The sequence below is a fragment of the Paracoccus albicereus genome (assembly GCF_024359525.1).
Lineage (GTDB): Bacteria > Pseudomonadota > Alphaproteobacteria > Rhodobacterales > Rhodobacteraceae > Paracoccus > Paracoccus albicereus.
This window is the reverse complement of sequence record NZ_JAKZEU010000002.1, coordinates 113,438-566,392: the sequence shown is the minus strand read 5'-3', so window position 1 is coordinate 566,392 and position 452,955 is coordinate 113,438. Positions and strand designations below refer to the sequence as shown.

Genomic DNA, 452,955 nt, shown 5'->3' with positions numbered 1-452,955 from the left:
GCGACCGCCACGGCTTTGTGCCCGACGTGATCATCGGCCATACCGGTTGGGGTGAGACGTTGTTTCTAAAGGAAATCTGGCCCGACGCGCGGCTGCTGATCTACGCCGAACTGATGTACCGGACCCGCGGTCACGATGTCGGTTTCGACCCGGAAGTCAGTCGCGGCACCGACGATTCGCGGATGTTGACCGTGGCGCGTCAGTCGCATCTGATCCAGGGCATCGTCCAGGCGGACGCTGCGCTGTCGCCCACGCGCTACCAGGCCGACAGCTTCCCTCCCGAACTGCGCGGCAAGATTACCGTGATCCACGACGGCATCGACACCGAACGCGTCGTGCCAGACCCGCAGGCGACGCTGGCGTTGCCGAATGGTCGCATCCTGCGTGCGGGCGATGAGGTGCTGACCTATGTCAGCCGCTCGCTCGAACCCTATCGCGGCTTCCATGTCTTAATGCGCGCGCTGCCCGACGTGCTGGCCTCACGGCCCGATGCGCAGGTGGTGCTGATCGGCGCCGACGGCACCAGCTACGGCTCCAGCCCCCCCGATGCAGAGAACTGGACCGCCAAGATGCGCGCCGAACTGGGCCAGCGCATCGATTGGTCCCGCGTGCATCTGCTGGGTCGCGTGCCTTACGCGACCTACCTGTCCACGCTGCAAGTGGCCCGTGTCCACTGCTACCTGACCTATCCCTTTGTTCTGTCATGGTCTTTGACCGAAGCCATGTCTGCGGGTGCGCTGATCGTCGCCTCCGACACCGAGCCGGTCCGCGAATTCATTCGCGATGGCGAGAACGGGCGACTGGTCCCGTTCTTCGACCAGCACAGGCTGGTCGCGACGCTTGTCCGCGGTCTCGCGGGCGACCCCGACGCGGATCGTCTTCGCGCCGCCGCGCGCGCGACGATCACCGCTGGCTACGACCTGCATCATCATTCCCTACCGCGCCTGATCGATTGGGTGGAAAGCTTTGCACCAAGGGTGTAATCGGGCGACCGGACCAAGGGGGCGCGGATGACCCGGATCAGGCTGACCAACACCAGGACGCGGCGGAAAGAGGATTTTACGCCGATCGATCCGACCGACGTGCGGCTCTATTTGTGCGGTCCGACCGTCTATGATCGCGCGCATCTGGGCAATGCCCGGCCGGTTCTGGTCTTCGACGTTCTCGTTCGGCTGTTGCGGCACGTTTATGGCGATGATGCGGTCACTTACGTGCGGAACTTCACTGACGTTGACGACAAGATCAACGCCGAGGCACAGCGCCGCAAGGAAGCGGGAAGTCCCCTGCCGCTCGAGGCCTTGATCGCCGAGCGGACCGAGGAAACGATCGCGTGGTATCACGCCGACATGGATGCGCTCGGTGCGCTGCGACCCGATCACGAACCGCGCGCGACCGGCTATATTCCGCAGATGATCGCCATGATCGAGACCCTGATCGCGGGCGGTCATGCCTATGCCGCCAAGGGTCATGTCCTCTTCGACGTGCGCAGCTATCCCGATTACGGCAAGCTCTCGGGCCGCTCGGTCGACGACATGATCGCGGGCGCTCGGGTGGAGGTTGCGCCGTTCAAGCGCGACCCGATGGATTTCGTGCTGTGGAAACCGTCGAGCGATGATCTTCCGGGCTGGGACAGCCCGTGGGGCCGGGGACGTCCCGGCTGGCACATCGAATGCTCGGCAATGTCGGCCGAGCTGCTGGGCGACAGCTTCGACATCCACGGTGGCGGCATCGACCTGCAATTTCCGCACCATGAGAATGAGATCGCCCAAAGCTGCTGCGCCCATCCGCAGGCCAGTTTCGCCAATGTCTGGCTGCACAACGAGATGCTGCAGGTCGAGGGCAAGAAGATGTCCAAATCGCTGGGCAACTTCTTCACCGTCCGCAACCTGTTGGATCAGGGCGTGCCGGGCGAGGTAATCCGCTTCGTGTTCCTGATGACGCATTACCGCAAGCCGATGGACTGGACCGAAGCCAAGCGGCAGGAGGCCGAGGCGACGCTGCGCAAATGGCGTGATGTGACTCGCGGTGCAGAAGCGGGGCAGCCTTCGTCGGCCTTGATCGAGGCCTTGGCGGACGATCTGAACACCGCGGGCGCATTGGCCGCGTTGCACGATCTGGCGGGGCGCGGCGATGCGGAACGTCTCCTTGCCTCTGCGCAGATGATGGGTCTGCTGACTGATCAACTGGGTGCATGGTCGACAGACGACGAAGAACTCGGTGCAATCATAATGCGGATTGCATTGGAAAGACGCGCTGCGCGCAAAGCAGGTGACTACAAAAAGGCCGATGAGATCAGAGCGTTGCTTGAGGCTGCAGGTGTCAAGTTGATGGACACAGCTTCTGATAATATCGCGTGGCAGCGGTCTTCCAACTTTGACCCTGAAGCGATCAAGGCCATCGAGTGAGCGTCCGCCTTACCCTCTACGACACCACGCTCCGCGACGGGCAGCAGACCCAGGGCGTCGATTTCTCGGCCGCCGAGAAGGCCGAGATCGCGCGGATGCTCGACGATTTGGGCGTGGACTACATCGAGGGCGGCTGGCCAGGCGCGAACCCGACGGACAGCGATTTCTTCGCCGACGCCCCTCAGACTCGCGCCACGCTGACCGCCTTCGGGATGACCAAGCGGGCAGGGCGCTCGGCCGCGAATGACGAGGTTCTGGCGGGTGTTCTCAACGCCGGCACGCCCGCGATCTGCCTCGTCGGCAAGACGCATGTCTTTCACGTCACCGAGGCGCTTGGCATCACGCTGGACGAAAACCTCGCCAACATCCGCGAGTCTGTCGCCCATATCGTCGCGCAGGGCCGTGAGGCGTTGTTCGACGCCGAACATCTCTTCGACGGCTGGAAGGCCGACCGCGATTATGCGCTGTCCTGCCTGAAAGCCGCCCATGATGCGGGCGCGCGGTGGATCGTGCTCTGCGACACCAACGGCGGTACCATGCCGGCCGAGATCGGACTCATCGTGTCCGAGGTGATCGCGTCCGGCATCCCCGGCGACCGGCTGGGCATCCATTGCCACGACGATACCGGCAACGCGATCGCCGGATCGCTGGCCGCAATCGACGCCGGCGCGCGTCAGATCCAAGGCACGCTGAATGGTCTGGGCGAACGCTGCGGCAACGCCGATCTGGTCAGCCTGATCCCGACGCTGCTGCTGAAGGAGCCTTATACCAGCTGTTTCGAAACCGGCGTCGCGCAGGGCGATCTGGCGGGCCTGACCCGGCTGTCGCTGCGCCTCGACGAAATCCTGAACCGTCTGCCGCGCCGCAATGCGCCTTACGTCGGTGCGTCGGCCTTCACCCACAAGGCGGGGCTGCATGCCAGCGCGATCCTGAAGAACCCGGCGACCTACGAACATGTCGATCCCGCACTGGTCGGCAATGCTCGCGTCATTCCGATGTCGAACCAGGCCGGGCAGTCGAATTTACGCGCGCGGCTGGCGGGCGCGGGAATCGAGGTCGCGGCGGGTGATCCGGCGCTGGCGCGCATCCTTGATCGGGTCAAGCTGCGCGAGGATCAGGGCTATGCCTACGACGGCGCGCAGGCGAGTTTTGAAATCCTCGCCCGACGCGAGCTCGGCCTGCTGCCGCGGTTCTTCGACGTGGATCGCTACCGCGTCACCGTAGAACGGCGCGAGAATGCGAAGGGTGGGCGGGTCTCGGTCTCCGAGGCCGTCGTGGTGGTCCGGGTGGGGTCGCAGCGTACGCTGTCAGTCAGCGAAAGCCTCGGCCCGGATGGCGGCGACCTCGGCCCCGTCAACGCGCTGTGGCGGGCTCTGGCCAAGGATCTTGGTCCGTATCAAGAGGCGATCGACGACATGCATCTGGTCGATTTCCGCGTGCGGATCACCCAGGGCGGGATCGAGGCCACGACCCGTGTCACCATCGACAGCGCGGATCGCCAGGGCCGGATCTGGTCGACGGTCGGCGTGTCGCCCAACATCGTCGATGCCAGCTTCGACGCGCTGATCGACGCGATCGTGTGGAAACTGGTCCGCGACGGCGCGACCCCCGCATGAGTCTGGAGACCTGCGCAGAGAGCCTGCGGACGCAGGACCCACACCGTTTCGGCTGCATGATGGCAGCGGCGCCCGCTGACCGGTCGAAGCTGGTCACACTTTATGCGCTGAACCTCGAACTCGCCCGCGCGCCGCTGCAATCGGCTGATCCGCTTCTGGCCGAGATGCGTCTGCAATGGTGGATCGACCGCCTGCGCGCGATGGGACAGGGCGATCAGCCTCCCTCGCACGATCTGTTGAGCCCGCTCCACGATGCCTGGGGCGACAAGGCCGAAGCGATGGTGCCGCTGGCCGAGGGACGCAAGCGTGATTGCGATCGCCAGCCTTTCGATGATCCTGCGCAGGTCGAGGATTATGTGAACGCGACCGCAGGCAGCCTGATGCATCTCGCTGCGTCGGCCCTGGGCGCGGATGCCGACGCCTACGCTGCTGTGTCCCGGCAAGCGCTTGGGATGGGGCTCGCTTCATGGCTGGGCGCACTGCCGCAATTGCAGGCATGGAACATGGGTCTCGTTCCGCAGATCGCACCAGCGGCCGCGCGTGAACTCGCCCGTTCGGCGTTGTTATCGCTGGATGCCGCCGCCGATGCGCGGCGCCTCGTCCCGCGCCGCGCAGCCCCTGCGCTTGCTGCCCCCGCAGCTACGCGCGCCTTCCTGACCTCTGTTGCGGATGGCCTTCAAGACCCGTTGGAGCCAGCTCCCACGATCTCTCCGTTCCGGCGCCGTGCGGCGCTGGCGCGGCTGGCCCTGACCGGGCGCTGGTGGGTCTGAGGCGCGAGCCTCGATCGGATTTTCGCTTTCATCGAGCGCGGCAGTGTGGAAAAAATCGACGGAACAAGGGCAATGAGGGACCGCATGGCCGCCAGCCGCCGATCAGAGGCCGTTCAGGGCGCGACGCTGATCGCGCCGCCCCTGCTGTATTCGCTGCTGATCCTCGCCGCGCCGCTGCTGACGCTGCTCTTCTATTCCTTCTTCCTGCTCAAGACCGGCTATTCCGATCTGGAACAGGGCTTCACGCTGGAAAACTATCGTCAGCTTGCGGTCGACCCTATCTTCCGCGCGATTATGGTCCGCTCGCTCTGGGTGTCGGGCCTGGTCACGCTGGCGACAGTACTGCTGGCCTTCCCCGTCGCCTATTACCTCAGTTTCGTGGTCCGGCCCGACCGCAAGGCGTTGTGGCTGTTCCTGATCACCATCCCGTTCTGGACCAGCTACCTGATCAGGGTCTTCCTGTGGAAGGTTATCATGGAGCAGAACGGCGTCATCAACTCGACGCTGACGGGGCTCGGCATCATCGATGAGCCGGTGACGATGCTGCGCACCGTGGGTGCCATCGTGATGACGCTGGCCCACGCCTATGCGCCCTTCGCGATCCTGCCGATCTTCGTGGCGCTGGAAAAGATCGACCGCTCGCTGCTGGAAGCCGGGCGTGACCTGGGGGAATCGCGGCTGATGACCTTCTGGAGGGTCACGCTGCCGCTCGCGATGCCGGGCGTCATCGCGGCGGTGCTGATCGTCTTCATTCCGACGGTCGGCGATTATGTGACGCCCGAACTGATCGGCGGTGGCCGCATCCCGATGGTGGCGAACTTCATCCAGGTGCAGATGCTGGGGCTGAACAACCGGCCCTTGGGATCGGCCATGTCGGTGAGCGCGATGCTTGCGGTGGCGGTGATCGCGGGCATCTTCCTCTTGGTCAACCTGCGCTACCTGAAGGTGCGGCAATGAAGGGCCGGATGAACGGGGGCGGCCTGCGCGCCTATGCGGTGCTGTACCTGCTGTTCCTCTACGCACCGATCATCCTGCTGCCGCTGTTCGCCTTCAACGCCGGCACGATCATCGCCTTTCCGCTGAAGGGCTTCACGACGCAATGGTTCCAGGAAATGTGGGGCAACCCGACCCTGCGCCGGGCGCTGACCAATTCACTGACGATCGCGGTCTCGTCCTCGATCCTCGCGACCTGCCTCGGCATCTTCGCGGCCCGCGCCAGCACCCGCTTCGCCTTTCCCGGCAAGGGGCCGATCATGGGCTTCATCATGCTGCCGATGGTCCTGCCCGAGATCATCGTGGCGATGTCCTTGCTGGTCGTGCTGCTGGGTGCGGGGATCGAGCTGTCGATCCTGACCGTGATCCTGGGCCACGTGCTGATGTGTACGCCCTATGCCATCGCGGTGCTGACGACGGCCTTTTCAAGCCTCGACAAGTCGCTGGAAGAAGCGGCCTTCGATCTGGGCGAGACGCGGTGGGGCGCGTTCAGGCTGGTGATCCTGCCGCTGGTCATGCCGGGCATCATCAGCGCGCTGCTGATTTCCTTCACGATCAGTCTGGACGAATTCATCATCGCCTTCTTCCTGGCTGGAAACGAGCCGACCCTGCCCACCTACATCTTCAGCCAACTTCGCTTTCCGAAGGCGATCCCGGTCATCATGGCGCTTGGGACCGTGCTGGTTGCGTTGTCGATCGTTCTGCTCGCCTTGGGTGAATATTTCCGCCGCCGGGGCAATGCCCGCATCGGCGCAACCGGCACCGGAGGATTGGTGTGACCGAAGACCGCAAGCCGATGATCGAATGCACCGGCCTGAATAAGCATTACGGCGATTATCACGCGCTGCGTGACATCGACCTGACCATCCGCGAGGGCGAGTTCTTCTCGCTCCTCGGTCCGTCGGGTTGCGGCAAGACGACGCTGCTGCGGGTGATCGCGGGGTTCGAGGATATCTCGTCCGGCGCCGTCCTGATCGACGGCAAGCGGATGGAGGATGTGCCGGCGAACAAGCGCCCGACCAACATGGTCTTCCAGTCCTACGCGATCTTCCCGCACCTGACGGTCGCGCAGAACGTCGCCTTCGGACTGCGCCGCGATTCGCGCAGCAAGTCCGAAAAGGACGCGCTGGTGGAAGAGGCGCTGCAGATGGTCGGCCTCAAGGGCTACGGCAAGCGCGCAGCCCATGCGCTTTCGGGTGGCCAGCGACAGCGGGTGGCATTGGCGCGCGCGCTGATCCTGAAGCCCAAGGTTCTGCTGCTGGACGAACCGCTGTCGGCGCTCGACCGCAAGATGCGCGAGCAGATGCAGGTCGAACTGATCAAGCTGCAGCGTCAGGTCGGCATCACCTTCGTGCTGGTGACGCACGATCAGGAAGAGGCGTTGGTCATGTCCGACCGCATCGCCGTGATGTTCGAGGGCCGGATCGCCCAGCTGGACGGGCCCGAGGCCCTCTATGCCAGACCCGCCGACCGGCGCGTCGCGGATTTCATCGGCGTTATGAACTTCCTCCCGGCCGACGTCACGGGTGAGGACGCCGAGGGCAACGTCACCGTCGATGTCTCGGGCCTGGGCGAGGTCGTGCTGCCGCCGAAGCAGATCAGCCGGCTGACATCGGGTGACGAGCGGCCGATGGTCGGCTTCCGGCCCGAAACGATGACCCTGCTCAGCGCCAGCGCGACCCGCAGCCAGGAACGTGAGACCGGGGCTACGATCGACGAAGTCGTCTATTACGGTGATATGACCTATTACGATTTGCGGCTGGACGGCTCGGCGCGCGGCGACGGCAACGCGCGACCGGTCCGCATCTCGATGCGCAACGTCTTCGGTCGCGAGGTTCAGGACGTCGGCACGCGCACCCGCGTGGCCTGGTCGCCCGGATCACTGGTGCTGTTTCGCTAGACTGGATCCAGCGCAGCCTGCACCTTCTTCGGCAGGGTCGCGCGGATCAGCCCGTAGCTGGCGCGAATGCGATGCTGCAATTCGTCAGCGGGCGTATCCAGCGGCAACTCGACCCAACTGCGATGGAAATAGGACGCCCTGCGCGCGGGCCCGGCCGCGATCAGCATCTCGGCCTGATCGATCCCTTCTGTCTTGACCGCGACGGCCGCGTTCACCGAACCGGTCACTGCAAAGATCTTGCCGCCGACCTTCCAGCAATCGTGCCCGCCGCCCCAGGGGTCGGACCATTCCGCGCCAGGCAGGGCGGAACAGGTATCGTGAACGATCTTCCGGGTCATGATGGTTTCCCACGATCTGTCAGACGAATGGTGATACCATCCCGGCCGCGAACGGTCAGACGAGCTTGTGGCACCGGCACCTTCTCTCCCGGTTCCATTCGAAAAGCGGCGGTGATGCGCGCGGTGGCCAGCACCCCCTCCATCATCGCGAATCCGGCACCGGGGCAAGCGCGCGCACCGGTCGAGAAGGGAATATAGGCGTCGCGCGTGGCGGGGACGCTGGAACTGTCCAGAAAGCGGTTCGGATCGAAGGTGTCGGGATCGTGCCAGAGCCGTTCATGGCGATGCAGGTGCCAGGGAGAGATCACGAGCTGCGCGCCTATCGGCACCTGACGGTCGCGGAACGTCTCGACCTGCGTCGCCTCGCGGACCATCATCGGCACCGGCGGATAAAGCCGCATCGCCTCGCGGAAACAGGCGCGCGTGATCTTCAGCCGTGACAGCGCCGCGAAATCGTGTGGTAGCTCACGGCCCTCCTCGGCCACCCGTTCCTGCCATTCGGGATGGGCGGCCAGCAGCCACAGCGTCCAGGACAGAGCGGCGGCGCCGGTTTCGTGCCCGGCGAGAAAGAAGATCGCCACCTGATCGACGACCTCTTCTTGGGTAAAGCGGCGCCCGGTCAGCGGATCGGGCGTGGTCATGATCTTCGTCGCCAGATCGTCGGGCGCCGTGCCGTCGCTGATTGCGCGGGCGCGGACCGCGACCAGGGCGGTGATCAGCCCGCGGATCTGCTCGGCACTGGCCCGGGTCCGGCGCGAATGAGGGCGCGGCAGCCAGCGTGGCCAAGGCAGCAGCGCGGCGGGATTGACGATTGGCTGGGAGTCCTGATGGTCGCGGAAGGCGCGATAGACGCGGTCGGCCAGACCATTGCCGATCGGGATCGAGAACAGCGTCCGGAACATGATATCCGCTGCCAAGTGGTTCACCTGCGGCTCGATGTCGCCTTCACCTTCGGGAAGGCGTGCAATCGCGGCGTCGGTCGCATCCCACATCGCGTCGAACACCTCGCGCAGGCGCCCGCCTTCGAAGGCGGGATCGATGATGCGTCGCTGCTTTTCCCATTGCGGGCCGTTAGTGACGAAGACCGACTGACCGAGCAGCGGCGCGAGCCCTTCGCGCAGGCGGTCAGATTTGGGAAAATCGCGCGGCCGGTCGCGCAGGATGGTGCGGATCAGGTCGGGGTGGTTGCAGAAGAAGCTGTGGATCAGCGGTGCGCGGTACTCGGCCATCCACGCGCGATATAGTCGCGCGGGCAGCGCGGATAGCAGGTCACGCCTGAACGCGCGGGCAAATCGCAGCACGCCCGCGCGGCCTTCGGAGCTTTCGGGCTTCGGCGGGATCATGCGGCCCGGCCCGCTGGAAGTGTGATGCGGCCGGGCGAGTGAGCGCGGCCGGCAAAGCGCTGCGCCAGCGTCTGCGGGCCTGCAGTGATGGCGAAATAATCGTAATCGCCGGGCCGGTCGAAAGCGCAGAGATACTGGAAATGAAGCTTGAACCACCGGTTGCGCAGCGCGGCCTGACGTTCAGACGACAGGGTCTGGGTGAAGGCCGCGGAAATCACCAGCGGCCAGCGCTGATCGACAGGTGCAACGCCGGACACCGCGACCGGATCGCACAACGCGAAACAGCAGGCGTCGCCCGGCGCGGTGACATCCAGCCAGAACAGATCCTCGCGCCGCGACAATGCGGCGAGATCCGCGCGCAACCTGTCCGCGCGGGGCAGGAACGAGGCCATCGGCACGACATGGCCCAATGTCATCAGCGACAGCGCTGGCGCATCGGTGTCGTGGTCTGCGGGCAGCGCCGACAGCGCCGAGACCGCCAGATAGGCCCCCGAGGAATGGCCGATCACCAGAACCTCGTCCCAGTCACCCTGCAGGGCGTCGGCGATCCGGTCACGGAATCGCTCGACCCGTTGAGCCAGTGCCCGTGGATAGGCGCCATTTTCAGCAGCGGTGAAGGCGTAATCATGCATCAGGTAATGGGCGAAGAAGCGGTTGTCATGACGCTGCCACAGGACCAGGACTGCCCAGACGACCCCGGCACCGGCGGGCAGGCCCGCCCACCAACCAGCGACCCGCGAGACAAGCCAACCGCACAGCAGACCCGCAGCGATCGCTGCCAGCAGCTGCAGCGTCAGCACGATGATGGGATAAAGAGCGGCCAGAACCGGCCCACGACGCAGGCGCATCAGTCGAAACAGGGCGCCCGATCCGATATACGCCCATGCCGTTTGAACAAGTTGGCCATAGGTGGCGATGATGCCGCGTCCCATGGAGCGTTGCACGATGTCGTCCCAGACCAGCACCTCGACTTCCCCGCGGGCAGCTTGACCGTTGATGACGGTTTCGGCGGCCCATCCGAAACCTGGTCCTGCCTGCTCGCGCTTTGCCATCGCAATCCGGTAGGCGCTGATCGCGGCCTGCGCGACACCTTCGCGCCGATAAAGCTCGCGGTAACGGCGCGGCGGAAAGGGGTCGTAGCCGGGGATGTACAACACCTGCCGGCGAAAAGGGAGGGACATGCGAGGCCTTGCAACCATGCATTGCAGGATAGGCAGGGTTCTCAGCCCCGGAAAGTCCCGAATGTCACCGTTCGCGACGCACGCAGCAGCGTGTTCAACGTGGCTTCCAGCGGGCGACATTCGCCTCGATCGCGGCGATGCGCTGGTCCGTCCGCGGATGCAACATCAGCCAGGCGGGCGCGCCCCCCGCGCGAGAGGTCAGCTGGTCGAGCTTGCGAAACAGGCTTTTCTGTGGCTCTGCACCCAACCCCGCCTTGACCATCAATGCGGTCGCGAACGCATCGGCCTCGAACTCGTCCTGTCGTGACAGGCGCGCGGACAGGGCGGCCGCCGCGATATTCGCGATCCAAGGGCCGACAAAAGGGATCATGCGACCCAGCACACCGGCCAAGACCGCACGGATCACGTTCTGGCCCGCGAAATCAACCATTCGGCGACGCGCGTGGCCGTGCGCGACATGGCCCAGCTCATGGGCCACGACTGACGCCAGTTCCTCGGCCGTTACCTCGCACGCATCGAGCTTGCGGATGAAACCACGGGTCAGGAAGATGCGCCCGTCGGGCGCGGCCAATCCGTTCACCGGCTCGATCTCGTAGATATGCGCCTCGACCGGCGGCAGATCCATTGCGCGGCCCAGCCTTTCCAGCATCGGCTTCAGGCGTGGATGGTTCAGCGGCGTCGACCGTTCGTTCAATTCCCGCTTGAGCCGCCAAGCCGAAAAGAACCACATCGCGGCGGCATAGGCGAGGATCAGCAGGATCGGCGTCAGCTTCAGCATGGCACAAAGCTGGGGTCTCCGGCTGTCACCGTCAATCGTGCAACAGGCTTCATGGCGCGGGCCGGCCGCGTCGGTGCCACAAGACCCGTAACCCCCAAAGAATCAGACCCAAGATGGCGGCTACGGCCAGCGCCTTGATCGCCGCACCTTCGGCGTCGCGGAACTGACGCCCGAACAGGTGCCCGGCGCCGAGATGAATGACCGCCCACAGCACCTCTCCCGAAATGCTGGCGAGCGCGAAACGGGGCAGCGGAAGGCCCGCCATGCCGGCGACGTAGTTGGTCGCGGGGCCCAGGGGTGTGATCAGCCAGCGGGACAGGAAGACGGCCATCATGCCGCGACGTGTGATGAAAGCACGTGCCCGACCCAACAGTGCTGCGCGGCGCGTACCGGGCCGGTCGATGAACGGCTCGACGCGCTTCGCAATCGAAAACGCCAACAGATCGCCCAGCGTCGCGCCGATCACCGCCGCGACGACCAGCGCGGGGAGGTGAAGGTGTCCCGTGCCGGACAGCGCCCCGGCGCTGAGCAGCAGCACCGATGTCGGGATGGGCAGCGACAGGCAGGACATGAAGGCCGCGAGCGCGATCAGCCATGGTCCCCATGTGGGCAGCAGAGACAGCAGGTCGTGCGTCACCCCAGCACCCGCATCGCGCGTGTCAGCCCGTCCAGCGTCAGCGGCATCATCCGTTCAGGGAAGATGTCGCGGATCATGCCGATCGATCGGGTGTATCCCCAGTGAGCCTCGGGTACCGGGTTCAGCCAGACGTGATCCGGCCAGGTTTCACAGGCGCGGGAAAGCCACAATGCGCCCGGCTCTTCGTTCCAATGCTCGTTCGCGCCGCCCGGTGCCGCGATCTCGTAAGGTGACATGCTGGCATCGCCCACGAAGATGCATTTGTAGTCTCGCCCGTAGCGGTGAAGCAGATCCCAGGTGGGGACGGTCTCCGTCCAGCGGCGGCGATTGTCACGCCACACGCCTTCGTAAAGGCAGTTGTGAAAGTAGAAATGCTCCATGTGCTTGAACTCGGCACGCGCGGCGCTGAACAGCTCGTCCATCAGGCGGGAACGGTCGTCCATGCTGCCGCCCACGTCGAGAAAAATCAGGACCTTGACCGCGTTGCGCCGCTCAGGCCGGGTCTGGACATCGATATAGCCGTGATCAGCCGTCGCCCGGATGGTTGCGGGTAGGTCCAGTTCCTCTGCAGCGCCGTGGCGCGCCCAATGGCGCAGCCGCTTCAGCGCGACCTTGATGTTACGGGTACCCAGCTCGACAGCATCGTCGAAATCACGGAACTCGCGCTTGTCCCAGACTTTGACCGCACGGCGATGGCGGCTTTCGTTCTGTCCGATCCGCACGCCTTCGGGATTGTAGCCATAAGCGCCGAAAGGCGATGTCCCCGCTGTCCCGATCCACTTGTTGCCGCCCTGGTGGCGCCCCTGCTGTTCGGCCAGCCGTTCGCGCAGCTTGTCCATCAGCGCTTCGAAACTGCCGCTGCCCTCGATTTCGGCCTTCTCGGCGTCGGTCAGCGTCTTCTCGGCGAGCTTCCTCAGCCAATCCTCTGGCAGTTCGACAGTCTCGAACAGGGTTTCGATCGATACCGCTTCAAGCCCTGCGAAGGCGGCCGAAAACGCGCGATCGAAACGGTCCAGATGGCGCTCGTCCTTGACCAGTGCGGTGCGGGCGAAATGATAGAAGCCCTCTGTCGTCTCGTCCGTCACACCCGCCGCGACCCCGCCAAGGAGATCGAGATATTCGCGCAGGCTGACAGGCACCCCCTCGCGACGAAGTGCGTCGAGAAAGGGCGCGAACATCAGGCCATCCGGTCGATCATCAAGGTGACGAACAGCCCGATCACCGCAAAGATCATCGCGTGGACGGCCGCGTATTGCAGACGGTCCAGCCTGTCGCCCTGCAGGCGGGCGGCTTTGCGCCAGCCGACGAACGCGCCGATCAGCAGCGTGGCGATCAGGATCATGGGCGGCTCTCTCTCGTACAGGGCGAAGTCCTGCCCGAAATAGCGATGCAAATCCCCCCGTGCAACCGCAAGGCCGACCGATTAGCCTTGCTGCAAGCGGATGCAGGAGAGTGCCATGACTGACCTTGCCCCCCATCGAGATGCTATCCGGATCGCGCATCTGTCCGATGATCGACAGGCCATCGCCGCGCTTGTCGCCGATCACGCGCCCGACGCCGCCGCACGCGCCCGCATCGATGCGGCGACCGCTGCGCTGGTTCGTGACATTCGCGCGGGCGACGATCCGGGTCTGATGGAGGTCTTTCTGGCGGAATACGGGCTATCGACCGATGAAGGCGTGGCGCTGATGTGCCTGGCCGAGGCGTTGCTGAGGGTGCCCGACGCCGAGACGATGGACGACCTGATCGAGGACAAGATCGCCCCGTCCGAATGGGGACAGCACATGGGCAAGTCCTCATCCTCTCTGGTCAACGCATCGACCTGGGCGTTGATGCTGACAGGCCGGGTGCTGCGCGGTAATGAGAGCCCCGGAATCGCCGGGCATCTGCGCAATGCCGTGAAACGGCTGGGTGAGCCGGTGATCCGCACAGCCGTTCATCGGGCCATGCGCGAGATGGGACAGCAGTTCGTTCTGGGAGAGACCGCGCAGGCCGCAATCAAGCGCGGTCGCGACCGCGTTGCGCAAGGGTTCACCTACAGCTTCGACATGCTGGGCGAGGCGGCGCGGACCGAAGCCGACGCACGCGCCTACCTTAAGGCCTACGAGGACGCGATCCGGGCCTTGGCCCGGCAGACCAACAAGCCCGACATTCGCGACAATCCCGGTATCTCGATCAAACTGTCCGCCCTTCATCCCCGATACGAGGAACCGCAACGCGACCGGGTCATGGCCGAACTGGTCCCGGTGGTTCTGGGATTGGCGCGGATGGCGAAGCAGGCGGGTATGGGCCTCAACATCGACGCTGAAGAGGCCGATCGGCTGGAACTATCCTTGGATGTCATCGAGGCCGTGTTGTCCGATCCCTCACTGGAAGGATGGGATGGGTTCGGCGTGGTCGTTCAGGCCTATGGAAAGCGGGCGGCGGCGGTGATCGACTGGCTCGACGCACTGGCCCAAGGTCTCGACCGCAGGGTGATGGTGCGTCTGGTCAAAGGTGCCTACTGGGATACCGAGATCAAGCGCGCGCAGGTCGAGGGGTTGCCGGGGTTCCCGGTCTGGACCCACAAGCCGGCAACCGACGTTGCCTGGATCTGCTGTGCCAAGAAGCTTCTGGCCAGCCCGCGTATCTATCCGCAATTCGCGACGCACAACGCGCATTCCACCGCCGCCGTGCTGGAACTGGCCGGCGACGATCGGGATTGGGAGTTTCAGCGACTGCACGGCATGGGCGAGGCGCTGCACGACATCCTGCACAAGCGGCACAACACCCGCTGTCGTATCTACGCACCGGTCGGCGCGCATGAGGATCTGCTGGCCTATCTGGTGCGTCGCCTGCTGGAGAACGGCGCCAACAGCAGCTTCGTGAACCGCATCGTCGACGAGGATGTTTCACCTGAAGAGGTAGCCCCCGATCCCTTCGCGCAATGGGAGGCGGTCGCCGAGACCAAACCGCGCGGAGTTCGGCAACCCGGCGCGCTCTTCGAACCCGAGCGGGTGAATTCCCGTGGCTTCGACCTCCGCGACCCGGCGGTGCTGGAAGAATTGGAGACCGCGCGGAAGCCTTGGCTGAGGCACCAGTGGAACGGTGGGCCGCTCATCGCAGATGCCGTCGTTGGCGGAGTGGGCGAAGATGTTCTCAACCCCGCACGACCTGATGACCTGGTCGGTCGTGTGATCCAGAGTGCTCCCGACGATGTCGAGACGGCGTTGGCGTCAGCGGTGCCTTGGGACGCGCCGCCCGATGAGCGCGCCGCCACCTTGCGCCGGGCGGCCGACCTTTACGAAGAACACCACGCCGAGTTGTTTGCGCTGATCGCGCGCGAGGCTGGGAAGTCGCTGCCCGATTGTGTCGCCGAGCTGCGCGAAGCGGTGGATTTCCTGCGCTACTACGCCGGCTTCTCGACGGCAGATGCACCGCGCGGAATCTTCACCTGCATCTCGCCGTGGAATTTCCCGCTCGCCATCTTCACCGGCCAGATTGCGGCGGCGCTTGCCGCAGGCAATGCGGTCCTGGCGAAACCCGCCGAGACGACCAGCCTGACCGCCTGGCGCGCGGCACAGTTGCTGCACGAGGCAGGCGTTCCGCGCAGCGCGCTGCAACTGCTTCCGGGCGAGGGCAGGGTGGTCGGCACAGCACTGACCAGCGACGCACGCATCAATGGCGTCTGCTTTACCGGCAGCCTGGCGACCGCGCAGGCGATCAACCGCGCGATGGCTGAAAACCTTTCGCCCGACGCGCCGTTGATCGCCGAGACAGGCGGTCTGAACGCCATGATCGTGGATTCGACCGCGCTGCCCGAACAAGCGGTGCGCGACGTTCTGGCCAGCGCGTTTCAATCGGCAGGGCAGCGCTGTTCCGCGCTGCGCATCCTCTACGTTCAGGACGATATCGCGGACAAGCTGCTGAACATGCTGCACGGTGCGATGGACGAATTGCGGCTCGGCGATCCGTGGTTCATCGACACAGACGTCGGTCCCGTCATCAGCGAACAGGCGCACAAGGGCATCGCCGATCACGTCGCGGCGGCCCGCAGCGACGGGCGCATCCTGCATCGACTGAAGGCTCCCTCGCGGGGGCACTTCATCGCGCCGGTGACGATCCGGGTCAGCGGAATCGACGATATCGAGAAAGAGATCTTCGGGCCGGTGCTGCACATCGCCACCTTCAAGGCGGACCAGATAGACCGGCTCATCACCGCGATCAACGCATCCGGCTATGGGCTGACCTTCGGGCTGCACACGCGGATCGACGATAGGGTGGATCATGTCGATCGTCGGCTGCGTGTCGGCAATCTTTACGTCAATCGAAACCAGATCGGCGCCATCGTCGGCAGCCAGCCATTTGGCGGCGAAGGATTGTCCGGCACCGGCCCCAAGGCAGGCGGCCCGCATTATGTTCCGCGGTTCTATGCAGTGGATAGCGTGCGGAGCCGTGACGGTGCATCTGCCGGAGACGCGAACGCGGACGATGTTCAGACGGCACTGGACGCAACCCTGACCGACAGCGACACTCCGCGCGAAACGATGCTGCTGCCCGGACCGACCGGGGAATCGAACCGGCTGACGATGCACGCGCGCGGCAATGTCTTGTGCCTTGGACCCGACACCGCAGCGCAGGCCGCCCTTGCGCGACAGGCAGGCTGCGAAGCGGCTGAGGTTCAGGGTCATCTGGCTGCCAACGCGCTGAAAGCCCTTTCAGGTTTTGCACTCGTCGCATTCGACGGGCCCGAGGATCAGGCCCGATCTTACAGGCGGGCGCTGGCGGCGCGACAGGGGGCTATTCTACCGCTGGTCACCAGTGCTGAAATATTCGCTCATGCGGTGCTCGAACGACATCTGTGTATCGATACCACGGCATCGGGCGGCAATGCGTCGCTGCTCGCCGCCGCAGAATAGCTGCGGAAACAAAAAAGGCCGCGCCAACCTGGCGCGGCCTTTTCCACCTAAGCGTCGCGAAAGATCAGTTCGCCGGCGCAGTCTCTTCGGTTGCGGCATCGGCATCGTTCGCCGCGTCACTTTCAGGCGTATCGGCTTCTGTCGCCGTGTCGGCCGCCGCATCGCTGGTCGTCCCAGCGTCGTCTGGCTCGGGCACGGCCAGTTCTTCCAGCGCTGCCAGTCCCGCGGTGAAGCCGGTAAGCGACAACTGCAGCTGGACCGGGTTTTCCGGGTCACCACCGAAGGGCAGCAGCGCCACGTTGGCGACATTGCCGCGCTTGAGCGCGTTCAGCTCGGCGTCCGGGAAGCCGACGCGCGCGACGCAACCGACAGGCGCACAAAAGTTGAACGGATAGGCCTGTCCGCGACCCTGATCGACCTGGAACTGCAGGCCGAACAGCAGATCGGTCTCTAGCGGAACGACGACCGTTGCGCCGACAGCGACCTCGCCGCCTTCCAGCGGGATCATCGTGACTTCGGCCACAGAATTGCCGCTGTCATCCTGCATCAACTGGTAAAGCTCGCATGGATCGACGCCTTCGCCAGCCCTGATGCAGCGGATCAGCCAGTCCTCATGCGTGGACTTGACATAGTAAGAGCCGACTTGCGGCTCTGCATTGGGGTCAGCCGTGGTCGCTGCTTCATCGGCCGGTGCGCCATCGCCGGTAGCGGGAGTGTCCGTAGCAGAGGCTTCTGGTGCAGCATCCGTGGCAGTAGCATCGCTCGTCGCCGGTGCAGCTTCCGTCGCCTCGCCTGCGGCCTGCGCCGAATCGGACGCAGCATCGGCTGCATTCGGCTCTTCCCCTTCGGCTTCTTCGGTTTCGGTAACCGCCGTGCCCGCGTCGGTCGGCTGCTCGGTTGCCGCGTCGGTGTCGCTGGGCGTATCGGCTGCAGGGGGAAGGGTGCCAGTCTCGGGCGCGGCTTCGGTCGCGGCATCATTGGCGGACGCTGTGCTGTCCTGCGCGAAGGCTGGCGCCGTGATCGCCATCATCGCCGCCACGAGGGCGAGGGAAGGTTTCAGAGCCATGGTCGTTTCTTTCCTTTTCTTCAAAACCTTGCCCGAGGGCCTAGCACAGCGCGCAAGGCTTGTCAGGCACAACCGCCGCCCATTCGACCGGCGGCGATCTGCGCCGAACGCACGCCGCGTGCCCGCTGTTCCACGACACACGGATCCGTGCGAAGGCGATATCAAACGGTTCATGAAAGAAAAGGGTCGCGGCTGTTTCCGCGACCCCCTGTCAGCGCATGCTTGACGCCGCGCGTCCTCTCCCTGCCGGACTGGCCGGTCATCATTGAGGGCACGCTAGTCGCGGCCTTGTGATCCGTCAACAGCCGTGGGGTCGCGCATCGATCACATTTTGAACCCGGTCACGCCGACGACCCGGACATGAAAAAAGCCGCGCCCGAGGGCGCGGCAGTCCAACAGGGAGGAAGGTCCCGGGCCTGCAACCACTCAGCCCCGGACAAAACTGATACTGGCATGGAAAGGTTAACTTAGTATTGTCGGAGCGTGCGGAAAAACGCGCGCAACGCGCGACCGGGAGGGACGATGGCGCAGGTTCTGGATCACGAGGCGGGGACGGTCTTTGTGGGCGGAGGTGGCGAGAATTACGCAAGCCCCGAACAGTTGCTGCTGGAATACGCCAACCGCCACGGCCTGATTGCTGGAGCCACCGGAACCGGTAAGACCGTGACGTTGCAGACCTTGGCGGAGAGCTTTTCGCTGGCGGGGGTGCCGGTGTTTCTGGCCGACGTGAAGGGCGATCTGGCGGGTCTCGCAAAGCCCGGCAGCGCCGAGTCGAAACTGCATCAGCCGTTCCAGACACGCGCCGAGCAGATAGGACTGACGCTCGACTACCAGACCTTTCCGGTGACGTTCTGGGATGTATGGGCGGAAAAGGGCCATTCGGTCCGGACGACTCCGGCGGAAATGGGGCCGCTGCTGCTGTCGCGCCTGATGGACCTGACCGATGCGCAGGAGGGGGTGATGAACATCGCCTTTCGCGTCGCGGACGAACAGGGACTGTTGCTCGCCGATCTGAAGGACCTTCAGGCGATGCTGGTCTGGGTCGGTCAGAACGCGACGGACCTGTCTTTGCGCTACGGCAATGTCAGTACGGCAAGCGTCGGTGCGATCCAGCGCGCGTTGCTTGTTCTGGAAAATCAGGGCGGCGATGCGCTTTTCGGCGAGCCGGCCCTGGAATTGTCCGACATCATGCGGGTCGATGCGACGGGAAAGGGCGTCGTCAATATTCTCGCCGCTGACAGGTTGATGAATGCACCGCGGCTCTACGCGACCTTCCTGCTGTGGCTGCTCAGCGAACTCTTCGAGCAGCTGCCCGAAATCGGCGATCCCGACAAGCCGCGGATCGCCTTCTTCTTCGATGAGGCGCATCTGCTGTTCGACGGCGCACCGGCGGCGCTGGTGTCGAAGGTGGAACAGGTCGCGCGCCTGATCCGATCAAAAGGTGTCAGCGTCTGGTTCATCAGCCAGAACCCGACCGACGTGCCCGAAGATGTGCTGGGGCAGCTGGGCAACCGCGTCCAGCACGCGCTGCGCGCCTTCACCGCGAAGGATCAGAAGGCTCTGCGGCTGGCGGCGGAAAACTACCGTCCGAATCCGGCCTTCGACACGGCCGAGGCGATCCAGTCGGTCGGCACCGGCGAGGCCGTGACATCCTTTCTGGAAGCCAAGGGCGTGCCGGGGATGGTCGAGCGGACATTGATCAGACCGCCCTTCAGTCAGCTTGGTCCGATTACCGACGCCGAAAGGGCCGCGTTGATCGCGAATTCTCCGATGGGCATCAAGTACGACACGCGCATCGATCGCGAATCCGCGCAGGAGATCCTTGCTGCACGCGCCAAATCCGCCGCGGAAGCCAGCGCCTCAGCCGGTGCGGCCGGTAATGACGAGGATCTATGGCAGATGGACCGCAGCTACAAACGTGCGCGTCGCTACGATCCCAAGATCGAGATCACGCCCGAGAAGACGCGCCGATCATCGTCACGCAGCGACACCGCGACCGAAGCGTTCACGAAAAGTCTTGCCCGTCAGCTGGGAACGCGGACGGGCAAGGCTTTGATCAGAGGCGTGCTGGGATCGCTGTTCCGAGGTCGCTGAGCGGCAACGGAACCGGGATCGGCGCGGCGGCGAAAGCTGCCCGCATTTCAGCGAGGATGGCGATCATCAGATTGACGTGGCGGGTCAGGTCATATTCGGCCAGGCCATCGATCCGCGCGGCATTCAGCCGCTCTTCCTCCGCCCGCAGACGGGGCAACGACACCCCCGGCGCGGGGCAGTCGTCAGAGCGGAGAAGACGCTTGAGGTCGCGCTCGCGCTTCCAGGCCGACTGACCGAGCTTTGCGGCGCGGATCAGCATGCTCGGACGCCGAAGCGGGGTCTGGGCGGGGCGCGGGCGGAACGCGATCACATTCGGCATCATGGTCATGGTGGCGTCCTTCGTCTGGATTGGTTTACGAACCATGACTCAACCAGAGCGGGTGTTGCCGCAGGGGTATCTGCACCGCGCGGTAAGGGAAGGAATCTTTAGGGTTTCTTAGGAATTGTTGCGTCTATGTTCAGATTTGACCCCGTTCATCCGTTCACCGAAATGCAACCCATGGATGTTCCTGCCAGAACCAATCCAGAGGACAAAGGACCAGATATGACGCTTCTGACCGGTGACTTCGCCTTCGATGCTGCTGTCGAAAGCCACGTGGCCGCCCCCCGGGATACACCTGCCGCGCCTGGTACCGATCTGCCAGCCGATGCAGCCCTCTACCTGCGCCATGTCGAGAAGGGCGAGACGATCAGGTCGCTGGCCCGAGAGCTTGGCTGCCATGCCTCTACCATCCTTCGTCGCATTCGAAAGTTCGAGTCGCGTCGCGACGATCCGCTTGTCGATCGGGCGCTGGACCGCAAGGGGGGCGCAAACCAGCTCGACGGACTGCAGATCCAACGAGCCCTGCGCCGTCTCGCAGAGCCGGGCTCGCTGCTGGTCGTTGCCGACGGCATGGATAACGGCATCGTCACCCGCGACGGTATCCGCACCGCGATCATTGAACGGCGTCTGGCCGAGGTGATGGCGCTGCGCGGATGGGTCGCGCAGGTCGGCCATGGCAAGCTTCTTTCGTATGCGATCGTGCCGGCGGGACGCGACGCTTTGCGCGACATGATGAGCGGCCCCGGACGGGGCGTGCCCCGAACGGACGATTTCGCGGCGGCCAAAGCGGTATCGACCAACTCTGTTCCAGACGATCAGGGTCCTGTGGAGGCAACGCGCCATCGCGTGATGGAAGAACGCACCATCCGCGACCCGGAAGACAACAGTCGCCGGCGCGTCCGAGTCAACATCGCCGAAAGCCCGCTGTTGATCTTGGCTCGCCGGCGCGAACCCAATGGCGAGGCATTTCTCACCCCCGGCATGGTCGCGGCGGGCGAACGGCTGCGGGAAGACTTCGAACTGGCGCAAATGGGACCCCGGGTCACGCAGAACTGGGATGGGTTCATGACCGCGGACGTTGACGTATCGCACCGACCCGGCGGCTTTCGGGGCGGATCGGAATCGGCGCGGGACCGGGTCGGTGCGGCGCTGCGCGAACTCGGGCCCGGCATGGGCGACATTGTTCTGCGAGTCTGCTGCTTTCTCGAAGGGATCGAGATGACCGAGCGACGCCTAGGCTGGTCCGCACGATCCGGAAAGATCGTGCTGCGGCTGGCGCTGATGCGTCTGGAACGACACTACGCCGACACCTATGGTCGCGGATCGCGGCTGATCGGCTGATCTCCCCTTGCAGCCGGGAGGCCCCTTTATCCCGGCTGCTGCACCGCGTCAGATCATGCAGTCATAGGACCACTGCAACAGCGCCTGCCGCTGTTTGGGTCGGCAGGACAGATCGTTGGCGTCGCAATTCTTCTTTACCTGCCCTTGATGGCGGGCAAAGCTCTTCCAACGCTGAACCTGCTTGTCGTCGACGCCCTCGATCCGCCGTCCAAGATAATAGCGGCAGTACCACTGGAACCATCCACGCGGATCGGGCTCGATGATCCAGCCTTTCTCTATCCAGCGCGACAACGGCTGACGGCTCTTGATGCCGAAGTAGTTCAGGTCGGGGTCAGGTTTGTCCGACAGTTTGGCATTCTCGAACCAGCTTTTTGGGAATTCATCCTGACAGTCGTTGAGATACTTTCCTTCAAAGACACCAAGCTCCAGCATCTCCTTAGGTGTGAAGTGTGGCTTGAAGCCATCGTGCGACAGACGTCCCGTCCCTGCTTCGAGCTTGTAGGAATAATCCTTCTGCATCGAATCGTTGACCTTGATCGTGTCGCCCTTGCTCGCCATGTCGTCTCCGCAAACCTGCCATGTCCTGGCTTTTAACAGGGCTTCCACGCCGCCGGTTCCGTGGGTCGGACGTTGATCCGGCCTGCGCGCAGGTCTATCTAGATCAGGACCCAAGCCGAAAGTCCGATTATGGATCAGCAAACGCCACCCCGCCTGCGCCATCCGGAAAAGGCGCATCGCGTCGATCAGGTGCAGCCAAAGAAGCCAGACTGGATCCGGGTCAAAGCCCCGACCTCTGAAGGGTATCGCCAAACCCGAGACATCCTGCGCAAAAATCGTCTTTCCACCGTGTGCGAAGAGGCCGGCTGCCCGAATGTCGGCGAATGCTGGAGCCAGGGCCACGCCACGATGATGATCATGGGTCAGGTCTGCACGCGCGGCTGTTCGTTCTGCAACGTTATCACGGGCCGTCCGGATGCGCTCGACGTGTTCGAGCCGGGCAGGGTGGCCCACGCGGTCCAGAAACTGGGCCTGAACCATGTCGTCATCACCTCGGTCGATCGTGACGATCTGGACGATGGCGGCGCCGATCATTTCGCGCAGACCATCCGCGCAATCCGCCATCGCAGCCCGGACAGCACGATCGAGGTGCTGACCCCCGACTTTCTGAAGTCGAAACCCGGCGCACTCGAGACCGTGGTCGAAGCGCGGCCTGATGTGTTCAACCACAACCTTGAAACCGTGCCCGGCCTCTACCCGACGGTGCGGCCCGGTGCGCGCTATTTCCATTCGCTGCGGCTGCTGCAGAAGGTCAAGGAACTCGACCCCGGGATGTTCACCAAATCCGGAATCATGGTGGGCCTGGGTGAGGATCGGCAGGGTGTGCTGCAGGTCATGGATGACATGCGTGCGGCCGACATCGATTTCATGACCATCGGTCAATATCTTCAGCCGACGCCCAAGCATCACCGCGTCGATCGCTTCGTTACGCCGGAAGAATTCGCCGGCTACGAAAAGTCGGCTTACGGCAAGGGTTTCCTGATGGTCTCGGCGACGCCCTTGACGCGGTCGTCCTATCACGCGGGCGCGGATTTCGCCCGCCTTCGCGATGCGCGGCTGCAGAAACTTGGACGCGCCTGACATCTTGCCGCGCGCGCCTGGAACGGTTATGCGCGCATCAGGGGCCCGAGTGGCGGAATGGTAGACGCAGGGGATTCAAAATCCCCCGCCGCAAGGCTTGTCGGTTCGAGTCCGACCTCGGGTACCAGCCTCTTCTTCTTATTAAACATGCCGCGGCTCAGCGCGACGCGCCGGCGCCGTCAGCGATAGCCCGCCGCCTGCAATTCGAACAGGTCGCGGTAGCGGCCGGGCTGGGCAAGAAGTTCGTCATGTGTCCCCTGCGCCTCGACCCGGCCGTCGGCCAGCACGAGGATCCGGTCGGCCATCCGCACGCTGCTGAAGCGATGCGAGATCAGCACGGCCGTGCGACCGGCAGAGAGCGTCTTGAATTGTCGAAACACCTCGAACTCGGATCGCGCGTCCAACGCCGCCGTCGGCTCGTCCAGGATCAAGACCTGCGCGTCGCGCATGTAGGCGCGGGCGATGGCGAGCTTCTGCCACTCGCCCCCTGACAGATCGACGCCATGCGCGAAGCGCTTGCCGACCATCTGGTCGTAGCGTTCCGGCAGACGCCCGATCACCTGATCGGCGCCGGACTGGCGCGCCGCCGACTCGATCCGGTCACGGTCGGACGCGGCACCGATCCGTCCGACGGCGATATTGTCGCCTGCCGACATGGCGTAGCGTACGAAATCCTGAAAAATCACGCCCATCGCCGCGCGCAGGTCGTCCAGATCGTAATCGCGCAGATCGCGCCCATCCAGAAGAATGCGTCCCTCGTCAGGGTCGTAGAGCCGCGCCAGCAGCTTCACCAGCGTCGTTTTCCCAGCGCCGTTTTCACCCACCAGCGCCAGCGTCTCACCCGCCGCCAATGTGAAGCTGAGGTTGCGAACCGCCCAGCGTTCGGCGTTCTGATAGCGGAAGCCCACATTCTCGAAGACGAAGCCTTGGCGGATGGGGACGGGGACCGGCAGTGGATCCGCGGGCGACGCGATCTCGGGGCGCTCGCTGAAGAATTCGAACAGATCGTCCAGCCGCAATGCCTGTGCCGCCATGCTGGAAAAGCTGGTCAGCACGCCTTCCAGCAAACCGCGAAGCCGCAGAAAGCTGCCAGACAGGAACGTCAGATCGCCAATCGACAGGGCGCCGGTCAGCGTGGCCCCGATGATCCAGAGATAAGTTCCGTAGTAGGACAGCGTGGCCAGCGCCGTCAGGAGCGCCATCCAAAGCAGCTGGCGCCCCAGGATCATGCGGTTCTCGGCATAAAAGTCCTGCGACAACGCGACGAAGCGGTCGCGCAGGAACGTGTTCAAGCCGAAGACCTTCACCTCCTTGGCGGACTCCGCGCTGGCGCCGACCTGCCGCAGATAATCCCGCTCGCGCCGCTCGGGCGTGCGGCGGTAGTTCATTTCGTAAAGCAGCGCGTTGAAGTGCGTTTCACCCAGGAAAGCCGGGATGAGCGCGATCAGCAACAACAGGACCAGCCACGGATTGAACAGGATCAACCCGCCGGCGAAGCTGACGACCGTCACCAGATCCTGCATCAGCCCCATGACCTGCGTCAGCAACGGCACATTGCCGATCGTCAACCGCCGCGCCCGGTCGAGCTTGTCCTGAAACTCGGCATCCTCGAAATCCTCGAGGTCGAGTTCGGCGGCATGGTCCATCACCCGCACCGATAGCGAGATCACCAGCCGTTCCTGCATCAGCGCATTCAGGTAACTGACAAGCCGGCCCAACAGGTCGGATGCCAGCGCCAGACCCAGCTCGGCGGCCAGATACCAGCCCAGCGGCCCGGTCAGCCCCGCCTGCCACCAATCAGCCAGCGTCTCGGGTCGGGTCTCTAGCGCGGTAAGCCGGACCACCTCGTCGATGATCAGCTTGCCGATCCACAGCATCGTCACCGGCAGAACCGCGCGGATGATCCGCAGCGCGATCGTCGCCAGCATCAAACCCGGGCTCGCGCGCCAGATCATCGCTAAGAACGCTGGCAGGTTCTTCAGCGCCGCCCATCTTTGGCCGTAACGCGGCTGCTGGGCGGGCGGCATCTCAGGCGGGCTCAGTGCGGGCGGCGGCGATTTCGGCCTCGGTCAGGGGACCGGGGAAGTGGCAGGCCGTTCGGCGATCGGTGCCTTCCAGCGGCGGCACCGCCTCAGCGCACAAAGCCTGCGCGCGTGGACAGCGCGTACGAAAGACGCAACCCGACGGCGGGTTCATCGGCGAGGGCAGGTCGCCCGTCAGGGGAACGACAGCCTTGTCAGCCTCACGCGCAGGGTCGGGGATCGGCACAGCGGAAAGCAGCGCTTGCGTGTAGGGATGCTGGGACGCATTGAACAGCGCGTCCTTCGGCGCGATCTCCATCACCTTGCCCAGATACATCACCAAGACGCGGTCGCTGATATGCTTCACCACCGACAGGTCGTGCGCGATGAAGATCAGCGCGAGGCCGAGGTCTTTCTGAAGACGGATCAGTAGATTGATGACCTGCGCCTGGATCGAGACGTCGAGCGCGGAGACCGGCTCGTCGCAGATGATCAGCTTCGGCGCTACGATCAGTGCGCGCGCGATCCCGATGCGCTGGCACTGGCCGCCTGAAAATTCGTGCGGATAGCGGTTGATCTGATTCGGTAGCAGGCCGACCCGTTCCATCATTTCCTTCACCCGCGCCTTGACCTCGGACCGGCTCAGGCCCGGGCGATGGGTGGTCAGCGGTTCCGCGATGATCTGTCCCACGTTCATGCGGGGGTTGAGGCTGGCCAGCGGGTCCTGGAACACCATCTGGATGTCGGCGCGGTACTTCATCATCTGGCGCGGCGACAGGTCGACCAGATCCGCACCGTCCACCCATTCCGCCCGGCCCGTCGCCGGGACCAGCCCGATCAGCGCGCGCGCCAGCGTCGATTTGCCAGAGCCTGATTCACCAACGATGCCCAGCGTCTCACCGGGTTTCAGCGTGAAATCGACCCCGCCGACGGCGTGAAGGTCCTGCGGTGGCGTCCAGGGCATCGCGCCCGCGCGCCGGACAGGAAAGCTCACCCGCAGGTCGCGCACGTCCAGTAGCGGCCGGCTCATTGCTTCACCTCATGCGTTGCCGCCGCCGCCCCGACACCGGCGACTGCCGCGTCGGGCAGGGCGTCGTCGGGTTCGTCCTCCAGCGGTCCCGCCGTCGCTGCCTCGTCAGCCGTGATAGAAACTCTGTGACGGTGCGCGCGGATGTCGTCCAGCGCCGCGAAGCAGGCTCGCTTGCGATCCGGCGCGAAGCCTTCCAGCGGCGGACGCTCGGTTTCGCATTCCGCCAGCCGATAGGGGCAGCGCGGCGCATAGGCGCAGCTCGCGGGCGGATGCGTCATATTGGGGGGCGCGCCGGGAATGGCGCGCAGTTCGGCTTCGGTCTCGTCGATACGCGGGATCGCAGCCAGCAATCCCTGCGTGTAGGGATGGGCGGGGTCCGCGAACAGCGGTGCAACCGGCGCCTGTTCCCGGATGCGACCGCCATACATCACGGCGACACGCTCGCAGGAGCCGGCAACGACCCCCAGATCGTGGGTGATCAGGATCATGGCCATGCCGAATTCCGTCTGTAGATCGGCCAGAAGCTGCATGATCTGAGCCTGAACCGTCACGTCCAACGCGGTCGTCGGCTCATCCGCGATTAACAGTTGCGGGCGGCACAGCAGTGCCATCGCGATCATCACCCGCTGGCGCATCCCACCCGAAAATTCGTGCGGGTAAAGGCGCACGCGACCCTTCGCATCCGGGATCTTCACGGCGTCCAGCATCCGCACCGATTCCGTCACCGCGTCGCGCTTGGACATGCCCTTGTGCAGGACCAGCACCTCGGCCATCTGGTCGGCCACCCGCATGTAGGGGTTCAGCGAGGTCATCGGGTCCTGAAAGACCATCGCGATCTTCTCGGCCCGGACCTTGTTCAGGACACGGGGCTTGGCGTTCAGGATTTCGGTGCCGTCGAAGCGCGCCGAGCCCTCGGCGCGGCCGTTTGCAGCCAGCAGCCCCATCACGGCAAAGGCCAGCTGGGATTTGCCAGAGCCGCTTTCGCCGACGATGCCCAGCGTCTCGCCGGGTTCCAGCGTCAGGTCGACGCCGTTGACCGCGTGGACAACGCCATCATTGGTGTCGAAGCGGACGTGCAGATCGTTGATGTTCAGAAGCACCATGTCAGCGATCCTTCGGGTCTAGCGCGTCACGCAGGCCGTCACCCACGAAGAAGAAGCCGAAGAGCGTGATGCAGAAGAAAAACAGCGGGAAGGCGAGCTGCCACAGCGTGCCGTAGTTCATGGTCGCCGCGCCCTCGGAAATCAGCGCACCCCACGAGGTTAGCGGTTCCTGAACGCCGAGGCCGAGGAAGCTGATGAAGCTCTCGGTCAGGATCATCAGCGGCACCAGCAGCGTGGCATAGACCGCGACGACGCCCAGCAGGTTCGGCACGATATGGCGCATGATGATGCGCCAAGACGAGACGCCAGTCGCCTGCGCCGCCTCGATGAATTCGCGGTTCTTAAGGGTCAGGGTCTGGCCGCGCACGATCCGGCTCATATCCAGCCACGAAATCAGGCCGATACCCAGAAACAGCATCCCGATCGACCGGCCGAACACGACCAGCAGCAGGATCAGCACGAACATGTAGGGGATCGACATCAGGATATCGACCAGCCGCATCATGATCTGGTCGGTGCGCCCGCCGACATAGCCTGCCGTCGCGCCGTAAAGCGTGCCGACGATTACCGCGATCGCCGCACCGACGATGCCGACCATCAGGCTGATCCGCGTGCCCTGGACCGTGCGCGCGTAAAGATCGCGGCCCAGATCGTCGGTGCCGAAATAATGCCCGGTGGCGATCGAGGGCGCGCCAAGCTCGCGCACCTGACCCATGACGTTGTAGTCGAGTTCCTCGTTCGACCAGGCCGCGGCATAGTCGCCGAAAGCCGCGAACAGCGTGACCAGCACCAGGATCACCAAACCCGCCATCGCGGCCTTGTTTCGGACGAACCGCTTCCTCGCGTCGGCCCACGGGCTGCGGCCCTTCACCTCGGCCTGCGCCATCGTGTCGGCCAGCGATCGCATCTTGTCCTGTTCGATGACCATGTCAGTACCGGATCTTCGGGTCGATCCACGCGTAGAGGATGTCGACGATAAGGTTGAAAAGGACCGTCAGCGCACCGACGAGGATCGTGATCCCCATCATCACCGCATAGTCGCGGTTCAGAGCGGAATCGACAAACGAGCGTCCGATCCCCCCGGTCGAGAAATAGATGTCGATCACGACCGAGCCTGTGATCATCGATACGAAGACCGGTCCCAGATAGCTGATGACGGGCAGCAGCGCAGGCTTCAGCGCGTGGCGCAGGATCACGCGGCGTTCCGGCATACCCTTGGCGCGCGCGGTGCGGATGTGATTGCTGCCCAGCACCTCGAGCATCGAGGATCGCGTGATCCGCGCGATCGACGCCATGTAGCTGGTGCCAAGCGCGATGACTGGCATGATCCAGTAGCTGGGGTCATTGAAGCTCCACCCGCCCCCGGGCAGCCAGCCCAGCCACAGCGTCAGGACCAGGACAAGGATCGGTGCCATGACGAAGTTCGGCAGCACCTGCGCCCCGATGCTGGTCCCGACGGCCAGGTAATCCAGCCAGGAATTGTGCCGGATCGCCGCCGCGACGCCGAGGGTGATGCCGACCAGTGCCGCCAGCACGAAGGACAGCAGGCCGTAGGTCAGCGTCACCGGAAAGCCGTCGGCGATCAACCCGTTCACGGTGCGGTCGGGATAGACGAAGCTGGGACCGAAATCGAACTGCAGCACGACTCCCTTGAGGTAGTTCCAAAGCTGGACGATCAGCGGCTGGTCGAGGCCGTATTTCGCTTCCAGGTTGGCCAGCACCTGCGGCGGCAGCGACCGCTCGCCGGTAAACGGCCCGCCGGGTGCGGCGTGCATCAGCAGGAACGAGAAGACGATCAGCAAAAGCAGCGTCGGCACGGCCACGGCCAGACGTCTCAGGATGTATCCGAACATCGATCAGACCTTGCTCAGGGGGCTGGGTCGGGTGTGCCGGAAGGGGCCCGACCCCTTCCGGCGATGGGTCACGGCCTACTCGGCGACGCGATACAGGTCCTTGGCGTACCAGTTGTACATGACGTTGTCATAGGGGATCCCGCGCAGGTCTGCATTCACCATCATGGCGTTCGAGTAGTGGTAGACGGGCACGAACGGCATATCCGCGTTCAGCACCTGCTCGGCTTCCTTGTAAAGCTCGGTGGTGTTCTCGGCGGTCTTCGCCTCGGCCAGCAGGGCGTCGTAGTCCGCATTCGACCACTTGCCGTTGTTGTAGCCGTCGGTGCGGAAGTAATCGAGGAAGGTCGAGGCCTCGTTATAATCGCCGCACCACGCGTAGCGGGCGACCTCGAAATCCTGGTTCTGCAGCCGGTCGGTATGGACCTTCCATTCGTAGTTCGCGAGCGTCGCGTTCACGCCGATCGCCTTCCAGAATTGCTGCACCGCGACGGCAAGCTTCTTGTGGTCTTCCGACGTGTTGTACTGGATCGTCAGGCTCAGCGGGTTGTCGGGACCGTATCCCGCTTCTTCCAGAAGCGCCTTGGCCTTCTCGATCCGCTCGGGCTGAGTCCAACCGGCCATCTCGATCTCGGGTGCCTCGAAGCCCTCGATGGCCCAGTGGGTCCAGAAATAGGCAGGCTTCTGGCCGCCCTGCAGGATCTTGTCGGTGATGATGTCGCGGTCGACGGCATAGGCCAACGCCTGCCGCACCTTCAGGTCCTTCAACGCTTCGGGGCCCTTGTCGGACATGTTGAAGAGGTAGGCGTAGGAGCAGGCCTGCGGGATCGCCACCGCCTGATCGGGATACTGTTCCTGCAGGTTCGGGAACTGACCGGCGGGGACGCGGTCGAACCAGTCGAGTTCCCCAGCCTGATAGCGCGTCAGCGCCACGTTCTGGTCGTTGATGGTGATGAAGTTCAGCGGCGTCATCACCGTTTCGGCGTTGTTCCAGTAATTCTCGTTCTTAGACAGCGTGACCTTCACGCCCAGATCGTGGCTGTCCAGCACATAGGCACCGTTGCTGACGAAGTTGCCGGGCTGGGTCCAGTTGTCGCCGAACTCCTCGACCGTCGCGCGGTGGACCGGGAAGGTCGTGCCATGGCTCAGCGTTTTGATGAAGTAGGGGGTCGGCGTCGACAGCGTCACTTCCAGCGTGTGCTCATCCACCGCCCGGACGCCCAGCTCTTCGGGCGGCACCTCGCCTGCGACGACCTGCGTCGCGTTGACGATGTTCATCAGCTCCATGAACCAGGCGTATTCGGACGCCGTCTCGGGGTTCACCGCGCGCTGCCAACTATAGACGAAGTCCTCGGCAGTGACCGGATCCCCGTTCGACCATTTCGCCGTGTCGCGCAGCTTGAACGTGTAGGTCAGCCCGTCGTCGCTCATTTCGTAGCTTTCGGCGATGCCCGGCACCATCGCGCCTGCCTCGTCCTCGTTCATCAAGCCCTCGAACAGCTGGCGCAGCACATGGGCACCGTCGACATCGGTGTTCTTGTGCGGGTCGAGCGTCTTGACCGCATCGAGAATCCAGAAATCGAGCGTCTGGTTCTCGGCCAGCGTCTCACCCTCTGCGGGTGTCGCGGCGTGGACGGGCAGGGCCAGCGAGGCGGCCAGGGCGGTCGTCAGAAGAAACCGTTTCATGGAAAAGATCCTCCGTGTTGGTGTTGTGCGGATCGGTCGGCTTTTCGCCGGAATGCGCAACGATGGTTCATATTGCGGGCAGGGTAAAGGCGCGCAATCGGCTGCCGACGCGTAACCAAGGCGCGTATCGCGTGGTCACCGGACAGCGATCCGGACACCCGTTGCCACGCCCGTTGGAGATTATGCTGAAGATTATCCTGTCGTCGGCCGGACCTTGCCGATCCCGCACTGACGTGGCGTCACGGGGCCGCGCGGCGACGTGATCTGGAAGAAACTTGACCCGCATCCCGCCATCGCGCAAAACCGCGCAAAAATCCGCGCCGACCGGCGACGGAATGCGCAGGCAAACGGCCCGCGCCGTCATGGGGGGAACACGATGGGAGGCCTTTTGGCCCTTTCGCGGGGTATCGACCGCGTCAATTCGTTCATCGGGCGATGGATATCTTGGCTGATCCTGGTCGCCATTCTCGTGAGCGCGATCAACGCCGTCATCCGCAAGGTGTTCAGCGTGTCGTCGAATGCCTGGCTGGAACTGCAATGGTACCTTTACGGAACCGCTTTCCTGCTGGCTGCGGCCTATACGCTGCTGGAAAACGAACATATCCGGATCGACATCGTCTACAGCATGTGGTCGCGCCGGGTTCAGCACTGGATCGACCTGATCGGGACGCTGCTGTTCCTGTTGCCGATCACCGCGCTGATCCTGTGGCTGACCTACCCCTGGGTGATGCGCTCGATCCGCCTGAAAGAGATGTCGATGAATGCGGGCGGCCTGATCTTGTGGCCAGCCAAGCTGATGCTGCTCATCGGGTTTGGCCTGCTGTTTCTTCAGGGCCTGTCCGAGGCGATCAAGAAGATCGCGGTGATGCGAGGGATCATTCCCGACAATGTCGATCATCGCGACAGCCATGAACGCATGGCCGAGGAGGCGGCGGGCGTGACGCTGGACCACCAGCCGGGCCGCAATGATGGGGACGCGCCGCGATGATCGAACTGATCGCCCACAATCTTGCACCCATCATGTTCTTCTCGATGGTGCTGTTTCTGCTGTTCGGCTACCCGATCGCCTTCGCGCTCGCCGCCAACGGACTTCTGTTCTACCTGATCGGGGTCGAGCTGACGCCGATTTCGAACGGGCAGATCAATCTCCACTTCAACCTGCTTTCGGCTTTGCCCGAACGGTTATGGGGGATCATGAAGAACGACATTTTCTTAGCGATCCCGTTCTTCACCTTCATGGGCATCGTCCTGGAAAAATCCGGCATGGCCGAAGACCTTCTGGAAACCATCGGCCAGCTGTTCGGTCCGGTCCGTGGCGGTCTTGCCTACGCCGTGATCGTCGTGGGTGCGCTGCTGGCGGCCACGACCGGGGTGGTCGCGGCGTCGGTCATGGCGATGGGCCTGATTTCGCTGCCGATCATGCTGCGCTATGAATACGACCGCCCGATCGCCACCGGTGTGATCGCGGCCTCGGGCACGCTGGCGCAGATCGTGCCGCCGAGCCTCGTTCTGATCGTGCTGGCGGATCAACTCGGTCGTTCCGTCGGCGACATGTACAAGGGCGCGCTTTACCCGGCGCTGATGCTGACCGGCAGCTACATGCTGTATGTCTTCATCACCACGATGATCCGTCCCAACGCGATGCCCGCGCTGCCGAAAGAGGCTCGGACGCTGGGCCGTGGCGTGACATCGCTTCTGGTCGCTTTGGCTATCGCGGTGGCGGTGTTCTTCGCGGCGCGGATGTTCATGCAGGCCGACGGCGTGCGCAATGCCGGCATCTGGGGGGCGGTCATCGCGGGAGCGGTGCTGTTCGCGATGGCTCTGGCCGATAGGGCGATGCGGTTGAACATGCTGTCGCATTTGGCGCGGCAGGTGATCTTCGTGCTGATCCCGCCGCTGAGCCTGATCTTCCTCGTGCTTGGCACGATCTTTCTGGGCATCGCCACCCCGACAGAGGGTGGGGCGATGGGGGCGGTCGGTGCGCTGATCCTTGCCGCGATGAAGCGACGCCTGAACTACGACGTCGTGCGGGGCGCGCTGGTCGGCACCACCCGACTGTCATCCTTCGTCATGTTCATCCTGATCGGCGCGACGGTCTTTTCGCTGACTTTCTACGCGATCAACGGACAGGTCTGGGTCAAGGACCTGCTGCTGGCCGTTCCGGGCGGCGAACTGGGCTTTCTGCTGACCGTCGCCTTGCTGATCTTCATCCTTGGCTTCTTCCTCGACTTCTTCGAAATCGCCTTCGTCATCGTGCCGCTTCTGGTCCCGGCGGTGAACGCGCTCGGGATCGACATGATCTGGTTCGGCGTCATTCTGGGGATGGTGCTGCAGACCAGCTTCCTGACGCCACCTGTCGGCTTCGCGCTGTTCTACCTGCGCTCGATTGCGGCCCGCAAACGCTACACCGATCATGTCTCGGGCAAGGTGATCGAACCGATCAGCACGCTTGAAATCTATCGCGGCGCCGTGAAGTTCGTAGGCCTTCAGGTCGTCATGATCGGTGTTGTCATCGCTTTCCCGGGCCTTGTCACGCATTACAAGACGCCGGTCTCTGCGCCGACGGCGCCGCTGCAGATTCCGGGTGGACCCGGTGGCGGCACTGGCGGGCTGGGCGGCGGCCTCGGTGGTGGGCTTGGTGGGCTCGGCTTGCCCTTCGGCGCGCCTGCCGCCCCAAGCGGTGCCACGACACCGGCGGCCGATGGACAGGGTGCGGCCACTCCCAGCGGGACATCGGGCGGGTTCGGCAGCCTAGGCGGTCTGGGCGCACCTGATTTCGGTGGCGGCGCGACCCCCTCGGCACCGCAGCCCCAAGCGGAACAGCCTGCATCTGATGCAACGCCGCAACCTGCAGCGCCGGCGACGGGCGGTGGTCTCGGCAACGGATTGGGTGGTCTGCCACCGGGGCTGGGCGGCAACTGACAATCACCGACGACAAGATGGCAAAAGGCCGCTGCGAAACATCGCAGCGGCCTTTTTCGTATCATGCGTAACCAAGCCAATCGGGCGGGGATAACCCCGCCCGACCGCCAACCTCAGTTGCTGGCGGGCGCCGGCGCCGCCGCGCCGTCGGCCGGTGCTTCGGTCGCGGCACCCTCGGCTGCAGGGGCGGCGCCACCCTCGGCACCACCGACCGCAAGATTGCCCTGCCGTTGCTGGATCATCATGAACGTGTCGAACGTGTATTCGGCGGTCTGCGCATACAGGTACCAGTCGTTGCGGAACTGAAGCATCGCTTCGTACTGGGTTTTGAAGTGCTCGTTCTCGTTGGACAGCTCGCCATAGACTTCGTTCGCCGCCTGGAAGGCCGCGGTCAGGATCTCTTCGCTGAACGGACGCAGCTGCGCGCCGTTGTTGGCCAGTTCCATCAGCGCGGTCGGGTTCTTCATGTCGTATTTCGCGAGCATGTTGGAATCGACTGCCTGGCAGCAGGTGCGGACCAGCGACTGATAGGTCTCGGGCAGCTCGTTCCACTGCGCCTTGTTGATGAAGAAGCCGACCGTCGGGCCACCCTCCCAGAAGCCGGGATAGTAGTAGTAGGGCGCGACCTTCTGGAAGCCCAGCTTGCTGTCATCGTAGGGACCGACCCATTCCGCGGCGTCGATCGTGCCCTTTTCCAGCGAGGCGTAGATATCGCCGCCGGCGATCTGCTGCGGCACCACGCCCAGCTTTTCCATCACGCGGCCGGCAAGGCCCGAGATGCGCATCTTCAGGCCCTGAAGATCGGCGACCGTGTTGATTTCCTTGCGATACCAGCCGCCCATCTGCACGCCGGTGTTCCCGCCGGGGAACGAGACCAGATTGTACTGGTCCAGGAACTCGTTGTAGCGATCGATGCCGCCGCCCTGATACTGATACGCCGCCTTCGCGCGGGCCGAGAAGGTGAAGGGCAGATCTGCGCCGCAAGCGAAAGCCGGGTCCTTGCCCCAGTTGTAGTAGCCGACCGAATGGGCCACTTCGACGGTTCCGTCGGTGGCCGCGTCGATCGCGCCCAGGCCGGGGACAAGCTCACCGGCCGCGAAGACCTGAATGGTGAACTTGCCGTCGGTCGCTTCGCTCAGCCGCTCGGACATTTCCACAGCACCGCCATAGATCGTGTCCAGCGACGGCGGGAAGGACGAAGCCAGACGCCAGTTGATCGTCGGCTGTTCCTGCGCGATCGCGGGTGCGGCCAGCACGGTTCCTGCGGCCGCGGCGGCACCGCCGACCGAGGCGCGCGTCAGAAAGCCGCGGCGGTCCAAGGATGTGGAATTCTTCATGCGTATCTCCCTCCGAAGGGGCGTCGGGCCCCTCATGACCCTTTGGTTTCCGCCCTGCATGGCGCCGCAGTTTATCTGCGCGCCCCCCTGCGTCTAGGGGTCTATTCGGGCAGGCACGGAAAAATGCGCGGTCGCCGGCAGCGGCCGAAAAAGCCGGGGCCTTGCGCCCCGGCCAGTTGGTCGCCGGGGGGAACCGGCTGGGAGAGATCGCGTCCGGCGACGCCCCGGGGAAGGGGCGCGATCGCCAAGCGATCAGGGGTCGGCAAAATGTATCGAAACAATCTTGGCCTCCACCCGGATATGACGATACAATCGGGCAGAATGGACTGGAAGAGCAGAATTGTGACCGATACAAACTGGCAGCCAACCTTTGCCGATGACGCCTTTCAGGACGGCGTCGGTCCCAAGTTCCGGGCCTTGGCGCACATGATCCGGCAGGCGATCCGGGCGGGCGAGCTTGCACCCGGTGACAGGTTGCCGCCGATGCGCGATCTGGCGTGGCGTCTGCAGGTGACGCCCGGTACGGTCGCCCGCGCCTATCAGGTCGTCGCGGCCGAGGGCATCGTCGAAAGCCATGTCGGGCGCGGCAGCTTCGTGGCGGCGCAGGGGGCGCGGCAGGCGCCGCTGCAGCCGCTGATCGATGATCGGAACGAACGCGGGCGTGACCGCCCGCTGCGCGCGGACGAGGTCGCGATCGACCTGCGCAGCCCCAAATTGCCCGATCTGGGTCAGGCCGGCGCGATCCGTCAGGCGTTCCGGCGCATGGCCGACCAGTCGGGCGAGGAATTGCTGGACTACACCCCCGTCAGCGGCGATCGCGATTGCACAGCCGCCCTGACCGACTGGATCGGGCCGCGTGCAGCGGGTGAGTTCGGACCCCCCGACATCGTTCTGACCCATGGCTGCCAAAGCGCGATCCTGCTGATCCTGTCGATGTGTCTGGCGGGCGAGCGTCCGCGAATTCTGTGCGAGGCGTTGTGCTATCCCGGGCTGCGTCACGCTGCACGGCTGCTTCGGGCCGAGGTGGCACCGGTCGCGCAGGACGGGCAGGGGATGCTGCCCGACGAACTGGACCGTGCCGCCCGACAGACCGGCGCGCGTGTCGTCTTCCTGACGCCATCGGCACAGAACCCGACCACCGGGCGCATGAATGCAGAGCGCCGCGCCGCCATCATCGATGTCGCCCGTCGTCACGATCTGCAGGTGATCGAGGATGAAAGCTATACCACCCGCCCTGGCGCCCTTCGCGGCGCGGACGGGCCGCCGCCGCTGCGCGAACTGGCGCCGGAACGGGTCTGGCAGCTGGTCGGTCTTGCCAAGCTTCTGTCAGCGGGGCTTCGCTTCGGGGCGATCATCTGTCCCACGGGCATGGGCGGGCAGGCGCGCCTCGCCGCCCAGCACAGCCATTTCGGTGTGGCCCGGCCGCTGACCGTCGCGGTGACAGAGCTTCTTCGCGATCCGGCAACCGAAGACCTCTGCCGGGCGATCCTTGCCGACTTCGAGGCCAGGCGAAACATCGCGACCGAGGTGATGGCGGGAACAGGCCTTGTTTCGCTGGCGGAACTGCCGTTCCTGTGGTTGCCGCTGCCTGCGCGGTGGCGGCCGTCCGTCTACGCGCAGGCGGCGGCGGATCGCGGCATCCTCGTCCGGCCTGCCGATGAATTCGCGGCCTCGGCCGGCAGCATCACGTTGGCCGGTTCATTCGCCAATGCGGTGCGTATCGGTCTGGCAGGACACATGCCGCACGCCACGCTTAGGCGCGCTCTGACCGAATTGCGGCGGCTGCACGATGCGCCGCCGCAGGATGACATGGTGGCGTAAGCGGCAGGCCCGACGCCATGGCGTCAGGCTGGCCTACTGCTAGGGCGTCAGCGCAGGATCGAGCGGCCCGCGTAAACGGCATTGGCGCCCAGCATCTCCTCGATCCGAATCAGCTGGTTGTATTTCGCCAGCCGGTCCGAACGCGCCAGACTGCCAGTCTTGATCTGGCCGCAATTGGTCGCGACGGCGAGGTCGGCGATGGTCGAATCCTCGGTCTCGCCCGAACGATGCGACATGACAGAGGTGTATCCGGCACGATCGGCCATCCGCACCGCATCTAGCGTTTCGGACAGGGTGCCGATCTGGTTCACCTTGACCAGCAGCGAGTTGCCGCAGCCGCGCGCGATCCCGTCCGCCAGCCGCTCGGGGTTGGTCACGAACAGGTCGTCGCCGACCAGCTGAACCTTGCCGCCCAGCTTTTCTGTCAGCATTGCCCACCCGTCCCAGTCATCCTCGGCGCAGCCGTCCTCGATCGACAGGATCGGGTAGTCGGCCACCAAGGCGGCAAGATAATCGACGTTCTCTTCCGACGACAGGACCTTGCCTTCGCCGGTCATCTCGTACTTGCCGCCCTTGAAATATTCGGTCGAGGCGCAATCCAGTGCCAGCATGATGTCGTCGCCCGGCTTGTAGCCCGCCTTCTCGACCGCCTTGAGGATGAAATCCAGCGCGTCGCGGGTGCTGGATAGGTTGGGTGCAAAGCCGCCCTCGTCGCCGACGCCGGTGGCCAGACCCGCTGCCGACAATTCCTTCTTCAGCGTGTGAAAGACCTCGGATCCCATGCGGACTGCCTCGCGAATATTGTCCGCGCTGACCGGCATGATCATGAATTCCTGAATATCGATCGGGTTGTCGGCATGTTCGCCGCCATTGATGATGTTCATCATCGGCACGGGCAGGACATGCGCGCCGACACCGCCGACATAACGGTAAAGCGGCATCGTCACGCTGTCGGCCGCCGCCTTGGCCACCGCAAGGCTGACGCCCAGGATCGCGTTGGCGCCCAGCCGGCCCTTGTTCGGCGTGCCGTCCAGATCGCGCATCAGCTGGTCGATGGCCCGCTGTTCGGTCGCGTCCTCGCCCATCAGGTTCTCGGCCAGTTCTCCGTTGACCGCATCGACCGCGTTCTGGACGCCCTTGCCCAGGTATCGCCCCTTGTCGCCGTCGCGCAGCTCGACCGCCTCGTGTGCGCCGGTCGATGCGCCCGAGGGCACCGCGGCCCGACCCTGGCTTCCGTCCTCGAGCGTGACGTCGACCTCGACCGTGGGATTGCCCCGGCTGTCGAGGATCTCGCGTGCGAAGATGTCGATGATGGTGCTCATGGCTCGGCTCTCCCCTTGGGTTTCGCGGGGATGATTACCGCTAACATCGCCGTGAAGAAAGCCGCAATCTGGCCACGGGCGGCAGGGCGCGTCAGGGCAGGGCGATATCGGCCCAGATCGGAAGGTGGTCCGAAGCCAGGCGCGCCACCTCTCCGTCGTGGACGCCGCTGTCGCGGATCGTGATCGTGCGGTCCAGCGCCATCCGGTCCAGCCGCAGGCGGGGCATGGGCGCGGGCCAGGTTCGGCCGGGTGCGATGACGCGAAAGCCGGTCAGCGCCTCGAGCCCCCGCTCGTCGTGCCACTCGTTGAAATCACCCATCAGGACGACCGGCTCGGCACCGAAGCGGCTGACCCGTCCGACGATCCGTTCCAGCTGCGCCCGCCGCGACGACCGGGCCAGACCCAGATGCATCGCCACGATCGTCAGGCCCGGCAGACGCAACGCGATCGCCCCACGCGGCTCGATCCCCGGCAGCGGCAGACGACGAACGCTCGAGGCGGCGGCAAGATCGGGACGAAGCAGGATGGTCTGACCGTGCCAGCCCAGCGAGTTCTCACCGGTGCCCAGAAACGCGGCGGGCACCAGGCCGGTCTGGGTCTCTATCAGGTCGCGGGGCAAGGCCTCGGGACGGGCGCCGTGGCGGAAATCGACTTCCTGCAGCGCGATCACGTCGGGCGCCAGGTCGCGGATCACCGCCAGATTGCGCTCGGGCGCATGAGGCCCGGTGATGCCACGGCATTTGTGAAGGTTATAGCTGGCAATCAGCATACGGCCAGGGTCACGTGCCGCAGAAGGTTCGCGGAACAACCTCGTCCGGTTTGGGCGCGCGCGCAAGATCGTCCCAATGTTCACAGTCCTCGCGCGGATGGGTGACGGCCTCGAAAAGCCGCTGGAACGGCGCGAGGTCGCCTGACACTGCTGCTTCGATGGCCTGCTCGATCCGGTGGTTGCGCGGGATCCGACGCGGGTTGGCCCGCGCCATCATCGCGGCGTCGGGTTCCGGCGCCCGCTCACGCCAGTCCGCGTGCCAGGCATCGAAAGCCTCGCGGTCAGTGAACTCGTCCCGCGCTGACCCATCAGCCAGCCCGGTGAAGACGCGGGTGAAATCGGCGCGTTCGGTCGCCATCAGCGTCAACAGCCGTTCGATCAGCCCCTGATCGGCCTCGGTCGCTTCGATCCCCAGCTTGGACCCGAAACGGCGACGCCATTCTGCCTGATAGAGGTCGGGGAAAGTATGTACCGCCTTTGTCGCCGCCTCGATCGCTGCCTCACGCTCTCCCATCAGGGGGATAAGGCAGGTCGCGAGCTGGGCCAGGTTCCAGACGGCAATCTGCGGCTGTTCGGCCCAGGCATAGCGTCCATGCTGGTCGATCGAGGAGAACACAGTCTGCGGGTGATAGCCGTCCATGAAGGCACAGGGGCCGTAATCGATCGTTTCACCCGAGACAGCCATGTTGTCGGTGTTCATCACGCCGTGGATGAAACCCAGCGCCATCCACTGCGCGATGGTCGCGGCCTGCCGCGCGATTACGCCCTGAAGAAGACCCAGCGGGCCGTCGGCGTCCGGGTAATGCCGGGCGATGACATGATCGGTCAGCGCCTGCAGCGCCTCGACATTGCCGCGCACCGCAAAATACTGGAACGTGCCGACGCGGATGTGGCTCGATGCGACGCGGGTCAGGACCGCGCCGGGATAGGCCTGCTCACGTTGCACACGCTCGCCCGTCTCGACCGCCGCCAGGGCGCGCGTGGTGGGGACATCCATCGCGGCCATGAATTCGCTGACGACATATTCGCGCAGGACCGGGCCCAGCCAAGCGCGCCCGTCGCCGCGACGAGAGAACGGCGTCTGCCCTGAACCCTTCAGCTGCAGATCGAACCGATGCCCGTCCGGTGCAACCACCTCGCCCAGTAGCACGGCACGGCCGTCGCCCAGCTGCGGCACGAAGCCGCCGAACTGGTGACCGGCATAGGCCTGTGCGATCGGCTCGGCGCCCTCTGGCAGCGCATTGCCGGCCAGCATCGCGACGCCGTCCGAACCGGCCAGCCAATCCACGTCCAAACCCAGTCGCTCTGCCAGTGGCGCATTCAGCGCCAGCAGGCGCGGCGCGCTGACTGGCGTGGGCTGAACCCGTGCAAAAAAGCCGTCGGGCAGTCGGGCATAGGAATTGTCGAAATGGATCATCGCGCGGCCTCCTTGCCCTTTATCTAGCGGCCCCGGGCAGGATTATAAGGGCTTCAGTGCCTGACACTCGTCGAGAACAGGTTGACCACGACGACACCGACGACGATCAGGGTCAGGCCGATGATGGCCGCCGCGTCCAGCCGCTGCCCGAAAACCAGAAGTCCGATCATCGAGACGAAGACGATGCCAAGTCCGCTCCAGATCGCGTAGGCGACGCCCAGAGGCATCACCCGCAGAACCTGCGACAGAAAGAAGAACGACCCCGCATAGCAGACCGCCATCATCAGCGTCGGCAGAAGCCGCGTGAACTGCTCGCTGCGCTGAAGGAAGCTGGTCCCTACAACCTCCAGCGCGATCGCCACGATGAGGGTGAAGTAAGTAAGGATGGGCATGTCGTTTCCTTTCGCTTCCATACCGATCTAGATATTCGGGTCGGCACCGTCACGCTCACGAATCCGTGATGATAGGGCTTGGCTTGATCGTTCGGGTGCAAGCGCGTATCGCGACCGCAAAGGAGAATGGCGATGAAATTCCTCGACCTCGCGCGAGTCCATATCAGGTCGGGTTCCGGCGGTGCGGGCTGCGCCTCGTTCCGGCGCGAGAAGTTCATCGAATATGGCGGTCCCGACGGCGGCGACGGCGGCTGCGGGGGCGATGTCTGGGCCGAGGCGGTGGAAGGTCTGAACACGCTGATCGACTTTCGCTATCAGCAGCACTTCTTCGCCAAGAACGGCCAGCACGGCATGGGCAGCCAGATGACCGGCAAGTCCGGCGACGACATCGTGCTGCGCGTCCCGGTCGGCACCGAGATTCTTGAAGAGGATGAAGAGACGGTCGTGGCCGACCTGACCGAAGCCGGCCAGCGGGTCCTGCTGGCAGAGGGCGGCAACGGGGGCTGGGGCAACCTGCGCTTCAAGTCCTCGACCAACCGCGCGCCGCGCAATGCCAATCCCGGCCATCCGGGGGTGGAGCGGACGCTGTGGCTGCGCCTGAAACTGATCGCGGATGCGGGTCTGGTCGGGCTACCCAATGCCGGCAAATCCACCTTTCTGGCCGCCACGTCGAATGCGCGGCCCAAGATCGCCGATTATCCCTTCACCACACTGCATCCGAACCTCGGCGTCGTCGGCATCGACGGGCGCGAATTCGTCATGGCCGACATTCCTGGCTTGATCGAGGGCGCGAGCGAGGGCAGGGGGAGCGGCGACCGTTTCCTGGGTCATGTCGAACGCTCGCGCGTTCTGCTCCATCTGATCGACGGCACGTCAGAGGATGTAGCGAGCGACGCGCGCACCGTCCTGACCGAGCTTGCGGCCTATTCGCCGGTGCTGATGGACAAGCCGCGGGTGACCGCGCTGAACAAGATCGATGCGCTGGACGACGAAACTCTGGCCGAGCGCAAGGACGCGCTGGAAGCCGCGATCGGTGGCCCGGTCCTGACCATGTCCGGCTTTTCGGGCAGCGGCGTGCAGGATGTGCTGCGCGCGCTCTGGTCGCGGATCGCCGAAGGCCGCGCGGTCGACGCCCCCGCCGATACGCCCGAGCCATGGCGGCCCTAGCGCCCGCGCTCGCCGAGGCGCGGCGACTTGTGGTCAAGATCGGCTCGGCGCTGCTGGTCGGCGCAGAGGGTCTGAACGGCGCTTGGCTGCGCGCGCTTTGCGATGACGTGGCGTTGTGGCGTCAGCGCGGGTCCGATGTGGTGTTGGTGTCGTCGGGCTCGATCGCGCTTGGCCGTCGCGTGCTGGGCCTGCCCGCAGGCACGCTGTCGCTGGAACAGGCGCAGGCCGCAGCCGCCGTCGGCCAGATCCGCCTCGCCCGCGCCTACGAGGAGGCCCTGGCCCCCCACGGCGTCACCACCGCGCAGGTTCTGCTGACGCTGGAGGACAGCGCCGACCGCCGCCGATACCTGAACAGCCGCGCGACGATGCAGACGCTGCTGTCGCTGGGCGTCGTGCCCATCGTGAATGAGAACGACACCGTCGCGACCGACGAGATCCGCTACGGCGACAACGACCGGCTGGCCGCCCAGATTGCCGTGACCTGCGGCGCCGATCAGCTGCTGCTGCTGTCCGACGTGGATGGACTTTACACCGCCAATCCCAAGACCGACCCCGAGGCGCTGCACCTGCCGGTGATCGAGCGGATCACGCCCGAGATCGAGGCGATGGGATCGGGCCCCGTCTCCGGCCTGTCTAAGGGTGGCATGACCACCAAGCTGATGGCCGCCCGCACCGCCGTCGCAGGCGGCTGCGCGATGGCCATCGCCGAAGGCTCGGTCCTGAACCCGCTCTCGGCGGTAGCGGGCGGCGCGCGGACCAGCTGGTTTCTGCCAGAGGCCGATCCCCAGCTTGCCCGCAAACGCTGGATCGCCGCGATGAAGCCGCAGGGCACGCTGGCGATCGACGCCGGCGCCGTCGCCGCGCTGCGGTCCGGCAAGTCGCTGCTTCCAGCCGGCGTCGTCTCCGTGATGGGCACCTTCGGCCGTGGCGATCCCGTCGCGATCACCGGCCCGGCGGGTGAGACGCTGGCGCAGGGATTGGTGCGCTATTCCGCTGCCGAAGCCCGACAGGTCGCCGGTCACCGCACCAGCGAGATCAAGGCGATCCTCGGCCATCCGGGCCGCGCCGTCATCGTGCATCGGGATGACATGGCGGTCTAGGGTCTTACGAGAACGCTTTCGTCCCTTTGTCATCGCAAAAGGCGATCGGCATCAGAACCGGCTCACGCCGTCTTCCTGACACCCCGCACAAGCCGATGCCGCCCATGCGCCCGCGTCAGCCTTGGGGCGTCCGGTTCCGGCTCGGGCAGCGCCAGCGCGGCCTCGCGCAGGACCGCGATGCTGTCCTCGGAATTGCGGGGCAGGGTGGCCGGGTCCATCGGTTCGCCCACGGTGACGCGATAGGTGTGGCCATCCTTGTTCAGCACTTCGTGGAACAGGGTCACGTCGCGCAGGGATGGGTGGATCGCATCCAGCAGGTAGAACAGGGCCGAGTTGCGCGCGCGAATATGCAGCGGGATGACCGGCGCGTCGAACTTGCGTGCGATCATCACGGCGCTGGCCATCCACGGACGTTCGTGCAGGCTCAGACCGCGACGCTTGGCCAGCCGCCCCGACGGGAAGATCAGCCCGATCCGTCCCGATTCCAGCGCAGTGCGGGTGTAATCCATCGTTGCCCGCGTCTTGGCGTGGCTGCGCTTTTCCAGCCGCCATTCGACCGGGGCGATCAGATCCTGCATCTGCGGCAGCACGCGCACCATGTCATGGTTGGCATAAATGAAAAGGTCGTCGCGCACCTGACTGATCAGCGCGTGCATGATGATCCCGTCCGCAATCCCGGTCGGATGGTTCGACACGATCAGCGCGGGGCCGGTCGCGGGGATGTTCTCCAGCCCCTGCACGCGGACATCGCGGACGATCATCGCCTCCATCCGGCGCAGAATCTCGGCCGTCGGCAGATCGCGGAACTCGGCCGCAAGCCTGATCGTCTGCGGATAATGCAGCAGCCACATCATCACGCTGCGGAACAGCGCGTGCTGCGGCTTGCCCGAGAAAAACCAGGGCGCCCGCTCCGCGATCAGCGGGTCGAGCCGGGCGTGCATCTCGGTCTTGGCGTCCATGTGTCGAATTATCCCGGTTGATGTGCGGGCGGCAAGACGTCAGTTCGCCACCGACAACATCCGCCCGACCATCTCGGCCATATTTCGCGACAAACCCGTGACAGCGGCGATCTGTTCCAGCGCGGCGCGCGCTTTTTGTTGCCGATCCGCGTCATAGCGGTTCCAGGTCTCGAAGGCGGTGGACATCCGCGCGGCGATCTGCGGATTCTTGCCATCCATCCGGATCAGCCAGTCGGCCACGAAATCGTAGCCCGATCCGTCGGCCGCATGGAAGCCCGCGTGGTTGGCGGAAAGCCCGCCGATCAGCGCCCGGAAGCGGTTGGGGTTCGTCCAGTCGAAGGCCGCATCCTCGGACAGGGTCCGCGCAATGCGGACCGCGTCAGCGGGCGGTGCGGCCATCGGCTGCACCGTGAACCACTTGTCCATGACCAGCCGGTTGTCGCCGAAATCGGCGCGAAGCCGGGCAAGCGCCTCATCCGCCTGACCAAGTGAGACGAGGACAGCCAGCGCACCCATGCGTTCCGTCATGTTGCCGGCCTCGCGTTCCAGTGCCTGGGCGCGCAGCCCGCCGTCGACGCGGGTCAGCAGGCCCAGCGCGGCAAGCCGCAGCGAACGTCGTCCCGCACCGTCGGCGTCTGGCGAATAGTCGCCCGGGGTCTCCATCGCGTCGAAGATACCTGCCAGCAGCGCCTCATGCGTGACCGCAAGGCGCAGCGACAGCCGCTCGCGCGCGGCGTGGATCGCATCGGGGTCGGGGATCTGGCCGGCGGCGGCCAGACGCGTCGCGATCTCTTCCTCACCCGGAAGTCGCAGGCACAGCGCCCGGAACGCGGCATCGGTGTCGTCTTCGGCGATCAGTCGGCCGATCGCGTCGATGAAGGCGTCGGCGTTTTCATCCTCTTCGCCCATCGCAGCCGCGCTCAGGGCGCGCAACGCCAAGCCACGTCCGGCCTCCCAGCGGGCGAACGGATCGGTGTCATGGGCCAGCAGGAAGGCGCGGGTTTCGGTGTCCAGATCGCGCTCCAGGATGATCGGTGCGGAAAAGCCCCGCAACGCCGAGACGACAGGCCGCGCGCCAAGCCCGTCGAAGGTGAAGCTCTGCTCCGCTTCGGTCATTTCCAGCACTTCGGTCGGACGAACCTCGTCCCCGTTCGGACCGATCAGGCCGACGGCGATCGGGATGACACGCGGCGGTTTGACCAGTTGACCCGGCGTCGGATCGGTCTTCTGCGTGAAGCTCAGCGTCAGCGCGCCATCCGTCCAAGTCTCGGTCATCGTGACCTGCGGGGTCCCCGCATCGGTATACCAACGCGAGAATTGCGACAGATCGCGGCCGGTCGCATCCTCGAAGACCTTCAGCCAGTCCTCGATCGTCGCCGCATCGCCGTCGTGACGGTCGAAATACAGATCCAGTGCATCGCGATAGCCGTCATCCCCGACGAGGCGCTTCAGCATCCCGATCACCTCCGCGCCCTTTTCATAGACGGTCGCGGTGTAGAAATTGTTGATCTCCTGATAGCGGTCGGGGCGCGGAGGATGCGCCAGCGGTCCGGCATCCTCGCGGAACTGACGCGTGCGCAACGCCTGAACATCCTCGATCCGCTTGACCGGGGCAGAGCGCAGGTCCGAGGTGAACTGCTGGTCGCGGAACACCGTCAGCCCTTCCTTCAGGCACAGCTGGAACCAGTCGCGGCAGGTGATCCGATTGCCGGTCCAGTTGTGGAAGTATTCATGCGCGATCACCCCCTCGATCCGCTCGTAATCGGCGTCGGTCGCGGTCTCGGGGCTGGCGAGGACCAGTTTCGAGTTGAAGATGTTCAACCCCTTGTTCTCCATCGCGCCCATGTTGAAGTCGTCGACCGCGACGATGTTGAACACGTCCAGATCGTATTCGCGGCCATAAACCCGCTCGTCCCATTCCATCGACTTGACCAGGCTTGTCAGCGCGAAGCCCGCCCGATCCTCGTCGCCGGGCCGGACCCAGACGTTCAGATCGACGGCACGGCCCGACATCGTGGTGAACGTGCCGGACACCGCGCGCAGGTCGCCTGCGACCAACGCGAACAGGTAGGCGGGCTTGGGCCAGGGGTCGGACCAGACGGCACGTCCCGCCACGGTTTCGGCCGGGTTGCCGTTCGACAGCAGGACCGGCTTGTCGGACAGAATCTCGACTTCGAAGACCGACATCACGTCGGGTCGGTCGGGATAGAAGGTGATGTGGCGGAACCCCTGCGCCTCGCATTGCGTGCAGAAGATGCCGCCCGACAGATACAGCCCCTCGAACGCGGTGTTGTCGGCCGGATCGATCTCGACCTCCGCCGACAGCGTGAAGGCGCCGTCGGGCAGCGCCGCGCCCGCGATCACCAGTGCCTCGCCCTCTCGGGTGTAATCCCCTGTCGCGATCTCGCGGCCATCGATGGCAAGCCGCTTCAGTCGCAACCCCTCGCCACCATCCAGCGCCAGATCGGCACCCTGCTCGCGCGGGGTGAACGACAGGTCCGAACGCACAACCGTCCCGCGTGGCGCAAGCGTGAAGGACAGCCGAACGCGGTCCAAGGCGAAGGGGTAGGGGCGATAATCGTTCAGAAAAACAGTTGGGTCTTCTTGCATATGCGACATCTTGCCGATCCGGCCGAAAAATGGTTGTGGTACGGGAACTTGTATTTCACGAAAGTGTTAATGCGGCACACGCCGGGTCGCAAGCCGGCCGGATAAAAGTGACGGACAATCTGAAGGAGACCCAGATGAGCTATGATCCCAACGATCCAAAACGCACCGATCCCGTCGACCGCGACCCAGCCGTCGACCGTGATCCGGCCGTCCGCAACGAAACCTATGTGGCCCCGGTCGAGCGTCGCGCATCGCCGCTCCCGCTGATCATCGGTGTCCTCGTCGCCCTGGCGCTCGCCTATTTCGTCCTCCAGCGTTTCATGACCGGCGACGACGTGACGGTCGAGGATGGCGACACGACCGTGACGACCGAAGCGCCTGCTGACGAAGCGGCGGCCGACGCCACCACCGACACGACGACCGATCCGGTTGCCGATACGACGACCGAAGATGCGGCGGACGAAGCTGCCGCCGACGCGGAGGCCGCAGCCGACAACGCCGAAGCCGCCGCTGACGAAGCCGCGACCGATGCGGGCGAAGCCGTCGACGCTGCTGGCGATGCGGCTGCCGACGCCGCCGATTCCGCAGCTGACGCTGCGGCCGACGCAGCCGACGCAGCTGGCGAAGCCGCTTCGGACGCTGCCGCCGCGACCGAAGAAGCCATTGACGAGGCGACCACCCCCGAGCCGGCCACGACGGAACCCGCAACGACGGAGCCCGCCACGACCGAACCGGCGACCACTGAACCGGCAACCGACGCGCCCGCCGCGGACGAGCCGGCAACGACCGAGCCTGCGCCCGCAAACTGATCAGCGGCGCACCGAAGACCATCTGATACGATCACGCCGCGCGGGCCCGACTCGCGCGGCGTCTTGCTGAGAAGAATGACCGGCAACAGGGACAGGACCAGACGATGCAACGTTCGCGCATCAACCGCATCCGCGCCGAGGCGGCGGAGTTCATCGACCGCGCGGGCTTCCGCCTGCCGCCCTTCGCCCACTGGACGCCTGACGAATTCCGCGACAGGGCGACGCCCGCGATCGTCGATGCGCGACTCGGCTGGGACATCACCGATTACGGTCAGGGCGATTACGACAGGCTGGGCCTGTTTCTCTTCACCTTGCGCAACGGGTCGCTGGCGGAACTCGCCGGCGGCGGCGGCAGGGTCTACGCCGAAAAGCTGCTGATCTCTCAGGACCGGCAGATCTGCCCGATGCACACCCACGGGCTCAAGACCGAAGACATCATCAACCGCTGGGGCGCGACGCTGGCGATCCGGCTGGTCGGCTCTGATGAGGCGGGCCGGATGGATCGCTCGCGCGGGGTCACGGTCGATTGCGACGGCACCTCGCGCTGGATCGAGGCGGGCGGCATCCTGCGCCTCGAGCCCGGCGAATCGGTCACGCTGCGTCCGGGCGACTGGCACGAATTTTGGGCCGAGGGCGGACCCTGCCTCATCGGCGAGGTCTCGACGGTGAACGACGATCTGACCGACAACATCTTCGCCGCCCCCATCGGTCGCTTCGCCCGCATCGACGAGGACGAGGCACCCGAAAGATTGCTTGTCAGCGACTACGACGAATGGCTGGCGGCGGCGGATAACGAATAGTCTTGGCCGTCACGGCCTTGTGAAAGATTGTTGCGCGATGCTAAGGAAGCGCGACGCGACGTAACAGGGGGGCCAGGATGAAGATTGGCGCATTGAAGGAAACAGCCGAGGGCGAGGCACGCGTTGCCATAACGCCATCCTCGGCAGCGCATCTGCAAAAGCTCGGCTACGACGTCGTCGTCGAGACGGGCGCAGGCGCGAAATCGGGCTTTTCCGATGAAGATTATCGCGCCGCAGGCGTCGAAATCGCCGACGATTCCGGCACTCTGGTCGACGAAGCCGACATCGTCGCGCGCGTCCGCCAGCCCTCGGGTGACGAGATTCGCCGGATGCGCCAGGGCCAGACGCTGATCTCGTTCTTCTATCCCGGCCAAAGCGCAGAGCTGCTGGAGGTGGCCAAGGATCAGGGCATCAACGCAATCGCGATGGACATGGTGCCCCGGATCAGCCGCGCGCAGAAGATGGACGCGCTGTCGTCGATGGCCAACATCGCCGGCTACCGTTCGGTGATCGAGGCGGCGAACAATTTCGGTCGTTTCTTCACCGGTCAGGTGACGGCGGCGGGCAAGGTGCCGCCGGCCAAGGTTCTCGTCGTCGGCGCGGGCGTCGCCGGTCTGGCCGCGATCGGAACCGCGACCAGCCTTGGTGCACAGGTCTACGCCTTTGACGTTCGCCCCGAAGTGGCCGAGCAGATCGAATCGATGGGCGCCGAGTTCGTCTTCCTCGATTTCGAGGATACCACGACCGACGGTGCCGAGACGGGCGGCTACGCGGCCCCGTCCAGCCCCGAATTCCGTGAGAAGCAGCTGGAGAAATTCCGCGAGCTGGCGCCCCAGATGGACGTGGTCATCACCACCGCGCTGATCCCGGGTCGTGACGCGCCGGTCCTGTGGACCAAGGACATGGTCGAGGCGATGAAGCCCGGCAGCGTCATCGTGGACCTTGCCGCCGAAAAGGGCGGCAACTGCGAACTGACCCAGGCCGACCAGCGCATCGTCAGCGACAACGGCGTCATCATCATCGGCTATACCGATTTCGCCAGCCGGATGGGGGCGCAGGCGTCAGAGCTTTACGGCAACAACATCCGGCACTTCATGGCCGACCTGACGCCCGAGAAGGACGGCCAGGTCAACCACAACATGGATGACGACGTCATCCGCGGCGCGACCGTCACCCACGGTGGCGAGATCACCTATCCGCCGCCCAAGCCCAAGGTCGCGGCCATCGCCGCCAAGCCGCGCGAGAAGAAGAAGGAACCGACCCCGGAAGAGCGTCGCGCCGCAGAGGTCGCAGCGTTCAAGAAGGAAACCCAAAGCCAGATCATGATGCTGGCCGTGGGTGGCGTCCTGCTGCTTCTGATCGGCATGATCGCGCCGCCCAGCTTCATGGCGCATTTCATCGTCTTCGTGCTGGCCTGCTTCGTCGGCTTCAAGGTGATCTGGAACGTCGCCCACTCGCTGCATACACCGCTGATGGCGATCACCAACGCGATCTCCTCGATCATCATCCTGGGCGCGCTGATGCAGATCGGCTCGGGCTCGTGGCTGGTGGTCCTGCTCGGGGCGCTTGCGGTCCTGATGGCCGGCGTCAACATCTTCGGTGGCTTCCTCGTCACCCGGCGCATGCTCGCCATGTTCCAGAAATCGTAAGGGGGCGGGACACATGGAATACGGCTTCACTACTGCGGCCTATGTCGTCGCAGCCATCCTCTTCATCCTGTCGCTCGGCGGCCTGTCGGGCCAGGAAAGCGCCAAGCGCGCGATCTGGTACGGCATCGTCGGCATGGCCCTTGCGGTCCTGGCCACCCTTTTCGGCCCCGGCTCGGGCAACTGGCTGGTCTCGGTCATCATGATCGCGATCGGCGGGGCGATCGGTTACGTCGTCGCCAAGCGCGTGCAGATGACCGAAATGCCGCAGCTCGTCGCCGCGATGCACAGCCTCGTCGGTCTGGCGGCGGTGTTCGTCGGCTTCAACGCCCAGCTTGAACTGGGCCGCGTGATGCGCGCGATGGCCGAGGGCACGGCACACACCTTCCGCGGCTTCGCCGAGGTTCTGACCCACAAGACCGCAGCCGAAATCAACATGCTGCAGATCGAGGTCTTTCTTGGCGTGTTCATCGGTGCGGTGACCTTCACCGGCTCCATCGTCGCTTTTGGCAAACTCGCCGGACGCGTTGACGGAAAGCCGAGGAAGCTGCCGGGCGGGCAGATGCTGAACGCGGGTGCTGCCGCGCTGTCGCTGATCCTCGGCATCCTCTACGTCGCGGATCTGGGTCCGGCGATGTTCTGGCTGCTGCTGATCGCGGTCGCCGCGGGCTTCATCGGCTGGCACCTGATCATGGGGATCGGCGGGGCGGACATGCCGGTCGTCGTGTCGATGCTGAACTCCTATTCGGGCTGGGCTGCAGCCGCGATCGGCTTCACCCTGTCGAACGATCTGCTGATCGTGACCGGCGCGCTGGTCGGCTCGTCGGGTGCGATCCTCAGCTACATCATGTGCAAGGCGATGAACCGAAACTTCGTCAGCGTGATCCTCGGCGGCTTCGGCGGCGAGCAGGGTCCCGCTGCAGAAATCGAGGGCGAACAGGTCGCCATCGACGAAGGCGGCGTGGCCAACGCGCTGAACGAAGCCGACAGCGTCATCATCGTGCCGGGCTATGGCATGGCGGTGGCCCAGGCCCAGGGCGCGGTTAGCGAGCTGGTGCGCAAGCTGCGCGCCGCGGGCAAGGAAGTACGCTTCGCCATCCACCCCGTCGCGGGCCGTCTACCCGGCCACATGAACGTTCTGCTGGCCGAGGCGAAGGTGCCCTACGACATCGTGCTGGAGATGGACGAGATCAACGAGGACTTCCCCTCGACCGACGTGGTCATCGTCATCGGTTCGAACGACATCGTGAACCCCGCCGCGCAGGACGATCCGAACAGCCCCATCGCCGGGATGCCGGTGCTGGAGGTCTGGAAGGCCAAGAACGTCTTCGTCAGCAAGCGCGGGCAGGGGACCGGCTATTCCGGGATCGAGAACCCGCTGTTCTTCAAGGAGAACACGCGCATGTTCTACGGCGATGCCAAGGATTCGCTGAACAAGCTGCTGCCGCTGATCGACTGATCGGGGTAGGGCGCAGGGCAGGGGGCGGGTCGTCAGACCCGCCCTTTCGCATTCCAGACTTGCGCGATCCATATATATCCATTATTCACGAATCATGGATATATCGGATGCCTCCACGACCTTCGCCGCCTTGGGCCAGCCGACCCGGCTCGCCGTCCTGCGCCTTCTGGTTCAGGCAGGCCCCGAGGGGATGCCCGCTGGCCGGATCGCCGACACGCTCGATGTCCGGCAGAACACGCTGTCTGCCAATCTCAACATCCTGTCGCAGGCCGGGCTGATCCGCGGCACGCGCACCGGACGCCAGATCGTCTATTCCGCCGACATGGATGGGTTGCGCACGCTGCTGGCCTTCCTGCTGCAGGATTGCTGCGGGGGCCGGGCGGATCTGTGCCAGCCGATCCTCGACGATATCGCCTGCGCCTGTTGAAAGGAGTGCCATGCAAGACCCTGCCTACAACGTGCTGTTCCTGTGCACCGGCAATTCCGCCCGCTCGCTTCTGGCAGAGGCGATCCTGAACGATCTCGGCCAGGGGCGGTTTCACGCCTATTCCGCCGGCTCCATGCCCAAGGACGCGCCGCATCCGCTGACGCTGGATCTGCTGTCGCGCCGCGGCCACGATCTGTCCGCCATCTGGTCGAAAAGCTGGGACGAATTCGCGCGGCACGATGCCCCGCAGATGGATTTCGTCTTCACCGTCTGCGACAACGCCGCGAACGAGGTCTGCCCGGTCTGGCCCGGTCACCCCGTCACTGCGCATTGGGGCCTGCCTGATCCCGCCGCCGTCACCGGGTCCGACAGCGAACGCGCGCTGGCGTTCCAGCAGACCTACGGCGCACTGGCAAACCGTCTTGCGGCCTTCGTCGCCCTGCCCATCGCCTCGCTCGACCGGATGGCGCTTCGCGATCGCCTGCAATCGATCGGCAACCGCGCCGACGCGCGCTCGGACGCATGAGCGTCAGCGCCGCTTCAACCCCGCCCGCGCTCGGCATGTTCGAACGCTGGCTCTCGCTCTGGATCGCGGGGGCCATCGTTCTGGGCATCTTAATGGGGCTGATCGCGCCGGGGCTGACCCGCGCCATCGCCGGGGCAGAGATCGCGGGCATCAACCTGATCGTCGCCGCGCTGATCTGGGCGATGGTCTATCCGATGATGGTGGGCGTCGATTTCGCTGCCGTGCGCGACACCGCTCGCCAGCCACGTGGCCTGCTGATCACGCTCGCGGTCAATTGGGCGATCAAGCCCTTTACCATGGCGGCTCTTGCCGTCCTGTTCTTCGACCATGTCTTCGCACCCTGGATTGATCCTGTCGACGCGCAGCAATACATCGCCGGCCTGATCCTGCTGGGCGCCGCCCCCTGCACCGCGATGGTCTTCGTGTGGAGCCAGCTGGTGCGCGGCGACGCCGCCTATACGCTGGTCCAGGTCTCGGTCAACGACCTGATCATGGTCGCGGCCTTCGCGCCGATCGTGGCGGTCCTGCTGGGCGTCACAGACATCGTTGTACCGTGGGAGGTTCTGGTCCTCTCCACCATCCTCTTCATCGTTCTCCCGCTGATCGCCGGATGGCTGACCCGCCGCCACCTGCAGACCACCCAGCGGATCGACGCCTTCTCGGCCAGGGTCAAACCCTTCTCGATGATTGGGCTGATCGCCACGGTGGCCATTCTCTTCGCGCTGCAGGGCCGGGTGATCCTCGACCGCCCACTGATCATCGCGATGATCGCCGTACCGATCCTGATCCAGTCCTACGCCATCTTCGCGCTGGCCTATGGCGTGGCATGGGCCGCCCGCGTCCCGCACCGCATCGCCGCCCCCTGCGCGATGATCGGCACGTCGAACTTCTTCGAACTGGCCGTCGCCGTCGCCATCTCGCTCTTCGGGCTCAATTCCGGCGCGGCGCTCGCGACGATCGTCGGTGTGCTGGTCGAGGTTCCGGTGATGCTGTCGCTCGTCGCCTTCGCCAATCGCACGCGCGGCGCCTTCGCCGACCGCTAAGGCACCGGGCGCACTGCCTGCTTTTTCGCCACAGGCGCGAAAAATCCCAACCTTCCCAAAAACCTCTGCTTGAGCGGTGCAGGATCCGGGCGGACACTCGCGCCACAATCGGCCTGTTCGTAAAGGAGAGCATGATGGCCCATATTGCACAGGCGCAAGCCGAGGATCTCGGCGGCACGACAGGCGATCCGTCGCTCTGGAACGAGGATCTGGCCCCGATCCCGGTCGAGCGCCGCCGCTGGGGATCGTTCGAGATATTCAACGTCTGGAACAACGACATCCAGAGCCTGTTCGGCTACACGCTCGCCGCATCGCTGTTTCTGGGCTACGGGCTAAACGGCTGGCTGACCTTCACCGCGATCGTGCTGGCCGGCCTGATCGTCATGGCGCTGGTGAACCTTTCGGGCCGCCCCTCCGTGCGCTACGGCATCCCCTATGCGGTCATGGCGCGGGCGGGGATGGGGGTGCGCGGCGCGCGTTTCCCGGCGCTGATCCGCGGTGTCGTCGCGATCTTCTGGTTCGGCGTCCAGACCTACTTCGCCTCGACCGCCGTCGCACTGGCGATCCGTGGCATCTTCGGGCTGGAGGCCGCGGCGGGCGGCTTCCTCGGCCTCGGCAGCGTGGACTGGATCGCCTATATCCTCGTCACACTGTTCCAGGTCGGCATGTTCCTCAAGGGCATCGACTGGGTCGGCCGGTTCCTGAACTGGGCCGGACCCTTCGTCTATGTGGTCATGATCCTCTTGGCCCTGGCGATCTGGTGGCGGGCCGGAAACGGGCTCTGGGGTGCGATGGGCACGATCTTCCAGGGCGAAGGCGACAGCGGCTATTCCACGATCGGCGGCTTCGTCGCGGTCGTGGGCACGATGGTCGCCTATTTCGCGGCGGTGGTGATCAACTTCGGCGACTTCTCACGCTTCGTCAAATCCGAAGGGCAGATGCGCAGCGGCAACTTCTGGGGCCTGCCGGTCTCGATGGCGTTTTTCTCGTTCATCGCGCTCTTCATCACGGCGGGAACCGTGGTGCTGTATGGTGAGCGTCTGACCGATCCCACGCAGATCATCGAGCGGGTGGACAACCTGCTGCTGACGCTGATCGCGGCTGTGACCTTCTTCGCGGCGACAGTCGGCATCAACCTCGTCGCGAACTTCATCCCGGCGGCCTACGACATCTCGAATCTGTCGCCCTCGAAGATCTCGGCCAAAACCGGCGGCATCATCACCGCCGCGATCGCCTTCGTGATCGGCGCGCTGTGGCTCAGCCTGATCTCTCAGATCGGCATCGCCAAGTTCGTCGACACGCTGGGGGCGATCCTCGCGCCGCTCTACGGCATCCTGGTCGCCGACTATTATCTGGTTCAGCGCGGCCATCTCGACGTGAAGTCGCTGTTCTCGGACCGCCCCGAGGGTCGCTACTTCTATGAGGACGGCTGGAACCGCAACGCGATCATCGCGGTGGCGGTCGCGGCCGTCTTCTCGATCGCGACGGTCTGGATTCCGGCCCTGGGAGGGCTTTCGGGCTTTGGCTGGCTGATCGGCGCGGCCATCGGCGGCGGACTCCACGTCTTCCTCGCACGTCGCGGCTGAGGACGGGCGCGGCGGGGCCGACGCTTCGCCGCGCAATACCCTCGGGTCAGGTCGGCGAGGCGCCAGGCCCTTTTCTTCTTTACACAAATATCCCCGCCGGAGGCATTTCGGCGCAGCCGAAACCCTTAACGCTTCCTGAACCGCACGCGCGCAGCCTGTGTACAGGTTGTGTACAGCCTGTGTACGCGCGGTGTACGGATGTCACAGCGCCAGACCCAGCAAACGCTGGCTGGAACGCGGCCAAAGGTGTTGCGCTGTTGCGCCCCACCGTACGCTGCCGTTGCCGTTCAGATTGATTAACGAAGCGCGCCTACGGATTGATCTGGATCGGGGTTCCGTCACGGACCATCGCGTAGATGTCTTCCATCTCCTTGTCGCTGACCGTGATGCAGCCTGCGGTCCAATCCCAATTGGACCCGACCTTGCGGTTACCCTCCGGCCCGCGCCCATGAATGAAGATGTCGCTCCCCGCGCTGCGCCCGACCAAAGCGGCTTCGGCCACCTCCTGCGGCGTGGGATACGAGATCCCGATCGACAGGTGATACTCGCTGTTCGGGTTGCGGCGGTCGATGAAGTAATTGCCCTCGGGCGTGCGTCCGTCACCCTCGAAGAACTTGTCGCCGACCGGCGCCCAGCCAAGTCCGAAACGGTATGATTTCAACACGGTAGGGCCGCTTAGCAGGAACATCTGGCGGGCGCCCTTGTTGACCACGATTTGCGTCACGGGCGGCCCGTCATAGCTTTTGAACTTGCTCGGCGCGCAGCCTGCGATCGCGCCAAGGATCAGCGCGCCCGCACCGGAGGTCAGAAGCTGGCGTCGGTTCATCGTCTGCGTTCCCGTCGTTTAATCGTGTCTTTTCAATCCCGCGTCGCAAGTCTGAACGCTGGCGCAGCGCTGTGCAATCGCGCGCCGATCACGAAAAGCGGCGTGAAATCTGTGGCGCGGTTTCGTCGCTCGTGGCACATCCAAGACCATGATCGAATCCGAGATCGACCATCCCCTGCGCTACGCCCTCGTGAACGAACTTCACGCGCGACCGTCGCCGCAATTGCCGGTGCCCTGCACGGTCGCCTTCGTCGCGTTCAAGGAACCGCGCGACGCCGCCAACCGCGATCGCGCCGCCGACCACGCGCATCTCGCCGAACTCGTCCAGCGTCACGGCGGCAAGCGCCCCGATCCGGCCGACAGCCACTACGCGGGCCAGCTTGGCCGCTATGACCTTCGCTGGGAAAGTCACACCGAATTCATGGCTTACGCGGCCACGAACCCCGGCAAGGCGGCGCGCCCCTTCGACCCGCAGGCCGCCGCGATCTTCGCGGAGGAATGGCAGGGCAGGGCGCCGGGCAAGCGCATCGCCTCGGTCCTCGTCCACGTGGCGGAACTGCCGGACAACCCGGATGACGTCATGGACCCTCTGGACGACTGGTTCGCTGCCGACAGCCTCGCCGCCGTCTGGGTCGTCCAGGAAGCGGCGCTGGTCGCGGGCGATTTCCGCATCGATGCGAATGGCTGGATGCGGTTCGCCGTCTTCGTTCGAAAGGGGGCATCGCCCGCCCGCGTCGGACGGATCGTCCAGCGCCTGCTGGAGCTGGAGGTCTATCGGGCGATGTCCATGTTGGGCTTCCAGCGGGTCCGCAGTCTCAGCCAGCGGCTGAACCGACTGGAGCCGCGGCTGACCGCCGTCATCGACACGATGAGCGATCCCGAGAGCCAACCCGAGGCGGTGCTGGACGAGCTTCTGTCGATCTCGACCGAACTCGAGGCCGAGGCGATGGGCCATTCCTTTCGCTTCGGTGCCAGTCAGGCCTATCGTGCCTTGGTCCATGACCGGATCGAAGCCTTGCGCGAAACGCGATTTGCGGGGCGTCAGATGCTCAGCGAGTTCATGCGCCGCCGCTATGAACCCGCGATGCGGACCGTCACCTCGGCCGAAGCGCGGATCCGCACGATGCTGGAACGCGCGGGCAGGGCGGGCGAACTGCTGCGCACCCGTGTCGATGTCGAACGGTCGGCCCAGAACCAGGCCTTGCTGACCAGCATGGACCGTCGCGCCGACCTGCAATTGCGGCTGCAGCACACGGTCGAAGGACTCTCGGTTGTTGCGATCAGCTATTACGCGGTCGGTCTTCTGTCCTACGCGCTATACCCGCTGAGCCATACGGTTGGTATCGACAAGGCGATGCTGACCGCGTTGGTGACCCCGCTCGCCGTTCTTGGCGTCTGGTGGGCGTTGCGCCGTATCCGCAGACGATTGCATTGACCCATCCTTGACTTGCGCGCATCGAGCCCGTCCCGCCATAATGGCGTGAAACCAGAAGGATGTGACATGACCCGTATTCTGCCGCTTATCGCAGCCGTCCTTGCGCTTGGCGCCTGCGTTCCTTTCGTGCCGATCATCTGATGTCTAAAACGCTTCAGATGTACGGGCTTTCGCATTGTTCGACATGCCAGAAAGCCATCGAAGCCTTGGAAGGCCATGGCTGGAACGTGGATTTCCGCGACGTTCAGAAAGACCCGCTGAGCGAGGCTGAACGGGCCCGGCTTGTCACGGAATGGGGCGACAAGATCATAAACCGCGCAAGCCTGACTTGGCGCGGGATGAGCGAGGAAGAACGGGCCGAAGATCCGGTTGCGATGATGGGCGCAAAACCCAGCGTGATGAAACGCCCGGCGATTGCGGCGGACGACCAGCGTCTTCTGGGATGGACGGCCAACGTCAAGCGCGCGCTCGACGTTCCGGCGTAGGATAGTCCTAGCGCTTGCTGGCGAGCGAAGCGATCAGCGGTCGGATCGGTTCGAGATCGTATCCCGCCTGCGTTGCGGTTTCGAGGATCTCGGCCTCGGGGCGCTTGCCTGCCTGGGTCAGGGCCCACAGCACCGTGCAGCGATGTCCCGACCGACAATAGGCGATGTGCGGACCCCGACCTGCCATCGCCTCGGAAAAGTCCGCGATCAGTCGTGGCGTGATCTGGCCGGGCGTGAAGGGCAGATAATGATACCGCATCCCATGGGCCTTGGCGGCTTGTCCCATCGCCTCATGATCGATGTCCGGACCGATCTCGTCATCCGGTCGGTTGTTGATCAGCACCCGGAAGCCGGCTTTGGACAGTTCAGGGATGTCCGATAGCGACAGTTGCGGCGAAACCGCAAGGGCAGGGGTCAGTTGACGCAAATCCATGGCAAGTCTTTCCGTGACGGCCTTTTGGCGCGGAAGCCCGAGCAATCCGGCATGAGGCGCAGGCTGTCAAGCCGCCCGTCGAACCGCTAGACCGCTTTCCATTTGATTGAACATCCCATCGACGGCGTCTGTTCGCGCGGTCCTTGGCCGGTTCTGGCGATCTGCATCATCGCTTCGTATAGCTCGCGTCGGGCGTCAGGGTCAGCCGGCTTGCGGCCGGACGCGTCGAGCCTGCCGCGATATTGAAGTTCGCCGTCCGCGTTGTAGCCAAAGAAATCTGGCGTGCACTCAGCACCATAGGCACGCGCAACCTCCTGCGTTTCGTCATAGAGATAAGGAAAGCTGAATCCGTGTCTCTGCGCTTCAGCACGCATCTGATCCGGACCGTCCTGCGGATAGTCGTCAACATCGTTCGACGAGATCGCGACGACGCCGATGCCTGCCTGTTGCAAGTCCTTGGCGTCCCGGACCATCCGGTCCATGACGGCCTGAACGTAAGGACAGTGGTTGCAGATGAACATGACGAGCGTGCCATGGCGGCCGCGCAGGTCCGCAAGCGTGTAGTCGCGTCCGTCCGTACCTGGTAAGGTAAAGTCGCGGATCGGCGCGCCGAAATCGCAAACCGAAGGTGTCACAGCCATCCATCATTCTCCGTGCTCGAATGGCCACCACGCTAACCGGAATAGGACGAGGGTCCAACGCTGTCGCGCAGATACAGCAGATATGTTCCATAATACGGATTACCGGCGAACTGGATGTGGGTTAGCTGCTTACCCTTGCGACCCTTCAGGCCATCCCCTACATCTTTCCCACACGACGCCAAGGAGAGATGATGGCCATCGAAGCCCATGAGATCGAGACATTGATCCGCGCCGCGTTCCCGCAAGCACGGGTCACCATCACCGATCTTGCCGGCGACGGGAACCATTACGCTGCCGAGGTCGTCGATGAAAGTTTCCGTGGCCTGAACCGCGTGCAACAGCAGCGCGCCGTCTATGCCGCATTGAAGGAAAAGATGGCCGGATCGCGCGGCGACCTCCATGCGCTTGCGCTGACGACCAAGGCCCCCGACTGACCCAGAGGATCACTCAGATGAGCGAAACAACCACAGATTCCGCACAGGCCCAGATCAGGGAGACGATCGACGCCGCCGACGTCGTCCTGTTCATGAAGGGCACCAAGGAAATGCCGCAATGCGGGTTTTCCAGCCGCGTGGCGGGCGTGCTGAACTACATGGGCGTCGACTTTCGCGATGTAAATGTTCTGGCTGATGAATCGATCCGTCAGGGCGTCAAGGATTTCTCGGACTGGCCGACGATCCCGCAGCTTTACGTCAAAGGTGAATTCGTCGGTGGCTGCGACATCATCACCGAGATGACGCTTTCAGGCGAACTTGATCAGCTGTTTGACCAGAAGGGCGTCGGCTACGACAAGGACGCCGCCAACAAGATTCGCGAAGCGAATGCCTGATTGATCGGCGCAGGGCGGCCTTCCGCCCTGCCCCAAGCTTGGTACGTCAGGGTTTTTCCCTTTTGACGCCCTCGCCCTTCCCTCCTAACCTGACGACACCAAGAAACGTCAGATCCTGGGGAGGACCTTCATGACAATCCGCATCAGATTTGCCGGCATCGCCGCCGGCTTTGCCTTGGCGTCGGCGCCGGTCGTCGGACACGCGCAGGAATTCATCAACATTCTGACCGGCGGGACCTCCGGGGTCTATTATCCGGTCGGCGGGGCGCTGTCGAAGATCTACACCGACGGGATCGAAGGTGCGAAGGTCCAGGTCCAATCGACCAAGGCCAGCGTGGAAAACCTGAACCTGCTGTCGCAAGGAAAGGGCGAGATTGGCATCGCGCTTGGCGACTCCGTCAAGCTTGCGGCCGAAGGTGACGCCGAAGCGGGCTTTCCTCAGCCGCTGGAGAACCTGCGCGGCATCTCGGCCATGTATCCCAACTATATTCAGATCGTCGCCAGCGAGGAATCGGGGATCAAGACGCTTGAGGATCTCAAGGGCAAGGCCTTGTCCGTCGGCGCGCCGAAATCGGGCACCGAGCTGAACGCGCGCGCCATCCTTGCCGCCGCCGGGATGAGCTACGACGATCTGGGACAGGTCGAGTACCTGCCCTTCGCGGAATCGGTCGAACTGATGAAAAATCGTCAGCTTGATGCGACGCTGCAATCGGCGGGCCTTGGCGTCGCATCGCTGAAAGACCTTTCAACCGCCATTCCGATCAGCGTTGTGTCGGTTCCGGCAGAGGTCGCGGAAACACTGGGTGATCCCTACGTCGCGGGCACCATCCCGGCTGGCACTTATGACGGTCAGGATGAGGACGTCGCAACGGTCGCCGTGATCAACTTCCTCGTCTCCAGCACCGAAGTCAGCGACGATCTGGCCTACCAGATGACCAAGCTGATGTACGAAAACCTCGACGAACTGGCTGCGGCTCATGCGGCCACGTCCGAGATCGATGTCGCAAACGCGTTGCAGGGCATGCCGATCCCCGTTCATCCCGGCGCGCAGAAATACTACGACGAAGTCGGCGTGAGCGCAGAATGAACCCAGCGGCGGGGCCGGCAGATCGCTGGCCCCATCGCCCGTCCGGGCCACGACCATGACCGATCATCACCACCCTGCCCCCGCCGGCCAGCCGATGCCGGCGAACCATTCCGCACCTGCGGGTGACGAAGACCTCGGACTGCACGATCCGCTGACGGAGAGCTTCCCCCCCGGTTTCGAGGGGCGCGCCCTCTTCTGGATCGCGGTCGCCTTTTCGCTCTACCAGATCGCCATCGCGGCCCATATCGTCACGCTGTCGAGCCAGATCCAGCGCGCGCTGCACCTGGGCTTCCTGATGCTTCTCTGTTTCCCGCTTTTGGCCGCCCTGCGTCATCGGACGGGTGCATGGAAAGCGGCCGCCTGGGCGATGGCCGCACTGGGCGTCGTCGTCGCGTTCTATCAATGGAACCAGTACGTGCCGCTGATGCTGCGCTCGGGCTCGCTGAATCAGATCGACGTTGTGATCGGGGTCATCGCGCTTGTCACCACCTTCGCCGCGGCCTGGGTCGTCATGGGCCCTGCCCTGCCCGCCGTGGCCGGGCTTTTTCTGCTTTATGCGCTGTTCGGCCAATATGCGCCCGGGCCCATGGTCACGCGCGGTTACGATTTCGCGCAGGTGATCGAGCAGATGTCCTTCGGAACCGAAGGAATCTACGGCACACCGCTTTATGTCAGCGCGACCTATATCTTCCTCTTCATCCTGTTCGGCGCCTTTCTGGAAAAGGCGGGCATGATCAAGCTGTTCACCGACGTGTCGCTTGGCCTTGTCGGCCACCGGATGGGCGGCGCGGCAAAGGTCAGCGTCGTGTCATCGGGGTTGATGGGGACGATCTCGGGGTCCGGCGTCGCCAATGTCGTGACGACCGGACAATTCACAATCCCGCTGATGAAAAGCTTCGGCTATCGCGCGGCCTTCGCTGGCGGTGTCGAGTCCACAGCGTCGATGGGGGGGCAGATCATGCCGCCGGTGATGGGGGCCGTAGCCTTCATCATGGCCGAGACCCTGGGCGTCGAGTATATCGAGGTCGTCCGCGCCGCGATCATTCCCGCGATCCTCTATTTCGCTTCGACTTTCTGGATGGTGCATCTGGAGGCCGGACGCATGAACCTGCGCGGCATGGCGGTCGAGGATCTGCCCTCGCCGCTTCGCGCACTTCGCGAAGGCTGGTATCTGATCCTGCCCCTCGCGGTGCTGGTCTACCTGCTTTTCTCGGGGTACACGCCGCTTTTCGCCGGCACGATCGGTTTGGCGCTGACGATGTTCCTGATCCTCGGCGCGTCGACCGCGATCGGCCTGCCAGAAGGCATATTGCGGGTCATCTTCTGGATCGGCCTCGCACTCGTCGCCGCGAGCATGCTGGAATACGGGCACAACGCCCTGTGGTGGGGCGTCATCGCGTTGATGATCTGGAACACGATCCGCGTCGGTGGCCGCGCCACGGCCTGGCAAGTGATTGAAAGCTTGGCCGAAGGCGCCAAGACAGCCCTGCCCGTCGGGGTCGCCTGTGCCTTGGTCGGCGTCATCATCGGTACGATGACCTTGACCGGCGCGGCGAACACGTTCGGCCTGTATATCGTGAGCGTTGGCGAAAACAGCCTGTTGCTGTCGCTGGTGTTGACGATGATCACCTGCATCGTGTTGGGGATGGGTATTCCGACAATCCCCAACTACATCATCACCTCGACCATCGCGGCACCTGCCCTTCTGGATCTCGGCGTGCCGCTGATCGTCAGCCACATGTTCGTCTTCTACTTCGGCATCCTCGCGGACCTGACGCCGCCTGTTGCCCTTGCCTGCTTCGCGGCGGCGCCTATCGCGAAAGAGAACGGTCTGAAGATCAGCTTCGAGGCGGTGAAGGTCGCCGCTGCCGGCTTCGTCATTCCCTACATGGCGGTCTATACGCCGGCGTTGATGCTGCAGGATGGGGGGCCGCTGGCGGCCTCCATCGGCTATCCTGCCGCAGTCGCCTATATCATCCTCAAATGCGTTGCCGCGATCGCGTTGTGGGGAATTGCGGTAATCGGGTGGCTGGATCGACCGCTGCCGATCTGGATGCGAATCCTGGCGGCTGCTGGGGCGATGACCTTGATCGCGGCACTTCCCGTCACCGACGAGATCGGTTTCGCGATCGTGTTGATCTTCGCCGGGTTGATCTTGATGCGGCGCAAACAAGCCGCGTCGTAAGCATTCCAACGAAAAAGGCCCCGCATTTCGCGGGGCCTTTCTACAGGTGTTATGATCGGTCAGATAAAGTCTTCTCTAAGCTCTGCATCGTAAAGATCGGCGATCTCGTCGTCTGACAATTCATCACCGTGACGCCAATCCTGCAGTTTGGACGCCACCGTCACGCCGACAGCAAACGCTCCAAGCAATTTTGCCATGCTACCGGCATTGGTGTCCGCGGCTCGCTGAGCCTTGTCGGCGTAATCGCGTACTGTGTCCTGTGCAGCCTCAACGTTCTCGCGAGTAAAGCCCGCGCTGCGCGTTGCGTTCGTTGCCGCGCTGTATGCATCGCGCGCCATCCCATAAACGGTCCGTTCTGCATCCCCCACGACACGACCGGCGCGATAACTCGCAGTATCCAGCAGCGAATTCACCCTATCCTCGGCGTGACCGATGAATTTCGTCGCCTCATCCCGCGCGCGACCAATGGCCGCATCTGCTGCAAGATTCACCCGAGCCTCGACTTCATGGCGCAGGTCATCGGTCGTTGGCATCGGATGTTTGCGCCGACCACCGATCATCATGGCGATCAGTCCGATAATCACGAAGGCTCCGCCGATGCTAAGTGACGCGAGGGTAGAGCCCCAGCCTCTTTCCACCGCGAGATAGCTCCAGAGTGAGGCCAGCAGGAAACCGGCGCCCACGACGATGACTGCGCCGCCGGCCACCTTGAAGGCAGTCCGGCGGACAGTTTCGCTCAGCGACAGCTTGACGTTGCGAACGAAGTCAAACATCCAAACCGCCTTAGCGACGCGCCAGGATCAACCCGACGAGGAAGCCAACGCCTGCGGCGATCCCCAGAGCTTGTCCAGGCTTCCGGCGAACCATGTCAGAAACCTCGTCATAGCGTTCTTCGGCGTAATGAGCGACTTCGGTAGCGCGACGCTGCCCCTCATCGTACAGACGATTGGCTTCCGAACGCGCACGGTCTGCATATTCGCGACCGGTTTCACGCGCGCGGTCCGCGTATTCACGTCCTGTTTCCTTGGCGGCGTCGACCAGATCCGAGCCACGCTCTTTCAGACGATTGACCGAGTCGTTGTTGGTGAGGTCGTTGACGGTCTCCTTGGCCGCGTCGCCCATGCGGCGCGCACCATCGCGCAGATCGTCTGCGGCTTCGTTGGCTGCTGCCTGTGCGTCACGCTTGGCTTGTTCGGTGCTGTAGTTCGAGGTTGCCATTGCAGGGACTCCTTTCACTGCGTTGTAAGGCTTCGCGTATCAACCTCCGTCCGGGCCCATTGTTCCCAATGCGAACAAGAATTAAGCTGGAAAAGTGATTGACCGTCCGACGAACGAACCGCGCCTTTTCGACGCACTGAAATCGCTTCGGCGCGAGCTGCACCGATTTCCCGAACTTTCAGGCCAGGAAGTCGAGACGGCCCGGCGCGTCGTGGGCTGGTTGGGAACCTGTCATCCTGACAGTGTCATCACCGGGTTTGGCGGGCACGGCGTGGCCGCGATCTTCGATGGCGAAGACCCGGGACCCACGGTGATGCTGCGCGCTGAACTCGACGCTTTGCCGATCATCGAAACTGGACAACCTGATCATCGCAGTCTGATCGACGGAAAGGCTCATCTGTGCGGCCATGACGGTCATACGGCGATCCTGTGCGGCTTGGCTGCGATGCTGGGCGAAGAACGTCCAGCAAAAGGACGCGTCGTCCTGCTGTTTCAGCCAGCCGAGGAAGATGGTTCCGGCGCGGCCGCCGTGATAGACGATCCCCGTTACCTGGAAATAGCGCCCGACTTCGCGTTTTCGATCCACAACATGCCGGGTGTCCCGCTGGGTCACGCCCGCATCGCGCCGGGCGCGATGAACTGCGCCTCGCGCGGATTGCGGATCGGGTTGCAAGGGCGAACCGCCCATGCCTCGATGCCGGAAACCGGCCTTTCACCTGCCCCCGCCCTTGCAGCGCTCATCCCTGCCCTCACGGCCCTCTCACGGGGTGCGGACGTGGCGGATGCTGAGTTTCGTTTGGCAACGATCACGCATGCTCACCTAGGTGCGCCTGCCTTCGGTATTGCACCCGGCGATGCCGAATTGTGGGTGACCCTGCGCAGCCGCGATGATTCCGGCATGGATGGGCTGTTGATTGATGCACAGGCGGCGATCGCGCGACACGCCCGGGAGCTGACTGTATCGCTGTCGCAGCACGACATCTTTTTGGCCTGCAGCAATGATGACGAAGCGACGCAAATCTTCCGCAAGGCCTTTGAAGCCGAGGGCATAGTGCATGACTCAAGTGACTTGCCAATGCGCGCGTCCGAAGATTTCGGCCGCTTCGGGCTCGCGGGGACCCGTTCAGCCATGGCGCTCCTTGGATCGGGCGAGATCCCTGCCCTGCACAATCCCGACTACGACTTTCCGGATGCGCTGATCCCCGTCGGAATGCGGCTATTCAGACGCCTCGTGAGCGACATTCTGGGTTAGATGGAAGTGGTACCGCCTCCCCGGCTCGAACGGGGGACCTCTAGATCCACAATCTAGCGCTCTAACCAACTGAGCTAAGGCGGCACGGATGCGCTATCTAGACCGCAGTCGCCGATGATGCAAGCCTGACTTGCCGGGTCATCGCGCGCGGGCTAGGACAAGGAAAAAAGGTTCACGCCCATGAGCATCAACAAACAAAGCGACATCGCCGCCAATCTGCAGATCGGACCGACCGATCAGGGAATGGTCCGCATCTATATCGAGGCGGATGGCGTCGAGCTTCCGCTGGACTTCGACCCCGAAGAAGCAACCGAAATCGCCGAAGAACTGCTGGCCGCAGCGGATGCAGTCGCAAGCCAGTCCGGCGGTGGAAAAAAGGACGGCGGCAAGCCCGGAAAATCCCGTCGCTAGAACGCTCCGTCCGTCAGCGTCGCCGGATCCGCGACGCCATGAAGCCTCAATGCGGCGACCCGTGCGAAATTGCGGGTCAGTCGGTTGCGTCGGGCCCCTGCCATGCGTGTTTCGCCAGCCATGCGCTGGATTTCCGCACCATAGGCGTCGGCCAAGATCAGGCCGGCATCGTCCGGCAGCAAGTCGGTCGGGAAATCACAATCCACCGCCCAGAAATACCGATCGCACCATTCCAAGTAGCCCTGCCATTTGCGATCGCCGGCAAAGTCTGCCCGACAGCTCTTGCATTCGACGATCCAGATTTCTCCCTTGGGCCCGATGCTCATCAAGTCAACCCGAAGTCCACGCGTCGGCACGAACTCGGTCATGACAGCGTGGTTCATGCTGCGCAAAAGTCGAGCGGCGCCCCGCGCAAGGCGCTGGCCCGCCATCGTGGGAAGAATGTCGGCGACTGGTTCATTCATGCGTGCAGCCTGAACGAAACGGAAACACTCTTCAAGTCAGCGAGGCGCTTGATTTGCGCGAGGGTGACGCTTACCTCTGGTCGCGGCGGGTTTCTGCTCTTCTCGCGAAGCGGCCTTTTTTCCACTGGCCTATAACTTTTCCGAGGGGGCTGGCTCTGTCGGGGCCCTGGCTTCGTTAACCGGCACCCACCTGGTAATCCAGGCTTTCGGGAAATCTGATGCCGCCGCGGTTGCTGCGGTTCCCGCCACTCAGGCCGTCCTTCGGGGCGGCCTTTTGCTTGCGTCGCGCTGCTTAAAGAAATGGAAAAGGGGCGGTCCGAAGACCGCCCCCAGAGAGACTTCGATACGAGGGAACGTGATCAGAAGCCGTAGACGACCGAGACGCCCAGCGAGTTGTCGGTGGTCGAACCACTTCCATCGGGCTTGTCGTAGTCGGTGTCGTAGCTGATCTTCGTTGCCAGCGCTTCGGTGACCTTGAAGCCCAGACCCAGCGAGTTCGAGATGGTGTCGTTGGAATCCGAGGTCAGGTAGTCGGTGTCGTTCGTGAGGAACAGCACGTCATTGAAGCGGTGGTAGAAGCGCGACGAAACGATGTAGCCGACTTCGGTGTCCGAGTCTTCGCCAACGTTACGGGTGTAGCGAACGCCAACGCCCGCCTGCATCCGCCATGCGGTGTCGGGGGTGTTGATGATGCGGTAGCCAGGACCGAAGCCCAGGAACGCGTCGCGGTCTTTCTCGCCGGCAGCGGCAACACCGTCGGTCTCGATCCGGCCGAGGCCGAAACCGTACAGACGATCGTTGAAGTAGTACTGCGCGTCATAGATCGCTGCGACGTCTTCTTCGGTCGTGTCGCCGTCGGTTTCGCTATAGTCGATGACCAGGCCAACCGTCTGCGAGAAGACGCCCTGGTTGTACGACAGGCGGCCAGCGATCGACAGGTCCTGCTCGTCCACGTTGGCGTCGTTGTTGCTCGTGTCGCCCGAATAGGTCAGCGACATGTTACCGAACAGGCCCTGACGGCGATCGGCGGGGCCGAAGCGGTCGGGGTCGTTCTGACGGTCGAAGTCGTCCTGAACGTCATCCTCGATGTCCGTGATGCGGTCGTCGATCGCGCTGACGCCGGTCGCGTTAGCGCCGGTGGCGATTTCGGTCTGCGCGAAGGCGGGAACCGAAAGGGCGGCAAGGATCGCGGCCGTGCTGGTGAGGAGGGTAATGTTTTTCATAGTGATCCTCTTGATCTCGTTAACCCGTGAGGGGCCGGAATGCCTGAAGACATCCCGAGCATGTCTGCGAGAATGAAACTAGCGTCGGCGGGCGTCGGGTTTAAGAAGGTGTCACGATCTTATCCGAACATGCGTCGGCAAGGTCCTGTGGCATTGACGCATCACCGGCGGAAAGCGGCGCGTCGAAAATTGTGATCGCGTGCGATGGAACCAATCTCAGGTTGCGCAAAGACAAGGCTTAACAACTTCTTAACAGGCATGAACACTACGCTACGGCATTTCAATAATGAAATGTTTGCTCGAACAACACTGAAGTGCCTGCAAATGAGGCAGTCGTTAACGCCCGCTGGAAAGCCGCCTGTGTGACGTAATTAACACGCCCCTTTGGCTTTGTATCGCCAGAAGATCAGGAAAACTCATCCGGGCGCAACTCTCGCGCCACATGGTCAAGTACCGCGTTGACGAAACGCGGCTCGCGACCATCAGGGAAGAAGGCCTCGGCAAGTCGCACATATTCGGTGATGACGACACGCGCCGGGGTGCCCTTCGCAACCAGCTCGGCGCCGCTTGCGCGGAACAGCGCACGAAGAACCGGGTCGATCCGATCGATGGGCCATTTCGCGACCAACGCACGGTCCGTCGCCTGATCGACACGAGATTGCCACGTTACTGCATCATCGACGAGCCGCTGAAACAGCGCATCGTCTGCTTCGGGCGAGACCACGCCCTCGTATTCGGTGGCGATGCGGTAATCGCGGAATTCGCGCTGCACACGATCGGCGGACTGGCCTGAGGCCTCCATCTGGAACAACGCCTGGACGGCGTAGAGACGCGCGGCAGAGCTGCGGGCGCGGCGTTCAGCCTGCCGGCTTTCAGGACCCGAACTCATGCCCGACCCAACCCGTCCAGCGCACCGGCCAGCCGAATGGGATCGCGTTGTTCACTTGCGCCGCCCTCCTGGCTGCGCGCGCTGCCGCCCCATTTCCGGGCCAAGGCAATCAGGTGCAATGCGGCCATCGCCGCACCACCACCCTTGTTCTGCTGCTGTGGATCGGCGCGAACCTCGGCCTGCTCGACATTCTCGACCGTCAGGATGCCGTTACCGATGGCAACACCCTGCAGACCCAGCAACGTCAACCCGCGCGATGAATCGTTGCAGACCGTTTCGTAATGCGTCGTTTCGCCCCGGATCACACAGCCCAGTGCCACGAAACCATCATAGTTCGACAACCGGGCTGCCATACCGATCGCCGTCGGGATCTCCAGCGCTCCGGGAACTTCGACCAGATCGACCGTCGCGCCGGCTTTGTCCGCTGCAGCGCGGGCGCCGGCAACAAGATCGCTGGCGATGGCGCGGTAATAAGGCGCCACTACGATCAACAGGCGTACAGGTGCATCGAAATGCGGCAACGGAAGTTCGGTATGTTCTGTGAGGTCGGCCATGGCGATCAGTCGATGGGGATGGGACGGGTCGAGTGGATGGAAAGCCCGTAAGCGTCCAGTCCGACGACGCGGACAGGCGCCGAATTGGTCAGCAGGATCAAGTCCGAAAGCCCAAGCGCCGACAGGATCTGCGCGCCCAGACCATATTGCCGAAGTTTCTGCGGACTGACCTCGTCGCTGGCGGGCAGGTTGCGGTCAAGGTCGCGGATCAGGACGACGACGCCCCTACCCTCACGCTCGATCTCGGTCATTGCGGCCGACAGATCGCCGGCCCCTTCGCGACCGATGCCCAAAACGTCGTGCATCGGATCGAGGGCGTGCATCCGCACCAGCACCGGTCCGGGGGCCGCCAGATCGCCCTTCGACAGAACGATGTGTTCGGCGCCCTGCGTTTCATCCGCGAAGATGCGCATCATCCATTCGCCACCGAAACGGCTCGTGACGGCGCGCTGCGCGCGTTCTGCGATCAGGTTATCGTGGCGGCGACGATAGGCGATCAGGTCGCTGATCGTGCCGATCTTCAACCCGTGCTTCTGCGCAAAAGTCACCAGATCGGGCAGACGGGCCATGGTGCCGTCTTCGTTCATGATCTCGCAGATCACGCCCGACGGGTTCAGCCCGGCCAGCCGGGCGATGTCGACGGCGGCCTCTGTATGGCCGGCGCGAACAAGAACACCGCCGTCGCGGGCACGCAGCGGAAAGACGTGGCCCGGCGTCGCGATATCGGCGGCACCCTTCAGCGGATCGATCGCGACGGCGACGGTGCGGGCTCTGTCGTGGGCGCTGATGCCGGTCGTGACACCTTCGCGCGCCTCGATCGACATGGTGAAAGCCGTCTCGTGTCGGCTGGAATTCTTGGGACTCATCAGCGGCAGGCCAAGCGCGTCGATGCGCGAGCCGGGGAGCGACAGGCAGATCAGACCCCTGCCATGCGTGGCCATGAAGTTGATGGCGTCTGGCGTCGCCATCTGCGCCGGAATGACCAGATCGCCTTCGTTCTCCCGGTCCTCGTGATCGACCAGGATGAACATGCGTCCGTTGCGCGCGGCCTCGATGATCTCTTCCGTGCCCGAGATCACGTCGGACCAGTCGCGCTCAACCGGGCCCGGCTTCTCAAAATCCATGGCGCTGTCCTTCGAAATAGTGCTGCCCGGTGAGAAAGCCCGCCAGACCGCCTGCAGCCATCAATTCGCGCTCGTGGTCGGTCTCGCCGATCATCAGCACGGCGTCGCCCGGCAATTTCTGATCACGCAGCCATGCCTTCATCCCGTCGCGCATCTCGGTCCACTTCGCGCCGAAGGCGGGAAGCCGTCTGGCTGAGACGGCGCCGATCGTCCGACCGAGCGACACGGTGTCGAGGCCCGGCGCACAGCCCAGATGCCGCGAGGCATCCAGCATCTGAATTTGGGCTTCCCGAGTGCTGGGCAGCGGCTGCCCGTTACGGAAGACCCCGAGACCATTCGATGAAAACAGGAACGCGACCAGATCGCGCCCGGTCGTCGAACGGATGCCGGCATAGGTCTTGTAGTCCAGACCAAGGGCGCGGGCCCTCGCGACCCTTGTCCGCACGATCTCGACCGGCAGACGCGGGCCCAGCAACTCGCGGCGCGCATGGGTCCAGCAATGCGAACGCCACGCAGCGCCTTCGGTGACCGGTCCCCGGTTATGTCCGATCCCCGCCATCATCAGCCTGCCTCTGCCAGACGGGCAACATACCGGGCGAGCGTATCGATCTCGAGGTTGACCGCATCGCCTGTCGTCCGCTCGCCCCAGTTCGTCACCTCCCGCGTGTGCGGGATCAGGTTGACGCCGAAACGGCTGCCCTCGACCTCATTGACGGTCAGCGATGTGCCGTTCAGCGCCACAGAGCCCTTGGCGGCGATGAAACGGGCTAGCGCATCGGGCGCAACAAAACGGACTCGCAGACTGTCGCCCTCGGGCTCCATCACCTCGATCCGCGCGACGCCATCGACATGACCGGACACGATGTGGCCGCCCAGTTCGTCGCCCACACGCAGCGCACGTTCCAGATTGACGCGCGTCCCGGCGCGCCAGCCTTCGCCGATATTCGTCTTGGCCAGCGTCTCGGCCGAGATGTCCACGTCGAACCAGTCGGCGCCCTTGTCGACCACAGTCAGACACACCCCGTCGCAGGCGATCGATGCACCAAGATCCACACCCGCCATGTCGTAGCCACAGCCGATCCGCGCCCGCATGTCGCCGCGCGTCTCGGTCGTCACAACTCTTCCGATATCGGTGATGATGCCGGTGAACATGCTTCGCAGCCTTGGATTTTTGTGTCTGGCGTGACCTAGGCCATCGCCCGGGTCCGTGCAAGTATTGACGGTGCGGCTTTCAGGTTGCAGCATCAACGCCACAGAAGACAAAACTTTAGCGATCAAAACGCGCTATTTCTGGAATGGCGTCCGTCACCAGTTAAGTCTGCAAAGGCAATGACTTGGAGTCGGAGCAGCCATGTCACTTGAGCAGCGAATCGTCCTGCCTCATTCTTATTCGCCGAAGCCCGGCGAAAAGTGCTTTCTTTTCCTTCAGGGCCCGCATGGTCCGTTCTTCGACCAGCTTGCTCGCCTTCTACGGGCTGCAGGATCAAGCGTGTGGCGCGCGGGCTTCAATGCAGGCGACGAATTCTTCTGGTCGGACCGGAACCGCTTCATTCCTCATGCGGGCCCCGTCGAGGACTGGCCCGATCACCTGAAGCGGATCATCGACGAGAAGGGCGTGACCGACATCGTCCTTTATGGCGACGTTCGTCCGGTTCACGCAGCGGCGCGAAAAGCCGCCGCTGTCAGAGGTCTCAGGCTGCATGTTTTTGAGGAAGGTTATCTTCGCCCCTACTGGATTTCGTATGAGCGTGGCGGCTCGAACGGACATTCCGCGCTGACCCGGATGTCGATCGACGAGATGCGTCGAACCCTTCGTCATGCAGAAGAAGGGCTCGAACGTCCCCCGACCCACTGGGGCGACACTCGCCAGCACAAGTTTTACGGCGCATTCTACCATTTTCTGATCCTTGCGGCGAACCGGCGCTATCCGCGGTTTCGCAGTCATCGCGCGATCACCGTCAGGCGCGAATTCAGGCTCAACCTGCGCCGCCTGCTTGTCACTCCGCTTCAGTCGGTCCAGCGGCGGCTGGCTGAGCGCCGCCTGCAGCGCGGTGGGTGGCCCTTTGTCCTGGTGCTGATGCAGCTGGAACATGATGCGAGCTTCCAGGCGCATTCCGACTTCAAGCGGATCGAGGATTTCACCGATCTTTGCCTGAAGGAATTTGCGCAGAATGCACCTTGCTATCACCACATTGTCTTCAAGGCGCATCCGCTCGAGGATGGACGCTCGGATATCCGCGCGGCGATCTTTCGCACTGCCGAAAGGCTGGGCATCGCGGATCGCGTCCACTGGGTGCTGGGCGGTCGTCTGTCGCAGACGATGGGACAATGCCGTTCGGTGGTGACGGTGAACTCGACTGCCGCGCAGCAAGCCTTGTGGCGCGGCTTGCCGGTCAAGGCTTTGGGTCGGGCGGTCTATTCGAAGCCGGAACTGGTCTCGGACCAGAGCCTTGGCGATTTCATGCGCCACCCGAAGTTGCCCGACCGGGCCGCCTATCGAGATTTTCGCGACTTCCTGCTGCAAAGCAGCCAGGTGCCAGGCGGATATTACGCTCAGCGGTCGCGCGGACACGCGCTTCGCGTCGTCTGCGACATGGTGCTGGCTGATGAGGACCCGTACGAAAGCCTCGCGGCGGGACGTGCGGCGTTGCGACAACAGCTTGCCGATCAAGTCAAGTAAAGCGCATTATTTGTGGCACTGAGGCGCCTCGCACGCTAGACTTTGCGAAACCCCGCACCAAAAACGGGGAATCTCGGACGGACGAGGAGCTTACGAGGTGACTTTTTCCCCCTGCCGCGCGACTGCGCGAACGGTACTGCTGGTTGCGATGACGCTGCTCGCGGCCTGCAGCCTGCCACGATCAGGCCCCAACAAGAACGAAATCTATTCCGGCGCCGTCGAACGCGGCGGCAACGCCCACGTCATCTATGTCAATGATCACGTGAACCGGACCGCGAACTTCGCGCCGTCCTATGGCTTTTCGTCCACCTTCCAGGGGGCCGGTCAGGTCGGTGCCGACACGATCCGCGCAGGCGACACGCTGGGGATCGGCATCTGGGAAAACGTCGATGACGGGCTGCTCGCCGGCCTTGGCCAAAGCGCAACGCAATTGCAGCAGATTCAGGTCGACAGCGACGGCTTCATCTTCGTGCCCTATGCGGGTCGGATCCAGGCCGCGGGCGCAACGCCGGAATCGCTGCGTCAGGCCATCACGACGCGGCTTAGCAGCCAGACGCCCGATCCGCAGGTGACGGTGGTTCGCGCTGCGGGCGATGGCGCCACGGTGTCGGTCGTGGGTCGGGTCGGGGCACAGGGTGTCTATCCGATCGAGCGGCCGACGCGAACGCTGTCGTCGATGCTGGCCCGCGCGGGCGGTGTGGTGATCGAACCGGAAATCGCCGTCGTGACCGTGAAGCGCGGAAACGAGTCCGGCAAGGTCTGGCTCACCGATCTCTATACCGGGTCGCAGAACGACATCGCGTTGCGCCCCGGCGACATCATCCTGGTCGAGGAAGATCAGCGCAGCTTCACCGCGCTCGGCGCTCTCGGCGGACAAACGAAGGTGCCGCTCGGCAACGAGATGATCTCTGCCATCGAGGCAATCGCGATGGTCGGCGGCCTGTCCACGAACCTCGCCGATCCGACGGGCGTCTTCATCCTGCGCGACGAGCCTGACTCCGTCGCCAGCGCGGTTCTGGGTCAGCCGGTCTACGGCACGCAGCGCATGGCCTATGTGCTGGATCTGACGCGACCGAACGGTCTGTTCCTGGCGCGCGACTTCCTGATCCGCGACGAAGACACCGTCTACGTGACCGAAGCGCCCTACGTTCAGTGGCAGAAGACGATTTCCGCCATCACCGGCAGCGCGAATTCGGCGGCTTCTATCGCCAATACCGCGGGCCTGAACTGATCCAGACGGACGGGACTAACGAAGCCGCCGGGGAAACCCGGCGGCTATTCGTTTACAACGGTGGTTTCTGGCTTCAGCCGCGTCTGCAGCGCATGCTTTCGCTCGCGGGCTGGCGCGTTACCACCGGCCTGCCCGGTCCCGGCGATCATGTCGGAATCTGGGGAGCCTCGCCAACCGCGTGGCGCGGGCGCGCCATCGCTCGGCAACGCGGTGCATCCATCGTGACGGTCGAGGATGCCTTCCTTCGCTCCGTGCTGCCGGGACGCGCACGCCATCCGGTCGCTCGGCGCGGACCGATCGGCCTACTCATCGATCCGATTGGACTTCATTTCGACCCGGCAACACCGTCGTTGATCGAAAAACTGGTCCCCCAGGCAGAGGTGTTATCGACCCAAGCGGCCGCGCTTCTCACACGATTGCGCGCGGCGGACCTGTCAAAATACAACGCTCACGATCCGGCACTTGAACCGCCGCGTCCGGGTTACGCGCTGGTGATCGATCAGACACGCGGCGATGCCTCGCTGCGCGGCGCTGGTGTGTCAGAGTTTCGGGCCATGCTTGCCATCGCCCGCGACGAAAACCCTGGCGCTCGAATTGTGGTTCGCTCGCATCCTGAAACGGCGCAAAACCTGCGCGCTGGTCATCTGTCCGAAACGGATCTTCGGACCGATGACGTCCTGCTGACTGGGCCGGTGTCCCCGTGGCGGATGGTCGAGAACGCGGACGCGGTGTACACGTTCAGCTCCCAACTGGGATACGAGGCGCTGCTGGCCGGTCATCGCCCCCGCGTGTTCGGCCAGCCCTTCTACGCGGGGTGGGGTCTGACCGACGACCGAAGCCCCCTTCCCCGCCTCCGTGGTCAGGCTTCGGCGACGAGCCTTTTCGCAGCCAGCCATATGCTTGCTCCGGTCTGGTATGATCCCTGCGCCGATCGTCTGACTGATCTGTCCGGGGCGATCGACCAGATCGAGGCAGAGGCGCGTGCGTGGCGTGACGATCACCGTGGTCACTTGGCCTACGGCGTCCGATTGTGGAAGCGCTCTTCGATCGCGCGCTTCTTCGGCGACGGCAGCGGCGTTCGCTTCACCGACCGTGCCACACCCGGGGTGACGCTTGCCTGGGCCAATCGTGCTGAGCAAACGCCGCAGGCGCGCCGGCTCGAGGATGGTTTTCTGCGCTCTCGCGGGTTGGGGGCAGAATTGACGCCGCCATTGTCGCTCGTCGCGGACGAACTCGGCATCTACTACGATCCGACCCGCGAGAGCCGGTTGGAGCGCCTGATCGCCGATGGCCCTCCGGATGGTGGCGAGGCGCGCGCCGAGGCGCTGATCGACACGATCCGTGCGTCGCGCCTGACGAAATACAATCTAATCCGCCGTGCTGCGGCGGTCCCTACCGGTCGTGGCCCCCTGATCCTCGTGCCGGGACAGGTCGAGGATGACGCCTCGATCCGTCTCGGCGCCGGAGCCGAGCGTACCAATCTCGCGCTTCTGGAACGCGTGCGCCAAGACAATCCTGGCGCGCGGATCATCTACAAGCCGCACCCGGACGTGGAGGCCGGGCTGCGCCCCGGCACTGTCGCGCACAGCGATCTGGCCACTCTCGCAGACGCGGTCGCGCGCGAGGCCGATCCGCTGGCGCTGCTCGACGCGGTGGACGAGGTCTGGACCATCACCTCGACCTTTGGGTTCGAAGCTCTGATCCGCGGCGTTCCGGTCACGACACTTGGTGCGCCCTTTTACGCCGGCTGGGGTCTGACACGTGATCTGGGACCGGTGCCGGACCGACGCAAAGCACGACCCAGCCTTGCTGCGCTCACCCACGCCGTGCTGATCGCCTACCCGCGCTACCACGATCCCGTGGCAGGCCTGCCCTGCCCGCCCGAAGCCGCGATCCGCCGTCTTGCCGATCCAGCGATGACGCGCGCCGGCCCGGGCTTGAAGATTCTGGCCAAGGCTCAGGGGCTCATGGCCGGACAGGCCTGGCTGTGGCGGCGCTGATCAGTTGCGGATGCGTCGCCAGCGATGGAAGAGATCGCCACCGATGCGGCGCGTCTCGACCAGGTCGAACCGCGGGGCGTCCGCCAGTGCGGACAGCCCAAGCGAACCCACGGCGGCACGCCCGTCGCCGCCCAGCATTATCCCGGCGCTGTAGCCGACCAGTTCATCCACAAGATCCGCTTTCAGGAATGCGGCAGCGGTCTGTCCGCCACCTTCCAGCAGGACACGAGTCAGACCCCGCTGCCCAAGGTCAGCCATCACCGCTGACGGCTCGCCAGCGACCTGCCAAAGAGGCCCCACCCCTGCCCCTTCTGGCGGCAGGTGGGGAAGTTCCCGCGAAGACAGCACGACACGCACAGGCTGCCGCACGTCACCGAAGCCGCGTACGTTCAGCGACGGATGATCATCGCGCGCTGTACCGCCGCCGACCATCACCGCGTCATGGATCAGCCGAAGCGCATGGACGTGCCGCCGTGCCTCGGCCCCGGTGATCCATTGGCTTTCACCGGTGGAGGTTGCGATGCGCCCGTCGAAACTGGTGGCAAGCTTCAGCGTCAGCCAGGGTCGCCCCCGCTGGATGCGCGACAGGAACCCCGACTGAAGCCCGCGCGCTTCAGCCTCGCATATTCCGGCCGTCACAGCGATGCCGGCATCACGCAGCAGCGCAAGCCCACGGCCTGCCACGCGCGGATCAGGATCCTCGGTCGCGCTGACGACGCGCGCGACCCCTGCCGCAATCAAAGCCTCGGCGCAGGGCGGCGTGCGCCCGTGATGGGCACAGGGTTCAAGCGTCACATAGGCCGTCGCGTCACGGGCCAGCGCGCCGGCCTGATCCAGTGCCACCCGTTCGGCATGGGGACGACCACCCGGCTGCGTCCAGCCGCGACCGACGACACGTCCGTCGCGGATCACGACGCATCCGACCGCCGGGTTGGGCCAGGTGTTGCCAAGACCACGCCGCGCCAGCACCAGCGCGTGCTTCATGTGGCGCGCGTCGATGCGGACGTCGGGCGCCCCGCTCACTCCTCGTCCAGCGCCGGACGCAGTTCAGAGACGAACTTGTCGAAATCGTCGGCGTCCTGAAAATTCTTGTAGACGCTGGCGAACCGGACATAGGCGACGTTGTCGATCCGTGACAGCGCTTCCATCACGATCTCACCGATCATCTTGGAATTGATATCGGTTTCGCCCGTGCTTTCCAGCCGCCGCACGATCCCCGAAATCATCTGCTCGATCCGCTCTGGTTCCACCGGGCGTTTCTGCATCGCGATCCGGATCGAGCGGGCCATCTTGTCGCGGTCGAAATCCTCGCGCTTGCCGTTCGACTTCACGACGACCAGATCGCGCAGCTGAACGCGTTCGTAGGTGGTGAAGCGCCCGCTGCAGGCAGGGCAAAAGCGGCGGCGTCGGATCGCGACATTGTCTTCAGCCGGGCGGGAATCCTTCACCTGCGTGTCGGTGTTTCCGCAAAACGGACAGCGCATCTTGTTCCCCTCATCGCCCCTTCGCGCAGCACCATAGGGCGATGCCGAGAGGTTGGGTAGCTCTAACGGATGGCTACCACATGCGGTGGCATAGGGCTGTGGCTGAAAATCAACGGCTTTTGCGGGTCGACCGGTCGCCTAGAAATACTGCAGAGACCTGGCGTCGATGGGGCGCATCGCGATGCTCGACCAGATAGATCCCCTGCCAGCGGCCCAACTGCATGACGCCGTCCGCAATCGGGATCTGGATGCTTGTCGGCAGGACCGACGCTTTCAGGTGCGCGGGCATGTCGTCCGGACCCTCGCTGACATGGCGCAGCCACGACATCGATGGGTCATCCGCAGGCGGTGCGACCCGGTCCAGCCAGTCCAGCAGGTCAGCTTGCACGTCCGGATCGGCGTTCTCCTGGATCAGCAGGCTTGCCGACGTGTGCCGGATCATCAAAGTCAAAACGCCATCCGCCGCGTCGCTCCGCTTCAGCCAAGTCGCGACTTCACCGGTGATCTCGTGACACGCTGGACCCGTTGTCTCGACAATGAAGGTCGTTCTCACTCTGCCGCGTCCCGCCCGCGAGCGTCCTCCGGCGTGGGCAAGGCCTCGCCGCCGCCATCGTGATCCACGCCGATCTGCTTTTGCGCCCGCGCGCCCAGTTCGCGCAGCATCTCGACCTGCCGGATCACATTGCCCGACCCTCGCGTCAGCCGGTTCATCGCCTCGCCATGCGCACGGCCAGCCTGATCGAGTGCCTTGCCAACGCTTTCCATGCTGTCGACGAAGCCCGCGACCTTGTCGTAAAGCGCGCCGGCCCGGTTCGCGATGGCCATGGCGTTGCTTTCGCGCCGTTCGACTGCCCAGATATGCTCGACCGTGCGCAATGTCAGCATCAACGTGGTCGGCGTCGCCAGCCCCACCCGGCGGTCCAGCGCGAATGAGGCAAGGTCCGGATCGACCCGAAGCGCCTCCGAGAATGCACCCTCGATCGGGATGAACATCAGCACGTAATCGACCGAGGCGTCGTCCATCGCGTGATAGCCCTTGTCCGACAGCGCCATGACATGCGCCTTCACCGCCGCGACATGACGTTTCAGCGCCGCCGCGCGGTCGCCATCCTCGACGGCATTGACCGATTGCTCGTACGCATTCAGCGAGACCTTGCTGTCGATGACCAGAACCTTGGCGCGCGGCATGCGCACCACCACGTCCGGGCGCCATTGCTTGCCGTCCTCATCCCTGAAGCTGCTTTGCAGATCATAATGGGTCCCTTCGGCCAGCCCCGATTCCTCGAGGATGCGCGACAGGATCATTTCGCCCCAGGCCCCCTGCCGCTGTTTTTCACCTTTCAGCGCGCGGGTCAGCTCGACGGCCTCGCGGCTGATCTGCTCGGACCGCCGATGCAGACCCTCGATCTGTTCACGCAGTCGCGCACCTTCTTCGTCCAGAACCTTGTTCCGGCCCTGCAATTCCGTCTGGAAGCGATGGACCTGCTCGCGGAAGGGATGCAGCAGCGCGTTCAATTGCTCGCCTTGGACCCGATGCATGTCGGCGCCCTGCACGCGCAGCGTTTCCTGAGCCATCAACCGGAATTGGCCGGTCATCTCTTCGCGCAATTCGCGCAGGGTGGCGATTTCCTTGGCGGCCGCCTCGCGGTCCTTTTCCGCAGCCAGCCGCATCCGTCCCAGATCGCCCTCCAGCCGCCCGGCCTGCTGGCGCGCCTGATGAAGCGCATCGGTCAGCCCGTCGCGTTCTTCGGTCATCTCGACCAGGCGCGCCTCGCGTGCCTCAAGCCGCGCGTCCAACTGTCCTGCGCGGAGGGCATGATCGCGTGCCGCTTGCGCTTCTCGCTGCAAGTCTGGTTCCAGCGCCGCAATCCGCGCAGCGTGCCGTTCAAGTTCCTCGCTCTGACGCTCGTATTGATGACGCAGGGCCGTGTGTTCAGCCTCTGCCGTGGACAAAAGACTCGCATTGCGCCAGCGCAGCACAAGCAACAATACGACAATCGCCAAGACCAAAAGCAGGCCACGCTGAAGCAGCGTGACGTCACTCAGCCACAGCCCCATCTGCCCTTGCCAATCGTCCGACATTGTCGCCCCGTTCTACTACGTTCTCTGTTTGTGCCGATGTTTGAGGCCCCGCGCAACCCGCAGTGGTGTCCGGCGTTGGGCTGACGACACGCATAAGAAAGGAAGACCACATGCCTGCCACGATCGCCGTCCTCATCGGATCTTTGCGCAAAGGGTCACTAAACCGGAAGTTCGCCCAGGCCCTGGAGGGTATTGCAGCCGATCGCATGCGCTTTGACTATGTCGATCTATCCGATCTGCCACACTACGATCAGGATTTGTGGGACAATCCTCCTGCGTCGGTCACCGGCCTGAAACAGAAGGTCGAGGCGAGCGACGCTGTCCTGATCGTCACGCCGGAGTATAACCGCTTCTTCCCGGGCATCATCAAGGATGCGCTTGATTGGGGATCGAGACCCAAGGGCGAAGGTTGCTGGGCCGGAAAACCGTGCGCGATCACCGGCGTCACTCCGGGCGCGACAGGCACGGCGGTTGCGCAAGGACATACGCGGCTTGCCGCGCTGTCCGTGGATCTGGTCGTCCAGCACAGCCCCGAGCTGTACGTCCAGTGGAACGATGAGCGTTTCGGCGATGATGGCAGTGTGAAGAACGATCAGACGCGCAAATTCATGGGCGATTTCATCACCAAGTTTGCAGCCTGGATCGAAAAGCACGGGAACTGATGCCCGAAAAACAACGTCATGTGGTTGGCCAACGGCATTTTAACTAAATTTTGTGAATTTGTCGGTGGCTTTCTTGATCGTTCGGTCAGGGGCTGCTAGCAGCAAATCTGGATCCCTTCCCTTCGGGGACTTAGTTGAATTGGAGCGAGTATGAAAAAGGTTCTGTCGATCGGCGCAGCATTGGCTGCGCTCGTCACCGCGGGTGCGGCATCGGCCGCGACCGTCACCGTCGGCCCCGGCGGCTTCAACGATGGTTACGCAACCGCAGTCACCTATAACAACGACGCCGGCGCTGCTCAGCGTGGCACGGCCGATGGCCGCAGCAACGGTCTGAACGCACTTGGCGCCAACGACGGCAAGTTCTTCGAGATTGGCTACAACGACGAAGTCGTCTTCACGTTCGGCACCAGCTTCGTTTCGCCCGGCGCGACGACCGAAGTGACCTTCAACAACCGCCCCAGCTATGTCGAGCAGGCGCTGGTCTATGTCGGTATGCTCGGCAACCCGGCTTCCTGGGTTCTGGTCAATGAAGCTCCGATCAGCAACGCCAACGCGACATCGACCTTCACCTTCGCGGGTGGCCCCTTCGATGCGCTGAAATTCGTGCACACCGGTCCGAACACCGGCGGCAAGACCGGCGGCTTCGACATCGACAGCGTGCGCGTCACCCCGGCGCCGGTTCCGCTGCCCGCGGCTGGTATCATGCTGGTCGGCGCTCTGGGCGGTCTGTCGTTCCTGCGTCGCAAGCAGCGCGCCGCCTGATCGCATCGATCACCTTATTTGAAAGGCCGCCGTAGCATCCACGGCGGCCTTTTTTGTTGCTTATCGTCGATGTTCAGGCGGCGAACGATTTCAGGAACGCGCCGACGCTGCTTGCATAACCACGACGGTCGTAGGTCGATACGTCGGCATCCGTGAGCCATTGTGTCAGCGAGCCGTCGCTGCGGTCGGTCGAGCGCATGGTCCAGCTGCCGAAGATGCGCCGCGTCAGCGGGCCGTAGCTCAGATCCTCGATATCCTGGTGTCGCGGATCGCGCCTGATCTTGTTGACGATCTGGTCAAGCTGGTAGCGCGGTCCTTCCAGCCATTGGAAGAACAGCCCGTCTTCATGATGCAGACAGCCCGTCAGGCCGAAAACCTCATTGCGGTGCCCCGACCGGCGCACGATCGCGTCGATCTCTGCCCGACCAAGGTCATCCGCCGCCGTGCTGCGGTAGACGTAGTGATAGAGTTCCTGGTCAGAGGGTGTCAGACTGTCCAATGGGGCGGGTCGGTTCGCAATATCGCTCATGGTGCATGACCGGACGGGCGGGCAGCCCGAACCGGCTCAGTTCATCGCCATCAGAAACGCACCGATCGAGCCGGCATAGGCCCCACGATCGATGGTTGAGACTTCGTGGTTGGCAAACCATTCCAGCAGCGACGCTTCATCGCGATTGGTCGACCGCATGGTCCAGTCGCCGAACTGCCGTCCCCGAGAGGGACCATAGGCCAGATCGGTCATGTCCTCGTGCCGGGGGTCGCGTCGGATCATCGCGATGACCTCGTCCAGTTTCGATTTAGGTCCTTCAAGCCATTGGAAGAACAGGCCATCTTCGTAATGAAGACAGCCGGTCAACGCCATCTCGGCGTTGCGCTGACGCGCTTCGTCGACGATGGCGTCGATCTGGTCCTGCCCCAGCTCCGCGCTCGCGTTGCTGCGGTAGAGGAAGTGATAGATCGTGTCGTCCAGTCCGGCGTCACTGATCAAGGAAGGACCTCAACTTTCTGCTTCTTGACGGGTGCTTCAGTTTCCGCAGCGCCTTCGCCTCGATCTGACGAATCCGTTCGCGGGTTACGCTGAATTGCTGCCCGACCTCCTCCAGGGTGTGATCGGTGTTCATCCCGATCCCGAACCGCATTCGTAGGACACGTTCCTCCCGTGGAGTCAAACTTGCAAGTACTCGCGTCGTGGTTTCCTTCAAGTTTTCCTGAATGGCGCTGTCCAGCGGCAGAACGGCGTTCTTGTCCTCGATGAAATCGCCAAGCTGACTGTCCTCCTCGTCCCCGATCGGGGTCTCGAGGCTGATCGGCTCCTTCGCGATCTTCATCACCTTGCGGACCTTCTCCAGCGGCATCTGGAGTTTCTCGGCCAGCTCTTCCGGTGTCGGTTCGCGGCCGATCTCGTGCAGCATCTGGCGACCGGTCCGGACCAGCTTGTTGATCGTCTCGATCATGTGGACCGGAATTCGGATCGTCCGCGCCTGGTCCGCGATGGACCGCGTGATGGCCTGCCGGATCCACCATGTCGCGTAGGTCGAGAACTTGTAGCCGCGACGATACTCGAACTTGTCCACGGCCTTCATCAGGCCGATGTTGCCTTCTTGAATTAGATCAAGGAACTGCAGACCACGGTTGGTGTATTTCTTGGCGATCGAGATGACCAGACGCAGGTTCGCCTCAACCATCTCCTTCTTGGCCTGCCGCGCTTCCTTCTCGCCGCGCTGGACCTGGTTCACGATCCGGCGGAATTCGTCGATATCGACGCCGACATGCTGGCCGACCATGGCCATGTCGGCACGCAGCGCCTCGACCTGATCGCGCGACCGGTCGAACAGCGCCTGCCAGCCCCGCCCGGCATTGTCCGACATCCGGTCCACCCAGGTCGGGTCAAGCTCCGCCCCACGGTAGGCGTCGATGAACTCGCGGCGATTGATGCGGGCAGCATCGGCCAGCTTCACCATTCCCGAGTCGATCGTCACGATGCGGCGGTTGATGCCGTAAAGCTGGTCGACCAGCGCCTCGATGCGGTTGTTGTGCAGATGCAGCTCGTTCACCAGCGCCACGATCTCGCTGCGCAGCTTCTGGTAGGCCAGCTCGTCCTTCGCGTTGAACGTGCCGTCTTCGTTCAGTGTGGCCGACATGCGTTGATCCTGCATGTGGGCAAGCTGTTCATAGTCGCGGGCGATGACCTCCAGCGTCTCCAGCACCTGCGGTTTCAGCGTCGCTTCCATCGCTGCCAGCGACAGGTTCGCACCGTCGTCTTCATCCTCGTCGTCGTCGCGCTGGATCGGATTGCCGTCGGCATCGACCTCGGTCTCGCTGTCCGAGGATTTCTGCTCGGTCGCCGTCTCGGTCAGATCCTCCTCGTCGCCGTCTTCCTCAAGCGAATTGCCGAAGGTCGTTTCCAGATCGATCACGTCGCGCAGCAGAATGTCTTCGTCGAGAAGCTCCTGCCGCCACATCGTGATCGCCTTGAAGGTCAGCGGGCTTTCGCAAAGCCCGGCGATCATCGTGTTCCGCCCCGCCTCGATCCGCTTGGCAATGGCAATCTCGCCCTCGCGGCTCAGCAGTTCGACGCTGCCCATCTCGCGCAGGTACATGCGAACCGGGTCATCGGTCCGGTCCAGCTTCTCGGTCTCGGACTGCGCGACGGCGACCTCACGGCCGGTCGTCTGCGTGGTCGTCACCGCGCCCGCTTCCTGTTCCTCGGCCTCGTCCTCGATGACGTTGATGCCCATTTCCGACAGCATCGACATGACGTCCTCGATCTGCTCGCTCGACACCTGGTCGGGCGGCAACACCGTGTTCAGCTGGTCATAGGTGATGTAGCCCCGCTCGCGGGCTTCGGCGATCATCTTCTTGACCGCCGCCTGACTCATGTCGAGCGAGTGGGCGTTGTCGTCCTTGTCGGCGGATTTGCGATCGTCGTCGTCGTCCTTGGCTGCCATGACGGCTCCTTGTTGGCGCATCGGCTTCGTGCGGCTGATTCGCGCGAGGCGTCGCGAATCGACGGAACAATGGCCAGATATAGGGCCATGGCGCGGCGAATCAAAGAGCACGGTCCGTGATTCGAGGGTGATGATTCGTAGTCGCCTGAGCGACGCCTCAGCCTGCCTCTGCGAAGAAATCGGCTGATGCCTGGCTCAGCAGTTCGTCGGCAAGGTCTCGGCCCATCGCTGCGCCATCGGAGACAGGGCCGCGCCGTTCCCCGGCTATCGCCTCGCTGCCGTCGGGCCGGATGATCTGACCGCGCAGCCAAAGCATGTCCCCGCTAAGTTCGGCAAGTCCGGCGATGGGTGTCTCGCAAGACCCGTCCAGCCGCGACAGGTAGGCCCGTTCCGCAGCCAGCTGCAGCCCGGTCTGTGTGTCGTGGATCGCGGCCAGCATGCCTGCCACCCGCTCGTCATCCTTGCGCCGCTCGACCCCGATTGCGCCCTGGGCGACTGCGGGCAGCATGACGTCGACCGAAACGGGGTTCATCGCGATCTCGTCCATGCCCAGACGGTTCAGGCCCGCCATCGCGAGGAACGTCGCCTGTGCCACGCCGTCGCGCAGCTTCAGCAGGCGCGTCTGCACATTGCCGCGAAATTCGACCAGATGAATGTCGGGCCGCCTGTGCGCCACCTGGGCGCGACGCCGCAGGCTGGACGATCCGACGACGGCACCCTGGGGCAGTTCATCGATGGCGCCGCAGGTCAGGCTGACGAAGGCGTCGCGCACATCTTCGCGCGGCAGGTAGCAGTCGATCACCAGATCGTCGGGCTGCAGGACCGGCATGTCCTTCATCGAATGGACCGCAATATCGATCACCTGATCCAGCAGCGCATCCTCGATCTCGCGGGTGAACAGACCCTTGCCACCGATCTCGCGCAGCGCGCGATCCTGAACGCGGTCCCCGGTGGTCTTGATCGGCACGATACGAAAGGCGTCTTCGGGCAGTCCATGCGCCGCCATCAGGCGGTCACGGGTTTCATGGGCCTGCGCCAGCGCGAGGACCGAGCCGCGGGTGCCGATCCGCAGCGGCTGTTCGGGATTGGGGATCGTATTCATGCGCCTGCCTTAACTTCGCGACCGCTGCTTGACAACGCCCGCCCGGTCGCGTCGAACGACGCCCGAGGAGTTCATGCCATGACCAAGACCATCCTGCGCGCGCTGAAAGGCGAGACGCTGCCCACACCCCCGATCTGGATGATGCGGCAGGCCGGCCGATACCTTCCGGAGTACAAGGCGACGCGGGCGCAGGCGGGCGATTTCCTGTCGCTCTGCTACAATCCCGATCTCGCGGCCGAAGTGACGTTGCAGCCGATCCGCCGCTTCGGGTTCGACGCCGCCATCCTTTTTGCGGACATCCTGCTGGTGCCGCAGGCGCTTGGCGCGGATCTGTGGTTCGTGACCGGCGAAGGACCTCGGCTTTCCACCATCACCGATGCTGCGGGCGTCGCGGCGCTGAAACCGGCCAGCGACGTTCACGAGACGCTGTCCCCGATTTACGAGACGATACGTATCCTGTCGCGCGAACTGCCGGCCGAAACGACGCTGATCGGGTTTGCCGGGGCGCCGTGGACCGTCGCCACCTACATGATCGCTGGGCGCGGTACGCCGGATCAGGGCCCGGCCCATGCCTTCATGGAAGCCGACCGCACCGCATTTACGGCTCTGATCGACTGCATCACCGAAGCGACGGTGGAATACCTCTCGGCCCAGATCGATGCGGGAGCCGAGGTCGTCAAGCTGTTCGACAGCTGGGCAGGCAGCCTGAAGGGCCGCGACTTCGACGATTTCGCCCTTGCCCCCGCCGCCCGCATCATCGCCGCGCTGAAGGACCGTCACCCGGACATCCCGGTCATCGCCTTCCCGCGCCAGGCGGGCGAGCGCTATGTCGGCTTCGCCAAAGCCACCGGCGCCGATTGCGTGGCGCTGGACAACGGCGTGTCCGCCGAATGGGCCGCGACCCATGTGCAACTCGACGGCTGCGTGCAGGGCAATCTCGATCCGCGTCACATGGTGGCGGGCGGACCCGATCTGGTCGCGGACGTGCGCCGCATCCGCAAGGCATTCTCGGGCGGGCCGCACATCTTCAATCTGGGCCACGGCATCACGCCGGACGCCGATCCCGACAACGTCGCGCTGATGATCGAGACGCTGCGGAACGGCTGACCCGTGCTCTGGATCGTCACCACGCTGATTGCCGCGACCGCGCAGACCGGGCGGAACGCGGCGCAGGCGGGGTTGACCGCGCGCATCGGCACGGCCGGCGCGACCGCCGTTCGCTTCATCTTCGGCCTGCCCTTCGCCCTTGCCGTGCTTGTCGCAGCCTCATGGCTGGCACCCATCCCGATACCCGGCGCCACGTCGCTCGGTTGGGCTGCGATGGGCGGATTGTCCCAGATCTTCGCGACCGGATTCCTGCTGATGGCCATGGCCGGACGCGGGTTCGGCATCGCGACCGCCCTGTCGAAGACCGAACCGGTGACGCTCGCCCTGATCGGCACGCTCGCGCTGTCCGAACCACTGGGCTGGGCGCGGCTCGGCGCGATCGTCACCGCGGTGGCGGGCGTCCTGCTCGTCTCCGGCACGGACTGGAGCCGGGCGGGCCTGCGCAGCGTCGCCCACGGCCTTGCTGCAGGCGCCTTGTTCGGGCTGTCCGCGATCGGGTTTCGCGGCGCGATCCTCGCCCTGCCCGACGGCAGCCAGTTCATCCGTGCGCTGACGATCCTGGCGATGGGCCTCGCCATCCAGACCTGCGTCGCATTGGCCTGGCTCGCCTGGAGAGACCGCCCTGCCCTGTCGGGCATCGCCCGCGACTGGCGGCAATCGCTCGCGGCCGGGGCGCTCGGGGCCTTCGCGTCGCTATTCTGGTTCTGGGGTTTTGCGCTGACTTCGGCAGCCAACGTCCGGACGCTCGCGCTGATCGAGGTGCCCTTCGCACAACTGGTCTCTGGCCGGATATTCCGACAGCGCGCCGCGCCGCGACAGCTCGTCGGCATGGCGCTGATCACGCTGGGCGTCGGCTGGCTGCTCGCCGTCGCGATCTAGTGGAAGACCACCGGCAGCATGCTCAGGACCAGCAGCGCCGCCATCGTCCAGTTGAAGATCCGCAGCCGACGCTCATCCGCCAGATAGCCGCGCAGACCCTGCCCCATCGCCGCCCAAAGAAAGATCACCGGCAGCCCGACCACGATGAAGGTCAGCGCCACGACCGCCGATCCGCCGACGCCCGCGGCATAAGCCGACAGCGCGCCAAGCGCCATCGCCCAGGCCTTTGGGTTCACCCATTGAAACGCCGCTGCCTGCAGGAAGGTCATCGGCTTCGCCCCCGCCGCCTTCGCCTCGGGCCTGCCTGACCGTGCGATCTTTGCCGCCAACCAGATCATGTAGCCGAGGCTCAGCCATTTCAGCAGTTCTTCGAGCAGCGGCCAACGCGCAAACAGCGTGGTGACGCCCAAGCCAACCGCGACCACCATCGCGCCAAGCCCCAGCGAGATGCCCAACAGGTGCGGCACCGTCCTCGTGACGCCGAAATTCACACCCGACGCCAGAAGCATCATGTTGTTCGGCCCCGGCGTAGCGGTCGAAACGAAGGCAAAGCCGACAAGGGCGAAAAGCAGGTTCTGATCCATGCACAATGAATAACTCGCCCCGCTCGCAATTTTCTTGCATTTTGCGCGCCCTACCTTCTATCTCCGCAATCCATGAGCGTTGCGGATCAGATCAGCGAACAGATATTGCGCGTGCTGTCCAGCGACGGCCGGATATCGAACGTCGATCTGGCGGCGCGGGTCGGGCTGTCACCCTCAGCCTGCCTTCGCCGCGTCCAGGATCTGGAAAGACGCGGCGTGATTGCCGGCTATCGCGCGGTGATCAGCCCCGGTGCGCGCGGGATCGGCTTCGTCGCCTATGTCACGATCGGCCTGTCACGTCACACCAATGAGGCGCAGCGCGCGTTCGAGCGTGCCTGCGAGGCTGCGCCGCAGGTGACGGAATGTCACAACATCACCGGAACGATCGAATATCTGCTGCGCGTCGAATGTCGCGATCTGGCGGCCTACAAGCAGTTGCACACAGACGTCCTGGGCGCGTTTCCCCACATCGCGACGATCACCACCCACGTGGTCATGGGCAGTTCCAAGGACCGTCGCGCCTGATCAGCCCCGTCGCGCCGCGTCGATCGTGGCGACGTCGATCTTGCCCATCGTCATCATCGCTTCGAAGGCGCGCCTCGCCTCGTCACCGCCCGCGGCCAGGGCCTCGGTCAGCGTGCGTGGCGTGATCTGCCAGTTCAGGCCCCACTTGTCCTTGCACCAGCCGCATTCGCTTTCTCGCCCGCCGTTCCCGACGATGGCGTCCCACAGTCGGTCTGTCTCGGCCTGGTCATCGGTCGCGATCTGGAACGAAAAGGCTTCGCTTTGCGGAAAGTTCGGGCCGGCATTCAACCCCATGCAGGGGATGCCGCAAACCGTGAACCTGACGACAAGAACGTCGCCCTGCTTTCCGCCGGGAAAGTCCGAAGGCGCTCGGTCGACGCCGGTCACGCTGCTGTCAGGAAATGTGTCGGCGTAAAAATTCGCAGCCTCTTCCGCGTCCTTGTCGAACCAGAGGCAGATCGTGTTCTTGGGAATGCTCATCACGTCTCTCCCTTCGCCGAACGCGTCACGCGGCGGCGCGATGGTCATGTTAGCGCGACGAACCCCGCTCCGTCACGGCCATTTCGCCAGCGGCGGAAGGCTCATCAGCACGGCGTCGGCATTATGCCCTGTCTCGAGCCCGAACTTCGTCCCGCGATCGTAGACGAGATTGTATTCCGCATAGAGACCGCGATGGACAAGCTGCGCTTCGCGATCCGCCTCGTCCCAGGTCTGGGACATCCGCGCTTCTGCCAAGGGCAGGAAGGCCGGCAAAAAGGCCTCTCCAACCGAGCGGGTAAAGGCGAAATCGGCCTCCCAATCGCCGCTGTTCAGATCGTCATAGAAGATACCGCCGACGCCGCGCGCCCGGCCCCGATGCGGAATGAAGAAATACTCGTCAGCCCAAGCCTTGAAACGGTCGTAGTAGTCGGTGCCGTGGGGCGCGCAGGCGGCAGCCAGCGTGTCGTGGAAATGCGCGGTATCCTCGGCGTATTCGATGCAGGGGTTCAGATCGGTGCCGCCGCCGAACCACCATGCCCCCGGCGTCCAGAACATGCGCGTGTTCATGTGGACCGCAGGCGCGTGCGGGTTCTGCATATGCGCGACAAGGCTGATGCCGCTGGCCCAGAAGCGCGGGTCGTCTTCCATTCCCGGGACGCCGCGGGCTGCCATCGCGGCCTGCGCGCGGGGGGCGAGCGTGCCGTGAACCTCGGACCAGTTCACGCCGACCTTCTCAAAGACGCGGCCACCGCGCATCACCGACATCAACCCGCCGCCGCCGTTTTCCGCGCGCTCTGTGGGCGTGACGGTGAAACGCCCGGCCTCGGCTGCGCCCGCCGCGCGATCCTCCAGCTCCTCGAACGCCGCCACGATCCGGTCACGCAAAAGGTGAAACCAGTCTGCCGCCTGCCTGCGCTGATCGTCCATGACCGTTCCTTCAATCTTGATTTGCCTGCACCGCGGCCCCGCGGCTAGCATCGCGGAAACTGGTAAAGGTCCGCTTCATGCCCCGCAACATCGCTTTCGCCGCAGCGCTGATACCGCTTGCCCTCGCCGCGTGCGGCACCCCGCAGGAACGCTGCATCGCCCGCAACACCGACGAATACCGCACCGTCAGCAGCCTTCTGGCCGAAGTCGAAGGCAACATCGCCCGCGGTTACGCATGGGAGGAACGGCAGGTGGTGCGCGACCGGCTGACCCAATGCCGCGACTATTATCGCGACGACGAGGGCAAGGTGCGCGTGGGCTATTCCCCCTGCTGGCGCGATTACGTTGATACGGAGCGTTACCGCGTCCCGATCGATCCGGCGGCCGAGGCGCGCAAGCGCGACAATCTTGCCGCGCGCAAAGCGGCACTGTCGGATCGCGCCCAGGCTGTCGTCAGCGCCTGCCGCGAAGCCTATCCCGAAGAAGCGTGAGCGGTCAGAGAAGCGAGGCGGTGACGCTGTCGGCGATGCTGCGCCCGCCATCCACCGTCAGGATCTGCCCGGTGACGAACCCCGCACCGGGCGACACCAGATAGGTCACCGTATCCGCAAGCTCGTCAGCGGCGGCGATGCGTCCCAGCGGGGTACCCGCGATGATGCTGTCGCGGATCGAGGGCTCTTCGCGCAGCGCGCCCTTCATCTCGTGGGACATGACGCTGCTGAAGCGTACACCGTTGACCCGGATCTTGTGGGGCGCCAAGGCCAGCGCCAGACCGCGCGTCGCATGATCCAGCGCCGCGCAGGCGATCGAATAGCCCAGCAGGTCAGGCACCGGACGCGTCCCGGCCAACGTCGAGAGGTTCACGATCGCGCCCGCCTCGTCATTGCCCTGGTTCTCATCGGCCTGCCGGATCATGCGGCGGGCCACCAGTTGCGACATCCGCAGCGCCGACATCATGTTCTGGCGCAGCATCTCCTCCAGGGTGTCGACATCCGTGTCCAGCGGATCGGACCGCTTCACGACGCGGTGCGCGTTCACCAGGATGTCCACGCGATCGAACGCGTCGATCGTGGCCGAAAGCAGGTTGGCCATCGCAAGCTTGCGGCTCATGTCGGCGGCGAAACTGCGGATCTGGTCATTGCCCTCGGCCGCCTCCGACACCTGGGCCTCAAGCAGAGCCTCGTCGCTGTCGGCGAACATGACGTTCGCGCCGCGATCGACGAAGTCCTTCGCAATCGCCAGACCGATGCCCCGTCCGGCCCCCGTGACGATGGCGGTCTTGCCCCGGATCGACAGGCTCATGCGCGGACCTTTCTGCCGGACCGGCTGCGCGCATCGCGCCGCGCCCCGGTCGCCTCGATGATCTTGAAGCGCGCATCGCCGCCGGTTTCGGTCACGCGCGCGAAATGCTCGGACAACGTCGCTTCGTAGGGAAGGTGACGGTTCGCAACCATCCACAGCGTGCCCGCCTGCGTCAGCAGTCGCGCGGCGGTCGCGATGAAGGCCCGACCCAGCGATGGATCGGCCGCGCGCCCCTCGTGAAAGGGCGGGTTCATCACCACGCCGTTCACCGGATCGGGCAGCGCCACGTCGCGCGCATCCGCCCAGTGGAACCGCGCCCGCGGATCGGTGACGTTCGCCCGCGCGGCCTCCACCGCGGCGTGATCGGCCTCGATCAGATGAAGCACCTCGACCCCGGGTTTCGCAAGCACCCGCGCGGACAGCCAACCCCAGCCGGCACCCAGATCGACGACCCATGTGGGCATCTTCGACGGCAGCGCGGCGGCCAGGGCGGCCGAGGCCGGATCGACACCGTCGGCCGAGAACGCGCCCGGCGGTGCCCGAAATCCGGGGGCGGGATAGCTGTCCTGCCCGGTCCAATCGGCGGGAAGCCAAGGGCCCGTGCGGACCCGGAAGATCTTGCCATGCGCCTTGCTGTGAAGATCGTGAATTTCGGTCAGCGCGCGCAGATCGCGCAGGATCGATTCAACCCCATCGGTGCGCTGCCCGTCGATCCAAAGATCGGCGCCCTCAGGCAGATGCGATGCCGCATCCGCGATCCGCGCACGCGCCAGCGCCTTGGCGCGGGGAAGAACGACCAGCGCCGCATCCGCGGGGCCGGCTGCCTCCGTCGCCATGTGGAACCCGCGTGCGCCAAGCGCCCGATGGTCGGCAAATTGAGGCTGCACAATCGTCGTTCGCGCAGGCGCGAGCATCGACAGATCGTCGCCCGCCTTGGCGCCGATCACCAGAAGCCGGCCCTCGGGCGCACCCTCGGCGAATGCCAGATCGAGACGACCTGTGCCCAAACGGCTACTCTTTTTCCATGGTGCATTGCAGCGGATGCTGCTGGCGACGCGCCAGTTCCATCACCTGCGCCACCTTGGTTTCGGCGACCTCGTGCGAAAACACGCCCACGACGGCCAGTCCGCGCTTGTGTACGGTCAGCATGATCTCGATCGCCTGGGCGTGGGTCATGCCGAACAGCCGCTCCAGCACGTGAACGACGAATTCCATCGGCGTGAAATCGTCGTTCAGCATCAGGACCTTATACATCGGCGGCCGCTGCGTCTTCTCACGCGGCTTGACCGCAAGATCGGACTCGCGGTCGGTGTCGTTGTCGGTCATCCAGTGGGTCATGAAAAGCTTCGCGCGGGTTTGTCGGCGCGCCCTTCGTCCGGCGCGCATGTCAGGGCCTGTCGCGACCGAATATAGTTGCTTTTGCCGATCTTGAAACCCCCGACCCGGACGCAGAGGGTTGCGTCCGTGGCCCGTCTCAAAAGGCCGGAATTGACAAATCCGTGGTTTCGTCGTGACGATCCCCGTGCTATTGTCGAATAATTAAGAAGGGCGTGCGACAAAAGACGCGCCCCCGAGGCAGAAGAGATCGAGGCAGTGACCAAATTTCCTGATGCCGCCCGGCTGTGGGCGATGATATTGATGCTGGCTGTCGGGACCGCCATGGCTCCCGCGCAAGGTGTCGCGGCACCCTTCGCCGCCTACGTGATGGACGCGCGAACCGGCAAGCCGGTCTACGCCCAGAACGCGACGACGCGGCTGCATCCGGCCTCGCTCACCAAGATGATGACGCTCTACCTCGCCTTCGCAGCGGTCGAACGTGGACAGGTCCGGCTGGACAGCCGCTTCACGGTCAGCAGCAATGCGGCCGCTGAACCGCCATCGAAACTCGGGCTGCGCGCAGGTCAGCAGATCGAATTGCGCTACCTCCTGCGGGCCGCCGCGATCAAATCCGCGAACGACGCCGCAACCGCCATCGGCGAAGGCATCGCCGGCTCGGAAGAGGCTTTTGCGGCGCAAATGACGGCGACCGCCAAAGCGCTCGGCATGCGCAACACGAATTTCCGCAATGCCAACGGCCTGACGCAGGACGGGCACTATTCCACGGCCGAGGACATGTCGATCCTGGGCCGCCGCCTGTTCTATGATTTCCCTCAATATTACAACCTGTTCTCGCGCCGCAGCGCCGATGCCGGCGTGACCACCGTGTCCTCGACGAACAAGCGCTTCCTCGACGCCTATCCCGGCGCTGACGGGATCAAGACCGGCTATACCCGCGCGGCGGGCTTCAACCTGACCGCATCGGCCCATCGCGGCAACAAGCGCATCGTGGCGACCGTCTTCGGCGGCACCTCGACCGCGCAGCGCAACCAGGTGATGGCGCAATTGCTGGATGCGGGCTTTGGCCGCGTCCCGGCTCGCGTCCGCGAAGTTCGCCCCGAGCCGCCGCAGCTTCTGGCCCAGAAGGTCGTGCGCCGCGCCCAGGTCGAACCCAAGCCGATCGCGACCGCCCCGCGGGCCGAGCGGATGGTCCTGACTCGGTCCGAGCCTCCGCGCCGCGCCAGCGCCGCCGCATCCACCGTCCGGCCCGACCAGCTTGCCGCTGCGGTGGCCCAGGCCATCGCGACGCCCGCCGCTGCGGCGACGCCTGATCCGGCGGCATCCGTTCCCGCCGATGCGCGGATGTCGCTTGCATCCAGCGCCCGTCCCGCACGGCGCGCCGGAACCGCCCAGGCGGTCGAGCCGTCCGCCGTCGACGCGGCCGTCGAGATGGCGGCCAGCGCACCGGCCGCAGCTCCCTCTGGCAGCATCGCCGGTGGTGTCCTGCAATCCTCCGCCCGCCCCGTCCCCTCGCCGCGCAGCGGCTCGGCCAGCACGGCGTCGCTTGACGAGACGGACGAAACGGCCTCGGCACCCATCGCCCAGCCGGCCACCACGGCCGAGGTTGCACCTGCCGCCGTCGCGTCCGCCGCGCCGGTTGCCGCGGCTGCGTCGCGGGTCATGGCGCTCGCCTCGTCGACTGCGCCGGCGCCGCGCTCGGATACCGTCATCCTCGCCGCCATGGGCGAAGGCGACCGAGGTGAGCCTGAACCGACCGAACTCGTCTCGCGCGCAAAATCGGGCGGGACCGGCTGGGGCATCACCCTCGGCCCGATCAAGTCCAAGACCGAGGCCGACAAGCTGCTGATGCAGACCGTGCTGCAAGGGGGCGATGCCGTCGCCCGCGCCCATCGCAGCGTCGCCGACACTGCGCGCGGTTGGGAGCCGCGGATGGCGGGGATGAGCCGCTCGACCGCGCAGGCGCTGTGCGACCAGATGGCAGCCCGCGCCAATTCCTGCTCGGTCATTCAGCAATAGGTCGCGCTCTTTCGTCCTTGATGATCCGATCGATCAAGGGCGGGTGATCGCACGGGCGGCCGCCCTTTCCGTCAGGTTCAAGCCGTGCTTTATGGGCGCCGCAAGGTTTCGGAGTCCTCATGCTGGTCATTCACGGTGTCACCCGCTCGCGCGCGTCGCGACTGATCTGGCTCTGCCACGAAATCGGGCTCGACTACCGTCAGGAGCCGGTGATCCAGGCCTATCGGCTTGCCGATCCGATGGCGCGCGACGCCCCGCTGAACACGCGCACGCCCGCCTTTCTGGCGCTGTCGCCCGCAGGCGCGATCCCGGTGATCGAGGATGACGGGCTGGTCCTGTCGGAATCGATGGCCTGCACGCTGTATCTTGCCCGCAAGCATGGTCTTCCGCTCGGTCCCGCCGACGCGGCCGAAGATGCGCTGATGATGCAATGGTCGTTCTTCGCCGCGACCGCGATCGAGCCCGATGCGCTGACCGTCCTGTTTCTCGGTGACAGCCGCGGGTCCGAGGACCGCGCCTTGGTCGCCAACGCCGCCGAACGCCTGATGCGACCTCTTCAGGTGCTGGAGGATCACCTGTCGCGCGGTGGGCAGATGGTCGGCAACCGCTTCACCGTCGCAGACATCAACGTGGCCGAGGTAATCCGCTATGCGCAGGGCCACGACGCGCTGATGGCCCGGTTCCCCTCGCTCATCGCATGGCTGCAGGACTGCCAGAAGCGTCCCGCCTTCCAGACGATGTGGGCGATGCGTCAGGCGGAACCCGCCTGAACCGAACTGATGCGATCGTGCGCAACCCCTAGCGCGCCCTGGTCGCGGCACCACCAATGCTTGCGCGGCGACCCTCGGCCGTGAGATAGTCGCACTAAGCAACAAGACGAGCAGCGCCATGGCCGATGATCTTTTCCCTACGCCCGATTCCGGCGGCGACAGCTATTCCGCCGCCTCGATCGAGGTGCTCGAGGGGCTGGAACCGGTGCGCAAGCGGCCCGGCATGTATATCGGCGGCACCGATGAACGCGCGCTGCATCATCTCGTCGCCGAGATCCTCGACAACGCGATGGACGAGGCGGTCGCAGGCCACGCCACCCGCATCGAGGTCGAGCTGCACGCCGATCACGCCGTCACCATCCGCGACAACGGCCGCGGCATCCCGATCGACCCGCATCCGAAATTCCCGGGCAAATCCGCGCTCGAGGTGATCCTCTGCACGCTCCATGCCGGGGGAAAGTTCTCGGGCGACGCCTACCAGACCTCGGGCGGTCTGCACGGCGTCGGCGCCTCGGTCGTCAACGCGCTCAGCGACACGCTGATCGTCCAGGTCGCTCGCAACCGCGAGCTGTTCGAACAGCGCTTCTCCCGCGGCATCCCGCAGGGTCCGGTCGCACAGATCGGCGCCGCCCCGAATCGTCGCGGAACGACCGTCACCTTCCATGCCGACGAAGAGATCTTTGGCCATCACCGCTTCAAGCCTGCACGGCTTCTGAAGATGGTGAAGTCCAAGGCCTACCTGTTCTCGGGCGTCGAGATCCGCTGGAAATCCGAGATCGATGATGGCGAGACCCCCCGCGAAGCCACGTTCCACTTCCCCGGCGGCCTCGCCGATTACCTGTCCGAAACGCTCTCCGGCGCGACCACCTATGCCGACCGGCCCTTCGCCGGCAGCGTCGACTTCCAGCCGCGCTTCGGCGTGCCTGGCAAGGTCGATTGGGCGATCAACTGGACCCCCGCCCGCGACGGCTTCATCCAGTCCTACTGCAACACCGTCCCGACCCCCGAGGGCGGCACACACGAGGCCGGATTCTGGTCCGCGATCCTCAAGGGCATCCGCGCCTATGGCGAGCGCATCAGCAACCGCAAGGCGGCCCAGATCACCCGTGACGACCTTCTGACCGGTGGCTGCGCTCTGGTCAGCTGCTTCATCCGCGAACCCGAATTCGTCGGCCAGACCAAAGACCGGCTGGCGACGACCGAAGCCGCGCGGCTGGTCGAAAATGCCGTGCGCGACCATTTCGACACCTGGCTGGCGGCAGACACGAAATCCGCGGGCGCGATTCTCGACTTTCTCGTCCTGCGCGCCGAAGAACGCCTGCGCCGCCGCGCCGAAAAGGAAACCGCCCGCAAGACCGCGACCCGCAAGCTGCGCCTTCCCGGCAAGCTGGTCGATTGCAGCGCCACAGCGCGTGACGGGACCGAGATCTTCATCGTCGAGGGTGACAGCGCGGGCGGTTCCGCCAAGGCCGCGCGCGACCGCAAGACACAAGCCCTGCTGCCGCTGCGCGGCAAGATCCTGAACGTGCTGGGCGCAGCGTCCTCGAAAATGGGTCAGAACGCCGAATTATCCGATCTGTGTCAGGCACTTGGCGTCGGAATGGGAGGCAAGTTCAACATCGACGATCTGCGCTATGACAAGATCATCATCATGACCGATGCCGATGTCGACGGTGCCCATATCGCCAGCCTGCTGATGACGTTCTTCTTCACCCAGATGCGTCCGCTGGTTGATCGTGGCCATCTGTATCTGGCCTGCCCGCCGCTCTACCGGCTGACCCAAGGCGCGCATCGCGTCTATGTCGCCGACGACGCCGAAAAGGAACGTCTGATGGCCAAGGGCTTGGGCGGCAAGGGAAAGATCGACATGCAGCGCTTCAAGGGTCTGGGCGAGATGGACGCCAAGGACCTGAAGGACACGACGATGAATCCGGCGACGCGCAAGCTGATCCGGGTCAGCATCGACGAGGATGAGGCAGGCGAAACCGGCGATCTGGTCGAGCGTCTGATGGGCAAGAAGCCAGAGCTGCGCTTCGAATATATCCAGGAAAACGCGAGGTTCGTGGAGGATCTTGATGTATGACGCGAAATCGCCGCGCGTCATGCGCCTGACCGAGGACCACGTTCGCCGCGTCACCCGTCCGACAGATGCGCCGCGCCACAACCCGGACTGGCGGCTGCTGGATGAGGCCGATCTCGACCGCCTCGCCGCCACGCTGATCGACGGTCGCGCGCGGCCGATCCCCATCTTCGCCTACGGCTCGCTGATCTGGAATCCCGACTTCGCCGTCGGCCGCCGCCGTCGCGCGACCGCGATCGGATGGCACCGCAGTTTCTCGATCCCGCTCGACTACTTCCGCGGCTCGCATGACCAGCCCGGATTGATGTTGGCGCTCGCCTCGGGCGGTACCTGCGAGGGCGTGGTTCTGGACATCGCTGCCGGGACCGAGGCTGACTCGATGCGCGCGATCCTGGCCCGCGAACTGGTCGCGCATGAACTATCGGCCAACGCGCGCTGGATCACGATCGAGACCGCCGAAGGCCGCAGCGAAGCCCTGACCTTCTACGCGGATCCGGTCGATATCGACGTGGCCGACCTGCCGATAGAGGATCAGGCCCTCCGCCTCGCCACCGCGAACGGCGCCGCCGGTTCTGGGGCGGAATACCTGCTGAGGACTGCACGGGGACTGGAAGAGGCAGGGATCCACGACCCGTATATCTGGGACCTGCAGGAGCGGGTGGCGGCGGTGATAGAGGCAGACAGCCGCTTCAGCTAGCTGCTCGGCCAAGTCATGTCATGAAAGCGGATCGCGCGGAACGGCGGGAAGCCCGAGCAAGCGCGTTGTCGTTCGCCACGCCTTACTCAGGCCGAAGGAAGATTCTACACGCTTTCACGAGCCTCAAAACCGCATCCCCACACTGAAGCTCGCCCCCTCGGTCCCGATCCCGAAATCCGCCGCGCCGAAGCTGAATCCGATCAGCCCGCCTGCCCAGACCTGCTGCGCCGTGTGCTGACCGGCATGGATGCGGCTTACGCCGGTCAGGCCGGCGGCGCCGTAGGCTGCGGCTCCCGCCGCGACGTCGTCGGGAAAGCACTTGCCCGCCAGATCGGCTGCGCCGAAGGCCGCGGCTGCGGTATGGCCGGACGGAAACCCGCGCCCGACTTCGGTTGCGCGGACCGGTCGGGTGCCGATGGGTGTGCCGTCGAACCAGCTTTTCAGGCCGCGGACGACGACGACTTGGATCAGGCCGCGAACCGCGTAATCCTCCAGCCGTCCCTGGTCGGCGGCACAGACAGCCCCGGCCAGCGGCAGGGCGTATTTCATCGCGGTGCCGAAATTCTCGAACGGGTCCGCGGCCGCCGAGCCCGCCAGCGTCGCCGCCATCACCATTCCCGTGAACGCTGTCTTCACCCCTGCCCCCTGTCCCATGCACCGCGCCGACCAGGCAACGGCCGTTAATCAACCCCTAACCGCACGCGCGCAGCCTGTGTACAGGTTGTGTACAGCCTGTGTACGCGCGGTGTACGGATGTCACAGCGCCAAACCCTGCAAATGCTGGTCGAAAAGACTGTCAGGCTGTTGCGCCGTTGCGCGCCTACCGCACGCTCGGTACGCGGTCGAAAGGTTAATGTTCCTCACCCAAACGGATGAGGCGGTCCATCCGCCCGGCCAGCTCATGGTTATGGGTGGCGATCAGCGCCGCCAGTCCGGTCTCTCGAACCAGACCCATCAGCACCTCGAACACCCGATCCGAGGTGTCGGGATCAAGGTTTCCCGTCGGCTCGTCCGCCAGCAACAGCGAGGGTTGGTTGGCCAGGGCCCGACAGAAGGCGACCCGCTGCTGTTCGCCCCCGGATAGCTCCGCCGGGCGGTGGTTCGCGCGCGCCGACAGGCCGACCCTATCCAGCAGATCGGCAGCCCGGTCCGCGGCCTGCCGGCGCGGGACCGCATTGGCCAATTGCGGCAGGATGATGTTCTCGGCCGCAGAAAACTCCGGCAGCAAGTGATGGAACTGATAGACAAATCCGACATCGGCCCGGCGCGCATCGGTGCGCGCGCGGTCGCTCGCCTGCGTCATGTCGCGCCCGTTCAGCCAGACCTGTCCGGCATCGGCGGTGTCCAGAAGCCCCGCGATATGCAGCAGCGTCGACTTGCCCGCACCCGACGGCGCGACCAGCGCCACGACCTCGCCCCGCACGACGTTCAGATCGATCCCCGACAGGACCTCGACCGGCGAGGGACCGTCCTTGGCATAGGTCTTGCCGACACCGGAAAGCCGCAGCACCTCACTCATAGCGCAGCGCCTCGACCGGGCTCATCCGTGCCGCGCGCCGTGCGGGGAACAGCGTGACGAGGAAGGACAGGACCAGCGACAGCGCGACGGCGCGCCCCACGTCCCAGGCCCGAAGTTCCGCCGGCAGCTTGTAGATGCCGCGCACTTCGGCCTGCCACGCCCCACCCGCCGTGGCTGCGTTCAGCAGCGACATGATGTTCTCGACATTCAGCGCCAGCGCCACACCCAGCACTACGCCGGCCAGCGTGCCCAGGATCCCCGTGAAGGCCCCGCAGAGGAAAAACACCCGCAGAACAGCACCTTCGGTCAGACCCATCGTGCGCAAGATGCCGATGTCACGGCCCTTGTTCTTGACCAGCATCACCAGACCCGAGGTGATGTTCATCGCCGCGATCAGCACCAGCACCGACAGGATCACGAACATCACGTCATCCTCGATATCCAGCGCAGACAGGAACGAGGACGAGGCGTCCTTCCAGTTCCACACCAAAGCGCCCTGCCCCGCGGCCTGCAGCAACGCCGGGGTCAGCGTCTCGACCCGTTCCGGCTCGGCCACATAGACTTCGATCTCGTCCGCTGCCCCCTCGCGGTTGAAGTAGGACTGCGCCTCGGTGAACGGCATGTAGATGCGCGTGCGGTCGATGTCGTAACGCCCGGCGCTGAAGATATAGGTCACCTCGAATGAACTGACCCGCGGCGTCGTGCCCATCGCGGTCCTCGCCCCGTTGGGCGAGATCAGGCGAACCGTGTCGCCGATGCCCACCGCCAGTTCGCGCGCGATCCCTTCGCCGATCGCGATGCCTTCGGGGAAGTCCGCGATGTTGCCGGCCGATGTTTCGGGATCGGTGATGCGCGGGATCGCTTCCAGCGCCTCGGGTGTCACGCCATAGACCTCGGCCACGTTGGACCGGTCGCCAGAGGTCACCATCACCTGCCCCCGGACCAGCGCGTTCGCGCGGGTGACCCCGGGAATGTCAGCGATGCGGGCAGCCAGGGCGTCGTAATCCTCGATCCGGCCGGACTGGGTATAGGTCTCGCCGGTCAGATCGTTGGTGAAGCTGGTCGGCGCCATGTAGACGCTGCTATGCGCGTTCGCGCCAAGGATCGTGTCGACGAATTCGGTGCGGAAACCCGCGCGCACGGCGAGCGTGGCGATCAGCGCCATCACGCCAAGCGCGATGCCGATCAGGCTGATCCAGGTCATCACGCTGACCCCGCCTTCGGACCGGCGCGCACGCAGATAGCGCCAGGCGATCAGGAATTCGTAGCGGGAAAAGGGTGCAGGAGAAGGCATGTCGGGACAGGTCCAGAAATCGCGCAGACCCTGACCGCGCCCCCCCGAAAGATCAAGCCGACAATGGCGTGAGCCCTTTCTTCTTCACCCGAATATCCATATCCCGACGCTCATGGCCAAGCCCGTCACCGCCTTCACCTGCACCGCCTGCGGCGCCGTCCACAAGAAATGGGCCGGACGCTGCGATGCCTGCGGGGCGTGGAACACGATCGTCGAGGAAGCACCGCTGAGCCAGGGCCCAGGCCGTGCGCTCGGCGCCGCGAAGGGGCGACCCGTCGCGTTGAGCGGGCTGACCAGTTCAGAGCCACCGCCAAGCCGTAGCCAGTCCGGGCTGAGCGAGCTTGATCGGGTGCTGGGCGGGGGCCTGGTGCCCGGCTCGGCCATCCTGGTCGGCGGTGATCCCGGGATCGGCAAATCGACCCTTCTGCTGCAGGGCGCCGCAGCCTTTGCACGCAGCGGGCTCGACGCGATCTATCTGTCAGGCGAAGAGGCGAGCGCGCAGATCCGCATGCGGGCCGAGCGGCTCGGCCTGTCGGACGCCAAGGTCCGGCTGGGGGCCGAGACGAGCCTGCGTGACATTCTGACCACGCTCGACGCCGAACGCCCCGACGTTGCGGTGATCGATTCGATCCAGACCCTGTGGTCTGATCAGGTCGAGGCCGCGCCGGGTTCGGTGACCCAAGTCCGTGCGGCCGCGCATGAGTTGGTGACCTTCGCCAAGCGCCGAGGCGTCGCGGTGATCCTGGTCGGCCACGTCACCAAGGAGGGCCAGATCGCCGGCCCGCGCGTGGTCGAGCACATGGTCGATACGGTGCTGTATTTCGAGGGAGAGCGGGGCCACCAGTTCCGCATCCTGCGCGCGGTCAAGAACCGCTTCGGCCCGGCCGACGAGATCGGCGTCTTTGAAATGACCGGCGCAGGTCTGGCCGAGGTACCGAACCCTTCCGCCCTATTTCTCAGCGAACGCGGTCAGCCGGTTCCCGGCAGCGCGGTCTTCGCCGGGATCGAGGGCACCCGTCCGATGCTGACCGAGATCCAGGCGCTGGTCGCACCATCGACGCTGGCAAGTCCGCGCCGGACCGTCGTCGGGCTCGATTCGGGGCGCGTCTCGACGATCCTCGCGGTGCTCGAAAGCCGATGCGCGATCCCCTTCGCTGGGCTCGACGTCTTCATGAACGTCGCAGGCGGAATGCGCCTGTCGGAACCTGCCGCCGACCTCGCCATCGCAGCGGCTCTGCTCTCCGCGCGCGAGGATACGGCGCTGCCTGCGGAAAGCGTCCTCTTCGGCGAAATCTCTCTCTCCGGGGCGCTACGACCCGTCGCTCAAGCGGAAAACAGGTTGAAAGAGGCGCAAAAACTTGGTTTTTCACAGGCGATTTTACCCGACGGCCAAAAGCTCGAGGGCAAGGGCGGCTTGCGGCTGGTGCCGGTGACCGACCTGACAGGCTTCGTGGGTGATCTGTTCGGCGCCGGCTGATCTTGCCCCAATGACATAAAACTCGGCGCGGACGGGGATCTATGGACGGTTTCACCATCATCGACGCGGTCGTCGCGGCGGTCATCATCCTGTCAGCGATCTTGGCGTGGAGCCGCGGCTTCGTGCGCGAATCGCTGGCGATCCTCGGCTGGATCGGCGCGGCCATCCTCGCCTTCCTGTTCGCGCCAACCGTTCGTCCGATGATCGCGCAAGTGCCGGTCCTCGACCGCTTTCTGGGCGACAGTTGCGAATTGGCCACCATCGCGGCCTTCGCGGTCGTCTTCGCGCTGGCGCTGGTCGTCTTCTCGATCATCACCCCGCTGTTCTCCTCGGTCGTGCAGCGTTCGGCGCTTGGCGGGATCGACCAGGGTATCGGCTTCCTGTTCGGGGTCGCCCGGGGCATCCTGCTCGTTGCGATCGCCTTCATCGTCTATGACCGCGTGATGACCAGCCAGGATGTCGCGATGGTCGAGAACTCGCGCTCGGCGCAGGTCTTCGCCAGGATGCGCGGCCAGATGGATGAACAGATTCCGGACGATGCGCCGGGCTGGATCGTCGGCCGCTATGAGCAGTTGGTGCGCAGCTGCGGCCTCACCGGGGCCGAGATCGATGCCGGCCAGGCAACGCCTCCTGCAGGGACCACGGACGCGGCGCCTGCCCCCGCGACCGAGGCTCCGGCGAACTGATATGACGGCAAGGTGACGGAAAATCTCTGCACCGCAGCAGAGGGGTGGTGACTTTTGCGCCCCGACGTCCTAGATACGGGTCCAGCTTGCCGCCACAATCGCAGACATCCGTGATGACCGAAACTCAGCCGTTTCTGGCCCACCCGTTCGATTCCGACCGCCTGCATGAAGAGTGCGGCGTGTTCGGTGTCACCGGCGTCGCCGACGCGTCCAGCTTCGTGGCGCTTGGCCTCCACGCCTTGCAGCATCGCGGACAGGAGGCTGGCGGCATCGTCGCCCACGACGCGGAACACGGTTTCAACAGCGCGCACCGCTTCGGCTATGTTCGCGACAATTTCACCAAGGCCGACGTGATGGGGACCCTGCCCGGCGCGTTGGCGATCGGGCATGTGCGCTATTCCACGGCCGGCACCAAGGCCAGCACCGCGATCCGTGACGTGCAGCCTTTCTTCGGTGAGTTCCACATGGGCGGTTGCGCGATCGCCCATAACGGAAACATCACGAACGCCGCTGCACTTCGCCGCGAGCTGATCGAGCGCGGCTCGATCTTCCAGTCCTCGTCCGACAGCGAATGCATCATCCATCTGATGGCGCGCTCGATCCAGCGCAACATCCCGGAACGGATGAAGGATGCGCTTCGCCGGGTCGAAGGCGCCTTCAGCGTCATCGCGATGACCCGGACCAAGCTGATCGGTGTGCGCGACCCGCTGGGCGTGCGTCCGTTGGTTCTGGGCAAGCTGGGCGAAGGTGCCTATGCGCTCGCCTCCGAGACCTGCGCGCTGGACATCATCGGCGCCGAGTTCGTGCGAGAGATCGAGCCGGGCGAGATGGTGGTGATCACCAAGGGCGAGGTCGAAAGCTCCCGTCCCTTCCAGCAGACCAAATCGCGGTTCTGCATCTTCGAGCATGTGTATTTTTCGCGCCCCGATTCCATCATCGGCGGGCGTTCGGTCTATGAGACCCGGCGCCAGATCGGCGTCGAACTCGCCCGCGAAGCGCCGGTCGAGGCGGATCTGGTGTGTCCGGTGCCAGACAGCGGGACGCCGGCGGCCATCGGCTATGCGCAGGAATCGGGCATCCCCTACGGCATGGGGATCATCCGCAACCAGTATATGGGCCGGACTTTCATCGAGCCGACCGAGCAGATCCGCAACATGGGCGTGCGTCTGAAGCTGAACGTCAACCGTGCGCTGATTGCCGGAAAGCGCGTGGTGCTGGTCGACGATTCCGTGGTCCGGGGCACGACCAGCCGCAAGATCAAGGACATGATCATCGATGCCGGCGCGGCGGAGGTTCATTTCCGCATCGCATCGCCGCCGACCGCATGGCCCTGTTTCTACGGCGTCGACACGCCGGAGCGCGAAAAGCTTCTGGCAGCGCAGATGACCCCGGAACAGATGCGCGACTGGATCGGAGTCGATTCACTGTCATTCGTCACGCTGGATGGTCTTTATCGCGCGGTGGGTGAAGCCAAGGGCCGCAACGGCGATTGTCCGCAATATTGCGATGCTTGCTTTTCCGGCGACTACCCGGTCGCGCCGTTCGATCAGCTTGAGCGCGGCTTCAAGCTGAAGGACGGCAGCGAAACCGCCCCGCCTCAGGCTGCGGAATAATCACCGCCCCGGCTTGCGCCAGATCTGGCCGGCGACCCATTCGTTCAGTTGCAGCGACAGCGCCTCGCGATCCTCGCCAAGGTCGCGTGTATCCGACAGACGCGGATGATTGGCCGCCTCGCGCGCGCGGGCCAGTTGGGACATCCGCCAGGTCAGCCCTTCGTCAGTCTCTCCACTGATCTCGGCTTCGGCGCGCGGCAGTTCCAGCCGTGCGGCGCGCGCCGATTCCAGGCGGTCCAGCACGTTCAGAAGGATCGCACCCGCCTGCTCGCCTTCGGCCGGGATCAGGCCAAGATGCGGATCGGCGCGCAGCGCCTCGATCGCGCCACGGCCTGCAGCACTGTCGGTGCCCGCCAGGAGGTCATGCACCAGCGCGGCCCGTCCTGCATCTTGCGGCGCAAGCCTCTCCAGCCGCGTTTCAACCTCGGCCACCAGGGCCGGATGCGTTGCGCACAGCAATAGCGCCGCGCCTTCCAGCAACGTGTCGCCGGCGTCGCGTCCGACGAAGACCGAGGCGCGCGCCGGTGCCGTCGCACTCGCCTCGGGCGCCCGCCGTCCGCCCTTGCGGGGCTGAGCCTGCCAGCTTTCGCGGTTGGAGGCTCGACCCGCCTGACCGAAAAGCTCTCGCCGTTTATCGCGGATGGCCTCGGCATAATGCGCGCGTGTGCTCTCATCCGGGATGCGTCCGATCGCCGCCCGCAGGGCGCTGTCCAGCGCGGCCTTGCGTTCGGGGCTGTCGAAGACCTTTCCCTCGGTCTCGCGCTGCCACAGCAAGTCGACCAGCGGACGAGCGCCCGCGATCACCTCGGCCATGGCCGCCTGACCGCGGTCGCGGACCAGGTCATCGGGGTCCAGCCCCGGCGGCAGAACGGCAAAGCGCAGCGCCTGACCCGGCCCGGTCATCGGCAGCGCCAGATCGATCAGGCGCATCGCCGCACGCTGGCCCGCCGCATCCCCATCAAGCATCACGACCGGCTCGGGCGCGATCCGCCACATGAGCCGCAATTGCTCTTCGGTGATCGCGGTTCCAAGCGGGGCGACGGCCCCGCCGAAACCGGCCCGGTCCAGCGCGATGACGTCCATGTAGCCTTCGGCCACCAGAAGTGACGCGCCCTTGGCGACCGCCGCGCGTGCCGGCCCGACGTTGTAAAGGTTGCGCCCCTTGTCGAAGAGAGGCGTCTCAGGGCTGTTGAGATATTTGGCGCGGGCATTCGGATCCATTGCCCGCCCGCCGAAACCGATCACCCGCTCGCGCGAATCGCGGATCGGAAACATGATCCGTCCCCGGAAGCGGTCGAAGGGTTGCCCGCCGTCGTCCGGCGCAATGGTCATGCCGGATTCGGCGATCAGCGCATCCGCCAGCCCCTTGTCGCGCAACGCGGCGCGCAGGCCCTGCCTGCCGTCAGGAGCAAAGCCGATCTCGAACCGGTCCAGCGCCGCCTGATCGAGGCCGCGACGCGTCAGATAGTCCCGCGCCGCGGCCGCACCCGCGGATTGCAGCTGCAAACGGAACCAGCGGTTCGCCGCGTCGGTCACTTCGGCGAGTTGCGCGTTGCGGTCTTGGGCGGCGCGCGCCCGTGGGTCGGGTTCCGGGACCGACATTCCCGCTTCGGCCGCGACGGCCTTGACCGCGCCCATGAAATCCATCCCGTCGAGTTCCCGCAGGAACCCGATCACGTCCCCCTTCGCCTGGCAGCCGAAGCAGTAATAGAACCCCTTCTGATCATCGCAATGAAAGCTCGCGGTCTTTTCCTGATGGAAGGGGCACGGCGCCCACCAGTCGCCCTTGGCCTGATTTGACTTGTGGCGATCCCAGACCACGCGTCGGCCGATGACACGGCTGATCGGCACGCGTGCGCGCAATTCGTCGAGGAAACCGGGTGGCAGACTCATGGCGCGAGTATCGGACCGGGTTGCGGCCTGAGCAAGGGTCGCGCTCAGTCCCGCCGACGCGGATCGAAGGCGATACGCGCTGTCGCACCGCCATCGACCGCGTCCCCGGTCTCTAGCTCGCAGCCCAGTTCTTCGCAGGCCAGCTCGATGATCCGCATTCCAAGCCCGCCGCGGCGCGTCGGGCCGTCGCCCCAGCCGATCCCGTCGTCGCAATAATCCACCTGAACCCGTCCGTCATCGAGACGGGTCATGTCGATGGTGATGCGACCATCTCGCTCGTCAGGAAAGGCGTGTTTCAGCGAATTGGCCACCAATTCGTTCACCAGCATTCCCACAGCGACAGCCTGATCGGTCGCGACCTCGACCGCGACCCCGCTGCTTTTGGCCTGGACGTTGCCGGGCATCAGCGGCGTCAGCCGATCGCAGACCCGGATGACGTAACCGGCGAGATCGACGTTAGACCCCGCATCCGCCTGATGCAGGATTTCGTGAAGCGTGGACACGGCATCCAGACGGTTCGCCATAAGGTCGAGTGCGGCGATCACTTCCGGCGTATCGCTGTCACGACGCTCGATCCGGGTCAGCGAGGATAGCGATTGCAGCGAATTCTTGACCCTGTGATCGACCTCTCGCCGCAGGATTTCGGCGTTGCGCAGCGCGCGCCGCAGTTCAAGCTGCGTCATCACCTGCCGCGCCAGAACCTGCATCGCGTCCTTCTGCATCTCGGTCAGCTGACGCGGCCGCCTGTCCAGCACGCACAACGTTCCCAGCGGCATACCGTCCGCCGCCACAAGCTGCGCACCCGCGTAAAAGCGGAAGGCATCTTCGCCGATGCAAAGCGGATTATCCCGCGTTCGCGGATCTTCCTGCGTATCGGGCACTTCAAGAAAGCCCTGCTGCAGGATCGCGTGTGAACAGATCGATTGATCCAGCGTCGTCTGATCGACGCAGAGGCCGACCTTGGCCTTGAACCATTGGCGGTCCTCGGCCACGAGGCTGACAAGGCCGACGGGCGTCTCGCAGATTACCGCAGCCAGCCGCGCGATATCGTCGTAGGCGCCTTCGGGTTCGGTATCGAGGATCGCGAACGACCCCAGCGTTTCAAGCCGCCGGTGCTGATCCTGATGCCGGTCTGCCTGCATGAGACGCCCTCCAAGTGGAAGGACTGATTATCATTTCATGGCTCGTCCGCAAGGTCATGTGACGCCGACGGAGCCTTGGACGAGGCCCCAATAAACATCTGATAATCGGTCACGATCCAGCCGACCGCCGGCGCGGTACCAGTTTGTCACCCCGGTCAGCATCGCGATCAGCGCCATCGTCGTCAGGCGGCTGTCCGCGATCGTCATCGTGCCCGCGGCGACGCCGTCCTTCAGGATGCGTTCCAGCGAGTCTTCGTAGCGACGCCTCAGCAACCCGATGGCGTGAAAATTGTCCGGTTCCAGGTTGCGCAATTCCATGTAGGACAGAAAGACGCCGTCGCTGTGATCCAGACTGTAGGCGATGTGAAAGCGGACGAACCGCTCAAGTCGGCGCACCGGGGTTGCCTGCGGATCGTCGCGCCAGTCGTCCAGCAGCGTTTCCATATGCGAGCGCATAAGATCCATCAGCAGCGCCTGCTTGTCAGGGATGTGCCCGTAAAGCGTGCCGACCTGCACGCCGACGGCGTCGGCAAGCTTTCGCATGGAAACCGCCGCATAGCCGTGACGCGCGATCAAGCGCCGGGCATGTTCGCGGATCAGGGGGCCGGTAATGTCGGCGCGGGAACCTCGGGTGCGGGCCATGCCCCATCTAGGACGCCAGCAGCCCCGTTGTGAACCCTGAGGCGCGCGGATAATGTCGGCTGATGATGCGCACAGCCTTGCCTCTGACCCTTTTGCTTGCAGCCTGCGCTGCCGACGATCAGGCCTATCCTCGGCTGTTGCCGACCGACGAGATCCTGGCAGAGCCGGTCTTGCCCGACCATGCCGCGGGCGCGAGTTCCGCACCGGAGCCGGTCGAGGACGATCTTGAACGGCGCGGCTCGGGCCTTCGCGATCGCGCCAACGCCCTTCGGCGGCCCGTGATCGAACCCGAATTCCGCGATCAGATCGACACCGCGGACAACAGCTGAACAACGACGGAGCCACCCATGCCGGTCATCACGTCCATCGACGACCTCAAGCGACTGCATCGCGCCCGCACGCCCCGGATGTTCTACGACTACGCTGAATCGGGTAGCTATACGGAACAGACCTTCCGCGAGAACACGACCGATTTCGCAGCGATCCGTCTGCGCCAGAAGGTCGCGGTGGACATGTCGAACCGCACCACGGCGACCGAGATCATCGGGATGCCCGCCGCGATGCCGGTGGCGCTTGCGCCGGTCGGGTTGACCGGCATGCAGCACGCGGATGGCGAGATCAAGGCGGCACGCGCGGCCGAGGAATTCGGTGTACCCTTCTGCCTATCCACGATGTCGATCTGTTCGATCGAGGACGTGGCCGAACACACCACCAAGCCCTTCATGTTCCAGCTTTACGTGATGAAGGATCAGGATTTTCTGGCCGCGATCATCGAACGCGCGCGCGTCGCCAAGTGCAGCGCACTGGTCCTGACCCTGGATCTGCAGATCCTCGGTCAACGGCACAAGGACCTCAAGAACGGTCTCAGCGCGCCGCCCAAGATGACGCTGCCGACGATGATGAACCTCGCCACAAAATGGCGGTGGGGGCTGGAGATGCTGCAGACCAACCGCCGCTTCTTCGGCAACATCGTGGGACACGCCAAGGATGTCGGTGATACGGCGAGCCTGATGGAATGGACCGACCAGCAGTTCGACGAGCGTCTGGACTGGGACAAGGTTGCGGCGATCCGTGACATGTGGGGCGGCAAGCTGATCCTGAAAGGCATCCTCGATGCCGACGATGCCCGCCGCGCCGCCGATTTCGGCGCCGACGCCATCGTGGTCAGCAACCATGGCGGGCGGCAACTGGACGGCGCGCTCAGCTCGATCCGGATGCTGCCCGAGATCGTCGAGGCTGTCGGCGACCGCACAGAGGTTCATCTGGACGGCGGAATTCGCTCGGGTCAGGACGTTCTGAAGGCGCTTGCGCTAGGCGCACATTCGACCTGGATCGGACGCGCATTCATCCACGGGCTGGGTGCGATGGGTCAGGCCGGCGTGACCAAGGCGCTGGAGATCATCCGCAAGGAACTCGACATCTCGATGGCCCTTTGCGGCGAGCGTGATGTGCGCAATATCGGCCGCCACAACGTTCTAGTTCCGAACGGATTTCTGAACAATTACAGCTAGGCGCGCTGCGCCGTTGCGGGACGGCCGCGCAGGCGACGCGCCAACAGCCACAGACAGGGCAGCATCAGCACCACCGCGCAGGCCAGCAGGCCGAAGGCTGCCCGCAGGCCCGCCGCCTCGCTGATCAGACCCATCAACGGCGGGCCGATGAAGAAGCCGGTGAAGCCCATCATCCACGCTCGCGCGATCGCGCTGGCCCGCTGTCCAGCAGGGACCGTGCGCGCGATCAGGCTGTTGGCGGTCGGCACGACCACCGCGACGCCAAGTCCGGCCGCTGCGGCACCGAAGATGGCGATGCCGATCACGGGCGCCAGTGCCAGCGCCACCGTCCCGATCGCCGCCATACACACCGAAAACGCGATCAGGCGGACCTCGCCCAGCGTTTGCGTCAGCCCCTGCCCGGCCAGGCGGGCGAGCCCCATTGCAAGTCCGAACATGGCGGGTCCGAATGAGCCAAGCCCGCCCGCGACCTCCAGCGTGCGCTCGATATGGATCGCGCCCCAGCTTTCGACCCCGTTCTCGACCACGAAGCTCAGCCATAGGATCGCGGCGCCGGGCAGCACGATCAGCCACGGTGCGCCTATACCCGATGGCTCGGCCTCTCGCTCGGCCGTGTCGCGAAGGGGTCGCGCGCCGCGCATCACGATCACCAACCCCAGAATCACCAGCACGATGAGACCAGCGGCCAAAGCGTGCGGCACGCCCACTGCGCGGAAGATCCCCATGATCGCGGCCGACGCTGCCAGCGCCAGCGAATAGATGGCATGATTGAGGTTCATCAGCGAGCGACCCTCGCGCGCCTCGATATCCGAGATGCGGATGTTCGACAGGATGTCACACAGCGACATCGACGCGCCGATCACCAGCAGCGCAGCAGCCAGCCCCGTACGTCCGTGAACCAGTGCGGGGCTGGAGGCGACGATTGCGAAGATGAGCCCGCTCAGCGGCAGGATGGTGGGACCGATCCGGCGACGCAGCCAGGGCGCTGCCATCATCGCCGACATGCCACCCACCGCAGACAGCATCATCAGCACGCCGAATTCCGCGTCGGACACGCCCGCGCGTGTCTTGATCTCTGGCAACCAGGCGGCAAAACTGCCCCAGAAGATACCGATCGCTGCCAGCCCCGCGACCGGCCGGCGGCTGATATACAGGTCGCGCGCGATTCCCATTTTCACCCTTTGCATTCCAGCGCGCGCAGGCTATAGGCGCGGCTTCGGCCATGCACCCTTGGAGGATGGCCGTCAATCGTGAACGAACAGGAATAGTATCATGGCCAAAGAGATCCCGAATCTGATGGCCGAGGCACGCGCGGGGACAGGCAAGGGGGCCGCCCGCCAAGCTCGCCGCGAAGGCAAGGTGCCCGGCATCGTATATGGCGACGGCAAGGACCCCATGCCGATCGCATTCGAATTCAACGACCTGCTGACCAAGCTGCGCGCCGGTCGCTTCATGTCCACGTTGTGGAACCTGAAGGTCGACGGCGAGACCGACGTCCGCGTCATTTGCCGCGGCGTGCAGAAGGACATCGTCAAGGACCTGCCGTCGCATATCGACTTCATGCGTCTGCGTCGGACTTCGAAGGTCAACCTCTTCATCCCGGTCGAGTTCGTCGGGCATGAAAACTGCCCCGGCCTGCGTAAGGGCGGCACGCTGGTGACCGTTCGTCCCGAGATCGAGCTGATCGTGACTGCCGGCGACATTCCCGAAAGCATCACGGTCGATCTGTCGGGCCTGGAAGTCGGGGACGGCATCCACGTCCATGACGTGACCTTGCCCGAGGGTTCGAAGCCGACCATCGATCGGAACTTCGCAATTGCGAATATCGCGGCACCGTCGGCGCTGAAATCCGAAGAGGACGAGGCGGGCGACAGCGACGCGACCGAAGATGCGGCAGCACCGGCCGAGGGCGACGAAGCCGACGAAAACACCGAGGAGTAATCCTTACCCACCGGCAAGATACCGGTCGGAACTGACAGGGCGGCGCATCATGCGCCGCCCTTTTCCGTTTTCGAGACCGGCAGCACGACGACGTCACGCACAAACGCCATCACCGCCCTACCCTTCAGGCGCTCGGCGATCTCGAAACCCTGTCTGACCAGCCGTTTCACGATCCGGTCGATGACATCCTGGCCGTAAAGGTTGGGATGCAACTTGACGATGACCAACCGAACGCAGTCCGGGACCTTCTCGGCCAGGATCTGTTCTTCTGCGCCCTCCACATCCATCAGGACGACGCTCGCCCCGGCCCGACGGACAAGGCCGGGGACCGGCACGCTGACCTCGCGCGCCTTCAGCGTTTCGTTGCGTCTGATCGAAGCGCTCCAGAACCCCGGATGGACGTGAAAGGTGATACTGTCATCCTTGCAGGCGCGCCCCATCACAGCGGCCGAGATCAGCTTGATCGCGTGCATCCCGTTCCGGCGGAAATTGCGCTTGATGGTCTGGCGCATCTCGGGGTTCGCCTCGACGCGACGACCTTTTCCGCCCCAACGATGCGGGCGGCAATCATCGCGACGACCCCGGCCCCGGCCCCCAGGTCCAGCACACGATCGTCGGCGCGGACAAATTTCCGGACCAGAGCACGCTCGGGCCCTTCGTAAAGCCCGCCGTCCAACCGCTCCCGCAGATATCCGGTCAGTCCCCAAACCGGGATGTCGATGACCAGATCGTCGATCAGGAACTGCTCGGCCTTCGGCTTGGGCATGGGCTTCCCTTGCGCCAGATGCGCCTCGTTGATAGCAAGCGCCCTTGTCATTCGCCAGCGGAGAGCCGCATGGAACCCGTCCATATCATCGGCGCAGGTCTTGCCGGATCGGAAGCCGCCTGGCAGGCGGCCAACGCGGGCGTGCCCGTCGTGCTTCACGAAATGCGGCCCAAGGTCGCGACCTTCGCCCACAAGACCGGCGATTGTGCCGAGATGGTCTGCTCGAACAGCTTCCGCTCTGACGACGATCGCATGAACGCCGTCGGTCAACTGCATTGGGAGATGCGGGCGGCCGACGGGCTGATCATGGCCATGGCCGACCGTCACCGCCTGCCTGCCGGCGGCGCGTTGGCCGTGGATCGCGAGGCCTTTTCGCAAGCCGTGACGGCAGCCCTGCAGGCGCATCCGCTGATCGAGATCACGGGCGAAGAGATTGCCGATCTGCCCGAAAGCGGCAACTGGATCGTGGCGACCGGTCCGCTCACCTCCGACCGGTTGGCACAGTCCATCCGCGCGGTCACCGGCACCGATGCGCTGGCCTTCTTCGACGCCATCGCGCCGATCGTCCACGCTGATACGATCGACATGTCCATCGCATGGGAACAGAGCCGCTACGACAAGGGCGAGACCGAGGCTGAACAGCGCGCCTACATCAATTGTCCGATGAGCCGTGATGAGTATGAGGCGTTCATCGACGCGCTGCTGGCCGCCGACAAGACCGAGTTCCGCGAAGGTGAAACCGCAGGCTATTTCGACGGATGCCTGCCGATCGAGGTCATGGCCGAGCGTGGGCGCGAGACTTTGCGACATGGCCCGATGAAGCCGGTTGGTCTGACCAACGCCCACAAGCCAGACGAAAAAGCTTACGCCGTGGTTCAACTTCGCCGTGATAACGCTTTTGGAACGCTATACAACATCGTCGGCTTTCAGACCAAGATGAAGTACGGTGCGCAAACCGAAGTGTTCCGGATGATCCCCGGCCTGCAAGATGCGAGCTTCGCCCGATTGGGCGGGATCCACCGCAATTCGTTCCTGAATTCGCCCACGCTGCTGGATGACCGAATGCGACTGCGCAAGCGCCCCGCCTTGCGCTTCGCGGGTCAGGTGACCGGCGTCGAAGGTTACGTGGAAAGCGCCGCGATGGGGTTGCTCGCCGGACGGATGGCCGCGGCGCAGGCGAAGGGTGCGGACCTCGCGCCTCCGTCCGGGACGACCGCGATGGGCGCGCTGATCCACCACATCACCGGCGGCGCCGAGGCGAAGACCTTCCAGCCGATGAACGTGAATTTCGGGCTGTTCCCGCCGCTAGACGATGCGCGTGGTGGGCGGCGGGGACGCAAGGACCGTTACCCCGCCTATACCGATCGCGCCAAGGATGACTTCCGGCAATGGCTGTCTCAACAGGGCTGAGGGGGCGGGCGTGACGCGGACGCGCTTTGCACCCTCGCCCACGGGTTTTCTGCATCTGGGCCATGCCTACGCCGCGTTGACCGCGCATCATTTTGCTTCGACGGGCGAATTCCTGCTGCGGATCGAGGATATCGACCGCGAACGCTGTCGCAGCGAATTCGAGACTGCAATTTTCGAGGATCTTGCATGGCTTGGCCTGGACTGGCCGCGTCCGGTGATGCGCCAGTCCGACCGCATGGCGGCCTATCACGCCGCGCTGGATCGCCTGGCACCACTGACCTATCCCTGCCGCTGCAGGCGCGGGGACATCCGCGCCGCGCTGAGCGCGCCGCAGGAAGACGCCCTGCCCGCCGGCCCTGATGGGCTGATCTACCCCGGAACCTGCCGCGGCCGGCCGATGTCCGACGCGCAGCCCGACGACGTGATCCGACTGGACGTCGCGCGAGCCTTCGACGCGCTCGGCCTTGACCGGCTGTCGTTTCGGGACGAGGCGATCCTGCCCGTCGAGGATCATGGCATGACGCGCGAGGAGTTTCTGGGGGGGATCGGTGATGTGATCCTGGCGCGGCGTGGAATGGGTACGTCCTACCATCTTGCCGTCGTGGTGGACGACGCGGCGCAGGAAATCGATCTCGTGACGCGGGGCAAGGACCTGTTCGACTCGACCTGGATCCACGTTCTGCTGCAGCGCCTGCTGGGTCTGCCGACGCCGCGCTATCATCATCATCGGTTGATCCGCGATGATGCCGGTCACAGACTTGCAAAGCGCGACGATGCCCGCGCGATCCGGCACTTGCGGGAAGACGGCGCGACGCCAGCCGACATCAAGGCGATGGTCGGCCTTTGAATTCAGGCGATCGGCGCCATGATCTCGACCGTCTCGCCGTCGCGCACCGCGGTATAGAAGCAACTGCGCCGGCCGGTGTGGCAGGCTGGACCGGTTTGCCGAACGATCAACAGCAGGCAGTCGCTGTCGCAATCGACGCGCATCTCGACCAGTTCCTGGACGTGTCCGCTCGTCTCGCCCTTGATCCAGAAGCTCTGACGTGAGCGCGACCAATAGGTCACGCGTCCAGTCTCAAGCGTGCGGCTGACCGCTTCGGCGTTCATCCACGCCATCATCAGGACGTCGCCGGTTTCATCCTGCGCGATGGCCGGGATCAGGCCGTTGCCGTCATAGTTTAGTCCTGCGGGATCGAACATCGGGTTTCCTTTCGGCCTTGGCGTTCCTATCTACGGCAGGACCGAGGGGGAATGCCATGTCCGACGCCGATCTGATGCAGCTCTACTCCCGCAGAATTCTCGGGCTGACCGCCTCGATCCCCCATCAGGGACGATTAAAGGCACCCGATGGCACGGCCTCGAAGCGTTCGCCCCAATGCGGCTCGACCGTGCAGGTCGATGTCACGATGGCGGGCGAACGGGTCGACGATTTCGCGCAGGAGGTGCGGGCCTGCGCCCTGGGTCAGGCGTCGGCCGCCGTGCTGGGTGGCACGGTGCTGGGCCGAACCCGCGATGAGATAGCGGCAGGTCGCGACGCGCTCAGCGCGATGCTGACCGATGCAGCGTCGCCCCCCGCTGCACCCTTCGCAGAGCTGGAGGCTCTGCTGCCCGCGCGCGATTATCCTAACCGTCATGCTTCGATCCTGCTGGCCTGGGACGCGACCCTTGCCGCGATCGACGCGGCGCGTGAGGGATGAAAAAAGGCCGACCCGTCAGGGCCGGCCAGATGCGCGTGCAGGGGACCAACGGCGACAGGCGTGACGCCGAGTTGCAACGCGGGGCAGTGTCCGAAATCTACAGAATGGCAGGAAGCCACAGGACGACGGTCATGGTCAGCCCGATGGCCGACACTCCGATCAGGTCCGACAGGAATTCGGTCGTGGTCATGGAAGCCTCCTGCTGGGGAACGTTTGTTTCCACTTTGTTCTTCCATAAGGCCTGCAAGCTGTAAAGAACTTTTTAGGAACATCTTAACGATTCTCAACAGCGTCAGCCCGCTCCGATCAGTCTGACGGCCTTGTCCTGTTCCATCAGCCACAGCAGCATCCGGACCGCGCGCCCCCGTTCACTGTCCAGTGCGGGATCGCGTTCCAGCAGCGCCCGCGCATCCTGGCGCGCCATCGCCATCAATCCCGCCTGCCGCTCCAGATCGCCGATCCGAAAGCGAGGAAGGCCGGACTGCGCGGTACCGATGACGTCTCCTGCGCCCCGCATCTGCAGGTCGGCTTCCGCGATGCGGAAGCCATCTTCGGTCTCTCGCAGGGTCTGCAGGCGGCGCGCGCCGCCCTCGCTCAGCGGGGGATGATACATCAGCACGCAGGTCGAGGCTCCTGATCCACGGCCGACCCGCCCGCGAAGCTGATGCAGCTGAGCCAGACCGAAACTTTCCGCGCGTTCGATCACCATGATCGTCGCCTCGGGAACATCCACGCCGACCTCGATCACAGTCGTCGCGACCAGAACGCGGGCATGACCCGCGGCGAAATCCGCCATCGCCGCATCACGCTCGGGTCCCGGCATCTGGCCGTGAACAAGGCGGACCGTGTCACCAAAGCGCGCGCGTAGATATTGAAAGCGGGCCTCGGCAGCGGTCAGATCGACCTGCTCGCTTTCGCCGACCAAGGGGCACACCCAATAGGCCCGCGCGCCTTGCGCAAGGGCAGCCTCCAGCCGCGCCGTCACCTCGTCCAGACGTTCGTCCGAAATCATCACCGTCGTGATCGGCTGGCGCCCGGGGGGCTTTTCATCCAGGATCGATACGTCAAGATCACCGTATTGCGTCAATGCCAGCGAGCGTGGGATCGGCGTGGCCGTCATGACCAGCATGTCCGGCGCCTGTCCCTTGGCCGACAGTTCCAGCCGTTGGGCGACTCCGAAACGGTGCTGTTCGTCGATGATCGCAAGACGCAGGTCCGCGAACTCGACCCCCTTCTGGAACACCGCATGTGTTCCGACGAGGATGGCGATCGTCCCTTGCGCAAGATCGGCCAGTACCTGTTCGCGTCCCTCGCCCCTGTCGCGCCCGGTCAGTGCGGCCAACCGGACACCGGCAGCCCGGGCCGGCGGTTCCAACGCGCGGGCATGCTGACGCGCGAGGATTTCGGTCGGGGCCATCAGCACCGCCTGCCCGCCCGCCTCCACGGCAATCAGGGCGGACAGCAGCGCGACCAGCGTCTTGCCCGAACCGACATCGCCCTGCAGAAGCCGCGACATTCGATGGGTTGAGGCCATGTCGGCGGCGATCTCATCGATCGCACGGCTCTGCGCCCCGGTCATCGGCCAAGGCAGCGCGGCCAAAGCCTTATCTCGCAGCCGGCCATCTCCAGCCGTCGCGCGACCACTGGCGCGCCGGCGATCCCTTCGGATCAGCGACAGCGTCATCTGATGGGCAAGGAATTCGTCATAGGCCAAGCGCGCGCGGGCCGGTGATGTCGCCATCAAATCCGCGGGTGACTGCGGATCATGCGCCGTGCGCAGAGCCGTCGTCCAGTCGGGCCATCCCTGCGCGGAAAGCACCTGCGGGTCGATCCATTCGGACGCGTCGGGCAGACGGGTCAGCGCAGCCCCAGCTGCTTTTGCGACCACGCGTTGTGTCAGCCCCGCAGACAGTGGGTAGATCGGCTCGAATGCCCTCGGCGGGGGATCGTCGAGGCGCAGAATATGATCGGGGTGAACCATTTGCGCCAAACCGTCGAACAACTCGATCCGGCCGCTGATGACGCGCCGCTGGCCGTGCGGCAACTGAGCCTCGATCCAGTCGCGCCGGGGATGAAAGAAGACCAGCGTCAGATCCGCTGCCCCGTCGCTGCATATGACACGCCAGGGTCTGCCGCGCGCAGTCGGCGCGTCGTGACGCGTGATCGTCACCGTGACGGTGACGATCTCTGGCGGGCGCGCATCGACAAGGCGTGACAGACTGCGCCGCGTGATGCCGCTTGAAGGCAGGGTCAGGATCAGGTCGCGCGGGCGGACGATGCCCATCTGTGCAAAGGCCTCGCGCGCTTTCGGGCCAACGCCCGGCAACGTGTCGATCTCCGCAAAAAGCGGGAACAGTGCCGGGGGTCTGCCTCGTGGCGGGGCGCCTACCGTCCCGCGATCCGCAGCCATTCGTCCTCGTCGATGACCGTGACGCCCAGCTCTTCGGCCTTTTTGGCCTTCGACCCCGCGCCCGGTCCGGCGATCACCAGGTCGGTCTTGGCACTGACCGATCCCGCGACCTTGGCGCCCATCGCCTCGGCCCGAGCCTTGGCTTCTGCTCGTGTCATCCGCTCCAGCGTGCCGGTGAAGACCAGTGTCTTGCCGCTGATCTCGCTGTCCTGATCTGCGGGCTGTTCGGCCGGCTCTACGGTCAACTGATCCAGCAGACGGTCGATCACCTCGCGCTCTCGTGTCTGGCTGAAGGCGGTCACGAGGGCCTGGACCAACACCGGACCGATCCCGTCGATGGCGAGGAGTTCGGACCAATGCGGGCTGGCGTCACCAGCCGCACGACGCGTCTTGTCGTCGGTGGCCTCAAAGGCGGGCTCGGCCGCCGCGCCGTCGACAGCCGCGACGAAATCCGGCCATGTCCCGAAATGTCGCGCCAGCGTCGTGGCCGCGACCTCGCCCACATGGCGGATGCCCAGCGAAAAGATCAACCGGGCCAGCGGGATCGTCCGCCTTTCGTCGATCGAGCGGAACAGGTTGCCCGCCGACTTCTCGCCAAAGCCGTCGCGGTCCTGCAGACGTTCAGACAGCTTCGCGTCGCGGTCGGCCAGCGTGAAGATGTCGGCCGGTTCACGGATCGGCAGGACCGGATCGGCAAAGAACATCTCGATCTGTCTGGCGCCCAAACCCTCGATGTCGAACGCGGCGCGGCTCACGAAATGCTTCAGCTTCTCGACCGCCTGCGCAGGGCAGATCAGCCCGCCAGAGCAGCGGCGCACGGAATCGCCCGGCTCGCGGATCGCATCCGATCCGCATTCCGGGCAGACATGAGGAAAGGCGTAGGGCGCGCTGTCCTTGGGGCGGCGCGACAAATCGACGTCCGCGATCTTCGGGATCACGTCGCCGGCGCGGTAAAGCTTGACCCAATCGCCTTCGCGGATGTCACGGCCCTCGCGGATCGGATTGCCGGCACTGTCCCGCCCGGCGATGTAATCTTCGTTATGCAGCGTCGCGTTCGACACGACGACGCCACCCACCGTCACGGGCTTCAGGCGAGCCACTGGCGACAGCGCGCCGGTGCGGCCGACCTGGATCTCGATCCGTTCCAGCCGGGTCCATGCCGTCTCGGCCGGAAACTTGTGGGCGAGTGCCCAACGCGGCGTCGTCGACCGCATCCCGAGCCGCGCCTGCCAGTCCAGCCGGTCGACCTTGTAGACGACGCCGTCGATGTCATAGTCGAGGGTCGCACGCTGTTGCTCGATATCCGCCCACGCCGACAGCAGTTCATTGGTCCCGTGACAGAGCCGGGTCAGTGGATTCGTCGAAAAACCCAATTCGGCAAGGCGTTCGATCGCGCCAGACTGGGTCTCGGCCAGCGGCTCGGACAATGCTCCCCACGCATAGGCGAAGAAGCGCAAGGGACGGGCGGCGGTGATCATCGGGTTCAGTTGTCGCAGCGATCCGGCGGCAGCGTTTCGCGGATTGGCGAAGGTGCGCCCACCCTCTGCCGCGTTCAGCGCCGTGAAGTCGGCATGGGTCATGTAGACCTCGCCCCGGACCTCGATCAGATCGGGTGCACCCTTCGGCAGGGTCTTCGGAATGTCGTCGATGGTCAGCGCGTTCTGGGTGACGTTCTCGCCGGTCGTCCCGTCGCCGCGCGTCGCCGCGTGGACCAGTTCACCACCCTCATAGCGCAGGGCGAGCGAAAGCCCGTCGATCTTCGGTTCGGCGGTGAAGGCCAACGCCTCATCGTCTTTCAGCCCCAGAAAGCTTCGAATCCGCTGGGTGAAATCGGCGACGTCGTCAGAATCGAAGGCGTTGGCAAGCGACAGCATCCGCTGGCTGTGACGAACCTTGCCGAACCCTTCGGCCGGCGCCGAACCCACCTTGCCCGTCGGACTGTCTGTTGACGCAAGTTCCGGAAAGACCGCTTCGAGCGCGCGCAGACGCGCCTTCATCGCATCATAGGTCGCGTCGTCGATCGTTGGCGCATCGCGGCCGTGATAGTCTTGGTCCGCAGCGGCCAAGCTTTTCGACAGGGCAGCAATTTCGGTGCCCGCGGCCTCGGGTGTCAGAGCCTCTGGCTTCGTATCCGAATCGACGGCGTCAGGAATCGCATCGGATTCGTCCCGAGAGTCGATCACGCCTTCGTCGGCCTCGCTTGCCGCTGGTGATGTCGGCTTTTTTGCCATTCAAGCTCGCCTCGCCGCACCCTTGTGGCTGGCGGGAGGGATCGGCCGTCGCCTCTGAGACGCAACCCCGCACCGCAAAATGCCCTTGCATCCGATCTTGTGCCCTCGGAGCCAGGGTGAGACCGGATGCAAGGGTGATAGCGGGCGCGGAAGCCGGATGTCCACTGGTCTTCGGGCTGCGGCGCTCGCCTCGGTCGTCGGAAGTGCGAGGTTTCGGAGACGGACGCGGTGATTACCGTCGCCGCGCCTTCCAGGCGATCAGCCGCCCACCACCATGCGTTCGTCAGCGACGGGCGCGGGATCGCGAAGCACGTAGCCGCGGCCCCAGACCGTCTCGATGTAGCTGTCGCCGCCGAGGGCCTCGGACAATTTCTTGCGCAGCTTGCAGATGAAAACGTCTATGATCTTCAGCTCCGGCTCATCCATCCCGCCATAGAGATGATTCAGGAACATTTCCTTGGTGAGCGTCGTGCCCTTGCGCAGGCTCAGCAGCTCGAGGATCTGATATTCCTTGCCGGTCAGATTCACCGTCTTTCCATTCGCCTCGACCGAGCGTGCGTCGAGGTTGACCATCAATTCGCCAGTGCGAATGACGGCCTGGCTGTGACCTTTCGAGCGGCGGATGATGGCCTGGATCCGCGCCACCAGCTCCTCCCGCACGAAGGGCTTGGTCATGTAGTCGTCCGCCCCGAAGCCGAAGCCACGTAATTTGCTTTCGGTATCGTCCGAGCCGGTCAGGATCAGAATCGGCGTATCGATGCGTGATAGGCGGATATGGCGCAGCACCTCCATCCCGTTCATGTCCGGCAAGTCCAGGTCCAGAAGGATCAGGTCGTAATCGTAGAGCTTTGCGAGATCGATCCCCTCCTCACCCATGTCGGTCAGAAAGACATTGTAGTTCGCGGCGGTCAGCATCAGCTCGATCGCGCGAGCGGTGCTGGGTTCGTCCTCGACAAGAAGGATCCGCATCGTGATTCCCTTTTACAGACCTGGTCCCTGACGCAACCTTCAGGCGAAATGGTTAACATCACGTTACTTCTAGCTGAGAATCATGCCTTTACAATTCATCGCTCACGATATTTCTGCAGCTTCGTGACTTTCAGAGCGGCCTTTCCGTGCTGGTCGACCGCAGCGACCCAGCCATCGAATTCTTCCTCGGACAGGTCATAGCGGGCGATCGCATCCTCACGGACGATCAGACCGTGGCGGACCGCGTTCACCACGACCGCCTTGCGGTTTGCCACCCACCGCGTGTCGCTGGGCGGCAGGTCGGCGACCGTCAGGATCGAGCCGTCCGGCAGCGTCGCGGTCCTGGGTCCGCTGGTCTTCTTCACAAACATCTGCCAAGTCCTTTTCTGGTTCCTGGCAAGGTGCCGCAAAGCGATTAAGCGCGGGTTAGGTCCCGGCTTGAGAATGCGGCGAAATTGCCTATATTTCGACGCAATTCGTTGCAATTCTTGGCCATGCAGGCCGTTTCGGACAGTCCCTTGAACATGCCGCTCGACCAGACCAGCGCCCGCGCGCCCGACATCGCATTGAACAGCCTCGGCTTTGCCAAGGCGCCTGCCGACACGCGGGTGGTTGTCGCCATGTCGGGCGGCGTCGATAGCTCGGTCGTTGCCGCGATGCTGAAGGACGAAGGCTATGACGTGATCGGCGTCACCCTGCAGCTTTACGATCATGGTGCTGCGCTGGCCAAGAAAGGTGCCTGCTGCGCCGGCCAGGATATCCACGATGCCCGTCGCGTCGCCGAGCGGATGGGCTTTCCGCATTACGTCCTAGATTACGAAAACAAATTCCGCGAATCCGTGATCGACGAATTCGCCGACGCCTATCTGGCCGGCGCGACGCCGGTTCCCTGCATCCGGTGCAACGAGCGGGTGAAATTCCGCGACTTGCTGCAGACCGCGCGCGAACTCGACGCCGATTGCATGGCGACCGGGCACTATATCCGCCGCGTCGACGGCTCTTCCCGTGCCGAACTGCACATGGCGGCCGACAGCGCACGCGACCAAAGCTATTTCCTGTTCTCGACCACGCAGGAACAACTGGATTTCCTGCGCTTTCCGCTGGGCCATCTGGAAAGCAAGGGCGACACGCGGGCTCTGGCCGCGCGATACGGGCTTTCCGTCGCGGACAAGCCTGACAGCCAGGACATCTGCTTCGTTCCGAACGGCGATTACGCCTCCGTGATCGAAAAGCTGCGACCCGGCTCGGCGGATGCCGGCGATATCGTGGACATGGACGGACAGGTCCTGGGTCGTCATCGCGGCGTGATCCATTACACGATCGGCCAGCGCCGCGGGCTTGGCATAGGCGGATTGTCCGATCCGCTTTATGTCGTGCGGCTTGATCCCGACGCCCGCCAGGTCGTCGTCGGACCGAAATCGGCGCTTGCCACGCGGATCGTTCCCGTGACCGAGGTCAACTGGTTGGGTGACGCGGCTTTCGAGGGCGAGATCCACGCGCAGGTCCGCATCCGCTCGACCCGTCCGCCGCGGCCGGCGATCATCCGTCCGACCGGAGACGGCCGCGCCGAGGTCGAACTGCTGTCGCCCGAGGAAGGCGTCAGCCCGGGTCAGGCCTGCGTCTTCTACGCCGCTGACGACACGCGCGTGCTGGGCGGTGGCTGGATCACGCTGCGGCGGCGGAAAGCTGCCTGATCCGCTCGACCATCGCGCGCAGACCATTCGAGCGTTGCGCGGACAGGTGTTCGTCCAGCCCGAGCCGTTTCATCTCGGCCTGCGCATCGATAGCGGGCACCTCTGCGACCGGAACGCCGGAATATAGCGCATGCAGGATCGCGATCAGTCCGCGCACGATCATCGCATCGCTGTCGCCGTGAAAATCAAATCGCCCATCCTCGATCACCGGCATGATCCAGACCTGGCTCGCACAGCCCTCGACCCGCGTCGCCGGCACCTGAAGCGCCGCGTCCATCGGGGGCATCGCCTTGCCCAATTCGATCACGTGGCGGTAGCGATCTTCCCAATCGTCGAGAAAATCGAACGTCTCGGCGATGTCTTCGAATGCTGCGGTGGCCATGGCTTATCCTCTTCGGGACCGGGTTAACCTGCGCGGCGATCAAGGTCAAAGAGGCTTTCGCGGGCCGGCCGTATCGCCTATCAAAGCCGCATGAACGGGATGATGAAATGACGACAATCCGCACGATTGCTTCGCTTCTGGCCGTGGTCGCTGTCGCCGGCTGCGGCATTGGCTCACGTGACAGTGGCTGGAACCCGCTCGGCTGGCTCGGCGGCGGCGGTCGGACGCAGACGTTGGAGCCCGAAGGCGGATACGAGGCGGCGTCGACGGACCCCCGGCAAGGCATCGCGCAGATCACCGGTGCACGATGGGAGCTGCTGAACGAAGGACGGCTTTTGATCGTGACCGGCATCACGCCGACGAAGGGCTATTGGGACGCCGAGCTTGTGCCGGAAAACCCCGACCCGACTGATCGTCTGCGCCCCGGACCCGACGGTGTCCTGCGTCTGCGCTTCGTCGCGGCACCACCCCCGCCCGACAGCGTTGCCGCCCGCCTGCCGGCCCGCCCCGAGGTGGACACGATCACCACCGCGCTTACGCTACCGAACCAGACACTTGCCCGGATGACCGAGGTCGTCGTGACCGGAGCCACCAACGCGGTCTCGATCCGCCGCTGACGGCTTGCAAGGCCGCGTCAGTCCGTCTATGCGCATCCTCTCGGAGGCGTGGCAGAGTGGTTGAATGCACCGGTCTTGAAAACCGACGTGGGGGCAACCCCACCGTGGGTTCGAATCCCACCGCCTCCGCCATCCCCGCTATCCATCTCGGGCCGAGGTCCAACGCCGGACCGACTCCGTGCCCGGGTCCGTGTATAGGTTCGCGACCCTAGCGAACGGTCTAACTCTCGCTCGCGTCGTCCCTGATCGGCCCATGCCCTACCGACGTCGCATCGCTCCTCAGTTACTCCTCGCGGAACGCCCGTTCGAACTGGTCGATAAGGGGACGCGCGAAATAGGCGGCGGCGGACTGTTCCTGCGTTGTCAGATAGACCTCCGCCTGCATCCCGGGGAGCAGGACGAGGTCGCCGAGCCGATCCGCCTCACCGGGAAGAAGCTCCACATGGCCGATGTAGTGCGGCTGCCCGTCGGCCCGACCCGTCACCGTGGCAGGTGAGACATAGGTGATGCGGCCAAGAACCTCGGGCGTCGTCCGGTGGTTGAAGGACGAGAATCTGACGCGTGCCTCTTGTCCAACGAAAACCTGATCGATTGAGGCGGTGGGCAGCTGGATCTCGGTGCGAAGCTGCGCGCCGGCAGGAACGATTGTCGCGAGAACCTCGGCCGGCGTGATGACCCCGCCTTCGGTGAAGACGGAGATCTCGTGAATCTGGCCGGCGATCGGTGCGCGGATGTCAGTCCGACCCAGGCGATCCTCGACGGCGGCGATGCGATCGATGAGTTCCTGGATGCGGGATTCGACGACGACCAGTTCCCGTTGCGCCTCGGTCCGGGCGACTTCGTCGATGGACAGGATGCGCATGCGGATCTCGCCAATGCGCGAGGCAGACCGCGCGATATTCGCGTCCAGTTCGCCTAGCCGTCCGCGAAGCTGGACCCGCTCACGCTCAATCTCCTCGATGCGCGGCGCTTCCACGAGGCCTTTCCCGAGAAGGTCGATCAGTCGGGCGTGGCTGCCCTCCACTAGGTCGAGTTCATCCGTCAGCGCCGTGCGCTGGACTTCAAGCGCGACGATCTCCTTCTCGACCTGTTCGATGCCAAGGACAAGCTGCTGGCGCTGGTTCTCGCGGTTGGCGATGTTGCCTGCGTGCAGGCGCGCCTCTGCCTCGATCAGGTCACGATGGCTGGTCTCGTCAAGGCTCAGACGCGCGGGAAAGTCGATCTCGACACCCCCGTCGCGATCCGCGATGAGCCGCGCGCGCAGCGCCTTGGCGTCGGCCAGTTGCGCGGACAGGATCGACAATTCGGACCGGGATTGAGCGTCGTCCAGCCGGAACAGCACCTGTCCCGCCGACACCTCTTCGCCTTCCTCTACCGCGATTTCGGCAATGATGCCCCCATCACGATGCTGAACCTCCTTGAGGTTCTGGTCGACCTTCACGGTACCGACCGCAATGACGGCCCCGGTAAGCATGGCGGTGAAGGCCCAGCCACCGATACCGCCCAGAAGGCCCACCGCCAGCACCAGCCCAGCGAGGATGCGGCCGCCGAACCGGTCGAAATCATGCCCGCGCGCCGTGGCGGTCTCGGCTGTCGATGCAAAAGCCATATCAGATCCCCTTGGTCATCAGGCGTATTCGGTAACGAGGCGGAGTTCGCCATCGAGACGGATTTCAAGGTCGGTGATGCGATCGTGGTCGAAGTCCACCTCGATCAAGGTGAAGCGATAATCATCCGTCCAGTCGTGCGAGAACCGCAAACGCGGCTCGTCTGCGCTTGCATCCTCGGTGACGTCTTCAAAGAAGTCCTCGATCCGATCCTCAAGCGATTTCTGGGCCTTGCGGATTTGCTTTTCGTGTCCGCCCCCGGTGATCGAGATCATGTCGTCGAAGCCGAAGTCGGCGATCCGGTATTGCGACGGGGGTATCTCGACGAAGTCGCCCTGGTCGAAGCAGTATTCGTCCGCTCCGCCGTTCCCGGTTACGGTCGCCTCTCCTGCACCGCCCTGAAACGTATCGGCTCCGGTGCTGCCGACGTAATGCTCGAACCCGGCGAAGGTGTCGGAGCCGACGCTTTCGCCGACGGCGACGGCGTTCGCGATGTCGATGACGACCGGCGCCGTTGCGGCCGAGTAGTCGAGCGTGTCGTAGCCCCCATCGCCGGCATAGACGTCGGCAGCGGCATCGTCATCGGCGACAACGTGGTCGTGACCTGCGCCGCCACGCACCGTATCGGCGCCCTCGCCCCCTGACAGGAGATCGTCGCCATTGCCTCCGTCGAGGTGGTCGGTTCCCTTTCCCCCACGCAGAATGTCGTCGCCGCGCTGACCCAGAAGGGTGTCGGCACCCTCGCCGCCGTCGATAACATCCGCCCCTTCTCCGCCATCCAGATGGTCATCACCGGCATCGCCGGACAGAACGTCGTCGCCTTCTTCGCCGTAAAGACGGTCGTTCCCGCCCCCTCCGGACATCCAGTCGTCGCCGGCGCCGCCTGCGATCACGTCATCACCGTCGCCACCCCAGATGGTGTCGGCACCCGCGCCGCCTGCGATCAGATCGTCGCCCGCGTCACCACGGATGATATCGCGCCCGCCGCTCGCGACGATATTGTCGTCGCCACCACCGGCCCTGATCACGTCGCGCCCGTCGGTCGCCACAATCAGATCGTCATCCTCGCTGCCGTCGAACTCGTTTTCGACAACGTTGAGATAGGCAATCTGCTGAACCTCATGGACGCCATCGCTGATCGTGTAGGTTACGGTGACCTCGCCAAGTTCATCGGGGTCAGCGAGGTAGCGCCACCCGAAGTCCTTGCTCAGCCAGATCCCCTTTCCGCTGCCAAGGTCCGTGACCGTCAGCATGTCGCCGTCCGGATCGACGGTGTTGGCGAGCAGGTGCGACAGGGCGATGGCAAGGGTCGCCCCGCTGCCAACGTCTCCGAGATAGATCGGTCCGGTGTTCCGAGGCGCGCGGTTCCGGTCTGCCTCGTCAGGCTCGTCGGTTTCCCTTTCACCATCGTCGTCCGTCACAGGGTCGACCGGTTCAGGTCGGTCAGGCTTAGGCTCGCCCGTATTCGGCTCACTTGGCGTCGGCTCGAATGGCTCGGGGTCGGTTGGCGAAGGGTCGGTTGGGGGCGTGTCCTCCGTCTCCGAACCGACCGAAGGCATCCGCGACGAGGAAGGTGCGCGCGACGACGACCCCTGCCCTGCGGGTTCCTCGAAGAAGAATGGCGGCAATGGCGTATTCGCGGCGAATTGCGGCAAGCCGATGCTCATCTTGACGACATCCGGCGGTACGATGACGCCGAGATCGACAAAGCCGAAAGAGGCCATGGACAGGGCTGCGCCGTTCTTGGGCGTGGGTTCGCCCGGGTCCGGTGTCGCTTCTGCGTCCGGCGCAATGGATCGGCGATGCGAAGGTACAACGACAGAGCGACCGACGGCGGCCGACACGTCCTCGTCAGACGATGCTGGCACGCCGGCTTCCGCGGCCTGTACGGTCTCTGCAGACGGCCACAGGAACGACTTCAGGTAAAGGGCCAGCGCACTCATCCCGATGACGAAACCCGACAGAACCTTCGCGCCACCGCGCCCTTCGTCTTTAAGGCCCAGAGGATCGGCGGGATCGGAGGCGTCGTCCCTTGGCCGAAATCCCTTGATCTTGATCATTGGAAGCCCCCTGCATCGGCACGCGCGCCCACTCCGGCCCGTCGCAGGTGGGCCGCCGGATTTTCCCGTGCGATCTGAATTTCGGCTTGGCGCGGCAACTTTTCCGGCTGCTCGGCCGCGCGGGACGAAGCCACCTTCGCGTTCAGGACTTCTTCTTTCGGACCGAAGGCCATCAGCTTGCCACGCTGGATCACGCCGATTAGGTCGCAGGCCTGGAGTGCCGCGGGCCGGTGGGCAATGACGATAGCGACGCCGTTCCGCTTCTTCACGCTCTCGATGGCAGCAGTCAGGGCTGCCTCGCCCTCTGGGTCGAGATTGGCGTTCGGCTCGTCGAGAACCACGAGAAACGGATTGCCGTAGAGCGCCCGCGCCAATCCCAGTCGTTGGCGCTGCCCGCCTGAAATGGCGGTGCCCATAGGACCGAGATGGGTGCGGTACCCGTCGGGAAGCCGGACGATCATCTCGTGCACAGCGGCCGCCCGTGCGGCCTCTACGATCGCGGCGGATTCAGGGGATGGATCCAGCCGGGCGATATTCTCCTCGACCGTCGCATCCAGCAGCGCCACATCCTGTGGCAGATAGCCGATATGCGAACCGCGCTCGTCGTCGCTCCACTGGACAAGCTCTGCATCGTCCAGCCGGACCGACCCCCGCAGCACCGGCCAGATGCCCGTCAGCGCCCGCGCAAGCGTCGATTTGCCCCCACCGCTCGGCCCGATGATCCCGACCGCCTGCCCGGCCGCGACCTCGAAGGTCACGTCGCTCAGAAGGACACGCCCGCTGACGGGGGCGGCCACTGTGATACCCTCGACCTTCAGCGTCCGTTGCGGTGTCGGAAGCTTCATAGGGACCGGCTTTCGATCCAGCACCTCGACCGTATCGCGCACACGCTGCCACGCGCTGCGGGCAGAGACGATGTGTTTCCAGTTGCCAATGGCAAGGTCGATCGGTGCCATGGCTCGTGATGCGGCGATCGTGGCAGCGATAATTGCCCCTGCCGATAGCTCGCCCAGAATGGTCAGATAGGCCGCCAGCCCAAGGATGGCCGACTGCAGCAGCATCCGCAGCACCCGCGAGATCGCCCCGAAGGTGCCCGAGATGTCGCTGGTCCGGGTCTGAAGATCGAGGTTCTTTTCGTTGGCCGCAGCAAAGCGATCGACGGCGCGTGACGCGAAGCCCATCGCCTTCAGCACCTCGGCGTTGCGCGCATTGGAATCGGCGATGGCGTTGCGCTCGACGGAGGCGGCGATCGATGCCTTGTTCCAGTGCCGCGTCCGCAACTCGGCGATCACAGCCAGAACCGTCAGGACGAAGGCCCCGGCAATGGTCAGCGCGCCAAGAGTTGGGTGAAGAATGTAGACGAACGCCAGAAAGAGCGGCATCCACGGGAAATCGAAGATCGCGACGGGAGCTTGCGAGCCGAAAAAGTTTCGCAGCGTGTCGACGTCGCGCCCGCGTTCGAGCGCTTCGGACGTCGAATAGCCAAGCCGCGGCATGTCCACCACGACTTCGTGCGCGAGCGGCGCGAGCCGTCCGTCGACCCGGGCACCGATGCGCACGAGCACCTGGGCGCGGATGATGTCGAACATGCCCTGGAAGATATAGAGCCCGATCGCCAGAACCGAAATCGCGGCCAGCGTCGGAAGGCTTCCGCTTACCAGCGCGCGATCGTAGATCTGAAGCATGTAGAAGGATCCCGTCAGCGCCAGAACGCTGATGATGCCCGAGATCACGAACAGGAAGATCACCAGGCCTCGCGCCCGACCAAGCGCTGCGAGCGCTGTCTTCCGCGACTTCTTTCTCTTTACCGACATACTCGTTTCCGTTGGCTGCGAGGTCTTGAGCTACCTCTGGCTGAACCCTTGACAGATGGAGGTCAGGCCCGGCGGGGATCGCCGGGCCTGACCGTTTCATGGTTCAGAGGTGGAAGCTGTCGTCGTTCAGGTTGCGGTGCCCCACGATCGACAGGCTGAAGTCCGGCGCATCGTCGCCCGAGGTGTTGCCCTCGACGATGGTGTATTCGCCGTCTTCCCGCGTCTCGTGCCGGACCAGAAGCTGACCGGTTCCGGTGAAGGCATCCGAGACGAGAGTGAAGCTGCCCTGTCCGGACGCCGCGCCATTCGCGTCGATCTGCGAAAGGTCGATGCGGTCGCCCGGCTCGAAGCTGCCGATCGTGTCGCCGTCCGCATCCTCGGCGCTGAGGAAACGATAGACGTCGCCCCCGGCGCCGCCGTCCATCATGTTCACCGCACGTCCCGCCGTGACGACGTCGTCACCTGCCCCGCCGATGAAGTTCTCGACGCTCCAGAGGACATCGTTGCCGGTCTGGGCGCTTTGCACATGGCCGCGGCCAAGGCTGCCGCTACCCAGATCGGCGGTAATGTCCGAAAGGATGCGCGACATGTCGATCGTGTCGCTTTTCGTTCCGCCAGACACGTCGTCACCGTAATAGACGTCATCGCCATCGCCCGCAGTGGCTGCGAAGTGGTCGTTCCCGGCACCGCCGACGACGAAGTCGTTGCCGGCCCCGGCCTCGACATAGTCATCGCCGTCCTCGGCGAAGATGCGGTCGTCGCCGCCGTCCCCGAAGACCAGATCGTTGCCGCCACCGGCGAAGACGGTGTCCGCACCATCGCCCGAGAAGATCATGTCGCGGGCGTCCATCCCCATGATCTTGTCGGATCCCGCCTCGCCGAACAGCGCGCCACCGGCCGTGGTGCCAAGAATGGCGCCGGGGATTGCGGGCGGGGCCGCGGCCTCTTCGTGATCCTCCTCGTCCTCGACCTCCGGCTCCTCGTGATCGGTCCCGGGCTGGTCGTCATCATCTTCCGGGTCGTCCGTTCCGAGCTGCTGGTCGGGAGCCGATACGATCACGCTCGACGCATCGTCGCTCAGCCGGACGCGTCCGTCGCCAAGATCCTCGACGGTGGCTGCACCAACCCCGGCAAGAGAGATCACGTCCTGCTCGCGCCGCGGGCCGACGACCGTGTCGTTGCCCCCGTTCGAGCGGAAGACGATCCGGTGCGCCGATTGGAGCTGCGTGATATCCACGCTGTCGTCAGCGTCCGAGCCATCGATCGTGATCGTGCTATAGGCCAGGCTCGTCGGGTCGAAATTACCGACGATCTGGACCGTGTCGCCACCGCTCACGCCGCCGTTCGGGACGCCATTGCCGTCATTGGCTGAGACGGCCAGCGTATTGATCTGAATCTCCTCGATGTTGTCCAACTCGGCAACCACCGTGGTGATACCGCCGACGGTGCGGGTGATGACGATCTCGGTCGATGCCTGGAACGACGTGCCAAGGCTTGCCGCGAGACCCGCGTTCTGGCCGCCGGACATGGCGTAGACCGTGAACGTCTCGGCCTCGGTGGTGCCGTTCAGGCGGTAGGTGTCGGTTCCGCCACCGCCTTCCACGAAGTCGCGACCATCTGCAGAGCCCTGGACGATGGTGTCCGTGCCTGCGCCACCGATGACGAGATCGTCGCCCGCGCCGCCGTTCAGCACGTCATTTCCAGCACCGCCGTCCAATTGATCCTGACCATCGCCCCCGTTCAGAACGTCGTTTCCGCCGAGGCCATTGAGAATGTCATCGCCGGCACCACCATTGAGCGTATCATTGCCCCCGAAGATCAACGGGCTGACACCGTTGAGGATGTCGTCCCCGTCGCCACCGTTCAGCGTGTTGTTGGTGAAAAGCGTCCCGGTCAGCGTCACACCACTACGCTCCGCGACCGCCAGCGTGGGGGCGGAGTAGACGGTCTCGGTCGCACCGAGGCCATCGATGAAGCTCACCTCGACCCGCAGCTGCCGGCCGATCTCGCTGATGTCGCCGAAAAGCTGCTGGATGAAGTTCGGATCATTCGGCGTGAAAGCCTCGCCGGTCGCACCCGGGATGTCGGTCCACGTCGCGCCGTTGAGATACTGCCACTGGATGCTGAACGCACCCAACCCGTTCGGATCCTGGATCGCGCTCAGATCCAGCGTCAGGATCTGCCCCTCGATCGGTGATACCTGACCGTTCGTGGGCGTAGTATCGACGATAATGGGCTGGCCGGATGCGGGAGTCTGCTGGAAGCTGGCGGCCGAAACGTCGCCATCCGCGAAGCGCAGCGTCTCGATGTTGTAGAGGCGGTCCACACCGTCCGAGATGCGGGCATTGCCCGTCAGCGGATCGACCACGCCTGCCTGCGGGTTGATGTGTTCGACCGTCAGACTGCCGTCGTCGTTGGTCGTGATGTCGTAGTTTGCCGCGTCATCCCAGAACAGGGCGACATCCTCTCCGCTATCGTCCCAAAGGATCTGGCGGATGATCTCGAGCTGGCCGGGGTTCAGCGATCGGTCGAGCATCAGCGTATCCAGCGTCCGCCCGCCGAAAAGGGCCGCGGCCGCATCGGTCGGCATTCCGGTCGCCGTGTCGAAATTCTCGACGGCGTAGACCTTGCCGCTCATCCCTTCGGACCAGGCGTAGATCTGGCCTTCGGCGTTCCGGATGCCGATCCGGACATTCAGCCAGCCGTCGCCGTCGATCACGTCGTCGCCGCCGCGCCCCTCGATCAGGTCGCTGCCGCCGCCACCAAGCAGGATGTTGCCGCCGGTGAAGATCGACTTCACATCGCCAGAGCTGTCGGCCCAATACGCGCCCTGGCGCATCATCTCGGACTTGATCAGCTGATCGAGACCCGCAATCCGCGCGATCCCCGCCTCGTCAAGTTCGTTGTTGATGAAGTTACCCTCGGGGGTCGGGTCGCCCGCCACCGCCTCGCCGTCGTCGAACCGATCGTCGCCGCGCAGGATGTCGTTGCCGCGCCACCCGGACAGGCCCTCGACCTCGCTGAAGCGGTCGCGCAGGACCTCGAGCGGAAGCGTCGGAAAGACGGGCGTGCTCATGTCGGCGTCGGCGGGCGTCTGCTGACCCTGATAGGTCACCCAGTCATGGCCCCACATCCCGATGAACTTCTGGATACCCTCGCCGCCGACCATGATGTCGTCTCCCGAGTCGGCGTCGTAATCGGTATCGCCGGAATTGCCGTTCAGAACATCGTGGCCGATCACCGTCGAATTGAAGAAGATGTCGCCATTGTCGCCTGCGATGTATTCGAAGCCCTCGCCGCCTTCGACCCAGTCGTCGCCATCGTTACCGAACATCGCGTCAGCACCGGTGCCGCCCAGAAGGAAGTCGTTGTCGGTGCCGGCTCGGATTTCCGACCCGTCAGGGCCGGTCATCAGGAAGTCCTGTCCAGAGCCGCCGAAGATCAGGGCAAGGCCCGATCCGCCGTGGATGACGTCGTTGCCCGCGTCGCCATGCAGCATGTCCGTTTCGCCGATATCGGTTCCGGCATTGGTGATGATGTCGTCACCGTCACCGCCCATGACCTTGTCGACGCCGTAGCCGGCCTCGAGCCGGTCGTCGCCGCCGAAGCCCCAGACGGCGTCGTCGCCGCCGCCCGCCACGATGTGATCGGCGGTTTCGGTCCCGGCGATGACGACATGATCCGCGCCGTTGTAGCGGATGAAGTTGCCGTCACGCTCCACCAGCGAGGAAATCGCCTCCAGGTACGGATTGTCATGCACCGGATCAACATGACCAAAGGCGGCCTGCTTCGCGGCATCGACATACATCACGTGGTCGGGGCTGGAGAACACGTCGCCCGGCATCGCGAAGCCGCTCTCGCCGAGATCGGTGTTCCGCATCGCCATCTTGGCAAGAGAATTGTTCTCAAGTTCGGTCAGCAGGTTGAGACCTTGCACCCGCGACAGATAGTAGAACCGGTCGGCGTGCTGAAGGTTCTCCATCTGCATCTCGAAGATGAATGCGAAGGTCGACCCCAGCATTCCGCCGAAGGGCATCTTCTTCTCGGCCAGACCGCCGACCCACAGGTCGACCTCGTCCAGCCCGCCCTTGTCGGCGTAGTCGCCGCGCGCATTCAGGAAGTCGAGCCGGTCGGCGACCGCCGGAACCGGGCGCAGCACATCGATCTCCACTCCGTCCACCAGGATCTGGTTGGTCGAACCCCCGGTCTGCTGGATCTCGATCCGAAGCGTCTCGCCTGCATGCTCGGCGGCAAGCGGACCGGTGCTCAGGACCACCTCGGCCCATTGCCCGTCTGCGGGCGCTGAAAGCTGAACGCTCGCAAGGACCACACCGCCGGCCGTGACAAGACGCGCTTCGCCGCCGGGCCAGGCTTGGTCGGTCCGATCACCGATATCGAATATCAGGCGATATTCTTCGCTCGCGGCAAGGACGATGCCGGTGTCCTGCGACAGCATGGCGTTCTGCTGAAGCCATACGACGTTGTCGCCCGTCTGTCCGTCGGGGTTCGAGATAGCCGCGGTGGGCGCGTAGAGCCCGCCCGTGCCCCCGGTGATCTCCCAGCCGGTCGGTGCCTCGATCTTGTAGTTGCCAAGAGCGTTGGTGATGACGCCGGGTTCGCCGCTGGCAAGCGAGTCACCCTCGAAGGACGCATTGACCAGCGTCGCGGGCGTCTCGCTCGTGCCCCCCGTTCCGCCAAAGACGATCGCCATCGCGACGTCGCGCTTGGCCTCGATCGTGTCTGCTGCCTCAAGCAGCGGATGCGTCCCGTACGCCGCGATGAAGTTCACGATGGATTCGGGGTTCTGAAGGTTCGCGGCAAAGTCCGACCAGCTTGCGTACGGGGTCAGCTGCGTGTCGCCACCCGCCATGTCGCTGAATTCGGCGCGTGCCTGATTGAGGCTCGGCGTTCCGGTATCGCGCCCCCGAGCGATGTTGATCGCCGCCAGGTCAAGCGGGATGCCCACAAGCTGGTTGCGCAGCACGTTCGTGACGAATTCGTCGATCTCGTTGCCGACCTGCCCGGTCATGCCGCGGATGATCGCACCCGCCGCGTCGTGGTGGTCGACCGTGTCCGATCCGAAGGCCAGCGGATTGAGGAAGGCGTCGAAGAGCGACATGCTGCTGTCGGTGCCGTCGGCTCCGATCCTATCGACCGTCTCGTTCAGCATCGAATGGCCGAAGCGATAGATGACATGGGCGAACTCGGCGAAGATCGCGGGATTGATCTCGACGTTGGGCTGCACCATGAACACGTCAATGTCGGGCTGCACCTTGCGGGCGAACTCCTCGAACACGAGGTGCTGGTACTGCATCTCGGTCGAGAAGCGAGCCGCCTGGAACAACCGCTCACCCTGCCAGTTGCCGCTTGCATCCTGCCATTCGGCGATGAACGCAGGATCGTTCGTCGCAAGAATGGTCGCCTTCATCGCATCGACAAGGCGGTTGTGCTCGGCGTGGAAGACGTGATGGACCGCGCTCAGACCGATGTTCTCGTTCCCGCGGCCGTCGCCGGTGATGTAATGGGCGTCGAGCAGTTCGTTGTCGTAGGTCCCGACGGGCTGCGGGGTGGCGGGGGTCCCGGCCTCGGTATCCGCGTCCGGCGCTTTAGGCGTGTCAGAAATGCGGTCACCGTTGGTGTCGTAGAGATCGGGCACGGCGTGATGCGCGATGTCGTCTAGAAAGGCATTCGACGTACGGATCGCGTTGGTGAGCGATGCAGGCGCGTTAGGCGTTCCCGAAATCACCTGGTCGTCGGCCGTGTTCGGGATGCCGTCCGCGCCAAGGCCGACGATCACCTGCGCAAAGCCGTTCGCGTCCGGGATGAACTTGCCGTAGACGTCGGTCCGCAGAAGCGGGACGGCGAAGACATCGGCGTCGGTCAGCTCGATCCCGAGCATTTCTCGCGCCTGCTCCTTCACGTCGCCCCAGGTTGCCAGGCCGCGGTCACCTTCAAGCAGCTTGCCGGTGGCGACCGGGCGGCCGTCCTGCATGACGTATTCGCGCAGGAAGACATGGTGCGATGGATGCGAGGTGTAGGTCTGGTTCTGGTCGACCCAAGGGGTCGTCACGTTGGCCGCGCCGTCACCGGTGGTGACACGGGTCATCGGCATGAAGTTCGTGTGCGGCGAGTTCGGATTGTAGAGCGGATCGTCGGGCTGAAGCGGCATGTAGACCGTTCCGTTGCCACCCTTCTTCACGAGATCGAGCCCGTGATCGAAGAATTGCCCGAAAAGCGTGAACCATGAATTGTACGAGGCCGAAAGCCCCTCGTCCGGCGCGCGGTTCTCGATGAGGATGCTCGGTCCGTCCATCTGGATGCCGTTGGCGTCGAGCAGTGCAGCCAACGCATCGGCTGCAGCAACGTCATCCGGCGCGGCTTTCGCCGCGTCATGGGCCGCCCGGATCGCCTCGACCGCGGGCAGCAGATCCTCGGGCGGTGTTCCCGCAAGGCGCAGGGCGACAGCGATGGCCGCCGGGTTGTCAAGCGTCTGGTCGACCACGAGGTTCGAGATCAAGCGCGGGTCAGCGTCGACCACCGTGCCGCCGCTTGCGTAATCGTTGTTGCTGAACGTCGTTTCGCCCGGCGTTCCCGTGCCGAAGGTGATCGCGTCGTCGCCTTCGTTCTTCCAGACCGGAGTGGTCAGGCGCGCAAACGGTTCACCCGCGGCGCCCCATTGCTCTCGGCCCTCGACAAGGTTGTTCATGCTGCCATCGACCGTTCGCAGGCCGTAGGGAAACAGCGGGCTATCGACCAGATCGGTCAACGGCGTGCCGGCGGAATGCGCCTCGGCGATCTTGATTTGTTCAAGGATGAATTCGAGATCGTGACGGATCAGCGTGACCATGACTTGTTCTCCCCACGGCGGACGAGTGGTCAGACCGGACAAACGTCCGGCTTCGCCCGAGCTGGCAAAAAAATGTTGATATATCGGGGGTATAGCCCCCATGCCGATCATCGTCTCACCTGCGGGCCGTCGCGGCCACGGTCCATGGTCCGGCAAGTTGCGGGGATCAAGGTCGCGACCCTCCCCGAGACCTTGGTCGGATGATTCCGAGAACAAGGACTGATACCAATCGGTCAGGGGAGGGAGAAATTGTGGCGTCAACACCTTGTAACGCAAGCTGGCGCGCGACCACCGCGGTCGGGATATCTCGGGTCTTGCCGGGTCGCGCGTCGCTCAACCTCGGGACGAGGAGCCCTTCGGGACGCGCCGATGCCATCAGGACCTGATTCTCCCGATCCGGCGGGCGGTGCCGCCGCACCCGATCCCTCGATTCCGAAGATGGAGGCGCGCTGGCTGGCGGCTGGCCTTTCCGCGCTGGCCATCGCGATCATGATCGGTCTCGGCTTTTTCACGATCCAGAAGTATCGCTCGCTTCAGATCGACGCCTACAGCACCGTTGGAAGCGCCTATATTGACGGCCTTCTGGCACCCTATGCCCTAGCTCGACTAAGTCGCCCGGACGGACCCTATGAAGAGATGCGGATCATCGACAGCGCGCTTCTGGATCCAGCACAGGCAGAGACGCTGGGTCTGCTGCGGATCTGGATGCCTGACGGAACCCTTCTCTATTCCAGCGACGGCCATCATGCGGTCGAAGATCATGACGGGGCCGACACGCGCCGCGCCTTTGCAGGTGAGACGGTCACCCGCCTGGACCTTGATCCCGCGCCGCTCGAAACGGGGCAAGGCTTTCCGCATCTGGAGATCTACGCGCCGATCCACGATCCGCTGACGCGTGAGACGATCGCGGTGGGCGAAATCTACCAGAACGCGACGCAGATCATCAAAGACAGGGCATTCGTCGAAAGGATGATCTGGACGGCGATGGGTCTGGCGACGCTGGGCGTCCTTTCGCTTCTCGCGCTAAGCTTCTGGCAGAGTGACCGGGTGCGCCGCCAGTTGGCGATCGAGCGCCAACTGGTGGTTCAGAACCGCAGGCTTCACGAGGCTGCCGACCAGGCGCGCCTCGACGCAGTCGAAGCCAACGAACAGGTGCTCAATCTCGTGGGCGCCGAACTGCATGACGGACCGGTCCAGCTTCTGAGCCTGATGTCGCTTATGGAGGGACGAAGCTCCGACGCATTGCCTGAAGGTCCTGATCGGGCGACGCTGACCGGACAGGCACTTGGCGAATTGCGAAAGATCTCGAGTGGCCTGATCCTGCCCGAGCTCGATGAACTCGAACCTCCCGATGTCGTCGAACTCGCCGTCACGCGCCATCGCGGCCTGGTCGCACAGGACGTCGATGTGCGGATGGATCAACTGACGACCAGCCTCGATCTTCCGCACAAGGTCTGCCTCTACAGGATCGTTCAGGAAGGCCTGACCAACGCGTTCCGCCATGCCTCCGAACGCCGGCCCGTGCTGTCCGTGCGTGAATGCGACAATCTCATTGCCATCGAGATCCGCAGCGGACTTGCCGAGCGACCCGCATCGCGCGCCTTCGGGGGCTCGCCCGGCGGATTGGGCCTTCAGGGAATGCGTCGCCGCATCGACGCTCTTGGCGGGAAGGTCACATTCGACACAAGCGGGGAAGATGCGGTGCTGCGCGCGACGATGCCGCTGGGTGCGGGCGTTTCCGCCCACTGACAGGTCAGTTCAATCGAGCCGCTCCGGAAATCACACCCGCGTTCGCCAGTTCCTTGACGGCAAGCACGACCTCGACCCGGTTGCGGACCTGCAGCTTCTGTATCAGGACGGTCATGTAGTGCTTCACGGTCTTGTCGCTGATCGACAGAGCGTCGGCGATCTCCTTGTTGGTGCAGCCGCGCAGAAGAAATCTCAGAACCTCTTCCTCGCGCCGGCTGAAACTGACATCGGCCGCCGATTTCGGGCGCGACGCCTTCCTGAGACGATCCATGAGCTTTGCCGCCAGGCTGGGCGTCACATAGGTCTCGCCCGCCTGGACCTGACGGATCGCCTCTGTCAGCTCCTCGATGCTGCTGCCTTTCAGGACGTAGCCCTGAACCCCTGCATCGAGGGTGGCCATCGCGGTGTCGATACAAGTCGAGGCCGTGAACGCCAGTAGCTTGGTCCGGTTACCCTGACCCGCGACGGCGGCGATCGCTTCGAGAACGCGTCCGGGCATATTGAGGTCGAGAACAAGCACGTCGGGTTTGGAGTTAGCGGCGATGTCGACGACATCCACCGCGGACTTGCCGACCGCCACCACTTTGAACTCGCCGCTTCCCGCAAACAGCTGGCAAACTCCCGATAGAAGCACCGGATGATCGTCTACAAACGCAACCGTCGTCGTCCCCATCGTCCCACCCGGTAATGACATTCAAAAAAACAAATTCACGCCGGAACATCGACTTGCAAAATATCGGCCCCGCACCGGCAAATCAATGCCGATGTTTTTTATAATTTGTTGACAGTAGGATTATGTTGTCGAGCGACTATAAGTATAGCGATGATCCGGTGGCGATTCGTCGTGAATTGCGAAGAGTTGTCTTGGAACGTCTTCCCTGGCTGCGACTTAGTTGGACTGTCGCTCGAGGCAACAAATATCAGTCCTCAAGGTCGCACCCCTCGTTTCGAAAAGTTGCGCCCAAACCGATTCGGCACCAAGGATCGCTTATCCGCACCGTGCCGCCAACCACACGGACGGTTGCGGCGGAATGCGGCCACTCGCGTCATCATTGAAAACAACGCCATATCTCGCATTTGAACACGCCGTTCTCGTGACGTGAAATCGACCGTCATTCCGTCGTTGACAAGTGACGGCCTTGTGGCGTTCATCTGTCTTGCGGCCGGACATGGTTGCCTCTCATTCACCCCAAAATTCAGAAGCCTAGGCCGATCGGAGGAGATCGGCTTCGCGATGGGCCCTGCGCCGTCGCGGACCCTGTGGAGGATATTAACCGTGTCGAATCCATCTTCGGCGCTTTCAAGCCGCTCGTCTGAACCTCAAGTCAACCGATGGCTACAGCTTGCCGCCGGTGTGGCCTGCATGGTCGCCGCATCCAACGTCCAGTATTCCTGGACCCTGTTCGTTCCTGCCATTCAGGAAAGTCATGACTGGTCGCGTGCCGCGATCCAGACAGCCTTTACCATCTTCGTGCTCATGCAGACCTGGAGCACCCCGCTGGTCGGTCACTTCATCGACAAGCACGGCCCCGCGCGGATCGTCTCGCTGGGCGGGATTCTCATTGCCTGCGCGTGGATGATCAACTCGCAGGCACAGTCGCTGACGATGTTCTATGTCGGCGGCGCCGTTGGCGGCGCTGGTGTCGCCTGCGTCTATGCAAGCTGCGTCAACAACGCATTGAAATGGTTTCCTGATCGCCGCGGTCTTGCGGTCGGTCTGACCGCGGGCGGCTATGGTGCGGGAACGATCCTGACGATCATGCCGATCGCGGGGATGATTGAACGGTCGGGCTACCAGTCCACCTTCTTCACCTTCGCGCTGATCCAGGGCGTGGCGATCTTCGCACTGTCATGGTTCCTGAAGGCGCCGCGTGGCGACGAGGTTAACTACTCGACGACCGTCCTGCAGAGCCGCAGGGATTACACGCTCGGCGAGGCGCTGCAGACGCCGGTCTTCTGGGTCATGCTGGCGATGTTCACCGCGACGGTGACCGGTGGCCTGATGGCCGTGGCGCAGCTTGGGCCGATGGCCGAGGATCTGGGCGTCGCGGACAAGATCGTCTTCTTCGGTATGGCTGCGCTGCCCTTGGCGCTGATGCTGGACCGTGTGATGAACGGTCTGTCGCGTCCGCTTTTCGGTTGGATTTCGGACAAGATCGGTCGCGAGCCGACGATGTTCGTCGCCTTTACCCTTGAAGGCGTCGGCATCTTTGCGCTGGCCCATCTGGGGCATCATCCGCTGGCTTTCGTCCTGCTGTCCGGCGTCGTCTTCATCGCCTGGGGCGAGGTCTACTCGCTGTTCTCGGCGACCGCTGGCGACGTGTTCGGCACCAAGCATATCGGCAAGATCTACGGAGTGCTCTACACCGCCAAAGGGATCGCCGCACTGCTGGTCCCGGTCGGGAACATCGTCATGGAGGCGACGGGAGGCTGGCACACCGTCCTCTACACGATGGCCTGCCTCGATGCCTTCGCAGCCATCATGGCCCTGGCCGTCCTGCGTCCGATGATCCGCCGTCACCACGCCCGCAACGAACGCGAGCGACCGGCAGCCTACCCGATGCCAAGCAACGTCCCCGCCGAATAGGCGGAGCGTCCACCGCCACGTTTTGGGGCCAGAGATTTCTCTGGCCCCGATCTATTTTAGGAAGCCCGGTCGCTTATTTATCAGCGAACCGGTAACCCACGCCCGCTTCGGTAAAGATATACCGGGGATCACCGGCATCATCGCCGATCTTCGTGCGCAACTGTCTTATGAAGACCCGCAGATATTGGCTGTCTTCGCGATGCGCAGGGCCCCAGACATGCTCCAGCGCCGCACCCTGCGTGACAAGTCGTCCCGCATTCGAGGCCAGAAGCCAGAGAAGATCGAATTCCTTCCGGGTCAGATGGACCGGGGCACCATCCTTCGCAACGCTGCGATGGGCAGCATCGATGGTCAGATCCGCGATCTGCAGTCTGGCGCCATCCGGTTCGGACGCCGCCCGGTCGCGCAGAAGACCCCGCAAGCGGGCAAGCAATTCGCCAATGCCGAAGGGCTTTGTCACGTAGTCCTGTGCACCCGCGTCCAACAGCGCGACCTTTTCAGCCTCGTCGGCGCGGACCGACAGGACCAGGACCGGCACCTGGCTCCATTCACGAAGACGGCGCAGAACCTCTCGACCGTCCAGATCAGGCAGGCCGAGATCCAGGATGACCGCCTCTGGCGTTGTCAGCGCCGCAGCATCGATCCCTGCACGGCCTGTCGAAGCTTCGGTGACGTGATGCCCCTCGGCCTCGAGCGCGACGCGCAGGAAGCGTCGAATCGGCGCCTCGTCGTCGATGATCAGGACGCGCGCTGGCGATGTCGTCATCCGGTCCCCTTCTGGTCTGCCAGCGGCAGGGCTAGCGTGATCCGGGTTCCGGTGCCATCCGCCTGTGCAGGGGCGGCGGCGATGCGTCCTCCATGTGCCTCGACTATACCGCGGGCGATGGCAAGGCCAAGACCGGTCCCGGCGCGTTGGCCGTCCGCCTCGGCCAGCCGATAGAACATGTCGAAGACACGGCTTCGCGCCTCTGCCGGGATACCGGGTCCCGCATCGCTGACGGACAGCTCCATCGCGCTTCCCTTGACCCCGCCCGAAACGATGATCTCGCTGCCCTCGGGGGCGTATTTCGCGGCGTTGTCCAGCAGGTTCATCAACACCTGTTCGATCAGAAGCGGGTCGGCCAGAACCGGTGGCAGGCTGGAAGGTAAGCCGATGGTGACCCGGTGGTCCCGCAAGGCGCCCCGCAAGCGATGACGGGCGCTGCCCGCAATCTCGCGAAGATCGACGACCATCCGCATGGGTCGCAACGCCCCGTGGCCAAGCCGGGTCATGTCCAGAAGGTTCTGGATATAGCGATCGAGCCGCTCTCCCTCTTCCAGGATCGTCTCGGCCATCGCGCCGCGCGCGCCATCCGGAAGGCTCAGCGCCGGGTCGGCCAGCGTGGAGGCAGCCCCGATGATGGACACGAGCGGTGTGCGAAGATCGTGGCTGACAGAGGAAAGAAGCGCAGCGCGCAGCCGCTCGGCTTCGGACGCGACAAGCGCCTTTTCCAGGTCACCCTGAAGGCTGATGCGTTCCAGGGCGATCCCAAGCTGATCGGTCATTGCGTCCAGAAGACGTCTGTCGGCCGGTGCGATCGCGTGGCCGTCAGGAAACGAGATCCCCAGAACCGCCAGTCGCCGTTCGCCGCGCCCGACCGGCAGGAACAGCCATTGGCTTGCCGGGAGCGTCCCGGAACCACGCCCGGCCTCTTCGCCCCGGCGCCAGGCATATTCGGCGGCCGAGGCATCGCGCAGTGCCAGATCCTCTCGCGGCGGTTCGGCCACATCGATTTTCGGATTGCCTGCTGCGTCGGGACGCATCAGCACCGTCTCGCAGCCGAGAGCCGCGCTAACATGCGTGGCGGCGGAACGCAGAACCTCTGCCGAAGACGCAGCACCGGCGATCTGTCGCGCGAAATCGTAAAGCAGATTCGTCCGCTGAGCGATCTCGCGTTGTGAAAGCGCGCGGTCCCGCAGGCGCGCTGCGAGGTTTCCGGTCAGCATCGACGCTATCAGAAACAGGACAAGCGTCAGGATCTGGTCCTGACGAATGACAAAGAACGTGTTGCGCGGATCGGTGAAGAAGAAGTTGTAGATCAGGAAGCTGACGCAGGAGGCGTAGAGCGATGGCCACAGACCCTGTCTGACCGCGACTGCGATGACCCCCGTCATGAAGATCAGCGACAGCGAGGGAACGGGAAAGACCCGATCCGCCACCAGTGCAGCCAAGGCGGTCGCGAGGACGATGACCGTAGCCTTTCCGTAGGCGCGCGGGTCGCGGTCCAAGGGCCATCGTCGGGCGGGCGGGGGCGCCTGCTCGCGCGCGGTCTCTGATACGACAGTCACCTCGAAGTCGCGGCCCGTATCGGTCACCGCGCGGGCGACGTCTTCCTGCCCGATGCGGCGCCAGAACGGTCGGGGACGTGACCGGCCCAGCAGGATGCGGCTGACGTTGCGTCGCGCCGCATAATCGAGGATCTCGGCCGCCACGGGCCCTGCCGCTTGCAGCGTCGCCACCTCGGCCCCGAGCCGTTCGGCGAGGCGCAGCGCCTGCGCCAGCGCGTCGCGGTCAGGCTCGGGCATGGGCGGCGCATCGACCGACATGACCGTGACTGCGACCCATTCGACCCGCGCCCGGTCCGCCATGCGCTTTGCGGTTCGGACCAGCGTCCGTGCCACGGGGCTTTCGGTCAGCGCGACGAGGATGCGCTCCTGCGCAGGCCAAGGACCGCCGATGGCGTTGGCGCGCATATGTTCCTGCAACTGCGCATCGACGCGGTCGGCCGCGGCGCGCATCGCCATCTCGCGCAGGGCTGTCAGGTTTCCTTTGGAAAAGAAATTCTGCACCGCGCGCGCGATCTGGTCCTGCACATAGACCTTGCCGGCGCGCAGCCGCTCGATCAGCTCTTCGGTCGGAAGATCGATCAGCTCCACCTCATCCGCGCGCTCCAGCACCGCGTCCGGCACCGTCTCGCGCACGCGCACGCCCGAGATGCGGGCGACGCGGTCGTTCAGCGTTTCCAGATGCTGGACGTTCAGCGTGGTCAGAACGTCGATGCCCGCTGCCAGCACTTCCTCGACGTCCTGCCACCGCTTTTCGTGGCGGCTGCCGGGGATGTTGGAATGGGCGAGTTCGTCGATCAACGCCAGTTCGGGCCGGCGTTCAAGCAGTGCGTCCAAATCCATCTCGTGCAGGATGCGGTCGCGATAGAACTGGGCGCGCTTGGGCAAAAGCTCCAGCCCCTGCAGCAGGGTCTCGGTCTCGGCCCGGCCATGCGTTTCCACCACGGCCGCGACCACGTCCACCCCTTCGGCCGCACGGCGTCTGGCGGCTTCCAGCATGGCGAAGGTCTTGCCGACACCAGGCGCCGCGCCCAGAAAGACTTTCAGGCGACCGCGCCCTTCGCGTCCAGCCTCTGCAAGCAGGGCTTCGGGTTCAGGGCGCAGGTCGGTCGCGGTCATGGTTGAGCCTCAGCTTGAGGGGGCAGTGGGTGCCAGCGGGAAAGCCGCGTCAAGGGCGAGGTTGGTCAGCAGCACGTTGACCCGAGGCTCACCGAAGATGCCAAGCCAGCGCGGCTCGACATGTTGGGCGATCAGGCGCTGGATCTCCGGCTCTGCCACGCCGCGAGCCTGGGCAATGCGCCCGACCTGAGCAGCGGCGTTTTGCGGCGAAATGTGCGGATCGAGCCCGCTGCCCGACGTGGTGACGGCATCGACCGGCACACGGCTTGCCCCGTTCTCGGTGCGGAACGCTTCAGCGCGCTCCGCCTGATCAGCCAGCAACGAGGCGCTCGTCGGCGCGAGATTCGAGGCACCGGCAGCGGCCGCATCGTAGTCGACAGCCGATGGACGCGGATGCAGGTAGCCGGGAGCGTCAAAAGCCTGACCGACGATCGCCGATCCGACGACATGCTCATCGCGGGACAGCAGACTAGAATTCGCCTGTTCCGGCATCAGCGCCTGTCCCAGGCCGGTCATGGCCAGCGGATAGGCAAGCCCTGTCAAGGCGATCATCAGGCCGAGTGTCGTGATTGCGGGACGAATGTGTTCGTTCATGATCGCCTCCTTCAGGCGAGACCAAGGGCAGTCACGGCCAGATCGATGACCTTGATGCCGATGAAGGGGACGATCAGCCCCCCGAGACCGTATAGGGTCAGGTTGCGACGCAGCAGGGCCGCAGCGCTGGCGGGCGCGTATTTCACGCCCCGCAGCGCCAGCGGGATCAGTGCCAGGATCACCACTGCGTTGAAGATCACCGCAGACAGAATAGCGCTTTGGGCGCTTTCAGCCCCATCACGTTCAGCACGGCAAGACCGGGATAGGCTGCGATGAACAGAGCGGGCAGGATGGCGAAGTATTTCGCCACGTCGTTGGCGATGCTGAACGTGGTCAGCGCGCCCCGGCTGATCAGCAGCTGCTTTCCGACCAGCACGACCTCGATCAGCTTGGTCGGGTCGCTGTCCAGGTCGATCAGGTTCGCGGCCTCCTTGGCGGCGGAGGTGCCCGAGTTCATCGCCACGCCCACGTCGGCCTGCGCCAGCGCCGGCGCGTCGTTCGAGCCGTCGCCGCACATGGCAACCAGCTGGCCCTTGGCCTGCTCGGCGCGGATCAGCTCCAGCTTGTTCTCGGGCGTGGCCTCGGCCAGGAAGTCGTCCACGCCGGCCTCGGCCGCGATCGCGGCGGCGGTCAGAGGGTTGTCGCCCGTGATCATCACCGTGCGGATGCCCATCGCGCGAAGTTCAGCAAAGCGTTCGCGGACCCCAGGCTTGATGATGTCCTTCAGGTGCACCGCCCCAAGGATGCGGCTGCCCTCCGACACCAGCAGCGGCGTCCCGCCCGACCGGGCGATCTGATCCACGCTGGTCGCGAGAGTGGTGTCCATGGCCCCACCGGTATGGCGCAGGATCGCGTCGACCGAGCCCTTGCGCAGTTGCGTTCCGTCCGAGAGATCGACCCCGGAAAGGCGGGTCTGTGCCGAAAAGGGGATCGCTCCGCCAACCGTCGGCAGATCCTCGGCAGAGCCGGGCTGCCTCCGGGCGATCTCGACGATGGATTTTCCCTCTGGCGTATCGTCGGCGCGGCTGGCCGCCAGAGCGGCGCGCGCCAATGCAGCAGCGGTGACACCCTGCGCTGGGATCAGCGCGTCCGCCATGCGGTTGCCGAAGGTGATCGTGCCGGTCTTGTCCAAGAGCAGCACGTCCACGTCACCCGCCGCCTCGACCGCGCGGCCGGATTTGGCGACCACGTTGGCGCGGGCCAGACGGTCCATGCCGGCGATGCCGATAGCCGAGAGCAGACCCCCAATCGTCGTCGGGATCAGTGTCACGAACAGCGCGGCCAAGAATACGACGGGAATCGACGTGCCGGAATAGCGGGCGAAGGGTTCCAGCGTGACGACGACGAAAAGGAAGATCAGCGTCAGCCCGGCCAGCAGGATGTTCAGTGCGATCTCGTTCGGGGTGCGGCCATGTTCCGCCCCCTCGACCAGCGCGATCATGCGGTCGAGGAAGCTGCGCCCGGGTTCGGCGGTGACGCGCAGCACCAGCCAGTCCGACACGATCCGCGTGCCGCCCGTGACCGAGCTGAAATCGCCGCCGGATTCGCGGATCACCGGGGTGCTCTCCCCGGTGATGGCGCTTTCGTCGACCGAGGCGACGCCCTGTATGACCTCCGCATCGGCGGGAATGATGTCGCCGGCCGAGACGAGCACGATCTGTCCCTGCTTCAGATTGGCGGACGCGACCGGTGCAGCCTCTTCATGCGGGCTGTCGGGGGTCGGCAGGACGCGGACCATCGTCTCGGACTTGGTGGCCCGAAGGCTGTCGGCGCGGGCGCGGCCGCGCCCCTCGGCGAGGCTCTCGGCGAAATTCGCGATCAGGACCGCCGCCCAAAGCCAGAAGGCAATCTGGACGGCGACGCCTGCACCGGACACGCCAAGTGCCAGATCGCGCAGCCCCAACAACGTCACCATCATTGCGACGCCGGCAGTTGCGAAGATCACCGGGTTCCGGATCAAAGTATGCGGCGCAAGCTTGGCCAGCGCCTGTCGGGCCGCTGCCGGGGCAAGGGCCGTCATCGACGGCAACGGGAGGGTGGATTTACTCATGGTTAAGCCTCAGAAGCTTTGCCCGCCCAGCATCGATACATGCTCGGCGATGGGGCCCAGGACGAGGGCCGGGAAGAAGGTCAGCGCGCCCAAGATGAGGACCGTGACGATAAGAAGGATCACGAAAAGCGGCCCATGCGTCGGGAAGGTGCCCGCGGTCGCAGGCGCCGCGCGCTTCGTCGCCAGAGAGCCGGCAACCGCCAGCATAGGGACGATGATCGCATATCGGCCCAGCAGCATGGCGATCCCTTGAAGCGTCGTGTGGAACGGCGCCGCCGCCCCGAAGCCGCCGAAGGCCGAGCCGTTGTTGCCCGTGGCCGAACTGTAGGCATAGAGGATTTCGGACAGGCCATGCGGCCCGGCATCCTGCACCGCGGCCAGACCCGCCGGAACGACCGCCGAGAGCGCGCCGAAGATCAGGATGCCAAGCGGCATCGACAGGAACGCCAGCACCGCAAGCGTCACCTCGCGCCCTTCGATCTTCTTGCCCAGATATTCCGGCGTGCGACCGACCATCAAGCCGGCCAGGAACACCGCGAGCACGATGTAGAGCAGCATCCCGTAAAAGCCTGCGCCGACGCCGCCAAAGATCACCTCGCCGATCTGCATGTTCAGCAACATCACAAGGCCCGACAGCGGCATGAAGCTGTCATGCATCGCGTTGACCGATCCGTTCGACGCCGCGGTCGTCGCCTGCGCCCAGAGTGCAGACAGGGTCGCGCCGAAGCGGACTTCCTTGCCCTCCATGTTCGCGCCAGAGATCCCGGTCGCTTCGGTCAGCATCGGATTGCCGGCCTGCTCGAATCCATGGATCAGAAGAAGCCCGGCGACGAACAGCGCGCCCATCGCGGCGAACACCGCCCAGCCCTGACGGCGATCGCCCACCATGCGCCCGAAGAGAAAGCAGAAGGAGACCGGGATCAGCAGGATCAAGACCGACTGCACCATGTTCGACAGGATCGTCGGGTTTTCGAGGGGATGGGCCGAGTTGACCCCGAAGAAGCCGCCGCCATTGGTGCCCAGCTGCTTGATCGCGATCTGGCTGGCCGCGGGACCCTGTGCGATGACCTGGGACGCGCCTTCCAGCGTTGTTGCCCGGATGTAGGCCCCCAGCGATTGCGGAACACCCTGCCAGATCAGCACGATTGCCGCGAGGATCGAGATGGGAAGCAGGACGTAGAGGGTCGCGCGAACCAGATCGGTCCAGAAATTTCCGACCCGCCCGTCACCTCCGGCGACGAAGCCGCGAATCACGGCCACGGCGACTGCCATCCCCGTCGCGGCCGAGACGAAGTTCTGCACCGTCAGCCCGACCATCTGCGCCAGGTAGCTTAACTGCACCTCGCCCGAATAGGCCTGCCAGTTGGTGTTTGTGACGAAACTGATCGCGGTATTGAAGGCAAGATCAGGCGACATTGGCCCGATCGCTTCCGGGTTCCAGGTCAGCGCACCTTGAAGGCGAAGGACCGCGTACAGAAAGACGAAGCCTGCCAGATTGAACATCAGGACGGCCATCGCGTAGGCCGCCCAGCCCTGCGGCCGTGTTGCAGCGGGGCCGGCAGCGGCAAGGCAGCCGCGTTCAACCGGGCCAAGGATCGGGCTCAGCCAGACGCGTTCACCGCTGAAGACTCGGTGCATGTAGCCGGCCAGCAGCATGGCCAAGCCAACGGTTGCAGCGCAGTAGAGGATAAGAACAAGATAGCTTGTCGGCATCGTAACCCCCTCAGAACCGGTCGGGGCGCATCAGCGCCAGGAGCAGATAGCCAAGAAGCCCCGCCGCCACGGCGAGGCCGAGGATCAGATCGAACACCGGATCCTCCGTCACAAGCGCATCAGCGCGCGGGTTGCGGCCATGAAGGCCAGAAAACCGCCTACGCCGAGCGTAAGATAAATGATGTCGGACATGCGTCACCTTCGATTTGTGTCGCATGACGATCACAGAGGGACGCGTAAGGAAGCTATGCGCGATGCGGTCAGGACGCGTAAGGAACGCGTAAGGATTGGCCAGGACGGCGGCGACGCTGCGAAGCGACACCCGCTCGCGCGTTTTCGCTTCCTACAGTTCCAGCTTGCCCGCGCGCCGGATGACCGCCTCTGCGACGCTCAGCGCCGCGAGCCACGACGTCTTCGGATTTTCGGGCAGCGGATTGTTCTCGATGGTGATGGCGAAGCGACCGAAGGCGCCTTGCACCTCCAGCTGATGGCTGTTCGTGCGGGTCGTCGGATCCGCAATCAGCCTGACCCGCGTCCTGTCGAAGCCGATGCCTGCCAGAGCCACGGCTGCGGTCACGTTGGCGTTCTTCGGGTAATCACGCGCAGCCTCGGCTGCCGATCCTTCGTAGAAGGTCGCAGGCTCGCGCAACGTATCAAGCGCGACGACCTCTTCAGCAGGCGTTCCCGTCCAGGCACCCGGCGGCTTGCGACCTGTATAGGTGACGGCATCAAGACCCGCCAACGCGGCGGCGCGCAGCGCGTCGAGGCCGCCGATCGCGCCAGCAACGGCAACCAGGCGCGCGCCGCCTTCTTCCGCCGCTCGCTGCAACTCTTCGCGGATCGCAGCATCGGCAAGGGCCCCGATGGACACGATGGTGACGTCGATCCCTGCCCGCAAAAGCCGGGGCACATGATCGGCGACGCTTCGATGCCCGGCACATTCCACGACCAGATCCGGCGCGGCGGCGATGAGGCCGCTGATATCGTCGTGACGCACGATCCCGCCCGGGACCGGACGGGTTGACGTCGAGCGGATCAGACAATCAGCGATATGGATGGCGTCTCGCTTGGAGAGCTGCTGAACCAGACTTTGGGCCATCGCACCAAACCCGATGATCCCGATCCGCATCTTCTGGGTCATGACGCCTTCCTTTCTCAGTTCTTCGTGGATGCACCCTTCGGCCGATGGGTCGAATGTCAAGCCGATGGGTCAGCGCAAGGCTCTAGTCTCGCCCTCGCGTTACGTCGACGCAGTCCCGGCAAGGCCCGGAATGGCGATGGCGCGCTCGATCTCCGACAGGAACGCGGCCTGAACGCGTTTCATCGGTTCACCCGCGCGCAAGACCACGCAGACTGGGGCCGTAAGGGGCGGGTCAAGCGGACGGTGCGACAGACGATATCGTTCACCCGACACGGCCGTCAGCGAATCGGCGATGGCGATGCCCATGCCCGCTTCCGCCATCAGACAGGCGAGAGACGAGTAGCGGACCTCGGCCGCCGCCCTGTCACGCATTTCAGTCGTGATGAGATTTGCGGCAAGCTGATCAATCGGACTGCCCGGTTCGTAGACGATCATCTTTTCGCCGCGCAGCGCCCGACCACCGATCCTGTCATGCTGTTCAAGCCTGTGACCGGGTCGAAAACAGCATAGCAGCGGCACCTGACCGATCACCCTGATCTCAAGCCCGTCGCGCGGCATCGGGTTCAGCCCGAAGCCGATGTCGGCCATACGCGCCTCGACCGATTCAAGGACGCCGCTCATCCGCCGCATGTCGATGTTGAGATGCACGGAAGGACGCTGTGCAAGGAACCGCGAGACCATTCCGGGGATCAGGCCATTCGCCACGGGCGGTGTCGCGACGATCCGCAAGCTGCCGAGTTCGCTGCGTTTTCTGGCCTCGATCCGGTGATTGAAGGCGCCGTATAGTTTGAAGATCGCCTCGGTGTCGCGAAAGATCTCCTCGGCGTCCGGTGTCGGAACCAGACGGTTTCCAAGCCTCTCGAACAGGACGAGGCCAGCACGCTCTTCCATCTGTTTCAGCGCGTTGCTGACCGCGGGTTGCGAGATCTTCAATGCCTCTGCGGCACCCACCGTGGTGCGCTGTCGCATGACCTCGCGAAACGTCTCTAGCTGGCGCAGTGTGAACATCTAAATCCACAAGAGTATAATGCGTTATTATACTAAGGGCGGAATTTTTGATAAACGTCAATATTGCGCCGTGATCGGGTGGTCGTCAGCATCCACTTCATCGACCCGGCGACCGCGCGAAGAAGGCGGCCCGGCAACCCGACAGGAGAGATGACATGAACACCACCCGCAGGACGGCCACCGCCCTCGCGCTGATCCTGACAGCCGGCATCGCGCAGGCTCAGGATACCAGCTACACCGTCGCGCTGGACGGAACTTTCGCGCCCCATGCCATGCCGAACATGAGCGGCGGCATCGAAGGCTTCAATGTCGATCTGACGGCCGAAATCGGCAAGCGCCTTGGCGCAGACATCGAGATCGTCGCCACGCAGTTCTCGGGCGTTCTGCCCGGAATGCAGGCCGGAACTTACGATTTCGTCGTCGCGCCGGTCACGCTGAACGAGGAGCGCGATCAGGCCTATCTGTTCACCGAGGGCTATCTGGACACCGATTTCCAGTTCCTCGTCCCTGCGGATGGCGAGGACATTACCGACCTGTCGCAGCTGTCAGGCAAGACCGTTTCGGTCAACAAGGGCTCGGCCTACGACAGTTGGGCGCGTGAGATGGCGCCAGAGATCGGCTGGACCGTGGAAAGCTACGGCACCGCGACCGACGCGGTTCAGGCCGTGCTGTCCGGTCGGGCCGATGCGACCGTTGCGGGCAACACCGTAATGGCATGGACCGCCAAGCAGAACCCGGCAGTCAAGCTCAGCTATCTCCACAAGACCGGACTGGTCTGGGCGATGCCCTTCCGTAAGGATAGCGACGACCTGCGCCGCAAGGTCGAAGCCGCGATCGAATGCATGAAGACCGACGGCACCATGGTCGCCCTCTCCGAAAAATGGTTCGGCGTGACGCCCGAGGAAGGCGCAGCCGCAGTCACCCCCCGGCCCGGCTGGGGCGAACCCGGCACGACAAGCTATGTCGAGGACGATCACGAACCGTCCTGTGGCTGATCCGGTGATGTCGGAGATGAACGCAACCGATCGTGTGGGCGGAACCAAGCCGCCCACGCTGCAGCTTTCCGGACTGCACAAGTCCTTCGGCACCGTCGAAGTCCTGCGCGAGATCGACCTGACTGTCGAGCGGGGGCAGATGGTGTTCGTGCTGGGACGATCGGGGTCCGGCAAGTCCACCATGCTTCGTTGCTGCAACCGTCTGGAGGAGCCGAGCGCGGGGTCTATCTTTCTGGAAGGCCAGGACATCTGCGCGCGCGGCGTCGATCTCGACAAAATCCGGCGCCGGATCGGTATGGTGTTTCAGTCCTTCAACCTCTACCCGCATCTGGATGCGCGGCGGAATGTCACGCTGGCACTGCGCAAGGTGCTGAAACTTGGCCGCGACGAAGCGGACGAACGCGCGACGTCGGCGCTGGATCGCGTCGGTCTGGCCAACCGCGCCGACCACTATCCCGGCCAACTGTCCGGCGGTCAGCAGCAGCGCGTCGCCATCGCGCGTGCCATCGCCTTGCAGCCCGTGGTGATGCTGTTTGACGAACCGACCAGTGCCCTCGACCCCGAATTGGTCGGTGAGGTGATCGCCGTCATGCGCGAGCTGAAGGACCTGCACATGACGATGCTGGTCGTCAGCCACGAGATGGCCTTCGCGCGTGAAGCCGCTGATCGTGTGGTGTTCATGGCGGACGGCCGCATCGTCGAGGATGCGCCGCCCGAACAATTCTTCACCCAACCCAGCGAGGAAAGCACGCGCGCCTTCCTCGCCCGCTATTCGGCCTGATCCGATGTCGGCTTGGGACCGCTTCGCGGAGACATTCCTGAACGGCGAGGTGCTGGCCCGCTATCTGCCCTCGATCTTGGGCGGGGTCTGGGTGACGGTCGAGCTGTCGCTGCTGATCGTCGTCGCGGGCATCCTTCTGGGAACCGCTCTGGCCTGCCTGCGCGCTTATAGGATCGCGCCGCTCTCGTTGCTGATCGTGGTCTTCGCAGACGTCTTCCGATCGCTGCCGCCGCTGGTCCTGATCCTGATGGGCTATTTCGGTCTGCCGAATGTGGGCTTCACGCTGTCGGCCTTCGCGGTTCTGTTCGTCATCCTTACGCTCACGCTTGCCGCCTTCACCGAGGAAATCGTCTGGGCGGGCATCACCGCGACCCCTAAAGGCCAGTGGGAGGCCGCGCGCTCGACCGGAATGGGCTTTTCGCAGACGCTGGTCTGGGTGGTGCTTCCGCAGGCGGTTCGCATGGTGATCCCACCGCTGACCAACCGCGCCATCGCGATCACCAAGATGACTGCGCTCGGTTCAGTGATCGGGGTGCCGGACATCCTGAACCAGGCGACGACGGCGCAGAGTTTCTCGGGCAATGCCTCGCCGCTGCTGCTGGCCTCGGCGCTTTACGTTCTGCTGTTCCTGCCGCTCGTCATCGCCTCGCGCCGCCTTGAAGCGCGCTTCGCGTGGAGAACCTGAATGGACCAGCTGATCCTTCAGTTCTTCAATGTCGAGGTGATGGCAAAGGCTTGGCCGCTGCTTCTGCGCGGGCTCGGGATGACGGCGCTGCTCTGTTTGGCGGTGATCCCGCTGGGCCTGCTGGGCGGGCTGCTGGCTGCGCTCGCGTCGACCTCGCAATCGCGCTGGCTGCGATGGCCGACTGTCGCGCTGATCGATCTGTTCCGTGCGCTGCCGCCGCTGGTTCTGCTGATCTTCGTCTATTCCGGCCTGCCCTTCACCGGCTTGCAACTGCCACCCTTTCTGGCCGTGGTCATCGCTTTCCTGCTGAACAACTCGGCCTATTACGGCGAGATCATTCGCGCGGGCCTGATCTCGGTCCCCGCAGGTCAGTCCGAAGCCGCGCGCTCGACGGGGCTGACGCAGTCGCAGACGCTGATCCATGTCGTGCTGCCGCAGGCGCTGCGCAACGTGCTGCCTGACCTGATCTCCAACAGTGTCGAGGTGGTCAAGATGACCTCGCTCGCCTCGGTCGTCTCATTGGCAGAGCTGCTCTACTCGGCCGACATGGCCCGCTCCGTCACCTACAACGCCTCGCCCATCACGCTGGCGGCGCTGATCTACCTGATCCTGCTGTGGCCCGTCGTCCGTCTGATGAGCCGATTCCAGCGCAAGATCGCCATTTAAGGAAACACCATGCGACAGATCGTCATCGGCGCCGCCCAGATGGGTCCCAACCAGAAATCCGACAGTCGAGAGGTCATCGTCGCGCGGATGGTCGCGCTGCTGGAACAGGCGGCAGCGAAAGGCTGCACGCTCGTCGTGTTTCCTGAACTGGCACTGACGACCTTCTTCCCGCGCTGGTACATGGATGATCAGGCCGAGGTCGACACCTGGTTCGAGGACGAGATGCCGAACGAAGCCACCCGGCCGCTGTTCGACCGGGCACGCGAACTGGGTATCGCCATCAGCATCGGCTACGCGGAAAAGACGCCGGACGGGCATCATTTCAACACCCAGATCCTGACCGACAGGCAGGCCAAGATCATCGGCAAATATCGCAAAACCCACCTGCCCGGCCATTCCGATTACGACCACGACCGTGCCTTCCAGCATCTGGAGAAGCGCTACTTCGAGCCGGGCGATACCGGCTTTCCGGTCTGGCGCACGCAGGACGCCATCGTCGGCATGTTGATCTGCAACGACCGACGCTGGCCCGAAGCCTACCGCGTCATGGGTTTGCAGGGGGTGGAGTTGGTCGTGCTGGGCTACAACACGCCGTCCGTGAACAGTCAGATGGGCAGCGAGGGTCTGGAGCAGCGGCTCTATCATTCCGAATTGTCGATGACCGCAGCCGCCTATCAGAATGCGACCTGGGTGGTCGGCGTGGCCAAGGCCGGGGACGAGGACGGGCATCCGCTGATGGGAGGCTCGATCATCGTCGATCCGAACGGCTATGTCGTCGCGCGGGCGGAAACCGAGGGCGACGAGTTGCTGGTCCATGCCTGCGACATGGACCTGTGCAATTTCGGCAAGGAGACGATCTTCGATTTCGAGCGGCATCGCCGGATCGAACATTATGGTCTGATCACCAGCCAGACAGGCGTGGTGCGCCCGGCATGAGCTCGATCGACCTTGCCGCGCTGGATCCGCGAAGCCGCTACAAGCTGCTCTGCGCCGTCGTCATTCCTCGCCCGATCGCCTGGGTGACGACCGAAAGCAAGTCCGGCATCGTCAACGCGGCACCCTACTCTTTCTTCAACGTCTTCGGGCAGGACCCGGCGCTGATCGTGCTGGGCCTGGAGAACCGCGAGGGCGGAGAGCCGAAGGATACGACCCGCAACATCCGTGACACCGGGGAGTTCGTGGTCAACATCCTGACGCCCGATCTTGCCGCACCGATGGTCGAGACAGCCGCACCCTATCCGGCCGACATCGGAGAGCCCGACACGCTCGGGCTGTCGCTTGCGGCTTCGGCGCGTGTCGCGCCCCCGCGCCTCGCGGCGGCCCCTGTCGCGCTGGAATGCCGCAAGATGGTCAGCCTGTCATTTTCCGCCGAACGTGAGCTGCTGGTCGGCGAAGCGCTGCACCTTCACGCCCGCGACGGACTGATCGACGAGGACACGCTGCGCGTCGAATGGGGCGACGATCTGCCCTTGGCGCGCCTGTTCGCCGACCGTTACGCACGGCTTGTCGAGACCGACCGTCACACGATACCAGACCCCCGAACGAAAGCAGGCTCCGATGCAGTTTGATCTTGTCATCACGGGCGGCACCATCGCCACCGCATCCGACACCTTCGCAGCCGATATCGGCATCACCGGCGGCAAGATCGCGGCGCTCGGCACCGGCCTTCAGGGCGCCGACACAATCGACGCGGCCGGCAAGCTGGTCCTGCCCGGCGGGATCGAGGCGCATTGCCACATCGCGCAGGAAAGCGCGACCGGCGGCATGACCGCTGACGATTACCGCAGCGGTTCGATCTCGGCGGCCTTCGGGGGCAATTCCAGCTTCGTGCCTTTCGCCGCACAACATCGCGGAATGGGCGTGACCGAGACACTGGATCTTTACGACAGCCGGGCCGAAGGCGCGTCGGTCATCGATTATGGCTATCACCTGATCATCGCCGACCCGACCGAAAACGCTTTGCGTGACGAACTGCCCGCGGCCTTCGCGCGTGGCGTCACCTCGTTCAAGGTCTTCATGACCTACGATCTGATGAAGATCGATGACGGTCAGTTTCTCGACATCCTCTCGACGGCACGCGATCACGGCGCGCTGACGATGGTGCATGCCGAAAACTCCGGCATCATCCGTTGGATTACCGACCGGCTGATGGCGGGCGGACATACCGCGCCCCGCTATCATGCGATCAGCCATCCGGCCGCAGCCGAGGCCGAGGCGATCAACCGCGCGATCACCCTGGCCCGCTTCGTCGATGCACCGTTGATGATCGTCCACGTCTCGACGCCAGAAGGCGCCGATCTGGTCGCACGCGCCAGGCTGGAAGGCGCCAAGATCTTTGGTGAGACATGCGCCCAATATCTGATGTTGACCCGCGACGATCTGGACCGGCCTGGGATGGAGGGGGCGAAGTTCATGTGTTCGCCGCCGCTCCGCGACAGGGCCACGCAGGATGCGCTGTGGCGGCATCTGCAGGTCGGGACCTTCTCGGTCTTCTCCTCGGACCACGCGCCCTACCGGTTCGACGACAGCGGCAAATTGGCCAAGGGGCCGGACGCGCCCTTCAAGGTCATCGCGAACGGAATGCCGGGGATCGCGCTGCGTTTGCCGATGCTGTTTTCGGAAGGGGTAGCCAAGGGCCGGCTGACGATCAACCAGTTCGTCGCGCTGACGGCGACCAACCAGGCCAAGCTGTTCGGGATGCACCCGACCAAAGGCACGATCGCCATCGGATCCGACGGCGACATCGCGATCTGGGACCCGACAAAGACTCGCACCGTGACGCTGGCCGACCAGCACGACAACATGGACTACACGCCGTTCGAGGGGATGGAACTGACCGGCTGGCCGGTGACCGTCCTGTCGCGCGGCGAACGGATCGTCGATGCGGGCGAGCTGGTCGCAAAACCCGGACGCGGTCGCTTCATCAAGCGGGCACCGGCCGACTTCACCGGATATCCGGGCAGCCATACGCCGGAACTCGATCCCACGCTGAACTTCGGCGCCGACATCGCACGAGGGCGCCGGACATGAGCGGTCCGATCGTCGTCATCAACCCGAACTCGAACCAGGCCGTGACCGACGGTCTGGATCAGGCTTTGGCAGGCTTTCGGCTGACAGGTGGGCCTGCGATTGAATGCGTGACGCTGACCGAAGGCCCGTTCGGGATCGAAAGCCAGCGCGACGTGGACGGGGTCGCCCTGCCCCTGGGCCGGATGGTCGAAGCCCGCACCGATGCGAGCGTCTTCATCATCGCCTGCTATTCGGACCCAGGTATCGATCTCTGCCGTTCGCTATCCCGCATTCCTGTCTTGGGCATCCAGGAATCGGGCGTGCTGACCGCAATGACCCGCGCCGACCGGTTCGGTGTCATCGCCATCGCCGATGCCAGCATCCCGCGCCACATTCGCTATCTTCGCCGCATGGGGGTCGAGGGGCGGCTGGCCGGCGAACGCGCCCTGAACATCAGCGTGGATGACAGCGCCCGGAACGACGGCACCTTTGCCCGGCTGGTCGAGGTCGGCACGCGGCTGCGTGACGACGATGGCGCCGGCGTTCTGATCTTAGGCTGCGCTGGGATGGCCCGCCACCGGGCCCCGCTGGAACGCGAACTTTCGATCCCCGTCATCGATCCGACACAGGCCGCGACCGCGATGGCCCTCGGCCTGTCGCTGAGCCAGCAAACCGACTGAACCTCAAGGAATTTCACATGCCACAGATCACCCGCGATACGCACGGCGTTTTCATCATTGCCGCGACGCCCTTCACGCAAGACGGCGCCATCGACACCGAAAGCCTGCGGCGCCTGATCGACTTCTACCTGTCCCACGGCGTCGACGGGATGACCATCCTCGGGATCATGGGTGAGGCGAACAAGATGACGCCGGAAGAGCGTCGCGGCATCATCGATCTGGTCATGCAAAGGGTCGGCGACCTGCCGGTCGTCGTCGGCGTCTCTGACGCCGGTCTTGCCAACCTTTCCGATCTCGGTCGCTACGCGATGGATCGCGGAGCCGTGGGGCTGATGGTCGCCCCTGCCCCCGGGCCTGCGCGCGAGGACCGGATCGAGGGCTACATCCACGCTGTCGCCGGTGCCCTGCCCGACGTGCCGCTGTGCTACCAGGATTTTCCGCTGGTCACCGGTCTGCCAGTCTCGCCCGCGCTGATCCGGCGTCTGTCGGACGATCTGCCGCAGATGGTCATGCTGAAGCACGAGGACTGGCCGGGTCTGAACAAGATCACCGCCTTGCGAAGGATGGAGCAGGACAACCAGCGAGAGCGCCTGTCGATCCTGTGCGGGAACGGCGGCCTGTTCCTGCCGCTAGAGCTTGCCCGCGGGGCAGATGGCGCGATGACCGGCTTTGCCTATCCCGAAGCGCTGGTCCGGACGGTTGCCCTGCACCGCGACGGCCGCGTCGAGGAAGCAGAGGATCTGTTCGACGCCTACCTTCCCATCGTCCGGCTTGAACATCAGCCGGGCGCGGGTCTGGCGGTGCGCAAACACATCCTGATGCGTCGCGGCGCTATCGAGAGCCCCGCCACCCGAGCGCCCGGTCCCAGCCTTACCGCAGCCGACGTGGCAGAAATCAACCGGCTGATGGACAGGCTGGAGCGGCGGTTGGGACAGTGACCGCCGTGTCTGGAAGGTAGCCTTCGCGGACACGGCGACCTCTTTCTCGGCAGCACCGCACCGCCCGCTCTTTGCCTGACGCAACGGCAATCGTTGCTTGCGTGCTGCGCGCGGGTAAAACGAGGCGCGGACGAGGTTTCACAATCTTGCCCTGCACCATCGAATGTGCTTGAAGGCGCCACGGTTGCGTGACTGCCGCGCCTCCCGCACGCGTGGGGATACGCCATGATCAAACGTCTCATCATCGCCGTCGTCCTGCTTGTCCTCGTGGTCGGCGGATTGGTCGGTTTCAATCTGTTCCGCGACAAGATGATCGCGGACGTCTTCGCCAACATGCCCGTGCAGCCTTCGGCTGTATCGACGGTGACGGTTGAACCGACGGAATGGCAGCCGGGCATCGAGGCGATCGGCACGGTAAACGCGGCTCAGGGCGTCGATCTGGCCGTCGAAAGCGCCGGGATCGTGCGCGAGATCAATTTCCGCTCGAACCAGCGCGTGGAACAGGGCGACGTTCTGCTGCAACTTGACGACACCGCGCAGCAGGCCGATGTCGCCGCGGCTCGCACGCAGTTCGAGCTTGAGCGTTCGAACCTCGACCGCACGACAGCCTTGCGCGACCGTGGCGTGACGGCGTCGAGCAGCCTCGAAAACTCGGAAGCCGCGGCCCGCGCCGCCGAAGCACAGCTTGCGCGCGCCGAAGCGGTTCTGGATCAGCGCCAGCTTGTCGCGCCGTTTTCCGGGACCGTCGGGATCGCGCGGATTGATCTGGGACAGTACGTGTCACCCGGAACGCCGATCGCGACCCTGCAGGATCTCGACAACATGCGGGTCGATTTCTCGCTGCCCGAACAGCGCCTGAATGAGCTGGAAATCGGGCAGACGATCACGGTCCGGGCCGAAGGCCTGAACGAGGGCCTGACAGGCGAGATCACAGGCATCGATCCCCGCGTCGATGCGGCGAGCCGTATGGTGTCCCTGCAGGGTGAGATCGGCAACGCCGACGGTCGCCTGACTCCGGGCCAGTTCGTCCGGATCGAGGTTCAGTTGCCGGTCGAAGAAAACGTCATCGCCGTCCCGCAAACGGCTCTGATCACCAGTCTTTACGGCGATCACGTCTATGTCGCCCGTCCATCCGAGGATGATCCCGAACAGATGGTCGCGGCGCAGATCTTTGTCGAGGCGGGCCGTCGGCACGAAGGGGCTGTCGAGATCCGCAAGGGGCTGGAGGCCGGCGCCCGTGTCATCACCGCCGGTCAGAACCGCCTGACGAATGGCGGCCCGGTCGTCATCGACGACAGCGTGCAGCCCGGTGACGAGCCCGCCGCAGGGGACACACCGGCGACGGAGGCGACAACAACCGAGGCAGCTGAACCCGAGGGACAAGCAGTCCCCGAAGCAGCCGCAGAAGAAACGACGGCACAAGGTGGCGAAGAGACGGCCGGTGCAGCCGAAGCCGGAACGCCGGACACCACTTCGGCATCGAGCCAGCCATGAGTCCGTCAGACATCTTCATCAAGCGCCCGGTACTGTCGACCGTCGTCGGGCTGATGCTGATCCTCTTGGGCCTTCTTGGCGCAGTCAGCCTTCAGACCCGCGAATACCCAGAAGTCGATGAAACCGTCGTCACCGTCACCACGGTCTATCCCGGCGCTTCGCCGGAATTGATCCAGGGCTTCGTGACCTCGCCCATCGCGCGCGCCGTCGCAACCGCGGAGGGCGTGGACTACGTGACCACGCAGTCTCGCCCCTCGGCGTCGGTCGTCACGGTCAACATGCGCCTTGGTGCAGACCCGGACAACGCTCTGACCGAAGTGATGTCGAAGGTGCAGGAGGTCCGCTCGCAGCTTCCGACCGAAGCCGAAGACCCCTCCGTGGTCAAGGGCACAGGGATGACCTTCGCCACGATGTATTTGGCGCTGCAGAACCCGAACATGACCTCGGAACAGGTCACCGAGTATATTGAGCGGGTCATCCGACCGCGCATGTCGACGATCGACGGTGTGGCCGAGGCCGAAATCCTGGGCGGTGCGACCTACGCGATGCGGGTCTGGATCGATCCGGTCAGGCTGGCCGGTCGTGGTCTCACCGCGGCCGAGGCGATGGCCGCGATCACGCAGTCGAATTTCCTCTCGGCGCCCGGCAAGACGCGCAACCAGTACGTCGCCTATCCGATCACGCTGGAATCGACGCTTCAGACGCCTGAAGCCTTCGGCGCCCTGCCCATCAGCGGCGAAGGCGACGAGGTCGTGCGCCTGCGCGACGTGGCCGAGATCGAGCTCGCATCCGAATCCGAAGACACGATCGTCGAATTCAACGGCCAGCCGGGCACCTTTATCGGAATCTTCCCCAGCCCGAACGCCAACCCGCTGGACACCGCTGCCAACGTCAACGCCGAACTGCCCATCATTCAAGCCAGCCTTCCCGATGGGATGGACCTGACATTGATGTACGATGCGACAGAGCAGATCTCATCCTCCATCCGCGAGGTTCTGACCACGATCGTCGAGGCGACGGTGATCGTCACCGTGGTGATCCTGCTTTTCATGGGGTCATTCCGCTCGGTGCTGATGCCGCTGGTCGCCATCCCGCTGTCGCTCGTCGGGACGATGTTCCTGCTGTTCCTGATGGGCTATTCGATCAACCTGCTGACGCTGCTCGCGATGGTTCTGTCCATCGGCCTGGTCGTCGACGACGCGATCATCGTGGTCGAGAATATCCAGCGGCACATCGAGGATGGCGTGCGACCGATGCAGGCTGCCTTCGTGTCGATGAAGGAGCTGTTCGTTTCGATCGTCGCGATGTCGCTGACGCTGATCGCCGTCTTCATGCCGCTGTTCTTCACCGGCGGTCTGACCGGGCAGCTGTTCCGCGAATTCGCGGTCACACTGGCGGGTGCGGTCGGGATCTCCGGCCTCGTCGCTTTGACCATCTCGCCGATGATGGCGGGACGGGTCCTGACATCGGGCGGACATTCCCGGTTCCAGAAGTTCATCGATCGGAACTTCACGCGGTTCGAAAACTGGTATGCCCGTAGGGTCTCGACCTCGCTCGACTATCGTCCGGTGACGATCCTGATGATCGTGGTGCTGGTCGCCGCGACCGGTTTTCTGTTCACCAAGACCACCAGCGAACTTGCACCCGAGGAAGACGTCGGGGCGCTATTCTCGTTCATCAATGCGCCGTCCTACGCGACGACCGACTACACCAGAACCTATACCGACGCGATCCGCGCGGCGACGGACGATATCCCCGAAGTTCGGGCGAGCTTCTCGATCGTGGGCTTCGGCGGCGCGACGAACTCTGCCATCGCGCTGTGGGCGCTGAAGGACTGGGGCGAGCGCGAACGCAGCCAGGCCGAGATCCAGCAGGATATTCAGGGCCGTCTCGCCAGCATCACCGGCGTCGAAGCGTTCGTCTTCGCGCCGCCCACCCTGCCCGGCACCGGCGGCGGTCTGCCGATCACCGTTGCGATCCAGTCGACGGGCGATTCCGCACGCGTCTATGAGGTCGCCGAGGAGATCCGCCAGCAAGCACAGGCCTCGGGCCGGTTCATCGTGGTGCAGAACTCGCTCAGCTACGACACGCGGCAGGTCAGCGTCCGCATCGACCGTGACCGCGCAGCGGCACTGAACCTGCCGGCACAGCAGATCGGTCAGACGCTTGCGCTGCTGGTCGGCGGGAACTCGATTGCCCAGTTCGACCGCGACTCGAACAGCTACGATGTCATCATGCAGGTGCCGGACGAGTATCGAAACGACCCCGAACGGCTGGGCGACTTCTTCATCCGCTCGACCGATGGTGAGATGCTGCCGCTGTCCGCCGTCATCGAGATCGAGACCGAAGCGTCGCCAACGATCATCGAGCAGTTCAACCAGCTGAACTCGGCCACGATCTCGGCGTTGCCGATCCCTGGAACCTCCACCGGCGACGGTCTGGCAGAGATCGAGCGTATTGCGCAAAGTGTCCTGCCCGACGGGTTCTTCATCGATTATTCCGGGCAGTCTCGGCTTGAGAAGAGCGAGGGCGCCGGCATCATGGTGGCCTTCGGGCTGGCCATCGTCGTGATCTACCTCGTGCTCGCCGCGCAGTTCGAAAGCTTCCGCGATCCGATCATCATCCTGATGACCGTGCCGCTTTCGATCTTCGGCGTGATCGTTCCCCTCAATCTCGGGGTCGCGACGCTGAACATCTACACGCAGGTCGGGATGATCACGCTGATCGGCCTCATCTCGAAGCACGGGATCCTGCTGACTGAATTCGCAAACCAGCAGCGACGCGAACGCGGCATGTCCCGCAACGAGGCGATCGTCGAATCCGCGCGCCTGCGTCTGCGCCCGATCCTGATGACGACGATCGCAACCGCGATCGGCGTGGTGCCGCTGATGATCGCCGAAGGCGCGGGCGCCGCCGCCCGCTTTTCGATGGGCCTCGTAATCTTCTCGGGCATCACGGTCGGGACGCTTTTCACGCTGTTCGTGGTGCCGACGATCTACACCCTCGTCTCCCCGAAAGAGACGCCGGCCAAGGCCGAAGAACCCGATCAGGAACTGGCCCGACAGATCGCGCAGCAGCACGGGACCGCCTGAGGCGGTTCCCACGCCCGCCCATTGGGGTTGATCCCGCCGTGACCGCGTGAGACACCGCGTTCGACCAAGAATTTTCCTTCGACAGGACGACACCCGTGACCGATCACATCATTCGCGACATCGGCCTTGCCGATTACGGCCGCAAGGAACTCGACATCGCCGAAACCGAGATGCCGGGTCTGATGGCCCTGCGTGCCGAATATGGCGAGGCACAGCCGCTGAAAGGTGCGCGCATCGCTGGCAGCCTGCACATGACGGTTCAGACTGCTGTGCTGATCGAGACGCTGATCGCGCTTGGGGCCGAGGTCCGCTGGGCGTCGTGCAACATTTATTCGACGCAGGATCACGCCGCTGCCGCCATCGCTGCTTCCGGCGTGCCGGTCTTCGCGATCAAGGGTGAAACGCTGCCGGAATACTGGTCCTATACCGACCAGATCTTCCGCTTCGCGGACGAGGGCGATCAGGGTGGCGTCGCCAACATGATCCTCGACGATGGCGGTGACGCGACGCTTTATATCCTGCTTGGCGCACGCGTCGAGGCCGGCGAGACCGACTTGATCGGCAATCCCGAAAGCGAGGAAGAAGAGGCGCTTTTCGCCCAGATCCGCGCGCGCCTGGATGAGACGCCCGGTTGGTTCACTCGTCAGCGCGATGCGATCCGCGGCGTCAGCGAGGAAACCACCACCGGAGTTCATCGCCTCTACGACCTTCACAAGAAGGGCCTGCTGCCCTTCCCCGCGATCAACGTGAACGACAGCGTCACCAAGTCGAAATTCGACAACAAGTACGGCTGCAAGGAAAGCCTCGTCGACGGCATCCGTCGCGCTACCGACACGATGATGGCCGGCAAGGTGGCCGTCGTCTGCGGTTACGGCGATGTCGGCAAGGGCAGCGCAGCCAGCCTGCGCGGCGCGGGCGCCCGCGTAAAGGTGACAGAGGTCGACCCAATTTGCGCACTTCAGGCCGCGATGGACGGCTACGAAGTCGTGCGTCTGGAAGATGTCGCCGACAGCGCCGACATTTTCATCACCACGACCGGCAATCGCGACGTGATCCGCCTGGACCACATGCGCGAGATGAAGGACATGGCGATCGTCGGCAACATCGGCCATTTCGACAATGAAATTCAGGTCGCCGCACTCAAGAACCACAAATGGACGAACATCAAGGACCAGGTGGATATGATCGAGATGCCTTCGGGCAACCGCATCATCCTGCTGTCCCAGGGTCGTCTGCTGAACCTCGGCAACGCCACCGGCCACCCCTCGTTCGTGATGTCGGCATCCTTCACCAATCAGGTTCTGGCGCAGATCGAGCTGTGGACCAAGGGCGGTGACTACGCCCCGGGCGTCTACATCCTGCCCAAGGCGCTGGATGAAAAGGTGGCCCGCCTGCATCTGGAAAAGGTCGGTGCCCGGCTGACCGAGCTTTCCGACGAGCAGGCCGCCTATATCGGCGTCACGCCGCAGGGTCCCTTCAAATCCGACCATTACCGGTACTGATCTCATGACCGAATATTCGCTGTTCACCTCGGAATCCGTGTCCGAGGGCCATCCTGACAAGATTGCCGACCAGATCTCGGACGCGATCCTCGACGCGATCCTCAAGGACGACGCGCGGGCGCGCGTTGCCTGCGAGACGATGGTCAAGACCGGCGTGGCGATCATCTCGGGCGAGATCACCACCACCGCCTGGGTCGATCTCGAGCGGATCGTACGCGATGTCATCAACGACATCGGCTATACCAGCAGCGAGGTCGGCTTCGACGGCGCGACCTGCTCGGTCATCAACATCATCGGCAAGCAATCGCCCGAGATCAATCAGGGCGTCGATCGCGAAGCGCTTGAAGATCAGGGCGCTGGCGATCAGGGCCTGATGTTCGGCTATGCCAGCGACGAGACCGACGTCCTGATGCCCGCACCGATCACCTATGCCCATCGCCTGGTCGAGCAGCAATCGAAAGTCCGCCGCGACGGCACCCTGTCGTGGCTGCGGCCTGATGCGAAATCACAGGTGACGCTGCGCTATGGCGAGGATGGCAAACCGGTCGCCGTGGACGCGGTGGTCCTGTCCACTCAGCACAGCCCGGACATTTCGCTGAACGATCTGGAAGAAGCCGTTCGCGAAGAGATCATCAAGCCGGTCCTGCCCGACAACTGGATGAGCGGCGACACCAAGGTCTACATCAACCCGACGGGCAAGTTCGTCATCGGCGGTCCGGTCGGCGATTGCGGCCTGACCGGTCGCAAGATCATCGTCGACAGCTATGGCGGCATGGCGCGACACGGCGGCGGCGCGTTTTCCGGCAAGGACCCGTCCAAGGTCGACCGCTCGGCCGCCTATGCGGGTCGCTGGGTTGCCAAGAACATCGTCGCGGCCGGATTGGCACAGCGCTGCGAGATCCAGATCAGTTATGCGATCGGCGTCGCGCAACCGACATCCATCAGCCTCAACACCTTCGGCACGGAAACCGTCCCGGTCGAAAAGATCGTGGCCGCCGTGCGCGAGGTCTTTGACCTGCGCCCCTTCGCGATCATTCGCGACCTGGACCTGCTTCACCCGATCTATCGCCCGACCGCGAGCTATGGCCATTTCGGGCGCGAGCCCTATGCGCTGGCCGGCGCAACGGCGTTCAGCTGGGAGCAGACCGACAAGGCCGAGGCGCTGAAGGGCGCAATCACCTGACAATGGACGGGCAGCGGCGAAAGCCCTGCCCGCACCCCCCGCTAGGCACTTGACCTGCCTAGCAGTTCGGTCATCTCCTTGACGGATGAAGGATCGTAGCGATCAACCTGGCCTGCCGCTGCCAACACCCCGCAAACAGGGGCCTTTCGCTGCCCTTCGATCGTCTTTTCTGGCCGGTCTGGTCGTCATCGCGCCCATCGGCATCACCGTCTGGCTGATCTGGACGCTGACCGGTTGGATCGACAGCTGGGTGCTGCCGATGGTGCCCTACCGTTTCCGCCCCGAACATTATATCGGCATCAATCTTCGCGGCGTCGGCGTCGTCTTCTTCCTGCTGTTCACGGTGGTGATCGGCTGGCTCGCGAAGGGATATGTGGGCCGATCCCTGCTGCGCCTCGGCGAACAGATCGTCGACCGCATGCCGATCGTCCGCAGCATCTATGGCGGGCTGAAGCAGATCGCCGAGACGGTCCTGTCGGAAAAGGAAGCTCGGTTCGATCGCGCCTGCCTGATCGAGTATCCGCGGCGTGGGCTCTGGGCCGTGGGCTTTGTCGCGGGCCCTGCCAAGGGCGAAGTCGGCCGGCAGGTGCCAGGCGACATGATGGCTGTGTTTCTTCCGACAACGCCCAACCCAACCTCGGGCTTTCTGCTCTTCATTCCTGAAAGTGACGTTCATTTCCTGAACATGACAGTCGAGGACGCGGCCAAGCTGATCATCAGTGCCGGACTCGTCTATCCGGGCCGCCCCGACCTGTCGCTTCAGGAAAACATCGACGGCAAATCGACAGTGTCGTGATCGTTTAAAGCATCGGCGTGATCGGTCAGGAATTGCTCTGCCGCCGCCTGCCCTGCCGCCTTCATCCGCGAAAGCAGCCCCGGATCAGGCATCAGCTTGGTGCGCGCGGTAAGCGAATTCATCAGCGTGTCGTCAAGGATCATGTGGACCAGCACGTTCTTCATCGGACGCCCTTGCAGCCGGTCTTCGGCGTAGAGGCGCTTGACGAAGTTGATGGCCCTCAACTCACGCAGGAGCGATGAGTTGAAGCTGATCTCGTTCATCCGGTCCTGGATGTCGGCGGGCGTCTTCGGGACCTCGCTGCGCATCATCGGATTGATGTTCACGATGACGATGTCGCGCGGCAGGTCCTGATCGAACAAAGGAAACAGCGCAGGATTGCCCGAATAGCCGCCGTCCCAGTAGGCTTCACGTTTGCCCGTCGCAGGATCGTCGGTTTCGACCGCGCGAAACAGTGTAGGCAGGCAGGCGGAGGCGAGAAGCGCCTCGCAGGTGATCTCGTCGTTGGCGAAGATGCGGACCCGTCCCGTCCTGACATTGGTTGCCGTCACGAAGAAACGCGGCCCGCGGCTGGCCGCAAACCGTGGATGCGGAAGGGCGCGGAGGATCGGGTCCAGCGGATTGCTGTAAAGCGGACCGTAATCGTAGGGGCTGAAGATACGGGTCAGCCCATCCATCCAGGCAAAGGGCGAGAACAGTTCGGTCAGTCGGTCCAGTCCGCGTGGCACGGGCATCAGCGAATGCATCCAGCGAACCATGCGGTTGTCGCTGACGCGTCCGACTTCGGCCCAGATATGGTCCAGGTTGTCTCGTGCCGCCAGACGACCCGGGATACCGCCGATCGCCAGACCCGCCTTCAACGCTGCTCCATTCAGCGCCCCGGCAGAGGTGCCGCTGATCCCGTCGATCCGCAGCCAGCGCTCGTCCAGCAAACGGTCCAGCACGCCCCAGGCAAAGGCGCCGTGCGCGCCACCGCCCTGCAGCGCCAGATTGATGCGTTTCTCTTCCAGATCGTGCCCCTAAGGCTGTTTGCACCTGCAGCATAGCAAAGCGGACGGACGTGAAACAGATGGGAGTATTGGCAAGGCCATCGGAAGCGGTAAGGATGCCGCCCGAGCAGAGGAGATTAGCCCCATGACCAACCCGACCGAGACCGATCAGGACGCCGAAACCCGTCTGCGCAACGCGCTTGGGGGTGTCACCACGGCCACCCTGACGACGGTCTTGCTGAAGAAGGGTTTGCGCAATGTCTGGCTGCGCGGCGCACGTCCGCTGCGGCCCGGCCAGCCCCGCATTGTCGGTCGTGCCTTCACCCTTCGCTTCGTTCCCGCGCGCGAGGATCTGGCGACCCCCGCCAGCTGGGCCTCGCCGATCTCGACCAGAGCCGCGATCGAGGCGATGCCCGAGGGCTGCGTCGCCGTGGTGGACGCGATGGGCGTCAGCGACGCTGGCATCTTCGGCGACATCCTTTGCGCTCGGATGCACAAGCGCGGCGTCGCCGCGCTGGTGACCGATGGTGTCGTGCGGGACGTGGCCGGGGTTCTTGGCACCGACCTACCCGTCTGGTGCAGCGGCGTCGCTGCCCCGCCTTCGGTCGCGGGGCTGACGTTCGTGGCGTGGGAACAGCCCATCGGCTGCGGTGGCGTTGCTGTATTCCCGGGCGACATGATCGTCATCGACGACGACGGCGCCGTCCTGATTCCCGCTGCGATGGTCGAGGAGGTGACTGCAGAATCCGTCGAGCAGGAACGGATGGAAGGCTGGATCATGGGCGAAGTCGAGGCCGGTCATGCGCTCCCTGGCCTCTATCCGATGAATGACGAGACCCGCGCGCGGTATGATGCCTTCCGCAACGGAAAAGCGTGACGGTATCGGACTTGCACAGGCGCTTGTATTAGCAAGCTCTTACAACAGCCTGTGTCGGTTAATAGTTTTCGGCTTCCGATTGCATTTGCCTTGGATTTCCGCCGGCGCACGCGCTTCATTCAGAGGGGGGCCGGTCGGAGTACGTCAACTGATTTTGTTTTATTTGCCTTATAAGTCATTTCGGCTAACATGGAATGCGTAGATTGGTCCTCGATGTTCAGCGTCTGACCTTTTGAGGCGGTTCCGCGATGTCGCCGCGGTGTTGAAGATTGCTGCTTGGTCGCTTGCATTCCTTCACTCCAGCGAGAGGCTCGACGATGCCCTATTATACCGCTCTGCCCACCGGATTTATTACTCTGGACGTCGACGGCGATCCGGTTGTCGATACGAATACGAATTATTTGCTCAACACATTCGGTAATAGCGACGAGTTCGACGACTATGACGTTCCTGGCGATCAGGGCACGGGCGTCACAGTCAATCAGGGTGATCCGCTAACATTGGTCGACTCTGACGGCACCGATGGCGGCACTGACCCAAGTCAAGCCAACGTGCCGGGGACCTATCTCGGCGATGTCGTACTCGCGAACCTCAATCCCATCGTACTTGCCGGAATTACCGTGACCCTGGACCCGGTTCAGGGCGATCTGATTCAAGGTGACAATGGCGTATTCTACATGGTGACAGATGAGCCGCTGGTCCAAAACGGTATCGCTTCGCCGCAGCTGGGCCTTACGGTAAGAATTCCCGGGGTTCCGCCGCTGACACCGCCGCAGACCTTGAACCTTGATTTGGGCGCGCTCTCCGGGAACCCTTTGACCGCAGGGATCGCCGCAGGCGTACAGACGGCGCTCAACACCGCCATCATCACACTGGACGCTGACGGCACCGGCACGATCACCGTCGATGACGCACTGCCCTGCTTCACGGCTGGAACGATGATCGCGACGGCCGATGGTCCCCGTGCGGTTGACGAGTTGAAGGCCGGCGATATGGTCGTGACCAAGGACCGCGGCCTGCAGCCGATCCGCTGGATCGGCTCGCGCAAGCTGACCACACGGATGCTGGCGGCGAATCCCGGCATCCGGCCGATCCGGATCGCTGCGGGCGCCCTAGGTCACGGCAAGCCCGAGCGAGAACTTCTCGTTTCGCCCCAGCATCGCATCCTCGTCAATTCGAAGATCGCGATCAATATGTTCGGCACGTCGGAGGTGCTGGTCGCGGCAAAGCAGTTGCTCAGCCTGGACGGTGTCGATTACGCCACCGACCTGCAAGAGGTCGAGTATGTTCATTTCATGTTCGACACGCACGAAGTCGTTGTCTCGAACGGCGCGGAATCGGAGAGCCTCTATGCCGGGCCCCAAGCGCTGAAATCGCTCGACACCAATGCGCTGCGCGAACTTGTGGCGATCTTTCCCGAACTGGGTCAGCACACTCTGCAGCGCCGGCCTGCCGGTGCTCGGCGTCTTCTGACCGGCCGCGAAGGGCGCAAGCTGGCACAGCGGCACGCGACCAAGAAGCGTGAGCTCTTGGAGCTGCAACCCTGATCGCAGTCGCAGGATAACACACTCCCGCAGCGTCGGCTGCGGGAGTTTCTTTTGCGGCAAGGCAATGAAGGTCGGCCTCAGCCCCCTTCGATCAGCGCCAGCGGAACCTCGTATTCGACAGTTCCGTCGATGATCACGATCCAAGTGTCTCCTTGCAGCGCTGCCTCGGCTTCGCGGTTGGTCGCGTTGACATAGGGCTCGCCCGTCGCCGCATCCTTCATGAAGTTCATCGTGAACTGTTCGCCGTCGGGCCCTTCGACCGTGATCGACGCCTGCCCGTCCTCCATCCTCGCCGCACCGGCGGGACATTGCCCCCTGGGCTGCCCCGGTGCACCACAGGGGACCAAAGCCGACGCGTCGTAATCGTCGGTGGTGAACGGCGCGGTCGGGTTTTGGGAATCGGAGTCGGCCGCGCCGCGCTGCCAGTAGACGTAAATCGATCGATCAGGCAGCCGAAAGATCAGGCCTTGGTCGCCCAGCCCGCTTTGGCGAAAGACGCGCCGCCCCGAGGGATCGAGAAAATTCCCTGGATAGCCGGGCTCGGGTGCCAGGTCGAAGCTCGTTCCGTCATCCAGCGCAATGGTCACGCGGCCCTGAGCCTGCGAAAAGGTGCAATCGCCCGATCGCGATGCCTTGTCCTCACCGGGCGGGTAGATGTCGCAACGGGCCGTGGCACTATCCGCAGCGGCCGACAAGGGCGCAAACGCCAGAACGAAAAGCAGAAGGGACAGACGCATGACCGAAACTCCCTATGGCTGGAAGATCAGTCTAGCATGATCCCGTGCAGCCAGTCGATCAGTCGCCCGCCTGCGCGTCGGCCCGGCTTTTCCCGGCCACGTCCAGCGCCAGCGTCGCGGCCATGAAGGCGTCGAGATCGCCATCCAGCACGCCCTGCGTATCGCTGGTCTCATGGCTGGTGCGCAGGTCCTTCACCATTTGATAGGGCTGCAGTACGTAGGACCGGATCTGATTGCCCCAGCCGGCATCACCCTTGGCATCATGCTGGGCGCTGATCTCGGCGTTCCGCCGGTCCAGCTCCATCTGATACAGCCGCGATTTCAGCGCCGCCATCGCGTTGGCGCGGTTCTGGTGCTGCGACTTTTCCGAAGACGTCACGACGATCCCGGTCGGCAGGTGTGTGATCCGCACGGCCGAGTCGGTGGTGTTGACGTGCTGCCCGCCCGCGCCCGATGAGCGGTAGGTGTCGATTCGGATCTCGTTGTCCGGTACGGTGATCTCGATGTTGTCGTCGACGACCGGATAGACCCAGACCGATGAGAACGAGGTATGGCGCCGCGCCGCGCTGTCATAGGGGCTGATCCGGACCAGCCGATGGACGCCGCTTTCCGACTTCAGCCAGCCATAGGCGTTGTGTCCGCTGATCTTGTAGGCGGCACTGCGGATTCCAGCCTCTTCACCCGCGCTTTCGGCGACGAGTTCGACGTCGAAGCCCTTCTTTTCGGCCCAGCGGACATACATCCGTGCCAGCATCGATGCCCAGTCACAGCTTTCCGTGCCGCCCGCGCCCGCGTTGATTTCCAGAAATGTGTCGTTGCCGTCGGCCTCGCCGTTCAGCAGCGCCTCAAGCTCTTTCTGCGCTGCATCGGCGGCCAGCGCCTTCAGGTTCGCCTCTGCCTCGGCGACCAGCTCGGCGTCGCCTTCCTCGCCTGCAAGCTCGACCATCTCGGCGTTGGCATCCAGATCGGCCTCGATGCGGCGATAGGTATCGACCGCGTCTGCCAATGCCTGACGATCGCGCATCAGCTTTTGCGCCCGGGTCGGATCGGACCACAGATCGCCGTCCTCGATCATCGCGTTAAGCTCTTCCAGGCGGTGCGGTGCGGTCTGCCAGTCCATCCGCTGACCCAGCAAGGTCAGGGACTTGCGGATCGCCTCGATCGTGGCCTGCGTTTCTGCGCGCATCGACGGATTTCCTTGAATGGCGTGGAAACGGCTAGATAACGTGCAAGCCACCCTGTCACAAGGCCGCGCGTTGCGAGGCTAGACGTCGCCTGATAGCCGTCGCCGAACCGCCCTCTTCGGAGTTCCCATGCCGTCCGACTTTCTCGATACGCTGATCGATCCGCTGGATTCCATGTCACTTGCGACCGCCGCCGGTCGGATGGTCGCGGCGATGCTGATGGGGGCGCTTATCGGGTGGGAGCGTGAGGTGAAGCACCGCGACGCCGGGTTGCGAACGCACATGCTGATCTCGCTCGCAGCATCGCTTTTCACGCTGGTGGCCATGGAGTTGACGAGCTTCCACGCCGATCCGGACGCACCGCTGCGCTTCGACCCGTTGCGCCTGATCGAAGCCGTCACCGCAGGTGTCGCTTTCCTTGCCGCAGGGTCGATCATCATCAACGGCACGAATGTCCGCGGCGTCACCACGGGCGCGTCGATGTGGTTGTGCGGGGCAATCGGCCTTTGCTGCGGGACCGGCGACATCGTTCTGGCGACGATGGCGACGATCCTTGCGCTGATCATCCTCTGGGTCATCAGGTTGTCGATCAAACCGATCGCCAGATCCATGAATGAGGACAGCGACAAGCCGTGAGAGCGCGGTTACCGCTTAGTAAAGCCCGCCAGATGACAGGGTCCCGAAGTCTGCCTGTTTCGGGATCACCTTCTGCTGGCCTGTCGATGTCGTGACCGAAACAGACGCGTTGGACGAACCGTCCGCCTGCCAGGGCAGAGTAACATTCGTATCGCCAAAGCCAGCAACGACATAGGGCGACAGCCAGTCGGGGTCGGTTCCGTCGCGGAAATATTCTGCGATCACGTTGGCGCCGCTGGCATCATCGCTCAGTCGCTGGCCGGTGAAACGGTCGATCTTGACCCAGTGCCCACCCGGCGGGACAGCGAAGTCGGTGCCCCCGTATTTCTCGACCGCCTTCTTCATGAAGGCGTTGAACACGGGCACGCACAGCGTGCCGCCGAAAGCGTTCCGGCCAAGCGTGCGCGGCTGATCATAGCCCAGATAGCAGCCCGCGACGATGTTGCTGGAGTAACCGATGAACCAGACGTCCTTGGCGTCGTTCGTGGTCCCGGTCTTGCCCGCGATCGGCACCGGCAAGTTCACGCCTGAGCCCGAGCCGCGCTTGACCACGCCTTCCATCATCGAGGTCAGCTGATAGGCGGTGACGGCATCCATCACCCGCTCGCGGTTGCTGTCGATCACCGGGCCTTCGCCGGCGGGTAGCGCCTGCTGGCCGCAGGTCTCGCAGACCCGCTTGTCGTGGCGATAGATCGTGCGCCCGCGACGGTCTTGCACGCGGTCGACCAGCGTCGGCTCGACCCGCTCGCCGCCATTGGCGAACATTGCGTACGCCGCGACCATCTTGAACAACGTGGTTTCCTGCGCGCCGAGCGCGTTGGCCAGGAACGGCTGCAACTGGTCGTAGACGCCGAACTTCTCGGCATATTGCGCCACCAGATCCATGCCGATGTCCTGCGCGATACGGATCGTCATCAGGTTGCGCGACATCTCGATCCCGGTCCGCAGGGGCGTCGGACCATAGGTCTGCCCACTCGAATTCTTCGGCTCCCACAGGCCCGCGGGGGTGTTGATGCGGATCGGTTCGTCCACCACGATCGTCGCGGGCGTGTAGTTGTTGTCGAGCGCGGCCGCATAGACGAACGGCTTGAAGCTCGACCCCGGCTGGCGCAGGGCCTGTGTCGCGCGGTTGAAGACCGAGGACTGGTAGGAAAATCCGCCCTGCATCGCCATGACGCGGCCGGTGTTCACGTCCATCGCCATGAAGCCGCCCTGGATCTGCGGCACCTGCCGCAGCGTCCAGCGGATGAAGCTGCCGTCGCTGTCGCTGGTCATCGCGCGGACCAGGACGACATCGCCCGGCTGGACCAGATCGCCAGCGACCTGAGCGCGCGGGCCGAGGCTGCCGTCGCTGTTGCGCTTCCTTGCCCATTGCACATCCTGGGCGGGAACCCAGTGGCCGTCGCTGTCTTCCTCGATCCCCTCGATGCCGATGCGCGCGCTGCCCTCGCCCAGCGAGAGCACGACCGCCGGATACCAGCCCGGAACGTCGCGCGGCACCTCGGCCTGATACAGCGCCTCGCGCCATTCCATCTGGTCGTCCAGAACCTCGGCGGGCACGGTGACGCCGGTACCGCGCCAGACGCCGATGCCGCGATCGTAATCCTCCAGTGCCTCGCGCAACGCCTCGGCTGCGATGGTCTGCAGCTCTGGCTCGACCGTTGCGCGAATGGTCAGGCCACCGCCGAAGAATTCCTCTTCGCCGAATTCCCGGGACAGTTGGCGGCGGATTTCGTCGGTGAAGTAATCGCGCGGCGGCAGATGGTCCGAAAACGCGGGGAAATCCCCATTCTGAACAGACCGCAACGGCAGCTTCGCCTCGGCCTCGTACGTCGCCTTTTCGATAAAGCCGTTTTGCCACATCTCGCGCAGCACGTAGTTGCGCCGTTCCGTCACGCGCTCTTTCGCGCGAACGGGGTGATAGCGGCTCGGTGCCTGCGGCATCGCAGCCAGCATGGCCGCTTCGTGCGGTGCAAGGTCCGACAGCGGCTTGTTGAAATAGGTCTGAGCGGCGGCCGCCACCCCGAAGCTGTTCTGCCCCAGAAAGATCTCGTTGAGATACAACTCCAGAATCTCGTCCTTGCCCAGTGTCTGTTCCAGCCGCGTGGCGAGGATCAGTTCCTTTACCTTGCGCTCGACGTTCCGGTCGCTCGACAGCAGGAAGTTCTTCATCACCTGCTGGGTGATGGTGGACGCGCCGCGCACTTGCTCGCCGCCCGAGCGTACCGCCTGCACGATGGCCGCTGCGATGCCGCGCGGATCGTATCCCGGATGGTGGTAGAAGTTCTGGTCTTCGGCGCTGATGAACGCTTCTTTCACCAGATCGGGAATTTCCTCAATCGGTACGAAGATCCGGCGTTCCTCGGCAAATTCGTCGATCAGGCGACCTTCACCCGAATAGATGCGGCTGATCGTCTTGGGTGAATACTGCGCCAGCGTCTCATGGCTGGGCAGATCATAGGAATACATCCAGAAGATGGCGCCGATGGTCAGCGCGACAACAACGGCCGCGTTCGTCAGGGCCGAGAAGATGGTCCCGAAGAAGGATAGGATCGCGCGCAGCACCGGATGCCCCTCGTCTTTTGCCCGCCGTCTATACCGGCCAAGGCCCGACGCGTCAAAGCAACCTTGGGTGAGTTGCGGGAATTCGGCGCCTCAGCGCCGCAGAAGGGCGCGACGTGCAGAATCGTCGTTGGCCCAAGCGGCGATGGCGTCGGCGATCGTTCGGGTCATCCGCGCGCGCCAGCCCGGATCGGTCAGCCGCGCCCGGTCGCCGCTGTCGGTCAGAAACCCCAGCTCCAGCAGGACCGACGGGAAATCGGGCGCCTTCAGGACCGAAAAACGGGCGCCTTGGACCGGGCGGCGGTGCATCACGATCCCTTCCAGCGCCATGCGGGAGGTCAGAAACTTGGCAAAGTTCTTGGACCGCGGTTGGGTGTCGGTCCGCGCAACCCCCATCAGGGCCGTCGCCAGCGCATCATCGCGTCCGCCAAGGTCGATCCCGCTCAGAAGATCGTCGCGGTCATGGCGCAGCGCCAGTTGCCGCGCTGCGGAGTCGTCGTCCGTCCCGCTCCAGATATAGACGGCGGCGCCGGCCGCCTGCCCGACCGGCAGCGCGTCGGCATGCAACGAGACGAACAGGTCCGCGCCTGCTTGCCGCGCCGCCGTCATTCGCGCCTCCAACCCGACGAAACTGTCGTCCTCGCGGGTCAGGCTGACATCGATGCCACGCGCGCGCAGGGCCGAGGCGAGGCCCTGCGCAAACTCCAGCACCAGATCGGCCTCGGTCTGACCGTCCGAAATCGCACCAGGGTCGATTCCACCATGGCCTGGATCAAGCACGACCCGAAGGCGGCGATCATCGGGCGGCGGCTCGGGCGTGTCGGCTGGCGCAGGCAGATCGCGCAGCGCGTCGCCAGCCGCACCGATGCGGGGTGCGAAGGCTTCGGGCGCGACGGGCTCAAGCGCGATCTCGATCAGCGGACGGGCAGCGGCCGCGCGCAGGCTGGCACGATCGACGCGGTAGGGACCGGGCAGTTCGGCCACGATGCGCGTCCAGCCGTTGCGCATCCGCCCCCAGCGAAAGCCCGGAAGATGGTCGGCGCCGAACAGCGTGCTTGCCGGATGCCCGCCAAGATCGAGCCCGTCGAGGTCCACGACAAGCCGGGGCGGTCCGTCCAGAAGAAAGACCCGGTAAGGGATCGGACGGCTGACCGACAGACGCAATGTGAAGGGGCGGGCAACATCGCGACCGACCAGTCGCGCGACAGGGTTGGGCGAAGCGCCCATCACGATGGCAGAACCGCCCATGTCGATCTGCGCGGCTGGTGCATCCGCCCGAGCCGCAGCCGACAGCAGCAGGATCAGCCCAAGCAGCGCCGCGATCAGTCCCGGTCTCATCGCCCGGCCATGAAGTCCTGTAGACGCCGCAATCCCTCGGCGATGTCTTCGGTTGCGCGGGCGTAGGAAAAACGCAGCGTACGGCCGCCGCGCGCGGCGTCGAAATCGAGGCCCGGCGTTACCGCGACGCCGGCCTTGTCGAGGATCTCGGCGGCGAAGGCCGCGCTGTCGTCGGTGAGGTCCGAGACGTCGGCATAGACGTAGAAGGCCCCGTCCGGCGGCGCGATCCTGGTGAAGCCTGCTTTGGGCAATCCTTCCAGCATCAAGGCGCGGTTTTTCGCATAGACCGCCAGGTTGGCCTGAGCCTCATCCTCGCAGTCCAGCGCGGCAAGCGCGGCGACCTGGCTCGCATGGGGTGGGCAGATGAAGAAGTTCTGCGCCAGCCGCTCGACCGTGCGCAGATGGCTTTCAGGAACGACCATCCATCCGATCCGCCACCCGGTCATGGAAAAGTACTTGCTGAAGGAATTGATGACGAAGACGTCGTCACTGACTTCCAGCGCGGAATGGGCCCGCTCACCATAGCTGAGGCCGTGATAGATCTCGTCCGAAATCACCGACACGCCCTTGTCAGCCGCTCGATCCAGCAGGGCGCGGAGTGCGTCGAGCGACAGCATCGTGCCGGACGGATTGCCGGGTGAGGCGAGCATCATTCCGTGGACGTCGTCGGGAATCGCGTCGGGACGCGGCTGGTAGCGATCTTCCGGGCGCGTCTCGATCGTCACGGGTTCCAACGACATCGCGCGCATGATCTGACGGTAGCTCGGATAGCCCGGCGCCCCGATCGCGACCTTGTCGCCCGCATCGAACAGCGCCGAAAAGGCCAGAATGAATGCGCCGGACGAACCGGTCGTCACCACGACCCGTGCCGGGTCTAGATCGACGCCGTACCAGCGCCGGTAAAGCCCCGCGATCCCTTGCCGCAGCCGCGGCATGCCAAGTGCGACAGTGTAGCCAAGCGGCTGTTCCAATGCGCGGGCCAGCGCACGGCGCGCGCCCTCTGGCGCCGGGGTGCCGGGCTGACCGACCTCCATGTGGATGATATGACGACCGCCGGCCTCGGCTTTCGCCGCAGCCTCCATCACGTCCATGACGATGAACGGGTCGACCTGCCCGCGCCTCGATTGCCGCATCTGCTGCCCTTCGTTTTTTTTCCTGTCTAGCAAGGGCGCAGGGCAGGCTCCACCGTTTTGCGCCAATCACGCAGCCGTGTCCTTGCCATCGCGACCCGCGCCGCTAAGCTGCGCGGCGACCACGAAAGGATGCCTGATGAAAGCCCTGATCGCCGCCCTTCTGCTCAGCGCCGCTCCGGCGATGGCCTTTGATATCGACGCGATGTCCGATGACGAGAAGGCTGCCTTTGGCGAGGCGGTGCGGGAATACCTGATGGCCAATCCCGAGGTGCTGATCGAGTCGATCGGCGTTCTGGAATCGCGCAACGCCGAGAACGCGGCCGAGAACGACAAGCTTCTGGTCAGCCAGTTCCAGGACGAGATCTTCTCTGACGATCACAGTTGGGTCGGTGGCAATCCGGACGGCGACCTGACCGTGGTCGAGTTCATCGACTATCGCTGCGGGGTCTGCCGACGCTTCAACCAGGAGGTCCACGATCTGGTCGAGGCTGACGGCAACATCCGTCTGGTGATGAAGGAATTTCCGATCCTGGGACAGGACAGCGACAGTTCGGCGCGGTTTGCAGTGGCGGTCAAGCAGGAAGCGGGCGACGAGGCCTACATGAAGGCCCACGACGCGCTGATCACACTGCGCGAACCCGCGACACTGGAAAATCTGAAGGCCATCGCGGTTGATATCGGTGTCGATGCAGAGGCAGTGGTCGCGGCGATGAACACCGAAGCGGTCAGTGAGGTGCTTCGCAAGAACCATCAGTTGGCCGAGAAAATGGCAATTCAGGGCACGCCGACCTTCGTCGTCGGCGACGAATTGCTGCGCGGCGTTCCGCAGGCGGGTCTGACCGCGACCGTGAACGAAATCCGCGCGCGGCAGGAGGGCTGACGCCCTATTCTGCCGCCTCGATCGCTTCGGCTTCCAGTTTCGCGGCGCGTTCCTCGACCAGTCCGACGATGTGATCGATCATCTGGTCGTTGGTCATCTTGTGGGACTGCCGGCCGGCCAGATAGACCATGCCCGCACCTGCGCCGCCACCGGTGAAGCCGATATCGGTCATCAGCGCCTCGCCGGGGCCATTCACGACGCAGCCGATGATCGACAGCGACATCGGCGTCTTGATGTGTTCCAGCCGTTCTTCCAGAACCTCGACCGTCTTGATGACGTCGAAACCCTGCCGGGCGCAGGATGGGCAGGAGATGATCTGCACTCCGCGCGTGCGCAGGCCCAGTGACTTCAGGATCTCGAACCCGACCTTGACCTCTTGCACCGGGTCGGCCGACAAGGACACGCGGATCGTGTCGCCGATGCCCGACCAGAGCAGGTTGCCCAGACCGATCGCCGATTTCACCGTGCCGCCGACGAAGCCGCCGGCTTCGGTGATGCCCAGATGGATCGGCGCGTCCGTCGCATCGGCCAGTTGCTGATAGGCGGCCGCGGCAAGGAACACGTCGCTCGCCTTCACGCTAATTTTGAATTCGTGGAAGTCGTTGTCTTCCAGGATCTTGATGTGGTCGAGGCCGCTTTCGACCATCGCATCGGGGCACGGCTCGCCATACTTTTCCAGCAGGTGACGCTCCAGCGAGCCGGCATTCACGCCGATCCGGATGGAACAGCCATGGTCCTTCGCGGCCTTGATGACTTCGCGGACGCGCGCAGCGTCGCCGATATTGCCGGGATTGATGCGCAGGCAGGCGGCGCCCGCTTCGGCCGCCTCGATCGCGCGCTTGTAGTGGAAATGAATGTCGGCGACGATCGGGACCGGGCTTTCGCGGCAGATCTCGCGCAGTGCGCGCGTCGTGTCCTGATCCGGCGCACTGATGCGCACGATGTCGGCGCCGGCATCAGCCGCTGCGATCACCTGTGCCAGCGTCGCCTTGACGTCGTGGCCGTCGGTGTTGGTCATCGTCTGGACCGAGATCGGGGCGTCGCCCCCGACCGGCACATTGCCGACCATGATCTGGCGCGATTTGCGCCGTTCGATATTGCGCCAGGGACGGATGGGATTGTGGGTCATCGGGACCTCCGGGGTTCACGCCAGCAGATACGCCATCGGCCGACGCGGGACAACCGCACGCGCGATGGCGTGATCGTCACCAGAGGCGCAGACCGACCAGCACGTGGCGAAGCGTCTCGCGCGGAACCATGACCAGCATCGGCCCCTCCATCGTCAGCCGGACCGGGCCGGTCACACGATTGGATGTGCCCCCCGGGCCCGACGGCGCGAAGGAGATCCCCGCGATCGGCCATTCCAACCCCTCGCTGGTGCCTTGTGCCTGCCCCATCGGAAACAGCGAAAAGCGCGTCCCGTCCGGCAGATCCAGCGCCAGCGTGGGGGGACAAACGAAGACCACATCCTCGGCCGCCAGCATGATCGTCGTCGGGGCTGGCATCCGCACCATCACGTTCAGCGCGGCCAGCGTATGGTCCAGCCGGCGTCCATCAAAGCCCACCGCCAGCACGAAGCGTGCCCTAATCCGCGAGAGGCATTTCTGGAAATCGGTGCTGTCCTGTTCGGCGACGTGATGGAGCGCATCGCCCGGCAAGGCCCCGCGCGTATCATTGCCGAGCGAGTCGAAATCGCCGATGACCGCTTCGGGACGATACCCCATCGCCAAGGCCTGATCGGCGCCGCTGTCGGCCGCGACAAGATGCGGCGCGATCGCCAGCGCTTCCGCCAGATCTTCGCGGGTCACCGATCCACCGCCGATCAGCGTGACTCCGCCCTGCGTCCGCAGGACCGGCTCGCTCACCCCTCGTCCTTGCCGACGCCGGTAAAAACCCGCTTGAAGGGCAGGATCCAGATCACGCCAAGAACGACGATCACCAACAGTTCCGCCCACCAGGACAATCGGCCGAAGCGGTCGCCAAGCCAGGCCAGAAGCATCCAGGCGATGACGACGTATCCCGGCAGGCCCAGAACCAGGATGATCAGCGACAGGCGCTTGCGGGTCTTGAGGTCCATCGCCTAGTCCTCGAACGGATCGGTGACCAGGATCGTATCGTCGCGCTCCGGACTGGTCGAGAGCATCGCGACCGGGCATTGGATCAACTCTTCGATCCGGCGGACATATTTGATCGCCTCGGCGGGCAGATCGGCCCAGCTTCGTGCGCCGGCGGTCGATTCCTGCCAGCCCGGCATTTCTTCATAGACAGGGCGGACCTTGGCCTGCACGGCTGCGGCGGTCGGCAGATAATCGTAGGTCTCGCCGTCGATTTCATAGCCTGTGCAGATACGCAGGGTCTCGAACCCGTCCAGCACGTCGAGCTTGGTCAGCGCAATGCCGTTCACGCCGGAAATCGCGCAGGTTTGCCGCACCAGCACCGCGTCGAACCAGCCGCAGCGGCGCTTGCGCCCGGTGACGGTGCCGAATTCGCGGCCGCGTTCGCCCAGCCTCTGGCCGTCGTCATCATGCAGCTCGGTCGGGAACGGCCCTTCGCCCACACGTGTGGTGTAGGCCTTCACGATCCCCAGGACGAAGTCGATCGCACCCGGTCCCATACCGGTGCCGGTCGCTGCTTGCCCCGCGATCACATTCGATGAGGTGACATAGGGGTAGGTGCCGAAATCGGCGTCAAGCAGGCTGCCCTGCGCGCCCTCGAACAGGATGCGCTTTCCCGCGCGCCGCGCCTCGTTCATGGCCTTCCAGACGGGGGCCGCGTATTGCAGGATCTCCGGCGCGATGGCGCGCAGGCTTTCCAGCAAGGCATCGCGATTGATCGGGTCGAGGCCCAGTCCCGCGCGAAGCGCGTTGTGATGGACAAGTGCGCGATCGACGCGAAGCTCGAGCGTGTCGTTGTCGCCCAGATCGGCGACGCGGATCACCCGACGCCCGACCTTGTCCTCGTAGCAGGGACCGATGCCGCGACCGGTGGTGCCGATCCGCGCGACGGAATTCTGCGCCTCGCGCGCGCGGTCCAGTTCACCGTGGAAAGGCAGGATCAGCGGCGTGTTTTCCGCCACCATCAGCGTTTCGGGCGTGATCTCGACACCCTGTTCGCGGATCGCCGCGATCTCCTTGACCAGATGCCAGGGGTCCAGCACGACACCGTTGCCGATGACGGACAGCTTGCCGCCGCGCACCACGCCCGAAGGCAGCGCATTCAGCTTGAAGACCTCGCCACCGATGACCAGCGTATGGCCCGCATTGTGGCCGCCCTGAAACCGCGCAATCACGTCGGCGCGCTCGCTCAGCCAGTCGACGATCTTGCCCTTGCCCTCGTCGCCCCATTGCGCGCCGACCACCACGACATTGGCCATCCTGACTTCCTTCTTCTGGTGCGTGACATGCCGGCCGTCCGTCTAGCCGAAGCGGTGGCGGGGATAAAGGGTCAGCGCGGTAGGACCGCGACAGCGCCCGGAAATGCGGGGGCCGGACCCAGCACCTGCCCGGCAAGCCTGGTCTCACCATCCGCAAAGTCGATACGAAGCCGGATCGCGCCGTCGGGCACAGGCGGATCGCCCTCATCGGCTTCAGCCGCGCTTGCCAGCCCGTTCAGCACGCCGCCAGCCAGCCCCACCGCCATCGGCGGTATCAAGCCGGCATCCGCGGCGGTTCCCAGAAAACCCTCGGCATCGGAGGTGTCTATCAGCAGCGTGCCATCGGTCAGACCGGTCGGTCCGGACCGCAGGTCGCCGCGCAGGATCGCCTGAAGTTCCCCGAAGCGCAGCGTGAGCCCCTGGCTTTGCACGGCCACGGGCGCGACAGGTTGCCGGGTCGCCTCATCACCAAGCCAGAACCCGCGTGCGGGTGCATCTGTCAAATAGAGACGCGCCTTACCCTCGGCCGAGACGGCCTGCGTCAGGATCGGCGGCACCGCAAGACCGAGCATCGTCAGTGCTGCGGGCTGCGCGTTAGCAATCTCCATGGTTATGTCGTAGGCGGCCATGGCGCCGCGCGGCGCCCCGGCGCCTCGCGAGCTCAGCTCGGCGCGGATCGAAGCAGGACCAAGCGCCGGCTGACCATCGAGCGACAGGCTGGTGAGGGAGATCGAAGCGTCGTGCAGCGCGAAGCCGCTTAGCGGTGCGTAGTGGACGTAACCCTTGGCATCGGGCAGTTCCACCTCGACCACACGCTCCGGAAGCGTGATCTCGGCCTCGGTCGAAGGCCGTGCCCATATCTTCTGCGGACGCCATGGCGCCGCCCAAAGGTCGATCGACCCGAGCGTCAGCTCCCCACCCTGCCCTTCGATCAGCGGCTTTTCGACTCTGACGCCGAAGCGCGACGGCTCGCGCAGCGGCGTGACTTCCGCAGCAGCCACTGATGGATCATCCTCGACCCCGCGCGCGATCTGGCGCGCCAGCCAGGTTTCGCCACCGAGCCAGGCAGCGACCACGAGGATCGCAAGAATAATCAGCACAGACAGAAGTCTTCGCAAGAAAGTCAGCCCCGCAGCCCTTGGAACGGCGGACATGCTGGCGTAATTTGGAGGCGTGCGAAAGGGCGAAGGCATGCAGACGGTTTCCTGGGTATTCGGATACGGCTCCCTGATGTGGGATCCCGGCTTCGACCCTGCCGAGACGGTCGTGGCGCGTCTGGACGGTTACTCGCGCAGCTTCTGCATGCGGTCGATCCAGTATCGCGGCACGCCCGAGACCCCGGGCCTGGTCCTCGCGCTGGATGCCGAACCGGACGCCCATTGCACCGGTCTGGCGCTGCGGATCCCGGATGGCCAGCACGATGAGGTTCGCGCCTATCTTCTGGACCGTGAAATGACGCACAACGCTTATGTCGAAACGATCGTGGATGTCGCTCTGTCGGACGGACGCAGCGTTTCGGCGCTGACCTACGTGATGCGGCGCGACCACGATCAATACGCAGGCCGTCTGTGCGCGAAGGAACAGGCCGACATCATCTCTCGCGCGCATGGATTGCGCGGCGCCAACGCGGAATATCTGTTCAACACGGCACGACATCTGGCGCAGATCGGCGTGGCCGACCGCGTGATGGACGGCTTGTCGGACGATGTGCGGCGCCTTCTGGGCGACGCCGGCGCCGCGACCGGGACCCGGCAGGGCTGATCCCGACGAAGGCTGCGCTTGGCAAGGATGCGCCGCCCTCCTACACTTCGCCGTGAATGGTTCGCAGGAGCGGAGGGACCCATCGCTTGAGCACGCCGACCGATCCCCCGAACGACGAGATGGGCGCCGCGCGGCCCCACGGCCCGGCCGATCCGGCAACACGGACCAAGCGGCCGCCCCGCATCGTCGCCGCGCGCGCTGCCAGCGCCGCGATCGCCGAGCAGCCGCGCTTCACGCAGCCGGTGCGGCAGGTCGTGATGATGCTGGTTGTGCTGGCCCTGGTCGTCGCGGGCGGCTGGCTGGCCTACGGACGCATCCTGCCGATCTTTCTGGCCAACCGCTGGCTGAACGGACTGATCCTCGCCGTCTTCGTGCTGGGCGTTCTGGCCTGCTTCTGGCAGGTCTGGCAGCTAATCAATTCGGTCAGCTGGATCGAGCGTTTCGCCGCGCGCAGGCGTGCCGCCGCCGAAAAGGGCGTCGCGGCACGAAGCGAAGCGGATGGCGACACCGCCCCGCGCCTTCTGGCACCACTTGCCGCGATGCTGGGCGCACGCGGTCCCGTCGGCGGCGTCATTTCGACCGGGTCGGCCCGATCCATCCTGGAATCCGTCGCCACCCGGATCGAGGAATTGCGCGACATCACGCGCTATCTGGCCAATCTGCTGATCTTCCTTGGCCTTCTGGGGACCTTCTACGGTCTTGCGACCACCATCCCTGCCGTGGTCGAGACGATCCGCGCCCTTGCGCCGACCGAAGGCGAAAGCGGGATCGAGGTCTTCAGCCGGATGATGACCGGGTTGGAGACGCAATTGGGCGGCATGTCCACCGCGTTCTCATCCTCGCTTCTGGGACTTGCCGGTTCGCTCGTCGTGGGCCTGCTGGAACTGTTCGCGACCCACGGCCAGAACCGCTTCTATCGCGAACTGGAAGAATGGATGTCGGGCTTCACCCGCGTCAGCCTTGCCGCGTCGGATGGCGACGGTATGGATCAGGCGGCGATGGGTGGCTTCATCGAGCATCTGGCGACGCAGATGGAGCGGTTGCAGTTGTTTCACGCCGAGCGGGACGCCTTGCGCGACGAGGCGGCGGCGATGGCGGACGAACGTGTCGTGGTCATGGCAGAGGCGATCGAGGCGCTGGCGCGTCAGGTCGAATCGGAACGCGAGGCGACGGTGGCGCGCGCGGTCGGTCTGACCCAGGCGATCAACCGCATGGCTGACGGGCAGGAACGCGTCGTTATGGGGCAGGACCGGATGCTGCGCCTGGCCGAGGACCAATCGGCTGCGGCGCCTAACCGTGCCACGGACCTTGCCGGGATCGAGAGCGCGCTGAACCGCATCGCCACAGATCTGAACGATGGGCGTGCGGAGATGTTGGCCGATCTGCGCGCGGATATCTTGGTTCTGACTCGCGCCGTGCGGGCGCATCGTTTCGGCGATCCGTTCCGCGATGACCTGCTGGACAACCCCGAGGGTCATCCCAAGAACGGCGGCCGCTGAGATGGCACTGAACCGAGGCAGCAACCGGTTCGCGACCAACATCTGGCCGGGTTTCGTCGACGCGATGACGACACTTCTGCTGGTTCTGACTTTCGTTCTGACAATCTTTACCATCATGCAATCGGTGCTTCGCGACCAGATCACCGATCAGGACACGACGATCGCGACTCAGACCGAACAGATCGCCGCGCAGGCCACCGCGATCGAGACGCAAGAGGCACGGCTGTCCCGGCTTGGCGATCAGGTGGCAAGCCTGAGCGCGGCGCTGACCGCTTCGGAAGATCGCGAGACGAGGCTGGAGGCCGACCTGACGTCCGAACGCGCGCGGGCGGATGAACTGGACCAGAACCTCGCCACCGCCGAACAGGAAGCACGGGACCGTGCCGCGCGGATCGCGCGGATGAACCAGGATCTGGAAGCCAGCCAGTCCCAGCTTGCCGCGCGCAATCAGGAACTGAGCGAAGCGCGTTCCCGGCTGACGGATTTCGAGGCCGAGGTGGCGGCGCTGCTGGCGGCGCGAGAGGATGACAGGTCGGCCGCGGCAACGACGCTTGCCGACACACAGGCCCGGCTCGACGCGGCAGAGGATCGCGCCTCGGCCGCGGAGCTCGCCGTCGCCTCGGCGCGCGCCGAGATCGATGCGCAGGCGGAAGCCGCGCGTCTCGCGGCGGCCCGGCGCGAGGCGCTGCAGGCCCTGATCGCCGACCTGCGTGCCCAAGGCTCGGGCGCCGCCGCCGATCAGCGAGCCCTGGCCGCGCAGGCTGCCGAGGCACAGGAGGCGCTGGCCGCGACCGAAGGACGATTGACCGACGCGCAAGCCGCACTTTCTGAAGCGGAAGCGGCGCGATTGACCGAGGCCGAGGCAGCAAGGGCGCTGCGCGAACGGCTTGAAAAAGCCGACAGCGAACTGACCGCGATGACGCTGGCGCTGGAGGAAAGCCGCAGGAAAGCCGAGGAGACGCTGACCTTGCTGGCTGCGGCCGAAAGCGCGCGGGACGATCTTCGCGCCGAAGCCGAAACCGCCACGACCGAGCGCGCCACCGAAGCGCAACGGGATGCTGCCCTGCTCGCGACCGCGCGCGAAGAATTGGCCCAGCAGGAGGAGATGTCGGCGGCCAGCCAGCGCCGGGTCGCGCTGCTGAACGAACAGGTCGCCTCGCTGACGGCGCAGCTGGGATCGTTGCAGGCGGTGCTTGAGACGGCGGGCGACGAACAGCAGGAGGCCGAACTGAAGGTCGCCGAACTGGGCCAACAGCTGAACGCCGCGCTGCTGCGCACGGCCGAGGAACGCCAGCGCAGGCTTGCCCTCGAAGAGGAAGCCCGTGGCGCCGCCGAGGCAGAGGCCCGCGATCTGGCGCGCTACCGTTCCGAATTCTTCGGTCGCCTGTCGCAGATCCTTCAGGGTCGCCAAGGCGTTCAGGTCGTCGGCGACCGTTTTGTCTTCGACAGCGAAGTGTTGTTCCAGCCGGGCGAGGCCAGCCTGTCCGATGCCGGACGCAGCCAGATCGCCAGCGTCGCGGACATGCTGTCCGGTATTGCTTCGGACATCCCGGATGATATCGACTGGATCATCCGTGTCGACGGTCACACCGACGACGTGCCGTTGTCCGGGACCGGCCGCTATCGCGACAACTGGGAGCTTAGCCAGGCCCGTGCGCTGGCAGTGGTCCGCTACATGATCGATGATCTGGACTTCCCTCGCGCGCGGGTCGCGGCCACGGGCTTTGCCGACACGCGCCCGGTCGATCCCGCCGACACGCCCGAGGCGCGGGCAAAGAACCGCCGGATCGAACTGAAGCTGACCGAACGCTAGATTTGGCCGCCGCTTACCGTTGTCTTGGCCCCATCCCGAAACTAGATATCGGTCATGGCGCCTGCACCCCTCAACATGATGAAGCTTTGCGTCGGCTGCGATTCGCCGGACGAGCTTGCGGCCGTTCAGGCGCAGCGCTTCGGTGCCGACCCGGCCCGGCACATCACCCGGATGTGGCCTAAACGCGAAGGCGAGTTGCTGGATGGCGGCTCGATCTATTGGGTCTTCAAGGGTGTGATGATGGCGCGGCAGCGCATCCTGCGCCTGGACGAGCGTATGGGCGACGACGGTATTCGCCGCTGCGCACTGATCCTTGACCGCGACCTGATCCGCACCACCGCCGTACCGCGCCGCCCGTTTCAGGGCTGGCGTTATCTCAAGGGAGACGAGGCGCCGCTGGACCTGCCAAAGGGTCGCGAACGCGAAGAGCCTCTGCCCGCCAAGGTCGCGGCGCAACTGGCCGAAATGGGGCTGATCTAGTCCGGTTCAATCGCGCGGCAGAAGCCGCCGAGCCATGAAGCGGGCCATCATCACCGACAGCAAGATCCGGACAACGTGATGTGCGCTGACATAGACGACCCCCATGTTCAGCGACAGCGCGATCAGCGACATCTCTGCCAGCCCGCCTGGCGCGAAGGCCAAAAAGACGGCCTGTGGAGGCAATTCGACCGTCGCCGACAGGGCCGCTGCGACAGCGGCCGCCAGCACCAGCACCAGGCCGGTATTCATCACGGATAACCGGAAGCCCGCCCATAGATCCTGTCGCGACATGCCCGCGAAGCGGACGCCAAGCGCCGTTCCGATCACGACCTGCGTGGCCGCGATCAGCCAACTTGGTGGCGCACCCTCAACCACGCCGGTCAGATGAAGCGCGCCGGACAACAGGATCGGCCCGGTGATCCATGGTGCGGGAAAGGACAGCCTCAGCGCGGCCAGCGTTCCGACGAGTCCGGCCAGAAGCAGGATCAACAACTGACCCGGCCCGTGCGCGCCGCCCCCGCCCATTACCGCCCCACCGGCCGAGCCGACGGCATGTCCGGTCAGCAGCGTGAAACCCAAAGGCACGAAGACGATCACCAGGATCAGGCGCAGGAATTGTAGGACGGTCAGGATACGGATGTCGGCGCCGCGCTCCGCCCCCATTTCGACCGCCTCGATCAGACCGCCCGGCAATGTCCCGAAAAAGGCCGTCACGCGGTCCAGAGAGCCGACCTTTTCGGTGAGTCGAAAGCAGAGGAAATGAACGGCGGGCACAAACAGGACCAGCGCCAGCAGCGACGTCCACCATTCCGGGATCTCACGCAGGATCGCAGGGGTGAAGTTCGCGCCGATGGCGACGCCGATCACCGGCACGAAGAAGGTCCGCAGCATCGGCCAGACCTGAACAGGATGACCCATCGGCCGCCATCCCGACAGCGCCAGGGCGGCGACGGTCAACAGCGACCCCATCAGCCAGCCCAGCGGAAGGTTCAGCCGATGAGCCACGGCGCCACCCAATCCGGCAAGCGTCAGGGTCAGCGCGATGGTCGGATTGTGAAAGCCCTGCGGCAATCGGATTCGGGGAAACAGCATGACGGTTCTTATGCACCCGCCCGGCCTGCGCGCAACCAGCCTTGACGCCTGACAGGCCAATCGGATAGGCCATTTCCGACGCGGGTGTAGCTCAATGGTAGAGCAGCAGCTTCCCAAGCTGAATACGAGGGTTCGATTCCCTTCACCCGCTCCAGCTTATCCCTGCAATATCAGTAAATTGCGCAAATTCGCTGTGTATCAGCCGCGCATCAAAGATTGATCGATCTCTCGGTGCTCTTCGATCGCAGCCAGAACCGATTTCGCGGCGCGCAATCCAGGTGGCTCGCCGTTTCGGCCAAGCCGGTCCATGGTCACCTTCATTGCAGCGACCTGTGCAGCGCGTCCGGCGCCGTCCTGCAACAGTTCAAGTAAAGGTGGCGCCATCAGGTCGGGCCGGCAACGACGCGCAATGAATTCGGGCACGGCGCGGGTCTCGCTGACCAAATTGACCAACGTCACCGTCGGCGTCTTCACCATCGCGCCGATGATGATCCGGCTGAGCGGCGCCATGTCGTAGCCGATCACCATCGGCACATCGTTCGCTGCCAGATCGAGGCTGACGGTGCCGGATGCCGCCAGCGCCGCGTCGCCCGCCGCGAAAGCCCCGCGACGCGCCTGTGCGTTCTCGACGACGATAGGACTGGTCGGCCAGTTGGCGACCATCGCGCAGACATCGGCCGCAACATGCGCGACCGTCGGGATGGCGACGCGCAAGTCAGGGATCTCTCTGGCGACGCGGTCAAGCGTCGCGCCGAAGCGTGGACCAAGCCGCGCAACCTCTCCGCGACGCGAGCCGGGCAGACACAGGACCAGCGGCGCATCGCCGATGCCGTTCTCGGACCGGAATGCCCGTGCTTCCGAAGGGGTCGCGACCGGCATCGACACGACGGGATGGCCGACGAAATCGCAGGTCATCCCCGCCGCCTCCATGAACGGCGGCTCGAAAGGCAAAAGGGCCAGAACGTGATCGATCACCTGTGCCATCTTCGCCGCGCGTCCGGGCCGCCAGGCCCAGACTGATGGGGCGACGTAATGGATGGTGCGCAGGTTGGGCTTGATCGCGCGGGCGGCGCGAGCGACCCGCAGGCAGAAATCGGGGCTGTCGATGGTGATCAGTGCATCAGGCTCGGCGGCCGCCACCGCCCTGGCGGTCTCGGCGATCCGCCGCTTCAGGTGGAGGTACTTGGGCGCGATCTCCCACAGCCCCATCAGCGACAGTTCCTGCATCGGAAAGCGGCTGCGCAGGCCCTCGCCCTCCATCGCGGGGCCACCGATCCCGTCGAAGGCAGCGTCCGGCCGCAACTCTTTCAATCCGCTCATCAGCGCCGCGCCAAGCGCGTCGCCAGACGGCTCACCGGCGATCAGGAAGAACCTCAACGCGCCCACAGGAACAGGCCGGCCGCCTCGGCGCGGCGAATCGTCTCGTCGCGATCCAGCAAGATGACGCCACCGGCCTGCCAGGCAATCCCGGCCAGTCGCGCCGCGACGGCCTGATCGATCGTGTCCGGTCCGATCGTGGGCAGGTCGACGCGCCGGTCCTGCCCGGCCTTCGGCGCCTTGTAGAATACGCCGCCGCCCGAACCGTGGCGGGCCACGAAGTCCAGCATCGCTTCGGTCCCCGGCAGCGTTTCAAGCGCCAGACACAGACCACGCGCAACAACGACCCCCTGTCCGATATCGAGCGGCCCGGTGCTTTCAAGGATCTCGGATGCGCGCGCGGCATCGGTCTTGTGCTGCGCATCCGGCTCGCCGCAAAGGACACCCATGGCGGGGATCAGGTCGGGTGCGACATCCTGAACACCAACGACGCCAAGGCCGCTTTCCTCGAAGATGTCCAGCAACGCACGCAGCGCCGCGTCATCACCCGACCGGATCGCAGTCAGCATCCGGGGCACCAGTTGCGCGGTTGCCGGATCGAAGGCTTCGGGGTCGAGCTTCGGGCGTTGCACAGCGCCGGCAAAGAGGACGCGCGTCACGCCGATTTCGGCCAGATGGTCCAGAAACGGGATCAGCCGTTCAAGCCGGAAGCTGCCTGCCTTCATCTCGGGCGCAAAACCCTCCAGCGCGAAAACCGGCGCGTCGGGCATCCTGTGGGCGAGGATGAGGGCAAGGCGTCCCTGCCCTGCGATGATCGCTGTCCGGGTCATGCAGGCCGCGGCGTCAGGAACGAGCGGTCGGACGGGCCGAGGATGAAATCCAGCACTTCACGCTCCATTTCGGTCAACTGCCTCTGCTCGGCCGCGCGTTCGCGGGCGGATTCGCGAAACGAACCCTTGCCAAGCGCGCCGACCAGATCGCGCAGCCCGGCGATTTCCGTTCGCGATGCGCCGCGCCTGCGCAGTCCGACCAGGTTCAACCCGTCCAGATGCCCGCGCGGACCCTGAACAAGACCGAAGGGGATCACGTCGGCGGTCACCATCGTGACGGCGCCGATCATCGCCCCGCGTCCGATCCGCACCCATTGATGGACGCCCGACAACCCCCCGACGATCACGTCGTCGCCCAGATGGCAATGCCCCGCGACCGAAGCGTTGTTGACGAGGATCACCCGGTCGCCGATCTGGCAATCATGGGCGACATGGCTGCCGGCCATGTAAAGCCCGTCGTCGCCCACGCGCGTCACGCCGCCGCCACCCCCGGTCCCCGGATTCATCGTGACGTATTCGCGGATGCGGTTTCTTGCGCCGATTTCCAGCCGGACATCCTCGCCGCGGAACTTCAGGTCCTGCGGGATCTCGCCGATCGTGGCAAAGGGAAACACCACCGTCTCTTCGCCGATCGTCGTGTGACCTGTGACGACGACGTGGGACTTCAGGATCACCCGGGGCGCAAGCCTGACCTGCGGACCGACGACGCAGAAAGGGCCGATCTCGCAATCGGCCCCGATCTCCGCCCCGCTCTCGATCACCGCGCTCGGGTGAATCCTCGGTTCAGCCATCGGCCTTCAGGTCCATCATCGCCGCGTATTCCGCCGTGCAGCACAGCTGGCCGTCGACCAGCGCCTTGCCTTCGAACTTCCAGACGCGACCGCCCGGACGCTTGACCGTGCAATGCAGCTCAAGCACATCGCCGGGGACGACCATGCGACGGAACTTGCAGTTGTCGATGGTCATGAAGAACGTGTTCAGCGGCTGATCGATGATCCCCAGCGACACGCCGACGACGATGGCCGAGGTCTGCGCCATCGCCTCGACAATGGTCACGCCCGGCATGATCGGCATATCCGGGAAATGTCCCTGAAAGTGCGGCTCGTTGGCGGTGACGTTCTTGATCCCGACGGCCCCCTCGTAGGGCACGATGTCGCGCACCTTGTCGATCAGCAGGAACGGGTAGCGGTGGGGGATGATCCGCTTGATGAGGCTCAGATCGGCCTCGGAGACGGGGGTGGATTCCGGCTGGGTATCGGCCATCTGGCTTCCTTGCGACCATGTTTATGACGGGTTAGCAACGGCTTCCCCGCTTGGCAAGCTGCCCGAACCGCAGTCAGCGCCTCAGCCGCGCGCGATGCGCCGACCTTCGCTGAGCCACCCTGCGAGGATCAGACCTGCGATCAGCGCCAGCCACGCCCAGCCGGGCAGGATCGGCCGCCGCGAGAGGCCGGTGACGGTCGACGCCTCGCGCGGAGTGATCCCGATCCAGTCACCGCCGACGCCGCGACCGAAAGCCTGCCGCCCCTCTCGCACCGAACGGACAGAGGGGATGCCTTCAGAAAGCCGCAGCACCGCGCCGCCGGTCGCCTCCGACAGCGGCCCGAGCGTCGCGTCGCTGGCCACGGTCGTCTCGAACTCTCGCGGCGCCGCTGGACCAAGGGCAAGGACGCGGTTGATCGTTTCGCCGTCACGCAGGCGATAAAGGCCGGGTTCGGGCGCGGTCCAGTCGGCGGTGAAGCGTCCCGGCGCCGCTTCCTCCATCGGCAAAGTCAGGCTGTAATCGTCAGGGCCGGTGATCTCCAACGGGCCGGCGCTGTCCTGCATCGTACGCCGCGTCAGCCGGACGGTCAGCCCCGCGCCGACATCAGCCTCCAGCGCCTCTTCCTCCAGCTCCGGCTCCTTCATCGACCAATGCGCGATGCGGCGCAGCAATTCTAACTGTGGGCCGCCACCTTCGAAACCACGGCCCCAAAGCCAGACCTGATCCGAGGTCAACTGCGCCACACGACCCTCGCCCACGCGGTCCAGAACCAGCAGCGGCAAACCGTCGGCGCCGGTCATCACCACCTCGCCCTCACGGGGATCAACCTCGGCCATGCGCAGCCAGCGGCCCCAGGTCGGTGCATCCTGAACCTCTGCGTCCGGAGGCGGCGGTGCGCCCGGCAGATCGGCGGTGACAGGGTGCCGCCGCCCTTGATCCGTCAGTTCGGGCAGGAACGGCGCGTCCACCACCCGACCGGTCGGCTGCGCCGGCAGGATCCGCCCCAGCGGCGACAGGTTCAGGCTTTCCACGCTCGCCATCTCGGGACCCGCCGCGACCAGCACCGCACCGCCATCCTCGACATAACGGGCGATGTTGTCGAAATACGTCGGCGGCAGGATGCCCCGGACGCGGTAGCGGTCGAAGATGATCAAGTCGAAATCGTCGATCCGCTCCATGAACAATTCGCGGGTCGGAAAGGCGATCAACGACAATTCGGTAACCGGAACGCCATCGGACTTGTCTGGCGGACGCAGGATGGTGAAGTGAATCAAATCCACCGCCGCGTCCGATTTCAGCAGGTTGCGCCAGGTTCGCTCGCCCGCGTGCGGCTCTCCCGAGACCAGCAGCACGCGCAGCCTGTCGCGCACCCCGGTGATGGTCACGGCGGCGGCGTTGTTGCGGTCGGTCAATTCCGGCTCGCCGTCCGTTTCGGGGGCGTCAAAGCCGATTTGCACGACGTTCTGCCCCGCATGGGTCAAGGTGATCGGCACGTCCAGCGGCACGCCGGGCGGCACCGCGAGAACCTGCTCGTCCTCTCCATCGACCGAGATGCGCAAGCTGGCCGGCCGCCCGGCAACGTCGTCGGGGACCGCACCCTGATCCTCGATCCGAACGCGCAGGATCACGGTCTGATCGATCAGACCGAAGGCCGGCGCCTCTTCGATCGCTAACCGCCGGTCCCAATCCTCTGCCCGTCCGGTCAGCAGGGTATGGACCGGCGCAGGGGCGTCCTGCGGGATCAAGGCCGGATCGTGCGCCTGGCCGTCGGTCACGGCGACGATGCCGGCGACGCGATTTTCCGGTTCAGCCGCAATCGCGCGTTCCAGCGCGTCGCCCAGAAGCGTGCCTTCCTCGGCATCGCCGACCGTCACGCGGCGCAATTCGGTATTGGGCAGCGCAGCAATCTCACGCTCCAGCGCAGCGATGGCCTCGTCTGTCTGATCGGAGCGACCTGGCAAAGACTGGCTAGCGCTGCGATCGTCGAGCAGGATCACGATGTCGGACAGACCGGCGCGCGTCGCCAGTTCCAGCGCAGGTCCGGCCAGAGCGGCCGCGGCGGCAAGTCCGGCCAGCCCCCGCCATGCCCAGCCCTTGAGCTTACGCCAAAGCGCGAAGCCCGCGACCAGCAACGCGACCGCGGTCAGCGCGCCGATCATCCACCACGGCAGCATCGGATCGAAGCGAAGGCTGCCGGTCATGGCATCACCTCGATCTCTCCGCTTTCCTCGCGCAGGCGATCAAGCAACGCGGGCACGTGAACCTGGTCGGATTTGTAGTTACCCGTCAGCACATACATGATCAGGTTGATGCCAAAGCGGAACGCCATCTCGCGTTGCCGCTCGCCCTCGAACCCGCGACCGACGGGTAGAACAGGCACGCCGCTTTCATCCAGCGCCCAGGCCGCGGCCCAGGAATTCGCCCCGATCACGACCGGACTGACGCCATCGTTCAGCGTGCGGAAGGGCTGCCCTTCCAACCGTTCGGCGCCTGCTGGCGGCGCTTCGGCCCAGACGGGATTGCCCTGCCAGCGGCCGGGAAAATCCTCGAGCAGATAGAAGCTGCGGGTCAGGACGTGATCGTCGGGGATCGGCGCCAGCGGCGGGACGTCCAGCGGTGCGGCCAAGGCCTGCAAGGTACCGCTCATATCTGGACCGCCGACACCGGCAAGATCACCATCGCGCGTGTCGAAGAGGATCATTCCGCCCGAGCGCAGGAAATGGTTCAGCCGCACATAGGCCTGCGGCGAAGGAGTGGGCTGACCTTCGGTCACCGGCCAGTAGAGAAAGGTCAGCACCGACAGATCGGCGGTGTCGAGATCGATCGCGACAGGCGCACCCGGCTCGACCGATGTGCGTAGCGACATCACCCGCGCAAGTCCTGACAGGCCCTGTTCGGAAAGAAGGTCTACGTCCTCCTCGCCGGTCAGCACGTAGGCCAGTGCGACCTCATCGGCGGCCCGGATCGTTTCCTCGTCGATCTCGGTCGGCGTCGCTTGAGCCTGTGCGCCCGGTGCAGGCATCATCAGGATCAGGGCACCAACCACCATCGCGGCGGTCGCACCGCGCCGTACGCGCATTCCGCGCGCCAACAACGCAGAGGCCAAAGCATCAAGCGCCAGCAGCAGCACCGCGATAACGATCAGCGGCGGCTTGAGATCCCGTCCGGGTGCGGAAGCCGCCTCCTCGATCACGGCACCGGGCCACGTCGCCAGGACCAGCGGGCCCCCAGCGTTCAGCGCCTGCTGCCGTTCGCCAGCGCGATAGAGGCCCGCAGGCTGGCCCGGCCCCGGGCCAAGCGCCAGATCGCCGCCCAAGACGGGAGCCAGATCATCGGCATTTTGCGTGCGACCGTAGCCATCCAGAACCAACTCGGGCGTCCAGAAAGATTGCTCGCGATCGGTTGCCTGTGCCTCATCGGGAACGCTGGCTCGAGCGCTGGCGACGAGCCGGTCCAGCATCTCGACGAAAAGGCCCGAGATCGGGAGGTTCGACCATTCGGCATTGGCGGTGACGTGGAAAAGGACCACCTGACCCTGCCCGCGCTCGGCCCGCGTGATCAGCGGCGTGTTGTCTGTCAGCGAGGCGATGGTCCGGCTCGACAGGTCGGGCGCAGGTTCTGCCATCAGCTGTGCGCGGATCGCCACGTCCTCGGGCGCTGCAAGACCGGCGAACAGGCCGTCACCCGAAAATTCGGCCAGCCCGCGTGGATCGCCCCAGCTCAGCGCGCCACCGATATCGCGCCCACCGGGACGCAGACGGACCGGCAGTAGCGGATCATCGGCAAGCCGATCCGATGCCGCCATGCGCGGTCCGGCGAAGCGGATCAGCATGCCGCCATCCTCGACCCAGGCGGCAAGCTGGTCGGTTTCGGGCATCCCGATCTGATCCGCCAGCACGATCACGTCGGGTGCGGTGTTCAGCACGTCGCCCAGACCACCTTCGACCACGTCGGATGTCGGTTCCAGCGCCTGGCGCAGATAATGCAGCGGCGACAGCAATTGCTGGCCTTCGGCCGCGCTGTCCTGATCGCCGACAAGTCCGACCTTGCGCCGCCGTACGCGATCATCGGCCAGCACGACGCCACCGGCATGTGCCTCGCCCTCGATCTGGAAGCGGGTGATGCGGTTGCGTAACTCCGGCGGCAGGTCGATCGCGACGGGATGGCGGGTGATGCCGCCTTCGGTCACGGGATCGCCTGGGGTCAGCTTGGCCAGTTCACGCTCGATCCCTTGAGGGTCCGGCCCGATGGCCAGGATTGCGCGCGGCAACGCGTCGGTGCCGTGCAGCGTCAGCGATGGCGTGTCACCTTCGGCAAGGCTCAGCGCGGTGATCGGTCGTCCGGGCGGAACAACAGTCACGGGACCGCGCTCACTGAGGGCCGACAGCCATGCGGCGCGGTTTTCACCGTCGAGCCCGTCCGCGACCCACAAGGTCGAAAGCGGACCTTCGGGAACATCGACCAAGGCACCAGCGGGATCGTCGGGCAGACGTGAGGTCCATGCCTGTGGTGCGGCGCCATTCAGTCCCGCGATCAGCCGGTCGGCGGCCTCGAAGGCAAGCGGCCCATCCGCGCCCTGCCCGTCCGCCATCAACAGCGCTGTCGGCCGCCCGGCGGCAGCCGCATCGTTCAGCGCCCGCTCGGCCCGGGCCTGCCGCGCGGACCAGTCGGGCGCCGCCGCCCATCCTGAATCGACGATCACCAGCAGCGGACCGCTGGCAGGCGCGGTCACGACGGGCTTCCACAGCGGACCCGCGAAGGCAAGGATCAGCAAGCCGACGGCCAGGATCCGCAGCAGCAGCAGCCACCACGGCGTGCGTTGCGCCACTGGATTGCGATCGCGCAGACCCTGCAGCAGGCGCACGCCCGGAAATGCCAGGCGCTTCGGGGCAGGCGGCATCGCGCGCAGGATCAGCCACAGGACCGGCTGCGCGGCCAGCGCCGCCAGCAGCCAAGGCGTGGCAAAACCCAGGGGCCCGAGGATCAGCATCGCCCTAGCCCTCCAGCATCCGGTAGAGCCACATCAGCGCCGAGGCCGGCGGTGTGGCCGTGTCATGGGTACCGAAATGCCAACCTGCGGCGCGGGCCGTGTCGGTCAGCAGCGCGCGGCGTTCAGCAAGACGCGACAGATAGGCGTCACGCAGACCACCGGCATCGCGGGTGTCGTGCCGCATTCTGCCGGTCGCCGACTGAAACAGAACCGCCCCGGCGAAGGGGAATACTTCTTCATCGGGGTCAAGCACCTGCAGCGCGGCGCCGCGAACACCCATGGCCGCGGCTTGGGCGATGTAGTCCGTCAGTGGGTCGACGTCGCCCAGAAAATCGCCCAGCAGGATCACCCGCTGGTTGGGGCGCAGCGACTGCGCGGGCGGGATATCGTCGTCATCCTCGACCAGCGGCTGCAGGGCCAGTGCCTCTGCGATCCGGTCGCCCTGAACCCGTCCAGCGCGCGGCGGCGACCCCGCCAGCGCCACCTTTTCGCCCCCGCGAAGCAGAAGCATGGCGAGCGCGAGGCCGAGGACCTGCGCCCGTTCGCGCTTGGTCGGACGTTCGTCGCGCGGACCGCTACCCGATCCGGCGAAATCCATGCCGCGCCCGGCGCTGACCCAGATCTGAACCGCCTGCGCGGTCTGCGCCTCGCGGTCGCGGACAAACTGCTGGTCCGACCGGGCCGAGCGGCGCCAGTCGATGGACCGCGCCGTATCACCCTGTCCGGCCGGGCGATACTGCCAGAAATCCTCGCCAGCCCCACCACGACGCAGGCCGTGCGCGCCAGGCGCGATCATCGCTGCCAGGCGTTCGGCTGACAAGACCAGCGCGGGCAGCGCCGCGGCCGCGGATTGGGCACGGGTGCGGAGGTCGGCCGGGCTTGCCATCATGCGGCGCGGCTGACCCCGATCCGGTCGGACAGGAGCCGTTCGATCACGCCTTCAATCGTTTCACCGCGTGCGCGGGCGGCGAAGGACAGCGCCATGCGGTGGCGCAGCACCGGCGCGGCCATTGCTTCGACATCGGATAGCGTGGGCGCAAAGCGTCCCTCCATCGCGGCGCGAGCACGGGTGACAAGCATCAACGCCTGTGCGGCGCGCGGGCCGGGACCCCAGACCAGGCTGTCGCCCAGCCAGGGCGCGCTTTCACCCGAACCGGGACGCGCGGCGCGCACCAGATCGAGGATCGCGTCCACGACCGTTTCGCCCACCGGCATCTGACGGATCAGCCGCTGCGCGGCGATCAGGCCCGCCCCGTCAAAGACGGCATGCGCGGCACCGGCGTCAATTCCGGTCGTCGCCAGAAGGATGTCGCGTTCGGTATCGCGGTCGGGGTAATCGACGTCGATCTGCAGCAGGAAGCGGTCTAGCTGCGCCTCGGGTAGCGGATAGGTACCCTCCTGCTCGATCGGGTTCTGCGTCGCCAGCACGTGGAACGGCCGGCCCAGCGGACGGTGCTGGCCGCCAATCGTGACCTCGTGTTCCTGCATCGCCTGCAGCAGCGCCGATTGCGTCCGCGGGCTGGCGCGGTTGATCTCGTCGGCCATCAGAAGCTGGGTGAAGACCGGCCCTTCGATGAAGCGGAAGGCGCGGCTGCCATCGGGCGCCACGTCAAGGACCTCGGACCCCAGGATGTCGGCGGGCATCAGGTCAGGCGTGAACTGGATGCGCTGTGTGCCCAGCCCCAGGACCGTCCCCAAGGTGTCCACAAGCATCGTCTTGCCAAGGCCGGGCTGGCCCACCAGCAGAGCGTGACCGCCCGACAGGATCGAGGCGAGGACCTGCTCAACCACGGCATGCTGACCGACGAATCGCCGCTCGATGCTGGCGCGCGCGCCGGCCAGTGTCTCGCCCAGTGCGGTGATCTCGCTGACAAGCCGCTCGTCGGTGTTCATGACATTGCCTCTCATCTGCCCTGATGTCACCATAGGGGCTTGCAGGCAGGGCGACCACAGCGAATGGCAGACGGGACTGACAATAGCGTGAGTGCGGCAGGTCTGGCCGAAATGGCGGCACAGGCTGGACGCAAGGCGGGCGGATTGCCGCCGGTCGATCAGTGGAATCCTCCCTATTGCGGCGAGATGGATCTGGAGATCCGGGCCGATGGCAGTTGGTGGCATGAAGGCACGCCGATCGGCCGCCCGGCGATGGTCCGGCTGTTCTCGACCATCCTGAAGCGTGAAGGCGACCGGCATTACCTGGTCACGCCGGTGGAGAAGGTCGGCATCCGGGTCGAGGATGCGCCGTTTCTGGCCATCGACGCTGATTTCGCCGATGACGCGATCACCTTCAGCACCAATGTCGGCGACACCGTGATCGCCGGCCCCGACCATGCGATCCGCGTCGCCACCGGCAAGGACGGAGAGCCGCGTCCCTACGTCCATGTTCGCGGCGGGATGGAGGCGCTGATCGACCGCAAGACGTTCTATCGATTGGCGGAACGTGCCGAGGCGGGCCCCGATGGACGGATGGGTGTTGTTTCCGGCGGGCGCTTCTTCGCGCTGGAGACGTAGATGCGGTTCTGCGCGAACGTGACGCTGCTCTTCACGGAAATGCCGATGTTGCAGCGTTTCTCGGCCGCCAAGCGCGCCGGGTTCGACGGGGTCGAAATTCTGTTTCCCTACGATCTGACGGTCAAGGATATCAGTCGGGCCGCGCTGACCGCAGGGACCGATGTGGTGCTGATCAACTGCCCGCCGCCCAACTGGGCCGGCGGACCTCGGGGCTTTGCGGCAGAACCCGACCGGATCGAACGCTTTCGCCGCGATTTCGACCGCAGCCTGCGCGTGGCCGAGGCACTGCGCGTTCGCCATATCCACATCATGGCGGGGCGGGCCGAAGGCGACGCGGCCCGCGACTGTATGATCGAGAATCTGCGTTGGGCGACAGCCCGCGCGCCGCATGCGAGCCTGACGATCGAGCCGATCAACCGCGACACGATGCCGGGCTATTTTCTGTGTGACTATGACCAGGCCGCGGGCATCATCGATCAGGTGGGGGCGCAAAACCTGTCGTTGCAGTTCGACACGTTCCATGCCCACGCTATCACCGGTGACGTTCTGTCGACCTTCGCTGCACACCGTCCCTTGATCCGCCATATCCAGATCGGTTCGTTTCCGGCGCGCGCCGAACCCGGACCTGGTCCGATCGACTTTCCGGGCTTTTTTCAAGCAGTGCGTGCGTCAGACTATCGGGGCTGGATCAGCGCCGAGTACAATCCCACCGGCATGACTTCGGACGGCCTGGGCTGGTTGGCGGAAGAACGTCGCGACGGCACCGGGGAAGCTGCGTCCTGACCGGGCCACTGGAAAAATAGGCAATGCGGACAACGCGATGGAACCATGCGGCGGGTCAGTCGTTGGACAGAAATCAGCAGCCCGCGGAACCGGGAAAGGATCGCCTCATGAACTCCATTATCTATATCGTCGGCCTGATCGTCGTCGTCCTGTTCATTCTGTCCATCCTTGGCCTTCGCTGACGCGAGCCGCTTTCAACGGAAGGAAATGTCATGAACAGCATCATCTACCTCGTCGGTCTTGTCGTCATCGTGCTGGCGATCGTGGGCTTCGTGCTCTGACAGACACAGCGACTTAGCGTTGCGCATCACCGGGCCGGGATTCGCCGCTGGCAATCCCGGCCCTGCTGCGTTAGGGGGCAGCCGACCCGAAGGACAGGACGGCTGCCGCCATGGATATCCGCAACATCGCCATCATCGCCCATGTTGACCATGGCAAGACGACGCTCGTCGACCAGCTGCTGAAGCAGTCTGGTTCGTTCCGCGAAAATCAGGCCGTCGCCGAGCGCGCGATGGACAACAACGACATCGAACGTGAGCGCGGGATCACCATCCTTGCCAAGGCCACCTCGGTCGAGTGGAAAGGCACGCGCATCAACATCGTCGATACGCCCGGACACGCCGATTTCGGCGGAGAGGTCGAGCGGATCTTGTCGATGGTCGATGGCGTGTGCCTGCTGGTCGATGCCGCCGAAGGCCCGATGCCGCAAACGAAATTCGTGACATCGAAGGCGCTCGCACTTGGCCTGAAGCCGATCGTCGTGCTGAACAAGGTCGATAAACCGGCGGCTGAACCGGATCAGGCGCTGAACGACGTGTTCGACCTGTTTGCCAACCTCGGTGCCAGCGATGAACAACTGGACTTCCCGCATGTCTATGCCTCGGGAATCGGTGGATGGGCAGACGAGGAGCTCGACGGACCGCGCAAGGACCTGTCGGCGCTGTTCGACCTGATCCTGCGGCATGTGGCACCGCCTGCCCAGGTGTCGCGCGATGACCAGCCATTCCAGATGCTCGCCACGACGCTGACCGCCGACCCGTTCCTGGGACGGCTGCTGACCGGCCGGGTCGAGGCAGGGCGCGCCAAGGCCGGTGACACGGTCAAGGCATTGTCGCGTACCGGCGAGCGGGTGGAACAGTTCCGCATCACCAAGGTGCTGGCATTCCGCGGCCTGAACCAGACACCAATCGATGAAGCAGTCGCGGGCGACATCGTCACGCTGTCGGGGATGGCCAAGGCGACTGTGGCCGACACGATCTGCGCGCCGGAAGTGGACACCGCGCTTGATGCCCAGCCGATCGATCCGCCGACGATCTCGGTCACGTTCGGGATCAACGACAGCCCTCTGGCGGGCCGTGATGGTTCGAAGGTCCAGTCCCGCGTCATCCGTGAGCGCCTGATGCGCGAGGCGGAATCCAATGTCGCCATCCGCATCGAGGACACCCCCGGCGGTGAGGCCTTTGTTGTGTCTGGCCGCGGCGAATTGCAGATGGGCGTGCTGATCGAGAACATGCGCCGCGAAGGGTTCGAGCTGTCGATCTCCCGCCCCCGTGTGATCTTCCGCGAGGAAGGCGGCGAGCGGATGGAGCCGATCGAAGAAGTCATCGTCGATGTCGACGATGAATATTCCGGCACCGTCATCGACAAGCTGACCGGCAACCGCCGGGGCGATCTGGTCGAAATGCGGCCTGCAGGTGCGGGCAAGACGCGTATCGTCGCCCATGTCCCGTCGCGCGGCCTGATCGGTTATCAGGGCGAATTCATGACAGACACGCGCGGCAACGGCGTTCTGAACCGCATCTTCCACGACTGGGCACCCTACAAGGGGGCGATCCAGGGTCGCCGCCAGGGCGTTCTGATCAGCATGGAGAACGGCGTCTCGGTCGCCTACGCGCTCTGGAACCTGGAAGAGCGCGGCAAGCTGTTCATCGGCGCGCAGGAACAGGTCTACGAGGGCATGATCATCGGCGAACATTCGCGCGATAACGACCTCGAGGTGAACCCGCTCAAGGGCAAGAAGCTGACGAACGTCCGCGCCTCGGGCACGGACGAAGCGGTTCGCCTGACCCCGCCGGTTCGCCTGAGCCTGGAGGCCGCGATCGCCTATATCGACGACGATGAACTGGTCGAGGTCACACCGCGCAGCATTCGCCTGCGCAAGCGTCATCTGGACCCGCACGAGCGCAAGCGCCAGGCCCGCGCCGAAGCCTGACCTGATGCCTCTGGCCCATTCGCGGTCAGAGGCTGTGTCCGGCCGGCCATACATTTACAAGACCCGGTATATTATCGCAGCCCTTCCGTAAAAACGGCTTGAAAAACGAAGCCGCGTTTCGTTCGGTAATGGCGGTGCGAGCCTGAATGTCGCGCACCATCGAGGATGTGATGCCGAACCACGACAAGCTGACCGCCGCTCTGGTCCGCCTGACCGACGGGCGCGCCAATGGCGCGAGCCTGCCCAGTCTGGCACAGATCGCGGATTCAGCCGGGCTGGAACTGGATATCGCGCGCGACATCGTCGAAGACGAGCATGAATTGATGATCGCGGTGGCCGAGGTCGCGCTGATCAAGATGATCGACTGGACGACCCGTCGCATTACCAGCGCCCCCGTGGATGATCCGGTCGCGCAGATCACCGCCTTGGGTGAGGCTTATCTGGACTGGGCGTTCGACGATCTGGCGGCCTTCAGGGTCATCTACGATCGTCGCTATATAGACCTCGACAACGAACCCCGCCTGTCCCGCTATGCCGAGTCGATCCGGCGGCTGGTTCTGGGACTGATCGAACGGGCGCGCGACAGCGGCCGGATCAGCAGGGACGCTGATATCGACGTCCTGATGCTCGCCGCACGCGCCTTTGTCTATGGGTTGGCGCGCATGGCCGCTGACGATCACCTGCAGGGATGGGTTCCGACCGAAGAGCCGCTCGAACTGTCGAAGCGTTCGTTCCGCGACTACGTCTCGCGCATGGTCGGCGATCAGTCTGCCGCGGCCTTGAACGGAACGATTCCGGTCGTCTAGGTCCGGGGCCGAACGTCAGATCTGACGTTCGGGCATCTGCACCACCAATCCGTCCAGCGCATCCGTCACCTTGAGCTGGCAGGTCAGCCGCGACCGTTCCGGATCGGGCTCGTAGGCAAAGTCCAGCATGTCCTGTTCCATCGGATCCCGCGGCGGCAACCGATCGACCCAGGCAGGATCGACATACACATGGCAGGTCGAACAGGCACAGGCGCCACCGCAATCGGCGTCGATACCGGGAATGCCGTTGTCTCGCGCGCCCTCCATCACCGTCATGCCGGGTTTGACGTCGACCTCGTGCTTGGTTCCGTCGTGCTCGATATAGGTGATCCGCGCCATGATGCCTTCCTTCGGTTCAGACCGCGCAGATAGGTCATCACGCGCGCATTGAAAAGGGGCGGGAAATCCCGCCCCTTCGTTCACGTCTTGCCTTTACCGCGTCGGATCAGCTTTCAGCGATCGGAAGGGCGACGAAACGCGGTTCGCCGGCACGGCGGATCAGCACCAGGATCGACTTGCGGCCTGCGTCGCGGGCTTCAGAGATTCGGTCTTCCATGTCGCTCATCGACGTCACCGGCTGCTGGCCGGCCTCGGTGATGATGTCACCGGCGGCAATGCCCTTTTCGGCGGCGTCACCTTCGGGATCGACAGCTTGGACGACCAGACCCTGCATGTCGCGACTGACGCCCAGTTCCGCCGCCAGTTCGGGGCTCAGCGGGGAAAGCTGCATCCCGAGCACGTTCGACTGGGTCTCTGGGTCTTCCGACGAGCCGACGCTGGCAGTGCCGTTCCCCTCGGCCAACTCGCGGCGACCCAGCGTCACGCTCAGCGTCATCGGTTCGCCGTTGCGCTGGACGATGACCTCGACGGCTTCGCCCGCAGGGGCATCGGCCACTCGGCGCACCAGCGAGCGCGTGTCCTCGACCTCACCACCATCGAAGCTGGTGATCACGTCGCCGGCTTCCATCCCGGCATCCCGAGCGGGACCTTCGGGCACATCCGTGACCATCGCGCCGTTCTCGGCGGCAAGGCCCATGGCTTCGGCCATGTCCGGCGTCACGTCCTGGATCTTGACGCCCAGCCAGCCGCGCCGGGTTTCACCGTATTCGCGCAACTGATCGACCACGCTCGAGACGACGTTCGAGGCCATCGAGAAGCCGATCCCGATGCTGCCGCCGCTGGGCGACAGGATCGCGGTGTTCACGCCGACGACGCGGCCATTCATGTCGAAGAGCGGGCCGCCCGAGTTGCCGCGGTTGATCGCCGCATCGGTCTGCAGATAATCATCATAGGTGCCCGAAAGCTCGCGATTGCGGGCCGATACGATGCCGGTCGAGGCCGAGAAGCCCTGCCCCAGCGGGTTGCCGAGTGCGAGAACCCAGTCCCCCACACGGGCACTGTCGGAATCGCCGAATTCCACGAAGGGCAGCGGATCGGGGCTGTCGACCTTGAGCACGGCGATGTCGGTGTTCGGATCGGTCCCGATCACCTCGGCCGGCAGGCGTTCACCCGAATAGAATTCGATCTCGATCTCGTCAGCACCGTCGATGACGTGGTTGTTGGTGACGATGAAGCCTTCGGCCGAAATCACGAAGCCCGAGCCGAGGGCGTTAGACCGCTGCGGACCCATCGGGGCACGGGGGCCCCCCTCCGGTCCCTGCGGCCCAAATCCGAAATCCCGGAACAGGTCCGAGAAGGGACTTCCTTCGGGGAAGCTGGGCCCGCCGTCCTGCGATGCGGGCCGAGAGACGACCGAGGTCGTGGTGATGTTGACGACGGCAGGCGCGACCTTTTCGACCAGCGTCGCGAAGCTGTCAGGCATTCCCGGCGAAACGGGCGTCTCGGCGCTGAGCGGCTGGTTGTTGTTCGCGGCCTGCCGCGCCTCTTGCTGCGCCTCGGGCGACAGTTCGCCCGGATTGTCGTCTGCGTTCTGGCTCTGGTCCTGCGTCTGACCCTGCGGCATCGGATCGGCGGGGGTCGGGCTCTGCTGCGCGCCGGCGTAGCCAAGGCCCATCGCGATGGCGAGCGCCGAGGCCGTCACGAGTTGGCGCGAGAAGATCGGTTTCATGTCGGAGATGCTCCTGTGTTCTTCGGATTCCGCCTGACGGAAAGCGAGATGATGTGAACCGGATATGGGCCTACGTTGCAAATAAACCACGATCGCGGACCATGAACTGATCGTGACTTTTGTTTCGAAAGAAAAGCGGCGCCCCAATGGGACGCCGCCGGAAGTTCAGTTCGCGGGGGGCTCGGCCGTCTCCGGCTCTGCCGTTTCGGCAGCACCGTCATCCGGTGCGGGTTCGGTCGGCTCTGCTGCCGCTTCGCCCTCTGCCGGAGCAGCCTCGACAGAGGAGGCGTCCGACGCCGACGCTTCAGGTTCCGCCGCGGACTGGCTGGCATCGCCGTCAGCGGGCACAGCCGTTTCATCGCTCTGCGCTGCACCGGTCGCGTCTTCGGCCCCGACGGCTGCCGGCGCGGCCTCCGCGCCTTCGGCGGGCGGCATCACAGCGGACGGTTGCTCCGGCGGGGCTGCGAGGCTTTCCGGAATCGGCGTCAGCTTGACCCCGGCCGCCTCGCCCAGACGGTTACCCTCGCGATCCGTTACCGTCGGCTCGACCAGCGGCTCGTTCTCAAGGATCGCCTCGGGGTCGGTGGGAACCGGGGCGCCACTGGCGTCCGAGGTTTCCGCCGGAATTTCTTCCGACGCGGGCGCAGGCGCGGGTGTCGCGTTCTCCGACCCATCGCTTTGCAGGTAGCTGAAGAATTCGCCCTCGGGCTTCAGAACGATGCTCGACGTGTCGCCGCGCAGGGCACGCTCATAGCTCGTCATCGACCGGGTGAAGGCAAAGAACTCCGGATCGCGGCCGAAGGCGCTGGCGTAGATGGCGTTACGCTCTGCATCCGCCTCACCTCGGATCACGTCCGCGCGCTTCGTCGCTTCGGATGTCAGCTCGACCACCGTCCGGTCGGCTGCCGCTCGAACGCGTTGCGCCGCTTCGCCACCACGGGCGATTTCGTCCGCAGCCTCACGCTGACGTTCGGCGCGCATCCGGGCGTAGGTCGCGTTCAGGTTCTGCTCGGGAAGGTCGGTCCGCGTCAGGCGCACGTCGATGATCTCGACGCCCAGACCCTGAGAATTGCGGCGCGCCTCGTCGCGGATCTGGTTCATCAGCGCGGTCCGGTCATCAGACAGAACCGTGGTCGAGGGAACCGAACCCAGCACTTCGCGGATGGCCGTCCGAACGACGGGATCAAGTCGGCCAAGCGCGGCCTCATACCCGCCAGTGCCGACTGCCTGCCGGAACCGGACCACATCGACGATCCGCCAGCGGGCGAAGGCATCGACGACCAGACGACGGTCGTCGAGCGGCGTGACCTCCAGCGGCGTGGTGGGCAGGCCCAGGATCCGGTCGTCGTATTTCACGACATCGTCGAGGAACGGGACCTTGAAGCCAAGTCCGGGTTCTTCCTTGACCGCGACGACGCGACCAAGGCGCAGGACCAGACCCTTCTCGCGCTCGTCCACGATATAGACCGACGACATGGCGACGACCGCAACGACGATCAGGGCGGGGATCAGCAGGGCCGATCGAAAACTGCTGCGTGCCATCAGTTCGTCCCTCCCTGCGAGGTTGCGTTGTTGGACGTTCCGGTCGGGACCGGACGCGTCGGCTGGCCAAGGCTGGTGTTGGTTGCACCGGACATATTGGACGCGCTACCGGCCTGCGATTGCGACCGGCTTGCGCCCTGCTGGCCCGTGTTGCCACGCAACTGATCGAGCGGCAGATAAGGCAAGACGCCCTGCCCGGTGTCACCCTGATCGATCAGCACCTTGTTCACGTCACCCAGAACCTTCTCCATCGTCTCAAGATACATCCGCCTGCGCGTGACTTCCGGTGCCTTGACGTATTCGTCGTAGACCGAGTTGAAGCGTGCGGCCTCACCCTGGGCGAGGTTCACGGACTGCGCGCGATAACCCTCGGCCTGTTCCAGCGTTGCGGCGGCTTCACCGCGCGCGGCAGCCAGAACGCGGTTGGCGTAGGCATCAGCCTCTTTCTCAAGCCGGTCACGCTCTTGCTGGGCAGCCTGAACCTCGCGGAAGGCGTCGATGACCTCCGACGGCGGGTCTGCACGGTCAAGGTTGACCCGGACGACGTTGATCCCGGACTCGTAGGCGTCCAGCGTCTGCTGCACCAGATCCTTCAGATCCTCGGCAATGGCACCCCGATCGCGGTTAAGGATTGGCGCCAATTCCGTGCGCGCGATGATGTCACGCATCGCGGATTCAGCCACCGCGCGGATCGTGTCGGGCGGATCGGCCAGGTTGAACAGGTATTTGGCCGGATCATTGATGTTCCAGACCACCTGATATTCCATGTCCACGATGTTCTGGTCGCGGGTCAGCATCAGGCCACTGTCCTGTTCCCCGCCACGTCCGGTGCCGATCTCGGTCACGCGTTCGCCAGTAACCTGCACGATCTCGGCGGTAACGAAGGGCCAGGGCGCGAAGTTCAGGCCCGGTTCGCCGATCCCGACGGCGTCACCGAACAGGAACTCGACGCTGCGCTCTTCAGGGCGCACCGTGTAGAAGCTGGCAAAGGCCCACAACGCAAGCAGCACGAGCCCGGCAATGCCAAGCGTGGAACGGTTCATGCTGAGGTTCGGACCGCTGCCGCCGGGCCCGCGCGGGCGGTTGCCACCGCCGCCGCCCATCAGGACGCGCAGGCGTTCCTGGCCCTTCTTCATCAGATCCTCGATCTCGGGCATCTGCTGATCGCCCTGCTGCGGGCGCCGCGGCCGCTTGGGCGGCTCGTTTCGCTGCCCTCCCCAGGGTTGCTGCGGCGGGCGGCCGTCGCCACCCTTGTCATCATCACCGCCACCGTTGCCGCTGTTACCGCCACCCCCCCAGGGGCCCTGATTAGCCATACATCCGCCCTTCGCTGCCTGTCCTGTTACCTGTCTGAAAACTGGGGCCGAGGCCCCGAATGTCAAGCCGTCGCCCGTTCGGACACGGCGTCGGGCCGGTGTCGCCGCGCGGGTTCGCGCATCGTCACCAGTTCTTCCGCAATGGTCGGGTGAACCGCCATCGTGGCGTCGAAATCGGCCTTGGTCGCGCCCATCGTGATCGGGATCGCGACGAGCTGGATCAGCTCGCCCGCATCGGGCGCGAACAGATGACAGCCCAGCACACGGTCGGTTTCCGGATCGACCAGCAGCTTGAACAGCGCCCGAACATTGGAACCGGCAAAGGCCGAACGCATCGGCCGGAAGGTCGCGGCGTAGACGTCGACGGGGCCGCGATCGTGCGCCTCTTCCTCGGTCAGGCCAATCGTGGCGACCTCGAACGGGCGCAGATAGACCGCGCTGGCCACCAGATCGTGATCGACCTTGCGCGGCCGCCCCCCGAACATCGTGTCGGCGAAGGCATGTGCTTCGCGTATCGCGACCGGCGTCAAGTTCACCCTGTCGGTCACGTCGCCCACCGCGAAGATCGAGGGGACGGCACTTTGCGACCATTCGTCGACCACAATCGCGCCCCTGCCGTCGCGATGAACGCCCGTCTTCTCCAAACCCAGATCGCCGGTATAGGGCGCGCGACCTGTCGCGTAGAGAACCGCGTCGTAGCGCCTTTCGTGACCGTCGTTGAACACGACGGCGATACCGTCATCCGCTTTTGCCAAGGACTTCGGCTCGGTTCCCAGCATCACGTTCACGCCAAGTGCGCGCAGCTGCTCGGTTGCCATCTCTCGCAACTCGCCATCGAAACCGCGCAGAAGCGGTTCGTCCCGGCGGTAGGCCAATGAGGTTTCGACCCCAAGCCCCGCAAGGATCGTCGCGAATTCGCAGGCAATGAAGCCTGCGCCGACCAGAAGGATCGATTTTGGCAGCTGCTCCATCAGGAACAGATCGTCCGAGATCATCGCAAGCTCGGCACCCTCCACATCCGGCACGAAAGGACGCCCGCCGACCGCGATCAGGATGGTCTTGGTGCTGAATTGCCGGCCGTCGGCCAGGGCAATGGTATGATGATCGACGATACGCGCGCGCTGATGATGGATGGTGACGCCGGCGTTTTCGGCATTGCGGGTATACGCAGCTTCAAGCCGGTCGAGCTCCGTCATCAGCGTACCGTGAAATCGCGGCCAGTCGAAGGGGCCAAGATCGGCAGACCAACCGTAGGCGCGAGCCTCGGCCGCGGCGAGGGGATGGGCGGAGGCGAAAACCATCAGCTTCTTGGGCACGCAGCCGCGGATAACGCAGGTCCCGCCCATGCGGCTTTCCTCTGCCAGCATCACCCGGGCGCCATGGGTCGCCGCGATCCGCGCGGCACGGACCCCGCCCGAGCCGCCGCCGATCACGAAAAGGTCGCAGTCGAACTCCGGCTCGGCCATCAGTTGGCCTCGCCCGTCGATCCGAACAGCGGCTCTATCTCGTCCTCGATATCGTCGTGGTGCAGTTCGACGACGGTGCCATCGTCGCGTCCGACGAACGCCTGATCGCAGAGTCCGATGAACAGACCGTTCTCGACCACCCCCGGCAGCGCGTTCAGCGTGCGGTTGACGAGGGCGGCATCCGGGATCGCCTCGAGCGAAAGATCCAGGATCAGGTTGCCCTCATCGGTGATGAAGGGCTGGTCATCGCGTTTGCGCAGAAGGATCGGGCGGCCATCCAGCCCGATCTCGTCCAGGGCCGCCTTGATGCGCGCGGTCGTGCCTTGAAGCCCGAATTCCAGCACCTCGACCGGAAGATGGAACAGGCCCAGCCGCTCGACGACCTTGCCACCATCGGCGATGACGACCATCCGGTCGCTGCTGGATGCCACGATCTTCTCGCGCAGATGCGCGCCGCCGCCACCCTTGATCAGGTTCAGGTCAGGATCGATTTCATCGGCGCCGTCGATGGTCATGTCCAGCCGCCCGATCTGGTCCAGTGTCTCGATCGAGAGACCAAGCGAGGTCGCCAGATCCGCCGTCGCCTGTGAGGTCGCGGCGCAGCGCAGGCGCAGGCCTTCAGCCTTCACACGCTCGGCCAGGACTTGGACCATGACCGACGCGGTCGACCCGGTGCCGAGCCCCAGCTTCATGCCGTCCTCGACCAGCGCGACAGCCGCACGGGCGGCGGCAAGCTTTGCCGGATCGGCATCGTTCAGATCGGCCATGGCTTTCTCCCTCGGAAATGTCGCGCGAACCCTAAACCAGCCATCGGCCGGGTGCGAGCGCAAACCCTCAGCGAAGGGCGCCTTCGGCCTTCAGCGCGTCGTACTTTTCCTGATTGAACCACCAGAAATCCAGCTCGCCTAATGCATAGGGTGGCAGCGTTTCGGGGTGCTCGTACATGTCGTAATAGGCGACAAGGCGATTGGCGTTGTACCATTGCGGCACCCAGAAGCGCAGGCTGCGCAGCGCCCGGTCCAGTGCGCGCGTCGCGAAGGTCAACTCGTCATTGGACTCTGCCGCTTCGACATTGCGGATCAGCGCGTCGATGGCCGGGTTGGCAAGGCCCATGACGTTGAAGACATCGCCCACATTGGCCGAGCCAAAGTACTGCTGCAGTCCCGCGCCGGGGATCGGGTCCTGACCCAGATGATCACTGATGATGTCGAAGTCGTGGCTGCGCGCGCGGTTTTCGTACTCGGCGTTGTCCACACGGGTGTTCCGGGCATCGATGCCAAGCGCGCGCAGGTTTTCGACGAAGGGGTTGATCACCCGGTCGAAAGTCTGGCTGTCGTTCAGGATTTCAAGCTTGAGGACGCGGCCCTCGCTGTTGCGGCGCATCCCGTCGTTGCCTGTGGTCCAGCCTGCTTCGTTCAGCAGTTCCGCTGCCCGACGCAGGTTCGGTCGGTCCAGCTGCCGTTCGCCGCTTTCGGGGGACGTCACCGCCTCGTCGGTCAGAATTCCATCGGGCAGATCCCCCGCCACCGGTTCCAGCAGCGCCAGTTCCTCGGGGCTGGGCGTGCCCGTCGCGGCCAGTTCGCTGTTGTCCCAGAAGCTGTCGACCCGGCTGTAAAGACCATAGAACAGCGCCTGATTGGACCATTCGAAATTGAACATCAGGCCGATCGCCTCGCGCACGCGGATGTCCTGAAAGTCCGGTCTGCGCAGGTTCAGAACCCAGGCCTGTCCGCTGGCGATGGTGCCATCAGGGAAGGTTTCCTTGACCGCCCAGCCCCGGTCGAGCGCGGGGAAATCGTAGCGCGTCGCCCAGATGATGCTGCTGACCTCATGCCGGAAGGTGTATTCGCCTGCCTTGAATGCCTCGAACGCAGCATCATAATCGGCGAAGTATTCGTAACGGATGCGGTCGAAATTGAACCGGCCGCGATTGATCGGCAGATCGGCACCCCAATAGTCCGGGTTGCGTTTGTAGCTGACCATCTTGTTCACGTCCGCACGGTCGAAGACATAGGGTCCCGAACCGATAAACGGCTCTTGCATCGGCTGTTCCAGATCGCGCTCGTTGTCCGAGAAATCGTCGCGGCTGAAAACCGGCAGACTGCCGACCGACTGGATCACGTCGCGGCGCGGATAATCGGGCGTGAAGTAGAACTTGATGCGGTGATCATCCAGAACCTCGGCCTTCATCACCTGCTGCGCGATGACCACGCGGAAGGATGACAGGCCCTTGTCGCGAAGCTGTTCATAGCTGAACAGAACATCATGCGCGGTCAGCGGCGTACCGTCCGAAAAAGCGGCCTCGGGCCTCAGGTTGAAGATCACCCAGTCCCGGCTTTCCGGGTATTCGAGCGTCGAGCACAGCAGGCAATAAGCTGCGCCGATCTCGTCCGCGGTGCCGGTCAGGGTGGATTCCAGCATGATCGAGGACAGTGCAGCGCCGCGGCCGCGGAACGTGAAGGGGTTGTAATTGTCAAAGCCGGTACTGTTCGGGATCGACTGCGCGATCTCGCCCCCTTTTGGCGCATCCGGATTGACGTAGGGAAGATGCTCGAAATCCGCCGGAAGAGCCAGATCCCCGAAGGTCGAGACGCCATGTGACCGGATCAGATTTTCCTCACCCGCGACGCTTTCGTCGACACCGCTGGATGCGTCAGCCGCAGCGTCGTTTGCGGCATCTGGCGACGGTTCGGCGGGCGGCGTCTCCTGCGCGGCAAGGGGCATCGTCAAGGCAGCGGTTGCAAGCAGCGGCGCGAGAAGTCGAGACAGGCGCAAGGTCGTTCCTCCGGCAAATATCGGGTCACGCTAGGATGTGGCGCGGCGAGGGATCAAGCAGCGATTTCGTGAACGCGAAACGGAAAAGGGCGCGGCCGATGGCCACGCCCTTCGTCATACTAAATTCCGGCTGGCGCTTACTGGGTCGCCAGATACGCGATCAGGTCGGCGCGATCCTGCGGGTCCTTCAGACCGGCGAACGACATCTTGGTGCCGCTCACAACGCCCTTCGGGTTCGCTAGGAATTCCTGCAGCGCCTCGGGCGTCCACTCGGGCGCGTCGGCGACGTGATCAACCATGGCGGTGGAATACGAGAAGCCGGCCACTGAAGCGACCGCGCGACCGACGACGCCGTTCAGGTGCGGACCGGTGCCGTCGGTGCCGTCAAGCTTGTGGCAGGCCTTGCACTTGCCAAAGTCCTTTTCGCCTGCGGCGACGTCGGCTTGTTCCATCAGCGCCGCGAAGTCGATCTCTTCCTCGGCTTCGGCTTCCCCACCGCCCGTGCTCTCGGGGACCGGGATGGTATAGGCCTGAGCGTGCTCCTCGCCCTCTTCGCCGTGGCCGCCCGGTGCACCGACGTGATAGACGCCGCTAGCAGCCCAATTGGCCAGCATCAGGAAAAGCAGTGCGCCGATCAGCGCTCCGGCGATCTTGGTGATGGTCATCGTGTCGAACATGGCGGCGGTCCCGTCGGATAGCGTGGCTGGATTTGTGCGTGGCTATCTATCCGCTTTCGCTTTCCGGGATCAAGGTATACTTAGCCGCCGATCCTGATTGACGACGTCGGCCGGTCCTGACCGCGCGCGTCCCGAACGGAGCCTGCCGATGGCCAACAATCGCATCGCTTTTCAAGGCGAACCCGGCGCCTACAGTCACCAGGCGTGCCGTCAGGCGCGCCCGGCCATGGACGCCCTGCCCTGCCGCACCTTCGAAGATGTGATCGAGGCCGTCCGTGCGGGAGACGCCGATCTGGCCATGCTTCCCGTCGAAAACTCGACCTACGGACGCGTGGCGGACATCCATCACCTGTTACCGGAATCCGGTTTGCGGATCGTGGACGAGGCCTTTGTGCGCGTTCACATCAGCCTTCTCGCGGTGCCCGGCACGTCGCTTGAGACCGTCCGCGAAGCGATGAGCCACACCGTCCTTCTGGGTCAGTGCCGCGGCTTCCTGCGTCAGCATGGTATCCACGGCATCACGGGCGCCGACACGGCCGGTTCGGCCAAGCAGGTCGCCGAGACGGGCAATCCCGCGCTTGCAGCGCTTGCCGCACCTTTGGCTGGGGAAATCTACGGGCTCGATCGTCTGGCCGACGAGATCGAGGACCGCGACAACAACACGACCCGCTTCCTTGTCATGTCGCGCGAGGCCGACCTGACCCGGCGTTCCGAACGGATGATGACCAGCTTCGTCTTCCGCGTCCGCAACATTCCCGCCGCGCTTTACAAGGCGATGGGCGGGTTCGCGACCAACGGCGTCAACATGACCAAGCTGGAAAGTTACATGGTCGATGGCGTCTTCACGGCGACCCAGTTCTATGCCGACATCGAGGGCCACCCCGAGGACGAGAATGTGCGCCTTGCGCTGGACGAACTCGGCTGGTTCACATCGAGCCTGGACATTCTGGGCGTCTATCCGGCCGATCCACTGCGGATCACGCAGGCGCAGGCCTAGTCACGCGACAGGCACAAGCAGGTTTTCAACGAATGAATCGATCCGCTTGCGATAGCGTTCATCCAGTTGCGTCTTGCCCAGTTTTGCCGTCTGCAGCATCAGACGCGCCCGGATGTTTCGCGGCCTTACGTCGGTCTCGAAAATCAGACGCGCACGCTCACGGCTGAGAGCGACCACGGTCATGTCGATGATCAGATCGAAAGGCTCTGACGAGCCGGCGATCGTCAGCTTTTCGGGCCGGTCGAAACGCGTGACGTCCATGCGCAGCCGACGCTCGCGTCCACGCCAGTCGAACGTGACGAACCAGGCCATGCCGGTGCCTGGATCCTGATCTGGCGCGATCGGCTCGACCGCAACGCCACGCGAAATCAGCATCTTCGCAATCCGGTCAAAATCGCTGATCGCGGCAAACAACTCGGGCGCGCTGCGGTCGGTATCGACGCGGGTGGAAAACTTCATGCTTCCTCTCTGCCGTCGGACAATTTCTCTCGGGCTGGCGTTCCGCCATCCGGACCGCTGTTTATGTCATGGCCCCTGCTTGGATCAACCGCAGACGAAGACAAATTGCTCTTTATTCAGCGATTTGCCTTGCCGGACGCATTTTCCCTTTCTACAACTGGTAGTTGAGAACGAGTGCGGGGCCGTCTGAGGAATGGCCTTATCAGGACGATCGTGTATGGCGGACGGCAATTGCGGGCTGGACTACCAGGATGAAGCGGAGGCTGCGAGCCGCTTCGCGCTTCGCATCCTCGCCACGACCGACCTGCACATGCACGTACTTCCCTTCGATTATCTGGCTGACCGGCCCAATCCGGGGATAGGGCTTGCGCGGACCGCCTCGCTGATCGCGTGCCGGGGCAGAAACCACCCGAACACGCTGCTGTTCGACAACGGGGATTTCCTGCAGGGCAGTCCATTGGGCGATTTCGTCGCCTATGTCGACGGCGTTGGGCCGCGCAAACCACATCCAGCCATCGCCGCAATGAACGCGATGGGCTATGACGCAGCGACCCTTGGCAATCACGATTTCAGCTATGGTGTCGGCTTTCTGATGCGTGCGATCGAAGGCGCGCGCTTCCCCTTCACGTTGGCCAATGTCTGCCTGTCACGCCATCGCGCGCCGCCGAGGTCGCTGATCCTGGATCGCGAGATAGAGGCGCTGGACGGCAGCCGCCAGACGCTCCGCATCGGGGTGATCGGCCTCGTCCCGCCGCAGACGGTGGAATGGGACCGCCAGTTGCATCGCGACATGGCCTGCGCCGACATTGTCGAGGCAGCCGCGGCAGAGGTTCCGCTGATCCGCGCTGCGGGCGCTGATCTGGTCGTGGCGCTGGCTCATACCGGCATCGGCGAGGCGGAGGCCACGCCCGGAATGGAAAACGCGGCGACCGCGCTGGCCGCGTTGCCGGGAATCGACGCCGTTATCACGGGCCACACCCATCAGGTGTTTCCAGACCCGCTTTTCCCAGCGACGCCGGGTGTCGATCCCACCCGTGGGGCGCTGGCTGGCAAGCCTGCGGTGATGGCGGGCTTTGGCGGCTCGCATCTGGGCGTCATTGACCTCGATCTGCGGCGTGATGCATTCGGGCGCTGGACGATCGAGGGTTTCTCATCGCGGGCCGAGCCGGTTGGCCCCGATATTCCCGCCGCAGCGGTGATCAGCGATGCGGCCAAGCGTCACCACGCGGCGACACGTCGTCACCTGCGGCGACGCATCGCACGGTCGCGGTCCGCAATGACCAGCTTCTTCTCGCTGATCGGCGACGATCCCGGACTGCATCTGGTCGCCAAGGCGCAGCGTTGGCACGTCCGTCGCGCCCTGCGAGACACCGAATGGGCGAAGCTGCCGATCCTGTCCGCCTCTGCGCCGTTCCGAGCCGGGGGACGCGGCGGTCCCGATCACTACACCTGCGTCGCGGCAGGCAGGCTGACCGAACGCAACCTTGCCGATCTCTACCTGTTTCCGAACCGCATCTGCGCGGTCGAGATGCGCGGCGCAGATCTGATTGCGTGGCTGGAACGATCGGCGAGCATCTTTCGACGCATCACTCCGGGCCAGACGGATGCCCCGCTGATCGACGACGCCTTCCCAAGCTACAATTTCGACGTGATCGACGGCCTGACATGGGAGATCGACCTGTCTCAGCCCCCGCCATGCCGCTTCTGGCGCGTTGATCGACGCGGACAGCCATCGCATCGCCAATGTGCGCCACCGCGGCGACCCAATCGCGGATGACAGCCGCTTCCTGCTTGCCACGAACAGCTTTCGCCTCGCCGCCTGCGGACTTTTCGCGCCGCTGGTCGCGCGTGGCCGGATCGCCCTGCGCGATGAGAGGCCGACCCGCGCCGTCCTGCGTCGTTATCTTCGACAACGTCGGATCGTTGACCTGCCGATCTGCAGGCCTTGGCAGTTCCGCAATCTCGGCGCGACGGCCATGTTCGAAACGCACCCTGATGCCAGGGATCACATGACCCGTCTGGGACATGAAGAACGGGCGCGGATGGACTATGCCGGAATAAGTGATGAAGGCTTCGCGCGGTTTCGTCTGGCTCTCTGACTGCGGCGGGGTTGCATCCCAATTCTCAGGCGCTTATCTGGGCGGTGAGAGGTTGGCGCGGGCAGGCGCCTCGCCAACCCGGTCAGGTCCGGAAGGAAGCAGCCGTAACGAGCCCCGCTTGGGTCGTTGTCCAGCCTCTCACCCACATCATCCCTCATCGATAGCGTCGGAAGGCGCTATTGCGCCGTCGCGTTAAAGTGACCGCCCGCAACGGGGGGTTTGCGCTTTGCTTGTCCGAGTGCCGCCGCTACCATCCTGCGCAACCGGGTTTCTGAAAATCGGATGAAAAGCAGGCGGGATGCACGGACGGATCGCACGGGCGGCAGCCCTTTTGACGACGCTCATCGCGGGCGAGGTCGCGGCGCAGGGCGGGCCCGGAGGCTTTGCGCCGGCGGGACCGACGGAGGTCGGTACCATCACGGTCGAATCCGCCGATGTCCCTTATGTCGTCACCCTGCCCGGCCGTGCGGTTGCCTATCAAAGCGCGTCGATCAGGCCGCGTGTCAGCGGCGTCATCGAAAGCATCGATTATGAGCCCGGCCGCGCGGTCGAGGCTGGCGACGTGTTGTTCACGATCGAGGACGACACGTTCGAAGCCTCGCTTGATTCCGCATCGGCAGGCGTGGCCGAGGCCGAAGCGGCCGTGAGCGCCGCAGAGGCCGCGCTGGAACGCGCCAACCAGCTGGAAGGTGTCGGCACCACGCGGGCCAGCATCGAGACGGCGCAGGTCACGCTGGCCAATGCGCAGGCCACGCTAAGCTCGGCGCGCGCAAATCTTCAGGTCACGCAGCTGGATCTTGAACAGACCCGCGTTCGAAGCCCGATCGACGGCATCCCCGACCTTCCCCTTGTGACGATCGGTGACATCGTGACCGCGAACCAGTCCGACCTGCTGACCACCGTCGTGCGCCTGGACCCGATCTATGTCGACGTGCAGGAAAGCTCTGCCTCGATCCTGCGCAATCGCGCACGGATTCAGGATGGTGCGCTGTCCCGCAGCGAACAGTTGGCGGCCGAGCTGACGCTGGAAGATGGCAGCGTCCATTCCGGCACCGGAACGCTGGTGACGCCGGGATTATCGGTCTCGACCACAACAGGGACGACGCAGATCCGCTTTCGTTTCGACAATTCCGACCGCCGCATCCTTCCGGGACAGTTCCTGCGCGTCGCGCTGACGCTTGGCACAACGCGCGCACTGCTCGTCCCGCAGCGCGCCACAAGCCGGTCCGCCGATGGCACGCTGACCGCTTTCGTTGCGCGTGACGGGCGGGCCGTCGACACGACCCTGACGGAAGCCGGCACGTTCCAGAATGCGTGGATGGTGACGGCGGGCATCGAAGAAGGTGCCAAGGTAATCGTCGACGGGCTTGAGAATCTCCGCGACGGGGCCGAAATCACCACCGTCCCGGTTACGATCAGCGAGGAAGGCGTGATCGAGGACGCGGCAGAGGATGCAGCCGAAGGCCAAGCCCCCACCCAGACATCGTCAGCGACCGACGCCGACGCATCGCAGGCGCCCGGCGCTGCCGCGGCCGCGCAACCCGCCGTGACCGAAGCCGCTGTCGAGGAACGCACCACGGCGTCACCCCGGCCAAGCGGCGGCTGATCGGATGGGCGGCTTCTTCGTCGATCGTCCGGTCTTTGCCTGGGTCCTGTCGATCCTGACCATGCTCGCGGGCATCGCCTCACTGACGCAGTTGGCCGTCAACCAGTATCCCGACATCGCCCCACCCACGATCCGGATCAGCGCCAGCTCTCCGGGTGCCACGGCGGAGGCGGTGGAAAGCTCGGTCACGCAGGTGATCGAGGACGGGCTGACCGGGATCGACGGTGTCGTCTACATGGAATCCAGCTCGCGCCAGGGCGGCGCCAGCATCACGCTGACCTTTACCGCCGATACCGACCCGGTGGCCGCACAGGACACGGTGCAAAGCCAGGTCGCCCAGGTCGAACGCAACCTGCCCGACGCCGTTCGTCAGCAAGGCGTCAGCGTCACCCGGTCAAGCTCCTCGATCCTGATGGTGGGCGCGCTGATCTCGACCGACGGGCGCTATACGACGGCGCAGCTTGGCGACATTTTGACACAGACGGTTCAGGGGCCGGTCCAAAGAACCGCTGGCGTCGGCGGTTTGAACATCTTCGGCTCAAGCTACGCGATGAGGATCTGGCTGGATCCGTTGTCGCTGGTGCGCTTCCAGCTGACACCCTCGGATGTGCTGGACGCGGTCCGGGCGCAAAACACCACCGTTTCGGTCGGCTCGCTGGGCGAGCAGCCGACCGTGACGGGACAGCAATTCACCGCGACGGTGACCGCGCAGAGCCAGCTGACCAGCACCGAGGATTTTCGACAGATCCTGCTGAAATCGGACGTCGATGGCGGTGTGGTCCGACTGGGCGACATCGCGCGGATCGAGATCGGGCAAGAGGATTATCGCGGCGGCTCGCGCCTTTACGGCCTTCCCGCCTCGGGATTCGGGGTGAACCTGGCAGACGGCGCCAATGCGGTGGCCACGTCCGAGGCGGTGCGGGCCACGCTGGAAAACCTGTCCGGCGCGTTGCCTGAAGGCGTCGAGTATCGCATCGCCTTCGACACCACGCCCTTCGTCGAGCTTTCGATCGAGAGGGTCTATCACACCTTGGCCGAGGCTGCGGTGCTTGTCATCGTCGTGCTGCTGGTCTTCCTGCAAAGCTTCCGCGCGACCCTGATCCCGATCATCGCGGTGCCCGTCGTCCTGCTTGGCACGACCGCAGTGCTTTACGCCGCCGGCTTTTCGATCAACACGCTGACTCTGTTCGCTCTGGTCCTGTCCGTCGGGCTTCTGGTCGACGACGCGATCGTGGTGGTCGAGAACGTCGAACGACTGATGGAGGAAGAGGGCCTCGACCCGCGCGAGGCGACACGACAATCGATGCGCGAGATAACGGGCGCCCTCATCGGCATCGTGGTGGTTCTATCAGCGGTGTTTCTGCCGATGGCGTTCTTTCCCGGCGCGGCCGGCGTCATCTATCGCCAGTTCTCGCTGACGATCATCAGCGCGATGGTGTTGTCGCTTGGAGTCGCAATCACGCTCACGCCGGCATTGTGCGCGCAGTTGCTGCGCCGCTCGGACCGGCAGCCGATCGCGCCGGCGCGGGCATTCAACAGCGGCCTGTCGGGGCTCCGCCGCTTTTACACCGCCAGCGTCGGGAAGCTGATCCGCGCCCCGCTGATGATCCTGCTTTTGCTGGGCGCGATGACATTCGCCGCGTGGGAGGTCTATCAGCGGCTGGAATCATCGTTCCTGCCGACCGAGGATCAGGGCACGCTGATGGCGCGGATTTCGCTCACCGATGGTTCCACCAGCCAGCAGACGCTGGCCGCCGTTGAAAAGGTCGAAGCCTGGCTGGAGGAAAACGAGGCCGACACAGTCGAATCCGCCTTCGTCGCGCTCGGCTGGGGGTTCGGCGGCGGCGGGCAGAACGCCGCGATGATCTTCATCAAGCTGAAACCCTTCGAAGAACGCACGGCGGCGGAACGGTCGGCCGAAGCCATTGCCGGTCGCGCAAACGACGCATTCCGCAATGACCGCGCCGGTCGGATCATGTTCATGCAGCCACCGACCGTTCGCCGTCTTGGCAACAGCGGCGGCTTTTCCGGCTATCTCGTCGATTACGCCGGATCGGGCGTGGACGGGCTGATCGACGCGGCCGACCGGCTCGATCAATTGGCGGAGGCGGACGGCCGGGTCGAGGGTGTCGATACCGGCAACAGCGAAGCCGAGCCCTCGCTTCGGATCGACATTGACCAGCAAAAGGCCGAATCTCTGGGCATCTCGCTGTCATCGGTCAACTCGATGCTGTCCACGGTCTTTTCGGGCACGCAGGTCAACGATTTCATCCTCGCCGGCAGTCTCCGGCCCGTGATCGTGCAGGCCGAGGCAGACTGGCGGATGCAACCCGAAGATATCAGCCAGTGGTATGCGCGCAACGCGTCGGGAGAGATGGTGCCCTTCACTGCCTTCGTGACCACGTCCTGGCAGCCGACCGCACCGCGATTGTCGCGCTATCAGGGCAGCCCCGCGCTATCGCTGTCGGGGTCGCCCGCGCCGGGCATCAGCTCCGGTCAGGCAATGGACGCGATGGAAGAGATGGTCGCGGAAATCCCGGGCGGTTTCGGCGTCGCCTGGACAGAGATTTCCTATCAGGAGCGTCAATCGGGGGCGCAGGCGCCGATCCTTTACGCGCTGTCTATGCTGATCGTGTTCCTGGCGCTGGCCGCCCTGTACGAAAGCTGGTCGGTGCCGTTCTCTGTCATGCTGTCGGTCCCGGTCGGCGTGCTGGGGGCGGTGGTGGCCGCTTGGCTGACGGGGCAGCAGGACGACGTCTATTTCAAGGTGGGCATCCTGACCACGATCGGGCTTGCCGCGCGAAACGCGATCCTCATCGTCGAGTTCGCCGAGACCTTGCTGGAAAGCGGGCTCACGCTGCGCGAGGCGACGTTGAAAGCCGTCGGCCAGCGACTGCGTCCGATCCTGATGACCACCTTCACCTTCATGCTGGGCGTGCTTCCGATGGCGATTGCGACCGGCGCCGGTGCGGCGGCGCAGAACGCCATCGGCATCGCGGTTCTGGGCGGGATGGCGGCCTCGACCGTGATCGCGATCTTCCTGTCGCCGGTCCTTTATGTAGCGGTCAAGCGGATGACCGGCTTGCGGCTGGATCAGCGTCTTCAGCCCAAGGTTAGCGCGGCCGGGGCGCCGCCGGCGCCGGCCGAATAAGTCAGCCTTCGCGCAGAAAGATCAGTGCCATGCCGATGCAGGCGATGGCTGCGCCCGTCCAGCTTGCAGCCGTCGGCCGTTGTCCGGTCCGCAGCCACAACATCGGCAGGATCAGGACGGGCGAGGTCGCCGATAGCGTCGAGACGATCCCGACCTTGCCGCCCGACAGCGCGTAAAGCAGCAGCGTCATGCCGAGCCCGAGACCGAGCGCCGCAGTCGCGAACGCGGCGACGATGACCTCGGTCGTCATCGGTCGTGTCGGGCCCGGATCACGACCGCCGGCCATCATCGCACCACCGACGACGCCCATGCACAGGCCAGAGGCAGCGACGCGCAGCAGCGATGCCGCGTAGGGGTCGATCCCCGCCTCCATCACCGGACGGCTGATCAGCGCGCCGACCGCCTGGCCCAGTGCCGCCCCCAATCCGAAGAGGATTCCGGTGCGGATGACACCCTCGGTCTGTTCGAAACGATGGGCATGGGCCGGCGGCCGACCGATGATCGCGACGGCGACGCCGGCAACCGTCACCACGATGCCGATGATGGCAAGTCCGCTTAGAGTCTCGCCCAGCACCGTCCAGCCGAGGATCGCGGCCATCGGCGCGTTCAGCGCGAACAGCGCCCCGGCGCGGCGCGCGCCAAGCCGACCGACGGCGGCAAAGTTCGCGGTGTCGCCGATGAAGATGCCGACCAGGCCGGACAGGATCAGGATGATCGCGGCGTTATGGTCCAGCAGCCCGCTGGGTGTGCGGAAGAACAGTACCGCGCTGAGCAGCAGGATCACCAGCAGGTGCCGCAAAAGGTTGAAACGGAACGGGCCGACCTCGCGCACCGCCCCCGTGACCAGCGTGCCGGTCAGCGCCCAGCAGGCTGCCGCCCCGAGCGCCGCCAGCTCGTGGAGCGGCAGGGTCAAGCCATCATCTCTTTCGTCGCAGACAGCGTCAAATCGGGATGGTCGCGCGTCACCCGGTCGATGTCCCATTGAAGGCGAGTTAGGTAGACCAGATCGCCGTCGTGGTCGTTCGCCATATGCTGCTTGTTCACGTTGGAGAATGCGTCGACCTTGTCCCGGGGGCCGTGGACCCAGCGGGCCGAGGTGAATTGCGACGCCTCGAACCGGACCGGGATGCCGTATTCCAGCTCGATCCGGCTGGCCAGAACCTCGAACTGCAAGGCGCCCACGACGCCGACGATGAAGCCCGAGCCAATCATCGGCTTGAAGACCTTCGCGGCGCCTTCCTCGGCGAATTGCATCAGCGCCTTTTCCAGATGCTTGGCCTTCATCGGATCGCCCGAACGCACACTTTGCAGCAGCTCCGGCGCGAAGCTGGGGATGCCGGTGAAGCGCAGCCCCTCGCCTTCCGTCAGCGCGTCGCCGATGCGCAGCTGGCCGTGGTTGGGAATGCCGATGATGTCGCCCGCCCACGCCTCATCCGCAAGTTCGCGGTCGGCAGCCAGGAACAGGACGGGGTTGCTGACCGCCATCGGCTTCTTGCTGCGGACATGGGTCAGCTTCATCCCGCGTTCGAAATGACCCGAGGCGAGCCGGACGAAGGCCACCCGGTCGCGGTGCTTGGGATCCATGTTGGCCTGCACCTTGAAGACGAAACCGGTGACCGGCTCTTCCTCGGGCGCGATCTGGCGTGCTTCGGCCATCTGCGGCTGTGGTTCGGGGCCGTATTCGCGGATGCCGTTCATCAATTCGCGGACGCCGAAGCTGTTGATGGCCGAGCCGAACCAGATCGGTGTCAGGTGCCCTTCGAGGAAGCTCTTGCGGTCGAAAGCCGGAAGCAGTTCGCGCGCCATCTCGACCTCTTCGCGCAGTTTCTCCAACTGCGCGGGCGGAATGTGATCGGCCAGCTTCGGGTCATCCAGACCGCTGATCTTGACCGATTCCGCCACCTTGTTGCGATCGGCGCGGTCCATGATCTCCAGCCGGTCGTTCAGCAGATCGTATGCGCCGATGAACTCGCGCCCCATCCCGATCGGCCAGCTTGCGGGGGCGACATCGATTGCAAGGTTTTCCTGGATCTCGTCGATGATCTCGAACGTGTCGCGGCTTTCGCGGTCCATCTTGTTGCAGAAGGTCAGGATCGGCAGGTCGCGCAGGCGGCAGACCTCGAACAGCTTGCGGGTCTGGCTTTCGACACCCTTGGCGCCGTCGATGACCATGATCGCAGCGTCCACCGCGGTCAGCGTGCGGTAGGTGTCTTCGGAAAAATCGCTGTGGCCCGGCGTGTCCACCAGATTGAAGCGATGTCCGTCATATTCGAACGACATGGCCGAGGCCGAGACCGAGATGCCGCGATCCTGTTCCATCTTCATGAAGTCGGATCGGGTCCGGCGCGCCTCGCCCTTGGCGCGGACCTGACCCGCCATCTGGATCGCACCGCCGAACAGCAGAAATTTCTCGGTCAGCGTGGTCTTGCCGGCGTCGGGATGCGAGATGATCGCAAAGGTCCGACGGCGGGCGATTTCGGGCGGCAGGGCGGGTCGATTGTCCATGCGCGGGGATGTAGCCCCTGCCCCATTCCGGCGCAATGCCCGCTAGAGAAACTGCTCTTGCATCAGGCGTTCCTCCATCCCGTGGCCGGGATCGAACATCAGCCGGTGGCGGACGGTCGGGTCGGACCGGATCTCGACCCAGCGGACACGCTCGACCCCGCGCGAATCCGCGTCGGCCATGACCGGGCGCTTTTCGGGGTCCAGCACATCAAAGCGGACGACCGCGCGCTTGGGCAGGATCGCACCCCGCCAGCGACGCGGGCGGAAGGCCGCGATCGGGGTCAGTGCCAGCACGTCCGAGCCCAGGGGCAGGATCGGACCATGCGCCGAATAATTGTAGGCGGTCGAGCCGGCGGGCGTACACAGCAAGGCCCCGTCGCAGGCCAGATCGTCCAGCCGCAACCGACCGTCGACGCTGATCCGCAGCCGTGCGGCCTGGGGTCCGGCGCGGAGCAGGCTGACTTCGTTGATCGCAAGCGCGCGGTGTTCGCCGCCATCGGTCGAACCCGCGACCATCGCCAGCGGATTGATGACCGTCGTCTCTGCCGCCGCGATGCGTTGGGGCAGGTTTTCTTCGGCGTAGTCGTTCATCAGAAAGCCGATCGTCCCGCGATTCATGCCGTAGACCGGCAGATCGGAGGGGCCATGCAGCGTCGAAAGCATCAGCCCGTCGCCACCAAGCGCCACGATGACATCCGCCGCATCCAGATCCGCCTGACCATAGCGGCGGGTCAGCCGGTCCTGTGCGGCCCGCGCCACCCTTGTCTCGCTCGCCGCGAAATGGATCCTGTCGCTCATCTTTCCCCCGGTTTCGGGCTGCAGCTTTCCGTTTGCCAACACTAAAGGCAAGCCCCGTCGCGGGACCCATGGCCCGGGTCGCATTTCGTGTTTATGCCGCGCCGCTGCATCGTTAGTAAGGGCGCCAAGTGCAAACCAGCCCGGAGCGAGACGATGAACGAGCAGACCCACAGCTTCTTTACCGAAGACCTCGCCAGCCGCGACCCCGACATCGCCCGCGCCATCGGTCAGGAACTGGGCCGGCAGCGCGATGAGATCGAGCTGATCGCATCGGAGAACATCGTCAGCCGCGCGGTGATGGAGGCGCAGGGTTCGGTCCTGACCAACAAGTATGCCGAAGGCTATCCGGGCAAGCGTTATTACGGCGGCTGTCAGTATGTGGACGTGGTAGAGAACCTCGCCATCGATCGGGCCAAGCAGCTGTTCGGTTGCGACTTCGCGAACGTCCAGCCGAACAGCGGCAGCCAGATGAACCAGGCGGTGTTTCTGGCGCTGCTGCAACCGGGTGACACGTTCATGGGGCTCGACCTGAACTCGGGAGGGCACCTGACTCACGGCTCGCCGGTCAACATGTCGGGTAAGTGGTTCAACGTCGTCAGCTACGGCGTGCGCCAGCAGGATCAGCTTCTGGACATGGAGGCGATCGCGGAAAGCGCACGCCAGAACAAGCCCAAGCTGATCGTCGCGGGCGGTACCGCGTACAGCCGGGTTTGGGACTGGGCGGCGTTCCGCATGATCGCGGACGAGGTCGGCGCGGTGCTGATGGTCGACATGGCCCATATCGCGGGTCTTGTGGCCGGCGGCGTCCACCCCTCGCCCCTGCCCCACGCGCATGTCGTGACGACGACGACGCACAAGTCGCTGCGCGGCCCGCGCGGCGGCATGATCCTGACGAACGACGAAGCGATCGCGAAGAAGATCAATTCGGCTGTCTTCCCGGGCCTTCAAGGTGGTCCGCTGATGCACGTGATCGCCGCCAAGGCCGTGGCCTTTGGCGAGGCGCTGGAGCCCGGTTTCAAGGATTACGCCGCGCAGATCGTGAAGAACGCTAAGGCAATGGCAGATGAGTTGCAGAAGGGCGGCATCGACATCGTATCCGGTGGGACCGACAATCACCTGATGCTCGCCGACCTGCGCCCCAAGGGGGTCACCGGTAAGGCCACCGAAGCGGCACTCGGCCGCGCGCACATCACCTGTAACAAGAACGGCGTGCCCTTCGATCCGGAAAAGCCCTTCGTGACCTCGGGGATCCGCCTCGGCACTCCTGCCGGGACGACGCGCGGTTTCTGCGAAGAGGAATTCCGCCAGATCGCCCGCTGGATCGTCGAGGTCGTGGACGGCCTGGCCGCCAATGGCGATGACGGAAATGCGGCGGTCGAAGATAAGGTGAAGGCCGAAGTCGCGACGCTCTGCGCACGGTTCCCGCTTTACGAGGGCATGTGAGCCGTTGAACGCCGCGCGGGCGTCACAGATGCCCGCGCCGCACCATCATCCAGATTACAAGAGCCGCCAGAACCAGAAGCCCGAAGGCGATCGAGGCGCCAAAATTCACGGCCCGGTTCTGCCAACGACTGACGCTGCCCAAAGGCTGAAGATACGCCATCAGCGCGTTGTAGGCCCGGCTGGGACGGCCCAGGTCCATCTGCCTTGCTACACGCGGCTGAGACGTCAGCATCTCGGCTTCGGCCAGCACACGCGCCTGCCCGCGCAGATTGCGCGGCAGGGCGCCGCCGCGTCTGCGCAGCATCTCCTCGAGCCCGGGCAACTTGCCCCGCCGCGCGCCGCCGAAGCGGTCGGCCATCAGCCGCGCGACCTCATCGGCCATGTCGCGGATATCGTCGCTGGTTTGGGCGATCCTCGTCATGGGCGGACCATAGCGGCTCTGGCGCGACCCCGCCAGCCGGTCTAGGGTGCCGCCATGATGTTGAAGACGACGATGATCGGCGACGAAACCGCCCACCCGGTTCTGCTGGCCCATGGGCTGTTCGGTCAGGGCCGCAATCTGGGTCCGATCGCGCGGACGCTGGTCGAACAGGGCCACCGCGCGCTCAGCGTGGACATGCGCAACCACGGCGAATCCTTCCACAACGACGATCATTCCTACGCCGCGATGGCGGGTGATCTGGCCCGCGTGATCGAGGCGAACGGCGGACGCGCGGACGTGGTCGGGCATTCGATGGGCGGCAAGGCCGCGATGGTGCTGGCGCTGACGCAGCCGACCCTGATCGATCGGCTGGTGGTGATGGACATCGCGCCCGTGGCTTATGCCCATGATCAGGCGGGATATCTGTCCGCGATGAAGAACCTGGATTTGAACGGGCTGGAGGGACGTCGCTCGAATGCCGATCGGCGCCTTGCCGAAACGGTCGGCGAACCGGGCATCCGCGCGTTCCTGCTGCAATCGCTTGACCTGAAGGCCGATCCGCCGCGGTGGATGCTGAACCTCGACGCGCTCGACGCCGGGATGGCAGGGCTGGTCGGATGGCCCGGCGACGATCTTCAGCCGGGCAGTTTCGATGGTCCGGCGCTGTTCCTGACCGGAGAGACATCGGACTATGTGACCGCCGATGGCAAGGCTGCGATTCAGCGGCTGTTCCCGCAGGCAGAATTCGCAAGCGTGAAAGGCGCCGGCCATTGGCTGCACGCCGATCAGCCGGCCAAGACGGCCGCTGCCGTGGCCGATTTCCTGCGCCGCGGCTGATTGTTGAAAATTTCTTGGCATCAGCTCTTCACGGCGACGTGAGGGGCGCAACTTCAGTCCATGCGATCCGTGTCTATCCCTGAAGTCTTGGCCCGACTGGCCTTGCCCCGGACGGAGGACGACATGAAGTTTCTTGCCACGACGACCCTGATCACGCTGATCGCCGGTGGCACTTCACTGGCCCAGGATGCGACGCCCGCCGTCGCAGCGATGGACCAATCCGTGAGCAATGGCGTGGTCAGCGCCGATCGGGTGACGGCGCCGGCTAATGGTTGGTTGGTGGTGCATCGCACGGATAGCGAGATGAAGCCCGGGCCGGTGGTCGGTCATGCGCCGATCCGCGCGGGCGAGACGACGGACGTTGCCGCGATCCTGACCGAGGACGTGGCGGCGGGCGACATGCTGATGCTGATGGTTCACGGCGAGGACGGCGGCAGCGAGACCGGCGTCTTCGAATACACGCTGGGCGCCACCGAGGACGGTCCAATTCGCGTGGACGATCAACTGGTTATGACGGTCATCACGGCGCAGTAATCTGCGCCGACGAGGTCTGCGCCTTCGGGCGCGGTCACGCCCTCCGCGGGTAAGAGGCGATCCGCGGGGGGCTGTTTTTTGCCCGCTTTCTTCATCAATCTGAACGGCAACTCCAGCGTGCGGTGGTGCGCAACAGCGCAACACGCGGACCCTCACTTCAGCCAGCATTTGCTGGGTCTGACGTGTCACAGCCGGTACACCGCGCGTACACAGGATGTACACAACCTGTACACAGGCTGCGAGCGTGCGGTTAGGGCTTTCTTCATCAAAACTTAACGCTTGTTGCGGCCTAGCCGCGGTCACATCTGCGCGCGCACGGGAACCCCGGCGCGAGTGCCGCATTTGGTCCGCAGGACCAATTTCAGGAGCGAGCGATGAAGAATCCATGGATGAGCGCGTGGCTTTCCGCCGCGAACAGCGTCACCGGTGCGGCGCGGGGTCAGGCGATGGCCGAGATGTCGAAGGCACAGACCCAGATGATGCAGGACTGGCAGCGCGCCTGGTTCGACGGGTGGCTGAAGATGTGGAGCCCGCAGGCTTGGATGGCGCCGAACCTGTGCGCCCCGACCCGGCGGCGCAAGTCATGAGCCGGGGGGTCATCCTGGCGGCCGGTATCGCGGCGCTGATGGCGCCCCTGCCGGCCAGCGCCTTCACCGCGAAGAACGGCATGGTGGCGGTCCAGATCAGCCCGACCGAGATCGCGGTGCCGCACGATTCGCGGGGGCGCGAGACGGATTACTGGTGCGCGGCCGGCGATTTTGCGGACCGGGTGATGCGGGTGGACGGCGCGACGCGGATGTGGCGCGCTTCGCCCAAGCCGCGCGAGGCGGGCGTCGGGATCACCTTCACGCTCGATCCCGCTAAGAAGGCCGAGGGCGCGGGGCTGTCGAGCTTCGGCTCGGGTCCGAAGGACGGGTCGATCAGCGTCAGCGCGGCGGCGGGCAATCATTGCCGCAAGATCTGGCCCTTCATCGCCGACTGACCGGCACGGCCCGCATTCAGGCGTGATGCGCGATGCGGGCCGAGACGGCGGCGGCGCGGGCTTCGACCAGCGCCAGCGCGTCGGCGCCCAGATCGGGCCGGGCCGTGCGGCTGAGAAAGCAGAACATCCCGAAGACGCTGCCATCGGCGCGTCGGACCGGCACGCTGAGATGGCTGCCAATCGGGATCATCTGCGTGATCGGCAGGTCCACCGCGATCTGATGCTGGCTGGTATCGGACATCAGGTTCGGCAGGTTCCCGTCGATGATGTGCTTACAATAGACCTCTCGCAGATCCATGCTGTCGCTGGGCTTGATCATCGCTTCCAGGCCCGGCGCGCTGACCGCGCGGAAGACGGCGCGGTTGCCCTGGAATTCCGAGAGATACGCGACCTCCATCCCCAGGCTTTCGCGAACGTCGTCGAGCGTGCTGTCCACCATCGAACGATCGGGCGCGTCGAGGAAGAAGGCGGGCGTCGCCGCGGCGGCTGGATGATGTGACATGGCAGATTCCCTGATACGCAATTGAACAGGGCCCGACCATGCCACGGGGAAGGCACGGCGCGTGAGCGCCAAGTGCCGTGCATTTGAGCGAACCGGGAAACCCCGAGCCGCGCGGGCGTCAGTCCTGCGCCATGCCGATTTCGGGATATTTTTCGGCGATGTCCTGGGTCGTCATGCGCGGGAACAGGGCCGGATACATGTAGCTGTAGCCTTCGTTGCCGTATTTCGCGATGTCGATGACGGCGGCGGGCACGACAGTGATGAGGTCGTAGAAATCATCCGGTTCATAGCCGCGACCCTTGGCGGCGTTGCGGCAGACGTGAAATTTCACGCCCTTGTCGGCCAGTTCCTGCAGCGCGGTATAGGCATCGGGGAAGGCCGCCGCGTTCTGACGCGCGAAGGCGTGCAGGTCGTTGCCATGCGCCACGACGACGATGTCCGAACCTTCGAGATCGCCGAACTCCTCCATCGCTGCGATGTGGTTGCGGATGAAGCCGAGCGCGCGCAACCCATCCTCGGGCGTGGCGTAGTTCCAGTCGTAGAGCACCTTCTGCGGCCCGTACTGGACGGGATCGAAGGTGGAGGGATCCTCGGGGCCGGCGAGGACGGCGGTGGGGAGGAAGAGGCAGAGGGCGAGGGTCAGGCGCATGTGTGGGACTACTTTAGACAAAAGAGGTTACTGTTAAGACTATTATCCATCCAATAATCTAAACGCATACGCTGCAGCGATACTAGCAACAACAGCAACGCAAAAAGATCCTAATTTGACAAATATGGAGCGGCGACTTTGCTTGCTTAACGAACTTAATATGCGTGAGTCCTCAACATAAAGATCAAATATTACATATGGTACGTATGTATACCCGGCGAGTTTTGAGCATAACATGCAGAAAGCTACTATTAAAAAAATGCCAATAGCCAAAAATAGCACAGTCTGCGTAACCAGTCCCAACGGCGAGAGCGATTTTGCAAGTATAAAAATCAATCCATCGGGATCATTCTTAAGTTCCGAAAGATAAGACGCTCTTGACAGGATAGAGGCGTTTGATAGCGAAGCTGTCATGTAAGCGTAAAAGGCGGCGAGGATGACTGAAGTCGGAACTAGAAAGAACTCTTCACCAATAAAGCGAAAAGCTACCGGTAGCGATAATACTTTATCTGCCGGTCTATCAGCGGAATCAAATATCCTTTTCAATAGTATTGAAATATCTTCCGCCCAACTGCGCTCACTATACGAGATTACAACGTCCCCGGAAGATTGCCGGTCTCGCAAGCCCAGCTCATGGAACTGAGGTTCTCCTACTATTCTTCTGATTCGCTGACTGCTCCGTCCAAAGAATATCTCTATGGACTGTCTCTGAGGCGTGTCGGCACCTTTAAAAAAATAGCGAAAACGTACTCTAGGCGAAGGCCCTCGGTTCCAACCTTTCCCAAGGGCGCGATTTTTAGTAATTCGTCTACAGAATTTTCTGTATATTTATTACCGTTTGCACATATGACTTCGGCAGTAGCTTGGATAAGTGAGGATTGATTTTGAACAAGAACGCGCTCTTTGATACCGCGATCTATTCCCAGAATTAAGTTCTGATCTACGACTACCGGATTTTGAATATTGAAAGCTAGTTGACGTTTAGTAGAAATGAGGCCTGAAAGAAACTCACCGAAATCGTCGCGTGAGATGGGAAGTCTCACAGCGTAATCGTCATCGCCATCGTCACGCTTGACTATTTCGCCATCAATCATCTAACCATCCATCTTCAGCGCCTGAATGAACGCCGTCTGCGGGATCTCGACCTTCCCGAACTGACGCATCTTTTTCTTGCCGGCCTTCTGCTTCTCCAGCAACTTCTTCTTCCGCGTGGCGTCGCCGCCGTAGCACTTCGCGGTCACGTCCTTGCGCATCGCGCTGAGCGTCTCTCGCGCGATCACGCGCGAGCCGATGGCGGCCTGGATCGGGATCTTGAACATGTGCCGGGGGATCAGCTCCTTCAGCTTTTCCACCATCACCCGGCCGCGTGACTCGGCCCGGTCGCGGTGGACCATCAGGGCCAGCGCGTCCACCGGCTCGTCGTTCACCAGGATCGACATCTTGACCAGGAAATCCTCGCGATATTCGCTGATCTGGTAGTCGAAGCTGGCATAGCCCTTAGTCACCGATTTCAGCCGGTCGTAGAAGTCGAAGACGACCTCTGCCAGCGGCAGGTCATAGACCACCATCGCCCGCTGGCCGGCATAGGTCAGGTCAAGCTGGATGCCGCGGCGGTCCTGGCAGAGTTTCAGCACGTCGCCCAGATATTCGTCGGGGACCATGATCGTGGCCTTGATGCGCGGCTCTTCGATGTGATCGACCAGCGTCAGGTCGGGCATGTCGGCGGGGTTGTGCAGTTCCTTCACCTCGCCATCGCGCATGTGCAGGCGGAAGACGACCGAGGGCGCTGTGGTGATCAGGTCCAGATCGTACTCGCGTTCCAGCCGGTCGCGGATCACTTCCAGGTGCAGAAGGCCAAGGAAGCCGCAGCGGAAGCCGAAACCGAGCGCGGCCGAGGTCTCCATCTCGTAGGAGAAGCTGGCGTCGTTCAGGGCGAGCTTCTCGATCGCGTCGCGCAGGGCCTCGAAGTCGTTGGCGTCCACGGGGAAGAGGCCGCAGAAGACGACGGGCTGAGCGGGCTTGAAGCCCGGCAGCGGGCGGTCGGCGGGCTTGGTCGCGTGCGTGATCGTGTCGCCGACGCGGGTGTCGCGGACCTGCTTGATGGATGCGGTGAAGACGCCGATCTCGCCCGGGCCAAGTTCGGCGATGTCCTTCATCGCGGGGGTCAGCACCGCCAGCTTGTCCAGCTTGTAGGTGGCGCCGGTCTGCATCATGCGGACCTGATCGCCCTTGCGGATGACGCCGTCCATGACCCGGATCATCACGACGACGCCCAGATAGCTGTCATACCATGAATCGACCAGCATCGCCTTGAGTGCTGCGTTCGCGTCGCCCTTGGGCGCGGGCAGGCGGTGGACGATCGCCTCCAGCACGTCGGGGATGCCGAGGCCCGTCTTGGCGCTGATCGGGACGGCTTCGGACGCGTCGATGCCGATCACGTCCTCGATCTGGGTCTTCACGCGGTCGGGTTCGGCCGCGGGCAGGTCGATCTTGTTCAGGACAGGGACGATCTCGTGGTTGGCGTCGATCGCCTGATAGACGTTGGCGAGCGTCTGCGCCTCGACCCCCTGCGTCGCGTCGACGACCAGAAGGCTGCCCTCGACCGCGCGCATGGAGCGGCTGACCTCATAGGCGAAGTCCACGTGGCCGGGCGTGTCGATGAGGTTCAGCACGTAGGTGCGCCCGTCCTTCGCCGGATAGGCGATGCGCACGGTGTTCGCCTTGATGGTGATGCCGCGTTCCCGCTCGATATCCATCGCGTCGAGAAGCTGCGCCTTCATGTCGCGTTCGGCGACGGTGCCGGTCAGCTGGATCAGCCGGTCGGCGAGCGTGGATTTGCCGTGGTCGATATGGGCCACGATCGAGAAATTGCGGATGAGATCAAGGTCGGTCATGGGTTCGGGCTATACAGGCGCACCGGGCGCGCGGGAAGGGGATTTGCGTGTCGCGGGGTGTCAGCGCGGCCCGGCCCCGCCGGGTCCGGCGCTGCCACGGTGGCTGGCGGGCGTCTGCGTCGCGCGGCCTGCGCGCGACAGCCGCGTCTCGCGCCACATCGCGTAGATGCCGGACCCCACGATGACCGCTGCGCCGAGCCAGGTGATCGCGTCGGGGCGTTCCGAAAAGACCACGATGCCGACCAGCATGGCGAAGACCAGCCGGGAATACCGGAACGGCGCGATGGTGGCGATGGGCGCGAACCGCATCGAGACGACCATCGCCAGATACGCGGACAAGCCGACCAGCGAGCCGGCCAGAAGCCATGCCAGATCGGCGGGCTGCGGCATCACCGCCGGCTGGCGCTGGATCAGGAACAGGATCAGGCCCGCCGGCACGACCGCACCGAAGGCGCTGGCAGTCAGCGCGTCGGAGGAAACCCGGTCCGGAATGCGCCGCGTCGCCAGATCGCGCAGGGTCAATGCCAGCACCGCCACGACCGCGAGCAGCGAGGCGGGCTGGAACGCCGCAGCACCCGGCCGCACGATCAGCAACACGCCCGCGAACCCCGCCAGGATCGACAGCCACCGCCGCCAGCCCACGGGCTCGGCCAGAAACAGCGCGGCACCCAGCGTGATCGTCAGCGGCAGCGCCTGCAGGATCGCCGAGGCCGAGGACAGATCGCCCGTCACCAGCGCCGTGACGAAGGTGATCGCCGCCAAGCCCTCGCCCAGATTGCGAAGCATGACGGCGGGATGCAGAAGATCGCGGCTCCACAGCGGACGCCCGCGCGCGGCCATCAGCGCCCAGTAGAGCGCAAGACCCAGCGTCCCGGCCATCATCAGCACCTGCCCCACCGGCATGCGCCCGCCCAGCAGCTTCAGGACCATGTCCTCGAGCGCGAAGAAGCCCATCGACAGGACCATCAGAAGGGCGGCGCGGAAGGTGTTCATGGGCTGGCCCTACATGAGGCGCAGGGCCGCGGGAAGGGCCACAAGGACATTCCACATCGCGCGGATGTCGCGCGTTGTCGCGCTTAACCCATTCTTAACCGGTTCCGGGTCATGGTCCCCCGGTCGGGGGCATGGCGGTCGCAAGATCCGCCGTCAGCATTCGGTGCCCGGGCCGGGGCAATCGGCCGTTCAGAGGAACGATCATGAGTGTATTTTCCCGGATCGCGGCACCGGCACTGTTCGCGGCGATGATGGCCCTGCCCGTCCAGGCAGCGACGCTGGGGCCGTGGTCATCGACCCGCAGCAACGAAATCGTGCTGACGGCGATCGAGGACAACGGCGCAAGCTTCGGCTATCGCAACACCAGCTATTCGGTCACGTACATCGCCAACGCGGTGGCGACCGAAGGCGGAGAGTTCGTCTTCGACTGGAGCCTGAACGGCAACCACGGGACGAAGTCGGTCACCAGTTCGCTGAAATGGGCGATCAACAACACGACGCCCAAGGTGCTGGTCGATGCGACGGGTCTTTCCGGCGCATTCCGCTATTCCGGGACGTTCACCGCAATTCTGAAGGCGGGCGAAAAACTCAACATAACCTTCGGGGGCAGCAACCTGGATTCGGTCAGGTTGATGACGGGCACCCTGACACTGACCGAAAAAGTCGCGCCGCCCGTTGCCCCGGTGACGCCGGTGCCGCTGATTTCGAGCGGGGCGCTGCTGGTGTCCGGCCTGGGAGCGTTCGCGGCCCTACGGCGAAAGGTCGGGCTTGGCTGACCCGACAGATCCGGTGATCGGACGGCGACAGCGATGCCGCCCTCCGTCACGGCAGCGTGATTGAGACCCGACGTCGTTCCTGCTATATCAGGATGACCGACCGGACCAGACAGGCGCAAAGCCTGCGACCGGCATCCGAGGAACCGAGGAGACAGTCATGATCAACCGCATCATCATCGCGGCGGCCGCCGTCGCGCTGACCACGCCGCTGGCCGTCGCCGGGCCGATCGACAGCGCCTGCATGCGCTCGGACCGGGCGCGCGCCAATGCGCCGCTTTGCGGCTGCATCCAGCAGGTCGCGAACCAGACGCTGTCGCGCGGCGATCAGCGCCGGGCGGCCAGCTTCTTCCGCGATCCGCACAAGGCACAGGAAGCGCGCACGTCGAAGTCCGGTCAGGACAACGCCTTCTGGTCGCGCTACAAGCGTTTCACCGCCACGGCCGAGGCCTATTGCCGCTGATCCGCTGATGCGGATCATGGTGCTGACCGGCGCGGGGGTGTCCGCCGAAAGCGGGCTTGCGACGTTTCGCGGCCCGGATGGGCTGTGGGAGGGTAATCGGGTCGAAAAGGTGATGCGATGCGTCGAATAGGGACTAGAACCGCGAATGCGGCGCTGTATGGCAATCGGCTAATCAGCCATCTCAGCGATCTAGCCGGTGGACGCCGTAAGGTCAGCCAGCATCTTACTTACAGTGAAATGATGAAGGATACAGGTGCGACAGGCATCCCGATTGGCGTCGGAAGAGACCTTGAGTATCTACTTGAGGCACTGGAAACGGCCGGACTGCCCCTCGGTCTGACTCTTTTTGTCACGCCTAAAAAAGGAGTCTTGGGCGAACTTCTCGACTTGGAAGGTTTCGCTAAGCGCGCAATCAGAAAGGAAACGCTACTACGGTTCAGGAAGGAGACCCTAGACTACGATTGGGACAACATTGTTTTTGAGCAGGAGAACGCACTCGGCTAGTTTCGCCGCAGCGTCAGATAGTGCGGCACCCTGCCCTCACGAAGGGCCTTCTGCTCGTACCGGGTGCTGAACCAGTCATCCCAGGGCTTGTCGGTATCCGCAATGATCTGAAACCCCGCCGGTGGGACCTCTTCACGCGACTGGCGCAGATAATCGGGGATGTCCGAGGCGATGCGGAACTCGCCGCCGGGCCGCATCACGCGCGCCAGCGGGATCAGATGCTCGGGCGTGACGAAGCGCCGCCTGTGATGGCGCGCCTTGGGCCACGGATCGGGATACATCAGGAAGGCGCGGTCTATCGCGCCGTCGGGCAGCACGTCCATCAGGTCGCGCGCATCGCCGGGATGCACGCTGACATTGCTGACGCCCGCCGCACGGATCTTGCCCAGCAGCATGGCGACGCCATTGATGAAGGGCTCGCAGCCGATGATCCCGATCTCGGGATAGGTGGCGGCCATGTGGACCATGTGCTCCCCCCCGCCGAAACCAATCTCCAGCCAGACCGGACGGTCATCGCCGAAGATCGCCGTCGGATCGATGGGCGAGCGGTCGGGGTTTTCGCTTTCCGTGATGCCGCGCGGGCGCAGATCGCCCAGATCCTCGGACAGATAGCCCTTCTGGCTCTGGCGCAGGGTCTTGCCGTGGCGGCGGCCGTAGAAGTTGCGGCGCGGCGGATTCGGATCGAAGGGTTTGGTCGGCTCGGTCATGGGGGCGCGATGTGCCGCGTCGCGCGCGCCCGGTCAAGACCTGCGCGCAAGCCGCGTGACGATCAGCAGGATCGCGAGCGCATAGGACAGGATCGCGTAAAGCGCGGCGGGCATCGCGACGGCGGCGAAGTCCGCGCCCCACAGTCGGGCGGCCAGACCGATCGGAACGGCCGTCTCGACGATCAGCAGCGCCAGCGCGAAGGCGGTGGCGTGGGCGCGACCCTCCGGGCCGGCGCGGCGGGCGGCGAGGGTGCCCATGAGTGCGGCGGCGAGCGCCAGCACCAGCACCGCCTGCAGCACCTCCCACCCGCTCGCAGTCCAGCCGTACCACAGCGTGATCAGAATCATCGCGCCCGACAACAGCGATGCGCCGGGCGCAAGCCAGCGCGCGCCCGCGCCGAGCCAGGGGCGCAGCGCCATGCCCAAGGCGAAGGGCAGCGCAACAACAAGCAGCATTGCGGAGATCGTGCCGCTCACCCCCTCCACATCCAGCGTCGGGCTCGCGACCAGTGGCAGCCAGACGATCGCCGTGACGGTGGACAAGGCGATCAGCCGCCTCAATCGGGGCAGATCGGCACCGGTGACAGCGGCGAAGGCGACGGACCCCATGCCAGCCGGCGCGAGTGCCAGCAGCATCAGTCCGCTTTGCGCGGCGGATGTCAGACCGAACGACCAGCCGCAGAGCCACGCCACCAGCGGCAGGACCAGCAGCTTCGCGGCCAGGGCGCGCCAGGTTCGGCGCGCCTCCGGCGTGGCGGAAAAGTCGGCGGGGCGGAAGGCCGCCCCCTGTGCCAGCATCACCAGAAAGAGGCAGAGCGACAGGAACAGCACCATCGCGCGCGCCCCCGGTCTAGTCGGCCATCAGCCGGCTGATGATGACCGAGACTTCGGGTTTCTTGCCGATCTCTTCCATCGCGACCTGACGGGTGATCTTGCGCAGAGCCTCGTCCATCTTGCCGTCATCGGCGACGGTGCGATCGTCGGCGCTTTCCAGGAATTCGGCCAGCTCGCCCTCGATATGGCGGGCCAGATCGTCACCGCCGCGGGTGCGGTCTGGAAGACCCATCAACTCGACCCAGGCGTCGGGCAGGACGTTGTCCTCTTCGTCGACGATCACGCTGACCAGCGCGTGGCCGTTCAGCGCCATGCGGATACGGTCGCGGACGATCCCGTCCATCGCGCCAATCAGCACCGTGCCGTCCAGATAGATCCGTCCAGTCTCGACCTGATCGACGATCCTCGGTGCGTCACCCGACAGATCCAGCATGGAACCGTTGACCACGACCTCGGACGCGATCCCCTTGCCCCGCGCAATGCCGGCATGTTCGCGCAAATGCATGTGCTCGCCATGCATCGGGATCAGGATCTTCGGTTTCAGCAGATCGTGGACCGCTTCCAGATCCGGCCGGTTGGCATGGCCCGACACGTGGTAGGTGCCGTCGTCGGCGTCATAGACATCGACGCCGATCTCGCTCAGCGCGTTCATGATGCGGATCACCGGGCGTTCGTTGCCCGGAATGGTGCGCGAACTGAACAGGAAGGAATCGCCGTCGCCCAGCGACAGGCCCAGATAGCGGCCACGCGAGAGTTGCGCGCTGGCCGCGCGGCGTTCGCCCTGGCTGCCAGTCACGATCAGCATGACTTTGTGTCGCGGCAGATCGGCAGCCCGTTCCGGCCCGATCGTCGCGGGAAAGTCGGTCAGCACCCCGGTCTCGACGGCGACCGAGACCATGCGCCGCATCGCGCGACCCAGCAGGCAGACCTCGCGGCCCGCGGCCACCCCGGCCTCTGCCAGTGTCTTCAGCCGCGCGACATTGCTGGCAAAGGTGGTGGCCACGACCATCTGCTTCTGCGCCATCACGAAATCCAGAAGCGGATTGGCCAGCAGCGCCTCGGACCGGCCGGGATGGGTGGAAAACACGTTCGTCGAGTCGCAGGTCAGGACCTTTACGCCGTCCCCCTCGCCCGCGATTTCATGCCACATGATCGGATCGAAGCCCTCGCCCACGACGGGCGTGCCGTCCAGCTTGAAATCGCCGGTATGGACGATCCGACCGGCGGGGGTGTCGATGATCAGCGCCGAGCTTTCGGGGATCGAGTGGCTGATCGGGACGAACTGAACGCTGAAGGGACCGATCTCGGTCACATCGGGACGCGGCTTGACGATCCGCACCGTGTCGGCGGGATGGCCCATCTCTTCCAGTTTCAGCCGCGTCAGCGCGCCGGTGAAGGCGCGAGCGTAGATCGGCACGCCCAGCTGTTCCCACAGATGGCCCGTGGCGCCGATGTGATCTTCGTGACCATGGGTCAGGAAGATCGCGTCCAGCCGGTCGCGGTTCTGCCGCAGCCAGCGCAGATCGGGCATGATCAGGTCGATCCCCGGCGCGCTGTCCATGTCGCCGAAGGTCACACCCAGATCGACGAGGATCAGCCGTTCGCGCCCTGCCGGGCCGTAGCCGTAGACATAGGCGTTCATGCCGATTTCGCCCGCGCCGCCGAGCGGCAGATAGATCAGGCGTTCAGACATTCCCCGCCTCCTTGTTGTAATCGTAAATCAGTCGAAGACCGTGCACGGTCAGATCATCCTCGATCGCGTCGAACAGATCGAAACCCTGATCGAAGAGCGGCGCAAGCCCCCCTGTCGCGATCACCTTCATCGGAACCCCGCGTTCGGCCCGGATCTTGTCGACGATGCCCTGGACCAGACCGATATAGCCCCAGAAGATTCCCGACTGGATACAGGCGACGGTGTTGGTGCCGACCACCTGCGCCGGCATGGTGACATCGACATGCGGCAGCGCGGCCGCAGCCATGTGCAGCGCCTCCAGCGACAGGTTCACGCCGGGCGCGATCACCCCACCGACATAGGCGCCGTCGGCAGCGGCCACGTCGAAGGTCGTCGCGGTGCCGAAATCGACCACGATCAGGTCGCCCCCGTGACGATGATGCGCGGCCCAGGTGTTGACCAGCCGGTCGGGTCCGACCGTGGTGCCCTGATCGACGCGCGGGGCGGCGGGCAGCAGGCAATCGGGCTTGCCGACGACCAGCGGACGGGTGTCGAAATAGCGGTTGCACAGCACGCGCAGATTGAACACGACGCGTGGCGCGGTGGACGAGATGATGCAGGAATCGATGTCGAGATCGAAATGCGTTAGCGAGATCATCGTCTGCAGCCAGACGAAATATTCGTCGGCCGTGCGCCGGTGATCGGTGCTGATGCGCCAGTGGCTCAGGAACTTATCGCCGTCCCAGATGGAAAAGACGCTGTTCGTGTTGCCGGTATCGATGCACAGCAGCATGTCAGGCGGCCCCGAAATGGATGTCGGCCGCCGGCAGCACGTGCCGCCCGGCATCGGTCATCAGGATCATCGCACCGGTCTCGTCGATCGACTCGAAGCGGCCGGTCAAGCTGTCGCGTCCGGTCCGGGCGGTGATGTCCTGCCCCAGACGGGCCGCGCGCGGCAGCCAGGCGTCGCGGATGCGCGTGAACCCCTCGGCCCGGTGCAGGCGCAGCCAGCGATCGAAGGCCGGGGCGAGCAGGTCGAGGAAATCCTCGGGTGTCACGGTCAGGCCGGTCGCCTCGGCGAGGCTAACGGGGGGCATCGCGCCGTCCTCAAGCTGCGCATTGTCGGGCGCGGCGGCCAGGTTCACGCCGATCCCCACGGCGACAGCGTCGATCCCGGTGCCGCGCGTGCTTGTCTCCAGCAGGATGCCGCCGATCTTGCCGCCATCCAGAAGGTTGTCGTTCGGCCATTTGATCGCCGTGCGATGCGCAGCAGCCGGACCAAGAACCAGCGCCAGAGCGTCATCCACCGCCAACGCTGCGACAAACGACAATTGCGCCGCGATCAGTGCCGAACCGGGGCGCGGCAGTAGCAATGTGGCGGCAAAATTGCCCTCTGGCATCAGCCATCCACGGCCCCGCCTTCCGCGCCCCTCGGTCTGGCGGTGGGTCAGGATCCATGTCGGTTGGGTCGCGTCGGACGCCATCGCCAGCGCCTGCGCATTGGTCGAGGCGCATTCCTCTAGAACGATGCGCCCGGTCTCCGCCGGCCAGTCCAGCGGCAACGCGCCGGAAAGCGCGGCCTCAGTCACTCTGCGCTTGTCCTTGCGACACCACCGGGCCAGCCGCCGCGCCGGCCATCGCGCGGCCATCGACGAGCGATTGCGCCGCGCGGCCGGCCGCGCTGTCCACGCCGAACATGCCAAGCGCACCCAGCGTCACGATAGCGGCCGGCACGACCAGCGACAGCGATTGCGCCAGACCCATGCGGGTCTGCACGCCCTCATTCTCGGCCCCGAAATACAGGTAATAGACGATGCGCAGATAGTAGAACGCGCCGATGACCGAGGCGACGACGCCCGCAACCGCCAGCCAGCCCATATCGGCATCGACCGCGGCCTTCAGCACGCCGAACTTGGCGAAGAAGCCGAGAAGCGGCGGCACACCGGCAAGGCTGAACATCAACAGCAGCAGCGCGAGCGATTTCAGTGGTTCGGACGAGGCGAGGCGGTTGAGGCTTTGCAGGTCGGTGACGGGACGCCCGTCACGCTCCATCGACAGGATGAAGGCGAAGGTGCCGACATTCATCACGGCGTAAATTGCCATGTAGAGCAGCATCGCCTGCACGCCGTATTCGGTTCCGGCGGCCAGGCCGACCAGCGCAAAACCCATATGGGCGATGGACGAATAGGCCATCAGGCGCTTGATGTTGGTCTGTCCGATCCCGGCGATCGAGCCAAGGAACATCGACATCACCGCCAGCGCCGCGATGATCTGGCTCCAGTCCGCGGCGACGTTGCCGAACGCGTCAAAGGCCAGCCGCGCGATCAGTGCCATCGCCGCGACCTTGGGTGCGGTGGCGAAGAAGGCGGTGACGGGCGTCGGCGCGCCTTCGTAGACGTCGGGGGTCCACATGTGGAACGGGACGGCCGACACCTTGAAGGCAAGGCCCACCAGCATGAAGACCAGACCGAACAGAAGGCCGATCGACAGCCCGTCGCCCTGAACGGCGGTGATGATGCCCGCGAAGATCGTGGTCCCCGAGAAGCCGTAGACCAGCGAGGCACCATAGAGCAGCAGACCCGAGGACAACGAGCCGAGGACGAAGTATTTCAGCCCGGCTTCCGAGGATTTGGCGCTTTCGCGGCGCATCGCGGCGATGACGTAGAGCGCGAGCGATTGCAGTTCCAGCCCCAGATACAGCGTGATCAGGTCACCGGCCGACACCATGACGCACATGCCGACGGCGGCCAGCGTCACAAGGATCGGATATTCAAACCGCATCAGCCCGTGCCGGCTCATGTAATCCGCGCTCATCGCCATGACGGCGGCTGCGGACAGCAGCAGCGTGATCTTCGCGAACCGCGCGAAGGCGTCGTCGATGAAGATCGTGGCAAAAGCGCTGCGGCTTTCGGCGCTGTTGCTGCCGATCATCAGCGCGGTCAGGACCAGCACGACGACCGTCAGCCACAGGATCGGCCGGGCGATGGCGTCCTTGCCGAAGTACGCCCCGATGAGCAGCGCGATCATCGCATAGATGGCGAGGCCGAGCTCGGGCAGAACGATCTGAAGATCCAGCGCATTCATGAGAGTGGGCCTTTCAATGCTCGACGTCGTCCGCGGCTTCGGCGAAGCGCGGCTCGAGATCGTTCCGCTCGGGAACGGCGTTGTCGTAATTCTGCAGAAGTGCGGCGACCGACGGTCCGGTGACGTCCGTCACCAGCCGCGGATAGACGCCCAGAAGCAGCGTCATCGCGATCAGCGGCGCGAAGATCCACTTTTCGCGCGGGGTCATGTCGGTGATGGTCTTGAGGCTTTCCTTGATCAGCGAGCCCAGCGTCACTCGGCGATACAGCCAGAGCGCATAGGCCGCCGACAGGATCACGCCCGACGCCGCGACGAAGGCGACCCAGGTGTTGGCGCGGAAGACGCCAATCAGCGTCAGGAATTCACCCACGAAGCCGGACGTGCCCGGAAGGCCCACATTGGCCATGGTGAAGAACATGAAGACCAGCGCATAGGCCGGCATCCGGTTCACCAGACCGCCATAGGCATCGATCTCGCGCGTGTGCATCCGGTCGTAGATCACGCCGACGCACAGGAACAGCGCGCCAGAGATGAAGCCGTGCGACAGCATCTGGAAGATCGCACCATCGACGCCGACCTGATTGGCGGCGAAGATGCCCATCGTGACGTAACCCATATGGGCTACCGACGAATAGGCGATCAGCTTCTTCATGTCGGTCTGTGCCAGCGCCACCAGCGAGGTGTAGACGACGGCGATCGCCGACATCCAGAACACCACCGGCTGGAAGATGTCCGAAGCGACCGGGAACATCGGCAGCGAGAAGCGCAGGAAGCCGTAGCCGCCCATCTTCAGAAGGATCGCGGCCAGCACGACAGACCCGGCGGTCGGCGCCTGCACGTGCGCGTCGGGCAGCCAGGTATGGACCGGCCACATCGGCATCTTGACCGCAAAGGATGCGAAGAAAGCCAGGAACAACAGCGTCTGCAACCCGCCCAGGATCGACCAGCCGAGGAAGCCGATCGGTTCGGACGAGAAGTCGAAGGTCAGCATGGTCGGGATGTCGGTCGTGCCCGCCGCGCGGAACATCGCGATCATCGCGACCAGCATCAGGACCGAACCGAGGAAGGTGTAGAGGAAGAACTTGAACGAGGCGTAGATCCGGTTCGCCCCGCCCCAGATGCCGATGATGAGGAACATCGGGATCAGCCCGGCCTCGAAGAACAGGTAGAACAGGAACAGGTCGAGCGCGGTGAAGACGCCGATCATCAGACCTTCCAGCACCAGGAAGGCGATCATGTACTCCTTGACGCGTTCGGTCACGTGCCAGGTCGACAGGATCGTCAGCGGCATCAGGAACGTCGTGAGCATCACGAACAGGACCGAGATCCCGTCCACGCCCATCTTGTAGCGCAGGCCCATGATCCAGGGCCGGTCCTCGACGAACTGGAAGTCAGTGTTCGAGGGATCGAAACCCGAAAGAACGAAGAGAGAGATCAGGAACGTGGCCGAGGTCGCGATCAGCGCGAGCCACTTGGCGTTCTTCTGCGAAGCCACGTCATCGCCGCGCAGGAACAGCGCGAGGATGATCGCAGCAACGATCGGCAGAAAAGTCGTGATGGAGAGCAGGTTCGTCATTTCTTCACATTCCCCGCATCATCACCCAGACCAGCAGACCCACGATTCCCAGCACCATCGCGAACGCGTAGTGGAACAGGAACCCGGATTGCAGGCGTCCGGCAAAGCGCGTGAGCCGCGGGATCAGGCCCATCGCCACGCCGTTGATCGCGCCATCGATGATCGCGCCGTCGCCACCCGACCACAGCGTGCGGCCGATCCACCGCGCGGGACGGACGAAGACCACGTCGTAGATTTCGTCGAAATACCACTTGTTCAGCAGGAAGCGGTACAGGGCGGGCTGCGCTTCGGCCAGCCTGCGCGGCAGGTCGACATTGCGGATATAGAACAGCCAGGCCAGCGCCAAACCGCTCAGCATTGCGAAGAAGGGCGAGACCCGGACCCAGATGGGCGCGTGATGCGCCTCGTCAAGCGTGTGGTTGTAGGGCGCCATGTATATCGCGCCACCCATCGCGGCGGGCGTCTCTGACTCTGCCACGGTTACGGGGCCATCGCCCGGACCATGGTCTTCGGCCTCTGCCGGGGTCGGCGGCGCATCGCCTTCGACAGGCGCGTCAAGCACGATGGCCTCGCCATCATCGGCAGCCTCGCCCTCGGCAACGGCTTCGCCTTCCGCATGCTCACCCTCGGCTGCCGCGTGTTCCTCGGCGTGGTGGATGCCAAAGAACTGGTTCACGCGGTCATGACTGCCAAAGAAGGGCTGATACCAGATCATCCCGGCGAAGATCGCACCTGCGGCGAGAACGCCCAGCGGCACGGTCATCACCCGCGGACTTTCATGGGCATGATCGTGGGCGTGGTGATCGCCGCGCGGCTTGCCCCAGAAGGTCATGAACATGAGCCGCCAGGAATAGAAGCTGGTGAAGGCTGCGGCGATGACCAGCAGCACGAAGGCATAGGAATTGCCGGCCCACGCGCTTTCGATCACGGCGTCCTTCGACAGGAAGCCTGCAAAACCGATATGGGTCAGCGGAATACCGACGCCGGTGATGGCCAGCGTACCGATCAGCATGGCGTAGAAAGTCAGCGGCACCTTCTTCCGCAGGCCGCCGTAATTGCGCATGTCCTGTTCGTGGTGCATCGCGTGGATGACCGATCCGGCGCCGAGGAACAGCATCGCCTTGAAGAAGGCGTGCGTGAACAGGTGGAACATCGCGACCGAATACACCCCGACGCCCGCGGCGACGAACATGTAGCCCAACTGCGAGCACGTCGAATAGGCGATCACGCGCTTGATGTCGTTCTGGACCAGCCCGACCGTCGCGGCGAAGAAGGCGGTGGTCGCGCCGACGATGACGACGAAGGTCTTTGCGTCGGGGGCAAATTCGAACAGCGGCGACATGCGGCAGACGAGAAACACGCCCGCCGTCACCATCGTCGCCGCGTGGATCAGGGCCGAGACCGGGGTCGGGCCCTCCATCGCATCCGGAAGCCAGGTGTGCAGGCCAAGCTGCGCCGATTTGCCCATCGCGCCGATGAACAATAGGACCGCCAGCAGGTTGGTCACGCCCCAGTCGGTCCAGAGGAAGTGCATCTGCTGCTGTGCCAGCGCCGGAACCTCGTCGAAGATCGCGTCGAACTGGATCGAACCGGTCATCCAGAAGAGACCGAAGATGCCCAGAAGGAAGCCGAAGTCGCCCACGCGGTTGACGATGAACGCCTTCATCGCGGCCGCATTCGCCGACGGCTTGCGGTAGTAGAAGCCGATCAGCAAGTAGGACGCGACGCCGACGCCCTCCCAGCCGAAGAACATCTGCAGCAGGTTGTCGGCCGTCACCAGCATCAACATCGCGAAGGTAAAGAACGACAGATAGGCGAAGAAGCGCGCCTTGTAATGTTCGTGATGGGTCCAGTTGTCGTCATGGGCCATGTAGCCCATCGAATACAGGTGGACGAGCGCCGAGACGGTGGTCACCACGATCAGCATGATGGCGGTCAACCGGTCGAGCCGGATCGCCCATTCGCTGACGAAATCACCCGAGACGATCCAGTCGAAAAGCGGGATCAGCCGCGTCTCGCCGTCGAAGGTCAGAAACACGATCCAGGACAGAAGGCAGGCGAGAAACAGCAGCCCCGTGGTCAATACCTGAGCCGCTTGCTCGCCCATCACGCGCCAGCCGAAACCTGCGAGCAAGGCGCCGATGAGGGGCGCGAAGAGGATGATCGTGGTCATGGTCTCAGCCCTTCATCACGCTGACATCGTCCACCGCGATGGTGCCGCGGTTGCGGAAGAAGACGACGAGGATGGCCAGCCCGATCGCGGCCTCGGCGGCGGCGACGGTCAGCACGAACATGGTGAAGATCTGTCCGCCGAGATCGCCCAGATGGGTCGAGAACGCGACGAAGTTGATGTTCACGGCTAGCAGCATCAGTTCGATCGACATCAGGATGACGATGACGTTCTTGCGGTTCACGAAGATGCCGAAAATGCCGGTGACGAACAGGATCGCCCCCACGACAAGGTAATGTGTCACGCTGATCATCGTCTCATGTCCCTCCGGGCTTGGTGCCGGTTGTCTTCCATGGGCGCCGGTGCGCCCCCTTCATTTCTGCCCCTCGGCCCGTCAGCCGACGAAGCCGCGGCCGAACAGGATGATCAACAGGATCACCACGGCGGCCACGATCACGGTTCTGCTCATCGGTCCTTGCCCTTCCCTGTATCGCGCCGCAAGCGCGCCTAAAGCCCCTGCCCCGGCTTCACGTCGCGCAGCTGCATCGCCTTGGCCGGATCGCGGTACATCTGTTCCAACACGTCTTGCCGCTTGATGTCGCGACGGTGGCGCAGGGTCAGGACGATCGCGCCGATCATCGCGACCAGCAGCACGAGGCCGGACAGCTGGAAGGGAAGCAGGTACTGATCGTAAAGCAGCGTGCCGATGGCGCTGGTGTTGTGCGTGGTTGTCGGCGCGATGGCAGAGCGCAGGCTTTCCGCCTGTTCGGACTGTTCCCACGCACCGAAGCCGATGGCCAGCTGTGCCAGCAGGACCAGCGCGATCAGACCGCCCAGCGGCAGATATCGGGCGAATTCCCCGCGTAGCTTGGCGAAGTCGATGTCGAGCATCATCACGACGAACAGGAACAGCACCGCGACGGCGCCGACATAGACGATGATAAGCAGCATCGCCACAAACTCGGCCCCTTGCAGCACGAAGAGGCCCGCCGAGGACAGAAAGGCCAGGATCAGCCACAGCACCGAATGGACCGGGTTGCGCGAGATGACGACCATGAAGCCGGCAACGCTGACGCTGATCGCGAACAGATAGAAGGCGAATGTGATCATGCGGTCGTCTCTCCGTCATCCTGTTCGTCGAACACCGCCTGCGCGACCTGAAGTGCCTTTTGCATCGCCGGCACGCCACCGAACATCCCCATCTGCCAGATCACTTCGGCGATCTCGCGAGGCGTGGCACCGGCTTCCAGCGCGTGGCGGATCGACAGGCGCAATTGCGGCTCGGCATGGGCACCCTGCACGGTCAGGGCGGCGATGGTGACCAGAAGTCGCGTGCGCGAATCCAGCCCGTCGCGGTTGAAGGTCCGGCCGAACCAGACTTCCATCATGTCGGCCGGGATGGTCGGGATCATCCGCTCGAAGGCGCGGGTGTCCAGGTTTTCCAGTCCAGGGTTGAAGGCACGCGCCATCTCCTGCCCCGAGGCAAGCATCTGCGCGAACATCTTCTGAAACCCGTCGCTCATCTGTAGGGCGCATCCAGTGCAAGGTTGCGGGCAATCTCGGCTTCCCAGCGGTCACCATTCGCCAGAAGCTTGGCCTTGTCGTAGAACAGCTCTTCGCGGGACTCAGTCGCGAATTCGAAGTTCGGCCCCTCGACGATCGCATCGACCGGGCAGGCTTCCTGACAGAAGCCGCAATAGATGCACTTGGTCATGTCGATGTCGTAGCGTGTCGTCCGGCGGCTGCCGTCGTCACGCGGTTCGGCATCGATGGTGATGGCCTGCGCCGGGCAGATCGCTTCGCACAGCTTGCAGGCGATGCAGCGCTCTTCGCCCGAGGGATAGCGACGCAGTGCGTGTTCACCGCGGAACCGCGGCGACAGCGGGCCCTTTTCATGCGGATAGTTCAGCGTGGCCTTGGGCGCGAAGAAGTACTTCACGCCCAGCCCGAACCCCTTCACGAAGTCCCACAGCAGGAAATACTTGGTTGCGCGCGCAAGATCGAAGGCCATGGATCAGCTGTCCCTCAGACGCTCGGCGACGAACCGATCGAAAGCCGCGACGATGGCGCGAATCTCGGCGTCACCAACGCCTGGCAAGGCGTGCTGCGCAAGATAGTGCGCGAACTCTGCCTTGTCGGTTTCGCTGGCTGCACGAAGCGCGCTGGCGATGGTCTGTTCGGACATGTCTTATCCTCCAATCACGGTGGCGGTGCCGGCACGGGCGGCGTCGGTCCAGCGGGCCCAGGCCCCGTCCAGCACCTGGAAGCGGGCCAGGAATGCCACGATCACGACCCAGGCCAGCGACAGCGGCAGGAACACTTTCCAGCCGACCCGCATCAGCTGGTCGTAGCGATAGCGCGGGACGATCGCCTTCACCATGGCGAACATCCAGAACCAGAACACCATCTTCAGGAACATCCACAACGCGCCGTCCGGAATACCGGGGATCGGCGACAGCCAACCGCCGAAGAACAGCAGCGAAATCAGCGCGCACATCAGCCAGATCGCGATGTATTCGCCAGCCATGAACAGCAGATAGGGCGTCGACGAATATTCGACCATGAAGCCCGCGACCAGTTCGGATTCCGCTTCCGGCAGGTCGAAGGGCGGGCGGTTGGTTTCAGCGAGGCACGAGATGAAGAACAGCGCGACCATCGGAAGGTGCGGCAACCAGTACCAGTTCAGAAGGCCAAGTCCGCCCCGCTGCGCCTCGACGATGGCGGTCAGGTTCATCGATCCGGTCGAGATGATGACGCCGATGATAATCAGGCCCAGCGAAACCTCGTACGAGATCATCTGCGCAGCAGAGCGCAGCGAGCCGAGGAACGGATATTTCGAGTTCGAGGCCCAACCGCCCATGATCACGCCGTAGACCTCCAGCGACGACACGGCGAAGATGAACAGGATGCCGACATTCAGGTTGGCCATCACCCAGCCGGGCGCGAAGGGCACCGCGACGAAGGCCGACAGCGCCAGCGTCATCGACAGGAACGGGGCCAGGAAAAAGACGAACTTGTCGGCCCCGGCGGGCACGACAATTTCCTTCACCACGAATTTCAGCGCGTCCGCGAAGGTCTGCAGCAGGCCCCAGGGACCGACGACGTTCGGACCGCGGCGCATCTGGACCGCCGCCCAGATCTTGCGGTCGCCGTAGACGAGAAAGATCAGCGATCCCATCACGAAGGCGATCAGCGCAAGGCCCTGAGCCAGCATGATGATGGAAAAGCCCAAGGGCGATGCCCAGAATCCGTCCATGATGCCCTGTCCCTTTCCTTACGCGACCGGAATGCCGCGTGCCTTGCATTCGCGCAAGGTCTCGTCCGTTTCCATCACCCGCAAGCCAAGAGGCTTGCCCTGTGACAGCGTGAAGGCAGCGCCGATCCGCAATTTGCCCCCACCCTCCTGCTGCAGGGTGCGCACGTGGCGTCCGTAAGGCGCGCCCTGTGCCTGCGCCCAACCTGCCAGCGCGCAGGTGGCATACGAAAACGCGATTTCCGCGTCCACCCCTTCACGCAGATTGGCCGTCACTTCGACCAGATCGCCGGCACCATCCGGGTTGAGCCGGGCGACGCGGCTGCCCAGGAAATCCTCAGGGTCGATTTCGACACCTTCGGGCATTTCAGGCAGCGCTGGCTGGGTCCGGGCCGCGAATTCCTCCAGCGCCTTGTCCTGTGCGGACGGCCCCATCGGAAAGCCCTTGGCGAAGATGGCGGGATCGACCTTTCCTTCCAGCGCGGCGATCTGTGTTTCACTGACCCGGAACGCATCGCGACCGGCCGGCGAATCGAGCTGCATCGTGGTCACCGAACCATCGGGTTCCAGAATCAGGATCTCGCCCGACTTGGTCGAGACGCGAGCCAGCGTCAGTGGCGCCTCGCCAGCGGCGGGATTGGGTGTCGCGACGCGCGCGGTCAGCTGATCGGGCTTGCTGGGGGGACGATCGGACGGGCCGCCCTGTTTCTCATCTCCGCATGCCGCAAGGACAAGGCAAACCAGCACGCTGGCCGCGAGGACTGGCCGTGGGAAGGACGGTCCCGCCCTCATCTCACTCGGCCGCCATCGGCTCTGCCGCGCGCTCGGAGGCGAGCGTGGCGAGTTCCGCCATCAGCGGCGATGCACGGGCGATCGGGTTCGACAGGTAGAACTCTCGTTCGGGAACGGTGAAGTCGCCCTCGCCCAGCGTCCCAAGATCCAGCGCACGCCATTCGTTTTCCGGAACCTGCCCGACATGGCTCAGATGTGGCACGGCCTCGACCAAGGCCCGACGCAGTTGCGCAAGGCTGTCCCACGGCAGCGCGGCGCCCAGTTCGGCCGACAGCGCACGCAGGATCGCCCAGTTCTCCTTGCCCTCACCCGGTGCGAAATTCGCCCGCAAGGCAAGCTGCGGGCGGCCTTCGGTGTTGACGAACAGGCCGTTTTCTTCGGTGTAGCAGGCGCCGGGCAGGATGATGTCGGCGCGATGTGCGCCGCGATCCCCGTGACTGCCCTGATAAATCACGAAGGCGCCTTGCGGCACGTCGATCTCGTCGGCGCCAAGGTTGTAGACCACCTCGGCCCCATCCAGCGCGGCGTCGATACCGCCTTCGGTCACGGCACCGACATCCATCGCGCCGACACGGCTGGCCGCATCGTGCAGGATCAGCAGGCCGGATTGGCTGTTCTCGGCCAGCCGCATCGCATGGGCCAGTGCCGCCTCGCCATCATCCCCGCGCAGCGCGTCCGATCCCACGATGACCAGCGTCGGCTTCTCGCGCGTTTCGTCGCCGATCTTCAGGTCCGACAGGCTGGCCAGCGCGGCGCGATCAGTCCCGACATGGTGATAATCGTAGGTCAGATCCGCCGCATCGCCGACGAGGCCGATCTGTGCGCCGCGAATCCACGCCTTGCGGATGCGCGCGTTCAGCACCGGCGCGGTCAGACGCGGGTTCACCCCGACAAGCTGGATCATCGCCGCGCTGTCGATATCCTCGATCCGGGCGGTGCCGGCATAGGCCGCGCGATTGCCGGCGGGCAGCTTGGCGCCGTCCGTCCGGCACTCGACGTTGCCGCCCAGGCCCTCGATCATCCGCTTGAGGCTGAAGATCGCCTCGACCGGGGCCAGATCGCCGATCAGGCCCGCGACCTTCTTGCCCTTCATTGCCGTCGCAGCGGCCGCCAGAGCCTCGGGCCAGGTCGCCACGCGCAGCTTGCCGTTCTCGCGGATATAGGGCTTGTCCAGCCGCTGGCGGCGCAGCCCGTCCCAGACGAAACGCGTCTTGTCGCTGATCCACTCTTCGTTGATGCCGTCGTGGTTGCGCGGCAGGATCCGCATCACGTCGCGACCCTTGGTATCGACGCGGATGTTGGAACCCATCGCGTCCATCACGTCGATCGTCTCGGTCTTGGTTAGTTCCCACGGCCGAGCGGTGAAGGCATAGGGCTTGGAAACCAGCGCGCCCACCGGGCACAGATCGATGATGTTGCCCTGCAGGTTCGAGTTCAGCGTCTCGTAGAGATAGGTGGTGATCTCGCTGTCCTCGCCGCGCCCGGTCTGGCCCATCTGATGGATGCCAGCGACCTCGGTGGTGAAGCGCACGCAGCGCGTGCAGGAGATGCAGCGCGTCATGTGCGTTTCGACCAGCGGACCCAGATCCAGATCGTCGCTGGCGCGCTTGGGCTCGCGGTAACGCGAAAAGTCGATCCCGTAGGCCATCGCCTGATCCTGCAGGTCGCATTCGCCCCCTTGGTCGCAGATCGGGCAGTCCAGCGGATGGTTGATGAGCAGGAACTCCATCACCCCCTCGCGCGCCTTCTTCACCATGGGCGAGTTCGTACGGATCTCGGACGGCGCGCCTTCGGGTCCAGGCCGCAGGTCCTTGACCTGCATCGCGCAGGAGGCGGCGGGCTTGGGCGGCCCGCCGACGACCTCGACCAGGCACATGCGGCAATTGCCGGCGATCGACAGGCGTTCGTGGTAACAGAAGCGCGGAATCTCGACCCCGGCCAGTTCGCAGGCCTGGATCAGCGTCATGTTCGGATCGACCTCGATTTCCTGACCGTCGATCTTGATCGTGCGCAACTCTGCCATCGTCTCTTGTCCTTACCTTGTCGCCCGGTCGGGCCGCGCGACCGTCATTTCGCCGACAACAGCGAGCCGATCACGCTGCCCGCCGCGATCTCGTCCCGCCCCAGCTTGCAGAAGCCGTCCTCGTTGCCAGCCGTTGCACCCTTCCGTGCCAGATAATCCTCGGCAATGCCATAGATGCGCTGCTTGTCTTCCTTGCTGTCGAGGAAGGTTTCGATCTGGTCTTCGCTGTAGCCCTTGTCCCGTGCGTAGCGTTTCAGCGCGCGCGCCTGGGTGAATGCAAAGATCATCCGCGCGTCGATGCTGGAACATTCGCGGCGGATCCGGTCGGCAACGCGCGCCGCGATCAGCCGGTCGTTGATGTAGCGCTCCTGACTCAGCGGCTCAAGCGCGAGGGCGGGCGTCGCAGCGGCCAACGTGGCTGCGATCAGGGCGGTAGAAAGCATTCTGCTCGGCTTCATCGTCATCTTCTCCGGTCTGGAAAGGCCGGAAACCATAGCACGACCAGGCAGGCGTGGCCCGACACGGAGGGGTGAGCACGCCGTGACCGGCTGTGCCGACGCCGCGTGCCCACGCCCGCTCACGCGCCGCACTCCCCGAATTTCCAGACGGGCGTCCCGCCGAACTGCGAAAAATAGCCCTCGCCACCGACGCCCGGTCCGCCCTTGTCGGCGCAATAGGCGGCGTAGGCCGCGCGCGCCGCGGCCTCATCGCCGGGACCGATCGCCTTGCTGTCGGCTCTGGCGACATGCAGCATGGTCAGCGGGCCGTCAGCCAGCGCATCGATCGTCTCGCCCTTGGTGATCCGGAGCTTGGTTCCACCCGCCTCGACGACGGTGCCGCGATCACTCGATGCGGACATCGCCGCCTCGTCGCAGCCAGCGATCGCCAGCAGCAGCAGGCCGGTCAGCGCAGCGCGTCTCACGCCACCGCCCCGTTGCAGCCCCGCGTGCGCCAAAGCCGCGCCTGCTGAAGGTGCGACCAGCCAAAGGCGTGATGGCTGTCACCGTGATCGCGCAGATGATCCAGCCGCGCCAGCCCGTCGTCCAGGGTCGGGCGATGGCCCGCGGGCACCCACCACATGACGAAATGCACCTGGCCAAGCACTTCGAACCATTCCTGACGGCGTTCGTAGAACTGCCGGTGGACGGTCTTCCAGACGAATGTTTCCAGGCTTTCGACATCTTCCCAGACCGTCAGATTGGCGACAAATTGCGGATCGCCGCCGATCTTGGTCTCGGTATTGCCGGTTCCGGGCTCACCCGAGCCCTCCATCATCCAGACGAAGCCCGGCATCCGCTTGCCCATGCCGTTGATGCGGTCCAGCGCGTTCATGAATTCGGCCACACGCGGATCGTCGGTCGGCGCGATCAGGCGCCCGACATTCAGCTCCGCAAGGTGGTGGCCGTCGTTCATTCTGCCGCCATTGCCCCCATTCGGCCGGTGCGCTTGGCCTTGATCCGGTCCTCGATTTCCTCGCGGAAGTTGCGGATCAGGCCTTGGATCGGCCATGCGGCCGCGTCGCCGAGAGCGCAGATCGTATGCCCCTCGACCTGCTTGGTCACGTCCAGCAGCATGTCGATTTCCTCGACCTCGGCCTCTCCACGGACGAGGCGATCCATGACCCGCATCATCCAGCCGGTGCCTTCGCGGCAGGGCGTGCACTGCCCGCAGCTTTCGTGCTTGAAGAAGGCAGCGAGACGCCAGATCGCCTTGATGATGTCGGTGTCCTTGTCCATCACGATCATGCAGGCGGTGCCGAAGCTGGATTTCAGCTCCTTCATGCCGTCGTAATCCATGATCGCGGTCTCGCACTGCTCGGCCGTCAGAACGGGGCAGGACGCACCGCCGGGAATTACCGCCTTGAGGTTCTTCCAGCCGCCGCGGACGCCGCCGCCATGCTTCTCGATCAGCTCCTTCATCGGAATCGACATGGCCTCTTCGACGACGCAGGGCGCGTTGACGTGACCGGTCAACCCGAACAGCTTGGTGCCCGCGTTGTTCGGACGACCGAAACCCGCGAACCATTCCGGGCCACGACGCAGGATCGTCGGTGTCACCGCGATCGATTCGACGTTGTTCACCGTGGTCGGGCAACCATAAAGGCCTGCGCCAGCCGGGAACGGCGGCTTCATCCGCGGCATGCCCTTCTTGCCTTCCAGGCTTTCCAGCAGCGCAGTTTCCTCGCCGCAGATATAGGCCCCCGCGCCATGGGTCAGATAAAGGTCGAAATCCCAACCAGACCCGGCCGCATTCGCGCCCAGAAGGCCCGCATCGTAGCATTCGTCGATCGCCGCCTGCAGCGCCTCGCGTTCACGGATGAATTCGCCGCGGATGTAGATGTAGGAGGCATGGGCGCCCATCGCGAAGCTGGCGATCAGCGCACCTTCGATCAGCGTGTGCGGATCGTGGCGCATGATCTCGCGATCCTTGCAGGTCGCGGGCTCGGATTCGTCGGCGTTGATGACCAGATAGGCGGGACGCCCGTCGCTTTCCTTCGGCATGAACGACCATTTCAGGCCGGTAGGGAAACCCGCACCGCCTCGGCCCCGCAGGCCCGAGGCCTTGACCTGTTCGACGATCTTGTCGCGTCCCCGGCCAATGATCTCGGCGGTGCCATCCCAACAGCCACGACGTTTGGCGGCCGCCAGCGTGCGCTCGCCCATCCCGTAGATATTGGTGAAGATGCGGTCCTGATCCTTCAGCATTCCCATTCGTCCTTCATAGGCGGTCGTCACATGCGCGCGTCAGCCGTTCCTGCGCCGCCAAATACGCCAGGTCACCAGCAGCGACCACACAAAAGCGCCGATCGCGGCCAGATCGGCAAGGTAGGCCCAGCGTCCGGCCCAGCCATATTGCGCGCCGGCCCACTGAACCGCGAGCCACAGCACCATCGCGACGGCGATGACCACCGCCACCAGCCGCATCTGCGCGGCATCCTGCGACGGAGGTTCGGCCATCAATACACGTCACCCTTGTCGACCCGCTGCGAGAACTCCGTCTCTGCACCAGAAGCGAGCGTCTTTGCCTGCGCGACCCAATCGTCGCTGCGGATACGGCTTCCCATGCTGCCGATCTTCGCGGCGAAGCGGTCGATATCATCATCGGACCAGGACGCGATCTGGTCGAAGCGGGTGACGCCCTCATCATGAAGCATCTTCTCAAGCTTGGGTCCGACCCCTTTGATTTCCTTCAGGTTGTCGGAACCGTCAGCCAACTTGGCGCGACTGGCCCGGGCAGCTGGCTTAGTGGCGTCACCATCACCCGCTGGTGCGGTTGCGCCGCTTCCAGCTTCGCTGTCAGTGCTCGCCGGCGCTGCGGCGGGCGTCGTTCCGGCGTCGACGGTCTCGGGCGCGCTTTGCGTCGCAGCCTCGCTGGCCGAACTTGAGGTTTGGCCTGAGGGTTTGTCCGCCTGCTTTTCCTGCGGGGGCTTTTCCGATGTTTCCGTCGTTGTGCTGGCCGGCGCGGCAACGGGCTTGGCTGCAGGCGCGACACCCGCCGCAACCGCCGGCGCTGCTACACTCGTTGCCTTCGCGGGCGAACCGCCGCCAGAGACCGTCGTCCCGGCACCGCCGCCCGATCCTGCGGCCGAGGCGCGCGCGCGATTGCGATCGGCACCGTGATCGGCGCCTGCAGAACGGCCCTTGCACAGCGCCCAAACCAGGAATGCCCCCATCAGGCCGCCCGCGATCAACGCGAGAAACAGACCTTCAAACCAACGCATGGTGCCGACGCCAGAGGTCAGGATCCAGACGAACAGACCTAGGACCGCTCCCGCGATCCAGCAATTCCTGGTGCATTCATTGGTCGGCATGCGATGTCCCCCGCCTGACGCTGCTATGTGCTGGTCTTATCATCCTTTGCATCGGATGGTGAAATTTCGGTCTCGCCAAGCTTTCCGGCCTGACCGACCCAATCATCTTTGCTGGCGCGCCCGCTGAACCCTTCGAGGTTCTGATCGACCCAGGCGAGTTCTTCCGGCCCCCAGCCGGCAATCTGGTCGAAATGCCAGATTCCCATCCCGTTCAGCTTTTTCTCGACCTCGGCATCGACGCCATTGATCCGCTTCAGGTCATCGGTCGGGCTATCTTCGCGCGGGTTATCCAGGCTCTCAGGGCGACGCGCACGCTGGGAATCCGTGGTCAAAGCGGGACCCGAACCGAAATGCTCGTTCTCGCGCTCACCCTCGCCCTTGATCCGATCCTCATCGGCGGTGGCAGCCTCGTCGGCCCCTTTCTCGCCCGCGCGGTCGGATGCGCGTTCAGCCTCTTCCTGAACCTTCGGATCGTTTTCGTTCGGCGGCGTTTCCTGATCTGGACTGCGCTGCCACTTGGTCAGGATCGGAACCTCCATCCCGTCGATCCGCCGGACCGTGTCGTGCAGTTCGACAGCACGTGCCGCACTGGCGTTCAACTCGACATCATCGGAGCGGACCTCGGTCAAGGCGGTCAGCCCGGTGACCGGCTCGGACGAGAAGCGACCGTTCTGCGGCCCCGGAACCGGAACCTGCCCGGCACCGATGGCGTCGATCAGGCTCGACAGCTTCTCGGCCGTCAGATCCTCGTAGAAATCCTTGCCGATCTGGACCATCGGCGCGTTTGTGCACGCCCCCAAGCACTCGACCTCTTCCCAGCTGAACTTGCCATCGGCGGACACGGTATGCGGTGTCGGTGCGATCTTTTCCCGGCAGACGCGGATCAGGTCGCCCGACCCGCAGATCATACACGTCGTCGTTCCACAAACCTGAATATTCGCAACCTGCCCAACGGGATGCAGCTGGAACATGAAGTAGAATGTCGCCACTTCCAGCACCCGGATATAGGCCATGCCCAGCATCTCGGCGACTGTCTCGATCGCCGGGCGGCTGAGCCAGCCTTCCTGTTCCTGAGCGCGCCACAGCAGTGGGATCACGGCCGAGGCCTGACGGCCCTCGGGGAACTTGGTCATCTGCGCCTCGGCCCATTCGCGGTTGGCGGCAGTGAATTCGAAATGGTCGGGCTGTTCAGGGGATAGACGGCGCAGCATGGCTCACTTCCGGTCGGTTGGCGGGCAAGGTCGTCGCGGGCGGCGGAAGGCGCGCCTCAGCGATCGACCTCACCGAAGACGATATCCATCGTGCCGATGATGGCAGAGACGTCGGCCAGCATGTGGCCCTTTGACAGCCAGTCCATCGACTGCATGTGCAGGAAGCCCGGCGCACGCAGCTTGGCGCGATAGGGCTTGTTGGTGCCGTCGCTGACCAAATACACGCCGAATTCCCCTTTGGGCGCCTCGACGGCGGCGTAGACCTCGCCCGCGGGGACCTTGAAGCCCTCGGTGTACAGCTTGAAGTGGTGGATCAGGCTTTCCATGTCGGTTTTCATCGCGCGGCGCGACGGCGGTGTCAGCTTGCCGCGGGCCAGCACGTCACCCGGCGGTTCGGTCCGAAGCTTGGTGATCGCCTGCCGCATGATGTGGACCGATTGGCGCATCTCCTCCATCCGGCAAAGGTAACGGTCGTAACAGTCACCGTTCATGCCCACGGGGATTTCGAACTCGAATTCGTCGTAGCATTCGTAGGGCTGGCTGCGGCGCAGGTCCCAGGCCAGACCCGACCCGCGCACCATTACCCCGGAATAGCCCCAGTCGAGGATGTCCTTTTCCTTGACCACGCCGATATCGACGTTGCGCTGCTTGAAGATCCGGTTCTCGGTCAACAGCCCATCGAGGTCGTCGAGCACCCCCAGGAACGGGTCACACCAAGCCTCGATATCGTCCAGCAGGTCGGGCGGCAGGTCCTGATGAACGCCGCCGGGACGGAAATAGGCGGCGTGCAGGCGCGCCCCGCAGGCGCGCTCATAGAACACCATCAGCTTTTCGCGTTCCTCGAAGCCCCAGAGCGGCGGCGTCAGGGCGCCGACATCCATCGCCTGCGTGGTCACGTTCAGCAGGTGGCTGAGGATGCGTCCGATTTCGCTGTAAAGAACGCGGATCAGCTGTGCGCGCCGCGGAACGACCGTTTCGGTCAGACGCTCGATGGCCAGGCACCATGCATGCTCCTGGTTCATCGGTGCCACGTAGTCCAACCTGTCAAAATACGGCAGGTTCTGAAGATAAGTGCGCGACTCCATGAGCTTTTCGGTGCCGCGATGCAGCAGTCCTATATGCGGGTCGGCCCGTTCGACGATCTCGCCGTCCAGTTCCAGCACCATGCGCAACACGCCGTGCGCCGCAGGGTGTTGGGGACCGAAATTGATGTTGAAGTTGCGGATGGACTGCTCGCCCGACAATTTGTCGTGGCTGCCATCGTCATAGGTGTTGTTGCGGATGTCGCCGTCCATCTGACTAACCCTTTGCCGGGCCCGAAGGCGCGCCCTTCTCATCGCCGGGCAGCACGTATTTCGCGCCTTCCCATGGCGAGAGGAAATCGAATTGCCGATATTCCTGAACCAGATCGACGGGTTCGTAGACGACGCGCTTTTCGGAATCGTCGTAGCGGACCTCGACATAACCGGTCGTCGGGAAGTCCTTGCGCAGCGGATGGCCACGGAAACCGTAATCGGTCAGCAGGCGCCGCAGGTCGGGATGACCCGAGAACAGGATCCCGAACATGTCGAAGACCTCGCGCTCGAACCAGTTCGCGCAGGGGAAGATCTCGACGAGCGAGGGCACCAGCTCATCCTCGCGGATGTTGGCCTTCAGCCGGATGCGCTGGTTCTGGTACATCGACAGGAAGTGCCAGACGACCTCGAACCGGTGCGGGCGCTGCGGATGATCGACCGCGGTGATGTCCACGAGGGTCGAGAACTTGCAGCTGGAATCACTGCGCAGAAAATCGACCAGATCGATCAGCCCCGACGTGGTGGTGGTGATGGTCAGCTCGCCGAATTCGATGTGGCTTTCGACGATCTGATCTTCGCGACGCTGGGCGACATGGTCGGCCAGCTGGCTCAGCGCGTCGAGATCGGGGTAAACGGTGGTGGGGACGGTCTCTGCCATGCTCATCTTACCAGCGTTCCGGTGCGCCGGATGCGACGCTGTAGTTGCAGGATGCCGTAAAGCAGCGCCTCGGCCGTGGGCGGGCAGCCCGGCACGTAGATATCGACCGGCACGATCCGGTCACAGCCGCGCACGACGGAATAGCTGTAGTGATAATAGCCGCCGCCATTGGCACAGCTGCCCATGCTGATCACGTAGCGCGGCTCGGGCATCTGGTCGTAGACCTTGCGCAGCGCGGGCGCCATCTTGTTGGTCAGCGTGCCGGCGACGATCATCAGGTCCGACTGGCGCGGCGATGCGCGCGGCGCGGTGCCGAAGCGTTCCAGGTCATAGCGGGGCATCGAGGTCTGCATCATCTCGACCGCGCAGCAAGCCAGCCCGAAGGTCATCCAGTGCAGCGACCCGTTGCGCGCCCAGTTGATGATGTCCTCGGTCGAGGTCAGCAGGAAACCCTTGTCCTGCAGCTCTTTGTTCAATTGCGCCGTCGCGACCTCGCGGTCGGGAGCGGCGTCGTTCCGTGCCGTGCTCACGCCCATTCCAGCGCCCCTTTCTTCCATTCATAGGCAAAGCCCACGGTCAGCACGCCCAGGAAGACCATCATCGACCAGAAGGCGACGTCCGACAGGACCGCGAAACTTGTGGCCCACGGAAACAGGAAGGCGACTTCCAGGTCGAAGATGATGAACAGGATCGACACCAGATAGAACCGGACGTCGAATTTCATCCGTGCGTCGTCGAAGGCATTGAAGCCGCATTCATAGGCGCTGACCTTCTCGGGGTCCGGATTGCGAATGGCGATCACCAGCCCGGCAAGGATCAGGATTAGCGCCAGCGCCCCGGCCATCGCGATGAAGACCAGGATCGGCAGATATTCCTGAAGCAGATAGTCCACGATCGTTCCCCCTGTCGGGCGCGATCAGGTGGTGGCTGACCGCTGCGGGTTTGGCTTGGGCCGGTTTATCGCCCGGACCCGGCAGGGTCAACGGCCCCCGCCGCCGATTCCCGCATCGCCGTCCGACCAACCCGCCGGGCGGTTGTATCGTTAACGCTAACAGATTACATACGGAACAACGCCAGAGGAGGTCCCCCATGTCCCTTCACGCCACGATTGAGCGCGTCACCGACCGTATCCGCGAACGCAGCCACAAGACGCGACCCGCCTATCTGGAAAAGATCGCCCGCGCCGCCGAGGAAGGGCCACGCCGGGCGCACCTGTCCTGCGGCAATCAGGCCCATGCCTATGCTGCGATGGATGACAAGGGCGACATGGCGACGACGCGGAAGCCCAATATCGGAATCGTCACCGCCTATAACGACATGCTTTCGGCGCACCAGCCGTTCGAACGTTTTCCCGACGTCATCCGCCGGGCGGGTCACGCTGCGGGGGCGACGGTGCAGGTCGCAGGCGGTGTGCCGGCCATGTGCGACGGCGTGACGCAAGGCCGTGCGGGGATGGAGCTGTCGCTGTTTTCCCGCGACGTGATCGCGCTGGCCTCGGCCGTCGCGCTGTCCCACGACACGTTCGACGCGGCGCTTTATCTGGGTGTCTGCGACAAGATCGTGCCGGGCCTGATCATCGCGGCCGGCACCTTCGGCCACATCCCGGCCGTGTTCATCCCCGCAGGACCGATGCCTTCGGGCCTTCCGAACGACGAGAAGGCCAAGGTCCGCCAGCAATTCGCGGCGGGCGAGGTCGGACGGGACAAGCTGATGGAGGCCGAGATGGCCTCGTATCATTCGCCCGGAACTTGCACCTTCTACGGCACTGCCAATTCGAACCAGATGCTGATGGAATTCATGGGCCTGCACCTGCCGGGTGCAAGCTTCGTCAACCCGAACACGCCGCTGCGCGAGGCGCTGACGGTCGCGGGCGTCGAGCGCGCCGCCGCGATCACCCGGCTCGGCAATGATTACATGCCCGCCGGCGAGGTCCTTGATGAAAAGGCCTTCGTGAACGGGATGGTCGGTCTGATGGCGACGGGTGGGTCCACGAACCTGGTGATCCACCTGCCCGCCATGGCCAAGGCCGCCGGCGTCCTGCTGGATATCGAGGACTTCCACGACCTGTCCGCCGCGGTGCCGCTGATGGCGCGAGTCTATCCCAACGGGCTGGCTGACGTGAACCATTTCCACGCGGCCGGTGGCCTCGGCTACATGATCGGGCAGCTGCTCGACGCCGGGCTGCTGCATGCGGACGTCAAGACGATCAACGGCACCGGACTTGACGGATACACGGCCGAACCGAAGCTGGACGGCGATCGCGTGCATTGGGAGCCGGGGGCGAAAGACACGCTCAACGACAAGATCCTGCGCCCGGCCAGCAATCCGTTCGCGCCGACAGGCGGGCTGAAGCAGCTCGACGGCAATCTGGGTCGCGGCGTCATCAAGGTCAGCGCCGTGAAGCCGGAACTCCATGTGGTCGAGGCGAAGGCGCGGGTCTTTTCCGATCAGGAGCAGGTCAAGGCCGCCTTCAAGGCCGGCGAGTTCACCGAAGACACGATCGTCGTGGTCCGTTTCCAGGGTCCGGCGGCGAATGGGATGCCTGAACTGCACTCTCTCACGCCGACGCTCGCGGTGCTGCTCGATCGCGGTTTGAAGGTCGCGCTGGTGACCGACGGCCGGATGTCGGGCGCTTCCGGCAAGGTCCCGGCTGCGATCCACATCGCGCCCGAGGCCGCGCACGAAGGTCCGTTGTCGAGGATCCAGGATGGTGACGTCATTCGCGTCGATGCGGTGAACGGCACGATCGACTGCCTGACCGAAGGCTGGGAGACGCGCGATCCCGCGCCCTTCGATCCGTCAAACAGCGCGGAAGGGATGGGCCGCGAATTGTTCGCGGCGTTCCGCGCGCATGTCGGCCCGTCGACGGAAGGTGCCGCAGTCGTCGTCTGATCGAGGGGGCGGGCGGAATGACCCCGCCTGCCCTGCCCCGAACCTAGCGGCCCAGACGATCTTCCAGTCGTTCCGCCGCAGCCTCGGCACGGGCAGCAAGCTCCGCCATCGCCTCTTTCAGGTCATCCGGAATAACCGGCACCTCGACCTTTTGCGGATTGGATTGCAACCGGCTCAGCTCGCGCTCGGCCTTTTCCGCACGATCCTCCATCCCGCCCATGCGGTCGGCCAGCATCAACCCGGCCAGAAGCAGCAGCCGCTGTTCCGGCATCCGTCCCGCCTGTTCAAGGATCTGGCGCGCTTCGGTGTCCAGCGCGGCGGCAGCGCGTTTCAGCAGCTTTTCCTCGCCCGGCTGGGCCGAAAGCACATATTCCTTGTGACCGATGGTGAAGGCGACTTCGACCATTACTGGTTCCCCCGTGTCTCGCGCGCAGCTTCGTCATCCCCGGCATCGAAATCGCCGTCGGGCGCATCGCCGTAGACCGCATCGAAGGCGGGATCCGGCTCGCGCGTCAGTTCATGGCCCGTGTCATCTGATGCCGCCGCGACGCCTGTCGCATCCCCCTGCGCCATTGGTTCCTCCGGCGATCCGGATTCATCCGATGCCGGCTCTGCGGACCGGGGCGAGCCGGGCTCGCCTGATCCAAGCAGCCGCTCCAGTTCGGCCATGATGTCGCCCATCTGCGCGATTTCTGCCGCGCGCGCGGCGCGCAGGCTTTCGATCTCGGCGTTCAGTGCAGCCTGCGTCGCAGTCGCCGCATCGCCGCCCTGAGCCGCGATCAAGGCACGGTTGGCCGCCGCCAGCTCCTCATTGGCCGCCGCAAGTCGCGCCGCTTCGCGACCCGCGCCGGTCAGCCGATCACCCGCGTCGGACAGAGATTGCTCCATCGCCTGACCCTGCGCATCGTGCAGCGCCTGAAGGTCGGCGGCGAGACGCGCGTTCTCTGACCGAGCCTCGGCCAGTTGCGCCTGAAGCGCGCTGTCTTCGGCTGTCGAGACGGCAGGATCCTCGCTGCGCAGAGGCGCATTCTCAAGCACATAGTCGATCCGGTCCAGCGCGGCCGCAAGTCTGCGCTCGGAGGCAGCAATGTCGCTCATCGCGTTCCTTCCTCGGTTCGTCCAAGCATCGGTTGTCGCACCCCTTTGCCAATAAAACAAGAACGGGCGGGACCTGCGTCCCGCCCGATCGGCCTTCACTCGCGGTTTCGCGCCAAGCGCTACTGCATCTCGCGCCGCTCGCCCTGCAGGCCCTTGATGATCGCCCAGACCGCGCCCAGAAGCACGATCGTGAACGGCAGCCCGGTCGAGACGGCCATCGCCTGCAGCGCGCCAAGTCCGCCGCCCAGCATCAGCGCGACAGCGACGATGCCTTCGAACCCGCACCAGAAGATGCGCTGCGGAACCGGCGCGTTGACCTTGCCGCCGGCGGCGATCGTGTCGATCACCAGCGAGCCCGAGTCGGACGAGGTGACGAAGAACACGATCACCAGGATGATGCCCACGAAGCTGGTGATGGCGGTCAGCGGAAGCTGGCTCAGCATCTGGAACAGCTTCAGTTCCAGCGCCGCGTCTTGAATGCCCGCAAATCCGTCCAGCGTCATGGTGACGGCGGTACCACCAAGCGCGGTCATCCACAGGACCGAGATCAGCGAGGGCACGATCAGAACTGCGGTCAGGAACTGCCGCACCGTCCGACCACGCGAGACGCGGGCGATGAACATGCCCACGAACGGCGACCAGCTGATCCACCAGGCCCAGTAGAACGCGGTCCAGCCCTGACGGAAGTTGTCGTCGTCGCGGCCGAACGGGTTCGACAGTGGGATCAGGTCGCCCGCATAGGCACCGAGGTTCAGGAAGAACCCGCTGATGATCGACCAGGTCGGGCCGACGAGGATCACGAAGGCCAGCAGGATGATCGCGAGGACCATGTTGATCTCGGACAGCCGCTTCACGCCCTTCTCGACGCCCAGCACGACCGACATCGTCGCGACGCCGGTGATGCACAGGATCAGGATCACCTTGGTCGTGTTCGTGGCCGGAATTCCGAAGAGGAAGTTCAGCCCCGCGGTCGCCTGCTCCGCGCCGAAGCCCAGCGATGTGGCGAGACCGAAGATCGTGGCGAACACCGCCAGGATGTCGATGATATGGCCCGGCCAGCCCCAAATCCGTTCCCCGAAGATCGGGTAGAAGACCGAGCGCATCGTCAGCGGCAGCCCCTTGTTGTAGGCGAAGAGAGCCAGCGCCAGCGCGACCACGGCATAGATCGCCCACGGGTGCATGCCCCAATGGAAGATGGTCGCCGCCATGCCAAGTCTGCGCGCACCGGCCTCGTCACCGGCGGCACCGCCCAGCGGTGCCCAGTCGGTCCGCATTCCGTTTTCAAGCGTCGGCCCGCCGAGCGCCGTCCCGAAATGGCTCATCGGCTCGGACACGCCGTAGAACATCAACCCGATGCCCATGCCGGCTGCGAACAGCATCGCGAACCAGCCGGTCAGGGTGAAGTCGGGCGTCGCCTCGGGTCCGCCCAGACGGACATTGCCCAGGGGCGTCACGATCAGCACGATGCACAGAAGGACGAAGATGTTGGCAGCCGTCAGGAAGAACCAGTCGAGATTGCCGGTCAGCCAGTCCCGCGTGCCGTTGTAGAGCGCCGAAGAGCTGTCGGGGAAAATCAGCGTGATGACCGTGAACAGCACGATCGAGATCGCCGAGATCATGAAGACCGGGTTGTGGACGTCGAAGTGAAGCGCGCCTTCGCGCTTCTCGATATTGTCCTGTCCGATTTCATATGGCGTGTGGATCAGTTCGGTCGGGCCCTCGGGCGCAGGCAGCGCCTCGATCCCGTCGTCCACGGGTGGGTGGTCGTCGCGACCCTGAAGGACGCGTCGCTCGGAGCTCAAGTCACCCGGGCGTCCCTTCTGCTTTTTGCGAGGATCAGTTTGATCGGTCATCCCTGTCCTTTCTTTCTGGTTTTCCGCATTCGGCATCAGCGCCGTGGGCGGCTTTCCGCCCATAGGGGCGCCCTGTTGTCACAAACATATCAGAATGGCTACCCCGCCGATACCGCCGCCCCAAAGCGACATGATTTCCGCCGCAGGCGACGGATCGAGTGATTCTGCGACCGTGACCGCGCTTGACGACCCGTCTACACAGGTGTTGAACCTGCCGGACGTTGTCGAAGGGACGTCATGAGTCGAGAGTCACGCAGCTTCGTCGTCGTCGGTCTGGGCAGCTTCGGTGGTGTCGTCGCCTCCGAGCTGGCGCGGTTCGGCAACCGGGTCCTGGGAATCGACCGTGACGAGCGACGGGCCGCGATGCTGGCCGAGACGCTGTCGAACGTCGTCATCATGGATGCCCGCGACGAGGACGCGATGCGCGAAGCCGGTGTCTCGCAATACGATGTGGGCATGGTCTCGATTGGCAACGACCTGGAAGGCAGCATCCTCGCCACGATGAACCTGCGTCTGGTTGGCGTCGGGACCGTCTGGGCAAAGGCCGATGACCGCACCCATCACCGGATCCTGTCCAAGCTGGGTGTCGACCGCGTCATCCTGCCCGATCTGGAGATCGGACGACACACCGCGCAGATGCTGAACAATCCGGCCGTTCAGGACTATGTCAGCCTTGGCAACAGCTTCAGTGTCGTGAACCTGCTGGTGCCCAAGCGGCTGCATGACCGGACGATGCGCGACATGGCCATCCCAGAGCCGGTGCGGGTCCTGGGCCTGATGCGCGGAACCAGCTTCATGGACGCACAGGACCCCGAGTTCCGGCTTTCCACCGGCGACCGGCTGCTGCTTCTGGGCAAGCGCCCCGATCTGACGGCGTTCGGCGACCGGCTGTGAAATGGCCCGCGCGTCCCAACCGGCGCATGCTGTCGCGCTGGCTTGCCCGCAGACCGCCGCCGGCGGTGCTGGCGACCTTGTACCTGATCCTGATCATCATCGGCGCGGCGCTGATGTATCTGCCGTTCACGACGACCCGTCCGATTACCGTGATGGAAGCGCTGTTCACCTCGACCTCGGCCGTCACGGTGACTGGCCTTGTGGTTCTGGACACGCAGCTTGAACTGACATTCTGGGGCCAGTTGGTCGTCCTGATCCTGATCCAGCTGGGCGGTCTGGGTCTGATGACCTTTGCCGTCCTCGTCTTCTCGGCGCTCGGCATGTCCTTCGGGATCATCCACCAGACCTATCTGCGCGAGGATCTGAATCAGACGAGTTACGAAAGCCTGCTGGCGCTGGTCCGCACGATCCTGCGCGTCGTGGTTCTGGCAGAGGTGGCGGGTGCGCTGCTTCTCAGCCTGACCTTCGTGCCGCGCTTCGGTATCGTCGAGGGTGGCTGGCATGCGATCTTCCACTCGGTTTCTGCCTTCAACAATGCCGGTTTCTCGACCTTCTCGTCAGGCCTTGTGGATCTGGCGACCGATCCGCTGATCAACATCGTCATTCCCGGCCTCGTGATTCTGGGCGGCATCGGCTACGTCGTCATTTCCGAGGTGCGGATGCGCAAGTTCTGGACCGGCTGGAGCCTGCACACGCGGCTGATGATCGTGGGCACGATCTTCCTGATCGTGGCGGGCATGCTGCTGATCGCGCTTCTGGAATGGAACAACCCGGCGACGCTGGGGCGTTTCGACGATCCCGGCTCGCGTTTCGCCGCCGCCTGGTTCCAGAGCGTCATCACCCGGACTGCGGGCTTCAACACCATCGACGTCGGTGCGGTCCATGATGCGACAGCGCTGTTGATCATGGCGCTGATGATCGTCGGCGCCGGCCCGACCTCGACAGGCGGCGGGCTGAAGGTGACCACCGTCGCCGTGCTTCTGCTCGCAACGCTCGCCTTCTTCCGGCGCCGCACGCATATCTGGGCGTTCGGGCGCTCCATCGGGCTGGAAGAGGTGCTGAAGGTGATGGCGCTGGTCGCGATCGCCGCGATGCTGATTTTCACCGCGACCTTCCTTATGACCGCCACGCAGGACGGTCATTTCCTCGACATCAGTTTTGAAGTGACCTCGGCCTTCGGGACTGTCGGGTTGTCGCGGAACTTCACGTTCGACCTGACCGGCTTCGGACAGGGCGTCATCATGGTGGTGATGTTCCTTGGTCGCGTCGGCCCCCTGACGCTGGGCTTCTTCCTGGCCACGCGCGTGCCGCCCCGCGTGCGTTACCCCGAGGGTCAGGTCCATCTTGGATGATCGGACCGCGCGCCCTATAAGCGCCCGGCAACGAAGGACCAGCCCATGCGCAACGCGACCATCAGCCGCAACACCGCCGAAACCGAAATCGAGGTCACGTTGAACCTTGACGGCAGCGGACGCTACGACAACCAGACCGGGGTCGGGTTCTTCGACCACATGCTGGACCAGCTCTCGCGGCATTCGCTGATCGACCTGACGGTCCGGGCCAAGGGCGATCGGCACATCGACGACCACCACACGGTCGAGGATACCGGCATCGCCCTCGGCCAGGCACTGGTCCAGGCCCTGGGCGACAAGCGCGGCATCCGTCGCTACGGCAGCTTCCATCTGGCGATGGACGATGCGCTGGTCCGCGCCGCGCTGGACCTGTCCGCGCGGCCATTCCTGGTCTGGAACGTCGATTTCCCGACCGAGAAGATCGGCACATTCGACACCGAACTGGTGCGCGAATTCTTCCAGGCGCTGTCCACACACGGCGGCATCACGCTTCACGTCGATCGGATTCACGGGATCAACAGCCACCACATTGCCGAGGCCGCCTTCAAGGCCGTTGCCCGCGCGCTGCGCGAAGCGGTCGAAACCGATCCGCGGATGGAAGGCACCCTGCCTTCGACCAAGGGGGCGCTATGAAGGTCGCGCTGGTCGATTACGACAGCGGCAATCTGCATTCGGCGGAAAAGGCGTTCCAGCGGATGGGCCGCCCGCTGGGGGCCGAGATCGTCGTGACTTCGGACGCGGACCTTGTGGCCAAGGCCGACCGGATCGTGCTGCCGGGCGACGGCGCCTTCCCGGCCTGCCGCGCCGCTTTGGGCGACGTGGACGGCATGGCCGAGGCGCTGCGTTCGGCGGTCATGGATCGTGGTGTGCCGTTCATGGGCATCTGCGTCGGCATGCAGATGCTGGCCGATTTGGGCCACGAATATCGCGCGACACCCGGCCTGGGCTGGATCGGGGGCGAGATCGTCGCGATCGACGCGCCCGGCCTGAAAGTGCCGCATATGGGCTGGAACGATCTGGTCGTTGATCATCCGCATGAGGTGCTCGAAGGCGTTTCGACGGGCGATCACGCCTATTTCGTGCATAGCTGGCGCTTCGCGACGGCCGATACCGCAAATATGCTGGCGCATGTCGATTACGGCGGTCCGATCGCGGCCGTCATCGGGCGCGACAACATCGTCGGCACCCAGTTTCACCCCGAGAAGTCGCAGGCGGTGGGCCTTCGGATCATCGAGAACTTTCTGGGCTGGAAGCCCTAGCCCTTTACCGGGTCCCGTTCCCAGATCGGCAGCGGGCATGGGATGCCCGCACCGTCTTGCATGTCGGGCGTCGCACCGCCGGGATAGGCGCCGACAACCGCGAAATCGCCCGACGCGTCGAGCCGCCTGTGGGCGCAGCCAGCCGGGATCACGACGACATCGCCTGCCGCGATGTCATGCACGTCGCCATCCGGCCCGCCCAATTGCACGCGGGCGCTGCCGCGATAGCAGCCCAGCACCTCGTGCGTGGTCTCGTGATAATGGTGCCAGTCGAAGATCCCGTTGCGCCACGATCCGCTCCATCCATTCGCGGCGAACCGCTCTTCGTACCATTCAGGCCGAGTCTTGCCCACGCCGCGATGGATGACGGGCGTCACGCTCACCTTGTCAGCCGCGCGATCAGCGAGGATGTGTCCCAACGTCCGCCGCCCATGCCTTGGACCTCTTTGTAGAACTGATCCACCAGCGCAGTGACCGGCAACGCCGCCCCGACCTCATCGGCGGCGGCAAGGCAAATGCCCAGATCCTTGCGCATCCAGTCGACGGCGAAGCCGTGTTCGAATTCGCCCGCCGCCATGGTTTTGTGGCGGTTGGCCATCTGCCAGCTTCCGGCAGCGCCCTGGCTGATGACCTCGACCACCTTTTCCACGTCCATGCCGGATTTCTGCGCGAAAGCCAGCGATTCAGACAGGCCCTGCACCAGCCCCGCGATCGCGATCTGGTTGCACATCTTGGTAATCTGGCCCGAACCGACCTCGCCCATCAGCCGGCAAATCTTGGCATAGGCGTCAAGGATGGGTGCGGCGCGGTCGAAATCCGCCTGCGCGCCACCACACATCACCGACAGCTGGCCATTTTCGGCCCCCGCCTGCCCGCCGGAAACCGGCGCGTCGACGTAACCCAAACCGCGGTCAGCCGCGACCGTTGCCATCTCACGCGTCACCGCGGCCGATACCGTGGTGTGGTCGACGAAGATCGCGCCCTTGTCCATCGCGCCAAGCGCGCCGTCGTCGCCCAGGCAGATCGCGCGCAGATCGTCGTCGTTGCCGACGCAAGCCATGACGAATTCGGCGCCAGCGACCGCCTCGCGCGGGGTCGCGGCCGACGTGCCGCCATGCTGTCCGGCCCATTTCCGCGCCTTTTCGGCCGTGCGATTGTAGACCGTCACTTGATGACCAGCCGCAGCCAGATGCCCCGCCATCGGGTAGCCCATCACCCCGAGTCCCAGAAATGCAACCTGCGCCATGAACCTCTCTCCCTCGATCGCCCTGCGCGTTGAAATGCCCGCGCGGCTGGCCTATGGCTCACCCCACCACCCCGGCGCGCGAGGGTCAAGCGCAAGGGGACAACGACTGCCCGGAAAGGCCGCAGGGACCGCCAAATGCTGACGCTCTTTCGCTGGCTTCTGAGGCTGACCGTGGGCCTGATCGCGGGCGTCGTCCTGGTTGTGGCGCTGCTGTGGTATTTCGCGATCCGCTCGCTGCCCGACTACAATGCGACGCATTCCGTCGACGGCATCACCGCCCCCGTCGAGATCGTTCGCTCGACAGAGGATGTGCCCCATATCTTCGGACAGACCGACGCGGACGTCTTCTTTGCCCTGGGCCTCGCCCATGCGCAGGACCGATTGTTCCAGATGACGGTTCTGCGCCGCGCCGCGCAGGGGCGGCTGTCAGAGATCTATGGAGCGCGGACCTTCGCGAAGGACGATCTGGCCCGCAGGCTGGGTCTGGCGCGTTCGGCCCGCGAGGCATTGGACGTGCAGGACGACCGCACGCGTGCCGCGCTTGCGGCCTATGCCGATGGCGTCAACCAGTGGATCATGAAGGTGAACGAAGGCGCGCTTGGCCGCGGTGCGCCGGAATTCTTCCTCTACCCCGACGACATCGCGTTCTGGCAGCCGCAGGATTCGCTGGCGATCCTCAAGCTGGTCGCCGCCACCTCCAGCACCGCGATCGCCGATGAGGTTCTGGCGGCGCGACTGTCGATGATCGATCCCGGCCATGGACCCGAACTGATCCTGGGCCGGACCGAGGCACCGATGCCCGATTACGCCGGCCTGTTTCCCGGCGCCAAGCTCGCGCCCGAGGATCAGGACACGGCTCCCGGGGACTGGGATGACGGTCTGGCCGGGTATCTGCGCCCGGGCCTCGGCCTGGGGGGCAGCGTCACCGTCGCCGACGGCGCCCGCACGGCGATGGGCGGGGCGATCCTCGCCAACGATCCCCAAGGCGCGCTGACCGCGCCGTCGCTGTGGTATCTCGCACGTCTGCAGCTGGCTTCCGGCGATGTGATGGGGGCGACGATCCCCGGCATTCCGACGATCCTGTCGGGGCGCAGCGACGATCTGGCCTGGGGCGTCACACCGGCCGGGATCGACGACGCCGACATCCTGATAGAAGAGATTCAGCCGGGCAACATCGACCGCTATCGCAGCCCGACCGGCTGGACCGAGTTCGACACCCGGACCGAGACGATCCGCATCCGCGACGCCGAATCTCAGCGGATCACCCTGCGCGACACCGGAAACGGGCCGTTGTTGCCGGGACACGATTTCGGACTGGGCGCCGTTACGCCGCTTGGACATGCTGCCGCGCTCAGCTGGACCGGCTCGAGCGGAGAGGACACGACGATGAGCGGTCTGATCGGCCTGATGGAGGCGCAGGACCGCAATGCTGCCGCCGATGCGCTGAACGCGATTGTCGCGCCTGCGCTGAATGTCGCGCTGGCCGACCAGCAAGGGGTCACGATGCTGCGCGCGGGCGCCCTGCCCTTGCGCGACCCGGCCAGCCAGACAGGCGGGCGGATGCCCGCGCCAGGCTGGGCGCCGGCCAATGTCTGGCGGGGTCTTGATCGACAGGCGGTGTCGCTGGGGGCGCCTCAGGGGCTGGCCAGCGCCACGGCGGAACGGCCCGACGGTCTCGCGCTGTCGCGTCTGCGGCGGTTGATGGACGGGCGCGAGGTTCATTCCCGCGACAGCCTGATCGCAGCGCAGCTTGACACCGTCAGCCCCGCCGCGCGCCAGATCCTGCCGCTGGTCGGGGCTAACCTGTGGTTCACGGGCGAGCCTGCGGCGCCCGGCACGCCCGAACGGCAGCGGCAGGATGCACTGAGCCTGCTGGCCGAATGGGACGGTGCGATGAACGAGCATCTGCCCGAGCCGCTGATCTACGCTGCCTGGATGGCAGCCCTTCAGGATCGTCTGGTGCGCGACCAGATCGGCGCACTGACCGACAGCCTGACTCGCATCCGGCCCGATTTCATCGAGCGCGTGTTCCGCGACACGGGCGGCGCCAGCCGTTGGTGCGACGTCATCCAGAGCGCGCCGACCGAGGATTGCACCACCATCGCACGGCAGGCACTGGATCAGGCGATCTTGGACCTGACCGATCGTTTTGGTCCAGACGTGACCAGCTGGCGCTGGGGCGACGTGCATGAGGCGCACCACATCCACCCCGCGCTGGGCAAGCTGCCGGGCGTGGGCTGGGTGATGAACCTGGTCCAGCCGACTTCGGGCGGGGACTTCACGTTGGCGCTGGGCGGTCTGCTGGGCTTCGGCAAGAACCCCTATCAGAACGTCACCGGCGCAGGCTATCGCGGCGTCTACGACATGGCCGACCCGGATTCGTCCGTCTTCGTGATCTCGACCGGCCAGTCCGGCCATCCGCTGTCACGCCATTACGACGATCTCGCGGGATTGTGGCGGCGCGGCGAATATGTGGACATGTCGCTTGACCCCGCTCTGGCGCGGGCCGCGGCGACAGGGGTCACGCGGCTGGTGCCGGCGGGGGACTGACAGCCCCCGCACGGCATTTCATCAGGCGGCCGCGTGCAGGCGATCAGAAGTGGATGGCGCGCCCATACGCGTCCAGTACCGATTCATGCATCATCTCGGACAGCGTCGGGTGCGGGAAGACCGTTTCCATCAGCTCGGCCTCTGTCGTTTCCAGCGTGCGGGCGACGACGTAGCCCTGGATCAGCTCTGTCACCTCGGCGCCGACCATGTGGGCGCCCAGCAACTCGCCGGTCTTGGCGTCGAAGATTGTCTTGATCATCCCCTCGGGCTCGCCGAGCGCGATGGCCTTGCCGTTGCCGATGAAGGGGAACTTGCCGACTTTGATGTCGTAGCCCTGTTCCTTGGCCTTCGCCTCGGTCAGGCCGACTGATGCCACCTGCGGCTGGCAATAGGTGCATCCGGCGATGGATGAGGGCTTCACGGCGTGCGGATGACCGCCATTGATCAGTTCGGCCACCATCACGCCTTCATGGCTGGCCTTGTGCGCCAGCCAGGGCGCGCCGGCGACGTCGCCGATGGCATAGATCCCCTCGACACCCGTCCGGCAATATTCGTCGGTGACGACATGGGTCCGGTCGACCTTGATACCCAGCTCTTCCAGCCCCAGACCCTCGACGTTGCCGACGATCCCCACGGCTGAAATCACCGTATCGAATTCCATCTTCTCGGTCTTGCCACCGGCCTCGATCGTCGCGGTCACGCCGCCTTCCTTGCGGTCGAGCGACTTTACCGTCGCCTTCTGCATGATCGTCATGCCCTGCTTCTCGAACGCCTTCTTGGCAAAGGCGCTGATCTCGGCATCCTCGACCGGCAGCACGCGATCCATCACCTCGACCACCGTCGTCTTGGCGCCCAGCGTGTTGAAGAAGCTCGCGAATTCGATCCCGATCGCGCCAGAGCCGATCACCAGAAGCTTCTTGGGCATGTGCGGCGGTTTCAAGGCGTGCTTGTAGTTCCAGACACGCTTGCCGTCCGGCTCCAGCCCTGGCAATTCGCGGGCCCGCGCGCCGGTGGCGATGACGATGTTCTTCGCGGTCAGCTCTTCGGTTCCCTCATCGGTCTTGACACTGACCTTGCCCTTGCCGGTGATCTTGGCCGCGCCCATGATCGTCGTGACCTTGTTCTTCTTGAACAGGTGCCCGATCCCGCCCGACAGCTGCTTGGCCACGCCGCGAGACCGTTCGACCACCTTGTCCAGATCGTAGTCGATCCCATCGGCCTTCAAACCGAAATCCTTGGCGCGGTGCATCAGGTGAAACACCTCGGCCGAACGCAGCATGGCCTTGGTCGGGATGCAGCCCCAGTTCAGGCAGATGCCGCCCAGATGCTCGCGTTCCACACAGGCGACCTTCAGGCCCAGCTGCGCCGCGCGGATCGCCGCGACATAGCCGCCGGGGCCCGCGCCGATCACGATCAGGTCGAAGTTCTGGGCCATGGGATCCCCCGTTTGACGCTCGAAAAAAGATAGTTCAGCGTTAAATCAATCAGTCCAGCGCATCAAGCGACAGCTTCCCCGACACCAGCGCGCCGTAGCCGCCAGCGTCCATCACCTTCTGCTCGGCCTCGGTCGGCGCGCGCCCCAACGCTTCGTTGCGCCATGGAAACCGGCCGAAACGCGCGATCGTGTCACGATGCAGCTTCGCGTGGCGCAGGTTCTCTCCGGGCATCCGTTCTGCAAACAGCGCCACCGCGCGATCCTGGTGGTCGAGGTTCTCGGAATGCTCGAACGGCAGATAGAAGAACTGACGCTGCGGCTCTGGCGTGGCGAGATCGTGCCCGGCAGCGATGGCGCGATCGGCGATGGCACGGGCCAGTTCGTCGGTCTCGAAGCTGCGCGGGTCGCCGCGAAACATGTTGCGCGGGAACTGATCCGTCAGGATCAGTGCGGCGAGCGCGCCTTCGGGGGTGTCTTCCCAGTCCTGTGCCAGCGAACCGGACACGTCCCATGCCTCCATGAAACGGTTGCGGATCGTCTGGTCCACCGCGTCGGATTGTTGGTACCAGCCCTTTTCACCGATCTCGTCGATCCAGAAGCTGTTGATCTCTGCCGGTGTCACCTTGCCATCCCCCTCGGCCCGCCTGCTCACCGGATCGTGACAGGGCGCGCGGGGGCAGACAAGGGCTGCCGAACGCGTCTGCTGCCCTAGTCGGATTTCCGCTCGTCAGAAGACAACGCTGCCGGGTCGACGCCAGAAGACGCTTGTTCTTCCCCGGACAGGCGTTCGGCGTCCCCTTCAGCCGTGGCCGCATCGGACGCGCGGACCGTTGCGGGATCGTCCGCATCGGTCTGCGCCTCTTCCATCGCCTCTACCGCGAAGCGGGTCGCACCGGGCGAGACGACCGGGAAGCTGCCCTGCTGCGACGGACCAAGCGCCGCGCGCCGAGTCATCCGCCAGCGAGCGTAGCCGGCCAGCGCCGCCATCAGCACGCCCATATAGGCCCAGTAGCCGTCGGGGCCCATCACCTCCATCAGCCAGCCGGTGATGATCGGGCCGGCCATCGACCCCAGCCCGTAGATGAACAGAAGCCCGGCCGATGCCGACGCCATATCCTCCTGGTCCAGATAATCGTTCGTGTAGGCCAGCAGCAGGGTATAGACAGGGTTCGCGACGCCGCCCAGCAGCGCGCCGACCAGCGTGAACCCCCAGATGTTCATCGGCAGCAGGATCGTCGCCAGCGTCACCAGCGCCCCCGCGGCGGTCAGGCTCAGGACCAGCTTCCGGCGGTCAAACCGGTCCGACAGCCAGCCGATCGGGTATTGCAGGACCATGCCGCCGATATAGATCGCCGCGACGAAGCTTGCGATTTGCCCGACGCTCAGACCCATCTCGGTCCCCCAGACCGAGGACATGCCCGACAGCGCCGCGAAGACGCCGCCCATCAGGAAGATCCCGACGCAGCCCAGCGGCGATGCGCGGTAGAGCTTGCCGAAGGACATCCGCTTGATGGTCAGGAATTGCGGCGCGGGCTGGGCCGACAGAAGGATCGGCGTGAAGGCCAGGGACACTAGGATCGACGAGATCGCGAACAGCGTGAAGGCGGCCGGATCGGCCAGGTTCAGCAGTGCCTGCGCGATCACGATGCCCAGCATCTGCACGATCATGTAGGCCGCCAGCGACTGACCGCGCGTTTGGTTGTTCGCAGCGGCGTTCAGCCAGCTTTCGGCGGTGATGTAGACGCCGCAGAAGCAGAAGCCGATCAGCACCCGCATCACAGACCAGGCCAGCCAGTTGGGTGCGACCGCATAGAAGATCAGCACCGCCGAGATGGCAGAGCCGAGCGCCGCGAAGACCCTGACATGTCCGACGCTCTTTATGACATCGGGCACGATCAGGCTGCCGGCCAGGAAGCCCGCGTAATAGCTGGCCATGACGACCGACATCTGGAAGGCGGAAATGCCCTCGATGCCGCCACGGATACCCAGCAGCGTGCCCTGCATGCCGTTGCCGACCATCAGCAGAAGCACGCCCAAAAGAAGCGGCCATATGCCTCGGATTACCGTTGCCATTGCAGTGCCTGTCCCAGGGTCAGCGTTTGCCTGCCGCCCTACGCCTCGGAAGACGCCCTGCCAAGTCCCGTCGGCCGTTCGGGCAGCAGCAGCGAAGCATCGCCGTAACTGAAGAAGCGATACCGCTGCGCAACGGCATGGGCGTAGATAGCGCGGATCCGCGCCTGCCCCATCAGGGCCGAGACCAGCATCATCAACGTCGATTTCGGCAGATGGAAGTTGGTCATCAATCCGTCGGTCACCCGGAATTGATAGCCGGGATAGATGAAGATGTCGGTCGTTCCCTGAAACGGCGCAATGACGCCCGTTTCGGCCGCAGCCGATTCGATCAGCCGCAGCGCCGTCGTTCCGACCGGGATCACGCGCCGACCCTCGGCCTTCGCCGTCGCGATGCGCGCCGCAGCCTCGGCCGTGACCTCGCCCCATTCGGCATGCATCCGGTGGGTGGTGACGTCGTCCACCTTGACCGGAAGGAAGGTTCCGGCGCCCACATGCAGGGTGACGTGGACGAATTCCACGCCACGCGCCCGAAGCGCGTCCATCAGCGCAGCGTCGAAATGCAGGCTCGCGGTCGGGGCCGCGACGGCACCCGCGCGCTCGGCCCAGATCGTCTGGTAATCGGTATGGTCCTGGGCGTCAGGCGCGCGCTGCGCCGCGATATAGGGTGGCAACGGCATCGCGCCCACGCGCTGCAACGCCGCATCGAAAGCGTCGCCTTCGGCATCGAAGCGCAGGCTCAACCCGCCATCGGCGATCTCGATCACCTCTGCCGACAGGTCTGCGTCAAACCGGATCACCTCGCCCACCCGCAGCTTGCGCAAGGGCTTGGCCAGCGCGCGCCAGCCCCCCGCCTCGGGCTCCATCAACGTGACCTCGATCTTCGCCGCAGCCTCGCCCTGCCCCGTCGCTCGGTGCCTTGTGCCGGTCAGACGTGCCGGGATGACGCGGGTGTCGTTCAGTACCAGCAGGTCGCCGGGTTGCAGGATCTGCGGCAGATCGAAGACGTGTTGATCGACGATGTCGTCACCCTTCGCCAGCAGCAGGCGCGCCGCGCTGCGCGGTCGCGCGGGTCGCGTCGCGATCAGGTCGGACGGCAGGTCGAAATCGAAATCGGAAAGCTTCATGGCCTGCGCTTCTTGCGCCAAGCGGCGATGCGGTCAAGGCCCGCGCAGAAAGTGAAACGCTCGGGCTTTACAATCCCGAGTCTTTCCGTAGTTTGGCCCTCGTGCGAAAGGGGTCGTCCATGATCGTCTGCCACTGTAACCAGATATCCGATCACGACATCCGCGCCGCAGTGGACTGGATGCGCAGCGCCGACCCCGAAACCATCATCACACCCGGCAAGATCTATCACGCGCTTGGCAAGCGCGCCGATTGCGGCGGCTGCATGCCGCTGTTGCTGGACACCATGCGCCGTTGCGATAGGCTCGGCGTCGCGCCGCCGATCTTGCGGCGGAACGAGAGCGCTGCAGAGGGAGCCACGCATGAAGGGCGACGCCAAGGTCATCGACTATCTCAACGCCGCACTGCGGTCTGAACTGACGGCGGTCAGCCAGTACTGGCTGCATTATCGCCTGCAGGAAGACTGGGGCTTCGGCAAGATCGCCGACAAGTCGCGCGCCGAATCGATCGAAGAGATGCATCACGCCGACCGGCTGATCCAGCGCATCATCTTCCTCGAGGGACATCCTAACCTGCAGAAGCTCGACCCGCTGCGGATCGGCCAGACCTTGCACGAAACGCTGGAAGCGGACCTTGCCGGCGAACATGACGCCCGCAACCTCTATATCGAGGCGCGCGATCACTGCGAGAAGGTCGGCGACTACGTATCGAAAAACCTGTTCGAGGCGCTGATCACCGACGAGGAAGGCCATATCGACTTCCTCGAAACTCAACTCGAACTCTACGGCAGCATCGGTGCCGAACATTACGGGCACCTCAACGCCAAATCCGCGGACGAGGCGGAGTCGGACTAAGACAAGGGGGCTTCAGCCCCCTTTTTCGATCTCAGCGCGGAAAGACCAGTCCGTCGAACAGTTTTCTTGCCGTGCGCAACGTTCCGGCGCGCTGGACGGCACCGTCTTCGTCCAGTTCCAGCAGCACCTCGGCCGCGCCGGTCGGATGCTCGACCGCGAAACGCCCGTCGCGCGGCATACGTGCGATCCGCGCTGCGGGCGAGCCGGCCAATGTGCAGGCGGTCGCCACGGTGATAGCCGCAAAGACCCCAATCGTCGCATGAACGCGATGCGGGATCAGGCTGCGGGTCGAGATCGCGCCACCCTTCATCGGGGCAGAGACCAGCGTCATCTTCGGCACCGATTTCTCGGTCACGTCGCCCAAATTCATCATCGGCCCCGCCTGCAGCCGGATGTGCTCGATCCGCGCCTTGAGGTCGCCCATCGCCTCGATCGTGTCGCGATCCTCCTGCCCGCTCAGGCCCAGATCCGCGGCCGCCACGATGACGCAGGGCATGCCGTTATCGATCAGTGTGCAGTCCACACCGTTGATCGTGTCCGTGACATTTCCGGACGGCAGCAGCGCGCCGCACATCGAACCTTCGGTGCCCTGAAACATCAGCGGGATCGGCGCAGCACCGCCCGGCACGCCGTCGATCCGCGCCTCGCCGTCGTATCGGACGCGTCCGCCGGGCGTCTGCACCGTCGCCACCGCGATCTCGCCGGTATTGACCATGCGGATGCGGATCGCCGTCTCGCCATCGTCGGCCGTGACGAGCCCACGTTCGATCGCCGCCGGTCCGACACCCGCCAGGATGTTGCCGCAACCCTGCGCATCCGACACCAGCGCGCGATCGACGAAAACCTGCAGGAACAGGTAATCCACATCCGCGCCCTCGGTCCCCGGCGACAGCACCGCGACCTTTGATGTCAGCGGATCGGCCCCGCCGATCCCGTCGATCTGTGTCGGGTCGGGTGAACCCATGATGCGAAGCAGCAGATCGTCGCGCTCGGCGGAATCATTCGGCAGATCGTCGGCCAGGAAGTAGGCACCTTTCGAGGTGCCTCCGCGCATCCACAGGCAGGGAATGCCCCCCGCCCCCGACCCGTCAGACATATTTCAGCCCCTTGGCCTCCAACCGACCGCGCATGTCGTACATGTCCAGACCCAGCGTTCCGGCGGCCAGCTTCTGCCGTTTCTCGCCCTCGTTTGCCATCCGCGCCTCGGCGGCCTTCAGCACGCCTTCCGCGTCGGCACGGGCGACCACGCAGACCCCGTCGTCATCCGCGACGATCACGTCGCCCGGATGGATGATCTGCCCACCCACCGAAATCGGCACGTTGACCGAGCCCAGCGTTTCCTTGACCGTGCCCTGCGCCGAAATCCACTTCGTCCAGACCGGAAACGCCATCTCGGTCAGGTCGCGCACGTCGCGCACGCCGCCATCGGTCACCATGCCGACGCAGCCCCGCGCCTTGGCAGAGGTCGCCAGCAGGTCGCCGAAATAGCCGTCGCTGCAGGGCGAGGTCGGAGCCAGCACCAGCACGTCGCCGGGCTGCACCTGCTCGATCGCGACATGCAGCATCCAGTTGTCGCCCGGCGGAACCGAGATGGTCACGGCAGATCCCGCAATCTGAGCACCCGCGTAGATCGGTCGCAGTTCGCGCGCCAGACAGCCGGTGCGACCCTGCGCCTCATGCACGGTGGCGACGCCCGCGCGCGCCAGCGCTGCGATCACATCCTTGTCCGCGCGGTCGATCTTCTGCCTGACGACATGGCTCATGATTCACTCCTTTGAAACGGGCGGGGTGCCGTGGGTGTGGAAGGTCTCGATCGTCTTCAGCCCCCAGGCCTGACCCTTCCTGCGGTCGGCCTCGGTCCAGACGATCGGCCTCCAGTCCGGGGCGAGGATCAGGCGTGCGCCCGCATTCGCCAATTCGACGCGGTTGCCGGCCGGCTCCCAGACATACAGGAAGAACGTCCCCTGGATCGCGTGCTTATGCGGTCCGGTCTCGATATGGACGCCATTCTGCAGGAAGATATCGGCCGCGCGCAGGATGTCCTCGCGCTGGTCGGAGGCGTAGGTGACGTGGTGCAGGCGTCCGTTTCCGCGCCCGTGTTCCTCGGTGCAGGCCAGATCGTAGCTCTTGTCGTTGATCGTGAACCAGCAGCCGCCGATGCGACCGTTGTCGAGCTGGATCATCTCGGTCACGCGGCTGCCGAGACAGGTCTCCATGAAGCGACGGAACTCGGTCACATCCTCGGCCAGCAGGTTCACATGGTCGATCCGCCGCGGTGCCGCGCCGGTAAAGGCGCTGGCGGTGTTCTTCAGCGCGGCGCGTTCGGCATCGTCCTGCGGCTGATACCAGCGGGTATCGTGATAGATCTCGAAGACGTGGCCGAACGGGTCGCGAAACCGGAACGCGCGGCCGTGGCTGTCATCGCCATCCACCCAGCCGATCACCTCGTAGCCTGATGTCTCGATCGCAGCGACCCGACGCTCCAGCGCCGCCGGGCTGGCAGCGCGGTAGCCGATGTGACCGACGCCGGTCGTCCCGGCGCGCGTCAGCTTCAGCGAACAATATTCGTAATCGTCCCAGGCCCGCAGATAAGCGCTGTCGGCATCCTGCCCGGACAGTTTCAGGCCGTAAATCCGGGTGAAGAAATCCAGACTTTCCTCGAACCGGTCGGTCAGCATCTCGACATGGCCCAGATGGGCGATGTCGAAACAGCGTTCGTCGCTCATTGTACCCTCCCTTTTCGAACCGGGGCGCGCCACTGGCACGCCCCGGCGCGCTTCAGGCGGTGTAGGCCGTCTCCTTGCCGCGGGCGGCATCGACCGACCACGGGCCCGGTCCGGCCGCAGCCAGATACAGGAAGACGAAGCAGTAAAGCGCGGCCAGTTCGCCGCCGTTCAGCAGCGGGAAGAACCCGCCCGGCGCGTGGGCGATGAAATAGGCCGCTGCCATCAGGCCGCTGCACAGGAACGCGACCGGACGGGTGAAGAGGCCGATCACCAAGAGCGCGCCGCCGATCAGCTCGATCAGGCCGGCGATGCCGCCCATGCTGAACATCGGAACGCCGTTCATGGGTCCGACCGGAAGCGACAGATACTTGGTGGTGCCGTGCTGCAGGAACAGCAGTCCGGCCATGATCCGCAGGACGGAACGCAGCTGCGGCGCGTAGGGGGAAAGGAAGGTCATCATCGGGGCCTTTCGGAAGAAACACGATACCGACGACCCACCAGCTTCCGCCTGTTCTGTCAACGCGAACGACTGCGTCGCGGAACGAACCCGGGCTTCGCGAAAATCGAACGCCTGCGCTCACAACTCGTCGACCGTGCGCGGAAAGATCGACTGGAACCCCTCGGCGTAGCGACAATCGCGGCCGCCGGACTGACCGCCCGAGTTGCGCTTGAAATGGTTGGCGCGTTGTTCAGCCACGCGGGTGTAGTAATCCCACAGATGAACCTGTCCGTTCATCTCTTCCATCGCGGCACGCTTCTTGTCCCAGACCGGCGTGATGTCGAGGAACGTGTCCGGCTTCCAGCCCATCTGTTCGGTCTGGTGCGGCTCGAATAGGTAAAGCTGCGGGGCGCCCAGCACCTTCTGGCCGGGATTGTGCCCCCAGGCCTGCGCGACCATCCGACATTCCAGCGCCAGCTGCGTCGTGTACATGTGGTCGGTGTTGTAGGGATCGTACTGGCTGTGGCTCAGCATGAAGCGCGGCTGAACCTCGCGGATCAGATCGACCAGCCTGAACTTGTCCTCACGCTCCAGATGCAGCGGGTAGTCACCCAGATCGAAACATTCGAGACGGTGAACGCCAAGGATGTTGGCCGCCGCTTCCGCTTCCCCACGGCGGATGGCCTTGACCTCGTCGAGGCTCTTGCCCTCTTTCCACAGGCGCGCACTTTCGCCGCGCTCGCCGAAGGACAGGCAGGCGACCGTCACCTGATAGCCCATCTCGGCATGCAGGGCGATGGCACCGCCACAGCGCCAGACGAAATCGGCGGCATGTGCAGAAATCACCAGCGCGGTCTTCGGCGCATCCTCGGCCATCTGTGTCCTCCTGAATTGATGGCGCAATCCTGCGGGACCTGGAAGCAAGCCGCAAATCGCAAACCCTCCCACCCGCATAAGTTTCGGCTATAATGGTTTCGGCACAAGGCGGACCGAACAATGACCTTTCGCAATCTGCGGCATCTTCGCGTCTGTCTTGCCGCCGCCGACACGGGCAGCATCACCCGCGCGGCCGAGCAGGGCCTGGTCTCGCAGCCCGCCGTCACCCAAGCGATTGCCGGGCTGGAGATCCAGGCGGGCGGCCCGATCTTTGAACGCAGCCCGCAGGGGCTCTTCGTCACCGAACGCGGCGATCTGCTGCTGCGTCGCGCGCGACGGGCATTGGCACTGATCGATGGTGCGCTGTCCGACATCTCGCCACGGGCCGCCCGCATCGTCAGCGCGTCACAACTTCAGGCACTGATCGCCGTGGCCGAGGCCGAGAACTTCTCGCTCGCCGCTCGCCGGCTCGGCCTGTCACAGCCGACGGTTCATCGCGCCGTCGCCCAGATCGAGCGCGAGGCGGATCGCAAGCTTTTCCAGCGCACCAGCCACGGCGTCGTGCCCACGCCCGCCTGCCAGGCGATCACCCGTGCGGCGCAGCTGGCGTTGGCCGAACTGACACAGGCCGAAGCGGATCTTGCCGATTTTGACGGGCGAGAGGTCGGCCGGATCGTGATCGGTGCGCTGCCGCTGTCGCGCTCGGTCCTGCTGCCGCGCGCGCTGGCCGCGTTCCGTCGCCTTCGCCCCACGCTGCCGGTCACGGTGATCGACGGGCGCTATGACGACATGCTGGCCAGCCTGCGGCGCGGCGACATCGATCTCATGGTCGGCGCCCTGCGCGATCCGGCGCCCATCGGTGACGTGGTGCAGGAAAGGCTTTTCGACGATCGTCTGGTGATCCTGTCGCGGCCCGATCATCCGCTTCAGGAAGAGGTTCCGCCCGACCTGAACGCGCTGGCGACCTGGCCTTGGGCGGTACCGGCTCGCGGCACCCCAACACGTGCGCAGATCGACACCGTATTTGCAGCTATGCCGGACGAAGGGCCCGCCAGCATCATCGAGACGGGATCACTTCTCCTGATGCGCGGCCTGCTGTCGCAGGGCGATTTTCTCGCCTGCCTGTCGCGTGTTCAGGCGGCGGCGGAAATAGAAAGCGGCGCCGTGGCGCCGCTTCGTGTCGCGATAGACTGGCCTGCGCGACCGATCGGTCTGACCGTCCGTCAGGACTGGCTGCCGACCCGCGCGCAGGTGCAACTGGTTCAGGCGCTGCGTGCGCTGCCCGACCCTGCGATCATTCCAGATGGCTCTCCATGAACCACAGGTCCTTGTCGGCCGTGCGCGACGCTGCCGTGAAGATGTCGGCGGTATCCGCATCGCCGGCTTCGTCCGTCGTGTCGATCGCCTCGCGCAGCTTTTCACCGTGGTCGCGCATCCGCTCGCACACCGCCTTGATGTGATCCTGCGCCTTGACCAGGTCCGTCGGATATTCCTTCAGCGTGGTATCGGCGGCGACCTTCTGCGCCGTGCCGACCGCGACGCCGTCCAGAATCTGAACCCGTTCTGCCATGACATCGATATGCTCCTGCAGGCGGGCATAGACGGTGTCGAACAGCTCGTGGACCGCGATGAAGTTCGGGCCCTTCACGTTCCAATGCGCCTGTTTGATCGCCAGGCCGAGCGCGATGCCGTCGGCCAGTCGAGCGTTCAGTTCGGAAATCGAGGTCTTGCGGGCGTTGTCTTTGAGCCCTTTCACATTCACGGCCATGACATGTCTCCTTCGCAGGTCGTATTCCCTGTCTGAACGGGGCGGATCGCACGGCGGTTCCCGAAAAACTTTGCGTTTCCGGCACTCTGGCCGGTTCAGTCCAGCAGCGACAGCAGATCGCCGGTGATCCCTTGGGCGGCGATCAGCCGGCGCTCGGCCGGCTCGTCGCGCATGATCAGCCCCGCGATTTCCAGCGTCGGGTCTTCGATCCCGGGCGCCGCGTCGGGCTTTGTATGGTCGTTATCCTCCTGACCCGCCAGCAGACGCGAGGGTTGGACAGACAGCACCACATGCCCATCTTCGGCCGCGGGGACCCGCTCGATCAGCGACCACGCGACCAGCCGCAGTGGACCGTCCGGTTGCAGATGCGGCGTGTCGAGCCGTTTGGCCCGCGCCCGCGCCCCCGTCATCAACAGCGCACCGCTTGCGCGCGCCATGTCGTGCACCACGCCGGCCACCTCACCCGGCCCGGTTTGGACCGAATGAGCCTCGCCCAGCGTCAGGCGCAGCAGCCGCTCTGCGACCAGCGCGGTCTGGCGTTCCAGCCGACCGCCCGCATGAACGAAGCGCAGGTCGGGCGCGGGACCGGTTGCGGCACCGATCGTCGCGTGCATCAGGAATTGCGGCAATGTCCGCGCCAAGGCTTCGGCGACCAGACGCGTGCCGCGCGCGTTCAGATGGTTGGCGTTCAGGAAGAAATGGCGCGGCGGCTGCCTGGTGTAGAAACAACCGTGGCGGATCAGCCGATAGCCGTCCAGCCAGGGCAGCCCGGCATCCCGGCACATCGCGGCCCAGCCATCCGCGACGGGCGATCCGGCCATCCCCGCCTCGCCCAGCGCCGGCAGGATCAGCACCACCGGCAGCACGCCGCGATCCGCGCACCAGCCGCGCAGCCAGGCGAAACCGTCGCGTGCCCAGTCCGGGCTGTGGAGGTTGCGTCCAAGCGCGCGCTGCTCGTTGACGCAAAGGTCGACCAGCAGCACGTCCAGACCGGCATCCTCCAGCAGCGGCAAGCGGTAGGGCAGCATCGCCGGATGCGAGGAGCCCAGCGAGGCATTGGCGACGACATCGAATTCCGGTGCAGCCGCCTCGAAGGCCGCGCGCCAGCCTTCGGCCATAATCGCACCCGACGTGCCCGCGATCCCGACCCGGGTCTTCATGCCCGCTGCCCCATCTCGGCCAGGTAGTGACGCACCGCATCGGCGACATGTCGAAACCGGTCGCCACCCAGATGCTTGCCCCCATACCAGCGGGTGACGATGACGACGTGATCGGCCAGCCCGGCGCGTTCGATCATCTGCAGGATCAGCCCGCCCGCGCCCTTTTCGCCATCGTCGGAAAAGGCCGGCTCGCCCGACAGGATCGCGGCCCAGCTGTGATGGGTTGCCTTGGCAAAGCGTCCGCGGCCCCGCAGTTCATCCAGCAGCGCTGCCACGCCATCGCGATCGCGCGCCGCCCCCCCCGAGACTGCATATCGCGATCCACGATCGCTGATGATCTTGTCAAAGACCAGAAGCCCGCTCACCGCCCGGTCTCCGGCAGGCGGCGCACATACAGATCCAGCCGATGGCGCACGATCTCGAAACCCATCTCGCGTGCGATTTCGGCCTGCAATGCCTCGATCCGGTCATTGGTGAACTCGATCACCGCGCCCGTCTCGATGTCGATCATGTGGTCGTGGTGGTTCTGATCCGCAGCCTCCCAGCGCGCGGGCTCACCCTCGAATTCCAGCTTCTCGATGACGCCCTGCGCCATCAGCGTCGTCAGCGTCCGATAGACCGTCGCCAGCGAGACGCCCGCCCCGGCAGCGTCCGCCCGCGCATGAAGCTCGGTCGCGTCAGGGTGATCCTCGCTGGCCGCGATCACGCGCAGCAGCGCCGCGCGCTGACGCGTCACCCGCACATGCGCGCGACGAAGCGCCTTTTCCATCAGCCTCGCGCGGGTTTCGATCTTTGCATCGGCCTTGATCATGGCCGCCACCCTGCCGAACGAAGGCGCCAGTTGCAAGTGGTTCTCATCTCTTGACAGTTGCGAACGATTCGCAGAACGTGCGCCAAGATCGGAGTATCCATGCGTATCCTCGTCACCGCCCTGACCCTTTCCCTGCTGGCGCAACCTGCCCTTGCGCAGAACAAGCCAAAGGTCGTCACCACCTTCACCATCCTCGCCGACATGGCCGCCAACGTGGCAGGCGATCTCGCCACGGTCGAAAGCATCACCAGACCCGGCGCCGAGATCCACGGCTACGAGCCGACGCCCCGCGACATCCTGCGGACTCGTGACGCCGACCTGATCCTGTGGAACGGCCTGAACCTTGAACGATGGTTCGAACAATTCCTGGACGGGATGGAGGACGTGCCGGCCTTCACACTGACCGAAGGGATCGACCCGATCGCGATCGATGGCGGCGATTACGACGGCAGACCAAATCCCCATGCCTGGATGGCGCTGGATTCGGCCGAAATCTATGTCGACAACATCGCGACGGCCCTGTCGCAGGTCGATCCGGACAACGAAGCAACCTACGCGGCCAATGCCGAAGCCTACAAGGCCCGCATCGCCGAGGCGATCGCGCCACTACGCGAAGCCGCGCGCGCGTTGCCCGAAGATCGGCGCTGGCTTGTGACATCAGAAGGCGCGTTTTCCTATCTCGCCCGCGACTTCGACCTGCGGGAACTGTTTCTGTGGCCGATCAACGCCGATGCTCAGGGCACGCCGCAACAGGTTCAGGCTGTGGTGGACGAGATGCGGGCCGAAAGCATTCCGGTCATCTTCTCGGAATCGACCGTCTCGGACAAACCGGCGCGTCGCGTCGCGGACGAAACCGGGGCGCGTTACGGCGGTGTCCTCTACGTGGACAGTCTGTCCGAAACGGATGGACCGGTGCCGACCTATCTGGACCTGCTGCGTGTCACCTCCGAAACCATCGTGAAGGGCCTGTCACAGTGAGCGCGCAAAGCGAAACCACGGGGATCGAGGCGCAGCATCTGACGGTCACCTATCGCAACGGCGTCACCGCGTTGACCGATGCCAGCTTTGCCATTCCAACCGGCACAATCACCGCGCTGGTGGGCGTGAACGGCGCCGGCAAGTCGACGCTCTTCAAGGCGCTGATGGGGCTGATCCCGCAATCGACCGGACGCGTCACCGTGCTGGGCCTGTCGGTGAAGGAGGCGCTAGCGAAGAACATCGTCGCCTATGTCCCGCAAGCGGAGGAAGTGGACTGGTCCTTTCCCGTGCTGGTCGAGGATGTCGTGATGATGGGTCGCTACGGCCGCATGGGCCTGATGCGGCGCCCGAAACCCGCGGATCGTCAGGCGGTCGCCGACGCGCTTGCCCGCGTCAACATGACCGATTTTACCAAACGCCAGATCGGTGAATTGTCGGGCGGGCAGCGCAAGCGCGTCTTCCTCGCCCGCGCACTGGCGCAGGAGGGTCGCGTGATCCTGCTGGACGAGCCGTTCACTGGCGTGGACGTCCAGACCGAGGAAGCGATCATCGCCCTGCTGCGCGAATTGCGGGACGAGGGCCGCGTGATGCTGGTCTCCACCCACGATCTGGGCTCGGTGCCGGAATTCTGCGACCGGGTGATCCTGGTCAAGGGCACGGTCCTGGCCCACGGTCCCACGGCCGAGGTCTTCACCCCCGCCAATCTCAAACAGGCGTTCGGGGGCGTGCTGCGTCACTTCGTCCTCGGCGGGGTACATCTGCATGATGACGACGATCCGCGCGCGGTCGACGTCTTTTCCGACGATGAACGCCCGCTCATCTTCTACGACGAGCGCCACCGCACGGCCGACCGTGAGGGCCGGACTTGATCGAGACCCTGCTTCTGCCCTTCCGCTACGGCTACATGGCCGATGCGATCTGGGTATCCGCCCTGACCGGCGGGGTTTGCGGGTTTCTGTCCGCCTACCTGATGCTCAAGGGCTGGTCTCTCATCGGCGATGCGCTATCCCACTCCATCGTGCCCGGCGTCGCGGGTGCCGCGATGCTGGGCCTGCCCTTCGCCCTCGGTGCCTTCCTGTCGGGTGGCCTCGCGGCGATGACGATGCTGTTCCTGAACGCCCGCACGGGGTTGAAGCAGGACGCGGTGATCGGGCTGATCTTCACCGGCTTCTTCGGGCTGGGCCTGTTCATGGTGTCGCTGAACCCGATGGCGATCAGCGTCCAGACCATCGTGATGGGCAACATCCTCGCCATCAGCCCCGGCGACGTGCTGCAACTGGCGCTGATCGGCGGGGTTTCTCTGTTCATCCTGCTGCTGAAATGGCGCGACCTGATGGCGGTCTTCTTCGACGAGGTTCATGCCCGCACGATCGGCCTGAACCCCGAGCGGCTGAAGGTTCTGTTCTTCACCCTGCTCGCTGCCTCGACCGTCGCCGCGATGCAGACCGTCGGCGCGTTTCTGGTGATCGCCCTTGTCGTCACGCCCGGCGCCACCGCCTATCTGCTGACCGACCGCTTCCCGCGGCTGATCGCGCTCGCCGTCGCCATAGGCGCGCTGACTTCGGCCGTCGGCGCATGGCTGTCGTTCTTCCTCGACGGCGCAACCGGCGGCGTCATCGTCGTCCTGCAGACGCTGATCTTCGGGCTGGCCTTCGTCTTCGCCCCGACCCACGGCATCCGTGCCGCCCGCAGGCGGGCGCGGATCGCAGCCGCCGCGACGCCGGCACCCGACACCGCCCCATGATCCAGATCCTGACCGAGCCCTTCGCCTACGGCTTCATGCAGAACGCTTTCGCGATCGCGGCGCTGATCGCGGTTCCCTCGGCGCTGCTGTCCTGCTTTCTCGTCCTGCGGGGGTGGAGCCTGATGGGCGACGCGGTCAGCCACGCGGTCCTGCCGGGCATCGTGCTGGCCTATGTCGCGGGCCTGCCACTGATCCTTGGCGCCTTCGCCGCGGGCATGTTCTGCTCGCTGACCGCGGGTTTCGTGCAGGACAACAGCCGGGTGAAGCAGGACACGGTGCTGGGCGTAGTCATGTCGGGCATGTTCGGGCTGGGGATCGTGATGCTGACGCAGATCTCGACCGACCTGCATCTGGATCACGTCCTGTTCGGCAACATCCTCGGCACCGGCGCACCCGAATTGTGGCGCGCGGGCGGCATCGGGCTGGCGGTCACTGCCGCCCTGCTCGTCACATGGCGCGACTACGGGCTTTTCAGTTTCGACCCGGTGCAGGCCCGCGTCGTTGGCCTGCCCACGCGGGCGCTGCATTACGGCCTGCTGGCGATGCTGTCGGTCATGGTCGTGGCGATGCTGTCATCCGTGGGCATCATCCTGTCGGTCGCGCTGCTGATCGCGCCGGGGGCCATTGCCTACCTGATCGCGCCACGCCGGCTGGGCCGGATGCTTGCGGTCGCGGTCATGGTCTCGCTGTCGGGTGCGATCCTCGGCGTCTGGCTCAGCTTCTGGATCGACAGCGCCACCGCGCCGACCATCGTGCTGGTCCTAACCGCCATCTTCGTCGCGACCTTCGCGTTCCGGCAGATCCAGCTCGCCCGCGCCTAGCCGCGCGCATCCTCGACCATCATCGCCGCCGCCTTCTCGGCGATCATGGTCGCCGGCGCATGGGTGTTGCCCGACACGATGGTCGGCATCACGCCGCAATCGACGACGCGCAGCCCGCCTATCCCATGCACGCGCAGCCGCGGATCGACCACCGCCTGCGGCCCGGTTCCCATCGCCGTGGTCCCGACGGGGTGAAAGATCGTCGTCCCGATCCGGCCCGCCGCCTCTTCCAGCGCCGCAGGCTCTTGCGCCTCGACACCCGGCAGGACCTCTTCCGGTGCAAAGGCGGCCATGCGCCGGGTCGCCATCAGCTGGCGGGCGTGCCGGATACTTTCGACCGCCACCACCCGATCCGCCTGCGCGCTCAGATAACGCGGCGCGATCGCCGGCGCGTCCTCGGGGTCGGTCGAGTGGATGTGACACGTCCCCCGGCTTTCCGGCCGCAGATTGCAGACCGAGATCGTCAGCCCCGGCCAGCGGTGCAGCGGCTCGCCGAACGCATCCAGCGACAGCGGCTGCACGTGATACTCGATATTGGCCGTGCGGAACCGCGGGTTCGACTTCGCGAAGATCCCCAGCTGCGAGGGTGCCATCGCCATCGGTCCCGACCGGCGCAGCGCGTATTCCAGCGCGATCCCGGCGCGACCCAACAGGCTGCCTGCCCGGTCGTTCAGCGTCCGCGCGCCCTTGATCCGGAAGACGGTGCGCAGTTGCAGATGGTCCTGCAGGTTCTCGCCGACGCCCGGCAGATCATGAACCACCCCGATCCCCAGCCGCGCCAGCCGCCCGCCCTGCCCGACGCCCGAGCGTTCAAGGACGGCAGGCGAGTTGATCGCCCCCGCAGATAGCACCACCTCGCCCCGCGCCTCGACGCGGAACCGCTCGCCGCGCCGCCGGAACTCCACGCCCACGCAGCGCCGTCCGTCGAAGATCAACCGCTCGACCTCTGCGCCGGTCTCGATGCGCAGGTTCGGCCGTCGCTTCGCCGGGTCGAGAAACGCCTTCCGCGCGTTCCAGCGCATTCCGCGCCGCTGCGTGACGGGAAAGTAGCCCACACCCTCGTTGTTGCCGCGGTTGAAATCGACGCAATCGGGAAGACCCATCTCATGCGCCGCCTCGACCACAGCCTGAAGGATCGGCCATTTCAGGCGCTGGCGTTCGACCCGCATCTCGCCCTGATCGCCGTGCCAGTCATCCGCCGGATCATGGTGCCGTTCCGAGCGCCGGAAATAAGGCAGCACGTCGTCCCAACCCCAGCCGACATTGCCAGCCTGCCGCCAGTTGTCGTAATCGGCCGCCTGCCCGCGCATGTAGATCATGCCGTTGATGGACGAGCATCCCCCCAGCACCCGCCCGCGTGGATAGTTGAGCCTGCGTCCGTTCAGCCGCGCCTCTGGCTCGGTCCGGTAGCACCAGTCAAGCGTAGGGTCCCCCATCGCATACAGATAGCCCACCGGCACATGCACCCAGAACCGGTTGTCGCTGCCCCCGGCCTCCAGCAGCAGGACCGAGACCGAAGGGTCGGCCGACAGCCGGTTGGCCATGACGCAGCCGGCGCTGCCCGCACCGATGATGATGTGATCGAAGCTGGGAAAGGATGTAGGCTGGTCCATCGCGTCACGATAGCGGCGACGGGGCGGCGCGGGGAAGGGGTAGACTGAACGTCATTGCGGGAAGGGGCGTGGTCGCCACGCTCAGGACGGGACCGGCTGGGGGCCGGCGACCAGGTCGGGCTCGCCCTTCGACTTGCGGGCGATGAAGCCGACGAACGTCCGGACGCGCTCGGCTATCAGGCGGTTGTCAGGATAGACGGCGTGCAAGGGCACATCTCCGCTGTCCCATTCGGTCAGGATCGGAACCAGTGCCCCCGTGCGCAGCACGTCGCCGACGATGAACGCGGGCAGCTGGCAGATCCCCGCGCCGGACAGGGCTGCCACACGCAGCGCCCATCCGTCGTTCAGTTCAAGCCTGGGGACGACCGGCATTTCGGCCCGTTCGGCGCCGCGGCGCAGGATCCAGACACGGCCGCGGCGCAGGCTGGCAAAATGCAGGATGTCATGCGCCGCAAGGTCGGTCGGCGCCGCCGGCGTCCCGCGCCGCGCGAGATAGTCGGGCGAGGCGCAGATGCGCAGCGGCGAGGCGCCCAGCTTTCGGGTGATCAGGTTCGGTTCCACGTCCAGCGTCCCCCGGATCGCCAGATCCAGCCGCCGCTCGATCAGGTTCTCGCGCGCGTTGGACAGGTCAAGCTCGACCCGCATGCCGGGATGCTTCAGCAGGAATTCCGCGATCCATCGCACCAGAAAACGATGGCACAGGTCAGGTGGCGCGGTCAGGCGCAGCCGTCCTTCTGGCGCGTGATGCTCGGCACGGGCCGCGCATTCGGCCAGGTTTACCCGTTCGGCGATATCGCCGAGACGATCGCGATAGGCCTGTCCGGCGGCGGTCAACCGGACCAGACGGGTAGAGCGATGAAACAGCCGCAGCCCCAGCCGATGTTCCAGTTCGCACACCTGGGCGCTGACGGTGGATCGCGTCAGGCCGATCGCATCGGCCGCCATGGTGAAGCTTTCGTGTTCGGCGACCGCCAGAAAGGCCGCGACGCCATGCAGCGGATCGACCGTCTTCATTCGTCAGCTCATCCGGACAATGTTGCGCGGTCAGCCCGCTTTATCGGCCATCTGCCACGGAAGTATACGCCCTTCACCGCAACGCACAATCCTGATGGAGAGACAGGTGACAAGCTTCGTTCATGCCGCCTATTCCGCGCCGGGCGCGGGCAAACAGGCGATGGGCTTCGGCCCGCATCTCATTCGCATCACCGCCGAGCAGACCGGCGGTCGCCTCGGTGTGTTCGAGGCCGAGGTCCCGCCGGGCGAAGGCCCGCCGCCGCATATCCACGAGCGGGAAGATGAGTGCTTCCGCGTTCTCGACGGCCGGTTTGCCTTCTGGTGCAACGAGAGCCGCGTCGAGCTTGAAGCCGGAGGCGTGATCGTGGTGCCTCGCGGCTCGATCCACCGGTTCCAGAACATCGGCGCGACGGCGGGTCGGCTGATGATCGTGATGACGCCCGGCGGTTTCGAAGGCTTCTTCCCCGCGGTCGAGGTGGAAGCCCCGCAGACCCCGCACGAGATCGACGCCCTTGCCGCCCGCTTCAGCCTGCGCTTCGCACCCGCTCTTGCCGAGATGGCGGCAGCCTGACAGAGTGCGGGTGGACCGTTCATGAATCACATGCCCGCTCCGTGCCGCGCATTCGCCGAACGCGCGGTCGCGACACCCCGCGGGCAACATTGCTTAACACGCCCCTAACCGCACGTTCGCAGCCTGTGTACAGGTTGTGTACAGGCTGTGGACGCGCGGTGTACGGGCTGTGACTCGTCAAACCCAGCAATTGCAGGGCAAAGCACGGCCCCCGGTGTTGCGCTGTTGCGCAGCCACCGTTCGCTTGGTGCAACGAGATTTGTTAACCGAAAATTAAGCCTTCCGTAGCGCGAGGACCGCGTTCAGGCCGCCAAAGGCGAAGGCATTGGACAGGACCGCGTCAACCTTCGCCTCGCGCGCTTCGTTCGGAACCACGTCCAGCGCACATTCTGGATCAGGCTCCTCGTAACCGATTGTCGGCGCGATGATTCCGTCGCGCAGCGCCATGATGCAGGCCAGCATCTCGATCGCCCCGGTACCCCCGATGACATGACCATGCATCGCCTTGGTGGACGAGATCATCAGCCGGTCCGCATGATGCCCGAAGGCATGGGCGACCGCCGCGCATTCAGTCTTGTCGTTGGCCGCCGTCCCGGTCCCGTGCGCGTTGATGTATCCGATCTCCTCGGGCTTCAGCCCGGCATCGTTCATCGCCCCGGTGATCGCTCGCTCGGCCCCCTGCGCCGATGGCATCACGATGTCCGCAGCATCCGAAGACATCGCGAATCCAACCACTTCCGCCAGGATCTCGGCCCCGCGCTCGCGCGCGTGATCCCAATCCTCGAAGACGAAGACGCCTGCGCCCTCACCCTGGACCATGCCGTTGCGGTTGGCGCTGAACGGTCGGCACGCGTCCTTCGACATGACGCGCAATCCCTCCCACGCCTTGACGCCACCAAAGCAGAGCATCGCCTCGGAGCCGCCGGTCAGCATCGCCTTCGTGGCGCCCGAGCGCACCATCTGGAAGGCCAGCCCCATCGCATGATTGGAACTTGCGCAGGCCGTCGCCACGGTGAAGGCCGGGCCGCGCAATCCGAATTCCATGCTGACATGGCTAGCCGCCGCGTTGTTCATCAACTTGGGGACGACGAAGGGATGGACCCGGTTCTTTCCCTCTTCGTAGACAACGCGGTAATTTTCGTCCCACGTGTTCAGCCCGCCGCCGGCCGTGCCCAGCACGACGCCCGATTGCAGGCCCAGATCGCCCTGAAACTCCAGCCCCGATTGGTCGACCGCCTGCTTGGCAGCCAGCAACGTGAACTGGGTGAACTTGTCGTAAAGCAGGATCTGCTGACGGTTGAAGTAGTTCTCGGGCGTCCAGTCATGGACCTGCGCACCGATCTGGATGGTCAGCCGCTCGACGTCGCGAAAGTCCAGCTGGCTGATCCCGCATCGCCCTTCGCGCAGAGCCTCGAGCGTCGCCGGAACGTCGTGCCCCAACGCGTTGATCGTGCCCATGCCCGTGATCGCGACACGGCGTTGCCCGCCGTTCCGTACGTTCATGCCGCCTTGTCCGCCACCAGCCGCTCGACCGCCGCGATGATCGCACCCATGGTCGAGATGTCGAATTCCGATGCCTCGGGTTCATTGGCGTTGAAGGGAATCGAGATGTCGAATTCCTCCTCCAGCGCGAAGATCGCCTCGACCATGCCAAGGCTGTCGATGCCCAGGGCTTCGGGCGTCGCATCATCGGTGACCTGCTCGGGTTCCAGCATCGCCTGTTCGGCAATGATCTCTCGGATTCGGGTTCTCATCTCATCGCTCATCGCGGCCTCGTCTCAGCCCTTATCCAACAGTTTCGTGACGGTTTTCTGAAGCTCGGCAAATTGCGCCGCAAGACGCGGCAGGCGCCGTACCGCCTTCTGGATCTCCATCTGCGTCTCCATCTTCACCGCCGGATTGCCAAGGATCACACGACCCGCCGGCACGCGGCTGAAGATCTTGGTGGCCCCGCCCGCAATCACGTCGTCACCGATCTCGACATTGTCGCTGACCCCAACCTTTCCGGCCAGCACGACCCGGTCACCAATGCGCGAGGAGCCGGCAATGCCGACATGGCCGCACAGCAGGCAATCCCGGCCGACGATCACGTTGTGGCCCACCTGCACGAGGTTGTCGATCTTGGTGCCGGACCCGACCCGCGTCGCGCGGATCGTACCGCGATCGACGGTGGAATTGGCCCCGATCTCGACATCGTCGCCGATCTCGACGCCGCCAAGGCTGTGGATACGCGTCCAGTGCTGCTGACGGATCGCGTCACGCTCACCCAGCGTGCGGCGGATTTCCTCGACGCCGGACTCTTCGGGTGTGACGAAGCTGAATCCATCACCGCCGATCACCGCGCCCGGCTGAAGGATCAGACGGTCGCCTGCCGTGACACCGTGCAGGATCCGCGCACCGTCAAGGATCAAGGCGTCCTCGCCGATCACGCTGTCCTTGCCGATCGAGACATGCGGCGCGATCCGCGCGCGGGCACCGATCCGAACATCGGCAGCGATGACCACGAAGGGTCCGATCGCCGCACCCTCCGCGATGATGGCAGATGGATCGACGATTGCGGTCGGGTGAATGCCCGGCGCGATCGCAGGACCCGGATCGAAGGCGCGCGACAGGCCGGCCATGGCGAGCCGCGGGCGGGGCACGATGATCGCGGCGCGCAGGTCGTAGGCTTCGGGCTCCATCCCTTCGGCCAGGATCGCCACCGCACCGGGCTTCAACGCCTCGGCATATTTCGGGGCCATCGCCAAGGCGATCTGGCCGTCCGTGACCACGCCGGGCTCAGCCGCGCCCGAGACCTGCGCCTCAAGGTCACCCCATGCGCGCGCGTCCAGCGCCTTCGCCAATTCGCCGACGGTCAAAGCCATGCGGGACCCCTTTCGGGATGCGACCTAATCGCTTTTGGCGTCCGATTCCAGCCCGGCCTTTGCCAGCGCGTCCCAGACCCGTGCGTCCCGTCCGTAGACGTCGCCGTAGAAGCGGATTTCACCGCTCTCATCGGGGAAGGCCGTGAAATAGACCAAGTGCACCGGCAGGTGCGGGGTCAGTTCCAGAAATGTCTCGCGACCGCTGGCCAGCGCACGTTCAAACACGCCGCGTGGATCGCTGCTTTGCTGGGACAGCAGCGCCGTCGCCAGATCGAACGGATCGCCGACCCTGACGCAGCCGTGCGAGAAAGAGCGTGTGCGCTCGCCGAACAGATGCTTGGTCGGCGTGTCGTGCAGATAGATGTTCCACGGATTGGGGAAGATGAACTTCACCAGTCCAAGCGCATTGTCGCTGCTGGGTTTCTGGCGCATCCGGTAGGGAAAGCTCGCCTCGCTATACTGGGCGAAGTTGATGTTGCCGCGCGGAATGACGTTGCCGCGACTGTCCACCACGTCCAGATGCGCAACCGCGTTCCGGTTCGCCTTGAGACGGGGCAGGTATTCCTTGACGGTGATTGAACGCGGGACATTCCAGCGCGGATTGACCACGACATGTTCCATCTCGTCCGAGAATTCGGGCGTGCGCATGGTCGGATCGGTCTTGCCCACGACGGTACGCGTGATGAAGACTTCCGTCCCGCCATCCATGATCCGCGCGTTGAATTCGGGGATGTTGACCCAGACATGGCGCGCGTTCAGGTCATGGACCGCCATCCAGCGCATCCGTTCCATCGCGACCATGATCATCCGCGTGGATTGGTCGGCGCCACCGTTCAGACGCTCGATCGTGCGCGGACCGGCGACACCGTCCGAGGGCAGGCCCGCAGCTTTCTGGAAGCGCATGACCGCATCGGACAGACCGTCATCATAAAGCGATGTGTCAGACGTCGGCGCGGTCTGGAAGCCCATCGCCGAAAGACGCAGCCGCAGATCGCCAAGCCGCGGATCGCGCGCACCGACGCGCCACAACCCTGCCGGTGCCAAGGGCGTCCCCTCGGGTGCCGTCAGACGGCCGCGGTCCGCCAGCGTGCGCTGAAGCGCGATATAGCGCGGATCGCGCGGCGCGATCGCGGCGAGAACCGCTGCCGGATCACCGCTTGACGTAAACTCACGCATCAGCCGCGCGACGGACGGATGCTTGACCTCGCGCTTGATTCCCGGATCGACGCTGGCTGGTTTCAGGATCCCTGCGCTGAGGTCGTCAGCCCAACGCGCGAAAGCCCGGGCGAACATCACTTCACCCGCGATCGTCGACGGGTCGGCGGACTGCAAAGCGTCGGCACCATAGCGCGCCGGTGGCAGGCCATGATCGCGCGCCGTGGCGATGGCCGCGATCACGGCAGCGCGACGCGCCTCGGATCCAGGACCCGAAAAGATCGGCTTCAGGCCGTTCTGGCCGTAGAAGTTTGCCAGCGCCGGCTCGTCCGCGACGGCACGGGCCAGCGCCATCTCATCGGCCGTGAAGCTCAGCCGAGGCGCGACGGCGGTGCTCGCCGCGACCTGCGCAACCGCCGGGGCGGGACCACCCTGTGCCAAGGCCATGCCGCTCGTGAGCGACAATGTCGCCACCAAACCGAGCGCCCTTACCGCGCCTAAGCCCTGCCATCCCATCTTCATGCGCCTTGACCGTCCTTATATCGCCGCGATACCGGCCTGCCACCACACGTGTCGCGCGTAAAGCAACCGGCGTTCCAGCCACGCTTTTTCCCCACCACCCGGTGCCGTGCAGCCACATTTCTCAGCATCATCATGCCGCATTCGCGGACCGGAAAGGTTGCCGAAACGTCACGCCTGATCGGCGAAGTTCCGCGCATTCTTGCCGGTATCCGCCGCATCTGGAACTATACTGTTTCCGGACACACGCTATGTTGACATATTGTTAAGCAGTTCCGAGTAACCGGAACAGACTGGGGCAAACCCGGCGCATTCAATGAACGCAGGACAGGCGATCCGAACATGACAATCTCTCTGATCAACCGTCGCGGCCTCTTGGGCGCTTTCGCGGCAACATCCGTTGCCGCCGCACCCGTGATGGCGAACGCATTCGGTTTCCTTCGTGGCGCAGGCGACATGCGCCGCATCAAGATGTATTCCGGCCGGACGGGTGAAAACCTCGATGTCGTCTACTGGGTCGACGGCAAATACATCCGCGAAGCGCTGAACGAAGTGAACATCTTCATGCGCGACTGGCGCACGGGGACCGCGATCGGGATCGACCCGCGCGCGATCGACGTCGCCGCGGCCTCTCATCGGCTGCTGCAGACGAACGAACCCTACATGATGCTGTCGGGCTACCGTTCGCCCCAGACCAACGCGATGCTGCGCCGCACCTCGTCGGGCGTGGCGCGCAACTCGCTGCACATGACCGGCAAGGCCGCCGACCTGCGGCTGAAGTCGCGCTCGGTCAACCAGATGTATCAGGCTGCGGCATCCTGCCGCGCGGGCGGCGTCGGCAAGTACAGCCGCTCGAACTTCGTTCACATGGATTGCGGCCCGGTTCGCACCTGGGGCGGCTGATCGTTTTCAAAATATAGGGTTCGTGCCGGCCACCGGCGCGCACCGGACTGTCCTGCCACCCGCCCTGTTCGCCTCCGGGCGGGTCAAGACGTTTTGACTGTCGCAATGACGCTGAATATTGCGGCGGTTCAGACCGCCAGCATGCGTTGGTAGAGGTTGTTCAGGAACAACTCGGCCTCGGCATAGGGATCATGATCTTCGCCCAGAACGGCCCGCACCTGCACCTCGAAATCCGCGTAATGTTGCGTCAGCGCCCAGATCGAGAAGATCAGGTGATGCGGATCGACCGGCGCCAGCCGCCCCTCGCCGATCCAGCCGCCGATGATGCCCACCGTCTCGTCCACCATGTCACGCAGTTGTCCGCCCAGGATCGGCTGAAGATGGGGCGCACCTTGCAGCACCTCGTTGGCAAAAAGCCTGCTTTCGCGCGGATAGTCGCGCGACAGATCCAGCTTGGCGCGCACATAGGTCAGGATTTCGGCCATCGGCTCGCCCCTTGGATCGAGCCCACGCATAGGTGCCAGCCAAACGTCAAGCAACGCCGTCAGCAGCGTGCGATAAATGTCGTCCTTCGAGGCAAAGTAATAAAGCACGTTCGGCTTCGAAAGTCCGGAGGCCTCGGCGATCTGGTCGATCGTCGCACCGCGGAAACCATGTGTTGAGAACACGTCGAGCGCACCGTCGAGGATGAGGTCGCGGTTCTTCTGCTGGATGCGAGTGAGGCGCGGTGCTTCTTCTTCGGACATGATTTCTCTTGCCACCGAAACGTGCGAAAGTCAGCAGGCGGCGCCGCTTGACTGCGCCCGGCGCTTTGCTAGCGTGAGCCTGACCGGTTGGTCAATTATTCTCGAGGAAACCCATGGCCCTTGACCGCAAGCCCGCCCCGAATGACCTGCGCGCCTTCTGGATGCCCTTCACCGCGAACCGGCAGTTCAAGGCTTCGCCCCGGATGCTCGTCGAGGCGAAGGACATGCACTACACGTCGGCCGACGGGCGCCCGATCCTCGATGGAACCGCAGGGCTCTGGTGCTGCAACGCCGGTCACTGCCGTCCGAAGATCACCGAGGCTGTCCGCGCCCAGGTCGGCGAGATGGACTACGCGCCCGCCTTCCAGATGGGGCACCCGCTGGCCTTCGAACTGGCCAATCGCCTCGTCGATGTCGCGCCCGACGGGATCGATCATGTCTTCTACACCAACTCGGGATCGGAAGCGGTCGATACCGCGCTGAAAATCGCGTTGGCCTACCATCGCGCGCGCGGCGATGCCGCCCGGACCCGGCTGATCGGCCGTGAGCGTGGTTATCACGGCGTCGGCTTCGGCGGCATCTCTGTCGGCGGGATCGTGAACAACCGCCGCTTCTTCGGCAGCCTGCTGAACGGGGTTGACCACCTGCCCCACACCCATCTGGCCGAGAACGCCTTCACCCGTGGTCAGCCCGAACATGGGGCGCATCTGGCCGACGATCTGGAACGGATCGTTGCGTTGCATGGCGCCGAAACGATCGCCGCCGTGATCGTCGAGCCGATGGCGGGGTCCACCGGTGTGCTGATGCCGCCGAAGGGCTACTTGCAGCGCCTGCGCGAGATCACCCGCAAGCACGGCATCCTCTTGATCTTCGATGAGGTCATCACCGGTTTCGGCCGTCTGGGCAGCCCCTTCGCCGCCCAGCATTTCGACGTGCTGCCCGACATGATCACCTGCGCCAAGGGTCTGACCAACGGCGTGATCCCAATGGGCGCGGTGCTGACCACGCCCGCGATCCACGACGCGTTCATGCAGGGTCCGGAGCACGTGATCGAACTGTTCCACGGCTACACCTATTCCGGCAACCCGGTCAGCTGCGCAGCCGCGATCGCGACGCTCGATACGTATGAAGACGAAGGCCTGCTGACCCGCGCAGCCAGGCTGGAGCATCACTGGCAGGAAGCCTTGCACGGTCTGCGCGACCATCCCAATGTGATCGACATCCGCAACATGGGCCTGATCGGTGCGGTGGAACTGTCGCCGATCGATGGCGAGCCGGCCAAACGCGGCTTCGAGGTGTTCAAGCGTGCCTATGAAGAAGGGATCCTGATCCGCGTGACCGGTGACACGATCGCAATGTCGCCGCCGCTGATCATCAGCGAGGATCAGATCGACGAGTTGATCGGCACGCTGGGCCGGGTTCTGAAAGCCGTCGCATGACCGAGGCTGTCGCTTCGGTCCTGATGGACGACGAGCGTGTCAGGGTCACCCGCTATGATTTTGAACCGGGTGCCGAAACCGGCTGGCATGTCCACGGGATGGAATACGTCATCGTCACGCTGACCGACTGCCATCTGCGGCTTGGCCTGCCCGGCGGTGAGACCCGCGAAAGCAAGGTCGCCGCAGGCAGCGCCTACACGCGTCCTAAGGGCACCGAGCATAACGTCATTAATGGCGGCGATAGCCCGATGAGCTTCATCGAGGTCGAACTCAAATAGCCGAAAGAGATCCAGCCGACCTCGCGCTGAAGACGAGGCGGCCCGACAGGAAGGACGACAGCATGACGGCACAGGCCGGCAACATGAAGACCGATCCGGACCGGCTATGGGACAGCCTGATGGAAATGGCCAAGATCGGCCCGGGAATGGCCGGCGGCAACAACCGCCAGACCCTGACCGACGCCGATGCCGAAGGTCGACGCCTGTTCCAGTCCTGGTGCGAGGCCGAAGGGATGACCATGGCCGTCGACCGGATGGGCAACATGTTCATGCGCTTCGAGGGCGAGGACCCGTCGCTCGACCCGGTCTGGATCGGAAGCCATCTGGACACCCAGCCCACAGGTGGCAAGTACGACGGTGTGCTCGGCGTGCTGGCGGGGCTCGAGGTCGTGCGCTCGATCAAGGACATGGGTCTGAAGACGCGCCGACCCATCGTGGTGGTCAACTGGACCAACGAGGAAGGAACGCGCTTTGCGCCCGCCATGCTGGCATCCGGGGTCTTCGCCGGGATGCATGACGAGGATTTCGCGAACGCACGCACCGACGCCGAGGGCAAGCGTTTCGGCGACGAGTTGGAGCGTATCGGCTGGCGTGGCACCGAGGATGTCGGCAATCGACCGATCCATGCCATGTTCGAATACCACATCGAACAGGGTCCGATTCTGGAAGCCGAGGGGAAGGAAATCGGCGTCGTCACACACGGCCAGGGCCTGTGGTGGCTACAGGTCACGCTGACCGGGAAGGACGCCCATACCGGATCGACCCCGATGACGATGCGCGTCAACGCGGGTCTGGGCATGGCGCGGATCACCGAGGCCGTCCACCGGATCGCGATGGACCATCAGCCTAATGCCGTCGGCGCGATCGGCCAGGCCAACGTCTATCCGAACAGCCGCAACGTGATCCCCGGAAAGGCGGTCTTCACCATCGACTTCCGCAGCCCGGAATTGGACAAGCTGACCTCGATGCGGTCGAGGCTGGAAACGGAGGCGGCTGAGATCGCGAAGGAACTCGGCCTCGGCATCGAGATCGAGCCGGTCGGCCATTTCGATCCGGTGACCTTCGATGAAAACCTTGTCACCGTCGTTCGCGATGCCGCCGAACGTCTGGGCTACAGCCACATGGACATCGTGTCCGGGGCCGGCCACGACGCCTGCTGGATCAACCGCATCGCGCCAACGGTGATGATCATGTGCCCGTGCGTGGACGGGCTATCCCACAACGAGGCCGAAGAGATCAGTCCACAATGGGCATCCGCGGGGGCCGACGTGCTGCTGCACGCGGTGCTGAAGGTGGCGGAGGTCGATCAGTGAATACCCATAGTCGCGACGCGCTCGCTGCAGTCACTTCAATTGATAGCCTTAAGGGACTTCCAGAGGCAGAGGGCGTCGACGTGCTTATTCACGTCGGCGTACACAAAACCGGCACCACCTGGCTACAGAGAGAATTGTTCGGCAAATCGAATGAGATCATATTCGAGCCGAGCCATGAGCCCAGTCACAAGGCTTTCCTTATTCAACCGGCCGCATCCTTCACGCTGGATATCGTTCGTGAGCAATATGGTGGGTTACTTCATCAAGCACGCTCTCAAGGAAAACCACTTGTTATTTCGGACGAAGCACTCGGCGGGCGTGCGTTTCATCAGAAGTACTATAGGGAGATTGCTGCGCATCGCCTTCATGCTGCATTTCCAAATGCTACCATCTTGGTGACCGTCCGTGAACAACGCGCGCTCTTAAGTTCGCTTTATGGAGAGTATCTGCGTTACGGTTATAGTTCGACCCTAGAACAGTTTTTGAACCGCGAGTCACCCAACCCAAGTCTTGAGCCAACGCTCGATTTTTCCTACTACGAGTACGATCGAACTCAAACGTTTTATGAAAGTCTGTTTGGTGCAAATAAGGTGATCGTTGCGCCGATGTTATGGACATTGGCTGATCCCTGGGGTCTTGTGGACCGGGTCAACAGAACATTTTCGAGTAAGTTGACGTTACCAGCCGCGACGACAACTGAGCGAACAGTAAGGCCTGCGATGTCGGAATGGGCCCGCCGCGTTTTACGCAGGATGAATGGACTGGTTCCGCAGGACAGCCGTCATTTGATGAAACCGAGCAAATTTTCTCCTAATTCGATAGCATACCAAGTTGATCGGCTCACACCGACTTGGGCTCGCGAGAAAGGTAAAAGAAATCAGAAGAATATTGTTGATGCCTTGGTTGGTGATTACTACGCCCTTTCAAATGCCCGGTTTGCGAAGATGTCTGGTATCGACCTTAAATCGCTAGGTTACGTAGTGGCGGATACGGTGTGACGAACTAGAAGCCATATTGAGAGGAACAGGAATGTCGACGATCATCAGGAACGGGACCATCGTCACGGCGGATCTGACCTACAAGGCGGACGTGCTGATCGAAAATGGCCGGATCGCGGCGATCGGGGACAACCTGACCGGCAATACCGAACTCGACGCGACCGGGTGCTACGTGATGCCGGGCGGGATCGATCCGCACACGCATCTGGAGATGCCCTTCATGGGTACCTATTCGACCGATGACTTCGAGTCGGGGACCCGCTCCGCGCTGTCGGGCGGCACGACGATGGTGGTCGATTTCGCCCTGCCCTCGCCCGGCCAGGGGCTGCTCGATGCGCTGCAGATGTGGGACAACAAGTCCGGCCGCGCGCATTGCGACTATTCCTACCACATGGCGGTGACCTGGTGGGGTGAGCAGGTCTTCGACGAGATGAAGGCGGTGGTCGATCGCGGCATCACCAGCTTCAAGCATTTCATGGCCTACAAGGGCGCATTGATGGTCAACGATGACGAGTTGTTCGCATCGTTCCGCCGTGTCGGGGATTTGGGCGGGATCGCGATGGTCCATGCCGAGAATGGCGACGTGGTGGCCGAGCTGTCCGCGCGCCTGCTGGCCGAGGGCAATACCGGCCCCGAGGCCCACGCCTATTCTCGCCCCCCGCAGGTCGAGGGCGAGGCGACGAACCGCGCGATCATGGTGGCGGACATGGCGGGCGTACCGTTGTATGTTGTCCACGTGTCGTGTGAGGACAGCCACGAGGCGATCCGCCGCGCCCGCCAGCAGGGCAAGCGAGTCTGGGGCGAGCCGCTGATCCAGCACCTGACGCTGGACGAAAGCGAGTATTTCAACGCCGACTGGGACCACGCCGCGCGCCGGGTGATGTCGCCTCCCTTCCGCAACAAGCAGCATCAGGAAAGCCTGTGGAACGGGCTGCAAGCGGGCAGCCTGTCGGTCGTCGCCACGGACCATTGCGCCTTCACCACGGAACAGAAGCGGTATGGCATCGGCGATTTCACCAAGATCCCGAACGGGACCGGGGGTCTCGAGGATCGGATGCCGATGCTCTGGACCGAGGGCGTGAACACGGGCCGTCTGACGCCGAACGAATTCGTCGCCGTCACCTCGACCAACATCGCGAAGATCCTGAACCTGTATCCGAAGAAGGGCGCGGTGCTGGTCGGCAGCGACGCCGATCTGGTGGTCTGGGACCCCGAGGCGGAAAAGACCATCACCGCCGGCAGCCAGCAATCGGCGATCGACTACAACGTGTTCGAGGGCAAGAAGGTGAAGGGCCTGCCGCGCTACACGATCACCCGCGGCGTCGTCGCGGTGACCGAGGGAAAGATGGACAGCCGCGAGGGCCACGGCGAATTCGTGGCACGCGAGCCGCGCGGAACGGTGAACCGCGCGCTGTCGCAGTGGAAGGAACTGACGGCACCGCGACCGGTGGAACGGTCAGGGATCCCGGCAACGGGAGTGTAACGCCCTTGTCTTTGACGCTTGGCATGATTCTGACGTTGGCGGTTATGCTATCGCTCATTCTGGGTTTTGTTTGGGGGATGATGTGGGCATCTAGGCGCTGGCTTCACGTCAATGTTGCGCTCTTCATCGGCTTTGGAACTTCGCTCTATTTCCTGCAAAGCATTCTGCGCGGAATGGTCTTCTGCGCCAAAGCTCCTGTCTTCGCTCCACCCGAACCGGGTTCGGGGGGCGAGGGCCAAATGATCTTCAACTGCGACGGTGCCGGCGGCATGTTAGACCGTCTCTATATTTACTTACTCGGTCCCGCGTTGATCTTAGGCTGCCTGCTACTTGTGTGGCACTACTGGCCGAGACGTTCCGGAGAGATGACCAATTCATAGCCTCAAATCTCATCAGTCTGCGACGCAGTCTAGCGTCATTACTGCGGACGCCGTCGACCTCACCTTCCAGACCGCCGACGGCCCGGTCCATGCTCTCAAAGGCGTGGACCTCACCATCAATCGCGGTGAGTTCGTCAGCTTCATCGGCCCGTCCGGTTGCGGAAAGACGACCTTCCTGCGGGCCATCGCCGCGCTGGAGACGCCGACCGGGGGCTCCCTGACGGTCAACGGCATGACCCCGGATCAGGCGCGCCGCGCCCGCGCCTACGGCTACGTCTTCCAGGCGCCCGGCCTTTATCCGTGGCGGACCATCGCTGGCAATATCGCGCTGCCGCTGGAGATCATGGGATTTTCCAAGGCCGACCGGCGCGAGCGGGTGGAGCGTGTGCTGGGCCTCGTCGAACTCGACGGCTTCGGCGGCAAGTATCCGTGGCAGCTGTCAGGAGGCATGCAGCAGCGCGCCTCGATCGCCCGCGCGCTGGCCTTCGACGCCGACATCCTGCTGATGGACGAGCCGTTCGGCGCGCTCGACGAGATCGTGCGCGACCGTCTGAACGAAGCGCTGCTGGACCTGTGGGCCAAGACCGGAAAGACGATCGGCTTCGTCACCCACTCAATCCCCGAGGCGGTGTATCTGTCCACCCGCATCGTCGTGATGTCTCCACGTCCGGGCCGGATCACCGACGTGATCGAAAGCACCCTGCCACGCGAGCGGCCGCTCGACATCCGCGACACGCCCGAATTCATCGCCATCGCGCATCGCGTGCGCGAGGGGCTGCGCGCGGGACATGCCGATGAAGCCTGAGCTGACATTACGTCCGGCGCGTGCTTTCGATGCGATCCCCTGCGCGACCATCGTGAACGAGTGGGTCGAGGCGACCGGCTGGATGCCCCGCATCCATACCCGGGCGGAGATCGTCGCACGATGCCGCGAGCGTCAATGCGGGACCATGATCGCGGAATGCGCCGGCGAGGTCGCGGGTTTCCTGTCGCTCGACGGGAATGAGGTCACATCGCTGTTTGTCGCCTCGACCGGCCACGGCACCGGCGCGGCGCTGCTTGACCGGGCGAGGAAGGAACGCGAGCGGCTGACGCTTTGGACCTTTGCCGCCAATCGCCCGGCGCGGCGGTTTTATGAACGCGAGGGTTTCCTGCCCGCGCGCCGCAGCATCGACAACGCCGAGCGACTGCCCGACATCGAATATGTCTGGACCGCCGCATGAGCCGCGCGGCGCCGATCCTGACCGTGCTGCTTGCGATCGTCGTGATCTGGTATCTCGCCGCGATTGGGATGAATGCGCAGTGGGCGCAGGATCAGGCCGCTCGGGCGGGAACCGAGCTCTCGACGCAGGCTCTGATCGCGGACACGATGACACAGGACCGCCCCGTCCTGCCGACGCCGCATCAGGTTGCGGTCGGCCTGTGGGACGGGCTCGCCGGTCAGGCCATCACCTCGAAAAGAAGCCTCGTCTGGCACGGCTGGGTGACGCTGGCCGCGACGCTCGCGGGCTTCGGCATCGGGAGCGCGGCGGGGATTTTGCTGGCCATCGGCATCGTCCACGACCGCGCGATGGACCAGTCGGTGATGCCCTGGGCTGTGGCCAGCCAGACCGTGCCCATCCTCGCCATCGCGCCGATGGTGATCGTGGTCTTTGCCAGCGCGGGCGTGACCGGGCTGCTGCCCAAGGCGATCATCTCGGCCTGGCTGTCGTTCTTTCCGGTGCTCGTGGGGATGGTGAAAGGCCTGCGAACGCCCGATGCGATGCAGCTTGACCTGATGCGGTCGTGGAGCGCCAGCCGCGCGCAGATCTTCTGGCGGCTGCGGCTGCCCTCGGCAATGCCGTATCTGTTCGCGTCGCTGAAGGTCGCGATCGCCGCAAGCCTCGTGGGCGCCATCGTGGGTGAACTGCCTGCTGGCGCAACCTCGGGCCTCGGCGCACGTCTGCTGTCGGGAAGCTATTACGGCCAGACCATCCAGATCTGGTCCGCTTTGTTCACCGCCGCCGCCTTGGCCGCAATTCTTGTTGCCGCCGTGGCGCTTGTTGAACGGATCACGCTGCGCCGCATGGGGCTAGCGCGATGACGAACGCAGTACCGATCCTTGCTCTGTGGCTGGGGACCTGGGGACTGAATGCCTGGCTCGCCCGGTTCGACACCCGCGCCACCCGCTTCCTCGTCGCGCTCATCTTCGGCCTGACGATGCTGATCCTGTGGGAGATGATCGTCCGGCTCTACGATGTGCCCTCGGTCATCCTGCCCGCGCCGAGCCAGATCGCCGACAGCATTGCCGACCACCCACGTCTGCTGTGGGGCGACTTCGTGCAGACCATCCTCAAGGGCGCGCTGAGCGGCTGGATCATGGGCGCGGGCGCTGCCGTCATCGTTGCGATCCTGATCGACCGCAGCCCGTTCCTGCAGCGCGGGCTGCTGCCCGTCGGCAACTTCGTCGCCGCTCTGCCGATCGTCGGCATCGCGCCGATCCTGGTGATGTGGTTCGGCTTCGACTGGCAATCCAAGGCAGCGGTCGTCGTGGTTATGGTGTTCTTCCCGGTCTTGGTGAACATGATCGCGGGCCTCGCCGACACCAACGCGCTGCAGCGCGACCAGATGGCGACGTGGAGCGCGGGCTACTGGCAATCGCTGCTGAAACTGCGCTTGCCCGCCGCGATGCCGTTCCTGTTCAACGGTCTGAAGATCACCACCACGCTCGCCCTGATCGGCGCCATCGTTGCCGAGTTTTTCGGCAGTCCGACGCATGGGATGGGTTTCCGCATCTCGACCGCGGTGGGTCAGCTTGATCTGCCGCTTGTCTGGGCAGAAATTGTCGTGGCCGCGATCGCCGGATCGCTGTTTTATGGCATAGTGGCGCTTGTCGAACGACGCGTGACCTTCTGGCACCCGTCGCGACGCACATAAGAACAAGCAACAGGGAGATGACGATGAAGACAATGATGCTCGGCCTGGCCACCACGACGATGCTGGCGGGGGCCGCGCATGCGGCCGACGACCTGACGCTGCAGCTCAAATGGGTCACGCAGGCGCAGTTCGCGGGCTATTACGTCGCACTCGACAAGGGCTTTTACGAAGAGGAAGACCTCAACGTCACCATAAAGCCCGGCGGTCCCGACATCGCGCCCGAGCAGGTGATCGCGGGCGGCGGCGCCGACGTGATCGTGGACTGGATGGCCGCGGCACTGGCCGCACGCGAAAAGGGCCTTCCGCTGGTCAACATCGCCCAGCCCTTCAAGCAGGGCGGCTTGCAACTGACCTGCCTGAAGGAAACCGGAATCGAGACACCGGACGATTTTCCCGGCCACACGTTGGGGGTCTGGTTCTACGGGAACGAATATCCGTTCTACGCCTGGATGGCGAAGCTGGGCGTGCCGACCGAAGGCGGCGAGGACGGCGTGACCGTGCTGAAGCAGGGCTTCAACGTCGATCCGCTGCTGCAGAAGCAGGCCGATTGCATCTCTGTCATGACGTACAACGAATACGGACAGGTGCTGGACGCCGGCATCACGCCTGATCAGCTGACCACGTTCAACTATCTCGAGGAAGGCGTAGGGATGCTGGAAGACGGTCTATACGTCGTCGAGTCCAGCCTCGAGGATCCGGAGATGGTCGACAAGCTGGCCCGCTTCGTGCGCGCCAGCATGAAGGGCTGGAAATATGCCGAGGAGAACCCGGACGAGGCCGCCCAGATCGTCATCGACAACGATGAGACCGGCGCGCAAACGCTGGAGCACCAGCAATACATGATGGGTGAAGTCGCCAAGCTGACCGCCGGTTCGGACGGCACGCTGGACGAGGCCGCTTACGAAGAGACCGTCGCGACGTTGCTGTCAGCGATCTCGCCCGAGAACCCGGCGATCACGAAGGAGCCGGAGGGCGCCTGGACCCACGACGTCACGGATGCCGCATTGGCCCAGTGACGCGAGGACATCGCAAAGACGCAGAAGGGGCCGCATCGCGGCCCCTTCCTCATTGTAAGCCGCGCCCTCAGCGCGCGGTTTCGCGCACCACGTCGCCGCGCGGACCCAGTTCCACCGTGACCGGCTCGCCGGCGGCGTTCGTCGCATCGACCATCACACGCGGGCCGTCCTGCCGGACATTTCCCAGATCGGTGTAGCCGGCATCGGTCAACACCGTCATTGCCGCCGCCGGAGCAGCCGCCTGTGGCGCGTCTGTCGCCGGCGCCGGGCGATCGGCACGACCCGCCTCCATCCGCATATCCTGCCAGCGGGGTCCACCGCGGCGTCCATCCTCTCCGCGCGGGCCGTCATCGCCCCGACGCGCGTCACGATGGTCATGGTCGGGGCCGTGCTTCCCGCGATGCTTGGGGCCGCGCTTGCCACGATCGTCGTCGTCGCCGCGACCGAAACGCATCAGACTGCCATCTTCGGCGAAGGTGGCGCGCAACTTCTCTCCCTGCCCGTCGCGGCCGGAGATTTTCATATCCTGAACGGGCCCGTCTTCAGGTGCCATCTCGATCTCATCGATCTCCGCGAACTCGGCAAACAGATCGGCAGCCCGGACAGCCTGGGGAACCAGCGCCTCGATGACCGATGCCGGCAGGGCCGCATCGTCGTCGCCGCTGATCTCGCGCAGCGCACCACGCGCATCCAGCTTGGCCTCGATGTCGGTGCCGTCTGGCAGCGTGCCCTCGACCTCGCTGCCGCGACGCTCGCGGTCGATATCGATGTTCTGAAGATCCAGCGCCTTCAGCACGTCGGGCAGCGTGTCCTCGGTCACGACGACAGGCTCGGCGGGCGGCGGCGGAGGTGGCAGCGCACGGTCAGGGGCGCCCGGCGCAGGAGGCTGAGCTTCGGGCTGCGTTGCGCCCGGTTGCGGTGCCGTGGGCTGCGTGGGTGCCGTCTGCGCCACTGCCGCGCTGCCAAGCGCGGCGATCAGCGCTAGTCCGGCGACGGTGCTTTTCAGGGTTCTGCTCATGGCGTCATGCCTTTCTTCTTTCCCACCGGCGGCCCGATGCCTCCGGTTGACGAATCGCTTCTAGCCAAACGAGATCGAACCGGAGGCCAACGATCCGTTTGGGTTCCGTTTACCTTTGTCCTGTCACAAGACCTGATGCGCGCCGCCCTTCTTGCCCTTTTGATCGCCACCGCCGGACCGGCATCGGCAGACGATTTCCGCCCGTTACCCTTGCACGAGGCTGCGCGGATCGCGACCGAACGCTATCACGGGCGGCTCATCGGTGCGCGGCTGACCCTGGCTAACCCGCACGAGCGCGGCCTGGGCGCGGTTCTGGTCGAAGAGCTTCGCCTGCTGACGCCCGCTCAGAACCTGCTGGTGATCCGCATCGACGCCCGCAGCGGCCGCTTTCTCGAGGTCGCGGGCACCGGCCAGATCGAGGCGCTGAAACGATGAGGGCGCTGATCGTCGAGGATGACCAGACCCTGGCCGCTCAGCTTGCTTCAGCGATGCAGGATGCGGGGTTCGTCACCGATACCGCCCCTGATGGTGAGGCAGGCGAGTATCTGGGCGCAACCGAAACCTATGATGTGGCCATCCTCGATCTCGGGCTGCCCGGCCTTCCGGGAATCGACGTGCTGACGCGGTGGCGCGATCAGGGGATTGCAATGCCCGTGCTGATCCTGACCGCGCGCGGCGACTGGACCGACAAGGTCGCGGGCTTTCGCGCCGGCGCCGACGATTACGCGGTGAAGCCCTTCCGTCTGGACGAAGTGGTGCTGCGTGCGCAGACCCTGATCCGGCGTGCGGCCGGCCATGCCAGACCCGTGATCCGCGCGGGCAAGCTGCTGCTGGACGCGCAACTGGGGGTCATTACCCGCGACGGCACCCCCTTGAAGTTGACAGCCTTCGAGACACGGATCCTGACCTACCTGATCCACCACCAGGATCGGATCGTGAGCCGGACCGAACTGTCTGAGCATCTTTACGAGGCCGACAGCGACCGCGATTTCAAGTCGATCGAGGTTGTGATCGGCCGGCTGCGCCGCAAGGTCGGCGACGGGGTGATCGAAACGCGACGCGGCGAAGGCTACCTTTTGCGCTCGGCACCACGATGATGCGTTCGATCAGGGGCCGCATGCTGGTGCTGGCCGCGATCTGGATCACGGCTGCGCTGCTGGCCGCCTTCCTCGCCATCGGGGCGGTTCTGGACCGGTTCGTGTCTGAACGATACGACGCCGAGCTGCGCGCGGTGGCCGACACGCTGATTGCAGGAATCGAGGTCGACGATGGCGAGGTGGAACTGGACACTGCACCGACCGACCCGCGGTTCACATTGCCCTTGTCCGGTTGGTACTGGCAGTTGCGGCTGGATGGCGAGACGATCGCCAAGTCTCCGTCGCTTTTCGACGCGGCCCTCAGCGCGCCGCCACGCGAGCTGCGACGTGGCCGCGGGCGTGGACCCCAGGGCGAACCGCTGCGGGTGCTGGCGGGACGGTTCACGGTTCCTGGCGTCAACGACGATCTTTCATTTCTGGTAACGGCACCCGCGCGCGAGGTGCTGGGCAGTCTAGCCCAGGTTCGCCGGCCTCTCGCGATTTCGCTCGCGGTGCTGGGAATCGGCCTTGCCATCGCGGTCGTCGTTCAGGTCGGCGCGGGCCTTGGCAGCACGCGCCGTTTGGGCGACGATCTGCGCCGCGTGCGAGCGGGCGAAATGCCGCGCCTGCCCCGCCCCGGTGTCAGCGAGCTTGATCCGCTGGTGACCGAGATCAATGGCGCGTTGGACCAGAACGCGGATCTGTTGGCCCGATCCCGTCAGCATCTGGGAAACCTTGCCCATTCGCTGAAAACGCCGCTCGCGGCGCTCGCGAACGACCTGCCCTCGGATCACGCCGGTCAGGCCCTGATCGCGCGAATGGACCGCCTGATCGCCTGGCACCTGAAGCGGGCGCGCAGCGCGCAGGCGCATGTGCTGGGACAATCGACGCCTGTCGGTTCGGTGATAGACGACATCCTGATGGTCCTTCGCCGTCCGATGGAGGAAAAGGCAATCGTGCCCGAAGTCATCTGCCCCAGCTCCGCCCGATTTGCAGGAGAGCGGCAGGATCTGGAAGAGATGATCGGCAATCTCGCCGAGAACGCGGTCAAATGGGGACGGTCCCGTTTGCGGATCAGCGTTCGCCCCGGCACCGAGATCGTGATCGAGGATGACGGCCCGGGCATGGAGTCCACCGATGCCGCGCGCGCCGTCGTGCGCGGTGCGCGTCTGGATGAACAGGGTCCGCCTGGCACCGGACTTGGCCTCGCCATCGTCTCTGATCTCGCCGCCTTGAACGGTGGCGCGCTTCGATTGGACCGGTCGGACCTCGGAGGGTTGTCGGCGGTGCTGCGGCTGCCCGGCTGACGGGCAGGCATGATTGACTGCTGCGCGCCAGTCTTGAACCATTTGATAAAAATTTTGAGGTGTGGCAGCGTGATGATGAAGGTTGCCAAGCCAGGGACATGCGATGATCCAAGCTAAGCTGACCCCGGGCGTCGTGCCCGGACGCCTGACCCCCGAAGACTATGTCCGCAACTTCGCGGATGTCGCCCCACCGCTTGATCCGCACGAAGCGCGGGTCGCTGCCGATCGCTGCTATTTCTGCCACGATGCCCCCTGCATCACCGCCTGCCCGACCGCGATCGACATCCCGCTGTTCATCCGCCAGATCGCGACCGGCACGCCCGACGCGGCTGCGATGACGATCTTTCACGCGAACATATTAGGCGGCATGTGCGCGCGCGTCTGTCCGACCGAAAACCTCTGCGAAGGCGCCTGCGTCCGGATGGATGCCGAGGGCAAGCCGGTCGAGATCGGCGCGCTGCAACGTTATGCGACCGACGGGATGCTGGACGCGCCCCACCCGTTCAAGCGCGGTGCACCGACCGGCAATCGTGTCGCCGTGGTTGGCGCAGGTCCGGCGGGATTGTCGGCGGCCCACCGCCTCGCCGCCAAGGGCCACGACGTGGTGATTTTCGAGGCGCGCGAGAAGCCCGGCGGTTTGAACGAATACGGTATCGCAAGCTACAAGACGGTCGACGGCTTCGCGCAGGCCGAGGTGGACTGGTTGATGGGCATCGGCGGCATCGAGCTGCGCGAGGGTCAGAGGCTGGGCCAGCAGATCACGCTGGATGCGTTGCGCGGGAAATTTGACGCGGTCTTCCTGGGGATGGGTCTTGGCGGCGTCAACGCATTGCGTGCCGCGGGCGAGGATCGCGACCACGTCACCGACGCCGTATCCTTCATCCGCGATCTCCGTCAGTCGACTGACTTGTCCACGTTGCCCATCGGCCGCGATGTCGTCGTGATCGGCGGCGGGATGACGGCAGTCGACGCGGCCGTGCAAGCGCGCCTGCTGGGGGCGGAGACCGTGACGATCGTCTATCGCCGCGGTCAGGATCGGATGGGGGCAAGTCTGCACGAGCAGGCCCATGCGACATCCTCGGGCGTGCGGATCATCCATAACGCGGCACCGGTCGCGGTTCACGGCAACGGCGCCGTGGCCGAGATCGAGTTCGCCTATCTTACCGACGGCCCCCATGGCCTGACGCCGACGGGCGAGAGGTTCCGGCTGAAGGCCGATCAGGTCTTTCGCGCCATCGGCCAGCGGCTGGATGGCGCGCCCGAAGATATCGCTCTGGACGGCGGGAAGATCGCGGTGTCCGACGCAGGACGTACGTCACTCGACGGAGTCTGGGCGGGGGGCGACTGCGCCACAGGGGGCGACGATCTGACAGTAACGGCTGTGGCCCAGGGGCGCGACGCGGCGGAGGATATTCACCGTCGTCTTGATGCCAAAAACTGAGGCGAATTAGTGCGCGCGATACCGAGCATCCTCTACGTTCAGTACGGCGATTTCGCCGAGGCATACGAAAGATTTGAACGAGGCGGGGAAGAGACATTCCGCGATCAAAAGCTATCGGTACTGCATACGATCAAACTGGCAGAAAAAGCGCGTGTTACAGTCCTGTCCATTTCAGGCTCAAGTGAAAGAACGCTGCTTGGCCCCAATCTAACTGCTATCAAATCCGCGGGACACAAAATCCCAAAAACGTTAGCGATTAATTTATTAAAAGAATTCCAGGTTACACACTTGATCCTGTGCAGTCCCATTCGCAGCTTTCTCGTTGCTGCGCGTGTTACTGGTGCGGCGCTCTTACCCTTGTTTGCCGACCATTTCGGAAAGGGTGGATTGCGGCAACGCTTGCGTCACCGTCGTCTTTCGCATGTGCTGCGCAGCAGCCCCGCCCGCTGTTATTGCAACCACAATCTAAATGCATCGCGCTCCATGCGTGACGAGCTCGGGTTGCCGTCGGACATGATCATCCCATGGGACCATGTTCCGGTCCCCACCTCAGAGGCGCCGAAATCAAACGTCGCCGGCACGCCAGTGCGGATTTGCTACGCAGGCACTCTTTCAGAGGCGAAGGGCGTAGGCGACCTTCTCGATGCTATCGCATTACTCAAGGATCACGAAGTTCGGCTGAATCTTTTTGGCGGCGGCGATGTGCAGCGCTGGCGACAAGCCGCATCAGAGCGCGGACTCAGCGGCAGGGTGACATTTCTTGGGTCGAGACCGAATCGAGAGGTTCGCGCTGCGATGGCCGCTCACGATCTTGTCGTCGTTCCGTCACGCCACAATTATGCCGAGGGTCTTCCCAACGTCCTTCTTGAAGGCCTGTCATCAGGTACACCTGTCGTTGTTTCGGACCACCCCGCTTATGCTGACCGCCTGAGTGATGGTGGGTGCGAAATCTTCAGGGCTGCACAGCCCGCCGATTTGGCGCGCGCAATCGATCGCCTCATGACCGATCCGTCCCGTTACGCTGCAATTTCAAAAGCCGGCATCCGGAAAGCGCAAGAGTTGGAGTTCGGGATAGAGCGATTGACCTTGATCGACCGCTTTCTCGACGACCCCGAGAACACAACCGATTGGGTCAAATCGTGTTCGCTAGGTGCATACGAAACGAAGCAGGCAACGACCACCACTCGAGGGCGAGGCAACCATGGCTGATCTTTCCAGCAACTTCGTCGGGATCAAATCCCCGAACCCGTTCTGGCTGGCCTCGGCGCCGCCGACGGACAAGGAATACAACGTCCGTCGCGCGTTCCAGGCCGGCTGGGGCGGCGTCGTCTGGAAGACGCTCGGCGCCGAGGGTCCGCCGGTCGTGAACGTCAACGGACCGCGCTACGGCGTCATTCACGGCGCGGATCGTCGCGTGCTGGGGATCAACAACATCGAGTTGATCACCGACCGTCCGTTGGAGGTGAACCTGCGCGAGATCAAAGCGGTCAAGCGCGACTATCCCGATCGGGCGCTGGTCATCAGCCTGATGGTGCCGTGCGACGAAGACAGCTGGCGCACGATCCTCAAGCAGATCGAGGATACCGGTGCCGACGGGGTCGAGCTGAACTTCGGCTGCCCCCACGGCATGTCGGAACGCGGCATGGGCAGCGCGGTCGGTCAGGTCCCCGAATATATCGAGATGGTCACGCGATGGGTAAAGCAGTATTCGCGCATGCCCTGCATCGTGAAGCTGACACCCAACATCACCGACGTGAGAAAGCCGGCCGAGGCGGCCAAGCGCGGTGGCGCCGACGCGGTCAGCCTGATCAACACGATCAACTCCATCACCTCGGTCGATCTGGACCTGTTTGCACCGGAGCCCACGATTGATGGCAAGGGCGCGCATGGCGGCTATTGCGGCCCGGCGGTCAAGCCGATCGCGCTGAACATGGTGGCCGAGATCGCGCGGTCTGTGGAAACCCGCGGCTTACCGATCAGCGGCATCGGGGGTGTGACGACGTGGCGCGACGCGGCTGAATTCATGGCGCTCGGCGCAGGCAACGTGCAGGTCTGCACGGCGGCGATGACCTACGGCTTCAAGGTCGTTCAGGAAATGATCACCGGGTTGCATGACTACCTCGACAGCCACGACATGGCGTTGTCGGACCTGATCGGCCGTGCGGTTCCGAACGTCACCGACTGGAACCAGTTGAACCTGAACTACGTCACCAAGGCGGTGATCGACCAGGATCTGTGCATCAAATGCGGTCGCTGCTATGCCGCCTGCGAGGACACCAGCCACCAGGCGATCGCGATGAAGCCCGGGCGCGTCTTCGAGGTGATCGAGGAAGAATGCGTCGCCTGCAACCTCTGCCTCGATGTCTGCCCGGTCGAGAATTGCATCACCATGCGCGAACTGGCACCGGGCGAGTTGGACAAGCGCACGGGGCTGCGGCGCAGCGATTATGCCAACTGGACGACGCACCCGAACAACCCGATGGCCAAGGCGGCCGAATAGGCCGCCTTTCCTAAAGCTACGACACAGCCGGGCGAAAAGGCCGCGACCTGCTGCGTCTCAGGCTGCGCCAATGCCGGGACGCGCTGCAGGCATCAACCGGACCGCGACGGCATAAACCACGATGGCCGCGATGATCCCGTTCAGCGGCGGAATGCCCGGCGTCACATAGGCGACCAGGCAGCCGAGCGCGTAGGCTAAGATCCCCGCGACATTGAAGGCGGGCAGTGCCGCTTCGGCGATCTTTGGGTACTGCCCCCGATGACGCAGCCAGTAATCGGCCATGATGACGCCGCCGATCGGAGGGATGAACGTGCCGAGCAGCAGCAGGAACGGGATCAGGTACAGATCGATCCGCATCAACGCCAGTCCGGTGCCGATCACCGCCCCGATGATCGTGACCAGCTTGCGGTTCTCTGTCGCGAAGCCCGTGCAGCCGACGGCCGAGAAGTTGTAGATCGTGTTGTCCTGCGTGGTCCACAGGTTCAGAAACAGCATCGCGATACCCAGCACGGTTAGCCCCTGCGCTACCAGCACATCGACCACATCGGGCTGCTGATAGACCAAAGCACCGATGGCACCGGTCGCGACCATCAGCCCGTTCCCGATGAAAAATGCGCCGAGCGAAGCCCAGATGGCCTGACGCGGCGTGGCCGCGAAGCGGGTCCAGTTCGTTGCCTGGGTCCCGCCCGAAACGAACGTGCCGAAAACCATGGTGATTGCGGTCCCGATCCCCAGAGCCTCGGTCGGCTGCAAACCGGTCAGGCCCGACCAGCCGCCAGCGTCACCCCACGCGATCGACAGCGACACGATCAGCAGAAGAACCATCAGCGGCACCGAGATCAGCGACAGGATCTCCAGCCCCCGATAGCCGATATAGGCGGTCCAGCAGAAGGCAAGGCCGAACACGATCATCAAAGCGTAGGCAAGGCCGGCATTGGCGTCGGGATCGACCCCGATCAGGCGCAGCAGCACGACCGCCATCGTCGCCGTGCCCCAGCCGTACCATCCGATCTGGGTGAAGCCCAGGATGATGTCGGGCAACCGCGCGCCCACGCGTCCGAACCCGAAGCGTGACAACAGCGCGGTGTTCAACCCGGTGCGCGCCCCGATCGCGCCGATGGCCGCGACGTAGGCGCCCAACAGCAGATTGCCGATCACGATGATCAGGATCAGGTCCGGCCACATCGGAAACGCAGCCCCGATCCTGCCGCCCGCGAACATCGTCGCGGTGAAGAAGGTGAAGCCAAGCAGAACCATCGACAGCGAGCGCAGGCTTTTCCGCGCGCTCATCGGCACTTCGGACAAAGGGTAGTCCTGATCCTTCCGATCCATCCCCTCAATCCTCCATGATGTCTTCGTGCCACAGCGCCTGTCCGCCGGGCTGCGCGAGGAAACGGTGCATCACGTCCTTGCAGCCCGCATCATCCATTAGCGTCACCGACACGCCGCGCGATTCCAGAAACGGAATGTCACCGACGAAATTCTCGGCCTCGCCGACGACCACGCGGGGAATCCCGAACTGCAGGATCGTGCCCGAACACATCATGCAGGGGCTGAGTGTCGTATACAGCGTCGTGTCACGGTAGGTTTTCTGCCGCCCGGCCTTGCGCAGGCAGTCCATCTCGCCATGCGCGATCGGATCACCCTCCTGGACACGCTGATTGTGGCCCGAGGCCACGACCTCTCCGCCGCGGACCAGAACCGCGCCAATGGGCAATCCGCCGTCAGCCAGGCTCTTTTCCGCCTCTTCCAATGCCATCGCCATGAAACGGCTGTCGTCTTCGGTCATGAGTCGCCCTCGCTCGCGTCTGTTTCGCGAAGGTTAGGCCCGCTCATGCCCCGACGACAAGGAAGGCTGTCGCAGCACACTCATGCATTCGCGGTTGGACGCTTTTCGGGCAACAGCGTCCAACTACAGCCCGTAGATGCGGCCGAACTTCTCTTCCAGATAATCGAGCAGCGGCTCGGGGGAAACCTCGCCACCGCTCGCCTGCTCGATCAGCGCGCGCGGCTCCATCAGTCCGCCGTGGCGCTGCAGGTTCTCGCGCAGCCATTCCGTCGCCGGCGATGCATCACCCCGGGCCAGCGCCCCGTCGAGATCCGGCAGAGCGTCGCGTAGCGCGCGGTTAAGACAGCCGGCATAGACATTGCCAAGCGCGTAGGTCGGGAAATATCCGAAAAGCCCCACCGCCCAATGAACGTCTTGAAGGACGCCGTTCGCAGGCCGATCAACCGCAACGCCGAAATCCTTCAGGAAGCGCGCGTTCCACGCCTCTGGGAGGTCTTCCACCGACAGCTTGCCGGCCACAAGATCGCGTTCCAGATCGAACCGCAACATGACGTGAAGATTGTACTGCACCTCATCGGATTCCGTGCGGATGTAACCCGGCGTGACCCGGTTCACGATCCGATAGAACGCGTCTGCATCGGCGACGCCCAGATCGTCGAACGCCTCGCCCATGCGCTGAAACAGCCAGCCGGTGAAGGCCCGACCTCGGCCAAGCTGGTTCTCGTAGATGCGGCTCTGGCTTTCGTGGACGCCCATCGACACGCCCCGGCCCAACGGTGTGAAAGCGTAATCCTCGTCGATGCCCTGTTCATAGCCGGAATGGCCTGTCTCGTGGATGGTGGAATAGATGCAGTTGAACGGGTCGGTCTCAACGACGCGCGTGGTTATGCGGCTATCCTGCCAGCGGCCCGAACTGAAGGGATGCACGGCGATGTCCATGCGTCCCCGCGCCCAGTCATAGCCGAAGGCCGTGGCACAGTCTCGCGCCAGCCGGATCTGCGTGTCGTGCGGATAGGTCCCCTGCAGTGCCGGCGGCTGGTTCTCGGCGCCCAGGATCGCCTCGCGCAGGTCGACCAGACGCGGGCGCATGGCGTCGAAAAGCGCGGCGAGTTCCGCAGCCTTCGCACCCGGCTCGAACAGGTCGAGCAGCGCGTCGTAGGGATCGCCGCCACCTGACAGATGCGCGGCCTCCTCGCGCTTCAGCATGAGGATCGCATCGAGCGTGGGAAGGAATGTCTCCGGCGTGTCGTTCAGCCGTGCCTCTGCCCAGATGCCCTGGGCCAGCGAGGTCTGCCGCGCCAGTTCCGACGCCAGCTTGGAAGGAACGCGGCTGGCGCGGTCGTAGTCGCGCGCGATCAGCTCGACCGCACGCTGTTCAACCTCGGTCTGCGGTTTGGCTGCATCCAGCCATTCACCGATGCGGGGATCCGTGCGGCGATCATGCAGCACGGTTTCCATCGCGCCCAGTTCCTCGGCCCGCTGCTCGACGGCACCGCGCGGCATCACCGTTTCCTGGTCCCAGCCCAGACGTTCGGCGACCGAGGACAGCGCCTCGGTCTCGCGCTGGAAGGCCATCAGATCGTCATAGGCGCTCATCGCACAACTCCGCGGATCGAGGTCTCATGAGGATATCGGGCATGGTGGCGGGCGCGGATGATGAGCACGAACAACGCAACCGCGCCCAGCTGGTGGATCAGCGCCAGGCCAAGCGGTGCTCCGTGGATGATGGTGAAGATGCCCAAGGCGACCTGCACCACGACCATCGCGATCATCGCGGTGAAGGCACCACGCGTGACCGGATGGGGTGAACGGCGGGCGCGCAGCCAGACGACGACCGCGAAGATCGCCAGCAAATACGCGACCATCCGGTGGACGAATTGCACCAGCGCCGGGTTCTCGAAGAGATTGCGCCAGCCGAGCGTCGGGTCCCAGATCGCTTCTGGGATCCACTCGCCGCCCATCGTGGGCCAGCCGGTATATTGGCGCCCGGCATCGATCCCCGCGACCAATGCGCCGATCAGGATCTGGACGAAGGCCAGATGCATCAAGCCGGTGGACATGGAAAACAGCTTCGCCTCCCCTGCCCTGCGCGCCCGCATCAGATCAGCCTCGCTGCGACCCAGCAGCAGCACGTACCACGCGATCAGCCCGAGGATGAAAAAGGCCAGCCCCAGATGCGTCGCAAGCCTGTAGGACGCGACCCGGACCATTCCCTCCTGCAGGCCGGAATGGACCATCCACCAGCCGATCGCGCCCTGCAGCGCGCCAAGCCCGCCCAGCGTCAGCAGCCGGGGCGTCCAACCTGCGGGGATGCGCTTGGTCGCGGCGAAGACAACGAAGCCCACGGCCCAGACCAGCCCGACCGCGCGACCCAGCAGACGATGCGCCCATTCCCACCAATAGATGCGCTTGAACCCGGCGAGATCCATGTCCGGGTTGACCTCGCTGAATTGCGGGATCTGCTGATAGGCTTCGAATTCCGCCTCCCACGCAGCCTGATCCATCGGCGGCAGCGCGCCGGTGACGGGAGCCCATTCGGTGATCGACAGCCCCGACCCGGTCAGCCGGGTCGCGCCGCCAAGGGCGATCATCGAAGCGACCATCACGAACAGGACGATCAGCCATACCTTGATCGCCCGACGCGCCCCTTTGGGCGCGGCGTCGATGATGCCGGTCGACGTGACCGGGCGCGTTGTTGCGGCAGGATCGGAGACGTCCTCGAAAACCGGGCGCTTGGCCATGGGATGGTGTCCTTCGTTTCGCGGGGCGGAGCCTACGGCCCCCCTATCGGCGGGTCAATTGGCGCAGGATGCCGTGCAGGATCTGGACATCGGACCGGGTCAGCGGCATCCGCGACCACAGATTGCGCAGGTTCAGCTTCATCACGGGCGCCTTGTCGGGGGGGAAGAAGAAACCGGCATCGACCAGCTTCTCTTCCCAGTGATCGCCAAGACGTTCCAGCTCCACCCGATCGGCCATCACCTCGCCCTTCGGACGGCGGCCATGCGGGGCGGGTTCGCGCGGCAGGCTGTCGCGACCCCATTCATAGCCCATCAGCAGCACCGCCTGGGCCAGGTTCAGCGACGGAAAATCGGGGTTGACCGGGACCGTCACGATCGCATTGGCCCGCGCGACGTCGTCGTTTTCCAGCCCCGCGCGTTCGGGGCCGAAGATGATCGCCGTGCGCCCCTCCCGGTCGCGGGATGCCGCAGCGGCCTCGGCGGGGGTGACCACGGGTTTCGTCAGCTCGCGCCCGCGCGCCGTCGTCGCATAGGCGAACTCGATCCCGGCCATCGCTTCTGCCAGCGTCGGAAAGACGCGAGCGCGATCAAGAACCTGACCGGCCGCGCCCGATGCCATCGCAACGGCCTTCGGGTTCGGCCAGCCGTCGCGCGGTGCGACCAGGCGCATCTCGGTCAGGCCGAAATTCAGCATTGCGCGCGCGGCAGCGCCGATGTTCTCGCCCATCTGCGGGCGCACCAGAATGACCACGGGGGGTGCGGGCTGATCCATGCGCCGCGCCTTAGCGGCTCTGGCAGCGGGCGGCAAGCTGCGCTATCCCGCTGACAAAGAGGAACACCCGATGTCTGACGCTCCGCAGCTCTATCTGATCCTGCCCACGGCTCTGCCCGTCTCCGAACTCGAACCCCGGCTGACCCCGGTTCTGGACGCACATGCGCCCGCCTGCCTGCGCATCCCGGGTGGTGGTGATGAACAGGATCTCGGCCGCATCGCCGATCTGGTGCGCGAGATCGCCCATGCCCGCGACATCGCGGTCGTGATCGACGATCATATCGAACTTGCCCGCCGTCATGGCCTGGACGGGGTGCATCTGACCGACGGCGCACGCAGCGTGCGCTATGCCCGCAAGGAACTGGGGGCCGACGCGATCGTCGGTGCCTTCTGCGGCGGGTCGCGTCACGACGGCATGAATGCGGGCGAGGCCGGTGCGGATTACGTCAGCTTCGGTCCGGTGGGCGACAGCGCGCTTGGCCACGGTCAGCGCCCCGAGCTGGACCTGTTCCAATGGTGGTCAGAGACGATCGAGGTTCCGGTCGTCGCCGAAGGTGCGCTGGACGCGGACCGGATGGCAGACCTTGCGCCGCTCTGCGATTTCATCGCCATCGGGGCGGAGATCTGGGCCGCCGACGATCCTGTCGCGGCGCTCGACACGCTTTGGGAAGCAGGTCAGGCCTGAGCGCGCAATTCCGCCGCCCTGACCTCCAGCCACAGGGCCAGCGTTGCCAGCGGTCCATTCGGTACTTCGCCGGCCAGCGCCATCCGCGTCAATTCGGACCGGTCCAGAAGATGGCTGCGAATGTCTTCGGCCTCGCTTGCCAGCCCGTGGATCCCGATGACGTCGTCGGGAAGATCCACAGGCGCTACGAACAAATACAGGTATTCGGCCAGTGCGCCGGGGCTGGGGTAGATGCCCATTGCCGGGATCAGCGATCCAAGCCGAAGACCCGCCTCTTCCATCGCCTCGCGGCGGGCCGCAATTTCGGGCGTCTCACCCGCGTCGATGCGCCCTGCGATGGGCTCGATCAGCCATGGCTGGGGGTCGTCGCGCAGCGCAGGCACAACGCGGAATTGCTCGATGACCAGAACCCTGTCGCGCACCGGGTCCCAGGGAAGGACGACCGCGGCATCGCCAAGGATCATCGCAGCGCGCCGCATCTGGGGTGACTGGCCACCGTCATGGCGAAGATGCGACACGGTCCATTCCTCGACCGCGAAGAAGTCGGCGTAGGGCTGGCTGCCCTGTGACAGATGCCACGCGTCGTCATCGCGCGGCGCCGGCATCAAGGGTCTCGTCTCTCGCGAGGCGCGTAGACGCGAATCCGCCCAGACCGCGATCTGCGGCAGCCGCGCGGCGATGGCGGCGATGTCGCGGTCCGCGGGAAGCGCTGCGATGGCCCCCGCGATCCCGGCGGCCAGTGGCGCACGCCAGCGGTGGCGATCCCATGCGACGCCGCCCGGCCCATGCGCCAGGGCGCCCAGGATGCGGTCACCGCGCCAGTCAATCGGCGTAAGTCCCATCACCGACGCGTATCGGTTGAGGGTTGGCGTCATCGGCGCCCGGACCGCCTCGGTCATCGCCCCGTCGTCGTGGTGAAGGACCGGCCAGTTGTGACGCTGAATGCCCGCCTGCAGCCCACCAGTCAGCGTCGCCGGGATCGTTTCGGGTCGCCCGACGACACCAAGAGCCTCGGCCAGCGCAGGATGCGCCGGCGGACCGACCAGCAGCACTTCGGACATCAGAGGGACCGCCCCTCCAATTGCAGCGCTGCGGCGAGGCCCATGTCACGAGCGGCCTCGACGAACATCGTATCGAAGGCCGAGAACATCAGCGCCGAGAGGGTCTGACCCTCGTCCGAGGATGCCCATTCGATATAGCGATCAAGCTCTTCGTCGGAGAGCGGCGAGTAGGCAAAAAGAAGATACGCGCTCAGCCATTCGATCGTGTCGGCGCGCATCGACGGTTCCTGCGCGATCACATCTTCCAGCAATTGCGCATCGCTCATCGGCATCGGATAGCCGCCACCATCGGAAAATCCGCGCGAAAAGGCGTAGGCCGCGTTCAGCGCGCCAGCCACGTTCGGTTCGACCAGATCGGCCTCGTCAAGAAGACGGCGGATCTGCGCCATCCGCGGCGCATCGCGGGCAACCGCACGTGCGAGTGCCGCCTTTGCGTCATCCTCGGCGCCGTCTTCCAGCAAAGCCAAGCGGGCGGAAGTTTCAAGCGCGACGAAGCGTTGTCCAAGCGGGCTTTCGTAGAAGCCGAGCGCACCGGCGATCTCGGACGGATCGCGTCCCTCCAGACCGCGCAACATGGCATCCCGCAGCAGCGCGCTGAGACGTTCGGGACGGTGGATGCGGCCGATCGCCTCGTTCCAGCCACCCAGGCCGCCGCGCTCGAACATCGTGGCGGCCATCTCGTCTGCCTGAACCAGCGCTTCGTCGCGCAGGATCGGCATCATTTCATCAAGTCGCAGGACCTGCCACATCCGGTCGACGACCGCTTCCGCACTGGATTGGGTGGCGGTCGTCCGCGCCTGAACGTCCGACTGTGCGAAGGCCGGCAATGTCGGAAGGGACACGGCAAGGACCGCACCCGCCAGAAGACAGTGTCGCAGCATGATGGGTCCTTTCCTCACTGCCGCCTTTTTCGCAGCTACCCCCTTGCGCATCAACCCCCGCCCCGATACATCCCCGCCTCACCACCCGAAAGCGCGGAGAGGTGCCGGAGTGGTCGAACGGGGCGGTCTCGAAAACCGTTGAGCCTGCAAGGGTTCCGTGGGTTCGAATCCCACCCTCTCCGCCACTCACATTCCCTGTCATCCCGGTTCTTGGCGATCAGAGCACAGCCTGCGCCGCCGCTTCCGGACGTTTACCGCCCGCCTTCGGGTTGACCTCGCTTCAGCGCCAGCGCAACACTCGTCCGCGTTGTTTTTGAGAAGGGCAAGATGAAGCATTTCGACAGCAGGACCGCTTTGGCCATGAGCCTCGTACTCTCCGGCGCCGGGATGGCCCAGGCGCAGGACGCATGGCCGACAGAGCCGGTTCATGTCTACGTTGGCTTCCCTGCCGGATCGTCCCCGGATGTGCTGGCGCGTCTCATCACCGAACCGCTGGCAGAGAAACTGGGCCAGCCTGTCGTGGTTGAAAACAAGCCCGGCGCGGGTGGCGTGATCGGCGTCCAGCAGATGCTGGCGGGTAAGGAAAACTACGCCTTCGGCACCACGATCAATGGCCCGCTCACGACCTCGCCGCGGCTGACGGCGGATGTCGGCTATGACGTCGCAGCGGATATCGCCCCGGTGACGCTGATCGCGACGTCGCCGCTGGTGCTGGCGATGGCCGCCGATGCTGCGCCCGGCGACGTCGCGGGATTTATCGATGCAGCCAAGGCCGAACCTGATGCAATCGCCTACGGCTCGGTCGGACAAGGTTCGGGCGCGCATCTGACGGCAGAGCTTTTCGCGGATGCCGCCGGCATCCAGATGCTGCACGTCCCCTTCGCGAGCTATGCCGAAGTGACCACGTCGATCATCGGTGGCGAGATCGATGCGGGCTTCATGGCGCCCTCGGCAGCGCTTCCTCAGGTCGAAGCGGGCAAGATGAAGATGCTAGGCATCACGTCGTCCGAACCCTTCGCACAGGTTCCCGACGTGCCCGTGATCGCCGGACAAGCCGACATTCCCGATGATTTCCGCGCCGAGTTGTGGAATGCCTTCATCGCGCCCGCCGGGACCGACCCCGCGATCATCGAGCGTTTGAACGCAGAGGTGAATGAGATTCTGAAGGACCCGGCTGTCCAGGAGCAGATGCTGACCATGGGCTGGCAGGCGCAGGGTGGTTCGGCCGACGATCTGTCGCAGCGGATCAGCGACGATACCGAAACATGGGGTGCGGTGATCGACCGGGTCGAAGCTCAGTAGATCAGCATGCGGCGTGACTGGCACGATCTGCTTGGTGGCGTCGCGATGGTCGCCACAGGTCTGTTCGTATCGATCTACTCGCAGCTCCATTACGATATCGGCAGCCTTCGCCAGATGGGACCGGGCTTCTTTCCCGTCACGCTCGGCGGAATTCTGGCGGTCCTTGGACTGGCGATCGCCCTGCCTGCGTGGCGTCGTAGCGGGACGGCGCGCCCTCTGGCTTTGCCCGAGATGCTCGCGATCCTCGCCGCCATCGCGGTCTTCGGTTTCGGACTTCAGACGCTGGGAATCGTTGTCGCAACCGCGATCGCCGTGGTTCTTGCCAGCCTTCCCGCGCCGCGTCCAGGCTGGATCTGGCGGTGCGTGCTTGCCGTGGCCGTGACAGCACTGACATGGCTGGTCTTCAAGCACGGCCTGCGCATGACCATGCCAGTCTGGCCGGAGTTTCCGGGGTGACCGCCTTCGACGGCCTCATGCATGGATTTTCGGTGGCTATGCGCCCCGATGTCTTGATCTACTGCGTCCTGGGCGTGGTTCTCGGGACTTTCATAGGTGTGCTGCCGGGCATCGGCGCGATGGCAGCGATCTCTTTGCTGCTGCCGATTACCTACTATATCAGCCCCGAAGCTGCGTTGATCATGCTTGGTGGCGTCTATTACGGCGCGCAGTATGGCGGCGCGGTGGCGTCCATCCTGCTGCGTCTGCCCGGCACCCCGCAATCCGCGGTCACCACGCTCGACGGTTATCCGATGGCGCGGCAGGGACGTGCAGGGGTCGCACTTTTCGCCTCGATGATCTCATCGTTTCTGGGTTCCATGATCGGCATCGCGGTGTTGATCGGACTGGCCGGGTGGTTGTCGAACGCGGCGACCAGCTTTGGTGCTGCCGATTATGCCGCAATGATGGTGCTGGGGCTGGTGGCCGCCTCGACCATCGGATCGAAGAGCCCGGTCAAAGCGTTCGCGATGGTGGTGCTGGGACTGATCCTTGGATGCGTCGGGACAGATGTGAACAGCGGTGTGCAGCGCCTGACCTTCGGTCAGACCGAACTGCTGGACGGGATCAACCTCGTTGCGCTGGCGATGGGTCTTTTCGGCGTGGCCGAAATCATAGGAAACGTCCGCGCTGCCGAACGCGAAGGAAGCCCGCCCCATGTCAGCCTGCGCCAACTGCTGCCTACCCGCGACGACCTGCGCAGATTGCCCGGCCCGATCGTACGGGGCGGCGCGCTCGGTGCGTTATTCGGCGCACTGCCCGGTACAGGCTCGACCATCTCTTCATTTCTCTCCTACGCGCTTGAACGCCGGGTCTCGCGTCGACCGGAGCGCTTCGGCGAGGGTGCGATCGAGGGCGTTGCGGGGCCCGAGGCCGCCAACAATTCTGCAGCGATCTCGGCTTTCGTGCCGACATTGACGCTGGGCATTCCGGGCGATCCGATCATGGCGCTGATGCTGGGCGCGCTGGTCATTCACGGGATCCAGCCTGGACCGCTGATGCTGGATGCGCGCCCCGACATGTTCTGGGGGCTCGTCGTCAGCTTTGGTATCGGCAACTTGATCCTGCTGGTGCTGAATCTGCCGCTGATCGGGATCTGGGTGTCGATGCTGCGCATCCCCTTCCGCTGGCTGTATCCCGCCATCGTGGTCTTCGTCTGCCTCGGCGTCTATTCGGTGCGGGGTTCCAGCTACGACATCGCGGCGGTCGCGGTGATCGGTGCCGCAGGCTATCTTCTCGCGGTTGCGCGCTTCAATCCGGCACTGCTGTTGCTGGGCTTCGTCCTGGGCCCACTGATCGAGACCAATCTACGCCGCGCCATGCTGATCGGCCGGGGCGATCCCATGATCTTCCTGACCCGCCCGATTTCGGCGGTGTTCGTTGCAGCGACGGTGGCCTTGATCACCGCCGCCATTTGGGGAGCGCTTCGCAAACGCCGCGAAGGCCTGGGTCAACGCTGAACACCTGTCCGCAACAAGAAGCGTGGCTCACGCCAACCGCTCGCGCATCCTATCGACGTGGCCGACAGGATGCGGCACATGTCTGTGTGAGCCGAAACCATAAACATCGAGATCATGAGATGAGCAGAACACTTGCCGCCCTCGCCACTCTTGCCCTTGTCGCCGGTTGCACCGTCGCTCCGAACAGTCAGGTGATGGTCCGCGGTGCAGGGCCTGACGACCTTTTGAAACTTCGCAGCGGGCCCGGGTTGAACTACGACATCATCATGGGGCTGCCGGACGGCACGCGGCTGAACCGGGGCACCTGTGCGCCTGCGAACGGAACGACGTGGTGTCGCGTGACGCTTGCCGCCTCGCCGCGGGTTTCGGGCTATGTCTCAGCGGAATATCTGGGCGTTATCTGACGCGTCAGGTCGCTAGGCCTCGGTCCGGGCGAGAGCCTTGTCCAAGGCATCGCTCGCCCTGCCCTTGCGAGCGGTCAGGGGCGCCAGCAACGTGTAGAGCAGCGGGATCAGAAAAACGATCAGAACACTCGAGAACGCCAGACCGCCCAGGATCACCAGACCGATCGCGATACGGCTTTCTGCACCGGCGCCGCTGGCGAGCACCAGCGGCACTGCACCCAGCAGGGTCGAGATGACCGTCATCATGATCGCTCGAAGACGCGCGGTCGCGCCCTCGATCGCGGCCTCGCGCACGTCCTTGCCCTCATCGCGAAGCTGGTTGGCGAATTCGACAATCAGGATGCCGTTCTTGGCCATCAGCCCGATCAGCAGGACCATCCCGACCTGACTGTATATGTTGAGCGACTGGCCTGTCAGCAACAGCGTTCCAAGGGCCCCGGTCACGCCGAGCGGGATGGGAAGAATGATGATCAGCGGATGAATGAAGCTTTCGAACTGGGCTGCCAGAACGAGAAAGACGATGAGGATGGCCAGTCCGAAGGCAAGGAACAGCGCGCCGGATGAATCCTGTAGTTCGCGCGCCTGACCATCCAGCGCGATCGTCGCCTCGACCGGCAGGGCTTCGGTCGCCGCGTCCTCTACAAAGGCGACCGCGCTGCCCAGATCGTAGCCGTCGGCCAGACCAGCCGACAGTTCGATCGACGGCAGACGATTGAAGCGATAAAGCGCGGGCGGACCAGCATCCTGTTCGATGAAGACCAGATCGGCCAGCGGCACAAGCTGGCCGGAATCGGCCCGGATGAAGCTGGCCGAGATATCCTGCGCCGAGACGCGATCGGAATCCTCGGCCTGAACGATCACGGGGTACTGGCGGCCATCTTCGGTGAACTCGCCGACCTCGGCCGAGGCGAACAGCACCTGCAGCGCTTCCGATACATCGGCCGCATCGAGGCCGAGGTCAAGAACACGGTCGCGATCCACCGTGACGCGAAAGCCGGGCTGATTGGGCTCGTATTCGTTCTGCACATTGGTCAGCTGGTCATTGTCCTCCATCACGCGCTGAAGCGTCGTGGCCCATTCGATCACGTCGGCGCGGTTCGGCCCACCGACCTGAACCTGCAAGGGCGTCCCCGACCCGCGCAGGCCCAGCCCTGCCGGACTGTCGACGCGGATGTCCGCTGCGCTGATCCGGCTGAGCGCGGGCTCGACCCGGGCGATGATGTCGAACTGCGATTCGGCGCGTTTATCCCATTCCGACAGTCGGACAATCACGAAGGCGCGGTTCAGGTCGCCGTAGCGTCCGACGATCGAGGTGATGCCGGTCGCCACGCCCTCATCCAGCAACGGCTGGAGGATGGTTTCGACCTCGGACACGACCTCGTCGGTATAGGTGAGATTGACGCCGATCGGTCCGTCGACATTAACGAAGAACAATCCCCGATCCTCTTCCGGAGTCAGTTCTGACGGCAGCCGGTCGAACAGTGGCCATGACAGGGCGCCAAGGAAGGCAACGAAACCCAGGATAAGCCAGGGCAGCGCCAGCACACGCCCCAATACCCTGCCGAAGCCGCGTTCGATCGATGCGAAGACGCGATTGAGAAGCCGTCCGAAACGCCCGGGCTTCTGCGAGGTGCTGAGCAGTCGCGACGCGAGAAGCGGACAAAGCGACAACGCCACGAAACTGGACACGATCACGGCGATGGCGAGGGTTATGCCGAACTCGGTAAACAGTCGCCCCGCCTCGCCCTCCAGCAGGGAAATGGGGACGAAGACCGAGACAAGCACAGCCGTCGTCGCGATCACCGCGAAGGTCACCTGGCGCGATCCGTTTGCAGCGGCCGCGAGCGACGCCTCGCCTTTCTCGATCCGACGTTGGACGTTCTCCAGAACGACGATCGCGTCGTCCACGACCAGGCCGATCGCCAGGATCAGCGCGAAGAGCGTCAGAATGTTGATCGAAAATCCGAAAAGGGCCAGCCCGGCGCAGGCTCCGACCACAGCGACGGGGATCGTAACGGCGGGCACCAGCGTCGCGCGCAGCGAACCCAGAAAGAAGGCGATCACCCCAATGACCAGGGCGGTGGTAATCGCAAGCGTGATCAGGACCTCGCGGATCGAGGCGCGGATAAAGACGGCATCGTCGCTCGCCACGGTCAGTTCGGTTCCTGGTGGCAGGCTGTCGCGCAGATCCTCCAGCATCGCCTCGACCTCGTTCGAGATCTCGACGGTGTTTGATTGCGACTGACGCAGGACCGACAGCCCGATCGCCGACTGAAAGTTCGCCCGCAGGATAGAGCTGTCATCCTCGACCCCACGTTCGACGCGCGCGACGTCCGCAAGCGTGACAGGGTAGTCCGCCGTGCCGCCGACCGGAATGCGTTCGAATTCGGTGGGGTCGGACAGCCGCGTATCGGTCCGGACCTGAAACTGGCGCGATCCGGTTTCAAGTTCACCCGCCGGCAGCTCGACGTTGTTCCGCTCGAGCGCTTCGACGACCTCTGACGTTGTGATGTTGCGGGCAGCCAGTGCGCGCCCATCTAGCCAGATCCGCATCGCATAGGCTTGTTCGCCATCGATTGTCACGTCCGCCACACCGCTGATCGTGCCAAGGCGATCGACCAAATAGCGGTCGGCAAAGTCCGTCAGGTCCGACGCCGACTGGCGCTCGCTTGTCAGGCTTAACCGGATCACGGGATCGCCCTGGTCGTCGTTTTTGGCGACTGTCGGTTCCTCGGCTTCCAGAGGCAGATCGCCGACGATCCGCGCCACCTCGGCCCGGACGTCGTTCGCGGCGACGTCGATGTCGACGCCGGTCTCGAAGTCGATGACCGTTCTGCTGTTCCCGCGTGCGCTGTCCGACGAAATGGTCCGGATGCCGGATATTCCCGAGACGGCCCCTTCGATCACGGTCGCGATCTCGGCGTCCACGACCTCGGGTGCCGCGCCTTCATAGGGGACGTTGACGGTCACGGTCGACGTATCGACATTCGGCAGTTCGCGTACAGGCAGCGACAGAATGGCGGTCGTTCCGCCCACGATAATCAGCAGGTTCGCGACGATGGCAAGGATCGGGCGGCGCAGGCACAGCTCCGACAGCGTCATGGCGCGGTCTCGTCTGCGGCCGTCAGGGTCCGCCCCGCGTCCGCCACTTTCGGTTCGACGCGATCGCCGTCCTTGATGGCCTGCAGTCCGCTGGTTATGACGCTTTCACCTTCCTCAAGCCCCTCCAGGATCTCGACCGATCCGTCCTGCAGCAGACCCGTTCGCACGGCCCTTTCTTTCGCAACACCATCCGCGGTGACGAAAACGAAGGACTCGTCGCCGACATTCACGACTGCCAGCTCCGGCACGGTGACCGAGTCTCGCGTCTCGAGCGTCAGATCGACATTCATCAGCATGCCGGTGGTCAGCGTGCCTTCGGGATTGTCGAATACACCGCGCACTTCGAAAAATCTCGCCACAGGGTCGATGCGCGTTCCGACGGTGGCAACTTCCCCTTCGAAGACCTCATCGCTGCCGCTCCCGGTTGCGAACAGAGCCTGACCTTGCCGGACGCTGGTGAACAGGGACTCGGGCAGATTGAAGATGACCTCCATCTGCGACAGGTCATCCAAGGTGGTGATCACGTCCGTCGGCTCGATCCGTGCGCCGACCTCGATATCGGTCAGACCGACTGTGCCGGCGAATGGCGCGACGATGCGGCGATCATCGACCTCGATCTGGGCCGCGTCGACCTCTGCCCGTGCCAGGTCGAGTTCGGCCTGAACCGTATCGACCGAAGCTTCTGGCGCCACGTCGCGGTCGGATAGCTCAATCGTCCGATCGGCCGTCGCTTGCGCATTCCCCAGCCGTGCCTGAACCTGCCGCAGAACGGCACGCTCGGCCCGGTCGTCCAGCTGAACAAGCAGGTATCCGGCGTCGACCCTGGTGCCGCTCGGCACGTCGAAGGACGTCACGACGCCCGCGGTCTTCGCCAGGATATCGACGGACCGGATTGCCCGTGTGTCTCCCACGGCCGAGAATTGATCGAGGATTTCCGTTCGTTCTGCCACCGCTGTCCGAACGGCCTGCACCTCGGGCCCGCGATCACCCTCGCTACCCTCATCTTCGGCCAGAACGCGGTCGACCAGGGGACCGCCGAGGCCAAGCGCCGCACCGATGCCCAGGGCGATCGCGACAACGCATGCGACCGCCAGAATGCCTTTCTGCATGTGCAGCTACCTCGCCCTAGGGATGTGAAGGATAGTTCCACACAGGCAAGACGCTACGTCGGCAAGAGTTCCGGCAGGGCTTCAACAATCGCGTTATCCGTGGGCGAATGGATACGGAAAAGGCGCATCGTCGCCGCGCGCACTGACAGACCCGAAGGAAACTACTTCGCTGCCTCGAACTCTGCTGCGTCCTGGTCCCGCTGATCCTGAACGCGCTTGTTCGCGTCGTCGCGCTCAGTCTCAAGCGAAGCACGGATGTCCCCCGCGCGCGCTGAATAGTCAGCATGAGCGTCAGACAGCGCAGCCCGCAGATCGCTGTCCTGATCCGGCGTAAGATCCTTTTCCCGCATCCACTTGGAAAGGCGATTGCTTTCACGCAGCGCCCTGATGCTGACGCAATTGTCCAGTTTCAGCAGTGCGCTGGCGCTCGCATTGGAATTGCGCAGTTGGGTCATCGCAGACTGATTGTCGCTTTTCAGCATCTCGATGCTGTTGGCATTCCGACGTCGCATCTCGTCAATCACGCGCGTCAGTTCGTTCTGGGAGGCGATCGGTGTGAAAAGCCCGCCCCCGGCCTTTGCGACGGCTTCAAGCTGCGCGCGTTCTTCCGCGGGCAGATCGAGCCCAAGGATGTTCACGACGGCACGGATATCGCCCTCATGCAGGGCGCGAGCCTGCGCGACGGGATCGCCACCGCAGGTCTCCTCGCCGTCAGAAACGACGTAGACCACCTGTTCGCCGGGCATCTCGGAACGTGCCAGTTGCGACCCCGCCTGTGCCAGCGCGTCCGCGAGCGGCGTCCAACCTGCAGGGTTCAGCGTGCTGATCGCGCTTTGCAGGTCGGCCCTTTCACCTGTGTCAGAAACCAGCGTTTCGACCCCGGCGCAGCTTGCCGACCGACCCGCCTCGTCGTTCGTGCCCTGATGGCCAAAGGCGATGAGGCTGGCCGTGACGTCGTCGGGCAGGTCGTCAAGCATCGCACCCACCGCCTGCTTGGCGGCGTCCATCTTCGTCGTGCCGCCAAGCGTCCCGGCCATCGATCCGGACGCATCGAAAGCGACAACCAGCCGCCGCAGCGGTGGCGGGCCTGCCTCTGTCGCGCCACGAAAATCCCCGTCGCGCTGATCGTCCCGCATCTCGGGCATGTCGACGAAGCAGCTTTCAATCTCTTCACCCTCGGCCTGAAGGAATTCGGCCAACAGCGCGTCGGTCTCCTGCGCCAAGGCGGGGACCGCTGTCATAATAAGGACCGTCAGCATGATCAGGCGCATGAGCAGGCTCCTTGAAACATCAAGCTTCAGTTTACACTTCGGCAGACTAGCGCGGGGACAACGTGGCGTCGACGCGGCATCTTTTGTCAGACGAGTATGGCCGATCACGGCCCTAGAAGTCCCAGTCTTCATCCTCTGTCGCGACCGCCTTGCCGATGACGTAGGATGAACCCGAGCCCGAAAAGAAGTCGTGGTTCTCGCTGTCGGGCGACAGGGCGGCCAGAATCGCGGGGTTCACCTCGCAGGCGGCGGCGGGGAACAGCGCCTCATAGCTCAGGTTCTGCAGCGCCTTGTTGGCGTTGTAGTGCAGGAAGGCCTTAACGTCTTCGGTCAGGCCGATCCCGTCATAAAGCTCCTCGGCGTAGCGCGCCTCGATCTCGTAGAGGTCGAACATCAGCGCGAAAGCGAACTCCTTCAGCGCCGCGCGCTCGGCCTCCGGCACCTGCTCCAGCCCGCGCTGGAACTTGTAGCCGACGTAATAGCCATGCACGGCCTCGTCGCGGATGATCAGCCGGATCAGGTCGGCGGTGTTGGTCAGCTTGGCACGCGAGGACCAGTACATCGGCAGGTAGAACCCGGAATAGAACAGGAAGCTCTCCAGGAAGACCGACGCGATCTTGCGGCGCAGCGGATCGGCCCCCGCCTTGTATTCGTCCAGGATCAGCCGGGCCTTCTGCTGCAGATGCGGGTTCTCCTCGGACCAGCGGAAGGCGTCGTCCGCCTCGGCGGTCGAGCAAAGCGTCGAGAAGATCGACGAATAGGACCGCGCATGCACCGCCTCCATGAAGGCGATGTTGGACAGCACCGCCTCCTCATGGGGGGTGATCGCATCGCCCATCAGCGACGGCGCGCCCAGACCGCTCTGGATCGTGTCCAGCATGGTCAGTCCGGTGAAGACCCGGATGGTCAGCTCGCGCTCGGCCGGCCGCAGCGTGGCCCAGCTCTGCACGTCGTTGGACAGCGGCACCTTCTCGGGCAGCCAGAAATTCGCCGTCAGCCGGTTCCAGACCTCCAGGTCCTTCTCATCCTCCAGCCGGTTCCAGTTGATCGCGCGCGCCGCGCCCGTCACCATGTCACGCATCGCCCAAACCCTTCTTCATTCAAATATCCCACGGGGCCCGGGGGTGTGAAACCCCCGGTCCGACGCCCGTCATAGCGAGCAGGACACGCAGCCCTGCACCTCGGTCCCTTCCAGCGCGGTCTGCCGCAGCCGGATGTAGTAGATCGTCTTGATCCCCGACTTCCACGCCTTGATCTGGGCGCGGTTGATGTCGCGAGTGGTGGCCTCGGCCGGGAAGAACAGCGTCAGCGACAGGCCCTGGTCCACATGCTCGGTCGCGGCGGCATAGACCTCGATGATCGCGTCCGGCCCGATCTCGTAGGCGTCGCGATAATACTCCAGGTTGTCGTTCGACATGAAGGGCGCCGGGTAATAGACACGGCCGATCTTGCCCTCCTTGCGGATCTCGATCTTCGAGACGATCGGATGGATCGAACTGGTCGAGTTGTTAATGTAGCTGATCGACCCGGTCGGCGGCACCGCCTGCAGGTTGCGGTTGTAAAGCCCGTCTTTCCCTACCGCGTCTTTCAGCGCCGCCCAATCATCGCGGGTCGGCAGGTCGATCCCCTCGAACAGACGCGCGACCTCGGCCCGCTCGGGCAGCCAGTCGCGGTCCAGATACTTGTCGAAGAAGGTCCCGTCGGCATAGCGCGACCGCTCGAACCCGTCGAAGGTCGAGCCGCGCTCGCGCGCCAGTGCGTTCGACGCGCGGATCGCGTGATAGGCCACAGCCGCGAAATAGACCGAGGTGAACTCGACCGCCTCGGGGCTGTCGTAGTGCACCCGCTCGCGTGCGAGGAAGCCGTGCAGGTTCATCTGCCCCAGACCCACCGCATGGGCCAGGTCGTTGCCGCGCCGGATCGAGGGCACCGCGTCGATCGCCGACATTTCGCTGACGGCGGTCAGGGCACGGATCGCGGTCTCGACCGATGTGCCGAAATCCGGCCCGTCCATGACCTGCGCGATGTTCAGCGAGCCGAGGTTGCACGAGATGTCCGTGCCCATCCGCGCGTAGCTGAGGTCATCGTTGAACGCCGACGGCTCGGCCACCTGCAGGATTTCCGAGCAGAGGTTCGACATGGTGATGCGCCCCGCGATCGGGTTGGCGCGGTTCACCGTGTCCTCGAACATGATGTAGGGATAGCCGCTCTCGAACTGGATCTCGGCCAGGGTCTGGAAGAAGGCGCGCGCGTTGATCTTGCGCTTGCGGATGCGCTTGTCCTCGACCATCTCGGCGTATTTCTCCGAGACCGAGATCTCGGAAAAGGCCACGCCATAGACCTTCTCGACGTCATGCGGCGAGAAGAGGTACATGTCCTCGTTGCGCTTCGCGAGTTCGAAGGTGATGTCGGGGATCACCACGCCCAGGGATAGCGTCTTGATGCGGATCTTCTCGTCCGCGTTCTCGCGCTTGGTGTCCAGAAAGCGCAGGATGTCGGGATGGTGCGCGTTCAGATAGACCGCGCCCGCGCCCTGCCGCGCGCCCAGCTGGTTGGCGTAGCTGAAGCTGTCCTCCAGCAGTTTCATCACCGGGATGACGCCCGAGGACTGGTTCTCGATCCCCTTGATGGGGGCGCCGGCTTCGCGGATGTTGGTCAGCATCAGGGCCACGCCCCCACCCCGCTTGGAAAGCTGCAGCGAGGAGTTGATGGCGCGTCCGATGGACTCCATGTTGTCCTCGATCCGCAGCAGGAAGCAGCTGATCAACTCGCCGCGCGACTTCTTGCCGGCGTTGAGAAAGGTCGGCGTGGCCGGCTGGAAGCGACCCGACAGCATTTCTTCCATGAACCGCGTCGCCAGCGCCTGATCGCCCCGCGCCAGGGCCAGCGCGACCATGACCACGCGATCCTCGTATCGCTCCAGATAGCGCTGCCCGTCGCGGGTCTTCAGCGTGTAGCTGGTGTAATACTTGAACGCGCCGAGAAAGGTCGGAAACCGGAACTTGCGCTTGAAGGCGGCGGCCCAGATCGCGTACAGGAACTCGCGTGGGTACTGGGCCAGCACCTCGCCCTCGTAATAGCCCTCGTCCACGAGGTAATCGAGCTTCTCGTCGAGGCTGTGGAAGAACACCGTGTTCTGGTTGACGTGCTGAAGGAAATACTGCCGCGCGGCCATGCGGTCGGCGTCGAACCGAATACGGCCTTCCCCGTCGTAGAGGTTTAGCATCGCGTTCAGCGCGTGGTAATCGAGGTCGGGCTTCACGGCGTCCAGCATGGCGCTCTCCAGAATTGATGCAGCCCGTCGCGGATGCGGGCGATGTCGGTGTCGGTCCCGGCCAGCTCGAAGCGGGCCAAGATAGGTACGGCGCATTTCTGCGCGATGATGCGGGCAGCCAGCGCGTAGGTGGCGCCGAAGTTGCGGTTTCCAGCGCCGATCACGCCCCGGATCAGCGCCCGTCGCGACGGATCGTTCAAAAACCGTATGACCTGTTTGGGAACCGCGCCGCGGCCTGCGCCATCGGAATAGGTTGGGCAGATCAGCACATAAGGCGCGTCCGGCTGTGGAACGACCTGGCTCTCGCGGATCGGGATACGCTGGCCCTGCAGACCAAGCGCTGCGACGAACCTTGCTGTATTTCCCGATCCTGACGAGAAATAGACCAGCCCCGACATGGGATCAGGCCAGCCGGCCGATCATGTCTGGCCGGAAGCCCGCCCAATGCGCATCTCCCGCGATAACGACCGGAGCCTGGCGGTAGCCAAGCGCGGTCACACGCGCCATCGCATCGTCATCGAGCGTCAGGTCGATCACGGCGTAGTCAAGGCCCCGGGCATCCAGCGCGCGGGTGGTGGCGGTGCACTGAACGCAGGCGGGTTTGGAATAGACGGTGATGGTCATGGATCGTGCCTTCGCTGTTGGGGACGCGCGGGCACGGGATGGCGAAGGGACATCACGCCCCGACGACCACGCCGCCGGGCCCGCCGCCCGGTGTCGTTCCTGTCGCCATGGCAGGTCTCCTGGCTTGCGGCGTGGCACGGTCGCTGGCCTTCCCGGATCGCTCCAGTGGCGTCGTCAGCGCACGCTAGCCGCTTACAGTTGCGGGGGCAGCACCGGCATGACCCTTAGCGGGCGGCACCGGTTTCCCTTTTCATCCAAGACGCGAGTCGTGGACACCATAGCCCCTGTATCTAGACAGGGAGGCATTGCAGGTGTCAACATGTAGGTGGAGGATTTTCGAGAGAACACTCAGACTTCGCTTCGGCGGCATGCCTTGATCCCGCTCGAGCCGGCATGATGCAGCGCCGTGCTGGCGCCGGAACGTGAAGACGCGGCACGCTGTGTGCCGCGTCTGTCAGTAAGGTCCCCTGCCCTGCGCTCCGCGATCAGGGAGATTCGTGCCTCAGAACGGGCTGTCGGGGAAGTAATACTGTTCGGCGTTCTCGGGCGTGATCAGCTGGCTGCCGATGATGTAGCGACCTGCCATCGGGGCGCTGGACACGAAGTTTAGCGCCGCCATCTCGATCGCGGCCGAGATCTGCGCGGGCGGATAGGTCACGTTCACCGGCAGTTGCGGATCGCCGTCCATGATCCGCTGGACGATTTCCTTCATGCCGGCGCCGCCGATCACCCACATCTCGTCCTCGCGACCGGCCTGTGCAATGGCTTCCAGAACGCCGGTGGCCATGTCGTCGTCGGCTGCCCAGACGGCGTCGATTTCCGGATACTTGGCGAGGTAGTCCTGCATCACGTTGAAGGCGTCGTCGCGGTTCCAGTTGCCGTGCTGCATGTCCAGCACTTCGATCCCCGACCCTTCGATCGCCGCCTGGAAGGCTTCGACCCGCTCATTGTCGAGCGTCGTCGGTATTCCGCGCAGGACGACGATCTTCTGTCCGGATTCCAGATTGTCGGCGAAGTACTGACCGGCAACGCGACCGAAAGCGGCGTTGTCACCCGCGACGTACAGATCCTCGATCCCCTCTTCGGACAGGCCGCGATCAACGACGACGACGAACTTGCCCGCATCCTTCACCGATTTCACTGGCGCGGTCAGCGGCTCCGACTCGAAGGGCAGGACCACCAGCGCGTCGATGTTGCGGGTCGCCATCATGTCTTCGATATCGCTGACCATCTTGGCGGAATCCCCCGCCGTCGCCAGCACGAAGGACAGGTTCGGATAGGTCTCGCCCAACCGATCGATGGTGTTCTGCGCGTGCCAGTTCAGCCCGCCCATGAAGCCGTGGGTGGCCGAGGGAATGGCGACGCCGATCGTCTTGGCCTCGCCCTCGGTCTGCGCGAGCGCCGCGCCGGTGCCCGCGACGGGCAGCACGGCAGCGGCCAGTGGCAGGCTCAGAATCTGTCTGCGTTTCATGGAAGTTCCTCCCTTGGTTTAACGGTTGTCCGTGGCACGCTTTTCGCGTTGCAAGACCACGGCCAGCACGATGATGACGCCTTGGATCGCCCCGTTCAGATAAGGGCTGACCAGATCCGCCAGATTGAGAATGTTGTCGATCATCGACAGGATCAGCACGCCGACGACGGTTCCCCAGACGCGCCCCGTGCCGCCCTTCAGCATCGTCCCGCCGATAATGACGGCGGCGATCGCCTCAAGCTCCCACAGCACTCCGGTCGAGCCAGAAGCCGAGCCAAGGCGCGGGACGTAGAGGATCGTCGCAAGCCCCACGAGGCCGCCCAGCAGCACGTAGCTCGCCAGCCGGACGCCTTCGACATCGACCGCCGAATAACGCGCCACGCGGTCGTTCGAACCGATCGCCTCGACATGGCGTCCGAAGCGGGTGTGACGCATCATCCACTCACCGAGGATCGCGACGATGGCGAAGGTGATGATCGGCCAGGTGATCCAACCGATCCCCGAGAAATAAACCGGACGGTAGAGCGTGCGAAGCCCGGAATCGAGGCTCAGGGTGCCGCCATCCGACAGCCAAGTCACGAGCGAGCGGTAGATGCCCATCGTGCCCAGAGTCACGATGAACGGCTCGATCCGCGCGCGCGTGATCAGCGCACCGTTGAACAGCCCGGCCGCCAGACCGCCGGCCATGGCGACCATCATGCCGATGATGATCGTGCCCCAGTTCACGCCGGTGATCGGGACCAGCGCATTCATCGCCATGATGGTGATGCCCGCGATGAAAGCCGCCATCGATCCGACCGACAGGTCGAGCCCGCCCTGGGTGATGACGAAGGTCATGCCGACTGCGATCAGGCCGATGAAGGCCGACCGCGCCAGCACGTTCGACAGGTTCGCAGGCGCCAGAAATGCCGGGTTCAGCAGCGCGCCGATGATGATCAGCGCGATCAGGGCGATCAGCGGTCCCAGCAGGTGAAAGTCGATGCGCCTCATGCAGGCTCCCTGTTCTTGTGTTCGGCGTCGTGATGGTCGGCGCCGACACCCATGGCGAGACGCACGATCCCTTCCTCTGTGATCACGTCGCCCTCGACCTCGCCCGCGATCCGACCTTGCCGCATCACCAGCACACGGTCGGCAAGGCCGATCACCTCGGGCAGTTCGGACGAGATGACGATGATCCCGTGACCCTCGGCGGCGAGCCTGCGGATGAAGGCGTAGATCTGGCGCTTGGTGCCGACGTCGATCCCGCGCGTCGGCTCGTCGATCAGCACGATCTGTGGTTCGGTCAGCATGGTCTTGGCCAGCAGAAGCTTCTGCTGATTGCCGCCGGACAGCGCGCCCGCCGGCATATCGGGCGAAGCGGCGCGGATGTCGAATTCGCGCGTCGCATCATCCATCGCGCGCGCTTCCGCCGCACGGTCGATGCGGAAGCCGAACCGATCCAGCGCGGCCAGCGTCAGGTTTTCGGTCAGCGGCTTGGTCAGCAGCAAACCCGCTTCCTTGCGGTCTTCGGTCAGATAGGCGATCCCCGCCCTGCCCGCCGCACGGACATCGGCCAGCGGCACGGCCTCGCCCGAGACAGTCATCCGTCCGGTCGAGCCGGGCCGCAGCCCGGCGATCGCTTCGGCCAATTCTGTCCGGCCGGCCCCGACCAAGCCCGCGATCCCCAGAACCTCGCCCCGGTGCAGTGTCAGCGATGCGTCATCGACGGCGCCGGGAACCGACAGGTCCTGAACCTCAAGAAGCACATTGCCGGTCAGAGTATCCTTCGGCGGGAAAAAATCCGTCAGTTCCCGTCCGACCATCGCAGTGGCCATCTGATCCTCGGTCATCTCGCCACGGGTTGCGCGGGACACCACCGATCCATCGCGCAAGACCGTGATGCGATCGGCCAGCCGCGCGACCTCGTCCAGACGATGCGAGCAGAACATCAACGCGACGCCTTCGGCCCGCAGACGGTCAACCTGCGCATAGAGCGCGTCAACTTCACGATGGGTCAGCGCGGCAGAGGGTTCGTCCATGATCAGCACGCGTGCATTGCGTGACAGCGCCTTCGCGATCTCGACCATCTGCCGGTCCGGAACCGACAGGTCGCGGATACGAGCGCGTGGATCAATCCGGGTGTCGAGTTCTTCCAGCAAGTCGCCTGCGGCGCGTCGCATCGCGGCATGATCCAGACGCCAGCCGCGGGTCATTTCACGGCCGAGGAAGATGTTGTCGGCGACCGTCAGATCAGGGGCAAGATTGAATTCCTGATGGATTACGACGACGCCGCGCGCCTCTGCCTCTGGCCCGCTTGAGAACGCAGCGGGCGAGCCATCCAGCAACACCTGACCTTCAGTTGGTGCCAGATAGCCGCCAAGGATCTTCATGATGGTCGACTTGCCGGCGCCATTCTCACCGATCAGCGCGTGAACTTCGCCCGCGCGCAGGCCAAGATCGATGCCATGCAGCACCTCGACCGGGCCGAAGCACCGGGTCACGCCCGACAATTCAAGAACAGTCTCCATCCTCTCCCGCGAGCGGCCTCCCCGGCGCATGAACGCATGGACTGTAATCGTTTTCAAGAATGATTTCGCGGGGCGATCCGGCTGGCGCGCAGGATCATTGATTCGCGATCGATCACCTGCAAGACTGGCATCAGTTTGCGGGGCCGCGCGCGTGTACGAGTCGCATTTCGGTCTGGGCACCCGGCCTTTCGCGCTCCAGCCGGACCCGGCGTTCATCTATTGGAGCGATCAGCATCGTCTCGCGGCAGAATTTCTGGCGCGCGGTGCGGCGACGTCACGGGGTGACGTAGTTGTCCTGTCCGGCGCCGTCGGCGCGGGCAAGACCACCCTGATCATGGAATTCCTGCGCGATCCGCCCCCTGCGACAGAAATCGTGCTTGTCCGCAACATGCCGCCCCATGTCACCGATGCGCTTCCCTGGATCACCGCCGCCGCCGGGTTGCTCGGCGGTAGCGATCCCGAACCTGCAGACGGCCTGCTGGACTGGGTGTACCGGACCGTCACGGCGGGCCGCAGGATCACAATCATCATCGACGAGGCGCAGAACCTTCAATCGGAGGCGTTGTCCAGCATCCTGCCGATCCTCGGGCGCGATGCATCAAAAGCCGCCGACGTGCTGCTTGTACTGGTCGGACAACCGGAACTGCCCGTTCTGCTGCGACGCCCTGAGAACGCGGCGCTCGCGCGTCGCGTCGCGGATTCGATCCGTCTCGACCGGATGCGTTCTCGCGACACGCACGCCTACATCCGACACCGGCTGAAACTGGCGGGCGCCTCGACCGAAATCTTTACCGATGACGCGAAGGAAATGATCCACCGCAGCGCCGACGGAGTTCCGCGCATGGTCAACCTGATCGCAGAGCAACTTCTTGTCGGTGCTTATGCCGATGACCTTCATGCGATTGATCTGGCAGCCGCCGCCGAGATCCTCGGCGAAAGCCAGGTGCCTGCACTGTCGGAAATTCCCGTTGCGGCGATCCATCGCGATCTGAGCCTTAACCCCGAGGTCACAGCGCCGGCCGAGGGTTCGGGTCCCACCGATGCTGGATCGGTGGATGCTTTGGACATAGCAGCCGATGAACCTGCGAGGCAGGACACAGCCGGTGATGCCCAGCTGATTGAAACTTCTCCCTGGCCTGTCCCGGTTCCGGAGCGAGCGAGCGTCGATGCCTACCCTGTCGAGGACAATCGATCAGACGCGGGTGGCTTCGCCGACGCACCGGCACCGTTCACGTCGGCTCCGAAGGCCGAAAACGCCGTCAGTCGCGAAGGCGGTCGAGCCGCACCGTACCCGACCCCGCGATCTGCAAGAACAGCGGGGCAAGGCTCTATTGCCGGTCTGACCCTGCTGGCGGCGTGTTTGGCAGGTGTGTTCATGGTTGTTCGTTCGCACAACGGGGGCGAATCCACGATGGTGGCCACTTCGCCCGCTGCGCCAACTGACACATTGCAGAAGCCGACGCCTGAACCCGTCCCGTCACACAGGCCGGCGGCGCAACCGTCCCCTGATGACGCAGCACGTTCTGAAGCATCGCGTATGGCCGCGACCAGCCCGGTCGATCTGCGCGCGGCCTTGGATCTCGCAGACAGTTCGCCTGCCGCGGCAGCGATTGTGCTGGCAAGGGCTGCGGTCTCGGGATCGGATCGCGCGGCCTATTATCTCGGTCAATTGCACGAAACCGGTGATGGCGTGGCATTGGACCCGGCGCTTGCAGCTGCGTGGTATCGGCGGGCGGCGCGCAGCATTCCCGAAGCACAGTCTCATCTCGCCTCGGACGACGGCGCTGGATTCGCCATCCCGATCGTCGCGCCCCAATCCCAGCTTGCTGTCCTCGCGCCAGACGCCAGCCTCGACCTCGTCTGGGACGGATCGGGGGCGGCCCGCGAATACAGGGTCGAAATCGCGGATCAGGCGCAGGATGTCTTGCAGGCCAGTCAGGTCGCCATCCCCGCCGCCAAAGTGGATCTGCCAGCGGGATCCGCGCTATGGCGGGTGATTTCCATCGGTGCCAGCGGTGACGAGGTCAGCGGTCATTGGCAGACGATCCCAGAGAGCTGACTGCCGTGCCTACGACGTCAGCGCGACACCCAGATCTCGATCAACCCGGACACCGTGTCGTAATGGGCAAAGGAATAAACGCTCGCCTGCGCGCCGGCATCGGCCATCCGTGACTGGACTTGGCTGGCGAGAGCGGCATCTCGCGAATCGAAAAAGCGGATCTGACGGTCGGCGGGTGTCTGGCGCACCGCTTTCAGCTCGACCTGTCCATACCCCGCGCTGCGCAGGGAGTTACTGACCTCCTGCGCCACTGCCTGCCCGGTCGCCCCGGCGTAATGGATGACAACGCGTGCAGTCGCCGGCGTCGCGCCCGACCCATCCACAGCAACATCGTCTTGGGGTTCCTCGGCATCTTCTGTTCCGGCCGCTGCAACGTCGTTCGGACGGGAGGCAGGGATTGCCGACGTCGTCACGGACGATTGGTCAGGCTCCGGTGACGGGGGGACCGGGTCGGCCTGCGTAGCTTCACGTCCGGCAGCCTCGCGCTCTGCTTCGGCGGCGACCAGTTTGCGACGCAGATCTTCTGTCGCTTCGGCTGAGGCGACACGCTCGGAAGACAGAGCCATCTCACTTTCGGTCCGCGCTTGCTCTGCTGCATCGAGCCGCTGTCGCGCCGAAGCCAGCTCGCTGCGAAGCCTTTCAAGCGTCGCTTCCGCGTTGTTGGCCTGTTCGAGGGCGGCATCGCGCTCGGTTTCAATAGCAGCGATCTGGTTGCGCGCTTGCTCTGCGGCGGCCTGTTGCGTTTCAAGATCATCGACCGTCAATTCCAGCGCTACCATCCGCTGGTTCGCGGCATCGCGTTCAGCCTCGGCGTCCTTGGCTCGCGTTTCGGCGGCGGACGCGCGTTCTGTCGCTTCGGTTACATCCGCTTCCAGACCTGCAATCCGCTCCTGCACCGTCTCGCGGTCCGCTTCATAGTCTTCAGCACGGGCCTCGGCTGCAGAGGCTCTGTCCTGCGCGGCGGCGACGTCGGCTTCCAAGCCTGTCATGCGTTCTCGCACTTCCTCAGCTTCAGCCTCAACCTCTGTGGCACGGCTCTCGGCCCTTGCCGCCCTTTCCTGCGCAGCACTTGCATCAGCTTCGAGGATCGACGCGCGTTCCTGCGCCGCCTCTCTGGCCGCGAGCGCTGCGTCCCGGGCTTCGATTGTCTCTGCCAAAGCGCCTGAATCGTCGCTCGCTGTCTTTGCCGCTTCCTCGAGTTCCAAAACCCGAGCCAGTGCGGGGTCTCTTTCGGACGCGACTGAAACCATACGAGCCGACTCGCGGTCGTTGACCTCGTCGCGCTCCGTGGCTGCAATCTCGGCTGCTGCTTTGGCGGTATCGCGTTCGACGATCAGTGCCGAGACCCGTTGTCTGGCTGCGAGCAGGTCTGACTGCAGACGATCGGCGTCCTTGGCAGCCGCCTCCAACGCCGCAATCTTCGTCAGCGCGGCGTCACGCTCCGCGATCGCATTCGCGAGCTCGGCTTCGACCTCAGCGGCCTGATCTATCGCAGCTTCACGCTCCGCCAATTTGCCTTGGGCGTCCGCGACCTGCTGCTTCAGTTTCTGCGACTCAGCGACGACGCGATCACGATCTGCTTCGGCCTTGGACAACTTCTGCTCGGCTGCGCTAGCTGCGCCCTTGGCAGCGTCGACCTGTTGCCGCAGATCGGCCGCCTGCTGAACCGCCTGATCACGCTCGAACGCGGCGGAGTTTGCGCGAGCCTCGGCTTCGCCAGCACGCGCCTCTGCAGCTTGCGGTGCTGTGGTCTGATCGTCCTGTTTCTGGGCTTCAGCGTCACGCAAGGCGTCACGCTGCTTCTCCAGAGTGTCGATTTCCGCCTGAAGATCCGCAATGACGCGGCGCAGTGACCGCGCGCGGTCGATGCCGGCCTCAATCTCGGACGCCTCGATCGCAAGGGAAGGGTCATTCACATCGACACCCTGCGCAAAGACAAAACCGTTTTGCATCAGCGACAGCGCTGCGATCTGAACCCACACGATGGACGGCTTTAAACTCGACATGGTTCATCATGCTGCCTTGACCGGCAACCTGTCGAGAAATCGCGAAATCACTCGCCGATGGGTTGAAGCGATCGGCAATTCTCCGCCGATCGGCTTTGCTTAGGTCAGATACGGTACGCCGAAAACATACGCGGCGAGCGCAAGAAGCAACGTTACGACGACATGGATGACATCGCTGCGGATCGAGATTTCCGGAAGGGCGCGTTTCACACTTCGCAAAAGGATCGGCGTACCGGCCAAAGGGATCAAGGCGATGACGAGCAACGTCGCCTCGAGACCCAACCAGCGATAGGTCAATGGCACCGTGATCGGCATCAAGATCGCACCAACGACAATAGATGCGGCGAGGCCTCGGCTATGGCCGGTTGCCAAAAGAACAGAGTTTAGGATCGCTTGACGCCTCGTCAAAATTCTAAACCCTAGAAAGCCTATCATCGCAGAAGCGGCTGCATATTCCGGCTCATAGAGGAGTTGAATGATAACCGGACCAAGAATAAGCAGCCCCAGAAACCCAGCGACGGTGAACCCGTCAGTGAGAAGCCGAACTTTTGCCAAGACACCCCTCAACCCCGCGCGGTTGCTGCGAAGGGTTTCTGACAAGACGGGCATTCCGATCCGATCTGTGACCTGAGAGATGAAGATGTCTCCCGTTTGAACCCAGATCAAGGCAATTACATAGAAACCGAAGGTAGTTTTGTCGAGCAGCGCACCCACAAGCAACTTATCGCCTTGGTTGACGATAAAACCAGCGATCGAGGAGCCGATCAGCCATCGGCCGAAGGTCCACAGTTCTCCGGTAATTTCTTTATCCCAATGCCAGCGCATGGGAACGTCGCGATACGTAAGGTGAGTGAGGATCATTCCGACAAATGAGCCGAATACGAGTCCGAACAGAAGGACCCAAACTGTAGGGTGGAATTGCGCCAGGATGATCATCACGGTTAACGTGATGAACTGGCTCCCGATTTCAATAAGGGTTACTTTACCAATCTGCAGCTGTCGCGCTGCAAGAAACATCGCTGTCGACTGCATGCCACGAAACAGAACTACCAGAGTCGAAACGGCCATGAGTGCAGGAAGATGCGGATCGCTGTAGACGCTATCCGGCGCGCTCAAACGTGGTCCGAACAGAAAAACTCCAAACGTTGCGATCAGCACTATTCCTGCCACCACGAAAGAACGGACGATCTGAACGCTCCAAGCTGTCCGGAGAAAGTCTAGGTCTGCCCCACGCTCCGACCGAACGACGCTCTGGCGGACGCCAATATCGGATGTCATTTCCGCCAGCACATGGATCGTGATGACGACAGCGATCAAGCCGAATGCCTCGGGCAGCAGAAGCCTCGTCATGATCAAGTTGCTGACGAGGCTCAGCGCGCGTGAGATCCCCAAACCGCCGAAAGACCAAAGTGCGGTCTCAATGCTTCGTGCACGCAGCGAGCCCGGCTCGCCGAGATAACGTCGGAGGATCGGTCTTTGTCTCATTTGTGGATAGTTCTCGCCGAGCCTCAGATCTCGCCGAGAGCTTTAGACCGGATTAGCCTGTTTTGTCGAGAAATCACGCGACGCCCTAACCTTTCACCGCATCTTCGATCACGTAGATACGGGCCGACGCGGGCGGCATTCCGCATACCTCGCCTCCGGTATCGGGACCGATCGAGAGGATGCCGTCACTGATTACATTAGGATCGATCTGACGGTCCTGCAAATCAGGTGCAGTGCCGTCGTAACCGTTGTCAGTCGGCGATCCGACGGTACGTATCATCCGGATAGTGCTGGCGTCATCGAAGGGAAGCGCGATCTCGACGGGCGCGCAGCCATCATCACTGACATCCGGATAGCCAGCCACCTTCCGCGAGATCGCGACGACAGTCGTTCGCTTGTCTTCGCGCAGCGCGTAGACCGCGATCTGAGGGGCGTCGCTCACTGGCTCACGCCGGGCCAAGCCAGGCAGATCGCGCGTTTCGACGGTATCCGTCGTGACCTCCAGCATCTCGCCCGCGATCGGCCCACCCAAAAGCGTGGTTAGCTGCCAGGAAGGGTAAGCTCCGCCACCCTTGTACCAGCGTGCATGAGAGCGCCAGTACTCCCCCTCACCGAAGGTAAAGAAGTTCTGCATGCTGAAGCCTTCGCGACGCTGGGCCAAAAAGCTGTCCAGTGTTGCCACGCCGGCCGCGGTCGACTTCATGACACGCTCCTGCTCGGTCTGCTGCTCTGGGGTGACGGTTTCACCGTTCAGGCCGTTCAGAGCATAACCAGGCCCGGCTTCGTACGTCCCGAAGTCCAGCGGATAGCCGCGTACATCGCCGATGTCCCGGGCTCCGGCGGCAAAGCGCGTGGCCGTCGGAATTTGAACCTGACTCACCTGGTTCAAGACTGCCGCGAGGCTGGCCTTGGACAGCGAAGGCGGGCCCTCGCCTTCGTCCCATCCACCGTTATAGGTCGCAATGGTCACGAGATCGGAAGCATCTGGTGCAACCGCCGCCGCCTGTTCGCCGTAATCGTTGACCGACCAGCCACCGATCACGAACGACACCTTGTCCTCCAGAGCGGAGGCCCCCCACCAGGGACTGCTGCGCAGAATGCCTACCACACGGTTCTGAAACAGACCGTAAACCTGCCCCGAGCCGACATCGCGGCCCGTCGCCTGATCCTTCATTGCGGGAAAGACCCAAGGCGCAAACAGCCCGTTCCAGGTCTCGTTTCCGATCTCGAAGTAAATTTTGTCGAACGCGTTGGTCCAGGGCGCCGCTCGGCCTTGGGCCACGCGCATCGCCGCCCAAGGCAATTCTGCCGCGTCGTCCTTGGTCGGATCGAAGGGTGCCGCAAGATACTCGATCAAACCGAGCCATTCGGCATCTGTCAGATGCGGCTCAACCTGCAGCCAAGGGGAGATCCCCGTCCGCTCTATCATCCGCAGCGTTTCTGGCAGTCCCGGGGAGGCATTGCCGAACCCGCCTGTCCCAAGTAAGTTTGCCAGGTCGTAAGTCTGCGTGCCAGTCTTGATGATTGCATGCGTCCGCAGCGCCGACAGGGTAACGCCGGCCAATCGGTCATAGTCTTCTGGTGGATAGTCGAGGAAGTCGGTATCGGCCCGATGGATGCGAAAGTCGTCCACGTCGATCGTCCCCGGTCCCTGAACGACCAGCTTGATTTCACCGGGCTCTTCACCCTCGAGCAATCGCGGCACCCGAAAGGTCGATACTGCCTCGGTCCAGTCGGTCCCATAATCGAGGATGATCGGTCTGATCTCGCGCGAGAGCGGACCGGTGACATCGACCCACGCCTGGCCCGGAACAATTCCGCGCAAACGTACCGAGACGGTATAGTCGGTGTCAGGGTGAAGGACCTCGTACCAGTCCTGATCTATTCCGGAATAGACGTAGGTTCCGATACGAATCTCGGCCCGGCGGTCGAACTCGACCTGCAGATAACTGCGCCCACCCCAACCCCGCGACGGGTCTTCAGGATGTCTGAGGATCGACCAATGAACGCCCTCCTGTTCGTTGGGCCAAGTTGACAATAACGGGTTACGGCCCCTCGCACCCTCGACAGCATTCCAGATCCGGTCCGAGATGAAGCTTTCCCGATCGAAGGTGTCGATAGTTTTTCGAACTATCAACAGGTCGCCTGCACGGATCGGATCGCCGACGCCTTCTGTCTGGATGCGAAACCCTTCCATTTGCGCCGGATCGACGTAACTCATGAAAAGCTGATAGCCTGTCGCACCCGGGCTCGCCGTCCAGGACAGTTCGACCCGCCCCGTCCCGTCGACGACCGCGTTCAGAGCCTCTGGCGGCGAGAGAGCCGGGTGAGATGTCGTGGTCGACGGGTCGGGCGCGCCGCCTTGACCAAGTCCCTCATTGAGATCACTCGCCTCCGCAGGACGTTCGAGACGCGCGGGAATATCGATGCGAGCTGGCGGCGAGAGTGAAGACGTTCGACCGTCAGCGTCAAACGCGCGCACCGCATACCAGCGCGGAACGCCCGGACGCTCATAATCTGCAATCTGCACTCTTGCACTGGTTCTCTCTGCGGGCGCGAATCGATCGCCGGGCAACGCCGGAATCCAGCCCGACAGATCGTAGCCGCCTTCGGCTATGCGACCCTCTCGAACCTGATGCAACTTGCCATCGCTCAGCCGCATGACGCTGATCTCTGCCCCGTCCAGCGCCCCGTCCCGCAGCGTGTCCCAGTAAGATATTTGTTGAAACGGCATGCGCGCTTCCCCTGGTGCATCCAGCGGCGCGTCCTCTGACACGATGAACCAGTTACGATAGACAGAGGGTTCGAAATTTCCGCCTGGCGTCAGGCGACCTCCCTCGCCGAACGCACCGATCGTCGCCGAAATGGGCGGCGCTGCTGGCGCAACGACGCGATCAGTCACCGTGAAGCGCGAAGTCGTTTCTGCGAAGGCAGCGGAGACTCCCGCTAGGAAAACCAGCACGCCGATCCAGCAGAACGTCACATTGTCTCGACCGACACCGAACCCAAAGACCATTGACCGAAAACTCATTCGGGACCTCTTGCATCGCAGATCGCGCGGCGACCCTATCATGAGCCGCAAGCCTTTGGCGCCCCGTCTCAGCCAAGAAGACGCGAATGTGACTGAACAGGCAGTATCCGGAAGAAAGCTGACGCGACAAATCGAGCGTTAGAGGCTAGAGAGAGGGTCGAAGCTGGATTCCGCGATGCCCGTAACACCCAACATCCTCGCCTATGTCGCCCTTCTCGGCTGGCCGATCGTGGCGATTGTGCTGTTTCGCCGTCTGCCGCTGCCAGTCGCACTGGTGTGGAGCATTCTGGCGCCCTACCTGATCCTTCCCGAGGGGCTCAGCGTCGATTTTCCGGTTCTGCCGGGATTTGACAAGCACAGCATTCCGTCATTGTGTGCACTCGTACTGGTCTTGGCGGCAGGACGTCGTGGGATAAAAGGCCGCGGCGACCGGCGGTTGGCCGAGGCACAGAATGAAAGCGGCCACCCCGATGGGAAGCGCCAGGTTCGTCGTGGGCGTTCGAGACCCTCAGTCTTTTTCACGTTCCTCACAGCGCTTGCCATTGCTGCACCGATCCCGACGAACCTGCTGAACGGCGATTTTCTTCTGATTGGCGGCCGGTTTATTCAAGGAACCGGCTTCAAGGACATGTACGGGGTCGTGATCCTGACGGCGCTGAGCGTGGTGCCTTTCCTTCTCGCCCGCCGCCATCTTGGGCGAGCAGAAGATCAGGTCATGCTGATGAAGGCACTCGTCGCCGCCTGCCTCGTCTACTCGCTTCTGATGCTGTTTGAGGTCAGGATGAGCCCGCAATTGCACCGGATTCTCTATGGCTATCATGCTCATTCATTCGCTCAACATGTTCGCGGCGGACATTATCGGCCTATGGTCTTTCTGGAGCACGGACTGAGAGTCGGAATCTTTGTCGCCATGGCGGCTCTATCCTGCGCGACGATGTGGCGTATTGCGCAGAAGGCTCGGGCAAAAGGTCATGGCACCCGCTCGGCAGGGACCGAACGCGGAGCCGACACCGTGCAATCGAGACCGTCGCGGGTCCGCAGGCACGAGACGCAAACCTCCGAGCGTCCGCCATCATATTGGGCGCTTCGCCTCACGTGGCTAACAGCCGTCCTCGTTCTCAGCCGCAATCTCGGCGCAACCATGATCCTCGTTCTGCTGCTTCCAGCGGTTCTGCTGCTGGGGGTCCGGCTGCAGATCATGATCGCCGCCGTCTTCGCAGCCTTGATCCTCATCTATCCGATGGCCCGGGGCTCGGGAATCGTCCCGACCGACCGGATCCTGAGTTTCGCCGCGTCGATCGACGAGGATCGGGGTCGCTCGCTTGAATTCCGCTTGATGAACGAGGACATGCTGCTGGCACGTGCCAACGAGAAGCCGCTTTTCGGCTGGTCGGGGTGGGGACGAAGCCGCGTTTATGATCCGGAGACTGGTGACGACATCAGCACAACGGACGGCTCATGGGTCATTCTCATCGGCACAAGCGGGTGGGTCGGCTATCTTGCGACCTTCGGATTGCTGACAGCACCTGTCCTGATGATGTTTCGGCGGAGAAAGGTTGCAGATCAGGCGGCAGCGGGCCTGACACTCATTCTGACTGCAAACCTTCTGGATCTGGTTCCGAACTCAAGTCTCACGCCCATCACGTGGCTGATCGCGGGTTCGCTGGCCGGAAGGGTCGAGCAAATGGCGAACAAGCCGACGGAGACTGGCCGACGGCGCAACACGCAACCTTCCGTTTCCCGGTCTCAAGCGCCAGAAACGCCGCCAAGCCCTGCATTCGCAAGAAACTCAGCCCGCAGGGTGTGACGACGCTTCTGCCTGTTCTGGCCGCAGCGTCCTCGGCAATTGACCTGCGATGCTGCCACTGAAAAGCGTGCCTAGCCACTTAGCCTCGGTGGCTTGATGGAAATCGCGCGCGACCTTGGCGCGACCCGCCTGCCCCAGTCGCGCTCGCATTTCAGTGTCGGCCAGAAGCGCCGACAGCGCCTCGACCAAGGCATCCAGGTCGCCGGGTGGAACGAGAATGCCCGAGACGCCATCCTCGACCAGTTCCGGAATACCCGCGATACGCGTCGTAACGACCGGAAGCCCCGTTGCCATCGCTTCCATCAAAACGACCGGCACACCCTCGGCAAAGCTCGGCAGGGCCAACATCGCTGCAGCGGACAAGCGAGCGGCGACCTGATCCTGATCTAGATAGCCGGTAAATTCGACCGCGCCTTGCAAACCTGCTGCGCGCGCCTGCGCTTCAAGTGCCGGCCGCTCCGGTCCATCGCCAATCATGACCAGGCGTGCATCGGGATGATCCGCGCGTAATCTTTCCAACGCGGCAATCATCAGCGGAGCACCCTTCACCCCGGCCATCCGACCGATGAACACGATCTCCAGAGGGTTAGCCCCTTCGACGCTCACCTTGCGATACCGCTCTGGCTCGATCCCGCAATGAACGATCCGCATCCGGTCCCAGTGAGATGGATCCGAAAACAGCATCCCCTGCGAGCGGGCGAAGTGACTGATAAAGACAGAGAACGCGGCGCGGGCGATTTTCTCGTCAAGGCGCCAGCGATGCGGCTCGTAGAGTTCTGTGGGGCCGTGAAGCGTAAAGCTGAATGGCACACCGCTCATGTGCGATGCGAGCATCGCAACAGAACAGCTTGAGTCGACAAAATGATTATGCAGATGCGATGCACCTTGCCGACGAAGCTCTGCCGCCAATACTCCTGCTTCCAGAAAGTAGAAAAGCTGCCACAGCGCGGCCTTCAACCCAGGCGATCGCGTGCGCCAAGCCAGGGCCAGCGCGCCAAACCATCGCCGCGGCGAGTACCGCAGTCCGTCAAGATGCGCGCGGATCAGTCGCAATGGCTTCTTGGCGTTGGCAAGTACGTAGAATGTGTCCGCGCGCGCCTGACGTTCGGCCGCGCCCTTGATCTCGGCTTCGGCAGGGGTCCGGATCGAGCAAGTCCGGATATCCATTCCGAGCGCGCGCAAGGCCGTAACCTCACGCAGAATGAAGGTATGAGAGACCTTGGGATAATCACCGGTCAGATAGACGATGACCGGACTTCCAGATTGGTCGGAATTGTTCATCGTCCTCGGCTCCATGTCGCATCTTGCTGTCGAAGCCGGGTGGCTGATCCAATCCCGACATAGATGGCAAGACCCACCGGATCGCTCAGCGCAAGCCGGGACAGCAAGCCCGCGCCGACGCGGCTCTTGCCCTCATTCGCCATCAAGTGAGGATAAAGAGACTCAATCTGCGCAACACCCGCATCCTGTCTCCGGCGGACTCGGATCAGACGCCGGCCGCCCTCGACCATCGGCCAGTGGTAGCGCGCGGGCACCTCGATCCGCTCTGACGGCGCGAAATTCAGCCGCACGAACGTATCGTCGGAAATGATGTCGGGAAAAGCAGCCCACCGCGCGCGCCCGGCGGCATTGACGGCGAAGAGCCCCGCGCCCACAGCACCACCGGTCACGAAGGGAAGACGGGTCCAGATCGCAGCATAGCGACGTGTGACGAAGCTGGCAGGCGGTCGAACGACCAGCGTACCGGTCGCATAGCACGGCTCGTCGGTCGAAAGGGCAGCGGCCAACTGTCCGATCAGCGCAGGATCGCAAAGAACATCCGCATCCAGATAGACGCGCGGTGCGGACGGATCAGCAGCTTCCTCCGACCGGTTGAGCGCATTGACCTTGCCACCCTCGGCGATATCCAAGACCTGCAGCAACCAACCGCGGCTTGCAAAATCGGCTTGGAAGACCTTGGCCCGGGCCGCTGTCCGATCACTGCAACCATTGGCGGCTACGATGACGTGGACGGGGCTCAGGTCGGTATCCTGCTCCAGCAGTGCGCGCAGGCAGTCACCGATATAGGCTTCCTCGTTGCTCGCGGGTATGATGACGGTGAGGATCGAGGTTCCTGCGGGCGATGGATGCGCCATGTGAGTTCCTTGAACGGTTCGGACGGCGCGCCAACGCGCGATGGCCGCTGTTGTATAGGAAAATTCGGTTCGGTGTCGCAAGCGGCCACACGCCTTGCGGTTGTCTTGCCGACACTTGGCTGTAGAATTGCGGCGCAGCACAGACAGCTTTGGCCCCATGCATCCTTCGACCGATCTCGTGACCCATGCCGACCGTGACCGGCTTCTTTCGGATGTCGAGGCGCATCTGCGCGAGGGGCGCGGCTTCACGCTTGCGACGCTGAATCTGGACCATCTGGTGAAGCTGCGTCGGGATCCGGCCTTTCACGATGCCTATCGGGCGCACAGCCATGTGGTCGCTGACGGCAATCCGGTGGTCTGGCTGTCGCGGCTGGCCGGACGGCGTGTCGAACTGGTTCCAGGCTCTGAATTGATCCAGCCGCTGGCCGCGCTGGCAGCGCAGACCGGCAGCCGGGTCGCGTTGCTGGGTTCGACCGAACCTGTACTGACACGGGCTGCAAACGCGCTGGCGAAGGCGCATCCGGGCCTGCAGGTGGTTTTATGCCACGCCCCGCCTTTCGGCTTCGATCCGACCGGCGCATCGGCCGAGGACGCGATCGCGGCGCTTCGCGCGGCAAATGTCGATCTGTGCTTTCTGGCGCTCGGCGCGCCCAAACAGGAAATCTTTGCGACCCACGCGGCCCCCGCCTTGCCCGGTTGCGGCTTCGTCTCGATCGGTGCGGGTCTGGACTTCATTGCAGGTGGACAGCGACGGGCGCCGAAATGGGTTCAGGCCGTCGCGATGGAGTGGTTCTGGCGGATGGCCGGCAACCCCCGTCGGCTTGCCCGCCGCTACGCCGCATGCTTCGCGATTCTGCCATCGCTCGGGCTTCAGGCGATCCGGTCACGTTCGCGCCAACCTGTCCAAAAAGACGGGTAAACCGCGCGTCATTATCATCGTTTTGTCTTTGCGCGGGCTGTCTTTTTTGACCGCGTCGCAGTATTGTCCGGCGATCACGAGTTTCAACCGGAACGATTCCATGACCTTCACTTCCGACACGCGCGGCGCCGGGTTGCTTGGCGATTGGCTTCGTCCCGGCCTGTTCTGGCTGGCGCTTGCGGTGGTCGCATCGGGCCTGTTCTTCTGGAACGGGATCGAGGCGCTTCTTGTCGCGTGGCAGTTGCCTGAATACAGCCACGGCCCGCTGATCCCGGTCCTGTCGCTGTTGCTGTTTCTGCGTCAGCTGAAAGAGGTGCCGGTCAATGACGGGCCGGTGCAGGACCGCTGGCCGGGCATCGCCGTCCTGCTGGTCGCATTGGCCTTCGGTGCACTCGGAAATCTGTCGGGGATCGACGATGTCGTTGCCTATTCGCTGATCCTTTGGGTCGGGGCGATCCTGCTGATCTCGTTCGGGTGGAACACGGGCAAGCACTTCTGGCCGCCTGTCCTGCATCTCGTCTACATGCTGCCGCTCCCGGGCGTGCTCTATTTCAAGATGTCGACCTGGCTTCAGGGTGTCTCGTCGGAACTCGGCGTCTTCTTCCTCCGTCTGATCGATGTTCCGGTCTTCCTCGAAGGCAACATCATCGACCTCGGCATCTACAAGCTTCATGTGGCCGAAGCGTGTTCGGGCCTGCGCTACCTCTTCCCGATCCTGTCCTTCAGCTACATCTTCGCGGTCCTCTACCGCGGGCCGATGTGGCACAAGGCGATCCTGTTGCTCGCCGCTGCCCCGATCACGGTGCTGATGAATTCGGTGCGGATCGCCTTCGCGGGCTGGATCGCGAACTACCTCGGTTTGGAATACCTGGAAGGGTTCAGCCACTTCTTTGAGGGCTGGGTGATCTTCATCATCTGCGTCCTACTGCTGTTCCTGCTGGCATGGATCCTGCTGAAGACACGGCGCGAGCAGATCAGCCTGCCCGACGCGCTGGACCTCGATGCATCGGGCCTCGGCACACAGGCCGCGCGGCTGCGCCTCGTTCGGGCGTCGCCCGCGATGATCACCGCAGCGCTGCTGATGGTGCTGGCGGCGACCGTCTATACGCTGCGTCCTGAGCCTGTCTCAACCATGCCCGAACGCAGCGCGTTGACCCTGTTCCCGACCCGGCTGGACGAATGGCGTTCGGACGGACCCAAATTCCTCGATCCCGAAATCGCGAAAGCTCTGGCGGCCGACGATTACATCTCGGCCGATTTTGTCAGTCCGCAGTATAACGCGCCGGTCGAGTTCTTTTCTGCCTTCTACCGTGACCAGACGCAGGGCGGTGTGCATTCCCCTGAAATCTGTCTGCCAAGCGCAGGTTGGGAAATCGCGCGGCTGGAACGTGTCGATATCGCGCCCGAGGTCGGTTTCAACCAGCCCTTCATGCTGAACCGTGCGGTCATCCAGAAGGGCGAACAGCGCATGCTGGCCTATTACTGGTTCGAACAGCACGGCCGCCGCACCGCCTGGGACTTCGCCGCGAAGCTGTGGCTGCTGTGGGACGGGCTGACGATCGGCCGCACGGACGGCGCGCTGGTGCGCATCATCACCCCGATCGAGCGTGGCGAAAGCGACGCGGACGCCGAAGCGCGGCTGCAGGACCTGTTCCTCAATTCGGTCGAGGTGCTCCCGCGCTTCGTTCCAGGAGCCTAGAGCTACGGCAAAGGCGCGCCAATTAGGCGCGCCTTGGCTGTTAACTCGTTTTCACCGTCCATGTGTCGATACCGCCGCAGTGCCGAACCGTCGTTCACCCTGACAGTGACCCACTGAAAGGATTGCGGGATTGGGTTCCAAGCTCATAGCCTAGAACTTGTCGTTCGACTTCCCGCTGTCGATGCGAAAGGCGACCAAGGTCCGTCCGACGCGATCAATTCCCGTAATAGTATTCCGCGTCGCGATCCTTGAAGCGGCACTTGTTCAGCACCACGCCAAGGACCGGCGTCTGCGCGGACAATTCACGTTCGCATTCGTCCAGCTCATCCATGCTGGTCTGACCGGCCGCGGCCACGATCAGCACACAATCAACCTTGCCGGCGAAGCTCAGCACGTCATCGCTGACCCGGAAAGGTGGCATGTCAAATAGCATGATCGAGGGCTGGTAAAGCGCCGCGATCTGGTCGATCGCACTGGCTGCCGTCGCCGATTGCAGCAATTCCGCTGAGTCGTCGACATGCTGACTGATCCCGATGGCGAGGTTGTCGCGCGCCCGCAGCAGGTGCTCGCCCGGCGCAGCCTCTCCCGCGATCACGCGAGACAGATCGCGCCCTGCCCCGGCACCGAGGATCCGGGCCATCGAAGGACGGCGCATATCCATTTCCAGAACCATCACCCGCGAGCCTTCCTGTCGGGCAAGCCCGAAACCGAGGTTCAGCGTGATCGTGCTTTTGCCGCAACCGGGTCCGGGCGAGGTAACTGCAAGCCGGGTCCAGCCGTTCTGCTGCATCCGTTGCAAAACACGGGTCCGCAGCCGGTCGAATTCCATTGCCTCGGCATTCCGGCCCATCGTTGACACGATGCGGTTGTCGATCAGCAGTTGCTCACTGACCTGGATCTCGCGCAAGGCCGCCCAGGCCTGATCGGCGTCGCTGGGATGTGCGGTGGCGTCGGCCTGTTGCGTGACGCCTTCCTGCGCCGTCACCCCTGCGATCGCGGATGGCGACGCAGGACGCGGCAGATCGCCACGCGCTTCGCGCGCCGCCCTTGCCTTCGCGATCGCGGCCTGAAGACGTTCCATGGGCTATCCTCTCATCGCTGCCATATCGACCGGCAGCATCGCGATCCGGCCAAGTTCCAGCCTGTCGATGACCTTTTCCCAGATCAGGTCGAGCGGCAGGTAGAATTCGTTGATCGCCCACAACGAGATCGGAATGCCCACCACGGCAATCAGCGCTGCGCCGACGATCAAGGCGCGGCGGCGCCTGATCTCGGACCTTGTGCGAATATAGGGCAGCGTCGCCAGCGGCGCGATGTCGAGCCGACTGACGATCTCGACCGGACGCCGGATCGTGTTGTTCAGCAATTCCAGCAGCACGATCAGACCCAGTCCGGCCAGAATCCCGCCGCCCGCGCCCGCGACCATCAGCTTCGGACGATTGGGGCTGCTGGGTTCGCGCGGTGGCACGGCCTGTTCGATGATCGAGATTCGCTCACCCTTGGCCAGCGACTCGATCAGATCGCCCGTCTCGGCGCGGCCGCGGCTTTGAACGGCAGTGTCGTACTGGCGCTGTACGCTTTCGAAATCACGCTGCAGCGTCTCCAGTGCGATCGCGTTCGACGGCGTCGCATCGATCGTCGTGCGCAATTCGGTCTGCTGCTTTCCGATGCGCTCGACGTCGTCAACGATATCGGCCAGCTGGGCATCGATCTCGGCCATCTGAATTTCATAGGGCGTAGTCGGTGTCGCGTCGCCTTCTGCGATCGCCTGATCCTCTTGCGTCGCCACGATCTCTTCCAGCGCATCGATCCGATCACGCATGACGCGCAGTCGCGGGTTGTCGATGTCGAGACCACCGCCGGATGAGGCATAGCGCTCTTTCAGACGCAGAAGCTCGCGTCCCTCGGCGGTCGCGGGCTCTTCATCCTCGCCCAGCGTGCCGGTCGCCTCGTACATCGCTTGGAACGACCTCTTGCGGTCCTGCAAGGTCTGCTGCTCGCGCTTCAGCTGCAAAAGACGCTCTTCGCCAAGGGCATATTGTTCGCGACGAAATTCCAGACTGTCGGGAAGCGCAGCCTTGTTCTCTTCCTGGAACTGGACGATGCGCGCCCGCCGTGCGGACAATTCCTTGTCCAGCCGTTCGACCTCTTGCTGGAAGAAGTCGAGGGTCTGACCGGTGGCCCCGGTACGCATGCGGACGTTCTCGTCCAGAATCAGCGTCACCACCTCGTTGGCGACAGCCGAGGCCAGTTGCGGCGATGCCGCCGAAAATCCGATCTCGACGATCGTGGCCTGCCGGTCATCGCGACGCTGGCTGATGTTCGGGATGGTCATCGTGATCCGCTCGCGCAGGTCGCGCACGATCATGTCGGGGCGCAGCGCCTGTCCGGGCTGGGAAGGATCGCGCGGATAGATGTTCAGCCGGTTCGCCATCTCCAGCAGGTTCTCGCGCGAAAGAATGCGCTGCTGGATGATCTGCAAGCGCTCCAACGCCTGGGTATCGACGGTCGAGGACGCCAGCTCGTCGGGGATCTGTTCGGATTCGACGACCAGTCGTGCCGTTGCGTTGTATTTCGGCGGCAGGATCATCGCCAGCGTGATGCCGACCGCCGTGCCGAGCGCGGCCAGCAGAAGGAAATAGTGGATGCGCCGCATGAACAGCGACAGGTAGAAGCGAAGATCCTGGATCAATGTGTGGTACTCGTGCGCTTGTCGGGGTTCACGACCCGAAGAGGTTCGGCGCTCAGCCCGCCGCCGAAGAACACGCCGTCACCCAGCACGTCCTGAACGGTCGCGGCGGTGACAAGGCTGTCCTCGCTGGTGAAGGCGTAGACCAGCGACAGATCGCAGAGCTGGTTGACGAGGCGCGGCACGCCGCCTGTCGCCTCGTAGATCGCGCGGCAGGCACCGGGGCTGAACAGATCCTCGGTTCCACCGGCCAGCGCGACCCTGTGGCCGATATATTTCGCGACGACCTCTTCGGTCATCGCGGACAGGTGGAAGCCCGATGCGACACGCTGGGCGAACTGGGTCATGTCGGGCCGGCGCACGATTTCGCGCAGCTCTGGCTGACCGACGAGGATCAGCTGCAGAAGCTCATCCTTCCCCGAGTTGATGTTCGTGTACATGCGCAGCTCTTCCAGCGCGGCCCGGCCGAGGTTCTGGGCTTCGTCGAAGATCAGCACGACCCGCCGCCCTGCGGCGTATTCCTCCAGCAGGAAAGCCTCGAACTGGCTGAAGAGATCGATATAGGACTGGTCAGCCTCGGACGGCTGATCCAGCGCATGCAGCACCCAACGCAGCAACTCGTTCGGGTTGCCGTGCGCGTTCGAGATCAGACCGACGCGGACCTCTTCCCTGATCGAGCGCAGAAGATGTTGCAGCAACGTCGTCTTGCCCGCCCCGACCTCGCCCGTCAAAAGCGTGATCGGCGCACGAGTCATGATGCCGTATTCAAGGATCGCATAGGCGCGCTTGTGGGCCGGCCCCCAATACAGGAAGGCCGGGTCCGGGACGAGGTTGAACGGACGCTCGCGCAGACCGAAATGCTCGGTATAGATGTCGATGTCGCTACTCATCATGTCCAGCCATGCGCCGGGGGGAAAGAACTCGTGACGCTGAGATCGGGGCTTATCGCACCGATATCAAGAAATACGGAATATGACCTTTTAGCTAATAACGCCAAGCACAACACCGGACAAGAAAGAACAACTTTTGGTCAGCGCGACGCCATCGGGGATTGCGCGTCTGCAACGATCGCCGGCGCCACCTGCATCGCGGTGATGCAACTGCAGGATGGCTGGCGCCCTGCTCGATTCGCCTGATTTTCGGTCAAAAGCGTCCTATGGATAGGCCATCGCCTTCGTGACCCCACGTCGCTTCAATGCGGCGCAGATGACGACCCACGAAATTCCGTTCGAAGACGCTTCAAAATTTAACCATTTGTACAGGTTTGCCCCTGAAGGGTGAATTTTGATGTGACGCCGCGGGCGTGACGAGTTATGTATAAAACACTGTACGAGTTTTACCGAGTTTGACGACCATGTCCGTGATGTCTGTCACCAAGTTCCGCGTGGACGGTGCGCTGCCCGTTTCGTCCTTCCTCCGCCCCTCCCACTCCTTTGACCGCATCATCGAACGATCCCGCGACGCCGCACGGCATCGCGATGCGACGGTGCGTGCAGGTTACCCGTCGCGGTCGGTGGCTGCGGCGGTGGCGATCGCGGCGACCCCGGGACAGTTCGGACCTCACGACGACACGAGTGGCGCGGGCCTCTACCGCTCGGGCGCCAAACGTGCGCTCGACCTCGTTCTGCTCGTCCTCGCCTCGCCCTTCGTGGTACCGGTGATCCTGATCCTGGCGCTGATGGTCGTGGTGATGGACGGTGGCAAGCCGTTCTACACGCAGGAGCGTGTTGGCCAGAACGGACGCATCTACCGCATCTGGAAGCTTCGCAGCATGGTGCGCGACGCCGATGCGCGCCTGGCGGACTATCTCGACGCCAATCCCGACATGCGCGACCAGTGGGAAACCAAGCAGAAGCTGATCGACGATCCGCGCATCACGCGCCTTGGCCGCTTCCTGCGCAAATCCTCGATGGACGAACTGCCGCAGCTTCTGAACGTGCTGCGTGGCGACATGAGCCTGGTCGGCCCTCGTCCGATGATGCCGTCGCAGCAAAGCATGTATCAGGGCAGCGCCTATTACGCCCTGCGCCCCGGCATCACCGGCCTGTGGCAGGTCTCTGACCGCAACGAAAGCAGCTTCGCCGACCGGGCCCGCTTCGACAACATCTACAATCGCAGCCTGTCGCTGCGGACCGACGCGACGATCCTGCTGGCGACCGTCCGCGTCGTTCTGAACGGCACGGGCCACTGATCACCCAGTCCTGCGCAACGTGACGCGGCGCCAGCCGCGGATCACGTTCGCGCGGGTTTTAGCATGATTTGCCGTGACCCGGCAGCAGGCCTCCCGTATATTTTGCCTGCCCATTTGCAGGAGTTTCCATGAAGTTGCGTTTGATCCTCGCCGCCACCGTCATGCTTTCGCTGGCAGCCTGCGAAAGCTCGGGCGAAAAGGCCGAGCGCTACTTCCAGTCCGGCGTCGAACTGGCCGAGGCGGGCGACACCGACCGCGCCATCGTCGAACTGCGCAACGTCTTCACCTATGACGGCGAACATTACGAGGCGCGCAAGCTTCTGGCCGAACTGCTGGCAGAGCGCGGCGATGTGGGCGAGGCCTATTCGCAATATCTCCGGCTGGCCGAACAATATCCCGATGACGCCGCGACCCGCCGGACGCTGGCGACGATCGCCATCGACCAGGGACAGTGGGAGGAAGCGGAGCGTCACGGCAACGCCGCCCTTCAACTGGAACCCGACGCGCCGGAAGCGGCCGACATCCGCCTTGCCCTCGCTTATCGCAAGGCGGTGATCGACGAGGATGCAGCTGCCCAGGAACAGGCAGTCGCCGATGCGCAGGCGCGGATCGAGGCGGAACCCGAAAACGCGCTCGCGCGGCGCATCCTTGTCGCCGAGGCGATCGAATCCGACGAGCCCGAAGACGCGCTCGACGATCTTGATGCGCTCATCGCCACCGACCCCGACAATCTCGATTACGCGATGGTGAAACTCCGCATTCTGGGGGAGCGCGAGGATCGCAGCGAAGCACATGCCTACCTGCAGCAGCTTGCCGAGAAGTTTCCCGACAACAACGAAGTGCAGATGACGCTGGTCGGGCTGCAGATCTCGGAAGGTCAGCTTGACGAGGCCGAGGCCGTGCTGCGTCGTCTGGCCGGACCCGACGACGGTCCTGCAGAGCCGCACCTGACCGTCATCAAGTTCCTCGAACTCAACAAGGGCTTCGACGCGGCGCGCGACGAATCAGCGCGTCTGGCCGAAGCCAATCCCGAAAACGCCGCGAACCGGCAGCTCTACCAGTCGCTGCAGGCCTATTATGCCTTCAACCTTGGCGACCGGGAGAACTCGATCGCGATCATGGAGCAGACGCTGGAGGGCGCCGAGCCTTCGGACCAGACCAACCGTCTGCGTGCGATGCTGGCCGGGATGCGCCTGCAGATGGGTGAACGCGACACCGCAACCGCACTGGTCCAGGAGGTGCTGACCGCCGATCCGAATAACGTTCACGCGCTGCGGCTTCGGGCGCAGATGGAACTGGACGACGATCAGTCGACGCAGGCGATCAACACGCTGCGCCAGGCGCTGAGCCAGAACCCGCGCGATACCGAAACCATGCTGCTTCTGGCCGAAGCCTATTCGCGCGCGGGCAACCGTGAACTGACCGGCGAGACGCTGGCCTCTGCCGTGGACATCTCTGATCGCGGCGTGCCGGAATCGCTGCGCTACGCCGATTTCCTCGTGTCGCAGAACCGCAGCGCGGCGCGCAACGTCATCACTGATGCGCTGCAGCGCAACCCGCAGGATATCGAGCTTCTGATGCGTCAGGGTCAGATGGCGCTTGAGGATCAGACTTATCCGCAGGTGGAAGAGGTCATCGCCCGCCTGGAATCGATCGATGAGGATCCGCGCGCTGCAAACGCGGCGGAAACCCTGCGCGGTGCGATGATGCTGCGCCAAGGCCGGACAGACGAAGGTCTCTCAATCCTGGAAGAAAGCGCGTCGGGCGGCGGCGACGCTGCCGCGGTGCTCAGCGTCGTGCGCGCGCAAGTCGTCGCCGGTCGCACGGCGGAGGCACGGACCTATCTCGACAACCTGCTGGCCGAAGATCCGGAACGCCAAGACCTGCGCCTGATCGATGCCGGCCTGTCGCTGACCGAAGGCAATGCGGACCGGTCCGAGGAAATCCTGCGTGGACTGATCGCCGATCATCCCGACATGTTGCAGGCACAGGAGTTGCTGTACCGCCAACTGCTGCAAAGCGGTCGCCCGGATGAGGCCGCGGCCACACTGGACGCCGCGCTCACGGCGAACCCGGATGCGCGCAACCTGCTGCTTCTGCGCGCGACAGCGCAGGAACAGGCCGGCGACATCGACGCTGCGATCGAGGGCTACGAGGCGCTTTACCGCGCCAATACCGGTGACATCGTTGTCGCCAACAACCTAGCCAGCATGCTCGCGACGTGGCGCGACGATCCCGAAAGCCTGACGCGCGCCAGCGCCGTCGCCCAGCGTCTCAAGGATACGCGCGTGCCGGCCTTCCAGGACACTTATGGCTGGATTGCCTACCGCAACGGCAACGCTTCCGAAGCGCTGACCTACCTTCAGCCGGCGGCCGAAGGCCTGCCCAATGATCCGCTGGTCCAGTATCATCTGGGGATGGTTCAGGCGGAGCTTGGCCGGACGGAGCTGGCCCGCGAAAGCCTGACCCGCGCCCTGCAATTGGGCGAGGGACGTGACCTGCCCCAGATGGCCGATGCGCAGACCGCGCTGGCCGTGCTCGACGGTGGTACGCCGACCGATGGGGGCACGGCGGGTGACTCAGCGCCGGCGGCGGACGCAACGTCTGTGGAAGAATCGACCGAAGCGGGACAGGCAGAACCGGCAACCGCCACCTCCACTTCGGAGCAATCGGCACCGGCAACCGCCGAGACCGAACCGGCGGTAGAGCCGGCCGCTGGAAACTGAACCTGACTTTAGCAGACATTTTAGACATTTCTTCTTGGCTGAGAGATGCTCTGCGGTTATTTGTTAACGACCCGGGGCTAGCATGATCCAGACGCCTCGATGGGGACGGATGGATGATGGCAGCGATGTTGATCGGCGGGATTGTGGGCGGCGTGCTGATGGCGCTGGCCGTGATCCTTGCTGGCTTCGGTCCGCTTGCCGGCTTCCTTGGTTACGTGGTCGGTGGCAGCGCAACACTTCTGCTCATCGCCACTGCCGCAGCGCTGCGCCCGTTTCTGCGTCTTCGCTGAAGCCTACTGGTCGCCGCCGGACGCTTCCGCCGCAGATGGTATGCCTATTGCCGATCCCATGTTGCTTTCGCCATGATTGCTGACCGATAAGCGGCTGACCTGATCGGAGCAGCGGACGAATGCCCTTCACGCTCATCCACCGGCTCATGGCCCGCTTGCACGGCGGTGCGGCGTCCGTGGTGCCGCCACTGCCCCGCCCCGACCAGCCACTATGTCTGATCGGGGACATCCACGGCCGCAGCGACCTTCTGGACCTGATGCTGCAGCGGATCGCACAACAGCCCGGCGGCGAGGATGCGCACATCATCGCTCTCGGCGATCTGATCGACCGCGGCCCCGACAGCGCCGGCGTCATCTCACGGTTGATGGATGAACAGGCAACCAGACCCGCGCACGTGACCGTGCTGATGGGTAACCACGAGCGTCTGATGCTGGATTTCCTTGCCGATCCGGTCCGGAACCCGCGCTGGCTGCATTTCGGCGCGGCCGACACGATGCGCTCCTACGGGATCGAGCCCGCGACCGACCGCCCTGCCCTGGCCGCCGAGGTCCTGCGCAACGCGATGCCACAGAGCCACCGCGACTGGCTGACCAACCTGCCGCTCTATTGGGAAGGCGACGGGCTCGTCGCGGTCCACGCCGACGCTGATCCGTCCCGCCCGCTGTCGCGACAATCCGAGGACGTCCTGCTGTGGGGACGCGACGATTTCGGAAGGCGTCGACAGAATCCGCCCTGCTGGATCGCGCACGGCCATGTGATCCAGGAACAACCCTATGCGCTGTCGGGCCGCATCGCGCTGGATACCGGCGCATGGAAAACCGGCACGCTTAGCGCCGCGTGGCTGGACGCCGACGGGCTGCGATTCATTCAGGTCGGCGCGCCAGCCTGACCCTGCGCCGGAACGGGCTCTGCCTCGCCCAGCAGGATCATAAGCTCACGAACGAGGTCTGTCTGCCAACTGCCATGCTGCAGGGCAAATCGCTGGGCCCGGGCGGCCTCGAGACGGCCGAGTACGATCTGATGCTTGGCGAGCCTGAAACGCTGGCCGACCAGATAAGGGCACATCGTCAGAAGCTTGTTCAGCGCGTCGATCGCCGCCTCTAGGTCTTCGGCCTCCTCCGCCCGGCGCGCCTGATACAGCAACGCCAGCATGCGACCGCTGCCCGACAGCGAGGGCCAAGCGATGGGCAGCTCCGCATCGAGGTCAGCAAGCCCTCGTTCGTTCAGCCGCCCGGCCTCTGCAAGCAGCATGCGATCAACCGGGCCCTTCGCCTGAACGTCGTCCCTTGCAACATCGGCATCCGACGTCCGGCGTTTGAGCAAGGCCATATCAAACTGCCAGCGCGCATGCGGGTCGACGCGGTCGATGTCTAGATGAACAGACGGGGCCGTGCCGGCATCTTCGAGCGCGAGGGAATATCCGAACGCCTCGAAATCATCGGCGTACAGTCTTGCCACGATCTCCAGCGCCTCGTCATCGTAGAATTGGGCCAGTCGGCCCGACGCATCGGTGCCGTGGGTTGCCCTCACCTCGATCGGCAGATCCCAATCAAGCCAAGCGCAAAGATCGCCTGCGGTATCGGAAAAATTCTCGAGATACTGCACGCGGACGGGCGCGATCCGTCCTAAGTGGACGTTCTCCACCTGTGGTCGGTGATGCTGATCGACCACCTCGAGGTCCGGCTTTTCGCCCAGCAAGCGAAGAAACTCGACGAAGCTCGGCTGCGCATCCAGGGGCATCCGATGGCTGATCAGGAACTGAAATCTCAGGGCGTTGCGCCGGGCAATCTTGTCCAGATACGCAGAGAGGATCCGTGTGTAAGGGTTGCGGACGACGGTGAACACCTTGCTTGCCGGACCGATCGAATGAAGATCAGTGGACCAGATCGGCTGCCTGCCGTGGATTTCCTTGGAACCGGGACGAGCCTCATGATCCAGCCCGGCATCGCGACGAAGACCCTTGATCATCGCGGCACGGACGGTCGAACAGCCAGCCTTGGCGTTGCTGAGATAGGCAGTATCGCGGGCACCTGCATAGCAGACGCACTGAGCGATCATGAACGGATGGGGCGTACCGCGGATCATGGGACAGCTATACGGACCATCCCGATCCGGCGCAAGCCTTTAATCCTGAAGGTAGAAAGCCAATGCCAGCGTTTCAGCCGTCCATCCGCCGCACATAGGTCCAGGTCGGCACCCGCGCGTCGCGGGCGACGGACCAGGCCTCTGCGTCGCCCAGATAATCGAAGCCGCAATTCGTCAGGACCCGGGCAGAGCCGGGATTGTCCTGAAACGCCTCGGCAAACAGCGTGCGCGCGCCGTGCGGATTAGCCCGGATCAGCGCCTCGACCGCTTCGGTCGCGAAGCCCGTGTTCCAGAAGCCCGGTCCGATCCAGAACTCCAGTTCCGACTGCCCGCCGTCCATCCGTTTCAGCGAGACGAGCCCCAGCAGTTCGGCAAGATCATGTGCAGTCCCGTCGATCGCCCAGACATCGACGCCGCCGTCGCCCGCCATCGCGCGAGAGACCGCCGCCTCAGCGGCGCCCGGCGGCAAAGGATGGGGGATCGTTCGCGTGCCCTTGGCCACGCGCGCATCCGACGTGTAAAGCGCGATCAGCCCCGCATCGGATTCCCGTAATGGGCGCAGCACCAATCGCCCCGTCTCGATACGCGCAAGCGCCGGCTCACCCAGCGTCAGATCGTCCATTCCTCTCCCCTTCAACCCTCTGACAACGCGCTTGCCCCTCCCTCCCGCGCCCTGTCGGCGTGGGTGGCAAATGCGAAGGGGACCGGCCCGCGCCGATCCCCTGCTAACACGTCTGTGTTAAGATCGGCTTATTCGGCGGCTTCCAGCGCCTGCGGCATCACCGACACGAAGGTGCGGCCCTTGAGCCCCTTCTTGAAGGTCACCTGGCCGTCGGTCAGTGCGAACAACGTGTGGTCCGTCCCCATGCCGACATTGGTGCCCGGCCACCACTTGGTGCCGCGCTGGCGCACGATGATGTTGCCCGCGATGGCTTCCTGACCGCCGTACAGCTTGACGCCGAGACGACGACCGGCCGAGTCGCGACCGTTGCGGGACGAGCCGCCTGCTTTCTTGTGTGCCATGGCTTAGTCCTTCTTACCCTTGGCAAGCTCTTTCGCCTGCTTGATCCAGTCTTCACGGTCGATCCGGCCCGAGAAGGACAGCTGATCGTCCATGTATTCGATCTCTTTCTTCTTCCAGGCAGCGATCTGGTCGAAGTGGTAGACGCCGTTCTGGTGCAGCAGTTCTTCCAGCTTCGGCCCGACGCCCGAGATCAGTTTCAGGTCGTCAGCCCCACCCTCGCGCGGCGCGTCGAGCAGGTTTCCTGGGCGCGTGCCGACCGGCTTCGCGTCGCCTTCGGCAGGGGCTGCCTCGGCCTTGGCGGCCTTTTTCGGCGCTGCTTTCTTGGGCGCGGCATCGGTCTGCTCTGCCGCGTAGGCCGCACCGCCGGTGCGGGCGCCGATGGCTGCCTTCACGCCGGTCTTGTCACCGCCCTCACCCAGGACCTCGGTCACGCGCAGCAGCGTCATCTGCTGGCGGTGGCCCCGCGTGCGCTGGCTGGAATGTTTCCGCCGGCGCTTGACGTAGGTGATGACCTTGTCGGCCTTGATCTGGTCCAGCACTTCGGCCTGAACCGCCGCACCCGACACGAAGGGCGAACCCAGCGTCGAGCCGACCATCAGGATGTCGTTGAACTGCACCGTGTCGCCCGCGTTGGCCGCCAGCTTTTCCACGCGCAGAACGTCGCCCGCCTGCACCTTGTATTGTTTTCCGCCGGTCTTCAGAACCGCAAACATCGTCTTGTCCTTGTCTTGCCGCGCCCTTCGGCCCCTGCGTAAGCAGACGTTCATCGCCCCGGACAGCGCACCCGTGTGATCAGGGTGGTGTTGAAAATAACGCACCGGCCCAAGGCAGATGCCCGGCCGGTCGCGTGCATATGGCGGATTCGCAGCGTGAAGTCAAGCAAGCGACGCCCCTGACGCAGGCTGCAACCCGATCGCTTCGGAGTCGATCCTTTGTTGGTCGCGGGGAACTTGCCGTCCTCGCGCCGCATTTCCCCGTCGACCCGATCGGAGCGCAGAATGCAACGTTTTTCATGCCCGGCATGCCATGCCCGGGCCTATTTCCACAACCTTGGTTGCCCCAACGGCCACGCGATCTTCTACGATCCGCAGCAGGGCGCGATGGTCAACGATGCAACGCCTTGCGCCAATCGCGACCGCATCGCCTGCAACTGGAAGGCCGAAGAAGGGGAAACCTTCTGCCGGTCCTGCCGCATGTCAGAAGTCGTGCCCGTCCTGAACGTCGGCAACAATGTCGAGCTTCTGGACAGGGCCGAGCGTGCGAAACGTTGGGTTCTGGCCAATATCGCCAACTGGAACTGGTTCACCTCGGCCGATCCCGGCCCGCGTCCGCATTTCCTCATGCTGTCCGAAGAAACCGGCGGTCGTGCGGCGCAGATCATCATGGGTCACGACAAGGGCGAAATCACCATCAACGTGACCGAGGCGGATGAGTTGATCCGCTTGCAGCGCCGCCAGAAGCTGGGCGAACAATATCGCAGCATGGTCGGGCATTTTCGTCACGAATTGGCGCATTACTTCTTTGACCGTCTGTCGCCCGCCGATGGTTTTTTGGATGAGTTCCGCCGCATCTTCGGCGATGAGCGTGCCGATTACGGCGAGGCGCTTAAGGCGCATTACGCCAATCCGCGTGATCCAGGCGAAGACTACATCACCCCCTACGCGACCGCTCACCCGCACGAGGATTGGGCCGAAACGGTGGCCCACCTGCTGCATCTGGTCGATTTCACCGACAGCTTCGTCAGCGCCGGCCTGACCATGCCGGGCGTTCCCGAAAACTTCGCGCCGTATGAGGAAGACGACACCGCGCGCTTGCTCCTGATCGCGGGCGAGGTCGCGATCGCCGTCAACGATATCAACCGGGCGCTCGACAACGGTGATCTTTATCCGTTCACGCTGACCGTGCCGGTGCGCGAGAAGATCGGCTTCGCGCATGGCTGGATGAAGAACCACCTGTCGCGAGCGGCAAGCGCGCCGAAGCACGAAATGCCCCCCGATGCCGAGGCCGATGACAGCGCAAACCCTGCGGACGCGTGACGCGTCCGCAGGATCATCGGCTCAACTCTTATTCCAGAACCAGTGCAAAGCGCATCCAACGCTCGATCGTATCGATCGGGGCATCGCCAGGCAGACGCAGCGGGCTCTGTGTCGGCTCGAACCCGATCGATAGCGCGCTTTCGGGATCATCCAGCAGCACGCCAATGAAGGTGCTGGCCACGATCCAGCTTCCCAACTCGCCCAGTCGGTTTCCGCCCGCTGCTTCGGCCTCTGCCAGAACATAGAACCACAACGGCGTCCGCTCGTGCAGCCGAGCGCTGCTGCCCTGCAGGAAGGCGGTCACGTCGGGCCGGTTGTCCAGGATCGCGCCGACATCGGCGATCGGCTGGCTTTGAACCGCGCCGATGGACCGCAGATGGGCATGCAGCGCCTGCCCCGTCGGCAGCCTGAGGTTGAAGCCGCGACGCAGGTTCCGTTTGGGCAGGCTTTTCAGCATCGCGCGGATCTGATCGCTCAGCCCTTCCTCGTTGCCTTCATTGACCATCGTCTCCAGCGGCGGCGCGATATGGGTATCGATCTTGCGCGCCGCTCGCGCGGCGAGGCCGTCCGCGTGATTGCCATCCGCGGTGACGAAGCGCGACCAGTCGATGATCCAGTTGTCAGGCAACCTGTCGTTGCCGAAGATGTCCCCGCCGCCGGTAAAGCGGAACAGCAATTCAAAACTCGCTTGGTTCAGGATATTCCCGGGCCGGCCGAAATTGGCGTTATAATCGTAATTGTTGCGCACCATCGTGTGACCATAGCGATAGGCAGCGACCGAAAACTCCAGCGGCAGCGCATTGCCCAGGCCGCGCGCACCATTCCGCTCGGCATAAGCGCGGCGGAAGGCAAAGAAATGCTCGGCCCGATTATCGATCACACGCTGTACCACGGCAGGGTCGCAGATCGATTTCAGGAAACCCTCGACGATCAGCCATTGGTAATGCAGCGTGGTCAGCCGCTTCGCGGCGTCGAAATCCGCGATCCAGCCGGTATCGTTCGCCTCCAGAAAATCGATGACGCGATTGTGGAAGCGCAGGAAGCTCAGGTGAAACTGGGCGACGATCAGGTTCTCGTCGTTGCGCATGTCACCGATCAACGCGCGCTTCTTCAGCGTCGCCTCGAACTTGGCCTTCTTGTCAGCAGGCACCAGCCGCAGAAAGGCCTCCCGCACCTTCGCGGACACCTGGCCAAAACGCGGCAGATCGCGGTGCGGGTCAAGTCCGTCAGGCATCGGCCCGTCCGGTTGCGCGGTGCCGACCCGCATCTTGTTTTTGAGCGTCGGGTGACGCATCCCCGAAATGACCGTCGCGGTGTCGCGGGCCTGCTGCGGGGTCATGCCGCTGCCCAAGGCACGCCCGCCATAGACGCTGTCCAGATCGAACCGGGGTGTGCGCGCGTTCTTCAGCATCGCCTCGATATCGGCGTGGCTCGAACCGGGCGCGGCCGCGGTGATGTTGGACACGACCGAATCCCGGTCGGTGCGTGCGGTCAGCTCATGATCCAGAAACTGACCCCAATAGGTCAGGACCGCCGGCAGGGTCGAATCCGGTGTGACCGTCGGCCCGCCATCGCCGGGTGCAGGCACCATCAGCTCTGCCAGCTCATCCAACTGGCCCAGGACGTCGCTTGACAGATAGTTGTTCGGATCGCCCGAGGGCGGGAACAGGTAGCCGAAATCGGCCCGTTCGTCGGCCGCGATGTCGCCATCGGCTGGCGTCGATTCAAGCGCTCTGACATGTTCCAGCGCTCGGGCGTTCGGGGCACCCGCATCCCCACCGTGTGACTGGGTAACGATAGACATGGATCGGATCCTTGTTGAAATAAAAGAGGCCGCTTATTCAATCGAGATCCGATCAATATCGGCGACTCGATTTATTTATCACGGCAGCAATATAAATTTATTTTCTAAATCTGGTCAATTGAGAATGCGCCAATAAAAAACGCGGCAATAAATTGCCGCGTTTGATTATTAGGATATAGATCGCTCGTTCGGCGCTAGCCGCATTTGGAATGACCGCAGGACGGACAGGTCATGCATCCCTCGATCATCCGCATCCCGTATTGCCCGCAATTCGGACAGGCCGGACCCCGCGGGCGTTCGCCCACGGCCATCACCTCGGCCTGAGGGTCCGATTTCAGCCCCAGCCCCTCGCCGGCGAGGAAGCCCGTCGCGATCATGTGCCGCTCGATCACGCCGCCGATCGCGGCGAGGATCGAGGGCACGTACTTGCCCGCCATCCACGCCCCGCCGCGCGGATCGAACACCGCCTTCAGCTCCTCGACCACGAAGCTGACATCGCCGCCGCGCCGGAATACGGCCGAGATCATCCGCGTCAGCGCCACGGTCCAGGCGAAATGTTCCATGTTCTTCGAATTGATGAAGACCTCGAACGGGCGGCGGTGGCCGGCCTGCACGATGTCGTTCACGGTGATATAGATCGCGTGTTCGCTGCCCGGCCATTTCAGCTTGTAGGTGGCCCCGTCCAGCGCCGCCGGGCGGTCCAGCGGCTCGGTCAGGTAGACCACGTCGGCGCCGCGATCGGCCTCGGGCGCGTCCTCGGTCTTTTCGCTGATCGACAGGACGCTGCCGGTGACCTCGTTCGGACGATAGGTCGTGCAGCCCTTGCAGCCCAGATCCCAGGCCGACAGGTACACGTCCTTGAACGCCTCGAAGGAAATATCCTCGGGACAGTTGATCGTCTTCGAAATGGACGAATCCACCCATTCCTGTGCCGCCGCCTGCATCGCCACATGATCCTGCGGGTCGAGCGTCTGCGCGTTCACGAAGTAACCGGGCAGCGGCGCATCGCCCTTCAGGTCGCGCCACATCTGCACGGCGTAATCGACGACCTCTTCCTCGGTCCGGCTTCCATCCTTCTGCAGCACCTTGCGGCTGTAGGCATAGGCAAAGACCGGCTCGATCCCCGAGCTGACATTGCCCGCGTAAAGGCTGATCGTCCCGGTCGGCGCGATCGATGTCAGCAACGCATTGCGGATGCCATTCGCGGCAATCGCCTCGCGCACGTCCGCATCCATCTTCGACATGAAGCCCGAACGCAGGAATTCGTCCCGATCAAACAGCGGGAACGCGCCCTTCTCGGCCGCCAGATCAGCGCTGGCGAGGTAAGCCGAGCGTGCGATGGCCTTCATCCAGACGCGCGTCTGTTCGACCGCATCCTCGGCACCGTAGCGCAGCCCCAGCATCAGCAGCGCGTCGGCAAGGCCGGTGACCCCCAAACCAATCCGGCGCTTGGCCTGCGCTTCGGCGGCTTGCTGCGGCAGCGGAAATTTGGACGCATCGACGACGTTGTCCATCATCCGAACGGCGGTGCGGACCAGATCGTCCAACGCGTCCCTGTCCAGATGCGCGGCATCGGTGAAAGGATCGCTGACCAGACGCGACAGGTTGATCGAGCCCAATAGGCAGGCGCCATAAGGCGGCAGCGGCTGTTCCCCGCAGGGGTTCGTCGCGGCGATGGTTTCCGCGTAATGCAGGTTGTTGGCCTTGTTGATCCGGTCGATGAAGATGACGCCCGGCTCGGCGTAATCGTAGGTCGCGCGCATGATCCGGTTCCACAGATCGCGCGCCTGCACCGTCCGATAGACCCGGTCGCCGAAGCGCAACTCCCACGGACCGTCGGCCTTCACCGCCTCCATGAACGGATCGGTGACCAGCACGGACAGGTTGAACATGCGCAACCGGGCGCTGTCCTGCTTGGCCTCGATGAAGCTTTCGATGTCGGGATGGTCGCAGCGCATGGTCGCCATCATCGCGCCCCGGCGCGACCCTGCCGACATGATGGTGCGGCACATTGCATCCCAGACATCCATGAACGACAAGGGGCCGGACGCATCTGCCGCGACGCCCTTCACCTCGGCGCCCTTGGGCCGGATGGTCGAGAAGTCGTAACCGATGCCGCCCCCCTGCTGCATGGTCAGCGCAGCCTCCTTCAGCATCTCGAAGATGCCGCCCATGCTGTCGGGGATCGTGCCCATGACGAAGCAGTTGAACAGCGTGACCGAACGCCCGGTGCCAGCCCCGGCCAGGATCCGGCCGGCGGGCAGAAACTTGAAATCCTCCAGCGCGGCGTAGAACTTGTCTTCCCACGCCGCAGGCTCCGCCTCGACCCGCGCCAGATCGCGCGCGACGCGGCGCCAGCTATCCTCGACGCTGCCATCGACGGCCTGCCCCTCGGCATCCTTCAGACGGTACTTCATGTCCCAGATCTGCTCGGCAATGGGGGCGGCGAATCGGGTCATGGCAATGTCCTCGGGTAGATGGGGGATTGTACGATATATGGGGGCGCCGGGCGACGCTCAACCCAGATCGTGCGGCATCGACGGCAGGGCGTCGCGCACCGCCGCCTCTGCCCTGCCAGACAGGCTCTTGCGAGTCTCGCCCGCGACCGGGATCGGCCGATGCAGCACGACCGTCGCGCTGCCCTGCCGCCTTGCGGACAGCACCTGCAACAGATGCGGCCCCAGATCCATGTCGGCCCACCAGCCGTAGAAGCGCGGGTCTTCGCCCTCGGGCGCCCGATAGATCGCGGTCACCGGCTGGATCGACAGCCCGTCCGGCAATCCCTGATCCAGGAATCCCTGAAACAGCGTCGGCTTGAAGGGAAGCACCCGGCGCCCGTCGCTCGACGTGCCCTCGGGAAAGAACAGCAGCTTGTGACCCGCCCGCACCCGATCCGCGAATTCCACCGCCTGTGCGCGTGCCAGCCTGGGGTCGCGCACGACGAAATGCGTGTCCGTCACCGCGGTCAGGATGTTGATGCCGGGCCAGCCGCGGACTTCGGCCTTGCTGACGAAGAACACCGGCAGCGCCGCGTTCAGGACCAGAATGTCGAGCCAGCTCGAATGGTTCGCGACCAGCGCGCCGGGACCGGGCAGCGCTTCGCCCTCACGTCGCCAGCCGATGCCCAGACAGGCCAGCACCAGACGGCAGACGCCCTGAACGTGAGGCCCGGTCCACGGCCTGCGACGCCCGTGAAACAGCCGTTCGATCCCGCGAAGGGGCAGGATCAGGATCACGCCCAGCAGAAGCACCAGCACCGCCGGCACCCCGCGCCGGATCACGCGCCACCAGCCGCCAAGGCCTTCGGGCCGCCGCAGGACCGGCGGCGCCTCGCCGCGCCAGGTCGCCGGGCCGCGGCCCGCATCACTCACGTGTTTTCCCACCGCGAGGTATAGAATTCCCGGTGCCGCTTCGACATCGCCGCCGTGTCCATCAGCAGAAACACGTCGGTCGTGTTGAAGGTGCGGTCCAGATAAGCGCCCTCGCCCACCTGACCGCCCAGACGCAGATAGGCCTTGATCAGGGCGGGCATGCCCACGATCGCCTCGCGCCGGTCCAGCCTCTCCGCCGGGATCAGGTCCATGCTCTGATAGCCTTCGGGCCGCGCGACGGGCCGCAGGGCGGGCGGCGCCAGATGGTGCTGGTGCAACCAGGACAGCGACGGCGCGAGCGACGGGATATCGGTGCCATGGAAACTCGCCACGCCGAACAGGACTTCGACGCCCAGTTCCAGCACGTATTCCGACAGCGCGTTCCACAACAGGAACATCCCCGACCCGCCGCGGAATTCGGGATCGACGCAGGACCGCCCCAGCTCCAGCAGCTTGCGGCCGGAATGGCGCAACACCGTCAGATCGTATTCGGCATCACAATAGAAGCGCCCGAACTCTGCCGCGCGCCGCCCCGGAAGCAGACGATAGACACCCACGACATGATCCAGCGCCTCTTTCGAGCGGCGGGTGTCGATCAGGCATAGATGATCAACCACCGGATCGAACTCGTCGATCTCCAGCCGGCGGTCGTGATCGACCATCGGTCCGTCGCCGCCCAGCTCTTCGACGAAGACGCGATAGCGCAGGCGCTGCGCCGCCAGCAGATCGATCTCGCTGGTGGCGATCCTGATGTCGAAATAGGACGGATCCGGTTTCATGCGACCTGCGGATGCACCTCGGGTGTCGCCATGTAGGCTCAGCCGCCCGGCGATGCAACCATGCGACGGGTCAGCAGAATTCGCGAGGACGGGTTGTTAAACTCGCTTAAAGGTTGCATCAAGTTCGCATGAGATCCGCGCTTGCAACCGTTATGCGCCCGCTGCCGAGCCAAGGTCGGTGCGCTAGCCATCGCCGGGATCGAGGATTTCCAGCACGACCCGCCGGCCGTCGATGACCTGTTTTCCGGCATGGGCAAAATTGACGGTGATGCGGTCGCCGATCCGCGACTGGACCTGCCCGTCACCCCAGTCCGGCGCGCCGGGATGGCGCACGATCATGCCTGGCTCAAGGATTTCGTTCATCGGCGCCTCGTCGGTCCAGCAGATGTTTCACCGTTTCAGTAAAAGGTAGTCTTGAATGAATGACCAGTCCACGCGGATCACCCCCGGGGCGTTGGCCTCGCTGGTCGGCTCGCGCCTGTGCCACGACCTCGTCTCTCCGCTCGGCGCGATCGGCAACGGGGTCGAGCTTCTGCAGATGTCGGGCGCCTTTCCGGGCATCGCCAAATCCGACGAGATGCAGCTGATCTCTGAATCCATCGCCGCAGCCCGCTCGCGCATCCAGTCCTTCCGCGTCGCCTTCGGACAGGCACCGGGCGGCCAGCGTGTCGCCCACGCGGAATTCGAGCGGCTGGTCCACGGCCTGTCGTCGACCGGTCGGCTCAAGGTTCAGCTCGACAGCGCCGGCGATCATCCCCGCACTGACGTGCGGATGGTCCTTCTGGGCCTGATGTGCATGGAAAGCGCGATGCCCTGGGGCGGGCGGGTCCTCGTCTGCCGGGCCGGGACCCGCTGGCGTCTGGTGGCCGAAGCGGAACGAACAAAGCCCGACACCGCGCTCTGGTCCTGGCTCGGCGGGGCCGAGATGCTGCCCGCCGCCACCGCGTCCGAGGTTCATTTCCCGCTGCTGGCCGAAGCGGCCATCGAAGCGCGCCGTGACCTGCAATGGGAGCTGGACGAAACCGGGGCCGAAATCTCGTTCTGAACCCTGGCCCCGGCACTGACCCCTACGGCCGCAACGTCCCGTCGCCCGTCACCAGATACTTGAAGCTGGTCAGCTGCTCGGCGCCCACCGGGCCGCGAGCATGCAGCTTGCCGGTCGCGATTCCGATCTCGGCGCCCATGCCGAACTCGCCGCCATCGGCGAACTGGGTCGAGGCGTTGTGCAGAAGGATCGCACTGTCCAGCCCCTGGAAGAACCGCTTCGCCGTCGCATCGTTGGCCGTCACGATGGCCTCGGTGTGCTGGCTGCCATAGCGGCGGATATGCTCGATCGCCCCCTCGACGCCGTCCACGCGGCGCGCGGCGATGACCATGTCCAGAAACTCGTGCCCGAAATCATCGGCCCCGGCCGTTACCGTTCCCGGCAGCTTCGCCAGATCGCCGTCGGCCCGGACCTCGACGCCGGCTGCGACCAGCGCCGCGATCAGCGCCTCGGCATCGCCATAGGCTTCGTCGATCAACACGCACTCGGCGGCACCGCAGATTCCGGTCCGACGGGTCTTCGCATTGACGACGATCCGCCGCGCCATTTCGGGCGCAGCCTCTCCGTCGACATAGACGTGACAGATGCCCTCCAGATGCGCGAAGACCGGCACCCGCGCCTCTCGCTGGACCAGCCCCACCAGACCCTTGCCGCCGCGCGGAATGATGACGTCGATCAGCCCCTGCGCCTGCAGCATCGCGCTGACCGCGGCCCGGTCGCGCGTGGGGACAAGCTGGATCGCGTCTTCGGGCAGACCGGCCTCGCGCAGCCCCGCCACCATGCAGGCATGGATCGCGGCCGATGAGTGCAGGCTTTCCGAGCCCCCGCGCAGGATCACGGCATTGCCCGATTTCAGCGCCAGCGCCCCGGCATCCGCCGTGACGTTCGGACGGCTTTCATAGATCACGCCCAGCACGCCGATCGGTGTCCGCACCCTCTGGATGCGCAGTCCGTTCGGCCGGTCCCATTCGGCGATCACCGCCCCGATCGGATCGGGCTGACCGCCGACCGTGCGCAGCCCTTCGGCGATGGCCCCGATACGGTCCTTGTCCAGCCGCAGCCGGTCGGTCATCGCATCGCTCAGCCCCTTGTCGCGACCGAATTGCAGGTCTTGCTCGTTGGCTTCCAGGATCTTTGGCATCGACTGCGCCACCGCATCAGCCGCCGCATCCAGCGCCGCGTGCTTGCGTTCCGCGCTCGCCTCGCGCAGCACCTCGGCCGCCTTGCGCGCCGCTTCGCCCATGCGCTCGATCAACGCCTGTGCTTCGCCCCTGTCAGACCTGTCGTCCATCGCCGTCTCTCCGATTGTCGGATGCCGCGCCCGTTTTGCCTGCCCGCGCGCAGCCGGACCTCCTCATACACAGCCGAGATTAAAAACAGGAGTCCCGAAATGGCACTGACCTTCCTGCCGATCCCGACCGGAACTGCCCGCGCCCTGCGCGATGGCCCCGATGCTTACGGCTTGCCGCCCGAGCGTATTGGGGCCTCTGACGGAATCGCTACGCCCTGCCGACATTGTCTTGCGCAGGTCCCCGAAGGCCAACCCTACCTTATCGCGGCCCATCGGCCCTTCTGCGGCCTCAACCCCTATACCGAAACCGGACCGATCTTCCTCTGCGCCGCCGAGTGCGTGCCCGGCGGTCCAGGATTTCCGACCAGGATGCTCACCGCACCCAGTTACATCGTGCGCGGCTATACGGCGGATGAGCGGATCCTGTACGGCACGGGCTCCGTGGTGGCGACCTCGGACATTCCCGCGCGGTGCGAAGCGCTTTTCCAGGACGACAGGATCGCCTTCATCCACATCCGCTCGGCCAGCAACAACTGCTTTCAGTGCCGGGTGGAACGCGCCTGACGGGCGCAGACGCGCGCAACACCTGCGAGCAGGCCTTAACGCCCTCATCCGTCAGGAAATATCCCCGCCGGAGGCATCCCGGCGCCAGCCGGGAGATCTTAACGATCCCCTAACCGCACGCCCGCAGCCTGTGTACAGGGTGTGTACAGCCTGTGTACGCCCGGTGTACGGATGTCACAGCACCAGACCCAGCAATTGCGGGCCGAAACGCGGCGAAAGGTGTTGCGCTGTTGCGCCCCACCGTACGCTGGCGTTGCCGTTAACGAAGCTGAACGAAGGGAACGGGACAGTGGCGCGGTTGACGGGGCTCGAACCCGCGACCCCCGGCGTGACAGGCCGGTACTCTAACCAACTGAGCTACAACCGCGCATGTCTGTCTGATCCGCAAGGGATCGGGGCGAAGGGTGGTGGCGCGGTTGACGGGGCTCGAACCCGCGACCCCCGGCGTGACAGGCCGGTACTCTAACCAACTGAGCTACAACCGCACACTCACCTTCCCCGGCTGATCGCCCGCCGGGGTGAGGGCGGATTTACGGGAGGGGTCAGGGCGCGTCAAGGGCGGATCGCGGATTTCCCGCGCCTATCGTGAAAGCCCTCGCGGATGGCTGATCCGCCCGCCACAAACCGGCCCAGGCGCCCCGGTCGTGCTCGGCCCCGACGTCGGCAAGCCATTGAGAACACGGACCGCAAGCCATCCGAACGCCTGCGCCTCCAGCATGTCACCGTCCAGCCCGACCGCCTCGACCGGCTGGACTTCACAAGGCAACGTCGCCGTCAGCGCCTCCATGATCGCCGGATTCGACCGCCCGCCACCGCAGACCAGTACTGTTTCGGGCGGTGCCGGCAACCAGCGGATCCCCGCCGCGACCGAGCCTGCGATGACCGCCACCAAGGTCGCCGCGGCGTCAGCGTCGGACAGCCCCGCCACCATGCGGGGCAGATCGGAAAACTCGTCCCGGTCCAATGACTTCGGCGGTTTTCTTTCGAAGAATCGATGTTGCAGGAATTGCTCGACCACCCCCGCATCAGCATGGCCCTGCCGCGCCAAGGCGCCACCTTCGTCCCGTGCCACGTCACGCCGCGTCCGCATCAGATCATCCAGCGGCGCGTTCGCCGGCCCGGTATCGAAAGCCAGGCAAGCGCCCTCAGCCTCGGGTGCCTCTGCCGTCGGATCGACCCAGCTGACATTTCCGACGCCGCCAAGGTTCAGGAACGCGACCGGCGCGCGCGGCAGCAGCCTCTGCCCTGCGGCCCAATCCGCGCAGGCCCAGTGGAAGAAAGGCGCCAGTGGCGCGCCCTCGCCGCCCTGCCGGACATCTTCGCTGCGAAAATCCCACACGACCGGACGATCCAGATCGCGCGCCAGATGCGCCCCATCGCCCGCCTGATGCGTGCCCCGCCCGCGCGGCTCATGCGCGAAGGTCTGGCCATGAAACCCGACGACCTCCGCCTCGGGAAAGGCTTTCGCCAGGTCGGCATGGCCCGCGCGCGTGATCTCGGCCGCCTCGGCCACGCCCGGCTCGCCCGGCCAGCGCCCGCGTGCCGCGTGCAGCACCGCCGCCTCGTTGCCGGAATAGGCACGATAGGCGGACCGTCCAAATCCGCCGATGCGAACGCCGTCGGTCTCGATCAGCGCCGCATCCACCCCGTCGAGCGAGGTGCCCGACATCATCCCGAGCGCCCGGATCATCGCTTTTCCTTTGTCCATGCCGGCGGTATATCCGCAGCGTTGACAAGGAAAAAGCCCGATGACCTACCACGCCAAATCCGATTTCATGCGCATCATGATCGAGCGCGGCTTTCTGGCCGACTGCACCGATTATCAGGCGCTGGACGATGCGCTAAGCGAGGGTCCCGTCACTGCCTATATCGGCTATGACGCGACGGCAGCGAGCCTGCATGTCGGTCATCTGCTGAACGTGATGATGCTGCGCTGGTTTCAAAAGACCGGCAACCGCCCGATCACGCTGATGGGCGGCGGCACGACGAAGGTAGGCGATCCCAGCTTTCGTGCCGATGAACGGCCGCTGCTGGGTCCAGACCAGATCCAGGCCAATATCGACGGGATGCAGCAGGTCTTCGCGCGCTATCTCGATTACGGCGATCAGCGCGCGCTGATGCTCAACAACGCCGAATGGCTGGACGGGCTGAACTACCTCGACTTCCTGCGCGATGTCGGACGGCATTTCAGCGTCAACCGGATGCTGTCCTTCGAATCGGTGAAGTCCCGGCTGGATCGTGAACAGTCGCTGTCCTTCCTCGAATTCAACTACATGATCCTGCAGGCCTACGACTTTCTGGAACTCTACCGCCGCTACGATTGCCGGCTGCAGATGGGCGGCAGCGATCAATGGGGCAACATCGTCAACGGGATCGACCTGACCCGCCGGGTGCTGGACCGCGAGATCTGGGGCCTGACCTCGCCCCTGCTCACCACCAGCGACGGGCGCAAGATGGGCAAGTCGCAGGGCGGCGCGGTCTGGTTGAACGGCGACATGCTGTCGCCCTACGAATTCTGGCAGTTCTGGCGCAACACGACCGACGCCGATGTCGGCCGGTTCCTGAAACTTTATACCGAGCTGCCGGTCGAGGAATGCGACCGGCTGGGGGCGCTGCAAGGCTCCGAGATCAACGAGGCGAAGGTGCGGCTGGCCAACGAGGTCACCGCACTGCTGCACGGTGCCGAGGCCGCCGCCAGCGCCGAGGCCACCGCGCGCGAGGTGTTCGAGCAGGGCGGCACCGGCGGTGATCTGGAAGTGGTGACGATCCCCGCCGGTACGCTGCCCCTTTCGATCACGCAGCTTCTGGCGCAGACCGGAATCACGGCTTCGGGCAAGGAGGCCAAACGACTGATCGCCGAAGGCGGGCTGCGTCTGAACAACGAATCCGTCAACGATCCGCAGCATTCCATCGACGCATCCACGATCGGCGACGGGATGAAGGTCTCGGTCGGCCGCAAGAAGCACCGCATGGTTCAGATCGGCTGAAGGCTTTCCGACTATAGCAGCCTCGGCTCGACGATGGGCGTGATGCCATCATCCTGCGTGAACGGCGACCCTTTGGTCTTGCCTGCAAGCCTGCCCTTCAGGATGAAGGGCAGAACCGCCAGCATGTCCCGAAAGCCGATCTTGTGAGAGATCGGAAAGGGCGGCTGACCGATCGCGTCGCGCCCGTAGATGCGCGCCCGCACAGGCCCCAAGCGTTTCGGTGCGTTCGGGTCTGCCGCGTGAAACGCGTTGTGAAGGATGCCGAACCACGGAATGCCGGCGCGCATGTTCCCGATGGGCGAATTGCAGCATCGCACCGACCAGCGATAGATCCCGTTCGGACTCAGCCGGTTGCATTGCAACTGATCGACGCCCGAAACGATCCAGATCTCGGACGGGTAGACCGGGATGACCTCGGTTCCGCCGTGATCGTCCAGCAGGTCATGCCGCCCGAGCCTGTTCAGAAAGCTTTGGCAATCCCTACAATAGCACACCAGACGGCCCGGCGTGTGGTCCGGAAACCGCGTCAATTCCGCCTGGAAGGTTCCGCAATCGCAGCTGATCCGCATCACTCGACGATAGCGCGGAAAGCGCTTCGCGGAAATAGCCCGGGCGCCATCCGCGCCACAGGACGATGGTGGCGATGCCATTGCGGCGCTTTCCCTTTGCCCTCCTCCGCGATCACGGCGATGATGCGCCCATGATGTCGAGCCCTTCCCGATCTCTTCCGTTTGACAGGTTTTCGCCGTGGCGATGAGACATCCCGGCGAAGGCGGCGTGATCGCCAAGCGGGTGCGCTCGGACATCGACATCCGGCCGGTCGCCCATGCCATCGGCAAGATCATCGCGGTCCTCGGGGCAACGATGCTGATCCCGATGGCGGTGGACTGGTGGGGGGGCGATCCCCATTGGACAAGCTTCGTCGAGGCCGGGACCCTGACGGTCATCATCGGCCTTCTAACGATGGTGGCGACCAGCGGCCCCAGCGAATCGCTGACCATCCAGCAGGCATTTCTGCTGACGGCGGGGCTCTGGGCCGTGATCCCGCTCTTTGGTGCGCTGCCCTTCATGTTGGGTGCGCCTGGCGTACGCTTCAGCGACGCCTATTTCGAAGCAATGTCAGGCGTGACGACGACCGGGACGACGGCCTTCCCTGCGCTCGACGACCTGCCCCGCGGAACGAATCTGTGGCGCGTGATGCTGCATTGGTTCGGCGGGCTGGGGATCGTCGTCGTGGCGATGGTGTTCCTGCCGGTGATGAAGGTCGGCGGGATGCAGTTCTTCCGGTCCGAAGGGTTCGACACGCTGGGCAAGATCCTTCCCCGCGCGGCCGAGATCGCGGCCGAGATGACGCGGCTCTACCTGATCCTGACCGCCGCCTGCATCATCAGCTTCATCATCGCGGGGATGAACGGCTTCGACGCCATCGTCCATGCGCTTTCGGCCATCTCGACCGGCGGCTTTTCCAACTACGACGCCAGTATGGGTGCCTATCTGGGCGCGCCCGAATGGGTGGCCTGCATCTTCATGATCCTCGCATCGATCCCGTTCATCCGTATGGTTCAGGCGATGCGGGGCAATTTTGTGCCGTTGTGGCAGGACGTGCAGGTGCGCGCCTATCTGCGCTGGATCTTCTACGCCTGCGCCCTGATCATGATCTATCGCGTGCTGTGGATGGGACAGGGCGGCGAGCCAATGTTCCTGATCCGCGAGACCGTGTTCAACACGATCTCGACCTTTTCGGGCACGGGCTTCGCCTCGACCAACATGGCCGAATGGGGCCATTTCCCGATTGCGCTGCTGATCGTCTGCGGACTGATCGGCGGCTGCACGGGTTCCACCGGCTGCTCGGTCAAGATCTTCCGCTATCTCGTGCTGCTCGAAGCCGTGCGCGCCCAGATCCGGCGGATGCATTCGCCCCACCGGGTCTATCCGCTGCGACTGGAAGGCCGGCCACTCGATTCCGACGTTGTCAGTTCGGTGATGACCTTTTTCACGCTCTTCATGCTCAGTTTCGGGTTGCTGATCGTGGGTCTGGCCCTGACCGGCCTGCATCCGCGAACTGCGCTGACTGCAGCCTGGACCTCGATCGCCAATGTCGGCCCCGCATGGGGGCCCGAAATCAGCGCCAACGGGGCGATCAACCAGTTTCCGCTGGCTGCGAAATGGCTGATGATCTTCGGGATGTATCTCGGCCGGCTAGAGCTGATCGCCGTCGTGGTGCTGTTTCTGCCGCGCTTCTGGCGGACCTGAGCGGCGATCAATCGCCGCTCTGTTCGCCTTCACCTGCGGGGATCATCGGCGCCACGCCGTCGCCATTCGTCGGCTGCATCGTCGCACCCGGATCGTTGCTTGCATCCGCCACCCGCGTCAGGCTGTCCGACAATTCCGCCGCGATCCGCGCCTGGTTTTCGGGGTCGGCCGCGGGCCAGATCAGGACATAACCCTCAGCCCGACCATCGCGCACCCAACCCTCGGCCTGGCCCAGATGATCGGCATTGGCACCTTTCAACAGGACTCGGCCCCGTTCGATCGTCCGCTCCGGCTGCGGGACCCAGCCAAGCGCCGTCACCAGCCCAGCCAGATCGAGCAATTCCTGCTGCCCGCCTGGCTGCGAGAACAGGATCAGCGCCGCGCCGGACCCATCTTTCGGCGCATAGATCGACAGCGACCGCTCGGTCCGATCGAATTGCAGCCGATCCATCGGCGCGATCACCTGCAGCCCCGTCTGCGGATCGCTCAGCGTGGTCAGCCCCATCTCGGTCCGCCAATCCGCGCGGCGCTGGATCAATGCGCGCATTGCCGTGCCCGGGTCGGGCGAGGCGCGCCCGGACGCCACTTCGGCTGCGATGGCGGCACGGGTCTTCGGTCCGCTCTGTCCGTCGATGGCGCCGTCGTAGCGACCCGCCCACCGCAACGCCCGCTGCAATTCGTCCAAGGGCGGAAGGTCCGCAGCGCTTTCAGGCGGCTCGGGCAGGTCCGGCGCGTCGCCCGCGACGACGGGCGCGCCCATTTCCGCGGTCGTGGCAACGAAGCTGTCCTTCGGCGCGACATCCGCCGCCTTGAACGCGGAAAGCCAGGCATTCGCAGCCGCCTCGCTCAGGGGTCCGACACCGACCGCAAACCAGCCGTTCGGCAATTGCCACAAGGCCGCGCCGGGAAAGGTCTCGCGCCATGTGGCAAGCGCCGCTTCGGCCTCTGTCCGATCCTCCAGCGCCTGCAACCGCAGGTGCCGGTCGGGCGCCGCCAATCCGGTGGGCTGCGTACCCATCAGGTCCATCGCCGGTGCGGGCACGCCGCCCGCGCTCGGCGCATCCGGCGCCGCCACCGTCCGCAAGGGCAGATCGCCGGACGGACGCGCCACGAAACTGTCTGCGGGAACCGCGCCTTCCGCGATCAGCCGCGCCAGCCGTGCCGCCGCCTGATCTTCGGCCATCGGACCAAGGGCGATCCCGGTCCAGCCACCGGGCAGCGCGAAGGTCACCACGTCATCGAAGCTTTGCCGCCAGCGCGCGGCCGCAGCCTCGGCCTCTGCAGCACTGCGCTTGGCCTCGATCCGGATCACCGCGTCCTGCGCCAGGGCCTGAAGCGGCAGCATTGCCGCCAAAACGATCGCTGCGATCCGCATCCGCCGCTCCACTGTCCGTCCACGCCAAGGGGCGCAATTGACCCTGCCCCGCCCCACGCCTAGAAGGCGCAGGCCAAGAATATCCACCGTCTTTCGCAAAAGGACGTGAAAATGACCAGCCCCGACACGGCAGACCGCCCTCGCAGCTTTCAGGAGGTGATCCTGCGGCTGCAATCCTACTGGGCGTCGCAGGGCTGCGCAGTGCTGCAGCCCTACGATATGGAAGTCGGCGCCGGCACGTTCCACCCGGCCACCACGCTGCGCAGCCTCGGCTCGCGACCCTGGGCGGCTGCCTACGTCCAGCCCTCGCGTCGCCCGACGGACGGGCGCTACGGTGAGAATCCGAACCGTCTTCAGCACTATTACCAGTATCAGGTCATCATCAAACCCAGCCCCCCGAACCTGCAGGATCTGTATCTCGGCAGCCTCCGCGCGATCGGGCTGGACCCGCTGATCCACGATGTCCGCTTCGTCGAGGATGACTGGGAATCCCCGACGCTCGGCGCCTGGGGTCTTGGCTGGGAAGTCTGGTGCGACGGGATGGAGGTCAGCCAGTTCACCTATTTCCAGCAGGTCGGCGGGCACGATTGCCGCCCTGTCTTGGGTGAGCTGACCTACGGGCTGGAGCGGCTGGCGATGTATGTGCTGGGCGTCGAGCATGTGATGGACATGCCTTTCAACGATCCCTCTGCGCCGATCCCGCTGAGCTACGGCGACATCTTTCGCCAGACCGAACAGGAATATTCGCGCTGGAACTTCGATCAGGCCGATACCGAGATGCTGTTCCAGCATTTCAAGGATGCCGAGGCTGAATGCGCCCGCGTCCTGGCGGCGCCCGAAGAGGACAGTGCGGGGCGCCGCATTCCGATGGCCCATCCCGCCTATGATCAGGCGATCAAGGCCAGCCATATCTTCAACCTGTTGGACGCGCGCGGGGTGATCTCCGTCACCGAGCGGCAGGCCTATATCGGCCGCGTCCGGGCGCTCGCGAAATCCTGCGCCGACCTGTTCCTGACCACCGACGCGGCAAAGGCAAGGGACGCGGCGTGAACTGGGGTCGCATCGCCGTCATCGCCATTGCAGCCTCCGCCATCATCGGTGGGGCGGGTCTCTACTACCTGCAGGTCTACGGTTTCTACAGCCGCATCGATCCCGAAGGGGTCGAGCTGACCGCCGCAATTGATGGCGATCAGATCCCTCTGCCCATCGCCAGTTTCGAGGGGATCGACGCCACTTCCTCGCCGTTGCGCTGGCGGGCGTGCGCGCATCTCGCGACGCCGGTGGATGAGACCACGCTGACGCCCTATCCCGACGCCACGCCGCTGAACGGGCCCGGTTGGTTCGACTGCTACGATGCCGGTCACATCACCGAGGATCTCGCCTCGGGCGCGGCCACGGCCTATCTCGGCACCTCCGAAATCCGGCCCGACGTTGACCGGGTGATCGCGATCTATCCCGACGGCCGCGCCTTTGGCTGGCACCAATACAACGACAAAGACCCCGAACGGGGGGTGATGGACTGATGCCCGACCTTTTGATCGAACTCTTCTCGGAAGAAATTCCGGCCCGGATGCAGTCCCGCGCACGCGAGGATCTGAAACGGCTGATGACCGATGGTCTGGTCGAAGCCGGATTGACCTATGCCAGCGCCGGCGCGTTTTCCACGCCCCGCCGTCTGGTTCTGGCCGTCGAAGGTCTGACAGCGCACAGCCCCACCACGCGCGAAGAGCGGAAGGGCCCGCGCACGGATGCCCCTGAAAAGGCGCTGGAGGGCTTCCTGCGCTCCACCGGGTTGACGAAGGATCAACTGGAAGCGCGCGACGACAAGAAGGGGCAGGTCTGGTTCGCCACGATCGAGAAGCCCGGCCGTCCTGCCGCGGACATCGTGGCAGAGGTTCTGGAACGGACGATCCGCGACTTCCCTTGGCCCAAGTCTATGCGATGGGGCGACGGTTCCCTTCGCTGGGTGCGGCCGCTGCATTCGATCCTCTGCATCCTCAGCGATGAGGCCGGCGCGACGATCGTGGCGCTGAATGTCGACGGCATCGCGGCTGGCGACACCACGCGCGGCCACCGCTTCATGGCGCCCGACGCGTTCGCCGTCACCGGCTTCGACGATTACGCCGCCAAGCTGCGCCGCGCGAGGGTGATGCTCGATGCATCCGAACGTGAAGGCGCGATCCGGCAGGAAGCCGAAAGTCTCGCCTTCGCGCGGGGATGGGAAATCGTGCCGGATGACGGTTTGCTCGGCGAAATCGCGGGTCTTGTCGAATGGCCGGTGCCGCTGATGGGCGTGATCGAGGCGCGTTTCCTCGATCTGCCGCCCGAAGTGCTGCAGACCTCGATGAAGGAACACCAGAAGTTTCTCTCGGCGCGCAACCCCAAGACCGGGCGGATCGAAGGCTTCATCACGGTGGCGAACATCGAAACCCCCGACGACGGCGAAACGATCCTTTCCGGCAACCAGCGCGTGCTGGCCGCCCGGCTGTCGGATGCAGCGTTCTTCTGGGAAAACGACTTGCGCGAGGCGAAGGCGGGAATGGAGGCCTGGGCCGAGGGTCTGAAATCCGTCACCTTCCACAACAAGCTCGGTTCGCAGGCCGACCGGATCGAACGCATCGCCGCACTGGCACGCGAGATAGCGCCGTTGGTCGGCGCCGATCCCGACCAAGCCGAACAGGCGTCGAAATTGGCGAAACTCGACCTGCAAAGCGCCATGGTCGGCGAATTTCCCGAACTGCAAGGCACGATGGGCCGCTATTACGCGAAGGCCGCCGGGCATCCCGATGCCGTGGCCGACGCCGCCCGAGACCACTACTCGCCGCTGGGGCCGTCCGACGCGGTGCCGACCGAACCGGTCAGCATCGCCGTCGCGCTGGCTGACAAGATCGACACCCTGACCGGGTTTTGGGCGATCGATGATAAGCCGACGGGATCGAAGGATCCGTTCGCGCTGCGCAGGGCGGCATTGGGCGTGATCCGACTGATGCTTGAAAACGATCTGCGCCTGTCTGTCGATCGACTGAACGATGCAGCAACGCTTCGCCATCAGGCCGGGAACTCACCGGACGCGCCCGGGCGGCTGGACGCGATCCTCTCATCGTCGGTCGCCGTTGGTATGTTCGGTGAGGAAACGCGCAAACTCGTGGCTGAGGCAGCGAGTGATGCGCCGGCCTGGCACTCATTGATCGACCAGCATGATCCGGCCATCAGCGACGATCTGCGCGGCTTTCTCCACGATCGCCTGAAGGTCCACCTGCGCGATCAAGGCATCCGACACGACGTCATCGACGCCGTTTTGGTCCAGCCGGGAAATTGCGATTTGAGATTGGTGGTCAACCGCGCCACCGCGCTGAACGCCATGCTGCAGACCGAGGACGGCAAGAACCTCACGCAAGGCCTCAAGCGCGCCGGCAACATCTTGGCGCAGGCCGAGGCGCAGGACGGCGTCGAATATTCATTTGGTGCCGATCCCAAATTCGCCGAAACCGACGTCGAACGCGCCCTGTTCGCAGCGCTCGACCAGGCCGAACCGCAGATCAAGGCAGCGACGAAGGCCGAGGATTTCCCCGCCGCCATGTCCGCCATTGCGGCGCTGCGCGGTCCCATCGACTCCTTCTTCGACGCGGTTCAGGTGAACGCAGACAATCAGATCCTGCGTCGCAACCGGCTCAACCTGCTGCATCGCATCCGCGAGGCGGGCCGCCAGATCGCCGATTTCACCAAGGTCGAGGGGTAAGGGACAGGCCAGACCCGCAGGTCCGGCCCCTCTTCTGTCCTGAAATATCCTCGGGGGGTCCGGGGGGCGAAGCGTCCCCGGCCTCACACGATGCGGTCGACCATCATGTGCTTGATCTCGGCGATGGCCTTCGCCGGGTTCAGGCCCTTCGGACAGGTGTTGGTGCAGTTCATGATCGTGTGGCAGCGATACAGCTTGAACGGGTCTTCCAGTTCGTCCAGCCGCTCACCCGTCGCCTCGTCGCGCGAATCGATGATCCAGCGATAGGCGGCCAGCAGCGCAGCTGGGCCCAGGAACTTGTCGGCATTCCACCAGTAGGATGGGCACGCCGTCGAACAGGACGCGCACAGGATGCATTCGTACAGGCCGTCGAGCTTCTTGCGATCCTCGATCGACTGCTTCCACTCTGTCCCCGGCTCGGGCGACTTGGTGATCAGGTAGGGATTGATCGAGGCGTGCTGCGCGTAGAAATGCGTCAGATCCGGCACCAGATCCTTGACCACCGGCATGTGCGGCATCGGGTAGATCGAGATGTCGCCCTCGATCTCGTCGATCCCGTAGATGCAGGCGAGGTGGTTTCCGCCGCCGATATTCATCGAACAGGACCCGCAGATCCCCTCGCGGCAGGACCGGCGGAAGGTCAGTGTCGGGTCGATCTCGTTCTTGATCTTGATCAGCGCGTCCAGGACCATCGGCCCGCAGGCGTCCAGATCGATCGTGTAGCTGTCGAGCCGCGGGTTCTCCCCCGTATCGGGATCCCAGCGATAGATTTTGAAGACCTTCGTGCGCTTCGCGTCTTTCGGCGCGGGCCAGGTCTTGCCGACCCGGATGCGGCTGTTCTGCGGAAGTCGAAATTCGACCATGGTTCTGTCCTTTCAGTGTCGCCCGGCGGCTTCGCCAGCCGCCGGCCGGTAGTCCGGATTGAAAAGCTGCGGCACCCGCGCCGCCAGTTCGGCGACCTTATATCGGGCATGAGGATTCATCGCCAAGCCGTTCAATCGTCGAATGAATTCGGTGGTCGCGTCCGGAAGCCTCTGCATGGAACGGCCGTCCAGCGGGTGTAGCGCCGCGATTTCGCCGGCGTTCAGTCCAAGATGCGCCAGCAGAAGCGCACCGGGATGCGCGGGGTCGATCTCGTCTTCCAGCCGCAGATGCGTGACGCGCCCCGGCGCCACAGCCTGGATACGCCGGATCAGGTTCTGCCAGCCCGGTAGCGTCGCGGTCTCTGCCTGAAACGCCTCCCAGGTACCCTTGTAGCCGTCTGTTCTGACCGCCTGCGCCCAGACCGATGGCTTCCACTGACCCATGCGCCGCGAATAGACCACATAATCGACGGTAAGACCGGAAAACCCCTCTTCCAGCATCCAAATGATGTCGGGAAGGCCGGGAAAAAGCCCCGTCTCGCCACCATTGCCCGGCATCGCCCCGGCAAGGTTCTCGTGGCTCAGCAGCACCGGCAGATCGCCGTCGGGCAGGTTCTCGCGAACGACCGCAATGGCCTCGGCAAGCGCAGCGCGGCTGGCATCGTCACGCGACAGGCTGAAGGCGACAGCAGCACGACCCAGGGGACGCAGCGGCCCACCCTCAACCGGCAGGCGAAGCACCAGTCGGTCGGCCAAGGCCGCCTCGTTCAGCGCCAGATGCCGCTGGATTGATGTCGAGCCGGTCTTCTGCACCCCAAGGTGGATGCAGATACGTCGTCCCGCCTGTCCCGAGGATCCTGTCGCCATACGGCTCAGCCGGCCCAGCCCGGCATGTCGTAAAGCGCCCGCGTCGGAACCTGACCGGACCGCCGCAGCACGCATTGCTGATAGACCACGGCCGGATCGCGGCCGCGGATATAGTCGGACGAGACGTCGATCTCCAGGCTGCCATAGGGGCGGACATTGCCGCCCCCAGCACCAACGCCGATCACCGCTGTGCTGCGCGGTGCCTTTGCCAGCCTGGCGTTGTCGAGGCATACGCGTTCGGCCTGATCGACCGGAATCGGGCCGCAGGCCGCAAGGCCTGCCGCCGCAATCACCGAGGCGATCAGGACCGGACGGATCATCACGCAGTCCGCGCCGCTGCCGCGATGCACTGCGTCGTGCCGGGACGCGTCACGATTGCCGCAACGCTGTCGCCCGCGCCCGCCACACCGGCACGCGACATCTGGGCGATGTCGATCAGTTCGGCGGTCGTCGCGTTGTTGATGACGCAGTCGGTATAGGGGGCGACGTTCACGCCGGGCAGACGACGCTGCATCTCGGTGTCGACGACGCTGCGTGCCAGTGCGCGGCTGGCCGCGTCCAGCACGGTCGGCGTCGCGGGAACCGGCGTCGCCGGCGTGGACGGCACCGGATTGACCGGGGTCGCGACCGGAGTGGCTACCACGCAGCCCGACAGGCCGAGCGCTGCGACGGTAAGAAGAACGGGGACGGAAATGCGCATCAGTATACCCTTGCTTTGGGAGCGATCTTTTTCATGTCGATGCCGCCCGCCTCGGCCGGGGTCAGCGGATCGAGATGAACGGGGCGATAGGCGAGTTTAACCGTGTTTCCCTCGACCCATGCAAGCGAATGCTTGCGCCATTCGGCGTCATCCCGCTCGGGATAATCCTCGTGTGCGTGGGCGCCCCGGCTCTCTTTGCGGGCCTCGGCGGCAACGATGGTGGCCAGCGCGTTGGGCATCAGGTTGGTCAGTTCCAGCGCCTCCATCAGATCCGTGTTCCAGATCAGACTGCGATCGGTGACGTGCAGATCGTCCAGCTTGGCTGCCACCTGCGCCATCTTCTCGACGCCTTCGGCCAATGTCTTGTCGGTGCGGAATACCGCGGCATCGGCCTGCATCGTGCGCTGCATCTCGTCGCGCAGAGCCGCAACGGGCGTGCCGCCATCGGCATTGCGGATCGCGTCGAACCGGGCAAGTGCAGCGTCCACCGCCGCCTGATTCGTCTGTGGAATCGAGGACTTGCGGTCGATAACTTCACCGGCGCGGATGGCAGCGGCGCGACCGAAGACCACCAGATCGATAAGGCTGTTCGACCCCAGCCGGTTCGCCCCGTGGACCGACGCGCAGCCAGCCTCGCCCACCGCCATAAGCCCGGGGAACAGCCGGTCGGGTTCATCCTCGGTCGGGGCCAGAACCTCGCCCCAGTAGTTCGTGGGGATGCCGCCCATGTTGTAATGGACCGTCGGCAAGACCGGGATCGGCTCACGCGTCAGGTCCACGCCCGCGAAGATCTTGGCGCTTTCGGAAATGCCCGGAAGGCGCTCGTGCAGCGTCTCGGGCGGCAGGTGCATCAGGTTCAGGAAGATGTGATCGCCTTCCGGGCCGACACCCCTGCCCTCGCGGATTTCCATCGTCATGCAGCGGCTTACCACATCGCGGCTGGCGAGGTCCTTGTAGGTCGGCGCATAGCGTTCCATGAACCGCTCGCCATCCGAGTTCGTCAGATAGCCACCCTCACCGCGAGCACCCTCGGTGATCAGACAGCCCGATCCGTAGATGCCGGTTGGATGAAACTGCACAAATTCCATGTCCTGCAGCGGCAGGCCGGCCCGCGCGACCATCCCCCCGCCATCGCCGGTGCAGGTATGGGCGCTGGTCGCGCTGAAATAGGCACGGCCATAGCCGCCCGTCGCCAACACCACCATCTTCGCGTTGAAGACGTGAATTTCGCCGTCATCCAGCTTCCACGTCACCACGCCGGTGCATTTGCCATCGGTGATGATCAGGTCCAGCGCGAAGTATTCGATGAAGAATTCCGCGTTATGCTTCAGCGACTGGCCATACAGCGTGTGCAGGATCGCGTGACCCGTTCGGTCGGCCGCCGCGCAGGTGCGCTGGACGGGGGGACCTTCGCCATACTCGGTCGTGTGGCCGCCGAACGGGCGCTGATAGATCTTGCCCTCTTCGGTGCGGCTGAACGGCACGCCGTAATGTTCCAGCTCATAGACCGCCTTCGGCGCCTCGCGCGCCAGGTATTCCATCGCGTCGGTGTCGCCCAGCCAGTCGCTGCCCTTCACCGTGTCGTACATGTGCCACTGCCAGCTATCCGGGCCCATGTTGCCCAGCGATGCCGCAATTCCGCCCTGCGCCGCGACGGTGTGCGAGCGCGTCGGAAACACCTTGGTGACGCAGGCCGTCCGCAGCCCCTGCTCGGCCATGCCCAGCGTCGCGCGCAGCCCCGCGCCCCCGGCGCCGACCACGACGACATCGTAATCATGGGTGTGGATCGTGTAATCTGCCATGCTTCGCTTGCCTCAGCCCGTGAATGCCATCTTCGCCAGCGCGAAGACCGCTGCCGCGATCACGCCCCAGCCAAAGATGACAGAGAAGATGATCGCTACTTTGCGTTCGGTATGATCGAGATAATCGTCGATCATGATCCGCGTACCCTTGATGTAGTGGATCATGCCCACGACGATGAACAATGCCGTGATCACGGCCGGATAGGGCCGTCCGAAATAGGCAATCACGCCTTCACGCGACAGGCCGATCGCCGAGCCGACGACATACATGAATGCGGGTGTCAGGATCGCCAGCGCAACGGCGCTGACGGTCATCTGCCAGTGGTGCAGCGTGCCGGTGCCGCTGGCACCCATGCCGCGCGCCGCCTTCATCGGAGTGATATAGCGCATCGCCTTGGCCTTTCCTCAGATGAAAAACGCGATCAACGTAAGCACGGTCATCACGCTGGATCCGATCAGGATGACCAGGCTTGCGGTCCGCGCCTGACCGATCTCCAGCAGCATGCCGGCGTCGTAGAACAGGTGCCTGACCCCAGCCATCGCATGATACCAAAGGGCCCACAGCGAACCGGCCATCACAAGAAACCCGAGCCATGACCGCAGCACCGCGTCGGCGCGGGCAAAAGCTTCCGGTCCACTGACCGCGGCAACCAGCCACCAGACCAGCAGCAGAATGCCCGCGACCAACGTCTGCCCCGTGATCCGGGTCAGGATCGAGGTCACGGCCGCCAGCGGCAGCCGATAGGTCGACAGGTGGGGAGACAGCGGGCGGTTACCGCGATTGACATCGGCCATGAGGCACCTCTGGTTCATGCACGCATTAGCGCGCGGGCTCATCGGTCGGTCCGCCGGGCGATTGGCTGGCCCGGTCGGGCTGGCGTGACTTCGGCTGTGTATTGGCCCGATTAGTGACAGGTGTCACGACCCGATGCCAGTCTCATGTCTGGAAATGCGGGTTTTCTGCAATCCGTGATCACGGAATTTTCGCCCGTGATCACAAACGCGCCGCATGCGGGACTGGAGGGCGTTGAAGAGGGTGGTGGGCGGTGAGGGGTTCGAACCCCCGACATCCTCGGTGTAAACGAGACGCTCTACCAGCTGAGCTAACCGCCCCACGCGACGTGTCTTAGCGCGACCCACCCGCGCCGTAAAGCGCGCGTGCGCGATCCTCGAAGGCGCGGATGATGCGCGCCATCGCCTCGCCGAAGACGGCCCCGATCAGCCGTCCCAAGATCGGATTGCGAAATTCGAAATCGACATCGAAGGCGACCTTGCAGCGCAACTCCTCATCCTCGGGGGGCAGGTCGGTGAATCGCCAAGTGCTGTGCAGATGCCGGAACGGGCCGTCGAGGTAGTCGGTCTCGATCCAAAGCGGCTGATCCTGAGGATAAAGCAGCACACGGCTGCCAAAACGCTCGCGGAACACCTTGAAGCTGATGACCAGATCTGCCTCGATCCGTTCGGCGCCCTCGCCCTCCAGCGCCTCGCGCGACCGGATGCGCGCAGCACTGTTCCACGGCAGGAATTCGGGGTAGCGTTCGACATCGGCAACCAGATCGAACATCTGGCGCGCGGTATAAGGGAGGATGCGGCTGTCCTGATGCTTGGGCAAGTTCGGTCCTTCAGGTCGACAGGCCGTCACTCATCGACGGCGGAGACAGGGCATGAACAACCTCATCTGGCTCTTGCGCGCAACCCGCTGGGTGCGACGTCCACCCTCTAAACGCCAGGTCATCACGCTGCTGGCCATTGTCGCGGCAGGGCTGGTCATCGCCGGGCTGGAACATGGCGGGCTGTGGCCGGACTGGGCGCAGATGGATCAGGGCCGCGCCCCTCGCATCCCGCGCTGATCCATGTCAGCCGAGTCCTAAAGCCCTGCCTCGCCGAACGTGTCGCACTGACCGACATCACCCGAGCGGAAACCGCGCATCAGCCATTCCTGCCGCTGATCGGCCGAACCGTGGGTGAAGCTGTCGGGCATGGGCGTCCGGCCCGCGTTTTCCTGCAGCACGTCATCACCCACCGCGCGGGCGGCGTTCTGGGCTTCGGCCAGATCGCCCTCTTCAATGGCGCCGAACTGCTGGCTGGCCTGCGTGGCCCAGACCCCTGCGAAGCAATCGGCCTGCAATTCGGTCAGCACCGACAGATAATTCGATTCCTCTTCCGAGGCGCCCTGACGCATCCGCGTCACCTCGGGTAGAACACCCAGCAGGTTCTGGACGTGGTGCCCGACTTCGTGGGCCACGACGTAGGCTGCGGCGAAATCGCCGCCCGCGCCCATCCGGTTCGCCATCACGTCGAAGAAATCGGTGTCGAGATACAGCTTCTGGTCATTCGGGCAGTAAAACGGCCCCATCGCGGCAGAGGCGCCGCCACAGGCCGATTGCACCGCGCCGCGGAACAGGACCAGCGTCGGATCGACATAGTCGGTGCCGGCCTGTTCAGGCAGGACGCGTGACCAGACCTCTTCGGTGTCGGCCAGCACGACGGACATGAACTCACCCCATTGCTGGTCCTCTTCGGACAACGGCTGTCCTTCGCGCGGCTGGCCGTCGTTGACCGCACCGACGATGGGCGAGATGTCCACGCCGAAGAAATAGCCGACCGCCAGAACCACCAGCATCCCGACGACGCCGATGCCGCCCGCACCCGCCGCACCCATCGAGCGACGATCCTCGACATTCCTGCTGCCCCGCCGTCCGCGCCATTCCATCCGAAGGTCTCCCCTGCATTGCGATGCCGCGCATTCGCGACGGCGTGAGCGGCAGCTTAGCGGGGTTGACGCCCCATGCAAGACGGGCGACAGCATCGCCAAAGCGGAAGGGTGTACGATGTTCGAATGGGTGGTAGCGCTGATCGACAGCTGGGGAATCCCCGGGGTCTTTGCGCTGATGTTGGGCGAAAACCTGTTCCCGCCCATCCCTTCCGAAGTCATCATGCCACTGGCCGGATTCCTGGCCGGACGCGGCAGCATGTCTATGCCGATGGTCATCATCGCGGGCACGCTCGGCTCGGTTCTGGGGACCGCCGCGTGGTACTGGATCGGCGCTACGGTGGGCGCTGATCGTCTGCGGCGCATTGCAGCGCGGCATGGACGCTGGCTGACCATGTCGCCCGCCGATATCGACAACGCGATCGCCTGGTTTCATCGTCACGGACCGGCCGCGATCTTCATCGGACGACTGATCCCTGCGATCCGCACGCTGATCTCGGTCCCTGCGGGACTGGCCGGGATGCCACTGGTGCCGTTCTTCCTCTACACCATCGCGGGCAGTGCGATCTGGACCTCGATCCTCGCCATCGCCGGTTTGATACTGGCCGAAAATTACGAGCGTGTGGCGCATGTCGTCGATCCGGTTTCGACGATGGTCGTCGTCGTGATCGTGGCCGTCTATCTCTATCGGGTGGTCACGTGGCGACCCCACTGATCCGTCCCCCACACCAAGGATCGGCGGCATGACCGAGCACGATCAGCGCATGATTGCCGTCTTCGCGGGCCTCGGCTCGCTTCTGCTTCTTGCAGCGGCGTTTGCCTTTCAGGCGGCAGGTTATGCACCGTGCGAATTGTGCATCCTGCAGCGCTGGCCACATGTCCTGGCCATCGTTGCCGGGATCGCGGTGTGGCGGCTTGGCGCGCGGCGCTGGCTGTTGTGGCTGGGCCTGCTGGGTGCAGCCGGCGCGGTGGCGATCGCCACCTATCATTCGGGTGTCGAATGGGGCTGGTGGCAGGGGCCGACGGCCTGTTCGGGCGGTGTCGGCAACCTGACGCAGCTCAGCACCGAGGATCTGATGAAGCAGCTTCAAGCCGCGCCCGTGGTGCGCTGCGATGAGCCCGCGTTGAAAATTCTCGGCGTGACAATGGCCAACATGAATGCCTTGGCATCAGCAGTTCTGGCGCTGATCTGGATCGCCGCGCTGCGCATGCGCCGCGCTTAATCCGTCCGGGCCGTCAACGCGGCCAATCCGGCCGCCAGCCTGCGATCCTCTGACGATTCCGGCCCGCTGGCCCAGGGACGATATCGCAGCCGGAACGCTGCCAGCCTGACTGCGGGATCGGCAGAGGGATACCCCGCGGCATCCAGGCTTTCGGTCAGCGGCCGGTCGTCCCCGCACACCGGCCAGATCGCCAGTCCCGCCCGCGCCAGCCGTTGCCAGTCAAAGCGCGGACCGGGATCGCATTTCCGTCCCGGTGCCATGTCGGAATGGCCGATCACCGCCTCCGGCCCTAACCCGTGCCGCCCCGCGATCTGGCCGACCAGCGCGACGACCGCGTCCATCTGCTCGACCGGAAACGGCGCATCGCCGGGATTGACGATCTCGATGCCAATGCTGCGGCTGTTCACGTCGTCCTGGCCCTGCCACGAGCCCGCACCCGCATGCCACGCACGCCGATCTTCGGGGACCAGCGCCTCTGTCTGGCCGTCCTCGTGCACCAGCCAATGCGCGCTGACTTCGGCCGCCGGATCGCAAAGGCGCGCCCGCGCCGAGGCACCGTCGGCCATCCCCGTATAGTGCAACACGATCAGCGCGATCCGCTGACCGCGCCGGTCCCCGTGATTGGGAGAGCCTTCGCTCATTCAGCTAAGTGTTGCGGGATCAAAGCGTCTCGACGCGCCAGCGCGCCGGGTCCCATCCGCAGACAAAACCGTCACCGTCAGGATCCATGCCGCGCGGATCGACATCCGGCCCGCCCGCGGCGAGAAACGCCATCTGCGCCCGATCGGCATCCGCGTAGCTGGCGCAGACCCGTGCCGCCGTCGCGGCCGATCCGCCCGCGCGTTGCCAGACCACGGTGCCGGGCGCGTGGTCGGCGGCATAGGCGTACCGGACCAGAACCGGCGTCGATCCGGCATAGGGCCCGCTTTGCACGACGGGCAATGGCGCGCCGGACGGCGTCGTCTGAACCGGCGCGGGTCGCGCTGCGCCGCCGCGATACTGCCGCGCGACGGTCTGCATCAATCTTGGTCCCGCGATCTCGGCCGCCGTTGGCGCCTCGACCGGCAGAGCGACAGGAACACGGCGCGGCGGCTCGTTGCCCGTCGTCAGCGCCACTTCACGCGCCTGCCGATAATTGTCGTATGGGCTGTCGCTGCCATAGCGATAATTGGGGTTCTGCCCGCCCTGGATGCCGCAGGCCGACAGCCCCGCCAGCGCCAGAAATCCCGCCGCGATCCGCATCACCATCCGCCGCTCCATGCCATGCCTGTGCCCGACGCTACCACCAGCGATCGGGCTTGGCCACAAATCCTGCTGCCCGCTCCAGAACAGAGGCCTGGTTCAGCAGCGCCCCTTCCTCGAACGGCCGCCCTATCATCTGCAACCCCAGCGGCAGCCCGTCGGCATCCTGTCCAACCGGCACCGCGATCCCCGGCAATCCAGCCAGGTTCAGCGTGACCGTGAACACGTCGTTGAGATACATCGCCACCGGATCGCCATCCTTGGCAGAGCCCAGCGGGAATGCCGCGGACGGCGTCGCAGGGGCCAGGATCGCATCGACCCCATCGGCAAAGGCCTGATCGAAATCGCGCTTGATCAGCGCCCGCACCTTGCGCGCGCGATTGTAATAGGCGTCGTAGAACCCCGCCGAGAGAACGTAGGTGCCGATCATCACGCGGCGCTGCACCTCGGGTCCAAACCCTTCGGCGCGGGTCTTTTCATACATGTCGACGATGCCATCGCCCTGCCCCAGCTTTGCACGGTGACCATAGCGGACCCCGTCATAGCGGGCGAGGTTCGACGACGCTTCCGCCGGAGCGATCACGTAATAGGCGGGCAGCGCGTATTTCGTGTGCGGCAGACTGATGTCCACGATCTCGGCGCCGGCATCGCGCAGCATCTCGGCGCCCTGCCGCCACAGGGCGTCGATATCGGCGGGCATCCCCTCCATCCGGTATTCGCGCGGGATGCCGATCTTCTGGCCACGGATGTCGCCCGTAATCGCGGCTTCGAAATCTGGAACCGGGATGTTGGCGCTGGTCGAATCCTTCTCGTCCACGCTGGCCATCGCACCCAGCATGATCGCCGCATCGCGCACGGATTTTGTCATCGGCCCGGCCTGATCGAGGCTGGAGGCATAGGCGATCACGCCCCAGCGGCTGACCCGGCCATAGGTCGGCTTCAGGCCCACGATCCCGGTCAGCGCGGCCGGCTGACGGATCGAGCCGCCGGTATCGGTCCCGGTCGCGGCCAGGCACAGATCGGCCGCCACTGCCGAGGCCGACCCCCCGGACGACCCGCCCGCTGTCAGCTTCGCACCATCGCGTCCCTGCCATGGATTGACCGCCGGGCCATAGGTGCTGGATTCGTTCGACGATCCCATCGCGAACTCGTCCATGTTCAGCTTGCCCAGCATCACCGCGCCCGCGTCCCACAGATTGTGCGTCACGGTCGATTCGTATTCGGGCCGGAAGCCCCTCAGGATGCCGCTCGCGGCTTGCGTCGGCACGCCACGCACGCAGAACAGGTCCTTGATCCCCAACGGAATGCCGGTCATCGCGGTCGCATCGCCCGACTTGATCCGCTGATCGGCAGCCTTGGCCATGTCGCGTGCCATATCCGGCGTGCCGTGGACGAATGCATTCAGCGCACCCGCATCCTCGATTGCCTGAAGACAGGCGTCGGTCAACTCGACGGAGGTCACGCCGCCTTGTTTCAGGGCGTCGCGCGCACCCTCGATCCCCAGCTTGTTCAGATCGCTCATTCCACCACCTTCGGCACAGCGAAGAAGCCCTCGCGCGCGTCGGGCGCATTCGAGAGGACCTTGTCCGCCATCTCACCCGTCGTCACGACGTCATCGCGCCGCTTCAGTCGCATCGGTGTCACGCCGGTCATCGGCTCGACACCCTCGACGTCGACCTCGTTCAGCTGCTCCATGAACTGCAGGATGCTCGACAGCTCCTGCGCCAGCGCCGGCAGCGCTTCGTCCTCGACACGGATTCGCGCCAGATGCGCAACCTTGCGGGCCTCGTTTTCGGTGATCGACATGAGCACTTCCCTTGTTCTGGCGCGGGTTTACAGGCGCCAGAACAAGGCCGCAAGGCGGCCGGGGTTGTGACTGGTCCTTGCCTGCCGGAACTGCAGCGTTGCCAGCGGTTGCTGCTCTCAGCCCAGGCGTTAGATGACGATCGGTGCCGGCACCGGCACGCGCTTCAGTGGACGCTGACGACTTCCGAAGCCAGAATTTCCAGTTCAGGCTGAGAAATTGCAAGCCTCCAGATGGTCAGGGTGGCGTCGGTCATTGGCGATCGCGCGCGCTGTCGATGCACGGTGCGACCCGCTTATGGAAAATGCCTGAACGGCCCAAAATTTCCGCTTGCACGCCCCCCCGCCTCTGTCTAAGAACCGCCCACGCCGCCGGGCACACCCGGTAGCCGCCAAGGCTGGCCCGTTCGTCTATCGGTTAGGACGCCAGGTTTTCAACCTGGAAAGAGGGGTTCGATTCCCCTACGGGCTGCCAGTTTTCCTTTAAACTCTCACCGCTCGATCTTGACGCGAGCGCTTTCTGTTTGGCGGTCAGAGCCGTCATTCGCGCGACGGCATTAAACTTGGCTGCAAAAGATTGTCGCGCGGGCGCCGACTTCTATCAACGTGGGGTCGCGCTGACGTGTGGGAGGAGGACAGTCCCAAATCTGTGACGATCAGCCTGACGAACCGAGCTCAAGTAACTGCCGCGTCAGCAATCGATCACCTTGGGTGTCAGATCGCTCCAGCCCCTCCGCCTCCAAATATCCTGAATGATACGGACTGCATTCTCTAAAGAAGCCGTGACCGCTCACTTTCAGAAGCCCCTTCTTCAACTTGATCGTTGATATGTTATACTGTAACTTCTGGCGACCTTCTGTTGGTCACATCATCTGAACCCTCGAGCCAGTACACACCGGAGCCTACCCCATGAAAGACACCCGCCTGCCCGTCACCGTCCTTTCAGGCTTTCTCGGCGCGGGGAAGACAACGCTTCTGAATCGCGTGCTGAACAATCGCGATGGGCGTCGTGTCGCGGTCATCGTCAACGACATGTCCGAGGTCAACATCGACGCCGATCTCGTCCGTGCCGAGACCGCATTGTCACGCACAGATGAAACGCTGGTCGAGATGTCGAACGGGTGCATCTGCTGCACCCTGCGCGATGATCTGCTGTCAGAGGTGCGGCGCCTCTGTGCAGAGAAACGCTTCGACTACCTCCTGATTGAGTCGACGGGGATATCCGAACCCCTTCCCGTCGCGGCAACCTTCGACTTCCGCGATGAGCACGGCGACAGCCTGTCCGATGTGGCCCGGCTCGACACGATGGTGACCGTCGTCGACGCGGTGAACCTGCTCCACGACTATTCCGGTCATGATTTCCTGAGCGAGCGTGGCGAGACGACCGGACAAGGCGACGACAGAACGCTGGTGGACCTGCTGGTTGAGCAGATCGAGTTCGCGGATGTGGTGGTGCTGAACAAGGTGTCGGATGCGGGTGCCGAGCGCACCGACGCCGCGCGCAAGATCATTCGCAGCCTGAACGCCGACGCGCGAGTGATAGAGACAGATCATTCGGACGTGCCGGCGAGCGCGATCCTAGACACCGGATTGTTCGACTTCGATCGCGCGCATGAACATCCGATGTGGGCCAAGGAGCTTTACGGCTTCGCCGATCACGTGCCGGAAACCGAGGAATACGGCGTCGCTTCCTTCGTCTATCGTGCGCGTCGTCCGTTTCAGCCGGAAAAGGTGATGGCCGTGCTGAACGGCGCCATGCCGGGCGTGATCCGGGCCAAGGGCCATTTCTGGATCGCGACCCGCCCGGACTGGGTCGCCGAATTCTCTCTGGCCGGGGCGCTGTCGTCTATCAGGCCGCTCGGGACCTGGTGGGCAGCGGTCCCGCGTGATCGCTGGCCCGATCACGACACGGCCCGCGCCTACATGGCAGCGCACTGGCTTGAGCCGTGGGGCGACCGGCGGCAGGAACTCGTCTTCATCGGCGCGGGGATCGACTGGCCGGATCTGAAGGAAAGGCTCGACGACTGCCGCGTCTCGGAAGAGATGGCCGAAGACCTCTCCCGGCTGTCCGACCTGCCCGATCCATTCCCGCAATGGCGCCGATCCGAGGCGGCATGATGACCGCCCTTCCCAACCTGATCACGACGACGCGCAGCGATGCGGATGCGCACGTGCTTCAATCGATCGGGCAGCCCGGCGTGTCGCTGGCGCTGTGGCAACGGCGGTTGCCCGGTCGTCTCATCAAGGCTCTCGACGCCCTGCCGAACGAGCGGCTGCCGCGTCTGCGGCAGAGGGTCAGGCTCGCCGATGTGGCTTCGGCAGTGAAGACGGCCTGCGACGTGGCGGGAACCGGTGCCGCGACAGCGGACCTTGTCGCGGATGTCGAGACGCTGGCACGACATGCGATCCTCGCCTTCGGATCGCCATTCCTCGAAGTCCGCCTCGATGCGACCGAAGGCCAGCCCTGCCCCAAATGGCACATCGACGCCGTGGCCGCGCGTTTGCTCTGCACCCTGCGTGGACCGGGCACCGAATACGGTCCGATCGGGACCAGCGGTCAGCCGCGATCGACCCACCGGATGGAGCGTGGAGACGTTGGCATCTTCCGTGGGGCCCTCTGGCCGGGGGGTGAGCTTGGCGCGATCGTCCACCGCTCGCCACCGGCCGCGGCGGGCGGACCGCGTCTGCTTGTCGTCATCGACCCGGCCCACGATTGCGTGTGCTGCTGATGGCCCGGGCATCAAACATTGGCGCGACCCGGCAGAAGGTTCGACCCCGCACCCGCGATGCGATGCACGGCTTTGACGCGTTGCCGCCGCCCTTGCGCCGCTGGTTGGCCGAGGCAGCGCTGCCTTGGTCGCCGAGTTCATGCCGCCGCATCTGGCAGGACGCCCGCGCGAAAGGTGAGCCGATTGACGCGGTGCTAGCGAGACTCTCCCGGGCTCAGGACGCGTGTCTCGCGCGCGAGAGCAATGACGTGCGGTAAAACGAGACGTCAGACATTCTCAGTGGCTGATTTACCCGGAAGGGTCGGCGCGAGCCACCGCCTGACGCGGCGGTGGCTCGTCCGGAGCGGAGAACGACGGTCCCGTCAGCCGAATTCACGCACCATGCGCGATCCAGACCGACTTGGGTTCGGTGAAGTTCTCCAGCGCGACCTCGCCGTGCTCGCGGCCGAGACCAGAATCCCGGGTGCCGCCCCACGGAAGCCGCACATCGGTCGGTCCGAACGTGTTGGCCCAGACCGTGCCTGCTTTCAGATCACGCACGAAGCGATGCATCCGCCGCATGTCATTCGTCCATATCCCTGCGGCGAGACTGAATTGCGTACCGTTGGCGATGGACAGCGCCTCGTCCTCGTCGTCGAAGCCGATCACCGAGGCGACGGGGCCAAAAATCTCTTCTTGCGAGATGCGCATCTGCGGATCGACGTCGTCGAAGATGGTCGGAGCGATGGTGTATCCGCGCGTTGCGGTCCGGACTCCGCCGCTGACCAGACGAGCGCCCTCGTCCTTGCCGATCCTGATATAGTCCAGAATCCGCTCCATCTGCTTGTCGGACACGACAGGTCCCATCTGGGTGCCGCTGTCGGACGGATCGCCGACGCGGATCTTTTCGGCGCGAGCCACCAGCCGTTCGACCACTTCATCTCGGACCGAGTTGTGAACGAGGATCCGAGATCCGGCCGAACAGACCTGGCCGCTGTTGAAGAAAATCCCTGATGCGGCAGCCTTGGCCGCAGCGTCGAGATCCGCGTCAGGGAAGATGATGTTGGCCGACTTGCCGCCCAGTTCGAGCGTGACGCGCTTGAGATTGCCCGCGGATCCCCGCAGGATCTGGCGCCCTACGCCGGGAGAACCGGTAAACGTCACCTTGTCCACATCCGGGTGATCCACCAAGGCCTGTCCGGCGACGGTGCCGAAGCCCGGAACGACATTGAGCACGCCGGCGGGGATACCGGCCTCGAGCGCAAGCTCGCCGAACTTCAGTGCGGTCAGGGGGGTCAGCTCGGCGGGTTTCAGAATCACGGCACAGCCGCAAGCCAGCGCCGGAGCGATCTTCCACATCCCGATCATCATGGGGAAGTTCCATGGCACGATCGCGGCGACCACGCCGACGGGTTCTCGCACCGTATAGGTCAGCGCGTCCGGTCGAGCGGGAATGACCTGTCCGTTGATCTTGTCGGCGAAGCCCGCGTAGTAGGTCAGCGTATCCAAGACCGCTGGAAAGTCCTGACGACGGATGGTCGAAATCGGCTTGCCGGTGTCGAGGCTTTCAAGCTCGATCAGCTGTTCCTGGTCACGTCGGATGAGGTCGGCAAAGCGCAGCAGCAATTGACCGCGCTGAGCGGCACGCATCGTACCCCATTCGGCGCGCAACGCTTCGCGCGCTGATTTGACCGCGTCATCCACATCATCGATGCCCGCTTCCGCAACCAGACCGAGAGACTGTTCCGTAAAGGGATTGATCGTCTCGAAGGTCCGACCAGATCGCGCTGGCACGCGTTCGCCGTGGATGATCAGGTCCGCGCAGGCGCTTGAAAAGTCATAGGGCATCATATCCTCCAATTATGAACTATCGTTCATATCCCGGTACTGATCACGCTGTAGCGCGACTGTGTTTAGGAGAGATAGGGGCAGAACTGCTTGCATCAAATATGATTTTATCTGCATAATTCGTCTATAACGATAACCCCAATTATGAACACTGGTTCATAAGGAGGCGCCAAATGCAGATCGAGATTGTGCCAGTTTGGAGGTTCCGAAAGTCCGATGCGGCGCCACCGATGACCGTCATGCTGGACTTCCTCAACGAGATCCGCGCAACCGGGAAGATCACGCGCGCGGCCGAACAGGCCGGCATCTCCTACCGCCATGCCTGGAACCTGATCGAGAAATGGTCGGACTTTTTCGAAGCACCGTTGGTCGAGCGGCAACGCGGCAAAGGCACAAGCCTCACGCCGTTTGGCGAGCGGCTCGTCTGGGCCGGTCAGCGCCTGCAAGCCCGTCTGATGCCGCAGCTGGCCAATCTGATCCATGAGCTGGAGGCGGAACTGGTCGAGTTCCTGCCAAAGGCCACGACCGAAATCCGCGCCCACGCCAGCCACGGTTTCGCGGTCGAAGAATTGCAGCGCATCCTCGATCGCCAGGGCGATATGGTGTTCGATCTGCGCTACGTGAGCAACGAAACCTCTCTCGCGGCCCTGAAAAGGGGTGATTGCGATCTTGCCGGGATGCACCTGCCACAGGGGCCCCTGCGAAAGGAGGCAGTCGATATGACACGCGCTCTTCTGGGCGACGAAAACTATAGCGTTATCAACTTCGTTACGCGTGAGATGGGGCTGATGGTGCAAAGGGGCAATCCGCTTCGCATCAAAAGCGTTGCTGACCTGAAGTCACCGGGGCTGCGTTTTGTCGCGCGGGACCCAGCCTCCGGCACGGCTCAACTGTTGCAGCAGATCCTTGCGCAGTCAGATATGAGAGCGGAAGACATCGGCGGTGGACGCCAGACCACCTTCGAATTCACCCATGCCGCCGTGGCAGCCTATGTCGCCAGCGGAATGGCCGACGCGAGTTTTGGCGTAGAGGCGGCTGCGCGGAAGTTCGGCTTGGAGTTTCTTCCGCTATTGACCGAAGACTACGTCTTCGTTTGCCGGGACACCCTTTTGAAGACCGACGCAATGGCCCGGGTTACCGAAGCCATGCAAAGCTCGGAGTTCAAGAAGGCCGTCGACGGCCTTCCGGGTTATCACGCCGACAGCCCTGGAATTTCTCAACCCGCCTCTAGCGTTTTCTGACGGTGAAAAGCTGCTTCAGCTTCAAAACTGTCCAGTGAACTTCGCACGGTCTACGCCCCTTTCGGCACAATCCTCACCGGTGACCCCTTGTATGCTGGCGTCTGAGACTTGGTTTCGTGATAGCTCAACGGGATCAACGGGTTCAGCTCAGGATAGTAGCCCGCGACACAGCCGTTCGGCAGATCGTAGGCGGTCACCGCCAGACCTGCGACCTCCCGAGTGACCCCATCGTCAACGGCGCTGACAAGCGTGACCCGTTCACCCTCTTCCAGACCAAGCCGAGCCATCTCGTCACGATTGACAAGCAAAATCTCGCGGCTTCCTTCAAGCCCCCTGAGGCGGTCAGAGAAGCCGTAAATCGTGGTGTTGAACTGGTCGTTCGAACGGAGCGTGACGAGTGTCATCGTCTCATCCACCGGCTCTTCTCCAAGCGCCGTCAACGTGTCGGGCGTCGTGAACCGCGCCTTGCCGGTCTCGGTCTGCCACTGGCGCTCACGGGCGGCATTCCCACGATAGAAACCGCCGGGTGTCGGCATGCGAGCGGTGAAATCATGAAACTCGTCCGGATAGGTCGCGGCGATCAAGTCGCGAACAAGATCGTAGTTTCGCGTCCACGCGTCCCAGTGCAGCTTCGGACTGGATGGCAGCGTCGCCGCCGCCATGCCTGCGACGATGGCAAGCTCGGATCGGCAGCGTTCCGATGGCGGCTTGGCCGACCCGATCGAGGCGTGAATGTGCGACATGGAATCCTCGATCGTCACGACCTGCGGCTGACCGTCCTGCTCGTCCCGATCGGTCCGACCGAGGCAGGGCAGAATGTAGGCGACCTGTCCCGGGACCAACTGCGAGCGGTTAAGCTTCGTGGCGACATGAACCGTCAGGCGAAGCGACGGCCATGCTGCTTCCATACGCCGCGAATCCGGCAATGCGCGCACAAGATTGCCGCCGAGTTGCACCATAGCCTTGACCCGCCCTGCAAGCATTGCTTCGCAGGCATGGACCGCGTTCAGCCCGTCCTGTTGCGGCGGATCGATGTCGAAAAGGTCGCGCAGCTTGTCCAGCGGCACACTCGCCGTGCGCTCGGCGATGCCCACCGTCCGCTGGCCCTGCACGTTGGAATGACCTCGCACCGGCGAGATCCCTGCCCCTGATCGGCCGATATTGCCGCGCAGCATCAGGAAATTGACCAGCATCCCGAGATTGAGCCAGCCGCCGACATGCTGGGTCAGCCCCATGCCATAGATGCCGATCACGTTTTTGGCCTGCATGTAGATATCGGCCGCGCGCGAAAGCATGGCGTGCGTCAATCCCGACTGCCGCTCGATGTCCGACCAGTCCATCGAGCGGATCGCCGCCTCCATCGCGTCAAACCCTTCGGTGTGCTCGCCGATGAAGCCGCGATCGATGATATCGCCAACCTCGTCATCGCGATCGAAAATGCAGCGCATCATCCCCGCCAGCGCCGCCACATCCCCACCCGGTCGAACCTGCAGATACTCCTCGGATATTTTCGTCGGTTTGCCGACTGTCATCTGAATGGGGTTTTGGGGATCGACGAATTCGACCAGCCCGCGCTCTCGCACCGGATTGAAAGTGACGATCCGGCAGCCGCGTTCGACAGCCCGCTTCAGCGGATGCAGAAACCGGGGTGAGTTCGTGCCGGTATTCTGGCCGAAGAAGAAGATCGCATCGCAGGTCTCGAAATCGTCAAGCGTGCAGGTGCCGACAGGCACGCCGATCAGCCGCTGAAGATTGACCGATGTCGTCTCGTGGCACATGTTCGACGATTGCGGCAGGTTGTTGTGACCGTAGGCTCTGGCGAACAGCGCATAGAGGTAGGATGCCTCCAGCCCCGCATGTCCGGACGAATAGAAGACCGCCTCCTCCGGATCGATGGCTCTCAATTCGCGACCGATTTCCGCAAAAGCCTCGTCCCATGAAACCGGAACGTAGCGGTCGGCCTCGCTGTCATAGCGCAGCGGATCCGTCAGGCGCCCGGACAGTTCGAGGTCGTGATCGCTCCACTCGCGAAGTTCAGTGACGCTATGCTTCGCGAAGAAGGACGCGTCGGCCCGCGCTCGCGTCAACTCCCACAGCGTTGCCTTGGCGCCATTCTCGCAGAATTCCGCGGCATGGGGTTTGGCCGGCTTTGCCCAAGCGCAGGACGGACACATGACACCCCCCGGCTTGTTCTGCCCTGCCAGAATGCGAAGGGCCACGGGACTGACAGATTCTTCCCCCAGAATACGCGCGATACCCTTCAACGATCCCCAACCACCGGAAGCGCCTTCGGCATGAGGAGTATCTGGATCGGCGCTTGTTGCACTGTGGTTCAAGTCATCGTCGGACATGCATTCATCCTTTTTGCTCGACCACATCGACAAAGGGGCCGGACTCCTCGCATCAAAATTGGGTCAGCACGCCCCTACGCGCCCGGCTCGTGGTAAGGGCAGTTGTTCAGGCTCGATCGCAAATCGGCGCTGGCGCGATAGGTTTGCTTGCGGGCACGATTGACGTTGCCCAAAGGTCGGTGCGCCTCGAGCCCGGTCCAGGGGCTGAATCGGCGGTGCATGTTGACGGTCTCGACCCGGCTATCCAGCCAGCTGTCCTGCGACGCGGCCCGCACGACGCCCACGCGCTGAAACGGTGAAACGTCCTCCGGCCATTCAGCCGACGCATCCTCGATCGGTTGCTTGTCGACATCACGCAGAAGCTGGACGCAGAACTCCCATTCGGCATCGCCTCTGAACATCTCGGCCCGGACATCCTCGCGCACGGCATTGGGCCGATCGCTTGCATCAATCGTCTCGCCCGTCAGATCCCGCATCCAAGGCGCGATCGGACGCAGCGAGAACTTCGCAACATAATCGCCGTAGCGAAACGGCACTGCAGAATTGTAGGTCTCGCCCATGGGCTCGACATTGGGCATCCCACCCATCAGCGCCAAGGCATCGATCTGGCCAACACCGACCTTGTCGAGCGCGGCATTCACGACCTTGAACATTCCGGCAGCGATCTTCTTGAGCCACTCGACCCGGTCGGTCGTCTTCGCAAGCAGCGACAGATTCTTGCTGAAGCTCTCGGCGTCCGGCGCAGCGAAGGCCGGCGCATTGATCATGATGAAATCCTGGGTCGTGCCCTCGGAATCCGGAAGACGCTGACCCTCGACGTCCATCACCTTCATCGCCAACCCACGCGGCAGGGCGATCGAGTCGTCCAGCATATCCCCGGCATTCGTCGACATGCGCAAGATCAATGGATAGGTGCCGGATTTGGAGAAGAGGCCCTGCGAGAGTTCGGGGGGCAGACCCTCATCGATTGTCAGCGAACCCTCCAGAATACCGTGAGACTTGGCGTGAACCGACCGAAGCGCGAATTCGCAATCCTCGGCCGTGGTCTCGGTGATCTCGCGAAACGACTGGTTCAGGTCGGATACGACCTGCCGCTCATCATCGCTGATTGTTTCGAGCGAAGGATCGAATGGAATTGGGCTTGGAAATGCCATGGGTCTTTTTGCCTAGGGATACTGTTCAGAAGGATCTTCAGGATGCCGGATGCCAGAAAGCGCGTTGCGGTCCGACAGCGAAGCCAGACGACATGTCCGACAAGCTATGAACGCCCGTCTGTCGCGAATGATCCGGTCGGGCGCGACTTTATTTCGATTTAACCCGAAATTGTTCGGGGTCGCGTAAAGGCTGGCCCCCTATCATCTCAGCATCAAGAACCGTGACTGCTGACGTAGCGCGTCAGCCTGACAGTCCCATCTCCCAGAAATCGACCTCGAGCCGTGTGGCGGTTTCGAAGCGATTGCAGAGACGGCGCCAGCGAGGGCTTTCCTGGGGTTCGGACCCCAGACGGTAGGCCACCGCCGAATCGATCAGCGACCCGACCGCGCGGCACGTATCCTGATATCCGGACGCTGCGTAGGTAGCGATCCAGTCCGCATAGCCGGTCTCATTGCCACGAGACGCAAGCCGCGCGCCGATCTCGCCATAGCCCAGCACGCAGGGCGTCAACGCCGCGATCAGGTCCAGGAAATCGCCGGAATGTCCGGCGTCTAGAACGTAGCGCGTATAGGCGATGTTCTGCGGCGCCTCGCGCGTCGAGAACAGCTCGGCTTCGGGGATGCCTTCCGCGGCGCAGATCGCGACATGCAGATGAAGCTCTTTATCCAGCAGGGCGTGGACCGTCTTGGCGCAGGCGCGCATCTCGTCCAGCGTCTCTGCCTTAGTCACGGCCAACGCCCAAGCGCGAGAGAACTGGACGAGGAAAAGATAATCCTGCACGAGATAGCGCATGAACGCCTTGCGCGGCAGCGTCCCGTCGCCCAGTCCCTCGACAAACGGATGCCGTGTGTAGTCATGCCATGACGCGCCGGCAGCGGCACGCCACAGCGGGAAGGTGACGCCGTAGTCCGGGCCACCCTTTGAAAGGGTCCGGGCTGCCTCGTTTTCCGCTTGAGCGTTCGAAAGCAGGTCCTTTCGCTCCGCGGTGGCGGCGATACCGTTGGTGTTCATCCAGATTCTCCGGTTGCGTCGCCAAGGGCGACAAGGGCGATCTCTCCGTCCCATGCGTTGGCGAGGCGCTCGGCCGCCGCCCAAGACCGCTGGCCGGAACGGCAGCACAGAACAGCCCGCTGACCTGGGGCGGGTGTTGGTCCGTCCGGACCAAGATCGGTCACGGACAGGCGACGCGCAGACGGACGCACCAACGGCCCCTCGATCGCTGCCCGCAGATCGACGAGGAAATCCGCCTCCGAAATCTCTGACGCGACGATGAAATGGTGTGGGCGTTCGGGTTCGGCCACGCCGTCGAAGCGGAAACCGCCGAAGCGGAAATCGGCCCCGTCGAAGGTGAGCAACCGCCCCAGCGGCGATGGAGAAAACCCGGCGAGAAACGCGAGTGCCAACTGGGCCTGCAGGGCGCCCACGATCCCCACGACCGGTCCCAAGACGCCGTCCTGTGCGCAGGACCCCAAACGATGCGGAAGATCCGGAAAGACCGCCCGCAGGCTTGGCGCCCCGCCGCAGAATGCACCGGTGTAGCCCTGTTGCCCGATCACCGACGCGCTGACGAGAGGGGTTGAAGTCGCAAGGCACAGGTCGGACAGGATATAGCTCGCCGCGAAACTGTCTGCGCAGTCCAGGACCAGATCGGCGTTCTGGCACAGTGCTTCAGCATTGGCCGGATCAAGCGCAGCAACGACCGGCTCGACACGGACGCACGAATTGAGCGCGGTCATCGCCTCTGCGGCGGCTTGCGCCTTGGGGCGACCGATATCGGCGTCGCGAAACAATGTCTGCCGATGAAGGTTCGTGACCTCGACCCTGTCGGGATCGATCAGGGTGATGCGCCCGACACCTGCGCCACCCAGATATTGAAGAACCGGCGAGGCGAGACCACCCGCGCCGACGATCACCACTCGAGCATCGGTCAAGCGCGCCTGACCCTCTGGCCCAAGCTCGGGAACGGCGATCTGGCGGGCATAGCGGTTCATCGCGTCGCCTGCAGCCATTGGTCGATGCGTCCTTCGGGATCGTCGTTCAGGGTGATGTCGGTGACGGCGGAGACGATGTCGGCGCCTGCCCGAAACGCGCCCTTCGCCCGTTCGGGCGTCATCCCGCCAATCGCGACAAGGGGCAGATCGCCGATCAGCCGCTTCCACTCAGCAACCCGGTCGAGACCCTGTTGCCTCCATTTCATTCGCTTCAGGATCGTCGGATAGACCGGCCCCAGCGCGACGTAATCGGGCGACAGACCAAGCGCGCGGTCGAGTTCGGCGTGATCGTGGGTGCTGATGCCGAGCCTGATGCCGGCGCGTTTGATCGCGGCAAGGTCGGCGTCATCAAGATCCTCCTGCCCCAGATGAAGCCAGTCGCAGCCCGTGTCGATGGCGATCTGCCAATGATCGTTCACGACCAGCACGGCATTGTGCGACCGACACATGGTTTGCGCCTGCGCGACGACCGGCCGTAACATTGTGTCGGGAACACCCTTGATCCGCAGCTGCACCAGCTTGACGCCCAAAGGCAGGGTGCGCTGCAGCCAGTCGAGACGGTCGAAGATGGGATAGAAGCGGTCGAGCGTCATTCCAGAAAGGCCCGTCCGATGACCGGCGTCGACGGCGCGGCCATGTCGCGCGGCTCCATCGGGTCGGCCTGCCAGGCAAGCCGCCCGGCCTGGACCGCATGGGCGAAGCCCTCGGCCATCGCGGCAGGATCGCCGGCCTTTGCGACAGCGGTGTTCAGAAGCACCGCGTCAAAGCCCATTTCCATCGCCATCGCCGCGTGGCTCGGCAGACCCAGGCCCGCATCGACCACCATCGGCACGTCCGAAAACTGCGCCCTCAACGTGCGCAATCCGTAGATGTTCGTCAGCCCCAATCCGGTGCCGATCGGCGCGCCCCAGGGCATTAGAACCTCACACCCCGCGTCCAGCAGACGGTCAGCCAGCACCACGTCTTCCGTCGTGTAGGGAAACACCCGGAAGCCTTCGCCCGTCAGGATCCGCGCCGCCTCGACCAGACCGAACGGGTCGGGCTGCAACGTGTCGGCGTGACCGATGACTTCCAGCTTGATCCACGCTGTGTCGAACAGTTCGCGCGCCATCTGCGCTGTCGTCACGGCTTCCTTCACCGAATGACAGCCGGCGGTGTTGGGCAGAAGCGTTACACCCAATTCCCGCACGAGGCTCCAGAACGCGGCACCAGCCCGTTCCGCGCCTGCTTCGCGCCGGACCGAGACGGTGGCGATCCCGGCACCCGAGCGTTGGAACGCGTCGGCCAGCACGGCGGGCGACGGATATTGCGCGGTGCCCAGCATCAGGCGCGACGTGATTTCGGTTCCGTAAAGCCGCATCTCATCCTCCCTGTTGTGGGGCGACGACCTCGATCCGGTCGCCGGGCGAAAGGACCGCGTCGGCACGCGCGGCGCTCGGCACGAAACGCTCGTTCAGCGCCGTCGCGACTTTCGCGTCGGCATAGCCGAGTTCGTCCAAAGCGGCCGCGAGCGTTTCGGCCTTCACATCGGTCGGGGCGCCGTTAAGCGTGATCTTCATGCAGCAACTCCGGTTTGGTGCCGTCGAACGCCGTTTCGACCGCCATGCGCGCCAAGGCAGGGGCGAGCAGAAAGCCGTGTCGGAACAGTCCGTTGACGTGGATGGTGTAGCCCCTGCGCGTAATGCGGGGCAGGTTGTCGGGAAAGGCAGGGCGCGCATCTGCGCCGATCTCGACCAGTTCGGCCTCGCCGAAGCTAGGATGCAGCGCGTAGGCCGCCGAGAGCAGTTCCATGACCGAACGGACACTGCGCCGTCGATCGTCGCTTTCGATCTGGGTCGCCCCCAACATGAACAGACCGTCGGTACGGGGCACGACATAAAGCGGAAAGCGCGGGTGAAGCAGTCGCACGGGGCGGGTCAGGCGAAGATCGGTGCTGCGCAGGACGACCATCTCGCCCTTCACGCCGCGCAGGTCCGTCAGCGCGTCCCGCGCAGACAGTCCACGACAATCGAAGGTCAGACCGTCGGCTTGGCTAGGCTCGGCCACGAAATCGACGCCAGCCTGTTCCAACCGGTCGCGCAGATGCTTCAGCGCCGCACGCGGATCAAGATGCGCCTCAGCGGGAACATGCAGCGCGCGCTCGAAGCGACCGGCCAAATCCGGCTCCAGCGCCGTAAGACCGTCTGTGTCCAGCCAAAAATGACCTTGCGTCCGGCGTGCAAAGCGGTCGAGTTCCTTTCGGTCGCGGCCCAGGGTCACGACGATCGTCCCTTGGCGAGTTACCGCGACGCCCTGCCCTTCCCACCAATCCGCAGCGGTCTGGCCAAGTCGCACGACCAGCTCGTCGGCCGTGTCGCCCTCGCAAAAAGGCGCGAGCATTCCGCCCGCCCACCAGGAACAGGCATGCGGTCCCGGCTGCGTCGCGGTGTCAGATACGGTCACCGCGCAGCCGCGTGCGACCAACTCTGCCGCAACGCACAATCCTGCGACGCCAGCGCCAAGGACGCGTGCGGTCTTCATGTCCAGACCGCGTGAAAATGGTGAACAGGGCCGTGCCCGCCGCCGATCCCGAGGTTGTCGGCCCAGCGGATCGCGCCGTGCAACCAGTGCTGCGCGTTCCGTACAGCCGTCTCGAGGTCGGCACCCTTCGCCAGTTCGGCCGCGATCGCGGATGACAGGCTGCACCCCGTGCCGTGGGTGTTATGGGTGTCGATACGGGTCTGTTCCAACTCGACAACACCCGAGGCCGTCACCAGCCGATCGGTACAGGTCGGGCCTTCGGCGTGACCGCCCTTCATCACCACCGCCCCCGCCCCGAGGTCCAGAAGCGCCCGTCCCTGCGCTACCATCTCATCCGCCGTCCTGGCTTGGTCGCAATCCAGCAAACGCGCAGCTTCGGGCAGGTTAGGAGTTAAAACATGGGCGCGGGGCAGAAGCGTCTGGATCAGTGCGCGCTCGGCCTCTTTCGCCAGAAGCACATCGCCCGATTTCGCGACCATCACCGGATCGAGGACGACGGGTCCGGCGTAATCCGCGATTGCCGAGGCGACGGCATCGACGATCTCGGCGGATGCGAGCATGCCGATCTTGATTGCGCGCGGGACAATATCGTCCAGCACGGCCGCGATCTGCGCCGAGACGGTTTGGACCGTGACAGCTTCGATACCAAAGACGCCGCGCGTGTTCTGCGCGGTGATTGCCGTGATCGCGCTGGTGCCATAGACGCCCAGCGCGGAAAACGTCTTCAGATCGGCCTGAATCCCCGCGCCCCCGCCACTGTCGGAGCCTGCTATCGTCAAGGCGGTCGGGTGTAACGTCATCGCTTCCTCCACCCGGCAAGGGACAGGAGGAAGACAAAGCACCGGCTACCAGCCAAGGGGCTTCATCGTGCTCCGTTCCCTACGCCGGCATTGCCCGGATCAGGTTCGATGGGTCAGCTTTCGCCTCTCAGCCCTTGCGGGCACCCCAACGGATTCGCCTGACCCTAACGGTCAGCCCGCAGACATACAACCTGCACGGTGTGTGACGGGTGAACGGGCAATCGGGGACAGGATTGGCGTGAAGCTTCAGGCGCTCGCAGCGAAGTCGCCCTACGACGCTGCCTGATCCTGACTTAGCCTGCTGTCCAGCAACTCGCCGCTACGGGCGAGAAGCGGATAGGCGACGGTCACCAGAAGCGAGTTCATTTCCTTGAAGCCTCGCGCGATCTCCAGATGCATGCCGCTGGTCTCGATGCTTTCGGGGGTCCCGTCCTGAAGCCGCTTGAGATGCAGATCCTGGGTGCGCCGCGCCATATCGCGCATCCTTTGCTTTTCGCGCACAAGCTGGCGCGCGGATGGATGGTCCTGCGACACCAGCACGTTCAGCGACAGGTGGATGTTGTCCATCAGCTTCTGATGCAGTTCGGTCAACTCGGCCCAGCCGGCGGGCGAAAACTGCCATTCGGTCCGGACCTTCTTGTCCGCAAGCGCAAGAAGGTGCTTGGCCACGATGTCGCCGGCATGTTCAAGGTTGATGGCGAAGTCGGTCAGTTCGATGCTTCGCCGCGCTTCATCCTCGCTCAACTGGCCGCGATTAACCTGCGCGAGATACAGCTTGATGCGGGTATGGATGCGGTTCACCTCGGCGTCGATCTTTCGGGTTCGTGCGATCGCATCGCGATCGCCATCCTCCATCAGGCTCATGACCGGGCGGGCCATCGCCTCGATCAGTTCGCCCATGCGCAGCAGTTCTCGCGTGGCGCTTGCAAGCGCAAGGCGCGGCGTGTCGATCACCGATGGATCCAACGCGCTTGGGGTGCGCCACGGCTCGGCATCGGCGCTCGGATCATCGGAACCGGGGTGCATCCGCCCCGTCAGGCGTGCGACGGCGCCGACGAATGGCAGCCCGATCGCGACCAGACCCAGATTGAAGGCAAGGTGGAAGTTCACGACGGCCGTGGCGGACGTGCTGCCAAGGGTTTCGATTCCCGCGTCGGTCGCCTCGAAAACCGCCAGAGCCGCGATTGCGGCGCCGGATCGGAACAGCAGGTTTCCCGTGGTGATGCGCTGCGCATCCGTCGCCATGCCGCGCGTCAACCAGAACGCGATCATTCCACCGCCCAGATTGCAGCCCAGGATCATCGGGATCGCGGCATCGAGCGTCAGCAGGCCATGCGTGGCAAAGGCGGCCAGCATCAGGACGAAGGCGACACCCGAATGGATGAGCCACGTGAACAGTGCACCGATCAGGAAAGCCGTCAGATAATCTTCGGCCAGGTAATCCGAGACATTTGCAGGAAGAGCGCTCTCCCTGAGAGGTCCGGTCGCACTGCCGATCAAGGTCAGTGACAGCAGGATCAGACCGATGCCAAGGACCATCCGTCCTATCTCTTGCAGCAGCGGGCTCGACACTTTCAGGTGAAGAAGGCCACCCACGAACAAGAAAGCCGGGACAAGCCAGCCCAGATCGATGCTGAGGATCCGCGCCACCAGCGCAGAGCCAAGATCGGCACCCAGCATCAGTGCCAGTCCGGTCGGGACTGACAAGAAGCCGCTTGTCGCAAAGCCGCAGGCGAGTATCGCCACCGCCGTCGAGCTTTGCAGCATCGTCGCCAGCGTCACGCCACCCAGCGCGGCCCGCAGATCGCTGGTCTTGGCGGCGCGCAGCATCGCGCGCAACTGGCCGCCCCACGCGCTTTCGACTCCCATGCGGACGATCTGAACCGCGTAGAGAAGCAGCATCACCGCCCCGGCCAGATGCAGAAGAATCAGCGACAGATGCACGAAACGGTCTCCCAACAGGCAGCGAAGCATCCTGCGAGACACGACGCCCCTTCGTCAACGTGATGCTGCCAAGTCGAAACAACGGTGCGCGGTGTCGTCGCGTCTTATCAATGCCGACGGCCGCCGATTGTTCGTCAACTGCCGTCAAAAAGGCGACGGTGCGTCTTCGACCGCAGACCGCAGGCGTCTTCAGCCGGTCTCATCCAGCGCCTTGCGGATCGCGGCGACCATCCGCTCGGTCGTCTGGTCGATCGAGACGATGATGCTGTGCTCATCGTCCGCCGGCCGCTCCAACGTATCGAGCTGGCTTTGCAGCAGCGAAGGCGGCATGTAGTGACCCTTCCGCGCCTGCATGCGGTGTGCAAGCAGCGCAGGATCACCGTCAAGCAGCACGAACAGTAGATCGTCCATGTCGGCGCCCTTGCGCAACCGATCGCGATAGCGCCGACGCAGGGCGGAACAGCCAAGGATCAGACCGTCGGGCTTGTCCCGCAGGGCGGCGCCGCATCGATCCAGCCACGGCATCCGATCCTGATCGTCAAGCGGAAGGCCGTCGCGCATCTTCGTCACGTTGGCCTGCGTGTGCAGCGTATCCCCGTCGAGATAGGGCAGACCTGTCGCCTGCGACAGGGCCTCGCCCACGGTGGACTTGCCCGATCCCGACACACCCATCAGGACAAGGTGCCGCACCGCCATTTTCACAGCACCGAGATCATGCCGCCATCGACGAAGATCAGCTGTCCGCTGACGTAATCCGACGCCGCCGACGCCAGATAGATTGCGGTTCCGACAAGCTCGTCAGGGCGGCCCCAGCGGCCGGCAGGTGTGCGGCCCTTCACCCAAGCGTCGAAATCGGGATTCGAGGTCAGCGCTTCGTTCATCTCTGTCAGCATGTAGCCGGGACCAATCGCGTTGGCTTGGATCCCATGCGCTGTCCATTCAGCGGCCATGCTTTTCGTCAGCAGCCGGATGCCTCCCTTGGCGACGGTGTACGGGGCGACGGTTGCGCGCGCCAATTCGCTGGTCAGCGAGCCGATGTTGACGATCTTGCCACGGCCGCGCGGGATCATCCGCTTCGCCGCCTCGCGCCCCAGCAGAAAGGCGCTGGTCAGGTTGGTGTCGATGACCCGCTGCCAGTCGGCCAGCGAAAGTTCGACCATCGGCTGACGATGCTGGATGCCGGCGTTGTTGACCAGGATGTCAATGTCGATGCCGTCGGCATCCAGTGTGGCGAACGCATCCATCACCGCGGTCTCGCTGGTAACGTCGAAACACGCGGCCCGCGCATCATATCCAGCGTCGCGCAACTCAGCCGCTGCGGCCTCGGTCGCTGCGTCGCCACGACCATTGACCACCAGCGTAGCCCCTGCCCCGCCCAGGCCTTCGGCAATGGCGCGACCCAGACCACGGGTCGAGCCGGTCACCAGAGCGGTGCGTCCGGTCAGATCGAACAGGTTCGTCATGTCAGATCTCCGTCCTGCGCAGTGTCAGGTCGCTGCGCTCATAGACTGCAGGCAGCAGGTCGGTCCCCAGGCCCGGCCCTTCCATCGGCAGCGCGTGGCCATCGCGGATCACCGGAAGTTTCGTCACGAGTTCCTTGTACCAGCCGGTATAGAATGACCGCACCGATTCCTGAATCAGCGTATTGGGCTGGCTGAACGAGGCGTGGATCGCCGCGACGAACGCGACAGGGCCCGTGCAATCGTGCGGTGCAAAAGGTTTGTGCACGGTATCGGCCAGCGCCGCGATCTTGCGGCCTTCGGTCAGGCCGCCGGTCCAGCACAGATCCACCATCGCGATTGCGGTCGCGCCGCGGTCCAGCATATCCTTGTAGGGAAAGCGCGAGCCCAGCGTTTCGCTCGCGCAGACCGGGACGTGTGTCGATTGCGCGAATTCCTGCAGCGCCTGCGGCGAGTTCATGCGGATCGGGTCCTCGAACCAATATGGGTCGTAGGGCTCCAGCGCGCGGGCGATCTTCATCGCCGTGGGCAGGTTCCACAGCGAATGCATCTCGACCATGATGTCCATCTTGTCGCCGACGCGCTTGCGGATCTTCTCGAACGGCTCCAGCGCCTTGCGCATCTCGGCCGCAGTGATCGACATGCCGCGGTTTTCCTGCGCGGCCGGGTCAAACGGCCAGATCTTCATCGCGGTGATGCCGCTTTCCAGCAGGCTTTCGGCCAAGGCGCCCGCATCGGTCATGAAGGCGTTGAGGTCTTCGTAAGGGCCCTCGGCGCTGCCGATGTTCCAGGTATCGACCGGACGAATGTTGTGGCTGCGGACATAGCCGTAGCCTGCGCAGGTGTTGTAGACGCGCAGCCGGTCGCAATTCAGCCCGCCCAGCAGATTGTGGACCGGCTGCCCGGTCAGCTTGCCGAACAGATCCCACAGCGCGATGTCGACGGCGGAAGCGGCCCGGTATTCGACCCCGGTCGAGCTTTGCGCCATCGGCAGATCGACCATCGCCCGGTTCAGCGCCTCGATCCGCGTCGGGTCCTTTCCAAGCAGTCGGATCGCCAGCGTGTTGTGGATATGCGCCTCGACCGCCTCGGCGCCGTAGAACGTCTCGCCAAGCCCGACCAGGCCCTCATCGGTGTGCAGCCTGACCCAGAGGACGTTCGAGAACTCCTCGGTGCGCAGCGTCTCGATCGCGGTAATCTTCACCCTCGGTCCTCTTTCGAATCACGTTGACGGATTTGATATGGTGTGAAATATCACGAAACATCATTAGGAGCGTTCATTTGGGTCTGCAAGACGAAAGATCGGTGGCGACGGAGGATGCGCTGGAGCGCGCATCCACAGACATTGCCCAGGTCATTCCGCACGGCGATCTGACCACCACGGCCTATGAACGGATCGAAGAGCTTTTCGTCGCCACCAGGATTCAGCCCGGCGCGACGCTGCGAACACAGGATCTTCAGGCACTGACCGGACTTGGTCGGACGCCGGTCCACCAGGCGGTGCGCAGGCTGGCCGCGGAAACATTATTGGACGTTCAGCCGCGCAATGGATTGCGCGTCTCGCCCGTCGATCTGGCCCGCGAACGGCGGCTGGCCGGTCTGCGACTGTCGATGGACCGGTTCGTTGTCGACGCGGTGATTTCGGGGATGGAAGGCAACGAACGTGCCCGTCTTCACCATCTCATGCGCCGGCTTGAGGACGAGCGGAACGGCATCACGCTTGATCGCTTCAACGTTCTGGACAAAGCCTTCGACCGCTTGATGATCGAGGCTTCGCGCGAGCGATTTCTGGACCGTAGCCTGCGTCCGCTGAAAGCGCTCGGGCGGCGCGCGGGCTTTCTCGATATCACCCATATCAGCGGCCCGAAGGGTCTGGACGAGACGGTCGGCGATCACCTTGCCATCATGCATGCCGTTCTGGACGGCGACGTTGCGCGTGCCCGCGCCGCCTCTGACCGCGTGGTCCAGTCCGGGCTGGAAATGCTGGACCGGCTTGAACGCAACATCGATCCGGCGTTGCTGGACGTGAGTTTCGGCCTCGGCGACGAGGCAGGAAGAAAGGGCCAGCCGGCCCGCACCCCGCGCGGCGGCCCGTAAACCCGCCGATCGCCACGGGCCAACGTGCCCGATCACCATCAAAGACATGAACTTCAGGGAGGACAACAGATGAAACTGATCCATGCGGCCACGATGGCCCTGCTTCTGACCACCGGCGCTGTCAGCGCACAGGAATACAGCTTCAAGTTCCAATCGTCGGACCCGGCGGGCAACCCCAACTTCGAGTTCCAGAAGGGCTGGACGGAACTGGTCGCCGAACGGTCCAACGGCGCGATCGAGATCGAATTGCTGCCCACCGGCTCGGTCGTCGAATACAACGAGACGCTGGACGCGGTAGCGGCCGGCATCCTCGACGGGCAGATCTGCGACAGTTCGTACTGGGCAGGCAAGGACCCGGCATTCGGCCTGATCTCGAACCCGGTCGGTGCCTGGTCGGCCCCGGAACAGATGATCGACTTCGTCGAGAATGGCGGCGGCAAGGAGCTGATGCAGGAGCTGCTGGGCAGCTACGGGCTGCATTTCATCGGCGTGTCGACCCCGGGCCTGGAAGCCTTCGTGTCGCGCGTGCCGCTGGACGGCGTCGATGACCTGCAGGGCGTCAAGGTCCGCACGCCCGAAGGTCCGATCGCCAACGTCTTCGCGGCAGCCGGCGCCTCGCCCGTGAACCTGCCCTCGGCCGAGGTCTATACCTCGCTCGACAAGGGCGTGGTCGACGCGGCCGACTATTCGGTGTTTTCGGTCAACCAGCAGCAGGGCATGAACGACATTGCGCCGCACCCGGTCTATCCGGGCTTCCACTCGCTGCCGCTTGTGGAAGTGTCGATGAACCAGGCGAAATGGGACGCGCTGCCCGACGACATGAAGACACTGCTGGAGGAGACGGTGAAGGAATTCCAGCAGACGCAGCTGCAGGGCAACCGCGAGGCGGACGAGGCTGCGGTCGAGGAAGCGAAGGCCGGCGGCAAGATCACGGTCCACGACTGGTCGGACGAAGAGCGTGCCAAGTTCCGCGCCCTGGGTCAGGCCGAATGGGAAAAGATCGCCTCGGAATCGCCGATGGCTCAGAAAGTCTATGACCAGCTGACGGCTTATCTGAACGAAAAAGGCCTGCTGGCACAGTAACGACAGAGCCGGCCGTCCCGCCGTCGCGGGGCGGCCGCACCGTTTGAAGGGGGGAGCCATGAGCGAAAACCGCGAACAGATCGACCTCGCCGCGACAAGCGAAGGCTTGCGCGAAGAGCCGGGTGCCATGGTCATCCCGCCCGAAGCCGGGCTGATGGGTCGGCTGGTGGACCGCGTCGCCTACATCTTTGCGGCAGGGATCGTCATCTCGGCGGCCGTCCTGCTGATGGAGGTGTTCCTACGCTACATCTTCAACCGACCAACGATCTGGGCGCACGAGACGACCGTCTTCCTTTGCGGCCTCGCCTTCACCTTTGGCGGCCTCTACTGCACCGCCCGCAACAGCCATATTCGCGTCGTGCTGATCTATGACTGGCTGTCGCCTCCGGTCCGACGGATCTTCGACATCCTGATCTCGATCATCTGCGCCATCGCCTCGGGCTTTTTCGCCTACGCGGCCTGGCACATGGTCACGCGTGCGGTCTGGACGCCTGCAGGAGATATCCGCCTGGAAACGACCGGCAGCGCGTGGAACCCGCCTACCCCTGCCCTGACCAAGCTATTCATCTTCGTCGTCATGATCCTGCTGGTCGCGCAGTTTCTGATTTTCGCCGTCAACTACGCCCGCCGGGCACGGAGCTGAGCCTATGTGGGATCTGAGTTTCAATCTTCAGGCTCTGGGTATCGAGGCTGGCACGCTGGTCATGTTCGCGATGCTGGTCGGCCTGCTTCTCACCGGGATGCCGCTGGCATTCGTCACGCTGCTGGTCGCGCTGATCTTCGCGCTTGGCTGGTTCGGGCCGATGGCGATCCCGCTGATCACCAGCCGCGTCTATTCCTTCGTGATGAACTTCGTCTTCGTTTCGGTGCCGATGTTCGTGCTGATGGCGGCGATCCTCGACCGCTCCGGCATCGCGCGCGACCTCTTCGACGCGATGAAACTCTTCGCCGGCCGCGTGCGCGGCAGCGTCGCGATCCAGACCGTGTTCGTGTCGGTGATCCTGGCCGCAATGTCGGGAATCATCGGTGGCGAGATCGTGCTTCTGGGCTTGCTCGCGCTGCCGCAGATGCTGCGGCTTGGCTACGACCGCAGTCTCGCCATCGGCGTTGTGTGCGCCGGCGGCTCGCTCGGCACCATGATCCCGCCGTCGATCGTGCTGATCATCTACGGCCTGACCGCAAACGTCTCGATCGGGGCGCTGTTCACCGCGTCGTTCCTGCCGGGCTTCATGCTCGCGATGTTCTACTGCGCCTATATCCTGGCCCGCGCCTACCTGACGCCGGGCGCCGTTCCGGATGTCGATCCGACCCCGGTTCCGCGTGAGGAAAAGCTGAGGCTGCTCAAAGGCCTCGCCCTGCCGATGCTGGTCGTGGTGATGGTGCTCGGCTCGATCTACGGTGGCATCGCATCCGTGACTGAGGCGTCCGCGATCGGCGTCGGCGGCGTGATCCTGTCGACCATCCTGCGCGGAGAGTTCAGCTACTCACTGCTGCGCGGTGCCGCGATGCAGACGCTTGCGACGGTCGGCATGATCGTCTGGATCGGCATCGGCGCGACGGCCATCGTTGGCGTCTACAACCTGATGGGCGGGGTCGATTTCGTATCGGAACTGATCACCGGCATCTCGGACAACCCGACCGTGATCGTTCTGGTGATGATGGCGATCCTGTTCTTCTTGGGCGCCTTCCTCGACTGGGTCGGAATCGCGCTGCTGACCATGCCCATCTTCGTGCCGATCATCACCGATCTGGGGATGGACCCGGTCTGGTTCGGGGTGCTCTTCTGCATGAACATGCAGGTCAGCTTCCTGTCCCCGCCCTTTGGCCCGGCGGCGTTCTACCTCAAGTCGGTCGCGCCGCCGGACATCTCGCTGGGTGTGATCTTCCGCTCGCTACTGCCGTTCATCTGCCTGCAGATCCTCGCGGTCGCCCTGCTGATCATGTTCCCGGGGATTACGGGTCGCTGAAGCTTAGGCAGCCTCAGCGACGCCGTTCCGGTCCTTGGCAATCAGCGCTTCGTGCAGCGCCCGGATCGCGTCCTTCAGCGCGTCGCGATCAAGGATGAACTGCACATCCACGTCACGCGGTCCTTGCGACGCGCCCAGTGCGTAGAGCCCGGCGTCGGCAAGCGCGCGCAGACCATCGGTCAGGACGGACAGCCCGCCCAGATCGCGGCCGATCGCCGACACCATCGCCAGCGGACGCGCGGACACTTCCGCATTGGGATAAAGCCGCGCCAAATCGCGCTCCACCCCGCCCATACGCTTGAGCGACGCATCCAGATAATGCGTGATCGTGTTGGCGTTCGAGACCTTGGAGACGATGCGCACGCCATGGCTGGTCAGCACTTCGAGGATGGCGCTGTCGTAGCCCTTCACGCCCACCATGTCCTGCTCGAACACCTCCAGCGCCACGATATCGAGGCCGGTCACCATCTCCACCGCCGGCTTTTCGGCCGGGCGATCGTCGATCAGCGTGCCGGGATCGTCAGGCTGGAATGCATTCGTCACACGCAGCGGCACGTCGGCTTGCCGCAGGGTCTTCGCCGCACTCGGATGGATCGCTTCCATCCCCATGTTCGACATCTGATCGGCCACATCGTAGTTCGTATGACCGAGCTTGCGGGCGACATCGTGTCCAACAAGGTTCGGGTCCGCAGAGGACAGGTGAAATTCCTTGTGAATGACAGCCTCGGACGCGCCCGTCAGGGCCGCCAACCGCGAGAACGTCACCTCAGAATAACCGCGATCGAATTCCTTCATCAGGCCTTCGCGGCACTGCGCGTACCCTGTGACGATCGGAATTTCCTGCGACGGGTCGATCCCCTCCATCGCGGCGTTGATCCTTTCGTCCAATGAAACCTCTCCGTCGTCGCGCCAGCCGGACAGGTCGACAAAGGTCGCCTTCGCCCCAGCACGGTTCAGCATCAGCGTCGCGACGAATGCGGAATGCGCTTCGCCCAAGCCCGACAGCATCTCGCGCACCTGCAGCATGTGCTGGGACAGGCTGAAATGACTGTAGGCGCAAAGGCTCATCAGGTCGGTCAGGCAATCGCGCATGCCCTGCATCCGCTCTGCCACGAACTCGTCTGCGCGGGCGATGTCGTCCTTGCTCGACAGAACCGACCGGTGAGCTTCGACCATCGCGTCGGCAGCCGTTTCAAGGCTTTCGCGCCACGCTTCGTCGCCATCCGCGAAGGCCGCGAAAACACCGCGCTTGCCCGACTTCTTGTGTTCCAACAGCAGGTTGGTAATGCCGCCAAAGGCCGAAACGACGAAAATACGGCCGTAGGGGCTTTGGCGCTCGCCGCCCAAAAACAGCGTGTCGCGCAGTTCGTCCAAGCGGGACATCGACGTCCCGCCGATCTTTTCAACGGTATGGGTCATATGCAGCTCGTCAGTCGGCGAGTTCTTCTGCCGGCGCGTAGGAGCCATCCTCGCGATGCACCTCATTGCCGGTCACGGGCGGGTTGAAGCAGCATGCCATGTGCAGCTCTTCCTCGGCGCGCAGCACGTGCTTGTCGTGCAGGTTCAGCGCGTACATCACGCCCGGCTTGATCTCATGCGTCTCGCCGGTGGCCAGATCGGTGATCGAGCCTTTGCCCTTCATGCAGTAGACGCTCTCGAAATGGTGCTTGTAGTGGAACGTGTGCTCCGAGCCGGCTTCCAGAACCGTGATGTGGAACGAGAAGCCCATTCCGTCGTCGGCCAGCAGCATCCGGGTCGATGTCCAGCGCGCGTCGGCAACATGGCGGTCGGTGCCCTTCAGGGCGTTGAAATCGCGTACAATCATCGTCGTCTCCTTATTCTGCGGCAATCGACGTGGACTTGCGCTCGGCCAAGGCCTCGCGAGTCGCGTCGCGCAGGATGCCGAAGCCCTCGCGGATCAGTTCTTCCGGCGTCGTCAAAGCACCCAGGAATTTGACAACCTCGTCCTCGGCACCCGATGTCTCGATGATCAGGCCCTTGTCGTAGGCGCGGGCGCAGATTTCGCTGGCGAGTTCGCCCGAGCCGACATCGATGCCCTGCATCATGCCCCGGCCCTTCAGCTTGGCGCCATCGATCATCCCGGCGATCTGCTGGAAGTTCTCGGTCAAGAGCTCGGCCTTGTCTTGGACGGATTTGGCGAAGCTGTCGTCCGACCAGAACTTCTCGATCGCGACACGCGCCGTGACGAAGGCGTGGGTGTTGCCACGGAACGTCCCGTTGTGTTCGGCCGGCTTCCAGACGTCCAGTTCGGGGCGGATAAGCAGCGCAGCGAAGGGCAAGCCGTAACCCGAAAGCGACTTCGCTTGCGTCACCATGTCGGGCTTGATGCCGGCGGCTTCCCACGAGAAGAAGCTGCCCGAACGGCCGCAACCTGCCTGGATGTCGTCGATGATGAGCAGCGCGTCATGTTTGCGCGCGATCCTCTCGATGCCGCGCATCCACTCATTCGATGCGGCGTTCAGACCGCCCTCGCCCTGGATCGGCTCGAAAATGAAGGCTGCGGGTGCGTCGATTCCGGATGACGGGTTGTCCAACATCGCCTCGATGAACTGAAGCGTGTCGACGTCGTCACCCATCGCGCCCTCGAACGGCATATGGGTCACATCGGCCAGCGAGCCGCCGCCCGCACCGCCGCGCTTGCCGGCATTACCGGTCAACGCCAGCGCGCCCATCGTCATGCCATGGAAGGCATTGGTGAACGCAATGACATTACGACGCTCGGTCACCTTGCGGGCCAGCTTGATCGCTGCTTCGACCGCATTGGTGCCGGTCGGGCCGGTCATCATCACCTTGTAGTCAAGACCACGCGGCTTGAGGATCTTGTCCTCGTAGGCTTTCAGAAAAGCCTCTTTCGCATCTGTGTGGAAATCAAGCGCGTGGGCGATGCCGTCGGCACTGATATGGTCGATCAGGGCAGCTTTCATGTCCGGATCGTTGTGACCGTAATTCAGCGATGAACAACCAGCCAGGAAGTCGATGTAGCGGCCGCCATCTTGCGTGAAGATTTCCGAGCCACGCGCGGTGGTGAAGGTCGCGGGAAAAGCGCGGCAGTAGGAGCGTGCGTCACTTTCGCGGCGTTCGTAGATATTCGTTTCAGGTTCCATGTTGCTGGTCATGGGGCCTCCTTGAATTCGAGTGTAGTCGGGGTCAGCGGTTGGTTCAGGCGGCGCTTCTCGCGGCCTCGTCATCCAACTGGATCGTCACCATGTGTTCGGTGTCGTGCGCCCCGTCGAAATGTTCGTCTTTCTCGAAATGCGGCTCATCCGTCAGTTCGCCGCCGATGTCGCGGGCAAGGCTGCGGAAAAGCGCCCACGATGCATCATTGTCTTTCGTGATCGTCGTCTTCAGTGCCTTGGCGCCTTCTGTCTCGTCGCGATCCAGAAGATCGCGAAGCATGCGTTTGCCTAGGCCCAGGCCGCGGGCCTTTTCGCTGACAGCCACCTGCCAGACGAAGAAGCTCTCCTCGTTCGGGATCATGTGGCCCGAGACCCAGCCCACGATCTTATCGCCCCGTTCGGCGACGACACAGGTGTCGCTGAAATGGTCAGCCTGAATCAGGTTGGCGTACATCGAGTTCTCATCCAGCGGCGAGCATGCGCGGATCAGCTCCCAGATCGCGGCGCCGTCGCTGGCGTCGGGCTTGCGAAAGCGGACTTCTTCCGTTTTCCGCATCAGAGCTTCTTCGTTCATGACGTCCTTGGGCATGGGTCTCGCCTCCGTTTAGTTTGGTAAGCTAAGTAAACTATGCAGGTGCAGAAATCAACCCGCTCGCAGCACGATCCTGCGTGTATAGCGCTTCAAATCTGCATCGGGTTCCCAAAGAGTTCGATTTTTTCGCGAGTCGGCTTGACGAAACTCGTGTCAACCCCAAAGTACTTCTTCACCGACCTGAAACGAGATCCCCGTGCGCCCAGCCATGACCGACATCCCTCGCGATCGCACAGACCAGAGCCTGATCGCGCTGCGGCGCATCCTGCGCGCGACCGAACTGTACTCTCGCGAACTGGCGCAATCGGTCGGCCTGACACCCGCACAGCTTAGGGTTTTGCAGATCCTCGCCGCCCATGACGGGCATGACACGCCGACCGATCTGGCCCATCAGATGGGCGTGTCGCAGGCGACCGTGACCGCGCTTGTCGACAAGCTGGTGACGCGTGGAATGGTCAGTCGGGTGCCGTCGCACACGGACCGGCGCCAGACTCATGTCACGCTGACAAAGGCGGGTGAGGCCGCCGGAAAAGAGGCGCCGGACGCATTGCAGCAGCGCTATGTGCGGGAGTTCGAGAAGCTGGAGGACTGGCAGCAGGCGCTGATCCTCGCGGCGCTTGAGCGGGTCGCGGCAATCTTCGATTCGGGACGGCACGACGCCGCACCTGTGTTGACCGGTGGTGAGATCCGCGCAGCCCGGCACGAATAGCGGCCGGATCTACCCCAGCGCGTAGCCCGTCCCTCGAACGGTGCGCACCGGATTGTCGCCGCCATGGGTCATCAACGCCTTGCGCAACCGACCGACATGGACGTCGATCGTGCGCGTATCGACATAAATGTCGCGCCCCCAGACCCGATCCAGCAATTGTTCGCGGGTCCAGACCCGGCCCGGTTTTTCCATCAGCGTGGACAGCAGCCGGAATTCCGTTGGCCCCAGATGCAGCGCCTTGCCGCCCCGGAACACGCGATGCTCACCCGCATCGAGGATGATATCGGAATAGCTGAGCCGTTCACCCATCGTCGCGGGCCGCGTCCGCCGCAGCTGCGTGCGCAGACGTGCCATCAGCTCGACCACCGAATAGGGTTTGACGACGTAATCGTCCGCGCCGGTTTCCAGACCGCGAACGCGATCGACCTCATCCCCGCGCGCCGACAGCATGATGATCGGGATCGGCCGTGTGTCGGGATCGGCCTTGATTTGGCGACACACCTCGATGCCGCTGACATTCGGCAACATCCAGTCCAGCACGACCAGATCGGGACGCTCTTCCTGCACCAGGAGCAGCGCTTCATCCCCGTTTTCGGCCAGCTTCACCTCGAACCCCTCGGCTTCGAGGTTGTATTTCAGGACCTCGCGCTGCGCGCTTTCATCCTCGACGACCAGCACGCAGGGGGCATGGGTTTCCGCCATCGGCTCAGCCCTGATCGACGGGCTGCGGGCGGGCGGTGCTGTCGCCCTTGGGGCGCGCTTCCTCGGGCATCACGCCTGTCGCCAGGTAGATCACCTGTTCGGCGATCGTCGTTGCGTGGTCACCCATCCGCTCGATGTTCTTGGCAATGAAATGCAGGTGCATGCAGGCGGTGATGTTGCGCGGGTCCTCCATCATGTGGGTCAGGAACTCGCGGAACAGCGCGTTGTACATCTGATCCACCTCGACGTCGCGCTGACGGACATCCTCGGCCAACGTCGCGTCGCGCTGGATGTAGCTGTCCAACGCGTCCTGCAGCATGCGCTCGACCGCGACCGACATCCGCCGCAAGGACGAGCCCGACCCGCTGATCGGCGGCAATTGCGCCAAAACGCCCGTGCGCTTGGCAATGTTCTTGGCAAAGTCCCCTACCCGTTCCAACGAGGCCGCGATCTTGATCACCGACAAGACGACCCGAAGATCCGTCGCCGTTGGCGCGCGCAAGGCGATCAGCCGCGCGGCTTCTTCGTTCGTGCGGGCTTCCAGCTCGTCGATGGCGCGATCCCGGCGGCGAACTTCCTGCGCCAGATCCTCGTCGCGGTTCTCCAGTGCGGTAGCGGCATCGATGATGGCCTGTTCGACCATTCCGCCCATCTTGACGACCAGCGCCTGCACCGTTTCCAGATCGCGGTCGAAGGCTGAAGAGATATGTTTGCTGTCGCGGTTCATTGTCTCATGTCCTCCCAGGATCAGCCGATGCGGCCCGAAATGTAGGATTCCGTTCGCGGGTCCTGCGGTCTCGTGAAGATGTCGTCGGTGTCGCCGTATTCGACCAGATTGCCCAGATGGAAGAAGGCGGTCTTCTGGCTGACCCGGGCGGCCTGCTGCATCGAGTGGGTGACGATCACGACCGAATAGTCCTGCCGCAACTGGTCGATCAACTCTTCGACCTGGCTGGTCGCGATCGGATCGAGTGCCGAACAGGGTTCGTCCATCAGCAGGACCTCGGGGGCCGTGGCGACGGCACGGGCGATGCACAGCCGCTGCTGCTGGCCGCCCGACAGGCCGGTGCCCGGTTCAGACAGACGGTCCTTGACCTCGTCCCACAGGGCTGCGCCGCGCAACGCCTGCTCGACGATGCCGTCGAGTTCCGCACGGTTGCGCGACAGGCCGTGGATGCGGGGACCATAGGCCACGTTGTCATAGATCGATTTCGGGAACGGGTTCGGCTTCTGGAACACCATGCCCACGCGGGCGCGCAGCGGCACCGGGTCCACGCGGCGGTCATAGATATCCTCGCCGTCCAGCAGGATCTGACCCTCGACCCGCGCGACCGGGATCGTGTCGTTCATCCGGTTGATGCAGCGCAGGAACGTGGACTTGCCGCAGCCCGAGGGGCCGATGAAGGCGGTCACGGTCTTGTCGAGAATATCGACATCGACATCCTTGATCGCCTGCTTGTCGCCGTAGAAGACCTGCACGTTGCGGGCCTGAACCTTGATGTCGTCGGCCATGGTCTGCATCGTTCTTTCCGTCAGATGTGCGCTGTCCATTGTCGTCATCCTTCGCCCTATTACCAGCGGCGTTCAAATTTGCGGCGCAGCCAGATCGCCAGCAGGTTCATGCAGAGCAGGAAGACCAGAAGCACGATGATCGCCCCCGAGGCCCGCTCGAAAAAAGCCGGATCGGCGCGTTGCGTCCAGTTGTAGACCTGCACTGGAAGGGCCGAGGCGGGATCGAAGAACCCTTCGGGCGGCGCGGCCGGATAGGTCGACACGAAGGCCACCATCCCAATCAGCAACAGCGGGGCAGTCTCTCCCAGCGCTTGCGCCAATCCGATGATCGTGCCGGTCAGGATGCCCGGCATCGCCAGAGGCAGGACATGGTGAAAGACCGATTGCATGCGCGAGGCGCCGACGCCAAGCGCCGCGTCGCGGATCGAAGGCGGCACCGCCTTCAGCGCCGCGCGGGTCGAGATGATGATCGTCGGAAGCGTCATCAGCGTCAGCACCAGGCCGCCCACGATGGGCGCGGACCGCGGAAGACCTGCGAAATTGATGAAGGCGGCAAGCCCAAGGATGCCGAAGACGATCGACGGTACCGCGGCGAGGTTCGAGATATTCACCTCGATCAGGTCGGTGAACCTGTTCTTGGGCGCGAACTCTTCCAGGTAGATCGAGGCCGCAACCCCGATCGGCAGCGCAAGCACCAGCACGATCAGCATCATGTAAAGTGAGCCAAGGATCGCGACGCCGATCCCGGCCGCCTCGGCGCGGTTGTCCGACGCGTCGGGCTTGGTCAGAAAGCCGGTGTTGAACCTCGTGACCAGCGCGCCGCGATCCTTCATCGCATTGGCCAGCGCGATCTGGGCGGGCGATGTCTTGGCGTCGCGCGCCGCGGATTCTTCCGTCACCCTGGCCTTGAACATCCCGTCCACGCGCGAAGATGTCAGCGCGGTCATGTCCACCGTGGTGCCTACAAGCTCGGGGTCCGCAAGGATCTGCGAGCGCAACGTTGCCTGCGCCTCACCCGAGAAGAAGCCCTTGATGTCGGACGCTTCCAGCCCTTCGATCTCGATCCCTTCCGCTTCGATCCACTGGGTCAAGGCATCGTCCAGGATGCGGCCGTAGCTCATCGAATAGACCTTGGCCATCTCGGCCGGGTCGCGGTTCCCCTCGGGGTCCACGATCTCGGCCTGCAGGGTCACGGGGATCGAGGCGTAGGTCTGCTGGAAGGCCGAATGGCCATCGCGGATGATCGTGAACAGCAGGAAGCAAAGCGCGAGAACCGCGGTCACGATGGCGGCGACGCCATAGGCGCGGAACCGTGCCTCGGCCGCATTACGCTTCTTCGTGCGCGCATCGGGCGTCAGCAGGGATCGGCTGCCCGCCTGACGGGCAATGGGTCCGGTGGCATCGGTCATTCGTACTGCTCCCGGTATTTGCGCACGATGTAGAGCGCGAGGACGTTGAGGGCGAGCGTGATCACGAACAGCGTCAGGCCAAGCGCGAAGGCGACCAGCGTCTCGGGGCTGGCAAAGTCGTTATCGCCGGTCAGCTGGCCCACGATCTTGACGGTGATCGTGGTCATCGCCTCGAACGGATTGCCGCTGATCTGCGCCATCGCACCGGCGCCGAGAACGACGATCATCGTCTCGCCGATGGCGCGGCTGGCGGCCAGAAGGATCGCCCCGACGATACCGGGCAGCGCCGCGGGCAGGACCACCTTGCTGATGGTTTCGGAATGGGTTGAGCCAAGGCCCAGGCTGCCGTCACGCAGGCTTTGCGGCACCGCGTTGATGATGTCATCCGACAGCGAACTGACGAACGGGATGAGCATGATCCCCATGACCAGCCCTGCGGTCATCACGGACGAGCCGCTGTTGCCCAGACCCATGGGCTGCGCGATCCAGTCGCGCAGCAGCGGACCTACTGTGACCAGCGCGAAAAGACCGTAGACGATGGTCGGAATGCCCGCGAGGATCTCGATCACGGGCTTGGCCAGCGACCGCACCCGACGGGACGCGTATTCCGACATGTAGATCGCCGCGAACAGCCCGATCGGGACTGCGACCAGCAGCGCGATGAAAGAGATGTAGAGCGTGCCCCACAGGAGCGGCAGCATCCCGAGTTCGGAGCCGCCGCCGAAGCTGGGGGTCCACTCGGTGCCGAAGAAGAAGGCCTGCCAGGGGTAGAGCTGGAAGAAGTTGATCGTCTCGAAAACCAGCGACAGGATGATGCCGACCGTCGTCGCGATCGCGATGCAGGAACAACCGATCAGAACGCCACGGATCACCTGCTCGACCACGTTGCGGGCGCGGAAGTCGGGCGAGGTCCGCCACAAGGCGAAGCCGGCCCACAGAAGCGCCAGCGCGATAACGACAATGCCCAGCCAGGTCGATGCGGTCTCGACCATCCTGCGATGAGCCTTGGCGGCGCCAAGGATTTCTGGTGTGGTCAGGATGGGCAGTTCCGCTGCTTTCAGACGATCCATCACCTCGGCGTCGTCAGGCTGCAGGTTGGCGGCCTCGACATCGGTGATGACATCCTCACTCACCGCCCGGTTCAGCGTGCCCGCGACGTCGCGCACTTGCCCCAGCACGATTCCGCGGGTTTCGCCCTCGGCGATGGCGCTGTCGGGGATATAGCTGCTGACGGTTCGCTCGATCAGCAGAGGCTGCGCGAAAAGCCACAGCATCAGCAGCAGCAGCGCAGGGACCAGCGCGAACAGCGCGACGTTCCAGCCGTAATAGGTCGTGCGCGAATGCAGGCGGCGATGATCGCCGCCGGACAGCGCATCGACGCGCCGTGCCCCGAGGACATAGCCCGCGGCAGCGATGGCGAAGACGATCAGAAGGATCCAGAGGACGGGCATGGCAGTGTCGGTCCGGGGTCAGGATGTTGCTTGGACGGACCCGGGGCGAAGGATCACTCCCCCGCCCCGGACCGGATCTTGTTTACTGCATCACCGCTTCTTCAGCGACCGCAGCCTGCGTGGCGGCCAGTTCCGGATCCGGGACCAGACCATACTCGCTCAGCGGGCCGCCGGGACCGGCCATCGCGTCCGAGACGAAGAACTCGGTGTATTCCTTCAGGCCGGGGATAACGCCGATATGGTCCTTCTTGACGTAGAAGAACAACGGACGCGAAACCGGATATTCGCCCGAGGCGATGGTCTCGGTCGAAGGCGTGACGCCCGACATCGTCGCGACCTTCAGCTTGTCGGTGTTGTTCTCGTAGAAGGACAGACCGAACACGCCGATGCCGTTCTTGGCGCTGTCGATGCGGGCCAGGGTCTCGGTGTAGTCGCCATCGATGTCCACCGACTTGCCGTCGGTGCGGATTTCCATGCACATCTCTTCGGCCTTGTCCTCGTCACCGCCATTGGCTTCGGCGAAGGCAGCCATCGCGCCCGAATCCTCGCAGCCCTGCAGGATGACCTTCTCCTCGAACACTTCACGGGTGCCGTGCTTGGTGCCGGGGATGAAGGCCATGATCTCTTGGTCGGGCAGATCGGCGTTCACTTCGTTCCAGTTGGTGAAGGTGTTTTCCTGAACCGCGCCGTCGACCACGACGTTCTTGCCAAGCGCCATGAACCAGTCGGTCGGGGTGAAGACGAAGTCGTTGCCGTCGATGTCGCTGGCAAAGACGATCCCGTCATAGCCGATGCGGACTTCCATGATGTTGGCGACGCCGTTCGCCGCGCATTCCTCGCGCTCGCTGTCCTTGATCTGACGGCTGGCATTGGCCACGTCGATCGTGCCTTCGCCGACACCTTCGCAAAACTGCTTCAGGCCGGCCGACGAGCCGCCGCCTTCCACGACCGGCGCCGGGAAATCGAAGTTCTCCGCGAAGGCCTCGGACGCGATGGTCGCGTAGGGAAGGACCGTCGAGGACCCGGCGACCTGGATCTGGTCGCGCGATTGCGCGGTGGCGACGGTCGCCGAAGCGGCGATGATCGCCAGTGCCGAGGTGGTGATGATGCGCATGCTCATGGCAGACTCCTGATGATGGCAGCGTTTCTTTCCAGCGCCGAACTAACGGGTTCCTGCGACACTTATGTGACCTGAATGTGAAGGTTGTATGACACTGCGCAAATGTCTTCGGATCGGCGGCTGGTCATCGCCGCCACGACGTGCATGATCGGCCGAAAGGAAGTGTGTTCATGCGGATCGATCTGAATTCCGACCTGGGCGAGGCTTACGGCGCATGGTCGATGGGCGACGATTCGGCGATGCTGGATGTTGTCAGCAGCGCGAACATCGCCTGCGGCGCCCATGCTGGCGACCCCGAGGTGATGTTTACCACCCTGCAGACGGCCGCCGCGAACGGTGTCGCGATCGGTGCCCATCCCGGCTATGCCGACCGCGAGGGTTTCGGCCGACGGGTGATCCCGATGTCGCCCGCTCAGGCAGCCCGGATGATGGTCGCGCAGATCGGCGCGCTGCAGGCGCTGGCCGCGCTGGCAGGGGCGCGGGTATGCTACGTCAAGCCGCACGGGGCCTTGGCAAACCTTGCCGCCGCCGAGCCTGAGCTGGCCCGAACGCTCGCCCGCGCGGTGCGCGACCTGGACCCGAGCCTTGCCGTTCTCGCGATCTCGGGCACGGCCCTTGATCAGGCCGCACGCGCCGAGGGGATCGAGACATATTCGGAAATCTTTGCCGACCGCGCCTATCTTCCCGACGGCCAGCTGATGCCGCGCGCACGAAGCGAAGCAGTCCTGCATGACGCGGATGCCGTCGTGAAACGGCTGATCGACTGGCTGGACGATGGAACAATGCCTGCGGGCGATGGCGGGCGCGTGCGACTGGCCGGGCAGTCCATCTGCGTCCACGGCGACACACCCGGGGCCGTGGACATGGCGCGCCATATCCGATCACGGCTGACCGATGCCGGTGTCACCATTGCCCCCTTCCTTTCGTCATGAGTCTGGCTGCGACGGTGGACACACCGCGGATCACCCCCGTCGCCGATCGCGCGATCCTCGTCGTCTTTGCCGATGATATCACCGAAGCGGCGCATGAAGCTGTGCTGCGGCTCGACGCCGCTTTGCAGGACAGCGCGGCGCCGGGCATCGTCGAGACCGTTCCGGCTTTCGTCAGTCTGCTGATCGTCTTCGATCCGATCCGCACCGACCACAACGCTGTGGCAGGTCTGGTCCGCGCCTCGCTGTCGCGCCCGGCAGCTCGGACGGCATCGCCACAAATTCACGATATAGCCGTCTGCTATGACGGCGATCTCGCGCCCGATCTGGACGATGTCGCACGTCTTGCCGGGATGTCGCGTGACGCAGCGATCGCAGCACACCTCGCGGGCGACTACAGCATCTTCATGTACGGTTTCGCGCCGGGCTATGCCTACATGGCGGGCGTTCCCGAAAGTTTGCGACTCGACCGCAAGCAAAGCGCGCGGCGCGGTGTCCCGGCAGGCAGCGTCTTGATCGCGGGGCCGCAATGCCTGGTCTCGACCCTTACGATGCCGACGGGCTGGTGGGTCATCGGGCGCAGCGACGCGACGATCCTGCGCGATGATCCGGAGCGGCAGTTCCTGTTCGATGTCGGCGATCGTGTCCGGTTTCGCCGGGTTCGCCGGGACGAGCTGAAAGGTCCAGCGAATGGCTGACGCCGTCCTACAGATAGGTCACGCGGGACCGCACGCGTCATGGCAGGATGCCGGACGGCCTGGTCGCATGCGGTTCGGCGTGCCCGCGTCCGGTCCGATGGACCGCATCGCGTACGCAGCGGCCAATCGCGCGCTAGGCAATCCCGACGGCCAACCCGCAATCGAGATTTCGCTGGGCGGTCTTCGCCTCGTCTGCCTGTCGGGCGAGATCGGCATCGCGGTCGCCGGCGGCGGCTTCGTGGTCGAGACAGGCGAGATCGTCACCGGCTCATGGTCGGTGCTCAACCTCGCCGCCGGCGAAACGCTTTCCATCCGGCCAGGACCCTGGGGGTGCTGGACCTATCTCGGTTTCGCAGGCAGGCCCGATGTGGCGCACTGGCTGGGCAGTGCCGCCACCCATGCGTTGTCGGGACTGGGCGGCGGCGCCCTTCAACCGGGGCAGACCCTCACCATCGCCGACGCCGCCCCCGGACCGGCAGCCGCTCGGCGCATCCCCTGCCCGGTCTGGGCGCGACCGCAGGACGAACTGCATGTCGTGATCGGCCCACAGGATCGCTTCTTTCCGCCCGAGGCAATCGAGGCATTGTCTGCGCAGGCCTTTGCGCTGACCGATGCCTATGACCGAATGGGCGTGCGATTGTCCGGTCCGCTTCTGACGCCTCTGAACTCGCTCAGCATCCCCTCCGAGCCCGTCCTGAGGGGTTCGGTCCAGGTTTCAGGCGACGGCGTCGCGACGGTGCTGCTGGCCGACCACCAGACGACCGGCGGCTATCCGAAGATCGCGACGATCATCGATGCCGATCTGGACGGCTTCGTGCAGTTGCGACCGCACGATCCGGTCGCCTTTCGGAAGGTGACGGCGGACCGGGCGCTGCAGATCGCGCGCCAGCGGGCGCAGATCCACCAGGATTGGCTGAACGGGCTGGGACGCGGTTAGATCAGGCCCTCGGCCCGGAAATCGGCACGGATGTCCCGTTCGGGACGCGGGCCGACATGGCTGATGACCTCTGCCGCCGCGATGCAGCCCATCCGGCCCGCGGCAGCCAGCGGTGCCCCGGTCGCAAGTCCGTAGATCAGGCCGGCGGCGAACTGGTCACCCGCACCGGTCGCGTCCACCGGCACGATCCGGTGGACCGGCGCCTCGACCCGCTCACCCCGCCGGATCAGGACAGCCGGCTCACCGGAACGGGTGCAGATCACCGTGTCGCAATCCGCCGCCGCCAAAGCCAGCGCATCCTCGAGGTCCTCGGTCTGGTAGAGCGAGGTCCACTCATGGACGTTGCCGATCACGTAGTCCATCGGCCCGGCGACCAGCCTGCGGAAATCCTCGCGGTGGCGGTCGACGCAGAACGGATCGGAAAGCGCGATCCCCGCCTGCCCGCCCGCTGCGTGGCAGGCCTCTGCCGCCTTGAGGAAGGCATCCTTCCCCTTTGGCTTATCGAACAGATAGCCTTCCAGAAACAGCCAGCCCGCGCCCTGAAAAACTGATGGATTGACGTCATCGGACCCCAGTTCGGCCGAGATGCCGAGATAGGTGTTCATCGACCGCTCGCCGTCCGGGGTCACGAAGATGATCGAACGCGAGGTCGGCAACGTGTCACCACCCACAGGTGGGTTCACGAACACGGTCCCGGCTGCCTCGGTCTGCTCGGCATAGGAAAGGCCTAGCGCGTCGTCGGCGACCCGTCCAATGAACGCGGTCTTCAAACCGAGCGAGCCGATCCCCGCAAGCGTGTTCGCGACCGATCCACCCGGCACAAGCCGTGCCTGCGCCCGGCCCGGCCCGTGATCATCGGCCTGCGCCGCCATCAGATATTCCGACCGCTCGCGTTCGATAAGCTGCATGATCCCCTTCTGGATACCCAGCGTCTGAAGACGCGCGTCATCTGTCGGGGCGATCACGTCCATCACGGCATTGCCGATCCCGACGACGTAAGGGGTGGTCATACGGTCTTCTCCTCGTAGGGGCACAGGTCGTTGATGATGCAGTCGGGGCACCGCGGCTTGCGCGCGACACAGATGTAGCGACCGTGGAGGATCAGCCAGTGATGCGCGTGTTGCTGAAAGCGGGCGGGGACATTGTCCTCGATCGCGCGCTCGACCTCTTCGACATCGCGTCCAGGCGCGATCCGGGTGCGGTTGCCGACGCGAAAGATATGTGTGTCGACCGCCTGCCCCGGATGACCGAATGCGCAGTTCAGGACGACATTCGCGGTCTTGCGGCCCACACCCGGCAGGCTCATCAGCGCGGCGCGGCTGTCGGGCACCTCACCGCCGAAATCCTCGACCAGGATGCGCGAGAGGGCGATCACGTTCTTCGCCTTCTGTCGGAAAAGGCCGATGGTCTTGATGTGCTCGGTCACACCGTCCAAGCCCAGATCCAGCATCTTCTGTGGCGTATCGGCCTTGGCGAAAAGCGCACGTGTCGCCTTGTTGACGCCTGCATCCGTCGCCTGCGCAGACAGCGCGACCGCGACGACCAACGTGAACGGGTTGACGAATTGCAACTCGGTCTCGGGCATCGGGTTCGCCTCGGCAAGCCGCGTGAAGACGGCGACCTGCTGGGCAAAGGGCAAGGGCTGCGGCAAGCGCGTTTGACGGGCCATGTGCGCGCTTGTCGCCGGACGGACGCGGCATTGCAAGCCGGTGCTTCAAGCGCCCGCCCTGCTCACCGCCGGATACCCCGAATGTGAAGCGCTTTCAGCGACTTCCGCCGAACGTGACTGGTGGTTCCATGGGAACCGATGCAGTTTGCCCGCGTTGCCCATGCGGAGGAGCCGCATGGAACCAGAATTCGTTCGCGGCCAAGGCCCTTCGCCGAACTGGCCGGACAAGGACAGCATCAACGGAAAGGATGACAGATGGACACTCGCCTCAAAGTTCTGATCGCGAGCGCGGGCCTGATCGGCCTTGGCGCCTGCACCGATCAATACGGTAACTCGACAATGAGCCGCACGCAGCAGGGCGCGCTCGCAGGCGCCGCGATCGGTGCCGTCTATGGCGCGCAGCGTGACGACGACAGCAACAACCAGGGCCGCGACATCGCGCGCGGCGCCATCGCAGGCGCTGCTGCGGGTGCGATCGCGGGCAACATCCTCGACCGTCAGGCCGCTGCGCTTGAACAGGCCGTGTCGAATCCCAACGTCCAGATCGTGAACCACGGCAGCTATCTGCAGGTCATCCTGCCGGAAGGCATCCTGTTCGCCACCGACTCGGCCGCCGTCTCCGGTCCTGCGCAGAACGACCTTTATGCCGTCGCGCGCAATCTGAACCAGTACCCCAACAGCCGCGTCGAGGTGATCGGTCACACCGACAGCACCGGCAGCGCCGCCTACAACCAAGACCTGTCCGAGCGCCGGGCGCAATCGGTCGCCGGTATCCTGGCCGCCGCCGGGGTCAGCACGTCGCGCCTTGCAGCGACCGGTCGCGGTGCAAGCCAGCCGATCGCGTCGAACGACACCGCCCAGGGCCGCGCGCAGAACCGCCGCGTCGAGATCTTGATCCGGCCGACCTCGTAAAGCCGGACTTCGCAAACGACAAAACCCCCGCGTCACAGACGCGGGGGTTTTTCTTTGGCGATGATGCCCTGGTCAGTTCAGGCGCGTGGCCACGTCATCGATAGCAGCGTCGATCCCGGCCGAACGCTGGCCCTCGGCGACCTGCTTGCGCAGGATGTCCGAAGCCGCGGCGATGGCGGTCTGTACGGCGCGGTCGCGCACGGCCCGGACCGCATCGGCCTCGGCGCTCGCGATCTGATCCTCGGCGCCTTTCAGGCGACGATCGATCGAAGCCTGAAGATCGTTCTTGGCCTTGGCGGCCTGCGCTTCGGCTTCGCGCTTGGCATTGGCGACGATATCGTCCGCCTGGCCCTTCACCTCGCGCTGACGACGCTCGTAGCTCGCATAGATCTCCTGCGCTTCCTCGCGCAGCTGGCGGGCTTCCTGAAGATCGGTGCGAATGCCCTCGGCGCGCTTGTCCAGCATCCCGCCGATGATCGACGGAATGCGGAAGTAGACGAGGATGCCGACGAACAGCAGGAACGCGAGCGTGACGATGAAGTCGGTGTTCGCGAGACTGAAGAACGACCCGGTCGCCGCGGCTGCCGGACCGGCGCTGAGCGCAAGAACGGCGACGATCAGAAGGCGGTTCATTGCATCACCCCTTTCATCCGGCGATCCACGGCAGCGTCGATATCGGCGTTGTCCGTGTTCCCGCCGAAGGCACGCACCAGCTCGGCAGTGACATCGCGGGCAACGGTTTCTGCGTCGGTCTGCGCCGAGTCGCGGATTTCGGCGATGCGCTTTTCGGATTCGGCAGCGCGTGCCGCGATCTCTGCATCCGCATGAGCGATTGCAGCGTCGAGTTCCTTCTGGATCTCGGCCTTGTTCGCGGCGACGATTTTCTGTGCTTCCGAGCGCGCGTCGGCCAGTGCCTTGTCATAGGCGGCCTCGGCCTCTTTCGCCCTTTGCTTGAATTCTTCGGCAGCCATCAGGTCGCCTGTGATCGCGCCCTGGCGGTCCGACAGGACGGCGGCGATCCGCGGCAGTGCGATGCGCGACAGCACCCAGTAAAGCACGCCAAGCGTGACCAGAAGCCAGAAGATCTGGTTCGGGAACGTGTCGAAATTAAGCTGCGGCATGCCGCCGGCTTCGGCGCCATGCGCAGCCGCATCGGCCCCGTGCGACGCAGCCTCGGCGCCGTATTCGGCACCCTCGGCGCCATGTTCGACCGCGGTCGTTGCGGCCTCTTGCAACAGGCTGATCATGTCCTACCCCTTGGCCTAACAGGTCACGATGGGGTGGCAGCGCGACGGATCGCGCCCCACCCCGCCGCAAGGATGGGGCTGGATCAGACCGCGAACATCAACAGAAGCGCGACGAGGAACGCAAAGATCCCCAGAGCTTCCGCGAAGGCGATGCCGATGAACAGCGTCGCGGTCTGGCCGGCGGCAGCCGACGGGTTGCGCAGCGCGCCCGACAGGAAGTTGCCTGCGACGTTGCCCACACCGACGGCGGCAGCGCCCGAACCGATGGCGGCCAGACCGGCACCGATGTATTGACCCAGTTCGGCGATATTACCTTCCATGAAATCTCTCCTTGCGGTTGGAAGTGGTCGATTGATGTCCCGGCTGCGCGCCTCAGTGGGCAGGATGCAGCGCGTCCTTCAGATAGACGCAGGTCAGGATGGTGAATACGTAGGCTTGGATGAAGGCCACCAGCACCTCGAGCCCGTACATCGCCGTGACGGCGAGGATCGAGACGGGCGAGATGACGGCGATGGCCGCGAAGCCCGCGAAAACCTTCATCACGGCGTGCCCGGCCATCATGTTGCCGGCAAGACGAATGGAATGGCTGACGGGACGGACGAAGTAGCTGATGATCTCGATCACGGCCAGGACCGGACGCAGCACCAGCGGCGCGGATGTGACCCAGAAGAGGCCCAGGAAACCGGCGCCGTTTTTCATGAAACCGATCACGGTCACGGTGATGAACACCGCCATCGCCAGCACGCCGGTGACGGCGATGTGCGAGGTCGTGGTGAACGCCTCGGGCAGCAGGCCCAGGAAGTTCGAGAAGACGATGAACAGGAACAGCGTCATGATGTAGGGGAAATATTTGATGCCGTCCTTGCCGGTCACGTCCTCGACCATCTTGTAGATCATGCCGTAGGACAACTCGGCGATGGACTGGATGCGGCTCGGCACGATCGCGCGTCCGCGGGTCCCGACCACCAGCAGGCCGATGATCGCCAGAAGCGTCACGAACATCCACAGCGTGACGTTGGTGGGCGTGTACCACTGGACCGGACCGTCGCCGAACAGCGGCCGGACGATGAACTGATCCATCGGGTGAAATTGAAGACCCGTGCCCTCGCCAGCCGCTTCAGTCGCCACGATCAGTCCCTTTCCTCGTCGTCGTCCCAGGCCGTATCGGCCGATTTTTTCGCGGCCAGATGGGCCGGCAGGTCGGTGCCGGTTTCACCCGGCCGGTTCAGTTCGGCCGCGGTGCGCAGCATCGTCTTGATGCCGGCCGCAAAGCCCAGAAGCGTGAACACGACCAGCATCAGCGGCCGTGTCCCGAACAGGTGATCCAGCCCGAAGCCGACCCCCACGCCGATCCCCAGACCCGCGACCAGTTCGATCACCATGCGCCAGGCGACATGTGCCTGATCGTGGGTCGCCATTTGCCGCGGTCCGGCTTCAGCCGGGGTCTTGGTCTTCAGCCGGGTTTCCAGATCACGCAAACGGGCTGCGTCACGCGCCCGATCCGCATCGCTCCGGGGCCCCTCGGCCATCAACTTTGCCCCCGTTCGGAATTGGCGCGGTGATAGAAAGGAACCTGCGGCAAGTCAAGCAACGGAGGCCATTCTGTAAGTGGCTGTTATGGCATGTTATTTCAGGGCCACTACTGTTTCGCGACGGGTTGCGCCCCTCTGTCGCGGCAAGGCATAGTCAACCCTGGGGTTGAGCATTGACGGACCAAGCAGACGATGGACGACACTTCCGGAGCCACGGATCCGCGTCTGGATCGCATCTTCGCGGCGCTTGCCGACCCCACCAGGCGGCGGGTGCTGAGCATGCTTCTGGAAGATGACATGGCGGTCAGCGACGTGGCCCAGCCCTTCGCCATGAGTCTCGCCGGGATCTCGAAACATCTCGCCGCCCTTGCCGCCGCCGGCCTGATCCGGCAGGAGCGGCGGGGCCGGATCACCTGGTGCAAGCTGGACCCTGACGGGATGAGGGCCGCGTCGGTGTGGATGCAGGGCTTCGGCCAGTTCGATCCGGTCGATCTGGATGATTTCGAGCGCTTTCTGGAACGGGAGATCAGTGCGTGGAACGCGAAGGATGACGAAGCGCCCTGACATCATCTGCATCGGCGCGATGCTGTGGGACATCATCGGTCGCGCCGGCCGCCGGATGGGTGCTGGCCACGATGTGCCGGGACGGGTCGCGCATATTCCGGGCGGTGTGGCGCTGAATGTCGCGGTCGCTCTTGCGCGTTGGGGCATGCGCCCAGCCATCCTGTCCGCAGTCGGACGCGACACTCAGGGCGACGCCCTGATCGCCGAGGCGCAGGCACGGGGTGTGATGACCGATTATCTGACAAGGCGCGCCGACTTGCCGACCGACTGCTATATGGCGATCGAGGACGAGGCGGGCCTTGTCGCCGCCGTCGCCGACGCCCATTCGCTGGAAGCCGCCGGCGCCGCGATCCTGAAACCGCTCGACGACGCCCTGGCCAAATGGACCGGCTCGGTGGTTCTAGACGGCAACCTGACCGCCGCCCTGCTGGCGACGATCTCGACTGACCGGCGTCTGTTCGGCATGGACCTGCGTGTCGTGCCGGCCAGCCCAGGCAAGGCCGATCGCCTGCTGCCACTGATCCGCGCCGGGCGCGGCTGCTTCTATCTCAACCGCATCGAGGCAGAGATCCTGTCGGAGCGCCCCTGCCCTGACGCCGCCAGCGCCGCCCGCGCCGTGGTCGCGATGGGCGCGCCGCGCGTGATCGTCACCGATGGTGGCGAGCAGGTCGCCGAAGCGATGGCAGGCGCACCCGACCTATCCGCCCTACCCCCTTCAGTCCGGATCGCGCGCGTCACTGGCGCAGGCGATTGCTTTCTGGCCGCGCATATCGCAGCCGAACGCGCAGGCGCCGATCGTGAAACCGCCCTGACCCGCGCGACCGAGGCTGCCGCGGCACATGTTGCCGGCCGCGACATGCCCGACAAATCCCTTGCTGCATCAGCGACACCGAAAGACGACACGATATGACGCATCCCCTTCTCGACATCGCACCTTCCGTGGCGGCGGCCCTGGCGGAAGGCCGTCCGGTCGTCGCGCTGGAATCCACGATCATCACACATGGCATGCCTTGGCCGCAGAACCTCGACATGGCGCGGACCGTAGAGGCGACCGTCCGCGATGGTGGGGCCGAACCTGCGACCATCGCCGTGATGGGTGGCAAGATCCGCATCGGGCTGGAAGACGACGCGCTGCAGGCGCTTGCGAAAACGCCGCCAGAGCAGGTGATGAAACTGAGCCGCGCGGACCTGGCCGTCTGTCTCGCGAACGGGCGCACCGGGGCGACGACGGTCGCGGCGACGATGATCTGCGCGGATCTTGCGGGGATCCGCGTCTTCGCGACAGGCGGGATCGGCGGCGTCCATCGCGGTGCCGAGACCAGCCTGGACATCAGCGCCGATCTTCAGGAACTGGCGCGCACGCCGGTGACCGTGGTCGCGGCGGGGGCGAAGGCGATCCTCGATCTGCCAAAGACGCTCGAGGTGCTGGAGACGCTGGGCGTGCCCGTCATCGCATACGGTCAGGACGCCTTCCCGGCGTTCTGGTCGCGCGATTCCGGCCTTTCCGCGCCGCTTCAGATGAACAGTGCAGCGGAAATTGCAAAGTCGGCGCGGTTGCGCGCATCGCTTGGTTTGCCGGGTGGTCAGCTTGTCGCGAACCCCATCCCTGTCGATGCCGAAATCGCTGCCGCCGAGATCAACCCGATCATTGAGCAAGCTCTGAAAGAAGCCATGTCTGCAGGAATAGCCGCGAAGGCCGTCACGCCTTTCCTGCTGTCGCGGATCTTCGAGCTGACCGACGGACGCTCGCTCGACTCAAACATCAAGCTGGTTCTGAACAACGCACGACTTGGCGCTGATATCGCAAAGGAAATGGCGGGCCGCTGACGGCCCGCCAGCCGCGATCAGACCACGCTGACCTCAAGCGGCTCCAGTCCTGCGACCGCGCCTTTCAGCGTGTCGCCACGCTGGACCGCGTTCACGCCTGCGGGCGTACCGGTCATGATCAGATCGCCAGCCTGCAGTTCGTAGTAACGCGACAGGTAGGAAATCTGCTCTGCCACTTTCCAGATCATCTGGTTCAGATCGCCGGTCTGGCGCCGCTCGCCGTTGACGTCGAGCGTGATCTCACCCTCGTCCAAAGCGCCGGTCTTTTCGATCGGGGTCAGCGCGGTCATCGGGGCCGAGCGTTCGAACGCCTTCCCCACTTCCCACGGACGACCCATCTTCTTGGCTTCGCCCTGCAGGTCGCGGCGGGTCATGTCGAGGCCGATACCGTAGCCGTAGACATGGTTCATCGCATCCTCGATCGAGATGTCGCGGCCACCGCTTTTCAGCGCCACAATCAGCTCGATCTCATAATGCACGTCCTTGCTGTGCTCGGGATAGGGAAACTCGCCCGACGTGTCGACGTTGTCGGGGTTCTTCTGGAAGAAGAACGGCGGCTCACGATCTGGGTCGTGGCCCATCTCGATCGCGTGGTCGGCGTAGTTGCGACCGATGCAGTAGACCCGGCGGACCGGAAACAGGGCGTCGGTGCCCTGGACCGGAAGGGTCGCGGGCTTCGGCGCGGAGATCACGTAGTCGGGCATGTCAGGTCCTTTCGTCGTCATGCGCGGGAATTGGGTCAGGTCCGGTTCGACGCGTAGTAGCGGACGCGGCGTTCAAGGACCGCGAAGATTTCGGCGAACAGGAAGGCGAAGAAGAAGAGGACCAGCAGGATGGCCCAGAAGTGCGGCATCAGGAAGTTCGTGGAATAAAGCTCGAACAGCCGACCGAAGCCGATGATGGACACCAGAAGCTGGCCGATGATGACGCCCTTGACGGCGCGGAGCAGGCCGATGCGCACCCCGGCGATGATTTCGGGCAATGCGGCCCAGAAGTAGATTTCGCGGAAGGCCTGCCACGGCGTCGCACCGAAACTGCGTGCCATCTCGACCAGCGAGGGCGAAATCTGCATCACGCCGGCGCGTGCGTTCAGCATGATGATCCAGACCGCGAAGAGCAGCGTGGTGATGATGACGGTCTGTTCGCCGATACCGAACAGCACCATCAGCACCGGCACCAGCGCCGACAGAGGTGCGCTGAGGAACATGTTGACCCAAGGCAGCAGCATCCGGTCGACGATGATGCTCTTCCCCATCAGAATGCCCAGCGGCACGCCGATCAGCGCAGCGAGGATCGTCCCAGTCAGAAAGCCGCGTGCCGTCACCGCCAGCGCCGACAGGAAAGCTTGCGTCGGGATGATCTCGACCATCTTGACCAGCACCGCCGATAGCGGCGGCAGCAGGATCGAGACGTCCATCTGGCCAAGGATCTCCCACAGGATCGCCCAGACGATCAGCGAGGACATCAATGGCAGCTCATAGCCCATGACCTTCATCGCGCGTTACTCCACGTAGGTCCGCAGGGCGGTCCAGATCCGCTCGACCGTATCGAGGTAGTCGGGATCCCGACGCATCGCGTCAGGGGATACGGACCGGTCGATCTTGGGCTCGATCACCTCCGACACGCGGCTCGGACGCGGCAGCAGGACCGCGACCTTGTCCGAGACGTAGACCGCCTCTTCGATCGAGTGGGTCACGAAGATGAAGGTTTTCTTTTCCTGTTCGACCAGCGCCAGCATGTCTTCCTGGAACTTGCGACGGTTCTGCTCGTCCACGGCCGAAAACGGCTCGTCCATCAGCAGCACATCGGCATCGACGGCCAATGCGCGTGCCAGACCGACGCGCTGGCGCATCCCGCCCGACAGCTGGTGCGGAAAGCTTTGCTCGAAGCCCGACAGGCCGACCGCCTTGATATAGCGTTCGGACACAGCCTCGCGCTCGGATTGCGGTACGCCGCGCAGTTCCAGCCCGAAGCCGACGTTACGCAGGACAGTGGCCCAGGGCATCAGCGCGAAATCCTGGAAAACGAAGGCGCGGTCACGTCCAGGCCCCTTCACCGCGCGACCGTTCACCAGCACCTCGCCGCCCGTCGCGGGGATCAGCCCGGCGATGATCTTGAGAAGCGTGGTCTTGCCGCACCCAGACGGTCCCAGCAGCGAGGTCAACTGCCCGCGCGGGAAGTCGAGGGTCATGTTCTCCAGCGCCTTGACGTTGCCTTCGTAGATCTTGGTGACACCACGGACGGCGACGGCAGCGTCCGTCTGGCTGCGGTCCAGCACCGCGGCGGTTTGTTGCATCGACATCAGCGGGCTCCCTTGCGGTCGGGACGCAGCCAGCGCACCTCGATCCATTCCAGAAAATCTAGTGCGATCACGGCGACGGCGATGATCGAGAAGATGGCGGCGTACATCCGCGCGTAATCGGCGCGCGATTGGTTGAAGGTGATCAGGTCGCCGACGCCGGTCGGTGTGATCAGCAGCTCGGACAGGATGGCGCCGATGAAGCCGGCCGACAGGCCAAGACGCAGTCCGGCAAAGATGACGGGCGAGGCAGAGGGCAGGATGATCTTGGTGATGACGTCCTTGCGGCTGCCCAGAAAGGCTGTGCCCATCTCGATCAGCGAATTGTTCGTGCTTCGGACGCCGCTCATCGCGTTCAACACGATGACGGGCATCGCCATGATCAGGACGACCATGACCTTCGCCGTCAGCCCGATCCCGTAAGCCAGCACCAAAAGCGGGATCAGCGCGGCCAAGGGTGCGGCCTGCGCGACGATGAAGACAGGCGACAGCAGCCACTCACCAAAACGCGAAAGGCCCATCCAGACGCCCGCGGCGATCCCCAATGTGGCGGCGATGGCCACGCCGATCAGCAGCGGCTGAAGCGTTTCGGGATAGGCCTGCAGCATCGAGCCGTCCATCAGCATCTGCCACAGCGCGACCATTGTCGCCGAAAAGGTCGGAAAGGCGGGGCTGATCGGGATCCGCCCCCCAATCTCCCACAGTGCGAACACGATCGCGAAGGAGAAATATTTGAGAAAGCGCTTGCTGGTGAAGACGTCGTGCATGCGAAAGCCCGTGTTCGGACGGACGACCTGCGCGCGGGGCGCGCGCGGTCAGCCGCTGGCTTGGGTGGTTCGGCGCGCGACCGGTCCGGGCCGCGCGCCAGAATGAAGATTAGCTGCCCAGCTTTTCCTTGGCGGCATTCAGGGGACGCAGGTCCCAGAAATCCTCGACATTCAGCGTCGCCGGGTCTCCTTCGAGCTGGCCGGATTCGGTGTAGAACTCGAAATCCGCCTTGGCCGCTTCTTCGCCGCCCCCTTCCGGATCATAAAGCCCCCCATCAACCGCCTCCCTGTAATAGGCGTCGACATCGCTCAGCAGTTCGGGCGGCAGATCCGACAGCAGGTTGAAGCGCTGACGCTCCTTTTCGATGATGGTCGGGTCGGCGACCATCTCGCGCCAGGTCGACAGCAGAGCCTCGACCAGAACGTCCACATCTTCTTGGTTCGCATCCAGCCATTCCTGGTTGGCGAACAGCACTTCGTCGCTGGCCTTCACGTCGAACATCGGCAGGACGTTGAACTTGTCGCCGCCTTCGGACAGCAGCAGGTTCTTGTTGGCGATGTCCACGATCGAGGCGGTGATCTGCCCCTTCAGCATCGCGATGACGCGGTTTTCCGAACCCGGTACGTAGGATCGTTCGCCGAAATTGATGCCTTCACGCCGCTCGATGATCGAGGCGATCGCATCGGTCCCGCCGCCGCGCGAGTGCAGCGTGATCGGCTGGCCGTCCATGCCCGCCCAGTCACTGACCTCGGATGTGACGACGGGGAAGAACACCAGCTTCGAGAGCTGGAAGAAGTTTCGCAGCGGTGCCTGAGACTTCTGGATCACCGAATAGGGCGTGCCGATGCCGACATCCATCTGGCCGCTGATCAGCGCCTGGATTGCAAGCTCTTCCTTGCTGAACGTGGTCAGCTCGTAATCGAGACCCTTTTCCTTGGCCCGCTCGAGCGCCACCATGAAGGCAAGCTGTTCGACCGACGCCACGTCGCCCAGGGCCACGCGCACGGTATCGGCCGACGCCGAACCAGCAAGCCCGACAGCCAATGCAGCTGCGCCAACCAGCCCGGTCAACGCCTTTGGCATGAAAGTCATGTTTCTCTCCTCCCCGAAGATGCGGCCCCTCCCGGACCGGCGCGTTGCGCAACCTATTCATGACCAATCCGCAACCAATGCGCAAGTCTTGATTGCAACCAATCTGCTTGGTAGGTGTCGAGACGATAAATCCCCTCCAGCAAGGGCGCGGACGATTGACTGAGAGCTTGGAAAGCAGCGGCGCATTGGTTCAGCTTCGGGCCTATCTGGCGCAGCCCGATGTCGGTGAAGGCCACAGGCTGCCGGCCGAAAGGGTCCTGTGCGGTGAACTGGGCGTAACACGTCCCGAATTGCGCAAGGCTCTGGCGGTCCTGGAATCAGAAGGCGCCATCTGGCGCCATGTCGGCAAGGGCACGTTCGTCGGGACGCGCGCGCTGGCACCCAGCGAGCAGCCCAATTCGCTTTACGACATCTCGCGCAGGCTATCGCCCCATGATGTCATGGAAGCGCGCCTGACGCTGGAGCCGCCCTTGGCCGCGGCCGCCGCGCTTAGCGCCAGCAGCGAACAGATCGCCGAATTGCAGCGGATCACCAAGGCAAGCCGCGCAGCGAAAACCTGGCGTGAATACGAGGCACTCGACAACCGGTTTCACCGCATGATTGCCGAGGGCACGCAAAACGCCGCTCTTCTGTGCCTGTTCGACCAGATGAACGGGTTGCGTCGCGCAGTGGTCTGGGGGCGGCTTCGCCCCGATGGCGTGGCCCCGCGGCCTGACCATCACAGCTTTGCCGAACATGACGCCATCCTGACGGCGATCGCCGATCGCGACTGCCTGCAGGCCGAGCAACGTCTGCGTCGTCACCTGCTGTCGGTGCGCGCCGCGCTTTTCAACCGCGCAGCGCTTGCCGAGAGCGCCTGAATCCGGCACTGAGCGGTCAAATCCAAACTGACACGAGGGGAATGGTCATGGACGACCCGAAATCCGTCGACATCATCTATACAAAGGTGGACGAGGCGCCCGAACTGGCCTCGGCCTCGTTCCTGCCGATCATCCGCAGCTTTGCCGGTGCCGCGGGCCTGAACGTCGCCACCCGCGACATCTCGCTGGCGGGCCGGATCATCGCGGCATTTTCGGATCGTCTGACCGACGCCCAAAAGCAGGACGACGATCTTGCCATCATGGGCCAGTTGGTCAAGAAGCCCGACGCGAACGTCATCAAGCTTCCCAACATCTCGGCCTCGGTCCCGCAGCTTGTCGCCGCAGTGAAGGAATTGCAGGCGCAGGGCTACGACATTCCCGACTACGTCGACAATCCTTCGACCGACGAAGAGCGCGCGAACCGCGCCAAGTTCGACGCCGTCAAGGGCTCGGCCGTGAACCCGGTCCTGCGCGAAGGCAACTCGGATCGGCGCGCGGCAAAGGCGGTCAAGTCCTACGCCCAGAACCATCCCCATTCGATGGGCACCTGGTCAGCCGACAGCAAGACCCGCGTCCTGACGATGGGCCACGACGATTTCCGGTCCAACGAAGTCTCGACCATCGTCACGGCCGAACAGGCCGGTCCCGCGAAGATCGAGCTTAAGACAGACAGCGGCAACACCATCACGCTGAAGGAAGGCTACGCGCTGAAAGAAGGCAGCGTGGTCGACACCACCTTCATGTCGGTCCGGGCCCTGCAGGCATTTCTGAAGGACGCGATCGAGAAGACCAAGGCCGACGGCACGCTGTTCTCGCTGCATCTCAAGGCCACAATGATGAAGGTCTCAGACCCCATCCTCTTCGGCCACGCGGTCCGCGCCTATCTGGCCCCGGTGTTCGAGAAGCATGGCGACGCGATGGCCGCCGCCGGTGCCGATCCCAATCTGGGCCTGGGCACGATGCTGGACCGGCTCGGTTCGGATCAGGCGATCCTGGACGAGATCAAGGCTGTCCTGAACGAACGTCCGCCGCTCTACATGGTGAATTCCGACAAGGGCATCACCAACCTGCACGTGCCTTCGGACGTCATCATTGACGCCTCGATGCCTTCGATCATCCGCGGGGGCGGCAAGGGCTGGGGTCCGGATGGCAAGGAAGCCGACACGACCTGCGTCATCCCCGACAGCAGCTACGCCGACGTCTATGAACAGGCGATCGAGGACATGAAGGCCAACGGTGCGCTGAATCCGGCGACCGCAGGCACCGTGCAGAACATCGGCCTGATGGCGCAGAAGGCCGAGGAATACGGCTCTCACCCGACCACGTTCGAGATCCCGGAAGCAGGCACGGTACGCCTGATCGCGGCAAACGGCGACGAACTGTCCAGCCACAAGGTCGAAGCGGGCGACATCTGGCGTTCAGCCAGCACCACCCGCGCTGCGATCGAGGACTGGATCAAGCTCGCCATTTCGCGCCAGAAGGCCGAGGGCTGCGAAGCGATCTTCTGGCTGAACGCCGATCGGGCCCATGACGCGCAATTGCTGACGATGGTCCGCCCCGCGCTGGAACAGGCGGGCGCCGCCGACCGCTTCCAGATCATGGCCCCGGGTGCGGCGACGACCGCCACATTCGACACGATCCGTCAGGGCAAGACCAGCATCGCTGTCACCGGCAACGTGTTGCGTGACTATCTGACCGACCTGTTCCCGATCCTTGAACTGGGCACCTCGGCCAAGATGCTGTCGATCGTGAAGCTGATGGATGGCGGCGGCCTTTTCGAGACGGGCGCCGGCGGCTCGGCGCCCAAGCACGTCCAGCAGCTCGTGGAACAGAACCACCTTCGCTGGGACAGCCTGGGCGAGTTCACCGCGTTGAGCGAAAGCCTGAAGTTCCTGGCCGATGAGCGCAACGATCCGAAGATCCTTGCGCTGGCCGAAGGGGCCGAGGCTGCGACGCAGGCGATCCTGGAAGGCGAGCTGTCGCCGGGCCGCAAGGTCGGACAGAACGACAACCGCGACAGCCATTTCCACTTCGCGCTGAACTGGGCGAAAGCGCTGTCGGAACAGGACCGCAGTCCCGAACTGGCCGAGCATTTCAGCCAGGTCTATGCGGCTCTGTCGGAAAACCGCGAGACGATCGAACGCGAACTGAAAGAAGGTCGTGGTCAGGCTGTCGATCTGGGCGGCTACTACCACACCGATCCGGCCAAGACCGCGAAGGTGATGCGCCCTTCGGCAACCTTGAACGAGATCATCGGCTGATCCGATCGGGCGTCGCCCTTGCGGCGCCCGTCACCCTGATAAAGCAGAACGCCGACGATCGCAGGATCGTCGGCGTTCGCAATTCTGGTGGGTGATAACGGATTTGAACCGCTGACATCTTCGATGTGAACGAAGCGCTCTACCGCTGAGCTAATCACCCGGTGAGGCGGGTATCTAACGGCGGTGGGTCAGGGTTGCAAGGGGCAAATGCCCTGCGGCTATTCGCATGTGCCGGCAGCAAAAAGGGCCGGCAAAACCGGCCCTTTCAGTGTGGTGGCTGTCCCGGTCAGTGCGCCAGTGCGCCGCTGCCGCTGTCGCCGCGACGCTGGTCGGCGAGGCGCGCGGCTTCCGCCGCCTCCTCGGCCGCCTCGTCCCATTCGACCGCTTCCGGCTTGCGGACCAGGGCGTGACCCAGCACCTCACGAACGTTGTGGACCGGGATGATCTTCAGCCCCTCGGTCACGTTCGCGGGGATGTCGGTCAGGTCCTTCTCGTTGTCCGCCGGGATCAGCACGGTCTTGATGCCGCCCCGCAGTGCCGCGAGCAGTTTTTCTTTCAGCCCGCCGATCGCCAGCACGTTGCCGCGCAGCGTCACCTCACCCGTCATCGCCACGTCCTTGCGGACCGGGATGCCGGTCATCACAGACACGACAGAGGTCACCATCGCGATCCCCGCCGACGGTCCATCTTTGGGCGTCGCGCCTTCGGGGACGTGGACGTGGATGTCGCGCTTGTCGAATTCAGGCGGCTTGACCCCGATCTCGGGCGAGATGGAACGAACGAAGCTCGATGCCGCGTCGATCGACTCCTTCATCACGTCGCCCAGCTTGCCGGTCGTCTTCATCCGGCCCTTGCCAGGCAGGCGCAAAGCCTCGATCTGCAGCAGATCGCCGCCCACTTGCGTCCAGGCAAGACCCGTGACGACACCGACCTGATCATCCTTCTCGGCCAGACCATAGCGGTGCCGACGGACGCCGAGATATTCTTCGGCTTTCGCAGGATCGACCTCGACCGACTTGACCTTGCCCTTCAGGATCTCGGTCACGGCTTTCCGGGCGAGCTTGGCGATTTCACGCTCCAGCGAGCGGACCCCGGCTTCCCGCGTGTAGTAGCGGATCACATGGGTCAGCGCCTCGTCGGTGACGGCGAATTCGCCCTTCCGAAGACCGTTGGCCTTGATCTGCTTCGGCAGCAGGTGCTGCTTGGCGATCTCGCGCTTTTCATCTTCGGTGTAGCCGGCCAGCGGAATGATCTCCATCCGGTCGAGCAGCGGCCCAGGCATGTTGTAGCTGTTGGCGGTGGTCAGGAACATCACGTTCGACAGGTCGTATTCCACTTCAAGATAGTGGTCCACGAAGGTCGAGTTCTGTTCCGGGTCCAGCACCTCCAGCATCGCGGAAGCCGGGTCGCCACGGAAGTCCTGCCCCATCTTGTCGATCTCGTCGAGCAGGATGAGCGGGTTCGTGGTCTTGGCCTTCTTCAGCGCCTGGATGATCTTGCCCGGCATCGAGCCGATATACGTCCGCCGGTGGCCACGGATCTCTGATTCGTCGCGCACGCCGCCAAGGCTGATGCGGATGAATTCGCGTCCCGTGGCGCGCGCGACCGAGCGGCCGAGGCTGGTCTTGCCGACGCCCGGAGGGCCGACGAGGCACAGGATCGGACCCTTCAGCTTGGCCGAGCGGTTCTGGACCGCCAGATACTCGACGATCCGCTCCTTGACCTTCTCGAGGCCGTAGTGATCCGCGTCCAGCACCTCTTCGGCCTTGCTCAGATCCTTCTTGGTGCGCGACTTCACGCCCCACGGCAGCGCCAGCAGCCAGTCGAGATAGTTGCGGCTGACCGTCGCTTCCGCCGACATCGGCGACATGGATTTCAGCTTCTTCAGCTCGGCCTGCGCCTTTTCACGCGCTTCCTTGCTGAACTTGGTCTTCTCAACCTTCTCTTCCAGTTCGGCAATCTCGTTCTGACCCTCGTCGCCATCGCCGAGTTCCTTCTGGATCGCCTTCATCTGTTCGTTCAGGTAGTACTCGCGCTGCGTCTTCTCCATCTGGTTCTTGACGCGCGACTTGATCTTCTTCTCGACCTGCAGGACCGACATTTCGCCCTGCATCAGGCCATAAAGCTTCTCCAGCCGCTCGGCGACGTTCAGCGTTTCGAGCAGATCCTGCTTCTTCTCGATCTCGACGCCCATATGGCCGCTGACCAGATCGGCGAGCCGCGCTGGCTCGCGCGCTTCCGCAACGGCGGTCACTGCTTCTTCAGGGATATTCTTGCGCACCTTCACATAGCGCTCGAACTCCTCGGCGACCGTGCGCAACAGCGCGGTGGCGGTGTCGGTGTCGCCTGGCACTTCCTCAAGCGCGGCGGCATGCGCTTCGAAATAGTCGTCATTTTCGATGAAATCGGTGATTTCAACACGCTCACGCCCCTCGACCAGCACCTTCACGGTGCCGTCGGGCAGCTTCAGCAACTGCAGCACATTGGCCAGAACGCCCGTGCGGAAGATTCCGTCGCTTTCAGGTTCGTCGACCGCGGCATCCTTCTGCGCGGCCAAAAGGATCGGCCTGTCACCGTCCATCACCGCTTCAAGAGCGCGGACCGATTTCTCGCGACCAACGAAAAGCGGCACCACCATGTGCGGAAACACCACGATGTCGCGAAGCGGCAGAACGGGATAAGTCTGTGACGTGGATACGTTCATTCGTTTTCCTTTCATGCCCGAAGCCACGGCCCCGTCATTATGGCGACGCGCGGCCCCTGCACCGCAAAATCTAGGGTCAGCGCGCGTGCGATTCAATGGCGCAGTAGAGTCCTGGTGAAACCACTCTTAACACCTGCGCACGCTTCTATCGCGGAAGCACGATCTCGGCCCTCAGCCCGCCAAGAAGGGCCCCGCGCCCCAGTCGAAGCTGCCCGCCATGCGCGCGCGCCACATCGGCTGCGATCGACAGGCCAAGCCCCGCACCGCCATGAACCTGGTCGCGGTTCCGCGCCGGATCGAGGCGGGTGAACGGTCGCATCGCCTCGTCGCGCCGATCTTCGGGGATGCCCGGACCATCGTCTTCGACAGCGATCACGAAGCTGCGGGCGCCTAGGATGGCATCGACTTCAGCCAGACTGCCGTAACGGACGGCATTGCCGATCAGGTTTTCAACCGCACGCCTCAGCGTGTCGGGCCGGAAGGTCG

The 452,955-nt window shown here is 64.4% G+C and carries 428 protein-coding genes, 10 tRNA genes, 1 other RNA gene, 3 pseudogenes and 2 riboswitches (2 of these 444 only partly in view); of the genes and pseudogenes, 180 read left to right on the top strand and 262 right to left on the bottom strand.

Features of this window, described 5'->3' with window-relative positions:
- The 7 genes from MLD63_RS06280 to MLD63_RS06250 all read left to right on the top strand — a co-directional run.
- Window positions 1-983, top strand: partial view of a glycosyltransferase gene (locus MLD63_RS06280; protein WP_255329026.1) — the 3' portion only. The gene continues 241 nt to the left of window position 1, outside the view; 983 of the gene's 1,224 nt are visible here — the last part of the coding sequence; its start codon lies off the left edge, out of view; its stop codon occupies window positions 981-983.
- 27 nt (window positions 984-1,010) lie between these two features.
- The gene (gene cysS / locus MLD63_RS06275) at window positions 1,011-2,405 is read left to right on the top strand and encodes a cysteine--tRNA ligase (protein WP_255329025.1); all 1,395 of its coding nucleotides are present in this window, start codon (window positions 1,011-1,013) and stop codon (window positions 2,403-2,405) included.
- Window positions 2,402-4,021, top strand: a complete 1,620-nt coding sequence (cimA, locus tag MLD63_RS06270) for a citramalate synthase (RefSeq protein WP_255329024.1) — start codon at window positions 2,402-2,404, stop codon at window positions 4,019-4,021. Before cysS ends, cimA begins: the two co-directional genes overlap by 4 nt.
- The gene (locus tag MLD63_RS06265; RefSeq protein ID WP_255329023.1) at window positions 4,018-4,791 is read left to right on the top strand and encodes a squalene/phytoene synthase family protein; all 774 of its coding nucleotides are present in this window, start codon (window positions 4,018-4,020) and stop codon (window positions 4,789-4,791) included. The genes cimA and MLD63_RS06265 overlap by 4 nt, the downstream gene beginning before the upstream one ends.
- Before the next feature lie 84 nt (window positions 4,792-4,875).
- The gene (locus MLD63_RS06260) at window positions 4,876-5,748 is read left to right on the top strand and encodes an ABC transporter permease (RefSeq protein ID WP_255329022.1); all 873 of its coding nucleotides are present in this window, start codon (window positions 4,876-4,878) and stop codon (window positions 5,746-5,748) included.
- A gap of 8 nt (window positions 5,749-5,756) precedes the next feature.
- Window positions 5,757-6,563 (top strand): ABC transporter permease, encoded by an 807-nt coding sequence (locus MLD63_RS06255; RefSeq protein WP_255329519.1) that lies wholly within the window; start codon window positions 5,757-5,759, stop codon window positions 6,561-6,563.
- Window positions 6,560-7,684 (top strand): ABC transporter ATP-binding protein, encoded by a 1,125-nt coding sequence (locus tag MLD63_RS06250; RefSeq protein WP_255329021.1) that lies wholly within the window; start codon window positions 6,560-6,562, stop codon window positions 7,682-7,684. Before MLD63_RS06255 ends, MLD63_RS06250 begins: the two co-directional genes overlap by 4 nt.
- Here the strand turns inward: MLD63_RS06250 and MLD63_RS06245 are convergent.
- From MLD63_RS06245 to MLD63_RS06215, 7 genes are all read right to left on the bottom strand, one after another.
- Entirely contained in the window at window positions 7,681-8,022 is a 342-nt protein-coding gene (locus MLD63_RS06245; RefSeq protein ID WP_255329020.1) for an MmcQ/YjbR family DNA-binding protein, read from the bottom strand. The two genes, MLD63_RS06250 and MLD63_RS06245, sit on opposite strands and share 4 nt — an antisense overlap.
- On the bottom strand, window positions 8,019-9,365 hold the full coding sequence (locus MLD63_RS06240) for a cytochrome P450 (protein WP_255329019.1): 1,347 nt from the start codon (window positions 9,363-9,365) through the stop codon (window positions 8,019-8,021). Before MLD63_RS06240 ends, MLD63_RS06245 begins: the two co-directional genes overlap by 4 nt.
- Window positions 9,362-10,546, bottom strand: coding sequence for an alpha/beta hydrolase (locus tag MLD63_RS06235; protein ID WP_255329018.1), 1,185 nt, complete (start codon window positions 10,544-10,546; stop codon window positions 9,362-9,364). The genes MLD63_RS06240 and MLD63_RS06235 overlap by 4 nt, the downstream gene beginning before the upstream one ends.
- 94 nt (window positions 10,547-10,640) lie before the next feature.
- Window positions 10,641-11,324: a M48 family metalloprotease gene (locus MLD63_RS06230; protein WP_255329017.1), complete on the bottom strand. Its 684-nt coding sequence runs from the start codon at window positions 11,322-11,324 to the stop codon at window positions 10,641-10,643.
- Between the two features lie 49 nt (window positions 11,325-11,373).
- A complete protein-coding gene (locus MLD63_RS06225; RefSeq protein ID WP_255329016.1) occupies window positions 11,374-11,961 on the bottom strand; it encodes a DedA family protein in 588 nt (195 codons plus the stop codon).
- Entirely contained in the window at window positions 11,958-13,139 is a 1,182-nt protein-coding gene (locus MLD63_RS06220) for a vWA domain-containing protein (RefSeq protein ID WP_255329015.1), read from the bottom strand. Before MLD63_RS06220 ends, MLD63_RS06225 begins: the two co-directional genes overlap by 4 nt.
- Window positions 13,139-13,303, bottom strand: coding sequence for a hypothetical protein (locus MLD63_RS06215; protein ID WP_255329014.1), 165 nt, complete (start codon window positions 13,301-13,303; stop codon window positions 13,139-13,141). The genes MLD63_RS06220 and MLD63_RS06215 overlap by 1 nt, the downstream gene beginning before the upstream one ends.
- Window positions 13,304-13,418: 115 nt before the next feature.
- Between MLD63_RS06215 and putA the strand changes: the two genes are divergently transcribed.
- On the top strand, window positions 13,419-16,859 hold the full coding sequence (gene putA, locus MLD63_RS06210) for a bifunctional proline dehydrogenase/L-glutamate gamma-semialdehyde dehydrogenase PutA (RefSeq protein WP_255329013.1): 3,441 nt from the start codon (window positions 13,419-13,421) through the stop codon (window positions 16,857-16,859).
- Between the two features lie 64 nt (window positions 16,860-16,923).
- Here putA and MLD63_RS06205 read toward each other — a convergent pair whose 3' ends face one another.
- On the bottom strand, window positions 16,924-17,925 hold the full coding sequence (locus MLD63_RS06205; protein ID WP_255329012.1) for an invasion associated locus B family protein: 1,002 nt from the start codon (window positions 17,923-17,925) through the stop codon (window positions 16,924-16,926).
- Between the two features lie 522 nt (window positions 17,926-18,447).
- On the opposite strand from MLD63_RS06205, the gene MLD63_RS06200 reads away from it, so the two are divergent.
- Window positions 18,448-20,019, top strand: coding sequence for a helicase HerA-like domain-containing protein (locus MLD63_RS06200; protein ID WP_255329011.1), 1,572 nt, complete (start codon window positions 18,448-18,450; stop codon window positions 20,017-20,019).
- Here MLD63_RS06200 and MLD63_RS06195 read toward each other — a convergent pair.
- Window positions 19,982-20,347, bottom strand: coding sequence for a DUF6477 family protein (locus tag MLD63_RS06195; RefSeq protein WP_255329010.1), 366 nt, complete (start codon window positions 20,345-20,347; stop codon window positions 19,982-19,984). The genes MLD63_RS06200 and MLD63_RS06195 overlap by 38 nt on opposite strands.
- Before the next feature lie 216 nt (window positions 20,348-20,563).
- Between MLD63_RS06195 and MLD63_RS06190 the strand changes: the two genes are divergently transcribed.
- The gene (locus MLD63_RS06190; RefSeq protein ID WP_255329009.1) at window positions 20,564-21,682 is read left to right on the top strand and encodes a DUF6456 domain-containing protein; all 1,119 of its coding nucleotides are present in this window, start codon (window positions 20,564-20,566) and stop codon (window positions 21,680-21,682) included.
- 48 nt (window positions 21,683-21,730) lie between these two features.
- On the opposite strand, the gene MLD63_RS06185 is transcribed toward MLD63_RS06190, so the two are convergent.
- Window positions 21,731-22,240: a hypothetical protein gene (locus MLD63_RS06185; protein ID WP_255329008.1), complete on the bottom strand. Its 510-nt coding sequence runs from the start codon at window positions 22,238-22,240 to the stop codon at window positions 21,731-21,733.
- A gap of 129 nt (window positions 22,241-22,369) precedes the next feature.
- On the opposite strand from MLD63_RS06185, the gene lipA reads away from it, so the two are divergent.
- Together lipA and MLD63_RS06175 are read left to right on the top strand one after the other, a co-directional pair.
- Complete coding sequence (gene lipA, locus MLD63_RS06180; protein WP_255329007.1) at window positions 22,370-23,320, top strand: lipoyl synthase; 951 nt, start codon at window positions 22,370-22,372, stop codon at window positions 23,318-23,320.
- A gap of 43 nt (window positions 23,321-23,363) precedes the next feature.
- A tRNA-Leu gene (locus MLD63_RS06175) sits at window positions 23,364-23,447 on the top strand.
- Window positions 23,448-23,499: 52 nt separating this feature from the next.
- On the opposite strand, the gene MLD63_RS06170 is transcribed toward MLD63_RS06175, so the two are convergent.
- The 6 genes from MLD63_RS06170 to MLD63_RS06145 all read right to left on the bottom strand — a co-directional run bounded on the left by MLD63_RS06170 (window position 23,500) and on the right by MLD63_RS06145 (window position 31,010).
- Entirely contained in the window at window positions 23,500-25,275 is a 1,776-nt protein-coding gene (locus tag MLD63_RS06170) for an ABC transporter ATP-binding protein (RefSeq protein WP_255329006.1), read from the bottom strand.
- A 73-nt stretch (window positions 25,276-25,348) separates the two neighbouring features.
- Complete coding sequence (locus tag MLD63_RS06165) at window positions 25,349-26,371, bottom strand: oligopeptide/dipeptide ABC transporter ATP-binding protein (RefSeq protein WP_255329005.1); 1,023 nt, start codon at window positions 26,369-26,371, stop codon at window positions 25,349-25,351.
- Window positions 26,368-27,474 (bottom strand): oligopeptide/dipeptide ABC transporter ATP-binding protein, encoded by a 1,107-nt coding sequence (locus MLD63_RS06160; protein WP_255329004.1) that lies wholly within the window; start codon window positions 27,472-27,474, stop codon window positions 26,368-26,370. Before MLD63_RS06160 ends, MLD63_RS06165 begins: the two co-directional genes overlap by 4 nt.
- Window position 27,475: 1 nt before the next feature.
- Window positions 27,476-28,402 (bottom strand): ABC transporter permease subunit, encoded by a 927-nt coding sequence (locus MLD63_RS06155; protein WP_255329003.1) that lies wholly within the window; start codon window positions 28,400-28,402, stop codon window positions 27,476-27,478.
- A 1-nt stretch (window position 28,403) separates the two neighbouring features.
- Entirely contained in the window at window positions 28,404-29,327 is a 924-nt protein-coding gene (oppB, locus tag MLD63_RS06150) for an oligopeptide ABC transporter permease OppB (protein WP_255329002.1), read from the bottom strand.
- Window positions 29,328-29,402: 75 nt separating this feature from the next.
- Window positions 29,403-31,010 carry a peptide ABC transporter substrate-binding protein gene (locus MLD63_RS06145; RefSeq protein ID WP_255329001.1) on the bottom strand — a complete coding sequence of 536 codons (1,608 nt, stop codon included), beginning with the start codon at window positions 31,008-31,010 and terminating at the stop codon, window positions 29,403-29,405.
- 376 nt (window positions 31,011-31,386) lie between these two features.
- Here MLD63_RS06145 and MLD63_RS06140 point away from each other — a divergent pair, with 376 nt between their 5' ends.
- Window positions 31,387-31,998 (top strand): TRAP transporter small permease subunit, encoded by a 612-nt coding sequence (locus tag MLD63_RS06140; RefSeq protein ID WP_255329000.1) that lies wholly within the window; start codon window positions 31,387-31,389, stop codon window positions 31,996-31,998.
- A complete protein-coding gene (locus tag MLD63_RS06135; RefSeq protein WP_255328999.1) occupies window positions 31,995-33,932 on the top strand; it encodes a TRAP transporter large permease in 1,938 nt (645 codons plus the stop codon). Before MLD63_RS06140 ends, MLD63_RS06135 begins: the two co-directional genes overlap by 4 nt.
- Window positions 33,933-34,045: 113 nt before the next feature.
- Here the strand turns inward: MLD63_RS06135 and MLD63_RS06130 are convergent, their stop codons facing one another.
- Window positions 34,046-35,251, bottom strand: a complete 1,206-nt coding sequence (locus MLD63_RS06130; RefSeq protein WP_255329518.1) for a TRAP transporter substrate-binding protein — start codon at window positions 35,249-35,251, stop codon at window positions 34,046-34,048.
- A 360-nt stretch (window positions 35,252-35,611) separates the two neighbouring features.
- Between MLD63_RS06130 and MLD63_RS06125 the strand changes: the two genes are divergently transcribed.
- A complete protein-coding gene (locus MLD63_RS06125) occupies window positions 35,612-37,090 on the top strand; it encodes an aminotransferase-like domain-containing protein (RefSeq protein ID WP_255328998.1) in 1,479 nt (492 codons plus the stop codon).
- Window positions 37,091-37,137: 47 nt separating this feature from the next.
- On the opposite strand, the gene eno is transcribed toward MLD63_RS06125, so the two are convergent.
- From eno to MLD63_RS06105, 4 genes are all read right to left on the bottom strand, one after another.
- Complete coding sequence (gene eno, locus MLD63_RS06120; RefSeq protein ID WP_255328997.1) at window positions 37,138-38,412, bottom strand: phosphopyruvate hydratase; 1,275 nt, start codon at window positions 38,410-38,412, stop codon at window positions 37,138-37,140.
- A 91-nt stretch (window positions 38,413-38,503) separates the two neighbouring features.
- Window positions 38,504-39,181, bottom strand: coding sequence for an endonuclease/exonuclease/phosphatase family protein (locus MLD63_RS06115; RefSeq protein WP_255328996.1), 678 nt, complete (start codon window positions 39,179-39,181; stop codon window positions 38,504-38,506).
- A gap of 10 nt (window positions 39,182-39,191) precedes the next feature.
- The gene (locus MLD63_RS06110) at window positions 39,192-40,598 is read right to left on the bottom strand and encodes a protein adenylyltransferase SelO (RefSeq protein ID WP_255328995.1); all 1,407 of its coding nucleotides are present in this window, start codon (window positions 40,596-40,598) and stop codon (window positions 39,192-39,194) included.
- 53 nt (window positions 40,599-40,651) lie between these two features.
- Window positions 40,652-40,990: a DMT family transporter gene (locus tag MLD63_RS06105; RefSeq protein WP_255328994.1), complete on the bottom strand. Its 339-nt coding sequence runs from the start codon at window positions 40,988-40,990 to the stop codon at window positions 40,652-40,654.
- A 132-nt stretch (window positions 40,991-41,122) separates the two neighbouring features.
- Here MLD63_RS06105 and obgE point away from each other — a divergent pair, with 132 nt between their 5' ends.
- Both obgE and proB read left to right on the top strand, forming a co-directional pair.
- Window positions 41,123-42,157 (top strand): GTPase ObgE, encoded by a 1,035-nt coding sequence (obgE, locus tag MLD63_RS06100; RefSeq protein ID WP_255328993.1) that lies wholly within the window; start codon window positions 41,123-41,125, stop codon window positions 42,155-42,157.
- The gene (gene proB, locus MLD63_RS06095; protein WP_255328992.1) at window positions 42,145-43,257 is read left to right on the top strand and encodes a glutamate 5-kinase; all 1,113 of its coding nucleotides are present in this window, start codon (window positions 42,145-42,147) and stop codon (window positions 43,255-43,257) included. Before obgE ends, proB begins: the two co-directional genes overlap by 13 nt.
- Before the next feature lie 62 nt (window positions 43,258-43,319).
- On the opposite strand, the gene MLD63_RS06090 is transcribed toward proB, so the two are convergent.
- Window positions 43,320-44,216, bottom strand: coding sequence for a lysophospholipid acyltransferase family protein (locus tag MLD63_RS06090; RefSeq protein ID WP_255328991.1), 897 nt, complete (start codon window positions 44,214-44,216; stop codon window positions 43,320-43,322).
- 39 nt (window positions 44,217-44,255) lie between these two features.
- The gene (gene pepN / locus MLD63_RS06085) at window positions 44,256-46,835 is read right to left on the bottom strand and encodes an aminopeptidase N (RefSeq protein ID WP_439957629.1); all 2,580 of its coding nucleotides are present in this window, start codon (window positions 46,833-46,835) and stop codon (window positions 44,256-44,258) included.
- 125 nt (window positions 46,836-46,960) lie between these two features.
- On the opposite strand from pepN, the gene MLD63_RS06080 reads away from it, so the two are divergent.
- From MLD63_RS06080 to MLD63_RS06045, 8 genes are all read left to right on the top strand, one after another.
- Window positions 46,961-47,635, top strand: coding sequence for a hypothetical protein (locus MLD63_RS06080; protein ID WP_255328990.1), 675 nt, complete (start codon window positions 46,961-46,963; stop codon window positions 47,633-47,635).
- Window positions 47,636-47,739: 104 nt separating this feature from the next.
- Window positions 47,740-48,435, top strand: coding sequence for a D-lyxose/D-mannose family sugar isomerase (locus tag MLD63_RS06075; protein ID WP_255328989.1), 696 nt, complete (start codon window positions 47,740-47,742; stop codon window positions 48,433-48,435).
- Between the two features lie 77 nt (window positions 48,436-48,512).
- Window positions 48,513-50,084: a Re/Si-specific NAD(P)(+) transhydrogenase subunit alpha gene (locus MLD63_RS06070; RefSeq protein ID WP_255328988.1), complete on the top strand. Its 1,572-nt coding sequence runs from the start codon at window positions 48,513-48,515 to the stop codon at window positions 50,082-50,084.
- A 13-nt stretch (window positions 50,085-50,097) separates the two neighbouring features.
- Window positions 50,098-51,540: an NAD(P)(+) transhydrogenase (Re/Si-specific) subunit beta gene (locus MLD63_RS06065; RefSeq protein WP_255328987.1), complete on the top strand. Its 1,443-nt coding sequence runs from the start codon at window positions 50,098-50,100 to the stop codon at window positions 51,538-51,540.
- A gap of 94 nt (window positions 51,541-51,634) precedes the next feature.
- Window positions 51,635-51,967, top strand: coding sequence for an ArsR/SmtB family transcription factor (locus tag MLD63_RS06060; RefSeq protein ID WP_255328986.1), 333 nt, complete (start codon window positions 51,635-51,637; stop codon window positions 51,965-51,967).
- 10 nt (window positions 51,968-51,977) lie between these two features.
- Window positions 51,978-52,493: an arsenate reductase ArsC gene (locus MLD63_RS06055; protein ID WP_255328985.1), complete on the top strand. Its 516-nt coding sequence runs from the start codon at window positions 51,978-51,980 to the stop codon at window positions 52,491-52,493.
- The gene (gene arsB, locus MLD63_RS06050) at window positions 52,490-53,536 is read left to right on the top strand and encodes an ACR3 family arsenite efflux transporter (RefSeq protein WP_255328984.1); all 1,047 of its coding nucleotides are present in this window, start codon (window positions 52,490-52,492) and stop codon (window positions 53,534-53,536) included. The genes MLD63_RS06055 and arsB overlap by 4 nt, the downstream gene beginning before the upstream one ends.
- A gap of 134 nt (window positions 53,537-53,670) precedes the next feature.
- Window positions 53,671-55,122, top strand: coding sequence for an NCS1 family nucleobase:cation symporter-1 (locus MLD63_RS06045; RefSeq protein ID WP_255328983.1), 1,452 nt, complete (start codon window positions 53,671-53,673; stop codon window positions 55,120-55,122).
- Between the two features lie 310 nt (window positions 55,123-55,432).
- On the opposite strand, the gene MLD63_RS06040 is transcribed toward MLD63_RS06045, so the two are convergent.
- On the bottom strand, window positions 55,433-55,948 hold the full coding sequence (locus tag MLD63_RS06040) for a L,D-transpeptidase family protein (RefSeq protein ID WP_255328982.1): 516 nt from the start codon (window positions 55,946-55,948) through the stop codon (window positions 55,433-55,435).
- 148 nt (window positions 55,949-56,096) lie between these two features.
- On the opposite strand from MLD63_RS06040, the gene MLD63_RS06035 reads away from it, so the two are divergent.
- Together MLD63_RS06035 and MLD63_RS06030 are read left to right on the top strand one after the other, a co-directional pair.
- Window positions 56,097-57,383 (top strand): DUF3422 family protein, encoded by a 1,287-nt coding sequence (locus tag MLD63_RS06035; protein ID WP_255328981.1) that lies wholly within the window; start codon window positions 56,097-56,099, stop codon window positions 57,381-57,383.
- A gap of 140 nt (window positions 57,384-57,523) precedes the next feature.
- A complete protein-coding gene (locus MLD63_RS06030) occupies window positions 57,524-57,868 on the top strand; it encodes an arsenate reductase family protein (RefSeq protein WP_255328980.1) in 345 nt (114 codons plus the stop codon).
- Between the two features lie 7 nt (window positions 57,869-57,875).
- Here the strand turns inward: MLD63_RS06030 and MLD63_RS06025 are convergent, their stop codons facing one another.
- On the bottom strand, window positions 57,876-58,301 hold the full coding sequence (locus MLD63_RS06025) for a protein tyrosine phosphatase family protein (RefSeq protein WP_255328979.1): 426 nt from the start codon (window positions 58,299-58,301) through the stop codon (window positions 57,876-57,878).
- 86 nt (window positions 58,302-58,387) lie between these two features.
- A complete protein-coding gene (locus tag MLD63_RS06020; RefSeq protein WP_255328978.1) occupies window positions 58,388-58,942 on the bottom strand; it encodes a thioredoxin family protein in 555 nt (184 codons plus the stop codon).
- 191 nt (window positions 58,943-59,133) lie between these two features.
- Between MLD63_RS06020 and MLD63_RS06015 the strand changes: the two genes are divergently transcribed.
- From MLD63_RS06015 to MLD63_RS06000, 4 genes are all read left to right on the top strand, one after another.
- Window positions 59,134-59,376 carry a BolA/IbaG family iron-sulfur metabolism protein gene (locus tag MLD63_RS06015; RefSeq protein WP_255328977.1) on the top strand — a complete coding sequence of 81 codons (243 nt, stop codon included), beginning with the start codon at window positions 59,134-59,136 and terminating at the stop codon, window positions 59,374-59,376.
- Window positions 59,377-59,393: 17 nt separating this feature from the next.
- Entirely contained in the window at window positions 59,394-59,771 is a 378-nt protein-coding gene (gene grxD, locus MLD63_RS06010; protein ID WP_255328976.1) for a Grx4 family monothiol glutaredoxin, read from the top strand.
- A 130-nt stretch (window positions 59,772-59,901) separates the two neighbouring features.
- On the top strand, window positions 59,902-60,858 hold the full coding sequence (locus tag MLD63_RS06005) for a TAXI family TRAP transporter solute-binding subunit (protein WP_255328975.1): 957 nt from the start codon (window positions 59,902-59,904) through the stop codon (window positions 60,856-60,858).
- Window positions 60,859-60,952: 94 nt separating this feature from the next.
- On the top strand, window positions 60,953-63,043 hold the full coding sequence (locus MLD63_RS06000; RefSeq protein ID WP_255329516.1) for a TRAP transporter permease: 2,091 nt from the start codon (window positions 60,953-60,955) through the stop codon (window positions 63,041-63,043).
- Between the two features lie 59 nt (window positions 63,044-63,102).
- On the opposite strand, the gene MLD63_RS05995 is transcribed toward MLD63_RS06000, so the two are convergent.
- On the bottom strand, window positions 63,103-63,816 hold the full coding sequence (locus MLD63_RS05995) for a phage holin family protein (protein WP_255328974.1): 714 nt from the start codon (window positions 63,814-63,816) through the stop codon (window positions 63,103-63,105).
- Window positions 63,817-63,826: 10 nt separating this feature from the next.
- The gene (locus MLD63_RS05990; RefSeq protein ID WP_255328973.1) at window positions 63,827-64,261 is read right to left on the bottom strand and encodes an ElaB/YgaM/YqjD family protein; all 435 of its coding nucleotides are present in this window, start codon (window positions 64,259-64,261) and stop codon (window positions 63,827-63,829) included.
- A 94-nt stretch (window positions 64,262-64,355) separates the two neighbouring features.
- On the opposite strand from MLD63_RS05990, the gene MLD63_RS05985 reads away from it, so the two are divergent.
- Window positions 64,356-65,513 (top strand): amidohydrolase, encoded by a 1,158-nt coding sequence (locus tag MLD63_RS05985; RefSeq protein ID WP_255328972.1) that lies wholly within the window; start codon window positions 64,356-64,358, stop codon window positions 65,511-65,513.
- 7 nt (window positions 65,514-65,520) lie between these two features.
- On the opposite strand, the gene MLD63_RS05980 is transcribed toward MLD63_RS05985, so the two are convergent.
- A tRNA-His gene (locus MLD63_RS05980) sits at window positions 65,521-65,597 on the bottom strand.
- Window positions 65,598-65,693: 96 nt separating this feature from the next.
- Here MLD63_RS05980 and MLD63_RS05975 point away from each other — a divergent pair.
- The gene (locus tag MLD63_RS05975; protein ID WP_255328971.1) at window positions 65,694-65,924 is read left to right on the top strand and encodes a DUF6324 family protein; all 231 of its coding nucleotides are present in this window, start codon (window positions 65,694-65,696) and stop codon (window positions 65,922-65,924) included.
- On the opposite strand, the gene MLD63_RS05970 is transcribed toward MLD63_RS05975, so the two are convergent.
- From MLD63_RS05970 to MLD63_RS05940, 7 genes are all read right to left on the bottom strand, one after another.
- Complete coding sequence (locus MLD63_RS05970; protein WP_255328970.1) at window positions 65,921-66,388, bottom strand: MmcB family DNA repair protein; 468 nt, start codon at window positions 66,386-66,388, stop codon at window positions 65,921-65,923. The two genes, MLD63_RS05975 and MLD63_RS05970, sit on opposite strands and share 4 nt — an antisense overlap.
- 359 nt (window positions 66,389-66,747) lie before the next feature.
- A complete protein-coding gene (locus MLD63_RS05965) occupies window positions 66,748-67,611 on the bottom strand; it encodes a DUF481 domain-containing protein (RefSeq protein ID WP_255328969.1) in 864 nt (287 codons plus the stop codon).
- A gap of 406 nt (window positions 67,612-68,017) precedes the next feature.
- Window positions 68,018-68,500 carry a transcription antitermination factor NusB gene (gene nusB, locus MLD63_RS05960; protein ID WP_255328968.1) on the bottom strand — a complete coding sequence of 161 codons (483 nt, stop codon included), beginning with the start codon at window positions 68,498-68,500 and terminating at the stop codon, window positions 68,018-68,020.
- A complete protein-coding gene (locus tag MLD63_RS05955) occupies window positions 68,497-69,054 on the bottom strand; it encodes a 6,7-dimethyl-8-ribityllumazine synthase (RefSeq protein ID WP_255328967.1) in 558 nt (185 codons plus the stop codon). The genes nusB and MLD63_RS05955 overlap by 4 nt, the downstream gene beginning before the upstream one ends.
- Before the next feature lie 5 nt (window positions 69,055-69,059).
- Window positions 69,060-70,178, bottom strand: coding sequence for a 3,4-dihydroxy-2-butanone-4-phosphate synthase (ribB, locus tag MLD63_RS05950; RefSeq protein WP_255328966.1), 1,119 nt, complete (start codon window positions 70,176-70,178; stop codon window positions 69,060-69,062).
- Window positions 70,168-70,740: a hypothetical protein gene (locus MLD63_RS05945; protein WP_255328965.1), complete on the bottom strand. Its 573-nt coding sequence runs from the start codon at window positions 70,738-70,740 to the stop codon at window positions 70,168-70,170. The genes ribB and MLD63_RS05945 overlap by 11 nt, the downstream gene beginning before the upstream one ends.
- On the bottom strand, window positions 70,740-71,330 hold the full coding sequence (locus MLD63_RS05940) for a riboflavin synthase (RefSeq protein ID WP_255328964.1): 591 nt from the start codon (window positions 71,328-71,330) through the stop codon (window positions 70,740-70,742). Before MLD63_RS05940 ends, MLD63_RS05945 begins: the two co-directional genes overlap by 1 nt.
- Window positions 71,331-71,667: 337 nt before the next feature.
- Between MLD63_RS05940 and MLD63_RS05935 the strand changes: the two genes are divergently transcribed.
- The 3 genes from MLD63_RS05935 (at window position 71,668) to MLD63_RS05925 (ending at window position 76,089) form a co-directional block, all read left to right on the top strand.
- Window positions 71,668-72,858 carry a capsule polysaccharide biogenesis protein gene (locus tag MLD63_RS05935; protein WP_369696990.1) on the top strand — a complete coding sequence of 397 codons (1,191 nt, stop codon included), beginning with the start codon at window positions 71,668-71,670 and terminating at the stop codon, window positions 72,856-72,858.
- A 97-nt stretch (window positions 72,859-72,955) separates the two neighbouring features.
- Entirely contained in the window at window positions 72,956-74,089 is a 1,134-nt protein-coding gene (locus MLD63_RS05930; RefSeq protein ID WP_507185066.1) for a polysaccharide biosynthesis/export family protein, read from the top strand.
- Window positions 74,011-76,089 (top strand): capsule polysaccharide biogenesis protein, encoded by a 2,079-nt coding sequence (locus MLD63_RS05925; protein WP_439957628.1) that lies wholly within the window; start codon window positions 74,011-74,013, stop codon window positions 76,087-76,089. The genes MLD63_RS05930 and MLD63_RS05925 overlap by 79 nt, the downstream gene beginning before the upstream one ends.
- On the opposite strand, the gene ribD is transcribed toward MLD63_RS05925, so the two are convergent.
- From ribD to MLD63_RS05905, 4 genes are all read right to left on the bottom strand, one after another.
- Complete coding sequence (ribD, locus tag MLD63_RS05920; RefSeq protein ID WP_255329513.1) at window positions 76,090-77,073, bottom strand: bifunctional diaminohydroxyphosphoribosylaminopyrimidine deaminase/5-amino-6-(5-phosphoribosylamino)uracil reductase RibD; 984 nt, start codon at window positions 77,071-77,073, stop codon at window positions 76,090-76,092.
- A 35-nt stretch (window positions 77,074-77,108) separates the two neighbouring features.
- Window positions 77,109-77,573 carry a transcriptional regulator NrdR gene (gene nrdR, locus MLD63_RS05915; protein ID WP_255328962.1) on the bottom strand — a complete coding sequence of 155 codons (465 nt, stop codon included), beginning with the start codon at window positions 77,571-77,573 and terminating at the stop codon, window positions 77,109-77,111.
- Between the two features lie 109 nt (window positions 77,574-77,682).
- Complete coding sequence (locus tag MLD63_RS05910; protein ID WP_255328961.1) at window positions 77,683-78,126, bottom strand: secondary thiamine-phosphate synthase enzyme YjbQ; 444 nt, start codon at window positions 78,124-78,126, stop codon at window positions 77,683-77,685.
- A complete protein-coding gene (locus MLD63_RS05905; protein WP_255328960.1) occupies window positions 78,123-79,655 on the bottom strand; it encodes a DNA recombination protein RmuC in 1,533 nt (510 codons plus the stop codon). The genes MLD63_RS05910 and MLD63_RS05905 overlap by 4 nt, the downstream gene beginning before the upstream one ends.
- 110 nt (window positions 79,656-79,765) lie before the next feature.
- Between MLD63_RS05905 and MLD63_RS05900 the strand changes: the two genes are divergently transcribed.
- The gene (locus tag MLD63_RS05900; RefSeq protein WP_255328959.1) at window positions 79,766-80,317 is read left to right on the top strand and encodes an NADPH-dependent FMN reductase; all 552 of its coding nucleotides are present in this window, start codon (window positions 79,766-79,768) and stop codon (window positions 80,315-80,317) included.
- 150 nt (window positions 80,318-80,467) lie between these two features.
- Window positions 80,468-81,079 (top strand): VPLPA-CTERM sorting domain-containing protein, encoded by a 612-nt coding sequence (locus tag MLD63_RS05895; protein ID WP_255328958.1) that lies wholly within the window; start codon window positions 80,468-80,470, stop codon window positions 81,077-81,079.
- Window positions 81,080-81,152: 73 nt separating this feature from the next.
- Here the strand turns inward: MLD63_RS05895 and MLD63_RS05890 are convergent, their stop codons facing one another.
- The 4 genes from MLD63_RS05890 to hemC form a co-directional block, all read right to left on the bottom strand.
- The gene (locus MLD63_RS05890) at window positions 81,153-81,608 is read right to left on the bottom strand and encodes a BLUF domain-containing protein (protein WP_255328957.1); all 456 of its coding nucleotides are present in this window, start codon (window positions 81,606-81,608) and stop codon (window positions 81,153-81,155) included.
- 36 nt (window positions 81,609-81,644) lie between these two features.
- Window positions 81,645-82,067, bottom strand: a complete 423-nt coding sequence (locus tag MLD63_RS05885; protein WP_255328956.1) for a BLUF domain-containing protein — start codon at window positions 82,065-82,067, stop codon at window positions 81,645-81,647.
- Complete coding sequence (gene rpoD / locus MLD63_RS05880; RefSeq protein ID WP_255328955.1) at window positions 82,057-84,027, bottom strand: RNA polymerase sigma factor RpoD; 1,971 nt, start codon at window positions 84,025-84,027, stop codon at window positions 82,057-82,059. Before rpoD ends, MLD63_RS05885 begins: the two co-directional genes overlap by 11 nt.
- A 157-nt stretch (window positions 84,028-84,184) precedes the next feature.
- The gene (hemC, locus tag MLD63_RS05875) at window positions 84,185-85,129 is read right to left on the bottom strand and encodes a hydroxymethylbilane synthase (protein ID WP_255328954.1); all 945 of its coding nucleotides are present in this window, start codon (window positions 85,127-85,129) and stop codon (window positions 84,185-84,187) included.
- Between the two features lie 78 nt (window positions 85,130-85,207).
- Between hemC and hemE the strand changes: the two genes are divergently transcribed.
- A complete protein-coding gene (hemE, locus tag MLD63_RS05870) occupies window positions 85,208-86,236 on the top strand; it encodes a uroporphyrinogen decarboxylase (protein ID WP_255328953.1) in 1,029 nt (342 codons plus the stop codon).
- 3 nt (window positions 86,237-86,239) lie between these two features.
- Window positions 86,240-87,115 (top strand): EamA family transporter, encoded by an 876-nt coding sequence (locus MLD63_RS05865; RefSeq protein ID WP_255328952.1) that lies wholly within the window; start codon window positions 86,240-86,242, stop codon window positions 87,113-87,115.
- On the opposite strand, the gene MLD63_RS05860 is transcribed toward MLD63_RS05865, so the two are convergent.
- Window positions 87,112-87,699, bottom strand: a complete 588-nt coding sequence (locus tag MLD63_RS05860; RefSeq protein WP_255328951.1) for a LysE family translocator — start codon at window positions 87,697-87,699, stop codon at window positions 87,112-87,114. The two genes, MLD63_RS05865 and MLD63_RS05860, sit on opposite strands and share 4 nt — an antisense overlap.
- Window positions 87,700-87,771: 72 nt before the next feature.
- Here MLD63_RS05860 and MLD63_RS05855 point away from each other — a divergent pair, with 72 nt between their 5' ends.
- Window positions 87,772-88,224 carry an Lrp/AsnC family transcriptional regulator gene (locus tag MLD63_RS05855; RefSeq protein ID WP_255328950.1) on the top strand — a complete coding sequence of 151 codons (453 nt, stop codon included), beginning with the start codon at window positions 87,772-87,774 and terminating at the stop codon, window positions 88,222-88,224.
- Here MLD63_RS05855 and MLD63_RS05850 read toward each other — a convergent pair whose 3' ends face one another.
- Both MLD63_RS05850 and hemF read right to left on the bottom strand, forming a co-directional pair.
- Window positions 88,225-88,704 (bottom strand): VOC family protein, encoded by a 480-nt coding sequence (locus tag MLD63_RS05850; protein ID WP_255328949.1) that lies wholly within the window; start codon window positions 88,702-88,704, stop codon window positions 88,225-88,227. It abuts the gene before it with no gap.
- A gap of 72 nt (window positions 88,705-88,776) precedes the next feature.
- Window positions 88,777-89,631, bottom strand: a complete 855-nt coding sequence (gene hemF / locus MLD63_RS05845) for an oxygen-dependent coproporphyrinogen oxidase (protein ID WP_255328948.1) — start codon at window positions 89,629-89,631, stop codon at window positions 88,777-88,779.
- Window positions 89,632-89,708: 77 nt separating this feature from the next.
- Here hemF and MLD63_RS05840 point away from each other — a divergent pair, with 77 nt between their 5' ends.
- Window positions 89,709-90,122 (top strand): hypothetical protein, encoded by a 414-nt coding sequence (locus MLD63_RS05840; RefSeq protein WP_255328947.1) that lies wholly within the window; start codon window positions 89,709-89,711, stop codon window positions 90,120-90,122.
- Window positions 90,123-90,126: 4 nt separating this feature from the next.
- On the opposite strand, the gene MLD63_RS05835 is transcribed toward MLD63_RS05840, so the two are convergent.
- The 3 genes from MLD63_RS05835 to clpS are packed head-to-tail and all read right to left on the bottom strand — an operon-like array spanning window position 90,127 to window position 92,259.
- Window positions 90,127-90,933, bottom strand: a complete 807-nt coding sequence (locus tag MLD63_RS05835; RefSeq protein ID WP_255328946.1) for an SDR family NAD(P)-dependent oxidoreductase — start codon at window positions 90,931-90,933, stop codon at window positions 90,127-90,129.
- Window positions 90,930-91,940 (bottom strand): class I SAM-dependent methyltransferase, encoded by a 1,011-nt coding sequence (locus MLD63_RS05830; RefSeq protein ID WP_255328945.1) that lies wholly within the window; start codon window positions 91,938-91,940, stop codon window positions 90,930-90,932. Before MLD63_RS05830 ends, MLD63_RS05835 begins: the two co-directional genes overlap by 4 nt.
- A 4-nt stretch (window positions 91,941-91,944) precedes the next feature.
- Window positions 91,945-92,259: an ATP-dependent Clp protease adapter ClpS gene (clpS, locus tag MLD63_RS05825; RefSeq protein WP_255329512.1), complete on the bottom strand. Its 315-nt coding sequence runs from the start codon at window positions 92,257-92,259 to the stop codon at window positions 91,945-91,947.
- 267 nt (window positions 92,260-92,526) lie between these two features.
- On the opposite strand from clpS, the gene MLD63_RS05820 reads away from it, so the two are divergent.
- From MLD63_RS05820 to MLD63_RS05805, 4 genes are all read left to right on the top strand, one after another.
- Window positions 92,527-94,287, top strand: coding sequence for a D-alanyl-D-alanine carboxypeptidase family protein (locus MLD63_RS05820; protein ID WP_369696989.1), 1,761 nt, complete (start codon window positions 92,527-92,529; stop codon window positions 94,285-94,287).
- 119 nt (window positions 94,288-94,406) lie between these two features.
- The gene (locus MLD63_RS05815; RefSeq protein ID WP_255328944.1) at window positions 94,407-95,057 is read left to right on the top strand and encodes a glutathione S-transferase family protein; all 651 of its coding nucleotides are present in this window, start codon (window positions 94,407-94,409) and stop codon (window positions 95,055-95,057) included.
- Between the two features lie 118 nt (window positions 95,058-95,175).
- Window positions 95,176-97,140: a DNA topoisomerase IV subunit B gene (gene parE, locus MLD63_RS05810; RefSeq protein ID WP_255328943.1), complete on the top strand. Its 1,965-nt coding sequence runs from the start codon at window positions 95,176-95,178 to the stop codon at window positions 97,138-97,140.
- Window positions 97,133-97,834 carry a gamma-glutamylcyclotransferase gene (locus MLD63_RS05805; RefSeq protein ID WP_255328942.1) on the top strand — a complete coding sequence of 234 codons (702 nt, stop codon included), beginning with the start codon at window positions 97,133-97,135 and terminating at the stop codon, window positions 97,832-97,834. The genes parE and MLD63_RS05805 overlap by 8 nt, the downstream gene beginning before the upstream one ends.
- A gap of 123 nt (window positions 97,835-97,957) precedes the next feature.
- Here the strand turns inward: MLD63_RS05805 and MLD63_RS05800 are convergent, their stop codons facing one another.
- The 3 genes from MLD63_RS05800 to MLD63_RS05790 form a co-directional block, all read right to left on the bottom strand.
- Window positions 97,958-98,470 (bottom strand): phosphatase PAP2 family protein, encoded by a 513-nt coding sequence (locus MLD63_RS05800; RefSeq protein ID WP_255328941.1) that lies wholly within the window; start codon window positions 98,468-98,470, stop codon window positions 97,958-97,960.
- Window positions 98,471-98,684: 214 nt separating this feature from the next.
- A complete protein-coding gene (locus MLD63_RS05795) occupies window positions 98,685-99,353 on the bottom strand; it encodes an ABC transporter ATP-binding protein (protein WP_255328940.1) in 669 nt (222 codons plus the stop codon).
- Window positions 99,346-100,647: a lipoprotein-releasing ABC transporter permease subunit gene (locus tag MLD63_RS05790; protein ID WP_255328939.1), complete on the bottom strand. Its 1,302-nt coding sequence runs from the start codon at window positions 100,645-100,647 to the stop codon at window positions 99,346-99,348. Before MLD63_RS05790 ends, MLD63_RS05795 begins: the two co-directional genes overlap by 8 nt.
- A gap of 112 nt (window positions 100,648-100,759) precedes the next feature.
- On the opposite strand from MLD63_RS05790, the gene radA reads away from it, so the two are divergent.
- From radA to purF, 3 genes are all read left to right on the top strand, one after another.
- Window positions 100,760-102,124: a DNA repair protein RadA gene (gene radA, locus MLD63_RS05785; protein WP_255328938.1), complete on the top strand. Its 1,365-nt coding sequence runs from the start codon at window positions 100,760-100,762 to the stop codon at window positions 102,122-102,124.
- A gap of 41 nt (window positions 102,125-102,165) precedes the next feature.
- Window positions 102,166-102,810 carry a CvpA family protein gene (locus MLD63_RS05780; RefSeq protein WP_255328937.1) on the top strand — a complete coding sequence of 215 codons (645 nt, stop codon included), beginning with the start codon at window positions 102,166-102,168 and terminating at the stop codon, window positions 102,808-102,810.
- 113 nt (window positions 102,811-102,923) lie between these two features.
- Window positions 102,924-104,423: an amidophosphoribosyltransferase gene (purF, locus tag MLD63_RS05775; RefSeq protein ID WP_255328936.1), complete on the top strand. Its 1,500-nt coding sequence runs from the start codon at window positions 102,924-102,926 to the stop codon at window positions 104,421-104,423.
- On the opposite strand, the gene dnaG is transcribed toward purF, so the two are convergent.
- The 3 genes from dnaG to MLD63_RS05760 are packed head-to-tail and all read right to left on the bottom strand — an operon-like array spanning window position 104,424 to window position 108,100.
- Window positions 104,424-106,316: a DNA primase gene (dnaG, locus tag MLD63_RS05770; RefSeq protein WP_255328935.1), complete on the bottom strand. Its 1,893-nt coding sequence runs from the start codon at window positions 106,314-106,316 to the stop codon at window positions 104,424-104,426.
- A 44-nt stretch (window positions 106,317-106,360) separates the two neighbouring features.
- The gene (locus tag MLD63_RS05765) at window positions 106,361-107,458 is read right to left on the bottom strand and encodes a histidine kinase dimerization/phosphoacceptor domain -containing protein (RefSeq protein ID WP_255328934.1); all 1,098 of its coding nucleotides are present in this window, start codon (window positions 107,456-107,458) and stop codon (window positions 106,361-106,363) included.
- A 54-nt stretch (window positions 107,459-107,512) separates the two neighbouring features.
- Window positions 107,513-108,100, bottom strand: coding sequence for a TetR/AcrR family transcriptional regulator (locus MLD63_RS05760; RefSeq protein WP_255328933.1), 588 nt, complete (start codon window positions 108,098-108,100; stop codon window positions 107,513-107,515).
- 62 nt (window positions 108,101-108,162) lie between these two features.
- Between MLD63_RS05760 and MLD63_RS05755 the strand changes: the two genes are divergently transcribed.
- Together MLD63_RS05755 and MLD63_RS05750 are read left to right on the top strand one after the other, a co-directional pair.
- Window positions 108,163-108,429 carry a hypothetical protein gene (locus MLD63_RS05755; RefSeq protein ID WP_255328932.1) on the top strand — a complete coding sequence of 89 codons (267 nt, stop codon included), beginning with the start codon at window positions 108,163-108,165 and terminating at the stop codon, window positions 108,427-108,429.
- An 18-nt stretch (window positions 108,430-108,447) separates the two neighbouring features.
- Entirely contained in the window at window positions 108,448-109,611 is a 1,164-nt protein-coding gene (locus tag MLD63_RS05750; protein ID WP_255328931.1) for an alpha-hydroxy acid oxidase, read from the top strand.
- On the opposite strand, the gene MLD63_RS05745 is transcribed toward MLD63_RS05750, so the two are convergent.
- Window positions 109,608-110,798, bottom strand: coding sequence for an MFS transporter (locus MLD63_RS05745; RefSeq protein WP_255328930.1), 1,191 nt, complete (start codon window positions 110,796-110,798; stop codon window positions 109,608-109,610). The two genes, MLD63_RS05750 and MLD63_RS05745, sit on opposite strands and share 4 nt — an antisense overlap.
- 85 nt (window positions 110,799-110,883) lie before the next feature.
- On the opposite strand from MLD63_RS05745, the gene MLD63_RS05740 reads away from it, so the two are divergent.
- Window positions 110,884-111,552: a 50S ribosomal protein L25/general stress protein Ctc gene (locus MLD63_RS05740; RefSeq protein WP_255328929.1), complete on the top strand. Its 669-nt coding sequence runs from the start codon at window positions 110,884-110,886 to the stop codon at window positions 111,550-111,552.
- Between the two features lie 47 nt (window positions 111,553-111,599).
- Here MLD63_RS05740 and MLD63_RS05735 read toward each other — a convergent pair whose 3' ends face one another.
- Both MLD63_RS05735 and MLD63_RS05730 read right to left on the bottom strand, forming a co-directional pair.
- Window positions 111,600-112,064: a class I SAM-dependent methyltransferase gene (locus tag MLD63_RS05735; RefSeq protein WP_255328928.1), complete on the bottom strand. Its 465-nt coding sequence runs from the start codon at window positions 112,062-112,064 to the stop codon at window positions 111,600-111,602.
- Entirely contained in the window at window positions 112,007-112,318 is a 312-nt protein-coding gene (locus tag MLD63_RS05730) for an SAM-dependent methyltransferase (RefSeq protein WP_255328927.1), read from the bottom strand. The genes MLD63_RS05735 and MLD63_RS05730 overlap by 58 nt, the downstream gene beginning before the upstream one ends.
- A 69-nt stretch (window positions 112,319-112,387) precedes the next feature.
- On the opposite strand from MLD63_RS05730, the gene trmFO reads away from it, so the two are divergent.
- Window positions 112,388-113,728, top strand: a complete 1,341-nt coding sequence (trmFO, locus tag MLD63_RS05725; protein WP_255328926.1) for a methylenetetrahydrofolate--tRNA-(uracil(54)-C(5))-methyltransferase (FADH(2)-oxidizing) TrmFO — start codon at window positions 112,388-112,390, stop codon at window positions 113,726-113,728.
- Window positions 113,694-114,575, top strand: coding sequence for a tRNA glutamyl-Q(34) synthetase GluQRS (gluQRS, locus tag MLD63_RS05720; RefSeq protein ID WP_255328925.1), 882 nt, complete (start codon window positions 113,694-113,696; stop codon window positions 114,573-114,575). The genes trmFO and gluQRS overlap by 35 nt, the downstream gene beginning before the upstream one ends.
- Before the next feature lie 2 nt (window positions 114,576-114,577).
- Here the strand turns inward: gluQRS and hisI are convergent, their stop codons facing one another.
- On the bottom strand, window positions 114,578-114,931 hold the full coding sequence (gene hisI, locus MLD63_RS05715; protein ID WP_255328924.1) for a phosphoribosyl-AMP cyclohydrolase: 354 nt from the start codon (window positions 114,929-114,931) through the stop codon (window positions 114,578-114,580).
- Window positions 114,932-114,987: 56 nt separating this feature from the next.
- Here hisI and MLD63_RS05710 point away from each other — a divergent pair, with 56 nt between their 5' ends.
- Entirely contained in the window at window positions 114,988-115,428 is a 441-nt protein-coding gene (locus MLD63_RS05710) for an iron-sulfur cluster assembly scaffold protein (protein WP_255328923.1), read from the top strand.
- Window positions 115,429-115,720: 292 nt separating this feature from the next.
- On the opposite strand, the gene recG is transcribed toward MLD63_RS05710, so the two are convergent.
- The 4 genes from recG to sciP all read right to left on the bottom strand — a co-directional run bounded on the left by recG (window position 115,721) and on the right by sciP (window position 121,409).
- Complete coding sequence (gene recG / locus MLD63_RS05705; RefSeq protein WP_255328922.1) at window positions 115,721-117,838, bottom strand: ATP-dependent DNA helicase RecG; 2,118 nt, start codon at window positions 117,836-117,838, stop codon at window positions 115,721-115,723.
- A complete protein-coding gene (gene ligA / locus MLD63_RS05700) occupies window positions 117,814-120,069 on the bottom strand; it encodes an NAD-dependent DNA ligase LigA (RefSeq protein ID WP_255328921.1) in 2,256 nt (751 codons plus the stop codon). The genes recG and ligA overlap by 25 nt, the downstream gene beginning before the upstream one ends.
- Before the next feature lie 258 nt (window positions 120,070-120,327).
- On the bottom strand, window positions 120,328-121,038 hold the full coding sequence (ctrA, locus tag MLD63_RS05695; RefSeq protein ID WP_255328920.1) for a response regulator transcription factor CtrA: 711 nt from the start codon (window positions 121,036-121,038) through the stop codon (window positions 120,328-120,330).
- 95 nt (window positions 121,039-121,133) lie between these two features.
- The gene (gene sciP, locus MLD63_RS05690; RefSeq protein WP_255328919.1) at window positions 121,134-121,409 is read right to left on the bottom strand and encodes a CtrA inhibitor SciP; all 276 of its coding nucleotides are present in this window, start codon (window positions 121,407-121,409) and stop codon (window positions 121,134-121,136) included.
- A gap of 153 nt (window positions 121,410-121,562) precedes the next feature.
- On the opposite strand from sciP, the gene mnmA reads away from it, so the two are divergent.
- Window positions 121,563-122,732: a tRNA 2-thiouridine(34) synthase MnmA gene (gene mnmA / locus MLD63_RS05685; RefSeq protein WP_255329510.1), complete on the top strand. Its 1,170-nt coding sequence runs from the start codon at window positions 121,563-121,565 to the stop codon at window positions 122,730-122,732.
- On the opposite strand, the gene MLD63_RS05680 is transcribed toward mnmA, so the two are convergent.
- The gene (locus MLD63_RS05680; RefSeq protein ID WP_255328918.1) at window positions 122,704-123,114 is read right to left on the bottom strand and encodes a SufE family protein; all 411 of its coding nucleotides are present in this window, start codon (window positions 123,112-123,114) and stop codon (window positions 122,704-122,706) included. The two genes, mnmA and MLD63_RS05680, sit on opposite strands and share 29 nt — an antisense overlap.
- A gap of 107 nt (window positions 123,115-123,221) precedes the next feature.
- Here MLD63_RS05680 and MLD63_RS05675 point away from each other — a divergent pair, with 107 nt between their 5' ends.
- Window positions 123,222-123,731, top strand: a complete 510-nt coding sequence (locus MLD63_RS05675; RefSeq protein WP_255328917.1) for a hypothetical protein — start codon at window positions 123,222-123,224, stop codon at window positions 123,729-123,731.
- A gap of 42 nt (window positions 123,732-123,773) precedes the next feature.
- Window positions 123,774-123,863, top strand: a tRNA-Ser gene (locus MLD63_RS05670).
- Between the two features lie 151 nt (window positions 123,864-124,014).
- Here the strand turns inward: MLD63_RS05670 and MLD63_RS05665 are convergent.
- The 4 genes from MLD63_RS05665 to MLD63_RS05650 form a co-directional block, all read right to left on the bottom strand.
- Complete coding sequence (locus MLD63_RS05665) at window positions 124,015-125,340, bottom strand: HlyD family type I secretion periplasmic adaptor subunit (protein WP_255328916.1); 1,326 nt, start codon at window positions 125,338-125,340, stop codon at window positions 124,015-124,017.
- An 18-nt stretch (window positions 125,341-125,358) separates the two neighbouring features.
- The gene (locus MLD63_RS05660; RefSeq protein ID WP_255328915.1) at window positions 125,359-127,398 is read right to left on the bottom strand and encodes a calcium-binding protein; all 2,040 of its coding nucleotides are present in this window, start codon (window positions 127,396-127,398) and stop codon (window positions 125,359-125,361) included.
- A complete protein-coding gene (locus MLD63_RS05655) occupies window positions 127,395-129,212 on the bottom strand; it encodes a type I secretion system permease/ATPase (protein ID WP_255328914.1) in 1,818 nt (605 codons plus the stop codon). Before MLD63_RS05655 ends, MLD63_RS05660 begins: the two co-directional genes overlap by 4 nt.
- Before the next feature lie 103 nt (window positions 129,213-129,315).
- Complete coding sequence (locus MLD63_RS05650) at window positions 129,316-136,059, bottom strand: peroxidase family protein (protein WP_304363992.1); 6,744 nt, start codon at window positions 136,057-136,059, stop codon at window positions 129,316-129,318.
- 369 nt (window positions 136,060-136,428) lie between these two features.
- Between MLD63_RS05650 and MLD63_RS05645 the strand changes: the two genes are divergently transcribed.
- Window positions 136,429-137,808 (top strand): sensor histidine kinase, encoded by a 1,380-nt coding sequence (locus tag MLD63_RS05645; protein WP_255328913.1) that lies wholly within the window; start codon window positions 136,429-136,431, stop codon window positions 137,806-137,808.
- 4 nt (window positions 137,809-137,812) lie between these two features.
- On the opposite strand, the gene MLD63_RS05640 is transcribed toward MLD63_RS05645, so the two are convergent.
- Window positions 137,813-138,502 carry a LuxR C-terminal-related transcriptional regulator gene (locus MLD63_RS05640; RefSeq protein WP_255328912.1) on the bottom strand — a complete coding sequence of 230 codons (690 nt, stop codon included), beginning with the start codon at window positions 138,500-138,502 and terminating at the stop codon, window positions 137,813-137,815.
- Between the two features lie 540 nt (window positions 138,503-139,042).
- Between MLD63_RS05640 and oxlT the strand changes: the two genes are divergently transcribed.
- Window positions 139,043-140,395, top strand: coding sequence for an oxalate/formate MFS antiporter (oxlT, locus tag MLD63_RS05635; RefSeq protein ID WP_255328911.1), 1,353 nt, complete (start codon window positions 139,043-139,045; stop codon window positions 140,393-140,395).
- Between the two features lie 73 nt (window positions 140,396-140,468).
- On the opposite strand, the gene MLD63_RS05630 is transcribed toward oxlT, so the two are convergent.
- From MLD63_RS05630 to MLD63_RS05595, 8 genes and pseudogenes are all read right to left on the bottom strand, one after another.
- A complete protein-coding gene (locus MLD63_RS05630; protein WP_255328910.1) occupies window positions 140,469-141,161 on the bottom strand; it encodes a response regulator in 693 nt (230 codons plus the stop codon).
- Entirely contained in the window at window positions 141,158-143,839 is a 2,682-nt protein-coding gene (locus tag MLD63_RS05625; protein ID WP_255328909.1) for a DUF4118 domain-containing protein, read from the bottom strand. The genes MLD63_RS05630 and MLD63_RS05625 overlap by 4 nt, the downstream gene beginning before the upstream one ends.
- A gap of 9 nt (window positions 143,840-143,848) precedes the next feature.
- Window positions 143,849-144,433: a K(+)-transporting ATPase subunit C gene (gene kdpC, locus MLD63_RS05620; RefSeq protein ID WP_255328908.1), complete on the bottom strand. Its 585-nt coding sequence runs from the start codon at window positions 144,431-144,433 to the stop codon at window positions 143,849-143,851.
- 11 nt (window positions 144,434-144,444) lie between these two features.
- Window positions 144,445-146,483: pseudogene (kdpB, locus tag MLD63_RS05615) on the bottom strand (potassium-transporting ATPase subunit KdpB).
- A gap of 9 nt (window positions 146,484-146,492) precedes the next feature.
- Window positions 146,493-148,196 (bottom strand): potassium-transporting ATPase subunit KdpA, encoded by a 1,704-nt coding sequence (kdpA, locus tag MLD63_RS05610; protein WP_255328907.1) that lies wholly within the window; start codon window positions 148,194-148,196, stop codon window positions 146,493-146,495.
- Between the two features lie 10 nt (window positions 148,197-148,206).
- A complete protein-coding gene (kdpF, locus tag MLD63_RS05605) occupies window positions 148,207-148,308 on the bottom strand; it encodes a K(+)-transporting ATPase subunit F (RefSeq protein WP_255328906.1) in 102 nt (33 codons plus the stop codon).
- 231 nt (window positions 148,309-148,539) lie between these two features.
- On the bottom strand, window positions 148,540-149,337 hold the full coding sequence (locus MLD63_RS05600) for an aspartate dehydrogenase (RefSeq protein WP_255328905.1): 798 nt from the start codon (window positions 149,335-149,337) through the stop codon (window positions 148,540-148,542).
- A gap of 99 nt (window positions 149,338-149,436) precedes the next feature.
- On the bottom strand, window positions 149,437-150,345 hold the full coding sequence (locus MLD63_RS05595; protein ID WP_255328904.1) for a LysR family transcriptional regulator: 909 nt from the start codon (window positions 150,343-150,345) through the stop codon (window positions 149,437-149,439).
- A 155-nt stretch (window positions 150,346-150,500) separates the two neighbouring features.
- Here MLD63_RS05595 and MLD63_RS05590 point away from each other — a divergent pair, with 155 nt between their 5' ends.
- From MLD63_RS05590 to MLD63_RS05525, 14 genes are all read left to right on the top strand, one after another.
- The gene (locus tag MLD63_RS05590; protein ID WP_255328903.1) at window positions 150,501-151,340 is read left to right on the top strand and encodes a transporter substrate-binding domain-containing protein; all 840 of its coding nucleotides are present in this window, start codon (window positions 150,501-150,503) and stop codon (window positions 151,338-151,340) included.
- Window positions 151,341-151,356: 16 nt separating this feature from the next.
- Complete coding sequence (locus tag MLD63_RS05585) at window positions 151,357-152,121, top strand: amino acid ABC transporter ATP-binding protein (RefSeq protein WP_255329509.1); 765 nt, start codon at window positions 151,357-151,359, stop codon at window positions 152,119-152,121.
- Window positions 152,122-152,125: 4 nt separating this feature from the next.
- On the top strand, window positions 152,126-152,806 hold the full coding sequence (locus MLD63_RS05580) for an amino acid ABC transporter permease (protein ID WP_255328902.1): 681 nt from the start codon (window positions 152,126-152,128) through the stop codon (window positions 152,804-152,806).
- Window positions 152,807-153,472 carry an amino acid ABC transporter permease gene (locus MLD63_RS05575; protein WP_255328901.1) on the top strand — a complete coding sequence of 222 codons (666 nt, stop codon included), beginning with the start codon at window positions 152,807-152,809 and terminating at the stop codon, window positions 153,470-153,472.
- Between the two features lie 9 nt (window positions 153,473-153,481).
- Window positions 153,482-154,408, top strand: a complete 927-nt coding sequence (locus MLD63_RS05570; RefSeq protein ID WP_255328900.1) for an N-carbamoyl-D-amino-acid hydrolase — start codon at window positions 153,482-153,484, stop codon at window positions 154,406-154,408.
- Complete coding sequence (locus MLD63_RS05565) at window positions 154,405-155,040, top strand: flavin reductase family protein (protein WP_255328899.1); 636 nt, start codon at window positions 154,405-154,407, stop codon at window positions 155,038-155,040. The genes MLD63_RS05570 and MLD63_RS05565 overlap by 4 nt, the downstream gene beginning before the upstream one ends.
- Entirely contained in the window at window positions 155,030-156,502 is a 1,473-nt protein-coding gene (hydA, locus tag MLD63_RS05560; RefSeq protein WP_255328898.1) for a dihydropyrimidinase, read from the top strand. The genes MLD63_RS05565 and hydA (MLD63_RS05560) overlap by 11 nt, the downstream gene beginning before the upstream one ends.
- Window positions 156,499-157,161, top strand: coding sequence for an aspartate/glutamate racemase family protein (locus MLD63_RS05555; RefSeq protein ID WP_255328897.1), 663 nt, complete (start codon window positions 156,499-156,501; stop codon window positions 157,159-157,161). The genes hydA (MLD63_RS05560) and MLD63_RS05555 overlap by 4 nt, the downstream gene beginning before the upstream one ends.
- A gap of 17 nt (window positions 157,162-157,178) precedes the next feature.
- Window positions 157,179-158,099, top strand: a complete 921-nt coding sequence (locus MLD63_RS05550; protein WP_255328896.1) for a dihydrodipicolinate synthase family protein — start codon at window positions 157,179-157,181, stop codon at window positions 158,097-158,099.
- 225 nt (window positions 158,100-158,324) lie between these two features.
- Window positions 158,325-159,593, top strand: coding sequence for an efflux RND transporter periplasmic adaptor subunit (locus MLD63_RS05545; protein ID WP_255328895.1), 1,269 nt, complete (start codon window positions 158,325-158,327; stop codon window positions 159,591-159,593).
- Complete coding sequence (locus MLD63_RS05540) at window positions 159,590-162,685, top strand: efflux RND transporter permease subunit (protein WP_255328894.1); 3,096 nt, start codon at window positions 159,590-159,592, stop codon at window positions 162,683-162,685. The genes MLD63_RS05545 and MLD63_RS05540 overlap by 4 nt, the downstream gene beginning before the upstream one ends.
- A 95-nt stretch (window positions 162,686-162,780) precedes the next feature.
- Window positions 162,781-164,187 (top strand): adenosylhomocysteinase, encoded by a 1,407-nt coding sequence (ahcY, locus tag MLD63_RS05535; RefSeq protein ID WP_255328893.1) that lies wholly within the window; start codon window positions 162,781-162,783, stop codon window positions 164,185-164,187.
- A gap of 4 nt (window positions 164,188-164,191) precedes the next feature.
- On the top strand, window positions 164,192-165,370 hold the full coding sequence (gene metK / locus MLD63_RS05530) for a methionine adenosyltransferase (RefSeq protein ID WP_255328892.1): 1,179 nt from the start codon (window positions 164,192-164,194) through the stop codon (window positions 165,368-165,370).
- Window positions 165,371-165,455: 85 nt separating this feature from the next.
- Window positions 165,456-166,166 (top strand): DUF502 domain-containing protein, encoded by a 711-nt coding sequence (locus tag MLD63_RS05525; protein WP_255328891.1) that lies wholly within the window; start codon window positions 165,456-165,458, stop codon window positions 166,164-166,166.
- On the opposite strand, the gene MLD63_RS05520 is transcribed toward MLD63_RS05525, so the two are convergent.
- A complete protein-coding gene (locus MLD63_RS05520) occupies window positions 166,130-167,176 on the bottom strand; it encodes a patatin-like phospholipase family protein (RefSeq protein ID WP_255329507.1) in 1,047 nt (348 codons plus the stop codon). The two genes, MLD63_RS05525 and MLD63_RS05520, sit on opposite strands and share 37 nt — an antisense overlap.
- A gap of 124 nt (window positions 167,177-167,300) precedes the next feature.
- Here MLD63_RS05520 and MLD63_RS05515 point away from each other — a divergent pair, with 124 nt between their 5' ends.
- A complete protein-coding gene (locus tag MLD63_RS05515; protein ID WP_255328890.1) occupies window positions 167,301-168,032 on the top strand; it encodes a ribonuclease activity regulator RraA in 732 nt (243 codons plus the stop codon).
- Window positions 168,033-168,301: 269 nt separating this feature from the next.
- A complete protein-coding gene (locus tag MLD63_RS05510) occupies window positions 168,302-169,579 on the top strand; it encodes a Hint domain-containing protein (RefSeq protein WP_255328889.1) in 1,278 nt (425 codons plus the stop codon).
- 77 nt (window positions 169,580-169,656) lie between these two features.
- Here the strand turns inward: MLD63_RS05510 and MLD63_RS05505 are convergent, their stop codons facing one another.
- Both MLD63_RS05505 and prfB read right to left on the bottom strand, forming a co-directional pair.
- A complete protein-coding gene (locus MLD63_RS05505; protein WP_255328888.1) occupies window positions 169,657-170,316 on the bottom strand; it encodes a hypothetical protein in 660 nt (219 codons plus the stop codon).
- Window positions 170,317-170,374: 58 nt separating this feature from the next.
- The gene (prfB, locus tag MLD63_RS05500; RefSeq protein ID WP_255328887.1) at window positions 170,375-171,502 is read right to left on the bottom strand and encodes a peptide chain release factor 2; all 1,128 of its coding nucleotides are present in this window, start codon (window positions 171,500-171,502) and stop codon (window positions 170,375-170,377) included.
- A gap of 127 nt (window positions 171,503-171,629) precedes the next feature.
- On the opposite strand from prfB, the gene MLD63_RS05495 reads away from it, so the two are divergent.
- The gene (locus MLD63_RS05495; protein WP_255328886.1) at window positions 171,630-172,136 is read left to right on the top strand and encodes an MgtC/SapB family protein; all 507 of its coding nucleotides are present in this window, start codon (window positions 171,630-171,632) and stop codon (window positions 172,134-172,136) included.
- A 15-nt stretch (window positions 172,137-172,151) separates the two neighbouring features.
- Here MLD63_RS05495 and MLD63_RS05490 read toward each other — a convergent pair whose 3' ends face one another.
- The 3 genes from MLD63_RS05490 to MLD63_RS05480 all read right to left on the bottom strand — a co-directional run bounded on the left by MLD63_RS05490 (window position 172,152) and on the right by MLD63_RS05480 (window position 177,169).
- Window positions 172,152-174,701: a penicillin-binding protein 1A gene (locus MLD63_RS05490; RefSeq protein ID WP_255328885.1), complete on the bottom strand. Its 2,550-nt coding sequence runs from the start codon at window positions 174,699-174,701 to the stop codon at window positions 172,152-172,154.
- A 90-nt stretch (window positions 174,702-174,791) separates the two neighbouring features.
- The gene (locus MLD63_RS05485) at window positions 174,792-176,036 is read right to left on the bottom strand and encodes an N-acetylmuramoyl-L-alanine amidase (RefSeq protein WP_255328884.1); all 1,245 of its coding nucleotides are present in this window, start codon (window positions 176,034-176,036) and stop codon (window positions 174,792-174,794) included.
- Window positions 176,033-177,169, bottom strand: a complete 1,137-nt coding sequence (locus MLD63_RS05480) for a pyridoxal phosphate-dependent aminotransferase (protein WP_255328883.1) — start codon at window positions 177,167-177,169, stop codon at window positions 176,033-176,035. The genes MLD63_RS05485 and MLD63_RS05480 overlap by 4 nt, the downstream gene beginning before the upstream one ends.
- Before the next feature lie 136 nt (window positions 177,170-177,305).
- Between MLD63_RS05480 and MLD63_RS05475 the strand changes: the two genes are divergently transcribed.
- Window positions 177,306-178,049: a DsbA family protein gene (locus MLD63_RS05475; RefSeq protein WP_255328882.1), complete on the top strand. Its 744-nt coding sequence runs from the start codon at window positions 177,306-177,308 to the stop codon at window positions 178,047-178,049.
- A gap of 4 nt (window positions 178,050-178,053) precedes the next feature.
- Here MLD63_RS05475 and ispG read toward each other — a convergent pair whose 3' ends face one another.
- The 5 genes from ispG to MLD63_RS05450 form a co-directional block, all read right to left on the bottom strand.
- Window positions 178,054-179,178 (bottom strand): flavodoxin-dependent (E)-4-hydroxy-3-methylbut-2-enyl-diphosphate synthase, encoded by a 1,125-nt coding sequence (gene ispG, locus MLD63_RS05470; RefSeq protein WP_255328881.1) that lies wholly within the window; start codon window positions 179,176-179,178, stop codon window positions 178,054-178,056.
- A gap of 76 nt (window positions 179,179-179,254) precedes the next feature.
- Entirely contained in the window at window positions 179,255-179,914 is a 660-nt protein-coding gene (locus MLD63_RS05465; RefSeq protein ID WP_255328880.1) for a thiamine diphosphokinase, read from the bottom strand.
- Complete coding sequence (locus MLD63_RS05460; protein ID WP_255328879.1) at window positions 179,911-180,126, bottom strand: DUF2842 domain-containing protein; 216 nt, start codon at window positions 180,124-180,126, stop codon at window positions 179,911-179,913. Before MLD63_RS05460 ends, MLD63_RS05465 begins: the two co-directional genes overlap by 4 nt.
- 3 nt (window positions 180,127-180,129) lie before the next feature.
- Window positions 180,130-181,422, bottom strand: coding sequence for an adenylosuccinate synthase (locus MLD63_RS05455; RefSeq protein ID WP_255328878.1), 1,293 nt, complete (start codon window positions 181,420-181,422; stop codon window positions 180,130-180,132).
- A 71-nt stretch (window positions 181,423-181,493) separates the two neighbouring features.
- Window positions 181,494-182,522: a DUF2125 domain-containing protein gene (locus tag MLD63_RS05450; RefSeq protein WP_255328877.1), complete on the bottom strand. Its 1,029-nt coding sequence runs from the start codon at window positions 182,520-182,522 to the stop codon at window positions 181,494-181,496.
- 91 nt (window positions 182,523-182,613) lie between these two features.
- On the opposite strand from MLD63_RS05450, the gene MLD63_RS05445 reads away from it, so the two are divergent.
- From MLD63_RS05445 to MLD63_RS05430, 4 genes are all read left to right on the top strand, one after another.
- Window positions 182,614-183,183: a gamma-glutamylcyclotransferase gene (locus tag MLD63_RS05445; protein ID WP_255328876.1), complete on the top strand. Its 570-nt coding sequence runs from the start codon at window positions 182,614-182,616 to the stop codon at window positions 183,181-183,183.
- A 257-nt stretch (window positions 183,184-183,440) separates the two neighbouring features.
- Window positions 183,441-184,682 (top strand): biopolymer transporter ExbB, encoded by a 1,242-nt coding sequence (locus MLD63_RS05440; RefSeq protein ID WP_255329506.1) that lies wholly within the window; start codon window positions 183,441-183,443, stop codon window positions 184,680-184,682.
- 1 nt (window position 184,683) lies between these two features.
- Window positions 184,684-186,495: a peptidoglycan -binding protein gene (locus MLD63_RS05435; protein WP_255328875.1), complete on the top strand. Its 1,812-nt coding sequence runs from the start codon at window positions 184,684-184,686 to the stop codon at window positions 186,493-186,495.
- A 54-nt stretch (window positions 186,496-186,549) separates the two neighbouring features.
- Entirely contained in the window at window positions 186,550-186,975 is a 426-nt protein-coding gene (locus MLD63_RS05430; protein WP_255328874.1) for a DUF1489 family protein, read from the top strand.
- Between the two features lie 6 nt (window positions 186,976-186,981).
- On the opposite strand, the gene MLD63_RS05425 is transcribed toward MLD63_RS05430, so the two are convergent.
- Window positions 186,982-188,067: an AbrB family transcriptional regulator gene (locus MLD63_RS05425; RefSeq protein ID WP_255328873.1), complete on the bottom strand. Its 1,086-nt coding sequence runs from the start codon at window positions 188,065-188,067 to the stop codon at window positions 186,982-186,984.
- A gap of 80 nt (window positions 188,068-188,147) precedes the next feature.
- On the opposite strand from MLD63_RS05425, the gene MLD63_RS05420 reads away from it, so the two are divergent.
- Window positions 188,148-188,221: transfer RNA gene (locus tag MLD63_RS05420), tRNA-Gly, on the top strand.
- 44 nt (window positions 188,222-188,265) lie between these two features.
- Here the strand turns inward: MLD63_RS05420 and lpxB are convergent.
- The 8 genes from lpxB to MLD63_RS05380 all read right to left on the bottom strand — a co-directional run bounded on the left by lpxB (window position 188,266) and on the right by MLD63_RS05380 (window position 198,361).
- Window positions 188,266-189,444, bottom strand: coding sequence for a lipid-A-disaccharide synthase (gene lpxB / locus MLD63_RS05415; RefSeq protein WP_255328872.1), 1,179 nt, complete (start codon window positions 189,442-189,444; stop codon window positions 188,266-188,268).
- Entirely contained in the window at window positions 189,441-190,214 is a 774-nt protein-coding gene (locus MLD63_RS05410) for an LpxI family protein (RefSeq protein WP_255328871.1), read from the bottom strand. Before MLD63_RS05410 ends, lpxB begins: the two co-directional genes overlap by 4 nt.
- The gene (lpxA, locus tag MLD63_RS05405; protein ID WP_255328870.1) at window positions 190,211-191,005 is read right to left on the bottom strand and encodes an acyl-ACP--UDP-N-acetylglucosamine O-acyltransferase; all 795 of its coding nucleotides are present in this window, start codon (window positions 191,003-191,005) and stop codon (window positions 190,211-190,213) included. Before lpxA ends, MLD63_RS05410 begins: the two co-directional genes overlap by 4 nt.
- Entirely contained in the window at window positions 190,998-191,477 is a 480-nt protein-coding gene (gene fabZ, locus MLD63_RS05400) for a 3-hydroxyacyl-ACP dehydratase FabZ (RefSeq protein WP_255328869.1), read from the bottom strand. Before fabZ ends, lpxA begins: the two co-directional genes overlap by 8 nt.
- Before the next feature lie 81 nt (window positions 191,478-191,558).
- Window positions 191,559-193,679, bottom strand: a complete 2,121-nt coding sequence (locus MLD63_RS05395) for a hypothetical protein (protein ID WP_255328868.1) — start codon at window positions 193,677-193,679, stop codon at window positions 191,559-191,561.
- Window positions 193,676-196,468 carry a DUF4159 domain-containing protein gene (locus MLD63_RS05390; protein ID WP_255328867.1) on the bottom strand — a complete coding sequence of 931 codons (2,793 nt, stop codon included), beginning with the start codon at window positions 196,466-196,468 and terminating at the stop codon, window positions 193,676-193,678. Before MLD63_RS05390 ends, MLD63_RS05395 begins: the two co-directional genes overlap by 4 nt.
- A gap of 4 nt (window positions 196,469-196,472) precedes the next feature.
- Window positions 196,473-197,357, bottom strand: coding sequence for a DUF58 domain-containing protein (locus MLD63_RS05385; protein WP_439957626.1), 885 nt, complete (start codon window positions 197,355-197,357; stop codon window positions 196,473-196,475).
- A complete protein-coding gene (locus tag MLD63_RS05380) occupies window positions 197,354-198,361 on the bottom strand; it encodes an AAA family ATPase (RefSeq protein WP_255329504.1) in 1,008 nt (335 codons plus the stop codon). The genes MLD63_RS05385 and MLD63_RS05380 overlap by 4 nt, the downstream gene beginning before the upstream one ends.
- A gap of 63 nt (window positions 198,362-198,424) precedes the next feature.
- Between MLD63_RS05380 and MLD63_RS05375 the strand changes: the two genes are divergently transcribed.
- From MLD63_RS05375 to MLD63_RS05360, 4 genes are all read left to right on the top strand, one after another.
- Window positions 198,425-198,979, top strand: a complete 555-nt coding sequence (locus MLD63_RS05375; protein ID WP_255328866.1) for a DUF1285 domain-containing protein — start codon at window positions 198,425-198,427, stop codon at window positions 198,977-198,979.
- Entirely contained in the window at window positions 198,980-199,762 is a 783-nt protein-coding gene (locus MLD63_RS05370; protein ID WP_255328865.1) for a hydroxypyruvate isomerase family protein, read from the top strand.
- Between the two features lie 391 nt (window positions 199,763-200,153).
- Window positions 200,154-201,974, top strand: a complete 1,821-nt coding sequence (gene typA, locus MLD63_RS05365) for a translational GTPase TypA (RefSeq protein WP_255328864.1) — start codon at window positions 200,154-200,156, stop codon at window positions 201,972-201,974.
- Window positions 201,975-202,120: 146 nt separating this feature from the next.
- Complete coding sequence (locus MLD63_RS05360) at window positions 202,121-202,780, top strand: TetR-like C-terminal domain-containing protein (RefSeq protein ID WP_255328863.1); 660 nt, start codon at window positions 202,121-202,123, stop codon at window positions 202,778-202,780.
- Between the two features lie 15 nt (window positions 202,781-202,795).
- On the opposite strand, the gene MLD63_RS05355 is transcribed toward MLD63_RS05360, so the two are convergent.
- The 8 genes and pseudogenes from MLD63_RS05355 to MLD63_RS05320 all read right to left on the bottom strand — a co-directional run bounded on the left by MLD63_RS05355 (window position 202,796) and on the right by MLD63_RS05320 (window position 212,624).
- On the bottom strand, window positions 202,796-203,119 hold the full coding sequence (locus MLD63_RS05355; protein WP_255328862.1) for a 2Fe-2S iron-sulfur cluster-binding protein: 324 nt from the start codon (window positions 203,117-203,119) through the stop codon (window positions 202,796-202,798).
- A gap of 106 nt (window positions 203,120-203,225) precedes the next feature.
- Window positions 203,226-204,848, bottom strand: coding sequence for a Do family serine endopeptidase (locus MLD63_RS05350; RefSeq protein WP_255328861.1), 1,623 nt, complete (start codon window positions 204,846-204,848; stop codon window positions 203,226-203,228).
- A 528-nt stretch (window positions 204,849-205,376) separates the two neighbouring features.
- Window positions 205,377-206,390 (bottom strand): annotated as a pseudogene (gene hflC / locus MLD63_RS05345) (protease modulator HflC); the annotation flags it as partial.
- Window positions 206,390-207,706 carry an FtsH protease activity modulator HflK gene (gene hflK / locus MLD63_RS05340; RefSeq protein ID WP_255328860.1) on the bottom strand — a complete coding sequence of 439 codons (1,317 nt, stop codon included), beginning with the start codon at window positions 207,704-207,706 and terminating at the stop codon, window positions 206,390-206,392. The gene hflK and the pseudogene hflC, both read right to left, overlap by 1 nt.
- 62 nt (window positions 207,707-207,768) lie before the next feature.
- Entirely contained in the window at window positions 207,769-209,172 is a 1,404-nt protein-coding gene (gorA, locus tag MLD63_RS05335) for a glutathione-disulfide reductase (RefSeq protein WP_255328859.1), read from the bottom strand.
- Window positions 209,172-209,939, bottom strand: coding sequence for a ribose-5-phosphate isomerase RpiA (gene rpiA, locus MLD63_RS05330; protein ID WP_255328858.1), 768 nt, complete (start codon window positions 209,937-209,939; stop codon window positions 209,172-209,174). Before rpiA ends, gorA begins: the two co-directional genes overlap by 1 nt.
- Before the next feature lie 67 nt (window positions 209,940-210,006).
- On the bottom strand, window positions 210,007-211,896 hold the full coding sequence (locus MLD63_RS05325) for an extracellular solute-binding protein (RefSeq protein ID WP_369696996.1): 1,890 nt from the start codon (window positions 211,894-211,896) through the stop codon (window positions 210,007-210,009).
- A gap of 188 nt (window positions 211,897-212,084) precedes the next feature.
- The gene (locus tag MLD63_RS05320; protein ID WP_255328856.1) at window positions 212,085-212,624 is read right to left on the bottom strand and encodes a c-type cytochrome; all 540 of its coding nucleotides are present in this window, start codon (window positions 212,622-212,624) and stop codon (window positions 212,085-212,087) included.
- 148 nt (window positions 212,625-212,772) lie between these two features.
- Between MLD63_RS05320 and MLD63_RS05315 the strand changes: the two genes are divergently transcribed.
- Entirely contained in the window at window positions 212,773-213,621 is an 849-nt protein-coding gene (locus MLD63_RS05315; protein ID WP_255328855.1) for a prephenate dehydratase, read from the top strand.
- On the opposite strand, the gene MLD63_RS05310 is transcribed toward MLD63_RS05315, so the two are convergent.
- Window positions 213,622-214,080 (bottom strand): hypothetical protein, encoded by a 459-nt coding sequence (locus MLD63_RS05310; RefSeq protein WP_255328854.1) that lies wholly within the window; start codon window positions 214,078-214,080, stop codon window positions 213,622-213,624.
- Window positions 214,081-214,297: 217 nt separating this feature from the next.
- Between MLD63_RS05310 and MLD63_RS05305 the strand changes: the two genes are divergently transcribed.
- The 5 genes from MLD63_RS05305 (at window position 214,298) to MLD63_RS05285 (ending at window position 220,936) form a co-directional block, all read left to right on the top strand.
- The gene (locus MLD63_RS05305; protein ID WP_255328853.1) at window positions 214,298-215,857 is read left to right on the top strand and encodes a bifunctional 2',3'-cyclic-nucleotide 2'-phosphodiesterase/3'-nucleotidase; all 1,560 of its coding nucleotides are present in this window, start codon (window positions 214,298-214,300) and stop codon (window positions 215,855-215,857) included.
- On the top strand, window positions 215,793-216,179 hold the full coding sequence (locus MLD63_RS05300) for a hypothetical protein (protein ID WP_255328852.1): 387 nt from the start codon (window positions 215,793-215,795) through the stop codon (window positions 216,177-216,179). The genes MLD63_RS05305 and MLD63_RS05300 overlap by 65 nt, the downstream gene beginning before the upstream one ends.
- 46 nt (window positions 216,180-216,225) lie before the next feature.
- An RNA gene (gene ffs / locus MLD63_RS05295) (signal recognition particle sRNA small type) lies at window positions 216,226-216,322 on the top strand.
- 155 nt (window positions 216,323-216,477) lie between these two features.
- Entirely contained in the window at window positions 216,478-217,785 is a 1,308-nt protein-coding gene (locus MLD63_RS05290; protein ID WP_255328851.1) for an efflux RND transporter periplasmic adaptor subunit, read from the top strand.
- 4 nt (window positions 217,786-217,789) lie between these two features.
- Window positions 217,790-220,936: an efflux RND transporter permease subunit gene (locus MLD63_RS05285; RefSeq protein ID WP_255328850.1), complete on the top strand. Its 3,147-nt coding sequence runs from the start codon at window positions 217,790-217,792 to the stop codon at window positions 220,934-220,936.
- A gap of 1 nt (window position 220,937) precedes the next feature.
- Here the strand turns inward: MLD63_RS05285 and MLD63_RS05280 are convergent, their stop codons facing one another.
- The 3 genes from MLD63_RS05280 to MLD63_RS05270 are packed head-to-tail and all read right to left on the bottom strand — an operon-like array spanning window position 220,938 to window position 224,239.
- A complete protein-coding gene (locus MLD63_RS05280) occupies window positions 220,938-221,849 on the bottom strand; it encodes a DMT family transporter (RefSeq protein WP_255328849.1) in 912 nt (303 codons plus the stop codon).
- Window positions 221,846-223,441 (bottom strand): peptide chain release factor 3, encoded by a 1,596-nt coding sequence (locus MLD63_RS05275; RefSeq protein ID WP_255328848.1) that lies wholly within the window; start codon window positions 223,439-223,441, stop codon window positions 221,846-221,848. Before MLD63_RS05275 ends, MLD63_RS05280 begins: the two co-directional genes overlap by 4 nt.
- 42 nt (window positions 223,442-223,483) lie before the next feature.
- Window positions 223,484-224,239 carry an NAD kinase gene (locus MLD63_RS05270; RefSeq protein ID WP_255328847.1) on the bottom strand — a complete coding sequence of 252 codons (756 nt, stop codon included), beginning with the start codon at window positions 224,237-224,239 and terminating at the stop codon, window positions 223,484-223,486.
- A 153-nt stretch (window positions 224,240-224,392) separates the two neighbouring features.
- Here MLD63_RS05270 and glyA point away from each other — a divergent pair, with 153 nt between their 5' ends.
- Window positions 224,393-225,682 carry a serine hydroxymethyltransferase gene (gene glyA, locus MLD63_RS05265; RefSeq protein ID WP_255328846.1) on the top strand — a complete coding sequence of 430 codons (1,290 nt, stop codon included), beginning with the start codon at window positions 224,393-224,395 and terminating at the stop codon, window positions 225,680-225,682.
- Window positions 225,683-225,704: 22 nt separating this feature from the next.
- On the opposite strand, the gene MLD63_RS05260 is transcribed toward glyA, so the two are convergent.
- Window positions 225,705-226,103 (bottom strand): hypothetical protein, encoded by a 399-nt coding sequence (locus tag MLD63_RS05260; protein ID WP_255328845.1) that lies wholly within the window; start codon window positions 226,101-226,103, stop codon window positions 225,705-225,707.
- Between the two features lie 54 nt (window positions 226,104-226,157).
- Between MLD63_RS05260 and MLD63_RS05255 the strand changes: the two genes are divergently transcribed.
- From MLD63_RS05255 to MLD63_RS05240, 4 genes are all read left to right on the top strand, one after another.
- Window positions 226,158-226,940 (top strand): alpha/beta fold hydrolase, encoded by a 783-nt coding sequence (locus tag MLD63_RS05255; protein WP_255328844.1) that lies wholly within the window; start codon window positions 226,158-226,160, stop codon window positions 226,938-226,940.
- A gap of 123 nt (window positions 226,941-227,063) precedes the next feature.
- Window positions 227,064-227,474, top strand: coding sequence for a DUF7282 domain-containing protein (locus MLD63_RS05250; protein ID WP_255328843.1), 411 nt, complete (start codon window positions 227,064-227,066; stop codon window positions 227,472-227,474).
- A gap of 374 nt (window positions 227,475-227,848) precedes the next feature.
- Complete coding sequence (locus MLD63_RS05245) at window positions 227,849-228,061, top strand: hypothetical protein (protein ID WP_255328842.1); 213 nt, start codon at window positions 227,849-227,851, stop codon at window positions 228,059-228,061.
- Window positions 228,058-228,456 carry a hypothetical protein gene (locus MLD63_RS05240; RefSeq protein WP_255328841.1) on the top strand — a complete coding sequence of 133 codons (399 nt, stop codon included), beginning with the start codon at window positions 228,058-228,060 and terminating at the stop codon, window positions 228,454-228,456. Before MLD63_RS05245 ends, MLD63_RS05240 begins: the two co-directional genes overlap by 4 nt.
- Before the next feature lie 16 nt (window positions 228,457-228,472).
- Here the strand turns inward: MLD63_RS05240 and MLD63_RS05235 are convergent, their stop codons facing one another.
- From MLD63_RS05235 to MLD63_RS05215, 5 genes are all read right to left on the bottom strand, one after another.
- Complete coding sequence (locus tag MLD63_RS05235) at window positions 228,473-228,958, bottom strand: GAF domain-containing protein (RefSeq protein WP_255328840.1); 486 nt, start codon at window positions 228,956-228,958, stop codon at window positions 228,473-228,475.
- A gap of 118 nt (window positions 228,959-229,076) precedes the next feature.
- Entirely contained in the window at window positions 229,077-229,607 is a 531-nt protein-coding gene (locus MLD63_RS05230) for a DsrE family protein (protein ID WP_255328839.1), read from the bottom strand.
- Between the two features lie 695 nt (window positions 229,608-230,302).
- Window positions 230,303-230,701, bottom strand: coding sequence for a hypothetical protein (locus tag MLD63_RS05225; protein WP_255328838.1), 399 nt, complete (start codon window positions 230,699-230,701; stop codon window positions 230,303-230,305).
- Window positions 230,702-232,501, bottom strand: a complete 1,800-nt coding sequence (gene lepA, locus MLD63_RS05220) for a translation elongation factor 4 (RefSeq protein ID WP_255328837.1) — start codon at window positions 232,499-232,501, stop codon at window positions 230,702-230,704.
- Between the two features lie 60 nt (window positions 232,502-232,561).
- The gene (locus MLD63_RS05215) at window positions 232,562-233,494 is read right to left on the bottom strand and encodes a DMT family transporter (protein WP_255328836.1); all 933 of its coding nucleotides are present in this window, start codon (window positions 233,492-233,494) and stop codon (window positions 232,562-232,564) included.
- 203 nt (window positions 233,495-233,697) lie between these two features.
- Between MLD63_RS05215 and MLD63_RS05210 the strand changes: the two genes are divergently transcribed.
- The 4 genes and pseudogenes from MLD63_RS05210 to MLD63_RS05195 all read left to right on the top strand — a co-directional run bounded on the left by MLD63_RS05210 (window position 233,698) and on the right by MLD63_RS05195 (window position 235,234).
- Window positions 233,698-234,270, top strand: coding sequence for a hypothetical protein (locus MLD63_RS05210; protein WP_255328835.1), 573 nt, complete (start codon window positions 233,698-233,700; stop codon window positions 234,268-234,270).
- 157 nt (window positions 234,271-234,427) lie between these two features.
- Entirely contained in the window at window positions 234,428-234,730 is a 303-nt protein-coding gene (locus MLD63_RS05205) for a hypothetical protein (RefSeq protein ID WP_255328834.1), read from the top strand.
- Between the two features lie 7 nt (window positions 234,731-234,737).
- Window positions 234,738-234,842, top strand: a pseudogene (locus tag MLD63_RS05200) (Sir2 family NAD-dependent protein deacetylase); the annotation flags it as partial.
- Window positions 234,843-234,847: 5 nt separating this feature from the next.
- Complete coding sequence (locus MLD63_RS05195; protein WP_255328833.1) at window positions 234,848-235,234, top strand: hypothetical protein; 387 nt, start codon at window positions 234,848-234,850, stop codon at window positions 235,232-235,234.
- Here the strand turns inward: MLD63_RS05195 and trmB are convergent.
- The 27 genes from trmB to MLD63_RS05060 all read right to left on the bottom strand — a co-directional run bounded on the left by trmB (window position 235,231) and on the right by MLD63_RS05060 (window position 259,212).
- On the bottom strand, window positions 235,231-235,941 hold the full coding sequence (trmB, locus tag MLD63_RS05190; protein WP_255328832.1) for a tRNA (guanine(46)-N(7))-methyltransferase TrmB: 711 nt from the start codon (window positions 235,939-235,941) through the stop codon (window positions 235,231-235,233). The genes MLD63_RS05195 and trmB overlap by 4 nt on opposite strands.
- A 33-nt stretch (window positions 235,942-235,974) precedes the next feature.
- Window positions 235,975-236,775: a hypothetical protein gene (locus tag MLD63_RS05185; protein ID WP_255328831.1), complete on the bottom strand. Its 801-nt coding sequence runs from the start codon at window positions 236,773-236,775 to the stop codon at window positions 235,975-235,977.
- Between the two features lie 16 nt (window positions 236,776-236,791).
- The gene (locus tag MLD63_RS05180) at window positions 236,792-238,468 is read right to left on the bottom strand and encodes a ribonuclease J (RefSeq protein ID WP_255328830.1); all 1,677 of its coding nucleotides are present in this window, start codon (window positions 238,466-238,468) and stop codon (window positions 236,792-236,794) included.
- Window positions 238,461-239,240 (bottom strand): type III pantothenate kinase, encoded by a 780-nt coding sequence (locus MLD63_RS05175; RefSeq protein WP_255328829.1) that lies wholly within the window; start codon window positions 239,238-239,240, stop codon window positions 238,461-238,463. Before MLD63_RS05175 ends, MLD63_RS05180 begins: the two co-directional genes overlap by 8 nt.
- 1 nt (window position 239,241) lies before the next feature.
- Complete coding sequence (locus MLD63_RS05170) at window positions 239,242-240,036, bottom strand: biotin--[acetyl-CoA-carboxylase] ligase (RefSeq protein ID WP_255328828.1); 795 nt, start codon at window positions 240,034-240,036, stop codon at window positions 239,242-239,244.
- Window positions 240,029-241,531 (bottom strand): NADH-quinone oxidoreductase subunit NuoN, encoded by a 1,503-nt coding sequence (gene nuoN, locus MLD63_RS05165; protein WP_255328827.1) that lies wholly within the window; start codon window positions 241,529-241,531, stop codon window positions 240,029-240,031. Before nuoN ends, MLD63_RS05170 begins: the two co-directional genes overlap by 8 nt.
- A 13-nt stretch (window positions 241,532-241,544) precedes the next feature.
- The gene (locus MLD63_RS05160; protein ID WP_255328826.1) at window positions 241,545-243,107 is read right to left on the bottom strand and encodes an NADH-quinone oxidoreductase subunit M; all 1,563 of its coding nucleotides are present in this window, start codon (window positions 243,105-243,107) and stop codon (window positions 241,545-241,547) included.
- A 4-nt stretch (window positions 243,108-243,111) separates the two neighbouring features.
- Window positions 243,112-245,280: an NADH-quinone oxidoreductase subunit L gene (gene nuoL / locus MLD63_RS05155; RefSeq protein WP_255328825.1), complete on the bottom strand. Its 2,169-nt coding sequence runs from the start codon at window positions 245,278-245,280 to the stop codon at window positions 243,112-243,114.
- Between the two features lie 4 nt (window positions 245,281-245,284).
- A complete protein-coding gene (gene nuoK, locus MLD63_RS05150) occupies window positions 245,285-245,590 on the bottom strand; it encodes an NADH-quinone oxidoreductase subunit NuoK (protein ID WP_255328824.1) in 306 nt (101 codons plus the stop codon).
- A gap of 194 nt (window positions 245,591-245,784) precedes the next feature.
- The gene (locus tag MLD63_RS05145) at window positions 245,785-246,387 is read right to left on the bottom strand and encodes an NADH-quinone oxidoreductase subunit J (RefSeq protein ID WP_255328823.1); all 603 of its coding nucleotides are present in this window, start codon (window positions 246,385-246,387) and stop codon (window positions 245,785-245,787) included.
- Complete coding sequence (locus tag MLD63_RS05140; RefSeq protein WP_255328822.1) at window positions 246,384-246,800, bottom strand: carboxymuconolactone decarboxylase family protein; 417 nt, start codon at window positions 246,798-246,800, stop codon at window positions 246,384-246,386. The genes MLD63_RS05145 and MLD63_RS05140 overlap by 4 nt, the downstream gene beginning before the upstream one ends.
- Entirely contained in the window at window positions 246,797-247,288 is a 492-nt protein-coding gene (gene nuoI / locus MLD63_RS05135; RefSeq protein WP_255328821.1) for an NADH-quinone oxidoreductase subunit NuoI, read from the bottom strand. Before nuoI ends, MLD63_RS05140 begins: the two co-directional genes overlap by 4 nt.
- 3 nt (window positions 247,289-247,291) lie before the next feature.
- Window positions 247,292-247,462, bottom strand: a complete 171-nt coding sequence (locus tag MLD63_RS05130) for a hypothetical protein (protein ID WP_255328820.1) — start codon at window positions 247,460-247,462, stop codon at window positions 247,292-247,294.
- 3 nt (window positions 247,463-247,465) lie between these two features.
- Window positions 247,466-248,533, bottom strand: a complete 1,068-nt coding sequence (gene nuoH, locus MLD63_RS05125; RefSeq protein ID WP_255328819.1) for an NADH-quinone oxidoreductase subunit NuoH — start codon at window positions 248,531-248,533, stop codon at window positions 247,466-247,468.
- An 18-nt stretch (window positions 248,534-248,551) separates the two neighbouring features.
- Entirely contained in the window at window positions 248,552-249,322 is a 771-nt protein-coding gene (locus MLD63_RS05120) for a YNQ4 family lipoprotein (protein WP_255328818.1), read from the bottom strand.
- A 1-nt stretch (window position 249,323) separates the two neighbouring features.
- Window positions 249,324-251,345, bottom strand: a complete 2,022-nt coding sequence (gene nuoG, locus MLD63_RS05115; RefSeq protein WP_255328817.1) for an NADH-quinone oxidoreductase subunit NuoG — start codon at window positions 251,343-251,345, stop codon at window positions 249,324-249,326.
- Window positions 251,346-251,389: 44 nt separating this feature from the next.
- On the bottom strand, window positions 251,390-251,788 hold the full coding sequence (locus MLD63_RS05110; RefSeq protein ID WP_255328816.1) for a DUF5333 domain-containing protein: 399 nt from the start codon (window positions 251,786-251,788) through the stop codon (window positions 251,390-251,392).
- Window positions 251,789-251,922: 134 nt separating this feature from the next.
- Window positions 251,923-252,267, bottom strand: a complete 345-nt coding sequence (locus MLD63_RS05105; RefSeq protein ID WP_255328815.1) for a hypothetical protein — start codon at window positions 252,265-252,267, stop codon at window positions 251,923-251,925.
- Window positions 252,264-252,758 carry a DUF3291 domain-containing protein gene (locus tag MLD63_RS05100; RefSeq protein WP_255328814.1) on the bottom strand — a complete coding sequence of 165 codons (495 nt, stop codon included), beginning with the start codon at window positions 252,756-252,758 and terminating at the stop codon, window positions 252,264-252,266. The genes MLD63_RS05105 and MLD63_RS05100 overlap by 4 nt, the downstream gene beginning before the upstream one ends.
- Window positions 252,755-254,050: an NADH-quinone oxidoreductase subunit NuoF gene (nuoF, locus tag MLD63_RS05095; protein ID WP_255328813.1), complete on the bottom strand. Its 1,296-nt coding sequence runs from the start codon at window positions 254,048-254,050 to the stop codon at window positions 252,755-252,757. Before nuoF ends, MLD63_RS05100 begins: the two co-directional genes overlap by 4 nt.
- A gap of 39 nt (window positions 254,051-254,089) precedes the next feature.
- A complete protein-coding gene (locus tag MLD63_RS05090; RefSeq protein ID WP_255328812.1) occupies window positions 254,090-254,302 on the bottom strand; it encodes a DUF5337 family protein in 213 nt (70 codons plus the stop codon).
- A complete protein-coding gene (locus MLD63_RS05085; protein ID WP_255328811.1) occupies window positions 254,302-255,156 on the bottom strand; it encodes a helix-hairpin-helix domain-containing protein in 855 nt (284 codons plus the stop codon). Before MLD63_RS05085 ends, MLD63_RS05090 begins: the two co-directional genes overlap by 1 nt.
- Window positions 255,157-255,179: 23 nt before the next feature.
- The gene (locus MLD63_RS05080) at window positions 255,180-256,367 is read right to left on the bottom strand and encodes an NADH-quinone oxidoreductase subunit E (RefSeq protein ID WP_255328810.1); all 1,188 of its coding nucleotides are present in this window, start codon (window positions 256,365-256,367) and stop codon (window positions 255,180-255,182) included.
- Between the two features lie 56 nt (window positions 256,368-256,423).
- A complete protein-coding gene (locus MLD63_RS05075) occupies window positions 256,424-257,662 on the bottom strand; it encodes an NADH-quinone oxidoreductase subunit D (RefSeq protein ID WP_255328809.1) in 1,239 nt (412 codons plus the stop codon).
- Between the two features lie 4 nt (window positions 257,663-257,666).
- Window positions 257,667-258,320, bottom strand: coding sequence for an NADH-quinone oxidoreductase subunit C (locus MLD63_RS05070; protein WP_255328808.1), 654 nt, complete (start codon window positions 258,318-258,320; stop codon window positions 257,667-257,669).
- Window positions 258,321-258,322: 2 nt separating this feature from the next.
- A complete protein-coding gene (locus tag MLD63_RS05065) occupies window positions 258,323-258,856 on the bottom strand; it encodes a NuoB/complex I 20 kDa subunit family protein (RefSeq protein WP_255328807.1) in 534 nt (177 codons plus the stop codon).
- A complete protein-coding gene (locus tag MLD63_RS05060; RefSeq protein ID WP_255328806.1) occupies window positions 258,847-259,212 on the bottom strand; it encodes an NADH-quinone oxidoreductase subunit A in 366 nt (121 codons plus the stop codon). The genes MLD63_RS05065 and MLD63_RS05060 overlap by 10 nt, the downstream gene beginning before the upstream one ends.
- Before the next feature lie 197 nt (window positions 259,213-259,409).
- Between MLD63_RS05060 and edd the strand changes: the two genes are divergently transcribed.
- On the top strand, window positions 259,410-261,212 hold the full coding sequence (gene edd / locus MLD63_RS05055) for a phosphogluconate dehydratase (protein WP_255328805.1): 1,803 nt from the start codon (window positions 259,410-259,412) through the stop codon (window positions 261,210-261,212).
- Window positions 261,213-261,255: 43 nt separating this feature from the next.
- Here the strand turns inward: edd and zapA are convergent, their stop codons facing one another.
- The 3 genes from zapA to MLD63_RS05040 all read right to left on the bottom strand — a co-directional run bounded on the left by zapA (window position 261,256) and on the right by MLD63_RS05040 (window position 264,163).
- Window positions 261,256-261,618, bottom strand: coding sequence for a cell division protein ZapA (gene zapA / locus MLD63_RS05050; RefSeq protein ID WP_255328804.1), 363 nt, complete (start codon window positions 261,616-261,618; stop codon window positions 261,256-261,258).
- On the bottom strand, window positions 261,618-262,310 hold the full coding sequence (locus tag MLD63_RS05045; protein WP_255328803.1) for a hypothetical protein: 693 nt from the start codon (window positions 262,308-262,310) through the stop codon (window positions 261,618-261,620). Before MLD63_RS05045 ends, zapA begins: the two co-directional genes overlap by 1 nt.
- A 119-nt stretch (window positions 262,311-262,429) precedes the next feature.
- On the bottom strand, window positions 262,430-264,163 hold the full coding sequence (locus tag MLD63_RS05040; protein WP_439957625.1) for a BCCT family transporter: 1,734 nt from the start codon (window positions 264,161-264,163) through the stop codon (window positions 262,430-262,432).
- A 237-nt stretch (window positions 264,164-264,400) separates the two neighbouring features.
- Between MLD63_RS05040 and MLD63_RS05035 the strand changes: the two genes are divergently transcribed.
- Genes MLD63_RS05035 through hisH form a run of 4 tightly spaced genes read left to right on the top strand, consistent with a single transcriptional unit; the run spans window position 264,401 to window position 267,668 of the window.
- On the top strand, window positions 264,401-265,057 hold the full coding sequence (locus MLD63_RS05035; RefSeq protein ID WP_255328802.1) for a potassium channel family protein: 657 nt from the start codon (window positions 264,401-264,403) through the stop codon (window positions 265,055-265,057).
- Window positions 265,054-266,409: a TrkH family potassium uptake protein gene (locus MLD63_RS05030; RefSeq protein WP_369696988.1), complete on the top strand. Its 1,356-nt coding sequence runs from the start codon at window positions 265,054-265,056 to the stop codon at window positions 266,407-266,409. Before MLD63_RS05035 ends, MLD63_RS05030 begins: the two co-directional genes overlap by 4 nt.
- 45 nt (window positions 266,410-266,454) lie before the next feature.
- Window positions 266,455-267,042, top strand: a complete 588-nt coding sequence (gene hisB / locus MLD63_RS05025) for an imidazoleglycerol-phosphate dehydratase HisB (protein WP_255328801.1) — start codon at window positions 266,455-266,457, stop codon at window positions 267,040-267,042.
- Complete coding sequence (gene hisH / locus MLD63_RS05020) at window positions 267,039-267,668, top strand: imidazole glycerol phosphate synthase subunit HisH (protein ID WP_255328800.1); 630 nt, start codon at window positions 267,039-267,041, stop codon at window positions 267,666-267,668. Before hisB ends, hisH begins: the two co-directional genes overlap by 4 nt.
- On the opposite strand, the gene MLD63_RS05015 is transcribed toward hisH, so the two are convergent.
- On the bottom strand, window positions 267,665-268,051 hold the full coding sequence (locus MLD63_RS05015; protein WP_255328799.1) for a cupin domain-containing protein: 387 nt from the start codon (window positions 268,049-268,051) through the stop codon (window positions 267,665-267,667). The two genes, hisH and MLD63_RS05015, sit on opposite strands and share 4 nt — an antisense overlap.
- A complete protein-coding gene (locus tag MLD63_RS05010; RefSeq protein WP_255328798.1) occupies window positions 268,048-268,914 on the bottom strand; it encodes an NAD(P)-dependent oxidoreductase in 867 nt (288 codons plus the stop codon). Before MLD63_RS05010 ends, MLD63_RS05015 begins: the two co-directional genes overlap by 4 nt.
- Before the next feature lie 135 nt (window positions 268,915-269,049).
- Between MLD63_RS05010 and MLD63_RS05005 the strand changes: the two genes are divergently transcribed.
- Window positions 269,050-271,464, top strand: a complete 2,415-nt coding sequence (locus MLD63_RS05005) for a penicillin acylase family protein (protein ID WP_255328797.1) — start codon at window positions 269,050-269,052, stop codon at window positions 271,462-271,464.
- Window positions 271,465-271,507: 43 nt separating this feature from the next.
- Here the strand turns inward: MLD63_RS05005 and lpdA are convergent, their stop codons facing one another.
- Genes lpdA through queA form a run of 4 tightly spaced genes read right to left on the bottom strand, consistent with a single transcriptional unit; the run spans window position 271,508 to window position 276,096 of the window.
- Window positions 271,508-272,899, bottom strand: coding sequence for a dihydrolipoyl dehydrogenase (lpdA, locus tag MLD63_RS05000; RefSeq protein WP_255328796.1), 1,392 nt, complete (start codon window positions 272,897-272,899; stop codon window positions 271,508-271,510).
- Between the two features lie 49 nt (window positions 272,900-272,948).
- On the bottom strand, window positions 272,949-273,551 hold the full coding sequence (locus tag MLD63_RS04995; protein WP_255328795.1) for a DUF924 family protein: 603 nt from the start codon (window positions 273,549-273,551) through the stop codon (window positions 272,949-272,951).
- Between the two features lie 56 nt (window positions 273,552-273,607).
- Window positions 273,608-274,972 carry an MFS transporter gene (locus MLD63_RS04990; RefSeq protein WP_255328794.1) on the bottom strand — a complete coding sequence of 455 codons (1,365 nt, stop codon included), beginning with the start codon at window positions 274,970-274,972 and terminating at the stop codon, window positions 273,608-273,610.
- Between the two features lie 38 nt (window positions 274,973-275,010).
- The gene (queA, locus tag MLD63_RS04985; protein ID WP_255328793.1) at window positions 275,011-276,096 is read right to left on the bottom strand and encodes a tRNA preQ1(34) S-adenosylmethionine ribosyltransferase-isomerase QueA; all 1,086 of its coding nucleotides are present in this window, start codon (window positions 276,094-276,096) and stop codon (window positions 275,011-275,013) included.
- A gap of 119 nt (window positions 276,097-276,215) precedes the next feature.
- Here queA and MLD63_RS04980 point away from each other — a divergent pair, with 119 nt between their 5' ends.
- Window positions 276,216-276,509, top strand: coding sequence for a (2Fe-2S)-binding protein (locus MLD63_RS04980; protein ID WP_255328792.1), 294 nt, complete (start codon window positions 276,216-276,218; stop codon window positions 276,507-276,509).
- Window positions 276,457-276,948 carry a bacterioferritin gene (gene bfr, locus MLD63_RS04975; RefSeq protein WP_255328791.1) on the top strand — a complete coding sequence of 164 codons (492 nt, stop codon included), beginning with the start codon at window positions 276,457-276,459 and terminating at the stop codon, window positions 276,946-276,948. Before MLD63_RS04980 ends, bfr begins: the two co-directional genes overlap by 53 nt.
- 31 nt (window positions 276,949-276,979) lie before the next feature.
- Here bfr and MLD63_RS04970 read toward each other — a convergent pair whose 3' ends face one another.
- The 5 genes from MLD63_RS04970 to MLD63_RS04950 form a co-directional block, all read right to left on the bottom strand.
- On the bottom strand, window positions 276,980-278,044 hold the full coding sequence (locus MLD63_RS04970; RefSeq protein ID WP_255328790.1) for a 4-oxalomesaconate tautomerase: 1,065 nt from the start codon (window positions 278,042-278,044) through the stop codon (window positions 276,980-276,982).
- Complete coding sequence (locus MLD63_RS04965) at window positions 278,037-278,711, bottom strand: 4-carboxy-4-hydroxy-2-oxoadipate aldolase/oxaloacetate decarboxylase (RefSeq protein WP_255328789.1); 675 nt, start codon at window positions 278,709-278,711, stop codon at window positions 278,037-278,039. The genes MLD63_RS04970 and MLD63_RS04965 overlap by 8 nt, the downstream gene beginning before the upstream one ends.
- A 3-nt stretch (window positions 278,712-278,714) precedes the next feature.
- Window positions 278,715-279,674: a VOC family protein gene (locus MLD63_RS04960; protein ID WP_255328788.1), complete on the bottom strand. Its 960-nt coding sequence runs from the start codon at window positions 279,672-279,674 to the stop codon at window positions 278,715-278,717.
- Window positions 279,675-279,726: 52 nt separating this feature from the next.
- Window positions 279,727-280,131 carry a DoxX family protein gene (locus MLD63_RS04955; protein WP_255328787.1) on the bottom strand — a complete coding sequence of 135 codons (405 nt, stop codon included), beginning with the start codon at window positions 280,129-280,131 and terminating at the stop codon, window positions 279,727-279,729.
- Window positions 280,132-280,251: 120 nt separating this feature from the next.
- A complete protein-coding gene (locus MLD63_RS04950; RefSeq protein ID WP_255328786.1) occupies window positions 280,252-280,989 on the bottom strand; it encodes a PIG-L deacetylase family protein in 738 nt (245 codons plus the stop codon).
- A 120-nt stretch (window positions 280,990-281,109) separates the two neighbouring features.
- Here MLD63_RS04950 and MLD63_RS04945 point away from each other — a divergent pair, with 120 nt between their 5' ends.
- Window positions 281,110-282,306 carry a LysR family transcriptional regulator gene (locus tag MLD63_RS04945; protein ID WP_255328785.1) on the top strand — a complete coding sequence of 399 codons (1,197 nt, stop codon included), beginning with the start codon at window positions 281,110-281,112 and terminating at the stop codon, window positions 282,304-282,306.
- On the opposite strand, the gene dps is transcribed toward MLD63_RS04945, so the two are convergent.
- The 4 genes from dps to MLD63_RS04925 all read right to left on the bottom strand — a co-directional run bounded on the left by dps (window position 282,284) and on the right by MLD63_RS04925 (window position 284,728).
- The gene (dps, locus tag MLD63_RS04940) at window positions 282,284-282,757 is read right to left on the bottom strand and encodes a DNA starvation/stationary phase protection protein Dps (protein WP_255328784.1); all 474 of its coding nucleotides are present in this window, start codon (window positions 282,755-282,757) and stop codon (window positions 282,284-282,286) included. The genes MLD63_RS04945 and dps overlap by 23 nt on opposite strands.
- A 95-nt stretch (window positions 282,758-282,852) precedes the next feature.
- The gene (locus MLD63_RS04935; RefSeq protein WP_255328783.1) at window positions 282,853-283,917 is read right to left on the bottom strand and encodes an SGNH/GDSL hydrolase family protein; all 1,065 of its coding nucleotides are present in this window, start codon (window positions 283,915-283,917) and stop codon (window positions 282,853-282,855) included.
- On the bottom strand, window positions 283,914-284,282 hold the full coding sequence (locus MLD63_RS04930) for a YigZ family protein (RefSeq protein ID WP_255328782.1): 369 nt from the start codon (window positions 284,280-284,282) through the stop codon (window positions 283,914-283,916). Before MLD63_RS04930 ends, MLD63_RS04935 begins: the two co-directional genes overlap by 4 nt.
- Complete coding sequence (locus MLD63_RS04925; protein WP_255328781.1) at window positions 284,279-284,728, bottom strand: Fur family transcriptional regulator; 450 nt, start codon at window positions 284,726-284,728, stop codon at window positions 284,279-284,281. Before MLD63_RS04925 ends, MLD63_RS04930 begins: the two co-directional genes overlap by 4 nt.
- Before the next feature lie 99 nt (window positions 284,729-284,827).
- Between MLD63_RS04925 and MLD63_RS04920 the strand changes: the two genes are divergently transcribed.
- From MLD63_RS04920 to MLD63_RS04905, 4 genes are read left to right on the top strand one after another with little or no spacing between them, the layout of a single operon-like run.
- Window positions 284,828-285,706, top strand: coding sequence for a metal ABC transporter substrate-binding protein (locus MLD63_RS04920; RefSeq protein WP_255328780.1), 879 nt, complete (start codon window positions 284,828-284,830; stop codon window positions 285,704-285,706).
- Window positions 285,703-286,575, top strand: a complete 873-nt coding sequence (locus MLD63_RS04915) for a manganese/iron ABC transporter ATP-binding protein (protein ID WP_304363991.1) — start codon at window positions 285,703-285,705, stop codon at window positions 286,573-286,575. Before MLD63_RS04920 ends, MLD63_RS04915 begins: the two co-directional genes overlap by 4 nt.
- Complete coding sequence (locus MLD63_RS04910) at window positions 286,572-287,450, top strand: metal ABC transporter permease (protein ID WP_304363990.1); 879 nt, start codon at window positions 286,572-286,574, stop codon at window positions 287,448-287,450. The genes MLD63_RS04915 and MLD63_RS04910 overlap by 4 nt, the downstream gene beginning before the upstream one ends.
- The gene (locus MLD63_RS04905) at window positions 287,447-288,271 is read left to right on the top strand and encodes a metal ABC transporter permease (RefSeq protein ID WP_255328779.1); all 825 of its coding nucleotides are present in this window, start codon (window positions 287,447-287,449) and stop codon (window positions 288,269-288,271) included. Before MLD63_RS04910 ends, MLD63_RS04905 begins: the two co-directional genes overlap by 4 nt.
- On the opposite strand, the gene MLD63_RS04900 is transcribed toward MLD63_RS04905, so the two are convergent.
- Window positions 288,268-289,884 carry a GMC family oxidoreductase gene (locus MLD63_RS04900; protein WP_255328778.1) on the bottom strand — a complete coding sequence of 539 codons (1,617 nt, stop codon included), beginning with the start codon at window positions 289,882-289,884 and terminating at the stop codon, window positions 288,268-288,270. The two genes, MLD63_RS04905 and MLD63_RS04900, sit on opposite strands and share 4 nt — an antisense overlap.
- A gap of 81 nt (window positions 289,885-289,965) precedes the next feature.
- Window positions 289,966-290,898 carry a LysR family transcriptional regulator gene (locus MLD63_RS04895; protein ID WP_255328777.1) on the bottom strand — a complete coding sequence of 311 codons (933 nt, stop codon included), beginning with the start codon at window positions 290,896-290,898 and terminating at the stop codon, window positions 289,966-289,968.
- A 106-nt stretch (window positions 290,899-291,004) separates the two neighbouring features.
- Between MLD63_RS04895 and MLD63_RS04890 the strand changes: the two genes are divergently transcribed.
- Window positions 291,005-291,469, top strand: coding sequence for a cupin domain-containing protein (locus tag MLD63_RS04890; RefSeq protein WP_255328776.1), 465 nt, complete (start codon window positions 291,005-291,007; stop codon window positions 291,467-291,469).
- Window positions 291,470-291,742: 273 nt separating this feature from the next.
- Here MLD63_RS04890 and MLD63_RS04885 read toward each other — a convergent pair whose 3' ends face one another.
- From MLD63_RS04885 to MLD63_RS04870, 4 genes are read right to left on the bottom strand one after another with little or no spacing between them, the layout of a single operon-like run.
- Window positions 291,743-292,972, bottom strand: coding sequence for a beta-ketoacyl-[acyl-carrier-protein] synthase family protein (locus MLD63_RS04885; protein ID WP_255328775.1), 1,230 nt, complete (start codon window positions 292,970-292,972; stop codon window positions 291,743-291,745).
- Window positions 292,969-293,235, bottom strand: coding sequence for an acyl carrier protein (locus MLD63_RS04880; protein ID WP_255328774.1), 267 nt, complete (start codon window positions 293,233-293,235; stop codon window positions 292,969-292,971). The genes MLD63_RS04885 and MLD63_RS04880 overlap by 4 nt, the downstream gene beginning before the upstream one ends.
- A 12-nt stretch (window positions 293,236-293,247) precedes the next feature.
- A complete protein-coding gene (locus MLD63_RS04875; protein ID WP_255328773.1) occupies window positions 293,248-294,333 on the bottom strand; it encodes a UDP-3-O-(3-hydroxymyristoyl)glucosamine N-acyltransferase in 1,086 nt (361 codons plus the stop codon).
- Between the two features lie 24 nt (window positions 294,334-294,357).
- Window positions 294,358-296,010 (bottom strand): L,D-transpeptidase family protein, encoded by a 1,653-nt coding sequence (locus MLD63_RS04870; protein ID WP_255328772.1) that lies wholly within the window; start codon window positions 296,008-296,010, stop codon window positions 294,358-294,360.
- Window positions 296,011-296,349: 339 nt separating this feature from the next.
- Between MLD63_RS04870 and mepK the strand changes: the two genes are divergently transcribed.
- Window positions 296,350-296,910 (top strand): peptidoglycan L,D-endopeptidase MepK, encoded by a 561-nt coding sequence (gene mepK / locus MLD63_RS04865; protein ID WP_255328771.1) that lies wholly within the window; start codon window positions 296,350-296,352, stop codon window positions 296,908-296,910.
- A gap of 128 nt (window positions 296,911-297,038) precedes the next feature.
- Here the strand turns inward: mepK and MLD63_RS04860 are convergent, their stop codons facing one another.
- Complete coding sequence (locus MLD63_RS04860; RefSeq protein ID WP_255328770.1) at window positions 297,039-297,656, bottom strand: TetR family transcriptional regulator C-terminal domain-containing protein; 618 nt, start codon at window positions 297,654-297,656, stop codon at window positions 297,039-297,041.
- Window positions 297,657-297,769: 113 nt separating this feature from the next.
- On the opposite strand from MLD63_RS04860, the gene aptA reads away from it, so the two are divergent.
- The 11 genes from aptA to MLD63_RS04805 all read left to right on the top strand — a co-directional run bounded on the left by aptA (window position 297,770) and on the right by MLD63_RS04805 (window position 307,479).
- Window positions 297,770-299,095 carry an omega-aminotransferase AptA gene (aptA, locus tag MLD63_RS04855; protein WP_255328769.1) on the top strand — a complete coding sequence of 442 codons (1,326 nt, stop codon included), beginning with the start codon at window positions 297,770-297,772 and terminating at the stop codon, window positions 299,093-299,095.
- Entirely contained in the window at window positions 299,092-299,373 is a 282-nt protein-coding gene (locus tag MLD63_RS04850) for a cupin domain-containing protein (protein WP_255328768.1), read from the top strand. The genes aptA and MLD63_RS04850 overlap by 4 nt, the downstream gene beginning before the upstream one ends.
- Window positions 299,374-299,435: 62 nt before the next feature.
- On the top strand, window positions 299,436-300,686 hold the full coding sequence (locus MLD63_RS04845; protein ID WP_255328767.1) for a Zn-dependent hydrolase: 1,251 nt from the start codon (window positions 299,436-299,438) through the stop codon (window positions 300,684-300,686).
- Window positions 300,683-301,684 carry a hypothetical protein gene (locus MLD63_RS04840; RefSeq protein WP_255328766.1) on the top strand — a complete coding sequence of 334 codons (1,002 nt, stop codon included), beginning with the start codon at window positions 300,683-300,685 and terminating at the stop codon, window positions 301,682-301,684. Before MLD63_RS04845 ends, MLD63_RS04840 begins: the two co-directional genes overlap by 4 nt.
- A gap of 31 nt (window positions 301,685-301,715) precedes the next feature.
- Entirely contained in the window at window positions 301,716-303,167 is a 1,452-nt protein-coding gene (hydA, locus tag MLD63_RS04835; protein WP_255328765.1) for a dihydropyrimidinase, read from the top strand.
- 23 nt (window positions 303,168-303,190) lie between these two features.
- Window positions 303,191-303,547 carry a hypothetical protein gene (locus tag MLD63_RS04830; protein WP_255328764.1) on the top strand — a complete coding sequence of 119 codons (357 nt, stop codon included), beginning with the start codon at window positions 303,191-303,193 and terminating at the stop codon, window positions 303,545-303,547.
- Window positions 303,540-304,352: an ABC transporter ATP-binding protein gene (locus MLD63_RS04825; RefSeq protein ID WP_439957636.1), complete on the top strand. Its 813-nt coding sequence runs from the start codon at window positions 303,540-303,542 to the stop codon at window positions 304,350-304,352. Before MLD63_RS04830 ends, MLD63_RS04825 begins: the two co-directional genes overlap by 8 nt.
- Window positions 304,336-304,770 carry a GNAT family N-acetyltransferase gene (locus tag MLD63_RS04820; protein ID WP_255328763.1) on the top strand — a complete coding sequence of 145 codons (435 nt, stop codon included), beginning with the start codon at window positions 304,336-304,338 and terminating at the stop codon, window positions 304,768-304,770. Before MLD63_RS04825 ends, MLD63_RS04820 begins: the two co-directional genes overlap by 17 nt.
- Window positions 304,767-305,630 (top strand): ABC transporter permease, encoded by an 864-nt coding sequence (locus MLD63_RS04815; RefSeq protein WP_255328762.1) that lies wholly within the window; start codon window positions 304,767-304,769, stop codon window positions 305,628-305,630. Before MLD63_RS04820 ends, MLD63_RS04815 begins: the two co-directional genes overlap by 4 nt.
- Window positions 305,627-306,463, top strand: coding sequence for an ABC transporter permease (locus MLD63_RS04810; RefSeq protein ID WP_255328761.1), 837 nt, complete (start codon window positions 305,627-305,629; stop codon window positions 306,461-306,463). Before MLD63_RS04815 ends, MLD63_RS04810 begins: the two co-directional genes overlap by 4 nt.
- Window positions 306,464-306,486: 23 nt before the next feature.
- Window positions 306,487-307,479, top strand: a complete 993-nt coding sequence (locus MLD63_RS04805; RefSeq protein ID WP_255328760.1) for an ABC transporter substrate-binding protein — start codon at window positions 306,487-306,489, stop codon at window positions 307,477-307,479.
- 67 nt (window positions 307,480-307,546) lie between these two features.
- Here the strand turns inward: MLD63_RS04805 and MLD63_RS04800 are convergent, their stop codons facing one another.
- A complete protein-coding gene (locus MLD63_RS04800) occupies window positions 307,547-308,497 on the bottom strand; it encodes a hypothetical protein (RefSeq protein ID WP_255328759.1) in 951 nt (316 codons plus the stop codon).
- 135 nt (window positions 308,498-308,632) lie between these two features.
- Between MLD63_RS04800 and MLD63_RS04795 the strand changes: the two genes are divergently transcribed.
- The 6 genes from MLD63_RS04795 (at window position 308,633) to preA (ending at window position 314,821) form a co-directional block, all read left to right on the top strand.
- On the top strand, window positions 308,633-308,932 hold the full coding sequence (locus tag MLD63_RS04795) for a PepSY domain-containing protein (protein ID WP_255328758.1): 300 nt from the start codon (window positions 308,633-308,635) through the stop codon (window positions 308,930-308,932).
- Window positions 308,929-309,594 (top strand): response regulator transcription factor, encoded by a 666-nt coding sequence (locus MLD63_RS04790; protein WP_255328757.1) that lies wholly within the window; start codon window positions 308,929-308,931, stop codon window positions 309,592-309,594. The genes MLD63_RS04795 and MLD63_RS04790 overlap by 4 nt, the downstream gene beginning before the upstream one ends.
- A complete protein-coding gene (locus tag MLD63_RS04785) occupies window positions 309,594-310,880 on the top strand; it encodes a sensor histidine kinase (protein WP_255328756.1) in 1,287 nt (428 codons plus the stop codon). Before MLD63_RS04790 ends, MLD63_RS04785 begins: the two co-directional genes overlap by 1 nt.
- A gap of 103 nt (window positions 310,881-310,983) precedes the next feature.
- Entirely contained in the window at window positions 310,984-312,321 is a 1,338-nt protein-coding gene (locus MLD63_RS04780; protein ID WP_255328755.1) for an NAD(P)-dependent oxidoreductase, read from the top strand.
- A 9-nt stretch (window positions 312,322-312,330) separates the two neighbouring features.
- A complete protein-coding gene (locus tag MLD63_RS04775; protein ID WP_255328754.1) occupies window positions 312,331-313,530 on the top strand; it encodes a glycosyltransferase family 4 protein in 1,200 nt (399 codons plus the stop codon).
- Window positions 313,523-314,821, top strand: coding sequence for an NAD-dependent dihydropyrimidine dehydrogenase subunit PreA (preA, locus tag MLD63_RS04770; RefSeq protein WP_255328753.1), 1,299 nt, complete (start codon window positions 313,523-313,525; stop codon window positions 314,819-314,821). Before MLD63_RS04775 ends, preA begins: the two co-directional genes overlap by 8 nt.
- A gap of 57 nt (window positions 314,822-314,878) precedes the next feature.
- Here the strand turns inward: preA and codB are convergent, their stop codons facing one another.
- From codB to MLD63_RS04745, 5 genes are all read right to left on the bottom strand, one after another.
- Window positions 314,879-316,153 (bottom strand): cytosine permease, encoded by a 1,275-nt coding sequence (gene codB, locus MLD63_RS04765; protein ID WP_255328752.1) that lies wholly within the window; start codon window positions 316,151-316,153, stop codon window positions 314,879-314,881.
- 4 nt (window positions 316,154-316,157) lie between these two features.
- On the bottom strand, window positions 316,158-316,610 hold the full coding sequence (locus tag MLD63_RS04760) for a nucleoside deaminase (protein WP_255328751.1): 453 nt from the start codon (window positions 316,608-316,610) through the stop codon (window positions 316,158-316,160).
- A 123-nt stretch (window positions 316,611-316,733) separates the two neighbouring features.
- The gene (locus tag MLD63_RS04755) at window positions 316,734-318,206 is read right to left on the bottom strand and encodes a carboxypeptidase M32 (protein ID WP_255328750.1); all 1,473 of its coding nucleotides are present in this window, start codon (window positions 318,204-318,206) and stop codon (window positions 316,734-316,736) included.
- Window positions 318,203-319,351 carry a heme A synthase gene (gene ctaA, locus MLD63_RS04750; protein WP_255328749.1) on the bottom strand — a complete coding sequence of 383 codons (1,149 nt, stop codon included), beginning with the start codon at window positions 319,349-319,351 and terminating at the stop codon, window positions 318,203-318,205. The genes MLD63_RS04755 and ctaA overlap by 4 nt, the downstream gene beginning before the upstream one ends.
- A 43-nt stretch (window positions 319,352-319,394) precedes the next feature.
- On the bottom strand, window positions 319,395-320,123 hold the full coding sequence (locus MLD63_RS04745; RefSeq protein ID WP_255328748.1) for an RNA methyltransferase: 729 nt from the start codon (window positions 320,121-320,123) through the stop codon (window positions 319,395-319,397).
- Window positions 320,124-320,193: 70 nt separating this feature from the next.
- Here MLD63_RS04745 and MLD63_RS04740 point away from each other — a divergent pair, with 70 nt between their 5' ends.
- On the top strand, window positions 320,194-320,808 hold the full coding sequence (locus MLD63_RS04740) for a thiamine phosphate synthase (RefSeq protein ID WP_255328747.1): 615 nt from the start codon (window positions 320,194-320,196) through the stop codon (window positions 320,806-320,808).
- Here the strand turns inward: MLD63_RS04740 and MLD63_RS04735 are convergent.
- Together MLD63_RS04735 and MLD63_RS04730 are read right to left on the bottom strand one after the other, a co-directional pair.
- On the bottom strand, window positions 320,799-321,869 hold the full coding sequence (locus MLD63_RS04735; protein WP_255328746.1) for an NUDIX domain-containing protein: 1,071 nt from the start codon (window positions 321,867-321,869) through the stop codon (window positions 320,799-320,801). The two genes, MLD63_RS04740 and MLD63_RS04735, sit on opposite strands and share 10 nt — an antisense overlap.
- Window positions 321,869-322,750 carry a DUF2059 domain-containing protein gene (locus tag MLD63_RS04730; protein ID WP_255328745.1) on the bottom strand — a complete coding sequence of 294 codons (882 nt, stop codon included), beginning with the start codon at window positions 322,748-322,750 and terminating at the stop codon, window positions 321,869-321,871. The genes MLD63_RS04735 and MLD63_RS04730 overlap by 1 nt, the downstream gene beginning before the upstream one ends.
- A gap of 95 nt (window positions 322,751-322,845) precedes the next feature.
- Here MLD63_RS04730 and MLD63_RS04725 point away from each other — a divergent pair.
- From MLD63_RS04725 to MLD63_RS04705, 5 genes are all read left to right on the top strand, one after another.
- Window positions 322,846-322,935: transfer RNA gene (locus MLD63_RS04725), tRNA-Ser, on the top strand.
- Between the two features lie 175 nt (window positions 322,936-323,110).
- On the top strand, window positions 323,111-324,052 hold the full coding sequence (locus tag MLD63_RS04720) for a Bug family tripartite tricarboxylate transporter substrate binding protein (RefSeq protein ID WP_255328744.1): 942 nt from the start codon (window positions 323,111-323,113) through the stop codon (window positions 324,050-324,052).
- 6 nt (window positions 324,053-324,058) lie between these two features.
- The gene (locus MLD63_RS04715) at window positions 324,059-324,508 is read left to right on the top strand and encodes a tripartite tricarboxylate transporter TctB family protein (protein ID WP_255328743.1); all 450 of its coding nucleotides are present in this window, start codon (window positions 324,059-324,061) and stop codon (window positions 324,506-324,508) included.
- Complete coding sequence (locus MLD63_RS04710; RefSeq protein ID WP_255328742.1) at window positions 324,445-326,007, top strand: tripartite tricarboxylate transporter permease; 1,563 nt, start codon at window positions 324,445-324,447, stop codon at window positions 326,005-326,007. The genes MLD63_RS04715 and MLD63_RS04710 overlap by 64 nt, the downstream gene beginning before the upstream one ends.
- 119 nt (window positions 326,008-326,126) lie before the next feature.
- Window positions 326,127-326,411: an SH3 domain-containing protein gene (locus MLD63_RS04705; protein WP_255328741.1), complete on the top strand. Its 285-nt coding sequence runs from the start codon at window positions 326,127-326,129 to the stop codon at window positions 326,409-326,411.
- A gap of 12 nt (window positions 326,412-326,423) precedes the next feature.
- Here the strand turns inward: MLD63_RS04705 and MLD63_RS04700 are convergent, their stop codons facing one another.
- The 10 genes from MLD63_RS04700 to MLD63_RS04655 all read right to left on the bottom strand — a co-directional run bounded on the left by MLD63_RS04700 (window position 326,424) and on the right by MLD63_RS04655 (window position 339,769).
- Window positions 326,424-329,513 carry an efflux RND transporter permease subunit gene (locus MLD63_RS04700; protein WP_255328740.1) on the bottom strand — a complete coding sequence of 1,030 codons (3,090 nt, stop codon included), beginning with the start codon at window positions 329,511-329,513 and terminating at the stop codon, window positions 326,424-326,426.
- Window positions 329,510-330,622: an efflux RND transporter periplasmic adaptor subunit gene (locus MLD63_RS04695; RefSeq protein WP_255328739.1), complete on the bottom strand. Its 1,113-nt coding sequence runs from the start codon at window positions 330,620-330,622 to the stop codon at window positions 329,510-329,512. Before MLD63_RS04695 ends, MLD63_RS04700 begins: the two co-directional genes overlap by 4 nt.
- Before the next feature lie 161 nt (window positions 330,623-330,783).
- Window positions 330,784-331,893 carry a vWA domain-containing protein gene (locus MLD63_RS04690; protein WP_255328738.1) on the bottom strand — a complete coding sequence of 370 codons (1,110 nt, stop codon included), beginning with the start codon at window positions 331,891-331,893 and terminating at the stop codon, window positions 330,784-330,786.
- A 112-nt stretch (window positions 331,894-332,005) separates the two neighbouring features.
- Window positions 332,006-332,974, bottom strand: coding sequence for a class 1b ribonucleoside-diphosphate reductase subunit beta (gene nrdF / locus MLD63_RS04685; RefSeq protein ID WP_255328737.1), 969 nt, complete (start codon window positions 332,972-332,974; stop codon window positions 332,006-332,008).
- Window positions 332,975-333,043: 69 nt separating this feature from the next.
- Window positions 333,044-335,167, bottom strand: a complete 2,124-nt coding sequence (gene nrdE / locus MLD63_RS04680) for a class 1b ribonucleoside-diphosphate reductase subunit alpha (protein ID WP_255328736.1) — start codon at window positions 335,165-335,167, stop codon at window positions 333,044-333,046.
- The gene (gene nrdI, locus MLD63_RS04675; RefSeq protein WP_255328735.1) at window positions 335,152-335,565 is read right to left on the bottom strand and encodes a class Ib ribonucleoside-diphosphate reductase assembly flavoprotein NrdI; all 414 of its coding nucleotides are present in this window, start codon (window positions 335,563-335,565) and stop codon (window positions 335,152-335,154) included. Before nrdI ends, nrdE begins: the two co-directional genes overlap by 16 nt.
- A 4-nt stretch (window positions 335,566-335,569) precedes the next feature.
- On the bottom strand, window positions 335,570-335,791 hold the full coding sequence (nrdH, locus tag MLD63_RS04670) for a glutaredoxin-like protein NrdH (protein ID WP_255328734.1): 222 nt from the start codon (window positions 335,789-335,791) through the stop codon (window positions 335,570-335,572).
- Window positions 335,792-335,883: 92 nt separating this feature from the next.
- Window positions 335,884-336,086: riboswitch (cobalamin riboswitch) on the bottom strand.
- A gap of 207 nt (window positions 336,087-336,293) precedes the next feature.
- The gene (locus MLD63_RS04665) at window positions 336,294-337,262 is read right to left on the bottom strand and encodes an ABC transporter substrate-binding protein (RefSeq protein WP_255328733.1); all 969 of its coding nucleotides are present in this window, start codon (window positions 337,260-337,262) and stop codon (window positions 336,294-336,296) included.
- An 18-nt stretch (window positions 337,263-337,280) separates the two neighbouring features.
- Window positions 337,281-338,252, bottom strand: coding sequence for an ABC transporter permease (locus MLD63_RS04660; RefSeq protein WP_255328732.1), 972 nt, complete (start codon window positions 338,250-338,252; stop codon window positions 337,281-337,283).
- Window positions 338,249-339,769: a sugar ABC transporter ATP-binding protein gene (locus tag MLD63_RS04655; RefSeq protein ID WP_255328731.1), complete on the bottom strand. Its 1,521-nt coding sequence runs from the start codon at window positions 339,767-339,769 to the stop codon at window positions 338,249-338,251. Before MLD63_RS04655 ends, MLD63_RS04660 begins: the two co-directional genes overlap by 4 nt.
- A 151-nt stretch (window positions 339,770-339,920) precedes the next feature.
- Here MLD63_RS04655 and MLD63_RS04650 point away from each other — a divergent pair, with 151 nt between their 5' ends.
- Window positions 339,921-341,828, top strand: a complete 1,908-nt coding sequence (locus MLD63_RS04650) for an AAA family ATPase (RefSeq protein WP_255328730.1) — start codon at window positions 339,921-339,923, stop codon at window positions 341,826-341,828.
- A gap of 17 nt (window positions 341,829-341,845) precedes the next feature.
- Here the strand turns inward: MLD63_RS04650 and MLD63_RS04645 are convergent, their stop codons facing one another.
- A complete protein-coding gene (locus MLD63_RS04645) occupies window positions 341,846-343,780 on the bottom strand; it encodes a coiled-coil domain-containing protein (RefSeq protein WP_255328729.1) in 1,935 nt (644 codons plus the stop codon).
- 31 nt (window positions 343,781-343,811) lie between these two features.
- On the opposite strand from MLD63_RS04645, the gene MLD63_RS04640 reads away from it, so the two are divergent.
- On the top strand, window positions 343,812-343,937 hold the full coding sequence (locus MLD63_RS04640; RefSeq protein ID WP_255328728.1) for a hypothetical protein: 126 nt from the start codon (window positions 343,812-343,814) through the stop codon (window positions 343,935-343,937).
- On the opposite strand, the gene MLD63_RS04635 is transcribed toward MLD63_RS04640, so the two are convergent.
- Together MLD63_RS04635 and MLD63_RS04630 are read right to left on the bottom strand one after the other, a co-directional pair.
- Window positions 343,934-345,319 carry an oligosaccharide flippase family protein gene (locus tag MLD63_RS04635; protein ID WP_255328727.1) on the bottom strand — a complete coding sequence of 462 codons (1,386 nt, stop codon included), beginning with the start codon at window positions 345,317-345,319 and terminating at the stop codon, window positions 343,934-343,936. The genes MLD63_RS04640 and MLD63_RS04635 overlap by 4 nt on opposite strands.
- Window positions 345,320-345,404: 85 nt before the next feature.
- On the bottom strand, window positions 345,405-348,350 hold the full coding sequence (locus MLD63_RS04630) for a hypothetical protein (RefSeq protein ID WP_255328726.1): 2,946 nt from the start codon (window positions 348,348-348,350) through the stop codon (window positions 345,405-345,407).
- Window positions 348,351-348,579: 229 nt separating this feature from the next.
- Here MLD63_RS04630 and MLD63_RS04625 point away from each other — a divergent pair, with 229 nt between their 5' ends.
- On the top strand, window positions 348,580-350,157 hold the full coding sequence (locus MLD63_RS04625) for a hypothetical protein (RefSeq protein WP_255328725.1): 1,578 nt from the start codon (window positions 348,580-348,582) through the stop codon (window positions 350,155-350,157).
- On the opposite strand, the gene MLD63_RS04620 is transcribed toward MLD63_RS04625, so the two are convergent.
- Entirely contained in the window at window positions 350,140-351,438 is a 1,299-nt protein-coding gene (locus MLD63_RS04620; RefSeq protein WP_439957624.1) for a glycosyltransferase, read from the bottom strand. The genes MLD63_RS04625 and MLD63_RS04620 overlap by 18 nt on opposite strands.
- Window positions 351,435-352,292, bottom strand: coding sequence for a glycosyltransferase family 2 protein (locus MLD63_RS04615; protein ID WP_255328723.1), 858 nt, complete (start codon window positions 352,290-352,292; stop codon window positions 351,435-351,437). Before MLD63_RS04615 ends, MLD63_RS04620 begins: the two co-directional genes overlap by 4 nt.
- A 157-nt stretch (window positions 352,293-352,449) precedes the next feature.
- Between MLD63_RS04615 and MLD63_RS04610 the strand changes: the two genes are divergently transcribed.
- Window positions 352,450-353,211, top strand: coding sequence for a WecB/TagA/CpsF family glycosyltransferase (locus MLD63_RS04610; protein WP_255328722.1), 762 nt, complete (start codon window positions 352,450-352,452; stop codon window positions 353,209-353,211).
- Window positions 353,212-353,311: 100 nt separating this feature from the next.
- A complete protein-coding gene (gene xrtD, locus MLD63_RS04605) occupies window positions 353,312-354,910 on the top strand; it encodes a VPLPA-CTERM-specific exosortase XrtD (protein WP_255328721.1) in 1,599 nt (532 codons plus the stop codon).
- A gap of 214 nt (window positions 354,911-355,124) precedes the next feature.
- On the opposite strand, the gene MLD63_RS04600 is transcribed toward xrtD, so the two are convergent.
- From MLD63_RS04600 to MLD63_RS04590, 3 genes are read right to left on the bottom strand one after another with little or no spacing between them, the layout of a single operon-like run.
- Complete coding sequence (locus MLD63_RS04600; RefSeq protein ID WP_255328720.1) at window positions 355,125-355,991, bottom strand: CpsD/CapB family tyrosine-protein kinase; 867 nt, start codon at window positions 355,989-355,991, stop codon at window positions 355,125-355,127.
- Between the two features lie 3 nt (window positions 355,992-355,994).
- Window positions 355,995-357,602 (bottom strand): GumC family protein, encoded by a 1,608-nt coding sequence (locus MLD63_RS04595; protein ID WP_255328718.1) that lies wholly within the window; start codon window positions 357,600-357,602, stop codon window positions 355,995-355,997.
- Entirely contained in the window at window positions 357,599-358,489 is an 891-nt protein-coding gene (locus MLD63_RS04590; RefSeq protein WP_255328717.1) for an ExeA family protein, read from the bottom strand. The genes MLD63_RS04595 and MLD63_RS04590 overlap by 4 nt, the downstream gene beginning before the upstream one ends.
- 33 nt (window positions 358,490-358,522) lie before the next feature.
- On the opposite strand from MLD63_RS04590, the gene MLD63_RS04585 reads away from it, so the two are divergent.
- From MLD63_RS04585 to MLD63_RS04565, 5 genes are all read left to right on the top strand, one after another.
- Window positions 358,523-358,735: a hypothetical protein gene (locus MLD63_RS04585; RefSeq protein WP_255328716.1), complete on the top strand. Its 213-nt coding sequence runs from the start codon at window positions 358,523-358,525 to the stop codon at window positions 358,733-358,735.
- A gap of 218 nt (window positions 358,736-358,953) precedes the next feature.
- Window positions 358,954-359,790 carry a sugar transferase gene (locus MLD63_RS04580; protein WP_304363989.1) on the top strand — a complete coding sequence of 279 codons (837 nt, stop codon included), beginning with the start codon at window positions 358,954-358,956 and terminating at the stop codon, window positions 359,788-359,790.
- A gap of 128 nt (window positions 359,791-359,918) precedes the next feature.
- On the top strand, window positions 359,919-362,516 hold the full coding sequence (locus MLD63_RS04575) for a tetratricopeptide repeat protein (protein WP_255328715.1): 2,598 nt from the start codon (window positions 359,919-359,921) through the stop codon (window positions 362,514-362,516).
- A 116-nt stretch (window positions 362,517-362,632) separates the two neighbouring features.
- Complete coding sequence (locus tag MLD63_RS04570) at window positions 362,633-362,806, top strand: hypothetical protein (RefSeq protein WP_255328714.1); 174 nt, start codon at window positions 362,633-362,635, stop codon at window positions 362,804-362,806.
- Between the two features lie 119 nt (window positions 362,807-362,925).
- Entirely contained in the window at window positions 362,926-363,696 is a 771-nt protein-coding gene (locus MLD63_RS04565) for a metallophosphoesterase (protein ID WP_255328713.1), read from the top strand.
- Here the strand turns inward: MLD63_RS04565 and MLD63_RS04560 are convergent.
- From MLD63_RS04560 to MLD63_RS04545, 4 genes are all read right to left on the bottom strand, one after another.
- Window positions 363,675-364,892, bottom strand: a complete 1,218-nt coding sequence (locus MLD63_RS04560) for a sulfotransferase family protein (protein WP_255328712.1) — start codon at window positions 364,890-364,892, stop codon at window positions 363,675-363,677. The two genes, MLD63_RS04565 and MLD63_RS04560, sit on opposite strands and share 22 nt — an antisense overlap.
- Window positions 364,893-364,965: 73 nt before the next feature.
- Entirely contained in the window at window positions 364,966-365,514 is a 549-nt protein-coding gene (locus tag MLD63_RS04555) for a GNAT family N-acetyltransferase (protein ID WP_255328711.1), read from the bottom strand.
- Between the two features lie 128 nt (window positions 365,515-365,642).
- Entirely contained in the window at window positions 365,643-365,915 is a 273-nt protein-coding gene (rpmA, locus tag MLD63_RS04550; protein ID WP_255328710.1) for a 50S ribosomal protein L27, read from the bottom strand.
- 3 nt (window positions 365,916-365,918) lie between these two features.
- A complete protein-coding gene (locus tag MLD63_RS04545) occupies window positions 365,919-366,629 on the bottom strand; it encodes a 50S ribosomal protein L21 (protein WP_255328709.1) in 711 nt (236 codons plus the stop codon).
- 285 nt (window positions 366,630-366,914) lie between these two features.
- Between MLD63_RS04545 and MLD63_RS04540 the strand changes: the two genes are divergently transcribed.
- Window positions 366,915-367,952, top strand: a complete 1,038-nt coding sequence (locus tag MLD63_RS04540; RefSeq protein WP_255328707.1) for a zinc-binding metallopeptidase family protein — start codon at window positions 366,915-366,917, stop codon at window positions 367,950-367,952.
- Between the two features lie 28 nt (window positions 367,953-367,980).
- On the opposite strand, the gene MLD63_RS04535 is transcribed toward MLD63_RS04540, so the two are convergent.
- From MLD63_RS04535 to MLD63_RS04515, 5 genes are all read right to left on the bottom strand, one after another.
- Entirely contained in the window at window positions 367,981-369,756 is a 1,776-nt protein-coding gene (locus tag MLD63_RS04535) for a peroxidase family protein (protein WP_255328706.1), read from the bottom strand.
- Between the two features lie 194 nt (window positions 369,757-369,950).
- Window positions 369,951-372,215 (bottom strand): adenosylcobalamin-dependent ribonucleoside-diphosphate reductase, encoded by a 2,265-nt coding sequence (locus MLD63_RS04530; protein ID WP_255328704.1) that lies wholly within the window; start codon window positions 372,213-372,215, stop codon window positions 369,951-369,953.
- 57 nt (window positions 372,216-372,272) lie between these two features.
- Window positions 372,273-373,127, bottom strand: coding sequence for a lyso-ornithine lipid O-acyltransferase (gene olsA / locus MLD63_RS04525; RefSeq protein ID WP_255328703.1), 855 nt, complete (start codon window positions 373,125-373,127; stop codon window positions 372,273-372,275).
- Window positions 373,124-373,906 (bottom strand): L-ornithine N(alpha)-acyltransferase, encoded by a 783-nt coding sequence (gene olsB / locus MLD63_RS04520; protein WP_255328700.1) that lies wholly within the window; start codon window positions 373,904-373,906, stop codon window positions 373,124-373,126. The genes olsA and olsB overlap by 4 nt, the downstream gene beginning before the upstream one ends.
- Window positions 373,907-374,089: 183 nt before the next feature.
- Window positions 374,090-374,269, bottom strand: coding sequence for a DUF3553 domain-containing protein (locus tag MLD63_RS04515; RefSeq protein ID WP_255328699.1), 180 nt, complete (start codon window positions 374,267-374,269; stop codon window positions 374,090-374,092).
- 55 nt (window positions 374,270-374,324) lie between these two features.
- Between MLD63_RS04515 and MLD63_RS04510 the strand changes: the two genes are divergently transcribed.
- A complete protein-coding gene (locus tag MLD63_RS04510) occupies window positions 374,325-374,951 on the top strand; it encodes a histidine phosphotransferase family protein (RefSeq protein ID WP_255328698.1) in 627 nt (208 codons plus the stop codon).
- A 22-nt stretch (window positions 374,952-374,973) separates the two neighbouring features.
- Here MLD63_RS04510 and MLD63_RS04505 read toward each other — a convergent pair whose 3' ends face one another.
- On the bottom strand, window positions 374,974-376,242 hold the full coding sequence (locus tag MLD63_RS04505) for a glutamate-5-semialdehyde dehydrogenase (RefSeq protein WP_255328697.1): 1,269 nt from the start codon (window positions 376,240-376,242) through the stop codon (window positions 374,974-374,976).
- Between the two features lie 99 nt (window positions 376,243-376,341).
- Here MLD63_RS04505 and MLD63_RS04500 point away from each other — a divergent pair, with 99 nt between their 5' ends.
- Window positions 376,342-376,806, top strand: coding sequence for a DUF1203 domain-containing protein (locus MLD63_RS04500; protein ID WP_255328696.1), 465 nt, complete (start codon window positions 376,342-376,344; stop codon window positions 376,804-376,806).
- A 290-nt stretch (window positions 376,807-377,096) separates the two neighbouring features.
- Here the strand turns inward: MLD63_RS04500 and MLD63_RS04495 are convergent.
- The 3 genes from MLD63_RS04495 to MLD63_RS04485 form a co-directional block, all read right to left on the bottom strand.
- A tRNA-Asp gene (locus MLD63_RS04495) sits at window positions 377,097-377,173 on the bottom strand.
- 41 nt (window positions 377,174-377,214) lie between these two features.
- Window positions 377,215-377,291: transfer RNA gene (locus MLD63_RS04490), tRNA-Asp, on the bottom strand.
- 95 nt (window positions 377,292-377,386) lie between these two features.
- The gene (locus tag MLD63_RS04485; protein WP_255328695.1) at window positions 377,387-378,514 is read right to left on the bottom strand and encodes an anhydro-N-acetylmuramic acid kinase; all 1,128 of its coding nucleotides are present in this window, start codon (window positions 378,512-378,514) and stop codon (window positions 377,387-377,389) included.
- A gap of 40 nt (window positions 378,515-378,554) precedes the next feature.
- Here MLD63_RS04485 and tyrS point away from each other — a divergent pair, with 40 nt between their 5' ends.
- Window positions 378,555-379,793 (top strand): tyrosine--tRNA ligase, encoded by a 1,239-nt coding sequence (tyrS, locus tag MLD63_RS04480; RefSeq protein ID WP_255328693.1) that lies wholly within the window; start codon window positions 378,555-378,557, stop codon window positions 379,791-379,793.
- A gap of 11 nt (window positions 379,794-379,804) precedes the next feature.
- Here the strand turns inward: tyrS and MLD63_RS04475 are convergent, their stop codons facing one another.
- Window positions 379,805-380,443 carry a DUF6151 family protein gene (locus tag MLD63_RS04475; protein ID WP_255328692.1) on the bottom strand — a complete coding sequence of 213 codons (639 nt, stop codon included), beginning with the start codon at window positions 380,441-380,443 and terminating at the stop codon, window positions 379,805-379,807.
- A gap of 103 nt (window positions 380,444-380,546) precedes the next feature.
- Here MLD63_RS04475 and MLD63_RS04470 point away from each other — a divergent pair, with 103 nt between their 5' ends.
- A complete protein-coding gene (locus MLD63_RS04470; RefSeq protein ID WP_255329497.1) occupies window positions 380,547-382,046 on the top strand; it encodes a TrkH family potassium uptake protein in 1,500 nt (499 codons plus the stop codon).
- A gap of 7 nt (window positions 382,047-382,053) precedes the next feature.
- Here MLD63_RS04470 and MLD63_RS04465 read toward each other — a convergent pair whose 3' ends face one another.
- Complete coding sequence (locus MLD63_RS04465; RefSeq protein ID WP_255328690.1) at window positions 382,054-383,421, bottom strand: peptidoglycan-binding domain-containing protein; 1,368 nt, start codon at window positions 383,419-383,421, stop codon at window positions 382,054-382,056.
- Between the two features lie 111 nt (window positions 383,422-383,532).
- Between MLD63_RS04465 and MLD63_RS04460 the strand changes: the two genes are divergently transcribed.
- From MLD63_RS04460 to glyS, 3 genes are read left to right on the top strand one after another with little or no spacing between them, the layout of a single operon-like run.
- Complete coding sequence (locus MLD63_RS04460) at window positions 383,533-384,471, top strand: glycine--tRNA ligase subunit alpha (RefSeq protein ID WP_255328689.1); 939 nt, start codon at window positions 383,533-383,535, stop codon at window positions 384,469-384,471.
- Window positions 384,468-384,944 (top strand): DUF6446 family protein, encoded by a 477-nt coding sequence (locus MLD63_RS04455; RefSeq protein WP_255328688.1) that lies wholly within the window; start codon window positions 384,468-384,470, stop codon window positions 384,942-384,944. The genes MLD63_RS04460 and MLD63_RS04455 overlap by 4 nt, the downstream gene beginning before the upstream one ends.
- Window positions 384,944-387,160 carry a glycine--tRNA ligase subunit beta gene (glyS, locus tag MLD63_RS04450; protein WP_255328687.1) on the top strand — a complete coding sequence of 739 codons (2,217 nt, stop codon included), beginning with the start codon at window positions 384,944-384,946 and terminating at the stop codon, window positions 387,158-387,160. The genes MLD63_RS04455 and glyS overlap by 1 nt, the downstream gene beginning before the upstream one ends.
- Window positions 387,161-387,243: 83 nt before the next feature.
- Here the strand turns inward: glyS and MLD63_RS04445 are convergent, their stop codons facing one another.
- The 9 genes from MLD63_RS04445 to MLD63_RS04405 all read right to left on the bottom strand — a co-directional run bounded on the left by MLD63_RS04445 (window position 387,244) and on the right by MLD63_RS04405 (window position 393,004).
- Complete coding sequence (locus MLD63_RS04445) at window positions 387,244-388,023, bottom strand: succinate dehydrogenase iron-sulfur subunit (protein ID WP_255328686.1); 780 nt, start codon at window positions 388,021-388,023, stop codon at window positions 387,244-387,246.
- A gap of 12 nt (window positions 388,024-388,035) precedes the next feature.
- A complete protein-coding gene (locus MLD63_RS04440) occupies window positions 388,036-388,890 on the bottom strand; it encodes a hypothetical protein (RefSeq protein ID WP_255328684.1) in 855 nt (284 codons plus the stop codon).
- Window positions 388,891-388,895: 5 nt separating this feature from the next.
- The gene (locus MLD63_RS04435; protein WP_255328683.1) at window positions 388,896-389,210 is read right to left on the bottom strand and encodes a hypothetical protein; all 315 of its coding nucleotides are present in this window, start codon (window positions 389,208-389,210) and stop codon (window positions 388,896-388,898) included.
- Window positions 389,210-389,590: a hypothetical protein gene (locus MLD63_RS04430; protein WP_255328682.1), complete on the bottom strand. Its 381-nt coding sequence runs from the start codon at window positions 389,588-389,590 to the stop codon at window positions 389,210-389,212. The genes MLD63_RS04435 and MLD63_RS04430 overlap by 1 nt, the downstream gene beginning before the upstream one ends.
- Window positions 389,590-391,392, bottom strand: coding sequence for a succinate dehydrogenase flavoprotein subunit (gene sdhA / locus MLD63_RS04425; protein WP_255328681.1), 1,803 nt, complete (start codon window positions 391,390-391,392; stop codon window positions 389,590-389,592). Before sdhA ends, MLD63_RS04430 begins: the two co-directional genes overlap by 1 nt.
- Before the next feature lie 12 nt (window positions 391,393-391,404).
- The gene (locus tag MLD63_RS04420; protein ID WP_255328679.1) at window positions 391,405-391,782 is read right to left on the bottom strand and encodes a succinate dehydrogenase, hydrophobic membrane anchor protein; all 378 of its coding nucleotides are present in this window, start codon (window positions 391,780-391,782) and stop codon (window positions 391,405-391,407) included.
- A 15-nt stretch (window positions 391,783-391,797) separates the two neighbouring features.
- Window positions 391,798-392,187 (bottom strand): succinate dehydrogenase, cytochrome b556 subunit, encoded by a 390-nt coding sequence (sdhC, locus tag MLD63_RS04415; RefSeq protein WP_255328678.1) that lies wholly within the window; start codon window positions 392,185-392,187, stop codon window positions 391,798-391,800.
- A 242-nt stretch (window positions 392,188-392,429) separates the two neighbouring features.
- Window positions 392,430-392,505 (bottom strand) — tRNA-Val (locus tag MLD63_RS04410).
- Between the two features lie 13 nt (window positions 392,506-392,518).
- Window positions 392,519-393,004 carry a type II toxin-antitoxin system RatA family toxin gene (locus MLD63_RS04405; RefSeq protein ID WP_255328676.1) on the bottom strand — a complete coding sequence of 162 codons (486 nt, stop codon included), beginning with the start codon at window positions 393,002-393,004 and terminating at the stop codon, window positions 392,519-392,521.
- A 52-nt stretch (window positions 393,005-393,056) separates the two neighbouring features.
- Between MLD63_RS04405 and MLD63_RS04400 the strand changes: the two genes are divergently transcribed.
- Window positions 393,057-393,242: a hypothetical protein gene (locus tag MLD63_RS04400; protein WP_255328675.1), complete on the top strand. Its 186-nt coding sequence runs from the start codon at window positions 393,057-393,059 to the stop codon at window positions 393,240-393,242.
- A 17-nt stretch (window positions 393,243-393,259) separates the two neighbouring features.
- On the opposite strand, the gene ypfJ is transcribed toward MLD63_RS04400, so the two are convergent.
- Window positions 393,260-394,105: a KPN_02809 family neutral zinc metallopeptidase gene (gene ypfJ / locus MLD63_RS04395; protein WP_255328674.1), complete on the bottom strand. Its 846-nt coding sequence runs from the start codon at window positions 394,103-394,105 to the stop codon at window positions 393,260-393,262.
- A gap of 118 nt (window positions 394,106-394,223) precedes the next feature.
- Here ypfJ and MLD63_RS04390 point away from each other — a divergent pair, with 118 nt between their 5' ends.
- Both MLD63_RS04390 and MLD63_RS04385 read left to right on the top strand, forming a co-directional pair.
- Window positions 394,224-394,820 (top strand): DedA family protein, encoded by a 597-nt coding sequence (locus MLD63_RS04390; protein ID WP_255328673.1) that lies wholly within the window; start codon window positions 394,224-394,226, stop codon window positions 394,818-394,820.
- 28 nt (window positions 394,821-394,848) lie between these two features.
- Window positions 394,849-395,328: a disulfide bond formation protein B gene (locus MLD63_RS04385; RefSeq protein ID WP_255328671.1), complete on the top strand. Its 480-nt coding sequence runs from the start codon at window positions 394,849-394,851 to the stop codon at window positions 395,326-395,328.
- On the opposite strand, the gene MLD63_RS04380 is transcribed toward MLD63_RS04385, so the two are convergent.
- Genes MLD63_RS04380 through gatC form a run of 4 tightly spaced genes read right to left on the bottom strand, consistent with a single transcriptional unit; the run spans window position 395,325 to window position 398,376 of the window.
- Entirely contained in the window at window positions 395,325-395,969 is a 645-nt protein-coding gene (locus MLD63_RS04380) for an N-acetylmuramoyl-L-alanine amidase (protein WP_255328670.1), read from the bottom strand. The two genes, MLD63_RS04385 and MLD63_RS04380, sit on opposite strands and share 4 nt — an antisense overlap.
- A gap of 19 nt (window positions 395,970-395,988) precedes the next feature.
- Entirely contained in the window at window positions 395,989-396,576 is a 588-nt protein-coding gene (locus MLD63_RS04375; RefSeq protein WP_255328669.1) for a hypothetical protein, read from the bottom strand.
- 31 nt (window positions 396,577-396,607) lie between these two features.
- On the bottom strand, window positions 396,608-398,092 hold the full coding sequence (gatA, locus tag MLD63_RS04370; protein WP_255328668.1) for an Asp-tRNA(Asn)/Glu-tRNA(Gln) amidotransferase subunit GatA: 1,485 nt from the start codon (window positions 398,090-398,092) through the stop codon (window positions 396,608-396,610).
- Entirely contained in the window at window positions 398,089-398,376 is a 288-nt protein-coding gene (gene gatC, locus MLD63_RS04365; protein ID WP_255328667.1) for an Asp-tRNA(Asn)/Glu-tRNA(Gln) amidotransferase subunit GatC, read from the bottom strand. The genes gatA and gatC overlap by 4 nt, the downstream gene beginning before the upstream one ends.
- Before the next feature lie 397 nt (window positions 398,377-398,773).
- On the opposite strand from gatC, the gene MLD63_RS04360 reads away from it, so the two are divergent.
- From MLD63_RS04360 to MLD63_RS04345, 4 genes are all read left to right on the top strand, one after another.
- Window positions 398,774-398,848: transfer RNA gene (locus tag MLD63_RS04360), tRNA-Glu, on the top strand.
- A 434-nt stretch (window positions 398,849-399,282) separates the two neighbouring features.
- Complete coding sequence (locus tag MLD63_RS04355; protein WP_255328666.1) at window positions 399,283-400,491, top strand: GTP-binding protein; 1,209 nt, start codon at window positions 399,283-399,285, stop codon at window positions 400,489-400,491.
- Entirely contained in the window at window positions 400,491-401,102 is a 612-nt protein-coding gene (locus MLD63_RS04350) for a DUF1826 domain-containing protein (RefSeq protein WP_255328665.1), read from the top strand. The genes MLD63_RS04355 and MLD63_RS04350 overlap by 1 nt, the downstream gene beginning before the upstream one ends.
- Window positions 401,102-401,359 (top strand): DUF6525 family protein, encoded by a 258-nt coding sequence (locus MLD63_RS04345; protein WP_255328664.1) that lies wholly within the window; start codon window positions 401,102-401,104, stop codon window positions 401,357-401,359. Before MLD63_RS04350 ends, MLD63_RS04345 begins: the two co-directional genes overlap by 1 nt.
- 115 nt (window positions 401,360-401,474) lie before the next feature.
- On the opposite strand, the gene MLD63_RS04340 is transcribed toward MLD63_RS04345, so the two are convergent.
- Window positions 401,475-402,929 carry an aldehyde dehydrogenase family protein gene (locus tag MLD63_RS04340; protein WP_255328663.1) on the bottom strand — a complete coding sequence of 485 codons (1,455 nt, stop codon included), beginning with the start codon at window positions 402,927-402,929 and terminating at the stop codon, window positions 401,475-401,477.
- Between the two features lie 173 nt (window positions 402,930-403,102).
- Here MLD63_RS04340 and MLD63_RS04335 point away from each other — a divergent pair, with 173 nt between their 5' ends.
- Window positions 403,103-404,170 carry a substrate-binding domain-containing protein gene (locus tag MLD63_RS04335; RefSeq protein ID WP_255328662.1) on the top strand — a complete coding sequence of 356 codons (1,068 nt, stop codon included), beginning with the start codon at window positions 403,103-403,105 and terminating at the stop codon, window positions 404,168-404,170.
- Window positions 404,171-404,220: 50 nt separating this feature from the next.
- Here the strand turns inward: MLD63_RS04335 and MLD63_RS04330 are convergent, their stop codons facing one another.
- From MLD63_RS04330 to MLD63_RS04270, 13 genes are all read right to left on the bottom strand, one after another.
- A complete protein-coding gene (locus MLD63_RS04330) occupies window positions 404,221-406,521 on the bottom strand; it encodes an FdhF/YdeP family oxidoreductase (RefSeq protein WP_255328661.1) in 2,301 nt (766 codons plus the stop codon).
- Window positions 406,522-406,595: 74 nt separating this feature from the next.
- The gene (locus tag MLD63_RS04325; RefSeq protein ID WP_255328660.1) at window positions 406,596-407,675 is read right to left on the bottom strand and encodes a catalase family protein; all 1,080 of its coding nucleotides are present in this window, start codon (window positions 407,673-407,675) and stop codon (window positions 406,596-406,598) included.
- Between the two features lie 241 nt (window positions 407,676-407,916).
- Window positions 407,917-408,687: a thiaminase II gene (gene tenA, locus MLD63_RS04320; protein WP_255328659.1), complete on the bottom strand. Its 771-nt coding sequence runs from the start codon at window positions 408,685-408,687 to the stop codon at window positions 407,917-407,919.
- Window positions 408,684-409,685, bottom strand: a complete 1,002-nt coding sequence (locus tag MLD63_RS04315; protein ID WP_255328658.1) for a HesA/MoeB/ThiF family protein — start codon at window positions 409,683-409,685, stop codon at window positions 408,684-408,686. Before MLD63_RS04315 ends, tenA begins: the two co-directional genes overlap by 4 nt.
- Complete coding sequence (locus tag MLD63_RS04310; protein ID WP_255328657.1) at window positions 409,664-410,260, bottom strand: thiamine phosphate synthase; 597 nt, start codon at window positions 410,258-410,260, stop codon at window positions 409,664-409,666. The genes MLD63_RS04315 and MLD63_RS04310 overlap by 22 nt, the downstream gene beginning before the upstream one ends.
- Window positions 410,257-411,027 (bottom strand): thiazole synthase, encoded by a 771-nt coding sequence (locus MLD63_RS04305; RefSeq protein ID WP_255328656.1) that lies wholly within the window; start codon window positions 411,025-411,027, stop codon window positions 410,257-410,259. The genes MLD63_RS04310 and MLD63_RS04305 overlap by 4 nt, the downstream gene beginning before the upstream one ends.
- Window position 411,028: 1 nt before the next feature.
- The gene (gene thiS / locus MLD63_RS04300; RefSeq protein ID WP_255328655.1) at window positions 411,029-411,226 is read right to left on the bottom strand and encodes a sulfur carrier protein ThiS; all 198 of its coding nucleotides are present in this window, start codon (window positions 411,224-411,226) and stop codon (window positions 411,029-411,031) included.
- On the bottom strand, window positions 411,210-412,187 hold the full coding sequence (locus tag MLD63_RS04295; RefSeq protein WP_255328654.1) for an FAD-dependent oxidoreductase: 978 nt from the start codon (window positions 412,185-412,187) through the stop codon (window positions 411,210-411,212). Before MLD63_RS04295 ends, thiS begins: the two co-directional genes overlap by 17 nt.
- Window positions 412,184-412,987, bottom strand: coding sequence for a bifunctional hydroxymethylpyrimidine kinase/phosphomethylpyrimidine kinase (gene thiD / locus MLD63_RS04290; protein WP_255328653.1), 804 nt, complete (start codon window positions 412,985-412,987; stop codon window positions 412,184-412,186). Before thiD ends, MLD63_RS04295 begins: the two co-directional genes overlap by 4 nt.
- Window positions 412,988-413,046: 59 nt before the next feature.
- A riboswitch (TPP riboswitch) is annotated at window positions 413,047-413,145 on the bottom strand.
- Window positions 413,146-413,257: 112 nt separating this feature from the next.
- Window positions 413,258-414,961, bottom strand: a complete 1,704-nt coding sequence (locus MLD63_RS04285; RefSeq protein ID WP_255328652.1) for a Na/Pi cotransporter family protein — start codon at window positions 414,959-414,961, stop codon at window positions 413,258-413,260.
- Between the two features lie 159 nt (window positions 414,962-415,120).
- The gene (locus MLD63_RS04280) at window positions 415,121-415,621 is read right to left on the bottom strand and encodes a gluconokinase (RefSeq protein ID WP_255328651.1); all 501 of its coding nucleotides are present in this window, start codon (window positions 415,619-415,621) and stop codon (window positions 415,121-415,123) included.
- Window positions 415,622-415,629: 8 nt separating this feature from the next.
- A complete protein-coding gene (locus tag MLD63_RS04275; protein WP_255328649.1) occupies window positions 415,630-416,394 on the bottom strand; it encodes an SDR family oxidoreductase in 765 nt (254 codons plus the stop codon).
- A gap of 1 nt (window position 416,395) precedes the next feature.
- On the bottom strand, window positions 416,396-417,595 hold the full coding sequence (locus MLD63_RS04270) for a mandelate racemase/muconate lactonizing enzyme family protein (protein ID WP_255328648.1): 1,200 nt from the start codon (window positions 417,593-417,595) through the stop codon (window positions 416,396-416,398).
- A 101-nt stretch (window positions 417,596-417,696) separates the two neighbouring features.
- Here MLD63_RS04270 and MLD63_RS04265 point away from each other — a divergent pair, with 101 nt between their 5' ends.
- The 4 genes from MLD63_RS04265 to MLD63_RS04250 all read left to right on the top strand — a co-directional run bounded on the left by MLD63_RS04265 (window position 417,697) and on the right by MLD63_RS04250 (window position 421,538).
- On the top strand, window positions 417,697-418,488 hold the full coding sequence (locus tag MLD63_RS04265; RefSeq protein ID WP_255328647.1) for a GntR family transcriptional regulator: 792 nt from the start codon (window positions 417,697-417,699) through the stop codon (window positions 418,486-418,488).
- Between the two features lie 69 nt (window positions 418,489-418,557).
- Entirely contained in the window at window positions 418,558-419,571 is a 1,014-nt protein-coding gene (locus MLD63_RS04260; protein ID WP_255328645.1) for a TRAP transporter substrate-binding protein, read from the top strand.
- A gap of 127 nt (window positions 419,572-419,698) precedes the next feature.
- Window positions 419,699-420,214, top strand: coding sequence for a TRAP transporter small permease subunit (locus tag MLD63_RS04255; RefSeq protein WP_439957635.1), 516 nt, complete (start codon window positions 419,699-419,701; stop codon window positions 420,212-420,214).
- Window positions 420,215-420,218: 4 nt separating this feature from the next.
- Complete coding sequence (locus MLD63_RS04250) at window positions 420,219-421,538, top strand: TRAP transporter large permease (protein ID WP_255328643.1); 1,320 nt, start codon at window positions 420,219-420,221, stop codon at window positions 421,536-421,538.
- A 3-nt stretch (window positions 421,539-421,541) separates the two neighbouring features.
- Here MLD63_RS04250 and MLD63_RS04245 read toward each other — a convergent pair whose 3' ends face one another.
- The 4 genes from MLD63_RS04245 to ectA are packed head-to-tail and all read right to left on the bottom strand — an operon-like array spanning window position 421,542 to window position 425,264.
- Entirely contained in the window at window positions 421,542-422,957 is a 1,416-nt protein-coding gene (locus tag MLD63_RS04245) for an aspartate kinase (protein ID WP_255328642.1), read from the bottom strand.
- Between the two features lie 10 nt (window positions 422,958-422,967).
- Window positions 422,968-423,363 carry an ectoine synthase gene (locus MLD63_RS04240; RefSeq protein WP_255328641.1) on the bottom strand — a complete coding sequence of 132 codons (396 nt, stop codon included), beginning with the start codon at window positions 423,361-423,363 and terminating at the stop codon, window positions 422,968-422,970.
- A 10-nt stretch (window positions 423,364-423,373) separates the two neighbouring features.
- The gene (gene ectB, locus MLD63_RS04235; RefSeq protein ID WP_255328640.1) at window positions 423,374-424,675 is read right to left on the bottom strand and encodes a diaminobutyrate--2-oxoglutarate transaminase; all 1,302 of its coding nucleotides are present in this window, start codon (window positions 424,673-424,675) and stop codon (window positions 423,374-423,376) included.
- A 43-nt stretch (window positions 424,676-424,718) separates the two neighbouring features.
- Window positions 424,719-425,264 (bottom strand): diaminobutyrate acetyltransferase, encoded by a 546-nt coding sequence (ectA, locus tag MLD63_RS04230; protein ID WP_255328639.1) that lies wholly within the window; start codon window positions 425,262-425,264, stop codon window positions 424,719-424,721.
- A 211-nt stretch (window positions 425,265-425,475) separates the two neighbouring features.
- On the opposite strand from ectA, the gene MLD63_RS04225 reads away from it, so the two are divergent.
- A complete protein-coding gene (locus MLD63_RS04225) occupies window positions 425,476-425,976 on the top strand; it encodes a MarR family winged helix-turn-helix transcriptional regulator (protein ID WP_255328638.1) in 501 nt (166 codons plus the stop codon).
- Between the two features lie 9 nt (window positions 425,977-425,985).
- Here MLD63_RS04225 and phoB read toward each other — a convergent pair whose 3' ends face one another.
- From phoB to MLD63_RS04195, 6 genes are all read right to left on the bottom strand, one after another.
- The gene (gene phoB, locus MLD63_RS04220) at window positions 425,986-426,678 is read right to left on the bottom strand and encodes a phosphate regulon transcriptional regulator PhoB (RefSeq protein ID WP_255328636.1); all 693 of its coding nucleotides are present in this window, start codon (window positions 426,676-426,678) and stop codon (window positions 425,986-425,988) included.
- A gap of 4 nt (window positions 426,679-426,682) precedes the next feature.
- On the bottom strand, window positions 426,683-427,405 hold the full coding sequence (gene phoU, locus MLD63_RS04215; RefSeq protein ID WP_255328635.1) for a phosphate signaling complex protein PhoU: 723 nt from the start codon (window positions 427,403-427,405) through the stop codon (window positions 426,683-426,685).
- A 20-nt stretch (window positions 427,406-427,425) separates the two neighbouring features.
- The gene (gene pstB, locus MLD63_RS04210) at window positions 427,426-428,229 is read right to left on the bottom strand and encodes a phosphate ABC transporter ATP-binding protein PstB (RefSeq protein ID WP_304363988.1); all 804 of its coding nucleotides are present in this window, start codon (window positions 428,227-428,229) and stop codon (window positions 427,426-427,428) included.
- Between the two features lie 20 nt (window positions 428,230-428,249).
- Window positions 428,250-429,599 carry a phosphate ABC transporter permease PstA gene (gene pstA, locus MLD63_RS04205; protein ID WP_255328634.1) on the bottom strand — a complete coding sequence of 450 codons (1,350 nt, stop codon included), beginning with the start codon at window positions 429,597-429,599 and terminating at the stop codon, window positions 428,250-428,252.
- The gene (gene pstC, locus MLD63_RS04200; RefSeq protein WP_255328633.1) at window positions 429,596-431,050 is read right to left on the bottom strand and encodes a phosphate ABC transporter permease subunit PstC; all 1,455 of its coding nucleotides are present in this window, start codon (window positions 431,048-431,050) and stop codon (window positions 429,596-429,598) included. Before pstC ends, pstA begins: the two co-directional genes overlap by 4 nt.
- Window positions 431,051-431,132: 82 nt before the next feature.
- On the bottom strand, window positions 431,133-432,170 hold the full coding sequence (locus MLD63_RS04195) for a substrate-binding domain-containing protein (protein WP_255328632.1): 1,038 nt from the start codon (window positions 432,168-432,170) through the stop codon (window positions 431,133-431,135).
- A 170-nt stretch (window positions 432,171-432,340) separates the two neighbouring features.
- Between MLD63_RS04195 and MLD63_RS04190 the strand changes: the two genes are divergently transcribed.
- Genes MLD63_RS04190 through MLD63_RS04180 form a run of 3 tightly spaced genes read left to right on the top strand, consistent with a single transcriptional unit; the run spans window position 432,341 to window position 434,734 of the window.
- Window positions 432,341-433,102, top strand: a complete 762-nt coding sequence (locus MLD63_RS04190) for a LamB/YcsF family protein (RefSeq protein WP_255328631.1) — start codon at window positions 432,341-432,343, stop codon at window positions 433,100-433,102.
- Window positions 433,099-433,797 (top strand): 5-oxoprolinase subunit B family protein, encoded by a 699-nt coding sequence (locus MLD63_RS04185; protein ID WP_255328630.1) that lies wholly within the window; start codon window positions 433,099-433,101, stop codon window positions 433,795-433,797. Before MLD63_RS04190 ends, MLD63_RS04185 begins: the two co-directional genes overlap by 4 nt.
- On the top strand, window positions 433,790-434,734 hold the full coding sequence (locus MLD63_RS04180) for a 5-oxoprolinase subunit C family protein (protein WP_255328629.1): 945 nt from the start codon (window positions 433,790-433,792) through the stop codon (window positions 434,732-434,734). The genes MLD63_RS04185 and MLD63_RS04180 overlap by 8 nt, the downstream gene beginning before the upstream one ends.
- Here the strand turns inward: MLD63_RS04180 and MLD63_RS04175 are convergent.
- Window positions 434,731-435,744, bottom strand: coding sequence for an adenosine kinase (locus MLD63_RS04175; protein ID WP_255328628.1), 1,014 nt, complete (start codon window positions 435,742-435,744; stop codon window positions 434,731-434,733). The two genes, MLD63_RS04180 and MLD63_RS04175, sit on opposite strands and share 4 nt — an antisense overlap.
- Complete coding sequence (gene nth, locus MLD63_RS04170) at window positions 435,741-436,403, bottom strand: endonuclease III (RefSeq protein ID WP_255328627.1); 663 nt, start codon at window positions 436,401-436,403, stop codon at window positions 435,741-435,743. The genes MLD63_RS04175 and nth overlap by 4 nt, the downstream gene beginning before the upstream one ends.
- Before the next feature lie 255 nt (window positions 436,404-436,658).
- Here nth and MLD63_RS04165 point away from each other — a divergent pair, with 255 nt between their 5' ends.
- A complete protein-coding gene (locus MLD63_RS04165; protein ID WP_255328626.1) occupies window positions 436,659-437,315 on the top strand; it encodes a YiaD family glycine zipper/OmpA-like lipoprotein in 657 nt (218 codons plus the stop codon).
- A gap of 72 nt (window positions 437,316-437,387) precedes the next feature.
- Here MLD63_RS04165 and MLD63_RS04160 read toward each other — a convergent pair whose 3' ends face one another.
- From MLD63_RS04160 to MLD63_RS04140, 5 genes are all read right to left on the bottom strand, one after another.
- A complete protein-coding gene (locus MLD63_RS04160; RefSeq protein ID WP_255328625.1) occupies window positions 437,388-437,948 on the bottom strand; it encodes a F0F1 ATP synthase subunit B in 561 nt (186 codons plus the stop codon).
- The gene (locus MLD63_RS04155; protein ID WP_255328623.1) at window positions 437,945-438,562 is read right to left on the bottom strand and encodes a F0F1 ATP synthase subunit B'; all 618 of its coding nucleotides are present in this window, start codon (window positions 438,560-438,562) and stop codon (window positions 437,945-437,947) included. The genes MLD63_RS04160 and MLD63_RS04155 overlap by 4 nt, the downstream gene beginning before the upstream one ends.
- A gap of 83 nt (window positions 438,563-438,645) precedes the next feature.
- Window positions 438,646-438,882, bottom strand: a complete 237-nt coding sequence (locus MLD63_RS04150; protein WP_101751961.1) for a F0F1 ATP synthase subunit C — start codon at window positions 438,880-438,882, stop codon at window positions 438,646-438,648.
- Window positions 438,883-438,934: 52 nt separating this feature from the next.
- On the bottom strand, window positions 438,935-439,690 hold the full coding sequence (locus MLD63_RS04145) for a F0F1 ATP synthase subunit A (protein WP_255328621.1): 756 nt from the start codon (window positions 439,688-439,690) through the stop codon (window positions 438,935-438,937).
- Window positions 439,691-439,692: 2 nt separating this feature from the next.
- Window positions 439,693-440,091 (bottom strand): AtpZ/AtpI family protein, encoded by a 399-nt coding sequence (locus MLD63_RS04140; RefSeq protein WP_255328620.1) that lies wholly within the window; start codon window positions 440,089-440,091, stop codon window positions 439,693-439,695.
- 195 nt (window positions 440,092-440,286) lie between these two features.
- Here MLD63_RS04140 and MLD63_RS04135 point away from each other — a divergent pair, with 195 nt between their 5' ends.
- From MLD63_RS04135 to MLD63_RS04125, 3 genes are read left to right on the top strand one after another with little or no spacing between them, the layout of a single operon-like run.
- Complete coding sequence (locus tag MLD63_RS04135; protein ID WP_255328619.1) at window positions 440,287-440,658, top strand: ArsR/SmtB family transcription factor; 372 nt, start codon at window positions 440,287-440,289, stop codon at window positions 440,656-440,658.
- The gene (locus MLD63_RS04130; protein WP_255328618.1) at window positions 440,642-441,568 is read left to right on the top strand and encodes a PfkB family carbohydrate kinase; all 927 of its coding nucleotides are present in this window, start codon (window positions 440,642-440,644) and stop codon (window positions 441,566-441,568) included. Before MLD63_RS04135 ends, MLD63_RS04130 begins: the two co-directional genes overlap by 17 nt.
- Window positions 441,565-442,485 carry a pseudouridine-5'-phosphate glycosidase gene (locus MLD63_RS04125; RefSeq protein ID WP_255328617.1) on the top strand — a complete coding sequence of 307 codons (921 nt, stop codon included), beginning with the start codon at window positions 441,565-441,567 and terminating at the stop codon, window positions 442,483-442,485. Before MLD63_RS04130 ends, MLD63_RS04125 begins: the two co-directional genes overlap by 4 nt.
- A gap of 17 nt (window positions 442,486-442,502) precedes the next feature.
- On the opposite strand, the gene MLD63_RS04120 is transcribed toward MLD63_RS04125, so the two are convergent.
- From MLD63_RS04120 to MLD63_RS04100, 5 genes are all read right to left on the bottom strand, one after another.
- Window positions 442,503-443,189, bottom strand: coding sequence for a fumarylacetoacetate hydrolase family protein (locus MLD63_RS04120; RefSeq protein ID WP_255328616.1), 687 nt, complete (start codon window positions 443,187-443,189; stop codon window positions 442,503-442,505).
- Window positions 443,190-443,224: 35 nt separating this feature from the next.
- Entirely contained in the window at window positions 443,225-443,980 is a 756-nt protein-coding gene (locus MLD63_RS04115; protein ID WP_255328615.1) for an ABC transporter permease, read from the bottom strand.
- A gap of 6 nt (window positions 443,981-443,986) precedes the next feature.
- On the bottom strand, window positions 443,987-444,787 hold the full coding sequence (locus MLD63_RS04110) for an ABC transporter ATP-binding protein (protein ID WP_255328614.1): 801 nt from the start codon (window positions 444,785-444,787) through the stop codon (window positions 443,987-443,989).
- Entirely contained in the window at window positions 444,787-445,551 is a 765-nt protein-coding gene (locus tag MLD63_RS04105; protein WP_255328613.1) for an ABC transporter permease, read from the bottom strand. Before MLD63_RS04105 ends, MLD63_RS04110 begins: the two co-directional genes overlap by 1 nt.
- A gap of 109 nt (window positions 445,552-445,660) precedes the next feature.
- Entirely contained in the window at window positions 445,661-446,644 is a 984-nt protein-coding gene (locus MLD63_RS04100; protein WP_255328611.1) for an ABC transporter substrate-binding protein, read from the bottom strand.
- Between the two features lie 155 nt (window positions 446,645-446,799).
- Here MLD63_RS04100 and MLD63_RS04095 point away from each other — a divergent pair, with 155 nt between their 5' ends.
- Together MLD63_RS04095 and MLD63_RS04090 are read left to right on the top strand one after the other, a co-directional pair.
- Window positions 446,800-447,504 (top strand): FadR/GntR family transcriptional regulator, encoded by a 705-nt coding sequence (locus MLD63_RS04095; protein ID WP_255328610.1) that lies wholly within the window; start codon window positions 446,800-446,802, stop codon window positions 447,502-447,504.
- A gap of 47 nt (window positions 447,505-447,551) precedes the next feature.
- Window positions 447,552-449,765: an NADP-dependent isocitrate dehydrogenase gene (locus MLD63_RS04090; RefSeq protein WP_255328609.1), complete on the top strand. Its 2,214-nt coding sequence runs from the start codon at window positions 447,552-447,554 to the stop codon at window positions 449,763-449,765.
- A gap of 85 nt (window positions 449,766-449,850) precedes the next feature.
- Here the strand turns inward: MLD63_RS04090 and MLD63_RS04085 are convergent.
- The 3 genes from MLD63_RS04085 to MLD63_RS04075 form a co-directional block, all read right to left on the bottom strand.
- A tRNA-Val gene (locus tag MLD63_RS04085) sits at window positions 449,851-449,925 on the bottom strand.
- 126 nt (window positions 449,926-450,051) lie between these two features.
- Complete coding sequence (lon, locus tag MLD63_RS04080; protein WP_255328608.1) at window positions 450,052-452,469, bottom strand: endopeptidase La; 2,418 nt, start codon at window positions 452,467-452,469, stop codon at window positions 450,052-450,054.
- Between the two features lie 145 nt (window positions 452,470-452,614).
- Window positions 452,615-452,955: the final stretch of a sensor histidine kinase gene (locus MLD63_RS04075; RefSeq protein ID WP_255328607.1), read on the bottom strand. Its footprint extends 1,066 nt past the window's final position; the window shows 341 of its 1,407 coding nt (coding positions 1,067-1,407); its start codon lies off the right edge, out of view — the gene reads right to left on this strand; it ends in the stop codon at window positions 452,615-452,617.

Coding starts and splice junctions, on each gene's coding strand:
- cysS (WP_255329025.1), top strand. CDS start 1,011: ATGACCCGGATCAGGCTGACCAACACCAGGACGCGGCGGAAAGAGGAT.
- MLD63_RS06265 (WP_255329023.1), top strand. CDS start 4,018: ATGAGTCTGGAGACCTGCGCAGAGAGCCTGCGGACGCAGGACCCACAC.
- MLD63_RS06260 (WP_255329022.1), top strand. CDS start 4,876: ATGGCCGCCAGCCGCCGATCAGAGGCCGTTCAGGGCGCGACGCTGATC.
- MLD63_RS06255 (WP_255329519.1), top strand. CDS start 5,757: ATGAACGGGGGCGGCCTGCGCGCCTATGCGGTGCTGTACCTGCTGTTC.
- MLD63_RS06245 (WP_255329020.1), bottom strand. CDS start 8,022: ATGACCCGGAAGATCGTTCACGATACCTGTTCCGCCCTGCCTGGCGCG.
- MLD63_RS06240 (WP_255329019.1), bottom strand. CDS start 9,365: ATGATCCCGCCGAAGCCCGAAAGCTCCGAAGGCCGCGCGGGCGTGCTG.
- MLD63_RS06235 (WP_255329018.1), bottom strand. CDS start 10,546: ATGTCCCTCCCTTTTCGCCGGCAGGTGTTGTACATCCCCGGCTACGAC.
- MLD63_RS06230 (WP_255329017.1), bottom strand. CDS start 11,324: ATGCTGAAGCTGACGCCGATCCTGCTGATCCTCGCCTATGCCGCCGCG.
- MLD63_RS06220 (WP_255329015.1), bottom strand. CDS start 13,139: ATGTTCGCGCCCTTTCTCGACGCACTTCGTCGCGAGGGGGTGCCTGTC.
- MLD63_RS06215 (WP_255329014.1), bottom strand. CDS start 13,303: ATGATCCTGATCGCCACGCTGCTGATCGGCGCGTTCGTCGGCTGGCGC.
- putA (WP_255329013.1), top strand. CDS start 13,419: ATGACTGACCTTGCCCCCCATCGAGATGCTATCCGGATCGCGCATCTG.
- MLD63_RS06205 (WP_255329012.1), bottom strand. CDS start 17,925: ATGGCTCTGAAACCTTCCCTCGCCCTCGTGGCGGCGATGATGGCGATC.
- MLD63_RS06200 (WP_255329011.1), top strand. CDS start 18,448: ATGGCGCAGGTTCTGGATCACGAGGCGGGGACGGTCTTTGTGGGCGGA.
- MLD63_RS06195 (WP_255329010.1), bottom strand. CDS start 20,347: ATGACCATGATGCCGAATGTGATCGCGTTCCGCCCGCGCCCCGCCCAG.
- MLD63_RS06190 (WP_255329009.1), top strand. CDS start 20,564: ATGACGCTTCTGACCGGTGACTTCGCCTTCGATGCTGCTGTCGAAAGC.
- MLD63_RS06185 (WP_255329008.1), bottom strand. CDS start 22,240: ATGGCGAGCAAGGGCGACACGATCAAGGTCAACGATTCGATGCAGAAG.
- lipA (WP_255329007.1), top strand. CDS start 22,370: ATGGATCAGCAAACGCCACCCCGCCTGCGCCATCCGGAAAAGGCGCAT.
- MLD63_RS06170 (WP_255329006.1), bottom strand. CDS start 25,275: ATGATCTGGCGCGCGAGCCCGGGTTTGATGCTGGCGACGATCGCGCTG.
- MLD63_RS06165 (WP_255329005.1), bottom strand. CDS start 26,371: ATGAGCCGGCCGCTACTGGACGTGCGCGACCTGCGGGTGAGCTTTCCT.
- MLD63_RS06160 (WP_255329004.1), bottom strand. CDS start 27,474: ATGGTGCTTCTGAACATCAACGATCTGCACGTCCGCTTCGACACCAAT.
- MLD63_RS06155 (WP_255329003.1), bottom strand. CDS start 28,402: ATGGTCATCGAACAGGACAAGATGCGATCGCTGGCCGACACGATGGCG.
- oppB (WP_255329002.1), bottom strand. CDS start 29,327: ATGTTCGGATACATCCTGAGACGTCTGGCCGTGGCCGTGCCGACGCTG.
- MLD63_RS06145 (WP_255329001.1), bottom strand. CDS start 31,010: ATGAAACGGTTTCTTCTGACGACCGCCCTGGCCGCCTCGCTGGCCCTG.
- MLD63_RS06140 (WP_255329000.1), top strand. CDS start 31,387: ATGGGAGGCCTTTTGGCCCTTTCGCGGGGTATCGACCGCGTCAATTCG.
- MLD63_RS06135 (WP_255328999.1), top strand. CDS start 31,995: ATGATCGAACTGATCGCCCACAATCTTGCACCCATCATGTTCTTCTCG.
- eno (WP_255328997.1), bottom strand. CDS start 38,412: ATGAGCACCATCATCGACATCTTCGCACGCGAGATCCTCGACAGCCGG.
- MLD63_RS06115 (WP_255328996.1), bottom strand. CDS start 39,181: ATGCTGATTGCCAGCTATAACCTTCACAAATGCCGTGGCATCACCGGG.
- MLD63_RS06110 (WP_255328995.1), bottom strand. CDS start 40,598: ATGATCCATTTCGACAATTCCTATGCCCGACTGCCCGACGGCTTTTTT.
- MLD63_RS06105 (WP_255328994.1), bottom strand. CDS start 40,990: ATGCCCATCCTTACTTACTTCACCCTCATCGTGGCGATCGCGCTGGAG.
- obgE (WP_255328993.1), top strand. CDS start 41,123: ATGAAATTCCTCGACCTCGCGCGAGTCCATATCAGGTCGGGTTCCGGC.
- proB (WP_255328992.1), top strand. CDS start 42,145: ATGGCGGCCCTAGCGCCCGCGCTCGCCGAGGCGCGGCGACTTGTGGTC.
- MLD63_RS06090 (WP_255328991.1), bottom strand. CDS start 44,216: ATGGACGCCAAGACCGAGATGCACGCCCGGCTCGACCCGCTGATCGCG.
- pepN (WP_439957629.1), bottom strand. CDS start 46,835: ATGTCGCATATGCAAGAAGACCCAACTGTTTTTCTGAACGATTATCGC.
- MLD63_RS06080 (WP_255328990.1), top strand. CDS start 46,961: ATGAGCTATGATCCCAACGATCCAAAACGCACCGATCCCGTCGACCGC.
- MLD63_RS06075 (WP_255328989.1), top strand. CDS start 47,740: ATGCAACGTTCGCGCATCAACCGCATCCGCGCCGAGGCGGCGGAGTTC.
- MLD63_RS06070 (WP_255328988.1), top strand. CDS start 48,513: ATGAAGATTGGCGCATTGAAGGAAACAGCCGAGGGCGAGGCACGCGTT.
- MLD63_RS06065 (WP_255328987.1), top strand. CDS start 50,098: ATGGAATACGGCTTCACTACTGCGGCCTATGTCGTCGCAGCCATCCTC.
- MLD63_RS06060 (WP_255328986.1), top strand. CDS start 51,635: ATGGATATATCGGATGCCTCCACGACCTTCGCCGCCTTGGGCCAGCCG.
- MLD63_RS06055 (WP_255328985.1), top strand. CDS start 51,978: ATGCAAGACCCTGCCTACAACGTGCTGTTCCTGTGCACCGGCAATTCC.
- arsB (WP_255328984.1), top strand. CDS start 52,490: ATGAGCGTCAGCGCCGCTTCAACCCCGCCCGCGCTCGGCATGTTCGAA.
- MLD63_RS06045 (WP_255328983.1), top strand. CDS start 53,671: ATGGCCCATATTGCACAGGCGCAAGCCGAGGATCTCGGCGGCACGACA.
- MLD63_RS06040 (WP_255328982.1), bottom strand. CDS start 55,948: ATGAACCGACGCCAGCTTCTGACCTCCGGTGCGGGCGCGCTGATCCTT.
- MLD63_RS06035 (WP_255328981.1), top strand. CDS start 56,097: ATGATCGAATCCGAGATCGACCATCCCCTGCGCTACGCCCTCGTGAAC.
- MLD63_RS06030 (WP_255328980.1), top strand. CDS start 57,524: ATGTCTAAAACGCTTCAGATGTACGGGCTTTCGCATTGTTCGACATGC.
- MLD63_RS06025 (WP_255328979.1), bottom strand. CDS start 58,301: ATGGATTTGCGTCAACTGACCCCTGCCCTTGCGGTTTCGCCGCAACTG.
- MLD63_RS06020 (WP_255328978.1), bottom strand. CDS start 58,942: ATGGCTGTGACACCTTCGGTTTGCGATTTCGGCGCGCCGATCCGCGAC.
- MLD63_RS06015 (WP_255328977.1), top strand. CDS start 59,134: ATGGCCATCGAAGCCCATGAGATCGAGACATTGATCCGCGCCGCGTTC.
- grxD (WP_255328976.1), top strand. CDS start 59,394: ATGAGCGAAACAACCACAGATTCCGCACAGGCCCAGATCAGGGAGACG.
- MLD63_RS06005 (WP_255328975.1), top strand. CDS start 59,902: ATGACAATCCGCATCAGATTTGCCGGCATCGCCGCCGGCTTTGCCTTG.
- MLD63_RS06000 (WP_255329516.1), top strand. CDS start 60,953: ATGCCGGCGAACCATTCCGCACCTGCGGGTGACGAAGACCTCGGACTG.
- MLD63_RS05995 (WP_255328974.1), bottom strand. CDS start 63,816: ATGTTTGACTTCGTTCGCAACGTCAAGCTGTCGCTGAGCGAAACTGTC.
- MLD63_RS05990 (WP_255328973.1), bottom strand. CDS start 64,261: ATGGCAACCTCGAACTACAGCACCGAACAAGCCAAGCGTGACGCACAG.
- MLD63_RS05975 (WP_255328971.1), top strand. CDS start 65,694: ATGAGCATCAACAAACAAAGCGACATCGCCGCCAATCTGCAGATCGGA.
- MLD63_RS05970 (WP_255328970.1), bottom strand. CDS start 66,388: ATGAATGAACCAGTCGCCGACATTCTTCCCACGATGGCGGGCCAGCGC.
- MLD63_RS05965 (WP_255328969.1), bottom strand. CDS start 67,611: ATGAAAAACATTACCCTCCTCACCAGCACGGCCGCGATCCTTGCCGCC.
- nusB (WP_255328968.1), bottom strand. CDS start 68,500: ATGAGTTCGGGTCCTGAAAGCCGGCAGGCTGAACGCCGCGCCCGCAGC.
- MLD63_RS05955 (WP_255328967.1), bottom strand. CDS start 69,054: ATGGCCGACCTCACAGAACATACCGAACTTCCGTTGCCGCATTTCGAT.
- ribB (WP_255328966.1), bottom strand. CDS start 70,178: ATGGATTTTGAGAAGCCGGGCCCGGTTGAGCGCGACTGGTCCGACGTG.
- MLD63_RS05945 (WP_255328965.1), bottom strand. CDS start 70,740: ATGATGGCGGGGATCGGACATAACCGGGGACCGGTCACCGAAGGCGCT.
- MLD63_RS05940 (WP_255328964.1), bottom strand. CDS start 71,330: ATGTTCACCGGCATCATCACCGATATCGGAAGAGTTGTGACGACCGAG.
- ribD (WP_255329513.1), bottom strand. CDS start 77,073: ATGAAGCACGCGCTGGTGCTGGCGCGGCGTGGTCTTGGCAACACCTGG.
- nrdR (WP_255328962.1), bottom strand. CDS start 77,573: ATGCGCTGTCCGTTTTGCGGAAACACCGACACGCAGGTGAAGGATTCC.
- MLD63_RS05905 (WP_255328960.1), bottom strand. CDS start 79,655: ATGTCGGACGATTGGCAAGGGCAGATGGGGCTGTGGCTGAGTGACGTC.
- MLD63_RS05900 (WP_255328959.1), top strand. CDS start 79,766: ATGCCTGCCACGATCGCCGTCCTCATCGGATCTTTGCGCAAAGGGTCA.
- MLD63_RS05895 (WP_255328958.1), top strand. CDS start 80,468: ATGAAAAAGGTTCTGTCGATCGGCGCAGCATTGGCTGCGCTCGTCACC.
- MLD63_RS05890 (WP_255328957.1), bottom strand. CDS start 81,608: ATGAGCGATATTGCGAACCGACCCGCCCCATTGGACAGTCTGACACCC.
- rpoD (WP_255328955.1), bottom strand. CDS start 84,027: ATGGCAGCCAAGGACGACGACGACGATCGCAAATCCGCCGACAAGGAC.
- hemC (WP_255328954.1), bottom strand. CDS start 85,129: ATGAATACGATCCCCAATCCCGAACAGCCGCTGCGGATCGGCACCCGC.
- hemE (WP_255328953.1), top strand. CDS start 85,208: ATGACCAAGACCATCCTGCGCGCGCTGAAAGGCGAGACGCTGCCCACA.
- MLD63_RS05860 (WP_255328951.1), bottom strand. CDS start 87,699: ATGGATCAGAACCTGCTTTTCGCCCTTGTCGGCTTTGCCTTCGTTTCG.
- MLD63_RS05855 (WP_255328950.1), top strand. CDS start 87,772: ATGAGCGTTGCGGATCAGATCAGCGAACAGATATTGCGCGTGCTGTCC.
- MLD63_RS05850 (WP_255328949.1), bottom strand. CDS start 88,704: ATGAGCATTCCCAAGAACACGATCTGCCTCTGGTTCGACAAGGACGCG.
- hemF (WP_255328948.1), bottom strand. CDS start 89,631: ATGGACGATCAGCGCAGGCAGGCGGCAGACTGGTTTCACCTTTTGCGT.
- MLD63_RS05840 (WP_255328947.1), top strand. CDS start 89,709: ATGCCCCGCAACATCGCTTTCGCCGCAGCGCTGATACCGCTTGCCCTC.
- MLD63_RS05835 (WP_255328946.1), bottom strand. CDS start 90,933: ATGAGCCTGTCGATCCGGGGCAAGACCGCCATCGTCACGGGGGCCGGA.
- clpS (WP_255329512.1), bottom strand. CDS start 92,259: ATGACCGACAACGACACCGACCGCGAGTCCGATCTTGCGGTCAAGCCG.
- MLD63_RS05815 (WP_255328944.1), top strand. CDS start 94,407: ATGCTGGTCATTCACGGTGTCACCCGCTCGCGCGCGTCGCGACTGATC.
- parE (WP_255328943.1), top strand. CDS start 95,176: ATGGCCGATGATCTTTTCCCTACGCCCGATTCCGGCGGCGACAGCTAT.
- MLD63_RS05805 (WP_255328942.1), top strand. CDS start 97,133: ATGTATGACGCGAAATCGCCGCGCGTCATGCGCCTGACCGAGGACCAC.
- MLD63_RS05795 (WP_255328940.1), bottom strand. CDS start 99,353: ATGAGTGAGGTGCTGCGGCTTTCCGGTGTCGGCAAGACCTATGCCAAG.
- MLD63_RS05790 (WP_255328939.1), bottom strand. CDS start 100,647: ATGCCTTCTCCTGCACCCTTTTCCCGCTACGAATTCCTGATCGCCTGG.
- radA (WP_255328938.1), top strand. CDS start 100,760: ATGGCCAAGCCCGTCACCGCCTTCACCTGCACCGCCTGCGGCGCCGTC.
- MLD63_RS05780 (WP_255328937.1), top strand. CDS start 102,166: ATGGACGGTTTCACCATCATCGACGCGGTCGTCGCGGCGGTCATCATC.
- purF (WP_255328936.1), top strand. CDS start 102,924: ATGACCGAAACTCAGCCGTTTCTGGCCCACCCGTTCGATTCCGACCGC.
- dnaG (WP_255328935.1), bottom strand. CDS start 106,316: ATGAGTCTGCCACCCGGTTTCCTCGACGAATTGCGCGCACGCGTGCCG.
- MLD63_RS05765 (WP_255328934.1), bottom strand. CDS start 107,458: ATGCAGGCAGACCGGCATCAGGATCAGCACCGGCGGCTTGAAACGCTG.
- MLD63_RS05760 (WP_255328933.1), bottom strand. CDS start 108,100: ATGGCCCGCACCCGAGGTTCCCGCGCCGACATTACCGGCCCCCTGATC.
- MLD63_RS05755 (WP_255328932.1), top strand. CDS start 108,163: ATGATGCGCACAGCCTTGCCTCTGACCCTTTTGCTTGCAGCCTGCGCT.
- MLD63_RS05750 (WP_255328931.1), top strand. CDS start 108,448: ATGCCGGTCATCACGTCCATCGACGACCTCAAGCGACTGCATCGCGCC.
- MLD63_RS05745 (WP_255328930.1), bottom strand. CDS start 110,798: ATGCAAAGGGTGAAAATGGGAATCGCGCGCGACCTGTATATCAGCCGC.
- MLD63_RS05740 (WP_255328929.1), top strand. CDS start 110,884: ATGGCCAAAGAGATCCCGAATCTGATGGCCGAGGCACGCGCGGGGACA.
- MLD63_RS05735 (WP_255328928.1), bottom strand. CDS start 112,064: ATGCGCCAGACCATCAAGCGCAATTTCCGCCGGAACGGGATGCACGCG.
- MLD63_RS05730 (WP_255328927.1), bottom strand. CDS start 112,318: ATGCCCAAGCCGAAGGCCGAGCAGTTCCTGATCGACGATCTGGTCATC.
- trmFO (WP_255328926.1), top strand. CDS start 112,388: ATGGAACCCGTCCATATCATCGGCGCAGGTCTTGCCGGATCGGAAGCC.
- gluQRS (WP_255328925.1), top strand. CDS start 113,694: ATGACTTCCGGCAATGGCTGTCTCAACAGGGCTGAGGGGGCGGGCGTG.
- hisI (WP_255328924.1), bottom strand. CDS start 114,931: ATGTTCGATCCCGCAGGACTAAACTATGACGGCAACGGCCTGATCCCG.
- MLD63_RS05710 (WP_255328923.1), top strand. CDS start 114,988: ATGTCCGACGCCGATCTGATGCAGCTCTACTCCCGCAGAATTCTCGGG.
- recG (WP_255328922.1), bottom strand. CDS start 117,838: ATGGCTGCGGATCGCGGGACGGTAGGCGCCCCGCCACGAGGCAGACCC.
- ligA (WP_255328921.1), bottom strand. CDS start 120,069: ATGGCAAAAAAGCCGACATCACCAGCGGCAAGCGAGGCCGACGAAGGC.
- ctrA (WP_255328920.1), bottom strand. CDS start 121,038: ATGCGGATCCTTCTTGTCGAGGACGAACCCAGCACCGCTCGCGCGATC.
- sciP (WP_255328919.1), bottom strand. CDS start 121,409: ATGTTTGTGAAGAAGACCAGCGGACCCAGGACCGCGACGCTGCCGGAC.
- mnmA (WP_255329510.1), top strand. CDS start 121,563: ATGCCGCTCGACCAGACCAGCGCCCGCGCGCCCGACATCGCATTGAAC.
- MLD63_RS05680 (WP_255328918.1), bottom strand. CDS start 123,114: ATGGCCACCGCAGCATTCGAAGACATCGCCGAGACGTTCGATTTTCTC.
- MLD63_RS05675 (WP_255328917.1), top strand. CDS start 123,222: ATGACGACAATCCGCACGATTGCTTCGCTTCTGGCCGTGGTCGCTGTC.
- MLD63_RS05665 (WP_255328916.1), bottom strand. CDS start 125,340: ATGGCTTTTGCATCGACAGCCGAGACCGCCACGGCGCGCGGGCATGAT.
- MLD63_RS05660 (WP_255328915.1), bottom strand. CDS start 127,398: ATGATCAAGATCAAGGGATTTCGGCCAAGGGACGACGCCTCCGATCCC.
- MLD63_RS05655 (WP_255328914.1), bottom strand. CDS start 129,212: ATGTCGGTAAAGAGAAAGAAGTCGCGGAAGACAGCGCTCGCAGCGCTT.
- MLD63_RS05650 (WP_304363992.1), bottom strand. CDS start 136,059: ATGGTCACGCTGATCCGTCACGATCTCGAATTCATCCTTGAACAAATC.
- MLD63_RS05645 (WP_255328913.1), top strand. CDS start 136,429: ATGCCATCAGGACCTGATTCTCCCGATCCGGCGGGCGGTGCCGCCGCA.
- MLD63_RS05640 (WP_255328912.1), bottom strand. CDS start 138,502: ATGTCATTACCGGGTGGGACGATGGGGACGACGACGGTTGCGTTTGTA.
- oxlT (WP_255328911.1), top strand. CDS start 139,043: ATGGGCCCTGCGCCGTCGCGGACCCTGTGGAGGATATTAACCGTGTCG.
- MLD63_RS05630 (WP_255328910.1), bottom strand. CDS start 141,161: ATGACGACATCGCCAGCGCGCGTCCTGATCATCGACGACGAGGCGCCG.
- MLD63_RS05625 (WP_255328909.1), bottom strand. CDS start 143,839: ATGACCGCGACCGACCTGCGCCCTGAACCCGAAGCCCTGCTTGCAGAG.
- kdpC (WP_255328908.1), bottom strand. CDS start 144,433: ATGAACGAACACATTCGTCCCGCAATCACGACACTCGGCCTGATGATC.
- kdpA (WP_255328907.1), bottom strand. CDS start 148,196: ATGCCGACAAGCTATCTTGTTCTTATCCTCTACTGCGCTGCAACCGTT.
- MLD63_RS05600 (WP_255328905.1), bottom strand. CDS start 149,337: ATGACCCAGAAGATGCGGATCGGGATCATCGGGTTTGGTGCGATGGCC.
- MLD63_RS05595 (WP_255328904.1), bottom strand. CDS start 150,345: ATGTTCACACTGCGCCAGCTAGAGACGTTTCGCGAGGTCATGCGACAG.
- MLD63_RS05590 (WP_255328903.1), top strand. CDS start 150,501: ATGAACACCACCCGCAGGACGGCCACCGCCCTCGCGCTGATCCTGACA.
- MLD63_RS05585 (WP_255329509.1), top strand. CDS start 151,357: ATGAACGCAACCGATCGTGTGGGCGGAACCAAGCCGCCCACGCTGCAG.
- MLD63_RS05580 (WP_255328902.1), top strand. CDS start 152,126: ATGTCGGCTTGGGACCGCTTCGCGGAGACATTCCTGAACGGCGAGGTG.
- MLD63_RS05575 (WP_255328901.1), top strand. CDS start 152,807: ATGGACCAGCTGATCCTTCAGTTCTTCAATGTCGAGGTGATGGCAAAG.
- MLD63_RS05570 (WP_255328900.1), top strand. CDS start 153,482: ATGCGACAGATCGTCATCGGCGCCGCCCAGATGGGTCCCAACCAGAAA.
- MLD63_RS05565 (WP_255328899.1), top strand. CDS start 154,405: ATGAGCTCGATCGACCTTGCCGCGCTGGATCCGCGAAGCCGCTACAAG.
- hydA (WP_255328898.1), top strand. CDS start 155,030: ATGCAGTTTGATCTTGTCATCACGGGCGGCACCATCGCCACCGCATCC.
- MLD63_RS05555 (WP_255328897.1), top strand. CDS start 156,499: ATGAGCGGTCCGATCGTCGTCATCAACCCGAACTCGAACCAGGCCGTG.
- MLD63_RS05550 (WP_255328896.1), top strand. CDS start 157,179: ATGCCACAGATCACCCGCGATACGCACGGCGTTTTCATCATTGCCGCG.
- MLD63_RS05545 (WP_255328895.1), top strand. CDS start 158,325: ATGATCAAACGTCTCATCATCGCCGTCGTCCTGCTTGTCCTCGTGGTC.
- MLD63_RS05540 (WP_255328894.1), top strand. CDS start 159,590: ATGAGTCCGTCAGACATCTTCATCAAGCGCCCGGTACTGTCGACCGTC.
- metK (WP_255328892.1), top strand. CDS start 164,192: ATGACCGAATATTCGCTGTTCACCTCGGAATCCGTGTCCGAGGGCCAT.
- MLD63_RS05525 (WP_255328891.1), top strand. CDS start 165,456: ATGAAGGATCGTAGCGATCAACCTGGCCTGCCGCTGCCAACACCCCGC.
- MLD63_RS05515 (WP_255328890.1), top strand. CDS start 167,301: ATGACCAACCCGACCGAGACCGATCAGGACGCCGAAACCCGTCTGCGC.
- MLD63_RS05505 (WP_255328888.1), bottom strand. CDS start 170,316: ATGCGTCTGTCCCTTCTGCTTTTCGTTCTGGCGTTTGCGCCCTTGTCG.
- prfB (WP_255328887.1), bottom strand. CDS start 171,502: ATGCGCGCAGAAACGCAGGCCACGATCGAGGCGATCCGCAAGTCCCTG.
- MLD63_RS05495 (WP_255328886.1), top strand. CDS start 171,630: ATGCCGTCCGACTTTCTCGATACGCTGATCGATCCGCTGGATTCCATG.
- MLD63_RS05485 (WP_255328884.1), bottom strand. CDS start 176,036: ATGAGACCGGGACTGATCGCGGCGCTGCTTGGGCTGATCCTGCTGCTG.
- MLD63_RS05480 (WP_255328883.1), bottom strand. CDS start 177,169: ATGCGGCAATCGAGGCGCGGGCAGGTCGACCCGTTCATCGTCATGGAC.
- MLD63_RS05475 (WP_255328882.1), top strand. CDS start 177,306: ATGAAAGCCCTGATCGCCGCCCTTCTGCTCAGCGCCGCTCCGGCGATG.
- ispG (WP_255328881.1), bottom strand. CDS start 179,178: ATGACCCACAATCCCATCCGTCCCTGGCGCAATATCGAACGGCGCAAA.
- MLD63_RS05460 (WP_255328879.1), bottom strand. CDS start 180,126: ATGGACCTCAAGACCCGCAAGCGCCTGTCGCTGATCATCCTGGTTCTG.
- MLD63_RS05455 (WP_255328878.1), bottom strand. CDS start 181,422: ATGGCCAATGTCGTGGTGGTCGGCGCGCAATGGGGCGACGAGGGCAAG.
- MLD63_RS05445 (WP_255328876.1), top strand. CDS start 182,614: ATGCAGACGGTTTCCTGGGTATTCGGATACGGCTCCCTGATGTGGGAT.
- MLD63_RS05440 (WP_255329506.1), top strand. CDS start 183,441: ATGATGCTGGTTGTGCTGGCCCTGGTCGTCGCGGGCGGCTGGCTGGCC.
- MLD63_RS05435 (WP_255328875.1), top strand. CDS start 184,684: ATGGCACTGAACCGAGGCAGCAACCGGTTCGCGACCAACATCTGGCCG.
- MLD63_RS05430 (WP_255328874.1), top strand. CDS start 186,550: ATGGCGCCTGCACCCCTCAACATGATGAAGCTTTGCGTCGGCTGCGAT.
- MLD63_RS05425 (WP_255328873.1), bottom strand. CDS start 188,067: ATGCTGTTTCCCCGAATCCGATTGCCGCAGGGCTTTCACAATCCGACC.
- MLD63_RS05410 (WP_255328871.1), bottom strand. CDS start 190,214: ATGACCCGGACAGCGATCATCGCAGGGCAGGGACGCCTTGCCCTCATC.
- lpxA (WP_255328870.1), bottom strand. CDS start 191,005: ATGGCTGAACCGAGGATTCACCCGAGCGCGGTGATCGAGAGCGGGGCG.
- fabZ (WP_255328869.1), bottom strand. CDS start 191,477: ATGGCCGATACCCAGCCGGAATCCACCCCCGTCTCCGAGGCCGATCTG.
- MLD63_RS05395 (WP_255328868.1), bottom strand. CDS start 193,679: ATGACCGGCAGCCTTCGCTTCGATCCGATGCTGCCGTGGTGGATGATC.
- MLD63_RS05390 (WP_255328867.1), bottom strand. CDS start 196,468: ATGCTGATCCTCGGGCCCCTGGGTTTTGCCACGCCTTGGCTGCTGGCG.
- MLD63_RS05385 (WP_439957626.1), bottom strand. CDS start 197,357: ATGATGGCAAGCCCGGCCGACCTCCGCACCCGTGCCCAATCCGCGGCC.
- MLD63_RS05380 (WP_255329504.1), bottom strand. CDS start 198,361: ATGAACACCGACGAGCGGCTTGTCAGCGAGATCACCGCACTGGGCGAG.
- MLD63_RS05375 (WP_255328866.1), top strand. CDS start 198,425: ATGGCAGACGGGACTGACAATAGCGTGAGTGCGGCAGGTCTGGCCGAA.
- MLD63_RS05370 (WP_255328865.1), top strand. CDS start 198,980: ATGCGGTTCTGCGCGAACGTGACGCTGCTCTTCACGGAAATGCCGATG.
- typA (WP_255328864.1), top strand. CDS start 200,154: ATGGATATCCGCAACATCGCCATCATCGCCCATGTTGACCATGGCAAG.
- MLD63_RS05360 (WP_255328863.1), top strand. CDS start 202,121: ATGTCGCGCACCATCGAGGATGTGATGCCGAACCACGACAAGCTGACC.
- MLD63_RS05355 (WP_255328862.1), bottom strand. CDS start 203,119: ATGGCGCGGATCACCTATATCGAGCACGACGGAACCAAGCACGAGGTC.
- MLD63_RS05350 (WP_255328861.1), bottom strand. CDS start 204,848: ATGAAACCGATCTTCTCGCGCCAACTCGTGACGGCCTCGGCGCTCGCC.
- hflK (WP_255328860.1), bottom strand. CDS start 207,706: ATGGCTAATCAGGGCCCCTGGGGGGGTGGCGGTAACAGCGGCAACGGT.
- gorA (WP_255328859.1), bottom strand. CDS start 209,172: ATGGCCGAGCCGGAGTTCGACTGCGACCTTTTCGTGATCGGCGGCGGC.
- rpiA (WP_255328858.1), bottom strand. CDS start 209,939: ATGGCCGATCTGAACGATGCCGATCCGGCAAAGCTTGCCGCCGCCCGT.
- MLD63_RS05325 (WP_369696996.1), bottom strand. CDS start 211,896: ATGCCCCTTGCCGCGCAGGAGACGCCGCCCGCCGAACCGTCGCCAGAT.
- MLD63_RS05320 (WP_255328856.1), bottom strand. CDS start 212,624: ATGTTCGACACGATGACCATCACCAAGATCGCCGGAGCGCTGATCGGC.
- MLD63_RS05315 (WP_255328855.1), top strand. CDS start 212,773: ATGGCCAACAATCGCATCGCTTTTCAAGGCGAACCCGGCGCCTACAGT.
- MLD63_RS05310 (WP_255328854.1), bottom strand. CDS start 214,080: ATGAAGTTTTCCACCCGCGTCGATACCGACCGCAGCGCGCCCGAGTTG.
- MLD63_RS05305 (WP_255328853.1), top strand. CDS start 214,298: ATGGCGGACGGCAATTGCGGGCTGGACTACCAGGATGAAGCGGAGGCT.
- MLD63_RS05290 (WP_255328851.1), top strand. CDS start 216,478: ATGCACGGACGGATCGCACGGGCGGCAGCCCTTTTGACGACGCTCATC.
- MLD63_RS05285 (WP_255328850.1), top strand. CDS start 217,790: ATGGGCGGCTTCTTCGTCGATCGTCCGGTCTTTGCCTGGGTCCTGTCG.
- MLD63_RS05275 (WP_255328848.1), bottom strand. CDS start 223,441: ATGGACAATCGACCCGCCCTGCCGCCCGAAATCGCCCGCCGTCGGACC.
- MLD63_RS05270 (WP_255328847.1), bottom strand. CDS start 224,239: ATGAGCGACAGGATCCATTTCGCGGCGAGCGAGACAAGGGTGGCGCGG.
- glyA (WP_255328846.1), top strand. CDS start 224,393: ATGAACGAGCAGACCCACAGCTTCTTTACCGAAGACCTCGCCAGCCGC.
- MLD63_RS05260 (WP_255328845.1), bottom strand. CDS start 226,103: ATGACGAGGATCGCCCAAACCAGCGACGATATCCGCGACATGGCCGAT.
- MLD63_RS05255 (WP_255328844.1), top strand. CDS start 226,158: ATGATGTTGAAGACGACGATGATCGGCGACGAAACCGCCCACCCGGTT.
- MLD63_RS05250 (WP_255328843.1), top strand. CDS start 227,064: ATGAAGTTTCTTGCCACGACGACCCTGATCACGCTGATCGCCGGTGGC.
- MLD63_RS05245 (WP_255328842.1), top strand. CDS start 227,849: ATGAAGAATCCATGGATGAGCGCGTGGCTTTCCGCCGCGAACAGCGTC.
- MLD63_RS05240 (WP_255328841.1), top strand. CDS start 228,058: ATGAGCCGGGGGGTCATCCTGGCGGCCGGTATCGCGGCGCTGATGGCG.
- MLD63_RS05235 (WP_255328840.1), bottom strand. CDS start 228,958: ATGTCACATCATCCAGCCGCCGCGGCGACGCCCGCCTTCTTCCTCGAC.
- MLD63_RS05230 (WP_255328839.1), bottom strand. CDS start 229,607: ATGCGCCTGACCCTCGCCCTCTGCCTCTTCCTCCCCACCGCCGTCCTC.
- MLD63_RS05225 (WP_255328838.1), bottom strand. CDS start 230,701: ATGATTGATGGCGAAATAGTCAAGCGTGACGATGGCGATGACGATTAC.
- lepA (WP_255328837.1), bottom strand. CDS start 232,501: ATGACCGACCTTGATCTCATCCGCAATTTCTCGATCGTGGCCCATATC.
- MLD63_RS05215 (WP_255328836.1), bottom strand. CDS start 233,494: ATGAACACCTTCCGCGCCGCCCTTCTGATGGTCCTGTCGATGGGCTTC.
- MLD63_RS05210 (WP_255328835.1), top strand. CDS start 233,698: ATGAGTGTATTTTCCCGGATCGCGGCACCGGCACTGTTCGCGGCGATG.
- MLD63_RS05205 (WP_255328834.1), top strand. CDS start 234,428: ATGATCAACCGCATCATCATCGCGGCGGCCGCCGTCGCGCTGACCACG.
- MLD63_RS05195 (WP_255328833.1), top strand. CDS start 234,848: ATGCGTCGAATAGGGACTAGAACCGCGAATGCGGCGCTGTATGGCAAT.
- trmB (WP_255328832.1), bottom strand. CDS start 235,941: ATGACCGAGCCGACCAAACCCTTCGATCCGAATCCGCCGCGCCGCAAC.
- MLD63_RS05185 (WP_255328831.1), bottom strand. CDS start 236,775: ATGGTGCTGTTCCTGTCGCTCTGCCTCTTTCTGGTGATGCTGGCACAG.
- MLD63_RS05180 (WP_255328830.1), bottom strand. CDS start 238,468: ATGTCTGAACGCCTGATCTATCTGCCGCTCGGCGGCGCGGGCGAAATC.
- MLD63_RS05175 (WP_255328829.1), bottom strand. CDS start 239,240: ATGCTGCTGTGCATCGATACCGGCAACACGAACAGCGTCTTTTCCATC.
- nuoN (WP_255328827.1), bottom strand. CDS start 241,531: ATGAATGCGCTGGATCTTCAGATCGTTCTGCCCGAGCTCGGCCTCGCC.
- MLD63_RS05160 (WP_255328826.1), bottom strand. CDS start 243,107: ATGACGAACCTGCTCTCCATCACGACTTTTCTGCCGATCGTTGCTGCG.
- nuoL (WP_255328825.1), bottom strand. CDS start 245,280: ATGACCACGATCATCCTCTTCGCGCCCCTCATCGGCGCCTTGCTCGCA.
- nuoK (WP_255328824.1), bottom strand. CDS start 245,590: ATGATCAGCGTGACACATTACCTTGTCGTGGGGGCGATCCTGTTCGTC.
- MLD63_RS05145 (WP_255328823.1), bottom strand. CDS start 246,387: ATGATCACATTCGCCTTCTATCTGTTCGCGATCAGCGTCAGCGTTGCC.
- MLD63_RS05140 (WP_255328822.1), bottom strand. CDS start 246,800: ATGAGCGACGGGTTTCAGAAGATGTTCGCGCAGATGCTTGCCTCGGGG.
- nuoI (WP_255328821.1), bottom strand. CDS start 247,288: ATGGCCTTCGATCTTGCGCGCGCAACCAAGTATTTCCTGCTGTGGGAC.
- MLD63_RS05130 (WP_255328820.1), bottom strand. CDS start 247,462: ATGTCCGAACAGACCATCGCCAGCGCGCTTCGTGCAGCCAGCGAAACC.
- nuoH (WP_255328819.1), bottom strand. CDS start 248,533: ATGGACGGATTCTGGGCATCGCCCTTGGGCTTTTCCATCATCATGCTG.
- MLD63_RS05120 (WP_255328818.1), bottom strand. CDS start 249,322: ATGAGGGCGGGACCGTCCTTCCCACGGCCAGTCCTCGCGGCCAGCGTG.
- nuoG (WP_255328817.1), bottom strand. CDS start 251,345: ATGGCAGAGTTGCGCACGATCAAGATCGACGGTCAGGAAATCGAGGTC.
- MLD63_RS05110 (WP_255328816.1), bottom strand. CDS start 251,788: ATGCTTTCTACCGCCCTGATCGCAGCCACGTTGGCCGCTGCGACGCCC.
- MLD63_RS05100 (WP_255328814.1), bottom strand. CDS start 252,758: ATGAACGACGGCCACCACCTTGCGGAGCTGAATGTCGGGCGCCTGATC.
- nuoF (WP_255328813.1), bottom strand. CDS start 254,050: ATGCTGAAGGATCAGGACCGCATCTTCACCAATATCTACGGGATGGGC.
- MLD63_RS05090 (WP_255328812.1), bottom strand. CDS start 254,302: ATGGCCGAACCTCCGTCGCAGGATGCCGCGCAGATGCGGCTGGTGGCG.
- MLD63_RS05085 (WP_255328811.1), bottom strand. CDS start 255,156: ATGCCGACCAATGAATGCACCAGGAATTGCTGGATCGCGGGAGCGGTC.
- MLD63_RS05080 (WP_255328810.1), bottom strand. CDS start 256,367: ATGCTGCGCCGTCTATCCCCTGAACAGCCCGACCATTTCGAATTCACT.
- MLD63_RS05075 (WP_255328809.1), bottom strand. CDS start 257,662: ATGGACGGCGACATCCGCAACAACACCTATGACGATGGCAGCCACGAC.
- MLD63_RS05070 (WP_255328808.1), bottom strand. CDS start 258,320: ATGGCAGAGACCGTCCCCACCACCGTTTACCCCGATCTCGACGCGCTG.
- MLD63_RS05065 (WP_255328807.1), bottom strand. CDS start 258,856: ATGGGCGTGAGCACGGCACGGAACGACGCCGCTCCCGACCGCGAGGTC.
- edd (WP_255328805.1), top strand. CDS start 259,410: ATGTCCCTTCACGCCACGATTGAGCGCGTCACCGACCGTATCCGCGAA.
- zapA (WP_255328804.1), bottom strand. CDS start 261,618: ATGGTCGAAGTCGCCTTCACCATCGGTCACAAGGAATATGTGCTTTCG.
- MLD63_RS05045 (WP_255328803.1), bottom strand. CDS start 262,310: ATGAGCGACATTGCTGCCTCCGAGCGCAGACTTGCGGCCGCGCTGGAC.
- MLD63_RS05040 (WP_439957625.1), bottom strand. CDS start 264,163: ATGACCGATCAAACTGATCCTCGCAAAAAGCAGAAGGGACGCCCGGGT.
- MLD63_RS05035 (WP_255328802.1), top strand. CDS start 264,401: ATGAGTCGAGAGTCACGCAGCTTCGTCGTCGTCGGTCTGGGCAGCTTC.
- hisB (WP_255328801.1), top strand. CDS start 266,455: ATGCGCAACGCGACCATCAGCCGCAACACCGCCGAAACCGAAATCGAG.
- hisH (WP_255328800.1), top strand. CDS start 267,039: ATGAAGGTCGCGCTGGTCGATTACGACAGCGGCAATCTGCATTCGGCG.
- MLD63_RS05010 (WP_255328798.1), bottom strand. CDS start 268,914: ATGGCGCAGGTTGCATTTCTGGGACTCGGGGTGATGGGCTACCCGATG.
- MLD63_RS05005 (WP_255328797.1), top strand. CDS start 269,050: ATGCTGACGCTCTTTCGCTGGCTTCTGAGGCTGACCGTGGGCCTGATC.
- lpdA (WP_255328796.1), bottom strand. CDS start 272,899: ATGGCCCAGAACTTCGACCTGATCGTGATCGGCGCGGGCCCCGGCGGC.
- MLD63_RS04990 (WP_255328794.1), bottom strand. CDS start 274,972: ATGGCAACGGTAATCCGAGGCATATGGCCGCTTCTTTTGGGCGTGCTT.
- queA (WP_255328793.1), bottom strand. CDS start 276,096: ATGAAGCTTTCCGATTTCGATTTCGACCTGCCGTCCGACCTGATCGCG.
- MLD63_RS04980 (WP_255328792.1), top strand. CDS start 276,216: ATGATCGTCTGCCACTGTAACCAGATATCCGATCACGACATCCGCGCC.
- bfr (WP_255328791.1), top strand. CDS start 276,457: ATGAAGGGCGACGCCAAGGTCATCGACTATCTCAACGCCGCACTGCGG.
- MLD63_RS04970 (WP_255328790.1), bottom strand. CDS start 278,044: ATGTCTGACGGGTCGGGGGCGGGGGGCATTCCCTGCCTGTGGATGCGC.
- MLD63_RS04965 (WP_255328789.1), bottom strand. CDS start 278,711: ATGAGCCATGTCGTCAGGCAGAAGATCGACCGCGCGGACAAGGATGTG.
- MLD63_RS04960 (WP_255328788.1), bottom strand. CDS start 279,674: ATGAGCGACGAACGCTGTTTCGACATCGCCCATCTGGGCCATGTCGAG.
- MLD63_RS04955 (WP_255328787.1), bottom strand. CDS start 280,131: ATGACCTTCCTTTCCCCCTACGCGCCGCAGCTGCGTTCCGTCCTGCGG.
- MLD63_RS04950 (WP_255328786.1), bottom strand. CDS start 280,989: ATGGCCGAGGATGCGCCGAAGACCGCGCTGGTGATTTCTGCACATGCC.
- MLD63_RS04945 (WP_255328785.1), top strand. CDS start 281,110: ATGACCTTTCGCAATCTGCGGCATCTTCGCGTCTGTCTTGCCGCCGCC.
- dps (WP_255328784.1), bottom strand. CDS start 282,757: ATGGCCGTGAATGTGAAAGGGCTCAAAGACAACGCCCGCAAGACCTCG.
- MLD63_RS04935 (WP_255328783.1), bottom strand. CDS start 283,917: ATGAAGACCCGGGTCGGGATCGCGGGCACGTCGGGTGCGATTATGGCC.
- MLD63_RS04925 (WP_255328781.1), bottom strand. CDS start 284,728: ATGATCAAGGCCGATGCAAAGATCGAAACCCGCGCGAGGCTGATGGAA.
- MLD63_RS04920 (WP_255328780.1), top strand. CDS start 284,828: ATGCGTATCCTCGTCACCGCCCTGACCCTTTCCCTGCTGGCGCAACCT.
- MLD63_RS04905 (WP_255328779.1), top strand. CDS start 287,447: ATGATCCAGATCCTGACCGAGCCCTTCGCCTACGGCTTCATGCAGAAC.
- MLD63_RS04900 (WP_255328778.1), bottom strand. CDS start 289,884: ATGGACCAGCCTACATCCTTTCCCAGCTTCGATCACATCATCATCGGT.
- MLD63_RS04895 (WP_255328777.1), bottom strand. CDS start 290,898: ATGAAGACGGTCGATCCGCTGCATGGCGTCGCGGCCTTTCTGGCGGTC.
- MLD63_RS04885 (WP_255328775.1), bottom strand. CDS start 292,972: ATGAACGTACGGAACGGCGGGCAACGCCGTGTCGCGATCACGGGCATG.
- MLD63_RS04880 (WP_255328774.1), bottom strand. CDS start 293,235: ATGAGCGATGAGATGAGAACCCGAATCCGAGAGATCATTGCCGAACAG.
- MLD63_RS04875 (WP_255328773.1), bottom strand. CDS start 294,333: ATGGCTTTGACCGTCGGCGAATTGGCGAAGGCGCTGGACGCGCGCGCA.
- MLD63_RS04870 (WP_255328772.1), bottom strand. CDS start 296,010: ATGAAGATGGGATGGCAGGGCTTAGGCGCGGTAAGGGCGCTCGGTTTG.
- mepK (WP_255328771.1), top strand. CDS start 296,350: ATGACAATCTCTCTGATCAACCGTCGCGGCCTCTTGGGCGCTTTCGCG.
- MLD63_RS04860 (WP_255328770.1), bottom strand. CDS start 297,656: ATGTCCGAAGAAGAAGCACCGCGCCTCACTCGCATCCAGCAGAAGAAC.
- aptA (WP_255328769.1), top strand. CDS start 297,770: ATGGCCCTTGACCGCAAGCCCGCCCCGAATGACCTGCGCGCCTTCTGG.
- MLD63_RS04850 (WP_255328768.1), top strand. CDS start 299,092: ATGACCGAGGCTGTCGCTTCGGTCCTGATGGACGACGAGCGTGTCAGG.
- MLD63_RS04845 (WP_255328767.1), top strand. CDS start 299,436: ATGACGGCACAGGCCGGCAACATGAAGACCGATCCGGACCGGCTATGG.
- hydA (WP_255328765.1), top strand. CDS start 301,716: ATGTCGACGATCATCAGGAACGGGACCATCGTCACGGCGGATCTGACC.
- MLD63_RS04830 (WP_255328764.1), top strand. CDS start 303,191: ATGATTCTGACGTTGGCGGTTATGCTATCGCTCATTCTGGGTTTTGTT.
- MLD63_RS04820 (WP_255328763.1), top strand. CDS start 304,336: ATGCCGATGAAGCCTGAGCTGACATTACGTCCGGCGCGTGCTTTCGAT.
- MLD63_RS04815 (WP_255328762.1), top strand. CDS start 304,767: ATGAGCCGCGCGGCGCCGATCCTGACCGTGCTGCTTGCGATCGTCGTG.
- MLD63_RS04810 (WP_255328761.1), top strand. CDS start 305,627: ATGACGAACGCAGTACCGATCCTTGCTCTGTGGCTGGGGACCTGGGGA.
- MLD63_RS04805 (WP_255328760.1), top strand. CDS start 306,487: ATGAAGACAATGATGCTCGGCCTGGCCACCACGACGATGCTGGCGGGG.
- MLD63_RS04800 (WP_255328759.1), bottom strand. CDS start 308,497: ATGAGCAGAACCCTGAAAAGCACCGTCGCCGGACTAGCGCTGATCGCC.
- MLD63_RS04795 (WP_255328758.1), top strand. CDS start 308,633: ATGCGCGCCGCCCTTCTTGCCCTTTTGATCGCCACCGCCGGACCGGCA.
- MLD63_RS04790 (WP_255328757.1), top strand. CDS start 308,929: ATGAGGGCGCTGATCGTCGAGGATGACCAGACCCTGGCCGCTCAGCTT.
- MLD63_RS04785 (WP_255328756.1), top strand. CDS start 309,594: ATGCGTTCGATCAGGGGCCGCATGCTGGTGCTGGCCGCGATCTGGATC.
- MLD63_RS04780 (WP_255328755.1), top strand. CDS start 310,984: ATGATCCAAGCTAAGCTGACCCCGGGCGTCGTGCCCGGACGCCTGACC.
- preA (WP_255328753.1), top strand. CDS start 313,523: ATGGCTGATCTTTCCAGCAACTTCGTCGGGATCAAATCCCCGAACCCG.
- codB (WP_255328752.1), bottom strand. CDS start 316,153: ATGGATCGGAAGGATCAGGACTACCCTTTGTCCGAAGTGCCGATGAGC.
- MLD63_RS04760 (WP_255328751.1), bottom strand. CDS start 316,610: ATGACCGAAGACGACAGCCGTTTCATGGCGATGGCATTGGAAGAGGCG.
- MLD63_RS04755 (WP_255328750.1), bottom strand. CDS start 318,206: ATGAGCGCCTATGACGATCTGATGGCCTTCCAGCGCGAGACCGAGGCG.
- ctaA (WP_255328749.1), bottom strand. CDS start 319,351: ATGGCCAAGCGCCCGGTTTTCGAGGACGTCTCCGATCCTGCCGCAACA.
- MLD63_RS04745 (WP_255328748.1), bottom strand. CDS start 320,123: ATGGATCAGCCCGCACCCCCCGTGGTCATTCTGGTGCGCCCGCAGATG.
- MLD63_RS04740 (WP_255328747.1), top strand. CDS start 320,194: ATGTCTGACGCTCCGCAGCTCTATCTGATCCTGCCCACGGCTCTGCCC.
- MLD63_RS04735 (WP_255328746.1), bottom strand. CDS start 321,869: ATGTCCGAAGTGCTGCTGGTCGGTCCGCCGGCGCATCCTGCGCTGGCC.
- MLD63_RS04730 (WP_255328745.1), bottom strand. CDS start 322,750: ATGCTGCGACACTGTCTTCTGGCGGGTGCGGTCCTTGCCGTGTCCCTT.
- MLD63_RS04720 (WP_255328744.1), top strand. CDS start 323,111: ATGAGCCTCGTACTCTCCGGCGCCGGGATGGCCCAGGCGCAGGACGCA.
- MLD63_RS04715 (WP_255328743.1), top strand. CDS start 324,059: ATGCGGCGTGACTGGCACGATCTGCTTGGTGGCGTCGCGATGGTCGCC.
- MLD63_RS04710 (WP_255328742.1), top strand. CDS start 324,445: ATGGCTGGTCTTCAAGCACGGCCTGCGCATGACCATGCCAGTCTGGCC.
- MLD63_RS04705 (WP_255328741.1), top strand. CDS start 326,127: ATGAGCAGAACACTTGCCGCCCTCGCCACTCTTGCCCTTGTCGCCGGT.
- MLD63_RS04700 (WP_255328740.1), bottom strand. CDS start 329,513: ATGACGCTGTCGGAGCTGTGCCTGCGCCGCCCGATCCTTGCCATCGTC.
- MLD63_RS04695 (WP_255328739.1), bottom strand. CDS start 330,622: ATGCAGAAAGGCATTCTGGCGGTCGCATGCGTTGTCGCGATCGCCCTG.
- MLD63_RS04690 (WP_255328738.1), bottom strand. CDS start 331,893: ATGCGCCTGATCATGCTGACGGTCCTTATTATGACAGCGGTCCCCGCC.
- nrdF (WP_255328737.1), bottom strand. CDS start 332,974: ATGCGTGACATGGTGACGGGCGCGGCGCGCGCGATCAACTGGAACCGG.
- nrdE (WP_255328736.1), bottom strand. CDS start 335,167: ATGCTGGACGCCGTGAAGCCCGACCTCGATTACCACGCGCTGAACGCG.
- nrdI (WP_255328735.1), bottom strand. CDS start 335,565: ATGTCGGGGCTGGTCTATTTCTCGTCAGGATCGGGAAATACAGCAAGG.
- nrdH (WP_255328734.1), bottom strand. CDS start 335,791: ATGACCATCACCGTCTATTCCAAACCCGCCTGCGTTCAGTGCACCGCC.
- MLD63_RS04665 (WP_255328733.1), bottom strand. CDS start 337,262: ATGAAACGCAGACAGATTCTGAGCCTGCCACTGGCCGCTGCCGTGCTG.
- MLD63_RS04660 (WP_255328732.1), bottom strand. CDS start 338,252: ATGAGGCGCATCGACTTTCACCTGCTGGGACCGCTGATCGCCCTGATC.
- MLD63_RS04655 (WP_255328731.1), bottom strand. CDS start 339,769: ATGGAGACTGTTCTTGAATTGTCGGGCGTGACCCGGTGCTTCGGCCCG.
- MLD63_RS04645 (WP_255328729.1), bottom strand. CDS start 343,780: ATGCAAAACGGTTTTGTCTTTGCGCAGGGTGTCGATGTGAATGACCCT.
- MLD63_RS04640 (WP_255328728.1), top strand. CDS start 343,812: ATGGACGGCTTTAAACTCGACATGGTTCATCATGCTGCCTTGACCGGC.
- MLD63_RS04635 (WP_255328727.1), bottom strand. CDS start 345,319: ATGAGACAAAGACCGATCCTCCGACGTTATCTCGGCGAGCCGGGCTCG.
- MLD63_RS04630 (WP_255328726.1), bottom strand. CDS start 348,350: ATGAGTTTTCGGTCAATGGTCTTTGGGTTCGGTGTCGGTCGAGACAAT.
- MLD63_RS04620 (WP_439957624.1), bottom strand. CDS start 351,438: ATGAACAATTCCGACCAATCTGGAAGTCCGGTCATCGTCTATCTGACC.
- MLD63_RS04615 (WP_255328723.1), bottom strand. CDS start 352,292: ATGGCGCATCCATCGCCCGCAGGAACCTCGATCCTCACCGTCATCATA.
- MLD63_RS04610 (WP_255328722.1), top strand. CDS start 352,450: ATGCATCCTTCGACCGATCTCGTGACCCATGCCGACCGTGACCGGCTT.
- xrtD (WP_255328721.1), top strand. CDS start 353,312: ATGACCTTCACTTCCGACACGCGCGGCGCCGGGTTGCTTGGCGATTGG.
- MLD63_RS04600 (WP_255328720.1), bottom strand. CDS start 355,991: ATGGAACGTCTTCAGGCCGCGATCGCGAAGGCAAGGGCGGCGCGCGAA.
- MLD63_RS04590 (WP_255328717.1), bottom strand. CDS start 358,489: ATGAGTAGCGACATCGACATCTATACCGAGCATTTCGGTCTGCGCGAG.
- MLD63_RS04580 (WP_304363989.1), top strand. CDS start 358,954: ATGTCCGTGATGTCTGTCACCAAGTTCCGCGTGGACGGTGCGCTGCCC.
- MLD63_RS04575 (WP_255328715.1), top strand. CDS start 359,919: ATGAAGTTGCGTTTGATCCTCGCCGCCACCGTCATGCTTTCGCTGGCA.
- MLD63_RS04570 (WP_255328714.1), top strand. CDS start 362,633: ATGGCAGCGATGTTGATCGGCGGGATTGTGGGCGGCGTGCTGATGGCG.
- MLD63_RS04565 (WP_255328713.1), top strand. CDS start 362,926: ATGCCCTTCACGCTCATCCACCGGCTCATGGCCCGCTTGCACGGCGGT.
- MLD63_RS04560 (WP_255328712.1), bottom strand. CDS start 364,892: ATGATCCGCGGTACGCCCCATCCGTTCATGATCGCTCAGTGCGTCTGC.
- MLD63_RS04555 (WP_255328711.1), bottom strand. CDS start 365,514: ATGGACGATCTGACGCTGGGTGAGCCGGCGCTTGCGCGTATCGAGACG.
- rpmA (WP_255328710.1), bottom strand. CDS start 365,915: ATGGCACACAAGAAAGCAGGCGGCTCGTCCCGCAACGGTCGCGACTCG.
- MLD63_RS04545 (WP_255328709.1), bottom strand. CDS start 366,629: ATGTTTGCGGTTCTGAAGACCGGCGGAAAACAATACAAGGTGCAGGCG.
- MLD63_RS04540 (WP_255328707.1), top strand. CDS start 366,915: ATGCAACGTTTTTCATGCCCGGCATGCCATGCCCGGGCCTATTTCCAC.
- MLD63_RS04535 (WP_255328706.1), bottom strand. CDS start 369,756: ATGTCTATCGTTACCCAGTCACACGGTGGGGATGCGGGTGCCCCGAAC.
- MLD63_RS04530 (WP_255328704.1), bottom strand. CDS start 372,215: ATGACCCGATTCGCCGCCCCCATTGCCGAGCAGATCTGGGACATGAAG.
- olsB (WP_255328700.1), bottom strand. CDS start 373,906: ATGAAACCGGATCCGTCCTATTTCGACATCAGGATCGCCACCAGCGAG.
- MLD63_RS04515 (WP_255328699.1), bottom strand. CDS start 374,269: ATGAACGAAATCCTTGAGCCAGGCATGATCGTGCGCCATCCCGGCGCG.
- MLD63_RS04510 (WP_255328698.1), top strand. CDS start 374,325: ATGAATGACCAGTCCACGCGGATCACCCCCGGGGCGTTGGCCTCGCTG.
- MLD63_RS04505 (WP_255328697.1), bottom strand. CDS start 376,242: ATGGACGACAGGTCTGACAGGGGCGAAGCACAGGCGTTGATCGAGCGC.
- MLD63_RS04500 (WP_255328696.1), top strand. CDS start 376,342: ATGGCACTGACCTTCCTGCCGATCCCGACCGGAACTGCCCGCGCCCTG.
- MLD63_RS04485 (WP_255328695.1), bottom strand. CDS start 378,514: ATGGACAAAGGAAAAGCGATGATCCGGGCGCTCGGGATGATGTCGGGC.
- tyrS (WP_255328693.1), top strand. CDS start 378,555: ATGACCTACCACGCCAAATCCGATTTCATGCGCATCATGATCGAGCGC.
- MLD63_RS04475 (WP_255328692.1), bottom strand. CDS start 380,443: ATGGCATCGCCACCATCGTCCTGTGGCGCGGATGGCGCCCGGGCTATT.
- MLD63_RS04470 (WP_255329497.1), top strand. CDS start 380,547: ATGAGACATCCCGGCGAAGGCGGCGTGATCGCCAAGCGGGTGCGCTCG.
- MLD63_RS04465 (WP_255328690.1), bottom strand. CDS start 383,421: ATGCGGATCGCAGCGATCGTTTTGGCGGCAATGCTGCCGCTTCAGGCC.
- MLD63_RS04460 (WP_255328689.1), top strand. CDS start 383,533: ATGACCAGCCCCGACACGGCAGACCGCCCTCGCAGCTTTCAGGAGGTG.
- glyS (WP_255328687.1), top strand. CDS start 384,944: ATGCCCGACCTTTTGATCGAACTCTTCTCGGAAGAAATTCCGGCCCGG.
- MLD63_RS04445 (WP_255328686.1), bottom strand. CDS start 388,023: ATGGTCGAATTTCGACTTCCGCAGAACAGCCGCATCCGGGTCGGCAAG.
- MLD63_RS04440 (WP_255328684.1), bottom strand. CDS start 388,890: ATGGCGACAGGATCCTCGGGACAGGCGGGACGACGTATCTGCATCCAC.
- MLD63_RS04435 (WP_255328683.1), bottom strand. CDS start 389,210: ATGATCCGTCCGGTCCTGATCGCCTCGGTGATTGCGGCGGCAGGCCTT.
- MLD63_RS04430 (WP_255328682.1), bottom strand. CDS start 389,590: ATGCGCATTTCCGTCCCCGTTCTTCTTACCGTCGCAGCGCTCGGCCTG.
- sdhA (WP_255328681.1), bottom strand. CDS start 391,392: ATGGCAGATTACACGATCCACACCCATGATTACGATGTCGTCGTGGTC.
- MLD63_RS04420 (WP_255328679.1), bottom strand. CDS start 391,782: ATGCGCTATATCACTCCGATGAAGGCGGCGCGCGGCATGGGTGCCAGC.
- sdhC (WP_255328678.1), bottom strand. CDS start 392,187: ATGGCCGATGTCAATCGCGGTAACCGCCCGCTGTCTCCCCACCTGTCG.
- MLD63_RS04400 (WP_255328675.1), top strand. CDS start 393,057: ATGAACAACCTCATCTGGCTCTTGCGCGCAACCCGCTGGGTGCGACGT.
- ypfJ (WP_255328674.1), bottom strand. CDS start 394,105: ATGGAATGGCGCGGACGGCGGGGCAGCAGGAATGTCGAGGATCGTCGC.
- MLD63_RS04390 (WP_255328673.1), top strand. CDS start 394,224: ATGTTCGAATGGGTGGTAGCGCTGATCGACAGCTGGGGAATCCCCGGG.
- MLD63_RS04385 (WP_255328671.1), top strand. CDS start 394,849: ATGACCGAGCACGATCAGCGCATGATTGCCGTCTTCGCGGGCCTCGGC.
- MLD63_RS04380 (WP_255328670.1), bottom strand. CDS start 395,969: ATGAGCGAAGGCTCTCCCAATCACGGGGACCGGCGCGGTCAGCGGATC.
- MLD63_RS04375 (WP_255328669.1), bottom strand. CDS start 396,576: ATGGTGATGCGGATCGCGGCGGGATTTCTGGCGCTGGCGGGGCTGTCG.
- gatA (WP_255328668.1), bottom strand. CDS start 398,092: ATGAGCGATCTGAACAAGCTGGGGATCGAGGGTGCGCGCGACGCCCTG.
- gatC (WP_255328667.1), bottom strand. CDS start 398,376: ATGTCGATCACCGAAAACGAGGCCCGCAAGGTTGCGCATCTGGCGCGA.
- MLD63_RS04355 (WP_255328666.1), top strand. CDS start 399,283: ATGAAAGACACCCGCCTGCCCGTCACCGTCCTTTCAGGCTTTCTCGGC.
- MLD63_RS04350 (WP_255328665.1), top strand. CDS start 400,491: ATGACCGCCCTTCCCAACCTGATCACGACGACGCGCAGCGATGCGGAT.
- MLD63_RS04345 (WP_255328664.1), top strand. CDS start 401,102: ATGGCCCGGGCATCAAACATTGGCGCGACCCGGCAGAAGGTTCGACCC.
- MLD63_RS04340 (WP_255328663.1), bottom strand. CDS start 402,929: ATGCCCTATGACTTTTCAAGCGCCTGCGCGGACCTGATCATCCACGGC.
- MLD63_RS04335 (WP_255328662.1), top strand. CDS start 403,103: ATGCAGATCGAGATTGTGCCAGTTTGGAGGTTCCGAAAGTCCGATGCG.
- MLD63_RS04330 (WP_255328661.1), bottom strand. CDS start 406,521: ATGTCCGACGATGACTTGAACCACAGTGCAACAAGCGCCGATCCAGAT.
- MLD63_RS04325 (WP_255328660.1), bottom strand. CDS start 407,675: ATGGCATTTCCAAGCCCAATTCCATTCGATCCTTCGCTCGAAACAATC.
- tenA (WP_255328659.1), bottom strand. CDS start 408,687: ATGAACACCAACGGTATCGCCGCCACCGCGGAGCGAAAGGACCTGCTT.
- MLD63_RS04315 (WP_255328658.1), bottom strand. CDS start 409,685: ATGGCTGCAGGCGACGCGATGAACCGCTATGCCCGCCAGATCGCCGTT.
- MLD63_RS04310 (WP_255328657.1), bottom strand. CDS start 410,260: ATGACGCTCGACCGCTTCTATCCCATCTTCGACCGTCTCGACTGGCTG.
- MLD63_RS04305 (WP_255328656.1), bottom strand. CDS start 411,027: ATGCGGCTTTACGGAACCGAAATCACGTCGCGCCTGATGCTGGGCACC.
- thiS (WP_255328655.1), bottom strand. CDS start 411,226: ATGAAGATCACGCTTAACGGCGCCCCGACCGATGTGAAGGCCGAAACG.
- MLD63_RS04295 (WP_255328654.1), bottom strand. CDS start 412,187: ATGAAGACCGCACGCGTCCTTGGCGCTGGCGTCGCAGGATTGTGCGTT.
- thiD (WP_255328653.1), bottom strand. CDS start 412,987: ATGACGTTACACCCGACCGCCTTGACGATAGCAGGCTCCGACAGTGGC.
- MLD63_RS04285 (WP_255328652.1), bottom strand. CDS start 414,961: ATGCTTCGCTGCCTGTTGGGAGACCGTTTCGTGCATCTGTCGCTGATT.
- MLD63_RS04275 (WP_255328649.1), bottom strand. CDS start 416,394: ATGACGAACCTGTTCGATCTGACCGGACGCACCGCTCTGGTGACCGGC.
- MLD63_RS04260 (WP_255328645.1), top strand. CDS start 418,558: ATGAAACTGATCCATGCGGCCACGATGGCCCTGCTTCTGACCACCGGC.
- MLD63_RS04255 (WP_439957635.1), top strand. CDS start 419,699: ATGGTCATCCCGCCCGAAGCCGGGCTGATGGGTCGGCTGGTGGACCGC.
- MLD63_RS04250 (WP_255328643.1), top strand. CDS start 420,219: ATGTGGGATCTGAGTTTCAATCTTCAGGCTCTGGGTATCGAGGCTGGC.
- MLD63_RS04245 (WP_255328642.1), bottom strand. CDS start 422,957: ATGACCCATACCGTTGAAAAGATCGGCGGGACGTCGATGTCCCGCTTG.
- MLD63_RS04240 (WP_255328641.1), bottom strand. CDS start 423,363: ATGATTGTACGCGATTTCAACGCCCTGAAGGGCACCGACCGCCATGTT.
- ectB (WP_255328640.1), bottom strand. CDS start 424,675: ATGACCAGCAACATGGAACCTGAAACGAATATCTACGAACGCCGCGAA.
- ectA (WP_255328639.1), bottom strand. CDS start 425,264: ATGCCCAAGGACGTCATGAACGAAGAAGCTCTGATGCGGAAAACGGAA.
- MLD63_RS04225 (WP_255328638.1), top strand. CDS start 425,476: ATGACCGACATCCCTCGCGATCGCACAGACCAGAGCCTGATCGCGCTG.
- phoB (WP_255328636.1), bottom strand. CDS start 426,678: ATGGCGGAAACCCATGCCCCCTGCGTGCTGGTCGTCGAGGATGAAAGC.
- phoU (WP_255328635.1), bottom strand. CDS start 427,405: ATGAACCGCGACAGCAAACATATCTCTTCAGCCTTCGACCGCGATCTG.
- pstB (WP_304363988.1), bottom strand. CDS start 428,229: ATGGACAGCGCACATCTGACGGAAAGAACGATGCAGACCATGGCCGAC.
- pstA (WP_255328634.1), bottom strand. CDS start 429,599: ATGACCGATGCCACCGGACCCATTGCCCGTCAGGCGGGCAGCCGATCC.
- pstC (WP_255328633.1), bottom strand. CDS start 431,050: ATGCCCGTCCTCTGGATCCTTCTGATCGTCTTCGCCATCGCTGCCGCG.
- MLD63_RS04195 (WP_255328632.1), bottom strand. CDS start 432,170: ATGAGCATGCGCATCATCACCACCTCGGCACTGGCGATCATCGCCGCT.
- MLD63_RS04190 (WP_255328631.1), top strand. CDS start 432,341: ATGCGGATCGATCTGAATTCCGACCTGGGCGAGGCTTACGGCGCATGG.
- MLD63_RS04185 (WP_255328630.1), top strand. CDS start 433,099: ATGAGTCTGGCTGCGACGGTGGACACACCGCGGATCACCCCCGTCGCC.
- MLD63_RS04180 (WP_255328629.1), top strand. CDS start 433,790: ATGGCTGACGCCGTCCTACAGATAGGTCACGCGGGACCGCACGCGTCA.
- MLD63_RS04175 (WP_255328628.1), bottom strand. CDS start 435,744: ATGACCACCCCTTACGTCGTCGGGATCGGCAATGCCGTGATGGACGTG.
- nth (WP_255328627.1), bottom strand. CDS start 436,403: ATGGCCCGTCAAACGCGCTTGCCGCAGCCCTTGCCCTTTGCCCAGCAG.
- MLD63_RS04165 (WP_255328626.1), top strand. CDS start 436,659: ATGGACACTCGCCTCAAAGTTCTGATCGCGAGCGCGGGCCTGATCGGC.
- MLD63_RS04160 (WP_255328625.1), bottom strand. CDS start 437,948: ATGAACCGCCTTCTGATCGTCGCCGTTCTTGCGCTCAGCGCCGGTCCG.
- MLD63_RS04155 (WP_255328623.1), bottom strand. CDS start 438,562: ATGATCAGCCTGTTGCAAGAGGCCGCAACGACCGCGGTCGAACATGGC.
- MLD63_RS04150 (WP_101751961.1), bottom strand. CDS start 438,882: ATGGAAGGTAATATCGCCGAACTGGGTCAATACATCGGTGCCGGTCTG.
- MLD63_RS04140 (WP_255328620.1), bottom strand. CDS start 440,091: ATGGCCGAGGGGCCCCGGAGCGATGCGGATCGGGCGCGTGACGCAGCC.
- MLD63_RS04135 (WP_255328619.1), top strand. CDS start 440,287: ATGGACGACACTTCCGGAGCCACGGATCCGCGTCTGGATCGCATCTTC.
- MLD63_RS04130 (WP_255328618.1), top strand. CDS start 440,642: ATGACGAAGCGCCCTGACATCATCTGCATCGGCGCGATGCTGTGGGAC.
- MLD63_RS04125 (WP_255328617.1), top strand. CDS start 441,565: ATGACGCATCCCCTTCTCGACATCGCACCTTCCGTGGCGGCGGCCCTG.
- MLD63_RS04120 (WP_255328616.1), bottom strand. CDS start 443,189: ATGCCCGACTACGTGATCTCCGCGCCGAAGCCCGCGACCCTTCCGGTC.
- MLD63_RS04115 (WP_255328615.1), bottom strand. CDS start 443,980: ATGAAGGTCATGGGCTATGAGCTGCCATTGATGTCCTCGCTGATCGTC.
- MLD63_RS04110 (WP_255328614.1), bottom strand. CDS start 444,787: ATGTCGATGCAACAAACCGCCGCGGTGCTGGACCGCAGCCAGACGGAC.
- MLD63_RS04105 (WP_255328613.1), bottom strand. CDS start 445,551: ATGCACGACGTCTTCACCAGCAAGCGCTTTCTCAAATATTTCTCCTTC.
- MLD63_RS04100 (WP_255328611.1), bottom strand. CDS start 446,644: ATGACTTTCATGCCAAAGGCGTTGACCGGGCTGGTTGGCGCAGCTGCA.
- MLD63_RS04090 (WP_255328609.1), top strand. CDS start 447,552: ATGGACGACCCGAAATCCGTCGACATCATCTATACAAAGGTGGACGAG.
- lon (WP_255328608.1), bottom strand. CDS start 452,469: ATGAACGTATCCACGTCACAGACTTATCCCGTTCTGCCGCTTCGCGAC.